Origin of the sequence: Cronobacter turicensis, from assembly GCF_041222865.1 — a bacterium.
Lineage (GTDB): Bacteria > Pseudomonadota > Gammaproteobacteria > Enterobacterales > Enterobacteriaceae > Cronobacter > Cronobacter turicensis.
This window is the reverse complement of sequence record NZ_CP165997.1, coordinates 2,977,849-3,433,489: the sequence shown is the minus strand read 5'-3', so window position 1 is coordinate 3,433,489 and position 455,641 is coordinate 2,977,849. Positions and strand designations below refer to the sequence as shown.

438 protein-coding genes, 8 tRNA genes, 1 other RNA gene, 5 pseudogenes, 2 CRISPR repeat arrays and 1 other annotated feature (2 of these 455 running past the window's edge) are annotated in these 455,641 nt (G+C 57.3%); of the genes and pseudogenes, 246 read left to right on the top strand and 206 right to left on the bottom strand.

What is annotated here, in order from left to right; genetic code table 11:
- The 4 genes from AB8W27_RS16455 to AB8W27_RS16440 all read left to right on the top strand — a co-directional run.
- A protein-coding gene (locus tag AB8W27_RS16455) for an STM2901 family protein (RefSeq protein ID WP_012815406.1) crosses the window boundary here: on the top strand, window positions 1-380 show its 3' portion. 67 nt of this gene lie to the left of the window's left edge; the window shows 380 of its 447 coding nt (coding positions 68-447); its start codon lies off the left edge, out of view; the stop codon is at window positions 378-380.
- On the top strand, window positions 371-721 hold the full coding sequence (locus tag AB8W27_RS16450) for a DUF1493 family protein (protein WP_012815407.1): 351 nt from the start codon (window positions 371-373) through the stop codon (window positions 719-721). The genes AB8W27_RS16455 and AB8W27_RS16450 overlap by 10 nt, the downstream gene beginning before the upstream one ends.
- Entirely contained in the window at window positions 714-1,184 is a 471-nt protein-coding gene (locus AB8W27_RS16445; RefSeq protein WP_012815408.1) for a putative T6SS immunity periplasmic lipoprotein, read from the top strand. The genes AB8W27_RS16450 and AB8W27_RS16445 overlap by 8 nt, the downstream gene beginning before the upstream one ends.
- A 113-nt stretch (window positions 1,185-1,297) precedes the next feature.
- Window positions 1,298-1,579 (top strand): hypothetical protein, encoded by a 282-nt coding sequence (locus AB8W27_RS16440; RefSeq protein WP_012815409.1) that lies wholly within the window; start codon window positions 1,298-1,300, stop codon window positions 1,577-1,579.
- Between the two features lie 10 nt (window positions 1,580-1,589).
- Here the strand turns inward: AB8W27_RS16440 and AB8W27_RS16435 are convergent.
- The 10 genes and pseudogenes from AB8W27_RS16435 to AB8W27_RS16390 all read right to left on the bottom strand — a co-directional run.
- Window positions 1,590-2,084, bottom strand: a pseudogene (locus AB8W27_RS16435) (peptidase T); the annotation flags it as partial.
- An 81-nt stretch (window positions 2,085-2,165) separates the two neighbouring features.
- Window positions 2,166-2,627 (bottom strand): DUF3828 domain-containing protein, encoded by a 462-nt coding sequence (locus tag AB8W27_RS16430; RefSeq protein WP_012815411.1) that lies wholly within the window; start codon window positions 2,625-2,627, stop codon window positions 2,166-2,168.
- A gap of 1 nt (window position 2,628) precedes the next feature.
- A complete protein-coding gene (locus AB8W27_RS16425; protein ID WP_012815412.1) occupies window positions 2,629-2,979 on the bottom strand; it encodes a CHAP domain-containing protein in 351 nt (116 codons plus the stop codon).
- A 152-nt stretch (window positions 2,980-3,131) separates the two neighbouring features.
- Window positions 3,132-5,279: a pyrroloquinoline quinone biosynthesis protein PqqF gene (gene pqqF / locus AB8W27_RS16420; protein ID WP_041923226.1), complete on the bottom strand. Its 2,148-nt coding sequence runs from the start codon at window positions 5,277-5,279 to the stop codon at window positions 3,132-3,134.
- Window positions 5,276-6,412 (bottom strand): pyrroloquinoline quinone biosynthesis protein PqqE, encoded by a 1,137-nt coding sequence (pqqE, locus tag AB8W27_RS16415; RefSeq protein ID WP_012815414.1) that lies wholly within the window; start codon window positions 6,410-6,412, stop codon window positions 5,276-5,278. The genes pqqF and pqqE overlap by 4 nt, the downstream gene beginning before the upstream one ends.
- Complete coding sequence (gene pqqD / locus AB8W27_RS16410) at window positions 6,405-6,683, bottom strand: pyrroloquinoline quinone biosynthesis peptide chaperone PqqD (protein ID WP_007761719.1); 279 nt, start codon at window positions 6,681-6,683, stop codon at window positions 6,405-6,407. Before pqqD ends, pqqE begins: the two co-directional genes overlap by 8 nt.
- Entirely contained in the window at window positions 6,683-7,438 is a 756-nt protein-coding gene (pqqC, locus tag AB8W27_RS16405; RefSeq protein WP_012815415.1) for a pyrroloquinoline-quinone synthase PqqC, read from the bottom strand. Before pqqC ends, pqqD begins: the two co-directional genes overlap by 1 nt.
- Before the next feature lie 8 nt (window positions 7,439-7,446).
- Window positions 7,447-8,355: a pyrroloquinoline quinone biosynthesis protein PqqB gene (pqqB, locus tag AB8W27_RS16400; RefSeq protein WP_012815416.1), complete on the bottom strand. Its 909-nt coding sequence runs from the start codon at window positions 8,353-8,355 to the stop codon at window positions 7,447-7,449.
- Window positions 8,356-8,412: 57 nt separating this feature from the next.
- Window positions 8,413-8,490, bottom strand: a complete 78-nt coding sequence (gene pqqA / locus AB8W27_RS16395) for a pyrroloquinoline quinone precursor peptide PqqA (RefSeq protein WP_004387125.1) — start codon at window positions 8,488-8,490, stop codon at window positions 8,413-8,415.
- A gap of 111 nt (window positions 8,491-8,601) precedes the next feature.
- Window positions 8,602-9,660: a dipeptidase gene (locus AB8W27_RS16390; protein WP_012815417.1), complete on the bottom strand. Its 1,059-nt coding sequence runs from the start codon at window positions 9,658-9,660 to the stop codon at window positions 8,602-8,604.
- Window positions 9,661-9,832: 172 nt separating this feature from the next.
- Here AB8W27_RS16390 and AB8W27_RS16385 point away from each other — a divergent pair, with 172 nt between their 5' ends.
- Window positions 9,833-10,276 (top strand): DUF943 family protein, encoded by a 444-nt coding sequence (locus AB8W27_RS16385; protein WP_071820264.1) that lies wholly within the window; start codon window positions 9,833-9,835, stop codon window positions 10,274-10,276.
- Window positions 10,277-10,348: 72 nt separating this feature from the next.
- On the opposite strand, the gene AB8W27_RS16380 is transcribed toward AB8W27_RS16385, so the two are convergent.
- The 3 genes from AB8W27_RS16380 to AB8W27_RS16370 form a co-directional block, all read right to left on the bottom strand.
- On the bottom strand, window positions 10,349-10,777 hold the full coding sequence (locus AB8W27_RS16380) for a DUF943 family protein (protein WP_012815419.1): 429 nt from the start codon (window positions 10,775-10,777) through the stop codon (window positions 10,349-10,351).
- Between the two features lie 69 nt (window positions 10,778-10,846).
- A complete protein-coding gene (locus AB8W27_RS16375) occupies window positions 10,847-11,104 on the bottom strand; it encodes a hypothetical protein (RefSeq protein WP_041924112.1) in 258 nt (85 codons plus the stop codon).
- Window positions 11,079-11,600: a DUF2778 domain-containing protein gene (locus AB8W27_RS16370; RefSeq protein ID WP_012815420.1), complete on the bottom strand. Its 522-nt coding sequence runs from the start codon at window positions 11,598-11,600 to the stop codon at window positions 11,079-11,081. Before AB8W27_RS16370 ends, AB8W27_RS16375 begins: the two co-directional genes overlap by 26 nt.
- Window positions 11,601-11,941: 341 nt before the next feature.
- Here AB8W27_RS16370 and AB8W27_RS16365 point away from each other — a divergent pair, with 341 nt between their 5' ends.
- From AB8W27_RS16365 to gap, 3 genes are all read left to right on the top strand, one after another.
- The gene (locus AB8W27_RS16365) at window positions 11,942-12,238 is read left to right on the top strand and encodes a hypothetical protein (RefSeq protein ID WP_012815421.1); all 297 of its coding nucleotides are present in this window, start codon (window positions 11,942-11,944) and stop codon (window positions 12,236-12,238) included.
- Window positions 12,239-12,485: 247 nt separating this feature from the next.
- Window positions 12,486-13,466: a GlxA family transcriptional regulator gene (locus tag AB8W27_RS16360; RefSeq protein ID WP_041923228.1), complete on the top strand. Its 981-nt coding sequence runs from the start codon at window positions 12,486-12,488 to the stop codon at window positions 13,464-13,466.
- A 78-nt stretch (window positions 13,467-13,544) separates the two neighbouring features.
- Window positions 13,545-14,555, top strand: coding sequence for a type I glyceraldehyde-3-phosphate dehydrogenase (gap, locus tag AB8W27_RS16355; RefSeq protein WP_012815423.1), 1,011 nt, complete (start codon window positions 13,545-13,547; stop codon window positions 14,553-14,555).
- A 46-nt stretch (window positions 14,556-14,601) separates the two neighbouring features.
- Here the strand turns inward: gap and AB8W27_RS16350 are convergent, their stop codons facing one another.
- Window positions 14,602-15,006 (bottom strand): RidA family protein, encoded by a 405-nt coding sequence (locus AB8W27_RS16350; RefSeq protein ID WP_007699216.1) that lies wholly within the window; start codon window positions 15,004-15,006, stop codon window positions 14,602-14,604.
- Between the two features lie 143 nt (window positions 15,007-15,149).
- On the opposite strand from AB8W27_RS16350, the gene AB8W27_RS16345 reads away from it, so the two are divergent.
- The 4 genes from AB8W27_RS16345 to AB8W27_RS16330 all read left to right on the top strand — a co-directional run bounded on the left by AB8W27_RS16345 (window position 15,150) and on the right by AB8W27_RS16330 (window position 19,412).
- On the top strand, window positions 15,150-15,737 hold the full coding sequence (locus AB8W27_RS16345) for a TetR/AcrR family transcriptional regulator (RefSeq protein WP_012815424.1): 588 nt from the start codon (window positions 15,150-15,152) through the stop codon (window positions 15,735-15,737).
- A 412-nt stretch (window positions 15,738-16,149) separates the two neighbouring features.
- Window positions 16,150-17,154, top strand: coding sequence for a hypothetical protein (locus tag AB8W27_RS16340; protein ID WP_012815425.1), 1,005 nt, complete (start codon window positions 16,150-16,152; stop codon window positions 17,152-17,154).
- Window positions 17,154-18,086: an S-4TM family putative pore-forming effector gene (locus AB8W27_RS16335; RefSeq protein WP_012815426.1), complete on the top strand. Its 933-nt coding sequence runs from the start codon at window positions 17,154-17,156 to the stop codon at window positions 18,084-18,086. The genes AB8W27_RS16340 and AB8W27_RS16335 overlap by 1 nt, the downstream gene beginning before the upstream one ends.
- Before the next feature lie 408 nt (window positions 18,087-18,494).
- Complete coding sequence (locus AB8W27_RS16330; protein WP_041923229.1) at window positions 18,495-19,412, top strand: SDR family oxidoreductase; 918 nt, start codon at window positions 18,495-18,497, stop codon at window positions 19,410-19,412.
- A 3-nt stretch (window positions 19,413-19,415) separates the two neighbouring features.
- Here the strand turns inward: AB8W27_RS16330 and AB8W27_RS16325 are convergent, their stop codons facing one another.
- On the bottom strand, window positions 19,416-20,492 hold the full coding sequence (locus tag AB8W27_RS16325; protein WP_041923230.1) for a LacI family DNA-binding transcriptional regulator: 1,077 nt from the start codon (window positions 20,490-20,492) through the stop codon (window positions 19,416-19,418).
- A gap of 246 nt (window positions 20,493-20,738) precedes the next feature.
- Here AB8W27_RS16325 and AB8W27_RS16320 point away from each other — a divergent pair, with 246 nt between their 5' ends.
- The 3 genes from AB8W27_RS16320 to AB8W27_RS16310 all read left to right on the top strand — a co-directional run bounded on the left by AB8W27_RS16320 (window position 20,739) and on the right by AB8W27_RS16310 (window position 27,116).
- Window positions 20,739-23,870: a beta-galactosidase gene (locus AB8W27_RS16320; protein ID WP_041923231.1), complete on the top strand. Its 3,132-nt coding sequence runs from the start codon at window positions 20,739-20,741 to the stop codon at window positions 23,868-23,870.
- Window positions 23,871-23,938: 68 nt separating this feature from the next.
- Window positions 23,939-25,204 (top strand): oligosaccharide MFS transporter, encoded by a 1,266-nt coding sequence (locus AB8W27_RS16315; RefSeq protein ID WP_041923232.1) that lies wholly within the window; start codon window positions 23,939-23,941, stop codon window positions 25,202-25,204.
- A gap of 211 nt (window positions 25,205-25,415) precedes the next feature.
- The gene (locus AB8W27_RS16310; protein WP_041923233.1) at window positions 25,416-27,116 is read left to right on the top strand and encodes an NAD-dependent malic enzyme; all 1,701 of its coding nucleotides are present in this window, start codon (window positions 25,416-25,418) and stop codon (window positions 27,114-27,116) included.
- 51 nt (window positions 27,117-27,167) lie between these two features.
- On the opposite strand, the gene AB8W27_RS16305 is transcribed toward AB8W27_RS16310, so the two are convergent.
- Entirely contained in the window at window positions 27,168-27,425 is a 258-nt protein-coding gene (locus AB8W27_RS16305) for a hypothetical protein (RefSeq protein ID WP_012815432.1), read from the bottom strand.
- Window positions 27,426-27,557: 132 nt separating this feature from the next.
- Entirely contained in the window at window positions 27,558-28,379 is an 822-nt protein-coding gene (locus tag AB8W27_RS16300) for a TIM barrel protein (protein ID WP_012815433.1), read from the bottom strand.
- A 357-nt stretch (window positions 28,380-28,736) separates the two neighbouring features.
- Between AB8W27_RS16300 and AB8W27_RS16295 the strand changes: the two genes are divergently transcribed.
- Together AB8W27_RS16295 and iolB are read left to right on the top strand one after the other, a co-directional pair.
- Window positions 28,737-30,242, top strand: a complete 1,506-nt coding sequence (locus AB8W27_RS16295; RefSeq protein WP_041923234.1) for a CoA-acylating methylmalonate-semialdehyde dehydrogenase — start codon at window positions 28,737-28,739, stop codon at window positions 30,240-30,242.
- A gap of 18 nt (window positions 30,243-30,260) precedes the next feature.
- The gene (gene iolB / locus AB8W27_RS16290; RefSeq protein WP_012815435.1) at window positions 30,261-31,070 is read left to right on the top strand and encodes a 5-deoxy-glucuronate isomerase; all 810 of its coding nucleotides are present in this window, start codon (window positions 30,261-30,263) and stop codon (window positions 31,068-31,070) included.
- Between the two features lie 54 nt (window positions 31,071-31,124).
- Here iolB and AB8W27_RS16285 read toward each other — a convergent pair whose 3' ends face one another.
- Both AB8W27_RS16285 and iolC read right to left on the bottom strand, forming a co-directional pair.
- Window positions 31,125-31,976: a MurR/RpiR family transcriptional regulator gene (locus AB8W27_RS16285; protein ID WP_012815436.1), complete on the bottom strand. Its 852-nt coding sequence runs from the start codon at window positions 31,974-31,976 to the stop codon at window positions 31,125-31,127.
- Between the two features lie 146 nt (window positions 31,977-32,122).
- The gene (iolC, locus tag AB8W27_RS16280) at window positions 32,123-34,036 is read right to left on the bottom strand and encodes a 5-dehydro-2-deoxygluconokinase (RefSeq protein ID WP_041923235.1); all 1,914 of its coding nucleotides are present in this window, start codon (window positions 34,034-34,036) and stop codon (window positions 32,123-32,125) included.
- Window positions 34,037-34,527: 491 nt separating this feature from the next.
- Between iolC and iolD the strand changes: the two genes are divergently transcribed.
- From iolD to AB8W27_RS16235, 9 genes are all read left to right on the top strand, one after another.
- Entirely contained in the window at window positions 34,528-36,468 is a 1,941-nt protein-coding gene (iolD, locus tag AB8W27_RS16275; protein ID WP_012815439.1) for a 3D-(3,5/4)-trihydroxycyclohexane-1,2-dione acylhydrolase (decyclizing), read from the top strand.
- 59 nt (window positions 36,469-36,527) lie between these two features.
- Window positions 36,528-37,541, top strand: coding sequence for a Gfo/Idh/MocA family protein (locus AB8W27_RS16270; protein WP_012815440.1), 1,014 nt, complete (start codon window positions 36,528-36,530; stop codon window positions 37,539-37,541).
- 35 nt (window positions 37,542-37,576) lie between these two features.
- Window positions 37,577-38,461, top strand: a complete 885-nt coding sequence (locus tag AB8W27_RS16265; protein WP_041923236.1) for a sugar phosphate isomerase/epimerase family protein — start codon at window positions 37,577-37,579, stop codon at window positions 38,459-38,461.
- Between the two features lie 29 nt (window positions 38,462-38,490).
- Window positions 38,491-39,390: a myo-inosose-2 dehydratase gene (gene iolE / locus AB8W27_RS16260; RefSeq protein ID WP_041923237.1), complete on the top strand. Its 900-nt coding sequence runs from the start codon at window positions 38,491-38,493 to the stop codon at window positions 39,388-39,390.
- Window positions 39,391-39,815: 425 nt separating this feature from the next.
- Window positions 39,816-41,321: a sugar porter family MFS transporter gene (locus AB8W27_RS16255; protein WP_012815443.1), complete on the top strand. Its 1,506-nt coding sequence runs from the start codon at window positions 39,816-39,818 to the stop codon at window positions 41,319-41,321.
- 143 nt (window positions 41,322-41,464) lie between these two features.
- Complete coding sequence (locus tag AB8W27_RS16250) at window positions 41,465-43,444, top strand: PhoX family phosphatase (RefSeq protein ID WP_041923238.1); 1,980 nt, start codon at window positions 41,465-41,467, stop codon at window positions 43,442-43,444.
- 241 nt (window positions 43,445-43,685) lie between these two features.
- Window positions 43,686-44,708: a methionine ABC transporter ATP-binding protein gene (locus AB8W27_RS16245; RefSeq protein WP_012815446.1), complete on the top strand. Its 1,023-nt coding sequence runs from the start codon at window positions 43,686-43,688 to the stop codon at window positions 44,706-44,708.
- The gene (locus AB8W27_RS16240) at window positions 44,701-45,369 is read left to right on the top strand and encodes a methionine ABC transporter permease (RefSeq protein WP_041923239.1); all 669 of its coding nucleotides are present in this window, start codon (window positions 44,701-44,703) and stop codon (window positions 45,367-45,369) included. Before AB8W27_RS16245 ends, AB8W27_RS16240 begins: the two co-directional genes overlap by 8 nt.
- A gap of 21 nt (window positions 45,370-45,390) precedes the next feature.
- Complete coding sequence (locus tag AB8W27_RS16235) at window positions 45,391-46,194, top strand: MetQ/NlpA family ABC transporter substrate-binding protein (RefSeq protein ID WP_007762821.1); 804 nt, start codon at window positions 45,391-45,393, stop codon at window positions 46,192-46,194.
- Window positions 46,195-46,247: 53 nt separating this feature from the next.
- Here the strand turns inward: AB8W27_RS16235 and AB8W27_RS16230 are convergent, their stop codons facing one another.
- Together AB8W27_RS16230 and AB8W27_RS16225 are read right to left on the bottom strand one after the other, a co-directional pair.
- A complete protein-coding gene (locus AB8W27_RS16230; RefSeq protein ID WP_041923240.1) occupies window positions 46,248-48,074 on the bottom strand; it encodes a glycoside hydrolase family 15 protein in 1,827 nt (608 codons plus the stop codon).
- Window positions 48,075-48,239: 165 nt separating this feature from the next.
- On the bottom strand, window positions 48,240-48,746 hold the full coding sequence (locus AB8W27_RS16225; RefSeq protein WP_007763039.1) for a phenolic acid decarboxylase: 507 nt from the start codon (window positions 48,744-48,746) through the stop codon (window positions 48,240-48,242).
- A 99-nt stretch (window positions 48,747-48,845) separates the two neighbouring features.
- Between AB8W27_RS16225 and AB8W27_RS16220 the strand changes: the two genes are divergently transcribed.
- Window positions 48,846-49,718: a LysR family transcriptional regulator gene (locus tag AB8W27_RS16220; protein WP_012815450.1), complete on the top strand. Its 873-nt coding sequence runs from the start codon at window positions 48,846-48,848 to the stop codon at window positions 49,716-49,718.
- On the opposite strand, the gene AB8W27_RS16215 is transcribed toward AB8W27_RS16220, so the two are convergent.
- Window positions 49,696-50,163 carry a DMT family transporter gene (locus AB8W27_RS16215; RefSeq protein ID WP_041923241.1) on the bottom strand — a complete coding sequence of 156 codons (468 nt, stop codon included), beginning with the start codon at window positions 50,161-50,163 and terminating at the stop codon, window positions 49,696-49,698. The two genes, AB8W27_RS16220 and AB8W27_RS16215, sit on opposite strands and share 23 nt — an antisense overlap.
- A gap of 9 nt (window positions 50,164-50,172) precedes the next feature.
- Complete coding sequence (locus AB8W27_RS16210; RefSeq protein ID WP_007763088.1) at window positions 50,173-50,607, bottom strand: DMT family transporter; 435 nt, start codon at window positions 50,605-50,607, stop codon at window positions 50,173-50,175.
- 98 nt (window positions 50,608-50,705) lie between these two features.
- Here AB8W27_RS16210 and AB8W27_RS16205 point away from each other — a divergent pair, with 98 nt between their 5' ends.
- On the top strand, window positions 50,706-51,641 hold the full coding sequence (locus AB8W27_RS16205) for a LysR family transcriptional regulator (RefSeq protein ID WP_012815453.1): 936 nt from the start codon (window positions 50,706-50,708) through the stop codon (window positions 51,639-51,641).
- 63 nt (window positions 51,642-51,704) lie between these two features.
- Here AB8W27_RS16205 and AB8W27_RS16200 read toward each other — a convergent pair whose 3' ends face one another.
- The 3 genes from AB8W27_RS16200 to AB8W27_RS16190 all read right to left on the bottom strand — a co-directional run bounded on the left by AB8W27_RS16200 (window position 51,705) and on the right by AB8W27_RS16190 (window position 55,045).
- The gene (locus tag AB8W27_RS16200) at window positions 51,705-52,808 is read right to left on the bottom strand and encodes an AI-2E family transporter (RefSeq protein WP_012815454.1); all 1,104 of its coding nucleotides are present in this window, start codon (window positions 52,806-52,808) and stop codon (window positions 51,705-51,707) included.
- Between the two features lie 147 nt (window positions 52,809-52,955).
- On the bottom strand, window positions 52,956-54,419 hold the full coding sequence (locus AB8W27_RS16195) for a SulP family inorganic anion transporter (protein ID WP_282899755.1): 1,464 nt from the start codon (window positions 54,417-54,419) through the stop codon (window positions 52,956-52,958).
- A gap of 2 nt (window positions 54,420-54,421) precedes the next feature.
- Window positions 54,422-55,045 (bottom strand): carbonic anhydrase, encoded by a 624-nt coding sequence (locus AB8W27_RS16190; protein WP_004385706.1) that lies wholly within the window; start codon window positions 55,043-55,045, stop codon window positions 54,422-54,424.
- 575 nt (window positions 55,046-55,620) lie between these two features.
- Here AB8W27_RS16190 and AB8W27_RS16185 point away from each other — a divergent pair.
- A complete protein-coding gene (locus tag AB8W27_RS16185; RefSeq protein WP_041923242.1) occupies window positions 55,621-56,538 on the top strand; it encodes a helix-turn-helix domain-containing protein in 918 nt (305 codons plus the stop codon).
- Window positions 56,539-56,541: 3 nt separating this feature from the next.
- On the opposite strand, the gene AB8W27_RS16180 is transcribed toward AB8W27_RS16185, so the two are convergent.
- Entirely contained in the window at window positions 56,542-57,291 is a 750-nt protein-coding gene (locus tag AB8W27_RS16180) for an SDR family NAD(P)-dependent oxidoreductase (protein ID WP_012815458.1), read from the bottom strand.
- A 174-nt stretch (window positions 57,292-57,465) separates the two neighbouring features.
- Between AB8W27_RS16180 and AB8W27_RS16175 the strand changes: the two genes are divergently transcribed.
- Together AB8W27_RS16175 and AB8W27_RS16170 are read left to right on the top strand one after the other, a co-directional pair.
- Entirely contained in the window at window positions 57,466-57,915 is a 450-nt protein-coding gene (locus tag AB8W27_RS16175; protein WP_012815459.1) for a hypothetical protein, read from the top strand.
- Between the two features lie 303 nt (window positions 57,916-58,218).
- A complete protein-coding gene (locus AB8W27_RS16170) occupies window positions 58,219-59,436 on the top strand; it encodes an EAL and HDOD domain-containing protein (protein ID WP_041923243.1) in 1,218 nt (405 codons plus the stop codon).
- A gap of 58 nt (window positions 59,437-59,494) precedes the next feature.
- Here the strand turns inward: AB8W27_RS16170 and AB8W27_RS16165 are convergent, their stop codons facing one another.
- Both AB8W27_RS16165 and AB8W27_RS16160 read right to left on the bottom strand, forming a co-directional pair.
- Window positions 59,495-59,854, bottom strand: coding sequence for an NUDIX hydrolase (locus tag AB8W27_RS16165; RefSeq protein ID WP_012815461.1), 360 nt, complete (start codon window positions 59,852-59,854; stop codon window positions 59,495-59,497).
- A gap of 10 nt (window positions 59,855-59,864) precedes the next feature.
- The gene (locus AB8W27_RS16160) at window positions 59,865-60,449 is read right to left on the bottom strand and encodes an NUDIX domain-containing protein (RefSeq protein ID WP_012815462.1); all 585 of its coding nucleotides are present in this window, start codon (window positions 60,447-60,449) and stop codon (window positions 59,865-59,867) included.
- Window positions 60,450-60,531: 82 nt separating this feature from the next.
- On the opposite strand from AB8W27_RS16160, the gene AB8W27_RS16155 reads away from it, so the two are divergent.
- From AB8W27_RS16155 to zapE, 5 genes are all read left to right on the top strand, one after another.
- A complete protein-coding gene (locus tag AB8W27_RS16155) occupies window positions 60,532-61,287 on the top strand; it encodes a DeoR/GlpR family DNA-binding transcription regulator (RefSeq protein ID WP_041923244.1) in 756 nt (251 codons plus the stop codon).
- Between the two features lie 179 nt (window positions 61,288-61,466).
- On the top strand, window positions 61,467-61,991 hold the full coding sequence (locus AB8W27_RS16150) for an ATP-binding protein (protein ID WP_041923245.1): 525 nt from the start codon (window positions 61,467-61,469) through the stop codon (window positions 61,989-61,991).
- Between the two features lie 73 nt (window positions 61,992-62,064).
- Complete coding sequence (locus AB8W27_RS16145; protein WP_007763483.1) at window positions 62,065-62,232, top strand: hypothetical protein; 168 nt, start codon at window positions 62,065-62,067, stop codon at window positions 62,230-62,232.
- A 607-nt stretch (window positions 62,233-62,839) separates the two neighbouring features.
- Window positions 62,840-63,763: a kdo(2)-lipid IV(A) palmitoleoyltransferase gene (lpxP, locus tag AB8W27_RS16140; RefSeq protein ID WP_012815465.1), complete on the top strand. Its 924-nt coding sequence runs from the start codon at window positions 62,840-62,842 to the stop codon at window positions 63,761-63,763.
- A 134-nt stretch (window positions 63,764-63,897) separates the two neighbouring features.
- The gene (gene zapE, locus AB8W27_RS16135; protein WP_012815466.1) at window positions 63,898-64,926 is read left to right on the top strand and encodes a cell division protein ZapE; all 1,029 of its coding nucleotides are present in this window, start codon (window positions 63,898-63,900) and stop codon (window positions 64,924-64,926) included.
- 94 nt (window positions 64,927-65,020) lie between these two features.
- On the opposite strand, the gene AB8W27_RS16130 is transcribed toward zapE, so the two are convergent.
- Window positions 65,021-65,173 (bottom strand): Hok/Gef family protein, encoded by a 153-nt coding sequence (locus AB8W27_RS16130; RefSeq protein WP_012815467.1) that lies wholly within the window; start codon window positions 65,171-65,173, stop codon window positions 65,021-65,023.
- Window positions 65,174-65,618: 445 nt separating this feature from the next.
- On the opposite strand from AB8W27_RS16130, the gene AB8W27_RS16125 reads away from it, so the two are divergent.
- From AB8W27_RS16125 to AB8W27_RS16115, 3 genes are all read left to right on the top strand, one after another.
- Window positions 65,619-66,425 carry an SDR family oxidoreductase gene (locus AB8W27_RS16125; protein ID WP_007763618.1) on the top strand — a complete coding sequence of 269 codons (807 nt, stop codon included), beginning with the start codon at window positions 65,619-65,621 and terminating at the stop codon, window positions 66,423-66,425.
- A 17-nt stretch (window positions 66,426-66,442) separates the two neighbouring features.
- Complete coding sequence (locus AB8W27_RS16120) at window positions 66,443-67,204, top strand: SDR family oxidoreductase (protein ID WP_012815468.1); 762 nt, start codon at window positions 66,443-66,445, stop codon at window positions 67,202-67,204.
- 97 nt (window positions 67,205-67,301) lie between these two features.
- The gene (locus AB8W27_RS16115) at window positions 67,302-68,255 is read left to right on the top strand and encodes a GlxA family transcriptional regulator (RefSeq protein WP_012815469.1); all 954 of its coding nucleotides are present in this window, start codon (window positions 67,302-67,304) and stop codon (window positions 68,253-68,255) included.
- On the opposite strand, the gene AB8W27_RS16110 is transcribed toward AB8W27_RS16115, so the two are convergent.
- The 4 genes and pseudogenes from AB8W27_RS16110 to fdhF all read right to left on the bottom strand — a co-directional run bounded on the left by AB8W27_RS16110 (window position 68,225) and on the right by fdhF (window position 74,099).
- A complete protein-coding gene (locus AB8W27_RS16110) occupies window positions 68,225-69,232 on the bottom strand; it encodes a cytochrome d ubiquinol oxidase subunit II (protein ID WP_041923247.1) in 1,008 nt (335 codons plus the stop codon). The two genes, AB8W27_RS16115 and AB8W27_RS16110, sit on opposite strands and share 31 nt — an antisense overlap.
- Window positions 69,225-70,636, bottom strand: a pseudogene (locus tag AB8W27_RS16105) (cytochrome ubiquinol oxidase subunit I). The gene AB8W27_RS16110 and the pseudogene AB8W27_RS16105 overlap by 8 nt, the downstream one beginning before the upstream one ends.
- Before the next feature lie 2 nt (window positions 70,637-70,638).
- The gene (locus AB8W27_RS16100; RefSeq protein ID WP_041923249.1) at window positions 70,639-71,127 is read right to left on the bottom strand and encodes a DUF1641 domain-containing protein; all 489 of its coding nucleotides are present in this window, start codon (window positions 71,125-71,127) and stop codon (window positions 70,639-70,641) included.
- Entirely contained in the window at window positions 71,127-74,099 is a 2,973-nt protein-coding gene (gene fdhF / locus AB8W27_RS16095; protein ID WP_012815473.1) for a formate dehydrogenase subunit alpha, read from the bottom strand. The genes AB8W27_RS16100 and fdhF overlap by 1 nt, the downstream gene beginning before the upstream one ends.
- 292 nt (window positions 74,100-74,391) lie before the next feature.
- On the opposite strand from fdhF, the gene mmuP reads away from it, so the two are divergent.
- The 7 genes from mmuP (at window position 74,392) to asr (ending at window position 81,215) form a co-directional block, all read left to right on the top strand.
- Window positions 74,392-75,792: an S-methylmethionine permease gene (gene mmuP, locus AB8W27_RS16090; protein ID WP_041923250.1), complete on the top strand. Its 1,401-nt coding sequence runs from the start codon at window positions 74,392-74,394 to the stop codon at window positions 75,790-75,792.
- Complete coding sequence (mmuM, locus tag AB8W27_RS16085; RefSeq protein ID WP_012815476.1) at window positions 75,779-76,711, top strand: homocysteine S-methyltransferase; 933 nt, start codon at window positions 75,779-75,781, stop codon at window positions 76,709-76,711. The genes mmuP and mmuM overlap by 14 nt, the downstream gene beginning before the upstream one ends.
- Before the next feature lie 532 nt (window positions 76,712-77,243).
- A complete protein-coding gene (gene tauA, locus AB8W27_RS16080) occupies window positions 77,244-78,221 on the top strand; it encodes a taurine ABC transporter substrate-binding protein (protein ID WP_012815477.1) in 978 nt (325 codons plus the stop codon).
- A gap of 9 nt (window positions 78,222-78,230) precedes the next feature.
- Entirely contained in the window at window positions 78,231-79,010 is a 780-nt protein-coding gene (tauB, locus tag AB8W27_RS16075) for a taurine ABC transporter ATP-binding subunit (RefSeq protein ID WP_012815478.1), read from the top strand.
- Entirely contained in the window at window positions 78,994-79,821 is an 828-nt protein-coding gene (gene tauC, locus AB8W27_RS16070; protein ID WP_041923251.1) for a taurine ABC transporter permease TauC, read from the top strand. Before tauB ends, tauC begins: the two co-directional genes overlap by 17 nt.
- A complete protein-coding gene (gene tauD, locus AB8W27_RS16065) occupies window positions 79,818-80,669 on the top strand; it encodes a taurine dioxygenase (RefSeq protein ID WP_012815480.1) in 852 nt (283 codons plus the stop codon). The genes tauC and tauD overlap by 4 nt, the downstream gene beginning before the upstream one ends.
- A 156-nt stretch (window positions 80,670-80,825) precedes the next feature.
- Window positions 80,826-81,215, top strand: a complete 390-nt coding sequence (asr, locus tag AB8W27_RS16060) for an acid resistance repetitive basic protein Asr (protein WP_071820266.1) — start codon at window positions 80,826-80,828, stop codon at window positions 81,213-81,215.
- 491 nt (window positions 81,216-81,706) lie between these two features.
- On the opposite strand, the gene AB8W27_RS16055 is transcribed toward asr, so the two are convergent.
- From AB8W27_RS16055 to AB8W27_RS16045, 3 genes are all read right to left on the bottom strand, one after another.
- Window positions 81,707-83,425 (bottom strand): lysophospholipid acyltransferase family protein, encoded by a 1,719-nt coding sequence (locus AB8W27_RS16055; protein ID WP_041923252.1) that lies wholly within the window; start codon window positions 83,423-83,425, stop codon window positions 81,707-81,709.
- Between the two features lie 137 nt (window positions 83,426-83,562).
- Entirely contained in the window at window positions 83,563-84,540 is a 978-nt protein-coding gene (gene hemB, locus AB8W27_RS16050; RefSeq protein WP_012815483.1) for a porphobilinogen synthase, read from the bottom strand.
- Between the two features lie 147 nt (window positions 84,541-84,687).
- Entirely contained in the window at window positions 84,688-85,185 is a 498-nt protein-coding gene (locus AB8W27_RS16045) for a CinA family protein (RefSeq protein WP_041923253.1), read from the bottom strand.
- A gap of 399 nt (window positions 85,186-85,584) precedes the next feature.
- Here AB8W27_RS16045 and AB8W27_RS16040 point away from each other — a divergent pair, with 399 nt between their 5' ends.
- On the top strand, window positions 85,585-88,362 hold the full coding sequence (locus tag AB8W27_RS16040) for an autotransporter outer membrane beta-barrel domain-containing protein (protein WP_041923254.1): 2,778 nt from the start codon (window positions 85,585-85,587) through the stop codon (window positions 88,360-88,362).
- An 80-nt stretch (window positions 88,363-88,442) separates the two neighbouring features.
- Complete coding sequence (locus AB8W27_RS16035; protein WP_012815486.1) at window positions 88,443-89,069, top strand: helix-turn-helix domain-containing protein; 627 nt, start codon at window positions 88,443-88,445, stop codon at window positions 89,067-89,069.
- A 34-nt stretch (window positions 89,070-89,103) separates the two neighbouring features.
- Here AB8W27_RS16035 and ampH read toward each other — a convergent pair whose 3' ends face one another.
- The gene (gene ampH, locus AB8W27_RS16030; RefSeq protein WP_041923255.1) at window positions 89,104-90,261 is read right to left on the bottom strand and encodes a D-alanyl-D-alanine-carboxypeptidase/endopeptidase AmpH; all 1,158 of its coding nucleotides are present in this window, start codon (window positions 90,259-90,261) and stop codon (window positions 89,104-89,106) included.
- Between the two features lie 198 nt (window positions 90,262-90,459).
- On the opposite strand from ampH, the gene AB8W27_RS16025 reads away from it, so the two are divergent.
- From AB8W27_RS16025 to AB8W27_RS16015, 3 genes are all read left to right on the top strand, one after another.
- Window positions 90,460-90,993 carry an isochorismatase family protein gene (locus AB8W27_RS16025; RefSeq protein WP_041923256.1) on the top strand — a complete coding sequence of 178 codons (534 nt, stop codon included), beginning with the start codon at window positions 90,460-90,462 and terminating at the stop codon, window positions 90,991-90,993.
- A gap of 176 nt (window positions 90,994-91,169) precedes the next feature.
- Entirely contained in the window at window positions 91,170-92,390 is a 1,221-nt protein-coding gene (gene sbmA / locus AB8W27_RS16020) for a peptide antibiotic transporter SbmA (protein ID WP_012815489.1), read from the top strand.
- A 96-nt stretch (window positions 92,391-92,486) separates the two neighbouring features.
- On the top strand, window positions 92,487-93,593 hold the full coding sequence (locus AB8W27_RS16015; RefSeq protein ID WP_041923257.1) for a DUF1615 domain-containing protein: 1,107 nt from the start codon (window positions 92,487-92,489) through the stop codon (window positions 93,591-93,593).
- Here AB8W27_RS16015 and AB8W27_RS16010 read toward each other — a convergent pair.
- Window positions 93,590-93,895: a DUF2755 family protein gene (locus AB8W27_RS16010; protein WP_012815491.1), complete on the bottom strand. Its 306-nt coding sequence runs from the start codon at window positions 93,893-93,895 to the stop codon at window positions 93,590-93,592. The genes AB8W27_RS16015 and AB8W27_RS16010 overlap by 4 nt on opposite strands.
- Window positions 93,896-94,251: 356 nt before the next feature.
- On the opposite strand from AB8W27_RS16010, the gene AB8W27_RS16005 reads away from it, so the two are divergent.
- On the top strand, window positions 94,252-94,473 hold the full coding sequence (locus AB8W27_RS16005) for a DUF2754 family protein (RefSeq protein ID WP_007764661.1): 222 nt from the start codon (window positions 94,252-94,254) through the stop codon (window positions 94,471-94,473).
- A 10-nt stretch (window positions 94,474-94,483) separates the two neighbouring features.
- Here AB8W27_RS16005 and ddlA read toward each other — a convergent pair whose 3' ends face one another.
- A complete protein-coding gene (ddlA, locus tag AB8W27_RS16000) occupies window positions 94,484-95,584 on the bottom strand; it encodes a D-alanine--D-alanine ligase (protein WP_012815492.1) in 1,101 nt (366 codons plus the stop codon).
- A 144-nt stretch (window positions 95,585-95,728) separates the two neighbouring features.
- Between ddlA and AB8W27_RS15995 the strand changes: the two genes are divergently transcribed.
- From AB8W27_RS15995 to AB8W27_RS15980, 4 genes are all read left to right on the top strand, one after another.
- On the top strand, window positions 95,729-96,430 hold the full coding sequence (locus tag AB8W27_RS15995; protein WP_012815493.1) for an extensin family protein: 702 nt from the start codon (window positions 95,729-95,731) through the stop codon (window positions 96,428-96,430).
- Window positions 96,431-96,591: 161 nt separating this feature from the next.
- Window positions 96,592-97,785 (top strand): multidrug efflux MFS transporter, encoded by a 1,194-nt coding sequence (locus AB8W27_RS15990; protein ID WP_041923258.1) that lies wholly within the window; start codon window positions 96,592-96,594, stop codon window positions 97,783-97,785.
- Between the two features lie 223 nt (window positions 97,786-98,008).
- Entirely contained in the window at window positions 98,009-98,269 is a 261-nt protein-coding gene (gene iraP, locus AB8W27_RS15985) for an anti-adapter protein IraP (protein ID WP_007764753.1), read from the top strand.
- 687 nt (window positions 98,270-98,956) lie between these two features.
- Entirely contained in the window at window positions 98,957-100,375 is a 1,419-nt protein-coding gene (locus AB8W27_RS15980; RefSeq protein ID WP_041923259.1) for a sugar porter family MFS transporter, read from the top strand.
- A gap of 37 nt (window positions 100,376-100,412) precedes the next feature.
- Here AB8W27_RS15980 and proC read toward each other — a convergent pair whose 3' ends face one another.
- Window positions 100,413-101,222: a pyrroline-5-carboxylate reductase gene (gene proC, locus AB8W27_RS15975; protein ID WP_012815497.1), complete on the bottom strand. Its 810-nt coding sequence runs from the start codon at window positions 101,220-101,222 to the stop codon at window positions 100,413-100,415.
- 111 nt (window positions 101,223-101,333) lie between these two features.
- On the opposite strand from proC, the gene AB8W27_RS15970 reads away from it, so the two are divergent.
- From AB8W27_RS15970 to AB8W27_RS15960, 3 genes are read left to right on the top strand one after another with little or no spacing between them, the layout of a single operon-like run.
- Window positions 101,334-101,849, top strand: coding sequence for a hypothetical protein (locus AB8W27_RS15970; RefSeq protein ID WP_012815498.1), 516 nt, complete (start codon window positions 101,334-101,336; stop codon window positions 101,847-101,849).
- Between the two features lie 9 nt (window positions 101,850-101,858).
- Complete coding sequence (locus AB8W27_RS15965) at window positions 101,859-102,314, top strand: DUF421 domain-containing protein (protein ID WP_012815499.1); 456 nt, start codon at window positions 101,859-101,861, stop codon at window positions 102,312-102,314.
- Window positions 102,314-102,769 carry a YaiI/YqxD family protein gene (locus tag AB8W27_RS15960; protein WP_007764839.1) on the top strand — a complete coding sequence of 152 codons (456 nt, stop codon included), beginning with the start codon at window positions 102,314-102,316 and terminating at the stop codon, window positions 102,767-102,769. Before AB8W27_RS15965 ends, AB8W27_RS15960 begins: the two co-directional genes overlap by 1 nt.
- Here AB8W27_RS15960 and AB8W27_RS15955 read toward each other — a convergent pair.
- Window positions 102,766-103,539 (bottom strand): DUF2076 domain-containing protein, encoded by a 774-nt coding sequence (locus AB8W27_RS15955; RefSeq protein ID WP_012815500.1) that lies wholly within the window; start codon window positions 103,537-103,539, stop codon window positions 102,766-102,768. The two genes, AB8W27_RS15960 and AB8W27_RS15955, sit on opposite strands and share 4 nt — an antisense overlap.
- Before the next feature lie 361 nt (window positions 103,540-103,900).
- On the opposite strand from AB8W27_RS15955, the gene aroL reads away from it, so the two are divergent.
- From aroL to ppnP, 4 genes are all read left to right on the top strand, one after another.
- Complete coding sequence (gene aroL, locus AB8W27_RS15950) at window positions 103,901-104,425, top strand: shikimate kinase AroL (protein WP_012815502.1); 525 nt, start codon at window positions 103,901-103,903, stop codon at window positions 104,423-104,425.
- A gap of 53 nt (window positions 104,426-104,478) precedes the next feature.
- Window positions 104,479-104,670 carry a protein YaiA gene (yaiA, locus tag AB8W27_RS15945; protein WP_004386841.1) on the top strand — a complete coding sequence of 64 codons (192 nt, stop codon included), beginning with the start codon at window positions 104,479-104,481 and terminating at the stop codon, window positions 104,668-104,670.
- Between the two features lie 253 nt (window positions 104,671-104,923).
- Window positions 104,924-105,601, top strand: coding sequence for an AroM family protein (locus tag AB8W27_RS15940; RefSeq protein ID WP_012815503.1), 678 nt, complete (start codon window positions 104,924-104,926; stop codon window positions 105,599-105,601).
- A gap of 83 nt (window positions 105,602-105,684) precedes the next feature.
- The gene (ppnP, locus tag AB8W27_RS15935; RefSeq protein ID WP_007764979.1) at window positions 105,685-105,969 is read left to right on the top strand and encodes a pyrimidine/purine nucleoside phosphorylase; all 285 of its coding nucleotides are present in this window, start codon (window positions 105,685-105,687) and stop codon (window positions 105,967-105,969) included.
- Window positions 105,970-106,002: 33 nt separating this feature from the next.
- Here ppnP and rdgC read toward each other — a convergent pair whose 3' ends face one another.
- A complete protein-coding gene (gene rdgC, locus AB8W27_RS15930) occupies window positions 106,003-106,914 on the bottom strand; it encodes a recombination-associated protein RdgC (protein ID WP_041924113.1) in 912 nt (303 codons plus the stop codon).
- 126 nt (window positions 106,915-107,040) lie between these two features.
- On the opposite strand from rdgC, the gene mak reads away from it, so the two are divergent.
- A complete protein-coding gene (gene mak, locus AB8W27_RS15925) occupies window positions 107,041-107,952 on the top strand; it encodes a fructokinase (RefSeq protein WP_012815505.1) in 912 nt (303 codons plus the stop codon).
- 41 nt (window positions 107,953-107,993) lie between these two features.
- Here the strand turns inward: mak and sbcC are convergent, their stop codons facing one another.
- Window positions 107,994-111,143 (bottom strand): exonuclease subunit SbcC, encoded by a 3,150-nt coding sequence (sbcC, locus tag AB8W27_RS15920; RefSeq protein WP_012815506.1) that lies wholly within the window; start codon window positions 111,141-111,143, stop codon window positions 107,994-107,996.
- On the bottom strand, window positions 111,140-112,354 hold the full coding sequence (sbcD, locus tag AB8W27_RS15915; protein WP_012815507.1) for an exonuclease subunit SbcD: 1,215 nt from the start codon (window positions 112,352-112,354) through the stop codon (window positions 111,140-111,142). The genes sbcC and sbcD overlap by 4 nt, the downstream gene beginning before the upstream one ends.
- Before the next feature lie 198 nt (window positions 112,355-112,552).
- Here sbcD and phoB point away from each other — a divergent pair, with 198 nt between their 5' ends.
- The 7 genes from phoB to AB8W27_RS15880 all read left to right on the top strand — a co-directional run bounded on the left by phoB (window position 112,553) and on the right by AB8W27_RS15880 (window position 123,892).
- Window positions 112,553-113,242 (top strand): phosphate response regulator transcription factor PhoB, encoded by a 690-nt coding sequence (gene phoB / locus AB8W27_RS15910; RefSeq protein ID WP_007720408.1) that lies wholly within the window; start codon window positions 112,553-112,555, stop codon window positions 113,240-113,242.
- A gap of 22 nt (window positions 113,243-113,264) precedes the next feature.
- Window positions 113,265-114,578: a phosphate regulon sensor histidine kinase PhoR gene (gene phoR, locus AB8W27_RS15905; RefSeq protein WP_012815509.1), complete on the top strand. Its 1,314-nt coding sequence runs from the start codon at window positions 113,265-113,267 to the stop codon at window positions 114,576-114,578.
- Between the two features lie 398 nt (window positions 114,579-114,976).
- Window positions 114,977-116,296, top strand: coding sequence for a branched-chain amino acid transporter carrier protein BrnQ (gene brnQ / locus AB8W27_RS15900; protein WP_012815510.1), 1,320 nt, complete (start codon window positions 114,977-114,979; stop codon window positions 116,294-116,296).
- A gap of 70 nt (window positions 116,297-116,366) precedes the next feature.
- Window positions 116,367-117,734, top strand: a complete 1,368-nt coding sequence (gene proY, locus AB8W27_RS15895) for a proline-specific permease ProY (RefSeq protein ID WP_012815511.1) — start codon at window positions 116,367-116,369, stop codon at window positions 117,732-117,734.
- 168 nt (window positions 117,735-117,902) lie between these two features.
- Window positions 117,903-119,720, top strand: coding sequence for a maltodextrin glucosidase (gene malZ / locus AB8W27_RS15890; protein WP_012815512.1), 1,818 nt, complete (start codon window positions 117,903-117,905; stop codon window positions 119,718-119,720).
- Window positions 119,721-119,804: 84 nt separating this feature from the next.
- Complete coding sequence (locus tag AB8W27_RS15885) at window positions 119,805-122,525, top strand: DUF2339 domain-containing protein (protein ID WP_041923260.1); 2,721 nt, start codon at window positions 119,805-119,807, stop codon at window positions 122,523-122,525.
- Window positions 122,522-123,892, top strand: coding sequence for a DUF3999 family protein (locus AB8W27_RS15880; protein WP_012815514.1), 1,371 nt, complete (start codon window positions 122,522-122,524; stop codon window positions 123,890-123,892). Before AB8W27_RS15885 ends, AB8W27_RS15880 begins: the two co-directional genes overlap by 4 nt.
- Here the strand turns inward: AB8W27_RS15880 and acpH are convergent, their stop codons facing one another.
- Window positions 123,893-124,474 carry an ACP phosphodiesterase gene (acpH, locus tag AB8W27_RS15875; RefSeq protein WP_012815515.1) on the bottom strand — a complete coding sequence of 194 codons (582 nt, stop codon included), beginning with the start codon at window positions 124,472-124,474 and terminating at the stop codon, window positions 123,893-123,895. It abuts the gene before it with no gap.
- Window positions 124,475-124,575: 101 nt separating this feature from the next.
- Here acpH and queA point away from each other — a divergent pair, with 101 nt between their 5' ends.
- The 5 genes from queA to secF all read left to right on the top strand — a co-directional run bounded on the left by queA (window position 124,576) and on the right by secF (window position 130,096).
- Window positions 124,576-125,646 carry a tRNA preQ1(34) S-adenosylmethionine ribosyltransferase-isomerase QueA gene (queA, locus tag AB8W27_RS15870; protein ID WP_012815516.1) on the top strand — a complete coding sequence of 357 codons (1,071 nt, stop codon included), beginning with the start codon at window positions 124,576-124,578 and terminating at the stop codon, window positions 125,644-125,646.
- Between the two features lie 111 nt (window positions 125,647-125,757).
- Window positions 125,758-126,885: a tRNA guanosine(34) transglycosylase Tgt gene (gene tgt / locus AB8W27_RS15865; protein ID WP_004387763.1), complete on the top strand. Its 1,128-nt coding sequence runs from the start codon at window positions 125,758-125,760 to the stop codon at window positions 126,883-126,885.
- Window positions 126,886-126,906: 21 nt separating this feature from the next.
- Window positions 126,907-127,239, top strand: coding sequence for a preprotein translocase subunit YajC (gene yajC, locus AB8W27_RS15860; RefSeq protein ID WP_007720388.1), 333 nt, complete (start codon window positions 126,907-126,909; stop codon window positions 127,237-127,239).
- A 27-nt stretch (window positions 127,240-127,266) separates the two neighbouring features.
- A complete protein-coding gene (gene secD, locus AB8W27_RS15855) occupies window positions 127,267-129,114 on the top strand; it encodes a protein translocase subunit SecD (RefSeq protein ID WP_012815517.1) in 1,848 nt (615 codons plus the stop codon).
- Window positions 129,115-129,124: 10 nt separating this feature from the next.
- Window positions 129,125-130,096, top strand: a complete 972-nt coding sequence (gene secF / locus AB8W27_RS15850; RefSeq protein ID WP_012815518.1) for a protein translocase subunit SecF — start codon at window positions 129,125-129,127, stop codon at window positions 130,094-130,096.
- A 196-nt stretch (window positions 130,097-130,292) separates the two neighbouring features.
- Here secF and AB8W27_RS15845 read toward each other — a convergent pair whose 3' ends face one another.
- Both AB8W27_RS15845 and AB8W27_RS15840 read right to left on the bottom strand, forming a co-directional pair.
- Window positions 130,293-131,171, bottom strand: coding sequence for a nucleoside-specific channel-forming protein Tsx (locus AB8W27_RS15845; protein ID WP_041923262.1), 879 nt, complete (start codon window positions 131,169-131,171; stop codon window positions 130,293-130,295).
- 339 nt (window positions 131,172-131,510) lie between these two features.
- Entirely contained in the window at window positions 131,511-132,071 is a 561-nt protein-coding gene (locus AB8W27_RS15840; protein WP_012815520.1) for a DUF3251 domain-containing protein, read from the bottom strand.
- 154 nt (window positions 132,072-132,225) lie between these two features.
- On the opposite strand from AB8W27_RS15840, the gene nrdR reads away from it, so the two are divergent.
- The 6 genes from nrdR (at window position 132,226) to pgpA (ending at window position 136,456) form a co-directional block, all read left to right on the top strand.
- The gene (nrdR, locus tag AB8W27_RS15835) at window positions 132,226-132,675 is read left to right on the top strand and encodes a transcriptional regulator NrdR (RefSeq protein ID WP_007673903.1); all 450 of its coding nucleotides are present in this window, start codon (window positions 132,226-132,228) and stop codon (window positions 132,673-132,675) included.
- Between the two features lie 3 nt (window positions 132,676-132,678).
- Window positions 132,679-133,782, top strand: coding sequence for a bifunctional diaminohydroxyphosphoribosylaminopyrimidine deaminase/5-amino-6-(5-phosphoribosylamino)uracil reductase RibD (gene ribD, locus AB8W27_RS15830; protein ID WP_012815521.1), 1,104 nt, complete (start codon window positions 132,679-132,681; stop codon window positions 133,780-133,782).
- Window positions 133,783-133,880: 98 nt separating this feature from the next.
- Window positions 133,881-134,351 (top strand): 6,7-dimethyl-8-ribityllumazine synthase, encoded by a 471-nt coding sequence (gene ribE / locus AB8W27_RS15825; protein WP_007766000.1) that lies wholly within the window; start codon window positions 133,881-133,883, stop codon window positions 134,349-134,351.
- A gap of 21 nt (window positions 134,352-134,372) precedes the next feature.
- Window positions 134,373-134,792 (top strand): transcription antitermination factor NusB, encoded by a 420-nt coding sequence (nusB, locus tag AB8W27_RS15820; protein WP_007720376.1) that lies wholly within the window; start codon window positions 134,373-134,375, stop codon window positions 134,790-134,792.
- A 187-nt stretch (window positions 134,793-134,979) separates the two neighbouring features.
- Window positions 134,980-135,960: a thiamine-phosphate kinase gene (gene thiL, locus AB8W27_RS15815; RefSeq protein ID WP_012815522.1), complete on the top strand. Its 981-nt coding sequence runs from the start codon at window positions 134,980-134,982 to the stop codon at window positions 135,958-135,960.
- Window positions 135,935-136,456 carry a phosphatidylglycerophosphatase A gene (gene pgpA, locus AB8W27_RS15810; protein ID WP_004387751.1) on the top strand — a complete coding sequence of 174 codons (522 nt, stop codon included), beginning with the start codon at window positions 135,935-135,937 and terminating at the stop codon, window positions 136,454-136,456. Before thiL ends, pgpA begins: the two co-directional genes overlap by 26 nt.
- A 42-nt stretch (window positions 136,457-136,498) precedes the next feature.
- Here pgpA and AB8W27_RS15805 read toward each other — a convergent pair whose 3' ends face one another.
- The 4 genes from AB8W27_RS15805 to xseB form a co-directional block, all read right to left on the bottom strand.
- On the bottom strand, window positions 136,499-137,473 hold the full coding sequence (locus AB8W27_RS15805; RefSeq protein ID WP_012815523.1) for an aldo/keto reductase: 975 nt from the start codon (window positions 137,471-137,473) through the stop codon (window positions 136,499-136,501).
- A gap of 69 nt (window positions 137,474-137,542) precedes the next feature.
- Window positions 137,543-139,405 (bottom strand): 1-deoxy-D-xylulose-5-phosphate synthase, encoded by a 1,863-nt coding sequence (dxs, locus tag AB8W27_RS15800; protein ID WP_012815524.1) that lies wholly within the window; start codon window positions 139,403-139,405, stop codon window positions 137,543-137,545.
- A gap of 26 nt (window positions 139,406-139,431) precedes the next feature.
- Complete coding sequence (gene ispA / locus AB8W27_RS15795) at window positions 139,432-140,331, bottom strand: (2E,6E)-farnesyl diphosphate synthase (protein WP_012815525.1); 900 nt, start codon at window positions 140,329-140,331, stop codon at window positions 139,432-139,434.
- Between the two features lie 2 nt (window positions 140,332-140,333).
- On the bottom strand, window positions 140,334-140,576 hold the full coding sequence (gene xseB, locus AB8W27_RS15790) for an exodeoxyribonuclease VII small subunit (RefSeq protein ID WP_007766130.1): 243 nt from the start codon (window positions 140,574-140,576) through the stop codon (window positions 140,334-140,336).
- A gap of 212 nt (window positions 140,577-140,788) precedes the next feature.
- On the opposite strand from xseB, the gene thiI reads away from it, so the two are divergent.
- Window positions 140,789-142,237 (top strand): tRNA uracil 4-sulfurtransferase ThiI, encoded by a 1,449-nt coding sequence (gene thiI, locus AB8W27_RS15785; protein ID WP_012815526.1) that lies wholly within the window; start codon window positions 140,789-140,791, stop codon window positions 142,235-142,237.
- A gap of 78 nt (window positions 142,238-142,315) precedes the next feature.
- Here thiI and yajL read toward each other — a convergent pair whose 3' ends face one another.
- Entirely contained in the window at window positions 142,316-142,909 is a 594-nt protein-coding gene (gene yajL / locus AB8W27_RS15780; protein WP_041923263.1) for a protein deglycase YajL, read from the bottom strand.
- Window positions 142,869-143,783, bottom strand: a complete 915-nt coding sequence (gene panE / locus AB8W27_RS15775; RefSeq protein ID WP_012815528.1) for a 2-dehydropantoate 2-reductase — start codon at window positions 143,781-143,783, stop codon at window positions 142,869-142,871. The genes yajL and panE overlap by 41 nt, the downstream gene beginning before the upstream one ends.
- A 152-nt stretch (window positions 143,784-143,935) precedes the next feature.
- Between panE and AB8W27_RS15770 the strand changes: the two genes are divergently transcribed.
- Window positions 143,936-144,427 (top strand): YajQ family cyclic di-GMP-binding protein, encoded by a 492-nt coding sequence (locus tag AB8W27_RS15770; RefSeq protein ID WP_012815529.1) that lies wholly within the window; start codon window positions 143,936-143,938, stop codon window positions 144,425-144,427.
- Between the two features lie 63 nt (window positions 144,428-144,490).
- On the opposite strand, the gene AB8W27_RS15765 is transcribed toward AB8W27_RS15770, so the two are convergent.
- The 6 genes from AB8W27_RS15765 to cyoA all read right to left on the bottom strand — a co-directional run bounded on the left by AB8W27_RS15765 (window position 144,491) and on the right by cyoA (window position 150,820).
- Window positions 144,491-145,855, bottom strand: coding sequence for an MFS transporter (locus AB8W27_RS15765; protein ID WP_012815530.1), 1,365 nt, complete (start codon window positions 145,853-145,855; stop codon window positions 144,491-144,493).
- 171 nt (window positions 145,856-146,026) lie between these two features.
- Complete coding sequence (cyoE, locus tag AB8W27_RS15760; protein WP_007705361.1) at window positions 146,027-146,914, bottom strand: heme o synthase; 888 nt, start codon at window positions 146,912-146,914, stop codon at window positions 146,027-146,029.
- Between the two features lie 11 nt (window positions 146,915-146,925).
- Window positions 146,926-147,255, bottom strand: a complete 330-nt coding sequence (locus tag AB8W27_RS15755; RefSeq protein ID WP_007766233.1) for a cytochrome o ubiquinol oxidase subunit IV — start codon at window positions 147,253-147,255, stop codon at window positions 146,926-146,928.
- A complete protein-coding gene (locus AB8W27_RS15750; protein WP_007705363.1) occupies window positions 147,255-147,872 on the bottom strand; it encodes a cytochrome o ubiquinol oxidase subunit III in 618 nt (205 codons plus the stop codon). The genes AB8W27_RS15755 and AB8W27_RS15750 overlap by 1 nt, the downstream gene beginning before the upstream one ends.
- Window positions 147,862-149,853, bottom strand: coding sequence for a cytochrome o ubiquinol oxidase subunit I (gene cyoB, locus AB8W27_RS15745; RefSeq protein ID WP_012815532.1), 1,992 nt, complete (start codon window positions 149,851-149,853; stop codon window positions 147,862-147,864). The genes AB8W27_RS15750 and cyoB overlap by 11 nt, the downstream gene beginning before the upstream one ends.
- A 19-nt stretch (window positions 149,854-149,872) precedes the next feature.
- Window positions 149,873-150,820, bottom strand: coding sequence for a cytochrome o ubiquinol oxidase subunit II (gene cyoA / locus AB8W27_RS15740; RefSeq protein WP_012815533.1), 948 nt, complete (start codon window positions 150,818-150,820; stop codon window positions 149,873-149,875).
- A gap of 519 nt (window positions 150,821-151,339) precedes the next feature.
- Here cyoA and AB8W27_RS15735 point away from each other — a divergent pair.
- Both AB8W27_RS15735 and AB8W27_RS15730 read left to right on the top strand, forming a co-directional pair.
- Window positions 151,340-153,040, top strand: coding sequence for a molecular chaperone HscC (locus tag AB8W27_RS15735; protein ID WP_041924114.1), 1,701 nt, complete (start codon window positions 151,340-151,342; stop codon window positions 153,038-153,040).
- Window positions 153,040-154,380 (top strand): J domain-containing protein, encoded by a 1,341-nt coding sequence (locus AB8W27_RS15730; protein WP_012815535.1) that lies wholly within the window; start codon window positions 153,040-153,042, stop codon window positions 154,378-154,380. The genes AB8W27_RS15735 and AB8W27_RS15730 overlap by 1 nt, the downstream gene beginning before the upstream one ends.
- Here AB8W27_RS15730 and ampG read toward each other — a convergent pair.
- Entirely contained in the window at window positions 154,363-155,853 is a 1,491-nt protein-coding gene (gene ampG / locus AB8W27_RS15725; protein ID WP_012815536.1) for a muropeptide MFS transporter AmpG, read from the bottom strand. The genes AB8W27_RS15730 and ampG overlap by 18 nt on opposite strands.
- 54 nt (window positions 155,854-155,907) lie before the next feature.
- On the bottom strand, window positions 155,908-156,486 hold the full coding sequence (locus tag AB8W27_RS15720; protein WP_012815537.1) for a lipoprotein: 579 nt from the start codon (window positions 156,484-156,486) through the stop codon (window positions 155,908-155,910).
- Between the two features lie 298 nt (window positions 156,487-156,784).
- On the opposite strand from AB8W27_RS15720, the gene bolA reads away from it, so the two are divergent.
- The 11 genes and pseudogenes from bolA to AB8W27_RS15665 all read left to right on the top strand — a co-directional run bounded on the left by bolA (window position 156,785) and on the right by AB8W27_RS15665 (window position 171,276).
- The gene (bolA, locus tag AB8W27_RS15715; protein WP_007766384.1) at window positions 156,785-157,102 is read left to right on the top strand and encodes a transcriptional regulator BolA; all 318 of its coding nucleotides are present in this window, start codon (window positions 156,785-156,787) and stop codon (window positions 157,100-157,102) included.
- 350 nt (window positions 157,103-157,452) lie between these two features.
- Window positions 157,453-158,751, top strand: a complete 1,299-nt coding sequence (gene tig, locus AB8W27_RS15710; protein ID WP_007766391.1) for a trigger factor — start codon at window positions 157,453-157,455, stop codon at window positions 158,749-158,751.
- Window positions 158,752-159,051: 300 nt separating this feature from the next.
- Window positions 159,052-159,675, top strand: a complete 624-nt coding sequence (gene clpP, locus AB8W27_RS15705; RefSeq protein WP_004387730.1) for an ATP-dependent Clp endopeptidase proteolytic subunit ClpP — start codon at window positions 159,052-159,054, stop codon at window positions 159,673-159,675.
- Window positions 159,676-159,798: 123 nt separating this feature from the next.
- Window positions 159,799-161,073, top strand: coding sequence for an ATP-dependent protease ATP-binding subunit ClpX (clpX, locus tag AB8W27_RS15700; RefSeq protein WP_007766392.1), 1,275 nt, complete (start codon window positions 159,799-159,801; stop codon window positions 161,071-161,073).
- 186 nt (window positions 161,074-161,259) lie between these two features.
- Window positions 161,260-163,614 (top strand): endopeptidase La, encoded by a 2,355-nt coding sequence (gene lon, locus AB8W27_RS15695; protein WP_007766396.1) that lies wholly within the window; start codon window positions 161,260-161,262, stop codon window positions 163,612-163,614.
- 209 nt (window positions 163,615-163,823) lie between these two features.
- Entirely contained in the window at window positions 163,824-164,096 is a 273-nt protein-coding gene (gene hupB / locus AB8W27_RS15690) for a nucleoid-associated protein HU-beta (protein ID WP_007766399.1), read from the top strand.
- Window positions 164,097-164,310: 214 nt separating this feature from the next.
- Window positions 164,311-166,188: a peptidylprolyl isomerase gene (gene ppiD / locus AB8W27_RS15685; protein ID WP_041923264.1), complete on the top strand. Its 1,878-nt coding sequence runs from the start codon at window positions 164,311-164,313 to the stop codon at window positions 166,186-166,188.
- A gap of 146 nt (window positions 166,189-166,334) precedes the next feature.
- Complete coding sequence (locus tag AB8W27_RS15680) at window positions 166,335-166,703, top strand: helix-hairpin-helix domain-containing protein (RefSeq protein WP_041923265.1); 369 nt, start codon at window positions 166,335-166,337, stop codon at window positions 166,701-166,703.
- Window positions 166,704-166,828: 125 nt separating this feature from the next.
- Window positions 166,829-167,227 (top strand): YbgC/FadM family acyl-CoA thioesterase, encoded by a 399-nt coding sequence (locus AB8W27_RS15675; protein ID WP_012815543.1) that lies wholly within the window; start codon window positions 166,829-166,831, stop codon window positions 167,225-167,227.
- Between the two features lie 212 nt (window positions 167,228-167,439).
- Window positions 167,440-169,725: direct repeats of the CRISPR family, unit length 29 nt; unit sequence CTGTTCCCCGCGCGAGCGGGGATAAACCG.
- A gap of 109 nt (window positions 169,726-169,834) precedes the next feature.
- A pseudogene (gene crcB, locus AB8W27_RS15670) lies at window positions 169,835-170,214 on the top strand (fluoride efflux transporter CrcB).
- Window positions 170,215-170,439: 225 nt separating this feature from the next.
- Complete coding sequence (locus tag AB8W27_RS15665) at window positions 170,440-171,276, top strand: MBL fold metallo-hydrolase (RefSeq protein ID WP_071820267.1); 837 nt, start codon at window positions 170,440-170,442, stop codon at window positions 171,274-171,276.
- On the opposite strand, the gene queC is transcribed toward AB8W27_RS15665, so the two are convergent.
- Window positions 171,269-171,964 carry a 7-cyano-7-deazaguanine synthase QueC gene (gene queC, locus AB8W27_RS15660; protein ID WP_012815547.1) on the bottom strand — a complete coding sequence of 232 codons (696 nt, stop codon included), beginning with the start codon at window positions 171,962-171,964 and terminating at the stop codon, window positions 171,269-171,271. The genes AB8W27_RS15665 and queC overlap by 8 nt on opposite strands.
- A 29-nt stretch (window positions 171,965-171,993) precedes the next feature.
- On the bottom strand, window positions 171,994-173,724 hold the full coding sequence (locus AB8W27_RS15655) for an SgrR family transcriptional regulator (RefSeq protein WP_041923266.1): 1,731 nt from the start codon (window positions 173,722-173,724) through the stop codon (window positions 171,994-171,996).
- A 93-nt stretch (window positions 173,725-173,817) separates the two neighbouring features.
- Between AB8W27_RS15655 and cof the strand changes: the two genes are divergently transcribed.
- On the top strand, window positions 173,818-174,636 hold the full coding sequence (cof, locus tag AB8W27_RS15650) for an HMP-PP phosphatase (protein ID WP_041923267.1): 819 nt from the start codon (window positions 173,818-173,820) through the stop codon (window positions 174,634-174,636).
- A gap of 39 nt (window positions 174,637-174,675) precedes the next feature.
- Here the strand turns inward: cof and AB8W27_RS15645 are convergent, their stop codons facing one another.
- The 3 genes from AB8W27_RS15645 to AB8W27_RS15635 all read right to left on the bottom strand — a co-directional run bounded on the left by AB8W27_RS15645 (window position 174,676) and on the right by AB8W27_RS15635 (window position 179,779).
- The gene (locus tag AB8W27_RS15645; protein WP_369832980.1) at window positions 174,676-177,885 is read right to left on the bottom strand and encodes a hypothetical protein; all 3,210 of its coding nucleotides are present in this window, start codon (window positions 177,883-177,885) and stop codon (window positions 174,676-174,678) included.
- 11 nt (window positions 177,886-177,896) lie between these two features.
- A complete protein-coding gene (locus tag AB8W27_RS15640; protein ID WP_012815551.1) occupies window positions 177,897-178,334 on the bottom strand; it encodes a hypothetical protein in 438 nt (145 codons plus the stop codon).
- 398 nt (window positions 178,335-178,732) lie between these two features.
- Window positions 178,733-179,779, bottom strand: a complete 1,047-nt coding sequence (locus AB8W27_RS15635; protein ID WP_012815553.1) for a PLP-dependent cysteine synthase family protein — start codon at window positions 179,777-179,779, stop codon at window positions 178,733-178,735.
- 115 nt (window positions 179,780-179,894) lie between these two features.
- Between AB8W27_RS15635 and AB8W27_RS15630 the strand changes: the two genes are divergently transcribed.
- The 5 genes from AB8W27_RS15630 to amtB all read left to right on the top strand — a co-directional run bounded on the left by AB8W27_RS15630 (window position 179,895) and on the right by amtB (window position 185,848).
- The gene (locus tag AB8W27_RS15630) at window positions 179,895-180,356 is read left to right on the top strand and encodes an Lrp/AsnC family transcriptional regulator (RefSeq protein ID WP_004387554.1); all 462 of its coding nucleotides are present in this window, start codon (window positions 179,895-179,897) and stop codon (window positions 180,354-180,356) included.
- Window positions 180,357-180,413: 57 nt separating this feature from the next.
- Window positions 180,414-182,189 (top strand): SmdA family multidrug ABC transporter permease/ATP-binding protein, encoded by a 1,776-nt coding sequence (locus tag AB8W27_RS15625; RefSeq protein ID WP_012815555.1) that lies wholly within the window; start codon window positions 180,414-180,416, stop codon window positions 182,187-182,189.
- A complete protein-coding gene (locus AB8W27_RS15620; protein WP_012815556.1) occupies window positions 182,182-183,960 on the top strand; it encodes a SmdB family multidrug efflux ABC transporter permease/ATP-binding protein in 1,779 nt (592 codons plus the stop codon). The genes AB8W27_RS15625 and AB8W27_RS15620 overlap by 8 nt, the downstream gene beginning before the upstream one ends.
- 231 nt (window positions 183,961-184,191) lie before the next feature.
- Entirely contained in the window at window positions 184,192-184,530 is a 339-nt protein-coding gene (glnK, locus tag AB8W27_RS15615) for a P-II family nitrogen regulator (protein ID WP_004387552.1), read from the top strand.
- Window positions 184,531-184,561: 31 nt separating this feature from the next.
- Entirely contained in the window at window positions 184,562-185,848 is a 1,287-nt protein-coding gene (gene amtB / locus AB8W27_RS15610) for an ammonium transporter AmtB (RefSeq protein WP_041923268.1), read from the top strand.
- A 92-nt stretch (window positions 185,849-185,940) separates the two neighbouring features.
- On the opposite strand, the gene tesB is transcribed toward amtB, so the two are convergent.
- Window positions 185,941-186,801 (bottom strand): acyl-CoA thioesterase II, encoded by an 861-nt coding sequence (tesB, locus tag AB8W27_RS15605; RefSeq protein ID WP_012815558.1) that lies wholly within the window; start codon window positions 186,799-186,801, stop codon window positions 185,941-185,943.
- Window positions 186,802-187,024: 223 nt separating this feature from the next.
- Here tesB and AB8W27_RS15600 point away from each other — a divergent pair, with 223 nt between their 5' ends.
- Window positions 187,025-187,597, top strand: a complete 573-nt coding sequence (locus tag AB8W27_RS15600) for a YbaY family lipoprotein (protein ID WP_007766812.1) — start codon at window positions 187,025-187,027, stop codon at window positions 187,595-187,597.
- 31 nt (window positions 187,598-187,628) lie between these two features.
- Here the strand turns inward: AB8W27_RS15600 and AB8W27_RS15595 are convergent, their stop codons facing one another.
- Window positions 187,629-187,940: an MGMT family protein gene (locus AB8W27_RS15595; protein WP_012815560.1), complete on the bottom strand. Its 312-nt coding sequence runs from the start codon at window positions 187,938-187,940 to the stop codon at window positions 187,629-187,631.
- Between the two features lie 205 nt (window positions 187,941-188,145).
- On the opposite strand from AB8W27_RS15595, the gene AB8W27_RS15590 reads away from it, so the two are divergent.
- From AB8W27_RS15590 to AB8W27_RS15540, 11 genes are all read left to right on the top strand, one after another.
- Window positions 188,146-190,779 (top strand): CRISPR-associated helicase/endonuclease Cas3, encoded by a 2,634-nt coding sequence (locus AB8W27_RS15590; protein ID WP_012815561.1) that lies wholly within the window; start codon window positions 188,146-188,148, stop codon window positions 190,777-190,779.
- 364 nt (window positions 190,780-191,143) lie between these two features.
- On the top strand, window positions 191,144-192,706 hold the full coding sequence (gene casA / locus AB8W27_RS15585; protein WP_012815562.1) for a type I-E CRISPR-associated protein Cse1/CasA: 1,563 nt from the start codon (window positions 191,144-191,146) through the stop codon (window positions 192,704-192,706).
- Window positions 192,707-193,312, top strand: coding sequence for a type I-E CRISPR-associated protein Cse2/CasB (gene casB / locus AB8W27_RS15580; RefSeq protein ID WP_012815563.1), 606 nt, complete (start codon window positions 192,707-192,709; stop codon window positions 193,310-193,312). It abuts the gene before it with no gap.
- Window positions 193,313-193,323: 11 nt separating this feature from the next.
- On the top strand, window positions 193,324-194,397 hold the full coding sequence (gene cas7e, locus AB8W27_RS15575; RefSeq protein ID WP_012815564.1) for a type I-E CRISPR-associated protein Cas7/Cse4/CasC: 1,074 nt from the start codon (window positions 193,324-193,326) through the stop codon (window positions 194,395-194,397).
- A gap of 9 nt (window positions 194,398-194,406) precedes the next feature.
- Window positions 194,407-195,159, top strand: a complete 753-nt coding sequence (gene cas5e, locus AB8W27_RS15570) for a type I-E CRISPR-associated protein Cas5/CasD (RefSeq protein WP_012815565.1) — start codon at window positions 194,407-194,409, stop codon at window positions 195,157-195,159.
- Window positions 195,141-195,791: a type I-E CRISPR-associated protein Cas6/Cse3/CasE gene (cas6e, locus tag AB8W27_RS15565; RefSeq protein WP_041923269.1), complete on the top strand. Its 651-nt coding sequence runs from the start codon at window positions 195,141-195,143 to the stop codon at window positions 195,789-195,791. The genes cas5e and cas6e overlap by 19 nt, the downstream gene beginning before the upstream one ends.
- On the top strand, window positions 195,788-196,705 hold the full coding sequence (gene cas1e, locus AB8W27_RS15560) for a type I-E CRISPR-associated endonuclease Cas1e (RefSeq protein WP_012815567.1): 918 nt from the start codon (window positions 195,788-195,790) through the stop codon (window positions 196,703-196,705). Before cas6e ends, cas1e begins: the two co-directional genes overlap by 4 nt.
- A complete protein-coding gene (gene cas2e / locus AB8W27_RS15555) occupies window positions 196,705-196,998 on the top strand; it encodes a type I-E CRISPR-associated endoribonuclease Cas2e (protein WP_012815568.1) in 294 nt (97 codons plus the stop codon). Before cas1e ends, cas2e begins: the two co-directional genes overlap by 1 nt.
- A gap of 96 nt (window positions 196,999-197,094) precedes the next feature.
- A CRISPR array of direct repeats spans window positions 197,095-199,136; the repeat unit is 29 nt; unit sequence GTGTTCCCCGCGCGAGCGGGGATAAACCG.
- Between the two features lie 277 nt (window positions 199,137-199,413).
- An RNA gene (ffs, locus tag AB8W27_RS15550) (signal recognition particle sRNA small type) lies at window positions 199,414-199,510 on the top strand.
- Between the two features lie 301 nt (window positions 199,511-199,811).
- A complete protein-coding gene (locus AB8W27_RS15545) occupies window positions 199,812-200,066 on the top strand; it encodes a hypothetical protein (protein ID WP_007766869.1) in 255 nt (84 codons plus the stop codon).
- Window positions 200,063-200,284 carry a hypothetical protein gene (locus AB8W27_RS15540; protein ID WP_007766873.1) on the top strand — a complete coding sequence of 74 codons (222 nt, stop codon included), beginning with the start codon at window positions 200,063-200,065 and terminating at the stop codon, window positions 200,282-200,284. Before AB8W27_RS15545 ends, AB8W27_RS15540 begins: the two co-directional genes overlap by 4 nt.
- A gap of 207 nt (window positions 200,285-200,491) precedes the next feature.
- On the opposite strand, the gene AB8W27_RS15535 is transcribed toward AB8W27_RS15540, so the two are convergent.
- Window positions 200,492-201,913: a PLP-dependent aminotransferase family protein gene (locus tag AB8W27_RS15535; protein ID WP_041923270.1), complete on the bottom strand. Its 1,422-nt coding sequence runs from the start codon at window positions 201,911-201,913 to the stop codon at window positions 200,492-200,494.
- Between the two features lie 86 nt (window positions 201,914-201,999).
- Between AB8W27_RS15535 and AB8W27_RS15530 the strand changes: the two genes are divergently transcribed.
- Entirely contained in the window at window positions 202,000-202,617 is a 618-nt protein-coding gene (locus AB8W27_RS15530) for a YitT family protein (RefSeq protein WP_012815570.1), read from the top strand.
- A 56-nt stretch (window positions 202,618-202,673) separates the two neighbouring features.
- On the top strand, window positions 202,674-203,501 hold the full coding sequence (locus AB8W27_RS15525; RefSeq protein WP_012815571.1) for a GNAT family N-acetyltransferase: 828 nt from the start codon (window positions 202,674-202,676) through the stop codon (window positions 203,499-203,501).
- Here the strand turns inward: AB8W27_RS15525 and AB8W27_RS15520 are convergent.
- The 5 genes from AB8W27_RS15520 to AB8W27_RS15500 form a co-directional block, all read right to left on the bottom strand.
- Window positions 203,494-205,050 (bottom strand): EAL domain-containing protein, encoded by a 1,557-nt coding sequence (locus AB8W27_RS15520; RefSeq protein ID WP_012815572.1) that lies wholly within the window; start codon window positions 205,048-205,050, stop codon window positions 203,494-203,496. The genes AB8W27_RS15525 and AB8W27_RS15520 overlap by 8 nt on opposite strands.
- Before the next feature lie 158 nt (window positions 205,051-205,208).
- Window positions 205,209-205,868 (bottom strand): methionine ABC transporter permease, encoded by a 660-nt coding sequence (locus AB8W27_RS15515; protein ID WP_041924117.1) that lies wholly within the window; start codon window positions 205,866-205,868, stop codon window positions 205,209-205,211.
- A complete protein-coding gene (locus tag AB8W27_RS15510; protein WP_012815574.1) occupies window positions 205,865-206,656 on the bottom strand; it encodes a methionine ABC transporter ATP-binding protein in 792 nt (263 codons plus the stop codon). The genes AB8W27_RS15515 and AB8W27_RS15510 overlap by 4 nt, the downstream gene beginning before the upstream one ends.
- A complete protein-coding gene (locus tag AB8W27_RS15505) occupies window positions 206,653-207,456 on the bottom strand; it encodes a MetQ/NlpA family ABC transporter substrate-binding protein (protein WP_041923271.1) in 804 nt (267 codons plus the stop codon). Before AB8W27_RS15505 ends, AB8W27_RS15510 begins: the two co-directional genes overlap by 4 nt.
- Window positions 207,457-207,477: 21 nt before the next feature.
- Window positions 207,478-208,515 (bottom strand): isopenicillin N synthase family oxygenase, encoded by a 1,038-nt coding sequence (locus AB8W27_RS15500; protein ID WP_041923272.1) that lies wholly within the window; start codon window positions 208,513-208,515, stop codon window positions 207,478-207,480.
- A 359-nt stretch (window positions 208,516-208,874) separates the two neighbouring features.
- Here AB8W27_RS15500 and AB8W27_RS15495 point away from each other — a divergent pair, with 359 nt between their 5' ends.
- From AB8W27_RS15495 to ykgO, 3 genes are all read left to right on the top strand, one after another.
- Window positions 208,875-210,776 carry a methyl-accepting chemotaxis protein gene (locus AB8W27_RS15495; RefSeq protein WP_012815577.1) on the top strand — a complete coding sequence of 634 codons (1,902 nt, stop codon included), beginning with the start codon at window positions 208,875-208,877 and terminating at the stop codon, window positions 210,774-210,776.
- Between the two features lie 138 nt (window positions 210,777-210,914).
- The gene (locus tag AB8W27_RS15490; protein WP_004386912.1) at window positions 210,915-211,175 is read left to right on the top strand and encodes a type B 50S ribosomal protein L31; all 261 of its coding nucleotides are present in this window, start codon (window positions 210,915-210,917) and stop codon (window positions 211,173-211,175) included.
- 3 nt (window positions 211,176-211,178) lie between these two features.
- Window positions 211,179-211,319 (top strand): type B 50S ribosomal protein L36, encoded by a 141-nt coding sequence (gene ykgO, locus AB8W27_RS15485; RefSeq protein ID WP_007767176.1) that lies wholly within the window; start codon window positions 211,179-211,181, stop codon window positions 211,317-211,319.
- Between the two features lie 29 nt (window positions 211,320-211,348).
- Here ykgO and AB8W27_RS15480 read toward each other — a convergent pair whose 3' ends face one another.
- From AB8W27_RS15480 to acrA, 6 genes are all read right to left on the bottom strand, one after another.
- Window positions 211,349-211,858 (bottom strand): YlaC family protein, encoded by a 510-nt coding sequence (locus AB8W27_RS15480; RefSeq protein WP_041923273.1) that lies wholly within the window; start codon window positions 211,856-211,858, stop codon window positions 211,349-211,351.
- A 119-nt stretch (window positions 211,859-211,977) separates the two neighbouring features.
- Window positions 211,978-212,529, bottom strand: coding sequence for a maltose O-acetyltransferase (gene maa / locus AB8W27_RS15475; protein WP_012815579.1), 552 nt, complete (start codon window positions 212,527-212,529; stop codon window positions 211,978-211,980).
- Window positions 212,530-212,738: 209 nt separating this feature from the next.
- Window positions 212,739-212,957 carry an HHA domain-containing protein gene (locus tag AB8W27_RS15470; protein WP_007713751.1) on the bottom strand — a complete coding sequence of 73 codons (219 nt, stop codon included), beginning with the start codon at window positions 212,955-212,957 and terminating at the stop codon, window positions 212,739-212,741.
- Between the two features lie 26 nt (window positions 212,958-212,983).
- Window positions 212,984-213,358 carry an Hha toxicity modulator TomB gene (gene tomB / locus AB8W27_RS15465; protein ID WP_007706157.1) on the bottom strand — a complete coding sequence of 125 codons (375 nt, stop codon included), beginning with the start codon at window positions 213,356-213,358 and terminating at the stop codon, window positions 212,984-212,986.
- A gap of 463 nt (window positions 213,359-213,821) precedes the next feature.
- A complete protein-coding gene (gene acrB, locus AB8W27_RS15460) occupies window positions 213,822-216,971 on the bottom strand; it encodes a multidrug efflux RND transporter permease subunit AcrB (protein WP_012815580.1) in 3,150 nt (1,049 codons plus the stop codon).
- Between the two features lie 21 nt (window positions 216,972-216,992).
- Window positions 216,993-218,198, bottom strand: coding sequence for a multidrug efflux RND transporter periplasmic adaptor subunit AcrA (acrA, locus tag AB8W27_RS15455; RefSeq protein WP_041923274.1), 1,206 nt, complete (start codon window positions 218,196-218,198; stop codon window positions 216,993-216,995).
- Window positions 218,199-218,342: 144 nt separating this feature from the next.
- Here acrA and acrR point away from each other — a divergent pair, with 144 nt between their 5' ends.
- Together acrR and mscK are read left to right on the top strand one after the other, a co-directional pair.
- Window positions 218,343-219,008, top strand: a complete 666-nt coding sequence (gene acrR, locus AB8W27_RS15450) for a multidrug efflux transporter transcriptional repressor AcrR (RefSeq protein WP_012815582.1) — start codon at window positions 218,343-218,345, stop codon at window positions 219,006-219,008.
- Window positions 219,009-219,124: 116 nt separating this feature from the next.
- On the top strand, window positions 219,125-222,496 hold the full coding sequence (gene mscK / locus AB8W27_RS15445) for a mechanosensitive channel MscK (RefSeq protein WP_282913948.1): 3,372 nt from the start codon (window positions 219,125-219,127) through the stop codon (window positions 222,494-222,496).
- A 40-nt stretch (window positions 222,497-222,536) separates the two neighbouring features.
- Here mscK and rsmS read toward each other — a convergent pair whose 3' ends face one another.
- Together rsmS and priC are read right to left on the bottom strand one after the other, a co-directional pair.
- Window positions 222,537-222,689, bottom strand: a complete 153-nt coding sequence (gene rsmS / locus AB8W27_RS15440) for a pleiotropic regulatory protein RsmS (protein WP_007706164.1) — start codon at window positions 222,687-222,689, stop codon at window positions 222,537-222,539.
- A gap of 23 nt (window positions 222,690-222,712) precedes the next feature.
- Window positions 222,713-223,228: a primosomal replication protein PriC gene (priC, locus tag AB8W27_RS15435; protein WP_012815584.1), complete on the bottom strand. Its 516-nt coding sequence runs from the start codon at window positions 223,226-223,228 to the stop codon at window positions 222,713-222,715.
- A gap of 66 nt (window positions 223,229-223,294) precedes the next feature.
- Between priC and AB8W27_RS15430 the strand changes: the two genes are divergently transcribed.
- The 12 genes from AB8W27_RS15430 (at window position 223,295) to AB8W27_RS15375 (ending at window position 236,870) form a co-directional block, all read left to right on the top strand.
- Window positions 223,295-223,672 carry a DUF454 family protein gene (locus AB8W27_RS15430; protein WP_007767545.1) on the top strand — a complete coding sequence of 126 codons (378 nt, stop codon included), beginning with the start codon at window positions 223,295-223,297 and terminating at the stop codon, window positions 223,670-223,672.
- Between the two features lie 151 nt (window positions 223,673-223,823).
- On the top strand, window positions 223,824-224,375 hold the full coding sequence (gene apt / locus AB8W27_RS15425) for an adenine phosphoribosyltransferase (protein ID WP_041923275.1): 552 nt from the start codon (window positions 223,824-223,826) through the stop codon (window positions 224,373-224,375).
- A gap of 90 nt (window positions 224,376-224,465) precedes the next feature.
- Complete coding sequence (gene dnaX / locus AB8W27_RS15420; protein ID WP_041923276.1) at window positions 224,466-226,403, top strand: DNA polymerase III subunit gamma/tau; 1,938 nt, start codon at window positions 224,466-224,468, stop codon at window positions 226,401-226,403.
- Window positions 225,736-225,800, top strand: a sequence feature (DnaX frameshifting element). Its footprint overlaps the gene before it by 65 nt.
- An 82-nt stretch (window positions 226,404-226,485) precedes the next feature.
- On the top strand, window positions 226,486-226,818 hold the full coding sequence (locus AB8W27_RS15415) for a YbaB/EbfC family nucleoid-associated protein (protein ID WP_004386900.1): 333 nt from the start codon (window positions 226,486-226,488) through the stop codon (window positions 226,816-226,818).
- 177 nt (window positions 226,819-226,995) lie between these two features.
- Window positions 226,996-227,601, top strand: coding sequence for a recombination mediator RecR (recR, locus tag AB8W27_RS15410; protein WP_007767660.1), 606 nt, complete (start codon window positions 226,996-226,998; stop codon window positions 227,599-227,601).
- Window positions 227,602-227,759: 158 nt separating this feature from the next.
- Complete coding sequence (htpG, locus tag AB8W27_RS15405) at window positions 227,760-229,634, top strand: molecular chaperone HtpG (protein ID WP_012815588.1); 1,875 nt, start codon at window positions 227,760-227,762, stop codon at window positions 229,632-229,634.
- Between the two features lie 320 nt (window positions 229,635-229,954).
- Window positions 229,955-230,599, top strand: coding sequence for an adenylate kinase (adk, locus tag AB8W27_RS15400; RefSeq protein ID WP_007767760.1), 645 nt, complete (start codon window positions 229,955-229,957; stop codon window positions 230,597-230,599).
- A 135-nt stretch (window positions 230,600-230,734) separates the two neighbouring features.
- Entirely contained in the window at window positions 230,735-231,868 is a 1,134-nt protein-coding gene (locus AB8W27_RS15395; protein ID WP_012815590.1) for a sugar diacid recognition domain-containing protein, read from the top strand.
- Between the two features lie 120 nt (window positions 231,869-231,988).
- On the top strand, window positions 231,989-233,254 hold the full coding sequence (locus AB8W27_RS15390) for a GntP family permease (RefSeq protein WP_041923277.1): 1,266 nt from the start codon (window positions 231,989-231,991) through the stop codon (window positions 233,252-233,254).
- Window positions 233,255-233,264: 10 nt separating this feature from the next.
- A complete protein-coding gene (locus AB8W27_RS15385; RefSeq protein WP_041923278.1) occupies window positions 233,265-234,419 on the top strand; it encodes a glycerate kinase in 1,155 nt (384 codons plus the stop codon).
- Between the two features lie 120 nt (window positions 234,420-234,539).
- On the top strand, window positions 234,540-235,502 hold the full coding sequence (gene hemH, locus AB8W27_RS15380) for a ferrochelatase (protein ID WP_007767784.1): 963 nt from the start codon (window positions 234,540-234,542) through the stop codon (window positions 235,500-235,502).
- Between the two features lie 63 nt (window positions 235,503-235,565).
- Window positions 235,566-236,870: an inosine/guanosine kinase gene (locus tag AB8W27_RS15375; RefSeq protein ID WP_007767785.1), complete on the top strand. Its 1,305-nt coding sequence runs from the start codon at window positions 235,566-235,568 to the stop codon at window positions 236,868-236,870.
- A 183-nt stretch (window positions 236,871-237,053) separates the two neighbouring features.
- Here the strand turns inward: AB8W27_RS15375 and ybaL are convergent, their stop codons facing one another.
- Window positions 237,054-238,736 (bottom strand): YbaL family putative K(+) efflux transporter, encoded by a 1,683-nt coding sequence (ybaL, locus tag AB8W27_RS15370; RefSeq protein ID WP_012815593.1) that lies wholly within the window; start codon window positions 238,734-238,736, stop codon window positions 237,054-237,056.
- Between the two features lie 519 nt (window positions 238,737-239,255).
- On the opposite strand from ybaL, the gene ushA reads away from it, so the two are divergent.
- The gene (ushA, locus tag AB8W27_RS15365; protein ID WP_041923279.1) at window positions 239,256-240,908 is read left to right on the top strand and encodes a bifunctional UDP-sugar hydrolase/5'-nucleotidase UshA; all 1,653 of its coding nucleotides are present in this window, start codon (window positions 239,256-239,258) and stop codon (window positions 240,906-240,908) included.
- Window position 240,909: 1 nt separating this feature from the next.
- Here the strand turns inward: ushA and ybaK are convergent, their stop codons facing one another.
- The 3 genes from ybaK to copA form a co-directional block, all read right to left on the bottom strand.
- A complete protein-coding gene (gene ybaK / locus AB8W27_RS15360; protein ID WP_012815595.1) occupies window positions 240,910-241,389 on the bottom strand; it encodes a Cys-tRNA(Pro)/Cys-tRNA(Cys) deacylase YbaK in 480 nt (159 codons plus the stop codon).
- 200 nt (window positions 241,390-241,589) lie between these two features.
- Window positions 241,590-242,390, bottom strand: coding sequence for a TraB/GumN family protein (locus AB8W27_RS15355; protein WP_041923280.1), 801 nt, complete (start codon window positions 242,388-242,390; stop codon window positions 241,590-241,592).
- A gap of 286 nt (window positions 242,391-242,676) precedes the next feature.
- Window positions 242,677-245,184, bottom strand: coding sequence for a copper-exporting P-type ATPase CopA (gene copA / locus AB8W27_RS15350; RefSeq protein WP_041923281.1), 2,508 nt, complete (start codon window positions 245,182-245,184; stop codon window positions 242,677-242,679).
- 279 nt (window positions 245,185-245,463) lie between these two features.
- Between copA and AB8W27_RS15345 the strand changes: the two genes are divergently transcribed.
- Window positions 245,464-245,691 (top strand): hypothetical protein, encoded by a 228-nt coding sequence (locus AB8W27_RS15345; protein WP_007767814.1) that lies wholly within the window; start codon window positions 245,464-245,466, stop codon window positions 245,689-245,691.
- A gap of 175 nt (window positions 245,692-245,866) precedes the next feature.
- Window positions 245,867-246,277 carry a Cu(I)-responsive transcriptional regulator gene (gene cueR / locus AB8W27_RS15340; RefSeq protein WP_004387263.1) on the top strand — a complete coding sequence of 137 codons (411 nt, stop codon included), beginning with the start codon at window positions 245,867-245,869 and terminating at the stop codon, window positions 246,275-246,277.
- Window positions 246,278-246,279: 2 nt separating this feature from the next.
- Here cueR and AB8W27_RS15335 read toward each other — a convergent pair whose 3' ends face one another.
- The 7 genes from AB8W27_RS15335 to tesA all read right to left on the bottom strand — a co-directional run bounded on the left by AB8W27_RS15335 (window position 246,280) and on the right by tesA (window position 253,028).
- Window positions 246,280-246,999: a DUF3142 domain-containing protein gene (locus AB8W27_RS15335; protein WP_041923282.1), complete on the bottom strand. Its 720-nt coding sequence runs from the start codon at window positions 246,997-246,999 to the stop codon at window positions 246,280-246,282.
- Window positions 246,969-249,113 (bottom strand): hypothetical protein, encoded by a 2,145-nt coding sequence (locus tag AB8W27_RS15330; RefSeq protein ID WP_041923283.1) that lies wholly within the window; start codon window positions 249,111-249,113, stop codon window positions 246,969-246,971. The genes AB8W27_RS15335 and AB8W27_RS15330 overlap by 31 nt, the downstream gene beginning before the upstream one ends.
- Window positions 249,114-249,206: 93 nt before the next feature.
- Entirely contained in the window at window positions 249,207-249,662 is a 456-nt protein-coding gene (locus AB8W27_RS15325; protein WP_012815600.1) for an NfeD family protein, read from the bottom strand.
- Window positions 249,659-250,576 (bottom strand): SPFH domain-containing protein, encoded by a 918-nt coding sequence (locus AB8W27_RS15320; RefSeq protein WP_041923284.1) that lies wholly within the window; start codon window positions 250,574-250,576, stop codon window positions 249,659-249,661. Before AB8W27_RS15320 ends, AB8W27_RS15325 begins: the two co-directional genes overlap by 4 nt.
- A gap of 110 nt (window positions 250,577-250,686) precedes the next feature.
- A complete protein-coding gene (locus AB8W27_RS15315) occupies window positions 250,687-251,541 on the bottom strand; it encodes a co-chaperone YbbN (protein ID WP_041923285.1) in 855 nt (284 codons plus the stop codon).
- Window positions 251,542-251,599: 58 nt separating this feature from the next.
- Entirely contained in the window at window positions 251,600-252,370 is a 771-nt protein-coding gene (locus AB8W27_RS15310; protein ID WP_012815603.1) for an SDR family oxidoreductase, read from the bottom strand.
- A gap of 28 nt (window positions 252,371-252,398) precedes the next feature.
- Complete coding sequence (gene tesA / locus AB8W27_RS15305; protein ID WP_041923286.1) at window positions 252,399-253,028, bottom strand: multifunctional acyl-CoA thioesterase I/protease I/lysophospholipase L1; 630 nt, start codon at window positions 253,026-253,028, stop codon at window positions 252,399-252,401.
- On the opposite strand from tesA, the gene ybbA reads away from it, so the two are divergent.
- Both ybbA and ybbP read left to right on the top strand, forming a co-directional pair.
- Window positions 252,996-253,682 (top strand): putative ABC transporter ATP-binding protein YbbA, encoded by a 687-nt coding sequence (gene ybbA, locus AB8W27_RS15300; RefSeq protein WP_012815605.1) that lies wholly within the window; start codon window positions 252,996-252,998, stop codon window positions 253,680-253,682. The genes tesA and ybbA overlap by 33 nt on opposite strands.
- Window positions 253,679-256,093 carry a putative ABC transporter permease subunit YbbP gene (ybbP, locus tag AB8W27_RS15295; RefSeq protein ID WP_041923287.1) on the top strand — a complete coding sequence of 805 codons (2,415 nt, stop codon included), beginning with the start codon at window positions 253,679-253,681 and terminating at the stop codon, window positions 256,091-256,093. Before ybbA ends, ybbP begins: the two co-directional genes overlap by 4 nt.
- Here the strand turns inward: ybbP and mnmH are convergent.
- Entirely contained in the window at window positions 256,083-257,216 is a 1,134-nt protein-coding gene (gene mnmH, locus AB8W27_RS15290) for a tRNA 2-selenouridine(34) synthase MnmH (RefSeq protein WP_012815607.1), read from the bottom strand. The genes ybbP and mnmH overlap by 11 nt on opposite strands.
- A gap of 334 nt (window positions 257,217-257,550) precedes the next feature.
- Between mnmH and AB8W27_RS15285 the strand changes: the two genes are divergently transcribed.
- Together AB8W27_RS15285 and AB8W27_RS15280 are read left to right on the top strand one after the other, a co-directional pair.
- The gene (locus AB8W27_RS15285) at window positions 257,551-258,921 is read left to right on the top strand and encodes a pyridoxal-phosphate dependent enzyme (RefSeq protein ID WP_012815609.1); all 1,371 of its coding nucleotides are present in this window, start codon (window positions 257,551-257,553) and stop codon (window positions 258,919-258,921) included.
- Between the two features lie 11 nt (window positions 258,922-258,932).
- Complete coding sequence (locus AB8W27_RS15280) at window positions 258,933-260,078, top strand: PLP-dependent aspartate aminotransferase family protein (RefSeq protein ID WP_012815610.1); 1,146 nt, start codon at window positions 258,933-258,935, stop codon at window positions 260,076-260,078.
- A 140-nt stretch (window positions 260,079-260,218) separates the two neighbouring features.
- On the opposite strand, the gene purK is transcribed toward AB8W27_RS15280, so the two are convergent.
- The 4 genes from purK to ppiB form a co-directional block, all read right to left on the bottom strand.
- The gene (gene purK / locus AB8W27_RS15275) at window positions 260,219-261,286 is read right to left on the bottom strand and encodes a 5-(carboxyamino)imidazole ribonucleotide synthase (protein ID WP_012815611.1); all 1,068 of its coding nucleotides are present in this window, start codon (window positions 261,284-261,286) and stop codon (window positions 260,219-260,221) included.
- Entirely contained in the window at window positions 261,283-261,792 is a 510-nt protein-coding gene (purE, locus tag AB8W27_RS15270) for a 5-(carboxyamino)imidazole ribonucleotide mutase (RefSeq protein ID WP_041923288.1), read from the bottom strand. Before purE ends, purK begins: the two co-directional genes overlap by 4 nt.
- 131 nt (window positions 261,793-261,923) lie before the next feature.
- Window positions 261,924-262,646, bottom strand: a complete 723-nt coding sequence (gene lpxH / locus AB8W27_RS15265) for a UDP-2,3-diacylglucosamine diphosphatase (RefSeq protein WP_012815613.1) — start codon at window positions 262,644-262,646, stop codon at window positions 261,924-261,926.
- A gap of 3 nt (window positions 262,647-262,649) precedes the next feature.
- A complete protein-coding gene (gene ppiB / locus AB8W27_RS15260) occupies window positions 262,650-263,144 on the bottom strand; it encodes a peptidylprolyl isomerase B (protein ID WP_007767850.1) in 495 nt (164 codons plus the stop codon).
- A 176-nt stretch (window positions 263,145-263,320) separates the two neighbouring features.
- On the opposite strand from ppiB, the gene cysS reads away from it, so the two are divergent.
- Complete coding sequence (cysS, locus tag AB8W27_RS15255; protein ID WP_012815614.1) at window positions 263,321-264,706, top strand: cysteine--tRNA ligase; 1,386 nt, start codon at window positions 263,321-263,323, stop codon at window positions 264,704-264,706.
- Between the two features lie 159 nt (window positions 264,707-264,865).
- Here the strand turns inward: cysS and malI are convergent, their stop codons facing one another.
- From malI to folD, 4 genes are all read right to left on the bottom strand, one after another.
- Window positions 264,866-265,882, bottom strand: coding sequence for a Mal regulon transcriptional regulator MalI (malI, locus tag AB8W27_RS15250; RefSeq protein ID WP_012815615.1), 1,017 nt, complete (start codon window positions 265,880-265,882; stop codon window positions 264,866-264,868).
- Window positions 265,883-265,946: 64 nt separating this feature from the next.
- Window positions 265,947-267,446, bottom strand: coding sequence for a PTS transporter subunit EIIC (locus AB8W27_RS15245; protein ID WP_041923289.1), 1,500 nt, complete (start codon window positions 267,444-267,446; stop codon window positions 265,947-265,949).
- A gap of 274 nt (window positions 267,447-267,720) precedes the next feature.
- Window positions 267,721-267,933, bottom strand: a complete 213-nt coding sequence (gene ybcJ, locus AB8W27_RS15240; protein ID WP_004387141.1) for a ribosome-associated protein YbcJ — start codon at window positions 267,931-267,933, stop codon at window positions 267,721-267,723.
- Window position 267,934: 1 nt separating this feature from the next.
- Window positions 267,935-268,801: a bifunctional methylenetetrahydrofolate dehydrogenase/methenyltetrahydrofolate cyclohydrolase FolD gene (gene folD / locus AB8W27_RS15235; RefSeq protein ID WP_007706347.1), complete on the bottom strand. Its 867-nt coding sequence runs from the start codon at window positions 268,799-268,801 to the stop codon at window positions 267,935-267,937.
- A 208-nt stretch (window positions 268,802-269,009) separates the two neighbouring features.
- On the opposite strand from folD, the gene AB8W27_RS15230 reads away from it, so the two are divergent.
- A tRNA-Arg gene (locus AB8W27_RS15230) sits at window positions 269,010-269,086 on the top strand.
- A 15-nt stretch (window positions 269,087-269,101) separates the two neighbouring features.
- Here AB8W27_RS15230 and AB8W27_RS15225 read toward each other — a convergent pair.
- The 25 genes and pseudogenes from AB8W27_RS15225 to AB8W27_RS15105 form a co-directional block, all read right to left on the bottom strand.
- On the bottom strand, window positions 269,102-270,265 hold the full coding sequence (locus AB8W27_RS15225) for a site-specific integrase (protein ID WP_012815617.1): 1,164 nt from the start codon (window positions 270,263-270,265) through the stop codon (window positions 269,102-269,104).
- 131 nt (window positions 270,266-270,396) lie between these two features.
- Window positions 270,397-270,492: pseudogene (locus AB8W27_RS15220) on the bottom strand (helix-turn-helix domain-containing protein); the annotation flags it as partial.
- Between the two features lie 31 nt (window positions 270,493-270,523).
- Complete coding sequence (locus tag AB8W27_RS15215; RefSeq protein ID WP_012815618.1) at window positions 270,524-271,150, bottom strand: hypothetical protein; 627 nt, start codon at window positions 271,148-271,150, stop codon at window positions 270,524-270,526.
- A 33-nt stretch (window positions 271,151-271,183) separates the two neighbouring features.
- The gene (locus tag AB8W27_RS15210; protein WP_012815619.1) at window positions 271,184-271,438 is read right to left on the bottom strand and encodes a hypothetical protein; all 255 of its coding nucleotides are present in this window, start codon (window positions 271,436-271,438) and stop codon (window positions 271,184-271,186) included.
- 54 nt (window positions 271,439-271,492) lie between these two features.
- On the bottom strand, window positions 271,493-271,867 hold the full coding sequence (locus AB8W27_RS15205) for a hypothetical protein (RefSeq protein WP_012815620.1): 375 nt from the start codon (window positions 271,865-271,867) through the stop codon (window positions 271,493-271,495).
- Window positions 271,864-272,076, bottom strand: a complete 213-nt coding sequence (locus tag AB8W27_RS15200; RefSeq protein WP_012815621.1) for a hypothetical protein — start codon at window positions 272,074-272,076, stop codon at window positions 271,864-271,866. The genes AB8W27_RS15205 and AB8W27_RS15200 overlap by 4 nt, the downstream gene beginning before the upstream one ends.
- Window positions 272,076-272,396: a hypothetical protein gene (locus AB8W27_RS15195; RefSeq protein ID WP_012815622.1), complete on the bottom strand. Its 321-nt coding sequence runs from the start codon at window positions 272,394-272,396 to the stop codon at window positions 272,076-272,078. Before AB8W27_RS15195 ends, AB8W27_RS15200 begins: the two co-directional genes overlap by 1 nt.
- Window positions 272,389-272,898: a hypothetical protein gene (locus tag AB8W27_RS15190; protein WP_012815623.1), complete on the bottom strand. Its 510-nt coding sequence runs from the start codon at window positions 272,896-272,898 to the stop codon at window positions 272,389-272,391. The genes AB8W27_RS15195 and AB8W27_RS15190 overlap by 8 nt, the downstream gene beginning before the upstream one ends.
- Window positions 272,895-273,098 (bottom strand): hypothetical protein, encoded by a 204-nt coding sequence (locus tag AB8W27_RS15185; RefSeq protein WP_012815624.1) that lies wholly within the window; start codon window positions 273,096-273,098, stop codon window positions 272,895-272,897. Before AB8W27_RS15185 ends, AB8W27_RS15190 begins: the two co-directional genes overlap by 4 nt.
- Window positions 273,095-273,628 (bottom strand): hypothetical protein, encoded by a 534-nt coding sequence (locus AB8W27_RS15180; protein WP_012815625.1) that lies wholly within the window; start codon window positions 273,626-273,628, stop codon window positions 273,095-273,097. Before AB8W27_RS15180 ends, AB8W27_RS15185 begins: the two co-directional genes overlap by 4 nt.
- Entirely contained in the window at window positions 273,625-274,476 is an 852-nt protein-coding gene (locus AB8W27_RS15175; protein WP_041923290.1) for a phosphoadenosine phosphosulfate reductase family protein, read from the bottom strand. Before AB8W27_RS15175 ends, AB8W27_RS15180 begins: the two co-directional genes overlap by 4 nt.
- On the bottom strand, window positions 274,473-274,628 hold the full coding sequence (locus AB8W27_RS15170) for a DUF2737 family protein (RefSeq protein WP_012815627.1): 156 nt from the start codon (window positions 274,626-274,628) through the stop codon (window positions 274,473-274,475). Before AB8W27_RS15170 ends, AB8W27_RS15175 begins: the two co-directional genes overlap by 4 nt.
- A gap of 32 nt (window positions 274,629-274,660) precedes the next feature.
- Window positions 274,661-274,855: a hypothetical protein gene (locus AB8W27_RS15165; RefSeq protein ID WP_012815628.1), complete on the bottom strand. Its 195-nt coding sequence runs from the start codon at window positions 274,853-274,855 to the stop codon at window positions 274,661-274,663.
- A gap of 5 nt (window positions 274,856-274,860) precedes the next feature.
- Complete coding sequence (locus AB8W27_RS15160; RefSeq protein ID WP_012815629.1) at window positions 274,861-275,343, bottom strand: siphovirus Gp157 family protein; 483 nt, start codon at window positions 275,341-275,343, stop codon at window positions 274,861-274,863.
- Window positions 275,327-276,232 (bottom strand): recombinase RecT, encoded by a 906-nt coding sequence (locus tag AB8W27_RS15155; protein WP_012815630.1) that lies wholly within the window; start codon window positions 276,230-276,232, stop codon window positions 275,327-275,329. Before AB8W27_RS15155 ends, AB8W27_RS15160 begins: the two co-directional genes overlap by 17 nt.
- Entirely contained in the window at window positions 276,232-276,540 is a 309-nt protein-coding gene (locus AB8W27_RS15150; protein ID WP_012815631.1) for a hypothetical protein, read from the bottom strand. Before AB8W27_RS15150 ends, AB8W27_RS15155 begins: the two co-directional genes overlap by 1 nt.
- 91 nt (window positions 276,541-276,631) lie before the next feature.
- Window positions 276,632-276,778 (bottom strand): host cell division inhibitory peptide Kil, encoded by a 147-nt coding sequence (locus AB8W27_RS15145; protein ID WP_012815632.1) that lies wholly within the window; start codon window positions 276,776-276,778, stop codon window positions 276,632-276,634.
- Complete coding sequence (locus AB8W27_RS15140; protein ID WP_007847511.1) at window positions 276,766-276,897, bottom strand: hypothetical protein; 132 nt, start codon at window positions 276,895-276,897, stop codon at window positions 276,766-276,768. The genes AB8W27_RS15145 and AB8W27_RS15140 overlap by 13 nt, the downstream gene beginning before the upstream one ends.
- Before the next feature lie 210 nt (window positions 276,898-277,107).
- Complete coding sequence (locus AB8W27_RS15135) at window positions 277,108-277,365, bottom strand: hypothetical protein (RefSeq protein ID WP_012815633.1); 258 nt, start codon at window positions 277,363-277,365, stop codon at window positions 277,108-277,110.
- A gap of 65 nt (window positions 277,366-277,430) precedes the next feature.
- Window positions 277,431-277,643, bottom strand: a complete 213-nt coding sequence (locus tag AB8W27_RS15130) for a DUF551 domain-containing protein (RefSeq protein WP_012815634.1) — start codon at window positions 277,641-277,643, stop codon at window positions 277,431-277,433.
- Window positions 277,644-277,805 (bottom strand): hypothetical protein, encoded by a 162-nt coding sequence (locus AB8W27_RS15125; protein WP_012815635.1) that lies wholly within the window; start codon window positions 277,803-277,805, stop codon window positions 277,644-277,646.
- A 44-nt stretch (window positions 277,806-277,849) separates the two neighbouring features.
- Window positions 277,850-278,077, bottom strand: a complete 228-nt coding sequence (locus tag AB8W27_RS15120; protein ID WP_012815636.1) for a hypothetical protein — start codon at window positions 278,075-278,077, stop codon at window positions 277,850-277,852.
- Between the two features lie 9 nt (window positions 278,078-278,086).
- A complete protein-coding gene (locus AB8W27_RS15115) occupies window positions 278,087-278,428 on the bottom strand; it encodes a hypothetical protein (RefSeq protein WP_012815637.1) in 342 nt (113 codons plus the stop codon).
- Window positions 278,425-278,985: an HNH endonuclease gene (locus AB8W27_RS15110; protein ID WP_012815638.1), complete on the bottom strand. Its 561-nt coding sequence runs from the start codon at window positions 278,983-278,985 to the stop codon at window positions 278,425-278,427. Before AB8W27_RS15110 ends, AB8W27_RS15115 begins: the two co-directional genes overlap by 4 nt.
- 322 nt (window positions 278,986-279,307) lie before the next feature.
- Window positions 279,308-279,997, bottom strand: a complete 690-nt coding sequence (locus AB8W27_RS15105) for a helix-turn-helix transcriptional regulator (protein ID WP_029039739.1) — start codon at window positions 279,995-279,997, stop codon at window positions 279,308-279,310.
- A gap of 98 nt (window positions 279,998-280,095) precedes the next feature.
- Here AB8W27_RS15105 and AB8W27_RS15100 point away from each other — a divergent pair, with 98 nt between their 5' ends.
- The 52 genes from AB8W27_RS15100 to AB8W27_RS14845 all read left to right on the top strand — a co-directional run bounded on the left by AB8W27_RS15100 (window position 280,096) and on the right by AB8W27_RS14845 (window position 315,701).
- Window positions 280,096-280,323: a helix-turn-helix transcriptional regulator gene (locus AB8W27_RS15100; RefSeq protein WP_012815642.1), complete on the top strand. Its 228-nt coding sequence runs from the start codon at window positions 280,096-280,098 to the stop codon at window positions 280,321-280,323.
- 112 nt (window positions 280,324-280,435) lie between these two features.
- Window positions 280,436-280,717, top strand: coding sequence for a CII family transcriptional regulator (locus tag AB8W27_RS15095; RefSeq protein ID WP_012815643.1), 282 nt, complete (start codon window positions 280,436-280,438; stop codon window positions 280,715-280,717).
- Between the two features lie 34 nt (window positions 280,718-280,751).
- Entirely contained in the window at window positions 280,752-280,898 is a 147-nt protein-coding gene (locus tag AB8W27_RS15090) for a DUF2740 family protein (protein WP_094301097.1), read from the top strand.
- Complete coding sequence (locus tag AB8W27_RS15085; protein WP_012815644.1) at window positions 280,891-281,787, top strand: replication protein; 897 nt, start codon at window positions 280,891-280,893, stop codon at window positions 281,785-281,787. Before AB8W27_RS15090 ends, AB8W27_RS15085 begins: the two co-directional genes overlap by 8 nt.
- The gene (locus AB8W27_RS15080) at window positions 281,787-283,124 is read left to right on the top strand and encodes a replicative DNA helicase (RefSeq protein ID WP_012815645.1); all 1,338 of its coding nucleotides are present in this window, start codon (window positions 281,787-281,789) and stop codon (window positions 283,122-283,124) included. The genes AB8W27_RS15085 and AB8W27_RS15080 overlap by 1 nt, the downstream gene beginning before the upstream one ends.
- 25 nt (window positions 283,125-283,149) lie before the next feature.
- Window positions 283,150-283,455 (top strand): hypothetical protein, encoded by a 306-nt coding sequence (locus tag AB8W27_RS15075; protein WP_012815646.1) that lies wholly within the window; start codon window positions 283,150-283,152, stop codon window positions 283,453-283,455.
- A 2-nt stretch (window positions 283,456-283,457) separates the two neighbouring features.
- Window positions 283,458-283,700 carry a hypothetical protein gene (locus AB8W27_RS15070; RefSeq protein WP_012815647.1) on the top strand — a complete coding sequence of 81 codons (243 nt, stop codon included), beginning with the start codon at window positions 283,458-283,460 and terminating at the stop codon, window positions 283,698-283,700.
- Window positions 283,697-284,518, top strand: coding sequence for a hypothetical protein (locus tag AB8W27_RS15065; protein ID WP_012815648.1), 822 nt, complete (start codon window positions 283,697-283,699; stop codon window positions 284,516-284,518). Before AB8W27_RS15070 ends, AB8W27_RS15065 begins: the two co-directional genes overlap by 4 nt.
- Before the next feature lie 147 nt (window positions 284,519-284,665).
- Complete coding sequence (locus AB8W27_RS15060; RefSeq protein WP_012815650.1) at window positions 284,666-285,151, top strand: DNA glycosylase AlkZ-like family protein; 486 nt, start codon at window positions 284,666-284,668, stop codon at window positions 285,149-285,151.
- Window positions 285,148-285,291 carry a hypothetical protein gene (locus AB8W27_RS15055; RefSeq protein ID WP_012815651.1) on the top strand — a complete coding sequence of 48 codons (144 nt, stop codon included), beginning with the start codon at window positions 285,148-285,150 and terminating at the stop codon, window positions 285,289-285,291. The genes AB8W27_RS15060 and AB8W27_RS15055 overlap by 4 nt, the downstream gene beginning before the upstream one ends.
- Window positions 285,284-285,556, top strand: a complete 273-nt coding sequence (locus AB8W27_RS15050) for a hypothetical protein (RefSeq protein ID WP_012815652.1) — start codon at window positions 285,284-285,286, stop codon at window positions 285,554-285,556. Before AB8W27_RS15055 ends, AB8W27_RS15050 begins: the two co-directional genes overlap by 8 nt.
- 219 nt (window positions 285,557-285,775) lie before the next feature.
- Window positions 285,776-286,186, top strand: coding sequence for a recombination protein NinB (locus AB8W27_RS15045; RefSeq protein ID WP_012815654.1), 411 nt, complete (start codon window positions 285,776-285,778; stop codon window positions 286,184-286,186).
- Window positions 286,183-286,362, top strand: a complete 180-nt coding sequence (locus AB8W27_RS15040) for a NinE family protein (RefSeq protein WP_041923291.1) — start codon at window positions 286,183-286,185, stop codon at window positions 286,360-286,362. Before AB8W27_RS15045 ends, AB8W27_RS15040 begins: the two co-directional genes overlap by 4 nt.
- Complete coding sequence (locus AB8W27_RS15035; protein WP_012815655.1) at window positions 286,355-286,537, top strand: protein NinF; 183 nt, start codon at window positions 286,355-286,357, stop codon at window positions 286,535-286,537. The genes AB8W27_RS15040 and AB8W27_RS15035 overlap by 8 nt, the downstream gene beginning before the upstream one ends.
- The gene (locus AB8W27_RS15030) at window positions 286,515-286,796 is read left to right on the top strand and encodes a hypothetical protein (protein WP_032968661.1); all 282 of its coding nucleotides are present in this window, start codon (window positions 286,515-286,517) and stop codon (window positions 286,794-286,796) included. The genes AB8W27_RS15035 and AB8W27_RS15030 overlap by 23 nt, the downstream gene beginning before the upstream one ends.
- Window positions 286,793-287,188: a crossover junction endodeoxyribonuclease RusA gene (rusA, locus tag AB8W27_RS15025; RefSeq protein WP_012815657.1), complete on the top strand. Its 396-nt coding sequence runs from the start codon at window positions 286,793-286,795 to the stop codon at window positions 287,186-287,188. Before AB8W27_RS15030 ends, rusA begins: the two co-directional genes overlap by 4 nt.
- A complete protein-coding gene (locus tag AB8W27_RS15020) occupies window positions 287,185-287,847 on the top strand; it encodes an HNH endonuclease signature motif containing protein (RefSeq protein ID WP_012815658.1) in 663 nt (220 codons plus the stop codon). Before rusA ends, AB8W27_RS15020 begins: the two co-directional genes overlap by 4 nt.
- A complete protein-coding gene (locus AB8W27_RS15015; RefSeq protein ID WP_012815659.1) occupies window positions 287,844-288,035 on the top strand; it encodes a protein ninH in 192 nt (63 codons plus the stop codon). Before AB8W27_RS15020 ends, AB8W27_RS15015 begins: the two co-directional genes overlap by 4 nt.
- Window positions 288,032-288,211 carry a hypothetical protein gene (locus AB8W27_RS15010; protein WP_012815660.1) on the top strand — a complete coding sequence of 60 codons (180 nt, stop codon included), beginning with the start codon at window positions 288,032-288,034 and terminating at the stop codon, window positions 288,209-288,211. The genes AB8W27_RS15015 and AB8W27_RS15010 overlap by 4 nt, the downstream gene beginning before the upstream one ends.
- Window positions 288,208-288,972 (top strand): antitermination protein, encoded by a 765-nt coding sequence (locus tag AB8W27_RS15005; RefSeq protein ID WP_012815661.1) that lies wholly within the window; start codon window positions 288,208-288,210, stop codon window positions 288,970-288,972. The genes AB8W27_RS15010 and AB8W27_RS15005 overlap by 4 nt, the downstream gene beginning before the upstream one ends.
- Window positions 288,973-289,800: 828 nt before the next feature.
- Window positions 289,801-290,121 carry a phage holin family protein gene (locus AB8W27_RS15000; RefSeq protein WP_012815662.1) on the top strand — a complete coding sequence of 107 codons (321 nt, stop codon included), beginning with the start codon at window positions 289,801-289,803 and terminating at the stop codon, window positions 290,119-290,121.
- On the top strand, window positions 290,114-290,740 hold the full coding sequence (locus AB8W27_RS14995; RefSeq protein WP_012815663.1) for a glycoside hydrolase family 19 protein: 627 nt from the start codon (window positions 290,114-290,116) through the stop codon (window positions 290,738-290,740). The genes AB8W27_RS15000 and AB8W27_RS14995 overlap by 8 nt, the downstream gene beginning before the upstream one ends.
- Complete coding sequence (locus AB8W27_RS14990; protein ID WP_012815664.1) at window positions 290,737-291,150, top strand: DUF2570 domain-containing protein; 414 nt, start codon at window positions 290,737-290,739, stop codon at window positions 291,148-291,150. The genes AB8W27_RS14995 and AB8W27_RS14990 overlap by 4 nt, the downstream gene beginning before the upstream one ends.
- 448 nt (window positions 291,151-291,598) lie before the next feature.
- Window positions 291,599-292,300 (top strand): phage antirepressor KilAC domain-containing protein, encoded by a 702-nt coding sequence (locus AB8W27_RS14985; protein WP_012815665.1) that lies wholly within the window; start codon window positions 291,599-291,601, stop codon window positions 292,298-292,300.
- Complete coding sequence (locus tag AB8W27_RS14980) at window positions 292,300-292,506, top strand: hypothetical protein (RefSeq protein WP_012815666.1); 207 nt, start codon at window positions 292,300-292,302, stop codon at window positions 292,504-292,506. The genes AB8W27_RS14985 and AB8W27_RS14980 overlap by 1 nt, the downstream gene beginning before the upstream one ends.
- Before the next feature lie 69 nt (window positions 292,507-292,575).
- The gene (locus AB8W27_RS14975) at window positions 292,576-292,791 is read left to right on the top strand and encodes a hypothetical protein (RefSeq protein ID WP_012815667.1); all 216 of its coding nucleotides are present in this window, start codon (window positions 292,576-292,578) and stop codon (window positions 292,789-292,791) included.
- 60 nt (window positions 292,792-292,851) lie between these two features.
- On the top strand, window positions 292,852-293,052 hold the full coding sequence (locus tag AB8W27_RS14970) for a hypothetical protein (protein WP_041923292.1): 201 nt from the start codon (window positions 292,852-292,854) through the stop codon (window positions 293,050-293,052).
- Window positions 293,053-293,061: 9 nt separating this feature from the next.
- Complete coding sequence (locus AB8W27_RS14965) at window positions 293,062-293,556, top strand: hypothetical protein (protein ID WP_012815669.1); 495 nt, start codon at window positions 293,062-293,064, stop codon at window positions 293,554-293,556.
- On the top strand, window positions 293,492-294,721 hold the full coding sequence (locus tag AB8W27_RS14960) for a PBSX family phage terminase large subunit (protein WP_012815670.1): 1,230 nt from the start codon (window positions 293,492-293,494) through the stop codon (window positions 294,719-294,721). Before AB8W27_RS14965 ends, AB8W27_RS14960 begins: the two co-directional genes overlap by 65 nt.
- Window positions 294,722-294,732: 11 nt before the next feature.
- Window positions 294,733-296,190: a DUF1073 domain-containing protein gene (locus AB8W27_RS14955; RefSeq protein ID WP_041923293.1), complete on the top strand. Its 1,458-nt coding sequence runs from the start codon at window positions 294,733-294,735 to the stop codon at window positions 296,188-296,190.
- A complete protein-coding gene (locus tag AB8W27_RS14950; protein WP_012815672.1) occupies window positions 296,144-297,124 on the top strand; it encodes a phage minor head protein in 981 nt (326 codons plus the stop codon). The genes AB8W27_RS14955 and AB8W27_RS14950 overlap by 47 nt, the downstream gene beginning before the upstream one ends.
- 34 nt (window positions 297,125-297,158) lie before the next feature.
- On the top strand, window positions 297,159-297,377 hold the full coding sequence (locus AB8W27_RS14945) for a hypothetical protein (protein WP_012815673.1): 219 nt from the start codon (window positions 297,159-297,161) through the stop codon (window positions 297,375-297,377).
- A gap of 70 nt (window positions 297,378-297,447) precedes the next feature.
- On the top strand, window positions 297,448-298,641 hold the full coding sequence (locus AB8W27_RS14940; RefSeq protein WP_041923295.1) for a DUF2213 domain-containing protein: 1,194 nt from the start codon (window positions 297,448-297,450) through the stop codon (window positions 298,639-298,641).
- A 5-nt stretch (window positions 298,642-298,646) separates the two neighbouring features.
- On the top strand, window positions 298,647-299,075 hold the full coding sequence (locus tag AB8W27_RS14935; RefSeq protein ID WP_012125625.1) for a hypothetical protein: 429 nt from the start codon (window positions 298,647-298,649) through the stop codon (window positions 299,073-299,075).
- A gap of 12 nt (window positions 299,076-299,087) precedes the next feature.
- Entirely contained in the window at window positions 299,088-300,173 is a 1,086-nt protein-coding gene (locus AB8W27_RS14930; protein ID WP_041923296.1) for a major capsid protein, read from the top strand.
- Window positions 300,174-300,182: 9 nt separating this feature from the next.
- Window positions 300,183-300,380 (top strand): hypothetical protein, encoded by a 198-nt coding sequence (locus AB8W27_RS14925; protein WP_012815676.1) that lies wholly within the window; start codon window positions 300,183-300,185, stop codon window positions 300,378-300,380.
- 2 nt (window positions 300,381-300,382) lie between these two features.
- Window positions 300,383-300,763 carry a hypothetical protein gene (locus AB8W27_RS14920; protein WP_007847582.1) on the top strand — a complete coding sequence of 127 codons (381 nt, stop codon included), beginning with the start codon at window positions 300,383-300,385 and terminating at the stop codon, window positions 300,761-300,763.
- 67 nt (window positions 300,764-300,830) lie between these two features.
- Entirely contained in the window at window positions 300,831-301,181 is a 351-nt protein-coding gene (locus tag AB8W27_RS14915; protein ID WP_012815677.1) for a hypothetical protein, read from the top strand.
- Between the two features lies 1 nt (window position 301,182).
- Window positions 301,183-301,551: a hypothetical protein gene (locus AB8W27_RS14910; protein WP_012815678.1), complete on the top strand. Its 369-nt coding sequence runs from the start codon at window positions 301,183-301,185 to the stop codon at window positions 301,549-301,551.
- Entirely contained in the window at window positions 301,548-301,931 is a 384-nt protein-coding gene (locus AB8W27_RS14905) for a hypothetical protein (protein ID WP_041923297.1), read from the top strand. The genes AB8W27_RS14910 and AB8W27_RS14905 overlap by 4 nt, the downstream gene beginning before the upstream one ends.
- Before the next feature lie 65 nt (window positions 301,932-301,996).
- The gene (locus AB8W27_RS14900) at window positions 301,997-302,491 is read left to right on the top strand and encodes a hypothetical protein (protein ID WP_012815680.1); all 495 of its coding nucleotides are present in this window, start codon (window positions 301,997-301,999) and stop codon (window positions 302,489-302,491) included.
- 39 nt (window positions 302,492-302,530) lie between these two features.
- Window positions 302,531-303,982 (top strand): glycosyltransferase family 2 protein, encoded by a 1,452-nt coding sequence (locus tag AB8W27_RS14895; RefSeq protein ID WP_041923298.1) that lies wholly within the window; start codon window positions 302,531-302,533, stop codon window positions 303,980-303,982.
- Window positions 303,964-304,557: a hypothetical protein gene (locus tag AB8W27_RS14890; RefSeq protein WP_041923299.1), complete on the top strand. Its 594-nt coding sequence runs from the start codon at window positions 303,964-303,966 to the stop codon at window positions 304,555-304,557. The genes AB8W27_RS14895 and AB8W27_RS14890 overlap by 19 nt, the downstream gene beginning before the upstream one ends.
- Window positions 304,539-305,270, top strand: coding sequence for a DUF6246 family protein (locus tag AB8W27_RS14885; protein ID WP_012815683.1), 732 nt, complete (start codon window positions 304,539-304,541; stop codon window positions 305,268-305,270). The genes AB8W27_RS14890 and AB8W27_RS14885 overlap by 19 nt, the downstream gene beginning before the upstream one ends.
- Window positions 305,271-305,318: 48 nt before the next feature.
- Window positions 305,319-305,600, top strand: coding sequence for a hypothetical protein (locus AB8W27_RS14880; protein ID WP_012815684.1), 282 nt, complete (start codon window positions 305,319-305,321; stop codon window positions 305,598-305,600).
- A 41-nt stretch (window positions 305,601-305,641) separates the two neighbouring features.
- The gene (locus AB8W27_RS14875) at window positions 305,642-308,143 is read left to right on the top strand and encodes a phage tail length tape measure family protein (RefSeq protein WP_012815685.1); all 2,502 of its coding nucleotides are present in this window, start codon (window positions 305,642-305,644) and stop codon (window positions 308,141-308,143) included.
- Window positions 308,143-308,625, top strand: coding sequence for a hypothetical protein (locus tag AB8W27_RS14870; protein WP_012815686.1), 483 nt, complete (start codon window positions 308,143-308,145; stop codon window positions 308,623-308,625). The genes AB8W27_RS14875 and AB8W27_RS14870 overlap by 1 nt, the downstream gene beginning before the upstream one ends.
- On the top strand, window positions 308,609-309,079 hold the full coding sequence (locus AB8W27_RS14865; protein ID WP_012815687.1) for a hypothetical protein: 471 nt from the start codon (window positions 308,609-308,611) through the stop codon (window positions 309,077-309,079). The genes AB8W27_RS14870 and AB8W27_RS14865 overlap by 17 nt, the downstream gene beginning before the upstream one ends.
- The gene (locus AB8W27_RS14860) at window positions 309,079-309,471 is read left to right on the top strand and encodes an NlpC/P60 family protein (protein WP_012815688.1); all 393 of its coding nucleotides are present in this window, start codon (window positions 309,079-309,081) and stop codon (window positions 309,469-309,471) included. Before AB8W27_RS14865 ends, AB8W27_RS14860 begins: the two co-directional genes overlap by 1 nt.
- On the top strand, window positions 309,458-311,965 hold the full coding sequence (locus AB8W27_RS14855) for a host specificity factor TipJ family phage tail protein (protein ID WP_041923300.1): 2,508 nt from the start codon (window positions 309,458-309,460) through the stop codon (window positions 311,963-311,965). The genes AB8W27_RS14860 and AB8W27_RS14855 overlap by 14 nt, the downstream gene beginning before the upstream one ends.
- Window positions 311,966-312,026: 61 nt before the next feature.
- A complete protein-coding gene (locus AB8W27_RS14850) occupies window positions 312,027-314,234 on the top strand; it encodes a GDSL-type esterase/lipase family protein (protein ID WP_012815690.1) in 2,208 nt (735 codons plus the stop codon).
- A 342-nt stretch (window positions 314,235-314,576) separates the two neighbouring features.
- The gene (locus AB8W27_RS14845; protein ID WP_282913947.1) at window positions 314,577-315,701 is read left to right on the top strand and encodes an acyltransferase; all 1,125 of its coding nucleotides are present in this window, start codon (window positions 314,577-314,579) and stop codon (window positions 315,699-315,701) included.
- 245 nt (window positions 315,702-315,946) lie between these two features.
- Here the strand turns inward: AB8W27_RS14845 and AB8W27_RS14840 are convergent, their stop codons facing one another.
- The 4 genes from AB8W27_RS14840 to AB8W27_RS14825 form a co-directional block, all read right to left on the bottom strand.
- Window positions 315,947-316,168, bottom strand: a complete 222-nt coding sequence (locus AB8W27_RS14840) for a hypothetical protein (RefSeq protein WP_161577229.1) — start codon at window positions 316,166-316,168, stop codon at window positions 315,947-315,949.
- A 59-nt stretch (window positions 316,169-316,227) separates the two neighbouring features.
- The gene (locus AB8W27_RS14835) at window positions 316,228-316,761 is read right to left on the bottom strand and encodes a hypothetical protein (RefSeq protein ID WP_012815692.1); all 534 of its coding nucleotides are present in this window, start codon (window positions 316,759-316,761) and stop codon (window positions 316,228-316,230) included.
- A 432-nt stretch (window positions 316,762-317,193) separates the two neighbouring features.
- Window positions 317,194-317,670 (bottom strand): glutathione peroxidase, encoded by a 477-nt coding sequence (locus AB8W27_RS14830; RefSeq protein WP_041923301.1) that lies wholly within the window; start codon window positions 317,668-317,670, stop codon window positions 317,194-317,196.
- 167 nt (window positions 317,671-317,837) lie between these two features.
- Window positions 317,838-318,566 (bottom strand): SDR family NAD(P)-dependent oxidoreductase, encoded by a 729-nt coding sequence (locus AB8W27_RS14825; protein WP_041923302.1) that lies wholly within the window; start codon window positions 318,564-318,566, stop codon window positions 317,838-317,840.
- Window positions 318,567-318,664: 98 nt separating this feature from the next.
- Between AB8W27_RS14825 and AB8W27_RS14820 the strand changes: the two genes are divergently transcribed.
- Window positions 318,665-319,048 (top strand): helix-turn-helix domain-containing protein, encoded by a 384-nt coding sequence (locus AB8W27_RS14820; protein ID WP_041923303.1) that lies wholly within the window; start codon window positions 318,665-318,667, stop codon window positions 319,046-319,048.
- A gap of 96 nt (window positions 319,049-319,144) precedes the next feature.
- Complete coding sequence (locus AB8W27_RS14815; protein WP_041924127.1) at window positions 319,145-319,624, top strand: RES family NAD+ phosphorylase; 480 nt, start codon at window positions 319,145-319,147, stop codon at window positions 319,622-319,624.
- 4 nt (window positions 319,625-319,628) lie between these two features.
- On the opposite strand, the gene AB8W27_RS14810 is transcribed toward AB8W27_RS14815, so the two are convergent.
- Window positions 319,629-319,982: a DUF1304 domain-containing protein gene (locus tag AB8W27_RS14810; protein WP_041923304.1), complete on the bottom strand. Its 354-nt coding sequence runs from the start codon at window positions 319,980-319,982 to the stop codon at window positions 319,629-319,631.
- A gap of 69 nt (window positions 319,983-320,051) precedes the next feature.
- On the bottom strand, window positions 320,052-321,245 hold the full coding sequence (locus AB8W27_RS14805; protein ID WP_041923305.1) for an MFS transporter: 1,194 nt from the start codon (window positions 321,243-321,245) through the stop codon (window positions 320,052-320,054).
- Between the two features lie 207 nt (window positions 321,246-321,452).
- Here AB8W27_RS14805 and AB8W27_RS14800 point away from each other — a divergent pair, with 207 nt between their 5' ends.
- On the top strand, window positions 321,453-321,758 hold the full coding sequence (locus tag AB8W27_RS14800) for a helix-turn-helix transcriptional regulator (RefSeq protein ID WP_041923306.1): 306 nt from the start codon (window positions 321,453-321,455) through the stop codon (window positions 321,756-321,758).
- A gap of 1 nt (window position 321,759) precedes the next feature.
- On the top strand, window positions 321,760-322,293 hold the full coding sequence (locus tag AB8W27_RS14795; RefSeq protein ID WP_041923307.1) for a rhodanese family protein: 534 nt from the start codon (window positions 321,760-321,762) through the stop codon (window positions 322,291-322,293).
- 114 nt (window positions 322,294-322,407) lie between these two features.
- Here the strand turns inward: AB8W27_RS14795 and AB8W27_RS14790 are convergent, their stop codons facing one another.
- From AB8W27_RS14790 to tssF, 8 genes are read right to left on the bottom strand one after another with little or no spacing between them, the layout of a single operon-like run.
- Window positions 322,408-322,893, bottom strand: coding sequence for a DcrB-related protein (locus AB8W27_RS14790; protein WP_012815701.1), 486 nt, complete (start codon window positions 322,891-322,893; stop codon window positions 322,408-322,410).
- Window positions 322,886-324,496: an OmpA family protein gene (locus AB8W27_RS14785; RefSeq protein ID WP_041923308.1), complete on the bottom strand. Its 1,611-nt coding sequence runs from the start codon at window positions 324,494-324,496 to the stop codon at window positions 322,886-322,888. The genes AB8W27_RS14790 and AB8W27_RS14785 overlap by 8 nt, the downstream gene beginning before the upstream one ends.
- Window positions 324,497-325,099, bottom strand: a complete 603-nt coding sequence (locus tag AB8W27_RS14780; RefSeq protein WP_012815703.1) for a hypothetical protein — start codon at window positions 325,097-325,099, stop codon at window positions 324,497-324,499.
- Window positions 325,093-326,433, bottom strand: coding sequence for a GlcNAc-transferase family protein (locus AB8W27_RS14775; RefSeq protein ID WP_012815704.1), 1,341 nt, complete (start codon window positions 326,431-326,433; stop codon window positions 325,093-325,095). The genes AB8W27_RS14780 and AB8W27_RS14775 overlap by 7 nt, the downstream gene beginning before the upstream one ends.
- Before the next feature lie 11 nt (window positions 326,434-326,444).
- Window positions 326,445-327,440 carry a fimbrial protein gene (locus AB8W27_RS14770; protein WP_012815705.1) on the bottom strand — a complete coding sequence of 332 codons (996 nt, stop codon included), beginning with the start codon at window positions 327,438-327,440 and terminating at the stop codon, window positions 326,445-326,447.
- Window positions 327,441-327,444: 4 nt separating this feature from the next.
- Window positions 327,445-328,488, bottom strand: a complete 1,044-nt coding sequence (locus AB8W27_RS14765; protein ID WP_012815706.1) for an ImpA family type VI secretion system protein — start codon at window positions 328,486-328,488, stop codon at window positions 327,445-327,447.
- Window positions 328,489-328,541: 53 nt separating this feature from the next.
- The gene (gene tssG, locus AB8W27_RS14760) at window positions 328,542-329,570 is read right to left on the bottom strand and encodes a type VI secretion system baseplate subunit TssG (RefSeq protein WP_049787139.1); all 1,029 of its coding nucleotides are present in this window, start codon (window positions 329,568-329,570) and stop codon (window positions 328,542-328,544) included.
- Window positions 329,570-331,450: a type VI secretion system baseplate subunit TssF gene (gene tssF / locus AB8W27_RS14755; RefSeq protein ID WP_012815708.1), complete on the bottom strand. Its 1,881-nt coding sequence runs from the start codon at window positions 331,448-331,450 to the stop codon at window positions 329,570-329,572. The genes tssG and tssF overlap by 1 nt, the downstream gene beginning before the upstream one ends.
- A gap of 565 nt (window positions 331,451-332,015) precedes the next feature.
- Here tssF and tssH point away from each other — a divergent pair.
- From tssH to tssE, 18 genes are all read left to right on the top strand, one after another.
- Window positions 332,016-334,697: a type VI secretion system ATPase TssH gene (tssH, locus tag AB8W27_RS14750; protein WP_041924129.1), complete on the top strand. Its 2,682-nt coding sequence runs from the start codon at window positions 332,016-332,018 to the stop codon at window positions 334,695-334,697.
- A 73-nt stretch (window positions 334,698-334,770) separates the two neighbouring features.
- On the top strand, window positions 334,771-335,301 hold the full coding sequence (locus AB8W27_RS14745) for a fimbrial protein (protein ID WP_012815710.1): 531 nt from the start codon (window positions 334,771-334,773) through the stop codon (window positions 335,299-335,301).
- 90 nt (window positions 335,302-335,391) lie between these two features.
- Window positions 335,392-336,150 carry a molecular chaperone gene (locus AB8W27_RS14740; RefSeq protein WP_012815711.1) on the top strand — a complete coding sequence of 253 codons (759 nt, stop codon included), beginning with the start codon at window positions 335,392-335,394 and terminating at the stop codon, window positions 336,148-336,150.
- A gap of 93 nt (window positions 336,151-336,243) precedes the next feature.
- Window positions 336,244-338,847, top strand: a complete 2,604-nt coding sequence (locus AB8W27_RS14735) for a fimbria/pilus outer membrane usher protein (protein ID WP_012815712.1) — start codon at window positions 336,244-336,246, stop codon at window positions 338,845-338,847.
- Window positions 338,847-339,428 carry a fimbrial protein gene (locus tag AB8W27_RS14730; RefSeq protein ID WP_012815713.1) on the top strand — a complete coding sequence of 194 codons (582 nt, stop codon included), beginning with the start codon at window positions 338,847-338,849 and terminating at the stop codon, window positions 339,426-339,428. Before AB8W27_RS14735 ends, AB8W27_RS14730 begins: the two co-directional genes overlap by 1 nt.
- A 96-nt stretch (window positions 339,429-339,524) precedes the next feature.
- Complete coding sequence (gene tssB, locus AB8W27_RS14725; protein WP_105581060.1) at window positions 339,525-340,055, top strand: type VI secretion system contractile sheath small subunit; 531 nt, start codon at window positions 339,525-339,527, stop codon at window positions 340,053-340,055.
- A gap of 22 nt (window positions 340,056-340,077) precedes the next feature.
- Window positions 340,078-341,574 carry a type VI secretion system contractile sheath large subunit gene (gene tssC / locus AB8W27_RS14720; RefSeq protein ID WP_041923309.1) on the top strand — a complete coding sequence of 499 codons (1,497 nt, stop codon included), beginning with the start codon at window positions 340,078-340,080 and terminating at the stop codon, window positions 341,572-341,574.
- 159 nt (window positions 341,575-341,733) lie between these two features.
- On the top strand, window positions 341,734-342,219 hold the full coding sequence (locus AB8W27_RS14715; protein ID WP_007791657.1) for an Hcp family type VI secretion system effector: 486 nt from the start codon (window positions 341,734-341,736) through the stop codon (window positions 342,217-342,219).
- A gap of 136 nt (window positions 342,220-342,355) precedes the next feature.
- Window positions 342,356-342,934, top strand: a complete 579-nt coding sequence (tssJ, locus tag AB8W27_RS14710; protein WP_161577218.1) for a type VI secretion system lipoprotein TssJ — start codon at window positions 342,356-342,358, stop codon at window positions 342,932-342,934.
- Window positions 342,921-344,267, top strand: coding sequence for a type VI secretion system baseplate subunit TssK (tssK, locus tag AB8W27_RS14705; protein ID WP_012815716.1), 1,347 nt, complete (start codon window positions 342,921-342,923; stop codon window positions 344,265-344,267). Before tssJ ends, tssK begins: the two co-directional genes overlap by 14 nt.
- Window positions 344,267-345,610, top strand: a complete 1,344-nt coding sequence (tssL, locus tag AB8W27_RS14700; protein WP_041923311.1) for a type VI secretion system protein TssL, long form — start codon at window positions 344,267-344,269, stop codon at window positions 345,608-345,610. The genes tssK and tssL overlap by 1 nt, the downstream gene beginning before the upstream one ends.
- Before the next feature lie 83 nt (window positions 345,611-345,693).
- Entirely contained in the window at window positions 345,694-349,407 is a 3,714-nt protein-coding gene (gene tssM / locus AB8W27_RS14695) for a type VI secretion system membrane subunit TssM (RefSeq protein ID WP_282913946.1), read from the top strand.
- Between the two features lie 13 nt (window positions 349,408-349,420).
- Window positions 349,421-350,080: a hypothetical protein gene (locus AB8W27_RS14690; RefSeq protein WP_012815719.1), complete on the top strand. Its 660-nt coding sequence runs from the start codon at window positions 349,421-349,423 to the stop codon at window positions 350,078-350,080.
- Window positions 350,081-350,119: 39 nt separating this feature from the next.
- Window positions 350,120-352,621: a type VI secretion system Vgr family protein gene (locus AB8W27_RS14685; protein WP_012815720.1), complete on the top strand. Its 2,502-nt coding sequence runs from the start codon at window positions 350,120-350,122 to the stop codon at window positions 352,619-352,621.
- 57 nt (window positions 352,622-352,678) lie between these two features.
- Window positions 352,679-352,939 carry a PAAR domain-containing protein gene (locus tag AB8W27_RS14680; RefSeq protein ID WP_012815721.1) on the top strand — a complete coding sequence of 87 codons (261 nt, stop codon included), beginning with the start codon at window positions 352,679-352,681 and terminating at the stop codon, window positions 352,937-352,939.
- Between the two features lie 5 nt (window positions 352,940-352,944).
- On the top strand, window positions 352,945-353,715 hold the full coding sequence (locus tag AB8W27_RS14675) for a TagK domain-containing protein (protein WP_012815722.1): 771 nt from the start codon (window positions 352,945-352,947) through the stop codon (window positions 353,713-353,715).
- 22 nt (window positions 353,716-353,737) lie between these two features.
- Window positions 353,738-354,529: a type VI secretion system accessory protein TagJ gene (locus AB8W27_RS14670; RefSeq protein WP_012815723.1), complete on the top strand. Its 792-nt coding sequence runs from the start codon at window positions 353,738-353,740 to the stop codon at window positions 354,527-354,529.
- Between the two features lie 9 nt (window positions 354,530-354,538).
- Window positions 354,539-355,021, top strand: a complete 483-nt coding sequence (gene tssE, locus AB8W27_RS14665) for a type VI secretion system baseplate subunit TssE (protein ID WP_012815724.1) — start codon at window positions 354,539-354,541, stop codon at window positions 355,019-355,021.
- A gap of 483 nt (window positions 355,022-355,504) precedes the next feature.
- Here tssE and AB8W27_RS14660 read toward each other — a convergent pair whose 3' ends face one another.
- Both AB8W27_RS14660 and AB8W27_RS14655 read right to left on the bottom strand, forming a co-directional pair.
- Entirely contained in the window at window positions 355,505-357,412 is a 1,908-nt protein-coding gene (locus AB8W27_RS14660; protein ID WP_012815725.1) for a methyl-accepting chemotaxis protein, read from the bottom strand.
- A gap of 264 nt (window positions 357,413-357,676) precedes the next feature.
- Window positions 357,677-358,792, bottom strand: coding sequence for a YbdK family carboxylate-amine ligase (locus AB8W27_RS14655; protein WP_041923313.1), 1,116 nt, complete (start codon window positions 358,790-358,792; stop codon window positions 357,677-357,679).
- A 183-nt stretch (window positions 358,793-358,975) separates the two neighbouring features.
- On the opposite strand from AB8W27_RS14655, the gene AB8W27_RS14650 reads away from it, so the two are divergent.
- Window positions 358,976-359,689 carry a GNAT family N-acetyltransferase gene (locus tag AB8W27_RS14650; RefSeq protein WP_012815727.1) on the top strand — a complete coding sequence of 238 codons (714 nt, stop codon included), beginning with the start codon at window positions 358,976-358,978 and terminating at the stop codon, window positions 359,687-359,689.
- Here the strand turns inward: AB8W27_RS14650 and entD are convergent.
- Together entD and AB8W27_RS14640 are read right to left on the bottom strand one after the other, a co-directional pair.
- Window positions 359,658-360,326: an enterobactin synthase subunit EntD gene (entD, locus tag AB8W27_RS14645; RefSeq protein ID WP_012815728.1), complete on the bottom strand. Its 669-nt coding sequence runs from the start codon at window positions 360,324-360,326 to the stop codon at window positions 359,658-359,660. The two genes, AB8W27_RS14650 and entD, sit on opposite strands and share 32 nt — an antisense overlap.
- 35 nt (window positions 360,327-360,361) lie before the next feature.
- Window positions 360,362-362,635 (bottom strand): TonB-dependent siderophore receptor, encoded by a 2,274-nt coding sequence (locus AB8W27_RS14640; protein WP_012815729.1) that lies wholly within the window; start codon window positions 362,633-362,635, stop codon window positions 360,362-360,364.
- Window positions 362,636-362,914: 279 nt separating this feature from the next.
- Here AB8W27_RS14640 and fes point away from each other — a divergent pair, with 279 nt between their 5' ends.
- Genes fes through AB8W27_RS14625 form a run of 3 tightly spaced genes read left to right on the top strand, consistent with a single transcriptional unit; the run spans window position 362,915 to window position 368,300 of the window.
- The gene (gene fes, locus AB8W27_RS14635) at window positions 362,915-364,159 is read left to right on the top strand and encodes an enterochelin esterase (protein ID WP_012815730.1); all 1,245 of its coding nucleotides are present in this window, start codon (window positions 362,915-362,917) and stop codon (window positions 364,157-364,159) included.
- Between the two features lie 3 nt (window positions 364,160-364,162).
- Window positions 364,163-364,384: an MbtH family NRPS accessory protein gene (locus tag AB8W27_RS14630; RefSeq protein WP_012815731.1), complete on the top strand. Its 222-nt coding sequence runs from the start codon at window positions 364,163-364,165 to the stop codon at window positions 364,382-364,384.
- Window positions 364,368-368,300: an enterobactin synthase subunit F gene (locus AB8W27_RS14625; RefSeq protein WP_049787140.1), complete on the top strand. Its 3,933-nt coding sequence runs from the start codon at window positions 364,368-364,370 to the stop codon at window positions 368,298-368,300. Before AB8W27_RS14630 ends, AB8W27_RS14625 begins: the two co-directional genes overlap by 17 nt.
- Before the next feature lie 146 nt (window positions 368,301-368,446).
- Here the strand turns inward: AB8W27_RS14625 and AB8W27_RS14620 are convergent, their stop codons facing one another.
- From AB8W27_RS14620 to AB8W27_RS14610, 3 genes are read right to left on the bottom strand one after another with little or no spacing between them, the layout of a single operon-like run.
- Window positions 368,447-368,989, bottom strand: coding sequence for an acireductone dioxygenase (locus AB8W27_RS14620; RefSeq protein ID WP_012815733.1), 543 nt, complete (start codon window positions 368,987-368,989; stop codon window positions 368,447-368,449).
- Window positions 368,986-369,675, bottom strand: a complete 690-nt coding sequence (gene mtnC / locus AB8W27_RS14615; RefSeq protein WP_012815734.1) for an acireductone synthase — start codon at window positions 369,673-369,675, stop codon at window positions 368,986-368,988. Before mtnC ends, AB8W27_RS14620 begins: the two co-directional genes overlap by 4 nt.
- The gene (locus AB8W27_RS14610; protein WP_012815735.1) at window positions 369,672-370,286 is read right to left on the bottom strand and encodes a methylthioribulose 1-phosphate dehydratase; all 615 of its coding nucleotides are present in this window, start codon (window positions 370,284-370,286) and stop codon (window positions 369,672-369,674) included. Before AB8W27_RS14610 ends, mtnC begins: the two co-directional genes overlap by 4 nt.
- Before the next feature lie 136 nt (window positions 370,287-370,422).
- Between AB8W27_RS14610 and AB8W27_RS14605 the strand changes: the two genes are divergently transcribed.
- Complete coding sequence (locus tag AB8W27_RS14605) at window positions 370,423-371,583, top strand: pyridoxal phosphate-dependent aminotransferase (protein ID WP_012815736.1); 1,161 nt, start codon at window positions 370,423-370,425, stop codon at window positions 371,581-371,583.
- Here AB8W27_RS14605 and AB8W27_RS14600 read toward each other — a convergent pair.
- Window positions 371,578-372,540, bottom strand: coding sequence for a LysR substrate-binding domain-containing protein (locus tag AB8W27_RS14600; RefSeq protein WP_041923315.1), 963 nt, complete (start codon window positions 372,538-372,540; stop codon window positions 371,578-371,580). The genes AB8W27_RS14605 and AB8W27_RS14600 overlap by 6 nt on opposite strands.
- 488 nt (window positions 372,541-373,028) lie before the next feature.
- On the opposite strand from AB8W27_RS14600, the gene ahpC reads away from it, so the two are divergent.
- Window positions 373,029-373,592 (top strand): alkyl hydroperoxide reductase subunit C, encoded by a 564-nt coding sequence (ahpC, locus tag AB8W27_RS14595; RefSeq protein ID WP_012815738.1) that lies wholly within the window; start codon window positions 373,029-373,031, stop codon window positions 373,590-373,592.
- Between the two features lie 261 nt (window positions 373,593-373,853).
- Complete coding sequence (gene ahpF / locus AB8W27_RS14590) at window positions 373,854-375,419, top strand: alkyl hydroperoxide reductase subunit F (protein ID WP_012815739.1); 1,566 nt, start codon at window positions 373,854-373,856, stop codon at window positions 375,417-375,419.
- A 167-nt stretch (window positions 375,420-375,586) separates the two neighbouring features.
- On the opposite strand, the gene uspG is transcribed toward ahpF, so the two are convergent.
- Window positions 375,587-376,015: a universal stress protein UspG gene (gene uspG, locus AB8W27_RS14585; protein WP_012815740.1), complete on the bottom strand. Its 429-nt coding sequence runs from the start codon at window positions 376,013-376,015 to the stop codon at window positions 375,587-375,589.
- 242 nt (window positions 376,016-376,257) lie between these two features.
- Here uspG and AB8W27_RS14580 point away from each other — a divergent pair, with 242 nt between their 5' ends.
- Window positions 376,258-377,490 (top strand): zinc-dependent alcohol dehydrogenase, encoded by a 1,233-nt coding sequence (locus AB8W27_RS14580; RefSeq protein ID WP_012815741.1) that lies wholly within the window; start codon window positions 376,258-376,260, stop codon window positions 377,488-377,490.
- 68 nt (window positions 377,491-377,558) lie between these two features.
- Here AB8W27_RS14580 and rnk read toward each other — a convergent pair whose 3' ends face one another.
- Both rnk and AB8W27_RS14570 read right to left on the bottom strand, forming a co-directional pair.
- Window positions 377,559-377,969 (bottom strand): nucleoside diphosphate kinase regulator, encoded by a 411-nt coding sequence (gene rnk, locus AB8W27_RS14575; RefSeq protein ID WP_012815742.1) that lies wholly within the window; start codon window positions 377,967-377,969, stop codon window positions 377,559-377,561.
- Between the two features lie 151 nt (window positions 377,970-378,120).
- Window positions 378,121-379,496: pseudogene (locus AB8W27_RS14570) on the bottom strand (GntP family permease).
- Window positions 379,497-379,895: 399 nt separating this feature from the next.
- On the opposite strand from AB8W27_RS14570, the gene AB8W27_RS14565 reads away from it, so the two are divergent.
- From AB8W27_RS14565 to AB8W27_RS14535, 7 genes are all read left to right on the top strand, one after another.
- Complete coding sequence (locus AB8W27_RS14565) at window positions 379,896-381,161, top strand: ABC transporter substrate-binding protein (RefSeq protein ID WP_012815744.1); 1,266 nt, start codon at window positions 379,896-379,898, stop codon at window positions 381,159-381,161.
- A 222-nt stretch (window positions 381,162-381,383) separates the two neighbouring features.
- Window positions 381,384-382,337: a carbohydrate ABC transporter permease gene (locus AB8W27_RS14560; RefSeq protein ID WP_041923317.1), complete on the top strand. Its 954-nt coding sequence runs from the start codon at window positions 381,384-381,386 to the stop codon at window positions 382,335-382,337.
- The gene (locus tag AB8W27_RS14555) at window positions 382,337-383,182 is read left to right on the top strand and encodes a carbohydrate ABC transporter permease (RefSeq protein WP_007767996.1); all 846 of its coding nucleotides are present in this window, start codon (window positions 382,337-382,339) and stop codon (window positions 383,180-383,182) included. Before AB8W27_RS14560 ends, AB8W27_RS14555 begins: the two co-directional genes overlap by 1 nt.
- A 3-nt stretch (window positions 383,183-383,185) precedes the next feature.
- The gene (locus AB8W27_RS14550) at window positions 383,186-384,301 is read left to right on the top strand and encodes an ABC transporter ATP-binding protein (RefSeq protein WP_012815747.1); all 1,116 of its coding nucleotides are present in this window, start codon (window positions 383,186-383,188) and stop codon (window positions 384,299-384,301) included.
- A gap of 9 nt (window positions 384,302-384,310) precedes the next feature.
- Window positions 384,311-385,966 (top strand): alpha-glucosidase, encoded by a 1,656-nt coding sequence (locus tag AB8W27_RS14545; protein WP_012815748.1) that lies wholly within the window; start codon window positions 384,311-384,313, stop codon window positions 385,964-385,966.
- Window positions 385,966-387,639 (top strand): alpha-glucosidase, encoded by a 1,674-nt coding sequence (locus AB8W27_RS14540; protein WP_041923318.1) that lies wholly within the window; start codon window positions 385,966-385,968, stop codon window positions 387,637-387,639. Before AB8W27_RS14545 ends, AB8W27_RS14540 begins: the two co-directional genes overlap by 1 nt.
- An 84-nt stretch (window positions 387,640-387,723) precedes the next feature.
- The gene (locus AB8W27_RS14535; protein ID WP_041923319.1) at window positions 387,724-388,005 is read left to right on the top strand and encodes a hypothetical protein; all 282 of its coding nucleotides are present in this window, start codon (window positions 387,724-387,726) and stop codon (window positions 388,003-388,005) included.
- A 19-nt stretch (window positions 388,006-388,024) separates the two neighbouring features.
- Here AB8W27_RS14535 and rna read toward each other — a convergent pair whose 3' ends face one another.
- The gene (gene rna, locus AB8W27_RS14530) at window positions 388,025-388,831 is read right to left on the bottom strand and encodes a ribonuclease I (RefSeq protein ID WP_041923320.1); all 807 of its coding nucleotides are present in this window, start codon (window positions 388,829-388,831) and stop codon (window positions 388,025-388,027) included.
- Window positions 388,832-388,938: 107 nt separating this feature from the next.
- The gene (gene dcuC, locus AB8W27_RS14525) at window positions 388,939-390,300 is read right to left on the bottom strand and encodes an anaerobic C4-dicarboxylate transporter DcuC (protein WP_012815752.1); all 1,362 of its coding nucleotides are present in this window, start codon (window positions 390,298-390,300) and stop codon (window positions 388,939-388,941) included.
- A gap of 472 nt (window positions 390,301-390,772) precedes the next feature.
- Here dcuC and pagP point away from each other — a divergent pair, with 472 nt between their 5' ends.
- Window positions 390,773-391,351, top strand: a complete 579-nt coding sequence (gene pagP, locus AB8W27_RS14520) for a lipid IV(A) palmitoyltransferase PagP (protein ID WP_007768012.1) — start codon at window positions 390,773-390,775, stop codon at window positions 391,349-391,351.
- A 190-nt stretch (window positions 391,352-391,541) separates the two neighbouring features.
- The gene (gene cspE, locus AB8W27_RS14515) at window positions 391,542-391,751 is read left to right on the top strand and encodes a transcription antiterminator/RNA stability regulator CspE (RefSeq protein WP_002439184.1); all 210 of its coding nucleotides are present in this window, start codon (window positions 391,542-391,544) and stop codon (window positions 391,749-391,751) included.
- A gap of 228 nt (window positions 391,752-391,979) precedes the next feature.
- On the opposite strand, the gene crcB (AB8W27_RS14510) is transcribed toward cspE, so the two are convergent.
- On the bottom strand, window positions 391,980-392,363 hold the full coding sequence (gene crcB, locus AB8W27_RS14510) for a fluoride efflux transporter CrcB (RefSeq protein WP_012815754.1): 384 nt from the start codon (window positions 392,361-392,363) through the stop codon (window positions 391,980-391,982).
- Window positions 392,364-392,445: 82 nt separating this feature from the next.
- On the opposite strand from crcB (AB8W27_RS14510), the gene AB8W27_RS14505 reads away from it, so the two are divergent.
- Together AB8W27_RS14505 and tatE are read left to right on the top strand one after the other, a co-directional pair.
- Window positions 392,446-393,234 (top strand): deaminated glutathione amidase, encoded by a 789-nt coding sequence (locus AB8W27_RS14505; RefSeq protein ID WP_041923322.1) that lies wholly within the window; start codon window positions 392,446-392,448, stop codon window positions 393,232-393,234.
- A 126-nt stretch (window positions 393,235-393,360) separates the two neighbouring features.
- Complete coding sequence (tatE, locus tag AB8W27_RS14500; protein ID WP_007768016.1) at window positions 393,361-393,564, top strand: twin-arginine translocase subunit TatE; 204 nt, start codon at window positions 393,361-393,363, stop codon at window positions 393,562-393,564.
- 86 nt (window positions 393,565-393,650) lie between these two features.
- Here tatE and lipA read toward each other — a convergent pair whose 3' ends face one another.
- The 15 genes from lipA to leuS form a co-directional block, all read right to left on the bottom strand.
- Window positions 393,651-394,616: a lipoyl synthase gene (lipA, locus tag AB8W27_RS14495; RefSeq protein ID WP_007768017.1), complete on the bottom strand. Its 966-nt coding sequence runs from the start codon at window positions 394,614-394,616 to the stop codon at window positions 393,651-393,653.
- Window positions 394,617-394,807: 191 nt separating this feature from the next.
- Window positions 394,808-395,803 carry a YbeF family transcriptional regulator gene (locus tag AB8W27_RS14490; RefSeq protein ID WP_012815756.1) on the bottom strand — a complete coding sequence of 332 codons (996 nt, stop codon included), beginning with the start codon at window positions 395,801-395,803 and terminating at the stop codon, window positions 394,808-394,810.
- 320 nt (window positions 395,804-396,123) lie between these two features.
- On the bottom strand, window positions 396,124-396,765 hold the full coding sequence (lipB, locus tag AB8W27_RS14485; protein ID WP_032804318.1) for a lipoyl(octanoyl) transferase LipB: 642 nt from the start codon (window positions 396,763-396,765) through the stop codon (window positions 396,124-396,126).
- A gap of 78 nt (window positions 396,766-396,843) precedes the next feature.
- Window positions 396,844-397,107, bottom strand: coding sequence for a DUF493 family protein YbeD (ybeD, locus tag AB8W27_RS14480; protein WP_007699789.1), 264 nt, complete (start codon window positions 397,105-397,107; stop codon window positions 396,844-396,846).
- 105 nt (window positions 397,108-397,212) lie between these two features.
- Window positions 397,213-398,427, bottom strand: a complete 1,215-nt coding sequence (gene dacA, locus AB8W27_RS14475; protein WP_041923323.1) for a D-alanyl-D-alanine carboxypeptidase DacA — start codon at window positions 398,425-398,427, stop codon at window positions 397,213-397,215.
- Between the two features lie 144 nt (window positions 398,428-398,571).
- Complete coding sequence (gene rlpA / locus AB8W27_RS14470; protein ID WP_012815759.1) at window positions 398,572-399,756, bottom strand: endolytic peptidoglycan transglycosylase RlpA; 1,185 nt, start codon at window positions 399,754-399,756, stop codon at window positions 398,572-398,574.
- A 10-nt stretch (window positions 399,757-399,766) separates the two neighbouring features.
- On the bottom strand, window positions 399,767-400,879 hold the full coding sequence (mrdB, locus tag AB8W27_RS14465) for a peptidoglycan glycosyltransferase MrdB (protein ID WP_012815760.1): 1,113 nt from the start codon (window positions 400,877-400,879) through the stop codon (window positions 399,767-399,769).
- A 1-nt stretch (window position 400,880) separates the two neighbouring features.
- The gene (mrdA, locus tag AB8W27_RS14460; RefSeq protein WP_015740510.1) at window positions 400,881-402,782 is read right to left on the bottom strand and encodes a peptidoglycan DD-transpeptidase MrdA; all 1,902 of its coding nucleotides are present in this window, start codon (window positions 402,780-402,782) and stop codon (window positions 400,881-400,883) included.
- 25 nt (window positions 402,783-402,807) lie between these two features.
- Window positions 402,808-403,275 carry a 23S rRNA (pseudouridine(1915)-N(3))-methyltransferase RlmH gene (gene rlmH, locus AB8W27_RS14455; protein WP_015740511.1) on the bottom strand — a complete coding sequence of 156 codons (468 nt, stop codon included), beginning with the start codon at window positions 403,273-403,275 and terminating at the stop codon, window positions 402,808-402,810.
- Window positions 403,276-403,278: 3 nt separating this feature from the next.
- Window positions 403,279-403,596 (bottom strand): ribosome silencing factor, encoded by a 318-nt coding sequence (gene rsfS, locus AB8W27_RS14450; RefSeq protein ID WP_007768055.1) that lies wholly within the window; start codon window positions 403,594-403,596, stop codon window positions 403,279-403,281.
- 243 nt (window positions 403,597-403,839) lie between these two features.
- Window positions 403,840-404,460 carry an adenosylcobalamin/alpha-ribazole phosphatase gene (locus AB8W27_RS14445; RefSeq protein ID WP_015740512.1) on the bottom strand — a complete coding sequence of 207 codons (621 nt, stop codon included), beginning with the start codon at window positions 404,458-404,460 and terminating at the stop codon, window positions 403,840-403,842.
- Window positions 404,461-404,475: 15 nt separating this feature from the next.
- The gene (gene nadD / locus AB8W27_RS14440; protein ID WP_041923324.1) at window positions 404,476-405,135 is read right to left on the bottom strand and encodes a nicotinate-nucleotide adenylyltransferase; all 660 of its coding nucleotides are present in this window, start codon (window positions 405,133-405,135) and stop codon (window positions 404,476-404,478) included.
- Window positions 405,128-406,159, bottom strand: coding sequence for a DNA polymerase III subunit delta (gene holA / locus AB8W27_RS14435; RefSeq protein WP_015740514.1), 1,032 nt, complete (start codon window positions 406,157-406,159; stop codon window positions 405,128-405,130). Before holA ends, nadD begins: the two co-directional genes overlap by 8 nt.
- The gene (lptE, locus tag AB8W27_RS14430) at window positions 406,159-406,755 is read right to left on the bottom strand and encodes an LPS assembly lipoprotein LptE (protein ID WP_015740515.1); all 597 of its coding nucleotides are present in this window, start codon (window positions 406,753-406,755) and stop codon (window positions 406,159-406,161) included. The genes holA and lptE overlap by 1 nt, the downstream gene beginning before the upstream one ends.
- 14 nt (window positions 406,756-406,769) lie before the next feature.
- The gene (gene leuS / locus AB8W27_RS14425) at window positions 406,770-409,352 is read right to left on the bottom strand and encodes a leucine--tRNA ligase (protein ID WP_161577191.1); all 2,583 of its coding nucleotides are present in this window, start codon (window positions 409,350-409,352) and stop codon (window positions 406,770-406,772) included.
- A 227-nt stretch (window positions 409,353-409,579) separates the two neighbouring features.
- Between leuS and AB8W27_RS14420 the strand changes: the two genes are divergently transcribed.
- Window positions 409,580-410,062 carry a zinc ribbon-containing protein gene (locus AB8W27_RS14420; RefSeq protein WP_015740517.1) on the top strand — a complete coding sequence of 161 codons (483 nt, stop codon included), beginning with the start codon at window positions 409,580-409,582 and terminating at the stop codon, window positions 410,060-410,062.
- A 44-nt stretch (window positions 410,063-410,106) separates the two neighbouring features.
- On the opposite strand, the gene AB8W27_RS14415 is transcribed toward AB8W27_RS14420, so the two are convergent.
- The 9 genes from AB8W27_RS14415 to miaB form a co-directional block, all read right to left on the bottom strand.
- The gene (locus AB8W27_RS14415; protein ID WP_041923326.1) at window positions 410,107-410,832 is read right to left on the bottom strand and encodes an amino acid ABC transporter ATP-binding protein; all 726 of its coding nucleotides are present in this window, start codon (window positions 410,830-410,832) and stop codon (window positions 410,107-410,109) included.
- Complete coding sequence (gene gltK / locus AB8W27_RS14410; protein WP_041923327.1) at window positions 410,832-411,506, bottom strand: glutamate/aspartate ABC transporter permease GltK; 675 nt, start codon at window positions 411,504-411,506, stop codon at window positions 410,832-410,834. The genes AB8W27_RS14415 and gltK overlap by 1 nt, the downstream gene beginning before the upstream one ends.
- Entirely contained in the window at window positions 411,506-412,246 is a 741-nt protein-coding gene (locus AB8W27_RS14405) for an amino acid ABC transporter permease (protein WP_015740520.1), read from the bottom strand. The genes gltK and AB8W27_RS14405 overlap by 1 nt, the downstream gene beginning before the upstream one ends.
- Window positions 412,247-412,408: 162 nt before the next feature.
- Window positions 412,409-413,314 carry an amino acid ABC transporter substrate-binding protein gene (locus AB8W27_RS14400; RefSeq protein ID WP_041923328.1) on the bottom strand — a complete coding sequence of 302 codons (906 nt, stop codon included), beginning with the start codon at window positions 413,312-413,314 and terminating at the stop codon, window positions 412,409-412,411.
- 361 nt (window positions 413,315-413,675) lie between these two features.
- Window positions 413,676-415,217: an apolipoprotein N-acyltransferase gene (gene lnt, locus AB8W27_RS14395; protein ID WP_015740522.1), complete on the bottom strand. Its 1,542-nt coding sequence runs from the start codon at window positions 415,215-415,217 to the stop codon at window positions 413,676-413,678.
- 4 nt (window positions 415,218-415,221) lie between these two features.
- On the bottom strand, window positions 415,222-416,097 hold the full coding sequence (corC, locus tag AB8W27_RS14390; protein ID WP_007699505.1) for a CNNM family magnesium/cobalt transport protein CorC: 876 nt from the start codon (window positions 416,095-416,097) through the stop codon (window positions 415,222-415,224).
- A gap of 102 nt (window positions 416,098-416,199) precedes the next feature.
- Window positions 416,200-416,667: an rRNA maturation RNase YbeY gene (ybeY, locus tag AB8W27_RS14385; protein ID WP_015740523.1), complete on the bottom strand. Its 468-nt coding sequence runs from the start codon at window positions 416,665-416,667 to the stop codon at window positions 416,200-416,202.
- Complete coding sequence (locus AB8W27_RS14380; RefSeq protein ID WP_041923329.1) at window positions 416,664-417,725, bottom strand: PhoH family protein; 1,062 nt, start codon at window positions 417,723-417,725, stop codon at window positions 416,664-416,666. Before AB8W27_RS14380 ends, ybeY begins: the two co-directional genes overlap by 4 nt.
- 204 nt (window positions 417,726-417,929) lie before the next feature.
- The gene (gene miaB, locus AB8W27_RS14375) at window positions 417,930-419,354 is read right to left on the bottom strand and encodes a tRNA (N6-isopentenyl adenosine(37)-C2)-methylthiotransferase MiaB (protein ID WP_015740525.1); all 1,425 of its coding nucleotides are present in this window, start codon (window positions 419,352-419,354) and stop codon (window positions 417,930-417,932) included.
- 145 nt (window positions 419,355-419,499) lie between these two features.
- Here miaB and ubiF point away from each other — a divergent pair, with 145 nt between their 5' ends.
- On the top strand, window positions 419,500-420,675 hold the full coding sequence (gene ubiF / locus AB8W27_RS14370) for a 3-demethoxyubiquinol 3-hydroxylase (RefSeq protein WP_015740526.1): 1,176 nt from the start codon (window positions 419,500-419,502) through the stop codon (window positions 420,673-420,675).
- A 234-nt stretch (window positions 420,676-420,909) separates the two neighbouring features.
- On the opposite strand, the gene AB8W27_RS14365 is transcribed toward ubiF, so the two are convergent.
- The 12 genes from AB8W27_RS14365 to nagB form a co-directional block, all read right to left on the bottom strand.
- Window positions 420,910-420,984 (bottom strand) — tRNA-Gln (locus tag AB8W27_RS14365).
- Window positions 420,985-421,074: 90 nt separating this feature from the next.
- Window positions 421,075-421,148 (bottom strand) — tRNA-Gln (locus AB8W27_RS14360).
- Window positions 421,149-421,209: 61 nt separating this feature from the next.
- Window positions 421,210-421,286: transfer RNA gene (locus AB8W27_RS14355), tRNA-Met, on the bottom strand.
- Window positions 421,287-421,316: 30 nt separating this feature from the next.
- A tRNA-Gln gene (locus AB8W27_RS14350) sits at window positions 421,317-421,391 on the bottom strand.
- A 36-nt stretch (window positions 421,392-421,427) separates the two neighbouring features.
- A tRNA-Gln gene (locus AB8W27_RS14345) sits at window positions 421,428-421,502 on the bottom strand.
- Window positions 421,503-421,524: 22 nt separating this feature from the next.
- Window positions 421,525-421,609 (bottom strand) — tRNA-Leu (locus tag AB8W27_RS14340).
- Between the two features lie 8 nt (window positions 421,610-421,617).
- Window positions 421,618-421,694 (bottom strand) — tRNA-Met (locus tag AB8W27_RS14335).
- 250 nt (window positions 421,695-421,944) lie between these two features.
- Window positions 421,945-423,609 carry an asparagine synthase B gene (gene asnB, locus AB8W27_RS14330; protein WP_015740527.1) on the bottom strand — a complete coding sequence of 555 codons (1,665 nt, stop codon included), beginning with the start codon at window positions 423,607-423,609 and terminating at the stop codon, window positions 421,945-421,947.
- 297 nt (window positions 423,610-423,906) lie between these two features.
- Entirely contained in the window at window positions 423,907-424,659 is a 753-nt protein-coding gene (locus AB8W27_RS14325) for an HAD-IIA family hydrolase (protein ID WP_007706733.1), read from the bottom strand.
- A 62-nt stretch (window positions 424,660-424,721) separates the two neighbouring features.
- On the bottom strand, window positions 424,722-425,942 hold the full coding sequence (locus AB8W27_RS14320; protein ID WP_007768110.1) for an N-acetylglucosamine repressor: 1,221 nt from the start codon (window positions 425,940-425,942) through the stop codon (window positions 424,722-424,724).
- Window positions 425,943-425,950: 8 nt separating this feature from the next.
- A complete protein-coding gene (gene nagA / locus AB8W27_RS14315; RefSeq protein ID WP_015740529.1) occupies window positions 425,951-427,099 on the bottom strand; it encodes an N-acetylglucosamine-6-phosphate deacetylase in 1,149 nt (382 codons plus the stop codon).
- A gap of 21 nt (window positions 427,100-427,120) precedes the next feature.
- The gene (gene nagB, locus AB8W27_RS14310) at window positions 427,121-427,921 is read right to left on the bottom strand and encodes a glucosamine-6-phosphate deaminase (protein ID WP_015740530.1); all 801 of its coding nucleotides are present in this window, start codon (window positions 427,919-427,921) and stop codon (window positions 427,121-427,123) included.
- Between the two features lie 337 nt (window positions 427,922-428,258).
- Here nagB and nagE point away from each other — a divergent pair, with 337 nt between their 5' ends.
- From nagE to AB8W27_RS14285, 5 genes are all read left to right on the top strand, one after another.
- Window positions 428,259-430,211, top strand: coding sequence for a PTS N-acetyl glucosamine transporter subunit IIABC (gene nagE, locus AB8W27_RS14305; RefSeq protein WP_015740532.1), 1,953 nt, complete (start codon window positions 428,259-428,261; stop codon window positions 430,209-430,211).
- 129 nt (window positions 430,212-430,340) lie between these two features.
- Window positions 430,341-430,757 carry a lipoprotein gene (locus AB8W27_RS14300; RefSeq protein ID WP_015740533.1) on the top strand — a complete coding sequence of 139 codons (417 nt, stop codon included), beginning with the start codon at window positions 430,341-430,343 and terminating at the stop codon, window positions 430,755-430,757.
- Between the two features lie 106 nt (window positions 430,758-430,863).
- Window positions 430,864-432,531 carry a glutamine--tRNA ligase gene (gene glnS, locus AB8W27_RS14295; protein WP_015740534.1) on the top strand — a complete coding sequence of 556 codons (1,668 nt, stop codon included), beginning with the start codon at window positions 430,864-430,866 and terminating at the stop codon, window positions 432,529-432,531.
- Between the two features lie 445 nt (window positions 432,532-432,976).
- The gene (gene chiP, locus AB8W27_RS14290; protein ID WP_015740536.1) at window positions 432,977-434,374 is read left to right on the top strand and encodes a chitoporin; all 1,398 of its coding nucleotides are present in this window, start codon (window positions 432,977-432,979) and stop codon (window positions 434,372-434,374) included.
- A gap of 56 nt (window positions 434,375-434,430) precedes the next feature.
- Complete coding sequence (locus tag AB8W27_RS14285) at window positions 434,431-437,082, top strand: beta-N-acetylhexosaminidase (RefSeq protein WP_041923330.1); 2,652 nt, start codon at window positions 434,431-434,433, stop codon at window positions 437,080-437,082.
- 59 nt (window positions 437,083-437,141) lie between these two features.
- Here AB8W27_RS14285 and AB8W27_RS14280 read toward each other — a convergent pair whose 3' ends face one another.
- The 5 genes from AB8W27_RS14280 to ybfF all read right to left on the bottom strand — a co-directional run bounded on the left by AB8W27_RS14280 (window position 437,142) and on the right by ybfF (window position 440,686).
- A complete protein-coding gene (locus tag AB8W27_RS14280; protein WP_015740538.1) occupies window positions 437,142-437,753 on the bottom strand; it encodes a helix-turn-helix domain-containing protein in 612 nt (203 codons plus the stop codon).
- A gap of 321 nt (window positions 437,754-438,074) precedes the next feature.
- Window positions 438,075-438,527, bottom strand: a complete 453-nt coding sequence (gene fur / locus AB8W27_RS14275) for a ferric iron uptake transcriptional regulator (RefSeq protein WP_004387176.1) — start codon at window positions 438,525-438,527, stop codon at window positions 438,075-438,077.
- Between the two features lie 289 nt (window positions 438,528-438,816).
- Window positions 438,817-439,347, bottom strand: a complete 531-nt coding sequence (fldA, locus tag AB8W27_RS14270) for a flavodoxin FldA (protein ID WP_015740539.1) — start codon at window positions 439,345-439,347, stop codon at window positions 438,817-438,819.
- A gap of 161 nt (window positions 439,348-439,508) precedes the next feature.
- Window positions 439,509-439,790 (bottom strand): LexA regulated protein, encoded by a 282-nt coding sequence (gene ybfE, locus AB8W27_RS14265; RefSeq protein WP_004387174.1) that lies wholly within the window; start codon window positions 439,788-439,790, stop codon window positions 439,509-439,511.
- A 128-nt stretch (window positions 439,791-439,918) separates the two neighbouring features.
- On the bottom strand, window positions 439,919-440,686 hold the full coding sequence (ybfF, locus tag AB8W27_RS14260) for an esterase (RefSeq protein ID WP_041923331.1): 768 nt from the start codon (window positions 440,684-440,686) through the stop codon (window positions 439,919-439,921).
- A 183-nt stretch (window positions 440,687-440,869) separates the two neighbouring features.
- Here ybfF and seqA point away from each other — a divergent pair, with 183 nt between their 5' ends.
- Window positions 440,870-441,421 (top strand): replication initiation negative regulator SeqA, encoded by a 552-nt coding sequence (gene seqA / locus AB8W27_RS14255; protein WP_015740541.1) that lies wholly within the window; start codon window positions 440,870-440,872, stop codon window positions 441,419-441,421.
- A 24-nt stretch (window positions 441,422-441,445) separates the two neighbouring features.
- Window positions 441,446-443,086 carry a phosphoglucomutase (alpha-D-glucose-1,6-bisphosphate-dependent) gene (gene pgm, locus AB8W27_RS14250; protein WP_015740542.1) on the top strand — a complete coding sequence of 547 codons (1,641 nt, stop codon included), beginning with the start codon at window positions 441,446-441,448 and terminating at the stop codon, window positions 443,084-443,086.
- Between the two features lie 75 nt (window positions 443,087-443,161).
- Here the strand turns inward: pgm and potE are convergent, their stop codons facing one another.
- The 9 genes from potE to kdpF form a co-directional block, all read right to left on the bottom strand.
- Window positions 443,162-444,475, bottom strand: a complete 1,314-nt coding sequence (gene potE, locus AB8W27_RS14245) for a putrescine-ornithine antiporter (protein ID WP_041923332.1) — start codon at window positions 444,473-444,475, stop codon at window positions 443,162-443,164.
- Window positions 444,475-446,670 (bottom strand): ornithine decarboxylase SpeF, encoded by a 2,196-nt coding sequence (gene speF, locus AB8W27_RS14240; RefSeq protein WP_015740544.1) that lies wholly within the window; start codon window positions 446,668-446,670, stop codon window positions 444,475-444,477. Before speF ends, potE begins: the two co-directional genes overlap by 1 nt.
- A 267-nt stretch (window positions 446,671-446,937) precedes the next feature.
- On the bottom strand, window positions 446,938-447,042 hold the full coding sequence (gene speFL, locus AB8W27_RS14235) for a leader peptide SpeFL (protein ID WP_003858645.1): 105 nt from the start codon (window positions 447,040-447,042) through the stop codon (window positions 446,938-446,940).
- A gap of 334 nt (window positions 447,043-447,376) precedes the next feature.
- On the bottom strand, window positions 447,377-448,054 hold the full coding sequence (gene kdpE / locus AB8W27_RS14230; protein ID WP_015740545.1) for a two-component system response regulator KdpE: 678 nt from the start codon (window positions 448,052-448,054) through the stop codon (window positions 447,377-447,379).
- Window positions 448,051-450,735: a two-component system sensor histidine kinase KdpD gene (kdpD, locus tag AB8W27_RS14225; protein WP_015740546.1), complete on the bottom strand. Its 2,685-nt coding sequence runs from the start codon at window positions 450,733-450,735 to the stop codon at window positions 448,051-448,053. The genes kdpE and kdpD overlap by 4 nt, the downstream gene beginning before the upstream one ends.
- Window positions 450,736-450,744: 9 nt before the next feature.
- Window positions 450,745-451,317, bottom strand: coding sequence for a potassium-transporting ATPase subunit KdpC (gene kdpC, locus AB8W27_RS14220; protein ID WP_041923333.1), 573 nt, complete (start codon window positions 451,315-451,317; stop codon window positions 450,745-450,747).
- Between the two features lie 11 nt (window positions 451,318-451,328).
- On the bottom strand, window positions 451,329-453,377 hold the full coding sequence (kdpB, locus tag AB8W27_RS14215) for a potassium-transporting ATPase subunit KdpB (protein ID WP_041923334.1): 2,049 nt from the start codon (window positions 453,375-453,377) through the stop codon (window positions 451,329-451,331).
- Between the two features lie 20 nt (window positions 453,378-453,397).
- Window positions 453,398-455,080, bottom strand: a complete 1,683-nt coding sequence (kdpA, locus tag AB8W27_RS14210; protein WP_041923335.1) for a potassium-transporting ATPase subunit KdpA — start codon at window positions 455,078-455,080, stop codon at window positions 453,398-453,400.
- The gene (gene kdpF, locus AB8W27_RS14205) at window positions 455,080-455,169 is read right to left on the bottom strand and encodes a K(+)-transporting ATPase subunit F (RefSeq protein ID WP_015386886.1); all 90 of its coding nucleotides are present in this window, start codon (window positions 455,167-455,169) and stop codon (window positions 455,080-455,082) included. Before kdpF ends, kdpA begins: the two co-directional genes overlap by 1 nt.
- A 315-nt stretch (window positions 455,170-455,484) precedes the next feature.
- On the opposite strand from kdpF, the gene AB8W27_RS14200 reads away from it, so the two are divergent.
- Window positions 455,485-455,641 carry the 5' portion of a YbfA family protein gene (locus AB8W27_RS14200; protein WP_007768176.1) on the top strand. Its footprint extends 50 nt past the window's final position, so only the first 157 of its 207 coding nucleotides appear in the window; its start codon is at window positions 455,485-455,487; its stop codon lies beyond the right edge, outside the window.

The following is a 455,641-nucleotide window of genomic DNA, read 5'->3' as shown; positions in this document are numbered from 1 at the left end:
AGTTACTTTTTTGGGTTTTTTTAGATGAAGCTGGCAAGCAGCTCGGTGTTGATGATCTGGCTACGCTTGCGCTAGTTATATTAGGACAACCCATGAAGGCGACTCGCGCAAAACCCCTTGGTGCTACACCGGGCACGTCATATTTAAGCTATCATTTGCGTGAATGGCTTAAATTTAAAGTCGATAACTGGCCGACACTTACAACAGGTAGCATTAAACGACTAAAATTCTCCTACGTTACTAATCTTGGCGCTTTTGTAGGAAGATGGATTCCTATACTCGGAATTGTCATACTTGCTTACGATGTAACAGCTATAGCATTTAAAGCAACCACCCGTTTTAACTTAATTGCAAGAAAAGAAGATCGTTTATGGTCATAAACAACACCGAACAGGCCGTTCTTGACTGGTACAGAAAAACATGGAACGGGAAATCTTTTATTTCAGGAAAACCCTGGAAGCTGGATTTAGACACGTGCCTGACCACGGGCGAACATCCCTTGGTGGTAGAAACGGGAGAAGAGATTATGGAGGATTACTTCTCGCGGTTTAATGTCGATAAAACAGGTTTCAGTCTTCTGAAATACTGGCCGGTCGAGCCGGGCTGGATCCCGAACGTTTTGCTTCCCGCCTCAATGCGCGTAAAGCGCGTTGCGCCAGCGCCATTAACGCTGCGTATGCTTGCTGAATCCGCAAAGGCGGGCCACTGGCTTTATGAGTAATTTACTGGCTACAACTGATAAGGCCGGAGTCTCCCGGCCTTTGTATGTGGTGCAGGTCAGAAAAAATCATTTACGGAAGAAAGCGCTCATGACCCGAAGAGGCCAGTGTATATCGGCATTGTTCTTTATGCTGGCAGGCTGTGTCACGTTGCCGCCGAGGCATACGGCCAGCGTGACAGCGGTCAGTGGAAATATCTGCATCCGCGTGCCGGCACAACAGGGCGAAAGGCTCGACTGGATGGAAATCATGGAAAGCGATAAGCCCTCCAGCACTATTATTCATTATGACGTCGCTAACCCGATTTGGGTTGCCGCCGAAGCGTGTTTACCCGTTAAAGGGTTTCACTTTGTTGCAGGAAAATCTTACACGGTGCTGATTGCGACCGTTACCAACGCGAAAGATGCGCATCAGTACGAATCAACATTTACAACGGGGCAAGGGCTAACTGTCATTCAGGAATAATCGAACATGCAGGCGCTGTATTACCCATTGAAATAACGTGACGGCTAAGTCACAGCGGCCCGGCAGAGTATAAACGGGTCAGTAACCCGATAAGTGCTGGAAGGCCTGTAACAGTGATCAGTAAATACGAAGCCCTGTGCATCGCAAAAACCTGTGCGAAACAGTATCGCTTAAGCTGGAATGAGAAAAACCTGGCGGTAACGAAAGGCCAGCTTGATGAAACGCCCTGTTTTATCGTGTCGACGCTCGACGACGGTATGGCAGAAACCGGCTCGTGGATAGATTTTGTCTTTTCTACGCCGGTACGTTTTTATATCGACGCGTTAAACAGCACGTTTTTGGGGTATGAAGCAGGCAATCGCGGCGTGAACCGGGTCAAGCCTGCATCATCTTAAGTATTTGAAATTACGCTGCCGCCAGCAAACAGATCTTCAGCGCCACGTTATACGACGCCTCAAACGATTTCACCGGCAGAAACTCAAAGGGCGAATGGAAGTTATGCGCGCCGGTAAAGAAGTTCGGCGTTAACAGGCCTTTCGCGGAGAGCGCCGCGCCGTCGGTGCCGCCGCGCATCGGAATGGTTTTTGGCACAATGTCGAGCGCCTCCAGCGCCTGGTAAATCAGGTCAATCGGGCGGCGATCGTCGCCAATCGCGTTGCTGATATTGCTGTAAACGTCGCTGATGGCGATTTCCACTTTCGCGGTCGGGTGTGCGGCGGCGATTTTTTCCGCCACGTCATGCAGTTGCTGTTTACGGCGCTCAAAGGCAGGGAGGTCGAAATCGCGAATGCTGGCGTTCAGCGTCGCGCTGTTCTGGCTCGCCTGCATTCCGTTAAACCATACATAGCCTTCGCGCCCGGCGGTGTGCTCCGGCGTCTCCTGGCGGTCGAATATGAAGTCGATCCGTTCGGCAAACATATTTTTTATCAGGTGGATCTTAAGAAATAAGCCTGCGCAACCGCCTCTGCGGAGGTGGTTTTATCATGGCGACGGGCGGGTGAGATTACGTGAAAACGCCACATTCGCCACCGACTGCACTTTCCAGGCATTCCCTTCTTTGACCATGCAGTCAATCACCATGTGATCCTGTTTTGCGCCAAACGCGATATAGATCTGCTCGCAAGCCGCATCGACATCGCTGGCGACGGCGGCGATCTGCTGCCAGTCATCGCCCACGCCCTGCGCCTTAATAAACATATCCACGTCCGGAACGTCATATTCATTCGGATCTAAGGCCGCCTGCGCTTTAAGTTTTTGAAGGGTGCCGGACGTGACATAACGGCTCAGCCCGGCGTAGTCGCTCAGCGGCGCTTTGCCCTGGCTCAACGCCGCAACGTACCACTGGTTAAACTGCACGGCGGCCCGCACGGGCGCGGGCAACTCGTCTGGCGCGGCCTGCGAAACCAGCGGCCAGAGTAAAGCGATAAAGAGGCGTTTTTTCATATTAGTCGTGCCTGTAAATAACATACGCTGGTTTTACTGATCGGTATTCGGGGCCCGGGTACATAGTGTGCTGGACAAAATCCGAATACCAGACGCCACTCCCGTCATATATACAAGCGTGTCCCCATGGATGATGAGGCGTAGGTTGTATTACAGCTACATCACCGGCAACAGGCTCTCCATAAACCTGATGAAACCCAGCTTGAGTGAGGTTCCCGCCCATATCTTTTGCATAATGGGTGTTTATAATATCAACCCCGCCTGCACGAATGGCCTTCGAAACAAATTCCGCACATCTTTTCTGGCTTTGCTGGCCTGCATAAGAGACCGCTTCATATTTATTCCATGACATAACGCTTCCTTTTTTACGGGAGTGATAACCGCCAACGTTACGCCGAAAAACTATTTAATGTTGTAAGACAAGGATAAGTATTATTAACCCTAATTTGCGAAGGAGATAATTGCATTTTATTTATAAATTAAATAAATAACAGTTTTTACCGTTTATCGCTCCGCGCCTTCCCCCGCCACGCTGCCCACCCACGCTTTTTGTGTAACGGCGCGCCAGGCGTCACCCTGGCGTTCAAAAAACGCGGTGGTTTCATGCAACAGCGCATCGGGGGAAAGATTCGGCGACTGCATCAGCGCCAGCAGTCCTTCGTAGCCTGCGCAGGTGTGCCACTGGCACTGCGCCACGTAACCGATATTTTTCTCCACCCGCATATGCTGGAAAAACGGCGCCTGGAGCGCAGTGACGGCCTCGCGCTGCGAGGCCACAAGCGGCACGAAAAGGAGCAGGGCGCTGTCGGCGCCGTTCGCAGGCAGGGTAAAACGGTGCGGCGCGGGCAGCGGGCGCGGCGGCTTCGGGGTGACGAGCGGGAAGGGGAAATCGCTTAAGCGGCGCGCGAGCGCGTCGCGCAGCAGCGGGCCGCCGCCGTCGAGCGTGGCCTGCCACGCCTGCGCTCTGGGCCCGCCTGTCGCCATCAGCAGCTCGCGGGGAAGCTGCGCCAGCAACCGGCGTACCGCGATGGCCTGATCTTCCTGCGCCTGCGCGCGCGCCGCCAGCCTTTCGGCTTCGGCGCTGTAGCGATCATCCGGCTCCCACAGATACGTCATCATCTCGGTCACCAGCATCATCATCAGCGCCTCGTCGCCGCAAAGCGCGATGCGCCAGCGCCCCTCAACAGGCCCGACGCGCAGTGCGCCGCCGCTCAGGCGCGCCCGGTCGCACAGCGGACGCAGGCGCGCGAGCAGCTCCATGCCGCGACGATCGCTGACCAGCGTGCCCGGCGCGGGCTCAAGCGTCAGCGTAATGCTCTCCGCTTCCGGCCGCCATGCCAGCGACGCGCTGTCGCCCGGCAGCGCCACGGCGAGCGGCGGCGGAAAGCGCGGCGCGGGCGTAAAGGGTGTCACAGGCGGTGCGTCATCCGGCGCATCCGGGAAATCGCCCGTCGTGAGCGTCAGCCCCTGGGTCGTTACCGTCGCGCCGTGTACTTCAGGAGAAATCCACAGGCGCGTCGGGCGTTGTACCTCAAGTGCCGCCAGCAGCGGGCGCAGCGCGTTGCCCTCGACCGGCGGCAGGCCGAACGCGCGGGCGCGCAGATGGTCCATCGGCGCGAGTGCGTTAATGTCTTCTCCGGCGAGGCGCAGCAGCGGCGAAAGCGAGTCCTCCGGCAGCGCGGCAAGCGCCGCTATCCACTGGCGCACCAGCGCCTCCAGGTGCGCCGGGTTCACGGCGTCACTGGCGAGCGCGAAGGAAAACCGCAGCCAGAGCGTGTCGTCATCCAGCGCATCGGCCTCAAGCGTGGCGTCATCGGCGAGCGTGCGTGCGCGCAGCGCGGCCATCAGCCCGCCGGGCGCTTCGCTGCGCAGGCACTGCTCCAGCAGGCGCAGGGCCGGTCGCACGGCGGCGGGCAGCAAAAAGCTCAGCGCCAGTTGCGCAAAGCCCGGTTGCGCCAGCGCGCCCGATGCGCCTGTGTGGGCGTTTATAGCGAGCGGCGCGGTTACCCCCGGCCGGATACGCGCGGCGGCCTCGCCGGCCAGCGCCTCCAGCGTCTCCAGCGATTGCGGGCCGCAGAGCCACAGGTGCAGGTTCCCGGCGTGATAGTGCCGCTCATGAAAGGCTGTCAGTGCCGCGCGCAGCCGCGCCGGATCTTCGCCGAAGGCCGCCTGATGACCGATGCGCAGCCGCCTCAGCCGCGCATCGCCCGCCATTAACGCCAGCAGCGCCGCCTCGCGCCGGGTGGCGGCGTCATGGGCCAGCAGCCGGTACTCGGCGTCGATCACCTGCGCCTCCTGCATCAGCGCCGCTGGCGTAAAGCGGGGCGCGGCCAGCATATCAGTCAGGCGCGAAAGCCCAGGCGCGAGCGCCTGCGCAGGGACTTCAAAGAAAAACGCGGTCTGGCACAGCCGGGTGGAGGCGTTAAGCCGACCGCCCTGGTCCGGCACCCAGCGCATCAGGCGCTCGTCATCCCGGTAGCCTTCGCTTTCGCGAAACAGCATATGCTCCAGCAGATGCGCGAGCCCCGGCCACGGATCCGGCTCGTGCAGGCTGCCCGCGTTCACGCGCCACAGCGCCGCGGCCTGTGTGGCCTGCGGCTGGTGGATAAGCGTGATCGTGATACCGCTTTCAAGCCTGCGCGTTTGGATCATTGCGGCGTTTTGAAAATGAGTTGTGAGTTGGCGCGGTTGCGAAACCGCAGATCGCCAATGCCCATCTGCGTGCGGTTGGCCGCCTCGCGCGCGGCGAGGATCGTGCCGTGATGCGGCGATTTACTGCATACCGGATCGGCGTTGGCCGCATCGCCGGTCAGCATAAATGCCTGGCAGCGGCAGCCGCCGAAATCCTGCTCTTTTTCCGGGCAGGAGCGGCACGGCTCCGGCATCCAGTCATTGCCGCGGTAGCGGTTAAACCCGAACGATTCATACCAGATATGCGACAGCGACTGCTCCAGCACCGACGGGAATTTCACCGGCAACTGGCGCGCGCTGTGGCACGGCAGCGCGGTGCCCTCCGGCGTGACGGAGAGGAATATCGCGCCCCAGCCGCCCATGCAGCCTTTCGGGCGCTCTTCGTAATAATCCGGCGTCACAAACAGCAGATTGGCGAGATTGCCGGTGTCGGCCATTTTCTCGCGGTAGTGTTTCACCACTTCTTCAGCGCGCGCGATCTGCTCGCGGGTCGGCAGCAGCCCTTCGCGGTTCAGGTGCGCCCAGCCGTAAAACTGACAAGTAGCGAGCTCCACGTCGTCCGCATCAAGCTGAATGGCCAGCTCGATAATGCGGTCGATCTGGTCGATGTTGTGGCGGTGCAGCACGAAGTTCAGCACCATCGGGTAACCAAGCGCTTTTACCGCTTTCGCCATCGCGAGCTTCTGGTGGAACGCTTTCTCGTTGCCCGCCAGCGCCGCGTTCAGCGTCTCGTCGCTCGCCTGGAAGCTTATCTGAATATGATCCAGCCCGGCGTCGGCGAAAGTCTGGAGTTTTTTCTCGGTAAGCCCGATGCCGGACGTGATCAGATTGGTGTAAAAACCCATGCCGCGCGCGGCGGCGATAAGCTCCGGCAGATCTTTACGCACCAGCGGCTCGCCGCCGGAAAACCCGAGCTGCACCGCGCCCATGGCGCGCGCCTGGCGAAAGACGTCAATCCACTGCGCCGTCGTCAGCTCATTCTCCTGCGCGGCGAAATCGAGCGGGTTTGAGCAATACGGGCACTGCAGCGGGCAGCGGTAGGTCAGCTCCGCCAGCAGCCACAGCGGCGGCTTCACCGGTTTCGCGTCACTCACGGAAGATCACCCACTTTTGTTGATACGCGAGGCCCAGAAAACCCAGCACGTCGTCGGTCAGCGGGGCGGCTTCGGGGAAGCGCGCTTCCAGCGTGTCGATCATCGCGCCCGCGGTCTGCTGGCCGTCCACCAGTTGCAGAATGGCGGCGGCGCTCTCGTTCAGTTTCGCCATGCCTTCCGGGTAGAGGATCACATGCGTGTTCTGCGCCTCTTCCCATTGCAGGCGGTAACCGCGGCGAAATTGCGGAATATGATGGCGTTCAGGCTGCATCAGACCAGTCTCCGTTTGTGCCACACCGCCTCGCGGGTGACGGTGTGATAAGGCGCTCTGTCCAGTGCGTAAGCCATGGTCATGGCGTCGAGCATGCTCCAGAGGATGTCGAGCTTAAACTGCAAAATCTCCAGCATTCGCTGCTGGCGCTCCATCGTGTTGCAGTACTCCAGCGCGAGCGAAAGCCCGTGCTCCACGTCGCGGCGCGCCTGGCTTAAGCGGCTGCGGAAGTAGTCATAGCCTTCCGCTTCAATCCAGGTGTAGTGCTGCGGCCAGCTGTCGAGACGCGCCTGGTGGATCTGCGGGGCGAACAGCTCGGTCAGCGAACTGCACGCGGCCTCTTCCCAGCAGGCGCGGCGGGCGAAGTTTACATAGGCGTCCACCGCGAAGCGCACGCCCGGCAGTACGCGCTCTTCAGAGAGCAGCGACTCGCGCGACAGCCCGACCGCCTCGCCAAGACGCAGCCAGGCTTCAATGCCGCCTTCGCTGCCGTCATAGCCGTCGTGGTCGAGAATGCGCTGCACCCACTGGCGGCGCACTTCCGGGTGCGGACAGTTCGCCATAATGGCGGCGTCCTTGATGGGAATGCTGGTCTGGTAATAGAACCGGTTCGCCACCCAGCCCTGGATCTGCTCGCGGGTCGCCTCGCCGTTATGCATGGCGATGTGATAAGGGTGGTGAATGTGATAGAACGCGCCTTTCGCGCGCAGCGCCGCGTCGAATTCGTCGGGCGTCAGCAGTCGTTGCTCGGTCATAAAGCCTCTTATAGCGCGATTACCATCCCGTCGTGGCTTACCTCAATGCCCAGCTGGTGCAGGGACTGGCGCTCCGGGGACGCCTCGTTGAGGATCGGGTTGGTATTATTAATATGAATGAGAATCTTGCGCTCTGCGGGCAGGCGCGCGAGTAAGGCCGCCAGCCCCTGTTCTTCCGACAGCGCCAGATGGCCCATCGCTTTGCCGGTGTTATGGCCGACGCCGGTGGCGGCAAGCTCGTTGTCGCGCCACAGCGTGCCGTCAATCAGCAGCACGTCGGCGCGCTCAAGCCACGGCAGAATGGCGTCGTCCGGCTCGCCGAGGCCCGGCGCATAGAGCAGGCTTTTGCCGCCTTCTTCTTCAATAAACAGCGCGACGTTATGGCCCGGCAGCGGGCGGTCGCGGTACGGCGAGTAGGGCGGCGCGTTGCTCAGCAGCGGAATGGCGGTGAAATGCACGCCAGGGCAGACCCGCACCTGAAAGCGCGACAGCGGCGCAATTGGGTGATGGAGAAGCCCGCCGTTCCAGTGAGAGAGCATCGGGAAGACCGGAAAACCGGTGCAGAGATCGTCATGCACTTCCGGCGTGCACCAGACATGGTGCGGGCAGCCTTCACGTAAATTGAGTAATCCCGCGCTGTGGTCTATCTGGCTGTCGGTGAGAATAATCGCGCCGATGCCGGTGCCGCGCAGCACCCCGGGATTATGCAATTCGGGTGAGGCGAGAAGCTGGTGGCAAATGTCGGGCGAGACGTTGCACAGCACCCAGTTTTTTCCGTCATCGCTGACGGCGATAGAAGACTGGGTACGCGCGGCGGTTTTCATCGTGCCGTTACGCACGCCCTGGCAATTGGCGCAGTTGCAGTTCCACTGAGGGAAACCGCCGCCCGCCGCCGAGCCGAGAACTTTGATTTGCATGTGCAGAACCGGAAAGGAAAAGAGAAAAGGTGCCCGCGAAGCCGCGGGCACAGGCGATTAACGGTTGGAAATGTACAGGGTCACTTCCAGACCCAGGCGCAGGTCAACAAACGCAGGTTTAGTCCACTTGGTCATAGTCTTACTCCTCATCTAACGGGTGACTTTTTACCACCCTGGTGAAACCGATTACCGGCGCGCTTATGTTGCGTAAATGTGATCCAGATCGCAACTTAAATGCTTAACCATTTATTGCGATTCTCCCCAGGCGAGCCTGAGCACGCGCAACCAGTTGCGCCAGGCGAGCTTTTCCAGCAGCGGCGCGTCGAACCCTGCCGCCGCCAGCGCCTGCATCAGACGTGGTAAACCGGTGACGTCGCCCATCGCATCCGGCAGGCTGATGCCGTCGAAGTCCGATCCGAACGCCACCCGGTCTTCACCCAGTTTAGTAATCAGATACTCAACGTGCGTAACAATTTCGGACAAGGGCGTGTCGCCGTTGCGCTGTCCATCGGCGCGCAGAAAGGCGGTGCCGAAGTTCACGCCGACCAGCCCGTCGCTCGCGTTAATGGCCGCGAGTTGCTCATCGGTGAGGTTGCGCGGCTGCGCGCAGAGCGCGTGGGCGTTGGAGTGCGTCGCCACCAGCGGCCCGCCGCCGATGGCCGCAGTATCGAAAAAAGCCTTCTGATTCATATGCGAGACATCCACCAGCACATGGCGTTCGCGACAGGCGCGGATGAGCGCTTTACCCGCAGGCGTTAACCCAACGCCGGTATCCGGCGAGCCAGGAAACGGCCCGCTGACCCCTTCGCCAAAAACGTTCGGGGTGTTCCAGAATGGCCCGATGCTGCGCACGCCCTGCGCGAGCAGGGCGTCGAGCGGCTCCAGTTGCGCGTCGATCGCCTGCGCGCCTTCGAGATGCAGCACCAGCGCCACCACGTCATCCGCCATGCACTGCTCGATATCCGCTACCGTGCGGCAGACGCGCATTTTCCCGCCTGAGGCCTGCGCCATAGCGTGAAAGAGCCCAATCTGCGCCTGCGTAATGGCGAGCGGATCGTGCATGGTTTCGGCATCCGCCAGCGGCAGATTACGCATCTGCGCGACATACTCCGGCGGCGGCACGAACACCGCGAACAGCCCGCCGGCAAAGCCGCCCTGGCGCATGCGCGGATAATCCAGATGGCCGCCTTCGAGGCCGCTGAACACCGCTCCGACAGGCTCGGCCTCCGCGCGCAGCCACAGGCGCAGCAGCAGATCGTTATGGCCGTCAAACACGGGCGGGAAAGAAGTGTGAAGGGCGTGCATCGGCGCTCCGAAGTAAAAAAAACGGTTAACTTATTGTGGCATGGGTGAGGGGGGACTGCTTAAACGTGGGTGCGGTTTGGTGCTTTATCGGGCCAGGTTTATAATCACCAACTGACAATATTTATGGACAAAGGAATGTAACAGATGCGCAGTCAGGTAAAGACGTGTACTTATAAGCATCACGGCAGTAGGCGTAGCGCTGGCGGGAGTCTGGCAGTTGTGGGATGCCCTCGCACCGACAACAATTATCCGCGCGGATAGCCATGCCGTATACATTGAACATCCCCCCTTAACAACACGCGCTAAAATCGCCTGGTGGAACAAAAATAAAGATGTCCTGCAAGAGAAATATCATTTAATCGATGATCCTGAAAACGTTTCCGTAACCGTCATGTATTTCGGGGGCTATGTTGCCGCACCGACAGGTAGTAATGACGGCTCTATAGACGACTATAATTGCTTCGATGATATTAAAAGCGATAAAAAATGTATTTATAACGATGTCGTGATGAGGGTCGGAGGAGATTATAATAATAAACTGTTTTTTGGTGTTGATGGGAAATTCTACAGACAAACCCCTGATGGTCAACTGACGCTCCTGGAACGGTTCCGTTAGTAATTTTTTTTCCATAGATAAAAGTAAGACATTGAGCTTAGATTGCTCAATGTCTTACTTAGAAAATAATAATCACTTGATCTGTAAAGGTTGCTGACCCGACTCTTGTAACCAGATCTCGTCATCTATGCGGTATTCAGTGTTGCCGCTTCGGGTTTTACTGACAGACATCAGAATATTTTTATCGATGCAGTTACGAGGCGGAGCGATATCTGCGAAGCATAACCTGTCTGCTTTGCCTTCTTCCTGATACCCATTGCTCCAGGCAAACATATAGATATCTTTATCATTCAGATGATATTTATCTGAAAGCGCTTTGCTATTTTTTATCCACCAGTCGATTTTGGCTGAAGAGGATAACGGTAAATCGTTAACCAGGATTTGTGCAGTGAAATAATTTTGGTGTACATCAATAACTTTTATTGGCTTATTGATCCAGTAAATGATTGTAGCCATAGCGGCCAGAAAAACAGGGATAAGGGCAATGAGCCTCTTTTTCATTATGTTGCCTATGGTTAAGCCATGCTGCGCGGTAGTTAATGTCCCGAAAACGCTTTGGGGCAGGCAGCGTTATCCATGCCGCGACACCCATTTTTTCCACAATAACTTAACCAGAATAAACAACATCAGCGCGACGATGAAATCAGCCGTTGCCATCAATAGCCACCATAATTGCTGTGCATTCAGGAAACCAAGCCATTCTGCGCTGTCCACCAGCCTGTCTGTTTCCTGCCGGGTAAGTGGGCGCCAGAAATGTACGAGGGGGATAGTTATCAAATAAAGCACAACGAAAAGGAGAATATTAACCAACAGGACAATCGCTTTCATACGCCACCACTTCAATTTCTCCATAAGTCACGATGCCTTTCCCAAGTACGACTTTATTTGTTGCCAGTAATGCATTGCGCAACACCGCAAAATCGGAAGAGTGCTGCAACGTGATACATCCTAGTGATAAACCTTGTCCACCCACAGGGTGAAGACGAAAATTACCTCTTTTGACGTGGTTTATCCAGGTATAGTCATCAAGCTGGCCGTCTGCGCGGTAGAGTGCGAACCATTGAGTATGATCCGAAGGAGCACCTGATACGCTGTTCCATGAGTCTATGGCGCTTGTTCTCATTCTTGAGCCTGTGCCTCCTGCGGGCCTGTCTACGATAAGATAACGGCCTGGCGGTAAAGGACCTTTATCAGGCAGCGCGATGCATCCGCCTCGATTTCTGTATTTCGCGTCTCCTGAAAAAGCCATAAAGGTTCCAACGCCATACATCAGTAACGGCGAAAAATCAGCATTGTTTATTGTGAATTTCCCGAAAAGCGCCACAGCAGTATTCCTTTTTCAAAATCATCCATTAATTTCAATTGCTCTCTGGTATAGCAACATGAAGGCTAACGGCGATATATTACTTTACTCCTGCGGTTATGGCGGCGTGGAGCGCGTGTGTTCCACTCATTTAGGAATAACAATAAGGGGTTGTTGTTAGAGGGGAGGTTAATATTATTACGTCATCGGGTAATTAAATTCACTATTCGCTGATATTATGTTCTTTACTATTTTGCTTGCCCTGCATTATTACGCTTTTTAGCGCTTCGGTTATTTATTGTCTCCAGCACATTCCGCTTCCCTGTACTACCCTTTATTTTTAACCTGTTGAAGGAGGCACGATGGCACAGTCGCATCTGATCGATACCCTGGAATTTGGGCCGGAAAACGCGCCTGAGTGTAAATATGAAATCTACGGCGAGGATGACAAACAGCCGCAATACGCCACGCGGTTTGTGCGTGACGATAGCGGTGAATGGCAGCCGCAGCAGGACGAGATCCGCTTTGCCGCGCAGCAGGAGCAGCAGGCTGCCAGCAGCACCATGGATTACGGCTACAGCGACGGCGCGCCGGAGCTGCGCGATCTCCTGGCCGAAGCGAAAGAACACTGCGAGCGCGACTGGCAATCGCGGCAGTAACGCCAGCCCCGCTGCGCCAGCGGCGGGAATTTCCTTAAATAATGACGCAGCCTTGCGGCAAATCTGTACGTTATATTTCCCCTCTTCAGTCATGCCCGCTTCCCTTTTATTCCCTGCGATCGTGCTTATCCCATAAAGCGTTACCTGTGCTTAAGGCCAGGCAGACCACGCCATCACATGCGCTGAAAACGCCGAACGCTTAAATACCTGTGTTGACTTAATTTGTATAAAGCATATTTTTCAGGACATGAAAACTATTCTGATTATCGCCCCGGAAGGGGGCATGTTGCTGGAAGCGACCGGCATCGCCGATATCTTCACCCGGGCCAACCAGTTGCGGCCTGCGGATACCCCTGAGCCGCATTATCAGGTGACGCTTGCCACCACCCAGCCGCACCACGTCATCCACGGCGCCTCCGGCTTTAAGCTACTGGCGGAGCACCGCCTGTGCGATCTCGCGCCGCACACGCCGTTCGACACTGTCATTGTCACCGGCCGCGGGCTGACGGAAGAAGAGGGCGACCAGGTGGCGCAGTGGCTGTCCCAGGCGGCCCCGTATGCCCGGCGCGTGGTCTCGGTATGCGGCGGGGCGCTGCTGCTGGCGCAGGCCGGTCTGCTGGACGGACGGCGCGCCACCACCCACTGGCGGTTGCTCGATACGCTCGCCGCGCGCTTCCCGGCGGTGACGGTAGAGCGCGGGCCGATTTACGTGCAGGACGGCGACATCTGGACCTCCGCAGGCGTGACGTCGGGTTTTGACCTGACGCTGGCGTTGCTGGAAGAGGACGGCGGGTTTGAGCTGGCGCGTAACGTCGCCCAGGAGCTGGTGATGTATCTGCGCCGCCCCGGCGGTCAGTCGCAGTTCAGCCGCTATCTGCTGACCCAGGCGAAAACGCCAGGCCCAATCCGCGATCTCCAGGGCTGGATCCTTGAAAACCTGGCGCAGGATCTCAGCGTTGAGCGGCTGGCGGAGCAGGTGGCGATGAGCCCGCGCAATTTCACCCGCGTCTTTACCCGCGAAACCGGCGTGCCGCCCGCCCGCTATGTGGAAGAGGCGCGTCTCGACGCTGCCCGCCAGCGTCTGGAGCAGGGGAGCGAAAGCATTGAACAGGTGGCGACGCAGTGCGGTTTCGGCAACGCCATTAATCTGCGCCGCGTCTTTGAGCGCAACCTGCATCTCACGCCGTCGGACTACCGCGAACGCTTCTGCGCGCGTGCATTGGCGTAAAGTGATCTAATCTCGTCATTTACGCCATTCGCCCTCTGTTACACACTCTCTACAGAACGTTAACAGAGGAGCTTCATCATGGTTAAAGTAGGCATTAACGGATTTGGCCGTATCGGCCGCAACGTACTACGCGCCGCGCTGGGCAATGAGGCGTTTCAGGTCGTGGCGATTAACGATCTCACCGACAGCAAAACCTTGGCGCATCTGCTGAAACATGACTCCCTGCTCGGCACATTGCCGGCGACTGTAGAAGCGGGCGAAGGCGAGCTGAAGGTCGACGGGCGCGCCATCCGCGTCTTCTCCGAGCGCGACCCCGGCAATATTCCGTGGAGCAGCGTGGGCGTGGAAATTGTCATCGAAGCCACCGGTTTCTTTACCGACAAAGCCCAGGCCGAAGCGCATATCACCAAAGGCGGCGCGAAGCGCGTCATTATTTCGGCCCCCGCGAAAAACGACGACCTGACCATCGTAATGGGCGTTAACCATGAGCAGTACGATCCGGCGCGGCATCACGTGGTCAGCAACGGCAGCTGCACCACCAACGGCCTCGCGCCCGCAGCCCAGGTGCTGCATCAGCAGTTCGGCATTCAGCACGGCCTGATGAACACCACCCACGCTTACACCAACAGCCAGGCGCTTCACGACCAGCCGGAGAAAGATCTGCGCGGCGCGCGTGCGGCGGCGCTCTCCATCGTGCCTTACTCCAGCGGGGCGGCAAAGGCGATCGGCAAAGTGATCCCTGAACTCGACGGGCGCATGACGGGTTACTCGCTGCGCGTGCCGGTACCGGTAGTGTCGATTGTCGATCTCACCGTCACGCTCGCCCGCGATGTCACCGTGGAAGAGGTCAACGCCGCGTTCCTGAAGGCGTCCCAGGAAGGGCCGCTGAAAAACATTCTCGGTTACAGCGACGAACCGCTGGTCTCCAGCGACTACCGCGGCGATCCGCGCTCGTCCATTATCGACGGCCTCTCGACGCTGGTGATTGGCGGCAACATGGTCAAAATTCTCGCCTGGTATGATAACGAATGGGGCTTCTCAAACCGGCTGGTGGATCTGGCGCTGTTAATGGCGCGCCGCGGCCTGTAATGCGCCGTTGTTGATAAAAAGGATGGCCCTGAGCCATCCTTTTTTATTATGCGCGCGGCCCGTCCGGGATACGGGCAATCACTTTAATTTCAAAATCAAAACCTGCCAGCCAGTTGACGCCGACGGCGGTCCAGTTCGGGTACGGCGGCGCCGGGAAAATGGCCTGTTTAACCGCCATAATGGCCGGAAACTGGCGCTCAGGATCGGTATGAAACGTAGTGACATCCACCAGATCGTCAAAGGTACAACCGGCGGCGGCGAGCGTCGCGCGCAGGTTCTCAAACGCAAGCCGCACCTGGGCTTCAAAATCCGGCTCCGGCGTGCCGTCGGCGCGGCTGCCTACCTGGCCTGAAACAAACAGCAGATCGCCGCTGCGGATGGCGGCGGAGTAGCCGTGTTCTTCATACAGCGCATGACGGTTAGCGGGGAAAACGGGTTCACGAGAGGTCATAGGGTGTCCTGTTAACGGTTGGGCAAGAAGCCGGGTGCGCCTTGCCGGGAATTGATTTAATATACGCGGCGTATGTGAATAATCATTACACATACGCCGCGTATGTCAATTGAAATACGTCGCGTATGTGAAAAGGAGATCCTATGGCCGCAAAACGGCGCATCGACACCATGGAAGAAAACCGCGCGAAGCTCATCGCGGCGGCGCGTAAGGCGTTTGCTGAGAAAGGGTTTGCGGCCGCTTCAATGGATGAACTCACCGCCAGCGTCGGGCTGACGCGCGGCGCGCTGTATCATAATTTCGGCGATAAAAAAGGGCTGCTCGCCGCCGTGGTCGCCCAGGTGGACGGCGAGATGGCACAGCGCGCGAAAGCGGCCGCCGCAGGCGTGGAAGACCCGTGGGAAACGCTGATCGCCGAAGGCGTCGCCTATATTCAGATGGCGCTGGATGAAGAGGTGCGGCGCATCGTGCTGCTGGATGGCCCGGCGTTTCTGGGCGATCCGGCGCAGTGGCCGAGCCAGAATAGCTGCCTTGACGCCACGCGCGAGACGGTTATCAGCATGATGGCGCGCGGGATAATCAAACCGGTGGATGCCGACGCCGCCGCGCGGCTGCTGAATGGCGCGGCGCTCAATGCCGCGCTGTGGGTGGCGGCAAGCCCGTCTCCCGAAGAAGCGCTGCCGAAAATGATCGAGGTGTTTACGCTGCTGGCGGGCGGTCTTCGGGCCTGAATTGTCGGCGTTTTCCCTGAAAGAAAAAGGATGGCCTGGCGCCATCTTTTTTTGTCAGCTAAACCGAAAGAATGGATGCATCGTTACGGTCTACTCTTTGCCAGAAGCGGGAGTTATTCAGTCCACACAACATTAATTAGAGGGAAGCAGCTCAATGCTCAAAGCTTGATGAGTATGATTTTCAATGCATCATTAAAAATTTACAATCGCATTAATCCCGCATCATATCTGCTTTCACATGTATGCCTTGTTCTATATCAATAGAAATGAAAACTTGTTTAATGAAAACCACAACATAGTGCGTATAACATAAAAAACAAGCACCACATGTAGTGAGTTTTGATTTCCTGTACGGATTCCCTCCATATGGTTTACTTTGGCTTTACGTAGTACCAGAACAAGGAAAAAACAGATGTCTTATCAGGTTAGTACTGCTTTCAATAGCCTCATGAATAACTTTGTTAATCTAGATGCAGATGAAACACGCAACGGAAGAAGAAGCCGTGACTGGTTAGTCGATGAGCAGCTGACCAAGTTTCCAGATAAAGATGATGAATTCCCTCTTTTAAGCACTACGCCTAAAATGTGGTTTGGTTCATTTTCCAGAAGAACAAAAATTCGTGAACTTGATGATATAGATATGATGATTGTCATGCATGCTGAAGGCAGCACATACACTCAAAGCGGCAAAACCTTCTATATATCTCCCGGGACAAATTCCCGTTTTCAAAACTACCTGAACGAAACTGGTGAGTGGGTAAATTCACGCAGAGTCGTCAACAAATTTGTTTCATCGTTAAAATCTGTCTCTCAATACTCGAGCGCTGATAGCAAACGTCAAGGAGAGGCCGCAACTCTCAATTTGAAATCCTATTCATGGAATTTTGATATTGTTCCAGCCTTCATCACTACACCAGACAGCTATGGAAACACATTTTACCTGATCCCAGACGGCAGCGGTAACTGGAAACAGACCGACCCGCGTATTGATAAAAACCGTGCGACTAGAGTGAACCAAAAGCATAATGGTAAGGTATTGAACGTAATTCGATTAGTTAAGTATTGGAAGCGTAAGCGCGGCGTGCCTGCAATTGGCTCATATTTACTCGAAACTATTATGCTTAACCACTATGACGACCTTAACAAGGATTCAATGTCAGAATATCTCGCTATCGAATTTGCAGATGCTTTGCAAGCATTAGCTACTGCAATCGTCGGTTATGTTGGCGATCAAAAAAACTTCCAAGGTGATATAAACCATTTAAGTTCAGAAGAGCAGAAAAAGGTTCAAGAAATGGCATTTGAAGATGCCAATAATGCAAAAGAGGCTCTATCCATAGAGTTTACTGATCCAGAAAAATCTGGAAAAATATGGCAGAAAGTGTTAGGTAAAGATTTTCCAGTAGGAAACGCATAATGAACGATTTCTTTGAAAAGCAAAATGATCCTTATATGCTCAAACTTCTTGCTGGACAGCGTCAGATCTATTCTGATGTAAAATCTATACTAATGATAGGTTTTTGCGCGGGGGTGGTTGTCCCATCAATATTCTCATTAATCTTCTTTGTAATGAGTTTTTATCCAAGTTACACGGGTTCTTGGATAAAAACACTTCTTACGATCTATGGATTAGTATTCTTCATTATTAACCACTTTATAATGGAGCATATCAGCAATTGTAAGAAAAAAGCAGCTCGTATTCAGGAGGAGTATGATACCAGTTTGTTTAACATGGAATGGAATGACATCGTTGCTGGTAAAAAAACACCTGTTTCTGAAAATATAGAGTTTGCCCAGAAATATTTAGCTACTGAAGGTGATTGTCACCTCCGTAACTGGTACCTTAATTCTCCCCTGAGCGTTTCTGCTCCCTTAATGGTAATGCTCTGTCAAAGTAAGAACATGGGATGGGATGCAGGTTTGAAAAAGAAAACCTCAACATTACTGAGTGTTATTCTAGCGCTGAACATAATTATGTTTGCTATAACTTTTATTTTCACCAATCCGACATATCTACAATTTATTGCATTTGTGGCAATATTGCTTCCGACTTACCAATTTTATTATAGGTACGTTAGTGAGAATAAGAAATCTGTCGCCCGCGCAGACGAGCTTCGTATACTTGTTGAGAATACGCTAAGGCAAGTAGTAAAAGATCAAGCCTACGACAAAAAAGAGCTAGAAAAGCACTCGCGTTTAGTTCAGGACCAAATTTTTAACTACAGGGCGACAGGGAATCCGGTGCCTGATTTTATGCATAAATTAAATCGGACTAAAGACGAAGAACGATATGATCGGATATTCGAAGAATATGCTTCACAATTAGAAGATATTGCAACACCATCGTAGTAGTTCCTTTACCAATTATTTATTTTTTAGATGGTTATAATGTGTAGGAACATTGTTTTGAAAACTCTCACCAGAAGAGTGCTAGTTTAGGACTGAAAACCTTGAAAGCTCAAAAGTACGGGGAATGACAATCGGTGTGCTTACACTTCCCGTTGATTAACTCACCATAATTTGAAACATACTTAATCAGGGGCGAGAGTGACCATGGACGTCCGCTCCTCGACCTACCAAACCTCTATACACACGATTCTCCCTCAAACAAATCGGTTTCAGTTTCATCATTAACGTGCAGGTTAAAAAGCCCCTCTTTTTGCGTTCTGCGCATCCCGGTCCAGACTGAAAGCTGGGCCGCGCCGCCCTTCGGGCCTGAAGCGGCGCGGCAATCTGCTGATAAAAAGAGGGGCCGCTATGTCTGAAGAACGAATGATCAACACCACTATCGTTATCACCGGGGCGTCGAGCGGTTTTGGCCGCGGGGCTGCGCTGGCGCTCGCTAAACGCGGCGCGAACGTCGTGCTGGCGGCGCGTCGGGGCGAGGCACTGGAGGCGCTGGCACAGGAGATTAACGCTGACAACGGCCACGCGCTTGCGGTGGAAACGGACGTCAGCCAGCCGGATCAGGTGGAGCGCCTGGCGCAGGCGGCGATCGCGCGCTTCGGGCCGATTAACGTCTGGATCAATAACGTTGGCATCGGGGCGCTCGGCTGGTTCTGGGAGATCCCGGTAGCCGACCATGAGCGGCTGGTGGATGTGAACCTGAAAGGCGTGATTTACGGCGCGCACGTGGCGATGAAACATTTTATCGCCCAGGGCTTCGGCGTGCTGATCAATACCGGCTCGGTGGACAGCGAAGTGCCGCTGGCGTTTCAGTCGAGTTACGCCGCCACCAAAGCCGCCGTGCTGAGCCTCGGGCGCACCATTAACGAGGAGCTGCGGCTTAACGATTACCACGACATCAAAGTAGCGACCATCATGCCGTGGGCGGTGGATACGCCGTGGTGGACGCATGCCGCCAACTATACCGGCCACGCGCCGCGCATGGCCGCGATGGATTCGCCGGAAAAAGTCATCGAGGCGATGGTGAAAGCCTGCTTCAAACCGCAAGAGGAGATCCCGGTGGGCTGGAAGGCGCGCTCGTCGAATTTATCGCACCATCTGTTCCCGGATATGACGGAAAAACTCTCCGCTAACGTGATTAACCGCTCGGTGGAAAAAGCGCAGCCGCTGGCCCCGACGACCGGCGCTATCTATACGCCGATGGCGGACACCACCACCATTGACGGCGGCATTCGCGCGCGAATGAAGCAGGAAGATAAAGCGCGCTGAGGCTCAGCACTCGCGCAGGGCTTTCACCAGGCGCGCCATTTCATCGAGCAGCCGTTCGCGAGAGGCGTTGCGGTCGCCCCGCGGCGCGGTGGAGCGGCGCTCGATAAAGCGGGTCGGCAGCAGGGTAGAGCCACTCTCGCCGTGGCCCGTGAGGCGCGCCACCATGCGGCTCACCGCCTCTGCGCCGAGCCGGTTGAAATCCTGCTCGACGGTGGTAAGCGGCGGAATGAAATAGGCGCTGTCCGGCGTGTCGTCATAGCCAATCACCGAGACATCCTGCGGCACGCGCAGGCCCAGCTCATCCAGCGCGCTCATGGCGCCGAACGCCATCTGATCGTTCGCCACCACCAGCGCCGTGATATCGCGCCGGGTGCGGAACAGGCTCAGCGTCTGCCGCCAGGCGTCTTTCGAACTCCAGTCGCCGTGTAAGACCGCGCAGGGGGCCAGCCCGTGCGCGCTCAGCACGTCCTGCCAGCAGGCGAGACGCATGCCGGACGCCACCGAGTGTTCGGGCCCCGCGAGCAGCGCGATGCGCTGATGCCCGCCGCTCAGCAGAAACTCCACGCTCTGGCGCGAGCCGTCGCGCGGGTCAAAGCTCACGTGAAAGACGTCGCTGTCGGCGGGCACGTCGAGAAACAGGCACAGCAGATCGCTGTTGTCGTTAACGAGGCTTGCGGCCGCCTCCGCCCCGAGCGGCAGGTTGATAATGACGCCATCCACTTTTTGCGCGCGCATTTCATTGAGGGAGCGTTGTAGCTCCTCCAGCGCGCCGGTTTCCAGTGTGGCGATCACCACGCTGTAGTCCGCCCGCGCGGCGTGGCTTTTGATGGCGGCGGCAATCTGCGAGGGCGCATGCAGCGCCAGAGATACGGTGATAAACCCGAGCGTGCGGGTGGCTTTCCCCGCCAGCAGCTGCGCGCTGCGGTTTGGCACAAACTGCAAGGCGTCCATCGCGTCCAGCACCCGCTGGCGCGTCGCGGGCGAGACCATCTCCGGCTTATTAAGCACGCGCGACACCGTCTGGTGCGACACCCCGGCTTTCTGCGCCACGTCATCCAGCGTGCTGAGTCGTTTTTTCATCGCCATTCCTCTGCCTCTTGTCGCCGCAATGATCGGTGATGGCGCACGATAAAGTCAATTTATGGCGCGTAATGTCATGCGCTAACATCATGGCTGTGACGCAGATCGCAATTCACGATCCTGCGTGCGTCGCGATGTGATCCAGGATCGCATTATGCAACGCCGCCATTCGCGATCTGTCCGGTTTCCCGCCATGCTGATTCTTTATGTTAGCGCACGACATTTTTTGATTTCCAGGGAACCATCATGACAGAAAACCCCACCACGACCGCTTTTAACGAACTCCAGACGCGCCCGCTGGCGACGATCCTTGCCCGCAATGACTGGCAAAACCCGGCGATCACCAGCGTTAACCGTCTGCCGTCCCATACGCCGCTGCATGGCTGGCGCGACGCCGACCAGGCGCGTCGGGGAGAGCCGTCCGATGCCGTGCTGTCGCTCGACGGCGAATGGCAGTTCAGCTTTTTCACCAGCCCTCACCAGGTGCCGGAAGTCTGGCTGGCGGCCGATCTCAGCGACGCGCGCGCCACGCCGGTGCCGTCAAACTGGCAGATGGAAGGCTACGACACGCCGATCTACACCAACGTGCGCTACCCGATCCCGGTGAATCCGCCGTTTGTGCCGGATGACAACCCGACCGGCTGCTATTCGCGCGATATCGAGGTGCCGCAGGCGTGGCTGGAGGCGGGCCGCACGCGCATTGTCTTCGGCGGCGTGAATTCGGCGTTTTATCTCTGGTGTAACGGGCAGTGGGTGGGGTACTCGCAGGACAGTCGCCTGCCGGCGGAGTTCGATCTTACCGGCGTGCTGCACGCGGGCCGCAACCGCCTGTGCGTGCTGGTGCTGCGCTGGTCGGACGGCACTTATCTGGAAGATCAGGATATGTGGCGCATGAGCGGCATTTTCCGCCCGGTCAGCCTGCTGCATCTCCCGGAACAGGCGCTGGCCGATGTGCGCGTGCATACCGAACTTGCGCCGTCGCTGCGCCACGCCACGCTGTTCAGCGAGGTGGAAGTGACGCCCGCCGCGCGCGGGCTCAGCGTCAGTCTCGCGCTGTGGCGCGGTGATAACGAAATCGCGAGCCAGACGCTGCCGCTTGGCTCGGCCCCGATTGATGAGCGCGGCAACTACGCCGAGCGCGTAACGCTCTCGCTCGACGTTGACAACCCGCTGCTGTGGAGCGCCGAAGCGCCGCACCTGTACCGCGCGGTGGTGACGCTGCTGGACGCCGACGGCATACCGCTGGTCTCTGAGGCGCACGACGTCGGTTTTCGTCGCGTGGAAATCCACAACGGCCTGCTGACGCTCAACGGCCAGCCGCTGCTGATCCGCGGCGTTAACCGTCATGAGCACCACCCGGAAAAAGGCCAGGCGGTGGACGAGGCGGCGATGGTGCAGGATATCCTGCTGATGAAGCAGAACAACTTTAACGCCGTGCGCTGTTCCCATTACCCCAACCAGCCGCGCTGGTATGAGCTGTGCAGCCGCTACGGGCTGTACGTGGTGGATGAAGCCAATATTGAAACCCACGGCATGGAGCCGATGAGCCGTCTCTCGGACGATCCGGTGTGGCTGGGCGCCTACAGCGAGCGCGTTACCCGGATGGTGAAATGCAACCGTAACCACCCGAGCATTATTATCTGGTCGCTCGGCAATGAGTCAGGCAACGGCGCGACCCATACCGCGCTTTATAACTGGATCAAGCATCAGGACCCGACGCGTCCGGTGCAGTATGAAGGCGGCGGGGCGGATACCCGCGCGACCGACATCATCTGCCCGATGTACGCCCGCGTGGAGACCGACCAGCTTATTCCTGCGGTGCCGAAGTGGTCGATCAAAAAGTGGATTGCTATGCCTGGCGAAACCCGCCCGCTGATCCTCTGCGAATACGCGCACGCGATGGGCAACAGCCTGGGGAATTTCGCCGACTACTGGGCCGCGTTCCGCCAGTACCCGCGCCTTCAGGGCGGCTTTATCTGGGACTGGGCTGACCAGGCCATCACGCGCGTCGAGCCTGACGGCAACCGCTGGTGGGCCTACGGCGGCGATTTCGGCGACATGCCGAACGATCGTCAGTTCTGCATGAACGGGCTGGTCTTCCCGGACCGCACGCCGCACCCGGCGCTCTTTGAGGCGAAGCATCAGCAGCAGTTCTTCCAGTTCCGTCTGGTGGGCGAAAGCCCGCTGCAAATCGAGGTGACCAGCGAATACCTGTTCCGCGAGAGCGACAACGAGCGCCTGCTGTGGAGCATCGAGGTGCGCGGCGAGACGCGCCTGAGCGGGGAGCTGACGCTCTCCCTCGGCCCGCAGGCGTCCCGCGTGCTGACGCTCAGCGACACGGGCTTTAGCGCCCGCGCGGGCGACGAGGAAATCTGGCTGCATGTGCGCGTTGAACAGCCGCAGGCGACGCCGTGGTCGCCGGAAGGGCATCTCAGCGCCTGGGCGCAGTGGCCGCTCGCCGCGCCGCTCGCGCTGCCGGAGCCGGTTGCCGCAGGCGACGCGCCGCAGCTTGATATCACCGATGCGGAATTTGTCATTCGCCACGGCCGTCAGACCTGGCGCGTGAGCCGCGGCAGCGGCCAGCTGACGCAGTGGAGCGACGACGGCGTGGATCAGATGCTGACGCCGCTTGCCGATCAGTTCATCCGCGCGCCTATCGATAACGATATCGGCGTCAGCGAAGTGGAACGCATCGATCCGAACGCCTGGGTAGAGCGCTGGAAAGCCGCCGGGCTGTATGAGACCGAACACCGCTGCCTGGTCTGTGACGCGCAGACCACCCGCGACGGCGTGGAGGTGCGCGCGCAGCATGCGTACTTCGTAAAAGGCGTGGCGGACGGCCCGGCCATTCTCAGCTACTGGCGTATGGTGGTGGATAACCAGGGCGCGCTGCACTGCGATATTGACGTCGCGCGCAGCCCGGCGCTGCCGCCGCTGCCGCGCGCAGGCGTGGTCTGTCAGTTACGCGGCGGCGAAGAGACGGCAAGCTGGCTCGGCCTCGGACCGCATGAGAACTACCCGGATCGCCTGAGCAGCGCGTGCTTCTCGCGCTGGACGCTGCCGCTCGCGGAACTTACCACGCCGTATATTTTCCCGGGCGAAAACGGCCTGCGCTGCAACACGCGTGAGCTGACCTGGAATGGCTGGCAGGCCGAGGGCGAGTTTCATTTCTCGTTAAGCCCTTACGGCACGCGCCAGCTAATGGAAACCAGCCACTGGCATAAATTGCAGCCGGAAGCGGGTATCTGGCTGACGATTGACGGCTTCCATATGGGCGTCGGCGGCGATGACTCCTGGACGCCGAGCGTGCATCCGGAATATCTGCTGACCGCGCGGGAATACCGCTACCGCTTTACCCTGCGCAGACGGCAAGGCTGACAGGGCGCGACCGCCGGGGCGCGCCCCGGCGTTAACAACAAAAACAACCTCCACACAGAAGGTGAAAGATGAATAAGCCTGCCCTGACCCCGGTTGAAAAACAGAACTTCATATTCTTTTTGCTGTTCTTCTTTTTCTACTACTTCATTATGTCGGCCTACTTTCCGTTCTTCCCGGTGTGGCTGGCGGATGTCGCGCATCTCAGTAAAACGGATACCGGGATTGTGTTCTCGTGTATCTCGCTGTTCGCGATTATCTTCCAGCCGGTGTTTGGCCTGGTCTCCGACAAGCTCGGGCTGCGCAAACATCTGCTATGGACGATAACCGGTCTGCTGGTACTGTTCGCGCCGTTCTTTATCTTTGTGCTCAAGCCGCTGCTGGCCTTTAACATCTGGGTCGGGGCGCTGGTCGGCGGCTGCTATCTGGGGATTGTCTTCTCAAGCGGCTCCGGCGCGGTGGAGGCGTACATTGAGCGCGTCAGCCGCGCCAATAACTTTGAATATGGCAAAGTGCGCGTCTCCGGCTGCGTGGGCTGGGCGCTGTGCGCCTCGATGACCGGCATGCTGTTTGGCGTGAACCCCAATATTATCTTCTGGGTGGCGTCGGCGTGCGCGCTGATCCTGGCGGGCGTCCTGTGGTTCTCGCGTCCGGCGGGGGAGAGCGGCAACCTGATCTCCGGCACGAAGGAGACCAGCCAGGCGTTCTCGATGAAGCTCGTCAGCGAGCTGTTCAGAATGCGCAGCTTCTGGGCATTTATCATCTACGTGGTGGGCGTGGCGAGCGTGTATGACGTCTTTGACCAGCAGTTCGCCAACTTCTTTAAAGGCTTTTTCTCAAGCCCCGAGCGCGGCACCCAGATTTTCGGCTTCGTCACCACTGGCGGGGAGCTGCTCAACGCCACCGTGATGTTCTTCACGCCGTTTATCATCAACCGCATCGGCAGCAAAAATGCGCTGCTTATCGCGGGCGCGATCATGTCGGTGCGCATTATCGGCTCGTCGTTCGCTACCGCCGACTGGCAGGTGATCATCCTCAAAACGCTGCATATGTTTGAGCTGCCGTTCCTGCTGGTGGGCACGTTTAAATACATTTCCGCGGTCTTTGATCCGCGCCTTTCCGCCACGCTGTTTCTGGTGGGCTTTAACCTCTCCAAACAGCTCTCAGGCGTGGTGCTCTCCACCTGGGCGGGCCGGATGTATGACACCGTAGGCTTCCAGCAGACCTATCTGGTGCTTGGGCTTATCACGCTTGGCTTTACCGTGATTTCCTTCTTCACGCTGCAGGGCCGCCCGCGCCCGGCGCTTGAAAAATCCCCCGATTCTTCACTGGCCTGACGGCGACACCGTTCACGGGGGAGCGCGTCTCCCCCATATTCCGCCTGATGAATAAATTGCATGGCATTGATGCGACAAATCTGTCCATTTAAGGAAGAGTGACGGGCCGCTTTCTTATACACTATGTGCCGCTATGGTAATCCGCCCGTTCCGACGCGGCCTCCAGAAAGCCAATGGTGAGGCTTCTGCCGCGCAAAAAAGAGTGAGACAGATGGAAATCAAACACAAAAAAAACCGTTCGCTTTACATTCCCTACGCCGGCCCCGTTCTGCTGGAGTTCCCGCTGCTGAATAAAGGCAGCGCCTTCAGTATGGAGGAGCGCAGCAACTTCAACCTGCTGGGGCTGTTGCCGGAAGTGGTGGAAACCATTGAGGAGCAGGCGGAGCGCGCATGGCGACAGTTTGAAGATTTCAAAACGGATATTGATAAACACATTTATCTGCGCAACATCCAGGACACCAACGAAACCCTGTTCTATCGCCTGCTGGAAAACCATCTTGAAGTGATGATGCCCATCATCTACACCCCGACGGTGGGCTCGGCCTGCGAACGGTTTTCCGAGATCTACCGCCGCGCCCGCGGAGTGTTCATCTCCTGGCCGAACCGCCACAACATGGATGACATCCTGCAGAACGTGCCTATCCATAACATCAAAGTGATCGTGGTGACCGACGGCGAGCGTATTCTCGGCCTCGGCGACCAGGGCATCGGCGGCATGGGCATTCCTATCGGCAAGCTGTCGCTCTACACCGCCTGCGGCGGTATCAGCCCGGCGTATACGCTGCCTATTGTGCTCGATGCCGGCACCAACAACCAGCAACTGCTGAACGACCCGCTCTACATGGGCTGGCGTCACCCGCGCATCACCGACGACGAGTACTACGCGTTCGTCGATGACTTCATCCAGGCGGTAAAACAGCGCTGGCCGAACGTGCTGTTGCAGTTTGAAGATTTCGCGCAGAAAAACGCGATGCCGTTGCTTGAGCGTTATCGCGACGAGATCTGCTGCTTTAACGATGATATTCAGGGCACCGCGGCGGTGACGCTCGGCACGCTGATTGCCGCGAGCCGCGCGGCGGGCAGCCAGCTCAGCGAGCAGAAAATCGTCTTCCTGGGCGCAGGCTCCGCCGGGTGCGGCATCGCCGAGCAGATCATCGCCTGGATGCGCACCGAAGGCGGCTTAAGCGACGAGCAGGCGCGCGCCCGCGTCTATATGGTCGACCGTTTCGGCCTGCTGACCGACAACATGCCGAACCTGCTGTCGTTCCAGTCGAAGCTGGTGCAAAAACGCGACAGCCTTCAGGGCTGGGATACGCAGAGCGATTCGATCTCACTGCTGGATGTGGTACGCAACGCCAAACCGGACATTCTCATCGGGGTGTCCGGCCAGACTGGCCTTTTCACCGAAGAGATCATCCGCGAGATGCACAAGCACTGCGCGCGCCCGATTGTCATGCCGCTCTCTAACCCGACCTCGCGCGTTGAGGCGACGCCGCACGACATCCTGAACTGGACCGACGGCGCGGCGCTGGTGGCGACGGGCAGCCCGTTCCAGCCGGTGACGGTGAAAGAGAAAACCTACCCGATTGCGCAGTGTAACAACGCCTATATCTTCCCTGGCATCGGGCTTGGGATTATTTCGTCCGGCGCGCTGCGCGTAACCGATGAAATGATGATGGCGGCGAGTGAAGCGCTGGCCTCGCATTCGCCGCTGGTCAATACCGGCAGCGGGCTGGTGCTGCCGCCGCTGACTGACATTCAGGCGGTGTCGAAGGATATCGCGTTTGCGGTAGGCAAAATGGCGCAGCAGCAGGGTGTGGCGGTGAAAACCTCCGCCGAGGCGCTGTTACAGGCCATTGAAGATAACTTCTGGCTGCCGGAATACCGCAGCTACCGCCGCACCTCTATCTGATGCGGCTTTACGCTGGCGCGCCTGCGCCAGCGTCTCTTCCCGCCGTTTGTTTTAGCCGCCCCAGCGCGCCCACAGCGTTCTGCCCGCCACGGTCGTTATCAGCGAACAGATAACCGACACCACCGCCAGCTCAATAAAATAGGCGTTAAAATCATCAAGGAAAGGCACCACGTTCACCATGGCAGCGACGTCGCGTAGCTCGCGGGTGTGCAGCAGCGCGAACAGCATATGCGGGATATTCAGGAAGAAAAAAATAAACAGCAGACAAAAGATAATGGATTCAATGGTGTTGGCAGGGGTGACTCTCATTGACGCGCCCGGTTCTCAATAAAGGACAACCCCGACGACGCCTGTCGCCGCGGGGTCTGGCCTCGCATCATACCTGAAACCGCGCCCCGACCACAGGTGATTTTATCGCCGGTTTTCGGCCGCGCTGAGCCCTCAGGCCACGTGCTCTTGCACGCGTGCGATGCTGTTGACTATCTCGCGCTCAATATCCGCTTCGCGCCATGACGCCATGGATGAAGAGAACGGCTCGAACGCGTAAATGCCCTGATAGCCGCGCGCCTCCAGCGCCTTAATCTGCGCTACCGTCTTCAGCCTGTCGTCCGGCATCAGCATCAGGCGCTGATCGTCGGTCAGCGTCTCAAGCGGGCGCGGATCGTTAACGCCTGAGAGGTGCACCAGCCCTATCATCGACACATCCACCTGTGAAAGCGCCTGCGCCGCCTGCGGGTAGAGCGCATGGTGAAAGGTGTCGATCAGCAGCTTAAACGGCACGCTGGCGTCGCGGATTAACGTCTGCGCTTCGGCCGCCGAACGCAGCGAGCTTTGCGGAAAACCGAGCGGCTCCACCAGTCCGTCAATACCGTATTCCGCGAACCGTGGGGCGAGATCCTGTAACGCCGCCAGGGTTTCCGCCGGCCCGACAGGCGTGCCGTCGTTTAATGGACAGAGCACCAGCCCCGCCGCGCCCACCGCCTGCGCATCTTTCAGCAGTGACTCGGTCAGCTCGCGTACCGCGGGCGTGCGCTGGTTAAACGGGTAGACGGCGTTAATGGTGACAATCTCAATCTCATAGCGCGCCGCCAGTTCGCGCACCTGCTCAGGGCTCAGATCGTCGGTGACCTTGCCGCTGGCCATATCGTTACGCAGCTCGACCTTATTCAGCCCAAGCCGGTTCACCAGTTTAAAAAACGCCGGGATATCCAGCGCCGGGGCAATTTTGCGGTTAACGCAGAAACGGTGCAGTGCAATGGTCATCGTACTCTCCTGAAAGCAACAGAATGAAAGACTGGCCTGCCTGTAATCAAAACATTTATTTCATATTTCGCAATATTTGAAATTCTGCTTCTTTGATCGGCTTCGCAAAAAAGAAGGAGTAGAGGCCGGTTTTGCTTTGCGGCAGCCGCTTATCCCGCTAATTTTCAGGGGATAATGGTATGTGATGGTCAGGCCAGGGATGCAATGCCGTAGAAAATGCGACTATGGTCACCAAAAGTAAATTTCATTTATATTTTTATTGAAATATTCATTTCATTTAGCCAGGATAAGGACAGACGTTTTTACGCGAGCCCCTACGGCTCCCGCATTGACCCCCTCCAGACGACGAGGCTAAGCATGAATATCACAGGAAACTTTATCGGCGGAAAAACCTGCAACAGCAGCAGCGGCCAGACGGTGCCGGTCTTCGATCCGGCGACGGGCAAACCGGTGCGCGAGCTCACGCAATCCACGGCCCAGGAGGTCTCGGCGGCGATTCAGGTCGCTCATGAGGCGTTTACCGGCTGGGCCAATACCACGCCGCTGCGCCGCGCCAGGGTGCTGTTTCATTTCAAAATGCTGCTTGAGAAACATGCCGACGAGCTGGCGGCGATTATCGTCAGCGAACACGGCAAGGTCTGGTCAGACGCCATGGGCGAGCTGACGCGCGGCATGGAAGTGGTGGAGTTCGCCTGTGGCATTCCGCACCTGATTAAAGGGGAATACTCCTCCGATGTCGGCACCCGCGTCGACAGCTACTCGCTGATGCAGCCGCTCGGCGTGGTGGCGGGGATCACGCCGTTTAACTTCCCGGCGATGGTGCCGATGTGGATGTTCCCGATAGCGCTCGCCTGCGGCAACAGCTTTGTGCTGAAACCGCCTGCGCTGGCGCCGACCGCCGCGGTGCGTCTCGCTGAGCTGCTGTCAGAAGCCGGGCTGCCGGACGGCGTGTTCAACGTGGTGCATTGCAGTAATGAGGATGCCGAACAGCTCTACACCGATCCGCGTATCGCGGCGGTCAGCTTTGTCGGCTCGTCCGGCGTGGCGGAGCATATCTACAAAACCGCCAGCGCTTACGGTAAACGCGTGCAGGCGTTCGGCGCGGCGAAAAACCACGCCATCGTCATGCCGGATGCCGATCTCGACGCCACAGTGAACGCTATCATGGGCGGCGCGTTTGGTTCGGCAGGCGAGCGCTGCATGGCGCTGCCGATTGTGGTCGCGGTGGGCGACGAAACGGCGGATAAACTGATTGCGCGCTTAACGCCGCTGGTGGAAGCGCTGAAAGTCGGGCCGGGCTGTATGCGCGGGCCGGAAGAGAATGAAATGGGACCGGTGGTTTCCGACGCTCACCAGAAAAAAGTGCTGGGCTATATTGAAAAGGGCGTCAGCGAAGGCGCGAAACTGGTGGTCGATGGCCGCACATTCCGCCTGCCGGGCTATGAAGCGGGTTACTACGTCGGCGGCACGCTGTTTGATAACGTGACGCCGGAAATGGTTATCTGGCGCGAAGAGATTTTCGGGCCGGTGCTCGGCATTGTTCGCGCGCCGGATTACGCGCGCGCGCTGGCGCTTATCAACAGCCATGAATTTGGCAACGGCAGCGCGATTTTCACCAGCAACGGGCATACGGCGCGTGAATTCGTGCATGACGTTCAGGCGGGGATGGTGGGCGTCAATGTGCCAGTGCCGGTGCCGATGGCGTTCCACAGTTTCGGCGGCTGGAAGCGTTCGGTCTTCGGCGCGTTGAATGTCCACGGGCCGGACGGCGTGCGGTTCTATACCCGCATGAAAACCGCCACGGTGCGCTGGCCGCAGGGGCAACAGACCGTCTCTGAATTCAGTATGCCGACGCTGGGTTAAGCTTTTCCAGGAGGAGCCATGTCGTTACTTGCAAAGGCGCAGCGCGACGCGCGCCATTTACAGCATATCACCCCGGAAAGCGCCGGCTGGCGCTATATCGGCTTCGATGTCTGGATGTTGAAACAGGGCGAAACGGTCACGCTTGAGAGCGGCGACCGGGAGCTGTGCCTGGTGCTGGTGGCGGGTTTTGCCTCGGTGAAAACACGCCACGCGGAGTTTCCGGGCCTCGGCGGGCGAATGTCGCCGTTTGAGCGCACGCCGCCGTGGTCGGTCTACGTGCCGCCGCAGGAGCGCGTCGAAGTGACCGCCGATTCCGATCTGGAGCTTGCCGTGTGCAGCGCGCCGGGCAAGGGCACGCTGCCTGCAAGGGTGATTACGCCTGAAGAGGTGGGCGTCGAGCATCGCGGTAAAGGGCGTAACCAGCGCCTGGTGCATAACATTCTGCCGGACAGCGGCGAGGCGGACTGTCTGCTGGTGGTGGAGGTCTATACCGACGAGGGCGCCACCAGCTCCTGGCCTGCGCACAAGCACGATACGCCGGTGCCAGGAAAAGAGACGCAGCTTGAAGAGACCTACTACCACCGTTTCGATCCGTCGCAGGGGTTCGCCTTCCAGCGGGTATACACCGACGACCGCAGCCTGGATGCCTGCATGGCGCCTTACAATCACGATGTGGTGATGGTGCCGCGCGGTTATCATCCGGTGGCGGCGGTCGCGGGCTATGACAGCTATTACCTGAACGTGATGGCCGGGCCGGATCGCAAATGGCTGTTTACCTGGGAAGAGGATCACGCCTGGATTAACAGCGACGACTATCCACGGCGTTAAGCCTGCATAAAAAAACGGCCCATTCGGGCCGTTTTTTATTGCGTTGGCGAGGCGTCAGGCCGTCTGCTGCGTGGTCTTGCTGTTGTTAAGCGCCAGCGAGACGGCGAGCGTCTGGGCGAGACAGAGCGAGGCCACCTGTGAGCGAAACCCATCCACCTGCGCTTCGCGCACCACAAAACAGACATCGCTGAAGGCGGCAAGCGGGCTCACCTGGCTGTCGGTTATCGCAATCTGGCGCGCTTTGCGCTGCGCGCCGAGCTCCACCAGTTCGACCACTTCGCGGGAGTACGGCGAGAAGCTCACCGCCACCACCACGTCTTTCGGCCCCACCAGACTTAACTGTTCGGTAAACATGCCGCCCAGCCCGTCTATCAGAAACGCTTTACGGTCGAGATGACGCAGCGCGTAAGTGAGATAGGACGCGACGCTGAACGACCGGCGCAGGCCAATCACGTAGATATTCTCCGCCTCGGCCAGCAGCCTGACGGCTTTCTCCAGATCTTCCGGCGCCATTTGCATCGCCAGTTGTTGCAGCGCCTGGGAGTTCACCATCGTAAACATGCTGAGGATTTCGCCCGGCGTTTCCGGCGCGCTGGTCTCTTCGCTGGCGGTCTGGCGGAACAGGCGCGCGCGTTCGGTATAATTGGCCGTTTCTTCCATCAGATGCTGTCTGAACATCTGTTTCATTTCATTGAAGCCGCTGAAACCAAACGCATTGGCGAAACGGATAAGCGTCGATGGCGGCACATCCGCCTGCTGGGCGATAGAGGCGACGGTATCGAACGCCACGCTGTTGCTGTTATCAAGAATGTAGCGCGCCACCTGTTTGAGTCGTTTGCTGAGATCGTCATACCGGCGACGAATTTCATCCTGAAGGATGGAGAGCTGGGTCGGATTATTTGCCATGTATCGTGCCTGATAAAAAAGGGGGAAAAAGGAAAGCTTGTGTCAGTGTATCAAATGAAGCGAAATTTTCATTTTCCCGGATGAAATACGCGATTCATTTCACGAAGCAGGAAAGCGCGGAGCGACGGGGCCGCTCCGCGGGAAGGTTAACGGCGCGCTTCGCGCCAGAAGCCGATAAGCGTCAGGTAATTGTTTTTCACTTCGCCGATAAGCGCCTCGTCGCTAAGCTCACCCTGCATCCAGCGGCGCGACGGCTGGCCGAAAATGGTGCGCCCGACCGCGAAGCCTTTAATGATAGGATGCGTCGCCGCTTCAGTGAAGCCTTCGCGCAACTGCTCCTGCGGCGCGTCGAGCCCGAGCAGCAGAATGCCGCGGCAGTATGGATCTTCCTTTTCAATCAGCGCGCTGATTTCCTGCCAGTGGCGGCTCGCCAGCGGCGGCAGCTTCCACCAGTCCGGCTTAATGCCGAGCTGATAAAAATGCGCCAGCATCGTGTGGTAATGCTCCCTGTCTTTATCCGGACCGTTTTCCGGCAGGATCACTTCCAGCAGCAGTTCATGGCCCGACTGCTGACAGGCGCGCCACACCTCCAGCAGCAGCGCGTCCTGCTGTTCGCGAAGCGCCGCCGGATCGTGCGGATGATAAAACACCAGACATTTCACCACATGCTCCAGCGGCCAGCTCGCGAGCTGCGAGCCGATATCGCCATGCTCAAGGCGCAGCGGACGCGAGCCGGGCAGTTCAATCGGGCGGCCAATCCACCAGTTCTGACCGGTGATGGCATTGAGCGCGCGCTGCCCGTAGGTGCTGTCCGCCAGAATACCGCTGCGGCCCGCGAGGCCCGCCTCCTGCGCCGCGTCTTTCGCCGCCTGTAGCAGCAGTTGTTTCAGCGCCGGAATGCGCGCTTCATCGCAGCCGGTTTCGCGGGCCAGATCGGCGAGCTGTTTGCGGTGATCGAAGGCGAAAATACACAGCTCCGGCCACGCCTGGCGACGGGAGGTGACGCGATGCAGATGGTTTAAGCGCGCGTCGAGATCCGGACGCGGCACCGCTTCGGCGCGGGCCAGGTAATCATCGAGTTCGGCGCGCGTCGGCATCGCCGGGGCGCAGCCGTGGCGGGAGACCACCAGCGCGCCGCAGGCGTTGGCGTAGCGACAGGCCTGCTCCCAGCCCTCGTCGTTCAGCCAGCCGCGCAGCAGCCCGGACATAAACGCATCGCCCGCGCCAAGCACGTTCAGCACCTCCACCCGCACGCCCTGATAAAGCGGGACGGTGTCCCAGCTGTCCGGCACCGCGCCTTCCAGCACCACGCAACCCATCGGCCCGCGCTTGCAGACCAGCGTGGCGCCGGTGGCGTGGCGGACGTTTTTCAGCGCGGTCAGCGTATCGGTACTGCCGCCCGCGATATGAAACTCCTCTTCGGTGCCCACCACCAGATCGAACAGATGCAGCACTTCCTGAAGCTGGCGCGTTACCGGCTCTGACTCCACATAACGCGTTTCGCCGTCGCCGGGGGAGGTCAGGCCCCACAGGACCGGACGGTAGTCGATATCCAGCGCGGTACGCAGGCCGTGGCGGCGCGCGTATTCCAGCGCTTTCAGCACGGCGGCGCGGGTGTCCGGGTGGGAGAGATGCGTACCGGTCACCGCCAGCGCGCGGGCGGAGGCGATGTACTCTTCGTTGATATCCTGCGGCGTGAGCGCCATGTCGGCGCAATTGTCACGATAGAAAATGAGCGGGAACGTCTCCTGATCTTTAATGCCGAGCATCACCAGCGCCGTCAGCCGCTGTTTATCGGTGATCAGGTATTCGGTATCGACGCCTGCGCGCGTCAGCGTTTCACGCAGGAAGCGTCCGTTATGTTCATCCCCCACGCGGGCCAGCATCGCCGATTTCAGCCCCTGGATCGCGGTGCCGAACGCGACATTGCCTGACGATCCGCCGAGATATTTGGCGAAGGTCGCCACATCTTCAAGCCTGGCGCCGATCTGCTGCGCGTAGAGATCCACGGCAACACGGCCAATACAAATGACATCGAGCCGCTTAACTGCTGCATTCATAGCTACGGTTTCCTTTTGCATGCCTGCTTCACGAGAGGGCCGGAGAGCCGGCGGCGCGCCCGCAAGCAGCCTGAGGGTTAACAGTTGAACGTAGTATGAGAAATAAATATTTCATTTACAAATTACTTTGGAACTAAAAAACCAGAAATGTGAACAGTATTCCACTCTGCATAGCGTCAGGCGCGGGCACGGGCGCATTGAATACGGTAGCCTGCGCGCCGCCTGTCTGGCTAAAAAAACGCATAGCCTGTGCGGGTTTATCATGTCGCGTGGCAGGTTTCAGATGTCACCGTTTCGCGATCCCCGCCACAGAAAACGCTGCACGGTGAAACAGAGTTTGATCCCTCTCGCAAAATGAAACATTTCATCTGTATTTTGGTTTTATGAAAAATATGTTTGCCTATAATCCAGACAGATTCCGGCAGGCTGGAGGCGTTAAGACCGCGCACCAGAGCAGCCTGCATGACACTGGCTGAAAAAGGAAGGCGAAAATGGGCAAGCTGAGACTGACAATGGCGCAGGCGCTGGTGAAGTTTCTTGATAATCAGTACCTGGAAGTGGATGGCGAAACCGTCAAATTCGTAAAAGGCATTTTCGCCATCTTCGGCCACGGCAATGTGCTGGGGCTGGGCCAGGCGCTGGAGCAGGACAGCGGCGAGTTGCGTCTGTATCAGGGACGCAATGAACAGGGCATGGCGCATGCGGCGACCGGTTTCGCCAGACAGTCGCTGCGCCGCCAGATCCTCGCCTGCACCTCGTCGGTCGGGCCGGGCGCCGCCAATATGATCACCGCCGCCGCGACGGCGACGGCCAACCGTATTCCGCTTCTGCTGCTGCCGGGCGATGTCTTCGCCACCCGCCAGCCCGATCCGGTATTGCAGCAGATTGAGCAGAGCTACGATCTCAGCATCAGCACCAATGACGCCTTTCGCGCCGTCAGCAAATACTGGGATCGCATTACGCGCCCGGAACAACTGATGAGCGCCTGCATCAACGCCATGCGCGTGCTAACCGACCCGGCGGAAACCGGCGCGGTGACCCTGGCCCTGCCGCAGGATGTCCAGGGCGAAGCGTGGGATTACCCCGAGACGTTCTTCGCCCGTCGCGTGCATCGCCTCGATCGTCGCCCGGCAAGCCAGGCGCAGCTTAATGATGCTGTCGCGGCCATCCGCGCCAGCCGCAAGCCGCTGATTATCTGCGGCGGCGGCGTGAAATACGCGGGCGCTGGCGAGGCGCTGGCGCAGTTCGCTGAACATTATCGTATTCCGTTTGCAGAGACGCAGGCGGGAAAAGGCACGCTCCTCTCCTCACACCCGTATAACGTCGGCGGCGTCGGCGAAACGGGCTGCCTGGCAGCCAACCTGCTGGCGAAAGAGGCGGATCTGGTGATTGGCGTCGGCACCCGTTTTACCGATTTCACCACCGCATCGAAATGGATCTTCCAGCATCCCGACGTGCGCTTTCTCAATATTAACGTCAGTAACTTCGACGCCTGGAAACTCGACGGCATCCCGCTGCTGGCCGACGCCCGCGAGGCGCTGACGGCGCTGGATGGTGCGCTTGGCGATTCCTCGTGGCAGGCGGGCTGGGGCGAGCAGATTGCCGCCGTGCAGAGCCGTCAGATAAAAGAGACGCATCGCGTTTATCAGGCCTCGTTTCAGGAAAAGGGCTTCGTCCCGGAGATAGATGACCATCTCGATCGCGAGTCGGTCTACCGGGAGTTTCGCGCGCTGACTGACTCCACGCTGACCCAGAGCAACGTGCTGGGCATTCTTAACGACATGCTGCCGCAGGACGCGGTGATCGTCGCGGCGGCGGGCAGCCTGCCGGGCGATTTGCAGCGCGTCTGGCGCACCCGCGCGCCTAACGCTTATCACGTCGAATATGGCTACTCCTGCATGGGTTATGAGGTGAACGCGGCGCTCGGCGTCAAACTCGCCGAGCCGCAGCGTGAGGTCTATGCGATGGTCGGCGACGGCGCCTTCATGATGCTGCATTCGGAGCTGGTCACCTCGATACAGGAAGGGGCGAAAGTGAATGTCCTGCTGTTTGACAACATGGCGAACGGCTGCATCAACAACCTGCAAATGGAGCACGGCATGGACAGCTTCGGCACCGAATTTCGCTTCCGTTCGACACAGAACGGCCAGCTGAACGGCGGGCTGGTGCCGGTGGATTTTGCCGCCATCGCGGCGGGCTACGGCTGCAAAACCTGGCGCGTCACCACGCTTGATGAACTGAAAATCGCGCTGGAGGCGGCGCAGCACGAGACGGTAAGCACCCTTATCGATATCAAAGTGCTGCCCAAAACCATGGTGCACAAATATGGCAGCTGGTGGAACGTCGGCGTGGCGCAGCAGGCGCTGAGCGAACGTATCCAGCGGGTGGCGCAGCAGATTAACGAAAAACGCGCGCAGGCGCGGGATTACTGAACCCTGTTAACACAAAAAGACACCTTACCTTAACCCTGATTATTCCGGAGATAACCCTTATGTCGCTCAGATTAGGCGTAATTGGCGCAGGCGCCATCGGTAAAGAACATATCCGCCGCTGCACCCAGGTTCTGCAGGGCGCGACCGTCGTCGCAGTATCGGACATCAATCTGGATAACGCGCGCGCCGTGGTCAGCGCGCTTGGCCTGAAGGCGGAAGTGTACGCCGACGGGCAGGATGTCATTCAGGCGCAGGATGTGGACGCGCTGATTGTCACCTCCTGGGACCCGACGCATGAAGCGTTCACGCTCGGGGCGATTGAAGCGGGCAAACCGGTGTTCTGCGAAAAGCCGCTCGCCATGACCGCTGAAGGTTGCCGTCGTATTGTCGATGCCGAGATAAAAGCAGGCCGTCGCCTGGTGCAGGTCGGCTTTATGCGTCCTTACGATGAAGGCTACCAGGCGCTGAAAGAGGTTATCGACAGCGGCGAAATCGGCGCGCCGCTGATGCTCCACTGCGCGCACCGCAACCCGGAAGTCGGCGACAACTACACCACCGATATGGCCATCACCAGCACGCTTATTCATGAGCTCGACGTACTGCGCTGGCTGCTCAACGACGACTACGCCTCGGTGCAGGTGCGCTTCCCGCGCGCCACGTCGCACACTCACGCCCGGCTTAAAGATCCGCAAATCGTGATGCTGGAAACTCGCAACGGGACGCTTATCGACGTCGAAATTTTCGTGAACTGCCGCTATGGCTACGACATTCAGTGCGAAGTGGTCGGGGAGACCGGCATCGCCCGTCTGCCGGAGCCGTCGTCGGTGCAGATGCGTAAAACGGCGAAGCTTGCCACCACCATTCTGACCGACTGGAAAGACCGCTTCATTAAAGCCTATGACGTCGAATTGCAGGCGTTTATTAACGATGTAAAAGCCGGCGAACTGCGCGGCCCGTCGGCCTGGGATGGCTTTGCGGCGTCGGTGGCGGCGGACGCCTGCCTGAAAGCGCAGGAGAGCGGCGCGCTGGAGACCATCAGCCTGCCGGAGCGTCCGGCGTTTTACCTGCGTTAATTCCGCAGTCTGTTACGAATCCGACGGAGGTATACATGAAAATCGCATTTGACGTCGACGTCATCAAAGACCTCGGGATCACCCGCATGGTGCAGCAGGTGGCGGAGTGGGGCTATCAATACATTGAGCAGTCGCCGCACCCGCAAATCAACCCGTTTTATAAGCACCCGAAAGCGGGCCGCGAGATCATTGCCGAGTATAAAAAAGCGCTGCGCGACACCGGCGTCGCGCTCTCTTCTTTTATTTGCGTCTACCGCTGGTCAGGCCCGGATGAGCTGCGCCGTCAGGCGGCGGTGAAAAACTGGAAGCGCCTTATCGAAATCGCCATCGAGATGGATGTGCAGGTGATCAACACCGAGCTCTCCGGCGACCCAAATCAGCCTGAAATCTGTGAAGAGATGTTTTACCGCTCCATGGAAGAACTGCTGCCGATTTTCGAGCGCGAAGGGCTGCGCGTGGAGATCCAGGCGCATCCGTGGGATTTCTGCGAAGAGAACAACGAAACCGTGGATATCGTGAAGTCGTTTCGCAGCGATAACGTGAAATATGTCTACAGCGTGCCGCACACCTTCTTTTACGACAAAGGCAAAGGGGAGGTGGAAAAGATGCTGCGCTACGCCGGGGACGATCTCTCGCATGTGCTGATTGCCGACACCATGAACCACACCCGCCACTGCCGCTATATCGTCAACCCGCCGGGCGTCGATGCCGCGGTACATCAGCATGTTGGCGTGGGCGAAGGCGAGGTGGATTTCCAGGCGCTGTTCAGCACGCTGCGCGATATGGGCTTCGCCCGCCAGAGCTTTAAGGTGGGCGGCGAGCCGATTGTCGCCGCGTCGCTCTTCGGCTACCCGGAGAAGATGAAATACCAGGCTGTGGAAACCCGTGAACTGATAGAGCGCGAACTGCTCGGCCGTTAAGCCGCCGCGGTTTGCCAGAGAGGCGCATTATGAATAAGCAACACGTAAGGCTCGCCATCGCTCCGATCGGCTGGACGAATGACGATATGCCGGAGCTCGGCAGCGAAAATACTTTCCAGCACACCGTCAGCGAAATGGCGCTGGCGGGGTTTACCGGCAGCGAAGTCGGCAGCAAATACCCGCGCGATCCGGCCATTCTGAAACCGATGCTGGCTATCCGCGGTATCGAAATTTGCAACGCCTGGTTCAGCACGTTTTTTGCCGCAGGCGAGCGGGAGAAAACGCTCGACGAGTTTGTGAATCACATGAATTTCCTCCATGCGATGGGGGCGAAAGTGATTGGCTGCTCAGAACAGAGCGGCAGCATCCAGTGCACCACGCTGCCGGTGATGGGGCCAGATAAACCCTGCTTTAGCGAGGAGGAGTGGGCGCGCGTGGCGGAAGGCTACAACACGCTCGGGCGACTCGCCGCCGAAAAGGGCATGCAGGTCTGTCTGCATCACCACATGGGCACCGGCATTCAGACCGCGCAGGAGATAGACACGTTCATGTCGCGGGTGGATGCGTCGGTGTATCTGCTCTATGACACCGGACACGCCTGGTACTCTGAAGGCAGCGAAGCGGCGATGCTGGCGATCCTTAAAAAACATCTGCCGCGTATCAACCACGTACACCTGAAGGATGTGCGCCCGGCAGTGATTGATGCCGTGAAACGCGACGGGCTTTCCTTCCTGGATGGCGTCAGGAAAGGCACCTTTACGGTGCCGGGCGATGGCGCTATCGATTTTCGTCCGGTATTCCGGCTGTTGGATGAGCACGGCTATCAGGGCTGGATGGTGGTGGAAGCCGAGCAGGATCCGGCGCGGGCGAACCCGTTTGAATACGCCGTGAAAGCGCGTCGCTACCTGCGGGAGACCGCCGGGATCTGACTCGCGCGGTGAGGCGGGGCTCACGCGCCGTCTCGCTATAGCGGGCAGATTGATTCGTTGTTCGACATTATGAAAACAATGTTTCATTATAGTCGGCGCTGTCTGCATGACGGCGCCGACACGCCTCGCGGTATCCTTGTGCCGATCTCTGCCGTTTTTCTTTATTTATTCCCTTTAAATATCAATGCATTGTTTGTTCTTATATTTCTATAAAGGCATGAGGCAGGGTGAGTTTTGGCTCCGTGGCGTGCTGATTATCACAAATCCATAACAAAATATGACCTGTCGCTCAAAATTAAAATTTCATTGTTTATATAAATGAAATATTCGATCTAAATTGAGTGTGGTGAATATATCATCAATCGGGTCCGGCCACAGGCAATGGCCGCCTCGTTTCCCTGAACGGCAGGTTACTGGAGTCTTTTATGACTAAAGAACAATATCTCACCCTTAACAGAGCATCAGGGCCTAACAGCGACGCGCCCACGGCGCCGTTTGTCAAAGTGATTGCGCTTATCGCCACGCTCGGCGGGCTGCTTTTTGGTTACGACACCGGCGTTATCTCCGGCGCGCTGCTGTTTATGGGCAGCGAACTGCATCTCACCCCGCTCACGACAGGCCTTGTCACCAGCTCTCTGCTTTTCGGCGCCGCCTTTGGCGCGCTGCTCGCGGGCCATATGGCAAACGCCGCGGGACGAAAGAAAATCATTATTTATCTGGCGGTCATCTTCGCGATTGGCGCGATTGGCACGGCGATGGCCCCGGACGTGTCGTGGATGATTTTCTTTCGCCTGGTGCTCGGCGTGGCGGTTGGCGGCGCGGCGGCGACCGTACCGGTGTATATCGCGGAAATCGCGCCCGCCAACAAGCGCGGCCAGCTGGTGACCTTGCAGGAGCTGATGATCGTCTCCGGGCAGTTGCTGGCCTATATCTCTAACGCCTCGTTCCACGAGCTGTGGGGCGGCGAATCCACCTGGCGCTGGATGCTGGCGGTCGCGACGCTTCCCGCCGTGCTGCTGTGGTTCGGCATGATGTTTATGCCTGACACTCCGCGCTGGTACGCCATGAAAGGCCGTCTTGCCGAAGCGCGCCGCGTGCTGGATCGCACCCGTCGCCCGGAGGATGTGGAATGGGAGCTGATGGAGATCGAAGAGACGCTGGAAGCCCAGCGCGCCCAGGGCAAACCGCGCCTGCGCGAACTGCTGACGCCGTGGCTGTTTAAGCTGTTTATGATTGGCATCGGCATCGCGGTTATTCAGCAAATGACCGGCGTGAACACCATTATGTATTACGCGCCGACCGTACTGACGGCCGTCGGGATGTCGGATAACGCCGCGCTGGTGGCGACGGTCGCTAACGGCGCGGTGTCCGTATTGATGACGTTTGTGGGCATCTGGATGCTGGGCAAAATCGGCCGTCGCACCATGACCATGATTGGGCAGTTCGGCTGTACCGCGTGTCTGGTGTTTATCGGCGCCGTCAGTTATCTCCTGCCCGAAACCGTGAACGGCCAGCCGGACGCGCTGCGCGGTTACATGGTGCTGACGGGGATGCTGATGTTCCTGTGCTTCCAGCAGGGCGCGCTCTCGCCCGTCACCTGGCTGCTGCTGTCGGAGATTTTCCCGACCCGCCTGCGCGGCATCTTTATGGGCGGCGCGGTATTCTCCATGTGGATAGCTAACTTCATGATCTCGCTTTTCTTCCCGATCCTGCTCGCCTGGGTAGGTCTCTCCGGCACCTTCTTTATTTTCGCGGCGTTCGGGATTGTCGGGGCGACGTTCGTGATTAAATGCGTGCCGGAAACCCGCAACCGCAGCCTTGAGCAGATTGAACATTATCTGCATGACTGGCTGGATAACAGCCCGGAGGGCCAGCGCCGCGCCCGTGAGCGCAAGGCGTATCGGGCGCAGATGGACAAAGCGCGTTCATAACGTTATCGCATCACATCAGGGGAAGCCGGGCGGCTTCCCTTTTTTTTGCCGCTGATTGTTATAATTCTGTAACACATTTTCCGTAGCCTCACGTGCATAAAAACTATTCCCCCTTCAAAACGACATCCCGAAAGGAAACCGCGATGGGCAGACCGTTAAAAACCTTATTCAAACGTGAGCATAGTGAAGAGATCAGTAACCCGAGTGATAACCGCGCGTTCTCGCAGGTGGCGGAAGTCTATTTGTCGCGCCGTCGCCTGTTGCAGGCAGGCGCGGTCGCTGGCGCCGCGGCGGCGTTCCCGTTTCTGCTGAAGCCGGAAAACGCGCTGGCGAAAGCGGTCTCGAACGCGAGCGGTAATCTCGGTAAAGCCACTACGCTCGGTTTCACCAGTCTGCCGGTTTCCACCGACGATACCGTTATCGTGCCGGAAGGCTACATCGCAAAGCCGTTCTACAGATGGGGCGACGCCACCGGGATTGCCGGGAATCTGCCGGTTTTTAAAACCGACGGCAGCAACACCACGGAAGAGCAGGCGGCGCAGGCCGGGATGCACCACGACGGCATGGCGTGGTTTAGCCTGCCGCAGGGCGGGCACAGCGCCGATCACGGCCTGCTCGCCATGAACCATGAATACATCGACAACGGTCTGCTGTTTAAGGATGGCGACGCCAACTGGAGCGCCGACAAAGCGCTGAAAGGCCAGAACGCGATGGGCGTGTCGGTCATCGAAGTGAAAAAAGCGTCCCAGGGCTGGGAAGTGGTGCGCCCGTCGTCCTTCGCGCGCCGCATCACCGTTAACACGCCGATGAAAATCACCGGTCCGGCGCTGCACAACCCGCTGATGCAAACGGCTGACGATCCGAAAGGCGAAACCATTCTCGGCACCATGCAGAACTGCGCCAACGGTTTTACGCCGTGGGGCACCTACCTGACGTGCGAAGAGAACTGGTCCGATATTTTCGTGAAGAAAGCCGAGATGAACCCGCTGGAAAAACGCTACGGCATCAGCGACAGCGATGACTCCTACCGCTGGAACGAAGTGGATAAGCGCTTCAGCGTCGACGCCACGCCAAACGAGCCTAACCGCTTCGGCTGGGTGGTGGAAATCGACCCTTACGATCCGCATGCCGCGCCGCGCAAGCACACCGCGCTTGGCCGCATCAAGCACGAAGGCGCGGCGGTGACGCTCGCCCCGGATAACCGCGTCGTCGTTTATATGGGCGACGACCAGAAATTCGAATACATCTATAAATTTGTCTCGGAAGGCAAATTCAACCCGCAGGATCGCAAAGCCAATATGCACCTGCTGGAGAAAGGCACGCTGTATGTGGCGAAATTTAACGACGACGGCAAAGGCGAGTGGCTGCCGCTGGTGTTCGGCCAGAACGGGCTCGACGCCAGCAAAGGCTTTGAAAACCAGGGCGACCTGCTGATCAAAACCCGTCTGGCGGCAGACGCCGTGGGCGCCACCAAAATGGACCGCCCGGAGTGGATTGCGGTCGATCCATACCACACCGGCAGCGTCTACTGCACGCTCACCAACAACAGCGATCGCGGCAAGGAAGGCAAAGCGCCGGTGGACGCGGCAAACCCGCGCGCCAAAAACGTTTACGGCCATATCATGCACTGGCTGGAGCAGAACGGCGACCCGACCGCGATGGCGTTCGCCTGGGATATTCTGGTGATGGGCGGTCGCACCGATACCGACAAACCGGAAGCCAAAGGCAGCATGAAGGGGGCGGAATTCGGCAGCGCCGACGGCCTGAGCTTCGATCATCGCGGCGTGCTGTGGATCCAGACCGACGTGTCGTCATCGACCATCAACCGCAAAGATTACGAAGGCATGGGCAACAACCAGATGGTGGCGACGATCCCGGGCACCAACGAGTTCCGCCGCTTCCTGACTGGCCCGCGCGGCTGTGAAATCACGGGCATCGCGTTCACGCCGGATAACCGGACGCTGTTTATTAACATCCAGCATCCTGGCGAACCGGGCGAAGGGCTGAGCGATCCGCAGCACCCGACGGCGGTATCAAGCTGGCCTGACGGCGAGAAAGCCGGTCGTCCACGCTCCTCCACGGTGGTGATTGTTAAAGCCGACGGCGGCATGATCGGCACCTGATTTGTGATTCATCCGTCATTAAAAACGCAGGCGCAGTCAGCCTGCGTTTTTTTATTAAAAAGCCCCGTCAGGCCGCGCACTGGCTTCCTTCACCGCTTTGTGGTGCGGTTTAGAATCATCTGTTATATAACATTCTCTTTTATTCATGTTTACATTCAGGCCTTTCGGTATATTCCTCCAGGATAAGACTGAAAGTCAGAAAGCCTGCGCCTCGCGCGCCGCTGAAGGAAAGTAAAACCTTATGATAGTTTTAAGGAACATCTCGAAGCTGTTTCATCAGGGTAAGGACACCATTACGGCGGTAGATGACGTCAACCTGGAAGTCGAGCGGGGACAAATCTACGGCATCATCGGCTATAGCGGCGCGGGGAAAAGCACCCTGATTCGCCTGTTAAACGGCCTCGAAAAACCGACGTCCGGCAGCGTGACCGTGGCGGGTAAAGAGATTTCCGCCGCGCGCGGCGAATCGCTGCGTCAGGCGCGTCTCAAAATCAGCATGGTGTTCCAGCACTTCAATCTGCTCTGGTCGCGTACCGTCAGCGAAAACATCGCCTTTTCGATGCAGATAGCTGGCGTGCCGAAAGCGGAAATCAAAACCCGCGTGGCGGCGCTTATCGATCTGGTGGGCCTGAAAGGCCGTGAAAACGCGTATCCGTCGCGCCTGTCCGGCGGGCAGAAACAGCGCGTCGGCATCGCCCGCGCGCTCGCCAACCGCCCGGATGTTTTGCTTTGCGACGAAGCCACCTCGGCGCTCGACCCGCAAACCACCGATCAAATTCTCGATCTGCTCCAGGACATTAACCGCCGCTTTGGGCTCACCATTGTGCTCATCACCCATGAGATGCACGTGGTGCGCAAGATTTGCGATCGCGTGGCGGTGATGGAAAACGGCCGCGTGGTGGAAGAGGGCGACGTGTTGCAGGTCTTCACCCACCCGCAGCAGCCGATTACGCGCCAGTTTGTGCGCCAGATTAGCCAGGAAGGGGCCGACGACGCGTTCGATCCGGCGCTGGCGGGCGATCTTAACGGCGCGGTGATTAAACTGACGTTTGTCGGGCATAGCACCCACCAGCCGGTCGTTGGCGAGCTGACGCTCCGCTACGGTCTGCCTTTTAATATTCTGCACGGCAAAATGACCCAGACCGCCCACGGCGTGTTTGGTCAGCTCTGGCTGCATGTGGTGGCGACGCCGGAACAGCTTGAGAATATCCTCGCCGATTTACGCCTGCATGAGATCCACTGCGAGGTTATTAAACATGCTTGAGTCCCTGTTTCCCCATCTGAAGCTCGACCAGCTCCTGGCCGCCACCCAGGAGACGCTCTACATGACCGCGCTCTCGGGCGTCGCCACCTTTGTGCTCGGCATTGTGCTGGGGCTGGCGCTGTTCTTAACGGCGCGCGGCGGGCTGTTTGAAAACCGTCTGGTCTACAGCGTTATCTCCATCGTGGTGAACGTGTTCCGTTCCATCCCGTTCATCATTTTGATAGTGCTGCTGATCCCGTTTACCAAAACGATTATCGGCACCATTCTCGGGGCGAACGCCGCGCTGCCGGCGCTGATTGTCGGGGCCGCGCCGTTCTACGCGCGTCTGGTGGAGATTGGCCTGCGCGAAGTCGATAAAGGCGTGATTGAAGCTACCCGCTCGATGGGCGCGCGCATGAGCACGCTGATTTTCCGCGTGCTGCTGCCGGAATCGTCCCCGGCGCTGGTCTCAGGAATTACCGTCACTCTGATTGCGCTGGTGAGCTACAGCGCGATGGCCGGGGTGATTGGCGCAGGCGGGCTCGGGAATCTCGCTTATCTGGAAGGATTCCAGCGTAACCACAACGACGTCACGCTGGTGGCGACGGTCGCTATACTGGTGATCGTCTTCATCATTCAGTTTATCGGTGACGCCTTAACCTCTTATTTAGATAAACGCTAACAACAACAGAGAACACACATCATGAAAAGAGTACTGACGCTGATTGCCGCCGCCACCCTGAGCGTTTCCGCCTGGGCTGACACCCTGACCGTGGGCGCGTCCAACGTGCCGCACGCGGAAATTCTGGAGCAGGCGAAGCCGATTCTGGCTAAGCAAGGCATCGATCTGGAAATCCGCCCGTTCCAGGATTACATCCTGCCGAACACGGCGCTGGCGAGCCGCGACATCGACGCGAACTACTTCCAGCACATCCCGTATCTGAACAGCGTGCTGAAAGATCACGCCGACGATAAAACCTATGATTTCGTGAGCGCGGGCGCTATTCACATCGAGCCTATCGGCATCTACTCCAAAAAATACAAATCCCTGAAAGATCTGCCGCAAGGCGGCAAGGTCATCATGCGTGACGCCGTGGCGGAAGAGGGCCGTATCCTCTCTATTTTCGAGCGTGAAGGCGTCATCAAGCTGAAGCCGGGCGTGAACAAAGTGGATGCGCGCATCAGCGATATCGTCGAGAACCCGAAAAAGCTTAACTTCCTGCCGAACGTGGAAGGCTCTCTGCTGCCGCAGATGTATAACAACGACGAAGGCGACGCGGTGGTGATCAACGCCAACTACGCCATCGACGCGGGCCTCGACCCGGTGAAAGATCCGATTGCGGTGGAAAGCGGCGAGAACAACCCGTACGCCAACATCATCACCGTGCATAAAGGCGACGAGAAGAAAAAAGATATCGTGGCGCTGGTGAACGTGCTGCACTCCAAACAGATTCAGGACTGGATCCGCACCAAATATAAAGGCGCGGTTATTCCGGTGAATAACTGATTCGGCATAAATAAAAAGGGAGCTTCGGCTCCCTTTTTCATGGCTGATGGAGCTTAAATCCTGTGCCCCGGATTGTCGCAGGACAGCGCATTGGCGGCGCAGATAAGCGACAGATGACTCAGGCCGAGCGGCATGTTGCCGCGCCAGCCGCCGGTGCGGGTGTCGTACATCTCGTTAAAGATCTGCACGTTGCCGCTCTGGCACAAGGTATCAAGAATCTCTTTCATCTCCTCCTGCGCCTGGTCGCGCTTTTTCAGCTCCGCCAGCGCCTCGACGCGCCAGAAGGCGCAGGCCACAAAGGTGCTCTCTTCCGCCTCAACACCCGAATAGCGGTAGAGCATCGGGCTGTTATGGCCAAGCTCCTGATAAATCGCGTCGAGCGTTGCGAGCATTCGCTTGCGGTTGATCTTGCTGCCGTAATAGTGGGTGAGGCTGATGGCTGCATCGAGCGTCTCGCTGCCCGCATAGAAGGTGTATGCCTGGCGGCTCTCGCTCCAGCAGTGCGTTTCAATCCACTCGCTGATGCGGTCGCGTTCGCGCGCCCAGCGGCCTTTCCATGTCGGCTCGATATGACCGATATCCGCCAGCGCCACGGCCTGATCGAGCGCCAGCCAGCAGGCCATTTTCGAGTGCGTATAGTGACGCTCCTCGGGCAACTCCCAGATGCCGGAATCGGGCAGCCGCCAGTGGTCGGCGCAGCGGTTCGCCAGATGCCCGAGCAGGCGCGAGGTGGCGAGATCGAGCACGTGCCCCATCTCAACGAATAACCGCGCGGTGCCGAGCAAATCGCCATACATGCTCGGCTGAAACTGATCGCGCGCGTTATTGCCGACCCGCACCGGCTGCGTGCCCTGATAGCCTTCGAGCTGCGGATAGCGCTCTTCCGGCACCCGGCCGCCCTCCAGCGTGTAGCAGGCGCGTAACTGACCGTCGTGGCGAATAATCGTCGAGGTGAGCCAGGAAAACGCCGCCTTACAATCCTCAAGCGATCCCAGATAGACGAACGACTTGATAATCAGACAGGCGTCGCGCACCCACGCGTAGCGGTAATCATAGTTTTTTTCTTTGCCGATGCCTTCCGGCAGCGAGGTCGTGGCGGAGGCCGCCAGCGCCCCGGTCGGCGCGTACCAGAGAAATTTGAGCGCCAGCGCCGAGCGCTTCACGTGATGCTCAAACGGGCCATTCCAGCAGAGATTCTCCGCCCAGTCGCGCCAGGCGTGGTCGCTGGTTTCGATGCGCTGATCGATCTTCTCAAGCGGCGGCACCGCCAGCGGCTCTTTTTCGGTCGCCACCAGCGCTATCAGCGAGCGTGAGCCGGGCGAGGTGGTCAGCGTCGCGCGCATGCCCGTATCGTCGCAGTATTCGGTGTCCACATCATCGGAACAGCGCACGGCGATCATTAAATCGTCCAGATGAAAAATCGTCTTTTCCTGGACGTGATCCAGCCACGGCGAACAGGTACGGGCGCGCGTGCCGGGCCTGAACACCACGTTCAGACGCACATGGCCCTTGATGCCTTCGACGCGGCGCGCCATCTCGCTCCACGGCAGGCGGCCAGCGAATGTGCTGTTAATGGATTCGGTAATCAGCACCTCGCCGGTGGCGGTTTTATACCGCGTCTCCAGCACGTTGCTGTTCTCGCGGTAGCTGCGCGACATCTCCCACGCCTCTTCCGGCGTCAGCGCGAAATAGCCGCCCTCAGGCGCGTCGAGAATGCGGTCAAACAGCGGCGGAGAATCAAGGTTCGGCACGCACCACCAGTCGATAGCGCCGTCCGGCGCGATGAGCGCCACCGAGCGGCCTTCGCCGATGACGGCGTAATCGCCAAGGCCCGCGTAGCCCTGTTCGCGCGCGGGAGAGCGGTAGGTCTTATTTTTCACAGACGGGATAATCCTTTCTCTGGGTCAATACAGGCTTAACCGCCGCAAACCGGCGACGAAACGGTAATGTTTTAAGCGTAGACCATGAGAGCGCGGTCACAGTTTGACCAGCGAAGGGGGAGATGAAAAAACGGCCCGCCGGATGGCGAGCCGTGAGCGGCAGGATTAACGCAGATTGTTCGGGAAATCCGCGGGGAGTTCGCTTGCCGGGCAGGCGATGACGCTTTCGTCATTTTTAGCGCAGTCGCGCACAAAAGTGATGGTGGCGAATTCGTCGATCACCTCGGTCGGGTAGGCCGGGCCTGCGTCACGGTAGGCTTCCATCTGTGCGATATGGTCATTCTGGAAGCAGACGGTTTTCTTCGGATCGTTCATCACCCAGCGCGGGAAGAAAATCGTGCCGTGGAACAGGCGGTCGCCGAGGTTGGCAATCAGGCTGACGTCGGTGCCGGTCGGTTCGGTCCAGGAGATTTTATAGATGTTTTCGCCGACGCGGACGATATAAACACGCTGATCTTTCACCCAACGGTTGCCGACGATGCCGCTGTGGATGCGGTAGTCGATGGTGTTTTCATTTTTAATATACAGCTCGTAGTTCCAGCCGTTGTCGTAGGTGTAGACCAGATGTTTGCCCACAAAACCGCTGAGATCGTGTTTGTCAAAGTTACTCATTGTTGGCCTCCTTTGTTTCGTTGAGTACAGCTTAGGCCTTTATTTTTTTAATGAATAACGCTAATTTTGCATAAAATTGATTCAAAAATTCGATGAATTATGCATAAGACGACGCTCGAACAGTGGGCTTTGCTGGACAAAGTCGTGGAGGAGGGCAGCTTCGCCAGGGCGGCGGAAAGCACGCACCGCAGCCAGTCCTCGGTGAGCTACAACCTCGCGCTGCTTCAGGAGCGGCTTGGCGTGGCGCTGCTCGAAACCCGTGGGCGCCGCGCGGTGCTGACGCCCGCGGGCGAACTGTTGCTGACGCAGGTGCGCCCGCTGCTCAGCGCTTTTACCTGGGTGGAGGCCCATGCCGCAACGCTTCGCGACGGCGTGCGTACCCGGCTGGATCTGGTGGTGGACAACATTTTCCCGCGCGAGACGCTGTTCGCGATCCTGCGCGAGTTTCAGCGCCAGCATCCGTCCACGCAGGTGCAACTGACCGAAGTGCTTGAGAGCCAGAGCGACGCTATCGCCGCGCACTCCAGCGCCGATCTGCTGGTGCTTTCGCGCCGTGAAGACAGTCTCGGGCGCGGCGAATGGCTGATGAACGTGAACTTTGTGGCGGTGGCGCACCGCGATCATCCGCTGGCGCAGATGCCGGGGCCGATTGGCGAAGAGGCGCTCGGGCGCTTCGCCCGCATCCGGCTGGCGGGCAGTCAGACCCAAAGCCCCGGCGGCGCGCCGGAGCAGTGGGTCTTTTCAACGGTAGATGCGGCTATTGAAGCAGTGATGCATCAGGTGGGCTATGGCTGGCTGCCGGAGGCGCGCATCGCAGGCCCGCTCTCACAAGGGCTTTTGCGCGCGCTGCCGCTCGCCCACGGCGCGCGGCGCGCAACACCGCTGCATCTGATGGTGAAAAAAGATCTTCCCGTGCCGGATGCCGCGGTCAGTACGCTGATGGCGCTGTTCAGCCGTCTGCGCGAGGCGTAGCAGCGCGCCGGTTGCCGAGATAAATCAGCGCCAGCGCGACGGCGAGACACAGCACGGCGCCAAGACGGCTTAATGAGAACGGGATCGCCGCGTTGCCAAGCCAGCCGAAATTATCGATAAGCATACTCATGGCGAGCTGGCCGAAAATCACCGCCACCGTCGCGACCGCCGTGCCGATGCGCTGCACCGCCAGCACCATAATCACGATATAAGGCACGCCGCACAGCGCGCCGGTGAGTTGCCACTTCGGCACGTCCAGCAGCGATGTCGCGTGCGGCGGCTCAAAGAAGAAAATCAGCAGCGCGCAGACCAGCGCTCCCACGGAGAACGTCAGAAAGGCGCAGCGGAACACGCCGACTTTGCCGCCGAGCTGGCCGTTGATCGCCGCCTGAATACTGAGCAGCGCGCCGCCGATAATGGCGAGAATAATCATGATTGTCGTCATTGTGGTTCCTTAACTGTGGGCGACCAGCGCCAGGGCGGCGAGAATAAACACCAGCGCCAGCAGGCGCAGCGCGTCTATCGGGCGGCGCTCAACGCCGAACAGTCCGAAATGGTCGATAATCAGGCTCTTAAATACCTGACCGGCCAGAATGCCAATCATGGTCATGGCGATGCCGATAACCGGCGTGGCGACGGTGAGAATGACCACATACCCCGCGCCGAGCAGACCGCCGGTCAGCTGCCAGCCGGGCTGAGCGAAAAACGACGGGCTGTTGCGCGGGCTGTAAAACAGCATCAGCAGAAACGTGAGCGCCGCGCCGACGCCGAAAATGCTGAACGCCGCCCAGAAATCGCCGACTTCGCCGCCAAGCGGCCCCAGCAGGCCCGCCTCAACCGAAAGCCCCATCCCGCCCGCAATCACGAGCGCTATTAATAAAAGCTGCATGGTAATCCTTAAAAAAATGCCAGGCGGCGCAGTGTAGTGGAGCGCGGTGCGTTAAAAAACGCTACGATCGACGAAACACTTTTGCAGGAGTCGCACAGATGAACGAGAGCGGGGCCGTGAATATCCGCGCACTTCAGCTTTTTATCAGCGTCTTTGACGGGCAGAGTTTTTCGGCGGTGGCGCGCCGGGAGGGCGTGTCGGCGTCGATGATCTCGCGCACCGTCCGCCAGCTTGAAGAGGCGCTTGGTCAGCAGCTTTTCTACCGCAATACCCGGGCGGTGATCCCGACCGAAGCGGGGCGGCTGTTCGCGCAGTACGCGCGCGGCATTACCGAGCAGTTCAGCGAGGCGCGCCGCGAACTTCAGGACCGCTCGCTTGAGCCGTCCGGGCTGCTTCGCATCAACGCGCCGGTGTTCTTCGGGCAGCGGCATATCGCGCCGTGGTTAACCGGCCTTGCGGAGCGCTACCCGCGCCTGCAACTGGCATTAACCCAGACCGACGATTACGTCGACCCGCACCGCGACGCCACCGATCTTATCGTGCGTATCGGCACGCTCACCGATTCGAGCTTTCACGCCCGCGTGTTTTGCGAGCAGCGCTATTACTTCGCCGCCGCGCCGCGTTATCTGGCGCGCTACGGCGCGCCCGCCTCGCCGGCGGAATTTCACGCGCACCAGTGCCTGGTTTACAGCGGTTCATCGGGGCCGAACCGCTGGCTGGCGCGCAAACCCGGCGAGCCGTGGGTGCATTACCCGGTGAGCGCGCGACTGGTGTCAAACAACGCCCATTCGCTGCTGACCGCTGCGCTCGACGGCATGGGGCTGGTGCTGTTCCCGGACTGGATGACAGGGGAGTGGCTGGCGCAGGGGAAACTGGTGAAAGTGTTGCCGGAGTATGAGGCGGCGATTAATACCGAGGCGCAGCACATCGCGGCCATCTACCCGAACGCGCGCCACCCGCCGCTCAACGTACGCGCGGCGATAGACTACCTGGTAGAGGTCTTCGGCTCGCCGGTCTACTGGCAGCGCGACTGAGCCGCGCCCATAAAAAAGGGCCGCGCGGGGCGGCCCTTTTAGCTTTACGTCCTTTACGGCGGTTTATCGAGCGTCGGGCTCTGAAGCGCCGTTCTCTTTGTTCTCAGGCAGCGCGTGCGTGCGTCCCGGGCCTGCGGAGAAGGTGTTCCAGCAGGTGACAAAGAGCGCGGCGATAAGCGGGCCGACCACGAAACCGTTAATGCCGTACACCTCCAGCCCGCCGAGCGTCGCGAGCAAAATCAGCCAGTCCGGCATACGGATATCTTTACCCACCAGCAGCGGGCGTAGCAGGTTATCGGCAAGGCCAACCACCACCACAAAAAACGCGGTCAGCAGCACGGCTTTGATAATCGCGCCTGTCGTGAAGAGATAAATGACGGCGGGCACCCAGATAAGCGCGGCGCCGACCGCAGGCACCAGCGACAGAAACGCCATCAGCGATCCCCAGAGAATGCTCGCGCCAATACCCGCGAAGTAAAACGCCACGCCGCCAAGCAGACCCTGCACGATGGCCACCACGACGGTGCCTTTCACCGTGGCGCGCGACACCGCGGCAAAGCGGCGGAACAGCCGCTGTTTGACTTTATCCGAGAGCGGCACGGCGTTCAGCACTACCGCCACCAGCCGCGAGCCATCCTTCAGCAGGAAAAACAGCAGATAAAGCATGATGCCGAAGCCTATCACCACGCTGAACGTGTTGCGGCTGATAAGGAAAATACTGCCCGCCACATACTGGCTTCCCTTGAGCGCGACGCCGGAGATCTTCTTCTGAATGGCGGCGGCGCTGTCGAGATGGTTTTCCGCCAGCATCTGTTGCGCCCAGTCCGGCAGAATACGCACGCCATCCGCGAGCAGGGTCGGGAACGTGGTGTCATTGGCCTGCAAATCGGTGTACAGCGTATTGAACTCCCTGACCAGCGACGAGGCGACCACCGCCAGCGGCACAAACACCAGCACGCAGATAAGCACCACGGTTAAGAGCGAGGCAATATTGTTACGCCCGTTCATCATGTGGCAAAGGCGGCGCTTTACCGGGTAGAAGATCACGGCCAGGATAACCGCCCACAACACGGCGGAAAGATAGGGTTTTACAAGATTGAAAAACAGGATCGAAACGATAAACAGGATCAGGATAAAAAAGGCCCTGGACATCTCTTTCGAGTTCATGGTGCGTCCTTATTGTCATTAAAAGCAGCCGGATACTACAACGTCGCGGCATCCGCTTCATCCCGGAGGGTCTTACAACCGTAGCTGAATAGTGAAGGGTTTGTCGAAGGCGAGGAGGCGGGGGCCAGGAAAAGGCCCCCGGCAGGATCAGGTAACCGGCCACTGCGTCAGACGGATGCCGCGCTGCGGCGCGTTCTGCGCGAAGTCGCTCAGGACGGCTTTGACATCCGGATCGAAGTAGTCGGCGTTGTCATGCTCGGCAATCACCACACTCTTCTCCGGAATTTTATCCAGCAGCGCCTGTAAGCGCGGGTTATGCATAAACGTCAGGTTCTGGTGGATGCGCAGCACATAGTGATCGTCATAGCGCGCCAGCTGCAGCGCGTTGCGATGGCTGTGCCACAGGCTCAGCGCTATCTGAGCCACAAGGCCGATCCCGATACCGGCGAGCATGCCGAAGGCGATAATCCCGATAATGGTCGCGAGAAACGGCACGTATTGCTGGGCGCCTGCGCGGAACTGCTCCACGAACAGGTGCGGCGTGGCGAGTTTATAGCCGGTGTAGAGCAATACCGCCGCCAGGCTCGCCAGGGGAATAGTCATCAACACCTCGCGAAACCACAGCACGCAGATGAGCAGCAGCGCGCCGTGGATAAAAATCGACAGTTTGGTCTGCGCGCCGGTGCTGACGTTCACGGAACTCCTGACAATCACCGCCGTGATGGGCATCGCGCCCACGAGACCGGCCAGCAGATTACCCGCGCCCTGCGCCAGCATTTCGCGGTTTGGCGACGGCGGCGGGTTTTGCGGGCGCAGCTTTTTCAGCGCCTCCTGGCTCAGCAGCGTTTCCAGGCTCGCCACCAGCGCCAGCGTGACGGCCACCACATACACCGACGGATTGGTAAAGGCCTGCCAGGCAGGCGTCTCCAGCTCAGAGACCAGCGCGCCCAGGCTTGCGAACGCCGGCAGCGTGATAAGCGGCAGGCGTTCAAGCAGCGCGGGCGAGGTGTAGCTTAGCGCGAGGGTCGTGACGCAGCCCACCAGCACCGCCACCAGCGGGCCGGGGATCCACGCGAGGCTTTTCACGCGCCGGAGGGTGGACGAGCCCCAGAGCGCCATGAGCAGCAGCCCGGCGGCCGCCACCGCGATAGAAACTGGCGAGAACGTGAAGCCATCGCTAAACACCGCCATCAGGCTGTTTTCATCCGCCGCGCCGAGCGCCACCGGGATCTGCTGCATGATCAGCAGCAGGCCGATCGCCGCCAGCATGCCTTTAATCACGCTGCCGGGCACCAGGGCAATAAACCGCCCGGCGCGGATAAGCCCGAATACGATTTGCAGTACGCCCGCCAGCACCAGTGCCAGTAAAAACGCGGAAAACGAGCCGAGCGTTTCAATCGAGGCCACCACAATCGTCACCAGGCCCGCGGCCGGGCCGCTGACCGCGAAGCGCGATGGGCTCAGCGCCGTCACCAAAAGCCCGCCGATAATGCCCGTCAGCAGGCCGACAAAGGGCGGCAGGCCGCTCGCCTGGGCGATGCCAAGGCAGAGCGGCAGGGCCACGAGAAAGACAACCACCCCCGCCAGGCTGTCCTGGCGCAGCGTATTCATGTTCATACGGCTTCCTCCCCGGTTTGTTCCGTCAGCATTTCAAGATGGCCGGACGCCAGGTCGTAGACGCAGCCGTAAACATTCAGCTCCTGGCCGCTGCGCCAGATATTGCGCACCGTGCGGGTCTGCACCAGGCGGTTAAACTGCGCGATGACGTTGGCTTCCACCAGTTGATTAAGGGTTTGCGCATCCGGCGGCGATGCGTCGCGCCCGGCGATGTGCTCTGAGAGCGCCTCGCGCAGGTGGCTGATGCGCCGGGCAAGCGACGAGGACTCCTGCGCGAGGGACATCTGCGGCAGCGTCAGCGCCGCCTGCACGCCGCCGCAACCGTAATGGCCGCACACCACAATGCGTTTTACCTTGAGGTAATGGAGCGCGTATTGCAGCACGCTCATGAAATTGTCGTCGTCGGGGTCAATCATATTGGCGATATTACGATGCACGAACAGCTCGCCAGGGTGCGAGCCGGTCAGCACTTCAGCCGGGACGCGGCTGTCGGAGCAGCCAATCCAGAGCGAGTGCGGCTGCTGCTGGTCGAGGTGTTTGCCAAAGTAATCCGGGTCCCGTTGAAGACGCTGTTGCGCCCAGCTACGGTTTTTGGCCAGAAGAGGTTTTAATGTGGTCAAAATGCTGTCTCCATGAGGATCCAACGAGCCGAATATTGACTGCCGGTAATGGCATTCTCCGTGGACTCGTTACGACGAAATTAATAAGTAGCACTCTTCAGTGATATTTATGTCTCAGGAAAATCCTATAAGAGAAATTAAAGTTTAAAGGTTTATCAGCTTTGTAAAGTTTTAAAAGTTATGGGTAAGTAAATGCGAGTGGCGATAATAGAAACAGGAAAGTCATCAGGAATGAAATAATTAGCGTGATGATAATCATCTCAGATAAGCTATTGTTATTTTGTGGTTAATTCAGCAGGTGATTAAATTCATTTGCCAATAATACTACGCAACAATATAGTCACGCAGGGTTTTACGTATTGGGTTAATTCGTTTTCCTGATAATAAGCGTTACTTATGTTTTAGGTGTAAGGGAAATTGGCAATCTCTTTTCTGGCGGCCTCTCCATCAGGCAGCTCACCATTGCCTGGCCGTGTATTGTGGCGAATACTCATTCCTTCACGTCAGCAACCGCCGCGGCTGTAAATACGCCTGTGTAATGGCGAGCGTAACCCAGGCCTGGCAAGGAGAACATCATGATCGGTGAGCTGACCTGGCGCACCAGCGCCGGTTTTCTGGAGGATTTCCTGAACGGCGATGTGATAGCCAGTAATGACGGCATGCCTGAGAGCGGCGCCAGCCTGGTGCAGCTCATCCGGCGCGAGCGCGACAACCCCGGCGTGACCGTGCCAGCCGTGGCGGAGCCGCTGCTGGTATGGATCGTCTCCGGCCAGGCGCAGGTCAGTGAACGCGAAGGCGCGGGGGAATGGGAAACGCGTCTCGCGCGGCCCGGCACGTTTTATCTCACCGCCACCACGACGCCTTACGATATGCGCTGGACGCTGGCGGAGGGCAAGCCTTTTACCGTTATGCATATTTACCTGGCGCTGACGCTGCTGGATGACGCTTTCCGGCTGTGCCACGGCATTGCGTATGCGCAGGGGGAGATTGACGATGTCGCCGCCGATGCCGACCCGCATCTGGATAAGCTGCTCGGCTGGTGCTGGCAGGAGGTTGCACACCCGCAAAAAGGCAGCGGCGCGATACTTGCGGGCGCGTTAAAAAGCCTGGCGGTGTATCTCGTCAGGCATTACGGCAGAGCGCGGGGAGAGCGCGGCACGGCGCGCCCTCATGCGCTGCCCGCCTGGAAATTGCAGAAGGTGAAACAACATTTGCAGGCGAATCTCGCCGCGCCGTTTCATCTGCCGACGCTCGCGCAGATGTGCGGCATGAGCAGCTGGCACTTGTCGCGGCAGTTTAAACAGGCGACCGGGATGTCGCCGTCGGAGTGGTTTATTCACCAGCGTATTCAGCGGGCGTGCCGTCTGCTGCGGGAAACGTCGCTCCCGGTGATTGATATCGCCTGCGAGGTGGGGTACGCCAGCCACAGCCACTTTTCACAGGTGTTCCGAAGGAAAACCGGAATGCAGCCGGCGGCGTACCGCCGGCGTTAGCCCTCAACTGACCGGCACCGTCATGCCGCCGTCCGCCATCACCACCGCGCCGACGATAAAGCTCGCGCGCTCCGACGCCAGAAAGGCGGCCACTTCGGCTATCTCATGCGGTTCGGCGGCCCGCCCGATGGGCGCGCTCTGGCCGTGCCCCGCCAGGAATTCGCGCCCGTCCTCCCGAAAGTGATTGAGGATATTGGTAACGACATCGCCCGCGCCGACGGCGTTAACGCGAATGCCGTGCGGGATGCCCTCAAGCGCGGCGGTGCGGGTGAGCTGGGCCAGCGCGCCTTTCGAGGCGGCATACGCGGCGATGCCCGGAAACGTAAAGTAAGACGCATAAGAGGCGATGTTGACGATGGCCCCGCGGCCCTGCGTGGTCATCTGCTTCATCGCCTCGCGGGTATGTAAAAACGCGCCCGTGACGTTCGTCGCCATCTGCCACTCCCACTCCTCGCGGCTCATCGCCTCGATGGGCTTGTACAGAATGCGCCCGGCATTATTGATAAGCACATCAAGTTTGCCGAAATGGCTGACCGCCAGTTCGACCGCGCGCTCCGCCGAGCCGTCCACGGAAATATCCGCCGCCAGCGGCACAATATTCTTCTGCGCCAGCGCATTGACCTCAGGGTTGATATCTTCGGCGATAATCTTCGCGCCGCGCTGGTGAAACAACGTCACCAGGGCTTTACCGATCCCGCTCGCCGCGCCCGTTACGATAACTACATTGTTTTCAAATTCATTTTGTAAAGACATTGTTTTTCTCCGGTGTTATGTGGAGCGTTAGTTATAAAAGACGTGGAAAAAGGGGCGGCGGGGGTTTTGCTGAGACTGTTGCGATTTTGCGTTTACTTTGGGCCGTCCATGACAGCGCGCGGCGATTATGAGAAGGTAGACAGATAAATCATGCTACACACAGGGACAATAACCATGGCAGGGAATCTTCTCATCTGGCTGATATCGTCGGCGTTGTTGCTGGCGTATTTCTGGTTTGTGACGCTCAGAAAACCGTTTAAAACGGTGGGTAAGCACTTTCTTATTCTGCTCGGCGTCCATCTGGCGCTCAGTATCACCGCCATTCAGTTAAAAAAATCGGGCCATTTTTTGCCAGCCGAATACCGCACGGCGGGACTGTGGTTTATCAAAAGCTATATGGCAGTAGTTGCGGTGTTAATGATTAATTTTTTCGCGTCGCTGGCCGGGCAGGGTGTCGCGAAAATGGCCGCGTTTCATGAAAAATATAACGCCGACAATCTGCACCGTCAGCCGCTACGCGCCTTTCTGCGCCATCAGTCCGGTATCGTCTGGGGATACAGAGCGCTGTTTATCGCTGGCGGGATTTACATGCTGTGGGCGCTCTGCTTCCGGATGGGGTTGTAGGCCGCAAGTCGCCCCCTTAAATTTCGCAGGTTCGCAAGCGCTTTTTTTTATGAAAGAAAAATAAAATTTTATTACCGCTAAAAAACATCGTAGCGAAAGTAACCGATTATTTTGACGGATTGAATGAAAAAGCGCCGATATCTGTCGCTCACTGCGCTGACCAGAATCGATGAATAAGATAAAACTTAACCATCATCATAATTTTTCATAAAATCCGCGTTAAAAATGTCTGCGGGCCGTGAGCTTCAGCGTAAACTGCGTTTTCGCCAGGGATGCTACGTAAATACCAGACTGGAGGTGAATATGTATTCCTTTATCGCCAGGCAGCCCATCTTTGACGCCGCGCTAAATACCGTCGCGTATGAGCTGCTTTATCGCAATGGATTGACCAATACGTTTCCGCTGGTGACGGAAGAATACGCCACCAACCATCTGCTTGCGGAGCAGTTCCTCGTCACGCCGCTGCAACGCCTGGTGGGGCAACATACATCATATATTAATTTTCCTCATGAGATGATCGTCAACGGCCTGGCGCAAACGCTGCCAGCGGAAAAGGTGGTTATCGAAATTCACCAGAATGCGGCCCCGGAACCCGAGCTGTTAAAGATGGTGCGTGAGATGTACTACAAAGGGTTTCGTTTCGCGCTCGATAACTTCCGCCTCAGCGACGCATGGGCGAATTTTCTGCCGTATGTCACCATTATTAAGTTCGATATTCAGGCATTAACACCACAGGAAGTGTCAGCCTTTATCCGTGACAATAATATCAGCCAGCGTAAATTACTGGCGGAAAAAGTCGAAACTCGCGAACAGTTTAACCTTTACAAAGAGATGGGGTTCCAGCGTTTCCAGGGGTATTTTTACGGCGAACCGGAAATGATTAAGACCCGTAAACTGCCGGAGCAGCAGATGTTTATTCTGCAACTGCTGAATGAAGTGGTGTCGGCAAACCCGGATATGCGCAAAATAGAAGAGCTGATCAGCCGCGATGTGGCGATTACGTATAAGCTGATGCGCTATGTCAATAACATTAAATATAAGATTAATCATCACGCCAACGCGGATGTTCTGCCCTTTCGCAATATTCTCTATTTCTTAGGATTAAGCGAGCTGCGCCGCTTTATCGCGATCCTGGCGGTGACGCACAGCAGCGAACCGGCGGTGACGGAGCTCTTTAACTACAGCCTCGCCTGCGGGCGATTCTGCGAAATGGCGGTAGCGCACACGGGCGCCGAGATCGATGAAAACGACGCCTTTATCGCCGGGCTGTTTTCGCGGCTGGATATTATCCTCAGCGTGCCGATGGCGGTATTGATTGAGCAGATAACCGTACCGGCAATTGTGCGCGAGGCGCTCTTAAACCGTGGCGGCACGCTCGGCGCGCTGCTGAATCTCTATGAAGGCTATGAGCAGAATCACTGGCAGGGCGTTACGCAGGGGATGAAACAGCTCAATATGAGCGAAGCGCAGGTGACGCAACTCTTCCTCGAAGCGGTGGAGTGGGGCGACAGAATTATTTAATCCCGGCACCGCCGCCTGAGTCTGCCCGGTTGCGGTGCCAAACGTGCAACTTCCGGCATTATGCCTGCGGCACGTCTGTCAGCGAAAAGTAAACCTCAAGCCCGTGCTCGCGGGCGATCTCCACATCGCGGTCCGCCCCCGTAGAGCTGCCCGGCAGGCGTAGCACCGCGTCGCATTTCGCCACCAGACGGTGCGCGACGGGATATAAAAACCGTTCGCTTATCGCATCGCCCGGTTTTTCGCTGCCTGCGGCCTGGGCGAGCGGCAGCGCGAGCCATTCGCCAATGACCGGCACGTGGCCGCGTTCAAACAGCGCGAGCGCCGCCTGTTCGAGGCGCGCCAGATTCTGGCGCATCAGGGTTTCATCGCCGTTCGTGCCGCTGCGCCACGGGCCTGCCACCAGTATCATTTTGCTCATGGTTTTCTCCTTAGACTATCGCGTTCAGCGCCGCGTATTGCAGCAGCATGATGGTTTTGGCATCGACAATCTCACCGTCGCGTACCGCGCGCAGCGCGTCATCAATGGGCATTTTCACCACCTCAATATCCTCGCCCTCATCCGCGACGCCGCCGCCGGTGCCGCTCCGCCGCGCCGGATCGTATTCGCCGATAAAGAAATAGAGTTTTTCCGTGACCGAGCCGGGGCTCATATAGGCTTCAAACACTTTCTCGACGTTATCCACCAGATAGCCGGTCTCTTCTTCGGCTTCGGCCCGGATGCGCGTTTCGGGATCGGCTTCATCCAGCAGGCCCGCTGCCGTTTCGGTTAGTAAGGTATTGTAACCGTTGAGGAAAACTGGCAGCCGAAACTGGCGGGTGAGAATGACGCAGCGCTCGGCGCGGTTATACAGCAGGATGGTGGCGCCGTTGCCGCGATCGTAGGCTTCGCGGCTCTGGCGCTGCCACTGACCGTCGCGGCGCTGGTAATCAAAGGTATATTTTTTCAGCACATACCAGTCATCTGACAGGGTTTGCGTTTCGATGATGCGTACTTTTTCACGAACAGATGGCATGATGACCTCTCCACAGGTAGAATTGGCAACATAACGTGCATATTCGTGCATGGTCAAGAAAATTCGTGCAACAGGAACCGGCATGCTGACGTCACAACGTAAGAAGCTCATTCTGGAAAAGCTGGCGGCGGAAGGGCAGGTGCAGTCCCGCGCGCTCAGCGAGTGGTTTAACGTCTCCGAAGATACGATCCGGCGCGATCTGCGGGAACTCTCCGCCGAAGGCCGTCTGCAACGGGTGCATGGCGGGGCGTTGCCCGCCTCAGCGGCAGTGGTGGATTACGCCGGGCGCAGCCAGCTTTCGCTTGATTCCAAGCGGGCGGTCGCGCGCCGCGCCGCCGCGCTGATTGAACCGGGGCAAATCGTGATGCTCGACGGCGGCACCACGACCGGCGAACTGGTGAAATGCCTGCCGCCGGAACTCGCCATTACGGTGATCACCCACAGCCCCGGCATTGCGCTGCAACTGGTGGAGCATCCGCGCATTGAGGTGATCCTCATCGGCGGGCGGCTGTTTAAACACTCGATAGTCTCGGTGGGGGCGGCGGCCATTGAAGCGATGAGCCATCTGCGCGCCGACCTGTTCTTTTTGGGCGTCACCGGCGTGCATGCCGACGCGGGCCTCAGCACCGGCGATTACGAAGAGGCGTGCGTCAAACGCGCGCTGGCCTCACGCGCCGCGGAAACGGTGGTGATGGCCTCGCGTGAAAAGCTCAACGCCGCTTCCGCGTTTTGTATTGGCGATATGTCGCTGGTCAATACGCTGATCGTTGAGGGCGATACCGCCGACACGCTGCTGGCGCCTTTCGAAGCCCGGGGCGTGACGGTGATAAAGGCATAACCTCCCTGGAAATTGCAGGTATAAAAACCAGGCGATGCCTGCTAGCGTAAAGGGATGAACCTATTTTCTGCTGTAAACGCCGCGATTATTCGCACTGCCTTCAGGCCGGTGGGATAACGCGTATCGCTGACCCGCCTGCACGGCGGGCGCCTTGCAGGCTCAACACTGTGAGGTTCGCTATGTCTCGATCCCTTTCATCGCCCCATACGCCAACGCTCTATCTGCTGTGCGGCAAAATCGCCGCCGGGAAATCGACGCTCGCGGCGACGCTTGCGCGCGAGCATAACGCCGTTATCGTCAGCGAAGACGCCTGGCTTGCGCGGCTTTACGGCCCGGAAATGCACGATGTAGCCGACTACGTGCGCTGCGCCGCCAGACTTAAAGAGGCGATGACGCCGCATCTGGAGGCGCTGCTGCGCGCTGGCGTCAGTCTGGTGCTCGATTTCCCGGCCAACACGCTGCAAAGCCGCGCGTGGATGAAAACGCTGATTACCACGAGCGGCGCGGCGCATGAACTGCACTGGCTGGACGTGCCTGACGCGGTGTGCCTTGCGCGTCTGCGGGCGCGAAACCTGCAGGGTGACCATGATTTTGCCGCCACCGATGCCCAGTTCGCGCAGATAACGCGGTATTTCGTTCCGCCCGATGCGCAGGAAGGGTTTAACGTGGTGGCGCACCGTGGCGACCCCGGAAACTGCGCATAATCCGCCAACGCTGTCTATCCTGTGAATAAGCGCGTCTGAAAACGGTTATGCGGATAATTTCAGGAGGGGCAGTATGAAGTTTTTCTATTTTATTTCGTTAATCGCGGCGGCCAGTTATCTTTTCGCCTTTTTGCCGAGAGCGAAAAGCGACCGCGAGCCGCTGGCTTACTGGGGTTGCTGGATTTATCTGGGCGCTTCGGCGCTGTACTGGGCGATTTACGGAATAAGACATTATTTTTAATCGTGGTAAACATTCGCCGGGGAATAATACCCGGCGTTTAGCAATATTTCCCTTAAAAAGTAAATGACGAGGGTAATAATCCTAAAGCGTTTATTTTTACTCCTCTTCATAATTCCATCGCATTCTTTACAAAAATACGCTATCTTTTCGCGCGCAAAAGCATCACTCTGACGCTTAGCGTCATCGCCGTGGGTGAAGCCGCCCGGATAATCACCCGGGTATGTTAAAAAGTTGTTTTAAATACAAGGCGATGCGAGATTCCGGCCGCAGAATATCCTGATGACTGGATCAAATTTCTGTTAATAAAGGTTGTTATCATTAGCGGGTTAATTTTTTTAATGACGGCGTGTCGTCGCTGTTATCGTCAGGAAGTGTGCAGTAATACAACGGAATGTTTCAACATTCACGGGAAGACCATTTTTTATTCACATTCTGACATTACTGTAATTCAAACCGGGAGCGATAACCGCGCCCCTCTATATTCCTCTTTACCGTCCTTATTACGTAGCAGGAAGGCATTATCCCTGCTGAATGATTTTCTGTCTGGTTTGTACCGCTTACGGAACGGCTTCTTTATGCGATACATCTCTGTGCATAGAGGGGCTTTATGAATAACGTCATGCCTTTTTCCCGGGCGCTGCTGCATCCGCGTTACTGGTTTACCTGGTTTGGCCTCGGCCTGCTGTGGCTGCTGGTGCAGATGCCGCATCCGTTGCTGATGCGCCTCGGCGCGTTCCTCGGCCGCAACTCGCGCCGCTTCCTGAAGCGCCGTGAAAAAATCCTGCGCCGTAATCTTGAACTCTGCTTCCCGAACTTTAGCGAAGCGCAAAAAGAGCAGCTGATTCAGGAAAATTTCCTGTCGCTCGGCATGGCGCTGCTGGAAACCGGCATGGCCTGGTTCTGGTCCGACGCGCGCATCAAAAAATGGTTTAACGTCGAAGGACTGCATCACCTGCATCAGGCGAGCGCGCAGCAGCGCGGCGTTATCGTGATTGGCGTGCACTTTATGTCGCTGGAGCTGGGGGGGCGCGTCATGGGGCTGTGTAAGCCGATGATGGCGATGTACCGTCCACACAACAATAAAGCGATGGAATGGGCCCAGACCAAAGGGCGCATGCGCTCCAACAAAGCGATGATCGACCGTAAAGATCTCAAAGGGATGGTCAATGCGCTGAAGCAGGGCGAAGCGGTCTGGTTTGCGCCGGACCAGGACTACGGCCCGCGCGGCAGTACCTTCGCGCCGCTGTTTGCGGTGAACGACGCCGCCACCACACGCGGCACGTATGTGCTTTCACGCCTGAGCAAGGCGGCGATGCTGACCATCGTGATGATCCGCAACCCCGATGCCAGCGGCTATAAGCTGATCATTCAGCCGGAGCTGCAGGGCTATCCGCGTGAAGACGAGGCTGCCGCCGCGTGCTTCATGAACAAAGTGATTGAGCGTGAAATCCTGCGTGCGCCGGAGCAGTATCTCTGGATCCACCGCCGCTTTAAAACCCGCCCGGCGGGCGAAGCGTCGCTCTATTCCTGATACGCGTTATCACAGAAAGCCCCGCTCAGTGCGGGGCTTTTTTTTGCGTCTCCTGGCGAGATTGTGCGGCTGCTTTTGAAAAAGCGCGCGGATTGTGGGTTAATAACATTTTGTTTACATATGGAGCTGCCGCCATGGCCGGGACCGCCGCCCCCTTTTCGTTTCGCGAAACCATGGATCTGCGCGCGCAGGAAAAAGCGCTGCGCCTCGATGCGGATCAGGCTCGCCTCATCAGCGAGCTGGAAAGCCTCGCCGCGCCGCTGCTGGCTGGACGCGCACGTTTCGCCGGGCTCTATGTCTGGGGCAGGCCGGGGCGCGGCAAAAGTTTCATCGTCGATAATTTCTTTGCCTCGCTGCCGCTGACGGCGAAAAAGCGCGCCCACTTTCATGACTTTTTCCGCGAGCTGCATCAGCGCATGGTGGATAAGCCACTGGAGCAGGCGTTACGTGCGCAGTTAGGCGAAGCCCGGCTGCTCTGCTTTGATGAGTTCCACCTGCACGATCCGGGTGATGCGATGCTCGCGAAAAAGCTGTTAGAAGTGGCGCAGGCGATGAAGATCACGCTGATTCTGACCTCCAACTATTCGCCGCGCGAACTGCTTTCGCATCCGCTCTACCATGAACTGTTTGTGCCTTCCATTGCGCTTATCGAGCGCGAGATGACGATTTTCGCGCTCAACGGCGAGCGCGATTACCGCCTTGATGCCGGGAGCGATGCCGGGCTGTTCAGTAAAGGCGCGTGGCTGCGGCCCGGCACGCCCGCCCAGCGCGAGGCGCTGGGACTCGCCACCGCGCATGGCGAGTTTGCGGTCAATGCCGGTTATCACACCTTTTATGCCGCATCGCCGCCAGAGGCTGTGCTGCATTTTACCTTTGCCGGAATATGCGAAGCGCCGACGGCAGTCATGGATTATTTAACGCTGTGTGAAACCTATTCCTGCTGGTTTATTGACGACGTGCCGCTGCTTTCACGCGTCAGTCCGGCGGCGGCGCAGCGGTTTATTAATCTTATTGATGTGCTTTATGATAAACAGCGGCAGTTATTTATTTCGAGCGCGTATTCAGTGGCGGAAATGACATGTGGTGTAGCGTTGGATGATATTGGGCGCACCGCCAGTCGTCTGTCGCAATTACGGCTAATACAAGAACCTGTTACCGGTTAATGTAATTAACGCGCGCCCAAAAATAATAAATAAGGGTGCCTGAAGGCATAAAACCGCCAGTCAAATCGCGGGGATTGCTCCCCGCGTCAGACGCTTACTCTCTGGGTTTACAAGCCAGTGAAGCGACAATCTCCATACTCGCGCCCCGCAAGCGTAGCTCGCAAAGCGTTTCCCGTGAAAGGGTGGTGAACACTAATACCGTCACGCAAACAATAATAATGCACCAGATAAAAGCATTGTCCTTCATAGCCATTCTCCTTGCCGTCAGGCGAGTAAGAGGCTAACATATGAACTGTTCGGGTTCATGTGTCGGCCTCGGGTTAAGGTAATTAACTCGGGGCCTTCATCTTTCCAGAACCAGCATAATGCCTGAAACCAGAAAGCCTCAGGCACCCGCCGCGAATAATACGCTTTTTTTTAATCCGTAAAATCCTTTGTTTTTCTTATTTCGTTGAAATTAATCAGAGTGAATATTCACTTCTCTTTGGTGCCGCGAATATTCCCGTTACCGCTTCCTGTTATTCTTTTTCTTATTTACTGCATAACAGAAAAGGTTTACCCGCGCGGCCAGAAGGCGCGGTTTTTGCCACCCGCATGATGTCTTAAATCACTACCCTATTCGTCATTCAGGACATCACCCCTTTCGGTAATCTTTGTTCATCGCAAACCCCTCACCTCAGCGGAGAATAACGATGAACAACGCAGCACAACATCAGGGCACGGCTGTCATTACCGGCGCTTCCGGCGGCATCGGGGCCGTCTATGCCGACCGCCTGGCGCGCCGCGGTTACGACCTAATTATCGTCGCCCGCCATCGCGACCGATTGAACCAGCAGGCGAGCCGGATTTCCGCCGAAACGGGCCGCAGCGTGGAAGTGGCCGCGGTTGATTTAAACGATCCGCAGGCGCTGCGCGCGTTTGAAGCCACGCTGCGCCAGGACGCCAGCGTTACGCTGCTGGTGAATAACGCCGGCGTCGGGACGCATACCTCCTTGCTTGAGAGCGACATCGACCGCATGGAACAGATGATCGACCTTAACGTCATCGCGCTGACCCGCCTGACTTATGCCGTCGTGCCCGGCATGGTGGCGCGCGGGCAGGGCGCGATTATCAATATCGCCTCTATCGTCGGCATCGCGCCGGAAATTTTAAACGGCGTGTATGGCGCGTCGAAAGCTTACGTCCAGGCGTTCAGCCAGTCGCTGCATCACGAATTACACGGGCAGGGCATTCAGGTGCAGGCGGTACTGCCGGGCGCGACCGCCACCGATTTCTGGGCAACCGGCGGACTTGCGCTGGAACACCTCGACCCGTCTATCGTGATGACGCCGCAGGCGCTGGTGGATGCCGCCCTGGTGGGATTCGACCGCCGCGAACTTATCACGCTGCCTTCTTTACATGACGAAGGGGAGTGGCAGGCCTATGAGGCCGCCCGCCAGACCATGATGCAGCACTTATCCGTTAACACACCTGCGCCGCGCTATCTGGCCGCTCACTAATACACAGGAGAATCACCATGAAACTGACCGACAACACTATTTTTATTACTGGCGGCACATCAGGTATCGGGCGTGGTCTGGCGCAGGCGCTGCATCAGCTCGGCAATCAGGTCATCATCTCCGGGCGGCGCCAGGCGCTGCTCGAAGAGGTAGCCGCGGCGAATCCGGGAATGGATTATGTGGTGCTGGATATTACCGATCCGCAGCAGATTAAAGAGACGGCGGCACGCCTCACAGAGAAATACCCGACGCTCAATGTGGTCATCAATAACGCGGGCATCATGCCCTTTGACGATGCCGCAGGCGCGCTTGACGACGAACAGGCGGTAACGCTGGTCACGACGAATCTGCTCGGGCCGGTGCGCGTCAGCGCCGCGTTTATCGAGCACCTGAAAACGCAGCCGCAATCCTGGCTGATTAATAACAGCTCTGTGCTCGCGTTCCTGCCGCTGGCCGCTACCGCGCTCTATTCCGCCACCAAAGCGGCGATTCACTCCTACACGCTGTCGCAGCGCTTTCTGTTGCGCGACACCCGCGTGAAGGTGGTAGAAATCGCACCGCCGTGGGTCGATACCGATCTTATCTATAAAAGCGGTGACGAGCGCGCCATGCCGCTGGATGATTTCATCCGCGAGACGCTGGAAAAACTGGCCAGCGGCGAAGACGAGGTGATTGTCGACCGCGTGCTGCCTGTGCGCGACAATCCTGGTCGCAATGAGCATCAGCTGGTGAATCAGTTCAACCAGGCGATGGTGGAAAACCCCATTCCGGTTCATTAAACCTCATCGGGGCGCCGCACGAAAATAGCGCCGCCCCCTGTTCAGCCAGGCGGGTTTTATCGTAAAACGGTGATTCTTCTTCGCCCCGGAGGCGCGTATGCACAAAATAGGTTTTTTACTGGCGGAGGGTTTCCAGCTGCTGGCGCTCTCCACGCCTTCGGTGTTTGAATTCGCCAACCTGGTCATCGGCGAGCCGTTTTACGTGCTGGAAACCTGGTCGGAACAGGGCGGGGCGGTGCGTTCATCGGCAGGCGTGACGGTGAGCAGCCAGCCATTGAGTGACGTAGCGCGCGCCGATACCTGGCTTGTGGGCGGCGTCATCAACCCGCTGGAGGCACCCGCCAGCGCGGCGGTGACGGCGTTTTTGCGTGCGGCGTCGGACCATTCCCGGCGCATCGCGGGCATCTGCACCGGCGCGTTTGTGCTCGGCGATGCGGGGTTGCTCGACGGCAAACGCGTCACCACCCACTGGGCGCACGCCCAGGCGCTGGAAGCGCGGGTGCCGCAGGCGCGGGTGGAATCGGACCGCATCTTTATTACCGACGGCACAGTCTGGACCTCCGCAGGCATGACCGCAGGGCTTGATATGGCGCTTGGGATGGTGGAAAAAGATCTGGGCGCGGAAGTGGCGCGTGCCGTGGCGCACCGGCTGGTGATGCATCATCGCCGTTCGGGCGGCCAGACGCAGCATTCAGAGATGCTCGCGCTCTCGCCACGATCCGACCGCATCCAGAGCGCGCTGGAATACGCGCGTAAAAACTTAAGCCGGGCGCTGACGGTCGACGAACTGGCGGACGTGGTGCATTTAAGCCCGCGCCAGTTCAGCCGCCTGTTTCGCGAAGAAACCGGCAAATCACCGGCGAAAGCCATAGAAGGGCTGCGTCTTGAAGCCGCGCGCCTGATGATTGAGCAAAGCCGCCTTTCTATGGACGCCATCGCCCGCGAGGCGGGGTTTCGCGACCGCCGCCATATGCGTGAAGTTTTCGTGCGCGGTTTCGGCGTGCCGCCGCAGGCGCTGCGTCAGGGGCGGTCATCTTCCCGCGCGGCGTGAATCTTGCCGCGAAACACCCAGAACCCCCAGCTGTTATAGATAAGCGTGATGGGGACAAACACGCCGAAGGCCGTCAGCATTAGCGTTTGCGTGGCAGCCGGCGCGGCCGCCTGAATGAGTAAGAGCCTGGGCGGCAGAATAAACGGAAAAACGGCCAGCAACATGGCGCCGAACGCGGCGATGAACAGTAAGAGCGTCATCGCGAGCGGCAGGAAATCGCGCCGCTGGCGCAGCGTGACAATCACGCCCAAAAACGCCAGCAAACCCATCGTCGCCAGCGGTCCGCTCCAGCGCCACAGTTGCAGGTGCAGCCGGTAGGTCTCATTGAGCTGCACCGTCCAGACCAGCAGCCCCGCCAGCAGCACGGCGGTCAGGAACGCAAGCCACATGGCCTGACGCCGCGCCCAGGCGTGGAGTTCCCCTTCGCAACGCCAGATAAGCCAGCACGCGCCCAGCAGCGCATAGCCGACGCTGAGCGCTATGGCGCAGAAGACCGAAAAGGGCGACAGCCAGTCCATCGCGCCGCCGGTAAATTTCGCGCCGTCATGCGTGATGCCTTCAACCCACGCGCCCATCGTCGCGCCCTGGCTTAACGATGTCAGCCAGGAGCCTGCGATAAACAGCGCGTCAAACAGGCGCGGACGCAGATGGCGGTATTCAATCGCCACGCCGCGCACGATCATCGCCAGCAGCATGATATAGACCGGCAGGTAGAGCGCGCTGTAGAGAATGCTGAAAGCGACCGGGAACATCGCCAGTAGCGCGCCGGCGGTCAGCACCAGCCAGGTTTCGTTACCGTCCCAGACCGGCAGCAGCGAAATGTTCATCTGCTGGCGCGCCTGCTGCGACTGAAACGGGGCCAGCAGCCCTACGCCGAGATCCGCGCCGTCGAGCAGCACGTAAACCAGCACGCCTGCGGCGAGCGCCCCGGCGCAGAGCAGCGTTAACAACGGCAGTGAAAGCAGCAGTTCAGTCATCCGGATGCCCCCGCAGGCTGTGCGGCGTCACGCCGCTGCCGGTTTGCGCCGCCACGGCCGGGTTGGCGTCGGGCGTGTCGTTGCCCGGCGGTTTCGCGAGCAGGCGTAGCATAAACCCATACCCAGCGCGAAAACCAGCAGATAGACCACCACAATCGCGACAAACGAGCCGAGCACCAGCGACGGCGCGATGGGCGAGGCGCTCTCGCGGGTCAGCAACTGCCCGTAGATGGTCCACGGCTGGCGGCCCGTCTCGGTGACGACCCAGCCTGCGAGCATCGCGATAACGCCCGCCGGCGCCATCGCCACCATGCCGCGTTGCAGCCAGCGCGCCTCCCATAAGCGGCCACGCAGCCGCACCACCAGCCCGGCGACGCCAAAGAAAATCATCAGAAAGCCGAGCCCGACCATCGCGCGGAACGCGAAGAACACGCCAGGCACCCAGGGCAGCTCGTCCGGCGGAAATTGATTCAGGCTGTGAATGGTGCCGGTGAGGTTGTGGCGCAGATAGAGCGAACCGACTGACGGGATCGCCACTTCAAGGTGGTTGCGCCGCGCCTCCATATCCGGGATCGCGAACAGCCGCAGCGGCTCGCCTTCGCCGGGCGGCGGCGGGTTCCAGCTGCCTTCCATCGCCGCCAGTTTGACCGGCTGGTGATCGCGGGTGTTTTCGCCATGCAGATCGCCCACCACCGCCTGTAAGGGCGCGAGCGCAAGCAGCAGCCATAGCCCCCAGGAGAACATTCGCCGCGCGCCCGGTTGTTGCGGGCGCTTCAGCAGGTGCCACGCGCCGACCGCCGCCACCAGGCACGCGGTGGCGAGCAGCGCGGCGATGGACATATGCATCAGCCGGTACGGAAAGGACGGGTTGAAAATCACGGCCCACCAGTCGACGGGCTGAAAACGGCCATCGGGCCCGATGATGAAACCCGCTGGCGTCTGCATCCAGGAGTTCGCCGACAATATCCAGAAGGCGCTGAACAGCGAGCCTGCCGCCACCACACAGGTGGCGAGAAAATGCACCCATGGGCGCACTTTCCCCATGCCGAACAGCACCACGCCCATAAAGCCCGCTTCGAGGAAAAACGCCACCAGCACTTCCATGTACATCAGCGGGCCCATCACGGCCCCGGCGCGGCTGGAGAGCTCGCCCCAGTTGGCGCCGAACTGAAACTCCATCAGCACGCCGGTGACGACGCCGACCGCGACGTTCAGCGCAAATACCTTGCTCCAGTACTTATAGAGATCGAGATAAATTTGCTGCCTGCGCCACAGCCACAAGCCTTCCAGCAGCATCAGCCACTGCGCGAGGCCAATCGTCAGCGCCGCGAGCACAATGTGAAATCCAATCGTGAAGGCGAACTGACTGCGCGCCAGAAGCAGCGCGGTTTCCGGGCTAATCATCGTCAGGCATCGCTCGGCTTGCCGGTAAACGATGAGATGGGTTTATCCACCTCCTCTTCCATCCGGCGGGAAAAAGCTTTCAGACCGTTCAACAGCGGCGTCAGCGAGCGCCACAGCTCGTCGTCATGCAGCATTTTCCAGGCGCCGCGCGCGCCCGGCGCGTCGGCCTGTTCGCTTTCAGGGCGTTCTTCTTCGCGGCTCAGTTCCGCGGCGAAATCGCGCACGCCGAAGGCGAGCTTATACATCCGCTCCGGCGGAATGGTGGAGAGCGCCATCAGCAACACAGAGATATTCTGAATAACGTTCAGCGAACCTTTGCGGCTCAGGCCGTCGATGATGACCTTGATCCACTCGTTGTTGGACGCCACCAGATCGTTGGTCAGGCGCAGCACGCCATGTTCATGCAGCGTCTGGAGCAGACGTTGCAGCTCTTCGTCCGCCGTCGGGCCGATGTGCGGCGGCTCGGGCTGATAGTCAATCGCTTTGGCCATTAAAATTTCTCCGGATGAGGTTCCTGCTCGGGCGGCAGGCGGTAATCGTCACGCTGCCATTTCTCTTCGACCGGCACGCCCGCCATCGGCGTGCGGGCGCCGTAGCGGAAATTGTGCCGCGGCAGCGGGGAAGGGTGCGGCGCGCGGGAGTGTTTCTCCATTTTCACCGCCAGTTCCTTATACGCGGGCGTATTGACGTCGGGATCGTGGTGCTCGCCGGTGAGCGCGTTAATGCCCGGTTTTCCCTGATGGATGGAGATAAAGAGCGAGGCGCCCGCCACGCGATCGGTAATGACCACCGGCACCTCCAGCGAGCCACGCCGCGAGGTGAGCGTCACCCAGTCGCCCTCGCAAAGTTCACGCTCAGCGGCAAGCTGCGGGCTTATCTCCACAAACCAGTCGGGCGACAGCGACGTTGTGCGCCCGCCGCGGCCGCTCTGGTTGGTCGACTGGAAATGTTCCAGCATGCGTCCGTTGTTAAGCGCCAGATCGTATTCGTCATCCGGCGCCTCGGCGGGCGGCTGCCACTTCAGCGGGTAGAGCACAGCGCGGCCATCCGGGAAATTAAACCCGTTGGTGTAGAGCAGCGGCGTGCTTTCGCCGTCCGGCTTCACCGGCCAGAGCTGGGAGTTCCAGCCCTCAAGGCGCTCATAGCTGACGCCCGCAAACAGCGTGGCGATACTCGCCGCCTCCGCCATGATTTGCGACGGGTGCGTGTAGCCCCAGTCATGGCCCATACGCGCCGCAAGCTCGGTGAGAATGCGCCAGTCCGGGCGGCTGTCGCCGAGCGGCGGCATGGCTTCATAAAAGCGCTGAATGCGCCGCTCGGTATTCACGAACGTGCCGTCTTTTTCAATGCTCGGGCAGGCGGGCAGCACCACATCGGCGAACTGCGCGGTGCGGCTTAAAAAGAGATCCTGCACCACCAGGAAATCGAGATCGGTAAAGCCCTCGTGCACGTTAGTGCTGTCGGCGTCGGAAAACGCCGTCTCTTCGCCAATGACATACATGGCGCGAACCTGTTTCGTGCGCGCATGCTCCACCATCTCGAAGTTATCCGAGCCCACGTCCAGCGACAGTTTTTCCGGCGCTACCCCCCAGGCGTTCGCCCATTTGGCGCGTACCTTTTCATCGCTCACCGATTCATAGCCGGGGTAGTAGTTTTTCAGGCAGCCGAAATCGCTCGCGCCCTGCACGTTATTGTGCCCGCGCATCGGGTAGCCGCCCGTGCCGGGGCGGCCGTAGTTGCCGGTGACCAGCAGCAGGTTGGAGAGCGCGGTGCTGGTGTCCGCGCCGTGGCTGTGCTGGGTGACGCCCATCGCCCAGACGATGCAGACGGACGGCGCGTTGCCGATAAGCTCGGCGGCGGCGGTCAGCTCATCCACCGTAAGCCCGGTCACGTGGGCGGCGAAGTCCAGCGTGAACGGCGCGAGCGACTGGCGGTATTCATCCACCTGGTTGACGTGCGCTGCAAGAAACGCCTCGTCGGCGTAGCCGTGGTCAAACATATAGCGCGCCATCGCCGAGGCCCAGACCATATCGGTGCCGGGGCGAATGCGCAGATAACGGTCGGCGCGCTCGGCCATTTCGTGACGGCGCGGGTCGACCACCAGCAGTTGCTGCCCGTGATGTTTTTTCGCGGCTTTCATGCGCGCGGCGATCACCGGGTGGTTTTCGGCGGTGTTGCTGCCGACAATCACAATCAGCGACGCCTGGTGCAGATCTTCAATGGTCCCCGCGTCGCCGCCATAACCGACGGTGCGGAACAGCCCTTTAGTGGCCGGGTTCTGGCAGTAGCGCGACGAGTTATCGACGCTGTTCGTGCCGATGATGAGGCGCGCGATTTTCTGCGTCAGATAGGCTTCTTCGTTGCTGCCCTTACTGGAGCCGATAAAGCCGATGGCCTGCGGCCCGTACTGATCGCGGATCGCCAGCAGGCGGCGCGCCACCAGCGCCAGCGCCTCGTCCCAGCTCGCCTCGCGAAACCGGTCGTTCTCGCGGATAAGCGGTGTGGTGAGGCGTGTTTTATCGTTGAGGAAATCCCAGGCGAATTTGCCCTTCACGCAGGTGGAGATGCCGTTGGCGGGCGCGTCGGCGACCGGCTGCACCTTCAGCACGTGGCGGTCACGCGTCCAGATTTCAAAACTGCACCCGACGCCGCAGTAGGTGCAGACCGTTTTGGTGCGTTTGATTTCCGGCTGCCGCCAGTGCATGTCCATCACCGAAATTCCGGTAATGATCTCCGCCCCGGTGGTGTTTTCGATGGCTTTCACCAGGTCTATCATCGGGCGCTTGAGCGTCTGCTTCATGCTGGTAAACGGCCCGGCGTCCGGCTGCATGGTTTTCTCAATCAGCGCGTTGCAGGGGCAAACGGTGACGCAATGCCCGCAACTCACGCAGCTGGAGCCGGCGATGGTGTCGCCGCCGTCCCACAGCACGCGCGGGTGCGCCATGGTGTAATCGATGCTCAGCGTCTCGTTGACTTCGACGTTCTGACACGCCTCCACGCAGCGCCCGCACAGAATGCATTGATCCGGGTCGTAAGTGTAAAACGGGTTGGAGTGGTCTTTCACGTAGGGTTTGCGCTGGTATTCGTAGCGCTGAATCGGGATATGCATGTCTGCGACGGCGTTGTGCAGGGTGCAGTCGCCGGTGTTGTGTTCGCAGACGGTACAGTAGAGCTCATGTTTGGCGAGCAGCCTGTCCATCCCTTCGTGCTGCGCCGCCTGCGCGTCGGGCGTGCGGCTGGCGATTTCCATGCCCTGCGCGCTTTTCAGCGTACAGCCGCGCACCAGTTCGCCCTGATATTCCACCCAGCAGACATCGCAGGTTTGCATCGGCTCAAGCGAAGGGTGGTAACAGACGTGCGGGAGTTTTACATCGCACGCCGTCAGAAAATCGATAAGCGGGATATTCGCCGGACCCGTCAGCGGCCTCCCGTCATAAAACAGGGTACAGAGCGACTCTTGCATTGTGCTTCCTCAAACGTGCCTTGCCAGTGCCGCAGGTATGCGCCGCAGCGAATAAGAGCGGCTTCTCCGGTGGGGAGGCGCTCCCGTTATAGTGACTTAAAGGTAGTAACCGCCCTCCGGCTTCGCCAGGCGAGGGTGTTGCGAAGTATGTATGGGGTGAATGACTCACGCGGGCTGGGCGGCCCGGTTGCGGATAAGTAGCTGAGCGCATGACGACTTTTGCAATTTCCGTCGCTTCCCGGTATAACGTTCAGTTATGGATGTTTAGACGTCTGAACGTATAGAAGGGTTTATGCAGGAATCGCAGCAGCTACAACGCACCATGAAGGCCCGTCATCTGGTCATGCTCTCGCTGGGGGGCGTTATCGGCACCGGGCTGTTTTTTAATACCGGCTATATTATTTCCACGACCGGAGCGGCGGGCACGCTGCTGGCCTATCTTATCGGCGCGCTGGTGGTCTGGCTGGTGATGCAGTGCCTCGGCGAACTGGCCGTCGCCATGCCGGAGACCGGCGCGTTTCACGTTTACGCGGCGCGCTATTTAGGCCCGGCGACCGGCTATACCGTCGCCTGGCTCTACTGGCTCACCTGGACCGTGGCGCTCGGCTCAAGCTTTACCGCCGCCGGGTTCTGTATGCAGTACTGGTTTCCGCAGGTGCCGGTGTGGATCTGGTGTCTGGTCTTCTGCGTGGTGATTTTCGGGCTTAACGTCTTCTCGACGCGACTGTTCGCCGAGGGCGAATTCTGGTTTTCGCTCATCAAAGTGATAACCATCGTGGCGTTTATCCTGCTGGGCGGGGCGGCGATGTTCGGCATTCTGCCGATGAAAGACGGCTCGCCCGCGCCGCTGTTCCACAACCTGACCGCCGCAGGCTGGTTCCCTGCCGGGACGCTGCCGATTCTGATGACGATGGTGGCGGTTAATTTCGCGTTTTCCGGCACCGAGCTTATCGGCATCGCGGCTGGCGAGACTGAAAACCCGCAGCAGGCCGTGCCGGTCGCGATTCGCACGACCATCGTGCGGCTGGTTATCTTCTTCCTCGGCACCGTGCTGGTGCTGGCGGCGCTGATCCCGATGGATCAGGCGGGCGTGGTGAAAAGCCCGTTCGTGCTGGTGTTTGAGAAAATCGGCATTCCTTACGCCGCCGATATTATTAACTTCGTGATCCTCACCGCGATCCTCTCGGCGGCCAACTCGGGCCTGTACGCCTCCGGGCGGATGCTCTGGTCGCTTGCCAATGAGCGCACGTTGCCGCGCGGTTTCTCGCGCCTCACGCGTCGCGGCGTGCCGCTGACGGCGCTGTCGGTGAGTATGCTGGGCGGCGTGCTGGCGCTGTTCTCCAGCATCGTGGCGCCGGATACCGTCTTTGTGGCGCTCTCGGCGATTTCCGGGTTCGCGGTGGTGGCGGTGTGGCTCAGCATCTGCGCCGCGCATTTTATGTTCCGCCGCCGTCATCTGGCCGAAGGTCGGGCACTCGATGAATTACATTACCGCGCGCCCTGGTATCCGCTGACGCCTGTCCTGGGCTTCGTACTCTGTCTTATCGCCTGCGTCGGGCTGGCGTTCGATCCGGGCCAGCGCATCGCGCTCTGGTGCGGGCTGCCGTTTGTGGCGTTCTGCTACGGCGCGTATTATCTGACGCAATTTTTCCGCACGCGCCGCACCGAGGAGCCTCGCCATGTCGCTGAATAACCCGTTAACCCCTCTCTTAAACCAGCAGCCGTTTGTGGTGCTGGACGGCGCGCTGGCGACCGAACTGGAAGCGCGCGGCTGCAATCTCGCCGACAGCTTATGGTCGGCGAAAGTCCTGATGGAGCAGCCGGAGCTGATTTACGCGGTGCATCTCGATTACTTCCGCGCCGGGGCGCAGTGCGCGATTACCGCCAGCTACCAGGCGACGCCTGCCGGTTTTGCCGCGCGCGGGCTGGATGAGGCGCAGTCGCGGGCGCTGATTGCGCGCAGCGTCGAGCTGGCGCGTCAGGCCCGTGAGGCGTTTTATAAAGAACAGCCGGATGCCGGGCCGCTACTGGTGGCGGGCTCTGTCGGGCCGTATGGCGCCTATCTGGCGGACGGCTCGGAATACCGCGGCGACTATGCGCTGTCCGCGGCTGAGTTTGCGGATTTCCATCGCCCGCGCGTGGAGGCGCTGCTGGCGGCGGGCGTGGATCTGCTGGCCTGCGAAACGCTGCCGTCGCTCTCTGAAGCCCGTGCGCTCGCCGTGCTGCTGGAAAGCTACCCGCAGGCGCGCGCGTGGCTTACCTTTACGCTTCGTGACAGCGGCCACATCAGCGACGGGACGCCGCTTGCCGACGTCGCGGCCGCGCTCGCGCCGTATCCGCAGATTGTGGCGCTCGGCATCAACTGCGTGGCGCTGGAGAAAACCACCGCCGCGCTGGCGCATCTGCATGACGCCACCCGGCTGCCGCTGGTGGTCTATCCGAACTCCGGCGAGCAGTATGACGCGGTGAGCAAAACCTGGCGTCACGACGGGCACGCCTGCCAGACGCTGGCGCACTATCTGGACGAGTGGCGGGCGGCGGGCGCGGCGCTGATTGGCGGTTGTTGCCGCACCACGCCTGCGGATATCGCGGCGCTGAACGCGCAGCGTTGAGCATCATTGCCGGGTGCGCTGCGCTTACCCGGCCTACAAAATACGCAGCATGTAACATGTAGGGCGGGTAAGCGAAGCGCACCCGCCATTTTTACCAGAGGATGGCCTGAATTGTAGGGCGGGTAAGCGAAGCGCACCCGCCAGTTGGGAAGCGCGAGCAGGACACATATAAGAGGCCGGTGAAATCGTTCCGTTTGCCATCACGTCATTTCCCTCTGTGTTTTTCTCTCACGCGAACGTGCAAAGGGGGCTCGCCGCCGCCCCCTTTGCAATCCCGGCTCCCGGCGGAAATCGGCCCTGATGGGCCGATTTTTTTTAGCCGGAGCAACCCCCCTTTCCCCTGGCGTTTCCTGCGCTGTAGGGCGGGTAAGCGCAGCGCACCCGCCATCCCATATAACGCAAAAAATTAACTATCGATTGCCGGTTTTTTTCTAAAAACGATTCGGCATTAACGATGCTTTTTTATTCCTTTATCTGACGTCCCGCGCCGGAAATACTGCCTCTATAACAAGAGACTACAGGGGCAGACAGTATGGCAATCACATCGCGTATTACGCTCATCGGCGCGCTGGCGCTGTGGGCATTTCAGGCGCAGGCGGTAGACGTCACCGTCGCGTACCAGACTTCCGCCGAACCCGCCAAAGTGGCGCAGGCGGATAACACCTTTGCCAAAGAGAGCGGCGCCACGGTGGACTGGCGTAAATTCGACAGCGGCGCCAGCGTGGTGCGCGCGCTCGCCTCGGGCGACGTGCAGATAGGCAATATCGGCTCCAGCCCGCTGGCCGTCGCGGCAAGCCAGAATGTCCCCATCGAAGTCTTCCTGCTCGCCTCACAGCTCGGCAACTCCGAGGCGCTGGTCGTGAAAAAATCGATTCGCACGCCGCAGGATCTTATCGGTAAACGCATCGCGGTGCCGTTTATCTCCACCACGCACTACAGCCTGCTGGCGGCCCTGAAACACTGGGGTATCCGCCCGGATCAACTGAGCATCGTTAACCTTCAGCCGCCCGCCATTATCGCCGCCTGGCAGCGGGGCGATATCGACGGCGCCTACGTCTGGGCGCCAGCCGTTAACGCGCTGGAAAAAGAGGGCACCGTACTGACCGACTCCTCGCAAGTAGGGAAATGGGGTTCGCCGACGCTGGATGTGTGGGTGGTGCGTAAAGATTTCGCCGAAAAACACCCCGACGTGGTGACCGCGTTTGCCCGCAGCGCGCTGGCGGCCCAGCGGCGTTATCTCGACGATCCCGACGGCTGGCTGAAGCAGCCGGATTATCTGGAGAAGCTCGCACGCTTAAGCGGCGTGCCGCAGGCCGATGTGCCGGGGCTGGTGAAGGGCAATACCTACCTTACCGCCAGCCAGCAGGTGGAGCAGCTTAACGGGCCGGTGAATCAGGCGATTGTCGATACCGCCGCGTTTTTAAAAGCGCAGGGCAAAGTGGCGCAGGCCGGGCAGGATTACCGCGCGTTCGTCACCGATCGCTTTGTGAAGCCGCTGGTTCAGCCGTAAGGGGGCGCGATGCTACAGGTTTCTCACCTTCACGCCCGTTTCGACGGCAAGCCCGCGCTTGCTGATATCAGCCTGACGCTCAATGACGGCGAGCTGCTGGTGGTGCTCGGCCCGTCCGGCTGCGGCAAAACCACGCTGCTGAATCTCATCGCCGGGTTTTTACCGGTGGAAACCGGCAGCATTACGCTCGACGGCCGGGCCGTGACCGGGCCGGGCGCCGACCGCGGCGTGGTGTTTCAGCATGAAGGGCTGCTGCCGTGGCGCAGCGTGCTCGATAACGTCGCGTTTGGGTTGCAGTTGCAGGGCGTCGGGCGTGAAGCACGCCGCGCCCGGGCGCGGCAGATGCTCGCGAAAGTGGGGCTTGAGGGCGCGGAAAACCGGTTTATCTGGCAGCTTTCCGGCGGGCAGCGGCAGCGCGTCGGCATCGCCCGCGCGCTGGCCGCCGACCCGCAACTGCTGCTGCTGGATGAGCCCTTCGGCGCGCTGGACGCCTTTACGCGCGAGCAGATGCAGACGCTGCTGCTGCGCCTGTGGGCGGGGAGCGGCAAAAAAGTCCTGCTGATTACGCATGACATCGAAGAAGCCGTGTTTATGGCGACCGATCTCGTGCTGCTGTCGCCGGGGCCGGGGCGCGTGCAGGAGCGGCTGAGCCTTGATTTCGCGAGGCGGTTTGTCGCGGGCGAACCGGCGCGCGCGATCAAATCCGATCCGGCGTTTATCGCCCGTCGCGAATATGTCCTGAACCGGGTCTTTGAACTACGGGAGAGCGTCCATGAGCGTACTGATTAACGATAACGCGGCGCGTGCGCCGGTGCGTCGCCGCCGCGTGGTCGCGCGTCCGGTGACGATAAGCCTCGCCACGCTCGGCGCGCTGCTGGCGCTCTGGTGGGCGGCGACGGCGCTGCACCTGGTAAGCCCGCTGTTTCTGCCCGCGCCGCAACAGGTGCTGCGCCAGCTCCTGACGATTGCCGGGCCGCAGGGCTTTATGGACGCCACGCTCTGGGCGCATCTTGGCGCGAGTCTTGGCCGGATGCTGACTGCGCTGCTGGCCGCGGCGCTTATCGGTATTCCGGTAGGCATCGCCATGGGGCTGAACCCGACGCTGCGCGCCATTCTCGATCCGCTGATTGAGCTATACCGGCCCATTCCGCCGCTCGCCTATCTGCCGCTGATGGTTATCTGGTTCGGCATCGGCGAGACCTCCAAAGTGTTGCTGATCTATCTGGCGATTTTCGCCCCGGTGGCGATGTCGGCGCTCGCGGGCGTAAAAAGCGCGCAACAGGTGCGCATTCGCGCCGCGCAATCCTTAGGCGCGAGCCGCTGGCAGTTGCTGTGGTATGTGATTTTGCCCGGCGCGCTGCCGGAGATTTTAACCGGCCTGCGCATCGGGCTTGGGGTTGGCTGGTCGACGCTGGTCGCCGCCGAGCTTATCGCCGCCACGCGCGGGCTTGGGTTTATGGTGCAGTCCGCCGGTGAGTTTCTGGCGACAGACGTCGTGCTGGCGGGCATCGCGGTGATAGCCCTGGTGGCTTTTATTTTAGAACTGGGGCTGCGCGCGCTGACGCGCCGTCTGACGCCCTGGCATGGAGAAACGCAATGAGCGAACGCATAACCATCACGCCGCTGGGGCCGTATATCGGCGCCCTGGTCTCCGATATCAACCTGGCGCGACCGCTGAGCGACAGCCAGTTCGAGCAGCTGTATCACGCGCTCATCCGCCACCAGGTATTATTCGTGCGCGACCAGCCGATTACCCCGCAACAGCAACGGGCGCTGGCGATGCGCTTTGGCGATCTCCATATCCACCCGGTTTACCCGCATGCGGAAGGGGTAGAAGAGATTATCGTGCTGGATACCCATAACGATAACCCGCCGGATAACGATAACTGGCACACCGACGTGACGTTTATCGACACGCCGCCTGCGGGCGCGATCCTGGCGGCCAAAGCGCTGCCGCCCACCGGCGGCGATACGCTCTGGACGAGCGGCATCGCGGCTTTTGAGGCGCTCTCCGCGCCCTTTCAGCAACTATTAAGCGGCCTGCGCGCCGAGCACGATTTTCGTAAGTCGTTCCCGGAGTGGAAGCATACAAAAACGGAGGAAGAGCATCAGCGCTGGCTTACGGCGGTGGAGAAAAACCCACCCCTGCTGCACCCGGTGGTGCGCACGCACCCGGTGAGCGGCAAACAGGCGCTGTTTGTGAACGAAGGCTTTACGACGCGCATTGTGGATGTGTCGCCCAAAGAGAGCGATGCGCTGCTGAGTTTTCTTTTCGCGCACATTACAAAGCCGGAGTTTCAGGTGCGCTGGCGCTGGCAGGAAAACGACGTGGCGCTGTGGGATAACCGTGTGACGCAACACTATGCCAACGCCGATTATCTCCCCGCCCGGCGCGTGATGCACCGCGCGACGATCCTCGGCGATAAGCCCTTTTACCGGGCCGGTTAACCTGCGGGCGCTACGGCGCCCTTTCTTTTGCACAGCGCTTGTACATTCGGTTACACGCCGATACCAATCACTCACTGAAGCGGCGGCATGGGTTCTCTATAGTGATTTCCAGAGCCCCGACGCGGGGTAACTAAAAGCCAATTCGAGGGTATAGAGATGAAAAAAGTATTAGCGCTGGTTGTTGCCGCCACTATGGGTCTGTCTGCTGCAGCGTTTGCTGCTGATAACACCGCCGCACCGGCTCCGGCTGCTGCTGCAACCACCACCACTGCTGCGCCGGCTAAAGCGCCTGCGGCTAAAACGCATCACAAAAAATCGCATAAAAAAGCTGTTGAGCAGAAAGCTCAGGCTGCGAAAAAACACCACAAGAAAGCCGCTGAGCAGAAACCGGCTGCTGAGCAGAAAGCCCAGGCTGCTAAAAAGCACCACAAAAAAGCTGAAGCTCAGAAACCGGCTGTAGAGCAGAAAGCTCAGGCTGCGAAAAAGCACCACAAAAAAGCAGTGAAACATGACGCTGCTAAACCGGCTGCCCAGCCTGCTGCATAAGTTGTACGATTCCCCCAGTAATTAAAACACCCGGCTTGCCGGGTGTTTTTTTATGGCTGGCGTTCAGGCTGACTGGTGGGTGCGGCTTCGCTTACCCACCCTACGAGGAGCATTGTTCTGGTTGTAGGCGGGTAAGCAAAGCGCACCCGCCGTTCGGGGTTTCTCGATCTCGTTCAGAAAGAGCGTCGGTATGAGGGAATATATACCAGGGCGGTGAATAGGTTCCGTTCGCTATAAATTCGCCTTCATATGGGCGCTTTGCTCACGCGAACGTGCAAAGGGGGCTCGCCGCCGCCCCCTTTGCAATCCCGGCTCCCGGCGGAAATCGGCCCTGAGGGGCCGATTTTTTTTAGCCGGAGCAAAACCATCCACTTTACCAACCGATTAACGCCCGCGCGGAAAAAATGGTGGGTGCGCTTCGCTTACCTACCCTACGGGCGAAACATAATTTGTAGGGCGGGTAAGCGAAGCGCACCCGCCAACAACACAGATTATGGCGATTCAACCGAGGACGCAGACGCGCCGATATACCGCTCCCGACGTGACGCTTTAAGACGCGTTAAATCCACTAACACCAGCCCGTCCACACAATCGTTAAACGCCGGATCGCTGCCGAAATCGATAAACTGCACGCCGCCGGGCTCGCACAGCTCTGAATATTGCTTGTAAAGCGGCGGAATACCGCACCCCAGATTCCCCAGCAGCGACTTCAGCCGCGTTAAATCTTCCTGATAACTTTCGCCGCCAAACTGCGCCAGCGCCTCCGGCAGCGACACCGGGTAGGGGCGGCGCGAGGCGGCGAGCGGATGCTGCGCCGGGAACCAGAGCCGGTAGAACGCCACCAGCAGATCCCGCGCGGCCGGCGGCAGGCCGCCGGATATCGACACCGGCCCGAAGAGATAACGGTATTGCGGGTAGCGCGCCAGATACGCGCCGATGCCTGACCATAAATAATCGAGCCCGCGACGTCCCCAGTACTGCGGCTGGATAAAGCTGCGGCCAAGCTCTATTCCCTGGCTTAAGATAGCTTCCATCCGATCGTCATAGTGAAACAGGCTGTAGCTGTAAAGCCCCTGCGGCCCGCGCTGCGCCACCTGGGGCGCGGTCGGGATAAACCGGTACGCGCCGACGATCTCCAGGGCCGCGTCGTCCCAGAGCACCAGATGCCAGTAATCGTCATCATAGGCGTCGGTGTCGCGCCGTTTGCCGCTGCCTTCGCCGACGGCGCGAAAGGCGATTTCGCGAAGCCGCCCCAGCTCGCGCAGCACCGGGGCTTCTTCCATGCCGTTGCGTCGCCACAGATAAATCGTTTTGCCGTCCGGTGTCTCGCCAAGCGTCTCCGCCTGGGCCAGCGCCCGGCGCAGCACGGCCCGGTCTTCAGGGCGCGCGATGGCGCATTCGGTTTTAAAGCAGCCCGGCTGCCCTTTGCCGAGACGCGACACGTGCAGGCGAAAACGCGCCGCCGTGTCGCGCGGGTGCGCGCCCGCGTCATGCCAGGCGCTCCACGCAATTCGCTCGCCGATATTGACCGGCAGCGTCGTGCCGCGTTTGCGAAACATCTCGCGAATAAGCATCAGCATGGCGAGCGGCGGGGCGACCAGCGCCGCGCCATAGAACGCGAGACTGTTGCGCCCGGCGATATGTACCGGCAACACCGGCGCGCGGTAGCGGCTCGCGAGCTTCACGAAACCGGCGTTCCAGATGCCGTCCTGAATGCCGTCAAGGCTGGGGCGCGATACTTCGCCGGACGGAAAGAAAATCAGCGCGCCGCCGCGCTCAAGATGCGCTTCCATCGCTTTAATGGCGCTTTTGCGGCTGCGGTTGCCGATGTTATCCACGGCGATAAAGAGCGACGACAGCGGCTCCAGATGGCTCAGCATTCGGTTCGCCACCACGCGCACGTCGCGCCGCACGCGGGAGATGGCGTAGAGCAGCGCCAGCCCGTCGGCGGTGCCGGTCGGGTGGTTGGCGACGACAACCAGCGGGCCGTTATCCGGGATCTGCTCAAGCGACCGGGCCGGAAGATCGCAGCGAATATCAAGATGTTCCAGCACCTGCTCGACCATATCGAGCCCTTTGAGATGGCGATGCCGGGCGGCGAATTCCTGAAACTCTTGTTCATACAGCAGGCGTTTGAGCGTTTTTTTAAGCCAGGGGGCGGGGGTTTTCTGCGGGTAGAGATCGTCAAGAACGTTATCGATGCTGAACACGGTTGTGTCTCCTCGGGAACCGTCTGCGAACAGTGATAGACCCGGAAGATGACGGCCGCATGTCAGGGGCGTGAAGGAACGGTCACAGCGTGTTGAGGAGAAGAATACGCGGCGGACAGAACGCCCGCCGCGACAGGTCAGAGAATGTTTTTCTCGGCCAGATCGAGCGCGAAGTAGCTGAAGATAAGATCCGCGCCCGCGCGCTTGATGGCGCCGAGGCTTTCGAGGATCACTTTCTCTTCGTCAATCGCGCCCGCCTGGGCGGCGAATTTGATCATCGCGTATTCGCCGCTCACCTGGTAGGCGCCCAGCGGCAGACTGGTGCGCTCGCGCACGTCGCGCAGGATATCGAGATAAGCGCCCGCCGGTTTGACCATCAGCGCGTCCGCGCCTTCGGCTTCATCCAGCAGCGATTCGCGGATGGCCTCGCGGCGATTCATCGGACTCATCTGATAGGTTTTGCGGTCGCCTTTCAGCGCGGTGCCCGCGGCTTCGCGGAACGGGCCGTAGAACGATGACGCGAATTTGGTGGAGTAAGAGAAAATCGCGGTGTCCGTGAAGCCCGCGGCGTCCAGCGCCTGGCGAATGGCTTTCACCTGGCCGTCCATCGCGGCGGAGGGCGCGATAAAGTCTGCGCCCGCGGCGGCGGCAACCACAGCCTGACGGCCCAGGTTTACCAGCGTCGCGTCGTTATCCACGCCGTGTTCGCACAGCACGCCGCAGTGGCCGTGGCTGGTGTATTCGCAAAAACAGGTGTCAGACATCACGACCATTTCCGGCACGGCGTCTTTGGCGATACGCGACATGCGCGCCACCAGACCGTTTTCATTCCAGGTGTCGCTGCCGCACTCGTCGGTGTGGTGCGAAATACCAAAGGTCATTACGGAGCGGATGCCCGCTTTCGCAATACGCTCAATTTCACGAGCGAGGTATTTCTCCGGAATACGCATCACGCCCGGCATCGCGGCGATCGGTTTGTAGTCGTCCAGCTCTTCCTCAACGAAAATCGGCAGCACCAGATCGTTGCGGCTTAACGAGGTTTCTTCAAACATGGCGCGCAGCGAGGCGTTCTGACGCAGGCGGCGCGGGCGGGAACTCAATGAAAAATCGGCCATAATTGCTTCTTATCAGAGAAATGAGACAGGCTTTATTTTAACCCGAAACAGACAGGGATGTTTGACGATTGTGGGCGCTAAATCACGCGTCGCCGCAAGGGGCAAGGCCTGCCGGGGAGTTTGCGCGGGCAGACCCTGACGCGCGCGCTATGAAACGCGTTCCTGGAGCAGCTCAATCAGGCGCTCCAGCGCGAAGACCGCCGCCTGATCGATAACGGTTTTCGGATCGCCGTTGAAGTGACGTTTTTCCGCTACGGTTTCCTCGCCAGGCATGCCCCAGCCAAACCACACGGTGCCCGGCGGCGTGCCGTCTTCGCCGCCGGATGGCCCGGCATAACCACTCACCGCGAGGCTGACATCTTCGCCCGAGCGCTCGCGGGCGCCGGCGGCCATTTCATGGACCGTCTGCTCGCTGACGGCGGTATACAGGCGCAGCGTCTCTTCTTTTACGCCCAGCATGCGCTGCTTGGCTTCATTGGTGTAAGTGATAAAACCGCTCGAATAAAACGCAGTGGTATCTTCGGTGGCGCACAGGGAGTAGGTCACAAGCCCGCCGGTGCAGGATTCCGCGGTCGCCAGACGTAGCTTGTGCTGATTAAGCCAGATACCGGCCTGTTTCGCGGCGTGCTGAAGTTTTTCGTTCATTCGATTCACATTCTCCATGCCATTAAGATATTCACATTATAGATGAGTATTACGCAGGTAATGAGAAAAGTACCGGTAACGCAGCGGCGCGCTCTTTTTATAAGTGGTGGCTATTTTATTTTTTAAGCCAATAATTCCATGGCGGGATATTTAAATAGATAATCATTTTCTGGCGCTTAAAAAGGCCTTCGGAAGACCATGCGAGAGCGCAAAGGGCGATGAGGAAAAACCAGGTTTTATTCTTAAAGAATAAGCGAGTGTGGAACCGTACAATCCGTAAAGAAGAATTGAACCTTTAATTTTTCAGCGTGCATAATTTTGTCGTTAATACATCACGCTTGTATTACGGCACACCATTTGATGGACCAACTTTGTGACGTCCCTGAGGAGGGATGATAAATGCACTCCTGGAAAAAGAAACTTGTAGTCTCACAATTAGCCGTGGCCTGCACGATGGCTATCGCTTCTCAGGCCTCCGCTGCCACGGATATTTCAGGCAAAAGCTACGACACGTTTTATTATGACGGCGGCATTATGTATCAGGGCTATGTCGGTTACGATTATGGCGCTGATTATTATAACGGCAATATTTATCCGCAAATTTCCGGCGCGCATGTCGATGGCGTTATTTCCACCTGGTATCTCGATGATGGCACCAGCAATAATGCTAACCGCAACGCGTTGACCATTAAAGACAGCACCATTCACGGGATGATCACCTCTGCATGCATGACCGACAACTGCGATAATCGCACCGGGGATTATCGCTATAATCGTCTCGCATTAACTGTCGATAATTCCACCATCGACGATGATTTTGAACACTACACCTATTATAACGCCGACGATAAAACGACAGCGTCTCAGGATATTTTTAACCTTGGCACCGCTATTACACTCGATCAGGAAACCGATTTGGTTATCCAGAATAATTCCCATGTCGCAGGTATTACTCTGACGCAGGGGTATGAGTGGGAAGATAATCAGGACGTCACCTCTCCTGGCGGCGCAAATAGCAGCGAGATTTTTAATAACAGCATTGTGGTAAAAGATTCTGTTTTGAGCTCCGGCTCATGGACGGATGAAGGCACCGACGGTTTTTATGGCCACACCGGTAAAGCCAGCGATTACGACAACGCCATTACCGCTGACGATATCGCGCTGGCCGTGGTCGCCAGTCCGGATGCGGATAACGCGATGCAGACGACGGCCGCTTTCGATCGGTCAACGATTAACGGCGACATCTATTTCGAAAGTACCTTCGATGAAAACTTCGGCGGTTATGACCGCACCACGCTTGATGAAAACGGCAACCCGGTGACCACGCACGTTGACGCTTATGACGTGAACGGCGACGGCACGCTGGATTCCAACGGCTGGGATAATACCGACCGCCTGGACGTGACGCTCACTAACGGCAGCAAATGGGTGGGGGCGGCGATTTCTAACGTGGAAGCGACCGCCGAGCTGTATGACTATCAGCCGAACAGCCTCTGGCCTGGCTCTACCTTTGGCATCGAAGACAGCGACACCGCGTTTAACGAAGCGGGCCACGTGACGGGGAATGAGGTTTACCAGAGCGGTATTTTCAACGTGACGCTGCAAAACGGCTCCGAGTGGGATACCCGCAAAGCCTCGAACATCGACGCGCTGGCGGTCGATAATTATTCGCAGGTGAATGTCGAAAGCTCATCGCTGCTGGCGGATTCCATCACGCTGACCAATGCTTCGACCCTTAATATCGGCGACGATGGCGCGGTGGCGACGAATTCACTGACGCTGGACAGCGGCAGCCAGGCGACGCTCACGGAAGAGACCGCGTCGCTGTACGCCAACACGCTGACCATCGATAACGGCGCGCAGCTCAACCTTGGGCTCGGCCAGGTGGATGCCGATAATGTCGTGCTGACCGACGACGGCGTGCTGAATGTGGCGAGCCGCGACTATGTGCTGGACGCTTCCCTGAATAACGCGCGCTACGTCACCAACGATCCGAATCAGCCGGATTATGACGAAGGCGTTATTGCGCTGAATTCAGATGGCCATCTGGCGGTGAACGGCGATGTGGCGGGCAATTATCGGGTGCGTATCGATAACGCCACCGGCGCGGGCGCGGTCGCGGACTATAACGGCAACGAAGTGCTGCGCGTGTATGACGATAACGACGCCACCTCGGCGCGCTTTACCGCCGCCAACAAAGCGGATCTGGGCGCGTACACCTATGAGGCGCAGCAGCAGGGCGACGCCGTGGTGCTGAAACAGCGCGAGCTGACCGACTACGCCAATATGGCGCTGAGTATTCCTTCCGCCAATACCAATATCTGGAATCTGGAGCAGGATGTGCTGAGCACACGCCTCGCGCAGGGACGCCATACCCCGGCGGATACCGGCGGCGCGTGGGTGACGTACTTCGGCGGCAACTTTAACGGCGATACCGGCGAACTGAGCTATGACCAGGATGTGAGCGGCCTGATGGTCGGTATTGATAAACAAGTGGAAGGTAATCACGCGAAATGGTTGATCGGCGCGGCGGCAGGCTTTGCGAAAGGCGATATGGACGATCGTACCGGCAGCGTCGATCAGGACAGCCAGTCCGCGCGTCTGTACTCTTCCGCGCAATTCGCGAATAACGTGTTCCTCGATTCCAGCCTGAGCTACAGCCATTACAGCAATGACCTGAGTGCGGTAATGAGCAACGGCCAGGCGGTGTCCGGCGATGCGTCCTCTGACGCCTGGGGCTTTGGCCTGAAACTGGGCTATGACTGGCAGTTTAATCAGCAGGGCTACCTGACGCCGTACGCCAGTATTTCCGGGCTGTTCCAGGATGGCGACGGCTATCAGCTGAGCAACGACATGCGCGTCAACAGCCAGTCGTATGACAGCCTGCGCTATGAGCTGGGGGCGGATCTCGGTTACACGTTCAATTACGGTAACGATCAGGCCTTCACGCCATACGCGAAACTCGCTTACGTCTATGACGACGCAAACGGTAATGACGCCGACGTGAACGGCGACAATATCGATAACGGCGTGGAAGGCTCCGCGGTGCGCGCAGGGCTTGGCGGTAAGTTCAGCTTCACGAAAAACTTCAGCGCCTATGCCGATGCGAACTACCTGGGCGGCGGCGATGTGGATCAGGACTGGGCCGCCAACGTCGGCGTCAAATATACCTGGTAATCTCGTCAGTTAGCGTCAAAAGCTGCCTGTCCCGCGCGGACAGGCAGTTCCCTCCAACACACCTGAAATGGATATCTCGCGTGTTAGATCTGGTCAAACCCTTACATCATCTCGACGCCCTTCAGCGTCATCTCGGCCCGGCAGGTACGCCTTTTGATATTGACGCCCATTGTGAGCTTTCGTTTATCAACGAGCAGGGTGAGCAGCAGTGCTGGTTTTTTAAGGAAGGGAGCCTCAATGTCTGGCGTGAGCAAAATCATATTCACGTCGATTTAATGACCTCGCCGCTCTATTTAAGCTTTTCCGACGCGGTGATCCCGGAACCGCTGCGCTATACGCTGGTGACCGAAACGCCGTGTCGCGGTTTTCGTATGCCGGTGCGGCGGGCTATCGATATCATCGAACACCGCCAGCTGTGGAAAGCCTTCTGCCACTGGCAGACCTGGCTGATGCGCTGGTTTGAATGGCGCGACGCACAGTTTATCGGCGCCACGACCTATTCGCAGATCCGCGCCACGCTCTTGACGATGGCGGGCTGGAGCCCGGAGGTGCGCGCCCAGGTCGGCGTCATTCACCATATTCAGAACCACACCCACATTTCCCGCTCGGTCATCGCCGAGGTGCTGGCCGAGCTGCGCAAGGGCAAATACATTGAAATGCAGAAGGGAAAGCTGGTGGCGGTGAATAAGCTGCCGCTCAATTACTGAAAGACAACGGCGCCGCGGGGGCGCCGTCTGGCGATTACAGGGCGGGCGTCTGGCGCGGCGTGTTGCCGCTAAGTTCAGTCACCAGATCGTTTATCCCGTCGCTCATGTTGGTAAAGCGCGTCAGCGGCGAGCGGGTCACCACCACAAAAGCACCGATATTGCTCTGCGGCACCATCGCCATATAGGTGATAAACCCGCCGCCGCCGCCGGTTTTCTGAATGATGCCGGGGCGGCCGTCTTTCGGCGCCATGTAGACCCAGCCCAGCCCCAGCGCGTCCGCTTTGCCCGGCACATCCATGCCGATGACGCGCGTAAGCTGCGTGCGCTGATAAATGAGCGTCTGCATGCGGTCCGCCTGCGCGCTGCGGCGATGGAAATCGGACGCCAGGAACTGCTGCATCCAGCGCATCATATCGTCTGGCGTGGAGTAAACGCCGCCGCTGCCGATGGCCGCCAGCGTGTTATTGCATGGGCTGGCGCCTTTTTCCGCCACCATCAGGCGCTTGCACTGATCGGGCGACGGCGTAAAGGTGGTGTCTTTCATGCCGAGCGGGCGGGTTATCTGCTCTTCAAACAGCTCGGTGTAAGGCTTGCCCGCGGCGTTAGCCAGCGCATCGGCCAGCAGGTCGAAAGCCAGATTGGAATAGGACGCCGTGGCGCCAGGTACCGCTTTTAACGTGGCGGTGGAAAGCCATTCCCAGCGTTGCTGGCGCGTCGGCCAGACAAACACCGGGCGTTTCGCCGCGCCGCCGGGCTGTTCCCTGGGCAGGGCGCTGGTGTGCGTGGCGAGGTTCACCAGTCTAATCGGCTCGCCCTGATACGTCGGCACGCGCGCGCCGGGCGGCGCGTAGCGGCTTAGCGGATCGTCAAGCTTCACCACGCCCTGATCGAGCATTTTCACCAGCATTTCGCTGGTCATCAGTTTGGTGAGCGAGGCGATGCGGATAACCGAGTCGAGCTGCGGGCGCACGTTATTGCCGGGGCGCGTTTCGCCGAAGCTTCGGAACACGCGCTGGTTGCCGTCAATCACGACAATCGCCATGCCGGTCGCGCCGCTGCCGTAGAAAATATGGTTAGCGTAACGGTCAACGATATCGGACGCGAAGACCGGGTCGGGCGAGGTTGGCGCGGCCTGGGCCGCAGAAAAGGCTGCGCTTATCAGCAGGGCGCAGGAGAGCAGACAACGTTTCAACGAAGCAATCCATTCAGTGAACGAGAATAGAGGGTATTTATACTACTGCGCGCGGATCTGCAAAGGTCGGAAAAGCGCGTCAACGACCGAAAAAACGTAACGATGCGTAACAGCTCGTTTTTTTGCGCAAAAATTTTCCAGCGGTGCTTCGCGTATCGCCTGTGATAATCTCCTGCTTTCCCTGAAAAGGAGTGCGTGATGGCTGTACCACGGGTTGTGATGGTTATCGATATGCAGAACGGCGTTTTCGCCACGCCGCGTTTTGACCGCGAAGGGCGCGTCGCCCGCATCAATCAGCTGATGGCGGGCGCGGAGCAGGTCATCATTATTCAGCATACGGAGCCGGGCGGGCTGGAAGAAGACTCGCCGGGGTTTGCGTTTCTGCCAGAGCTTAACGTGCCGCAGAACGCTTTACGCGTGACCAAAACCGCCTGCGACGCCTTTTACCGCACGCCCCTTGAAGCGCTGCTGCGCGAGCGCCATATTGACGCTTTTGTGGTATGCGGCTGCGCCAGCGACTACTGCGTAGATACCACCATCAAACAGGCGGCGAGCCGCGGCTTTCAGCTGACCATCGCCCGCGACGCCCATACCACCGCCGATCGCAGCGCCGCGACCGCGCCGGTGCTTATCGATCACTATAACGCGGTGTGGAGCACACTGACGGTGCCGGACAACCCGCTGCGCGTCGTGGCTACCGACGATATTTTGCGCGCCTGGCAGGCGAACTAAACGGCACGGGGTTTGTCTCAACACGTCGCAGAGGGCTGGCGCGCCGTTACACGTCCGGAAACACTCCGGGCGGCGCCGTCGTCGTCTGCGGCGTTACACTCAAGACCCCCTGCCGCGAGGGCAGGACACAAGCCATACAGCAACAGCAAAAACAAAAATATTTGCAGGAGTGATTGATGTTTAAATCCTTTTTTCCTCGTCCCGGCGCCTTTTTTCTTTCGGCGCTGATCTGGGCGATGATTGCCGTCGTCGTCTGGCAGATGAGCGGCGGCTGGCTCGCCGAACGGTTTGGCGTGGCGGGCGAACTGCCCATCAGCGCGGCCCGTTTCTGGTCGGGCAATTTTATCCTTTTCTACGCTTACTACGCGCTTTGCGTGGGGCTGTTCGCCGCCTTCTGGCGCGTCTATTGCCCGCACCGCTGGCAGCGCTGGTCAGTGCTGGGTTCGGCGCTGCTGATCTTCGTCACCTGGTTTATGGTGGAGCTGAGCGTCGCCATTAACGCCTGGTATGCGCCGTTCTTCGATCTGATCCAGACTGCGCTCGGCGCGCCCAATAAAGTCAAAATCGGCCAGCTCTATAGCGGCATCATGGTGTTTCTGGGCATTGCGCTTATTTACGTCACGGTCGGCGTGATGAATAACTTCTTTATCAGCCACTATATTTTCCGCTGGCGCACCGCCATGAACGAATACTACATGGCGCACTGGCAGCATCTGCGCCATATCGAAGGCGCCGCGCAGCGTGTGCAGGAAGACACTATGCGTTTCGCCTCCACGCTTGAGGATATGGGCGTGTCGCTGCTGAAAGCCGTGATGACGCTGATTGCCTTCCTGCCTGTGCTGGTGGCGCTCTCGCCGCACGTGAAAGAACTGCCGATCGTGGGCGAAGTGCCTTACGGGCTGGTGATCGCCGCGATCGTCTGGGCGCTGATGGGCACCGGCCTGCTGGCGCTGGTCGGGATCAAACTGCCGGGCCTGGAGTTTCGCAACCAGCGCGTTGAGGCGGCCTATCGTAAAGAGCTGGTTTACGGCGAAGACGATCCGACGCGCGCCGATCCGCAAACGGTGCAGGCGCTGTTCAGCAACGTGCGCTACAACTATTTCCGGCTCTACTTCCATTACACCTATTTCAACATCGCCCGCATTCTCTACCTGCAGGTGGATGCGATTTTCGGCCTGTTTTTGATGTTCCCGTCGATTGCGGCCGGGTCGATTACGCTGGGGTTGATGTCGCAGATTGGTAACGTGTTTGGCGAAGTGCGCGGCGCATTCCAGTATCTGATTAGCTCCTGGACCACACTCGTGGAACTGATGTCTATCTACAAACGTCTGCGCAGCTTTGAGCGTACGCTGAACGATAAACCCGACCTCGAACCTGAAACGCAGGAAGCGCTGTAAGGACGTTTTGCCGCTGCGTCTTCGGAGCGATCCGCTTTTCGCGGCGGCAAAAACGTGGCAGGGTAAACGCCCTGAACCCCGCCAGACAGGATTATCATGGCCGCCACGTTTGTCTTGCCCGCCCGCTTTCGTCCTCTTACGCTCGTCGCGCTGCTGACGCTCGCGGGCTGTACCAGCCAGACCACGACCACCGAAAAGGGCGCGAAACCGCTCGACGTGCGCGCCGTGGTAAAGCAAAAAATGCCGGCGAGCGTGAAAGACCGCGACGGCTGGGCGCGTGACATCGCCCGCGCGTTTGAGACGCAGAAAATCCCGGCGACCGAAGAGAACATCTGTTCGGTGCTGGCGGTGGCGGAGCAGGAATCGAATTACCAGTCCGACCCGCAGGTGCCGGGGCTTGGCAATATCGCCTGGAAGGAGATTGAGCGCCGCGCCGGTAAGCTGCACATTCCCGCCTTTGTGGTGCGCACCGCGCTCCTCATCAAATCGCCCAACGGCAAAAGCTACAGCGAGCGGCTCGATAACGTGAAATCTGAGCGCGAGCTGAGCGCGATTTTCGATGATTTTATCGGCATGGTGCCGCTCGGCCAGACGCTGTTTGGCAACTTAAATCCGGTACACACCGGCGGGCCGATGCAGGTCAGCATCGCGTTTGCCGAGCAGCACGAACGCGGCTATCCGTATGACATTGACGGCACGCTGCGCCAGGAGGTCTTTACGCGTCGCGGCGGGTTGTGGTTTGGCATTTATCATCTGCTGAACTATCCGGTCGATTATTCGCGCCCGCTCTATCGCTTCGCAGATTTCAACGCGGGCTGGTATGCGAGCCGCAACGCGGCGTTTCAGAATGCGGTCAGTAAAGCGAGCGGCGTGAAGCTGGCACTTGATGGCGATTTGATTCGCTATGACAGCAACGAGCCGGGCGCTACCGAAAACGCGGTGCGTAAGCTTGCCGACAGGCTGGATATGAGCGAGAGCGAGATCCACCGGGCGCTGGCGAAAGGGGATAGCGAGGATTTCAGCGACAGCGCGCTGTACAAAAAAGTCTTTGCGCTGGCGGATAAACGCGCGGGCCGTGCATTACCGCGTGAGTTACTGCCGGGTATTCAACTGGAAAGCCCGAAGATCACGCGTAAGCTCACCACAGCGTGGTTTGCAAAGCGTGTGGACGACCGTCGGGCACGCTGTATGAGTAAAGGTTAAAAGCGACGACGTCGCAGGCGGAAGAAAAACGCCATGACCATCGCAAAGATGCAGCCTGCGAGAAATGGCACCAGCGCAAAGATGGTGCCGACAGCGAGCCCCATTTTGATTTGCGGACGGCCGTTTTCCTGCATTTGCATCAGATTATCCAGAACGCCTGGCGCATGCACCACGACATTCAGGAGTTGCGCGCCAACCCAGAAAGAGAACAGTACAAACAGCGCGTAGGCGAGGTTGCCGAGCGCGGTGGATCTTCCTGGTTTCCCGGCGATTATGGGTTTGGGTAACGATATCTCAGCCATACAGACCTCCGGGGATTTTACCTTCGTACTGGCGTCACGCCAGGGTGCTACAAGGGGAAGTTTGGCAGGAGATTTTATTTGTCAATATCGGATTCGTGGTAATTTGGCGGGCAGATTACTCCTGAATGTCAAAATTATGTCGATTCTCACATTTCCGTAACTCAATTAATAAATGCTTAACATTCGGAATTTTCTTGCCTCACAACGCGTTATTACCGGTGCGCTTACGCCAGTTTACTGACGCTTTTAAACCCCTTTAAGCGTAACCGTAACGCGCGTCACACCGCGCGACGCGGGCCACAGACAGGCACGACGCGATATGCGAAGATGCTTTTTTTGACGCTTTCGGAGTAACCATGCAACTCTCTGCCAAAATTCGCCGTGACTGGCACTATTATGCGGTCGCTATAGGCCTGATTTTTATTATGAATGGCGTGATTGGTCTGCTGGGATTTGAGGCGAAGGGCTGGCAAACCTATGCGGTGGGGCTGGTGACCTGGGTTATCTGTTTCTGGATAGCGGGCTTTATCATCCGCCGTCGCCCGGAAGAACCGAGCGCGGCGGAAGCGGAAGAGTAACGGCTGGCGTTTAGCCGGTGATGGAGCTTTTCAGCGCCGCATCGACCTGATGACGCTCCAGCGCCAGTTCAATCAGGCGGGTAATCAATTGCTGGTAACCCATACCGCTCGCCTGCCACAGCTTCGGATACATGCTGATATTGGTAAAGCCCGGCAGCGTGTTGATCTCATTGATGATCACCTCGTTGTCCGGCGTCAGGAACACGTCAACGCGCGCGAGCCCGGCACATTCCAGCGCCTGGAACGCGCGAACCGCGATAGCGCGGATCTTCTCATTCACGTCAGGCGCGATATCCGCAGGCACCACCACGCGGGCGGCCTGATCGTCGATGTATTTGGTGTCGTAGGAATAAAACTCGCTGCTCACCACGATCTCCCCACAGGTACTCGCCTGCGGCTCCTCGTTGCCGAGCACCGCGCACTCGATTTCACGGCCTTTAATGCCGGTTTCCACCACCACTTTATGGTCGAACTCAAACGCCAGCGCGACGGCCGCGTGATACTGCGCCTCGTCGTTAACCTTACTGACGCCGACAGAGGAGCCCTGATTAGCAGGCTTGACGAACAGCGGCAGACCAAGCTGCGCTTTTACTTCCGCGAAGGTGATGCGCTGGCGGTTCGCGCGGGTGAGCGTAATAAAGGGCGCGACCGCAAGACCGGCGTCGCGCAGCAGACGTTTGGCGACGTCTTTATCCATGCTTACCGCCGAGCCCAGCACGCCGGAGCCGACAAACGGAATGTTCGCCATGCGCAGCATCCCCTGCAGCGAGCCGTCTTCGCCGAGCGTGCCATGGACTATCGGGAAGATAACATCCAGCTGCGGCAGCGCCTGGCGGTTGTCAGATTCGATGAGTTGCTGCTGGCTGAGGCCCGGGATCAGCGCGACATTTTTCTCGGAGCGGTGCAGGGCGATGCGCGCCGGATCTTCGGCGTTCAGCAGATAGCGTGACGCGTCGTTCACATGCCACTGGCCCTGTTTATCAATGCCCAGCAGCACGACGTCGAATTTTTCTTTATCAATCGCATCGACGATATTTTTCGCCGACTGAAGCGACACCTCGTGCTCCGCCGATTTTCCGCCAAACACAATGCCCACGCGCAGTTTTGCCATTTTTACAACCCATCCTCAAAGCAGACGAAAGTCCACAACATAGCACGCCCGGCAGGCGGATTCATGTGGTTCGTGGCGCGCAGCGGCGTGGTGTGGCGCGCAGCGGTTATACTTTGATTTTGTCTCTGGTTTTCTGGCGGTGGCATGGCGAAAAAAGGGATAGCGATGGTGACAACCCTGGCGTTAACGGCGCTCGCAGGCGTCTGGCTGTATGACTATTTGCCGGCCTGGTATAACCCGTTCGCGCCGCTCTCGCCGCTCGATCCGCCCACCATGGTGACGCGCTACAAACTGCGCCAGATGGCGAATAACCCACAGGCGTGCCTGGCGCTGCTCGATGAAGCCCGTAAGCGGGATATGATCCAGTACCGTGTACAGAACGCCACTAAGGGCGACTGCCCGCTGGCAGCGCCCGTGCGGGTGCTACGCTTCGGCGAGGTGAAACTCAGCAGCTCGTTTCTGGCAAGCTGCCCGCTGGCGCTCAGTAGCGCCATGTATGTACAACAGCAGGCGAAACCGATTAGCGCGTCGATGATGGGCAGCGCGCTGGTGCGCATCGACCACTACGGCAGCTACGCCTGCCGCAATATCTACCATCGCGCCAATGCCCGCTTAAGCGAACACGCGACGGCGGATGCGCTGGACGTCAGCGCGTTTCGGTTCGCCAACGGTCAGCAGATAAGCGTGCTGAAAGGCTGGAAGGAGAGCGGCCCGCGCGGCGACACCCTGCGCGCCCTGTTCGGCCAGAGCTGTCTTTACTTCGGCAACGCGCTCGGGCCGGACTACAACGCCGCTCACGCCAACCATTTTCATTTAGGCATGCGCGGCTTCGGCATCTGCCGCTAAGGATAATCGTCGGCGCGGGGCGCGCTTTGGTGTGATAAATGTCACAAATGATTTTATATTAATAATAAGCGTCCAAAATATTACAGGCCGCACATGTGCGCACTTACACCGCGGCGCATCCTGATACCCTGACACATCATTAATTTAGATATATTGCGCGTATGGAATCCTGGAAGGTTAATCTTATCTCCGTCTGGTTTGGCTGTTTTTTCACCGGCCTTGCCATCAGTCAAATTCTTCCGTTTCTGCCGCTTTATGTCGCCGAGCTCGGCGTGCAGTCGCACGAGGCGCTGTCGCTCTGGTCAGGGCTTACCTTCAGCGTCACGTTTCTGGTTTCCGCTATCGTCTCTCCGCTCTGGGGTAGCCTTGCCGACCGCAAAGGCCGCAAGCTGATGCTGCTGCGCGCCTCGCTCGGCATGGCGGTGGCGATTTTATTGCAGGCGTTCGCCACCAGCGTCTGGCAGCTCTTCGCGCTGCGCGCGCTGATGGGGCTGACGTCCGGCTATATTCCTAACGCGATGGCGCTGGTCGCCTCGCAGGTGCCGCGCGACCGCAGCGGCTGGGCGCTCAGCACGCTCTCCACCGCGCAGATAAGCGGCGTGATCCTGGGCCCGCTGATGGGCGGTTTTCTGGCCGACAGCGTCGGGCTGCGCCCGGTATTTTTGATTACCGCGCTGCTGCTGATGATAAGTTTCGCGGTGACGCTGTTTCTGATTAAAGAGGGCGTGCGGCCGACGCTTGCCAAAGGCGAACAGCTGAGCGGCAAAGCGGTGTTCGCGAGCCTGCCGGCGCCGTGGCTGGTGCTGAGCCTGTTTATCACGACGATGGTTATCCAGCTCTCCAACGGCTCCATCAGCCCCATTCTGGCGCTGTTTATCAAAGAGTTGACGCCTGACAGCAGCAATATCGCCTTTTTAAGCGGGATGATCGCGGCGGTGCCAGGCGTGTCGGCATTATTGAGCGCGCCGCGTCTTGGGCGATTAGGCGATCGCATCGGCACCGCGCGGGTATTGATGGCGACGCTTATCGTGGCGGTAGTGCTGTTTTTCGCGATGTCGTTTGTCACCTCGCCGATGCAGCTCGCGGCGCTGCGCTTTCTGCTCGGCTTCGCCGACGGCGCGATGTTCCCGGCGGTGCAGACGCTGCTGGTGAAATATTCCTCTGATAACGTGACCGGACGTATCTTTGGCTATAACCAGTCCTTTATGTACCTCGGCAATGTGCTGGGACCGCTGATGGGAGCGGGGATCTCCGCCGCCGCAGGTTACCGCTGGGTATTCATCGCCACGGCAATCGTGTTGCTGATTAACGTCTGGCAGTTCGGCACGGAATTAAGAAAAAACGCACGCCGTTAATAATAACGCTGCCGTCTGGCGGTGAATTAATTGGCGCAGTGAGAGCAGACGGTGAACCTTTTTTCTTCCGCAGCCATATTTTGCCGGTAAAACGTTTCGCTGACGGCGATTTTCTGTGGCGCCGCACAAAACCGATGCGATGGTAAAAAAAGCCGCTGCGATCACTAGGCAACCTCAATGGGTAATGATAACTTCTTGCCAACACCTTCACGGGATGACAGTGATGAAAAATCTTATAGCTGAACTACTGGTCAAGCTGGCAGAAAAGGAAGAAGAATCTAAAGAGTTAGTGGCTCAGGTCGAGGCGCTTGAAATTGTCGTCACTGCGCTACTGCGTCATCTGGACAACGAGACGCAACAGACGCTGATTGCAAGCGTGGAAGGGGCGCTGGACGGCGTTCAGCCTGAAAGCAACGTGCCCCAGCGTGATACCGAGCTGCTTCAGCAATACGTAAAAAAGCTACTGCGGCATCCCAGAACCTGAGCGTATAACGGGCGAGCCGCGTTATTTTAGTGTCATCGGATTCTGTTACGCTTACCTGTTGTATTATCCGCAGGCGTTTATTTCGGCATGCTTAACACACTGTTGCCGGAATAAATACATCGCCTGCGGATATTCCTTTCTTTATTCTTCTGCGTCAGCGCAGTGGCGTGGATAATACGCGGCTGCCTGCCGCGCTGTCGCGCTAATACTTTTTTCTTATCGCTCAACCTGGTAATTATCAGGACGGTTATACGCTGGCGCGTAAATATATCCTCTCCTGTCTTATACGCTTATTTTGTGGTCCGCCTGGCGCTTTGCATAATAATGCATGGCGATTTTTGTGCGCTGTCCGGGTGATGGCGTGGCGCAGGCTGCGCGTACTCCCAGCACAGGCAATGGCGAGGGAGCACGTGCAGTGAACAGAAACAGAAAGCTCTCTGATTGTCCATGAGATAAATGGTGGATAGCAGATGCATTGTTTAAAAATTATCGTGCTGTGTCACATTAAATCGCGTCATTCGGGGTTATATCGCGAGGTGAAGCGATTTTTCGGTTTTATAACCTCCATCACAAAACATCATGCCACAGCAATTTTATCCATATCTACGGCGTTTCCCGCCTGACGATTTACGGGCGTTACCACTACCGTTATGGCAATGGCCGATTGCCTTTAACGGGAGAAAAAAGATGTCCTCGGTAAGTGAAGTCACGCCTGCTGCCAGCGCTCAGGAACGTAAAGCGCGCCGCATGAATCTGTTTGTTTCTTTTTCCGCTGCCGTCGCGGGCCTGCTGTTTGGCCTCGATATCGGCGTTATCGCCGGGGCGCTGCCCTTTATCACCGATCACTTCAGTTTAAGCAGCCGCGCCCAGGAGTGGGTGGTGAGCAGCATGATGCTCGGGGCCGCGCTGGGCGCGCTGTTTAACGGCTGGCTCTCGTCGCGCCTCGGGCGTAAGTACAGCCTGCTCGCGGGCGCGGCGCTGTTTATTATCGGATCGATTGGATCAGCCTTCGCCCATTCGCTGGAAGTGCTGCTGTCTGCCCGCGTCATTCTCGGTGTGGCGGTCGGGATCGCCTCCTACACCGCGCCGCTGTATCTCTCTGAAATGGCCTCTGAGAAAGTGCGCGGCAAAATGATAAGCCTCTATCAGCTGATGGTGACGCTGGGCATTCTGCTGGCGTTTCTTTCCGATACCGCGCTGAGCTACAGCGGCAACTGGCGCGCCATGCTTGGCGTACTGGCGCTGCCAGCGGTGGTTCTGCTGGTGATGGTGGTGTTTTTGCCCAACAGCCCGCGGTGGCTTGCGGCCAAAGGCATGAACATCGAGGCGGAAAGAGTGCTGCGAATGCTGCGCGACACCTCGGAAAAAGCGCGTGAAGAACTGAATGAAATTCGCGAAAGCCTGAAGGTGAAGCAGGGCGGCTGGGCGCTGTTTACCGCCAACCGCAACGTACGCCGCGCCGTGTTTCTTGGGATGCTGCTCCAGGCGATGCAGCAGTTTACCGGCATGAACATCATCATGTATTACGCGCCGAAAATCTTCCAGATGGCGGGGTTCGCCAGTACCGAAGAGCAGATGATAGCCACCGTCGTAGTGGGGCTGACCTTTATGCTCGCCACCTTTATCGCGGTGTTCACCGTGGATAAAGCGGGCCGTAAACCGGCGCTGAAAATCGGCTTTAGCGTCATGGCGCTCGGCACGCTGGTGCTCGGCTACTGCCTGATGAAAGTCGACCATGGCGAAATCTCTACCGGCATCTCCTGGCTTTCCGTCGGCATGACCATGATGTGCATCGCGGGCTACGCCATGAGCGCCGCGCCGGTGGTGTGGATTTTGTGCTCGGAAATCCAGCCGCTGAAATGCCGCGACTTCGGCGTTACCTGTTCAACGACCACTAACTGGGTGTCGAACATGATTATCGGCGCCACCTTCCTCACGCTTATCGACCATATCGGCGCCGCGGGCACCTTCTGGCTCTATACCGCGCTGAACCTGGTGTTTGTCGGCGTCACGTTCTGGCTTATCCCGGAAACCAAAAACATCACGCTTGAGCATATTGAAAAGAACCTGATGGCGGGCAAGAAGCTGCGCGATATCGGGCAGTGAAGCAACAAAAAGGGCTACCCGCGGTAGCCCTTTCTTTTTAGCCCTTACTGAGCTTTTCCGATTTGGCCATACACTGGGCCATCGCTTCTATCACCGCCGCGCGCATCCCGCGCTCTTCGAGCACCCGCACCGCTTCGATGGTCGTCCCGCCCGGCGAGCACACCATATCCTTCAGCTCGCCCGGATGTTTGCCGGTTTCAAGCACCATTTTGGCGGAGCCCATCACCGCCTGGGCCGCGAATTTATACGCCTGCGCGCGCGGCATGCCGCCGAGCACGGCGGCGTCGGCCATCGCTTCGATAAACATAAAGACATACGCGGGCGCTGAGCCGCTGACGCCCACGACCGGGTGAATCAGATATTCCGCGACCACTTCCGCCTCGCCGAAGCTTCGGAACATCGCGAGCACATTCTGGATGTCCTCTTCGCTGGCGAGCGCATTCGGGGTGATGGAGGTCATTCCGGCCTGCACCAGCGACGGCGTGTTCGGCATGGTGCGGATAATTTTACGATCGTGTCCCAGGACCGTCGCGAGCTGATCCAGCGTGATCCCGGCGGCGACAGAAACCACCAGCGAATCTTTATTCAGGCTGGAGGCGATATCGCTCATGACTTTCAGCATGATGTTGGGTTTGACCGCGCCAAACACGATGTCCGTCGCCTGAGCGACTTCCTGCGCGCTGGAGGCGGTATTTACGCCAAACTCCTGCCTGAGCGCCTCCCGGCTCTCTTCCGACGGCGTATAGACCCAGACGTTTTCCGCCCGCGCCTGGCCGCTTGCCAGCAGGCCGCTGAGAATGGCCTTGCCCATATTCCCGCAACCGATAAAGCCTGTTTTCTTTTCCACAGCATCACTCCGTTTTATCGCGTCCAGATTCACATGCGCTATAGCTTAACGCGCTTTCCGGCAATCCGTTAAGGCTTCGGCTACGCTTATCCTGAATCCGGGAGGTGGGAAATGGACAAAATCGTTTCTGACGAAAGCGCCAGCCGCGACGCGCCGGTACGTGAGCATATGCATGCCCAGCGCATCGAATGGCGCATCCAGCGGGGCGGCAACTGGCTGCTGTTCGCAATTGTATTGGTTGCGCTGCTGGGCGGGTTTTCCGACGGCTGGCTGAGTGAAACCTCGGCGACGAATCAGGAGAAAAGCCTGACCGTCGAGTATCAGCGTTTTCTGCGCGCCGAAAGCGACGAGCCGTTTGCGCTGCGCATTCAGGGGCCTAAAAATCAGCCAGTCACGCTGGCGTTTGGCGGCGATTTTGCCGATCGCTTCGTGCTGCAAACGCTTCAGCCGCAGCCGGTGGTGACCCATACCGGGCAGCACACGCTGACGCTCACCTTCGCGCCGACGCCCGATGGCGCCCACGCCGTCTGGATAGTGACGCAGCCGCAGTCGGCCGGGCGCTTAACCTCCACCGTGACGCTGGAAGGCGCGTCGCCGGTGCATCTGACCCAGTGGGTTTATCCGTAGGAGAACATAATGGACAGCGTATTGCGCGCCGCAGGCATGTACTTTCTGCTGCTGGTGGTGCTGAAAATCGCCGGTCGCCGCACGTTGCTGGAGATGAACTCGTTTGATTTCGTGCTGCTGTTAATCATCAGCGAGGCGACCCAACAGGCGCTGCTCGGCAATGACTTTTCGTTTACGGGGGCGGCAATCACCATCATTACGCTTATCGTGCTCGATATTCTGCTGAGCTATGTGAAAAACGCGTTTCCGCGTCTCGATCTGCTGCTCGACGGATCGCCGCTAATTCTGGTGGAGAATGGCCGCCTGCTGACCACGCGTATGAAGAAAGCGGGGATCTCGCGGGACGATATTTTAAGCTCGGCCCGCACCAGCCAGGGGATCGACCGGCTGGAGGAGATAAAATTCGCCATCCTTGAGAAAAATGGCAAAATCTCCATTATTCCCGCCGACAATCAGGAGTCGTAATGCCAGTCTGGGTGGATGCCGATGCGTGTCCGAAAGTGATTAAAGAAGTGCTGTTCCGCGCCGCCGAGCGCACCGAAACGCCGGTGATTCTGGTGGCGAACCAGCCGCTGCGCGTGCCGCCGTCAAAGTTTATCCGCGCCCGCCAGGTGCCAGCGGGGTTTGACGTCGCGGATAACGAAATCGTGCGTTGCTGCGAGCCGGGGGATCTGGTGGTGACGGCAGATATTCCGCTCGCGGCGGAAGTGATAGCGAAAGGCGCCGTGGCGCTCAATCCGCGCGGCGAGCGCTACAGCGAAGCCACCATTCGCGAACGCCTGACGATGCGCGATTTTATGGATACGCTGCGCGCCAGCGGCATCCAGACCGGCGGTCCGGACGCCCTGAGCCAGCGCGACCGCCAGCAATTCGCCGCTGAACTTGATAAGTGGCTCAGCGGCCAAAAGCGTCAGGCTTAAACCCAGTTGTCGTCGTCGCCGCCGAAATCGTCGCCGCCAAAGTCATCGCCGGCGAAATCGTTATTCCAGTCCTCGTCGCTGCTGGCAGGCACGTAGTCGTTGCCGTTGTCCTGTTGCAGCCCGGCGTCCTGGTTCAGGAACTGGCTGTCATCGGCCTGGTTGTAATCCTCAACGGCGTTTACCGGGCTGTTATCCGCCGGTTGCGCCGGTTCGTTAATGATATTGACGATCTCCTCCGGCTGGCTGTGGCTGAACATGCTGGTCAGCATATTGCCGAGCACCACGCCGCCCGCCACACCCGCGGCGGTCTGTAAGGCACCAGCCATAAAGCCGCCGCCGCGAGGAGCGTTATTGTACTGACCCGGCGCGGCCTGCGGCGCGTAGCCCGCCTGCGGTGCGCTCTGGTACTGCTGCGCGCCGGGAATAGGGTCGGAGCCGCGCGGTGTGGCCTGCGGGCGCGGGGCTTCCGGCTCGCTCTTGTTGCCGCCGAACAGGCCCGCCAGGAAACCGCCGCTGCTCTGCTGACGGCTTGCTGAATGTTTCAACTGCGCCACTTCGGCTTCGAGCGCCTGAATACGGCCATTCAGCTGTTTCATGGCCGCTTCCTGGATAAGCAGGGTCTGCGCCATGTAATAAGCGGCGCCAGGCTGGTTGCGCATATGCTGCTCAATCCAGCGTTCGGCGTCCGCGTCGCGCGGCGCGCTGTTTTCACCGGCGGCTTTGAGTCGGTCAAAAAGCCCGTCAATCAGACGTTGCTCTTCAGATTGCATGATTCATCCCTCTGTCATTGAACGCGTCAATAGTTAAGTCTGGAGAAAAATCGCCGCTTGTAAATATCCGGCGCGTAAAGGAAATAAGAAATATGTAACCGGGTGCGGCGAACGGTGGGGTTGTGTTCGCCGGGTGCTTTCAAGTATGGTGGGCGCGCCTGGCGAATTCTCGCCAGTGGTAGCGTGGCTTTACACCCTTAAGACAGAAGAAGGGTTGCGCGGCGCGGGCCGCCATTCATTTTTAACCTTTTTGTAATTTTAAATTTACGCCTGTCTTGTGTACTAGTTTATTGTTAAACTCACGGCTTACGGCCTGCTGTCAAACCCTTTCGCCTTGCGCGAAAGGTGAGGTAATCCATCCATGAATCAACCCATTTATTTAGTCGGCGCGCGCGGCTGCGGAAAAACCACTACCGGCGAGGCGCTGGCACGCGCGCTGGCATACGGCTTTGCCGATACCGACCGCTGGCTGCTGGAGCAGACGCAGATGACGGTCGCCGAGGTGGTGGAGAAAGAAGGCTGGCCGGGTTTTCGCGATCGTGAAAGCGAGGCGTTGCAGGCGGTTACCGCGCCCGCAACGGTGGTCGCGACCGGCGGCGGCATGGTGTTGCGTGACGAAAACCGCGAGTTCATGCGTGCGCATGGTATCGTGATTTATCTCAACGTGCCCGTCGAGGTTCTGGCGCAGCGTCTTGAAGCGTTCCCGGAAGCGGGCCAGCGCCCGACGCTCACCGGCAAGCCGGTGACGGAAGAAATTGCCGATGTGCTGGCGGTACGCGACGCGCTTTATCGCGAATGCGCCCACCACGTGATTGACGCCGCCGACGCGCCCGCGGTGATTGTTTCTCGCATTATTGACGCGCTACACGTCGCCCATGCCAGCTAAGTGACGGGATTGTCTATACTTAACGCTCCTCCCCGATAAATTAAGGAAGAGCTATGCCGACCAGACCCCCTTATCCGCGCGAGGCGCGCGTGGTGCCTGTTGAGAAAGGCGTACCGGGTAAGACCGTCACCAGTTATCAACTGCGCGCCGATCACCCCGAGCCCGATTCACTTATCAGCGAACACCCTACCGAACAGGAAGCGCTGGACGCCAAGCGTCGTTACGAAGATCCGGACAAATCCTGACCGCGACCGGCGGCAGGCGCAGGCGTTGCGCTTACCGCCACTCCGAAAATGAGTAGCTGCCGCTTTGCATCACACCTTTTATCCAAAGCTAATGTTAACGATACGTTATGATTATTTTTCGGTAGCTTGCGGCAGGCTTTTCCTGCTGTATGCGTAAGCTGCTACGCTTTTTGATTCATCTTCCGTTTTCGCTCAAGTATTCAGCGAAAAGTGTCGTTAACTCTTTGAGAGGCTGTAAACCAAGGCGATTAACATGCGTGCGACTCTGGCCATACTTACCCTCGGTGTAGTACCTGTCAGCGAGGTACTGCCGTTGTTAACCGAACATATTGATGAGCAGCAAATTACCCATATCAGCCTGATGGGGAAACTGTCGCGCGCCGAGGCGATGGAAGATTATGGCGTAACGGGCCAGGAAGAGACGCTTATCACTATGCTGTCCGACGGTGAAAAAGCGACGGTCTCAAAAGCCAAAACCGAAAGGGCGCTGCAAAGCGTTATTGAAGTGCTGGATAACCAGGGCTATGACGTGATTTTACTGATGAGTACGCAGCGCTTCAGCGGTCTGCGTGCGCGCAACGCCATTCTGCTGGAGCCGGATCGTATTATTCCACCGCTGGTCTCGTCGATTGTCGACGGGCATCAGGTGGGCGTGATAGTCCCTGTTCCGGAGCTGATGGCGACACAGACCCGGAAATGGCAGGTGCTGGAAAACCCGCCGCTTTACTCGCTCGCCAATCCGTTTTACGGCACGGAAGAGGAACTGGTCGGCGCCGGGCGCGATCTGCTGACCCGCGGGGCGGATGTTCTTCTGCTCGACTGCCTTGGCTTTCATCAAAAACACCGCGATCTGCTGCAAAAGGCGCTCGATGTGCCGGTGCTGCTCAGTAACGTCCTGGTGGCGCGACTCGCTTCCGAACTGCTTATCTGAGCGCCTCGCACAATTTGCGTGACAGCGCTCAGGCTGGCCCTCTATATTGTTTTTCCAACCATTTTTTCGATAAGGGCCTGCTTATGCTTCAGAGTAACGAATACTTTTCCGGTAAAGTGAAATCTATCGGCTTCACCAGCAGCAGTACGGGCCGGGCGAGCGTAGGCGTGATGGCGGAAGGGGAATACACATTCGGCACCGCGCAGCCGGAAGAGATGACCGTCGTGAGCGGCGCGCTCAATGTCCTGTTGCCGGGCGAAACCGAATGGAAAACGTTTGAGGCGGGGCAGGTGTTCCATGTGCCGGGGCACAGCGAGTTTCATTTGCAGGTGGCCGAGCCGACATCGTATCTCTGTCGCTACCTGTAAGCGCGCCGCCCCGGGCGGGGCGACGCGAATGCATCAGCGTTGGGCTTCTCCGCCCAGCGCTTCCACTAAGTTCTGAATCAGCGCCGCCAGTTCGCCCGTCATCAGCGTGAAATCGGCGTCAAAGCGTTGCGCCACATCTTCACGCGCAATGTCGTCGTTCTGATCGCGCAGCTCATCAGCAAATTTCAGGCGTTTCAGCGAGCCGTCGTCGCACAGCATAAACTGCACGCGCTGCTGCCAGTCGAGCGCCAGTTTGGTGACCACTTTACCCGCTTCGATATGTACCGCGATTTCGTCGCTCACCAGCTCCTGCTTTTTACAGCGGATCACGCCGCCATCTTCCAGTATGGCTTTAAGCTCTGCTTCATCCAGCAGCTGAAAACCCTGCGGCACGTTATTGGCGCGCACCCATTCGGTGAGCGTCAGCTCAATCGGGTTTTCCAGCGTCAGCGGCACCACCGGCAGCGAGCCGAGGCTTTTACGCAGCAGCGCCAGGGTATCTTCCGCTTTTTTGGCGCTCGCGCAGTCCACCACGATAAGACCCGTGGCGGTATCAATCCACATCATGGTCTGGCTGAAGCGGCTGAAGGCGCGCGGCAGCAGTGAATGCAGCACTTCATCTTTCAGCGAATCTTTTTCCGTCTTTTTAAGCTTGCGGCCCTGATCGGCCTCCAGACGGGCGATTTTCGCCTCCAGCGCCTGCTTGATAACCGGCGCGGGCAGGATTTTCTCTTCTTTGCGCGCGCAAATCACAATCTGGCCGTTAACGGCGTGGGTAAGCGCGTCGCTGCTGCCGCCCATGGGCGGCACCCAGCCGGTTTTCGCCATATCCTGGCTGCCGCACGGGGTGAAGGTAAACGCAGCTAACTGTTTTTCCATCTCATCCGCACGCAACGCGGCGTCGCGGTTTAAACGGTAAACCATTAAATTTTTGAACCACAGCATGTTAATTTCCACGGCCTGGTAGTTAAACGCAGCGGGCATGATAACGAATCAGCCGCGGCGTTTCATTGCCTTTCACGGACAGGTTATCTACTCTCCTGATAAGTCATTGAATATGAGGAAGCAGACGTGCGTATTGGGATCGATTTAGGCGGCACCAAAACCGAAGTGATTGCGCTCAGCGACGACGGCGAGCAGCGTTTTCGCCACCGCGTGCCGACGCCGCGTGACGATTACCCGCAAACCATCGAGACGATAGCCGGTCTCGTTGAGCTTGCCGAAAAAGAGACCGGCGAGCGCGGCACCGTGGGCGTCGGCATTCCGGGCACGCTCTCGCCTTATACCGGCGTCGTTAAAAATGCCAACTCAACATGGCTGAACGGCCAGGCGCTGGATAAAGATCTCAGCGCGCGGCTGGCGCGCGAGGTGCGGCTCGCCAACGACGCCAACTGTTTTGCCGTGTCTGAGGCCGTCGATGGCGCGGCGAAAGGCGCGCAGACGGTCTTTGCGGTCATTATCGGCACCGGCTGCGGCTCCGGCATTGCGCTGGGCGGCGCAAGCCACATCGGGGCCAACGGCAACGCGGGCGAGTGGGGGCATAATCCGCTGCCGTGGATGGATGAAGACGAGCTGCGCTACCGTGAAGACGTGCCGTGCTACTGCGGCAAACAGGGCTGTATCGAAACCTTTATCTCCGGCACCGGCTTTGCGACTGACTATCATCGCCTGAGCGGCCAGCCGCTCAAGGGCAGTGAAATCATCCGGCTGGTAGAGGCCCAGGACGCGCTGGCGGAGCTCACGCTCAGCCGCTACGAGATGCGGCTTGCGAAATCGCTGGCGCATATCGTCAATATTCTTGACCCGGACGTGATTGTGCTGGGCGGAGGCATGAGCAATGTCGACCGGCTCTATAAAACCGTGCCGCCGCTGATGAAACACTGGGTGTTTGGCGGCGAGTGCGAAACGCCGGTGCGCAAAGCGGTGCATGGCGATTCGAGCGGCGTGCGCGGCGCCGCGTGGCTCTGGCCCGTGGTGCGTTAATATAAAAAGAAAGGGGCGCAACGCCCCTTTTTTTATCGGCCTTAATCGACCTGATACTCCCGCGCCAGGCGGCTCACGCCAAGGCCGTTAATTTTTCTGACCTTGATCTGCACCGGGATACGTTCTTTCATCGCCTCTACATGACTGATGACGCCGATGGTTTTGCCGCTGGCGTTCAGCGCGTCGAGGGCGTCGAGCGCCGTATCAAGCGTCTGCGCATCCAGGGTGCCGAAACCCTCATCAAGGAACAGCGAGTCGATACGGGTTTTGTGGCTCACCAGATCCGAGAGCGCCAGCGCCAGCGCAAGGCTCACCAGGAAGCTTTCGCCGCCGGAGAGCGTGCGGGTGTCGCGTACCGCATCCGCCTGCCAGGTGTCCACCACTTCCAGCTCCAGATCCTCGCTCAGCTTGCGTTTAAGCAGGTAACGGCCATGCAGGCGCGTCAGCTGGTTATTGGCCAGCCAGACCAGATTATCCAGCGTCAGCCCCTGGGCGAACTTACGGAATTTATCCCCTTTCTGCGAGCCGACCAGATGGTTGAGCTGGCCCCATTCGTCGGCCTCGCGCCGCGCCTGGTCAATCTGCCCGAGAAGGGCGGCAAGCTGCGTGCGGCTCTCTTCATCCTGGCGCAGCTGCTGACGCAGTTCTCCCTGACGCGTGGTGTTGTCACGCAGTTGCTCCGTGATAACCGCCAGCGCGGCCTCGCTCTGACGGGCGTCAGCGGCGTCGTCCATCAATGCCGGGCGCGCGCTCAGGTGGCGCTCCAGCGCCTGCTGCGCCTGTGTAAGCAGCGTATGTTGCGCCTCGCGCTCGCGCTCCAGTCGCTGTTTTTGCGCTTCGAGCTGACTGCGGGTGGCCTCATCAAGCAGGGCGGCGAGAAATGCCGCTTTATCCTCAAACGGGCTGGCGGTAAGCGCCGCGTCGAAATCTTGCTGGACGCTCTGGTAGCGGGCGCGCTCCTGCTCAAGCTGCGCGCCGAGCGTCTGCCACTGCGCTTCCAGCGATAAACAGCGCGTATGGATCTCCTGGCCCGCGCGCGGCAGTTCGTCTGCGGATAACGATGCCGCCTGCGCGTCGCCCTCCTGCGGCAACAGGGTCAATAGGGCTTCACAGGCGGAAAGCTGTTCACGCAGGCGCTGCTGGCGCTCGTGGTGCTGCTGCCAGCGGCGCGCCTCTTCTTCACGTTCGGCGAACCACGGCGCGGGGTTGTCGTCATCCGGCGCGGGCAGCGCGAAAGCGTCGAGCTGGTCGCACAGCGCGTTCTGCTGAGTCTGACAGGCGGCGTCCAGCGTGGTTATCTGACGCAGCGCGCCGTCAATGGCGGCGTCCAGCATCTGGCGCTCGCGCAGCAGATGCAACTGCTGTTCGCGGCGGGTCTGCGCGTCAAGCCAGGGGGTGAGATCCTCGCCCGGCGCATAATCCAGCGCGGCGGCGGCGCACAGCGTCTGCCATTGTGAGGTGAGCGCTTGCTCCTCTTCCAGCAAGCTTGCCGCTTCGCTTTCCTGCTGCTGACGCTGTTTCATCAGCGCGTCGAGCTTGCCGCGGAGCGCCGCGCCTTCGGTGCCGAGCTGCTCTTTCTCCTGCTCAAGCTGCGCAAGACGCAGGCGGCTCGCGTCAGGCGTCAGCGCCTGGTACGCCTCAACGGCCGGGTGCTCGGTCGCGCCGCAGAGCGGGCAGGGGCTGCCGGGTTGCAGTCGCGCGCGCTCTTCAACGAGGCTCGCGATGCGTTGCTCCAGCTCGCAGACTGCTTTCGCGCGGGTGACCTCGTCCTGTTTGGTTTTGTAATCCTGACGCTTTTGCGCCAGCTGTTGTTCGGCGAGCTGAATTTGCGTTTGCAGGGCGCTGGTCGTCTCCTGCAGGCGCGCTTTACGGCGCGTCAGCGGCGCGAAAGTTGACTGAAGCGTCGAAAGCTTCTGACGCAGCGGCCGCTGGTCGTTAAGCTGCGCCAGCGCCTGAGCGGCGTCATCCGGCGAGAGCGCCAGCCCGGCATCCGGCAGCGCGTCGCGCTTGCGGCGAGTGGCGTCGAGCGTCTCGTTCAGCGCGCGCAGCTGCGCGCGATCGCGCTTTTGTTGCGCCAGCACCGCGCGCCAGCCCGCGAGCTCGCTGCTCCACAGGCGGTAGCGGTCGTGCTCCGCAAGCCAGCGGCCCAGTTCGCCGAGCTCGTGCGTCTGGGCTTGCGCCTGTTGCGCGGCGGCCTGGCGGATCTCCCGGCGGCGCTGCTGGCTTTCCTGTAAGCGAACGCTTACTTCTTCATGCTTGCGACCAGTGGCGGCAAGGGCGGTTTCCAGCTCCTGACTACGCAGCCAGGCCGGGCGCAGTTTTTCCGCCGGTAGCGCCGTTTCAAGACGCGCCAGCTGCGGCGCGGCGGCCAGTAGTGCCTGATCTGCCGCCGCCGCCGCATGGCCCGCCGCGTCCTGGGCGCTGGCAAGCGCCGTGCGCTGCGTCAGCCACAGGTGTTCTTGCTGTAACTGGCGCTGGCGGGCGAGCAGCGTTTTTTCATCGTCAGTGAGCGCCTGCAAACCTGTGGTTAAGCTTTCGCGCTGCGCATCGTCCAGCAGCCGCACGCCCTGCGCCTGGGATTCGAGCTTCTCAAGCTGGCTACGCGCCTCTTTATGCTGTTCGAAAATACGCGCCGAGACCTGGCCGTAGATTTCAGTGCCGGTCAGCTCTTCCAGCAGTTCGGCGCGCGCTTTGGCCTCGGCATTGAGAAAGGCGGCGAACTGCCCCTGCGAGAGCATCATGGAGCGGGTGAAACGGTCGTAATCCAGACCCGTCAGCGCGGCTATTCTGTCGAGTTTATCTTTAATTTTATCGGCGACGATTTTGCCGTCTTCGCAGCGCGCCAGCTCCACGCGCGGCGCCTGCAGATTGCCGTCCGGCAGGCCCCGCGCGCGGCTCTGGCTCCAGAACGCGCGCCAGGCGACGCCTTTTACTTCAAACTCCACTTCTGCCAGGCATTCGGCGGTATCGCGCGTCATCAGGTCATTCTGGCTTTGCGACAGCGCGTTCAGGCGCGGCGTGCGGTGGTAGAGCGCAAGGCAGATGGCGTCAAGCAGCGTGGTTTTACCCGCGCCGGTCGGCCCGGTGATGGCGAACAGCCCGTTGCTCGCGAACGGCTCGGCGGTGAAGTCGATTTTCCATTCGCCTTTCAGCGAGTTCAGGTTTTTCAGCCGCAGGGTTAAGATTTTCATGCTTCGTCCTCCTCGTGCAGGCTTTCCAGCGTGCGGGCGAAGAGCGTGCGCAACTGCGCTTTCTCCGGCTCCTCCAGGGCTTCCAGCTCCAGGCGGCGTTCAAACACCTCCTCCACCCCCAGCTCGCTGAGCGTTTCGGTGCTGAGCGAGCCAAGCGCGCGCTCGCGCATTTCACGGCTGCGGCGCAGCAGAACGACTTCCACCGGCAGGCTTTCGGTCAGCTGGCTTATCTGGCGGTGCATATCATGCAGAAATTCGCCGGTGTCGATTTCGATATCGAGCCACACTCTGGGCTCGTCCGGCGCATCGCGCCACTGTTCGAGCTGCGCGGTGATAGACTCCAGGCTGCCTTTCAGTACCGCCAGCGGCTGGCTGACCGGCACCGGCAGGGCCGTGACGTCGCGCAGTTTGCCGTCGGCGAACTCCACCAGATAAACGCTTTTCTCTTTACCGGTTTCATCAAAGCTCAGCGCAATCGGCGAGCCGCTGTAGCGGATATGCTCGCAGCCCGCGACTTTCTGGGCGCGGTGAATATGCCCCAGCGCGATATAATCGGCGGGCGGAAAGCGGTCCGCCGGAAAGGCGTCGAGCGTGCCTATATAGATGTCGCGCACCGCGTCGCTTTTGGTGACGCCCACGGTGGTAAGATGGCCGGTCGCGATAATCGGCAGATTACGCTCGCCGCGAAGCTGGCAGGCGGCCTCATAGCTTTGCTGATAGTGCTGGCTGATGGCCTCCAGCAACTGCTGCTGTTTTTCCCGGCCCGACTGCCCGCTGAGGCTTCGCAGCACGTCGCGCGGGCGTAAAAACGGCACCGGGCAGAGCACCGCGCCCGGCTCGCCGTCGCGGCGGTATAATAACGTGGCCTGGCTTTCCGGCGTGAGCTGCGCGCTGGCGATGACCTGCGTGTTCAGGCAGGCCAGCAGCTCGCGGGATTCATTGAGCGTCGCCACCGAATCATGGTTGCCGCCAAGCACGATAAGCGGGCAGTTTGCCGCCTGAAGTTTGACGACAAAGCGGTTATAGAGCTCGCGCGCATAGCTGGGCGGCGCGCCGGTATCAAAGATGTCGCCTGCGACAATAATCGCATCTACCTGATGCGCCATTGCCGCCTCCAGCAGCCAGTCGAGAAAGGCTTCATGTTCGGCGGCGCGGCTTTTGGCGTAAAAATTTTGACCAAGATGCCAGTCTGAGGTATGCAGAATACGCATGGGATGCCCTGTGGCGAAAAAGCGAGAAGGGGATTATAAACATCCAGTACGGCGGGTGTCCTGTTTCGTCGCGCCGCCGGGTTTTACCGCACGCGCTGACAGGTCATCTTACGGTCATCTTTTTCATAAATCTGTCATAAATCTGACGCATAATGGCGCCGCATTACATACTGTTTACTTTATTTAACAGGGCGAATCATGGCGAGACGTATTCTGGTCGTTGAAGATGAAGCACCTATCCGCGAGATGGTGTGTTTCGTACTGGAGCAAAATGGCTTCCAGCCGGTGGAAGCGGAAGATTATGACAGTGCGGTGAATCAACTCAATGAGCCCTGGCCCGATCTGATTCTGCTGGACTGGATGCTGCCCGGCGGATCGGGGATCCAGTTTATTAAGCATATCAAACGCGAAGCGCTGACCCGCGAGATCCCGGTGGTGATGCTGACCGCGCGCGGTGAAGAAGAAGATCGCGTGCGTGGGCTGGAAACGGGCGCCGACGATTACATTACCAAACCGTTCTCCCCGAAAGAGCTGGTGGCGCGTATTAAAGCAGTCATGCGCCGTATCTCGCCGATGGCGGTGGATGAAGTCATCGAAATGCAGGGCTTAAGCCTCGATCCGTCATCGCACCGCGTGATGACCGGCGAAAATCCCCTCGATATGGGGCCGACCGAATTCAAGCTGTTACATTTCTTTATGACGCACCCGGAGCGCGTTTACAGCCGTGAACAGCTGCTGAACCACGTCTGGGGCACCAATGTGTATGTGGAAGATCGTACCGTGGATGTGCATATCCGCCGCCTGCGCAAGGCGCTGGAACACAGCGGTCATGACAGAATGGTACAAACGGTGCGCGGTACGGGTTATCGGTTCTCAACCCGTTTTTAAACCCAAAACAGGAGTGTGACGCGTGCTGGAACGGCTGTCATGGAAAAGACTGGTGCTGGAGCTGTTGCTGTGCTGTATTCCGGCGCTGGTGCTCGGGGCGATATTCGGCTATCTGGCATGGTTTTTACTGGCGGCGGTAACCGGATTGCTGGTCTGGCATTTCTGGAATCTGCTGCGGCTCTCCTGGTGGCTGTGGGTGGATCGCAGCATGACGCCGCCGCCCGGCAGCGGCAGCTGGGAACCCTTGCTCTACGGCCTGCACCAGATGCAGTTGCGCAATAAAAAACGCCGTCGCGAACTGGGTAATCTTATCAAACGCTTTCGCAGCGGCGCGGAATCCCTGCCGGACGCCGTGGTGCTGACCACGGAAGAAGGCGTTATCTTCTGGTGCAACGGCCTTGCGCAACAGCTTCTCGGCCTGCGCTGGCCCGACGATAACGGCCAGAACATCTTAAACCTGCTGCGCTATCCGGAATTCACCAGCTATCTGCGCGGCCAGGAGTTCAACCGGCCATTGCATCTGGTGCTCAATAACGGGCGTCATCTTGAGTTTCGCGTCATGCCGTACAGCGAAGATCAGCTGCTGATGGTGGCGCGCGACGTCACGCAGATGCATCAGCTCGAAGGCGCCAGGCGCAACTTTTTCGCCAACGTCAGCCACGAGTTGCGCACCCCGCTGACCGTGTTGCAGGGCTATCTGGAGATGATGCACGAGCAGACGCTCGAAGGGCCGCTGCGTGAAAAAGCGCTGCACACGATGCGCGAGCAGACGTACCGCATGGAAGGGCTGGTGAAACAGCTATTGACGCTTTCGAAAATCGAGGCGGCGCCCGCGATGCAGCTCAACGAGACGATCGACGTGCCGATGATGCTGCGGGTGGTGGAGCGCGAAGCGCAGACGCTCAGCCAGCAGAGGCAGACGTTTACTTTTGAGGTGGACCCGCAGCTTAAAGTGCTCGGCAATGACGAGCAGTTGCGCAGCGCGATTTCAAATCTGGTGTATAACGCAGTCAATCATACGCCCGCCGGGACGCACATTACGGTGCGCTGGGAGCATGTGGCGAATGGCGCGCGCTTTAGCGTGGCCGACACCGGGCCGGGGATTGCCGCGGAGCATATTCCGCGTCTGACCGAGCGTTTCTACCGGGTGGACAAGGCGCGTTCGCGCCAGACCGGCGGCAGCGGGCTGGGGCTGGCGATTGTGAAACACGCGCTGACGCACCACGACGCGCGTCTTGAGATAGAAAGCGCGCCTGGCAAAGGCACCACGTTTTCGTTCCTCCTGCCGGAGCGACTGATTGTCGCCACGCCTGCTAAAGCCGTTTCTGAGGTTTAATTCGTAAAGCTTCCTTTCCAGGGCCAGCGATAAGCTGGCCTTATTCATTTTTTTGCCGCCTCTGAACGCTTTTTTCAGCGTTTGGCGCTTTTTTGCTCGCGCGAATCGCCGGAGGTTTTTTACGATTTTAGATTTTATCACTGCCCTGAAACTTAGATCTGGCATAAAGGTCTGGTTTTACGATCCCGTCTTGCCTTTAAACGTTATAAGCGTTTAAATTGCGCCCCTGCTATTGCCAGACCGACTGTTTTTGCGTGGTAAATCGAAAAACAATTCTTCGCCAGCGTAATCGGGAAGCATATCCCGCTGTCAGCCCTGGAAATAGCGGCGTTTTCGTCAGGTGACTGGCGGTAAAAAATTATTCAATTTCAACACCACATCCACAGGCAGTAAATCTTATGACCCATCACTTAAAATCGCGCGACATTATCGCACTGGGGTTTATGACCTTTGCGTTGTTCGTCGGCGCGGGCAATATCATTTTCCCTCCTATGGTTGGTTTGCAGGCCGGTCCGCATGTCTGGACGGCGGCGATCGGCTTTCTTATTACCGCCGTGGGTCTGCCTGTGCTGACCGTGGTGGCGCTGGCGAAAGTCGGCGGCGGCGTTGACAGCCTGAGCCATCCGATTGGCCGCGTGGCGGGCATTCTGCTGGCGACGGTTTGCTATCTGGCCGTCGGGCCGCTGTTCGCGACGCCGCGCACCGCGACCGTGTCGTTTGAAGTGGGCATTGCGCCGCTCACCGGCGACGGCGCGCTGCCGCTGCTTATCTACAGCCTGGTCTACTTCGCGCTGGTGATCCTGGTGTCGCTCTATCCGGGCAAACTGCTGGATACCGTGGGTAACTTCCTGGCGCCGCTGAAAATCATCGCGCTGGTGGTGCTGTCTGTGGCGGCGATTGTCTGGCCGGCGGGCGATATCAGCGTGGCGACGGAGGCCTATGAGAAAGCGGCGTTCTCCAACGGCTTCGTCAACGGCTATCTGACGATGGATACGCTGGGCGCGATGGTGTTCGGGATTGTTATCGTCAACGCGGCCCGTTCGCGCGGCGTCACTGATTCTCGTCTGCTGACGCGCTACACCATTTTCGCGGGCCTGATGGCGGGCGTCGGCCTGACGCTGCTCTACCTGGCGCTGTTCCGTCTGGGCTCTGACAGCGCGACGCTGGTCGATCAATCCGTTAACGGCGCGGCAATCCTTCACGCCTATGTTCAGCACACCTTCGGCGGCGCGGGCAGCTTCCTGCTGGCGGCGCTGATCTTCCTGGCGTGCATGGTGACGGCGGTGGGCCTGACCTGCGCCTGCGCCGAGTTCTTCGCGCAATACCTGCCGCTCTCTTACCGCGCGCTGGTGTTTATCCTGGGTCTCTTCTCCATGGTGGTGTCGAACCTCGGCTTAAGCCAGCTGATTCAGTTCTCTATTCCGGTGCTGACGGCCATCTATCCGCCGTGTATCGCACTTGTTGTACTGAGCTTTACCCGCGGCTGGTGGCATAATTCGGGCCGTGTTATCGCCCCGGCGATGGCGGTCAGTCTGCTGTTCGGTTTGATTGATGGGGTGAAAGCCTCGGCGATAAGCGGTATCCTTCCGGCCTGGACTCAGAAACTGCCGATGGCGGATCAGGGGCTGGCCTGGCTGCTGCCGACCATCGTGATTACGGTGGCGGCGGTGGTCTGGGATCGCGCGACCGGACGGAGCGTCACAACTACCGCTCACTGATCGTCGGTTGATTGTTGAACCACGGGGCCTGGCTCCGTGGTTTTTTATTGTATGACGTGGTACTGGAAAGATGGAAAACGAGAACAAGCTCAAGCGCGGATTGAGTACAAGACACATCCGCTTTATGGCGCTGGGTTCAGCGATTGGCACCGGCCTGTTTTACGGCTCGGCGGACGCCATCAAAATGGCGGGCCCGAGCGTACTGCTGGCTTACATCATTGGCGGCGTGGCGGCGTATATCATTATGCGCGCGCTCGGCGAGATGTCAGTACATAACCCGGCGGCGAGCTCCTTCTCTCGCTATGCGCAGGATAACCTCGGCCCGCTCGCAGGCTATATCACTGGCTGGACCTACTGCTTTGAAATTCTGATCGTCGCCATCGCCGACGTCACCGCGTTCGGCATCTATATGGGCGTCTGGTTCCCGACGGTGCCGCACTGGGTCTGGGTGCTGAGCGTGGTGCTTATCATCTGCGCCATTAATCTGATGAGCGTGAAAGTGTTCGGCGAGCTGGAGTTCTGGTTCTCGTTCTTTAAAGTCGCCACCATTATCATCATGATCGCGGCCGGGATCGGCATCATCATCTGGGGCATCGGCAACGGCGGCCAGCCGACCGGCATACATAATCTCTGGAGCAACGGCGGCTTCTTCGCGAACGGCTGGATTGGCACCGTGATGGCGCTGCAAATGGTGATGTTCGCCTACGGCGGCATTGAGATTATCGGCATCACCGCTGGTGAAGCCAAAGATCCGGCCACCTCCATCCCGCGCGCTATTAACTCCGTGCCGCTGCGTATTCTGGTGTTCTACGTGGGTACGCTGTTCGTGATTATGTCCATCTACCCATGGAATGAAGTCGGCACCAACGGCAGCCCGTTTGTGCTGACATTCCAGCATATGGGGATCACCGTTGCGGCGGGCATTCTGAATTTCGTGGTGCTGACGGCGTCGCTGTCGGCGATTAACAGCGACGTGTTCGGCGTGGGCCGTATGCTGCACGGCATGGCCGAGCAGGGCAGCGCGCCGAAAGTGTTCGCCAAAACATCGCGCCGCGGCATTCCGTGGGTGACAGTGGTGGTGATGTGCTTTGCGATGCTGCTGGCGGTTTATCTTAACTACATCATGCCGGAAAACGTCTTCCTGGTGATTGCGTCGCTCGCGACCTTTGCGACCGTCTGGGTCTGGATAATGATCCTGCTCTCGCAGGTGGCGTTCCGCCGCCGTCTGAGCGCGGATGAAGTGAAGGCCCTGAAGTTCAAGGTGCCGGGCGGGGTGGCGACGACCATCGTCGGCCTGATTTTCCTGGCGTTTATCATCGCGCTGATTGGCTATCATCCGGATACCCGCATTTCGCTCTACGTTGGTTTCGCGTGGATTGCGCTGCTACTGCTGGGCTGGGTGTTCAAACGCCGCCGCGACGCTCGTCTTTCCGCGTAACGCTCCCTTCCATCCCCGCCGCCTGGCGGGGATGTCATTTTCGCTCTACGATCAACGTCGTTTCTCCGCCTCCCGTCTCCTCCCCCAATAAAATCCAGAATGAGGAAGGCGCGCGGTTGTCCGTGTGGAAAGATGCGCCTGTTTTCTGTCGATTAAGGATCAAAGTGTATGTTGAATGCCTGGCATCTCCCCGTTGCGCCCTTTATTCACCGGCAGGGGGAGAAATTACTGATCACCCTCTGGCTTGCGGGCGACGCGCTGCCGGAAAAGGTCGTACTGCGTTACGAGCGCGATAACGAAGAAACGCCATTTGAGATGAAGCGCCTGGCCGCCGCGCCGCATCCGCAGGTCAGCGCGTGGCAGGCGAGCATTCCGCTCGGCGACGGCCAGCCGCGCCGCCGCTACTGCTTTAAGCTGTTATGGGGCGATCGCCAGCAGTGGTTCAGCCCGCTGGGGCTGAGCGAGTTTCCGCCCGCCCGGCTGGCGCTCTTCGCCATCGATGCGCCGGATGACGGCCCGCAGTGGGTGCAGGATCAGGTGTTCTACCAGATCTTCCCGGACCGCTTCGCCCGCAGCACGCCGCGCGGGGCGCAACAGGACAAGATCTACTATCACCACGCTCAGGGGCACGACATCATCCTGCGCGACTGGCACGAGCCGGTAAGCGCAGAGGCGGGCGGATCTACGTTTTACGGCGGCGATCTCGACGGGATAGCTGAAAAAATCCCGTACCTCAAAAAGCTCGGCGTCACGGCGCTCTACCTAAACCCCATCTTTAGCGCGCCGAGCGTGCATAAGTATGACACCGCCGATTATCGCCATGTCGATCCGCAGTTCGGCGGGGATGAAGCGCTGCTGCGCCTGCGTGAAAAAACGCGCGAGGCGGATATGCGCCTGATTCTGGACGGCGTCTTTAACCACACCGGCGACACGCATCCGTGGTTCGATCGCCACAATCACGGCACGGACGGCGCCTGTCACCATCCTGATTCGCCGACGCGCAACTGGTACAGCTTCACCGATGACGGCTATGCGTTCTGCTGGCTCGGTTACGACAGCCTGCCGAAGCTCGATTTCGCCGAGCGCGGCGTGGTGGAGGAGATCTATCAGGGCGAAGAGAGCGTGGTGAAGCACTGGCTGAAAGCGCCGTGGAGTATCGACGGCTGGCGGCTCGATGTGGTGCATATGCTCGGTGAAAACGGCGGCGCGAAAGAGAACCTGCGCCATGTCGAGGGGATCACGCGCGCGGCCAAGGCGGTGAATCCGCAGGCGTTTGTCTTCGGCGAACATTTTGGCGATGCGCGCCAGTGGCTGCAAAACGACGTGGAAGATGCGGCCATGAACTACCGTGGTTTTACGACGCCGGTGTGGAGCTTTCTCGCAGGCGTGGATCACGGGCTTGAGCCGCAGCAGCTTGACGCCGCCGACTGCGCCCGCTGGATGGAAGAGTACCGCGCCGCGCTCTCGCACCAGCAGCAGTTGCGTATGTTTAACCAGCTCGACAGCCACGATACCGCGCGCTTTAAAACCATCGCCAAAGGCGACCCGGCGCGACTGCGGGCGGCAGCGGTGTGGCTTTTCTGCTGGCCCGGCGTGCCCTGCGTTTTCTATGGCGACGAAGTGGGCGTGGAGGGCGGCAACGATCCGTTCTGCCGCCAGCCGTTCCCGTGGGATAAAGCGCAGCAGGACGGCGAACTGCTGGCGCTGTATCAGCGGCTCGCGCGCCTGCGCCACCGCAGCCGGGCGTTGCGTTCCGGCGCGTGCCAGGTGGTGTACGCAAAAGGTGATGTCATTGTGTTCGCGCGCGTCTTCCAGCAGGAGAGAGTGCTGGTGGCGCTGAACCGCGGCGCGGCCTGCGAAGTGACGCTGCCATTCTCCCCGCTGCTTGATGACAGAGCCTGGACGCGCGAGGAGGGCGATGGCGCGCTGGAAGGGCAGACGCTACAGCTCGCCGCCGGGGCGGCGCTTATCCTGCATTCACGATAAGCGTAACGAAACGCGGTAAAGGAATACCGCTTTTCATCCAGATATGGGAAAGTAGCCGCACTTCTGCCGCAGGGTCTGAAATCAATGGATGAGATTTTTGTATTTGCTGCTCTGATTGCGCTCTTCTGCGTGGTTGTGGTGCCCGTGCTGGCTATCATGGCGCTAAAACGCAGCGCGCGTAACGAAACTGAACTTCATCGCCTGCGCCATCGGGTCGAGACGCTGGAGGCGCGGCTTGCCGCGGCGTCGCCTGCCGCAGAAGCCGTGCCGGTGGCCACGCCTGCGCCGGAGCCTGCGCCTGTGATTATCGCGCCGGAGCCTGTGGCAGCGCCTGAGCCTGTGGCAGCGCCTGAGCCTGAACCGGTGCCGCAGGCGGACGTGCCGCCGGTCTGGTCGCAGGCCGTGCGCAACGCGGCGAAAGCCCCTGCGCCTGCCGCCGCTACGCGCCGCGAAGAACCCGCGCCGGAACCGCGCCATGCCGCGGCGTCAGGCGGGCTTATCACCAGCCTGACGCGCTGGTTTATGCAGGGCAATCCGCTCGCCAAAATCGGCGTCATTCTTCTCTTTTTAGGCATCTCCTTCCTGCTGCGCTACAGCGTTGAGCGCGACATGCTGCCGCTTGAGCTGCGCGTTGCCAGCGCGGGCGTCGCGGCGCTGGTTCTGCTGGCGTTCGGCTGGCGACTGCGCCACAAAACGCCGGTTTATGCGCTGATCCTCCAGGGCGGCGCGGTGGGGGCGCTCTATATCACGATTTTCGGCGCGTTCCGGCTCTGGCAGATGCTGCCGATGCCGCTCGCCTTCGGCCTGATGCTGGTGGTGTGCGCCGCAAGCGTCGCGCTGGCGGTGCTGCAACGCGCGTTAAGTCTCGCGATGCTGGCGAGCCTCGGCGGCTATCTCGCGCCGCTGCTGCTCTCGACCGGCGGCGGCAGCCATATCGCGCTCTTTTCGTTCTATCTGCTGTTGTCGGTGGGCATCGCCGCCGTCAGCGTCTGGCAGCACTGGCGTGAACTCAATCTGCTCGGTCTGCTGTTTACCTTTGGCGTGGCGGGTGTCTGGGGGATTAATGGTTATCAGCCGGACGAATGGCTGAGCTGCCAGCTCTTTCTTATCGCTAATATTTTGCTCTTCGGCGTGGTCTGCGTGGCGCTGTCGCTGCGCGCGCAGGGGCGCAAGAAAATCGTCGACGGCGTGCTGCTGTTCGCGCCGCCGCTGGTCGGCTTTGGGATGCAGTATGCGATTACCCGCCACTGGACGTATGGCCCGGCGTTTTCGGCGCTCGGCTTCGGGCTGGTCTATTTGCTGCTCGCGCGCGCCGCGCTGCGTCGCTACCCGCAGGAGGGGCGCATCCTGGCGCTGGGCGGGCTGGCGCTCGGCGGCGCGTTTGTCACGCTCGCTATCCCGCTGGCGCTATCGGCCCGCTGGACGGCGCTCGCCTGGGCGCTGGAAGGTCTGGGGCTGTTGTGGTTTGGCATGCAGCAGGCCCAGCGACGGATGAGCTACAGCGGCAGCGCGCTGCTGACGCTTGCGGCAGCGAGCGCCGTTTATGCCTGGATTGACGGCACTACGCTGCTGAACGCGGCGTTTATCAGCGCGGTGCTGGCGCTCTGCTGGCTGGCTGGCGGCTGGCTGTGGCGCCTGCCGCAGCGGCAGGTGAGCCAGGCGCATCTTGGCGTGGGGATTGCGTTCTGGCTGGCGGCGCTGTTGCAGGCCGCCCGCTGGGCATTCGCGGATATCTCCCAGGGTCTGGCTCTGACGCTTGCGCTGCTTACGCTCTCCGTCATGCTGTGGCGCGCGGCATCGCGCAAAGCGGCGTGGCCGGATCTCGCTTGCGCCGTCTGGCTGCTGTGGCCTGGCATGGCGCTGATGCTCCTGGATCAGGTAGTTATCGACGGCGCGCTGGTGCTGGCGGGCTGGCACAGCCTTGTCTGGTGCCTGGCGCTGCCGTGCGCGCTCTGGCTGCTGCGCCGCGATGCCGGCGCGTTGCCGGAGCGCCTCCAGCAGGCGCTGCATTTGTCGCTATTCTGGATGCTGCTGCTTGCCGCAGGCGCGGAAACCTGGTGGTTTACCGACGACCTGCCGTGGGGCAACGAGGCCTGGCAGGCGGGGATTATTCTGGCCGTCAGCGCCGGTATCGTGCTGCTGGTGAATGAAGCGATCCGACGCGGCAGGTGGCCGTGTACGCAGTGGCCTGCGCTCTACAGCGGGCCAGGGCTGCTGCCGGTCGCGCCGGTGCTGGCGTTTTTACTGCTCGCGGGCAACCTGATGAACGGTGTGACGGTCGACTGGCCGTATCTGCCGCTGATTAACCCGCTGGAGCTCGGCGCGGGCTTCGCGCTGCTGGCGGCGCTGAACTGGTGGCGGTTGCTTACGCGCTTCTGGTCGCCGTTATTGAAGCAGGCGCAGCCGTGGGCGCCGATCGTCTGGCTTGCGCTGCTGTTCTGGTGGGGCAACGGGCTGGTGCTGCGCACGCTCGCGTGGACGGGCGATATTCCCTGGCAGTCCGACGCGCTGTGGGATTCGCGCCTGGTCCAGACCACATTCGCACTGCTCTGGATGCTGCTGGCGCTGCTGGTGATGGTGAGCGCTACACGCAAAGGCGCGCGTCGGGGCTGGTTTTGCGGCGCGGGCCTGCTCGGCGTGGTGATTGTGAAGCTGATGCTGGTGGACAGCGCGGGCGGCGGCGGTCTTGCGCGCGCTGTGGCGTTTATCGGCGTCGCGGTGCTGGTGCTGATTGTCGGTTATTTCTCACCGCTGCCGCCGAAAGCGGCGCGGCCGGTCAATGCCCGTCAGGGAGAGGCAGAATGAAACAGTTATGGGTGGCCCTTGTCTGGGCGTTCGCCGCCACGTGCGCGGCCAGTGACGATACCTCGCGCGCCGAGCGTCCGCAGGATTATGCGCGCGGCGTGGAGCTTGCGGTAGAAGGGCAGTCGCCGTGGTACCGGTTGCCGCTGCCGGAGGCCGTTTATTCGCAGAGCGCCTGGCCGGATCTGCGCGATATCCGCGTGTTTAATGCGCAGGGCGCAAGCCTGCCGTTTGCGCTCGAAATCACCACGCCGCCCGCGCCTGCGCCGCAACGCGCGCCGCTGACGGTCTATAAGCTTGACGCGCAGCCGGTGAAAACCAGCGAAGAAGGGCAGCGCACGGTGCTGCTGACGTCGCCGTCCGGCGTGCAGATCCGCATGGAAAACGCGCCGATTGAGCAACTCAGCGCCAGCTGGCTGATTCCCCTTGACGAGAGCAATCGCGAGCGCGCGCTGACGCAGTTGCAACTGGCGTGGCCGCAACAGGTAAACGGCTGGCAGGCCCGCGTGGATGTGCTCGCCAGCGAGACGCTGCGCGACTGGCAGCCCATCATCGCCGATGCGCCGCTGATGGATTTAACGTCCGGCGATCGGCGGTTGCTACAGAATACGGTGGATTTCAGTGATGCGCCGTCGCGCTTTGGCGCGAAGTACCTGCTGGTGGTGGTGAAAAACGCCAGCGCGCCGCTCGATTTCACGTCCGCCACCGGCCAGTGGCAGGCGCCGCACCCGCAGTCGCGGCGTATTTCGCTTGCCGCCAGTGGCACTAAAGAGAAATTCGACACCGCTATCTATCACTGGGCGCGTCCGCAGCCGTTCGATGCGCTGACGCTGCGCCCGGCGCTTGAGAACGCCGTCGTACCGGTGGAGATAGACTATCGCAGCGCGGATAACATGGCGTGGCAGCCGCTCGCCCGTACCGTGATTTATCGTCTGCCGGAACGCCCGGCGGTGACGCTGCCGCTGCACGGCGAGCTGATTTCCGCGCTGCGCGTGCGGGCGATTAATCAGCGCTTTGACGATGCCTTCCCGGAAGTGATCGGCGAGCGCGACGAAAAAACGCTGGTGTTTAATGCCCAGGGCAGCGGCCCGTTCCTGCTTGCCTGGGGCAATGGCGCCGCTAAAGCGCAGGCGCTGGCGCTGCAAACGCTGGTGCCGGACTCACACGATCCTGAGCTGTTGCCTTACGCGCAGACGGTAAAAGAGGTGACGCTCGGCGGCGACGCGCGGCTGACGGCCAAAGACGCCAGCGCGCAGCGCAACGCGCTGTATACCTGGATTATCTGGGGCGTGCTGATGGCGGGCGCCGCTGGGCTGCTGCTGCTCGCCTGGCGGCTGTGGCGCGATATTCGCGGTGAGAAAGCGGCGTAATCAGAGCGTTTTTTCGCGCGCCATTTCCATCATCCGCGGGTAAAAGCGCCAGAACTGGTGCTCCAGCGCGGCGTAATGGGTGTTGAGATCCTCCCAGGAGTCGCGCAGGGCCGCGAGTTTCGGACGGCGGCTCGCCATGCCGTTGAGTACGCGGGCGATATAGTCCATCTCGCGGTAGCGCTCCATCCAGCGTTCGCGCCAGAGATAGTCATTGAGGTTCACAAAGCGCTCCGGCGCGTCGGGCAGCGTGGGTAAAATCAGCGCATGCGCATGCGCGAGAAACGCCTCAAGCGGGAGCTCAGGCGAGATTTGCGCCCAGTGGCGCGAGAGAAAGTGATCCCACATGACATCCAGCGTCACCGGCGCTACGCGACGGGTTTCCGGGCGAAACCACTCGCGCGCCTCGCGCACCTCCGCGAGGTTATCGGTCAGCACATCCACGCGCCGGTGCATGTAAATTCCCGCCACGACATCCGCCGGGTAGAGCCCGTCCGGTTTGCCGCGCACGAAGTCCGCCATCAGGTTGCCAGGCAGCGAACTTTGCGCCAGATGCGCCAGATGCAGATGGGCAAGAAAATTCATAACGATCCTTTCCTTAAAGAGAGATAAAGCGGCTAATCAGTTGCAGGGAGCGCGCCCCGGCACTAGACTAGCCGCCTGTTTTTTATGTCAGAGTTCCAGCCATGCGTTTGACCGATTTCTCCTTTGACCTACCCGAATCCCTGATAGCTCACTATCCGCAAGCCCAGCGCAGCGCCTGTCGCCTGCTGTCGCTCGACGGGCCGACGGGAGATCTCACGCACGGCACTTTCACCGATTTGCTCGATAAGCTCAACCCCGGCGATCTGCTGGTCTTTAACAATACCCGCGTGATCCCGGCGCGCCTCTTTGGCCGCAAGGCGAGCGGCGGCAAGATTGAAGTGCTGGTGGAGCGTATGCTCGACGACCATCGCGTGCTGGCCCATATCCGCGCCTCTAAAGCGCCGAAGCCGGGCGCGGAACTTTTGCTGGGCGATGATGAAAGCGTAAACGCCACGATGACCGCGCGCCACGACGCGCTGTTCGAAGTGCAGTTTAACGACGAGCGCCCGGTGCTGGATATTCTGAACAGCATCGGCCATATGCCGCTGCCGCCTTACATTGAACGCCCGGATGAAGAGGCCGACCGCGAGCTTTATCAGACCGTCTACAGCCAGAAACCGGGCGCCGTCGCGGCGCCGACCGCGGGCCTGCACTTTGACGAGCCGCTGCTTGAACGCCTGCGCGCGAAAGGCATTGAGATGGCGTTTGTGACGCTGCACGTCGGCGCGGGGACATTCCAGCCGGTACGCGTGGAGAGCATCGAAGATCATGTGATGCACTCTGAATACGCCGAAGTGCCGCAGGAGGTGGTCGACGCGGTGCTGGCGGCAAAAGCGCGCGGCAATAAGGTGGTGGCCGTAGGCACCACCTCGGTGCGATCGCTGGAGAGCGCGGCGCAGGCGGCGCAAGACGCGCTCATCGCGCCGTTTTTCGGCGACACCCAGATTTTTATCTATCCGGGCTATCAGTACCAGGTGATCGATGCGCTGGTGACCAACTTCCACCTGCCGGAATCGACGCTCATCATGCTGGTGTCTGCGTTCGCGGGCTATAAGCACACCATGAACGCCTACCGCGAAGCGGTAAAAGCGGAGTATCGCTTTTTTAGTTACGGCGATGCGATGTACATCACGTACAATCCGCAGGCCATTAACGAGCGTCCGGGCGAATAACCGGTCGCTTGTCGCTCTTTTCTCTCTCTTTAACCGGAGAGGGCCGGGGTAAGGGGCGCCCTTACCCTGTAACAGTAATCATCAGACTGTCTCTCTGATGTGGAGAAAAACGTGAAATTCGAACTTGATACGACCGATGGCCGCGCACGCCGCGGCCGCCTGGTATTTGACCGCGGCGTTGTGGAAACCCCGGCCTTTATGCCCGTGGGCACTTACGGCACCGTAAAAGGCATGACGCCGGAAGAAGTAGAAGCCACCGGCGCGCAGATTATCCTCGGCAACACCTTTCACCTCTGGCTGCGTCCCGGCCAGGAGATCATGAAGCTGCACGGCGACCTGCATGATTTTATGCAGTGGAAAGGCCCAATCCTGACCGATTCCGGCGGCTTCCAGGTTTTCAGCCTGGGCGATATTCGCAAAATCACCGAGCAGGGCGTGCATTTCCGCAACCCGATCAACGGCGATCCTATCTTCCTTGACCCGGAAAAATCGATGGAGATCCAGTTCGATCTCGGTTCTGACATCGTCATGATCTTCGATGAGTGCACCCCGTACCCGGCAGACTGGGATTACGCGAAGCGCTCCATGGAGATGTCGCTGCGCTGGGCGAAACGCAGCCGCGACCGCTTTGATAGCCTTGGCAACAAAAACGCGCTGTTCGGTATTATTCAGGGCAGCGTTTACGAAGATTTACGCGATATCTCCGTGAAAGGTCTGGTAGAGATAGGCTTTGATGGCTACGCTGTCGGCGGCCTGGCTGTCGGCGAGCCGAAGGAAGATATGCACCGCATTCTTGAGCATGTCTGCCCGCAGATCCCGGCGGACAAGCCGCGCTACCTGATGGGGGTGGGCAAGCCGGAAGACCTGGTCGAAGGCGTGCGTCGCGGCATCGATATGTTCGACTGCGTCATGCCAACGCGTAACGCGCGTAACGGCCATCTTTTCGTCACCGAAGGCGTAGTGAAAATCCGCAACGCGAAGTACAAAAGCGATACGGGGCCGCTTGATCCTGAGTGTGATTGCTATACCTGTCGCAATTATTCACGCGCCTACTTGCATCATCTCGACCGTTGCAACGAAATACTGGGCGCGCGGCTTAATACCATTCATAACCTTCGCCACTATCAGCGCTTAATGGCTGGTTTACGCAAGGCTATTGAAGAGGGTAAATTAGAGCACTTCGTCGCGGATTTCTACCAACGCCAGGGGCGGCCGGTGCCACCGTTGAACGTTGATTAATTTAATAATGAGGGAATTTGAATGAGCTTTTTTATTTCTGACGCGGTAGCCGCTGGCGGTGCGCCGGCGCAGGGCAGCCCGATGTCTCTGATCCTGATGCTGGTCGTGTTCGGTCTGATTTTCTATTTCATGATCCTGCGTCCGCAGCAGAAGCGCACCAAAGAACATAAAAACCTGATGAGCTCCATCGCCAAAGGCGATGAAGTGCTCACCAACGGTGGTCTGGTGGGTCGCGTGACCAAAGTAGCGGAAAACGGCTACATTGCTATCGCCCTGAACGACACCACCGAAGTGGTTATCAAGCGTGACTTCGTCGCAGCCGTCCTGCCGAAAGGCACCATGAAGGCGCTGTAATCCATTGTTTTCCCAAAGGGAACTGCCGTGTTAAACCGTTATCCTTTGTGGAAGTACCTCATGCTGGTCGCCGTCCTTATCGTCGGCCTGCTTTATGCACTTCCCAACCTGTATGGTGAGGATCCGGCTGTTCAAATCACTGGCGCGCGCGGCGTCGCCGCCAGTGAGCAAACGCTGATCCAGGTCCAGAATACGTTACAAAAAGAAAAAATTTCCGCGAAATCTGTGGCTCTGGAAGAGGGCGCTATCCTTGCGCGCTTTGACTCCACCGATACTCAGCTGCGCGCTCGTGAAGCGCTGATGAGCACGATGGGCGATCAATTCGTCGTCGCGCTTAACCTCGCGCCTGCCACCCCACGCTGGCTTACTGCTATTTCTGCCGAACCGATGAAGCTGGGTCTTGACCTGCGCGGCGGTGTTCACTTCCTGATGGAAGTCGATATGGACACGGCGCTCAGCAAGCTCCAGGAACAGAATATGGACAGCCTGCGCAGCGATCTGCGCGAAAAAGGGCTGAGCTGGACGAACGTGCGTAAAGCCGATAACTACGGCGTGACGATTCAGTTCCGTGACAGCGATATCCGCGACGCGGCGGCCTCTTATCTGACGGCTCGCCATCGCGACATGGTTGTCTCAAGCGAGGGCGACAACAGCCTGCGCGCGGTGATGTCTGATGAGCGTCTGCGCGAAGCGCGTGAATATGCCGTTCAGCAGAACATCAACATCCTGCGTAACCGTGTTAACCAGCTGGGCGTTGCCGAGCCGCTGGTGCAGCGTCAGGGCGCTGACCGCATTGTGGTCGAATTGCCGGGTATTCAGGATACGGCGCGCGCTAAAGAGATTCTGGGCGCGACCGCGACGCTGGAATTCCGTCTGGTCAACAGCAATGTCGATCGCACCGCTGCCGCCGCCGGGCGTATTCCTGGCGACTCTGAAGTGAAGATGACCCGTGAAGGCCAGCCTGTCGTGCTGTACAAACGCGTGATCCTGACCGGCGACCATATTACCGATTCCACCTCCGGCGTTGACCAGTACAACATGCCGCAGGTGAATATTTCGCTCGATAGCTCGGGCGGCAATATCATGTCCAACTTCACCAAAGACAACATCCATAAACCGATGGCGACGCTCTTTGTGGAATATAAGGACAGCGGTAAGAAAGACGCTAACGGCCGCAGCATCCTGATGAAACAGGAAGAAGTGATCAACGTCGCGACCATTCAGGCGCGCCTCGGTCAGAACTTCGTGATTACCGGCATCGACAACCCGAACGAAGCGCGTCAGCTTTCGCTGCTGCTGCGTGCGGGCGCGCTGATTGCGCCGATTCAGATTGTGGAAGAACGCACGATCGGTCCGACGCTGGGTATGCAGAACATCACTCAGGGTCTGGAAGCGTGTCTGGCGGGCCTCGCGGTCTCCATTCTGTTCATGATCCTGTTCTATAAGAAGTTCGGTCTTATCGCCACCACGGCGCTGCTGGCGAACCTGGTGCTGATTGTGGGCATCATGTCGCTCCTGCCGGGCGCGACGCTCACCATGCCGGGTATCGCGGGGATTGTGTTAACCCTTGCGGTCGCGGTGGATGCGAACGTGCTGATAAACGAGCGTATTAAAGAAGAGCTCAGCAACGGCCGTTCGGTGCAGCAGGCGATTGATGAAGGTTATCGTGGGGCGTTCAGCTCGATTTTCGATGCCAACGTCACGACGCTGATTAAGGTCATCATCCTGTACGCAGTGGGGACCGGCGCCATTAAAGGGTTTGCTATCACGACCGGTATCGGCGTGGCGACCTCCATGTTCACCGCTATTGTCGGTACCCGTGCCATTGTAAACCTGTTGTACGGCGGCAAACGCATCAACAAGCTGTCTATCTGAGGAGTGCGTTGTGGCACAGGAATATACTGTTGAACAATTAAACCACGGCCGCAAAGTCTATGACTTTATGCGCTGGGACTACTGGGCCTTCGCCATTTCGGGCCTGCTGCTTGTCGCCTCTATCGTGGTGATGGGCGTGCGCGGGTTTAACTGGGGTCTCGATTTTACCGGCGGTACGGTTATCGAGATTGGCCTGGAAAAACCGGCGGATCTGGATTTGATGCGCGAGTCGCTGGAAAAGGCGGGTTTTGAAGAGCCGCTGCTGCAGAACTTCGGCAGCAGCCGCGACATCATGGTGCGTATGCCGCCTGCGCAGGGTGAAACCGGCGGTCAGGCGCTCGGCACCAAAGTGTTGACGGTGATTAACGAAGCCACCGGCCAGAACGCGGCGGTGAAACGTATCGAGTTCGTGGGGCCGAGCGTGGGGGCCGATCTCGCCCAGGCGGGCGCGATGGCGCTGCTGGTCGCGCTGCTTTCCATTCTGGTTTACGTTGGGTTCCGCTTTGAGTGGCGCCTGGCGGCCGGTGTGGTTATCGCGCTGGCGCACGACGTGATCATTACCATGGGCGTGCTGTCGCTGTTCCGGATCGAAATTGACCTGACCATCATCGCCTCGCTGATGTCGGTTATCGGTTACTCGCTGAACGACAGCATCGTGGTTTCCGACCGTATTCGTGAGAACTTCCGCAAGATCCGCCGCGGCACGCCTTACGAAATCTTTAACGTGTCGCTGACCCAGACGCTGAAAAGGACCTTGATCACTTCCGGTACGACGCTTGTCGTGATCCTGATGCTTTACCTGTTTGGCGGCGCGATGCTGCAGGGCTTCTCGCTGACTATGCTTATCGGTGTCTCTATCGGTACGGCGTCGTCGATTTATGTCGCTTCCGCCCTGGCGCTGAAGCTTGGCATGAAGCGTGAACACCTGCTGCAACAGAAGGTGGAAAAAGAGGGCGCAGACCAACCATCCCTCCTGCCGTAATCACGCAGCAGCGTTATACGTCAATAAAACCGCAGGTTAAGCCTGCGGTTTTTTTTCGCCTCGATAGGGGATAAGCGAGAGGGCAGAAGAGGCGGTGTGCGTACACCTGTGGCGGCTAACAGCAGGACGCGATAATCAACGCTCATAAAAAAAGCCAGCAGAAGCTGGCTTTTTCACAGGTTCACCGGGATACGGCTTAGAAGTTATAACCTACTACAAGGTAGCCACCCCAGCCGGTAGAGCGGGTGTTGTAGTTGGTAAACGCCAGTTCAGCATCATCGTTCCACTGACCGCCGTGGTGCCAGTAACGCGCGACCACGGAGTAGTGCCAGTGATCGTAGTTCAGCGCCAGGATATGGCTGGAAGCGATGGAGTCGTTAGTGCGCGCTTTCACGCCATTAAGCGCATAACCGCCTTTATCGCCGAGGTCTGAGCCCCAGTCAAAGTTGGTGAAGCCGATATAACTCAGGTTGCCGCCCCACAGCTGGGTGATCGGCACGAAGTATTTTACTTTGAAGCGGTAGCCGTCCCACTCGTTCTGGTTCTGCGCGCCATAGTTTTGCCACTGGTATTTGGCATAAACGTTCATGGAGAGGCTCATCGGCAGGCCGGTGTCGATATCAGTACCAAGACCCATATACCAGGTGCTCTGGCGACCCGAGGAATTGCGGCCCATATCGTAGATATAGTTATTTGCGAAATACCACTCTTTGAACGGGCCGAACGCCAGGCTGGTGCCGGTCAGCTTGTCGATAGAGAAACGCGGTTCGATTTCCACAAACAGCGGAGAGCCGTGGTTCCAGATCCCTTTAGCATCGGTGTTGCCGCCGAAGAAGACCGGGGCGTCCGCGTAGCCATAGAAATCAAACCAGTCTTTTTTCGCGAAAGCTTCATATTCCAGATAGGTATCGTTACGGATGGTTGGTCCGAAGCGGGTATGGTAGCTGCCCACCACGTTTACGCTCTGGTGCCACCAGTCGGAAACGAATTCACTGTTGCTGGTTTCTGCCGCGCCGGCAGTAAAAGAGGTGGAGAGCGCCAGGGCTGCACCGGCAGCTAAAACAATTTTTTTCATAATAGAGCCACTGTTTTCAGGAAATCCCCATTTCTGGGTGGAGTAACGCTTTCGCGCAAGGCGGTTTAACCGCCACCGCATAAATTGTGCTGCCTATTATAAGTATCCAGCCTCACAAAAATATGTGGCGTTTCACATTCTTGTCATGTGCGTAATCGATTGCGTTCACGTTTGCGTACATCGGAACGCGGATTCTAGCGGCATAAGGGAACTAAGCCAATGCCTGGCGCGCCCTTTTTACAGAGCAATTACGAAGGAGCGAGAAATTCAGGTCGCTAAAAAAGCAAGAACAGGGCGCGGCGCGAATGTAACAAACTCCGCGCCGCTGGTGTGAGGGACTCAGGGTGCGACGACGGCATCGCCCGCGATAAGCGGCTGGATATCGTGCACGCGGATAAAGCCCAGCTGTTCTGGCGTGATGCCGGTAAGCGTCAGAGGAATAGAAACATCGCTCGGCGCCAGCGTGCTGGCAGGCGCGCTGAACGGCTGATTCTGCACATTCACTTCCTGATAGTTTTCCGTCGTGCCCTGTAACTGGCCCCACTCGACAGTGCCGGTAAAGGCGGGCAGCGGCTCGTTGGATTCGCTCTGAATAAACAGCGTCGCCTGGGTGCCGTTCGCGCCCGCCGTGACGTTGCGCAGCGACATCTTCAGCATACCGACCTGGCTGCTTAAGCGGGCAGGCGTGTTCGAGCCCGGCAGCAGATAAACACCGCTTTTCGATTTCACATTCAGCGCGTTCTGCTGCGTAATTTTGACGGTCTCCTGCTTCAGCTTCGTCATCTCATGATTGAGCGTGCTGACATTCTGATGCATCTGACGCACTTCGCTTTGCGGGGCGCACGCGCTTAAAGCCAGCGCGCTGGCGACGATTGACCATTTCAGATAACGTGTTGTCATTATTCGCTTTTCCTGAAAAAGTGGCGGTGTATTCATGGTAGAGCGTAACGGCGCGTCCGGCATAGCGCCTTTGTCTCAAAAAGGTTGCGTCTTTGTAGTCCCGCCAGTTCAGGGTAAACTGTTGTTCAGTTAACTCTTTCAGTCAGGAAGCGCTATGCATTGCCCGTTCTGTTTCGCCGTTGACACTAAAGTGATCGATTCCCGCCTGGTGGGAGAGGGCTCCTCGGTGCGTCGCCGCCGCCAGTGCCTGGTGTGCCATGAACGTTTCACAACCTTTGAAGTTGCGGAACTGGTCATGCCGCGCGTGGTGAAAAGCAACGATGTGCGCGAGCCTTTCAATGAAGACAAACTGCGCAGCGGCATGCAGAAAGCGCTGGAAAAACGCCCGGTCAGCTCCGATGACGTGGAGATGGCTATCAACCATATCAAGTCTCATCTGCGTGCGACCGGCGAGCGTGAAGTGCCGAGCAAACTTATCGGCAACCTGGTGATGGAGCAGCTCAAAAAGCTCGATAAAGTCGCCTACATCCGTTTTGCGTCGGTATACCGCAGCTTCGAAGATATCCGCGAATTCGGCGAAGAGATCGCCCGCTTACAGGATTAACTGATGTCTGACGAATTTTACATGGCGCGCGCGCTTAAGCTCGCGAGCCAGGGACGCTTTACCACGCATCCGAACCCGCGGGTAGGCTGTGTGATTGTCAACGATGGCGTTATCGTCGGCGAAGGCTTTCACCTGCGCGCCGGCGAGCCGCATGCCGAAGTCCATGCGTTGCGTATGGCGGGCGATAAGGCGCGCGGCGCGACCGCTTATGTCACGCTTGAGCCCTGCAGCCACCACGGGCGCACGCCGCCGTGCTGCGATGCGCTGATTAACGCCGGTGTCGCGCGCGTCGTCGCGGCGATGCAGGATCCGAATCCGCAAGTCGCGGGCCGCGGTCTGTACCGCCTTCAGCAGGCGGGTGTCGAGGTCAGCCACGGCCTGATGATGAGCGAGGCCGAAGCGCTCAATAAAGGCTTTCTCAAGCGTATGCGCACCGGTTTCCCGTTTATTCAGCTCAAGCTTGGCGCGTCTCTTGACGGGCGTACGGCGATGGCGAGCGGCGAAAGCCAGTGGATAACCTCCCCGCAGGCCCGGCGCGACGTGCAGCGTCTGCGCGCGGAAAGCCATGCTATCCTCACTACCAGCGCCACGGTGCTGGCCGATGATCCATCGATGACGGTGCGCTGGGACGAACTCGGCGAAGCGACACAGGCGGTTTACCCTCGTGAAAATCTGCGCCAGCCGCTGCGGATCGTGCTCGATCGCCAGAATCAGGTGACGCCTGCACACAAGATTGTCAACCAGCCCGGCGAAACCTGGCTTGCCCGCGCCTGCCCGGATGACGCCGTCTGGCCCGAAGGCGTGGAACAACTGCCGACGCCCGTGCACAACGGCAAGCTCGATTTAGTGTTGCTGATGATGCAGCTTGGCAAACGCCAGGTGAATAGCCTGTGGGTGGAGGCGGGGCCGCAGCTCGCCGGCGCGCTGCTCCAGGCAGGGCTGGTAGATGAACTGATCGTTTATATGGCGCCGAAGCTGCTCGGCAGCGAGGCCCGCGGGCTTTTCGCGCTGCCAGGACTTGAGCGGCTCGCCGATGCGCCGCGTCTGGAATTTCGCGATGCCGTTCAGGTCGGCCCCGATTTGCGCCTGCGCCTGACGCTCGCCTGACGCTCGCCTGACGGCGGGACGTAAAACGTAAGCAGTGCGCGAAAGAGTATGATAAAATCCGCCCCCCTGCGGGGGCTACATAACCCTAAGGTAAGAGTATGAACATTATTGAAGCTACCGTTGCTGCCCCGGACGCTCGCGTCGCCATCGCCATTGCGCGTTTCAACAACTTCATCAACGACAGTCTGCTGGAAGGCGCGATCGACGCCCTGAAACGCATTGGTCAGGTAAAAGATGAAAATATCACCGTCGTGTGGGTGCCGGGCGCTTACGAGCTGCCGCTGGCGGCTCAGGCGCTGGCGAAAACCGCAAAATATGACGCGGTGATTGCGCTCGGTACGGTGATTCGCGGCGGCACCGCGCATTTCGAATACGTTGCCGGCGGCGCCAGCAACGGTCTGGCCCACGTGGCGCAGCAGAGCGAAATCCCGGTAGCTTTTGGCGTACTCACCACTGAAAGTATTGAACAAGCCATCGAACGCGCTGGCACTAAAGCCGGGAACAAGGGCGCCGAAGCGGCGCTGACCGCGCTTGAAATGATTAACGTCCTGAAGGCTATCCAGGCCTGATTTTTTTGTAAGGGGAATTCCGTGAAACCTGCTGCTCGTCGCCGCGCCCGTGAGTGTGCCGTCCAGGCGCTTTACTCCTGGCAGTTGTCCCACAATGACATCGCCGATGTTGAATACCAGTTCCTGGCGGAACAGGATGTCAAAGATGTGGACGTGATGTATTTCCGCGAACTGCTCTCCGGGGTGGCGACCAACAGCGGCTATCTCGACGGCCTGATGAAGCCGTACCTGTCCCGTCAGCTCGAAGAGCTGGGCCAGGTGGAGAAAGCGGTGCTGCGCATCGCGCTGTTCGAACTATCAAAACGTGACGATGTGCCGTACAAAGTGGCCATCAACGAAGCGATTGAGCTGGCGAAAGTCTTCGGCGCTGAAGACAGCCACAAGTTCGTGAACGGCGTGCTCGATAAAGCAGCGCCGTATATCCGCCCCAACAAAAAGTAATCGCCGCCTGCCATCGGCAGGCGAGACCAGGCACTCGTTTTCTTTTACCGTTCTGTGCTCAGAGCAGGCGAAAAGCTGGCGATTGTCTACTATGGTCATCAACACGAAGAAACCTGCTGTTCTTCGTCTGCTGTCTGAGGCCGGGATCCCGGCCTTTTCTTCTTCTCTTCTGTTGAGGCTTAACCCTATGTCATGCGGCGAGTTTTCCCTGATTGCACGTTATTTCGATCGGGTCAGAAGCTCTCGTCTTGATGTCGAGACCGGCATTGGCGACGACTGCGCGCTGTTGACCGTGCCGGAGAAGCAAACTCTGGCGATCAGCACCGACACGCTGGTGTCGGGCATTCACTTTTTACCGGATATCGATCCGCGCGATCTCGGCTACAAGGCGCTGGCGGTGAATGTGAGCGACCTGGCGGCCATGGGCGCCGATCCGGCGTGGCTGACGCTGGCGCTGACGTTGCCGGAGGTTAACGAACCCTGGCTTGAAGCCTTCAGCGACAGCCTGTTTGAACAACTCAACTACTACGATATGCAGCTTATCGGCGGCGACACCACGCGCGGCCCGCTCTCCATGACGCTCGGCATTCACGGTTTTGTTCCCGCCGGACGGGCGCTGAAGCGCTCCGGCGCGCGTCCTGGCGACTGGGTCTTTATCACCGGCACGCCGGGCGACAGCGCGGCCGGGCTTGCGATTTTGCAAAAGCGCCTCAACGTCGATAATGAAAGCGACGCCGGGTATCTGGTGAACCGCCATCTGCGCCCCACGCCGCGCGTGCTGCATGGGCAGGCGCTGCGCGGGCTCGCCAGCGCCGCTATCGATCTCTCCGACGGGCTGATTTCCGATCTCGGGCACATCCTGAAGGCGAGCGACTGCGGCGCGCGCATTGAGCTGAACGATCTGCCGTATTCTGAGGCGCTTTCCCGCCATGTTGAGCCGGAGCAGGCGCTGCGCTGGGCGCTGTCGGGCGGTGAAGATTATGAGCTCTGTTTTACGGTGTCGGAAATAAATCGCGGTGCGCTGGAAGTCGCGGTAAACCATCTTGGCGTGCCCGTTACCTGCATCGGTCAGCTGACCACGGCGTCGGAAGGCATGGTATTTTTACGCGATGGCGCGCCGGTAACGCTCGACTGGAAAGGATATGACCACTTCGAAACGCACGTTTAATAAGGATGTCGCCAAAAGTCGGCTGAATTTACGCAATCCGTGGCATCTGCTCGCCACCGGCTTTGGCAGCGGCTTAAGCCCGTGGGTGCCGGGTACGATGGGGTCGCTTGCGGCCATCCCATTCTGGTATCTGATGACCTTTTTGCCCTGGCAGCTTTACTCGCTGGTGGTGATGTTCGGGATCAGCCTTGGCGTCTATCTCTGTCACCAGACCGCCAAAGATATGGGCGTGCATGACCACGGCAGCATCGTCTGGGATGAATTTATCGGCATGTGGATAACGCTGATGGCGCTGCCGACGAACGACTGGCAGTGGGTCGCCGCCGGGTTTGTGATTTTCCGCATTTTCGATATGTGGAAACCCTGGCCTATCCGCTGGTTTGACCGCAACGTTCACGGCGGCATGGGGATCATGGTGGATGATATCGTGGCGGGAATTATCTCGGCGGGGCTTCTCTACTGGATTGGCCATCACTGGCCCATCGGCCTGATTTAAACAAAACAGCCCTCGTCGCAGAGGGCTGTTTTTTATCTTCGCTTATTTAAATCCTACCACCGGATGCGCTTTGTAAGGCGTCTCCAGCTCGGCCATCTCTTCACTGGTGAGCGTCACATCGACCGCGTCAATCAGCTCCTGCAACTGCTCCTCGCGCGAGGCGCCGATAATCGGCGCGACAACGCCCGGTTTGCTCAAAAGCCAGGCCAGCGCCACCTCCGCGCGGCTCACGCCTTTATCCTGCGCGATAAACGCCAGCCGTTCAGCGATTTTCGCGTCGTTTTCTTCGGTTTCGCTGTAGAGCGTCTTGCCGAATTCGTCGGAGACCAGACGCGCCGTGGTTTCGCCCCACGGTCGGGTCAGACGTCCGCGCGCCAGCGGGCTCCACGGAATAACGGCCACGCCCTCGCGATAGCAGAGCGGCAGCATCTCTTGCTCTTCTTCGCGATAAATCAGGTTGTAGTGGTTCTGCATGGTGACGAAGGGCGCCCAGCCGTTCTCTTTTTGCAGCCGCAGCGCCTGTTCAAACTGGTGCGGATGCATGGACGACGCCCCGATGTAGCGCGCTTTACCCGCTTTCACCACGTCGTTCAGCGCTTCCAGCGTCTCTTCTATCGGCGTGTCGTAGTCCCAGCGATGGATTTGCAGCAGGTCGACATAGTCCATGCCGAGGCGGCGCAGGCTGTCGTCAATAGAGCGCAGGATCAGCGGGCGGGAGAGCCCCTGCGGCAGGTCGCCGACCTGGTGATAAACTTTAGTGGCGACGACGACATCTTCACGACGCGCGAAATCGCGCAGCGCGCGGCCGACAATCTCTTCGCTGCTGCCGTCGGAATAGCTGTTGGCGGTGTCGAAAAAGTTAATGCCGCCGTCGATGGCGTGTTTGATGATAAGGCGGCTGCTTTCTTCGGGAAGCGTCCAGGCGTGGTTACCGCGATCCGGCTCGCCAAAGGTCATACAGCCCAGGCACAGACGGGAAACCTGAAGGTCGGTTTTTCCTAATTGCTTGTATTGCATGGTTCCGCTCCTGCTTTAGGGTTACAAAGGTCACCGTTAAGCATAGCAGGAGCGGAAGCGGAGCAGGGGTCAGGCGAGCCAGTCTCGCACGCGTTGTTCGATACCCGCAGCGGTCAGGCCGATATCCGCGCGGGCTTCATCCTGCGTGCCCTGAGGGATGAAGTGATCCGGCAGGCCAATGTTTAGCACCGGCACCGGTTTGCGCTTCGCCATCAGCACTTCGTTTACGCCGCTACCGGCGCCGCCCATCACGGCGTTTTCTTCGATAGTGACCAGCGAGCCATGGCGCTCGGCGAGTTCCATGATCAGCGCTTCATCGAGCGGTTTTACAAAGCGCATATCCACAAGCGTGGCGTTAAGGGCTTCGGCGGCCTGCGTGGCTTCCGGCAGCAGCGTACCAAAGTTAAGCAGCGCCACTTTTTCACCGTGGCGTTTCACCACGCCTTTACCGATCGGCAGTTTCTGGAGCGGCTCCAGCGTCACGCCCAGCGCGTTACCGCGCGGGTAGCGAACGGCGCTCGGGCCGTCGTTGTAGTGATAGCCGGTGAACAGCATCTGGCGACACTCGTTTTCATCGCTCGGGGTCATGATGACCATATCCGGGATGCAGCGCAGGAATGAGAGATCGAACGCGCCCTGGTGCGTCTGGCCGTCGGCGCCGACGATGCCCGCGCGATCGATAGCGAACAGCACCGGCAGTTTCTGGATGGCGACGTCGTGGATGACCTGGTCATAGGCGCGTTGCAGGAACGTAGAGTAAATCGCGACCACCGGCTTATAGCCGCCAATCGCGAGTCCTGCCGCGAAAGTCACCGCGTGCTGCTCGGCGATCGCCACATCGAAATATTGCCCCGGATACTGACGCGAGAACTCGACCATGCCGGAGCCTTCGCGCATGGCGGGGGTGATCGCCATCAGCTTGTCATCTTTCGCCGCGGTTTCGCACAGCCAGTCGCCGAAGATTTTCGAATAGCTCGGCTGGCCGCCGCTACTTTTCGGCAGCGTGCCGCTTTCCGGATCGAATTTCGGCACCGCGTGAAAGGTGATCGGATCTTTTTCCGCCGGCTCATAACCACGGCCTTTCTTGGTCATGATATGCAGGAACTGCGGGCCTTTCAGGTCACGCATGTTTTTGAGCGTATGCACCAGGCCCAGCACGTCGTGGCCATCCACCGGGCCGATATAGTTAAAGCCCAGCTCTTCAAACAGCGTGCCCGGCACGACCATGCCTTTGATGTGCTCTTCGGTACGCTTGAGCAGCTCTTTGATAGGCGGAACGTTAGAGAACACACGTTTGCCGCCTTCGCGAAGCGTCGAATAGAGCTTGCCGGAAAGCAGCTGCGCCAGATGGTTATTGAGCGCGCCAACGTTCTCGGAAATCGACATTTCGTTGTCGTTCAGGATAACCAGCATATCCGGGCGAATATCGCCCGCGTGGTTCATCGCCTCAAACGCCATGCCCGCGGTAATCGCGCCATCGCCAATCACGCAGACGGTGCGGCGGTTTTTCTCTTCACGCGCCGCCGCGACGGCAATACCGATGCCAGCGCTTATCGATGTGGACGAGTGGCCGACGCTCAATACGTCATATTCGCTCTCGCCGCGCCATGGGAACGGGTGCAGGCCGCCTTTCTGGCGGATGGTGCCGATGCGGTCACGGCGTCCGGTGAGGATTTTGTGCGGGTAGGCCTGATGGCCGACGTCCCAGACAAGCTGGTCGAACGGCGTGTTGTAGACGTAATGCAACGCCACGGTAAGCTCGACCGTGCCAAGCCCGGAGGCGAAGTGTCCGCTGGAGCGGCTCACGCTGTCGAGCAGGTAACGACGCAGTTCGTCGCACAGCTTCGGCAAACTCTCTTTTGGCAACAGGCGCAGCTCCGCTGTGGAGTCCACCAGCGCCAGGGTCGGGTATTTGGCAGTATCAAAACTCATCAGAGACTCATCGTGGTGTTATACGTTTATTTATCACGTTGGATTATGAAATTCGCTAACGCTTCCAGTGTCGCGGTATCCAGCGCTTGTGCTTTCAGCGGCGCCAGCGCCGCCAGAGCGTCGTCGCACAGACTGCGCGCTTTCGCCTGGGCTTGCTCAAGACCCAGCAGGGCGGGGTAGGTGCTTTTGCCAAGTTGCTGATCGGCCCCCTGGCGTTTTCCAAGGGTTGCAGTATCACCCACCACATCCAGAATGTCATCCTGTACCTGGAAGGCGAGGCCGATGCTTTCTGCATAGCTATCAAGGTAAACCAGCGCGTCGCGGCCTTTATCGCCCGCGCACAACGCGCCCATACGCACCGCGGCGCGGATAAGCGCGCCCGTCTTGTGGCGATGGATACGCTCCAGCGCGTCGAGATCCACCTGCTGGCCTTCGGCCTCGAGATCGAGCGCCTGGCCGCCGCACATGCCCGCCACGCCGCTGGCTTTCGCGAGTTCAGAAACCATCGCGAGCCGGTCGCGCAGCGCCACGTTTTCCATCGGCGCGTCGCTTAAAATAGAGAACGCCAGTGTCTGTAACGCGTCGCCCGCAAGAATGGCGCTCGCTTCGCCAAAACGAATATGGCAGGTCGGCTGTCCGCGGCGCAGATCGTCATCGTCCATAGCGGGCAGATCGTCATGCATCAGCGAATAGGCGTGAATGCACTCGATGGCCGCCGCCGGCGCGTCGAGCGCCGTCGGGTTGACCCCAAACATCTCGCCGGTGGCGTACACCAGAAACGGCCGCAGGCGTTTACCGCCTAATAATGTGCCGTAGAGCATCGCCTCAACCAGTGGACTCTTCTGAAACGGCAGAGCGCCGATAAAATGCTGTAACGCGCTGTTGGCCCGCTCGGCCTGCGACTGAAGCTGTTGACTGAAATCCATGTTTACTCGGCGTCCGGCGTGAAGGGGGTAAGAGGCGCGTCCTCATTCTGAGACAACAGGATCTGAACGCGCTGCTCAGCCTGCTGCAGTTTTACCTGGCCCTGACGCGCGAGCTGCACGCCGCGCTCAAATTCATTCAGCGCCTCTTCCAGCGGCAGGTCGCCGCTTTCCAGACGGGTGACTATCTGCTCAAGCTCCGACAGGGCCGTTTCGAAACTGGCCGGCTGTTCATTTTTCTTCGGCATAGTAAGTATCTGACTCTAAGGGTTAACGGTCATGTTAGCGACACTGCATGGTAGCGGAGACGCAAAGATTAGCAAATAACGCCTTGTGGGTTGGTAATAGGCGCAGTGACACCGCGATGGTGATATACTGCCGGGCTCACGATGCAGGCGCGGTTCTGCCTGCTGTACCATTTTCTAAGCCCCGGTGGGCTTGCCAACGAATCATAGCCACCATGAAGTTTATCATTAAATTATTCCCGGAAATCACCATTAAAAGCCAGTCTGTGCGGTTGCGCTTTATAAAAATCCTGACCGGGAATATTCGTAACGTCCTGAAACACTACGATGAAAATCTTGCCGTGGTTCGCCACTGGGACCATATCGTGGTGCGTATTAAAGATGAAACTATGCACGACACCGTGCTTGACGCCCTGACACGTATTCCCGGTATTCACCACGTGCTTGAGGTGGACGATGTCCCGTTCACGGACATGCATGACATTTTCGAAAAGGCGCTCGCCAACTGGCGTGAGCAGCTCGAAGGGAAAACGTTCTGCGTGCGCGTTAAGCGACGCGGTCAACATGAGTTTAGCTCTATTGAAGTGGAGCGCTACGTCGGCGGCGGTTTAAATCAGCATATTGAATCCGCCCGCGTAAAACTGAAGCAGCCTGACGTCACCGTCAATCTTGAGATTGAAGACGATCGCCTGCTGCTGGTGAAAGGCCGGTATGAAGGCATCGGCGGTTTCCCGATAGGCACTCAGGAAGATGTGCTGTCGCTGATTTCCGGCGGTTTCGATTCCGGCGTCTCCAGCTATATGCTGATGCGTCGCGGCTGCCGCGTGCATTACTGCTTCTTTAACCTGGGCGGCGCTGCGCACGAAATCGGCGTACGCCAGGTGGCGCATTATCTGTGGAGCCGCTTTGGCAGCTCGCACCGCGTGCGTTTTGTGGCGATCAACTTTGAGCCTGTCGTCGGCGAAATCCTTGAGAAAGTGGACGACGGCCAGATGGGCGTGGTGCTCAAGCGTATGATGGTGCGTGCGGCCTCGAAAGTGGCGGAACGCTACGGCGTGCAGGCGCTGGTCACCGGCGAAGCGCTGGGGCAGGTTTCCAGCCAGACGCTGACCAACCTGCGCCTTATCGATAATGTCTCCGATACGCTGGTGCTGCGCCCGCTTATCTCTTATGACAAAGAGCACATCATCGATATCGCCCGTAAAATCGGCACCGAAGATTTTGCCCGCACCATGCCGGAATATTGCGGCGTGATTTCGAAAAGCCCGACCGTGAAGGCCGTGAAAGCGAAAATCGAAGCCGAAGAGGCGAATTTCGATTTCACTATCCTTGATCGCGTCGTTGCAGAAGCCACCAATGTGGATATCCGTGAAATCGCCGAGCAGACTGAACAGCAGGTAGTGGAGGTGGAAACCGTTAACGGTTTCGGCCCAAACGACGCCATTCTGGATATCCGCTCTGTCGATGAACAGGATGAGAAACCGCTGGTGGTCGAAGGCGTTGAGGTCGTTTCTTTGCCGTTCTACAAGCTCAGTACGAAGTTTGGCGATCTCGACCAGAGCAAAACGTACCTGTTGTGGTGCGAGCGCGGCGTGATGAGCCGCCTGCAGGCGCTTTATCTGCTGGAGCAGGGCTTTAAAAACGTGAAAGTCTATCGCCCGTAACGCCCCCGCGTTTCGCAGAGACAAAAATCCCCTCAACCGAGGGGATTTTTTTATGGGCGCGGCTTAACGGGATAACGCTTAATAGTCGCGGTAGCTGTAGATGCCCGCGGCCAGCACCAGTTGGCCCGCCACTTCATGCGCTTTTTCGCGCCCGACCAGCAGATCGATAATCTTGAGCGCGAAATCGATCGCCGTGCCCGGCCCCTGGCTGGTCAGCAGGTTGACGCGCGGATCCCAGACCACGCGTTTATCCTGCCACTGATCGTCAGGGATCGTCTCTTTCAGCGCAGGGAAGCCGGTCATGTTGCCGAGAGGGAAGAGTTCGTGCGGGACCAGTACCGTGCCCGCCGCCGCGCAAATAGCCGCCACAATCCGCCCCGAGAGATGAAACTGGCGCACCGTTTCGACCAGCAGCGGGCTGTCGCGAAACGCTTCGGCGCCCTTCAGGCCGCCCGGCAACACAATCACATCGAAATCGCCGTCCGCCACTTCCACCAGCGGCGCATCCGCCAGCAGCCGGACGCCGCGCGAGCAGGTGATTGTCAGATTGCCGTCGCCAGCGACGCTCGCGGTGGTGACATTAATGCCGCCGCGCACCAGCAGATCGATGGTGGTGACCGCTTCGGTCTCTTCAGTGCCAGGGGCGAGGCATACCAGTGCCGATGCGCTCATACTCATCCTCCTTGCGTTTGATCTGTTCATACAGACGGCTGTTGACCGGCAGCGTCAGGCCATGCGCTCTGGCGCGGCGCAGCAGATAACCGGTGATGTAATCTATCTCGGTGTGACGCTGCTGGCGAACGTCCTGCAGCATCGATGAAATATTGGCGGCGGTGCTGTCGATAACCTGATTGATGTAATAAAGCAGGCTCTCCGGCGACGTGTGATGCCCTTCGCGCTGCATCACCAGAGCGACCTCGGCGCAGATGTCACGCACCTCGTCCTGTCGCGCGCGCAGATCGCCATTCGGGCAGTTAGAAAGCGCCGTCAGCGGGTTAATCACGCAGTTGGCGGCGAGCTTGATCCAGCGGGAAACATTGACGTTATCGTGCCACGCGACATCCGGCAGCGCCTGTTGAAGCAGTTCCGCCAGCCGGGAGTAATCCTGCGCGCCAGGCGTGACCGGGCCAATGTGAGTGGTGCCGCAGGCGACGTGGATCACCAGATTGCCTTCGCGCCGCGCCGCGTGGGTTGTTACGCCCGCCAGCAGCGGCTGTTGCACGGCGCGCAGCTCATCAAGCGTGCCCATGCCGTTATGCAGCAGCAGAATCGGGCTGGCGGCAGGCAGCCGGGTGGCCAGCGTGCTCACCGCATCAGAAACCTGCCAGGCTTTCAGCGTCACCAGCAACAGCTCGCTCTGCGCAAGAAACCCGCTGTCGTTAGTCGTAAAGGTGTGCTGAAACGCGCTGTGGTCGGTTTCCACCAGACTGACGTTATATGACGATTGCGGCACCCGCAGCCATCCCTGCACCTCGTGACCTTGTTTATGCAGCGCGCTCATCCAGAGCTGGCCTAACGCGCCGCAGCCAAGCACGGTAATTTTCATGGTTCCTCCTCGCCCGCAACAGCGCCGGGCGTTGTGTCATACGTCTATTATAACGTGAGCGCTTAGGCTTTCGCCTGCCGCCGGTTTCCGGGTTGTGTTATGCGCCTTTGCGGGTATTATGCAACGCACATACTGTGAGGGAGATAGAAAACATGCCATCTTTTGACATTGTGTCTGAGGTCGATATGCGCGAAGTGCAGAACGCGGTTGAGAACGCCACGCGCGAACTGGAAACCCGTTTCGACTTTCGCAACGTGACCGCAAGCTTCGAGCTGAACGAAAAAAATCAGACCATCAAAGTGACGAGCGAATCCGATTTCCAGGTGAATCAGTTACTGGATATCCTGCGTGCGAAGCTGCTAAAACGCGGCATCGAAGGCAGCTCCATTGAGGTGCCGGAAGAGTTCGAGCACAGCGGGAAAAACTGGAGCGTGGAAGCGAAGCTCAAACAGGGCATCGATTCCGCGATGGCGAAAAAAATCGTGAAGCTGATTAAAGACAGCAAGATGAAAGTCCAGGCGCAGATCCAGGGCGAGCAGGTGCGTGTCACCGGTAAAGCCCGCGACGATCTCCAGCAGACGATCGCGCTGGTGCGCGGCGGTAATCTCGGCCAGCCGTTCCAGTTCAACAACTTCCGCGACTAAACGGTAAACAAACAAACGACACAAAAAAGGGCGGTTTTCCGCCCTTTTTCTTTGCTACGCAGATTAAGCGCCGAGCATTCGCTGCTCTATCTCAACGCGGTTGGTCACTTTGGTGTCGATTTTCAGATAAGCGCTACGCTCATCGGCCACCACAATCGCCTCGCTCACGCCCGCCGTTTCGCGTAAACGCTGCGCCAGTGTTTCATCGGCCGCCACTTCAGGCGGAATTTCCACGCGAATGCTGCTGACATACGGCGGCTCTTTCATGGTCGTACTCACCAGCAGCCAGACGGTCGCCAGCAGCGCGCCCACCAGGAACACGGTTTGCGAATCAAACAGGCCATCGACCCAGCCGCCCAGCGATCCGCCGATCGCCACGCCCAGAAACTGACTGGTGGAGTAGACGCCCATCGCGGTGCCTTTATAGCCCGCCGGCGACTCTTTACTGATAAGCGACGGGAGCAGCGCTTCCATCAGGTTAAACGCCACGAAGAACAGCTGAACGCCGACGATAAGCTCCCAGAAGTGCGGGCCTGCGCCCCATAACACGATTTCCGCAATCAGCAGCAGCGCCACGCAGAAGAGAAACACGCGCTTCATTTTGCGCTTTGCTTCGGCGTAGATGATAAACGGCACTACAGAGACAAACGAAATCAGCATCGTGCAGAGATAGACTTTCCAGTGCGCCGCCGCCGGATAACCCGCCGCTTCAAGCTGGCCGGGCAGGGCAACGAACGTCGACATCAGCAAAATATGCAGGCACATGATGCCGAAGTTGAGTTTAAGCAGCGTCGGCTCCGCCAGCACTTTGCGAAAACAGCCTTTGACCATGCCGGAATCGCGGTTCAGCACGTGGTTGCCGCTGTCCGGCACGACCCAGAGCGTAATGATAATGCCCGCGGTCGCCAGCACCGCAATCATCCAGAACAGCGCGTGCAGGCCGAGCGCGTGAGTGATAATCGGCCCCAGCACCATCGCGATAGCGAATGTCACGCCAAAGCTGACGCCGATAAATGCCATCGCTTTGGTGCGGTTCTGTTCGCGGGTGAGATCGGAAAGGAGCGCCATCACGGCGGCGGCAATCGCGCCGGAGCCCTGGAGCGCGCGTCCGAGAATAATGCCCCAGATGGAATCGGTCAGCGCCGCGACCAGGCTGCCGATAACAAAAATCACAAGCCCACCGACAATCAGCGGTTTGCGGCCGATGCGGTCAGAAAGCAGACCAAACGGCACCTGGAAAATCGCCTGCGCGAGGCCGTAAATACCAATAGCGAGGCCAATCAACGCTTCGCTTGCGCCCTGAAGCGCCATTCCGTAAGTAGTAATGACCGGCAGTACCATAAACATACCGAGCATGCGCAAAGAAAATACCGTCCCTAAACCCCATGTCGCGCGCAACTCGACTGGCGTCATTTTGTTATCGTTCATTACCACCTCAGATAAAAAGCAGGTCTTAGTGTAGTGCGAGGGCAGGGGAGGGTAAATGCCGGGTTATTTAGAAAATATTTCAAGGGTTAACTATTAATGCTGTCAATAAATCGCCCGTCGGATCGCAGCAATAAAAAAGGGTGCCGCAGCACCCTTTTTCGCCTTGATGACTTACCAGACGTAAGTCAGCAAATTATGTGAATCCGGCACCATGAAATCCACGGACATCATCACGCTCAGCGAGGTGATGGCGACAATCGAGAACACAAATAGCTTACGCGCCCAGACTTTATCGTTTTCAGCCTTGTAGCCGCGCAGAGCCATGCCAAGCCACCAGACGCTGACCGCTGCCGCTACCACCAGGTATTTATACCCGGCATAACCACCCAGCGAGAGCATCAGGGTCGCCACGGCGAAGGCGATGATATAAAGGGTAATGTGGTTTTTCGCCACAGAGATCCCTTTTACCACCGGCAGCACCGGAATGTTGGCGGCCTGATAATCCTTGAAGCGGAAGATAGCAATCGCATAGGAGTGCGGCATCTGCCACAGGCTGAAAATCGCAAGCAGGATCAACGCGCCGGTATCGAACTCGTTGGTCACCGCGCAGTAGCCGATAACCGGCGGCGCGGCGCCCGACAGCGAGCCAATCAGCGTGCCGTAGACCGAGTGGCGTTTCATGTAGAGGCTATAGACCCCGACGTATACCACAAAGCCCATGACCGCCAGCCACATCGCCAGCGGGTTCGCGCCGAACCAGAGCAGCATAAAGCCAGCAATACCCAGCAAGGTGGCGTACACCAGCGACATTTTCGGCGAAATCAGTCCCTTCACCAGCACACGGTTTTTCGTGCGCTCCATTTTGCGGTCAATATCACGGTCGATGTAGTTGTTGAACACACAACCGGACGCCACGACCAGCGACACCCCCACGAGGGTGAAAAGGAACAGGGGATAATCGATGCTGCCTTTGGAAGCCAGCAGGAATCCCCCGATAACCGATATCAGGTTGCCGAAGATGATGCCTGGTTTCGTTACTTGCAGGTATTGCTTAATCATACTCGCCGCTCTTAGTGAACCATCATGTTGTAATTCAGGTTCCACATAATCCAGATAGAGCCTACCACTACTATCGCGATAATCAGCAACGTAAAGATAAAGGCTACCAGGTTCCAGCGCTCCTCAGAGGAGGCGTTCATGTGCAGGAAGCACACCAGGTGAACCAGAATCTGTACGACTGCGGTTGCCACGACCACACCCAGCAGGGTGCCGTGAGACGCGGAGCCGTTCATGACCATCCAGAACGGGATTACTGTCAGAATGACCGACAGGATAAACCCGATCAGGTACGTCTTAACGCCACCGTGGTGGGCGCCGTTGTGATCGGTTGAATGACTCATTACATCGCCCCCATCAGATAGACTACAGAGAACACACAGATCCAGACTACGTCCAGGAAGTGCCAGAACATGCTCAGGCACATCAGGCGCGCGCGGTTATTGTGGGTCAGACCGCGGCGGGAGACGTGAATCATCATCACGACCATCCAGATAAGGCCAGAGGTCACGTGGATACCGTGGGTGCCGACCAGCGTAAAGAACGCTGACAGGAAGCCGCTCTTATCCGGACCGAAGCCTTCCGCGATCAGATGATGGAATTCATAGATTTCCATCGCCACGAACCCTGCGCCGAACAGGAAGGTCAGGGCGAGCCAGGACATCACCTGGCTCTGTTTGTCTTTATTCATGGCGATCATCGCCATGCCATACGTGATGGAGGAGAACAACAGCAGGAAAGTTTCAACCAGCACAAACGGCAGTTCGAAAATGTCTTTCCCGGTCGGGCCCCCCGCCGTGCCGTTCACGAGAACGGCATAGGTGGCAAACAGACATGCAAAGAGAATGCAGTCGCTCATCAGGTAGATCCAGAAGCCAAAGACTTTATTGGCTCCTGCATCGTGGTGCCCATGCTCATGGCTGCCATGGGCAAGTTCGTGATTAATGCTCTCAGTTGACATTTTTCAGCCCTGCTTTGGTGATTTCTTCGAAGTGCTGGTTTTCCAGTTTCTCAACGGTGGCTACTGGTACGTAGTAATCCACGTCTTCATCGAAGCTCTTCGCAATCCAGGTAATAACGATACCTGCGAAGCCCAGAATAGCCAGCCACCAGATGTGCCAGATCATCGCGAAGCCAAAGATGGTGCTGAACGCGCCGATGAAAATGCCTGCTGCGCTGTTCTTCGGCATATGAATTTCTTCATAGTGCGCCGGCTGCTTGTAAGCTTCACCTTTGTCTTTCATTTCCCAGAACGCGTCGCGCTCGTGGATTTCCGGTACAACCGCGAAGTTATAGAACGGCGGCGGAGAAGAGGTTGCCCACTCCAGCGTACGGCCGCCCCACGGGTCGCCAGTCAGGTCACGGTTCAGGTGACGGTCACGGACGCTCACGTAGATCTGCAGGATGATGCACAGAATACCGCACGCAATCAGCAGCGCGCCGATTTCCGCGACGATCATCAGCGGCTGGAACATCGGGTCGATGTTCTGGCTCACACGACGCGTCATACCCATGAAGCCCATGGCGTACAGCGGCATAAAGGTCACGAAGAAGCCGATGATCCAGAACCAGAAAGCACGGATGCCCCAGCTCTCGTTCATCTTGTAGCCAAAGGCTTTCGGCCACCAGTAGCTCATGCCTGCGAAGCAACCAAATACCACGCCGCCGATGATGACGTTATGGAAGTGCGCAATCAGGAACAGGCTGTTGTGCAGGACGAAGTCTGCGCCCGGTACCGCCAGCAGCACGCCGGTCATACCACCGATGGAGAAGGTGATGATGAAGCCGATGGTCCACAGCATGGAGGAGTGGAACTGAATACGGCCCTGATACATGGTAAACAGCCAGTTGAAGATCTTCACCCCGGTCGGGATGGCGATAATCATCGTGGTGATACCAAAGAAGGCGTTAACGTTCGCGCCACTACCCATGGTGAAGAAGTGGTGCAGCCACACGATGAACGACAGCACGGTAATCGCGATGGTCGCCCAAACGAGGGAGGTGTAACCAAACAGACGTTTCTTCGAGAAGGTGGAGGTGATTTCAGAGAACACACCAAACACCGGCAGAACCAGGATGTACACTTCCGGATGGCCCCAGGCCCAAATCAGGTTCACGTACATCATCATGTTGCCACCCATATCATTGGTAAAGAAATGGGTGCCCAGATAGCGGTCCAGGGTTAGCAACGCAATAGTGACGGTCAGGATCGGGAAGGAGACGATAATCAGGACGTTAGTACACAGCGACGCCCAGGTGAATACCGGCATTTTGAACATGGTCATGCCCGGCGCACGCATCTTCAGAATGGTCACGAAGAAGTTGATACCGGTCAGTGTCGTACCAATACCGGAGAGCTGGAGACTCCAGATCCAGTAGTCCACCCCAACGCCCGGACTGTACTCAATGCCCGAGAGCGGCGGATAAGCCACCCAACCGGTCTGAGCAAACTCGCCCACGCCCAGAGAGACGTTCACCAGGATTACCCCGACAACCGTGAACCAGAAGCTCAGGTTGTTCAGGAACGGATAAGCCACGTCGCGCGCGCCGATCTGCAGCGGAACCACCAGGTTCATCAGACCGATAACGAACGGCATCGCCACGAAGAAGATCATGATAACGCCGTGGGCGGTAAAGATCTGATCGTAGTGATGCGGCGGCAGGAACCCGGCTTCGCCGGAGGCCGCCAGCAATTGCTGGGTACGCATCATGATGGCGTCCGCGAAGCCGCGAACCAGCATCACGATAGCCACGAGGATATACATCACCCCGAGACGTTTGTGGTCCACTGACGTGAGCCACTCGTTCCACAGATAAGACCACTTACCGAAGTAAGTGATAGCTGCTACTAACGCCAGACCCCCGACGATAATGGCAGCCACCGTAACCATGATAATCGGCTCATGGTACGGGATTGCATCCAGTGTAAGTTTTCCGAACATCGTATTATTCCTCGGCCCCTTAGTGAGAGGTTTCCGCGTGATTCATGTCCATGCCTTCCATGCCTTCGTGGGCGTTATGCTCCCCTTCAGACTGAGTCATATCCATGCTCTTCCCAGGTCCCATGAATTTGTTAATGACATCTTTAAACAAATCCGGTTTTACGCTGGAGAAGTATTCGACTTTGTTGTATTCGCTCGGGGCCGCCAGCTTGTCATAGGTCGCCATATCGTTAATGGTTTTGCCAGACTGCTTCGCTTTAGCCACCCACTGGTTGAAGGTCTCGTTATCCGGCGTGGCGATTGCCTTGAACTTCATGCCGGAGAAACCTGCACCACTGTAGTTAGCAGAAATACCGTCGTAGGTGCCGGCTTCGTTCGCAATCAGGTGCAGTTTGGTCTGCATACCTGCCATTGCGTAGATCTGGCTACCCAGTCGCGGAATAAAGAAGGAGTTCATCACCGAGTTGGAGGTGATTTTGAATTCCACAGGCGTATTCGCCGGGAACGCGATTTCATTGACCGTAGCGATACCCTGCTCCGGATAAATGAAGAACCACTTCCAGTCCATTGCGATAACTTCGATGGTCACCGGCTTCTCATCGTGCACCAGCGGACGGCTGGGTTCGAGCGAGTGCGTGGTTTTCCATGTCAGTACTGCAAGGAAAATGATGATAAGGATCGGGATGGTCCAGACAACAGCTTCAACTTTGTTGGAGTGTGACCAGTTGGGGCTGTATTTTGCGTCCTTATTGGTTGCCCGATATTTCCAGGCGAAGCCAATAGCCATCAAGATGGCTGGAATCACGACAATCAACATCAGCCCGAGGGCGGTCAGTATCAGTGAACGTTGCTCCAGTCCAATCTGTCCTTTGGGGTTGAGAAGCGCAGCATCGCAGCCACTGAGTAATACAGTGCCTGCGAATAATGACAGCAGTCCCAAACTTTTATTGTATTTCCTGAGTCTCATTTAACGACCTCAATTCAGGGGGATCTGGTGGCGGTTAAAGTGTGCCGGGCATTTTACGGGAAGGTTACATTACTGTAAACACGAATGGCGCAGTGTCTGCGGCGTGTAACCGGGTTCTGTCGCAACCGTCACAGCCAATGCAACAAAATGTAAAATGTAAGTCATGACAGCCACATGGCAAGGGTTATAACAAAATCCTATGTAAAGTAAGGTCAAGACGGGAATTGAGTATATAGGGGAGAAAATAACATACAATAAATTAACAAGGCGGTTTCAAATGCGAAACAATAACGCCACGGAAATAATTCTTCACCGTGCTGAATCGTTAAAAATAATGTCGCACAGAATGATAAACGAAATTATTTAAAGTCTCTGCTACCAAATTTCGATAAATATATCTAAGCAAATCAGATGCTATTTTATTGACCAGAAAAATGAAACACTTTCTTCGTTGTGCTTTTTTTTGGCGATAAAAGCAACAAAAAAACAACAAATATTCAGGGTAAAGGGTTGATACACATGGAAACAGCAACGCCACTGGTAGGCATCGATCTGGGCACGTCCAACAGCGCGGTGGCCTGGTTTAATGACGGACGCGCCGCGCTGATTGCCGATGGCCAACAGCGTTTACTGACGCCGTCCGTCGTCGGGCTGGACGATAAGGGCCATTTAATTGTGGGGGAGGCGGCGAAAGCGCGGCTGGTGAGCCACCCGACCCTCACACATGCCAGCTTCAAGCGCTACATGGGCACCGATAAAATTTTTGCGCTCGGCGAACATCGCTTCCGTGCTGAGGAGCTCTCTGCCCTTGTGTTGCGCAAGCTGAAAGCCGATGCGGAAGTGGCGCTTGGCTGCGCCATCACTCGCGCGGTCATCACCGTGCCGGCCTGGTTTAACGATATCCAGCGTAAAGCGGTTAAAACCGCAGGCCATCTGGCGGGGCTTTCGGTTGAGCGGCTGGTGAATGAACCGACGGCGGCCTCGCTCGCCTACGGCCTTGCCGATAACCGCGAGCAAAAGTTTCTGGTTTTCGATCTTGGCGGCGGCACGTTTGACGTTTCCATCGTCGATATGTTTGAAGGCGTGATTGAAGTGCGCGCCAGCAGCGGCGACGCGCGCCTCGGCGGCGATGACTTCACCGATATCATCCGCCAGTGGATGCTCTCGTGTTACCCGCACTATCAGCCGTCGGGCGCGCAGGACGAAGCGCAACTGGTGGCAGAGGCCGAAAATCTCAAACGGCAACTGACGAACCAGGCGCAGGCGACCGCCACGCTCAATGTGGGCGGTCATGACATGACGTGGACGCTCGACAACGACACTTTAACGGAGATCTGCCAGCCGCTGCTGGCGCGCCTCAAACAGCCGGTCATCCAGGCGCTGCGCGACGCCCGCTTTGATATCAGCGATCTGGATGATGTGATTCTGGTGGGCGGCGCCACGCGTATGCCGGTAGTGCGTCAGCTGGCCGCGCGTATGTTTGGCCGCTTCCCGCGCGCTGAACTCAACCCCGATGAAGTCGTCGCGCTCGGCGCGGGCATCCAGGCGGGGCTCGCCAGCCTTGACGCCGCGCTGGACGACATCGTGCTGACCGACGTCATGCCGTATTCGCTTGGCATCGAAACGGCGCGTCGCAACGGCGAGCGCTATGACAGCGGCTATTTCCTGCCCATCATTGAGCGCAACAGCTTTGTGCCGGTCAGCATGTTCCGTTCTATTTCTACCGTTTACGATAACCAGCGCCAGCTTGAGATCGCCGTGTTTCAGGGTGAAGCGCGCCGGGTCGCGGAAAATATTCTGCTCGATAAATTTACGCTTGATGTTCCCGCGCGCCCGGCGGGCGAGGTGACGGTGGATGTGCGCTTCACCTATACCCTCGACGGCATTCTGGAAGTGGAGTGTAAAGTGGACGGCCAGGAGAGCGCGGCGTCGCTGGTGATTGAGCGCGCGCCCGGCAGCCTTAGCCCGGAAGAGATTAAGCAGCGGCTGGCGCAACTCGACGCCCTGAAAATTCATCCGCGCGATCGCACGGAGAACCGGCAACTGCTGGCGCAGGCGAGCCTGCGTTATGAGCAAACGCTCGGTGAAAGGCGCCATCTTATCGATCACTACAGCGCGCAGTTCGAGCAGGCGCTGGAGAGTCAGGATCTGCGCGAGATCGCGCTCGCACGCCAGGCGCTGGAGCAGATCCTCGCGCAGTTTGACGACGGATTGCGCTAATGGACGCCTGGACGGTACTCGGCCTTGAGCCGACCAAAGATAAAGCCGCACTGCGCCGCGCGTGGGCGAAAATCGTCAAACAGCATCGCCCGGATCAGGATCCGCAAAAGTATCAGCAGTTGCGGGAAGCCTATGAGGCGGCGCAGCGCTATCAGGATTATGACGACGAAGAAGAGGGTGAAGAGGCGGATGATGAAAACGTCATCACGTACCGCTTTACGCCGCAACCGCCATTAACGCCGCAGGAAGCGCCGCTGCCGCAGGCGGAAACCGTGGCCCTCGCAGACTGGGAGCCGCAGACGCTTAATGAACAAGCGCAGGCGCTCGCAACCACAATTGTGGCTGACGAGATGTCGGGCTGTCAGCAGTTAGAGGCGTTTCTGGCTGCCGGACTGCCGGATGCGCTGGCGGCACGTCGGTATTTCAGCGAGAGGCTTGCCGATGCGCTCTCTGAAGAGCAGTGGCTGACGCGCGGCATGCTGGAGCATGTGGGCAGAATCATGGGCTGGGAGCTTGATCACTACCGCAGCACGGCGCTACCTGACGTGCTGATCTGGGCGCTTGAGGCGCGTATCGCCACGACGGAAGAAGATTACCGGATGGTCGTGGAGCGCGGGCAGCATCAGGCGAGCTGGCTGTCGAAAGCCCGCTGGACGCTGATAAGCGAGCCGCAGGCGCCGCTACCCTGGTGGGGGCGTCTGTGGCCCGGATTTCTTGATGAGGCTCGCCAGCGTGTACACACAATGTGCAGCGAGCAACCAGGGTTATGGCAGCGGCTTAATCCGGTCATTATTGCGCTTTTATCTACGCCTGGCTGGGCGCTGTCACTCCATACCTTCATTTCTGTTATCTTCTGGGGCGGCGTGCTGGGGTTCCTGGCTCTCGACCCGCAGGTGACGGCGGTGGATGTCGGGATTGTCGGCGCGATAGTGGTCGTTTACCTGTTCGGCATACCTCATCTCTGGAACCGCTATCCAGAAAGCAGCCGTCAGCGGATCGGCATTCGTGTGGGCTACGTGTTGTTATCCGTCGCGTTACTTGCCCTTCCGGTGGGAGAGTTTGCGCGATATACCGTCGGGTTTTACCAGAAAAACCATGACATCTCGCCACTGGTGTATGTGGCGGTCATTATCGTGGCGGTGCTGGTGGTGTGTTTAAGACCGCATACGCGGTCCTGGTGGCGCTGGCCCATTGATATTATCTCCGGGCCGGTGGGGTTTCCTGTCAAGCTTATCAGTCAGCTTCCGTGGATCATTAACCTGTTTTTGATTCCGTTCGGCACTAAAGTGTACAGCGCGATGATAAGCAATATGATCGTGTTACTACGCCTTGGGCTCTGAACGCGCCGTACTGCGGCGCAGCGCCAGGTAATCGAGCAGACAACCCAGCGCGATACCGGCAAGCGCCAGTAGCATGCCTGCTTCAAGCAGGGTGACGCCGAAGGTCAACGCGCTCAGGCCGAGCGCGTTGCTGATGATAACCAGCAGCCAGACGCCAAGTACCGCGCAGCCGAGCAGCAGCAGGCGCAGCGCGAAGCGATAACCCGCCGGGTATGTCTGGCGGCGCAGAAACTCGCCGGTGTCGCGCGTATATTCCAGCGTTCCCCGGCACAGCTGCAACAGCAGAATGCCTGGCACGGCCGCGACGACCGAAAAGAGATAAAACGTCGGCCAGCCGTAAGCTTCCACAAACCAGCCCGCGACCGGACCGACATAAACACGGCCCACGGCTGAGAGCGCGGAAAGCAGAGCGAACTGTGTGGCGGAGAACGACTTATTACAGAGCGTCATCAGCAGCGCCACAAACGCGGCGGTGCCCATGCCGCCGCACAGGTTTTCAAAGAAGACCGCCGCGGCCATGCTCAGCAGATCTTTATCGGTTACCGACAGCAGCCAGTAACCGGCGTTCGAGACCGCCTGCAGAATGCCGAAAAGCATCAGCGCGCGGAACAGCGAGAGGCGCTGCATCAGCACGCCGCCGTACAGCGCGCCGAAAATCGTGGCGAGCAGCCCCAGCGTTTTATTCACCATCCCCACCTGGCCTGCGTCAAAGCCGACGCCGCGAATTAAAAAGGTGGTGGTCAGGCTCATGGCGAACGCATCGCCAAGCTTATAAAGCACAATCAGCAGGAGGATAAGCCAGGCGTTGTTGCGTCCGAAGAAATCGCGCAGCGGCGCGACCACCGCCTGCTCCAGCGTGCGCGGCGCGGGAATGGCCTCGTCGGGTTCAGGCGCAAGCCAGGTGGCGATAATGCAGGGAATAAGCAGCGCGGCCATCAGCCAGTAGGTGGCCTGCCAGCCGAGCCAGCGGTCAGCCATCCACAGCGCGAGACCGCCTGAAACCAGCATCGCCAGCCGGTAGCCCAGGACGCTTATCGCGGCGCCTGTTCCGCGTTCGTCTGCGGGCAGCACATCCGTTTTCCAGGCATCGAACACGATATCCTGAGACGCCGAGCAGAACGCAATCAGCACCGCCAGCGCGGCCATCCAGCGCAGATGCGTTGAGGGTTCCAGAAAGCCCATGGCGGCAATGGCGATCAGCAATAATACCTGCGTAATAAACAGCCAGCCGCGACGCCTGCCGAGCAACGGCGGCGTGTAGCGGTCCATTACCGGAGACCAGAGAAATTTAAAGACGTAAGCCTGACCGACTAAAGAAAAGAAACCAATAGTTTTCAGGTCGATATTCTCGACCGTCATCCAGGCCTGGAGCGTGCCGGACGTGAGCGCCAGCGGGAGACCGGAAGCGAAGCCGAGGATCAGTAAAATGGCGGTTTTCGGCTGCTGGAAAAGACGTAAATAATGACTGTGCATGGGCGGCCGTAAAAAAAGCGGCCCGGCGAACCGGGCCAGGAAAAACAAAGATGATTAACGCGCGTTCTGTTTGATGAACTCGTGGATGCTGGTGTCCTGCGCCATATCGGCGATGGTGTCGCTCAGCACGGAGTTAACGGCGTTGGCGATATTTTTATTGCTCGCCTGGAAAGCGCCTTCAACAGAATAGCTGGCGCGGTAGTTTTTGGTCATCTTATTGCCGGTTTTCGCGGTAGCGATGATAGAGATATCCGCTTTGGTGGCGATGTTGTAACGCACGTTGCCCTGCGACACGTCAGCATAGAGCTGGTTGACGATAATCTGCAGATCCACCGCGCCGCTTGGGCCAATCATATAACCGCGGGAGGTCATCTGTTTTTCCAGCACTTCCTGGAGCAGGAAACGCAGATCGCGGGATGCGGTTAGCGTGACCAGCTGGTTGTCGCGGGTGACTTTCGCCAGCGCCTGATCCTGACGCTGATCGGCGCCGTTGATGCTGACGGTTACACCCATCAGGCTCGGATCCTGCTGCGGCAGGGTGATTTTCGGGGAGACTTCAATGGTTGTCGGCGGCGTCGCGCAACCGGCCAGCATAAAGAGGGCGACGAGCGGGAAGAGTACTTTTTTTAACATGTTCAGGCTCTCAACGGTCCATGGGCAATAAAGAGGAAAATTCCCGCCATCATAGCATCGCCATGCGTGAGGGGAAGAGGCCAGGCGACTGAAAATAACGCAATGTCTTTTTTATGACCGCCGTCTGGCTTAGCGCTGTTACCGATTACCGTAAAACCGCGCTATCGGGCGCAAAGCCTGCCATAAAGCGAGGCGGCTGCAAAAGTTAAAATTGTGTTGTTTTTTGACAATGGAAACGGTAAAAGCGGCTAACCTTTAAAGTGATGGCTGCCATCGCAGCGTTGTCGAGGAGAGTCTTATGATGATACGCGAGCAGATCGAAGAAAAACTGAAGGCAGCCCTTGAGCCTGTCTTTCTGGATGTAGTGGATGAAAGCTATCGTCATAACGTGCCCGCGGGCTCTGAAAGCCATTTCAAAGTCGTGCTGGTCAGCGATCGATTTGTCGGCGAGCGTTTTTTAAATCGGCATCGCCTCATCTACAGCATTCTTAGCGAAGAACTGGCCTCGACGGTCCATGCGCTGGCGCTGCACACCTATACCCTCAAAGAGTGGGAAGGGCTTCAGGATACGGTCCTGCCTTCTCCTGCCTGTCGGGGAGCCGGCACGCTGGCCTGATCAATCACAGTTGCAACGTCGGGAGCTTTTCCAGTATGTTGCGCCAGCGGTAATAAAACGAAACGGCCTGCGTGGCCGTTTTTGTTTTGCCTGAATTTTGCGCGCTATGTGCATTTTTCAGTCGTAATTTTGCCGGGAAGTGTGAAAAGTGCCGCAATGCCTCGGCTGGCTTTTCTCGACTCCCCAAGGGGATGCCGCTATAATGCTGCGTCTTATTTTTCGGAATGTCTTCGGGACGATTCTGGCGACAGGGATAGTGTTTCTGCTAAAGAAGACGTCCCGGTTCTGCGAAGCGAATACCATAGGGCTTCCAGAGTTGACCGAGCACTGTGATTTTTTGAGGTAACAAGATGCAAGTTTCAGTTGAAACCACTCAGGGCCTTGGGCGCCGTGTAACGATTACTATCGCTGCTGACAGCATCGAGAACGCTGTAAAAAGCGAGCTGGTCAACGTGGCAAAGAAAGTGCGTATCGACGGCTTTCGCAAAGGCAAAGTACCGATGAATGTTGTTGCTCAGCGTTATGGCGCGTCCGTGCGTCAGGATGTGCTGGGCGATCTGATGAGCCGTCACTTCGTTGACGCTATCATCAAAGAAAAAATCAATCCGGCTGGCGCACCGAACTATGTTCCGGGCGAATACAAACTGGGCGAAGACTTCACCTACGCCGTAGAGTTCGAAGTGTACCCGGAAGTTGAGCTGCAGGGTCTGGAATCTATCGAAGTGGAAAAACCGGTTGTTGAAGTAACCGACGCTGACGTAGACACCATGCTGGACACCCTGCGCAAGCAGCAGGCTACCTGGAAAGACAAAGACGGCGCCGCTGATGCGGAAGACCGCGTTACCATCGACTTCACCGGCTCTGTAGACGGCGAAGAGTTCGAAGGCGGCAAAGCGACCGACTTCGTCCTGGCGATGGGCCAGGGCCGCATGATCCCGGGCTTTGAAGAAGGCGTTAAAGGCCACAAAGCGGGCGAAGAGTTCACCATCGACGTGACCTTCCCGGAAGAGTACCACGCGGAAAACCTGAAAGGTAAAGCCGCGAAGTTCGTCATCAACCTGAAGAAAGTTGAAGAGCGCGAACTGCCGGAACTGACCGAAGAATTCATCAAACGTTTCGGCGTTGAAGATGGTTCTGTTGCCGGTCTGCGCGCTGAAGTGCGTAAAAACATGGACCGCGAGCTGAAAGGCGCCGTGCGTAACCGCATCAAGTCTCAGGCTATCGAAGGTCTGGTGAACGCGAATAACATCGACGTTCCGGCTGCGCTGATCGACGGCGAAATCGACGTGCTGCGCCGTCAGGCCGCACAGCGTTTCGGCGGTAACGAGAAACAGGCTCTGGAACTGCCGCGCGAACTGTTCGAAGAACAGGCTAAACGTCGCGTCGTTGTCGGTCTGCTGCTGGGCGAAGTCATTCGTACCCATGAGCTGAAAGCTGACGAAGATCGCGTGAAAGCGCTGATCGAAGAGATGGCTTCTGCTTACGAAGATCCGTCAGAAGTTATCGAGTTCTACAGCAAGAACAATGAGCTGATGGACAACATGCGCAACGTGGCGCTGGAAGAGCAGGCGGTTGAAGCGGTACTGGCGAAAGCGAAAGTGACCGAAAAACCGACCTCTTTCAACGAACTGATGAACCAGCAGGCGTAAGCCCTTTCATCGTTTCACGACGAGGCACATGGGGCCCGTCACCGCAGGGTGACGGGCTTTTTTGTCACTTTTCCTACCCAAAAATGGCGGGTAAGGGGTGTTTCGGTGTTAGCGTAACAGCAAAAGATTGTTATGCTTGAAACAGGGCATCATTATCCCCATTAATGAAACAGTAAAAAGTGTACGACTGGCTGATAATCCGTCCGTAAGGTGTTTACCGGCAGGAGCATAGTCATCCTGTACGGTCTCAAGTAGAATCAGTGCAGCAGGTTACTCAGAATATTTATCCAGGAGACGGATATGTCATACAGTGACGAACGTGATCAATTTGCACCCCATATGGCTCTGGTGCCGATGGTTGTTGAACAGACCTCGCGCGGCGAGCGTTCTTACGATATTTTCTCCCGTCTGCTCAAGGAACGTATCATTTTTCTGACCGGCCAGGTCGAAGACCAGATGGCTAACCTGATTGTTGCGCAGATGCTGTTTCTGGAAGCGGAAAACCCAGAGAAAGACATCTATCTTTACATTAACTCGCCGGGTGGGGTAATCACCGCCGGGATGTCTATCTACGACACCATGCAGTTTATTCAGCCGGACGTCAGCACCATTTGTATGGGCCAGGCCGCGTCAATGGGCGCCTTCCTGCTGACAGCGGGCACGAAAGGGAAACGTTTCTGCCTGCCCAACTCGCGCGTAATGATCCACCAGCCGCTGGGCGGCTACCAGGGGCAGGCGACGGATATCGAAATCCACGCCCGTGAAATCCTGAAAGTGAAAGCACGCATGAACGAACTGATGGCGCAACATACGGGCCAGCCTCTTGAACAAATCGAGAGAGACACTGAGCGCGACCGTTTCCTCTCTGCAGGTGAAGCAGTAGAGTATGGTCTGGTTGACTCCATCATGACCCATCGTAACTGACGCCCGCCACGGGAGGGCCGCTATACTCATTAAGAGGTGGCCCTCGGTATCCTGGCGGCAGGCGCTGGTATTGGCATGGCGTTGTCGCGTGCGGCACTAAGAACAGAAAAGAGGTTTTGACTCATGACAGATAAGCGCAAAGACAGCTCAGGCAAACTGTTGTACTGCTCTTTTTGCGGCAAAAGCCAGCATGAAGTGCGCAAGCTGATTGCCGGGCCGTCCGTGTATATCTGCGACGAGTGTGTCGATCTGTGTAACGACATTATTCGCGAAGAGATTAAAGAAGTGGCTCCGCACCGTGAACGCAGCGCTCTGCCGACGCCACATGAAATTCGTAGCCATCTTGACGACTACGTCATCGGTCAGGAAAAGGCGAAAAAGGTGCTGGCGGTAGCGGTCTACAACCACTACAAGCGTCTGCGTAACGGCGACACCTCCAACGGCGTGGAGCTTGGCAAAAGTAACATTCTGCTGATTGGCCCGACCGGTAGCGGTAAAACGCTGCTCGCCGAAACCCTGGCGCGCCTGCTGGATGTGCCGTTTACCATGGCCGACGCCACGACGCTGACCGAAGCCGGTTACGTGGGCGAGGATGTGGAAAACATCATCCAGAAACTGCTCCAGAAGTGCGACTACGACGTACAGAAAGCGCAGCGCGGCATCGTATATATTGATGAGATCGATAAAATCTCCCGTAAATCCGATAACCCGTCCATCACGCGCGACGTGTCCGGCGAAGGCGTTCAGCAGGCGCTGCTGAAGCTTATCGAAGGCACCGTGGCTGCCGTACCGCCGCAGGGCGGTCGCAAGCATCCGCAGCAGGAGTTCTTGCAGGTTGATACCTCCAAGATCCTCTTTATCTGCGGCGGCGCATTCGCAGGCCTCGATAAAGTTATCGCTAACCGCGTTGAAACCGGCTCCGGCATTGGTTTTGGCGCGACGGTCAAAGGTAAATCGCAGAAAGCGACCGAAGGCGAGCTGCTGTCTCAGGTAGAGCCGGAAGATCTGATCAAGTTTGGTCTGATCCCGGAATTCATCGGTCGTCTGCCGGTGGTGGCTACGCTGAACGAGCTGAGTGAAGACGCGCTGATTCAGATCCTGAAAGAGCCGAAAAACGCCCTGACCAAACAGTATCAGGCGCTGTTCAATCTTGAAGGCGTGGAACTTGAGTTCCGCGACGAAGCGCTGGAAGCCATCGCGAAGAAAGCGATGTCCCGTAAAACCGGTGCGCGTGGCCTGCGCTCTATCGTAGAAGCGGCGCTGCTTGAGACCATGTACGATCTGCCGTCCATGGACGAAGTGGAAAAAGTGGTCATCGACGAGTCGGTGATTGCCGGCCAGAGCGAACCGCTGCTGATTTATGGCAAGCCGGAAGCCCAGCAGGCATCCGGCGAATAATTCGCCAGTTCCGACAATCAGTTAACATTAAATGGGGGAAATATTCCCCCATTTATTTTTCCTGCTTCCGTGCCGTTGAATGTCCGGGAAACATCCCCATATACTGAATTACTTAATTGGTGATGCCGTGAAGTGCGTTCACATGCGCCCCATCACCAGGCGGAAACTAAACTAAGAGAGAGCTCTATGAATCCTGAGCGTTCTGAACGCATTGAAATCCCCGTATTGCCATTGCGCGATGTGGTGGTTTATCCGCACATGGTTATCCCTTTGTTTGTGGGACGGGAAAAGTCTATTCGTTGTCTTGAAGCCGCCATGGATAATGACAAAAAAGTCATGCTGGTGGCGCAGAAAGAAGCCTCAACGGATGAGCCGGGCGTGAACGATCTGTTTACCGTCGGTACCGTGGCGTCTATTTTGCAGATGCTGAAACTGCCGGACGGCACCGTCAAAGTGCTGGTCGAAGGTTTGCAGCGCGCGCGTATCACCACGCTTTCCGACAACGGCGACCATTTCGCGGCGAAAGCGGAATACCTCGAATCCCCGGCTATCGACGAGCGCGAGCAGGAAGTGCTGGTGCGCACCGCGATTAGCCAGTTCGAAGGCTACATCAAGCTGAACAAAAAAATCCCGCCAGAAGTGCTGACGTCGCTTAACAGCATCGACGATCCGGCGCGTCTCGCGGATACCATCGCCGCGCACATGCCGCTGAAGCTCAGCGACAAGCAGTCGGTGCTGGAGATGTCCGACATCAACGAGCGTCTGGAATACCTGATGGCGATGATGGAATCGGAAATTGACCTGTTGCAGGTTGAAAAACGCATTCGTAATCGCGTTAAAAAACAGATGGAAAAAAGCCAGCGCGAGTACTATCTGAACGAGCAAATGAAAGCCATTCAGAAAGAGCTCGGCGAAATGGACGACGCGCCGGACGAAAACGAAGCGCTGAAGCGTAAAATCGACGCGGCCAAAATGCCGAAAGAGGCGAAAGAGAAAGCCGAAGCCGAGCTTCAGAAGCTGAAAATGATGTCGCCGATGTCCGCCGAAGCGACCGTGGTGCGCGGCTATATCGACTGGATGGTGCAGGTGCCGTGGAACGCGCGCAGCAAAGTCAAAAAAGACCTGCGTCAGGCCCAGGAAATCCTGGATACCGACCACTACGGCCTTGAGCGCGTCAAAGACCGCATCCTGGAATACCTCGCGGTCCAGAGCCGTGTTAATAAAATCAAAGGGCCGATCCTCTGCCTGGTTGGGCCGCCGGGGGTAGGTAAAACCTCGCTCGGTCAGTCCATCGCCAAAGCCACCGGTCGTAAGTATGTCCGTATGGCGCTGGGCGGCGTGCGTGACGAAGCGGAAATCCGCGGTCACCGTCGTACTTACATCGGCTCCATGCCGGGTAAACTGATTCAGAAAATGGCTAAAGTGGGCGTAAAAAACCCGCTGTTCCTGCTCGATGAGATCGACAAAATGTCCTCGGACATGCGTGGCGATCCGGCTTCCGCACTGCTGGAAGTGCTCGATCCGGAACAGAACGTGGCCTTTAACGATCACTATCTGGAAGTGGATTACGACTTAAGCGACGTTATGTTTGTCGCGACGTCCAACTCCATGAACATTCCGGCGCCGCTGCTGGATCGTATGGAAGTGATCCGTCTGTCCGGTTACACCGAAGATGAAAAACTCAACATCGCGAAGCGCCACCTGCTGCCGAAGCAGATTGAGCGTAACGCGCTGAAAGAGAATGAGATTGACGTGGATGACAGCGCCATCATCGGCATCATCCGCTACTACACTCGCGAAGCGGGCGTGCGTAGCCTTGAACGTGAAATCTCTAAACTGTGCCGTAAAGCGGTGAAACAGCTGCTGCTGGATAAATCGCTCAAACGCATCGAAATCACCGGTGAAAACCTGAAGGATTTCCTGGGCGTGCAGCGCTTCGACTATGGCCGCGCCGACAGCGAAAACCGCGTAGGGCAGGTGACGGGGCTGGCGTGGACGGAAGTGGGCGGCGATCTGCTGACCATCGAAACCGCGTGCGTACCGGGCAAAGGCAAACTGACCTACACCGGTTCTCTTGGCGAAGTGATGCAGGAGTCCATCCAGGCGGCGTTAACCGTGGTGCGCGCCCGTGCTGAGAAGCTTGGCATCAACAGCGACTTCTACGAAAAACGTGATATTCACGTTCACGTGCCGGAAGGCGCCACGCCGAAAGATGGCCCGAGCGCCGGTATCGCGATGTGCACTGCGCTGGTCTCCTGCCTGACCGGCAACCCGGTTCGCGCCGATGTGGCGATGACCGGTGAAATTACGCTGCGTGGTCAGGTACTGCCGATTGGCGGTCTGAAAGAGAAACTGCTGGCAGCCCACCGTGGCGGCATCAAAACCGTGCTGATCCCGGATGAGAACAAGCGCGATCTGGAAGAAATCCCGGAGAACGTGATTGCCGATCTGGACATCCACCCGGTCAAGCGCATCGAAGAAGTGCTGACGCTGGCGCTGCAAAACGCGCCGTACGGCATGCAGGTCGCCACTGCGAAATAGTGACCTGACGCAAGCGCACTGAGAAAAACAGGGCTGGTGAGTGCTTTCGCACTTGCCAGCCTTTTTTTGTATAGCTAATTTAGATTGCCGGTCCGGGGTGCCATCAACAACTCCTGTTGTAAGGGCATGTGAGGACTGTTATAACTGCTGCGCGGTCGCGTCGCGAAGGATTCCGGTGCGATATAAAATATAAAGAGAGGAAGAGAAGAGTGAATAAATCTCAACTGATAGACAAAATTGCCGCAGGTGCCGATATTTCTAAAGCAGCGGCTGGACGTGCGTTAGATGCTTTGATTGATTCCGTGACTGAATCTCTGCAATCCGGGGATGAAGTAGCGCTGGTTGGCTTTGGTACTTTTGCTGTTCGTGAACGTGCTGCCCGCACCGGCCGCAACCCACAGACGGGCAAGGAAATCACCATCGCGGCTGCGAAAGTTCCGGGTTTCCGTGCTGGTAAAGCCCTGAAAGACGCGGTTAACTGATCCTGTGGCTGGCGTTATCGCAGCCAGGGGATAAAAAACAAGGCGCATCGTCAGATGTGCCTTTTTTCTTTCTGGATGAGTAATCTGCCGATATGGGCTGACAACCGCCCCGGTTTCTTGTCACAATACGCCTTTGCGCGCAGCGGCCCAGCGGATGCCGCCACGTTTCTGTGCGAGTTCTACCTGTCATTCTACAGCGGAGTGTTGTTACACCATGATGGACAATTTACGCGCGGCGGCGAATCACGTCGTGCTCAAGATCATTCTGGGTTTGATTATCCTGTCATTCATACTGACTGGCGTGAGTAACTACCTGATTGGCGGTAACAGCAACTATGCCGCAAAAGTTAACGACCAGGAGATCAGCCGGGCCCAGCTTGAAAATGCGGTCAACATCGAGCGCAACAACCTCGAGAGAAGAATGGGCGACCGCTTCTCTGAGCTCGCTTCCAATGAACAATATATGGCCGAGCTGCGCCAGCGTGCGTTGCAGGGGCTGATTGACGAAGCCCTGATCGACCAGTATGCGCGCTCGCTTCATCTGGAGATCAGCGACGAGCAGGTGCGTCAGTCCATCTTCAAAAACCCGGCCTTCCAGAGCGACGGAAAATTTGATAATGCGCGCTACAACGCCATTATCACCAGTATGGGCATGAGCGCCGATCAATACGCGCAGGCGCTGCGGAACCAGCTCACCACCGATCAACTGGTCAGCGCCGTTATGGGCAGCGATTTCATTCTGCCTGGCGAAAGCGATCAGTTCGCCGCCTTGTTCGCCCAGCAGCGTCAGGCACGCACCGCGACCATTGTCGTCGATGCGCTGGCCGAGAAGCAGCAGGTTTCCGAGCAGGAAATCAAAGACTACTACCAGCAGCACGCCAACAACTTCCAGTCGCCTGAACAGTTCCGCGTAAGCTACATCAAGCTTGACGCCGCCGCGCTTGCAGAGAACGCCAGCGAAGACGAAATCCAGGCGTACTATGACAAACATCAGGATGAATTCGGCCAGCCAGAGCGCAACCGCTACAGCCTGATCCAGACCAAAACTGAAGCCGAGGCGAAAGCCATTCTCGCACAGCTCAAGCAGGGCGCGGATTTCGCAACGCTTGCGAAAGAGAAATCGGTGGATGTCATTACCGCCCGCAACGGCGGCGACATGGGGTGGCTGGAGCCAGGCACCACGCCGGATGAGTTCAAAAATGCCGGTCTGAAAGACAAAGGCCAGCTTTCTGACGTGATCAAATCCTCTGTTGGCTTCCTGATTGTGCGTCTTGACGACACCACGCCAGCCAAAGTGAAGCCGCTCTCTGAAGTGCATGACGACATCAGCGCGAAAGTGAAGCAGGAGAAAGCGCTGGACGCGTTCTTCGCACTGCAGCGTAAAGTGAGCGATGCGGCGAACAACGACAATGAATCGCTGGTCAGCGCGGAAAAAGCCGCTGGCGTGAAAGCGGTGGATACCGACTGGTTCAGCCGCGATGCGGTGCCGGTAGAGCTCAACTTTAAACCGGTTACCGACGCGGTGTTTGGCGGCAACCTGCTGGGCGCGAACGGTACGCCGGGCAGCAACTCTGACATCATCACCGTTGATGGCGATCGCGCCTTCGTGCTGCGCATTACCGATCATAAACCGCAGGCGGAAAAACCGCTTGCCGACGTCAAAGAGCAGGTCACCGCGCTGGTGAAACACCAGAAGGCGCTCAAGGCTGCGAATGAAGAAGCCCAAAAACTGCTGAGCGCGCTGAAAGCGGGCAAAGGGGACGAGGCGCTGAAAGCGGCAGGTATTGCCTTCAGCCCGGCGAAAACCTTTGAGCGCACTACTCAGGATACGCTGACGCAGCCCGTGTTCGCACTGCCACTGCCGGCGAAAGATAAGCCGAGTTATGGCATTGGCAACGACATGCAGGGCAACGTCGTGCTGCTGGCGCTGGATGACGTACGCAGCGGCACCATGCCGGACGCGCAGAAGAAAGCCATGGGCCAACGCCTTATCCAGAATAATGCGGAAATCGCCTTTGACGCGCTGCTGAAGGGCCTGCGTAAAGACGCCAAAATCAAACTTGGCGATGCGGGCACGGCACCACAGCAATAACGAGACGTCTCGCACAATTTTTGCAATTCACTGCAAACCCCAAAGGCCGCTTTCGCGGCCTTTTCCATTTCTGAAATCTGGCGTTTGAGCCCGTTTCTCTCTCCGCTTAAGGTGGCGGTGCTGTTAATAAACAAGGAGATCACAGCATGAAACGTGGAATCAACACTTTTTGTCTCGCCGTCGCGCTCGTGGGCGGCATCTTTTGCACCACAGCAACCGCCGCGCCATCAGCAGGCAAAGCGCAGGCGGAGCAGGTAAAAGAAAAACCGGCAGCCGCTGCGCCGCAGGCGAAGCCGGAAACGGCGCCTGAAACCCTCGAAGAAACCGTGAGTATTAATACCGCCACGGCGGATGAACTTGCGCAGGCGATGAACGGCGTTGGTAAAAAGAAAGCGCAGTCTATCGTCAGCTATCGCGAAGAGTATGGCCCGTTTAAGTCCATAGAGGATTTAAAACAGGTGCCGGGAATGGGCAATTCGCTTGTTGAACGCAACCTTTCCCGGATCCGTCTCTAATCGTTAATCATCCGTGCTTGCAGAGTTGAAAAACTTTGCCAGACTAAAGAGGTCATACCAGTGGTGTGGCCTCTGTTTTTTATATGACGCTGTATCCCCTACAAAAAAGAAAAGGTTTAAGCGCTATGCAGACTCAAATCAAAGTGCGTGGGTACCACATAGATGTTTATCAGCATGTGAACAACGCGCGTTATCTGGAGTTTCTGGAAGAAGCCCGTTGGGATGGGCTGGAAAACGATGAAAGCTTCAAATGGATGATGGCGAACAACATCGCGTTTATCGTCGTTAACATCAATATCAACTACCGGCGGCCCGCCGTGCTCGGCGATTTGCTGACCGTCACAAGTCAGGTAAAACAGCTTAACGGTAAAAGCGGGATACTAAGCCAGATCATCACGCTGGAGCCCGAAGGCGAGGTAGTCGCCGATGCGCTCATCACGTTTGTGTGTATCGATCTGAAAACCCAGAAAGCGCTGCCGATCGAAGGCGAACTGCGTGAAAAACTGGAAAAACTCACAGGGTAAATTCTGCAATCGTGGTGACTGTGCACGCCATCGTGGATTTATCGCCGCTGAAGATAAACAATCCGGTAGATGTTAACGGCCCACAAGCGTTGCTGAAAAACGCCTTCAAAATCAACAGGGCAGCCGTTCTTTAACAAGATGGGTTGTTGTAAAAATGTTGGTAGGATGTGGATGGCGAAAAAATCATAAGCAGTACAAAGGGTTACCGTTAGCTGTTCCCCGCGCGAGCGGGGATAAACCGTGTGGCACGATACAGGCACGCGGGGCGCGGGGCTGTTCCCCGCGCGAGCGGGGATAAACCGAAGTTTTGCCGTTAAATTACCCCCTCCAACGGCTGTTCCCCGCGCGAGCGGGGATAAACCGGAGCTGTTTGCTAACGCCCGGCGTTGCTTCGACTGTTCCCCGCGCGAGCGGGGATAAACCGCGGCGTCGTATTAACGCCACGGTCGCGCATAACTGTTCCCCGCGCGAGCGGGGATAAACCGCAGCCGTTTAAAGAGGTGGAGCAGCTCGCGAACTGTTCCCCGCGCGAGCGGGGATAAACCGGCCGAGCCCGTTACGGCGGCCATCGCCGTGGACTGTTCCCCGCGCGAGCGGGGATAAACCGGGATTATGATGAATAAATCATATGCATCTTTGCTGTTCCCCGCGCGAGCGGGGATAAACCGGTAATGACATCAATTTGTGCGCAAAAGGTATTCTGTTCCCCGCGCGAGCGGGGATAAACCGCCGGTGAGCTGTGCGAACAGCGCTTCAACCGCCTGTTCCCCGCGCGAGCGGGGATAAACCGTTAGTGAACATCATAAACATTATCAAAGAAAGCTGTTCCCCGCGCGAGCGGGGATAAACCGAACAGTGACGCTTTCAGAATATCGTCCACTTCCTGTTCCCCGCGCGAGCGGGGATAAACCGTCAGGGAGAAAAAATCTCAATATCAGGCAAGGCTGTTCCCCGCGCGAGCGGGGATAAACCGCTTCAGGTTTCCGACCTGCCTAACGCCATGCACTGTTCCCCGCGCGAGCGGGGATAAACCGTTTTGATTGAGTGCCTGGAATGCGGAAAAAAACTGTTCCCCGCGCGAGCGGGGATAAACCGACCGTAGAGCAGAACATCATTGCCCAGGTTGACTGTTCCCCGCGCGAGCGGGGATAAACCGGAGTGGTACGCGCAGTGCCATACCGCCGATTCCTGTTCCCCGCGCGAGCGGGGATAAACCGTACCAGCATATGACCATAACACCAGGTGACGTCTGTTCCCCGCGCGAGCGGGGATAAACCGTACTCGTCTGAGAGCTGCTGATTGCTGACGCTCTGTTCCCCGCGCGAGCGGGGATAAACCGGCGAGACACAATAGAGGCAGCAGGCAGTCAGTCTGTTCCCCGCGCGAGCGGGGATAAACCGCGCCTCAGGGTCATGTAGAGCCTTCGCCATCACTGTTCCCCGCGCGAGCGGGGATAAACCGGGCTGGCTGCTGCTGGCGAGCTGTGGGAAGAACTGTTCCCCGCGCGAGCGGGGATAAACCGTTTGCCGGCGGGATGCTGCTGGCCGCAGCGCTCTGTTCCCCGCGCGAGCGGGGATAAACCGGATTTATAAAAGAAGATGATGTTTATTTCAGGCTGTTCCCCGCGCGAGCGGGGATAAACCGATTTTGGAAATACACCAAAGCGCGGTGAAAAACTGTTCCCCGCGCGAGCGGGGATAAACCGGTTTCGCTTTAATAGAATCAGTACGAACAGCACTGTTCCCCGCGCGAGCGGGGATAAACCGCTGGCAAGATGCGCCAGCGCGCCGAGTGCGGACTGTTCCCCGCGCGAGCGGGGATAAACCGTACTGACAATAATTGCTGGCATATAAACCCCCCTGTTCCCCGCGCGAGCGGGGATAAACCGCCGGGATAATCCAGTCATTTACGGCGCCGCGTCTGTTCCCCGCGCGAGCGGGGATAAACCGCGAGATGCGCCTGATGCACGACGCCGGGCGGCCTGTTCCCCGCGCGAGCGGGGATAAACCGTCGGTCGGCTCGTCAGACAGCACGCTGAATTTCTGTTCCCCGCGCGAGCGGGGATAAACCGGCCTGGCGCGCTGCGTTCTGGCAAACCACCGACTGTTCCCCGCGCGAGCGGGGATAAACCGGGCGCGCAGTACCGGCGCAGGAGGTTGACCACCTGTTCCCCGCGCGAGCGGGGATAAACCTTTATTTCCGTTGCTCCTAAAACTCGCGGGAACCTGTTCCCCGCGCGAGCGGGGATAAACCGGCTTTCACGCAGCGGATAAGCTCGGCTCTGTGCTGTTCCCCGCGCGAGCGGGGATAAACCGAAATTTCGTGTGTACTCGACTCAGCTATCGCTCTGTTCCCCGCGCGAGCGGGGATAAACCGATCCGGATGACTGGCAAATCGTGGACACAGACCTGTTCCCCGCGAGAGCGGGGATAAACCGCGGCGCACCACGGCGTATCATCGTCTTTAATCCTGTTCCTCGCGCGAGCGGGGATAAACCGTATTCCTGGCGTGCCTGTTATTTAATAAATAGCAAACGCTCATGCATTGGCAGTAAATGATTAGTTTTAACATGCGTTTACATGAGTTGAATTTATTAAAGGAGAGCATATGTTTCCAACACTCGTGGCGGTGTTAGTCGGCGGCGGCATCGGCAGTGTAATACGCTGGGCTATCTCAAATCGTCTGAACAGTTTATTCCCGTTACTGCCTCCCGGCACGTTAGTGGCCAACGTTCTGGCTGGATTAATTATCGGCTTCGCAACGTTATTTTTTGTTAAATACGTACACGATGACGGCGCCCTGAAACTGATGATCACCACCGGTCTCTGCGGGGGTTATCCACGTTTTCTACCTTCTCAGAGGAGGTGTTCTCGCATTTGCAGGCCAGTCATTATCTGGCCGCGGCGACTGAAGTCACTGTCCATGTCGTGTTATCCCTGCTGGCGGTCTACGTTGGGTTTTTCCTTGCCTCATTAATGACCCGATAAAATGAACGGCCCTCATAACAGCGGTGGCCGTCCCGCTGACCACGATGTTATTGAAGCCTGAAGTCATCCGCGCTGATGGGAATAAACGCGCATCGGCAGGGGACGTTCATCACACCACCCTGAAAACGTTTTCCATGCTTTGTCATTTCCCCTCACATTCTTCAGCACCGTTTATACTTCAAAGCCATTGTTCAATTTTCAAGACTGCGCAACAAAGGAGAGGCTATGCGAGTACACCATCTCAACTGCGGTTGTATGTGTCCTTTGGGCGGCGCGCTGTACGATGGCTTCAGCAAAGGGTTGCACGCGCATCTCATCTGCCACTGCCTGCTTATAGAAACTGAACATCACGGGCTGGTGCTGGTGGATACCGGTTTTGGTTGCGATGATATGCGCCATCCTGGCCGCCGTTTGCCGCTCTTTTTCCGGGCGCTGAACAATATCCAGTACCGTGAATCATTAACGGCGCTGCATCATATTCAGGCGCTGGGCTTTAAGCCGGAAGATGTCCGCCACATTGTGCTGACGCATCTGGATTTCGACCACGCGGGCGGCATCAGCGATTTTCCGCACGCGCAGGTGCATTTAATGCAACGGGAAATGACGGCCGCAGACGGGCGCGACACGTGGCTTGACACTGCGCGCTATCGTCCGGGGCAGTGGGGCAACCGTTCCGGGTGGCATGGATACCAGGCGCATGGCGAGCCGTGGTTTGGTTTCAGCGCCGTGCGCTCGCTTGATGGCCTGCCGCCGGAAATTTTATTGATCCCGCTGCCGGGACATACGGAAGGGCATGCGGGCGTGGCGATTGATACGCCGCAGGGCTGGTTGCTGCACGGCGGCGACGCCTGGTTTTATCGCGATGAAATGGCGGCAGATCCGCACTGTACGCCGGGCCTGCGTTTTTATCAGTGGATGATGCAAAAAGACAAAGCCGCGCGACTGGCGAACCAGAAACGTTTACGGCTTCTGGCCGCAGACGCCAGCGCGGGCGTGCGACTGTTTTGCAGCCACGACGCCCGCGAATTTGAACGTATCAGCGGGAAAAAGCTGGCTATTTAAGCCCGGTTTTCTGCTTCATCGCGGCCATAATGGCAGGCTTAGCGGCCTGATACTGACTAAGCCCGTTGGCGCGCAGATGGCAGGCGGCGCATTCGCCGCAGCCATCGCCCTGAATGCCGTTATAGCAGGTCAGGGTTTGCTGGCGGATGACATCAAGCTTGCCCCAGTAATCCGCGAGCGCCCAGGTTTCGGCTTTATTCAGCCACATCAGCGGCGTTTCAAAGCGTACGTCGCGCGCCATTCCGAGCGCGACGGCGTGATTCAGCGCTTTAACAAACTCGTCGCGGCAATCCGGGTAGCCGGAAAAATCGGTCTCGCAGACGCCGGTAATCACCGCTTCCGCCTGCACCTGATACGCGTAAATCGAGGCCAGCGTCAGGAAGAGAATATTGCGGCCAGGCACGAAGGTGCTCGGCAACCCTTCGGCGTTAGGATCGTAATCCGGCACCGGGATGCTGTCGCGCGTCAGGCTGCTGACCGCGAGTTCATTAAGCAGCGTGACATCCAGCACTTTATGCGCTCGCGCGCCCAGCGATGCGGCAAGGGCGCTGGCGACATCAATTTCCGCACGATGGCGCTGACCATAGTCAAACGTTACGCAATGCACTTCATCGTATTGATGTAACGCCTGAATCAGGCAGGTGGTGGAGTCCTGGCCTCCGCTGAAGACCACAACGGCACGTTTCATAAAGCCCCTGTCATTGAATAGCAAAACCGTTATGGTAGCGCCGCACTGGCGCGTCCACCAGCTTCTTGCGGCGGCGGCAGCCACGCGCGGCTGAAATCAAACCAGCCGAGCGCGTTAAGTTCGATGCCGTTCACGCCCGGCGGCGCGCTTATCTGGTAGCGATAGTTAAAGAGCGGGGTGATAACGGCGTCGTGCATCAGCGTCTGATACACCTGGCGCAGCGCCGCGTGACGGCTCTGGTCATCCGGATGGCTTTGTACCGCATCAAGGGTGGCTTCCAGATGCGCCCGCTGCGGGCCCGTTAACAGGTGTCGCCAGAGCGGATCGCAGCGTAACCACTGCTCCAGCGTATATTCCGGCGCTTCGCCAATCAGCCGATCGCCCATGACGATATCCGCCTGCGCCAGTGGCGTGCAGCCGTCCCAGTTTTTCGCCTGATGAAAATGCAGCGTCAGGGCGCATCCGCGCGCCGCCAGGTCGTGTTGAAGCTGACGGGCCATCACCGGCAATTCGACCGGCAGGTGATAGACCAGCGTCAGCGACGGCGGCAGCGGCGGGGGAGGCTCGTCGGGCCATTGCGGAAGATGCCAGCCGGGCAACAGTTCATGACTGGGCGTGATCAGATGCTCGTCGAGCGGCAGACTATCTATCATGCCGCTGCGATGAATGAGTTGCATCAGCCAGCGCGCCTGCGCGCGCGACAGCCGCCCGTTTTGCCGGATACCGAGATAGCAGAACCCAAGGCTGACACTGTTGCTCACGGGGCGCAGATGCACCAGTTCTTCCTGCTGCCCGATGGCTATCTGCACCGGGTGGCGACAGCTGGTGCCCAGCGCGCTGTCGAAGAGATCCGGCGTTATCCAGTACTCAACCGCATTCAGCAAAGGGTGCCCGAGATGACAGCGGTCGTGGCTTTCAATGCGCACCAGTTCAGGCGAAAACGTGGCGAGCCGGAACGGCCCGCTGCCGATCGCGGCGTCCTCCGGGTGGGCCAGATAACAGCCATGGCTGGCAAGCCGCCACGCCAGCCAGTGATCCGGGCGCGTGAGTTCAAATCGCAGGCAGTGTTTGTGCTCCACTGCGATCTCTTTGACGCTTGCGAACAGCTGGCGCAGCGTCTCAAGCGACAATAACTGTCGCAGCCGCTGCTGGAGTTGCCAGGCGTCGATGGGCTCATGATTGTGCCAGTGCAGGGTGGGGCGCAGATAAAACCGCCAGTTCAGTCCGTCCGGCGAGACGCTCCAGTGGTGCGCCATATCGCCTTCGGGACGCGCGGTGTGGGGGTTAAAGCGCGTCAGCCCGCTGAAGATTTGCCGGGCCAGATGCTGTTCGGCGCGGCCAGGCGAAAAGCCGGGCCTCAGCGGCTCCAGCGGACGGTAATAAGGAATGCGCAGCGTGGGCGTATCGTTGTGCCACTGGCCGCCCAGAAACGGGTGCAGCAACTGGCGCAGTTGCCCGGACGCGAGCTGGGCCAGCGCCAGGGCATGATGAGGCTGCCCCTGGCGTAACACGGTTTCCATCATGCCAGCGCGCACGGTATGCGGCGACACCAGAAAAGTAAGCTCGCCCCGTTTGCCGCGGCCCGACTGCGCGCGCCAGCGCAACCAGCCCTGTTGCTGGAGCTGACCCAGCAGCGTGCGGACATGACGTTCGCTGCAAAAGCAGCGCGCGGCAAGCTCTGCGATGGTCACGGCCTGCGGCGCGCCCTCCGAGGGCTGCCACAGCCGCTGAAACTGATTGAGGCGGTTCAGAAGGCGCATATCAAAACCCGGAACAATTTTTCGTAACTATTCACTATTAGTTCCGTATATGCCAGGCAATACTGCAAGTCAACCGAAAGAGAGGGACAAACGATGGCGCGACTGGCCGCTTTTGATATGGATGGCACACTGCTGATGCCTGACCATCAGCTTGGCGAAACCACACAGATGGCATTGCGCCGTCTGCATCAACGCGGCATAACGCTGGCGTTCGCGACGGGTCGTCACCTGCTGGAAATGCGGCAGATGCTGCAAAAAATCGCGCTGGAGGCGTTCCTCATTACCGGCAACGGTACGCGCATTCATGCGCCGTCGGGCGAACGGCTGTTTGCTGAAGATTTATCGCCGCAGGTAGCGGAAGCCGTACTGCACGGACACTGGAATACCCCGGCCAGTCTGCATGTGTTTAACGACAGCGGCTGGCTGACGGATACTGACGACCTGGCGTTACTTGAGGCGCACGCGTGGAGCGGCTTTCGCTATCAACTGACTGACCTGAAGCGTTTGCCCGTCCATCAGGTGACAAAAATCTGCTTTGTCGCCGATCACGACGCGCTGTGTGAACTGCGCGTTCAGCTTTGCGAGGCGCTCGGTTCGCAGGCGCATATTTGCTTTTCGGCGCTCGACTGTCTGGAAGTGTTGCCGCCCGGGTGCAACAAAGGCGCGGCGTTGCAGGCGCTGAGCCTGCATCTTGGCATCACGATGGCGGATTGTATGGCGTTTGGCGATGCGATGAACGATCGCGAAATGTTATCGCTGGCAGGGAAGGGGCTGATTATGGGTAACGCTATGCCGCAGCTTATTGCGGAACTTCCCCATCTGCCGGTTATCGGGCACTGCAGCAAACAGGCGGTCGCCCACTATTTGACACATTGGCTGGACCATCCGCATCAAGAATACTCCCCCGAGTGATGTGGCCTTCCGGCAAGCCGGGGTTACCCCCGGCTTTTTTTATTTGCCAGCGCTTATTGTGACGGTCAGCTTCATTAACGAGTAGTTGAAAAGATCCGGCGGCATGGTGTCCGGGTTATAGAGATCGCCTGCGAAGCAGTAGACCTCCATGATGCCGCCCCGTTTACCCAGTTCCAGCGCCTGCTGGAAGATATACGGCAGATTTTCATCATAGGTCACCGGCACATTCGCGTTATTGTTCAGCACGCGGCCTTCAATGGTTTGCTCTTTAAACGTGACGTTAATTGTCTCACCCGGCGCAATAGCTTTTTTGCCCGCTTTGGTCTGCACAAAGAACAGCGATTTATTACGCTTCAGTAGCTTTTTCTGGGCCGTGACTTTCTCAAGATTGTCGATACCCGTCTGATACTTCTTCTCTTCGCGACTGGAAAGCTCTTTCAGCATCGATTCATGCAATGACAGCAATGCTTTCGGCTCAATGGCGACCTTTTGCGCCAGGCCATCTTTGATCCCCGCCAGCAGGATTGGAAGATTGGTTTTGATACCCAGATCCGCCATCTGGTCCATGCTTTTTTGCACCAGCCTTGAAAACATAACGCCATTCGCGTAGGACTGTTTATTCGCCTTATCTTTAAGCGTCGCGGCGCTCACTTCCGGTGCGGTTTTACTGGCGGTCAGCGTCTGCGCCTGCGCTGCCGCGTCGGCTTTCAGTTTCTCTGTCTGCGCCAGTAAGTCGGCTTTCTCTTTTTCGGCCTGCGCTTTTTGCGCCGCAGTGTCGGCGTTCAGGCTTGCCAGTTTACCGTTAAGCTCTTCATTCGCGCGTTTAAGCGCTTCAAGCTCAGCCTGCGCTTTTTGCTGGCTGGTAGCGGAAGCCGTCGACAGCGCTTTTACGGATTGTGATTCTTCTTTCAGCGCGGCCAGCGCGTTATCCGACTGCTGCAAACGGCTCTCTTTGTCCGCCAGCGCTTGTTTCAGCGTGGCGATATCCGTCTGCGCCGTAGCAAGCTGCTTATTGAGCATTTCTTTCGCTGCGGCTAACTGCGCCGCCTGCTGCAGCTGGCTCTGTAGCGCTTTTTCTTTGTCGCTCTGACTGCCTTTCACGCTGGCAAGCTTCGTTGCAAGGGACGTGGCTTTCTCCTGCGTGCTGGCGGCAAGTGTTGTCGAGGCGTTAAGTTTTTCCGTAAGCGTGGCTATTTGCGCTTTAAGTGCGGCTTCTGCCGCCTGGTTTTTTTGCAGCAATGCGGTTTGCTCCGCCTGCGCTTTTTGTAATTTTTCTTTCTCTTCTTTGCTGAGCGTGCTGGTTTTAAGCAGCATGCTGTTCTGCGCTGCCAGCGACGCTTTATCCTGCTCCAACTGCGCGAGCTGTTTATTCAGCGCATCGACACTCTTCTCGTTCTGCGCCGCAAGCGCCGCTTTCTCCTGCTCCAGCTGTGCAAGCTGTTTTTCCAGCGCGCTCTGGCTCTGGGTGTGCTCTGCGCCTGCCTTTTTGAGCGCGGCGAGCTCGGTGGTGCGTTTATCGAGTTCCGCCTGAAGCGTCTGCGCTTTGTTATTCAGCGCATCGACGATCTTCTCGTTCTGCGCCGCAAGCGCCGCTTTCTCCTGCTCCAGCTGTGCGAGCTGTTTTTGCAGCGCGCTCTGGCTCTGGGTGTGCTCTGCGCCTGCCTTTTTAAGCGCGGTGAGCTCGGCGGTGCGTTTATCGAGTTCCGCCTGAAGCGTCTGCGCTTTGCTATTCAGCGCATCGACACTCTTCTCGTTCTGCGCCGCAAGCGCCGCTTTCTCCTGCTCCAGCTGTGCGAGCTGTTTTTGCAGCGCGCTCTGGCTCTGGGTGTGCTCTGCGCCTGCCTTTTTGAGCGCGGCGAGCTCGGTGGTGCGTTTATCGAGTTCCGCCTGAAGCGTCTGCGCTTTGCTATTCAGCGCATCGACACTCTTCTCGTTCTGCGCCGCAAGCGCCGCTTTCTCCTGCTCCAGCTGTGCGAGCTGTTTTTGCAGCGCGCTCTGGCTCTGGGTGTGCTCTGCGCCTGCCTTTTTAAGCGCGGCGAGCTCGGCGGTGCGTTTATCGAGTTCCGTCTGAAGCGTCTGCGCTTTGCTATTCAGCGCATCGACGTCATGTGCGTTTTGTGCCGTAAGCGCCGCTTTTTCGCGCTCCAGCTGTGCAAGCTGTTTTTCCAGCGCGCTCTGGCTCTGGGTGTGCTCTGCGCCTGCCTTTTTAAGCGCGGCGAGCTCGGTGGTGCGTTTATCGAGTTCCGCCTGAAGCGTCTGCGCTTTGCTATTCAGCGCATCGACGTCATGTGCGTTTTGTGCCGTAAGCGCCGCTTTTTCGCGCTCCAGCTGCGCGAGCTGTTTTTCCAGCGCGCTCTGGCTCTGGGTGTGCTCTGCGCCTGCCTTTTTAAGCGCGGTGAGCTCGGCGGTGCGTTTATCGAGTTCCGTCTGAAGCGTCTGCGCTTTGCTATTCAGCGCACCGACGCTCTTCTCGTTCTGCGCCGCAAGCGCCGCTTTCTCCTGCTCCAGCTGCGCAAGCTGTTTTTGCAATGCGCTTTCGCTTTGCGCGCGTTTATCGCCAGTGGTTTTTAGCGCCACCAGTTCATCGGCGCGCTTATTCAGCTCATTGCGTAGCGCCTGCATATCACGATTAAAACGCGCGCTGTCCTGCGCATCGCGTTCTGCGATGGCAGCCTTTTCCGTTTCAAGACGCGCTATCTGCTTTTGCAGTGTGCTTTCGCTTGCGGAGTGGCCCGCGCTCGCTTTTTTCAGCTGCGCAAGCTCTGTGGTTTTACTGGCAAGCGCGGCCTGAAGTTCCGCGGCTTTTTGCTCCAGCACTTCGATGCGTGCGGCCTGTTGTGTGCTGGTCGCGCCCTGTTCGCGCTGTGCGCTCTGCTGGCTGCGGGTGAGACGCTCGTTCTCTTTCGCAAGCGCGCTGTTGTCTTTCAGCAACTGCGCGTTTTGCGCCTGGAGGTCGCCAGGCGCGCTGAGACTTTTCTTCTCCTGCTCCGCCGCTTTCAGCTGTTTTTTCAGGCGGGCGATCTCTTGCTGAAGATCGTTGATTTGCGCGCGCGACGCCGACGGCGTTTGCGCGCGCCGGGTGGGTTCCGGGAAGTCTATCTGCTTCACTTCAATCTGCTGAATTGACGACAGAAAATCATTACCCTGAGCGGCAGCGCTATTTTGCGCAGCCCAGGACGACTGCCCGCTCAGTGCGAGCGCCAGCAAAGCGGCGAGCGCGGTGAGGCGGCTTTTTATTCTTCCCTTCATCCCATCACCTCTCATTTAGCCAGCCCTGCGCCTTTTTTCAGTTCGGCCAGCAGAGACTGCGAAATCGTATTGCAGGCGTCATTAACACGGAACTGATACAGCGGCGTAATGGTATCCACCATAATATTGGACAGATCGTTACTGATAGAGGCGTAATATTGCGTCGCTTTAATGCTGCGATATAGCGTGTCTATCTGCTCGCGATATTTTTCACGATTAATATCCGAGAGGTGTTTAGTTTCAGCGAGGCAGCGCTCAAGACGCGATTTAGTATCGTTACTCACCGGCGCAAGCTGATTCATGGATTCAACCGGCGTCGGCGAAGGTTGCGCGGAGACGCTTGCCGCCTGCGGCGCGGTGCTTTTCACCGGTGCGCTTTTAGGCGCGGTGGTGCAGGCGCTTAAAGACATCATCATCGCAGCCATATAAATGCTTTTGTTATTGAACATATTATCTCTTATCTGTCTGATTACAGGATGCCAGCTATCCCTGCGCAATCTGGCCGGGATGACCCGAAATGTGTCCAGTAATAGACTGACTAACCGCGAGAAGCGCGCGGCGTTATGCCAGCATACCGGGAGAAAGAATGCTGATTTTATACAGAGTTGATGAAGATAGATTTTAATAAATTCTTAAAAGTGATTGGTTTATTTCTTAAGAAAATAATAAATGATGTTTCATTTGATTTATTGATGGATGAGAAGGCAGAGCGGCAGCTTAGTGGTTAATTTTTATGATGGCTTTTTTTTACATTTGGGAAACTAATATAAACGAGCGGGTTTTCCAGAAACAGATTATCTAAAAAAAGCGGCGCATCAGCGCCGCTCGTGTCCCGCCAGTCCTTCGCTTAACGCAAAAGTTCATGGATAGCGGCGCGCCGGGGCGAGATATCGCCAATGGTGGCCGCCACCCATTCCGGGTTGTGATAGGTTTCCAGATACCGCTCGCCGCTGTCGCACAGCAGCGTGACGATAGCGCCGCTGCGGCCTTCCTCACGCATTCGCGCCGCCAGTTGTAGCGCGCCCCACATATTGGTGCCGGTGGAGGCGCCCACTTTGCGGCCCAGCAGCTCGCTCAGCCACTGCATCGCCGCCACGCTCGCCGCGTCTGGCACCTGTAACATCTCGTCTATCACATCGGGAATAAAAGAGGGCTCGACGCGCGGGCGGCCAATCCCCTCGATGCGGCTGCCGACGCTGCTTTTCAGCCCGCCGTCGCGCTGCTGCCAGTAATCGTAAAAGACCGAGTTTTCAGGGTCGACCACCATCAGGCGCGTCTCGTGTCCCTGATAGCGCAGGTAGCGGCCAATGGTGGCGGACGTGCCGCCAGTGCCGGCGCTCATCACAATATAATCGGGCACCGGGTGCGGCTCGTTGCTCATCTGGCGGAAAATACTGTCGGCGATATTGTTATTGCCGCGCCAGTCGGTCGCGCGCTCGGCGAAGGTAAACTGATCCATATAGCGGCCGCGCAGCTCGCGGGCGAGTACTTCCGACGCCTCGTAAATTTCGCAGGCGCTCTGCACGAAATGGCAGCGACCGCCGTAAAATTCAATCTGCTCCACTTTGCGCCGCGCGGTGCAGGCGGGCATCACGGCGATAAACGGCAGGCCCAGCATGCGAGCGAACCAGGCTTCCGAAACCGCGGTGGACCCGGATGACGCCTCGATAACCGGCGTGCCTTCGCGGATCCAGCCGTTGCTCAGGCCGTATAAAAACAGCGAGCGCGCCAGACGGTGCTTCAGGCTGCCGGTAGGGTGCGTGCTTTCGTCTTTCAGATAGAACCAGATTCCCGGAAACGCGGGCAGGGTAAAGCGGATCAAATGGGTATCCGCAGAACGCCGGGCGTCGGCGTGGATCTCATTAATGGCGTGGTGAACCCAGGTGCTGGACATGATTCGTTCCGGTTTATCAATTTGTGCCCAGCGTAAAGCATCTGACAGGAAAATAAGTTGCCTTTTAGCCTGTCAGTTGCTGGTATGGGAGAAAAATTTTCTACAGGAATCGGTAATGTTAGATAAAATTGATTGCAGGCTGCTGGCGCTGCTTCAGGAGGACGCGACGCTTTCTTTGCAGGCGCTCGCCGATGCCGTTAATCTGACGACAACGCCTTGCTGGAAGCGGCTTCGGCGGCTCGAAGATGACGGCTATATTATTAAGCGTGTCGCGCTGCTCGACCCGGAAAAACTCGGCCTCGGCCTCACCGCCTTTATGCTGATTAAAACGCAGCATCACAGCAGCGACTGGTACAGTCAGTTTGTCGCGGTGGTTGAAGAGATGCCGGAAGTGCTCGGTTTCTGGCGCATGGCGGGCGAATACGACTACCTTATGCGGGTACAGGTAGCCGATATGAAAAGCTATGACGACTTTTATAAACGTCTGGTTAACCGGGTGCCGGGGCTGTCAGATGTCACTTCGAGCTTCGCCATGGAGCAGATAAAATACACCACGGCCCTGCCGCTTAAGCGCTGAACCGTCTGGCTCGCCACGACATCCGCGCTTTATCATCAGACCAATCAGGAATTTCGCGTGCGATTATTTGCTCAGTTAAGCTGGTATTTTAGCCGGGAGTGGCGTCGCTACCTCGGCGCGGTTGCCCTGCTTATTGTTATCGCCATTTTGCAACTGGTGCCGCCAAAAGTGGTGGGCTACGTTGTCGATGGCGTCACCCAACACCACTACACCACGCGCCAGGTGCTGCTGTGGGTGGGCCTGCTGGTGGTGATTGCGATTGTTGTCTATCTGCTGCGCTACGTCTGGCGCGTACTGCTCTTTGGCGCGTCCTATCAACTGGCCGTCGAACTCAGACGCGATTTCTACCGTCAGCTCAGCCGCCAGCATCCGGAGTTCTATCTGCGTCACCGCACGGGCGATTTGATGGCGCGCGCCACCAACGACGTGGACCGCGTGGTCTTCGCCGCGGGCGAGGGCGTACTGACGCTGGTCGATTCGCTGGTCATGGGCTGCGCGGTGCTGGTCATCATGTGTACCCAGATTAGCTGGCAGCTCACGCTACTGGCGCTGTTGCCGATGCCGGTGATGGCGATTGTCATCAAGCGTTACGGCGATCAATTGCACAACCGATTTAAAGCCGCGCAGGCGGCGTTCTCGTCGCTCAACGACAGAACCCAGGAGAGCCTGACCAGCATCCGCATGATCAAGGCGTTCGGCCTGGAAGACAGGCAGTCGACGCTATTTTCTGAAGACGCGCGCGATACCGGCGTGAAAAACCTGCGCGTGGCGCGCGTGGACGCCCGTTTCGACCCGACGATTTATATCGCGATTGGCATGGCGAACCTGCTGGCCATCGGCGGCGGCAGCTGGATGGTGATGAACGGTACGCTGACGCTCGGCCAGCTCACCAGCTTTATGATGTACCTTGGCCTGATGATTTGGCCGATGCTGGCGCTGGCGTGGATGTTTAACATTGTCGAGCGCGGCAGCGCGGCATACAGCCGCATTCGCGCGCTGCTGGCGGAGGCGCCGGTGGTGGAAGATGGCCAGGCGTCGCTGCCCGCCGGGCGCGGCGTGCTGAAAGTCGCTATCCGTGAATTCCGCTACCCGCATGCCGCCCGCGCCACTTTGCATAATGTGCAATTCACGCTGAAACACGGCCAGATGCTGGGACTGTGCGGCCCGACAGGCGCCGGGAAAACCAGCGTGCTGTCGCTTATTCAGCGCCATTTCGATCTCGACCAGGGGGAGATAACGTTTCATGACGTCTCGCTCGCGCGCGTGCATCTGGATGACTGGCGAGGGCGGCTTGCGGTCGTCAACCAGACGCCGTTCTTATTCTCTGATACGGTCGGCAGCAATATCGCGCTGGGCAAGCCTGACGCCACGCAGGAAGAGATAGAACAGGCGGCGAAACTCGCCTGCGTGCATGACGATATTCTGCGTCTTCCGCAGGGGTATGACACCCAGGTCGGCGAGCGCGGCGTCATGCTCTCCGGCGGCCAGAAGCAGCGTATCTCCATTGCCCGCGCGCTGCTGCTGGAGGCCGAAATCCTGGTGCTGGACGACGCGCTTTCCGCGGTCGATGGCCGCACCGAACACCAGATACTGCATAACCTGCGCCAGTGGGGCGAAAACCGCACGGTAATCATCAGCGCGCACCGGCTCTCGGCGCTGACCGAAGCCAGCGAAATTCTGGTGCTGCAACACGGCCAGGTGGCGCAGCGCGGGCGGCACGAGGCGCTCGCGCTTCAGCCGGGCTGGTATCGGGATATGTATCGCTATCAGCAGCTCGAAGCGGCGCTGGACGACGCGCCGGAAGAGAACGACGAGGAGGCGCTGAATGCGTAATACCGTAAAGAGCTGGTCGACGCTGAAACGTCTGCTGGCGTATGGCTCGCCGTGGCGTAAACCGCTCGGCGGCGCGGTGCTGATGCTCTGGGTCGCGGCGGCGGCGGAAGTGACCGGGCCTGCGCTCATCAGCTATTTCATCGATAATCTGGTAGCGAAAAACCAGCTGCCGCTGGGGCTGGTGGCCGGGCTGGCGTTCGCCTATGTGCTGCTGCAAATCCTCGCCGCCGGGCTGCATTACTGGCAGGCGCTGCTGTTTAACCAGACGGCGGTAGGCGTGGTGCAGCAGCTGCGCACTGATGTAATGGACGCCGCGCTGCGCCAGCCGCTCAGCGCGTTCGATACCCAGCCGGTGGGGCAGCTGATTTCGCGCGTCACTAACGATACCGAAGTGATCCGCGATCTCTATGTCACGGTGGTGGCGACGGTGCTGCGCAGCGCCGCGCTGATCGGCGCGATGCTGGTGGCGATGTTCAGCCTCGACTGGCGCATGGCGCTGGTGGCCATCACCATCTTCCCGGCGGTGCTTATCGTGATGACGATTTATCAGCGCTACAGCACGCCGATTGTGCGCCGGGTGCGGACTTATCTGGCGGATATTAACGACGGCTTTAATGAAGTCATCAGCGGGATGAATGTTATTCAGCAGTTTCGCCAGCAGACCCGTTTTGGCGAGCGCATGAACGCCGCCAGCCATTCACACTATCTGGCGCGCATGCAGACGCTGCGCCTGGACGGCTTTCTGCTGCGCCCGTTGCTGAGCCTCTTTTCAGCGCTGGTGCTGTGCGGGCTGCTGATGCTGTTCGGCTTCACCGCCGCCGGGACGATTCAGGTGGGCGTGCTCTACGCATTTATCAGCTATCTGGGTCGTCTTAACGAGCCGTTGATCGAGCTCACCACCCAGCAGTCGATTTTGCAACAGGCGCTGGTGGCGGGCGAACGCGTATTCGAGCTGATGGACAGGCCGCGCCAGGACTACGGCCATGATGAGCGCCCGCTGGCGAGCGGGGCGATTGAGGTGGATAACGTCTCTTTCGCCTATCGCGACGATCAGCTGGTGCTGAAAGACATTTCGCTCTCGGTGCCGTCACGTCACTTTGTGGCGCTGGTCGGGCATACCGGCAGCGGCAAAAGCACGCTGGCGAGTCTGCTGATGGGCTACTACCCGCTCACGTCGGGCGAAATCCGCCTCGATGGCCGTCCGCTTGCCTCGCTCAGCCATGGCGTGCTGCGCAAAGGCGTGGCGATGGTGCAGCAGGATCCTGTCGTGCTTGCCGATTCTTTCTTCGCGAACGTTACGCTCGGGCGCGACATCGACGAAGCGCGGGTATGGGCGGTGCTGGAAACGGTACAACTCGCCGAACTGGCGCGCGGGATGAGCGACGGCATTCATACTCGTCTCGGCGAGCAGGGCAACAATCTCTCCGTCGGGCAGAAGCAGCTGCTGGCGCTGGCGCGCGTGCTGGTGGACGCGCCGCAGATCCTGATCCTCGACGAAGCGACTGCGAACATCGATTCCGGTACCGAACAGGCGATTCAGCACGCGCTGGCGGCTATCCGTCCGCATACGACGCTGGTGGTTATCGCGCACCGTCTCTCGACTATCGTGGAGGCGGACACCATTCTGGTGCTGCATCGCGGGCAGGCGGTGGAGCGGGGCAGTCATCAGGCGTTGCTTGCGGCGCGCGGACGCTACTGGCAGATGTATCAGCTCCAGCTTGCCGGCGAAGAGTTACAGGCTGCGGCGAAAGAGGAACCGCTCAGCGCCTGACGCACCAAAATTACGCGTTCTGCTAACACGCATCCTTTGTGGTGCAAAAATGTAACGCACCATGCACCGGCATGGTGCGTTTTTGCTTTTATTCCCCGTAACACGCCGTTTAACGACGCCTTCCTCCTGCGGTTTGTGCTGCCGCCGCCCGCGTTTCTATTCCTGGCACGCCGCTTGCTTTACCTGTTTATCGTCGCTGCCGAATTACCCATTTCTGACTGGAGGGGATCTATGAAGCTGGTTACCGTGGTAATCAAACCGTTCAAACTGGAAGACGTGCGTGAAGCACTCTCCACCATTGGCATTCAGGGGCTTACCGTCACCGAGGTGAAAGGGTTCGGGCGCCAGAAAGGCCATGCCGAGCTTTACCGCGGCGCCGAATACAGTGTGAACTTCCTGCCTAAAGTAAAAATCGACGTGGCGATCGCAGACGATCAACTGGATGAGGTTATCGAGGTGGTCAGCAAGGCCGCGTGGACCGGTAAAATTGGCGACGGCAAAATTTTTGTCGCCGAACTGCAACGCGTGATTCGTATTCGTACCGGCGAAGCCGACGAAGCGGCTCTCTGATTTCTGGCCAACCGTTACAGGAATGCACAAGATGAAACACACAGCCTTTAAATCGGGTTTCGGCCTGCTTGCTTTATTGCCGGGCATTGCCCTGGCGGCGCCCGCAGTAGCGGATAAAGCCGATAACGCCTTTATGATGATCTGCACCGCGCTGGTGCTGTTTATGACGATCCCCGGCCTCGCGCTCTTTTACGGCGGTCTTATTCGCGCGAAAAACGTGCTCTCGATGCTGACGCAGATTTCCGTCGCGTTCGCGCTGGTTTGCGTGCTGTGGGTGGTGTATGGCTACTCGCTGGCGTTCGGCAGCGGCGGCAGCTTCTTTGGCAACGTCGACTGGCTGCTGCTGAAGGGCATCAAAATTACCGACCTGATGGGCAGCTTCTATCAGTACATTCACGTCGCGTTCCAGGGCTCCTTCGCCTGTATCACCGTAGGGCTTATCGTCGGCGCGCTGGCGGAACGCATCCGCTTCTCGGCGGTAGTGATTTTCGTGGCGGTGTGGCTCACCTTCTCCTATGTGCCGATTGCCCATATGGTCTGGGGCGGCGGTCTGCTGGCGTCTCACGGCGCGCTGGATTTCGCAGGCGGCACCGTAGTACACATTAACGCCGCTGTGGCGGGCCTGGTGGGCGCGTATCTGGTCGGCAAACGCGTCGGGTTTGGCAAAGAAGCGTTTAAACCGCATAACCTGCCGATGGTCTTTACCGGCACCGCGATCCTTTACTTCGGCTGGTTCGGCTTTAACGCTGGCTCCGCCAGCGCGGCCAACGAAATCGCGGGCCTGGCGTTTGTGAACACCGTTGTCGCGACGGCGGCGGCCATTCTTGCCTGGGTCTTTGGCGAATGGGCGCTGCGCGGTAAGCCATCGCTGCTGGGCGCCTGCTCCGGCGCCATTGCCGGTCTGGTGGGCGTGACGCCTGCGTGCGGCTACATCGGCGTTGGCGGCTCGCTTATCGTGGGTATCGCGGCGGGTCTGGCAGGCTTGTGGGGCGTGACCATGCTGAAACGCTGGCTGCGCGTTGACGACCCGTGCGACGTGTTCGGCGTGCATGGCGTCTGCGGCATCGTGGGCTGCATCCTGACCGGTATCTTCGCCTCCACGTCGCTCGGCGGCGTGGGTTTCGCCGAGGGTGTGACGATGGGCCATCAGGTGCTGGTGCAGCTTGAGAGTATTGCGATTACCGTAGTGTGGTCCGGCGTGGTGGCGTTTATCGCTTACAAAGCCGCGGATTTGACAGTTGGCCTGCGCGTTTCCGAAGAGCAGGAGCGCGAAGGGCTGGACGTCAACAGCCACGGCGAGAATGCCTACAACGCCTGATAGTTGGGTTATCTCCAGAGCACAAAAACCTCCCGCATGCGGGAGGTTTTTTTATGGGGAGAGGTGGGGTTAATGTAAAAAGGCGGGTGCGCTTACCCGCGTTTTCTCATCACGCCTTCCTGCACGGTCGAGGCGACCAGCACGCCATCCTGCGTATAAAACTCGCCGCGCACAAAACCACGGGCGCTGGAGGCGGAGGTGCTCTCCACGCTGTAAAGCAGCCATTCGTTCATATCGAACGGACGGTGGAACCACATCGAGTGATCGATCGTCGCCACCTGCATTCCCGGCTCCAGGAAGCCAACGCCGTGCGGTTGCAGCGCCACCACCAGAAAATTGAAGTCCGATGCGTAACCGAGCAGCGACTGGTGCACGCGCACCTCATCCGGCATCTGCCCGTTGGCGCGCATCCATACCTGACGCTCCGGTTTCGCCGTATGGCCTTTCAGCGGGTTGTGAAACTCCACCGGGCGGATCTCCAGCGGCTTATCGCACAGGAATTTGTCCTTCACCTGCGGCGGGAGAAGATGCGCCAGCGAGCGGGCGATTTCAGTTTCCGATTTCAGCCCGTCAGGCGCAGGCGCGGGCGGCATGATTTTCTGATGCTCGAAGCCGCCTTCCGGCGCCTGGAATGAGGCGGTCATATAGAAAATCGGCTTTCCGTTCTGGATGGCCGCCACGCGCCGGGCGCTAAAACTATTGCCGTCGCGCAGGACTTCCACGTCATAGACGATGGGTTTCTGGCTGTCGCCGGGGCGCAGGAAATAGCTGTGAAACGAGTGGACGAGACGATCTTCCGGTACCGTCGCTTTGGCGGCATACAGCGCCTGTCCGACGACCTGTCCGCCGAACACCTGCCGTAATCCGAGATCTTCGCTTTGGCCGCGAAAAAGCCCTTCTTCGATTTTTTCCAGATTTAATAACGCGAGTAAATTGCTCAGCGCCTGACTCATAAAGGGTCCTCTGCTACCGGGGAATGCACAGCTGTGCGAATAATATATTCCGATTATAACGCAGAAAGAGAACTGGTCAGAGGGGTTCAATAATCTTAATAGCGCCCCGTTTCCAGGCGAAAATTAGTGATATGTGCCACACTTAGCCCGACAAACATGTTGTGACAGCTCACGCTGGTGAGTGCCAGGCGCTTACTGGTGGAATGAAAATAAGGAGAACGCCATGAAACTCGTGCACATGTTAAGTGGTTTAGCCGTTGCCGTTGCTCTGGCTGGTTGCGCGCAGGATAAAAGTGCCGATATCGCTGTTCCAGCCCCGAACCCGAATACCTCCGGCGTCGCGACGAAGCCGGTCATTAAACAGCCGAACGTTTCCGGGACCGTATGGATCCGCCAGAAAGTGGCCCTGCCGCCGGATGCCGCGCTGACCGTAACGCTCTCGGACGCCACCCAGGCAAATGCGCCGTCGAAAGTACTGGCGCAGAAAGTCGTGCGTACCGAAGGCAAACAGGCGCCGTTCAGCTTCGTGCTGCCGTTTAACCCGTCTGACATTCAGCCGAATGCCCGCATTCTGCTGAGTGCGGCCATCACGGTTGACAATAAACTGGTGTTTATCACCGACCGCGTGCAGCCTGCGGTGAACCAGGGCGGTACCAAAATCGACCTGACGCTGGTGCCGGTGCAGCAGACCGCCGTGCCGGTACAGGCTGGCGGCGGCGCGGTAACGACCGTACCGTCAACCTCGCCGACGCAGGTTACGCCGTCCTCCGCCGTTCCGGCCCCGACGACGTACTAAGCCCGCTTAAGCGCCTCTTCGGAGGCGCTTTTCAGTAGCGCCACCCGTAGCGCGCCAGATTGATTTCTCCTTTCCCCGAGACCTGAACGCCCTCCGCGAGCAACGCCTGACGCTGGCGCTGTAAATCCGGCCCGGTCAGCGAAATCTCCCCGCGACGATTCACCACCCGATGCCACGGCAATTTGCTGCCTTCCGGCAGACGCTTCAGCACGCCGCCCACCTGCCGGGCCGCCCGTGGCGAGCCCGCCAGCCGCGCCACCTCGCCATACGTCGTGACGCAGCCTTCCGGAATGGCGGCGACAATCTGGTAAACGCGCTGCGGGAAGGTGTCTTGATTGTCCATGGGGGCTCCTTGATGTGAGGCGTTAAGCATAAGAAAGCATGAGGGAGGGGCGCAACTGTGTCATGTTTTTTTATCATCCACTTAAATATTAATTATTTAATTATCAGTTAGTTATATAATTAAGGCGCAGCGAAATACGTTTGCGCTCACAGTACGATTCCGGAGTGCGTCGCAGAATAAGCGAAATGCATCAACGGGCTGATTTATGAGCGGATATTTATACTGGGGCAAATCCCGAAAGGGCGAAAATCATCAGGGCGATGAATACCATTTACTACAATGGCATTCGCTGGACGTGGCCGCTTGCGGGTATGTGATGGTTATGGAAAACCGCTTTAATGCCGCCTTTCTCTTTGCAGCGCTCGGCATAGACGATCGCGAAACCGCAGCGACCTTTTTCGCCTGGCTGCTCTGCTGGCATGACATCGGTAAATTTGCACGTCTGTTTCAGCAAAAGTACCGGTGTGATGCGCTGGACCACGGCCAGCGCGACGTCAGCGATAGCCGCCATCACCATACCGTCACCGGCACATGGCTGTGGCAAAACCATCTTGGTGATGGTGTGGCGCAGGGCATGACAGGCCCATTGTCGGCGCGTGAACGTAAACGCGTGCTGGACAGGTGGATGCCTGCGGTGATTGGCCACCACGGCAAGCCTGTTTCTTGTGAAAACTGCCATAACGATTTCCTGCCGGAAGATATCGCTGCCGCCCTGGCGTTTGCAGAGACGGTGAACGCGCTGTTCCCGGCGGTTGCCCTGCCGCCATTATGGAAAGACGACAACTGGCGGGAGGCATTCCTGGAGAAAAGCTGGCTGGTCTCCGCGCTCACGGTGCTGGCGGACTGGACGGGCTCTGCTAACCTGCACTTCCCCTGGGTGGCGCAGGCGATACCGTTTCAGGATTACTGGGCGCGCGCTGTTGCACAGGCGCAACGGGCGCTGCGTCTGTTGCCGCCAGCCAGCGACGTCGCGCCGTTTAACGGCATCGAAACGCTTTTTCCTTTTATCACCGAGCCCACGCCGCTCCAGCAAAACGCGCTGGAGATAGATATTCACGCGCCAGGCCCGCATCTTATCATTCTTGAAGATGTGACCGGCGCCGGGAAAACCGAGGCGGCGCTTGTACTGGCGCATCGCCTGATGGCGGCGGGGCATGCCCGTGGGTTATACATCGGGTTACCGACGATGGCGACGGCGAACGCCATGTATGCGCGAATGGAACGCGCCTGGCTGCGACTGTATCGCGAAGGCAGTCATCCGAGCCTCGTGCTGGCGCACAGCGCGCGCCGGTTATCTGAGAACTTTAACGCCTCCATCTGGGCGCCTGAATTACTGCCGAACGACTCCGGCGATGAGGCTGTGGCGTATGACGGCTGTGCCGCCTGGTTTGCGCAGTCGCCTAAAAAGGCGCTGCTCGCCGAAACCGGCGTCGGCACACTCGACCAGGCGATGATGGCGGTCATGGCGTTTAAACATCAGAATCTGCGCCTGCTGGGCCTGAACGATAAAGTGCTTATCGCCGATGAAATTCACTCTTACGATGCGTATATGTCCCATGTGGTGGAAAAACTCGTTGAGGCGCGCGCCCGCTGCGGTAACGCCACGATTTTACTCTCGGCCACACTGTCGCAGACGCAGCGCGATCGTCTGATCGCCGCCTTTTATAAAGGGCTTAATGTCACCCGTGAACCACCGCGCCTGGGGCCTGACGACTACCCGTGGGTCACGCATCTTCACGCACAGGGCATCGACGGGCAGCGCGTCGCCACGCGTGCGCAGGTGCAGAGACGCGTCGGTATTGGCTGGATGGAGGATGAAGCCGCGTGCCTCGAAAAAATCGAAACGGTGGCGCGCGAGGGGGCCTGTATCGGCTGGATACGCAATTCCGTCGACGATGCGGTGAATAGCTACCGGGAATTAATTTCCAGAGGGAATATCCCGGAAGAGAATATTATTTTATTTCATAGCCGGTTTGCCTTTATCGACCGTAATGATAAGGAAGAAAGAACGCTGAAATGGTTCGGAAAAGAAAATTCTGTTAATCGAAGCGGTAAGGTCATTATATCCACTCAGGTGATAGAACAATCAGTCGATATAGATCTGGATTATTTAATTAGCGACCTCGCGCCGGTCGATTTACTTATTCAGCGCGCCGGACGTTTGCAACGGCATATTCGTGATAAACATGGACAGCTTAAATTAACCGGCGCAGATGAACGGCCCGCGCCACGGCTGGATATTCTGGCACCGCTTTGGCAGGCGCAGCCGGATGAAAAATGGCTGACCTCCGCCATGCGCAACACCAGCTACGTTTATCCGGCGCATTCCCGGCTCTGGCTGACCCAGCGCGTGTTGCGTGAACAGGGCGAAATACGGATGCCGGAATCAGCGCGCCTGTTAATCGAAGCCGTATATGGCGAAGACGTTGAGGTGCCGGAAGGTATGAAGCGCTCTGAAGAGAAGGCGCTGGCCGACTATTACTGCCAGCGTGCCATTGCGAGCAAGTATGAAATTTCCCTCGACGTTGGCTACAGCGTTGAGAGCGCCGAGCTATGGGGGCCGGAAGTCTCGACCCGCATTGGCGAACTCACGATCGACCTTTGGCTCGCACGCGAGGCATCGCAGGGCATAACGCACTACGCGCAGGGCGATAACGCCTGGGAGATGAGCGCGCTGCGCGTGCGCAAAAGCTGGTGGGACAAGCACCGCGGCGAGTTTACGCTGCTTTGCGGCGAGGCGCTCTCTCAGTGGTGCAGCGAGCAACGTAAACCAGAGGCGGTGGTGATTCTGCTGCCGGGCGGTTATTCAGCCGAAGAGGGGCTTATCGGCGAGGCGTAGCTTAGTAAATCCCAGGGCGAGTGCCCTGGGGAGTTTATCCCCGCGTACGCGGGGAACTGTTAAACACCAGGAGGAAAAATACACCGGTTTATCCCGGTTTATAACGACGGGAACGAAATAAGAGTAATAGATAAGAAATAGAATCAAAAGGTGTAATTTTCCTCTTATTGTTTCTTTAATTATTTTCAGCGCCAGATCACTTTTTATTTGAAGCGTCAGGCGTATTTTTCAATGAGTTCGAGTGAAGTGAATGGGTTATTTTTGATATGAATTGATTGTTTTTATTAATTGCCGTCATCCATTAGTTAAACCTTTAAAGGACGTATGCCTGCGGTATATCCGCCAGGCAAGGGAGGGATATGTTTTGAGTTCATTAATCACCACAAAATGGCTCCCCGTTATTTACCGCGACGGCACTCGCGGGAAAATTTCGCCGCTGGATCTGGCCGATGAAAACATTCTGGATCTGCTTTTGCCGCGTCCGGATTTTCAGGGCGCCGCCTGGCAGTTTCTGCTCGGGTTGCTGCAAACGGCGCTGGCCCCGAAAGACGCCGAAGGCTGGGAGGATATCTGGGAAGACGGATTAACGGCTGAGGCTATCCGCAACGCCCTGGCGCCGCTGGAGAAACTGTTTGAATTTGGCCCGGATACACCCTCGTTTATGCAGGATTTCGAGCCGCTTGAGGGCGAAAGCGTCGCGCTGGCGCTGCTACTGCCGGAAACGCCGGGCGCCCAGACGTTAAAGCTCAATAAAGATCATTTTATTAAGCGCGGCACTACTGAAAAATTCTGCCCGCACTGCGCGGCGCTGGCGCTCTTTTCGCTGCAGTTAAACGCGCCGGCAGGCGGCAAAGGTTATCGCACCGGGCTACGCGGCGGCGGACCGATGACCACGTTACTGGAGTTGCACCGTTATCAGGGCGAGGCCCCGCCGCTGTGGCGCAGGCTGTGGCTCAACGTATTGCCGCAGCGCGAGGGCCGCCTGCCGCGCCCGGCCAGTTATGATGGCAGCATCTTTCCGTGGCTGGCGCTGACCCGTACCAGCGAAAAAGCCATCGTGACGCCGGAACAGGCCGATGCGTTGCAGGCGTACTGGGGCATGCCGCGCCGTATTCGCGTGGATTTCTCCGCCACGCAGCCGGGCACCTGCGATCTCTGCGGCGAGCCGGGCGACGCGCTGCTGACGTCCATGACCGTCAAAAATTATGGCATCAACTACGTTGGCTGGACGCACCCCTTAACCCCGCACCGCATTCCCAAAAAAGAGGGCGGTGAGATGTTTTCGGTGAAAGGCCAACCGGGCGGCCTGCTGTGGCGCGACTGGCTGGGGCTGATGATGGAAAGTGAAAGCGACAATAACCGGGAGCAGCCCGCCCGCATCGTTAAAACCCGCCAGCAAAAACCGTTGCCCGGCGCGCAAACCGGCCTGTGGTGCTTTGGCTATGACTTCGACAATATGAAGGCCCGCTGCTGGTACGAGCATCATCTGCCCTTCCTGCAAATTCCCGAATCACAACAGCCGTTTGTCCGCCAGACTCTGGGCGACGCCGCGCGTGTCGCCTCCCTGATGCTCAGCAAATTACGCAGCGCGCTGAAAGAGGCCTGGTTTGGCGAAGGCGCTACTGTGCGCGGCGATTTCAGGTTTATTGATATCGATTTCTGGCAGCAGACGCAGCCGCGGTTTCTGGAGCTGGTAGAAGCGGTAAAAGCTGACACCACCGGCGACAACCGCGCGCTGCTCAGCGCCTGGAATAGCGACATCTGGCGGTATACGCGCCGCTACTTCGATGACCACGCGCTGACCAATCCGCAGGAACGTACGGAATTCGCAGACATCATGAAAGCCCGCAAAAAGTTTTTCACGCAGGCGAAGACGAAGCCTGCCGCGAAAGGCGCGCGGGCGAAAAAAACGCAGGAGGCAAACTAAGTGAGCATCTTATCGCAGACGCACCGTGAGTCTTTACTCAAATGGCATGCGTTGATGAATGAACAGCAGGGACGGCGGTTGCGCGCCAGCCTGCGCCGCAGTCATACGCTGAATGACGTGTGGCTCAGCGAAGGGTTTCGGTCGCTCGCGGCGCGCGTGCCGACGCTGTGGAACGTGGCGGGGCGCGAATGGCGCTTCTGCGCGCTCGGTATCGTCGCGGCGCTGGCCGCCCACGTCAAGACAGTGGATACGCGAGCCTCTTTTGCCGAACAACTCGGTCACAAGGAGGGCAACCATGCGGTGATGTCTGAACTGCGCTTCCGGCGGCTTAGCCAGGCACGCACGCAGGAGGAGCTGTTCCGCCAGTTGCGTCGTGCGGTGCAACTGCTCGGCGGCGTGGTCAACCTGCCGGATTTGGCTGAGGGCGTTTTCCGCTGGTGCGCGGAAGAAGACGAACGCGAGCGCCGCGCGGCGCACAGGCGTGCCCCGACCGATTACATCCGCGTGCGCTGGGCGCTGGATTATTACATGGCGGGCAACCCCTCAGACGCCCCGGACGCAGACAACACTGATTTACCGGCCGACACGGCTACCTCTCAGGAATAAGGAACATTCACATGACGACGTTTATTCAGCTTCATCTGTTAACCGCTTACCCGGCCGCCAACCTGAACCGCGACGACACCGGCGCGCCGAAAACCGTCACCATCGGCGGCGCGTCGCGCCTGCGTGTCTCCTCGCAAAGCCTCAAGCGCGCCTGGCGCACCTCGGAGCTCTTTGAAGCGTCGTTCTGCGGACATATCGGCACCCGCACCGCGCGTATTGGCCGCGAGGCGGCGGAAATCATGCTGGCGGGCGGCGTCACGCAGGCCAAAGCGATTGACTGGGGCGGCGCTATAGCAAACTACTTCGGCAAAGTAAAAAGCGAAAAAGATAAGAAAAAGCTGGAGAAAGATCCGCTGATCAACACCGAAACTGAAGAGTTGGTTCATATTAGCCCGACGGAAAGAGAGGCCGTGCATGCGCTGGCTCGCACGCTCGCGGTGGAGAAACGCGCGCCGACGGTGGATGAGCTGAATTTCCTGCGCAAAGACGCGATGGCGGTGGATATCGCGCTGTTTGGCCGCATGCTCGCCAGAAAGCCGGAGCATAATATCGAAGCCGCCTGTCAGGTCGCTCACGCGTTCGGCGTCGGTGAAACCCTGATGGAAGACGATTTCTTCACGGCGGTGGACGATCTGCGCCAGGCCGCGGCGGAAGATGCGGGTGCCGGACATATCGGCGAGCTCGGTTTCGGCTCGGCGCTCTTTTATACCTACCTGTGCATCGACCGCGATCGCCTGCTGGAAAACCTCAACGGCGACGAACCGCTTCTGGCGAAAACGCTACGGGCGCTGGGTGAGTGCGCGCTGAAAATCTCGCCCACCGGCAAACAAAATAGTTTCGCCTCCCGCGCGTACGCCAGCTGGGCGCTCGCCGAGAAAAGCACGGAACAGCCGCGCTCGCTGGCGGCGGCATTCTGGGAGCCGGTGACCGGTCACGATCAGCTCGAAGAGGCGGTGCGCCGCATCACCACGCTTCGCGACAACATGAATAACGTTTATGGCGGCGACGCGATGCCGTGCGCGATGCTGCATGGCGTTAAAGGGGAAGGTTCCGTCGCGCAGCTGCTGGATTTTATCAGCGCATAAGGGGCGACAATGAACCGCTATCTTATTTTCCAGCTCCAGGGGGCGATGGCCTCCTGGGGAGAGATTGCCGTCGGCGAGGTGCGCCATACGCGCGCGCTGCCGGGGCGCTCGGCGCTGCTCGGGCTGCTTGCCGCCGCGCTCGGCATCCGGCGTGACGACGACGCGGCGTTAAATGCGCTGAATGCGCATTATCAGTTTATCGTCTGCGCCGGGAAATTAAGCGCCTGGGCGCGGGACTACCACACGGTGCAGGTGCCGCGCGAAGCCCGCAAGGTGCGCTATGTCACCCGTAAAGATGAACTGCGCGACGCGCAGATGCTCGAAACGACGCTTTCCCGACGCGATTACTACGCCGACGGCTACTGGCTGGTCGCCGTCGCGGCGACGCCCGGCGCGCCTTATACGCTTGAGGCCTTACAGACGGCGCTGCGCGCGCCGGTCTTTCCGCTTTACCTTGGCCGCAAAAGCCACCCGCTCGGGCTGCCGCTCTGGCCGCAACTGTGCGAAGGCGAGGCCGCCATAGTGCTGCGTGAGGCGCAGACGCGCTACGGCGCGGCATTGCGCGAGCTCAGCCCGGCGCTGAAAGCGCTCGCGCAGTTTCATCCACACCTCTGGTGGGAAGGCGATCACGATGGCCTCACGGCGGATGAGATTCAGATCTGGCGCGATCAGCCGCTCAGCCGTCGGCGCTGGGATTTCGACATCCGGACGGTAAAACAAGGACGACTGACGCAGGAGGCGACATGTATCTCTCAAAAATAACGCTCCCCACCGCCAGGCTTACGCCGGAGCGGCTGATGGAGATGATGGCGCGCGGCGAATATGTCATGCACCAGTGGTTGTGGGAGTTGTTCCCCGGTGTGGCGCAGCGTCAGTACCTCTACCGGCGCGAGACGCTGCAAAACGGCTTTTGTTTTTATTTGTTGTCCGCCAGCGCGCCCGAGCGCACGCATCCGCTGTTTGAGATTCAGACGCGCCCGTTTGCCCCAGCGCTTGATGAAGGCGCCGCGCTGCGTTTTACGCTGCGGGCTAATCCGGTCGTCACCCGCAACGGTAAACGGCACGATGTGCTGATGAACGCCAAACGCGAGGGAAGACCTTTCTCGCAACGCAGTGAAGTGTGGGAGAAGCAGGAGCAGGCTGCGCTGGCGTGGCTCGTCGCGCAGGGCGAGAAAGGCGGCTTTCGTCTCTCGCAGGCTTGCGTCGCGGCATATCGTCAGCAGCAGGTCGTGAAGAAACGCGGCGAGTTGATTCAGTTCAGCACGGTCGATTATGAAGGCGCGCTTACTGTGACCGATCCGGCGCAATTTATGGCGCGGCTTCACGAGGGTTTTGGCAAGTGCCGGGCCTTTGGCTGCGGGCTGATGCTCATCAAACCGGGCGACGGGGCATGAGTTTTGTTCCGCTCAATCCGATTCCGCTTAACGATCGCACTTCGATGATTTTCCTCCAGTACGGTCATCTCGACGTACTGGATGGCGCGTTCGTGCTGGTGGATAAAACCGGCGTGCGCACGCATGTGCCGGTGGGCGCTATCGCCTGCATCATGCTGGAGCCGGGCACGCGGGTCTCTCACGCGGCGATCAGGCTGGCGTCGCAGGTCGGTACGCTGCTGGTATGGGTGGGCGAAGCGGGTGTGCGCCTTTATGCCTCTGGTCAGCCGGGCGGCGCGCGTGCTGACAAGCTGCTTTACCAGGCGAAGCTGGCGCTTGATGAGACGTTGCGCCTGAAGGTGGTGCGCAAAATGTATGAGCTGCGTTTTGGCGAGCCGCCGCCAGCGCGCCGGTCAGTCGAACAGCTGCGCGGGATCGAAGGCGCGCGGGTGCGCCAGACTTACGCTCTGCTCGCGAAACGCTACGGCGTGAAATGGCATGGACGTAGTTACGATCCCAAAGACTGGGAAAAGGGCGATGTGGTGAACCAGTGCATCAGCGCAGCGACTTCCTGTTTATACGGTATCAGCGAGGCGGCGATACTGGCGGCGGGTTACGCGCCCGCCATCGGTTTTATTCACAGCGGCAAGCCGCTCTCGTTTGTTTACGACATTGCGGACATCATCAAATTTGATGCCGTAGTGCCGAAAGCATTCGAGATAGCCGCCCGCCACCCGGAACAACCGGATCGCGAAGTGCGTCTGGCGTGCCGGGATATTTTTCGTAGCGAAAAGCTGACCGGCAAGCTTATCCCGCTGATTGAAACCGTGCTGGCCGCCGGTGAAATCGAACCGCCGCAGCCTGCGGCAGACATGCTGCCGCCAGCGATTCCACAAGCCGATTCGCTGGCGGAAGCCGGTTTCAGGAGCCGCTGATGAGTATGCTGGTGGTCGTGACGGAAAGCGTCCCGCCCAGGCTTCGCGGGCGACTCGCCATCTGGCTGCTGGAGCTGCGCGCCGGGGTTTACGTGGGGGACGTGTCGCGCCGGGTGCGTGAGATGATCTGGCACCAGATTGCTGAACTGGCGGAGGAGGGCAATGTGGTGATGGCCTGGGCCACTAATAATGAATCCGGCTTCGATTTCCAGACGTACGGCGTTAACCGACGGATTCCGGTGGATTTAGACGGCCTGCGGCTTGTTTCGTTTTTACCCTTGCAAAATCAGTAGGTTAATGGTTCTTTAATAATATGAGATTGTAAACCAAACGTTGGTAGGATGTTGACTGCCAAAAAAACGTAATGAATACAGTAGGGTAGATTTAGAGTGTTCCCCGCGCGAGCGGGGATAAACCGGCGACGAGATGGTTTCCGAAACCTATCACGGCGTGTTCCCCGCGCGAGCGGGGATAAACCGGTAAAACGTGTATGCAATATCACTTTTCACCCGTGTTCCCCGCGCGAGCGGGGATAAACCGTTACTGCGTATTTTTTGAATCAGGCCCATTTCGTGTTCCCCGCGCGAGCGGGGATAAACCGTAGACAAAGGCAATAAGATCGAGTTTCCCACTGTGTTCCCCGCGCGAGCGGGGATAAACCGTAGTCGGCCTGGCGTCCGGGAAAATTACCCTCGTGTTCCCCGCGCGAGCGGGGATAAACCGGAAGAACCCGGCAGACATTAAGGCGCAATACCGTGTTCCCCGCGCGAGCGGGGATAAACCGAGCGGCATCTTCCTTACAGTGCGAGAATTGGCGTGTTCCCCGCGCGAGCGGGGATAAACCGCAAATTTCTGAGCGCATCAATAAACGTTTCGAGTGTTCCCCGCGCGAGCGGGGATAAACCGTGAATATTCTTGCGGGGTCTCAGATTTGAAAAGTGTTCCCCGCGCGAGCGGGGATAAACCGGTGCATAAGGTGCGAGCGATCTCCTGTTGGTCGTGTTCCCCGCGCGAGCGGGGATAAACCGGCTATCGTCACCTCTGCGGTAGCGCTTAAACAGTGTTCCCCGCGCGAGCGGGGATAAACCGAATACCCGCAGGTCAGACAAAAAATCAACAGCGTGTTCCCCGCGCGAGCGGGGATAAACCGCGCTTCCAACTAAACCTTGAGGCGCTCGCAGCGTGTTCCCCGCGCCAGCGGGGATAAACCGGTTTTAACGTTGGAAAGAAGAACATCATAGAGGTGTTCCCCGCGCCAGCGGGGATAAACCGCTGAACATAGGTTCACTGCAATCATCATTCACGTGTTCCCCGCGCCAGCGGGGATAAACCGAGCTAACTTCAACCCGTGCGGCGACGCCGTCGGTGTTCCCCGCGCCAGCGGGGATAAACCGGGATTACCGCGCCGTCAGACCACTTATCATACGTGTTCCCCGCGCCAACGGGGATAAACCGTTGATAATCAGGTTTCGCGGCTGCAGGCGCCCGTGTTCCCCGCGCCAGCGGGGATAAACCGCTTCTGCTGATACTCCGCCTTAATCGCTTTGCGTGTTCCCCGCGCCAGCGGGGATAAACCGCGCGAGCTTCGCCTTTACCAGTGGGTGAAGGAGTGTTCCCCGCGCCAGCGGGGATAAACCGGTCTTCGGTTTTGCTGCGGCCGGTAATGCTGGGTGTTCCCCGCGCCAGCGGGGATAAACCGCCTGTTTTCTCTAACTGATTACGAGCCACGCCGTGTTCCCCGCGCGAGCGGGGATAAACCGCCATGCTCAGTGCGGCAGCGGGTTTAGTTGCGGTGTTCCCCGCGCGAGCGGGGATAAACCGCACTCGCCGCATGCGTAGGTTTCATCCGGCTCGTGTTCCCCGCGCGAGCGGAGATAAACCGCTGAAAATTAACGACTCTTACGCAATGCAGACGTGTTCCCCGCGCGAGCGGGGATAAACCGTTCGTTGACACCGACGGCAACGTAATCACCACGTGTTCCCCGCGCCAGCGGGGATAAACCGGTCTGTTCAAAACTGGACGATTTCGCGCCAGCGTGTTCCTCGCGCCAGCGGGGATAAACCGGGCCGGAGGAGAGTTACAGCGAGTACAACCGTGTGTTCCCCGCGCCAGCGGGGATAAACCGGTATTAACGACCTTTTAAACATACCCGGCGTCGTGTTCCCCGCGCCAGCGGGGATAAACCTGGCAGGGCGACGATGTGGCCGGGTTTGAAAACGTGTTCCCCGCGCCAGCGGGGATAAACCGGTATCCCAATTCATAGCTATGAAGGTGCCAGCGTGTTCCCCGCGCCAGCGGGGATAAACCGCGTCCAGCAGAGACAGCAGAAACGGCAGCAGTGTGTTCCCCGCGCCAGCGGGGATAAACCGTAAACCTGGCACGCGAGCGCGCTGGCGCTGAAGTTTTCCCCGCGCGAGCGGGGATAAACCTCATCCGTTTAGGCTTCTTTCTGCACCACCAGCGGTTCCCTGCTGCGGCGGATGCGCTTCGCTTACCCATCCTACAGGCGCAGATCTTCATGCCCGGTGGGTGCGCTTCGCTTACCCACTCTACGGGCGCGCATTCTCATGCACCCGTTTTACAAAACCTTCACTACGCCTGCTCCGATTGAGCAATAAACCGGCATCCGGCGCGCGTTGGGTTGCAATCGCCAGGGGCAACAGACATAATGCGCCTGCGCGTTTAACGACGCTCTCAATGGGGGCCCTGTTGGTTCTCCCGCAACGCTACTCTGTTTACCAGGTCAGGTCCGGAAGGAAGCAGCCAAGGCAGATGACGTGTGTGCCGGGATGTAGCTGGCAGGGCCCCCACCCATTTCAGGCTCCTGTGCCGCGACAACCTTCTTCGATTCGCCTGGTTTTAAGCATCCGCTTCTGCGTTTTCCTGCTACTCCCACAGCTATTTATTTCCACGATCCCGCCAGGATTATTTTATTCTGTAGTTTAAAATTAATTATACTGTCATTTATCTGTCATCTTATTGTCATAATCAACAGACCGATATCTCATTTTTAAAACGTCTTTTTATAAGTAAGAGCTTAACGCTGGATCTTAATAATCAATTGAGGTATTAAATAGCTCTCATCTGAAAAGAAAGGAATTTTCTATGACTGCTGCGGTGCTTAACGTAAAAATAAATACGGATCTTAAAGAAAAGCTTCGTCAGTATGCTGAGCAACACAGTGAAACGCTCAGCGCCGCCACAGAAAAACTGCTGCTCAAAGCGTTGATGCTCAATGATGAAGACGATGCGGTGAACAGCGAAGAGATCGACAGTCAGCATACCGAAGAAGAAGATGTATCCCCACTTTCTGTAAAAGAAATCAAAGCGCTACGTAAACTGCTGAAGAAAAGAAAATGAAAGACTCCTCTTTATCTGGCACGGCTTCAACCTACCGGGAAGCCTGTGAGCTGTTGCGTTCAGGTTATGTCAAACATGTCCGTCTGTGCTGGGATGTCGGCAGCGATGAGTTTTTTCGCATCGCGTCAGACTGGTGCGACGCGGGTGCAAAAATAAAAAAAGAGGGCGATGCGTTCGTCATTTCCCTGAAAGGTTTTCCGGTTCCGCGCCAGCATTAATTTCCGCCTGCTCAATGCGTCATGAATATATCATCCGCGTGACACGGCGCTGTTACAAAGCGCCGTCATTATCGTTCGCATAATAAAATGATACGCCTCACCATCTCAAATTATGTGCAGTCACGGATGACCGTTTTTTATGGCGAGCCGGAAGGCTCGTCATCTGTTTTTTTCTCTTCTTTCAGACTCACCTTAATCGCCGCACTGTCACACCAGCCCACGGGCGAGTGGGGCGCGCGTCTCCATTAACTGCTGCCAGAGCGGCTGCAACCGGCCAAACGCCTCTTCCAGCTGTTCCGTTTCAAGCGTAAACGGCATCCGCAGAAAGCGTTCGAAAGCGCTATCCACGCCAAAGCGGTTGCCCGGCCCAAGATGAATGCCGAGCCCTTCGGCGCTGGCCGCGAATCGCGTCGCCAGCGGGCGCGGCAGCTCGACCCAGAACGATAACCCGCCTTGCGGCAAGGTCGCGCGCCACTGCGGAAAATAGCGCTGCATGGCGTCAAGACATGCATCGCGGCGCGCTTTTAACGCGGCGCGGCGCGGCGGCAGAAAGTGCGGCGACGCCTCGATAAGCGTAGCGACGGCAAGTTGTTCCAGCAGCGGCGAGCCGAGATCGAGCGTATCACGCATCTGAATCAGCGAGGCGATAGTGCGCGCGCTGGCGCGTATCCAGCCGAGCCGCAACCCGCCCCAGAAGCTTTTACCTGCGGACCCGAGCGTGATGACCCCATCCTGCGCATCGAAAGCCGCGAGCGGCGGCGGCGGGGCGTCTTCATACCAGAGATCGACCATGGTTTCGTCGATGACCAGCGTCGTGCGGCTGGCTGTGGCTGCGGCTGCAACGCGCTCACGGGTCGCGGCGTCCATACAGTAGCCGGTGGGGTTGTGATAATCAGGAATGAGGTACGCGAGGCGAGGCGACGTCTGGGCAAAGGTGGCCGCCAGCCCGTCCGGGTCCCAGCCCTGGCCCGCCAGCGATACCGGCACCGGGCGGCATGACGCCCCGCGGATGGCGGCGAGGGCGAGCGGGTACGTGGGATTATCGACCACCACCCGGTCGCCGGGGCCGGTCAGCAGCCGCAGAACCAGCGCAAAACCGCTCACCGCGCCGTTGACCAGCATCACCTGATCGGGAGTGGTGGGCAGGCCGCGCGCGCCGTAGCGGGCGGCGATGGTTTGACGCAGGCGCAGCAGTCCCTGCGGATCGTAGCCGGTATGGCCGAGATAGTCCGGTAGCTGCGCCACGGCCCGCTGGCAGGCTGCTAACACCTCCGGCCCCGCGCTCAGCGCGGCGGTGGAGAGATCGAGCGCGCCGCCGCTGCCGGTCAGCGTGGGCACCGAGGCGCTGGCGGGCAGGGCGATCGCGGAGCCTGCGCCGTGGCGGCTTACCAGAAAGCCTTCATCACGCAGCAGCCCCAGCGCGCTCGCCACCGTCGTGCGGCTGACGCCCAGCGCGCCGGCCAGCTCACGTTCGCCCGGCAGACGGCTCGCGAGCGGCAGGCGTCCGTCCAGAATGATGAGGCGCAATGCCTGCGCCAGCTGACGATAGACCGGCTGACGAGAATGCTCCTGCTGCCAGCGGCCAAGCAGGCGCAGCAGCGACGCGGTGCCGGTGCGACGAGGTGTCATAAGCAGTCCACTTTGTTGAAACTGGACCTTAATCTTACGGCCACTGGCCTTAAAGTAGAAGCCAGATTACGGGTGAGGAAAAAAGTATGTGGCGTCGTTTAGTTCAGTTGTATGTCGGGCTTGCGCTGTATGGCGTATCGACCGCAATGTTCGTTCGGGCCAATCTCGGCACCGATCCGTGGAATGTGTTTCACGTCGGTCTGGCGCGGCTGCTGTCGCTTAATCTCGGCATGGTAATAATCGGCGTTGGCGTGCTGGTGCTGCTCTTGTGGGTGCCGCTGCGCCAGAAACCGGGCCTTGGCACAATCAGTAACGTCATTATGATTGGGCTGGCGGCAGATGCGGCGCTGGCCGTGCTGCCTGCGCCGTCCTCGCTTGCGCTGCGCTGCGGGCTGCTTGCCGCGGCTGTCGTGCTGAATGCGCTGGCGACCGGCATGTATATCGGCGCGGGGTTTGGCGCCGGGCCGCGCGATGGTCTGATGACCGGTATTAACGCCCGTACCGGCTGGTCGGTGCGCAGCGTACGGACGGCGATTGAAGTTTCCGTCCTGCTGGCAGGCTGGGCGATGGGCGGCACGCTGGGAATTGGCACGGTGGTGTATGCGCTGGCTATCGGGCCGCTTATTCAGCTCTGCCTGCCGTGGTTTCAGACGCGGCGCGTAAAGCCTGACGCGCCGGCCGTCGCGGCGGCGGAAAAAGGGTGAGTCGCCTTTTTGCCGTGTTGCGTTATGCTGAGCGTTTCCGCTGATGAGGAATTGCCATGTCGAACCCTGCAACGTTACGCGCGCGGCCCGCGATCCACTGGAGCAGCGACGCGCTGGCCGCGCTGCTGTGCCGCTGTTTTGATGGCTATCTGGTGCCGTTCCAGCTGGACGGCGCAGCATTCGCTTATCGCTTCGGCGCAGAGAATGTTTGCCTGAACGCCAGCCGCGTCTGGCTTGAAGGCGAGAATGTCGTCGCGCTGGCGCTCATTGCCCGGCGCGGCTGGCGCAGTCGTCTGGCGGCGTTCGCCATTCATCCTGACTGGCGCGGAAAAGGCGTGGGTAAAACGCTGATGATGCAGTTGCTGGACGAAGCCCACGAGCGCGGCGAGAAAAGCATGACGCTTGAGGTGATTGTCGGTAATGACGCCGGCCAGGCGCTGTATGAGCGCGTAGGGTTTGCGTGCGAGAAAACCCTGGTCGGTTTTCAGGCTCATAGCCCGACGGCGTTTGTGAATACCCAGGCGCTGATCCCCTGCGATCCCGGTGACGTGGCGCAGCGCATGGCGGCGCAGGCGGAAGCGTTCGCGTGGCTGATGGCGCCGGAAACGGCGCAGGCGCTGCCGGGCGTAGGGGTTTCACTGGATAATCAGGCGTTCGCTATTGTGGCGACCGGTTTTGCCCAGCCGCAACTGCGCGCGCTGTGGGTGGCGCCGCAGGCGCGGCGTGAAGGGCGCGCCCGACAATTATTGTCGCTGCTGCATGAGCGCTTTGCGGGGTTAACAACGCCGGTGGCGGTCGATCAGCGCCTGGCGCCGCTCTTTGAGCAGAGCGGTTTTCGCATTCAGCCGGTGCGTCAGTATGAAATGCGGCATTCGCTTACGTAACGCCGTGCGCGTTGCACCAGGCGATAAACACCTCGGCGGGCAGCGCTTTGCTGTAGAGCCAGCCCTGGGCGTACTGCACGCCATGTTTGCGCAGCCACAGCGCCTGGCTCTCGCTCTCCACCCCTTCGGCCACCATCTCAAGCCGCAGCGTTTTCGCCATTTCGATAATGTGCGGCGTAACGGTTTTGTACTCCAGCGCATCGACAAATGATTTATCGATTTTCAGGATATCGACATCAAGATCTTCCAGATAACTCAGGCTGGAGTAGCCGGTGCCGAAGTCATCGATGTAAATCTTATGGCCCGCCGCGCGCAGGCGCGCAATGACCGGGCCGCTGAGCGCCGGATCGGCGAAGCCGCGCTCGGTGATTTCCAGCGCCAGCTGGTGTGGGGCGACGCCGTGCTGCGTCAGGGCCTGGCTGAACATATCGACAAAGTGCGGATCATGCAGATCGAAGGCTGAAATATTAATGGAGATGTGCTGTTGCGGATGCGCGCGCAGCCAGTCGCCAAGATCGGTCAGCACGTTATGCACAATGCGGCGCGTCAGCGGGCCGATAAGCCCGGTCTGTTCGGCAAGCGGAATAAAGATATCTGGCGTTAACATACTGCCGTCCGGCTGAGGCCAGCGGATCAGCGCTTCTGCGCCGGTGGGGCGTCCATCCGCCAGCCGGATAATCGGCTGGTAGTGCATTACCAGTTCATTGTTTTTAATGCCGTCCTGCAGACGATAGCGCGGCGACTGCAAACGCCTTAACAGGCGCAGCAGCCAGAACGCTATCGCGATGCTGAAAAGAATCCCCGCTGGCATCCAGATAAGCTGAAGCTTGCGGATTTCCGCCGTCTGCGGCGCCTGGGACGCCCAGGCCACTACGGCAATCCCGGCGCGCGGCTCGCGGTGTATCAGATAGATATTATCTGCATACTCGATTTTACTGGCGCCGCTTTCACGCGCCATTTCCCAGACGGTTTTATCAAAGGGGCCGCTACTGGTCAGCACCCGGTTACGCGGCAGCCCGATGATGGCCGTGTTAATGGGCCAGGCGCTGAAGGGGATCAAATCGATAAACGAGCTGGGATCGATAAGCACCATGTGCGGCCCATGGGCAATCATCACCATCGGTATCGATAGCCCTATATCGTTCTGCGTGCTGTACCAGATATCGTAATTGTCGCGGTTGATCCATGTCGGCGGCGGTAGCGGTCTTGAGGTGCTGCGGCCCACCAGCGATGAACAGAGGGGCGTATTGTCCTTCAGATAGACCACTTCCTGGACATGGCGAAACACAAATGAGGTACGCCGCATCGCCTGTAAATGCGCATCGCTGCATGGTTCGCCGGTGAAGCTATTGATTTTGGCGAGCGCGGCTTTCGCCTGCTGCAAGATTTCATTGGTGCGGATCAGCGTGCGTTCGGTATAGGCGTCCAGCTCCATCATAAAATGCTGTTCCGCCTGGTGCCGGGCGAGCCAAAAACTGAACGCGACAGGCAGCAAAACGCTGAGTAACAGCACGCCTGTTACTATTTTGATCAGTTTTGCGATAGTCACGATGGCTGCCTGCCCTGATGTATAAAAAGTGCCGGGGTACTTCTAGCGTAGTGGGGGATAATGGCTTTTGCGACGGCACGCCGCATTGATTTTGCTTAGGGTTAGGGCAAAAAAAAGAACGGGCGCAGCATTGACGGCTGCGCCGTAACGAGGGAATGTCAGCGCCGGTGCGCGAGACGCCGCACCAGTTGGTCGCCGAGCGTCTGTACGCCCTGCACCAGCGCCACCAGAATCAGCACCGTGGCGGCCATCACTTCATTATTAAAACGCTGATAACCGTAACGGATAGCTAAATCGCCAAGCCCGCCGCCGCCGATGACTCCGGCCATCGAGGAAAAGCCTATCAGCATTACCACCGTGAGCGTCACGCCTGCCAGCAGCGCAGGCAGCGCCTCCGGCAGCAGCGCTTTGCTTATCACATGCCAGGCGTTGCCGCCCATCGAGACGATCGCCTCGGCGCGCCCGTGATCGACTTCATCCAGCGCGTTTTCCACCACGCGGGCGAAAAAGGGAAACGCCCCGATCGTAATCGGCACCACGGCGGCCGTGCTGCCAAGCGTGGTGCCGATGATAAGGCGCGTCAGCGGGATCAGCGCAATCAGCAGCACGATAAAGGGCAGCGAACGTCCGATGTTAATCACGCCGCCCAGCACGCTGTTGAGCCGCGGCTGCGGGAGCACGCCGTCGCGCCGGGTGATAAACAGCACCACGCCGACCGGCAGGCCGATAAGCACCGTAAAAAGCGCCGCCAGGCCGACCATATAGAGCGTCTCCAGCGTGCCCTGCGCCAGCAGCGGCCAGAGATCCTCAAGGCTCATGCCACGTCGCACCATATTCTCTCCTCCACGCCGTGACGGCGTAAAAACGCCTGCCAGGCGGCGTTATCGCGCACAAGCGTCTGACGCAGCACCGACCAGGGCGCGGTTAACAGATCTGCGAGCCTGCCGCCCTCCACCAGACGCCCGTCCTCCAGCAGCGCCGCGTGATCGCAGATGGCTTTAACCACCTCAAGCTCATGCGTAATCAGCACGATAGTCAGCCCCAGCTGGCGGTTGATATCGGCAAGCAGCGCGAGGATGGAGGCGGTCGTCTCCGGGTCGAGCGCGCTGGTGGCTTCATCGCACAGCAGCACGTCCGGGCGCGCGGCCAGCGCGCGGGCGATACCCACGCGCTGTTTCTGCCCGCCGGAAAGACGCGAGGGAAAGGCGTCGGCTTTATCCGTAAGCCCTACCAGATCCAGCAGCTCCGCCACCCGCAGGCGGCGCTCCGCGCGGGAGACGCCCGCGATTTCCAGCGGTACCGCCACGTTGTCCGCTACCGTGCGCGCATGGAGCAGATTAAAGTGCTGAAACACCATCGCGGTGCGCTGCCGGTGCTGGCGCAGCGCGCGGTCATCAAGGCGGGTAATATCCGTGCCGTTCATCAGGATACGGCCTGCCGTTGGCCGCTCCAGCAGATTAAGACAGCGCAGCAGCGTGCTTTTGCCTGCGCCGCTGCGTCCCAGAATCCCGTACACCGCGCCCTGAGGAATGGCGAGCGAGACGTCGTCCAGCGCCGGGCGGCCCTCTCCGGCGTAAGTTTTGCTCAGCCCGTCAAGCGTTATCATGACTGCGGCGCCGCGACCGGGATCACCGAGCCGTTGTAATGCTGGCGAATAAATTCCGCGACCTGCGGCGACTGTAAATCTTTCGCCAGCGCTTTGATGCGCGGATCGCTTGCCAGCGCCGGGGTAGTTACCAGCAGGTTGGCGTAAGGGTTATGGTCGGCGCGCTCCAGCCCCAGCGCGTCTTTCGCAGGCGTCAGGCCCGCTTCCAGCGCGTAGTTGCCATTGATCACCGCCAGATCGACATCATCGAGCGAGCGCGGGATCTGCGGCGATTCGATTTCGAGGATCTTCAGCTTTTTCGGGTTATCGCGAATATCTTTCGGCGTGGCGAGGCTGCTTGCCGGATCGCTAAAGCCCGCCTTCAGCGTAATCAGCCCCTGGTTTTGCAGCAGGAACAGCGCGCGGCTCAGGTTAGTGACGTTATTGGGCACCGCCACCGTGGCGCCTTCCGGCACCGCTTTCAGATCTTTATATTTCCGCGAATAGATGCCAAGCGGCTCGACATGCACCGTGGCGGCGACCGCGAAGGTCTTGCCGAGCGCTTTTTCCTGATCCTTCAGGTAGGGCAGGTGCTGGAAATAGTTGGCGTCCACGTCGCCGTTCGCCAGCAGTTCGTTGGCGTTAACGCCGCTGGTCAGTTCCACGACGTTAAGATCGAGCTTCGGATCGAGCTTTTTAATGTAGTTAAGGATTTCGGCGTGCGGCACCGGATCGGCGGCGATACGCAGCGGCTCGGCGGCCTGTAAACCCGCGGAAATCAGCAGCGCCAGCCCGGCCAGCGTCATAGTGGCTTTCTTCATTTTGCTTTCCTTAGTAAGGGATCAGGCGATCAGTTCGTGGCTTTCGCGCAGCACGTCGCGGTAGTAACGTTCGGCGACATCAGGATGCGAGCGCAGGCGGCCTTTTAAGTAGTTCCAGCCGACATCCCGCAACAGTGGGTTGCGCGGATCGCTTTGCGGGCCGTGCGCCTCGCGCGCCAGCGCCGGCGGCAACGGGTAGACCGGCACTACGCCGTCCAGCCGCGCGCCCAGGAAAAAGGCGATGGAGAGACGTTCTTTATCCGCGGGCGGCGACACGACGCGATGCACTGTGGCGCGCAGATAACCGTTGGTGGCAAGCTCCAGCAGTTCGCCGATGTTTACCACAAAGCTGCCCGGCAGCGGGGCGGCGTCAATCCACTCATCGGGTGTGACTTCCACCTGCAAGCCTTTTTGCTGATCCTGCAACAGGAAGCTTAAGAAACCGGAATCCTTATGCGCGCCCACGCCCTGCGAACTCCCGGTGTTCTGCTGGCCGGGATAGCGGATGAGCTTGATATGTTCGTTGGGCTGCTCGCCGTAGAGCGTGTCGAAGGCGTCAGGGGAGAGTTGCAGAGCTTCTGCGAAGGCGCGCAGCAGACGCAGCGCCATCTGCGCCATATCCCGCTGAAAACGCAGCAGTGTTGGCCTGAGCGACGGCTGCGCGGCGGGCCAGAGGTTCGGCCCTTGTAACCGCCGCCACGACGGGGCGTTTGGGGAAAGCGCCAGCGCCGGGCGCTCGGCGCCGATATCAAACTGCTCGCGCCAGTCCGGCTTGCCGCGTGTCAGTTCCGCCGCCGCGCGGTTATAGCCGCGAAAATGCGGCGAGTGGATCATCGCCACCTGCGCTTTCTCTTCGTCCGGCAGCGCGAAGAACTGCCGCGCTTCGCGCTGGACATCCTCCAGCAGTCGGGTGTCGACGCCGTGATTCACGACATAGAAAAAGCCAATATCACGTGCGGCGTAGCGCAGATGATCGAGAAATGCGGCGCGGTCGGCCGGGCCTGCGTTAAGCCTTCCGAGATCGAGAATCGGCAGGGTAAGGGGTAATGCTGTGCTCATGGGGCGCTCCGTTAGCAAAAGAAAATAACAGTCGGTTATCCGCAAACAGACCCGGCACAACAACAGCGCTGGCGCATGGGGGCTCTCCTTTATTTGATGCCATAACGTCACCCTGCCTGAAAGACGTCCGCGCGCCCAATATCGTTCTTTTCTGATTTATAACCTTATGGGGTAAAAAGGATTTCTGCCTGGCGCATAAGTAATTATTTCAAAATGTTTCATGGAAAAACGGATTTGTTTTATCCGTCAATGAGTTAAATTTTTGTTAATTTTCTAACATGCATTTCGCCTTCAAGTTTACCGCTGCGCTGCCGTTGTCCTGAAAGAAGAACCCTCTGATCCTTTCCAGGTGAATAACAATGCTAAAAACAACGCAAGCCAGGTTTATCTTTTTACTCTGTCTGTTTCTTGCTGCCCTGAGCGGCATTACCGCGCTGGTGATCCACTTTTTCGTGACGCCGGAAATTAAACGCACCGAAACGCGGCTTATCCGTTATGAAGTGGATAACGTAGCGTTCAGCATCGTTGAGCAGATGAACCGCGTGCAGGCGCAGATGCGCAGCGTGACGCAGAGCGTCGCGGCGATGCAAAGCGATGACATCGACCGTCTGTTGCCGGCGCTGGTGGATCAGTACCAGGACGTCAACGTCTTTGGCGGGGGCATCTGGCCGTTGCCGGAAAAACGCGAGGCGGGGCGCAATAAATTCAGTACTTTCTTTGCGCGCAACGCCAGCAATCAGCTCGAAGTGAACACGTACTGGAACTCCGACGCGGCGCCGAATTATTACGAACAGGTCTGGTATAAAGCGGGCCTGAACGCGCCCGCCAGCCACTGCGCCTGGGCGAACGCGTACCAGGATGACGCCAGCCCCCAGCCGCGCACCAACTGCGCAATGGTGATCACTAAAGATGGCCAGCCGTGGGGTGTGGCGACGATCGACGTGACGCTGGGCTTCTTTAATCAGCTGGCGAAACAGATGAACGACGCTATCTCCGGCCGCGTGCTGATCGTGGAAGCGGACGGCAAAATCGTCGGCGATGCCGATCAGGTGGGTAAAACCGCCAGCCTGAAGAAACTTGCCGATCTGGGCGATGATCCGATGGCGCAGACGGTGCAGAAAGCGCTTGGTACTTTCCGCCCTGGCGAGAAAACCGAGCAGGAGTATGAGCAGGATGGCGATTCGCATACCGTGATGCTGCAATCCATTAAGGGCAGCCCGTGGATTATCGCCGTTGACCTGCCGACCGCGCTGTTAACCGCGCAAACTGATACCATTCTGGCGCGCCTGAGCATGGTGCAGATCCCGATGCTGCTGTTGCTTCTGGGCGTGCTGGTACTGTTTATCCGTTCGCTGATGGGTAAACTCGCCGATCTTAACCGCAATATCAGTCGACTTTCCGCAGGCGGCGCGGATCTGACGCAGCGCCTTGAGCCAACCAGCAGCCCGGAATTCAACGCGATTATCGACAGCTTTAACGGCGTCATCGACTATCTGCAAACCATGCTGCGCCAGGTGAGTGATAGCGCCCGCGCGCTGTCGTCGGCCTCGCAGCAGATCTCGTCCGGCAACCAGGATCTTTCCGCGCGTACCGAAGATCAGGCAAGCTCCATTGAGGAGACGGCCGCATCCATGGAACAGCTCACCAGCACCGTACGTCAGAACGCCGATAACGCCGCGCATGCTAACGAACTGGCGCATCAGGCGTCCCAGGTGGCGGAGCGGGGCGGCAATGTGGTGCGCGAAGTGGTCAGCACCATGAGCGCTATCCAGAGTTCGTCCGGCAAAGTGGTGGATATTATCGCGGTGATCGACAGCATCGCCTTCCAGACCAATATTCTGGCGCTGAACGCGGCGGTGGAAGCGGCGCGCGCGGGCGAACAGGGCCGCGGCTTCGCGGTGGTCGCCTCTGAAGTACGCAGCCTGGCGCAGCGCTCCGCGCAGTCGGCACGTGAAATTAAACAGCTGATCGAAAATTCCGCCAGCAATATTGATGTCGGAACGAAGCTGGTGAATGACGCGGGCGCGACGATGGATGAGCTGCTGAGCGGCGTGCGCAACGTGACCACGCTGATGGGCGAAATCATGTCCTCCAGCCGCGAGCAGAGCGCGGGCATCTCGCAGGTGAACCTGGCGATTAACCAGCTCGACAGCGCGACGCAGCAGAACGCGGCGCTGGTGCAGGAAGTGTCGGCGGCGTCGCACTCCATGACCGAGCAAACGCAGCAGCTCGACCGCGTGGTGGCAGGTTTCCGCCTGTAAGTTATTACTCACTCCTTAAAAGCCGGCGTCTGATGCGCCGGCTTTTTCTTTTTACGCGTCCGGTTATGTCAGCCCCTTGCAATTTCAGCAGCGTCGCTTTACGATATTGTTATGTTATAACATATTAAGGAGCGAATGATGAAAGCTGATATCCATCCGCATTACCGTACCGTGGTGTTTCATGACACCAGCGCCAATGAATATTTCAAAGTCGGCTCGACTATCAAAACCGAGCGTGAAATCGAACTCGACGGCGAAACGTATCCGTATGTCACCATTGACGTGTCGTCCGCGTCGCACCCGTATTACACCGGGCGCCAGAAGACCATTACCACCGAAGGGAGCGCCGCGCGCTTCCAGCAGCGTTTCGGCCGTTTCTTTAACGATAAAAAGGCGTAAATCATGCAGGTGCTGAATTCGTTACGCAGCGCGAAGGCGCGCCACCCAGACTGTCAAATAGTCAGGCGCAAAGGACGGTTGTATGTGATTTGCAAAACGAATCCGCGGTTTAAAGCAGTGCAGGGAAGGAAAAAAAGACGGTAAGCATCGCCCTCGTAAGAGGGCGATTTTCATTAGTGCGCCTGAGAGGCTGTCGCGGTATTCACCGGCGCGCTGGCAGCGCCCGCGTTTTTATCCAGTGAGTAGATATCGTAAAACGATAATGCTTTCTTACGTGTCAGCATTTTCTCAAGCTGCGCTTTTTGTTCGGCGCTCACACGCGGGGACGCCTGAATTTCTTCTATCAGACTCTCCGGCACGTCGCGGGTGTTATACCACTCACCGTTATAACAAACGCGCAGATCCAGCACGTCGATATCTTCATAGTGATAGCGCGGATTCACATCGAAAAAGAAAAAACCGTTTAACAACACAAACAGCACGACCAGCAGCCAGACCGAGCCTGCCAGCGTTTCTGACTGGAGCATCACCGCAAGCGTCGCCAGCCAGCCCAGATACATGGCGATAAACAAGCCCGGGTGCTTACGAATAAAGCTGATGCTAAAGCGCGGACGGTTGTCGCGCTTCTCTTCTTTGTTGAGTCGGTCAATCGTGGCCGTCAGCAGTCGCTGGATTTCAGTCATGCAAAACCTTCAGAATCTGTGTCGCGCAGGCGCGGGAAAGGGCATTTTAAGAGGCCGCCCTGTGCGAAAAAAGTAACAGACGGTCAACAAAAAACCATAACAGTTAACCGAAGCGGCGCTTAAAGGCGGCGAATGATCCGCGCCGGGTTGCCCGCCACCACGCAGTTCGCTTCTACGGAATGCGTGACCACGGCGCCGGAGCCGACGACCACGTTATCGCCAAGCGTAACGCCCGGGTTAATGATAGCCCGCCCGCCGATCCAGACGTTATCCCCGATGGTCACCGGTTTGGCAAACTCCAGCCCGCTGTTGCGCTCTGTCGGATCCAGCGGATGCGTGGCGGTATAAATATGCACGCCGGGCGCCAGCATGCAGTTAGCGCCGATACGCACCGGGCAGACATCCAGGATAACGCAGTCGAAATTGGCGTAGAAATTCTCGCCCAAGTAGATGTTGTAGCCGTAGTCGCAGCGAAAGGTTGGCTCAATGTAAGCGTTTCCCGCTTCGCCCAGCAGCGACTTCAGGATCGCCTGACGCTGTGCCTTTTCATCGGGCGCGCTGTGGTTGTATTCATGCAGCAGATGTCTCGCACGCACGCGATCCTCGCGCAGCTCCGGATCGTTCGGGCGGTAAAGCTCACCCGCAATCATCTTGCGTTTCTCTTCGCTCATGGCTGGTTTCGCTCAATTAATGGAAAGTCTGATAGTAGCCACTAAATGCGCCGCTGACTATTCACTGCATTTAAGGGGGGAAAGAGCGCAGGGGAGGAGCCATGTTAACGGAGGACATATCCGGTGTGGCACGCACAACGCGAATCGCTCGACACTAACATGGCGCCGACATTATCAAAAATGATAATCACATACAGAATAGCGGGAGATTAACGAACGAATTTCCACACAGACGTCGGGATTTTATCGTAAAGCTTATTCATGGTCAGTTCAGCCAGGCGATGATCCGCTGCTGAATAAAATACCGCCAGTTCGTTATCGGGCAATTCATATTTATTTTTTTCAATGACACGTTCCAGCGTGTCAATTGTCTGACAGCGTCTCAGTCGCATTAAATAATCGGTTTTGGTTAATGGTTTGGTCGTCATAATACACCTAAGTGATTGTTCTATTTTTAAAAAGACAAGCTCACAGGATTTTCTTTACTGGCGTTAATGAAACACCGAAAAAGCCTGTTTCCGGACTTGCGCCATTTTTGCAAATCTTGCGCATTGATACCGTAATTGCTGAAAAGCATAAAGGTATCGTCCAGATATTCATCCAATTGTTCAATGAGAGCGGTATCATCTTCATGCTTAATTTTATAATTAAGGCCGAAGCTGGCAATATGCTCAATCAGATCGTTCAGTTGCAGGTTAACGGCGGATGTGGGGTCGTTAACCCAGCCATGCTGGTTTTCGCCTAGCGTGGCGAGGCAATCATGATACAGGCTTTCGCAAAGAAATTTAAGCTGCGCTATATCATGACGTTTTGGTGAGTATTCGTCCATAACGTATCCCCTTTTTAGCGAAAAATTTTAGTCAACAGCACCGCAGGGGCAGATACACAACCAGTGTCCGGAGGCGAGGCGCTCCATTTTTAATCTACTTTTACTATAAAACACCCTGAGGATTTTTTCCTGGCACGATTACGAAAAATTACATTTCCGGTGTTAATCGCACATCAGCGCAGACTCTTTTACGCGAATCAATAAAGACAAGGTACGCAGACGCATTGAGAAAGAAAACTTAAGCTTTAAGTCTTAGTTTTACCTTAGTGTAAAACTTTCATTTATTCGCGCCTGAAGAATATTCTGTAATAAAGTCTTTTTCTGCATCAGATTAATCCCAATAAAATATTTCTAATGAAAAAAAGGCGAGCTAAAGGCGGAGATGATGATTTTTTGCGCGGGACGTTAAAAAGCGACGGGCAGAAAAAGGGTAAAAAAAAGGCCGCGTGAGCGGCCTTGTTTATTAGTGATGCTCAACCGGATGGCTGTGCTCAACATCATCATTCTTACGGCTGAAGCGGCGGCGAACCACCACGAAGAACACCGGAACGAAGAAGATAGCCAGGATGGTAGCGGTCACCATCCCGCCCATAACGCCAGTACCGACGGCGTTCTGCGCGCCGGAACCTGCGCCCGAGCTAATAACCAGCGGCATAACGCCGAGGATAAACGCCAGCGAGGTCATCAGGATAGGACGCAGACGCATACGTACGGCTTCAAGCGTCGCCTCTATCAGGCCTTTACCTTCTTTCTCCATCAGGTCCTTGGCGAATTCCACAATCAATATGGCGTTCTTCGCCGACAGGCCAATGGTAGTCAGCAGACCCACCTGGAAGTAAACGTCGTTGTTAAGCCCGCGCAGTGAGGCTGCCAGCAGCGCGCCGATAACCCCGAGCGGGACCACCAGCATGACCGAGAACGGAATCGACCAGCTCTCATACAGCGCCGCCAGACACAGGAACACCACGATAAGCGAAATCGCGTACAGCGCCGGCGCCTGGTTGCCGGACAGACGTTCCTGATAGGACATGCCCGTCCAGTCGTAGCCGATGCCGGTCGGCAGCTTGCTGGCAAGCTGTTCCATCATCGCCATCGCTTCACCGGTACTCTTACCTTGCACCGCCTGGCCCTGAATCTGCATGGACGGCAGACCGTTATAACGCTCCAGACGCGGCGAACCGTATTCCCAGTGAGAGGTCGAGAAGGCGGAGAATGGCACCATCTGTCCGTCTGAGCCGCGCACATACCAGTTGTTGATATCGCCCGGCAGCATACGGTATTGCGCCAGCGACATGACATACACCTTCTTCACGCGACCGCGGTCGATGAAGTCGTTGACGTAGCTGCCGCCCCACGCAGAAGCGAGCGTGGTGTTGATATCGCTGATAGAAACGCCCAGCGCCTGCGCTTTTTCCTGGTCGATATCGATTTTGAACTGCGGCGTATCTTCCAGGCCGTTCGGACGCACCTGCGAGAGGAGATCCGGGTGTTGAGCCGCTTCGCCCAGCAACTGGTTACGGGCCTGCGTCAGCTTGTCATGGCCGAGGTTACCCTGGTCGATAAGCTCGAAGTCAAAGCCGGTCGCCGTACCGAGTTCCACAATCGCCGGCAGGTTAAAGGCGAACACCATCGCATCTTTAATCTGCGAGAAGCGGGCCATCGCACGTCCGGTAATCGCCGGGACTTTGTTTTCCGCACCCGAACGCTCATCCCAGTTTTTCAGCGAGACGAACGCCAGACCGGTGTTCTGGCCGCGGCCGGAGAAGCCAAAGCCGTTAACGGTAAAGACGGAGTTAACGTTGGCTTTCTCCTGGGTGAGGTAGTAGTTGGTTACCTCATCCAGCACCTTCTGGGTACGCTCCTGCGTCGCGCCAGCCGGTAGCTGCGCCATCGTCAGGAAGACGCCCTGGTCCTCTTCCGGCAGGAACGAGCTCGGCAGACGGATAAACAGGAACGCCATCGCCACGACGATCAGCAGATAGAGCAGCAGATAACGACCGGTACTGCGCAGAATGTTGCCTACGCTGTCGGTGTAATGGTGCGTGCTCTTGTCGAACATGCGGTTAAACCAGCCGAAGAAGCCTTTTTTGCCTTCGCCGTGATCGCCTTTCGCGACAGGTTTGAGCATGGTGGCGCACAGGGCTGGCGTCAGGATCAACGCCACGATAACGGACAGCACCATCGCGGAAACGATAGTAATGGAGAACTGACGGTAAATCGCACCGGTCGAGCCGCCAAAGAATGCCATCGGGATAAATACGGCCGAGAGCACCAGCGCGATACCGACCAGCGCGCCTTGAATCTGACCCATCGATTTGCGGGTCGCTTCTTTGGGCGGCAGGCCTTCTTCGACCATGACGCGCTCGACGTTCTCCACGACTACGATGGCGTCATCCACCAGCAGGCCGATGGCGAGCACCATCCCGAACATCGTGAGGGTGTTTATCGAGTAGCCGAAGGCCGCCAGTATCGCAAAGGTACCGAGCAAGACGACCGGCACCGCAATGGTCGGGATAAGCGTCGCGCGGAAGTTCTGGAGGAAGAGATACATCACCAGGAACACCAGCACGATCGCTTCAACCAGCGTTTTCACCACTTCGAAAATAGAGATTTTTACGAACGGCGTGGTGTCATACGGGTAAACCACTTTCAGACCGCTCGGGAAGAACGGCTCAAGACCGGCAATGGTCTTACGCACGGCTTCCGCGGTATCCAGCGCGTTTGCGCCGGTCGCGAGTTTGATACCCAGACCTGCCGCCGGCTGGCCGTTGTAGCGCGCGATAATGTCATAGTTCTCGCCGCCGAGCTCAACCTTCGCCACGTCTCGCAGCAGCACGCGCGAACCATCCTGATTCACTTTCAGCAGAATTTTGCTGAACTCCTCGGCGGACGTCAGACGGGTCTGCGCGATAATCGAGGCGTTCAGCTGCTGGCCTTTCACCGGCGGCGTACCGCCAAGCTGACCGGCTGCCACCTGGGCGTTCTGCGCTTTAATGGCGCTGATCACATCCACAGGCGTTAACTGGAAGTTGTTCAGTTTGTTCGGGTCGAGCCAGATACGCATCGCGTACTGGGAACCGAAGAGCTGCACGTCGCCAACGCCCGTCGTACGGCTGATCGGATCTTTAATGTTCGCGCCCGCGTAGTCCGCGATATCTTCCTGCTTCATCGAACCATCGGTGTTGATAAGGCCCAACACCATCAGGAACGAGCTGGAGGATTTCTCGACGCTCACGCCTTGCTGCTGCACTTCCTGCGGCAGGAGCGGCATGGCGAGCTGCAGTTTGTTCTGCACCTGCACCTGCGCGATATCCGCGTCAGTGCCGGATTCGAACGTCAGCGTGATCTGCACCGTCCCCGAGGAGTCGCTGGTGGAGGACATGTACATCAGGCCATCGATACCGTTCATGTTCTGTTCGATAACCTGCGTCACGGTATCCTGCACCGTTTTCGCATCCGCGCCCGGGTAGGTCGCGTTAATCGTCACCGCTGGCGGCGCAATCGACGGATATTGCGCCACGGGCAGTTTCATAATGGACAAGCCACCTGCCAGCATGATGATGATGGCGATCACCCACGCGAAGATGGGGCGATCGATAAAAAACTTAGCCATGTTTTAACGGCTCCTGTTAACTCAAGACTGCGGTTGCTGTGACTGCGTCTGACCAGCGGCGCCGGATTGCTTCTGTTGCTGCTGGTTATCAGTCACTTCCTGCGCTTTGACCTGCGCGCCCGGGCGAACCTTCTGCAACCCGGAGATAATCACGCGATCGCCGGCTTTAACGCCGTCCGTCACGACCCACTTATCGCCCATCGCCTGGCCGACCGTCACCGGACGCACTTCCACCTTGTCGCCTTCGCCGACCACCATCACGGTCGCATCGCCGCGCGGGGTACGGGTTACGCCCTGTTGCGGCACCAGAATCGCGGTCGGGTTAACCCCTTCTTCGAGACGGGCGCGGACAAACATGCCCGGCAGCAGCGTGTGGTCAGGGTTCGGGAAAATCGCGCGCAGCGTAATGGAGCCCGTGGTCTGATCTACGGTCACATCGGAGAACTCCAGCGTGCCGTCCTGCGGATATTTCAGGCCGTCAGCCGTCGAGAGCGTCACTTTCGCTTTCCCGTTTTCCTGCTTCAGTTGGCCGCTCGCCAGCTCCTGCTTGAGGCGCAGGAAATCGTTGCTGGACTGGGTCACGTCAACATAGATAGGGTCAAGCTGCTGCACGACCGCGAGCGCCGTGGTCTGGCCGTTCTGCACCAGCGCGCCTTCGGTCACGTTCGATTTGCCGATACGACCGCTGATAGGGGAGGTCACTTTGGTGTACGCGAGGTTGATACGCGCGGTTTCTACCGCCGCTTTCGCTGCCACAACGGCGGCGTTAGCCTGCTGGGCTTCCGCCTGCGCATTGTCATAATCCTGCTTACTGATGTACTGCGTGCCGAGCAGTTTCTGATAACGGCTAAGCGTCACCTGCGCGATATTTGCGCTGGCCTGGGCTTTCGCCAGATCGCCTTTCGCACTTTCGTAAGAGGCCTGGTAAGGCGCCGGGTCGATTTGATAAAGCGACACGCCCGCTTTGATTTCGCTGCCTTCTTCAAAATTACGCTTGAGAATAATGCCGCTGACCTGGGGCCGAACTTCCGCCACACGATAAGCGAGGGTGCGCCCCGGAAGTTCAGTTGTGATTTGCAGAGGTTCGCTTTTCAGCGTCACCACACCCACTTCGGGCGCCTGGGGCGCTTGTTGCTGAGCCTGTTCACCGTCACATCCTGTAAGCGCAAAGCTGCCTGAGAGCATCAGAACGACCGCCAGAGGCGTGAACCCTCTGTTTTTGTTCATATCTAAACCTCGAGTGTTCGATTCCAAAAAATGACCAATGGATCAAATGTCCGCAAACCCATTGCTGCGTTTATAGTGTCGTCATGCTATGGTACATACATACAAAAATGTATGTAAGTCTGACTCCTGTAAATTCACCGACCTATGGCACGAAAAACCAAACAGCAGGCCCTGGAGACGCGTCAACACATTCTGAATGTGGCGATTCGCTTGTTCTCGCAACAGGGTGTGTCAGCCACGTCGCTGGCGGACATCGCCCAGGCGGCGGGCGTAACGCGAGGCGCCATTTACTGGCATTTCAGGAACAAGTCGGATTTATTTAGCGAAATCTGGGAATCATCAGAGGCCAGCATTGGCGATCTTGAAAATGAGTATCGGGCAAAATTCCCAGACGATCCACTCTCTGTATTACGGGAGATTCTCGTTTATATACTTGAAGCTACAGTGACAGAAGAGCGTCGTCGCCTGATGATGGAAATAATTTATCACAAATGTGAGTTTGTTGGTGAAATGGCGATTGTGCAACAGGCGCATCGCAGTTTGTGCTTCCAGAGTTACGACCGCATTGAACAGGCGCTGACGCAGTGTATCCAGACCGGCATGCTGCCGGAAAATCTGCAAACCCGCCGTGCCGCTATTCTGATGCGCAGCTATATTTCCGGGCTGGTGGAGAACTGGCTTTTCGCGCCGCAGACGTTTGATCTTAAAAAAGAGGCGCGCGAACTGGTGGCAATTTTGCTGGAGATGTATCAGTTCTGCCCCACTCTGCGTCGCGCGCCTGACGCCGCGCCAGCCGTTGACCCACTCTGAAATTATCTTAAAGCCCGGCGGGCCGCTATTCCAGGCGCAAGAGCCGTGGTATTCTCAGCGCCGTTCCAGTATCCCCGCAGGCATTCCGCGTGCGGTCAGGCCATGACGTCATTCAAATGATTATGCAGCACACTACCCTTTCGCGGCGCCTGGCGTCCGCTGTTTTCTTTGTCTTTCTGCTGATCTTCAGCGCGCTTTCGCCTGTCACGGCGCAGGCGGCGCCTGCGAGCGGCGATCTCCCGACACGCGCTGAGGTGCAGTCGCAGCTCGACGCGCTCGGCAAGCAAAAAAACCACTCCGCACAGGATAAACTGGCGATCGAAGATTTAACGGCGACGCTTGAGACGCTGGATAAAATCGACCGCATCAAACAAGAAACGGTGCAGTTGCGCCAGCAGGTGTTGCAGGCGCCGGAGAAAATGCGCCAGGCCAGCGAAAGTCTCAGCGCGCTGCAAAATCAGGACAGCGACGAGGTTGTGCGCCAGACGCTGAAAAACCTGTCCCTGCGCCAGCTGGAGTCGCGGGTCACGTCCGTACTTGACGACCTGCAAACCGCCCAGAACGATCTGGCGACGTTCAACAGCCAGCTGGTGTCGCTACAGACCCAGCCGGAACGCGTCCAGAACGCGATGTACAACGCCTCGCAACAGCTTCAGCAGATCCGCAACCGCCTGAACGGCACCGCGCCTGGCGAAGAGGCGCTACGCCCGTCGCAACAAACGCTGCTGCTCGCGCAGCAGGCGTTGCTGAACGCCCAGATTGAACAGCAGCGCAAAAGTCTCGAAGGCAACACGGTATTGCAGGATGCGCTCCAGAAACAGCGCGACTACACCACTACACACATTAACCGTCTGGAGCATCAGTTGCAGCTGTTGCAGGAAGCGGTCAACAGCAAACGCCTGACGTTAACCGAGAAAACGGCGCAGGAGGCGATTGCGCCGGAAGACGCTTCCAGCATTCAGAACAACCCGCTGGTGCGCCAGGAACTGGAGATCAACCATCAGCTCAGCAAGCGCCTGATCGACGCCACCCAGAATGGCAACACGCTGGTGCAGCAGAATATCCGGGTGAAGAACTGGCTTGATCGGGCCTTGCAGTCGGAGCGCAATCTTAAAGAGCAGATCTCCGTGCTGAAAGGCAGTCTGCTGCTGTCGCGCATTTTATACCAGCAACAGCAGACGCTGCCTTCCGCCGATGAACTGGAAGATATGACCAACCGCATCGCGGATCTGCGTCTCGAACAGTTTGAGGTGAACCAGCAGCGCGACGCGCTGTTCCAGAACGACGCGTTTGTCGCGAAGCTGGAAGAAGGGCATAAGAGCGACATCAACGATGACGTGCACGACGCGCTGTTGCAGGTGGTCGATATGCGCCGCGAGCTGCTGGATCAGCTCAACAAACAGCTCGGCAACCAGCTGATGATGGCGATTAACCTGCAAATCAACCAGCAGCAGTTAATGAGCGTCAGCACCAGTCTTGAGGAGATGCTGACCCAACAGATTTTCTGGGTTAACAGCAATAAACCGATGGACTGGGAGTGGGTGAAAGCCTTCCCGCAGGCGCTGCACGATCAGTTAAAGTCGATGAAAATCACGTTAAACTGGGAGAAAGCCTGGCCCGCGATGCTGAAAGGGTTGCTGGCGGGGTTGCCGCTGCTGTTGATCGCCGGGCTTATCCGCTGGCGCTTCGGCTGGATGCGTCAGTACCTTAATAAGCTGGCAGGCGAAGTCGGCCAGTTGCGTAATGACAGCCAGTTGCATACGCCAAAAGCGATTCTGATAAACCTCATCCGCGCGCTGCCGGTCTGCCTGATTATTCTGGCGGTGGGGCTCATTCTGTATGTCATGCAACTGAACATCAGCGACCTGCTCTGGGCGTTCAGTAAAGAGCTGGCGGTGTTCTGGCTGGTGTTCGGCCTCTGCTGGCGCGTGCTGGAAAAAGACGGCATGGCGGTAAGCCACTTCAATATGCCTGCGACCCTGACCAGCCACTGGCGTCGTCAGATTGTGCGGGTCAGCCTGGCGCTGCTTCCGCTGCTGTTCTGGTCGGTACTGGCGGAGCTGTCGCCGCTGCATCTCATGGATGACGTGCTCGGCCAGAGCATGATTTTCCTCAATCTGCTGTTGATCAGCGCCCTGGTATGGCCGATGTGTCGCGACAGCTGGCGCGATAAAGAGTCGCACACCATGCGGCTGGTCACGGTCACGGTGCTGTCCATCGTGCCGGTAGCGCTGCTGGTGCTGACCGCGACGGGCTATTTCTATACCACGCTGCGCCTCGCCGGGCGCTGGATAGATACCGTGTATCTGGTGATTATCTGGAACCTGCTCTATCAGACCGTGCTGCGCGGCCTGAGCGTCGCGGCGCGCCGGATTGCGTATCGTCGCGCGGTCGCGCGTCGCCAGAATATGGTGAAAGAGGGCGCCGAAGGGGCCGAGCCGGTGGAGGAAACCTCGCTGGCGCTCGATCAGGTGAACCAGCAGACCTTGCGTATCACCATGCTGGTGATGTTCGCGCTGTTCGGCGTGGTGTTCTGGGCTATCTGGTCCGACTTAATCACCGTCTTCGCTTATCTCGACAGCATTGTGCTGTGGCACTACAACGGCACCGAAGCCGGGGCGGCGGTCACAAAGAACGTGACGCTCGGCAGTATTCTGTTTGCCGTCGTGGCGTTTATGGTCGCCTGGGCGCTTATCCGCAACCTGCCAGGCCTGCTGGAAGTGCTGGTGCTCTCACGCCTGAAAATGCGCCAGGGCGCGTCGTACGCCATTACTACTATCCTGAACTACGTGATTATCGCGGCGGGCGCCATGACGGTGTTCGGCTCGCTCGGGGTGTCGTGGGATAAATTGCAATGGCTGGCGGCGGCGCTGTCGGTTGGTCTCGGTTTCGGCTTACAGGAGATTTTCGGTAACTTCGTCTCCGGTCTGATTATCCTGTTTGAACGTCCGGTACGTATCGGCGATACCGTCACCATCGGCACGTTCTCAGGCACGGTCAGCAAAATCCGCATTCGCGCCACGACCATCACGGACTTTGACCGCAAAGAAGTGATTATCCCGAACAAAGCGTTTGTGACGGAGCGTCTGATCAACTGGTCGCTGACCGACACCATCACTCGCGTGGTGATCCGCATTGGCGTGGCGTATGGATCGGATCTCGACAAAGTGCGCGAGATCCTGCTGAAAGCGGCGATGGATCACCCGAAAGTGATGCACGATCCAGAACCGGCGGTATTCTTTACCACCTTTGGTGCCAGCTCGCTGGATCATGAACTGCGTCTTTATGTGCGCGAATTGCGTGACCGCAGCTATACCGTGGACGAACTAAACCGCACTATCGACAGACTGTGCCGCGAAAATAACATCGATATCGCCTTTAACCAGCTGGAAGTACATCTGCATAACAATAACGGCGAGACGCATACCGAAGTGAAGCGCGATTTACGCAATGACGACGACGGCGAGGCGAACGCCGCCAAAGCCTGACGCCGGTAATCGCCCTTCCTCCCGCGCGGGGGAGGGGCGATTACTTTTCGGTTTCGCTAAGCTTGCGAAGATAGTCGTTACGCACAATCTCCAGCGCCGCCAGCACCGTTTGCGGCGGGATCTCATGATTCTCCAGCAGCATAATCAAATCGACCGCGAGCTTGACCTCATCAGGGGCTTGTTCCAGCGACATCATTTCTCTCCTTTATGATTTATTCAGCGCGTGATGCGCTCCAGCGCGCGCTCGGTGCGGGCGATCGCGGTGCGACAGCGCGCCAGACGCTCGTTAAGCGCGTCGATTTCACGCGCCAGTTGCGGGTCATGATTTTCGGCGCATCGCCGCTCGCGCCCGGTTTTCATCGCCAGCAGGCGCCGTTCATATTCCTGATACTCCGCAAGCCTTGCATGCAGCCGCCCGCCCGGCAAATGCGCGTTCTCATGACGGCGCAGCGTGGCCGTCGCCGCTTCACGCTGTAATGCCTCGATTTGTGCCGCGAGCCGCTCCGCCAGCCACGCCACGCGCGCCGCATCGCCCTGAGTCACGGCCGCTTCAAGGTGCGCGAGGCTCTCTTCGGCTTCCGCCAGATAATCGCCGAGCCGCGCCCCGCTGCACGAAAACAGCTGGCGGTCGAAGCGCGGCGAAAAATGGCGCTGCGACGCCAGCGGTTCGATAAGCTCGCGCAGCGTGGCGAGGCGGGTCTTCAGCGATTGTAATAATAGGGGGGTTCTCATTTTACTCCGGGCGTCTGGCCATGCGCGCTGTGCTACAGTAACTCACCTGCTTTCGCGAGTACGATTATGCAAAGGACTATATTACTCATCCTGGGGTGGCTGGCGGTAGTGCTGGCGACGCTGGGCGTGGTGTTGCCGCTTCTGCCGACGACGCCGTTTCTGCTATTGGCCGCCTGGTGTTTTGCGCGCTCGTCGCCGCGTTTTCACCACTGGCTGCTCTACCGCTCCTGGTTTGGCGGCTATCTTCGCCACTGGCATCAGCACCGCGCGATGCCGCCGGGCGCAAAGCCGCGCGCGATTTTATTTATTCTCGCCACTTTCGCTATCTCACTGTGGCTGGTCAAGATTTTCTGGGTGCGTATTCTGCTGTTATTTATTCTTTCCGGGCTGCTGATTTTCATGTGGCGCATCCCGGTGGTTGATGAAAAACAACAAAACAGGTAAAGCCTGCCCGCAGTGGTTGCATTTACCGCGCGCAGCCAGTAAATTCGAGCGTTTTCGAGTACAGGGGCCGTTGATTAAAGGGTGAACAAAATCGCCTTTCAGTCGTGTCCGGCAACCTGTGAGTAATACCGTTTTTATCAGGCATACATCCATGACCGCAACTGCGCAGCAGCTTGAATATCTTAAAAATAGCATCAAAAGCATTCAGGATTACCCGAAGCCGGGCATTCTCTTTCGTGACGTCACCAGCCTGCTGGAAGACCCCAAAGCCTATGCGCTGAGCATCGAACTGTTAGTGGAGCGCTATAAAAACGCGGGCATCACGAAGGTTGTCGGCACCGAAGCGCGTGGTTTCCTGTTCGGCGCGCCGGTCGCGCTGGCGCTGGGTGTGGGTTTTGTCCCGGTGCGCAAGCCGCGTAAGCTGCCGCGTGAAACGATCGCTGAAAGCTACGAGCTGGAGTACGGCACCGATCAACTGGAGATCCACGTTGACGCGATCAAGCCTGGCGATAAAGTGCTGGTGGTTGACGATCTGCTGGCGACCGGCGGCACCATTGAAGCCACCGTGAAGCTTATCCGTCGTCTGGGCGGCGACGTGACCGACGCGGCGTTCATCATTAATCTGTTCGACATCGGCGGCGAAGCGCGTCTCAACAAGCAGGGCATTACCTGCTACAGCCTCGTGCCGTTCCCGGGCCATTGATCTTCCTTCCCGGCAGCCTCGCCCATCGGGTGGGGCTGTGTTAGCATTACCCCTTCAGAATCCACCACTCAAGCGTTTCAGAGCCTGCCCATGAGTTATCAGGTCTTAGCCCGAAAATGGCGCCCACAAACCTTTGCTGACGTCGTCGGCCAGGAGCATGTGCTCACCGCCCTGGCGAACGGTTTATCGCTGGGCCGAATTCACCACGCCTACCTGTTTTCCGGTACGCGCGGCGTCGGCAAGACTTCTATCGCCCGTCTTCTGGCGAAGGGGCTGAACTGTGAAACCGGCATCACCGCCACCCCGTGCGGCGTGTGCGACAACTGCCGTGAAATCGAGCAGGGGCGTTTCGTCGATCTGATTGAGATTGACGCCGCCTCGCGCACCAAAGTGGAAGATACCCGCGATCTGCTGGATAACGTCCAGTACGCGCCAGCCCGCGGCCGCTTTAAAGTCTACCTTATTGATGAAGTCCACATGCTGTCGCGCCACAGCTTCAACGCGCTGTTGAAAACGCTGGAAGAGCCGCCCGCGCATGTGAAATTCCTGCTGGCGACCACCGATCCGCAAAAGCTGCCGGTGACTATCCTCTCCCGCTGCCTGCAGTTCCATCTGCGGGCGCTGGATCCGGATCAAATTCGCCAGCAGCTTGAGCATGTCCTGACGCAGGAAGGCATCGCGCATGAGCCGCGCGCGCTGCAACTGCTGGCCCGCGCCGCCGATGGCAGTCTGCGCGACGCCCTGAGCCTGACCGATCAGGCCATCGCCAGCGGCGACGGGCAGGTGACCACCCAGGCGGTGGGCGCCATGCTCGGCACGCTTGATGACGATCAGGCGTTGAGCCTCATTGAAGCGCTGGTCGCCGCCGACGGCGAGCGCGTGATGCAACAGATTAACGACGCTGCCGCGCGCGGCGTCGAATGGGAGGCGCTGCTGGTCGAGATGCTCGGCCTGCTGCACCGCGTCGCGATGGTTCAGCTGTCGCCTTCCGCGCTTGGCGCGGATATGGCCCCGCTGGAGCCGCGCCTGCGCGAACTGGCCCGCGCCGTGCCGCCGGGCGATATCCAGCTCTATTACCAGACGCTGCTTATCGGGCGTAAAGAGCTGCCGTGGGCGCCGGAGCGCAGGATGGGCGTGGAAATGACCATGCTGCGCGCGCTGGCATTCCACCCGCGGGCGCCGCTGCCGGAGCCGGATCGCGAGGTACAGCCTGCCGCGGTGCTGCCGGTTGTGCATGCGCCAGAGGCCCCTTCAACGCCGTCGTATCAGGCGCCGTCGGCACCCGCTTCGTCACCCGTTTCTCAACCGCTGCCCGACGCCACCAGCCAGCTTCTACAGGCGCGCAGTCAGTTGCAGCGCGCTCAGGGAGCGGCCAAAACAAAAAAGAATGAACCGGCAGCGCCAGCCACAGCGCGGCCGGTGAATAACAGCGCGCTGGAGCGGCTGGCGTCCGTTACCGAGCGCGTGCAGTCCCGGCCCGCGGCGGTGAAAGACGAAGCCCCGGCCAAAAAAGAGGCGTATCGCTGGAAAGCGAAAAACATTGTGCCGCAGGCGCAGCAGGCACCCGTCGCCACGCCGCGGGCGCTGAAAAAAGCGCTGGAGCACGAGAAGACGCCGGAGCTTGCCGCGAAACTCGCTGAAGAGGCGATTACGCGTGACGAATGGGCCGCCGAGGTCAGCCGTTTGCAGGTGCCGAAGCTGGTCGAACAGGTCGCGCTGAACGCGTGGAAAGAGCAGGACGGGCAGCATATCCGCCTGCATCTGCGCCCGTCGCAGCGCCACCTTAACTCGGCGTCGGCGCAGAAAACGCTCGCCGACGCGCTGGGCGTTTTGTACGGCGCGCCGGTTGAACTGACTATCATTGAAGATGATAATCTGGCGCACCGGACGCCGCTGGAATGGCGGCAGGCGATTTACGAAGAGAAGCTCGCCCAGGCGAGAGAAGCGATTATCGCGGATACCAATATCCAGACGCTGCGTCGTTTCTTCGATGCGGATCTGGATGAAGAGAGTATTCGCCCCCTTTGACAGGCAGTGCCGCTGCCTGTTGTAACCCATGGCCTCGCTGTCGGCACTGCCGTCAGCGACCTGAAGCAAAAGAGAGAAGCTTATGTTTGGTGGTAAAGGCGGTCTGGGCAACCTGATGAAACAGGCCCAGCAGATGCAGGAAAAAATGCAGAAGATGCAGGAAGAAATCGCCCAGCTGGAAGTGACGGGTGAATCTGGCGCGGGCCTCGTTAAAGTGACCATCAACGGCGCGCATAACTGCCGTCGCGTGGAAATCGATCCGAGCCTGCTCGAAGACGATAAAGAGATGCTGGAAGATCTGGTCGCAGCCGCGTTTAACGACGCCGCTCGCCGCATTGAAGAGACGCAGAAAGAAAAAATGGCGTCTGTGTCTTCCGGTATGCAACTGCCGCCAGGCTTTAAAATGCCGTTCTGATGCACCCCGGACGGCAGGCCCCGCCTGTCGTCCTGCTTGTTGTTTTACTCCCCACCGCCACGACTTCCCGCCAGGCATCATCTCTGAACTATCCTGTAACTAAGCAGGTTTAGGGTGCGTGCATAAAGGCGCAAATGGTAATCTACACGCTTTGTTCGTTGTTAAGGAATTTCATTCATGCAGACCAGTCCTCTGCTGACTCAACTGATGGAAGCGCTGCGCTGCCTGCCGGGTGTCGGCCCGAAATCGGCGCAGCGCATGGCGTTTACGCTGCTGCAACGCGATCGCAGCGGCGGGATGCGCCTTGCTCAGGCGCTAACCCGCGCCATGTCGGAAATCGGTCACTGCGCCGACTGCCGCACCTTCACTGAGCAGGAAAAATGTAATATCTGCACCAATCCGCGCCGTCAGGAAAACGGACAGATCTGCGTGGTGGAAAGCCCGGCGGATATCCACGCCATCGAGCAGACCGGCCAGTTCTCCGGCCGCTACTTCGTGCTGATGGGCCATCTTTCGCCACTCGACGGTATCGGCCCGGACGATATCGGCCTTGACCGTCTGGAGCAGCGTCTGGAAGCGGAACCCTTAAAAGAGATTATTCTCGCCACCAACCCGACGGTGGAAGGCGAGGCGACCGCGAACTACATCGCCGAGCTCTGCGGCCAGTATGGCGTTGACGCAAGCCGCATCGCGCACGGCGTGCCGGTGGGCGGCGAGCTGGAGATGGTGGATGGCACGACGCTGTCGCACTCGCTGGCCGGACGCCATAAGATGACATTTTAAGCTTTACAGCCAGATATTCCTGAAAGCCGCATTGCGCGGCTTTTAACCAGTCAGCGTTTGTCGTTTTTTCCTGCCGCTTGAAAAATTTCCCCACTATCCCCATCTCTCCCTCAACCGTTTTTGTTCACTGTGGCCTGTTTTGTTGAGGTATCACCATTATGAAAGGACAAGAGACCCGTGGTTTTCAGTCAGAGGTAAAACAGCTTCTGCACCTGATGATCCATTCTCTCTATTCAAATAAAGAGATTTTCCTGCGTGAGCTTATCTCCAACGCCTCGGATGCGGCGGACAAACTGCGCTTCCGTGCGCTCTCCAGCCCCGATCTCTATGAAGGCGACGGCGATCTGCGCGTGCGCGTGTCGTTTGATAAAGACAACCGCACCCTGACCATCGCCGATAACGGCATCGGCATGACGCGCGATGAAGTCATCGACCATCTCGGCACCATCGCGAAATCGGGCACCAAAGCGTTTCTTGAATCGATGGGCTCTGACCAGGCGAAAGACAGCCAGCTTATCGGTCAGTTCGGCGTGGGCTTCTACTCCGCGTTTATCGTGGCGGATAAAGTGACCGTGCGCACCCGTGCCGCAGGCGTGAGCGCCGATGAGGCCGTGTTCTGGGAATCCGAAGGCGAAGGCGAATACACCGTTGCGGATATCACCAAAGCGGATCGCGGCACCGAAATCACGCTGCACCTGCGCGAAGGCGAAGACGAGTTCTTAAACGACTGGCGCGTGCGCTCGATCATCAGCAAATACTCCGACCATATCGCGCTGCCGGTAGAGATTGAAACCCGCGAGGAGAAAGACGGCGAAACCATCGTCTCCTGGGAGAAAATCAACAAGGCGCAGGCGCTGTGGACCCGCAGCAAAGGCGAGATCAGCGATGACGAGTACAAAGAGTTCTACAAACACATCGCCCATGATTTCACCGATCCGCTGACCTGGAGCCACAACCGTGTGGAAGGGAAGCAGGAGTACACCAGCCTGCTGTATATCCCGTCCCAGGCGCCGTGGGATATGTGGAACCGCGATCATAAACACGGGCTGAAACTCTATGTGCAGCGTGTGTTCATCATGGATGACGCGGAACAGTTTATGCCGAACTACCTGCGCTTCGTGCGCGGCCTGATTGACTCCAACGATCTGCCGCTCAACGTGTCGCGCGAGATCCTTCAGGACAGCACCATCACCCGCAACCTGCGCAGCGCGCTGACCAAACGCGTGTTGCAGATGCTGGACAAACTGGCTAAAGACGACGCTGAGAAATACCAGACCTTCTGGAAACAGTTCGGCCTGGTGCTGAAAGAAGGCCCGGCGGAGGACAGCGCCAACCAGGAAGCGATTGCGAAGCTGCTGCGTTTCGCCTCCACGCATACCGATTCCGCCGCGCAGACCGTTGCGTTGACAGAGTATGTCTCCCGCATGAAAGAAGGGCAGGAGAAGATCTACTACATCACCGCCGACAGCTACGCGGCCGCGAAGAGCAGCCCGCATCTGGAGCTGCTGCGTAAGAAAGGCATCGAAGTGCTGCTGCTTTCCGATCGCATCGACGAATGGATGATGAGCTATCTCACCGAGTTCGACGGCAAAGCGTTCCAGTCTGTGGCGAAAGCCGACGAATCGCTGGAAAAACTGGCGGATGAAGTCGATGAAAGCGCTAAAGAAGCGGAAAAAGCGCTGGAGCCGTTCGTGGATCGTGTGAAAACCCTGCTGGGCGATCGCGTGAAAGATGTGCGTCTGACGCACCGTCTGACCGACACCCCGGCGATTGTCACCACCGACAACGACGAAATGAGCACGCAGATGGCGAAACTCTTCGCTGCGGCGGGCCAGGCGGTGCCGGACGTGAAATACATCTTTGAAATCAACCCGGATCATCAACTGGTGAAACGCACCGCCGATACCCAGGATGAGGCGCAGTTTAAAGAGTGGGTTGAGCTGCTGCTCGATCAGGCGCTGTTCGCCGAGCGCGGTACGCTGGAGGATCCTAACCAGTTTATCCGCCGTATGAACCAGCTGCTGGTCTCCTGACAGCACGTTGAGGCGTTTTGTTAAGGTGGGTGCGCTTCGCTTACCCACCCTACAACCAGGGCGCTGTATTAGCGTAGGGCGGGTAAGCGTCAGCGCACCCGCCGTCGCGAAAACGCTTACAACCCGACCCATCACTCTCAAAAAGGCGGACACACGCACACGTGTCCGCCTTTTTTATGCCCCGAACCCGGTTTTCTGCACGCAACGCCGCGGTGAAACCATTCACCATCCGCCGCGTTTGTTGTCGGGATAGCGCCTTTAATGGTATGGTTTTCGCTTCAATCACGTCGTGAAAATGCAAACGTATGGAGAATTACGCAATGCGTATTATTCTGCTCGGCGCTCCGGGCGCAGGAAAGGGGACTCAGGCACAATTCATCATGGAGAAATACGGCATTCCGCAAATCTCCACGGGTGACATGCTTCGCGCCGCAGTGAAATCTGGCTCTGAGCTGGGTAAACAGGCTAAAGACATCATGGACGCCGGCAAGCTGGTTACCGACGAGCTGGTGATTGCTCTGGTTAAAGAGCGTATCGCTCAGGAAGATTGCCGTAACGGTTTCCTGCTGGACGGTTTCCCGCGCACCATTCCTCAGGCGGACGCCATGAAGGAAGCGGGCATCAACGTTGACTACGTGCTGGAATTCGACGTACCGGATGAACTGATTGTCGATCGTATCGTTGGCCGTCGCGTTCACGCGGCTTCCGGTCGCGTTTACCACATCAAATTCAATCCGCCGAAAGTGGAAGGCAAAGACGACGTGACCGGTGAAGAACTGACCACCCGTAAAGACGATCAGGAAGAAACCGTGCGTAAGCGTCTGGTGGAATACCATGAGATGACCGAGCCGCTGATCGGCTACTACCGCAAAGAAGCGGAAGCGGGCAACACTCGTTACGCCAAAGTCGACGGCACCAAAGCCGTCAGCGACGTGCGCGCCGAACTGGAAAAAATCCTCGGCTAAGCCGTAGTTGCATGACCGACGCCGGGCTCAGCCCGGCGTTTTGCTTTCTGCGCCTCACATCCTTGCCGCCTGCGCCTTAAATTTTCCTGCCTGACGGCGTATAACGTCTGCGGAACAACACACAGGGAAAACCGCATGTTCAGACAGACTCCGCTCCTGGATGAGTCCACCGCCCGGCTGATTGTCCGGCGCGCCATGAGCATCATCGACTACCCGGTTAACGTCATGGACAGCCACGGCGTCATTATCGCCTCCGGCGATCCGCAGCGTCTGATGGAGCGTCACGAAGGGGCGCTGCTGGCGCTCGCCGAAAGTCGCGTCGTGGAAATAGACGCCGCCACCGCGCGCCATCTGAAGGGCGTGCGTCCGGGCATTAATCTGCCGTTCTGTTTTCGCCAGCGCCAGATTGGCGTTATTGGCATTTCCGGCGAGCCGTCGCAGGTGCGCGCCTGCGGCGAACTGGTGAAAATGGCCGCTGAGCTGATGGTCGAGCAGGCGGCGCTCCTTGAACAGAATCAGTGGGAGAAGCGCTACCGGGAGGAGCTTACGCTACAGCTGCTCGCGGGCGGCGGCGATCCTGAGGCGCGCGAATCCATGGCCGCGTGGCTTGGCGTCGCGCTCTCCGTGCCGCGCATCGCCTGGATAATCGAACTGCGCGACGGCAATCCGCAACAGATGCGCGAACTGCTGGCGGAACTTGAGCGCGAGGCGCGTGACGCGCTGTTCGCCATGACCGGTTTTAGCGAAATGGTCATGCTGCGCCCGGCGAGCATGGAGAACGGCCAGTGGAGCCCGCACCAGGAACGGCAGCAGGCGCAGCGGCTGCACGCGCTCTGGCAGGGGCGGTTTAACGTGCGGTTGATCCTCGGCGGCTTTTATCCCGGCGACGCGGGGCCGTCCCGTTCGCTGCGCGCGGCGCGGGCCACGCAGTCGATGGCGCGCCGCCTTAAGCTTCGCCACAAAACGCTGGTTTATGATGAAAACCCGCTGGCGGCATTGCTGTGCGATCTCGGCGACGACTGGCGCGCCGACGAGCTGGGCGCACCCTGGCGCAGGCTTGCGGAGCACGATGAAAAAGGCGTGCTGCGCCAGACGCTGCGCCACTATTTTTCCCGAAACTGTGAGCAGGCGCAGACGGCCAGCGCGCTGCATATTCATGTCAATACCCTGCGCTACCGGTTACAGCGTATCGAGGCCATCACCGGCCTGAAAATCAACCAGTTATCTGACTGTCTCCAGCTCTACGTCGGGATGCTGACGCAGCCATAATTTGTAGAAATCCACAAAGGCGGGCGGGCGGCGGCGCGCTTTCTTTGTGGGTTTCGCTCAGGCTTTCCCCTCTGCGCGACGCTATGTTGTCCTGACCCTTACCTCAAAGAGAAAACAATAATGACAACGGTATCCACTCTCGGCGCGCTGACGGCGTTGGTCGTCGCGATTGTTTTGATTCTGCGTAAAGTGCCCCCGGCTTACGGCATGCTGGCGGGGGCGCTGGCGGGCGGTCTGGTTGGCGGCGCGGATCTGGTTCACACGGTCAGCCTGATGATTGAAGGCGCGCAGGGCATTACCAATGCGGTGCTGCGCATTCTGGCGGCGGGCGTGCTGGCGGGCGTGCTGATTGAATCCGGCGCGGCGCACACCATCGCGGAGACCATCGTGCGCAAAGTGGGCGAGAAGCGCAGCCTGCTGGCGCTCGCCATCGCGACGCTAATCCTGACGGCGGTCGGCGTATTTATCGACGTGGCGGTGATCACCGTCGCCCCTATCGCGCTGTCCATAGCCCAGCGCGCGGGCATCTCGCGTATCGCTATCCTGCTTGCCATGATTGGCGGCGGCAAAGCGGGCAACGTGATGTCGCCAAACCCGAATACCATCGCCGCGGCGGATAACTTCCATGTACCGCTGACCTCCGTGATGCTGGCGGGCGTTATTCCGGGGCTGTTCGGCCTGGCGATGGCCTGTTTTCTGGCGAACCGCTTAAGCAATAAGGGCAGCCGGGTCACCGCGCAAGAGTTGCCGGTGCAGGATACCGGCCCGCGGCCTGGCTTCGCCGCAGCCATCAGCGCGCCGCTGGTGGCGATTGTGCTGCTGTCGCTGCGCCCCATCGCGGGCATCGCCGTCGACCCGCTAATCGCGCTCCCGGCGGGCGGTCTTGCGGGCGCGCTGCTCATGGGACGTCTGCGCCAGTGCAACACGTTTATGGTTTCCGGTTTAACCCGTATGGCGCCAGTCGCCATCATGCTGCTCGGCACCGGGGCGCTGGCGGGCATCATCGCCAACTCGGGGCTTAAAGATGTGCTTATCGACACGCTGACCCATACCGGGCTGCCCGCATGGCTGCTGGCGCCGCTCTCCGGCACGCTCATGTCGATGGCGACGGCGTCCACTACCGCAGGCACCGCCGTGGCGTCCGCGGTCTTCAGCCATACGCTGCTGGAGCTTGGCGTCAGCGGCATTGCGGGGGCGGCGATGATCCACGCGGGCGCGACCGTGCTCGATCACCTGCCGCACGGCAGCTTTTTCCACGCGACCGGCGGCAGCGTCGGGATGACCGTGCATGAACGTCTTAAACTCTTACCGTATGAAACGCTGGTGGGCTTCACCATTGCCACCATTTCTGCGCTGATGTTCGGCGTACTGGGTGTTGCTGCTTAAGGACTACATCATGACAACCCTGAAAAAAATCGTTATCGCACCGGATTCATTTAAGGAAAGCCTGAGCGCAATGGATGTCGCGAAGGCTATCGAAGCGGGCTTTCGTGACATTTACCCGCAGGCGAGCTATGTCTGCGTGCCGATGGCGGATGGCGGCGAAGGTACCGTCGAGGCGATGGTCGCCGCGACCGGCGGGCGGATTATCACCACACCTGTCACCGCGCCGCTTGGCAATCAGGTGGACGGTTTCTTTGGCCTGCTGGGCGACGGCGAAACGGCGGTGGTCGAAATGGCGGCGGCGTCCGGCCTGCATCTGGTGCCGAACGCGCAGCGCGATCCGCGCATCACGACCAGTTTCGGCACCGGCGAGCTTATTCTCGCGGCGCTGGAGCAGGGCGTGAAGGCGATTATCATCGGCATCGGCGGCAGCGCCACCAATGACGGCGGCGCGGGCATGATGCAGGCGCTGGGCGCGCGGTTTCTTGACGGCGAAGGACGTGAGCTGAAACCCGGCGGCGCGGCGCTTGCCGGGCTGGAACGCCTCGATCTCTCGGCGCTCGACCCGCGCCTGGCGCAGGTCAGCGTGACCGTCGCCTGCGATGTCGATAACCCGCTGTGCGGCGAAAAGGGCGCGTCGGCGGTGTTCGGCCCGCAGAAAGGCGCGACGCCTGAGATGGTGCCGGCGCTGGATGCCGCGCTGAAGCGCTTTGGCGAGCTCCTCGAAGCCGCCACGGGCAAAACCATCATCAGCGCGCCGGGCGCGGGGGCCGCGGGCGGTATGGGCGCCGCGCTGCTCGGTATGCTCAACGCGCAGCTGCGCCCCGGCATTGAGATTGTTATCGAATCATTAGGGCTCGCGCAGGCGGTGCGCGACGCCGATCTGGTGATTACCGGCGAAGGGCGGCTCGACAGTCAGAGCATCCACGGCAAAACACCCATTGGCGTGGCGCGCGTGGCGAAGCAGTTTCAGCGCCCGGTGGTCGCGATTGCAGGAAGCCTGACGCCCGATTATCACATCGTGCATGAACATGGCATCGACGCGGCGTTTTCAGTGATTGATCGCATCGTGACGCTTCAGGAAGCGCTGGATGACGCCGAACGCAATCTGCGTGTGACCGCGCGCAATGTCGCCGCGCTCTGGCGTCTGGCGGAAAACCGTCGCTAGCGCCTTTTGCTGTTATCGGTTCCGGTGAATAACTTTTACGTTACAATGATTTTCATTCGCAGCGGTGCGCCTGAGGGTTTCAGTCGCGCCGTCCGCGCCGGACATCAATGAGGAACCGTGATGCAGTCAGTAAAAAGCGGCGTTTTATTAGTCAATCTCGGCACCCCGCAGGCGCCAACGTCAGCTGCCGTAAAACGTTATTTAAAACAGTTTTTGAGCGACCGGCGCGTCGTGGACGTACCGCGCGTGATCTGGTGGCCGTTGCTGCGCGGCGTCATTCTGCCGCTGCGTTCGCCGCGCGTGGCGAAACTCTATAAGTCCGTCTGGATGGAAGAGGGCTCGCCGCTGATGGTCTACAGCCGTCGCCAGGAAAAAGCGCTGAGCGCGGCGCTCGGCGATGTACCGGTGGCGCTCGGTATGAGCTACGGCCAGCCGTCGCTCGACAGCGCCGTGCAAAAGCTGCTCGACCAACATGTCGATCACATCATCGTGCTCGCGCTCTATCCGCAATACTCCTGCTCCACCGTGGCGGCGGTATGGGACGAGCTGGCGCGGATTACCACCCGGTATCGCAAGCTGCCGTCCATGACGCTTATCCGCGATTACGCCTGCGAACCGGCTTACATCAGCGCGCTGGCGCAGTCTGTGCAGCGCTCGTTTGAGAAACATGGCGAGCCGGATCTGCTGCTGCTCTCTTACCACGGCATTCCGCAGCGCTACGCCAATGAAGGCGACGACTACCCGCAGCGCTGCCGCGACACCACCCGCGAGCTGGTGTCGGCGCTCGGCATCGCGCCGGAAAAAGTGATGATGACTTTCCAGTCGCGCTTTGGCCGCGAGCCGTGGCTGACGCCGTATACCGACGAAACCATGAAGATGCTTGGCGAGAAAGGCGTGAAGCATATCCAGGTGATGTGTCCGGGCTTCTCGTCAGATTGTCTGGAAACGCTGGAAGAGATTGCTGAGCAGAACCGCGAGATTTTCATTGAGGCAGGCGGTGAGAAGTTTGAATACATTCCGGCACTTAATGACGATCCGGCGCATATCGCGATGATGAAGGAACTGGTCGACCGTTACCGCTGATCGCGCGCGGGGCGGGGAGTGTGCTACCATTCCCCGCCTGATTAGCCACCTGCACGCAATACCATGAAATTTCCCGGCAAACGTAAGTCCAAACACTATTTTCCCGTCAGCGCCCGCGATCCGCTCCTGCAACAAATTCAACCTGAATCCGACGTCAGCGCCTCCTGGGTGGTGGGTATCGACCAGACGCTGGTGGATATCGAAGCCCGCGTGGATGACGCGTTTATTGAACGCTACGGCCTGAGCCTCGGCCATTCGCTGGTGATTGAAGACGACGTCGCCGAAGCGCTCTATCAGGAGCTGGTGCGTGAAAATCTGATCACCCATCAGTTTGCCGGCGGCACCATTGGCAACACCATGCACAATTACTCCGTGCTGGCGGATGACCGCTCGGTGCTGCTGGGCGTGATGTGTAATAACGTGCAGATTGGCAGCTACGCCTACCGTTATCTCTGCAACACCTCAAGCCGTACCGATCTGAACTATCTTCAGGGCGTTGACGGCGCGATTGGCCGCTGCTTCACGCTGATAAGCGAGCAGGGCGAGCGCACCTTCGCCATCAGCCCGGGCCAGATGAACCAGTTGCGCCCGGAAAGCATTCCGGAAGCGGTGATTGCCGGCGCGTCGGCGCTGGTGCTGACTTCGTATCTGGTGCGCTGCAAACCCGGCGAGCCGATGCCGGACGCCACCATGACCGCCATTCGTTACGCCAAAAAGCACAACGTGCCGGTGGTGCTGACGCTTGGCACCAAATATGTGATTGCCGATAACCCGCAGTGGTGGCGCGATTTCCTGAAAGAGCACGTGTCGATTCTGGCGATGAACGAAGAAGAGGGCGAAGCGCTGACGGGCGAAAGCGATCCGCTGCTGGCGTCTGACAAAGCGCTCGACTGGGTGGATCTGGTGCTTTGCACCGCCGGGCCGGTCGGGCTCTATATGGCGGGCTTTACCGAAGAGGAAAGTAAGCGCAAAACCCAGCATCCGCTGTTGCCGGGCGCGATCGCGGAGTTCAACCAGTATGAATTCAGCCGCGCCATGCGCTTTAAAGATTGCGAAAAGCCGCTGCGTATTTTCTCCCATATCGCGCCATACATGGGCGGGCCGGAGAAGATAATGAACACCAACGGCGCCGGTGACGGTGCGCTGGCGGCGCTGCTGCATGATATTACCGCCAATAATTATCACCGCACCAACGTGCCGAATTCCAGCAAGCATAAATACACCTGGCTGACCTATTCGTCGCTGGCGCAGGTGTGTAAATACGCGAACCGCGTGAGTTATCAGGTCCTGAACCAGCATTCGCCGCGTCTGACGCGTGGCCTGCCGGAGCGCGAAGATAGCCTGGAAGAGGCGTACTGGGAGCGATAACCGTGTCATGTTACGGCGGGTGCGCTTCGCTTACCCGCCCTACGGTGAGCGACCATTGTTTTTTGTAGGGTGGGTAAGGCGCAGCCGCACCCCCCTTTTTATGCGCCACGTTGCGCCAGACGTTCGTAGGGCGGGTAAGCGTGAGCGCACCCGCCTTCCGTCACGCACCCACCTTACATGCCATCAACCGTGGCTCAAAACCTCCTGCGCCTGCTCGGGCTTATCGAGCATACGCAGCATCGTGCTAGCAATTTCCCGCTCGCCCATCACCACCTCATTCGCGCCGCGCTCGGTGATGTAATCCACCTCGTCGTCGTAATGGGCGCGGGCGATGATGTCGATATCCGGGCGCTTCTCACGCGCGGTGGCGACGATTTCGCCCGCCTCATAGCCGTTAGGGATGGTCAGCAGCAGCCAGCGCGCGCAGTCGAGATGCGCCAGCGCCAGCGTCTGCTCATTGGCCGCGTTGCCCAGCACCGCGCGAACGCCGCGCTCGCGTAGCGCCTCGACGCGGGTGCGGGAAGTTTCCACCACCACCAGCGGAATGCCCTCAGCGATAAGCTTCTCGCCAAGCAGGCTGCCGACGCGACCATAGCCCACCAGCAGCGCGTGATTGCAGATATCCACCGGGTTCTGCTGTTCCTCTTCCAGCGCCTCTTCCAGCGTCTGTTCTTCCAGCTCGTCGTGACGAGAAAGAAAGCGCTCCAGCAGCACAAACAGCACCGGATTAAGCATGATGGACAGGATCGCGCCCGCCAGCACCAGGTTCTGCCCGTCCTGCGGCAGCAGATCCAGCGCCATGCCAAGCCCCGCCAGAATAAACGCGAATTCGCCAATCTGCGCCAGGCTTACCGCAATCGTCAGCGCGGTGCGGCGCGAGTGGCCGAACAGCTTCACCAGCGCAAATGCCGCGAGCGATTTGCCGAACAGGATAATCAGCAGCGTGCCCAGCACCGCCAGCGGCTGCTGAACCAGAATCATTGGGTCAAACAGCATCCCGACCGAGACGAAAAACAGCACCGCGAAGGCGTCGCGTAGCGGCAGGGTATCGTGCGCGGCGCGGTGGCTCAGCTCCGATTCGTTCAGCACCACCCCCGCGAAGAACGCGCCCAGCGCAAAGGAGACGTCAAACAGCTCGACGGCGCCGAACGCAATCCCGAGCGCCAGCGCCAGCACCGCGAGCGTAAACAGCTCTCGCGATCCGGTGGCGGCGCTACGCGCCAGGATCCACGGCACCAGGCGGCGGCCCACCAGCATCATCAGCGCGATAAACGCAATGACTTTACCGAGCGTAATAGCCATATCGAGGCTCAGCGTCGCAAGGCCGAGATTGCCTTTTTCCAGCATCCCGGCGACGGCGGGCAGCAGGACCAGCGTCAGCACCATCACCAGGTCTTCGACGATAAGCCAGCCGATGGCTATCTGCCCGCGCTGGCTCTCAATCAACTGCCGCTCTTCAAGCGCGCGCAGCAGCACCACGGTACTGGCGGTGGAAAGACACAGGCCGAACACGACGCCGGTCATCAGCGACCAATCAAGTAAGGTAGAGAGCCCGACGCCCAGCAGCGTCGCCACGGCTATCTGCAAAATCGCGCCAGGGATGGCGATAGACTTTACCGCCAACAGATCCTTCAAAGAGAAATGCAGACCCACGCCGAACATCAACAGGATCACGCCAAGCTCAGCCAGCTCCGGCGCAAGCTTTGTATCCGCGACAAAACCGGGCGTAAACGGCCCGGCCACCACGCCCGCGAGCAGGTATCCCACCAGCGGTGAAATACGCAGCCGGTTGGCGAGCATACCGAGAATAAAGGCCAGAACAAGGCCACCGACAAGTGTGGTGATAAGCGGTGTGGCGTGATGCATTCCGTCTCCTTTCGTTGAATGTGATACACCGGATGTTTTGCGTACAACTCGTAACAGTTTATGACAATTTTCGGCAGCGCGGGGCAGTTTATTAGCGAAAACTTTCTTAAATCCCCCATTAGACGAAAAAAATGCGAACCGGGCGCAGAATTCTATGTTATCGATAGCCAGGCGAGGCGTTATGCGGGAAACCGGTCGTGTCAGTTCGTATTTAGAGTGGCAAAAGTGCAGCTTTTGCCAAATGAAAAAGTAAATGGAAGCTCAACAGCGTTGATGAGTTCAAAAATGCCGCTTTTTTGACGAGGAGATGACCGTAAGGTGATAGCAATATTGTGAATTTACCGCGTGGCCGCCTTTTTTCGCTTATGAGCGCTAAATATCCGCCTTTGTGACAAGGTATAAACTTTGCTTGCCGTTACGCCGCGGTTTTGAGGAAAGTCGCAAATCTGAAAACAAAGTTGAGTATGTTCGGCAGGCGCTGTAATTTCAGCATTCACGTTAAGGATAGGGAGAGTTGTCATGGGGTTAGCCAGAAAAGGGTTGGCTGTCGCGCTGCTGGCGGGGCTTAGCCTGCTGAGCGGCGGCGCATCCGCCTGGGAGCAGGATAAAACGTATAACATCACCATTTTGCACACCAACGATCATCATGGTCATTTCTGGCGCAACGAATATGGCGAATATGGCCTGGCGGCGCAGAAAACGCTGGTGGACAGCGTGCGGCGTGAGGTCACGGCCCAGGGCGGCAGCGTGCTGTTGCTCTCCGGCGGCGATATCAACACCGGCGTGCCGGAATCCGATTTACAGGATGCCGAACCCGATTTTCGCGGCATGAATATGATTGGCTACGATGCGATGGCCGTCGGCAACCATGAGTTCGACAACCCGCTGAGCGTGCTGCGCCAGCAGGAAAAGTGGGCCAAATTCCCGCTGCTCTCCGCCAACATCTACCAGAAAAGCACCAACGAGCGCCTGTTCAAACCCTGGGCCATTTTCAAACCGCAGGACATCAAAATCGCCGTCATCGGGCTGACGACTGACGATACCGCCAAAATCGGCAACCCGGAATATTTCACCGATATCGAATTCCGTAAGCCAGCCGACGAAGCGAAACTGGTGATTCAGGAGCTTCAGCAGAACGAAAAACCGGACGTGATTATCGCCGCGACCCACATGGGCCATTACGATAACGGCGACCACGGCTCTAACGCGCCGGGGGATGTCGAACTGGCGCGAGCGCTGCCAGCAGGCGCGCTGACGATGATTGTGGGCGGTCACTCACAAGATCCGGTCTGTATGGCCTCGGAGAATAAAAAACAGGTGGATTACGTGCCGGGCACGCCGTGCGCGCCGGATCAGCAGAACGGCACCTGGATTGTGCAGGCCCATGAGTGGGGCAAATATGTCGGTCGTGCCGATTTCCAGTTCCGCAATGGCGAAATGAAACTGGTGCGCTATCAACTCATCCCCATCAACCTGAAGAAGAAAGTGACCTGGGATAACGGCCAGACCGAGCGTGTGCTCTATACGCCGCAGATCCCGGAAAATCCGCAGATGCTCTCGCTGCTGACGCCATTCCAGAAAAAAGGCCAGGCGCAGCTGATGGTCAAAATCGGCAGCGTCAACGGGCGGCTGGAAGGCGATCGCAGCAAAGTGCGTTTTGTGCAGACCAGCATGGGCCACCTGATCCTTAACGCCCAGATAGCGCGCACCGGCGCGGATTTCGCGGTGATGAGCGGCGGCGGCATTCGTGACTCCATCGAAGGCGGCGACATCACCTATAAAGATGTGCTCAAGGTGCAGCCGTTCGGCAATACGCTGGTGTATGCCGATATGACCGGCAAAGAGGTGCTGGAATACCTGACCGCCGTCGCGCAGAAAAAACCGGATTCCGGCGCCTATCCGCAGTTTGCTAACGTTAGCTTTACGGCGTCTGGCGGCACGCTGAATGACGTCAAAATCAAAGGCGAGCCGGTCGATCCGGCGAAAACCTACCGCATGGCGACGCTCAGCTTTAACGCCACCGGCGGCGACGGCTACCCGCCCATCGATAAAAAGCCGGGTTACGTTAATACCGGTTTTGTGGATGCTGAAGTGCTGAAACAGTACATCCAGCAGAGCTCGCCGCTGGATGTGGGCGCACTGGAGCCGAAAGGCGAGGTAAGCTGGCAGTAACTCAGTCGCGGCGGGCGATGTCAGCGAACTGCGCGTTCAGCAGTTTCGCTAAATCCTCCGCCGCCAGTTCGATATCCAGCCCGCGCTTGCCGCCGGAGATATAAATGGCCGGGAAGTCGCGGGCGGGCGCGTCAATCAGCGTCGGCAGGCGTTTTTTCTGGCCGAGCGGGCTGATGCCGCCTACCAGATACCCGGTCGTGCGCTGCGCTATCATCGGGTCCGCCATTTCAACTTTCTTGGCGCCCAGCGCCTTCGCGACCTTTTTCAAATCCAGCTGTGTGGCGACCGGCGTGACGGCAACCGCCAGATGTTTCATATCGCCATTCACCGCCACCAGCAGCGTTTTATAGACCTGCTCTGCGTTAAGCCCGAGCTTGCGCACCACTTCATCGCCAAAATTGGTTTCATTCGGATCGTGCTCATAGGCATGCAGCGTAAAAACTATCTTATTTTTTTCGAGTAGATTAACCGCGGGCGTCATGTTTCCTTTCCCATTTCTTTGGCCTGTCGGCGCAGCATAGCGCCAGACAGGGGCGAAAAAATTGTATCAGCTTGCTGGATTATATTGGCAGCGTGGATGGTTTGCGCGACAATCGCCGCAACCGTTCGCTAACGCGCACGGCATAACGATAATAACGAAAGTTCCTCTTTGACGGGCCAGTAGCGATACTGGCCTTCTTTTTAAGACGCGCGAAACATCGCCGGCAGGTTATCTTCGCCGTAGAGATGCAGCGCGCCGACCGCCACCACGTAGCGTCCCGGCGGCAGCGAGAGCAGGTAATGGTGCCACTGCCGGTTACGCTGCTGCATCAGCATATCCCCAAGCTCGGCGCTGAAAGTGTTCGGCAGCGCGACGCTACCCGCCGCCTCAGGCGGACGCGCCATCCACCAGCCCATCATAATCTGCAACAGGCGCGCGTTGGTGTGCCAGTGGGTTAGCGTATCTTCAAGCAACGCCAGACCGTCCTGCGGCAGGCGGCGCAGCAACTCCACCTGACTTTGAGCGCCTTCCAGTTCGTTCACTTTCACCTGGTGCGTCTGCGCCGCGTTTAAGAGCTGATAATCGATGCCGAAATCGGGCCGCAAGCCGAGGCGCTGCGCCTGGTGAGCCTGTAAAATCAGCGCCACCTGCCAGAGCGGCAGCGTATCCAGCCGGGAGAGCGGCAACGCCAGATCGTCGATATGTTTTTCAAGCTGGCTGAACAGCGCCTCGTCGAGACGCTCGCCGAGCGGCGGGCAGGGCGGCGGATCGCCGAAGGGCGAGTCATCGCCACGGATATCAGCTTCGACGATCAGCGCATCGGCACGCCGCAGTTTTTCGACCAGACGTGCGGGGAGCGGCGCCATATCCGCCGTGCCCATATGAATGCTGCCGACCAGGTGCAGATAGCGCCCGCCGGGCAGCGTAATATCGACCGCAGGCCACGGATAACCGGGGCGCAGAGTGTCAAACCAGGTGCGCAGACGACGTAACAGGCCCATAACCACTTCCCCTGACGTAAAAAGCCATGCTAACGCGCAGGCGGGGCGGGTGCAAACAAGAGGCGGGGTCAAACCGGGCAGCCCACCTCGATCGCGCTGCGCCTCGTCCGTGAGCCGGTATTCCGCCATCATGGTCCTTTATTCGTCCATGAGTTGTCGAAAATAATCATCGCCGTCGGTCAGTCTGCCGTGATCGATATCCTGTTTCGCACGTTCCAGTTTCGCCTGCAATAACTGGCGCGCCGTGCAGCGGCCATAAAAAAGCCCGCTGAGGCGGGCTTTGCGCTTATTTTTTCGGGTTAAACCGCAGCAGCCGGTTGGCGTTACTGACGACGGTAATCGACGAGAGCGCCATCGCGGCGCCTGCGACCACCGGGTTCAGCAGGGTGCCGGTCAGCGGCCAGAGGACGCCTGCCGCGATGGGAATGCCGAGCGCGTTATAAATAAAAGCGCCCAGCAGGTTCTGCTTCATATTGCCAAGCGTCGCTTTGGAAATCGCCATCGCGTCGGCCACCCCCGTCAGGCTATGACGCATCAGGGTGATCGCGGCGGTTTCAATGGCCACATCGCTGCCGCCGCCCATCGCGATCCCCACTTCCGCCTGGGCCAGCGCCGGGGCGTCGTTAATGCCATCGCCAATCATCGCCACTTTACGGCCTGCCTGCTGGAGCTTCTGAATCGCCTGCGCTTTACCATCCGGCAGCACGCCTGCGATCACCTCGTCAATACCCGCCTCGCGGGCAATGGCGTTTGCGGTGACGGCGTTATCGCCAGTCAGCATCACCAGGCGGTAGCCTTCGCGGTGCAGACGCGCCAGGGCGTCGGCGCTGTCTGCACGCAGCGGATCGCGAATGGCGAAGAGGGCCGCCAGCGTACCGTTCACCGCCAGCAGCACCGGCGTGGCGCCGAGACTCGCCTCACGCTGCGCCTCATCGCGCAGCGCGTCGGTCGCGATGCCGTTTTCTTCCAGCAACGCCTGATTGCCGAGCAGCAGCGTTTTCCCCTGCGCCTCGCCGCTAACGCCAAGACCGCGCAGCGTTCGAAAGCCACTGACGGCGGGCAGCGAAGCCCCTTCGGCGCGCTCGATGATGGCGCGGGCCAGCGGGTGGCTGGAGCCTTGCTCCAGCGCGGCGGCGAGGCGCAGCGCGTCCGCTTCGGTGATGTCGCCCGTGGTGGCGATGGCCGCCACCTGCGGTTTACCTTCGGTCAGGGTACCGGTTTTGTCGAACACCAGCGTGTCTACGTCGCTTGCCCGTTGCAGCGCGTCGGCGTCACGCACCAGCACGCCGAATTCCGCCGCGCGCCCGACGCCTGAGATAATCGACATCGGCGTGGCGAGCCCCAGCGCGCAGGGGCAGGCGATGATCAGCACCGTAGTGACAATCACCAGCGTATAAACGATCTGCGGGGCCGGGCCGGCGAAATACCAGACCGCGCCGCTGAACAGCGCAATCAGCACCACGACCGGGACGAACACGGCGGAGATGCGGTCGGCCAGCTTGCCGATTTCCGGCTTGCTGCTCTGCGCCTGGCGCACCATGCGGATAATGCGCGACAGCGTGGTGTGGTTGCCCACCGCGGCGGCGCGGAACAGCACGCTGCCGTCCTGCACGACGGTGCCCGCGTGAATGGTGTCACCTGCCGCTTTTTGCTGCGGCACCGGTTCGCCGGTTAGCATCGCTTCGTCAAACCAGCCTTCGCCATCGGTAATGTCGCCATCCACCGGCACGCGATCGCCGGTTGTGAGGCGCAGCGTCATGCCCGGCGTCACCTCCGCCAGCGGTAATTTTTTCTCGCCTTCCGGCGTGACGACGCGCGCGACTGGCGGCGTCAGATCCAGCAGGCGTTCCAGCGCCTTCGACGAACGCTGGCGGGCGCGCGCCTCCAGCATATGGCCGAGGTTAATCAGGCCGATGATCATGGCGCTGGCTTCGTAATAGAGGTGGCGCGCTTCCATCGGGAAGTGTTGCGGCCAGAGGTTGACGCTCATGGAGTAGAGCCATGCCGCGCCGGTGCCGAGCGCCACCAGCGTATCCATGGTCGCGCTGCGGTTGCGCAGGCTTTTCCAGGCGCTCTGGTAGAAGTGGCCGCCCGCGAAAATCATCACGCCGAGCGTGATAAGGCCAATGACCAGCCAGAGCGAACGGTTTGCGTCGGTGACCATCATGTTGTCGCCGAACATGCCCCAGATCATTACCGGAATACCCACGGCGAGTGCGAGCGCCGCCTGCCAGCGAAAGCGTTTCATGGCCGCCTGCGCGGTCTGTTGCTGGCGTTCGCGGCGTTCGGCGTCGTCATCGATGGCTTCGGCGCCGTAGCCCGCTTTTTCAACCGCTGCAATTAAGTCAGCGGCGGAGGCGTGGCCCATCACCAGCGCCGTGCGCTCCGCGAGATTGACCCGTGCCTGCGTGACGCCCTCGACCCCCTGCAGGGCGCTCTGAACGCGGCTCACGCAACTGGCGCAGCTCATGCCGTTGATAAGCAGCTGTCGGCTGTCGTCATCGTCGGCGATATCCGCTGCCGGAAGCTCAGGTTGCGCCGCTGTCAGTGCTTCCGACGGGGTTGATGACTCTGTCAGCGGGTTAGCCTTTGGGTGTGCGAGCGTCGCGTCGTAGCCGGCCTGTTTCACCGTCTCAATCAGGGCGTCCGCAGGCGCGGTGGTGGTGACGCTGGCATGTTCGATAGTGACGTCAGCGCGTTCAACGTCGGGGCGCTGTTCCAGGCTCTCTTTCACCCGTTTTACGCAGTGTCCGCAGGAAAGCCCGTCCAGGGCCAGTTCTATGGTGTTTGACATACGTTGTCTCCTCAGTAAGCGGTCAGCTCAGGGTTGACCAGAAAACGGAATGTTTTCAACTGTGCTTAAGCGTAAACCTTCCATCAAGGGGAAGGTCAAGGTTTTAAATCGCGGATGGAAAGAGAGGTGTAAAAAGGGTGTCCAGAGAGCGCCAGAAATCCGGGCAATGTGTCCATTAGGCACCGAAAATGAGGGGCGAAAGGGCAGGTCGTTTTCTGTTAGCGTGGTTCGCTGATAAATTCTTTCACACGCACGAGAAATCTGGTTCTGGAAAATGTTATGAAATTTCTGAAATTATCGCTTTTTGCTGCGATCGGGGCGGTATGCGGCGCAGCGCTGATGCTGCTGATCTTGCCGGTGGTGTGTCGCGTAGTGGTGGGGCCGATACAGGGTGAAGATCAAATGTCGCAAAACTTTGTGATTTTCCTGGTGGGAACGCCGTTACTGGCTGCGATCGGTGCCTTTGCTGGCTGGTTTCTCGGCACAAAAGTGATTCAGAAGCATTAACCTGGCCTGCGACACTTTCTGCCAGCCCTTATGGGACGCCATGCGTTATAATCCCATAGCAAAATGCCGGGATTACCGAGGGGAATAGCGCCTGTGGCGATTACGTGCGTCACCTGGTGAAGTAGCATCGTGCTTTACGGCACGGCGTCATTCAAACCTGCCTGAAGGGGGAAACGTGAATATCAGCGATGTGGCGAAAAAAACCGGGCTGACCAGCAAAGCGATTCGTTTTTACGAAGAGAAAGGACTGGTGACGCCGCCGCTACGCGGCGATAACGGCTACCGGACATACTCGCAGCGGCATATCGACGAGCTGACGCTGCTGCGTCAGGCCCGGCTGGTGGGGTTTAACCTGGAAGAGTGCCGCGAGCTGGTGCATCTGTTTAACGATCCGGCGCGCCACAGCGCGGACGTCAAAGCGCGCACGCTGCAAAAGGTCGCGGAAATTGAAAGCCATATTGAAAGCCTGCGGGCGATGCGCCAGCAACTGCTGGATCTCGCCGCCGCGTGCCCGGGGGATGACAGCGCCGACTGCCCGATTATCGATAATCTCTCCGGCTGCTGCCACCGGCGTGCTGACGCGTAACGTCAGCGCCCGGCGTTCATCACGAAAATCACCGCCCCGCGATACCACGGCGACGCCGCAAGCGTAGTCTCCTGCGCGTTATCCCACTCGCCATTCTGGGCGATGCCAATTTTAAACGGAATGCGCAGGCCGAGCAGGGCGGGCAAATACCGCGCGTAGCCCGGCACCGTGTGGCGACCCTGATAGGTCTGCACCACCAGTTCATCCACCGGCAGGGTGTTAAGCTGCGCAACGCTGCCGGTCTGCGCCCAGTCGAGCAGACCGGTCACGCCGAGCGCGAAACGGTCATCCAGCCGCGCCCGCAGCCGCGTTAAAAACTGCCCATAGTCGTCGATGCGCCGTGTCGCTGCGTCAAAATCAATCTGTAACCCGATCACCGGATTTCCCGCCTGCGCCCAGCGCACGGGCAAGCGGGCCAGCGTGTCGAGCGTTTCATCGGTGAGATCGAGCCGCTCAAGCCGCACGGTGAGCCAGAGGGCAGGCGCGCGCAGGCGGGCCACCGGCTGGCCGAGGCGCACAAACACGGGCTTGCCCAGGCGCGTCACTACATCGCCCTGATGAAGATAGATAACCTCAGCCTGACGCAGCGCCGCAGGCGGCCTGACGCCGGACCAGAGCCAGAAGGCCCGGTAGTCGGCGTCATTCGCCCGCGTCGCCTGCGCCCACGCGCTCGTTGTCGCCAGCAGCAGGCTTACCAGTAATATTTGAGCTGCTGCGCCCATGGGCTTCCCGGCCAGTTTTTCTTAAGCTGCCCGAACCAGGCTTTGCGCGTCGCTTTATCGACATCCTCGCCGCCGCAGTCGTTATACCCTGACGGCGCATAACACATCACGGCGCGGTACAGCGCGTAGCTTTTATCTTCCGGTTCGGCTTTCGGGTTGGCGATCACCTGCTGGTAATAGTGCTGACGGTTCGGCAGCCCGACCGGATGTTCGGTACGGGTCACAGTATCAAGCGTGCTGTTGCCGCCGGTATCGCCCCACGGGTTAACCTGCGCGCCCGTTACGCGGAAAAACTCGCCCAGACAGTTCAGCGCGTGGCTGTCGTCAGGATGCGCCGCCAGCGTTTTCGCGGTCTCGTCGAGCGGCGTACAGGCGTAGCCTTCCGCCACGTCATCGCCTTTCCAGGCGAAGACTTTCAGACTGACGTCGCCGAACGCCTGTTCATCGAGCGGTTTGAGATCCCTGACAAGCGCTTTGTCCTGGAGATAATCCTGGTAGCGGCCTTCGGTCAGATGGCGGGTGAGCAAGGTATGCAGCGCGATGGTGCGCTCCTCGTTATTCATGCCGTGCAGCGCCTGGTCTTTAAGGAGATCCAGCGGCGCGTTGGTTTTCAGCACCAGCGAGCGGTAGCGCAGGCCCGTCACCAGGCTCTGTGGCGCGAAAATCGCCGCGGTTTCGTTGTTCTCAACCAGCGCGGCCGCCAGCTTCATCTGCAACAGCTGTTGCTCTGCGCCTGGCTTTGCGGATTTCAGCAGGCGCTGCCAGTGGTCACGCGCGGCGGCCCACTGCTTCTGCGCGCCCAGCGCGTCGCCGTACAGCACCTGCTCGCTGAAGGCGAGAATATCGTTCTGCGGCACACTGTCGGCAGGCTTAATGGCCGCCACGACGGCCGCGTAATCCTGCTGCTGCCAGAACAGCCAGGCGTTTTGCAGGTAGTTCCACTGCGCCATCAGCCCCGCTTTTTCATAGAACGGCTTGTAGTCGTCGAGCATCTGGCGCGTTACGTGCGGGTTTTTGTCGCCTTTACGCTCATACTCGCGCAGCCAGCGCAGCGTCTGGGTAAAGGTGAGCAGCGGCGCGTCCGGGCTGCTGACAAACCAGGTGTCGCCGCTGGCGTCTTTGCTTTGCAGTTTGCTGTCGTTCTCTAAAAGCAGCGCGCGCAGGGCGTCGGCGTCGGGGGCCGCTTTCAGCGCCTGCTCGTAGCGCGGGGCCAGCGCGTCCCAGTCCTGGAGATACCAGTAGATGCGACGCTGCATGCCGCGTGCGGAGTCAGCGTAGTCGCCCTCCGGCCAGGCTTTCAGATAAGCCTCGGAAAAGGTCAGCGCCTCGCGGGCGGCGTTTTTGTCGATTTTAGTGGTATCAAACAGGCCGTAATCGTCGTCGACGGCGGTGGCGCTGCTCTGGTTAAGCGCCACGCGCATCAGCATATAGGCGGCGGTCTGCGCCACCCACGGCTGGTTGCTCGCCTTGAGCGCCGTAAAGCTCTCCCTGGCGGCGGGGTAGTCGCCCTGGTAAAAGGCGGTCGCGGCGCCAAGGTAAGCATCGAACGCGGCGGCGGCCGAACCCTGCGGCGCGTTGAGGTTGTCGGGCGCGCTGTCTGGCGCCTGATAAATGCTCAGGCGGGCCTGCGCCAGATGCTGGCGCTGCGCGTCGGTAAGCGATTTCTCATTATTCAGCGCGGTCAGAAACGCGATAACGCTCTGCGAATTATTGGAGACGAAACGGTTCTCACGGTCCGCGTCGCTGAGCGTCGCGGCGGTCGGGTCGAGATGCATGCTGGTCAGCAGCGTTGCCAGCGGATCCGGCGCGTCGCCTGCCGCGGTGCCGGTGGCGGCAGCCTCAGCGGCATCTTCTTCGTGGTAGCCGAAGTGGTAATCGCGGGTGGCGCGCGTGTCGGCGGGCAGCGGCCAGACCGGCAGGGCGAAATGTTTCTGTTCGCTGATCATGCGAATCAGGTTATCGCGGGTGTCGTTATTCACATTAAGCCAGGGCTCGCTTTGCAGTACGCAGCCGGGCGCGCCCCAGGTGCAGTCTTCGATATCGGAAGAGGCCTGCGCGCAGAGCGTGGGCAGCGTCAGCAGCGCAAGGGCAATCCCTGTCAGTCGTAGCGTCATAACGTCGTTTCCTTGTGAATATTTTGTAAAAAAGCCTGCCCGGATCATGCCCGAACAGGCTTTTATTGAACAGTGCTGTCTTGCGAGAATCGGTTATTGCGTGCGGCTGGCCTGTACGCGCAGGCGAATGCCGTCAAGCGCGACCACTTCCACGACCGTGCCTGCCGGTAAATCGCTGCTCGCGGTCACCGGCCAGACGCTGTCGCCGACGGTGATCTGCCCGCGACCATTCTCCAGCGCCTGCGTCAGCGTAAAGCGCTGGCCGATAAGCTGCTGGCCGCGCTGGTTAAGCGCATTGTCAGGCCGCGGCTGCGCCCGCCGTGACAGCCAGCGCCACCAGAGCCAGACAGCGATAAGCATGAACAGCGCGAAACTGACGCCCTGCCACTCCCAGCCCAGCGGCAGAAGCCAGGTAAGCAGCCCGGTCGCCACCGCCGCCACGCCGCTCCAGAGCAGAAAGCCGTTACCGCCGAGCATTTCCGCCGCCAGCAGCAGGCCGCCCAGGCAGAGCCAGAAGACGTGAGGGTGAGAGAGGATAAGCGTCATCATGGGCGTTTACGCTCGGTGCCGCTCTCTTTCATTAGCTCGGCGATACCCGCGATCGAGCCCATCAGGCTTGAGGCGTCAAGCGGCATCATGACGACTTTGCTGTTGCTGGAGGAGCCAATCTGCTGGAGCGCGTCGGTATATTTCTGCGCCACAAAGTAATTCACCGCCTGAATGTCGCCCGCGGCGATCGCTTCGGAAACCATCTTCGTGGCGCGCGCTTCCGCCTCGGCAGAACGTTCACGGGCTTCCGCCTGTAAGAACGCCGACTGACGCTCGCCTTCCGCTTTGAGGATCTGCGACTGTTTTTCGCCCTCGGCTTTGAGGATCTCCGCCTGGCGCACGCCTTCGGCCTCCAGAATGTAAGCGCGTTTGGTACGTTCGGCTTTCATCTGAGCGTTCATCGAGGCGATAAGCTCGGCAGGCGGGCGCACGTCGCGGATTTCGATACGCGTGACTTTAATGCCCCATGGATTGGTGGCTTCATCGACAATATGCAGCAGGCGGGTGTTGATGCTGTCGCGCTGCGACAACATTTCGTCCAGCTCCATCGAGCCGAGCACGGTACGGATGTTGGTCATGGTCAGGTTGATGATGGCAAGTTCAAGGTTGCTCACCTCATACGCCGCGCGCGGCGCGTCGATAACCTGGATAAAGCAGACGGCGTCGATAGTGACGTTGGCGTTATCTTTAGAGATAACTTCCTGCGACGGGATATCGAGCACTTGCTCCATCATATTGATTTTGCGGCCCACGCGATCCATAAACGGCACCACAAGATTCAGGCCGGGCTGAAGGGTTTTGGTGTACCGGCCAAAGCGTTCCACGGTCCACTGGAAACCCTGCGGCACGATTTTGACACCCGCTAAAACGATAACCAGCGCGACGAAAATAAGAACGGGAATAATAAACAGCATCGAAACAACCTCCTGTTGTGTGCAATAGCGACTATTGTACCGCCTGCCAGCCCCGGGCGCAGCGCCCGAATCTGGCAGGGGAACGTCACGGCATCCTTGCCGGTGGGGGATCAGTAGAGCAGGGAGTAGAGCTGACGGCGATATTTCGATGCCAGCGCGTCACCGGTGCCCAGCGCGGCCAGGATTTCCTGGAACATCTTACGCGCCTGACCGTCGGCGGCATTAAGATCTTTCTTCAGGTGTACGAAAAGCAACTCCAGCGCCTCTTCGTTACGCCCGACCTGATGCAGTTGCAACGCAAGCTGGCTGGCGAGCTGCGCGTCATCCGGGTTTTGCTGCACCTGCTGTTGCAGTTGCTGGATTTCCGGCGTGTCCGCTGCCTGTTTCAGCAGGTCTATCTGCGCCACCAGGCTCTGATAACGGGTGTCCTGATCCTGCAACGGAATAGTTTTCAGCACCGCTTCCGCGTCTTCAGAGCGGTTAAGGGCGATCTGAACCTGCGCCAGCAGAAGGCCGATTTCGCTCGCCTGGTTCGACATCTGCCACGCGTCTTTCAGCAGCGGCAGCGCGTCGGCGTTTTTGCCTTCCTGCATCAGCGCCATCGCTTCCTGCGCTTTCAGCTCTTCTTCACGCGGCAGCACTTTATCGAGCAGCGCGCGGATCGCTTCTTCCGGTTGCGGGCCCTGGAAGCCATCTACCGGCTGGCCCTGGCTGAACAGGTACACGGTCGGAATAGCGCGCAGACCAAACTGCCCGGCGATAGCCTGCTCGTTATCGCAGTCCACTTTCGCGAGGATAAACTGGCCCTGATACTGGTTCGCCAGTTTCTCCAGCACCGGCGTCAGTTGCTGACAGTGCTGGCTGCGATCGGACCAGAAATAGAAGAGCACCGGCACATTCATGGATTGCTCCAGGATCTGGTGCAGGTTCGCTTCGCTGAGATTGATAATATTCTGTTCGGACATGAGTGACTCTCTGTTGTCGATTTTCTTTTTACATGGGGGCGGGGCGCGCGCCTTCAACTTACCCGTGTAAAATTTTGTCCATCATTCGCGTCGGCAGTAGCCGTTTCAGTATGCCTACCGCGTGGGTCACCAGCGTGACCGGGTAGCGAATGCGCGGATTCGGGCTCTCAAAAGCATGGCGCACTTTGGCGACGACCGCCTCGGGGCCGAGCGTAAAACGCGCGGCGATGCCGGGGTTTTCGACCGGTTTGTCCGTCTGCGTCTGGTTAACGTTTTCCGTAAAGCGCGTGCGTATAGGGCCCGGCTCAATCAGGCTCACCTTCACGCCGCTGTAGCGCAGCTCCATGCGCAGCGCGTCAGACCACGCCTCCAGCGCATATTTGCTGGCGGCGTAGGCGCCGCGTCCGGGCGTTGAAATTAATCCCATGACCGAGCTGGTGTTGACGATGCGCCCTTCGCCGTGCGGCAGCATCGCGGGCAACAGCAGCATGGTGAGCTGATGCGCGCCGAAAAAGTTGGTGGAGAACTGCTGTTCCATCTGCGCGCGGCTGATGGTGGAGAGCGGCCCGTAAACGCCGTAGCCGCCGTTATTGAAAATCCCGTACAGCCGGTTATTCGTCAGGCGAATCACCTCCTGCGCGGCGGCTTCCACGCTCTGCGGCGAATCGAGATCGAGTTCGATGCCGGTAAAGCCCAGCGTGTTCATCCGCGCCACATCCTCCGGTTTGCGGCAGGCCGCGAGGATCTGAAACCCCTGGCGGCGCAGCTCGTGCGCGCAGGCAAGACCGATACCGCTGGAACATCCTGTAATTAAGAGTGATTTTTGCATAACTTTACCCGCTCAGCGCCCCGCAGGGTTATGAGTCGTGTTTAACTAAAGGGGCCAGTCGCTGCGCCATCCAGTCGGCGATAAACGGCTGGGCGTCGCGATTGGGATGAATGCCGTCGTCCTGCATCCACTGCGGTTTGAGGTAAACCTCTTCCATAAAAAAGGGCAGCAGGGAGATGGAAAAGGATTGCGCCAGTTCCGGGTAAATCGCTTCAAACGCCTGATTGTAGCGGCGTCCGTAGTTCGCTGGCAGTTTTATCTGCATCAGCAGCGGCTCCGCGCCCGCGGTTTTAACCTGTTCTATGATTTTCCTGAGCGTGGCGGAAAGCGTATCCGGCGGAAACCCGCGCAGGCCGTCGTTGCCGCCAAGCTCAATCAGCACCCAGCGCGGCTGATGCTGTTTAAGCAGCGCTGGCAGGCGCGAAAGGCCCTGCTGGGCGGTGTCGCCGCTGATGCTCGCGTTTACCACGCGCACGTCGCGCTGCTGCCATTTATCGTTCAGCAGCGCAGGCCAGGCGGCATCCGCCGCCATACGATAACCGGCGCTCAGGCTGTCGCCCAGCACCAGTAACGTGTCCGCCGCGGCGGCGCGAAAGCTTAATAACGCCAGTAACAGGAAAGGGAAATGCCAGCGGAAAACATTCTTGAAGTTCATCATCTTAATAAATCCGTCGGTCAGGGGGAACACGCACTTTCCATCCTTACCGGAGTTGAACTGGTTGTCAAACCGGGCCAGAGCATCGCGCTGGTGGGCGAGTCGGGCTCCGGCAAGTCAACGCTGCTGGCGATTCTGGCGGGGCTGGACGACGGCACCAGCGGCGAGGTGCGCCTGCTGGGCGAGCCGCTGCACCAGATGGACGAAGAGGCAAGAGCGCGGCTGCGCGCGCGGGATGTGGGCTTTGTGTTTCAGTCGTTCATGCTTATCCCCACACTTAACGCGCTGGAGAATGTCGAACTGCCCGCGATGCTGCGCGGCGAAACCGGCAAGGCCAGCCGCCAGCAGGCGCAGGCCTTGCTGGAACAGCTGGGGCTTGGCAAACGTCTCGATCATCTGCCCGCGCAGCTCTCCGGCGGCGAACAGCAGCGCGTGGCGCTGGCGCGCGCATTTAACGGCCGCCCGGCGGTGCTGTTTGCCGATGAACCCACCGGCAACCTGGATCGCCAGACGGGCGAGCGCATCGCCGATCTGCTTTTCTCTTTAAACCGCGACAGCGGCACCACGCTTATCCTCGTGACTCACGATCCTGAACTGGCGGCCCGCTGCGATCGCACGCTGCGGCTGCGCGACGGCAAGCTGTGGGAAGAAGCATGACGGCCCGCTGGTTCTGGCGCGAATGGCGCTCGCCGTCGCTATTAATTGTCTGGCTGGCGCTGAGCCTGGCGGTGGCCTGCGTGCTGGCGCTCGGCAACATCAGCGACCGCATGGAGAAAGGCTTAAGCCAGCAGACCCGTGAATTTATGGCGGGCGACAGGACGCTCAGGAGCTCCCGCGCGGTGCCGCAGGCGTGGCTCGATAAAGCGGGGGAAGAGGGGATTGCCGTCTCACGGCAGCTCAGTTTTTCCACCATGACCTTCGCCGCCGACCGCCCGCAGCTGGCGAGCGTTAAGGCGGTGGATACGCGCTACCCGCTCTACGGCACGCTGCAAACGCGCCCGCAGGGGCTGCTGCCCGCGCCGGGAACGGTGCTGCTGGCGCCGCGCCTGATGGCGCTGCTTGGCGTGAAACCTGGCGATCCGGTGGACGTGGGCGACGCGACGCTGAAGGTGGCGGGCGAGGTCATCCAGGAGCCGGACAGCGGCTTTAACCCGTTCCAGATGGCCCCGCGGCTGCTGATGAATCTGACGGATGTCGAACAGACCGGCGCGGTGCAGCCCGGCAGCCGTCTCACCTGGCGCTATAAATTCGCAGGCACGCCGGGGGCGCTCGCGCAATATGAACGCTGGCTGCTGCCGCAGCTTCAGCCGGAACACCGCTGGACCGGCCTTGAGCAGGACGACAGCGCGCTCGGTAAATCGCTCCAGCGCTCGCAACAGTTCCTGTTGCTTTCGGCGCTCCTGACCCTGCTGCTGGCGGTGGCCGCGGTGGCGGTAGCGATGAGCCACTACTGCCGTAGCCGCTATGACCTGGTGGCTATTCTGAAAACGCTGGGCGCCGGACGCGCGGCGCTGCGCAAGCTGATTGTCGGTCAGTGGCTGATGGTGCTGCTGCTGGCGACCCTCACCGGCGGGGCGGCAGGGCTGCTTTTCGAAACGATCCTGATGCAGTTGCTCAGGCCAGTGCTGCCCGCTGCGCTGCCGGAAGCGAGTTTCTGGCCGTGGCTGTGGGCCGTGGGCGCAATGGTCGTGATTTCGCTGCTGGTGGGCGCGCGGCCTTATCGCTTGCTGCTCGCGACGCAGCCGCTGCGGGTGCTACGCCGCGACACCGTAGCGAATCTCTGGCCGCTGAAAATCTATTTGCCGGTAATGGCGTTCGTCGTGGTGGCGCTGCTTGCCGCGCTGATGGGCGGACGAATGCTGCTCTGGGCGGTGCTGGCGGGCGCGGTGGTGCTGGCGGCGCTGTGCGGGCTCGCGGGCTGGGCGCTGCTGTGGGGCATGCGTCGCCTGCGGCTGCGCTCGCTGGCGCTGCGTCTCGCGGTCAACCGCCTGTTGCGTCAGCCCTGGCAAACCCTGAGCCAGCTCGCCACGTTCTCGCTCTCTTTCATGCTGCTGGCGCTGCTGCTGGTGCTGAGAGGCGATCTGCTCGACCGCTGGCAGCAGCAGTTGCCGCCGGAAAGCCCGAACTATTTTCTCATTAATATCGCACCGGAGCAGCGTGATGCGGTGAAAGCGTTTCTGGCGGAGCATCAGGTTATCCCGCAGGCGTTTTACCCCATCGTGCGTGCGCGGCTGACGCAGATTAACGGCAAGGCCACGGCGGGCAACGAGGATGAAGCGCTCAACCGCGAGCTGAACCTTACCTGGCAGGCGGAACGCCCGGAACATAATCCGATTACCGCAGGACGCTGGCCGCCGGGGCCGGGCGAGGTTTCAATGGAAGAGGGGCTGGCGAAGCGCCTGAATATCGCGCCTGGCGACAGCGTCACTTTTACCGGCGACACCCAGGCGTTTACGGCGAAAGTGACCAGCCTGCGCAAAGTGGACTGGGAGAGCCTGCGGCCTAACTTTTTCTTTATCTTCCCGCCTGGCGCGCTGGACGGGCAGCCGCAGAGCTACCTGACCAGTTTCCGCGCTGACAAGGCCGATACCATGCTGACGCAGCTTAACCGGGAGTTTCCGACGGTGAGCGTGCTGGATATTGGGGCGATCCTCAAACAGATAGGCCAGGTGCTGGAGCAGGTGAGCCGCGCGCTGGAGGTGATGGTCGTGCTGGTGACCGCCTGCGGCGTGTTGCTGCTGCTGGCGCAGGTGCAGGTGGGTATGCATCAGCGCCGCCAGGAGCTGGTGGTTTACCGCACGCTGGGCGCGGAGAAAAAACTGCTGCGCGCCACGCTCTGGAGCGAGTTCGCGCTGCTTGGCCTGGTGGCGGGGCTGGTGGCCGCCATCGGGGCCGAAGTGGCGCTTGGCGTCCTGCAAACCCGCGTGTTTGACTTCCCGTGGGAGCCGGACTGGCGGCTGTGGGCGATGCTGCCGCTCTGCGGCGCGCTGCTATTGTCGCTGTGCGGCGGCTGGCTTGGCGTGCGGCTCCTGAAAGGTAAAGCGCTGTTTCGCCAGTTTAACGGCTAGCGCAGTAGCGGCGGCGCAGCCAGGCGTCCACCTGGTGATAGTCGCCGCGAAACGCAATGTGCTGCGCTTTTTTTTCCAGCTGATAGCGATACATCGGGTCGTAATAGCTTTCCAGCAGCGGCGCAAGCCAGGCGAAGTGGCCGTCGGTATCACCGGTACGCTGCTGGCGGGCCAGCGCGGCGGCCTGTAGCGAGGCAAGCTCTGCGTAACGCGCAAGCCCGAGACGGCGACGAATGGCGTAAAGCCCGTGATGCAGGTAGTCGCCGTAAGCGCGCCAGCTCGCGGCTTCATCGTCGAGGGCTACCTGAAACGCTGCCTGCATCTGCACAAAATACTCTTCACGCAGCCGCTCCAGACGGCGTTCCAGCGGCTCTTCCACCACGACTACAGGCGCCTGTAGCATCTGTTCGCGCAGCACGGCGGGCAGATGGTTGGCGCCTATCATTTTGCCTTCGTCTTCCAGCACCCAGAATGGGTTATTGAGGGTTGTCCAGCGGGCATGATGGTTAAGCATCGCGGCGGCGAGATGGTTTTCAAAGCTGGCCTGCGCCCGTTGCGGCGTCAGCGTCCGGCCAAACGACGAGCCGCGGTGATGCGCCAGCCCTTCCAGATCGATGCCCGTCGGCAGCGCTTTTACCAGCTGCGTTTTGCCGCTGCCGGTACAGCCGCCAATGAGCACCATCGGCAGACGGCTTAAGCGATCCGTGGCGTCCATGGCCGCCTGGCGCAGCCGTTTATAACCGCCTTCCACCAGCGGATAGTCGATGCCGCGCTCGCACAGCCACTGCTGAACGATATGACTGCGCATTCCGCCGCGGGCGCAGCAGAGATAGCCCTCAGGATGATGCTCGCAGGCGAGACGCCATGCGTGAAACCGGGCTTCGCGCGTCTCGCCGCACACCAGACGGTGGCCGAGCGCCAGCGCGGCCTGCTGGCCGTGCTGTTTGTAACAGGTGCCCACCGCCGCGCGCTCGTCGTTATTCATCAGCGGCAGATTTATCGCCCCCGGCATGGCGCCCTGCGCAAACTCCACCGGCGCGCGGACATCAATCAGCGTGACGCCGCGCGTGATTAGCGCCAGCGCGTCGTCGCTGTCTGGCCGCCGTCCTGCATCCTTTTTCATGTTGTTCTCGCTTTTTAAAAACGCCGCTATTGTACGCCGCTCACTCTTGCCGGGGTATACGGAAAACGCGCCGGGCGGCTTCGATAAATTCCGGCAATCCAAATGCGCAAACCAGCAAAGCCGGACGTGTTCGACTGAAAAAACGGTGAAAATCGCAGCGAAAACGCTTTATTCAGCCATCGATATTTCCGGACGACTTTACCGCTCGCCTTCTTTACCGCCAGAACAGCACAGAATATTCCATCTGGTTCTAACGGGCCGCGAATGATTCTTTAACCACGCAAAAACGCAGTCCTATCATTTGGCCATTCTCTGATGACCGGATAAACCGACCATGTCGATAGTCGATTCTGTAACCTCTCTTATCGGGCAGACGCCGCTGCTGCGCCTCGCAAAGCTCGATACCGGCCCGTGTGAACTGCTGCTGAAACTGGAAAACCAGAACCCCGGCGGCTCCATTAAAGACCGCGTGGCGCTCTCGATGATTAACGAGGCCGAACGCCTGGGGCGGCTTGCGCCCGGCGGCACCATCATTGAAGCCACGGCGGGCAATACCGGCCTTGGCCTTGCGCTTATCGCCGCCCAAAAGGGCTACCGGCTGATTCTGGTGGTGCCTGACAAAATGAGCCGCGAGAAGATTTATCACCTGCGTGCGCTGGGCGTGGACGTGCGGCTCACCCGCTCGGACGTTAACAAAGGCCACCCGGCGTATTACCAGGATTACGCGCAGCGCCTCGCCGATGAAACGCCCGGCGCGTTTTATATCGACCAGTTCAATAACCCGGCTAACCCGCTGGCGCATCAGACCACGACCGCGCCTGAGCTTTTTTCGCAGGCTGACGGACACATTGACGCCATCGTGGTGGGTGTCGGCTCCGGCGGCACGCTCGGCGGGCTACAGGCCTGGTTCCGCGAGCACTCGCCCCATACCGAATTCGTGCTCGCCGATCCGGCGGGATCGATCCTGGCCGATCAGGTTGAAACGGGTCGCTATCACGAGGCGGGATCCTGGCTGGTCGAAGGCATCGGCGAGGATTTCATTCCGCCGCTCGCGCATCTGGAGGGCGTCCGGCAGGCCTTTCGCGTGACCGACGCCGCCGCGTTCGCCGCCGCGCGCGATCTGCTGAAAATCGAAGGGGTGCTGGCGGGCTCTTCCACCGGCACGCTGCTGACCGCCGCGCTGCGTTACTGCCGTGCGCAGACCGCGCCGAAGCGCGTAGTAACGTTCGCCTGCGACAGCGGCAATAAATATCTCTCGAAAATGTTCAATGACGACTGGCTGCGCCAGCAGGGGCTACAGACGCGGCCTTCTGTAGGCGATCTGCGAGATTACATCGCGTTTCGCCATGACGAAGGCGCAGCGGTGACCGCAGCACCCGATGACACGCTCGCGACGGTGCTCGCCCGGATGCGGCTTTACGATATCTCTCAGCTTCCGGTGCTGGCGCAGGGGCAGGTGGTGGGCATTGTCGATGAGTGGGACCTGCTGACCTTTATTCAGGGCGACAGCCAGCGCTTTCTCACGCCCGTCTCGGCGGCCATGAACCGCGAGGTGGTGACGCTCGATAAAAGCGCCAGCGAGCGGGCGCTGTTTGAGGTTTTCGAACGCGGGCTGGTGGCGGTCATTACTGACGACACGCGCTTTCTCGGGCTTATCACCCGCACCGATGTGCTGAACCGCTGGCGCAACCAGCTTGAATCATAAGGAGTTTTATCATGGATAAATTTGCAACGCTCAGCGTGCACAGCGGCACGCATCACGATCAGCATGGCGCGGTGATGCCGCCGATCTACGCCACCTCCACCTACGCGCAGCCTGCGCCCGGCGAGCATACCGGCTATGAATATTCGCGTAGCGGCAACCCGACGCGTCACGCGCTGGAGCGCGCCATCGCGGAACTGGAGGCAGGCAGCCAGGGGTTTGCGTTCGCCTCCGGGCTGGCGGCGATTTCCACGGTGCTGGAGCTGCTCGACAAAGAGAGCCATATCGTGGCGGTGGACGATGTTTACGGCGGCACGTACCGTCTGCTGGAGAACGTGCGTAAGCGCACCGCGGGGCTGACCGTTTCCTGGGTGAAACCGGACGATCTCGCGGCGCTGGAGGCGGCGATCCGCCCGGAAACCCGGATGATTTGGGTCGAGACGCCGACCAACCCGCTGCTGAAACTGGCGGATCTGGAGGCTATCGCCGGGCTGGCGCGGCGCCGTGGGGTGATAAGCGTGGCGGACAATACGTTTGCGTCGCCCGCGATTCACCGCCCGCTGACGCTTGGGTTTGATATCGTCGTGCATTCAGCCACCAAATACCTGAACGGCCACTCGGACGTGGTGGCCGGGCTGGCGGTGGTGGGCGATAACCCTGAACTGGCGGAGCAACTGGCCTATTTGCAGAACGCCGTCGGCGGCGTGCTCGATCCGTTCAGCAGCTTTCTGACGCTGCGCGGCATCCGCACGCTGGCGCTGCGTATGGAGCGGCACAGCGCCAGCGCGCTGAAGATTGCGCAGCGGCTGGCGCAGCATCCTCAGGTGGAAAAAGTGTTTTTCCCGTGGCTGGAGAGCCACCCGCAGTATGCGCTGGCGCGCCGTCAGATGGCGCTTGCGGGTGGTATGATTTCCATCGTGGTGCGTGGCGATGACCTGCGTGCGGCGCAGGTGATTAAAAAGTTGCGGCTCTTTACGCTTGCCGAGAGCCTTGGCGGCGTGGAGAGCCTGGTGAGCCAGCCGTTCAGTATGACGCACGCCTCGATTCCGCTTGAGCAGCGGCTGGCGAACGGGATTACGCCGCAGTTGATTCGGTTGTCGGTGGGGATTGAAGACGCGGAGGATTTGCTGGCGGATCTCGAACAGGCGCTGGAGGCATAATGTTGGCCCGGCGGGTGCGCTGCGCTTACCCGCCCTACAATTTCACCGTTGCTAATACTCGTAGGGTGGGTAAGCGGAGCGCGCCCACCGTTCAGGCACTCGCGACACCCAATAAAAAAGCACCCCGCAGGGTGCTTTTCTTATCGTAACAGCGCCTGCGCCCAGGCGATGCCGCTTGCATATTCCGACGGCAGCAACGGAGCGAGCGCTTCCAGCGTGGCGTCAATCAGCGTCGCCTCGGCATCGCTCAGATTCAGATGCCCGACTTTACGCCCTTCACGCACCTCTTTGTCATACCAGTGCAGATGTACCAGCGGCAGCTTCAGCCAGTCGTAATTCAGATCGGTACCAATCAGATTCACCATTACCGACGGGCCGCTCACTACCGGCTGCGGCAGCGGCAGACCGGTCACGGCGCGCAGATGCAGCTCAAACTGGCTGATGGACGCGCCGTTTTGCGTCCAGTGGCCGCTGTTATGCACGCGCGGCGCCAGCTCGTTAATCAGCAAGCCCTGCGGCGTGACGAAACACTCCATCGCCATCACGCCCACATAATTCAGCTCGTCCATAATCGCGCGCAGCATCGCTTCCGCCTGCGTTTGCTGCGCGGCGCTCGCCTGCGGGAACGCGACGCTGGTGCGCAGAATGCCGTCCTGATGCAGGTTATGGGTCAGCGGATAAAAGACTGCGCTGCCGTCATGGGCGCGCGCGCCGACCAGCGACACCTCGCCGGAAAAGTTAATGCCCTGCTCGACGATGCACTCGCCATAGCATTCGCTGGGCAGCATATCGGTCTCGTGCGCGCGCAGTCGCCACTGACCGCGGCCGTCGTAGCCGCCGGTGCGGCGCTTGACGATAGCCAGCTCACCGAGACGCGCAAACACCTGCGGCCATTCGCTGCTATTAGCCAGCAACTGCCACGGCGCGGTGGGGAGATTTAGCTTATCGAGCAGCTGTTTCTGGGTAAAACGGTCGGCGATAAGCGGGAAAACGTCGCGGTTAACGAACGCATTATGGCGCGCCAGTTCGCGGGTCAGGGCGGTTTCCGGCCAGCGTTCAATTTCCGCTGTGATAACGCTTTGCGCGAACGGCACCGCCTGCGGATCGGCATCCAGCCCTACCGGCCAGACGCGAATGCCAAGCGGCTCGCCCGCCTGGCGCAGCATTCTGCCCAGCTGGCCGTTACCCAGCACGCATACCTGCTTCATGCCTCACCCCGCGGGTCCGGATTCTCCAGCACTTCCTCGGTTTGCTTCTGACGCCAGTTCTCAAGGCGCGCCAGCAGCGCGCTGTCGTGCTGCGCCAGGATCTGGGCGGCCAGCAGGGCCGCGTTCGCCGCGCCCGCTTTACCGATAGCCAGCGTGCCGACCGGAATGCCGCGCGGCATCTGGACGATAGAGTAGAGGCTGTCCAGCCCGCTCAACGCCGCGCTCTGCACCGGCACGCCCAGCACCGGCACCAGCGTTTTCGCGGCAATCATGCCCGGCAGATGCGCCGCGCCGCCTGCGCCCGCGATGATCACCTGAAACCCGTTCTCCTGCGCGCTTTCGGCGAAGCTGAACAGTTTATCCGGCGTGCGGTGCGCGGAGACCACTTCAACATGGTGAGGAACATCCAGAGCATCGAGGATTTCTGCGGCAAACTGCATGGTGGCCCAGTCGCTTCTGGAACCCATGACGATGGCGATACGCGCCGGGGTGTGGCTGGAGGACATACGTCTCAAAACTCCTGTGGTCAGGCGGCAAAATCAACGGGGTCGCCGTTACGAGGGCCTTGAGAATATCACGGAAAACCGGAAAGGAAAACGGTTGCGTAGGCGTGAGAACGGCAAAAACGCAGGCAGAATCAGAACGGAAAGGCTACCAGTTCGACGTCGTCGGGGGTGACTTTGATCATTGACCCTTCGCTGTGCCAGGCGCCTAACACCACGCGGTGCGCGGGCTGGCCGTTCGCCTCAAGCGTGTGCGCGGCGGGGCGGTGAGTGTGGCCGTGAATGAGCCACTGCACCTGCTGGCGTTCCATGGTATCGACCACCGCCTGCGGGTTGACATCCATGATGGCGAGATCTTTCTGGCTGTTGGAGGCTTTGCTGCCGGCGCGCATGCGGGCGGCGATACGGCGGCGCAGTCGCAGGGGGAGCGCGAGAAATAGGGTTTGCAGCCACGGTTTATGAACTTTGGCGCGAAACGCCTGATAACCGGCATCGTCAGTGCACAGCGTGTCGCCATGCATGATCAGCACGCGTCTGCCGTAGAGATCCAGCACGTGTTCTTCCGGCAGCAACTGCATGCCGCTTTCGCGGGCGAAGCGACGGCCGAGCAGGAAATCGCGGTTGCCGTGGATGAAATAGCAGGGAACGCCGAATTGAACGAGCGCGCGCAGGGCGGCGGCTATCTCGCGGTGCAGCGGTTGCGGGTCGTCATCGCCGATCCAGGCTTCAAAAAGATCGCCCAGGATATAAAGCGCGTCCGCTTCACGTGCTGTACCGGCTAAAAAACGCAGAAAACCGGCGGTAATCGCCGGTTCTTCTGGGCACAGATGAAGATCTGCAATAAAGAGCGTCGCCACGAATTACTCGCTGACGGTTACGCGCTCGATAATCACGTCTTCTTTCGGCACATCCTGATGCATGCCGCTGCGGCCGGTGGATACGCCTTTGATTTTATCAACCACGTCCATGCCTTCTACCACTTCTGCGAATACGCAGTAGCCCCAACCCTGCAGGCTTTCGCCGCTGAAGTTCAGGAAGTCGTTATCTGCAACGTTGATGAAGAACTGGGCAGTCGCGGAGTGCGGCGCCTGCGTGCGCGCCATTGCCAGCGTGCCGCGGGTGTTCTTCAGGCCGTTGTTGGCTTCGTTTTTGATAGGATCTTTGGTGCTTTTCTGTTTCATGCCCGGCTCAAAGCCGCCGCCCTGAATCATAAAGCCATTGATTACACGATGGAAAATGGTGTTGTCGTAGAAACCTTCGCGGCAATATTCCAGAAAGTTTTTTACCGTTTCCGGCGCTTTGTCATCAAAGGTCTTGATTACGATGTCGCCGTGATTGGTGTGAAAAGTAACCATGTCTGCATCCTGTTTTGTTTCAGTGGTGCTTCGGCTTCCGAAAGAAGCCACAGTAGGAGGCTGTTATAGCATAACTCACCGCTTGCTTCACCTTGCAAAGTGGGGTGCTTGCGCTTTCAATTATGGGTAATATAGGGGTTTTATCCGCTTACCACACACTGACACGGAAACTTCTGATGTTAAAAATCTTCAATACCATGAGTCGCCAGAAAGAAGAATTTAAGCCTATTCATGCCGGGGAAGTCGGCATGTACGTGTGTGGTATTACCGTTTACGACCTCTGTCACATCGGCCATGGTCGTACGTTTATCGCGTTTGACGTCGTCGCGCGCTACCTGCGTTTTCTCGGCTATAAGCTGAAATATGTGCGCAACATTACCGATATCGACGACAAAATTATTAAACGCGCTAACGAGAACGGCGAAGATTTTGTGGCGCTGGTGGACCGTATGGTCGCCGAGATGCACAACGATTTCGATGCGCTGAATATTCTGCGCCCGGAAAGCGAGCCGCGCGCGACGCAGCACATCCCGGAAATTATTGAAATTGTTGAGCAACTGATCGCACGCGGCCATGCGTATGTCGCGGGCAACGGCGATGTGATGTTCGCGGTGGAGAGCGACGCGGATTACGGCAAGCTCTCGCGCCAGGATCTGGAGCAGCTTCAGGCAGGCGCGCGCGTGGAAGTGGCCGACAGCAAACGTAACCCGATGGATTTCGTACTGTGGAAGATGTCCAAGCCGGGTGAACCGAGCTGGCCGTCGCCGTGGGGCGACGGGCGTCCGGGCTGGCATATTGAGTGTTCCGCGATGAACTGCAAGCAGCTCGGCAGCCATTTCGATATTCATGGCGGCGGCTCTGACCTGATGTTCCCGCACCATGAAAACGAAATCGCTCAGTCGACCTGCGCGCACGACGGCGAATATGTGAATTACTGGATGCACTCCGGGATGGTGATGGTCGATCGCGAGAAGATGTCCAAATCGCTCGGCAACTTCTTTACCGTGCGCGACGTGCTGCAACACTACGACGCCGAGACCGTGCGCTACTTCCTGATGTCCGGCCATTACCGCAGCCAGCTGAACTACAGCGAAGAGAACTTAAAGCAGGCGCGCGCCTCGCTTGAGCGTCTCTATACCGCATTGCGCGGCACTGACCGCAGTGTGGCGGCCGCAGGCGGCGAGGCGTTTGAAGCGCGTTTTATCGAGGCGATGGATGACGATTTCAACACCCCGGAAGCGTATTCGGTGCTGTTCGATATGGCGCGTGAAGTGAACCGCCTGAAAGCGGAAGACAGCAGCGCGGCGAATCAGTTAGCCGCGCATCTGCGTAAGCTTGCCGCCGTGCTGGGCCTGCTGGAGCAGGAGCCGGAGCAGTTCCTGCAATCGGGCGCGCAGACCAACGACGATGAAGTGGCGGAGATCGAAGCGCTGATCGTTAAGCGTCTGGAAGCGCGCAAAGCGAAAGACTGGGCGGCAGCAGATGCCGCGCGCGATCGTTTAAACGAGATGGGCATCGTTCTGGAAGATGGCCCGCAGGGCACGACCTGGCGACGTAAATAAGAAAAAGCGGCGAAAGCCGCTTTTTTTATGCCTGTGGTTTACGTGGTTTCGGCAGGTGCGCCTCGCTGACCTGCCCTACGAATCGATGCGACATTCGTTGTAGGGTCGGTAAGCGAAGCGCACCCACCATAAAAGATAACGCGCACCCACCGTCATCCATCACGCCGATCCGCGCGCAATCAACTGGCCCGAAAGCGTAATACGCTGCGCGGGCAGACCCGGCTCGCGGATAAGCCGCACGATCAACCCCGCCGCCTGGCGCCCGGTCTCTTCGCTGGCGGAAGAGACATAGGTAAACGAGGGCGACGTCAGATTCACGTGCATCATGTCCTCAAAGCCAATCAGCGACACCTGCTGCGTCAGGAACACATCTTTCCCCACGGTACGCCCCACCTGATGGATCGCCTCCAGGCAGCCGATAATCGCGTGCGGCGAATGGCACAGCAGGGCGGTGATTTTATTGTTCGCCTCAAGGAGCTGTCGCACCGTCTGGCTCACCGCGAGCGTCTCTTCAGCGCAGGCGGGCGCGAACTCATCACGCCACGGCAAGCCGTATTGCGACAGCGCCGCGCGGTAGCCGAAAAGCCGCTCCTCACGGATAAGACACCCCGCCGTACCGCCGATATAGGCGATATTACGGTGGCCGCGTTCAATCAGATAACGCGTGGCGAGCCCGCCTGCCTGGCGGTTATCGCGCACCACGCTGTTGAGCTTCTCTTCTACCGGCGACTGCGACACCACGACCAGCGGCAGCGTACTTTGCACGACCGGCGCAGGCAGCGCGCGCTGGGTGGAATCGGCGGTCAGATAAACGACGCCCGCCACGCCCTGGCGGGTAAACGAGACAAAACAGCTCTCCAGACGGCCCGTTTCGCGCCCTGGCTGGGTGAGGAACACCATAAAGCCCTGCGCCTCCAGCGCCTGCACCAGGCTTGCCGTCACGCGGGTCGAAAAGGGATCGTTGAGATCTTCGACGACCAGGCCAATCAGGTTCGACGTTTTACCGCGCAGGTTAGCGGCCGCGACATTATGCACGTAGCCGAGCGCCTCAATGGCGGCATGCACTTTGTCGATGGTCGCGGCAGAGATTTTTCCCTTCTCGCGCAGCACCAGCGAGACCGTCGAAACCGAGACGCCCGCCTGGCGCGCCACATCGATAATGCTGACCTTTTTCATCTGCCCTGAATTATCCTTTTATCGCTGATGTCGCGGGCCTGGCGTCAGGCCCGCGCAGGCGGCGTTATTTCCCCGTCATGCCTGACAGGCTCTGCGCAATAAACTGCGCGCGCGCCCCGAAAATCACCTGAATGCCGTTATCGCCCACAAACACCACGCCGCGCGCGCCAAGCCCGTTCAGCCCGTCTTTATCCACCAGCTCCGAACGCGCCACTTCAAGACGCAGGCGCGTAATGCAGGCGCCAACGCTCGTGATGTTCTCTTTACCGCCCAGCAGGCCCACAATATTGCCCGCCAGCTCTGCATCGGTTTTATCATCCACGCTGGCAGTGACATCCACGCGGCCCGGCGTTTTCACGTCAAAACGGCGGATCACAAAGCGGAAGGTGAAGTAATAAATCATCGCCATCGGAATGCCGACGATAACCGCGTTCAGATAATGCGTCTGATAGCCGTTAAAGGAGGGCAGGATGCCGAACGAAATATAGTCGATAAGCCCGGCGGAGAACGATTTGGCGATATGCGCATCCAGTAAATACATGCACATATACGAAAGCCCCGCCATGATGGCGTTAAATACATACAACACCGGCGCGACAAAAATAAAGGTAAATTCAACCGGCTCCGTGATCCCTGTCAGAAAACAGGTCAGCGCGGCGGAGAAAAGAATACCGGAAGCGATTTTCTTATTCTTCGTGCTGGCCTCGTGATACATCGCCAGACACGCCGCCGGCAGCGCGAAGAGCATCAGCGGGAATTCGCCCTGCATAAATTTACCGGCGTTCTGGTAGGTATTGCTGCTGAAGCTTTTCACGCCTTCTTCCAGCATTTTGAACCAGATGGTCTGGTCGCCGTGGATAACCTGCCCGGTCTGGGTCGTGTAATCGCCAAAAGAATACCAGAACGACGGATACCAGATATGGTGCAGCCCCAGCGGGATCAGCGCGCGTTCCACCAGCCCGAAGATAAACGTCGAGGCTGCCTGATTATCGCCGTTGACGATAACCGACAGCGCGTCGATCCCCGCCTGAATGTGCTGCCACACATACGGCAGCGCCAGCCCCAGCAGGAACGAGAGAAACGCCGCGGCAATCGCCACAAACCGTTTGCCGGAGAAGAAGCCCAGGAATTCGGGCAGTTGCAGCGTGTGGAAGCGGTTATAACACCACGCGGCGAGAATGCCTGAAATCAGCCCGCCGAACACGCCCATCTGGAGCGTCGGAATGCCGACCACCATGGCGTATTTGCCGCCGCTCGCCGCCATTTCCGGCGTGATGCCAAGCTGCGTGCTGATGGTGATGTTAATGATAAAGACCGAGACCGCCGCCGAGAGCGCCGCGATGCCGGATTCCGACGCCAGACCGACGGCGGAGCCGATGGCGAACAGCAGCGGCAGGTTATCGAAAATAACCCCGCCCGCGTTCATCATCAGCGGCAGATGGAATTTATCGCCGAAGGCCAGCAGCAGACCGGCGGCGGGCAGCAGCGAAATAGGCAGCATCAGCGCGCGGCCTATCATCGACAATTTTGAAAGCGATTTAACGAAACCTGTTATCAGACTCATACCGATCCCCCGATTGGAACAGCCGGGCTTTTTCGCCCTGTTTTATAGTAGGTAGAACGTTCTAGTAGAACGTTCTACCTATGCTGTGGGATCGCGGCCTTTTCGCGCAACATCTATTTAACGTTTCGCCAGAAGATTTGCTGATTCTTTGAAGTCGGTTGGAAAACGGGCCGGCAGGCGGCACGCGCAAACAGGATAAGAGAGTAGAGAAGGGCAATAAGAAAAGGTTCTGAAGCGGGAAATCAACGCCCCCTCGCCGAGAGGGCGTGGGGCGTTACGCCGTGACTGTGACGCTCTGGCCGTCGAAGCTGACGGTCTGCCCGGCGACGATTTTGCAGCGCTTGCGGGTTTCCACCGCGCCGTCGACGGTCACCAGACCTTCGGAAATCACGATTTTCGCCTGCGCGCCGCTTTCGCTCCAGCCTTCCAGCTTCAGCAGATCGCACAGTTCGACGTGAGGGTGTTTACCTAAAGAAAATGTTGCCATGTTATGCCTCCTCGCCGTCATGGTATTCAACGCACGCCTGCAGCGTGTTCTGGATAAGCGTGGCGACCGTCATCGGGCCGACGCCGCCCGGCACCGGGGTGATATAACCGGCGCGCGCTGCGGCATCTTCAAACACCACGTCGCCGACCACTTTGCCATTTTCCAGACGGTTGATGCCGACATCAATCACGATGGCGCCTTCTTTGATCCACTCGCCTGGAATAAAGCCCGGCTTGCCGACCGCGACAATCAGCAGATCGGCATTTTCGACATGCTGACGCAGGTTTTTGGTGAAGCGGTGGGTCACGGTGGTGGTACAACCCGCCAGCAGCAGCTCCATGCTCATCGGACGGCCGACGATATTGGACGCGCCGATCACCACGGCATTCAGGCCATAAGTGTCAATGTTGTAGCGCTCAAGCAGCGTGACGATGCCGCGCGGCGTACACGGGCGCAGACGCGGCGCGCGCTGGCACAGACGGCCGACGTTGTACGGATGGAAGCCGTCCACATCTTTATCCGGCGCGATGCGCTCCAGCACTTTCACGTTATCGATACCGGCCGGCAGCGGCAGCTGAACCAGAATGCCATCAATGGCGGCGTCCGCGTTCAGTTCATCAATCAGCCCCAGCAGTTCGGCTTCGCTGGTAGTTTCCGGCAGATCGTAAGAGCGGGACACAAAGCCAACTTCCTCACACGCCTTACGTTTGCTGCCGACATAAATCTGCGACGCCGGGTTCGCGCCGACGAGCACGACCGCAAGCCCTGGGGCGCGTTTTCCGGCCGCCACGCGCGCTTTTACTTTTTCGGCAACTTCAAGCCGCACCTGCTGCGCAATCGTTTTACCGTCAATAATCTTTGCTGCCATCAGAGAGAAGATTCCGTCTGTAATCAAATGAAGTGGGGATGAGGATATTCTGTCAGAAGCGCGCCGTGCTGTCAGTTTTCGTTTGTGTCTTTCGCTCAATTGTCCAGCAGGCGGTTCGAAAGCCATTGACTCACCTGGTACTGACCGTATAATTCCAGGCGTTTCACACTGCTACCGGCAGATAAAACGTGAAACGCCTCTTCACGAGGCGCCCTTAGCTCAGCTGGATAGAGCAACGGCCTTCTAAGCCGTGGGTCGCAGGTTCGAGTCCTGCAGGGCGCGCCATTAAATTTCAATAGCTTACGCCTCTTTAAAATCCTCCTGACTTCCTGTGTGGGACATATTTGGGACACAAAACCCTAAAATGGAGTCAATTTGGCGCGCATGCTCAGTCAGGTGATTAGGTGCGAGATGTGCATACCTGCGAACCATTTCAATTGACTCCCAGCCTCCCATTTCCTGCAGAACAGACAGTGGCACTCCGGCCTGAATAAGCCAGCTCGCCCATGTATGCCTCAGGTCATGGAACCGGAAATCCTCTATGCCCGCTCTACGGCAAGCAGAGTTCCATGCCCGCTGGTCGTCAACCCTCATCTTCCTGACCTGATCTGTTGCAGAGCCATCAGGGCGATTTCCCGCTTTGGTATGGACGAACACCCATTTGTGATGATTGCCGATCTGTTCACGCAATACCCGGCAGGCTGTATCATTCAGTGCTACGCCAATAGCCCTGTTTGACTTGCTGTCCTCCGGATTGACCCAGGCAACACGACGCTGCATGTCGATTTGTTGCCATTCCAGATTAATGATGTTCGACCGCCTTAGACCAGTAGCTAGCGCAAACCTGACAACTGATTTAAGCGGCTCAGGACATTCATTAATCAACCTTTCAGCCTCTTCAGGCTCCAGCCAGCGAACGCGCTTGTTCCTCACCTGCGGTATTTTTATTACCGGAGCCTTTTCCAGCCACTTCCAGTCCCTTTCTGCAGCGCGTAGTATTGCCTTCATCAATGCCAGATGCTTGGCCTTAGTTGAAGTCGTTACAGGCCTGCCTTCGAATACCGGAAACTCCTTTCCTTTTCTCTCTGCTGCCGCGCATTTCTGTATCCAGATTTCCTTTGCTTTCCTGTTCTGCATCTTACTGACGGCCGTGTAAATCTTCGCCTCAGTAATATCTTTCAACTTCATCCCTTCAAAATGCTCAAGCCAGAATCCCATCCGGCCTTTATCAGTATCGAGCGATTTCTTATCAGCTTTTTCCTCAAGCCAGCGTAAACAAGCCTCTTCGAACGTTACGTCAGGGAAATCACCAAGCCTGTCTACTCGCCAGAGTTCTGACTTCCTTCGGTCATGCAGCTCTTGCGCTTGCCGCTTGTCCGCTGTGCCAAGAGATTCCTTAATTCGCTTCCCGCCCGGGAGCGAGTACGATGCGTACCAGATTTCACCTCTGCGGAAGAGTGACATATCAATTCCTCTCGTATGCCATCACCCACGCTCACGGCGACAGTATGCAGCGGAGATTTGAGGGCTGCAATGCAAGCCTGGCGAGTGGTGAGGTAGGGGGATTTGGGTTTTGATGGGTCTTTGCGGGTGGCCTGTAGTCGTCCTGACTTTATCCAGTTTGTGGCCGTGGGTCTGGATATGCCGAGCATGGCGCAGGCCTCATCAAGCGTGAGGCTGTATTGTTCCATTCGATTATCTCCAGGCGTAAAAAAGCCGCCATCAGGCGGCCTGTTCATCTTCACGGTTGGTTAGGTCATAAAACTGACCGTACGTTAGCTTCTGGAAGCTCTCGGGGATTACCACATCACCGTGACGCTCACTTTTGTCGTTTGGGATAGCGAAAACCAGGGCATCATCACGGCCCGGACACCTACCGCCATACGTGGTCAGCATGGCAAAACCGTATCCACGTCTTGCTTGGCCACCGATGCCTGTGCGCATGACACCATAATGATCAATGATGTACGACTCCCATAGCGGCAAAGCCTTGAGTTGCTTGTTGGCCTCATCCTTTACCGCTTCCAGCGTTTTTTGATACTCACGGCCTTCTTTGCTGTTTCCTTTGCCTCGCGCGATAACAACTCGCTTACCTTCCCAAAAATCCTCGCTTTTGATGGTCACGGGCGCAGGGAATGCAAAACCTTTTTCCCACACGAAAGCCTGTATCAGCCCGCCCTTATCTCCCCAGCTGCTGCTATTTGTCCATGCGATAGCTCCAACCTTATCAATAGCCGCCTGCATGATTTCGTTTCGCTCTTTTCCTATTTGGTCGTATCCATCAATAAGCGCCTTCACTTCCGGCCCTTCAACGATGTAGTAGTCGTAATGTTTGCTCTGGTCAGACATAAATTTCTCCAATAAAAAACCCGCCGAAGCGGGTCATGGTGTTAACTCAAAATTGTCATCCCACGGTGGGAATGCCTGCATCCTTCCATGCGACATGATGTACTCAGTGGCGACCGCCATCGACGTCGGCTTCTCGAACTCCAGCATAAACACATCGTCGTAGGCTTTCCCTAGCCACCACCCGCCGCCGTATTCGCGCGCACGTTGAATGAGCACCCATCGACCTGGCGTTATGCGGTGATGTATCTCGCCGCGATAGATGATTAAGTAGTCCGAGTCTTTGCTCATGCCGCGCCTCAAAATAACTGTATTTATATACAGTAAATTGCGGTGGGTGGGCTGTCAATTCTTGCCCGGCGCTGCGGCTATCGGGAATACTGACAAAATAACAACATTTGCAAGTCCCAAATCGTTGTAATCCGCAATCATTTTGGTTGCTGATCGCATGCTCCCCGTGCTCCATGGGCCATTTAAACGAATCTCCGTTGCCCCGTAACGCCCTCCGGGGTAACACCAAGAGACCAGATACCAGCATCCGCATTTTTCAGGCACAACAGGTACAGACTCCGCCCGCTCCCGCAGCGCCAGCACAGACAACAGGCGTTCGGTTAACAAGCGCTGCGCCTCTCCGCTCTGAATATCCGGCTCACCCGGCCCACCGAATCCAGCAAAAAAATCTGCAATTTCGCTGGCGATTACTTCACTTATTTCGCTCACGCTTCACCCCCTGTCTCTTTTGCCTTACGCTCAACCTCACGAACAGCAAACGAAAGGTCGTTCAGCAAGATAACGGCGGCCATGATGTTGCTGTGAAGCTGCTCGTCAATGCGATTTAGCAGTATGCGCTGGTCAGGATGCCGTTCTTCAAATCTCGCGCGCTCAATCTGCCAGAGGTTGGCCGCCTCTAAGGTTTTGTTTGTCGACACTACTCACCCCCTGTCTCAAGATTGATGCCCACCACGCAGACCTCATCAGTCGGGCTGGCATTCTTCCGGTTACTGCGACATACAAGCGCCCAAAAATTCATATCGCAAATCAGTGCAACGCGCATTTCCGCCGTCAGGCGATAGCCGAGCTTATTTGACTTGCCAACTGACCGCCGACGCTTGCGCATTAACTTGCGTACGTGCGCCGCGTTAACCTCAACCTGACGATGCCTTGAGGCATAAATACCCTTAGGTGGAATCTTACGAGCCTGTTTTTGATAGGCGCTTAACAGGTCATGTACGTCTGTAAATTTAGCCATGATCACTCTCTCCCCGTCTCAAATTGATGCCCGCCAGATACACTTCGCCCCACGGCTCGCCCGTTTGTTCCTCAAGGCGGTTAATCAGTTCGCCGATTGGTAACGGTTGAATGGCTTGCCGCTCCAACTCGGCTACGCGCTTCTCTGCGGCCTCAGCGCGTCTCTCTGCCGCAATTCGATGCTCAAGCCCTTGCCCCTGGCAGATATCTATCAGGCGCTGTTTCTCTAAAAGCTCCGCAATCTGCGCGTCCTTGGCTTCCAGCGCTGCTATCAGCTCCAGCACCGCTTCAGGAGTGCATAGCCGGAAAAACAATTCGTCAGCCTCTCCGTTGTCGCCAACAAATCCGTACTCGTTGTTTTTGTGGTCTGTCACGAGAACTAGGGAGCCGTCAGCGCCGACGCAGCGATATTTGATACTCCCGCTGCCGTCGATTCTGTCTCCAATGCGCCCAGGCGTAGCGGCCAGTGCTGCCGCTTTCAGTTTTGCTGTGTAGATGGTCATGTGGCACGCTCCTGCTTCTGTTTGTTGTACACAGCCCAACTAAGCGCATCGAGTTTGTCACGTCCCGCTTTATCGTACATGTGGATACCGTCACTAGCGGCGTGCTCTTTCTTGACCTGCTCTTCAAGCTCAGATAGCTGATCGTATGAGAGCGTTGCGAGCTTAAGGCGATTCCAACCAAAGTTTCGTATTCTGCTCATGCGGCACCGCCTTGACGCAACTCGACTGCGAAATCGCTGGCAATATTTACTGCCTCATCAAGTCCTATCATTTCGTCTTGACGGCAACTTACGATTGAATTGCTAATTTTCAGGCAAACAGCATCAACAGCGCTGGCCCTTACTTCGCGCAGGAATGCGTCGGTGGCTGGGGTTTCGGTGTCAGCTTCAAGCCATGCGTTGTAGTGGTAATCAAACATGCCTGTTGGGTGTCCACAGCCGCCATGTGCGTGGGTTTCCATTGCTTCACCACACATGCAGTAGCTGTTGTCGGCATTGTTGATAATCTGGATGAGTTTCTGCATTCGGTTGTTCAGCGCCGCATTCTCCGCAGCCAATTGCTCGCACTGCTTCGTCTTTTCGCGCAGCGCCGCTGTAGTCACATCAAGCTGAGTCGCCATCTTGCTCAGCATCTTCGCGATATCAATCAGCGGCTCGTTGTCGAGGCACTTCGCCAGCTCATGGCCGGCTGCGATTAATTCGTCGTTGTTTTGCGTTCCTTCGGTTTTCATGCTGCCTCCTCAAAATTAAAGCCAAGCTGACAAGAGAACGCCTCGCAAGACTCAGAGCATGAGCCTGTATCGTATTGCCGCATTGATGTCATTCGCGATGCCAGTTCGTCGCGTGACGTATCACTGAAAAGGGCGATCAGAGATTTGAGCGTGTTATTGCCGCGGTACATAACCGGCTCCCTTCCAGTCCTGATTTCTGTGTCCAGGATGTTGATGAATTGCTCTGCCAGCTGTGGTTCGTCCATCACAGCAAGCGCGACCTTTTGCATGCTTTTCTTGATGCAAAATACGCAGTTACCCAGATGCTCCTGAATTCCAAGATCGAAGGGCTTCTCAGCCCACCAATCGATAACCTCCTGCTTTTCAAAGTCACTAATATCTGCCAGGTAACTAAATCCCTTTGTCTCTTTAAGTCGACTTTGTTCGTCTATACGAATGCCCAGCCATGTGTGGTACTTTCCCTTCCCGAATCGCTCCTGGCAGTATTTTGTGAAGGGCACTGACTTCATTCTGTCGGTGCAGAACGCGCCGCCGACATACGGGTGTCCATACTTGTTCAGCATGCGCTTCCACGGGATGAGGTCCGGGCCAATTTCATCCACTGAAAGCTGTTCATATTTGCTCGGCTTACCCATTTCCGGGTCGGGGATAACACGCAGGCAGTGAAGGTCAATTCCCCAATGTCTCACCACGTTTCTGACAAACTCATACGTCTTTGGGTGCTCGGCGCCGGTGTCCATGAAGACATAATGCACATCCTCTCCAGCTGCGCGTCGCTGCTCCATCAGATGCACCAGATAAGCCGACGTTCTGCCGCCAGAAAAACTCACAACCTGAGGAATTCTCATTTCTTCGCTCCAAACCAGCGATTCAGATAGCGGTTGTTATTCACAGAGCCGAAGCTGTTGCGTTTCATGAGCTCTTCGCGGCTCGGCATCGGCTGAGATTTGACGCGAGCGGCCAGCTCGCTTTGTGTGATAAGCGGGTCATGTGTAATCATGGATTTTTCCTCGCGCCGTCCGTGGCGCACGATTAAACGCGACGCAGGCTGATGTGCTCGCGCTTTGCCATCTGGCGGATAGATTCGTATGAGCGGTTTAACTGGCGGGCTATGACTTTAGGGTGGACGGTGCCAGCCAGTGATTTGATGAGGTTTAACTCTTTGGTGGTCCAGTTGCGGCCCAGCGTCTGCTGATTGCCGCGGCGCTTTTTAAATGGCTCGCTCATGGCGACTACCTGATTAACAGCGATGGTTTGCCGGTCTTCAGTGTCGCGCCAGGAACATTCTTGCCGCCCTCAAGCAGATGTTTGATAGCCATCTTGTCGGGCTTAATCACCGTGTCGTATTCGACGTATTCAGGTGGGAGAAGGGCGCTGTCGGTTATCTCTACTGAACGACAAGGCTCGCGGACTGTTACCTGGTGAATACCGGCGCGAATTGATTTCTTACCGGCGGTTTCGAGAGATGTGGCGATGTAGGCGCGGATATTTTCGACCTTCTTTTCAATGCTCACTGCGCGCTCGGTCAGGCTCTTTGCCTCATCCCTGAGGCGCTCCGCATACGTCGATTCGTTTTTGCAGATGGCAAGCAGCTGCTCGATTTTATCGGCCAGCTCACCCTCAATCCCTTCGAGGGTGTCCGCCATGGCTTCCGGGTCGATATCGGCATCCATCAGCCTGGCGTAGTCGCTGGCAACCTCATACAGTTTGCTCATTGGCCGCCTCCAGTTTCACTTTGCATTCTGCGTAAACTGCCTGGACGTTTTTCTGCAACTTCATGCCTGATGTCAGCTTGTACGCCTCTGCAAATTTCCGTTTCAGGTCATCCATGGTTTCCGACTGCGCCATCTCATCGCAAAGCGCGCTGACTTTATCGATGACTTCCTGCTGGCGCTTGCGCTCGTCTTCCCTGATTTGCTCTTCTGAGTGGTAGGCCATTACCGGCTCCTGATGCATCCCTTCATCATCGTTAAGCAGATGAATAGCGTTATCCAGACGCTGCGCTTTGGGCCAGTATTTGCTGGCGCGCTTAACGATGGTCTTGCGGGCCATTTCTTCCCAGAAGTTTTTCCAGGGCCCGTTCTTGGCCTTGCTGGTAGCTTCAACAGCCTTTATTTCTGCAAGACTCATCTCTTCCGTGAGGTAATCACCATCAGGCGTTTTAACTGTGCAGTAACCGCCGACCACTTCGCCACGGTCACCGAACGCGTTGTATTTGTGCGTTGGCGCCTTATCCAGTCCATTGGATTCGTAGGTGTCGTTGGCGCATACCAGTTTGCACTGACCCCACTTAATTGAGCCGGACGACTGAGCCAGATGAAGCAGGCCCATATAGCTGATGTCGAGGCACACCATGCCGTCACGCGGCACCAGGTACGCCAGCTTGCTCGCCGGGTTCAGCGTGATGCCGATGGCCGCAACGTTGATGATGGCGTTCTGCGCGCTGGTAGGGTTGTTGATTGCCGTCTTCGCGAGGAAGTCGTTTTTCTGAAAGAGCTGAATGGCAAACTGGCTTTCCTTAGCCCATGTTACCGTCTGGTCGGTCATTGCTCCGCAAAACAGCGGCTCCTGCTGCTTAACGAAACTGACGATATCGAATGACATTACGCTGCCTCCCTGTGTGAATGTCGCGCTTTGAAGATGCCGATTGCATACTCGGCGGTAACGCGCTCGGTCAGCGCATCAATCCACCAACCCTCGGATGCGTCCTGAAACGCGATGCTGTGTCCTTCGAGGTAGTTGATGGCGTCAGCTGTATTCTCATCTGCATCCAGCCCCGCCAGAGCAGAAATAAACGAGTTGGCTTTCTTCGCCAGACGTTCGACTTCATCGCAGATACGCTCGTTATCAGTTGCGCCCAGCTCGGCGATAATCTGCTCAATTTCTTTGACGTCGTTCAGGGTCAGTCTCATTGCTTCTGCTCCTGTGGTTTCGGTTGCTGTTTCATCAAATCTTTCATCAAACGGATAAATGCATCATCCGACCATTCGCGAACGGGAGTTGTCATTGCGGCCTCCGGTACCATGGCATGCTCACTGCCAGCTTCATCTGCTGATTGGCCTGCAACCACATCCCGGCGTCACCCAGGAATCGGGCGATAACCGCTTTGCTCTGAGCTGCCCGCAAAGCGTTGTGATTTACATGTGGCATAACGCCTCCAGTTGTTTGCGGGCCGCACGGATAAGGCGGCGAAAGCGTTTGGATAATTCGGATTCGGTCGGGTAATAGGCGGACATGATGCCGCCACCCGATAGCGATAATTGCATCATGGTGGGATTCCTTACGGTTAAGTGGGCATAGCGAAAAGGCCGCGCTAATAAGCAGCCTTGTTGATATGCAGGCGAAAAAAAGCCCTCCGGAGAGGGCGAACAGACAACAAGGGTTATTTCTCCATTTAACCAGAACAGGTCTTCGTCTCCTGTAGTGGTTATGATGCGGATTGCATCGTCAGCCGCACTCTGTGAATACGGCTTGCGATTTCAATCTTGGATTTCAAACTTCATGGCAGATATTTTTTTCATCTGCTTATCCAGCGATTTGAGTTTCTTATTGCGCATTTCTTCGGCGCGAGCCAATGCGTCCTCTTTATTGAAATGGAAATCATTGCCATGGTAATACTGCACGAAGCCTGATTCAGAGCCACGGAATGACGCCATCCTTTTCTCAGTATTCACATCTGCTTCAGCTGTAAATATTCCTGAGGTAAGCGCATATTTAGTGATGTAGATTTTGGTCATGCTTTATCCTTCTGCTCATTGGTTATTGCATCAGATAACCGACTCCATGAATCTGCTATCGGCTGCTATTCAGCGGGCGCTTCTGGTAATTCCAGCCAGTGAGTAAAGTGATGGGCTGGACGTAATTCAGCTTCAGCATTTGCCGAGAACCACATCATTTGCCCTGATGTATGGTCAAACTCAATAAAGTGAGCCTCAACCCAAACTTTGTCACCAGTGGCGACAAGCACGTATTTCCCATCCGGCGGCAATCGATCGCTACATTTAATCCACTCCATTCACTCCTCCTCGCCGATGGCTTTAGCTTGCGAGCATTCATCATCAATGTCGTAAATATCGTGATAGCATTCGTGGCGCAGCTCTTCATTACCATCGCCACTGTAAACGGCAACCGCAGCAATCCCTTTGCCGCATACGTCGCATTCGACTTCCTCATCCATATCTCACCTCAGATAAGTTGCTTGCTGCCAAAAAGAAAGGCCGACTATGCGGCCTTGTTGAATCCTTTTTCCGTAAAGAACTTAAAGCCAGACTCGTAAGCATTTATAAGCTCGATAGAATCAGGCTCGCTCCTGAATTCAGGAGACCATTCTTTCTGCTCTTCGATTCCGCGCTTTAACTTCGAGACAATGACTCTCTCAATATATTCTCGGCGACTTTCAAGCAGCTCAGTAGATGCCTGGGTCATGTAGAAATTAAGTTGCTCAATCATTGTCTCGCCTCAGTCGTAGTAGGCCGGAATTGATTTGCCGCGCATTTTCTGGTGCGCGTTCATCAAGTGGGTAGGGTGATTAACCGGCTTCTTGTATGCCGGGTTACGCTTGCGTTCGGTTACTTCCGGCTCCTGGTAATCGCGGAGAGCTACGAGCGAAGTGGCTCGGTCTACGCGGCTTGCATGCTTGCGTGATTCTTCCTGAGAAGCGTCAGGAGCCTCGCAACCTAAAATGGAGTCGATGATATTGCCGATAGCGTCACGCTCGATAGCGAGCTTTCTGCGCCGCTCATGACGGCGAGTTTTAGCGTTACCAGCTGATACTGAAGAACCGTATTGGATAACCGTCATGACAAGCCTCCGAACTCGTTAATTAATTGCTGTTGGTTAAACAGAATTTTCCTGTGAGCGAAATCGCCATGCATTTTTATCGCTGCATCGTTATATGCATGAACAGCCTCAACTTTTGTTTCGTAAGAGCCTATAAAGATGGCTTTTCTCTCAATTTTTATTTGGGCAACCCATCTCTTGTATCTAGCGTCAAAACGAACGCCGATATATCCACTTGTGTTGGCCCTGGTCACTGATATGTTCCTGTTATTTTCGTTCCGAATAGCAGGCCTCAGGTTTTCAATTCGGTTATCCAATCTATTGCCGTTGACGTGATCTAGGTGCTGTGGCTCTGAATCCATGTGCATCTTCCAGATAAGGCGATGAACCGAACAGAGACGCCCATTTATCTTTACACTCAGATATCCACCGCCTGACACATATCCGCACGGCACATCCATTTGTCTGTTAAACCCCGACTCTCTCCACCAAAGCTCTCCTTTGCTTGCCTCGTAATTGAAAATTGAAAGCAGCATTTCTCTGCTTGGCAGGGGGATTCGTTTTGATTTATCCGCCATTTCACCTCCGAAGATTTCAGGCAATGACCACGTGGAAGTCATTGGCTGAGAGCCTCGTTTGGTATCTGTTCGCGCTTTGTCAGCGCACCGTCGAAGTTAAAGAGCGATGCCAATCTGTTCCGTTTGGCTACCAGCGTCCTGCTGTTGAGATGAATAATATGCGTATAGCGCATATGCGTCAAGCGCATAATATGAGGGTGTGGTTAAAAAAGTTGGGGATGTTATGTATGCGTCTGAAACAGAAAGAGAAAAAAATTTAGGCAGGGTTTGCTATAGGCACAAAAAAGCCCGCACATGGCGGGCTTAGTATGCAAAAGGTGGGTTATCCGTGACGTCGGAACTGCTGAGACTGACTCAGCATTACACGTCCAGCCACATGAAACATATGCATTTCTTCTTCTGAAATTGTCCACTCACGATAGCGAGGATTGTCAGAAATTACGATCAGCTGGCTCTTCACCTTTTGCAGTCGTTTAACAAACATGTCGCCATTGAAATTGAAAACATAGATGCCATCACCGTCAAAAACACTGACGCCGACATCTACAAAGATGAGATCGCCTGGCTCTATGGTTCCTTCCATGCTGTCACCGCGAACGTTAATGAGCTTCACAGATGATTCTGGCCGGTTACCAAAAATAACCCTGGCCTGGTCAGGCACATACTCGATAGACCGTATAACTTCTACGACGTCTTTCGAGGCAGCCCCATCACCTGCGCTTGCTGAAACATCAAGAACGTCAATTCGATACACATCATTCCTCCCCTTTTTTATAATGGAACCAACACTGTATGTATCTACAGTATCACTGGCTTCATTAGAAGAGAATAGCTCAGCTACAGGAACTCCGAGAGCTTCCGCAATCTTTTGAATGAGAGTATCGCTATAACCCTGCATGCCGCGCTCTAGACGCGACAGATTCCCTACGTCGCTTTCTACGCGCAACGCAAGCTCACTGAGGGTCATCTGATTCGCTTTACGAATCTGTCGGATTTTTTCGCCTATTTTCATGGCTCATATTCAACCTTTTTTATGCGTGACACGCAAAGCGCCTTGCGCATATTTTTTATTTCGCATATTATGCGTATAGCGCATTACGGAGGTGCAATATGCAGACGCCACTTAGAAAAATGCGTGTAGAGAAAAAGCTGACAATCGCCGAGGTAGCCATCGCAACACAGTTGGACGTTGGCAACCTGAGTCGAATCGAAAGGGGAATGCAGGTTCCGTCTCTCGAAACAGCTGAGAAGCTCGCAAAGTTCTTCAAGGGGAAGATTAGCGAGATGCAGATTCTCTACCCGCACCGATACATGAAGGCGACTGATTCAGCCGCCTAAGCAGTACCCGCTCTTTACCAATCTGAACCGCCGACAACGCGGTAACTCATTCAAGTGGCAGACCCCACGGTCTGCGCACGTATCTATCTAAATCACAAAGGAAGAATACCGAATGGAAAACGCAAGTTATAGCAAGCCGTCTCAGCGCGACATCGACCGCGCAGAGACAGATTTACTCATCAATCTCTCTACGGTCACACAGCGTGGCCTTGCAAAGATGGTGGGGTGTCATGAATCGAAGATAAGCCGGACAGACTGGCGCTTCATAGCATCAGTTCTGTGCGCGTTTGGGATGGATTCAGATATCAGTCCGATCAGTCGTGCATTCAGGCATGCACTGGAAGGAATTACCAAAGAAAAAGCCCCGATGAGCGGTAACTCATTCGAGGCTTAAGAACACTGTGTTACGCCGAGTAACGGGAGTAATTATGTCAAAAACACTCAGTCCTGACCAGGACAAATTACACAAAAACATTATTCGTGATCGCTACCTGTCCGGCTTTAAGCAGCCTGGTCGATTCCGGGCTGAGTGGGAACGGGTGAAAAAATTATTCAGAGGTAAAGGTCATGAGTAATCTCGCAACAGTAACACCAATCAGGCCTCAGGTTGAGGTCGTGGAGTCACGCGTGGCAGAACTCGAAGATGGCTACACGCGGACTGCTAACGCATTGCTTGAAGCGGTGATGCTTTCCGGCCTCACTCAACACCACCTCCTGATAGTTATGGCCGTATGGCGTAAGACGTATGGCTATAACAAAAAAATGGACTGGATAGGCAATGAGCAGTTCGCAGCGCTTACCGGTATGGCGGCAACCAAATGCTCTACTGCCAAAAACGAATTAATCAGGATGGGCGTACTCACTCAGGCAGGGCGTCAGGTAGGCATGAACACTAACCTGTCAGAGTGGAAAACGAAGTTTAACGGAATCAGTAAAAGTTTTACCGAATCAGTAAAAGTAAGCTTTACCGAATCGGTAAAATGCACTTTACCGAATCAGTCAAACACAAAAGACAATATACAAAAGACAATAAAGACAATTACCCAAACCCACGAAGTGGGCTTGTCGGATGTTGTTTCTGAAAAGCCATTAACACCTCGCCAGCTCGGAACAAACCCGAGAGCTACCGGCACCAATCCTCGCTCCAAGCTTCCGGCATTTGACCGTGATCGACTGAAAGAAACCTGGAACTGCAAAGCCGAAAGATTCGGATTGCCTAAAATCCGCAGCGTCACCACGACGGTGGAGAATGGCATCAAGCGCCTCTGGGTTTCATACCTGAAGCAGTGCAAGGAGCTGAAGCGGGAGCCCAAGGATATCGACTCACTGCTGAACGGTTATCTTGAACACGGTTACCAGCCGACGCCGTGGGCGATGGGGCAAAACCCGGAAGGCAAGCGCTACGGAATTGAGACCGCGCTTCGCCAGGAGAAAATCGACCAGATTTTAGGAGCTGATAGCTGATGGACAGTTACGATTTTGAGTATCAGCTGGTCGGCTCGATGCTCGTGAAAGGCGATCACATCGATTGCCGTGAAGTGGCCGGAAAACTACCCGCAGAAGCATTCGAAAATTTCCACCTCCGCACCATGTACCAGTCAATCGTCACCCTCCTGACCAAAGCTGAGCCGGTGGATATGTTCACTGTTCAGGCTGCCGTTCCTGATGGTACGAAAGACCTGGTGATTGAGGTCGGGGCTAAGTGCGTTACGGCCGCCAATATCCGGGGATGGGCTAAGCGAGTGCGCCAGTGCTGGATGCTGCGGCGTGGAATTGCAGAGCTTAACCGGGCGGCGGGAATTCTCGCATCGGCCGGTACGCACGATATCAACGACCGGATTGGCGAGGTGGGAAGCATTCTGTCGAAGCTTCAGTTCGAAACGAACGACAAGTTGCCGCGCCGCATTGCCGATTTGCTGGAAGACTACATGGACGTGCTTGAGAGTCGCATGCAGGGTGAAGAATCCGGCCTGTACCTCAAGACCGGCATTCAGGCGCTGGATGACGAGTACGGCGGGTTCGACCGCACTGACCTTATCGTCGTTGCGGCTCGTCCGGGGATGGGTAAGACAGAGTTCGCTATCAACATCGCAAACTCAATCGGCAGGCAGAAGGGTAAGGGGCTGTTTGTCTCGCTGGAAATGTCTGACATGCAGGTTGTCGAGCGACACGTTGCCGACCGTTCCGGGCTGTCAATAGGCGCGCTGCGTAACCCGCTGAACATGATTCAGGAGCAGTACACCCGCCTGACTACCGCAACGGGTACGCTCATGGACGAAAACAACTACGTTATCGACGGATCGTTCACTGTAGACGACTGCATTGCCCACGCTGAGCGGCTGAATTCTGACGGCGGCCTGAGCTTCCTCGCCATCGACTATCTCGGGCTCCTTGAGAAACCGAAAGCAGAGCGCAACGACATCGCCATCGCCGAAATCACCCGCAAGCTGAAGCAGTTTTGCCTGCGCAACAAGGTGCCGGTAATTCTCCTATCGCAGCTCAACCGCGGAGTTGAGGGAAGGGCAGATAAGCGGCCGACGCTTGCCGACCTCAAAGACTCCGGGGCTATTGAGCAGGATGCTGACGTGATCATCTTCCCGTACCGCGACGAGGTGTATCACGAGAACAGCGACATGAAGGGAATCGCCGAAATCATTATCGGCAAATACCGCTCAGGCGAGCCAAAGACATTCTACATGGGCTGGAAAAACGGTCACTTTGTCAACATCGACCAGCAGGAAGCGGCGATGCAGTACGCCCGCAACGAGAAACAGTCCTCCCAATCTAACGACTGGCGCTAAGGCATCCAAAATACAAGGTATAACCATGACCATTTCTCTAGCCATTATGGAGCTGGCTCTTAACCCACGATTCAAGGCTGTCATGGAAAGATGCCTCGATGAAGAGGAGTTGATAGTCCAGTTCGAAAGACTTTCTGGCATCAAGCGGCCACCAACGCGCGGCAATCCCCTTGAGGCAATGGTGGACATCGCCACCGGCTTCCGGGATGCGCAGTGGAAGGTATTTTTCGAAGCATTCATCCCTTTCGTTTACGACTGCATCTGGTTGCGCTGGGCAGATCGCGACAATGAAGAATTCTGGCAAACGCCAACCGAACATCACAAGGATTAACCATGACCAAGGCAACCACAACGGCGGCGCTTCAGAGCGTAGCGCTGAAGGAGTTCTCTGCCCGTAATCAGCGATACTGGTCAGCATCCAGTCTGCCGACACGCGAGAAAGTGAAGCACCGGAAGCCGCTTAAGGCATACCGTCGCGACCGGGTTATGAACGCCATTATTCGCCGGGATATCAACCGCAAGATGGAAATTGCCCGTAAAGAAATAATCGCCAGCATTGGAGGGAAGAAATCATGAGCACTATTAGCAATGAGCGTTTAGAAAAGCTGTCCGAATACGACTGCGCGGACAGGTATGAGGTTATGTCGATGGCGACTGAGCTTCTGGCGCTGCGCAAAGAGCGGGAGCGGGCGGAGCCTGTGTGTTTGGAGGCAATGCCATTTACATGGGAAGAGCTTAAAGGGATGCACGGCGCTGATTTCGCCACTGGTTATGTTCGCGGGTGGGAAAGAAAATGCGCTTCCTTAGAAATGAAAGGCCCGCTCTACACCGCACCACCCGTGCCTGACGAACGATATCAGCAACTAAGCGAGCTATATCACGCTCAGGAAAAGAGACTGTTCAAGCTGGCGCAGCGCATCAAAGGCCCGACCTTCGATAAATACGCGCACTCGCCATCGCAAGCTATCGATGTGTTAGAAGCCGCTGTTTTTGGTGAAACCGATGAAGACGGCCACGCCGCCATGCTTCAGTCTGGCAATGACGAGATTGGCTCATGGAGCAACCATAAGAATACACCTACCGATAAACCCAAAAGCGAATTGAGCCAGATGGCAGAGAAACTGGTACGCGATACGACAGCGCTGGCAGTAACTCTGAGCGCCGAAAACGACACCACACCGCAGCAGTTCGAATCGCTTGCGTTTAAGTCGGTTGTACCGGAGGGATGGAAACTGGTGCCGATTGTGCTCACCAAAGAAATGCGCGGAAAGATTCACCCCTTCGCGGAGGCGCTTTGCCATGGGTGCGGACGAGAGGTAGTGGCTGATTGCGAATACAATGTTACAGCGTCATGGAATGACATGCTCGCGGTAGCACCTGAGCCATGCAAATAACCCTCGACGACATCCAGGTAATATCTGCCTACATCGGCACTCCTCGCTTCATCGACATCGAAACACTCACCAAACGATATCTCTTTACCAGCCAACTGATAATGCTTCAGGCAATCAGTAAGGCGAGGTATTGAGCGGAGACTCATCATGATAACCAAGTTGCAAATTATGACCTGGTTCGAAGTGAACCGGAAAGGCACAGTCAAGCAGCTCGTTGAGGAGCTCGGCGGAAAGGGCGACCGTGTGGCCGCCATAGTCTGTGGTCTTGTGCGAGAGGGCGCATTGGTACGCTCTGCAAGCACCGGCATGGGAACACGCTGCCGCCTTTATGAACTTAGTGAAGGTAAAACGAGTCGCCAGCTTATCCGCGAATACGTCACTGAACATGGTCCGGTATCGTCCCGCCAGGTTTCAGAGGGCACCGGCATAGATATGGGCGCAGTACAGCGCATTCTCCGTGACGAACACGATTCAGGACGTATTGAGCGCTACAACTCAGAGAAGTGCAGCGAGCACCAGGGCTCATTCCTGTATGTCACAGCACATGAGTTATGCCAGTTCGGATGCTCAAACCCCATGACGGCGTTTATCAATCAGCAGCTGCGCGCGGTGCGGCAGGAGATGAGGGTATGAGCATCATAATGCTGGCCTTCATCGGCCTGTGCTTCATGTTCGCTGCCATCGTTAAGCAGGACGGCCTGATGTTCACTGACGCGCTGATTCTTCTGTGCAGCGCATTCGTATTGGCTAAAGAGGAGAAGCGCCGTGGATAAGAGCAGAGAGCAGTTTGAAGCAGCAATAAAACAAAAGTTTGGCGACCTTATCGACCAGCGTGTTTGCAAGAACAGTGATGGCGATCATATGGCGTGGGATATGCAGGTCGCATGGTGGGCATGGCAGGAATCGCGGGCGGCTATCGAGATAAAACTCGACGACAAAGTGATGGTTGAGGACGAATTCGACAAAGGTCACAACTATGCAATCGACTACTGCGCTGAAGCTATCCGCGCCGCCGGTCTCAAGGTTAAGGGGGAGTGATGACCTTCGACAGATACTGGATTTTTGGTCGACTTACATTGGGGCTGGGGCTCTCCACGGAGCTTTGGCACACAACGCGAAAGAATGATAGCCGGGTAATCAATTTCATCCACTTAGGCTACGTGCCGGATGTGTTGCCAGAAAAAAACAGGACCGCATCAATTTTCGTAATAACAGTCATGTGGATAACGATGAAAATAGGCATCATGAGGATTCGACATGAAGCAGACAATATTCCTCAGGGGTAAGTTGCAGCAGCAGGAAGCAATAAACTTCATCCTCGCATCACCCCTCGACTCCGACCGCCCGGTCACTATCAGAATCACCGACTACAAGCGCAACCTTGACCAGAACGCGAAATTTCACGCGCTCCTGGCAGATATTGCTGCGCAGGTTCAGTGGTGCGGAAAGTGGCTGCGACCAGAGCAATGGAAGGTGTTGCTGATTAGCGGCCACGCGGTGGCGACAAAGCAAGAGGCAGAGGTTGTGCCGGGTCTTGAAGGTGAATACGTAAACATCCGCGAGAGCAGCGCTGAGATGAGCGTTAAGCGCATGTCCAGCCTCATTGAGTACACCGTGGCCTGGGCGACCGGGCAGGGCGTCAGATTCACTGACAGGAGGTATATGTGAGACGACAGCGACGAAGTATCACGGACATAGTCTGCGAAAACTGCATCTACCGCGTTACCCACCGAAAGAAACGAAAGCCAGAAGTATCCCCGTCCGACATAAAAACCTTCGCGTATACCTCTCACCTTCACGATGTGATGTGGGAACGCCTTCGCGCCAGGAGGAAGCATGCTTAGCCCCACCCAAACCCAAGCATACGAGCAGCAGAGCATAGCCAGAGCTCTCTGCGCAGGATGCAGCAAGCAACTGGAGCCGGATGAAACCTACGCATGCAGCGAGTGCATCAACGAGTGGCTGGTATATCGAGACCCGAACGGAGATATCGCAAATGACGATATTCAGGAGCAATAAATGGCTTCAGGCAGTCAGGGAGATAGATTGCTGCGTTCTGTGTGGCCGGTATGGAGTTCAGGCCGCGCACCGGAATGAAGGGAAGGGAATAGGGCTCAAGGTAGACGACAGCTTAACAGCGGCGCTTTGTCCGTCATGCCATGAGCGCATCGACAACGGTAAAGACTTAAGCCGTGAAGAGCGGCGTTCTGAAATGGATCGCGCTATCGTCCTGACGCTGCAAAAGCTAACGCGAGAAGGGAGGGTAACGGTGAGATGAACGAATACCGAATAGTCCTGCCCTGGCCGCCCTCCAATAATCGGTACTGGCGTCACTCAAGAGGAATCCACTACATCAGCGATTGGGGTAAGCGATACCGACGAGAAGTAATCGAAATAATTCAGCAGCACAAGTTAGACATAAAAATCCAACCCCGCATCAGAATCACCATCCACGCAGCACCTCCCGATAACCGCAAACGCGATTTGGACAATCTACCCAAAGCCGTTTTTGACGCACTCACCAGTGCGGGCTTCTGGCTGGATGACGGTCAGGTAGACGATATGCGCATCAAGCGCTGTCAGGCGGTTAAAGGCGGAATGCTCGTTTTGGTGGTGACGGAGTTGGGAGGGAAGTTACCCGACATTGCAGAATTGATGGAGGCTGCATGAAACCAGTTTGCAAAATTGAAGGTTGCGGCCGTGAATGCCGGTATATGGAACAGCAGGTGTGCCAAAAGCATTATTTCAGGATGATGCGATATGGGACATACGAGCTCACCAAGCATGGAAAAGGAAAGGGATTCTCTACTAACGCCAAGGGATACGTGATGATTAAAGAGCCATCTCATCCACTGGCAATGAAAAATGGCTTCGTGTACGAGCATAGAAAGGCTGTGTACGCAAAGCACGGAGATCAACTGCCGCCATGCGAATTATGCGGCAAATCTGTAACCTGGGCGAATGCACACATCGACCACAAGGATGAGCGGGTCAACAACAACGATCCAGGTAATCTTAGGGTTTTGTGCAACGCCTGCAACGTAATGCGAGCACGCGTTCATATCCCTTCCCATACCAGAAAAACCAGCCATGCCATTACCTTCAACGGGGAAACCAAAACCCCTGCTGAATGGTCACGCGACCCAAGAGTAAGCATCGCCGGAAGGACGATTATGTTCAGGCTCAATAAGGGCATGAGTGTAGAGCAGGCGCTATTCGTAGAAAAGCTTACACATCGATCTAAGAAGGCAAATGGCTACCAGCCCAAATACGGCGAGTATCAGCAGAAGCTAAAAGACCTGCGTAACAGCCGGGAGGAAGCAGCATGATTATCGTTCAGACAGTTCCTCGCTTACTTCAGGAATGTAACGGATGCCTCAGTGAGGTAGCCCGTAAGCTTTCATGCCACCGCGATACCGTCAGGAAGTACATCGGTGACAATCACGCTAAACGTCACGCAGTCATTAATGGCGTGCTGATGACCAGCGCCCGCTCGCATGAGGAGGCTTCATCGTGACCACAGTAACCAGCATCGCATTAGCGCAGCAGCGCCAGAAGGACAGAGAGATGCTTGAGTGCGTGGACTGGCAACTTAACAACGTTCACGAGACGGAGAAGCGTTTGATGGAAATGCGCCGGGAGCTGGTAAATCGGCTCGGCATCAACAAACCAGAGGGGGGCGATGCAGCATGAACCTGGAAAACGCACTGAAATACCACTTCGCTAAATCGACCATGATAAGTGATTCCCCGAGAGCCACGGCATCAGACGCATTGACCGGCACTGATATCATGGCAGCTCAGGGAATGGTGCAGAATCGCGCGCAGATGGGCTTTGCGGCATTTATGGGGAAAATGGGTGTCAGCAGCAATGACCGTGAGAAAGCTATTGAACTGCTGACCCTGTATGCAATTGAGCGCTGCGATAAGGTTGCCGCCTTACGCAAGCTCGAATGTGATATTAAGCCAAAGGTAATGCAAGCGCTCGCAACTTACGCCTTTGAGGACTACTCACGCAACGCCGGGAGCACCCGGCAGTGTGAATGCTGCAATGGCGCTGGCTTCATACATGCTGAAGTCGTGACTATGAAGCATATCGGCAGGCCGAATCTGGCGGCGAGGAGGGAGCAGGTGAAAGTGCTGTGCCAGAAGTGCAAAGGGAAGGGGGTAGTTTCGACGGCGTGCTCTGACTGCAAGGGGCGAGGGAAGGCGATAAATCAGGAGGAGACGGAAAAGCAGGGCGTTCCTGTGATATCTGACTGCAAACGCTGCGGCGGCGTCGGCTATCCTCGTTTGCCCTCTACCGAGGCCTTTGCGGCGGTATGTCAAATCACTGATGCCATCTCGCTCGATACGTGGAAGAAGTCAGTCAAGCCTTTCTACGATGGTCTTATCATCAAGTTTGAGGTGGAAGAATCGTGGGCTGACGCACAGTTACGAGAAGTCACCAGGTAAAAACCGAAAATAGCGCATTAATTTATCGCGTGCTATTTACTTTTCCCGAACCTGCGGATATGATTTCTAACAGTGGAAGTTGCGCACGTTGTTAAGCGCTAAAAACATTAAGCCCTGAGTTAATAGCTCGGGGCTTTTTTATTGGCTCAACTCAACCAACAGGTGACGATATGAAAAGCTGCAACGCTACTCAGGGTTTCGATAACCCGAATAAATTCCGTGAAGAGTGGGATCGTCAAACCAAAGAAGCATGAGACGAAACCGGCAAGGGCATTGATGGAACAGGCAGCGTAACCGCTATGCGGAACAGGCAGCGTAACCCTCTCAGTGCTCTTTCCAGTTTTCGTCACGTTAGCGACTTTGCGGGCTTTTTAGAAACTGACCACAAAGATAAATGCAAACGATGAGCAATTCCTGGCAGTAGCCTAACGGCCAAACACCAGTGAGGTCTTCCGATTCCTCATCAACTAATTCGGCGCACTGGCCCGGTGTGATTAATAACGGGCGCACAACAGGTAAGCTGCTTGACGATTGAACCGCTACGCGGGGCGTTCGTGTTGTGAAACAGGCAGCTTTCCGTTGTGGTGAATAAGGCATTGTTCCGGCACTTCTCACTGCTGGCACCGGAAAAAGCATCTGCGCAGAGTTGCTATGCCGAATAGACTGCGTACCACAACCCAATCACTCCAAATATTTAAGGCTCGCTTCGGCGGGCCTTTTTCGTATTAGGCCACAGGCAATCAATCACAGATGAACCCTCGCATCCGATGCCTCGCTGGCCTTTCCTGACACTACCCACAGCACCCGCTTTAACGCGAGGTGAGAGATATGAAAATGCCCTACAAAAGCGATCCGAATATCTGGTCCATCCTCATCGCTTTCGGCATGACCCTTGTTGGCGCTATAGCCAGTTACTCCTTCAAAGTTCTCAACGGAGAATCCTTTAGTTGGAGGACCATGTGCCTTCAGCTAATTGTGTCGATATTCGCTGGTTTAATCATGACCATGATTGCCATCCACTATAACTGGCCGCAAGAGGTAATGGGCGGCGTGTGTGGCATGGCTGGCTGGTCGGGTTCCTCCCTGATTAAAGCGCTTGAGAACCGTTTCCTGAACAAAGCATCAGGCAAAGAGGTATCCAATGACTAAAGACCAGTTCATGCGAGCTGCGGGCATCAGTAGCTCGCTGGCTGAGAGATGGTATCCACACATCGTCGAAGCCATGAACACATACGGCATCGACACACCAAAACGCCAGGCTAACTTCATTGGGCAAATCGGCACCGAGTCAGGCGGCTTCCAGTCGGTCCAGGAGTCGCTCAACTACAGCGTCGCCGGTCTGGCGATATTCGGCTCTCGTTTAACAGCTGCCCAACGCGAACAGTTAGGTCGCAAACCCGGCGAAAAGGGTTTATCTCCTGAACGACAGGCAGCTATTGCCAACATCGTCTACGGCGTTCGCTACGGCAATAACCTGAATGGTGACGGCTGGAAGTATCGCGGTCGCGGCCTCAAGCAAATCACATTCAAAGCTAACTACGAAGAATGCGGTAAGGCGCTTGGGCTCAACCTGGTCGACTCTCCTGACCTGTTGCTACAGGATAAATACGCTGCGCTTTCTGCTGGTTGGTTCTGGAAAGCAAACGGCTGTAACCAGTTTGCAGATGCAGGCGACGTGAACGGTCTGACCCGGCGCATCAACGGCGGCCTGAATGGTTTGCAAGACCGCATCGACAGGACGAAGCGAGCGGAAGGAGTTTTGTTATGAGTTTCACGACTATCAAAAACCTGATCCCGTTCGTGTTCGCCCTCATCATCATCGGCTTCATTGCCAAGCTTGGCGCTGACAATCGCCAGCTGCGCATTGAAAACAGCTCTCTGGTGAAAGACAACCGCGAACTGAACGGTAAGAACGCTGACCTGGCGAACACGCTGCAAAATCTGGCCGACAAGGTGGGCGAGATGAACCAGCTAGTAGATGCAGAGTCACGCCGTCGCGCAGCAGCAGAAATGAAGTCACAACGGCTTCAGGAGGAAGTGAAGAGTGCGCTCAAAGATAACAAGTGCTCTGTCGAGCTTATTCCTGATTCTGTTATTGACCAGCTGCGCCGACAAGCCGACTCAGTACGAGGTGGTGAAGGCACCGACACTACCGATACCGGCAAACCTTCTCGTTGACTGCGTTATCCCTGAAATACAAAGCAACATGACTTTCGGGGATAGCGTACAGCTCAACATCCTGTTGCTCGATTCACTGGACGCCTGTAACGGGCAAATTCGAACCATCAGGAAAATAGAATCGTCACGGCAAGACAAAAGCTTTTCTCGCGAAAAGTGAGGTGATCCGATCTTGCTGACGGGTAAGCCGTAAGTGGGCTAGCCATTCCGTGAGGAATCGCGAAGCCTGCGACCATGACAACCCCCACGAAGATTCACCATCAGCAACAAAGCAATATCGGCCTCGCTAATGCGGGGCTTTTTATGTCCGCAGTAAAACGCGCGTCGCAGCGCATAACATTCCCGAGTCTTTCAGAAAGCTGAGCCTGAGAACTGCCGTATATGGTGGCGACCATCTCGGGGCGGCTTTTCTGTGCGAACAGGCTCAACTTTCTAAAAGGTAATCGCCATGAAAGAGATGATCTCCGTAGAACGCGAAGTGTCCATGAGCAGCCTGGACTTCCTGAATAGCATTATTAACCCGGCCCGCGTCGAAGCCGGCGAAACCCCTCATGAGCCACGTAAGTTTCTGGCAAAAATTGAGGATGAGCTGGAGCTGGACGGAACCGGAAAAAAATTCCGGTTAAACAATAACCACACTCAAACGGCTTATTACGATCTCGACTTTGACCAGATGATGCTGGTAGGCATGAGAGAGTCAAAGGCTGTAAGGCGCTCAGTGCTGGCAAAGCTGAAAGTGATGCACGGCCCGCAGATTCCGCAGACGCTTCCCGAAGCACTTCGTCTCGCAGCAGACCTCGCAGAGCAGAATGCCCAACTGGAAAGCAAGCTCGCTATTGCCGCGCCTAAGGTCGAATTCGTTGATAACTACGTCGAGGCAACCGGCGCGATGGGGTTTCGAGAAGCAGCGAAACTGCTGAAGGTGAAAGAAACGGACTTCCGGTTGTTCCTGATTGAGCAGGGCATCATGTATCGCCTGGCTGGAAAGCTGACTCCATATGCACAGCACCTTGATGCTGGCCGCTTTACTGTGAAAACAGGCGAGAACCAGCATAACGGCCACGCCTTCACCCAAGTGAAGTTCACGCCCAAAGGCATTCAGTGGATTGCTGGCCTTCTGGCTGCAGCAAATCTGCAGGGAGCGGCGTGATGAAAGCAATTAATGGCTTCAAAGTTGTCGTGCTCCTGCATGAAGGTCATGAAGCCGGTTTGCCACCGGAAGAGCTCGGTTGGCAAAACCATCAAGATCCAGAGATTAAAGATGGATTTCTGATTATCAGGAAGGGACTAAACACCTATGGCCTACCACTGAGCAGAATCCACTCCTTCAGCATTGAAGCAGTTACTGATGAGTGAGCATCACAAGGCGCATTTGCTAGTGCGCCTGATGATGATATTTTGATCACTGTTTAAACAGGAGGTCATATGTCAGGCGAATCAATCAGCATTAAAGAAGTTTATGAGTTAGCAAGGAAAATAATTCCTGAAGGCCATCTAGCTGTAGAAATTTGGGATATAGGGTTACGTTTTGTTTGGGAATCGGAGTCAGATAGCGGATCTGCTTTCCTGCAAGAGCCTCTCAACAAGATTTCTGCATCAACCATCCTGGGTTTTCTAGGCGCTGAATTTAAAAAAGCCTAATTGGTCATAAAATGGCTCAACACACTAACCGCCTCCCGGCGGTTTTTTATTGGAGTTGATATGGCCGACATCTACCGCATCACTGTCAAAACTAAAACAGGCGAGACGCATGTAGGTCTGATGAGGCGATCTCAGCCAGAGATTATCAACGGCTTCATCGGCATCGCACGTGAGGATGGCTCATGGGTATACCTGGCACCTGATAACGTGCAGGAGATGGAGTATGTTCCTGAGCCTGAAGCCGAAGAACAAACATCGTAAGGAATGACTATGGCGACCGAATCAAAAACTGGCCGCCCTTCTGAATATCTACCAGAGGTGGCCGCTGGCATCTGCTCACTGCTTGCCGATGGTGAGAGTCTGCGCAAGGTATGTGATCGTCCAGGCATGCCGAATAAGTCGACTGTCTTCCGCTGGCTTGCTCAGCATGAAGAGTTTCGCGACCAATACGCGAAAGCCACGGAGACGCGCGCCGACGCTATTTTCGAAGAGATGTTCGATATTGCCGACACAGTAGCTGAAGAGGCTGCCGCAGTAGGTAAGGCGCGGCTTCGAATTGATACCCGCAAGTGGGCACTGGCCCGAATGAACCCTAAGAAGTATGGCGACAAAGTCAGTCAGGAAATAGACCACAAATCTTCCGATGGCAGCATGACCCCTCAACCAACAACCATTCAACTCGTACCGGTAGAGCCAACACATGAGCCAGACAGTACAGCTACCGATACCGGCGAAACTGGCACCACTGTTCATAGCGCCGAATAAGCGATATCGCTGCTCACATGGCGGGCGAGGTAGCGCAAAGACACGAACATTTGCACTAATGACAGCCGTTAAGGCCTATCAGGCTGCCAATAATGGCGAGTCAGGCGTCATTCTGTGCGCCCGTGAGTTTATGAACTCGCTGGAAGAGTCGAGCATGGAAGAGGTGAAGCAGGCCATCAGAGCCGTTCCATGGCTTGCTGCTAACTTCGATATCGGTGAGAAGTACATTCGCACGCTGGATAAGCGAGTGAGTTATGTGTTCTGCGGCCTGCGCCATAACCTCGACAGCATTAAGTCGAAAGCGCGCATTCTTCTGTGCTGGGTGGACGAAGCCGAGACAGTCAGCGAGGTGGCATGGCAAAAGCTTGACCCAACCGTACGCGAGGATGACTCGGAAATATGGGTTACATGGAACCCTGAGCGCGATGGCAGCGCGACGGACAGGCGCTACAGGAAAGAGCCGGGCGACGACTGCATCACCGTCGAAATGAACTATATAGACAATCCCTGGTTCCCGCGGGTTCTGGAAGGCGTCCGCAGGAAAGACCAGAAGCGGCTAGACCCGGCGACCTACGCCTGGGTATGGGAAGGCGCTTATCTCGAAAACTCCAATAAGCAGGTGCTGGCTGGAAAATACCGAGTAGCCGAATTCTCTGATGAACTGTGGAAAGAGGCAGAGCGCTTGTTCTTCGGTGCCGACTTCGGATTTGCTAAAGACCCGAACACGCTGGTTCGCTCCTTCATCCTGCACAACCGGCTGTACATCGAGTACGAGGCTTACGGGCAGCAAACTGAACTTGACCACATGCCGGCGCTTTACGACACCGTACCGGGTGCGCGCGAATGGCCCATTAAGGCTGACTCAGCACGACCTGAGACAATAAGCTACCTCAAACGCCAGGGATTCAATATCTCCGCCGCTGATAAGTGGCAAGGCAGCGTAGAAGACGGCATAGCTCATCTGCGAGGCTTTGACGAAATCATTATCCATCCACGATGCAAAAACGTCGCTCGTGAGGCTCGTATGTGGTCGTACAAGACCGACCGCATTACCGGTGAAGTGCTGCCTAAACTCGCTGATGGTGACGAGCATACATGGGATGCGATCCGCTACAGCCTCGACGGATACATCAAGCGCAAATCTAAAGGCGCCATCTTCTTCTAAGGAGTTCATCAGTGAGTGAACAACAAAGCGAGGTTTCATTCCTCGTGAACGCCCTTGCTGATGCGATAGGGCGGCAACGAATGCTGTACGCCAATGGACAGAACGGCAACACCAAACGCACAAAGCTGTGGGATGAGTTCGGATACCCGAGCGAGGTAGGTTTCGACCAGTATTATCGCGCTTATGAGCGCAACGCAGTGGCACATGCCGCGGTGCATAAGCTTCTCGAATCCTGCTGGGTGGACAACCCCACCATCATTGACGGCGAAGAGAAGGATGAATCTGGCGAGACTACTGAATGGGAGCGAACCGTTGAGAAGCTTCTCAAGCGCCATTGGGCGAAGCTGAAAGACGCCGACCGCCGTAACCTCGTTGGGCGCTATTCTGCTCTGTTGATTCAGGTTAAGGATGGCCGAGAATGGAAAGAGCCAATCAATGATGCCTACATCCGGTCACTCGGCACTGAACGCCTGAAAGCAGTGGTTAAGCTTATCCCTGCATGGGAAGCGCAGATTAAACCAGGCAATTTCGACACAGATACAATGTCGGAAACCTACGGCCAGCCTGTGATGTACAACTTCAACGAGCAGCCAGTCGGCGATGACGGAACATATGGGCCCGTGCGCAGTGTTCAGGTTCACCCGAGCCGCGTCATCATTCTCTGTGAAGGCGCAGAAGACGAGAATATGCTCTCCGGCATCCCGCTGTTGCGAGCCGGGTACAACAAGCTCCTCGATATTGAGAAAACGTCCGGTGGTAGCGCCGAGGGCTTTCTGAAGAACGCCAGTCGCCAGCTTGGGATTGCGTTTGACAAAGATACTGACATGCAAAACCTTCAAGCGCAGGCAGAGAAGGCAGGTTTCAAAGACCTCGGCGAAGCGTTGAATGACAAGATTTCCAGGATGAACCGCGGTACAGATTCGGCACTGGTCATGCAGGCTGGCGCGCCGTCGGTGCTGTCAGTCACAGCCGCTGACCCGACTCCTACATGGACAGTAGCAGCTAACGAGTTTGCCGCGACGATTCAGTGTCCGTTCACCATTCTCTTTGGTCAGCAGACCGGGCGTCTTGCCTCGGATGAGGACAAAACTGATTGGGCTAAGCGTTGCAATGGACGGCGCTGGGGATTTATGACCGACTTCATCACCCGTGTCATTGAGCGCTTCTGGCAGATTGGTGTCATCGACCCGCCGAAATCTGGCGAGGTAACGCTCGCATGGTCTGACCTACTCGCGCCGAGTGAGAAAGAGAAGATCGCAAATATGCAGGCGATGGCAGCCGTTGCCAAAGACACTCAGCAGGCATACGGCACTCCGGCGATAACGGAGAATGAAATCCGCGCTGTCGGTGAGCTGGAGCCAATCAGTGAACCGGAGGAGCCTGCCGGCACCGCGACTACAGACCCGCTGACAGGTGACCCAATTGAACAACCGACAACGACCGGGCAGCCCGATAATCCCGCGCAATAAAGCCGACCCCACGCAGTCATACCGACCGGTTAACCGGATGTTCCGGGATATCGAGAATCGCTATTACCAGATAAAGATGGCACTGAAGCAGTTGCTCGATGGGTATCTGGTCGGCAGGGAGCGCAATGGCAATTCACTGTACGGCTATATCCTGTCGAGAGATGGCAGCAGGCCTGACACGCTCTACCAGGTGAATGCGGGAACCTTCATCTATGACATGTCTCCACAGCAACTGTCTGACCTGCTAGTGCGCATAGAAACGATTCTGGACGACTATCTCCTGGAAGGTGGGAATAACAACCTTTGGGCGCTTCAGTACGTTTCTGATGAGTATCAGCGCGGCACATTGCAGGCGTTCACGAATCTTTCGGCGCAGTCAGCAATCTATGAGCAGTCAACGACGCTTCAGCAGTTACTAAGCAGTCCGGCGTATCAAAATCAGGTGGCAGCCGCTTATATCTCCACCTACAGCGAATGGCGGGGAATCACTGATGCTGCCCGTGCTGACCTGTCGAACATCGTAGCTGATGCGATAGGCCGTGGCGTTAACCCGCGCGAGACGGCCAGCCTGATTAGTAAGCGCCTGGATGTTTCGATGAGCCGAGCCAAAACGATAGCGCAGACAGAGCAGGTCGGCGCGCTACGGCAGGCTCAGTGGTCAGAAGCAGAATGGTCGAAAGAAAGGCTAGGGCTTAATACTGCACTGTTATGGATATCAGCCCTGAAATCAACGACGCGCCCCTGGCATGCTGCGCGACACGGGAAGACGTTCACCACGGAAGAAGTGGAGGCCTTCTACGCTCAGAATGGTAACCGTTACAACTGCTATTGCAGTCAGATTCCGGTGCTACTGAATGATGAAGGGCACATCTTTAATGAAGGTCTGGCGGATAAGTTGGCAAGTGAAAGAAAGAAATGGCAACCTGCAAGCTAGGTGGTAGCTATTTTTCACTGTAATGGAGATGAAAATGGAAGAGCTGGATCTAGAGATTCGTAAGATTTTAACCCGGGCAGAATACGAAGGAAATATAGGGTCTTCGTCGACAGGTAATCTAATTCTGGAAGCAATTAAGCGGCATTACCATGATCCAGCCGTGGCTGCTACTGCCAAGGATCGGATTGAAGCCCTGAAAAAGCAGCCAGGCGTCTCCTTCCCGGCTAATTACGAAGAATTACTTGCTAACTAAATGAACACAGAATCTAAGGTCGCCTCGGCGGCCTTTTTTATTGCCTGAAATCCACCAATGAGGACGTAACGTGAAGCTATCCAGCATCCACGTGAAATCCCTCGCCATCAACTCTTCAAACATCTCAACTGAAACCATCGACGGTGACGAGCATATCGTCATTCGTGGCGTCGTGCCTGTCGTGGATGACGTTGTCATGAATGGCGGGTTGTATCCGGCTGAGGAGATTAACAAGAGCTTTAAAACGCTCGAAGGCAACCCGATGCCTTTCGGGCATCCGAAGATTGGCAACGAGCACGTCAGCGCCACTAACCCGCGAGCGGTTAACCAGTTTCACGTCGGCGCATGGGCTGAGAACGTCCGCAAAGACGGCGACCGCGTAGTTATGGACATGAAGGTCAACAAGCGTATCGCGCAGTCGAGCGAGAAGGGTAAACGCCTTATCGAACGGCTTGATGAGCTTCAGGCCAACTCAAACGCCGATCCGATTCACGTATCTACCGGGCTCCTGCTGCGCCGCGAGCAGAACAGCGGCAAGTCGAAGGGTAAGAGCTACTCATGGGTCGCCCGCAATATGCAGTTCGACCACGTGGCAATCCTTCTCGATGAGCCTGGGGCCGCAACCCCTGAGGAAGGCGTCGGCATTTTCGTTAACCGCGACAACTCGCAACATGAAGTAGACGTCACAACCGTAAACCTCGAAGAGGCCGAGAAAGAAAGCCTTGAAGAGACCATCACCACGAAAGTCATTAACAGTTTGAAGGCGCTTTTCAGTGCCAATTCTCACGTCAAAGAGGAAGCAGACCCGATGAAAGATCTCATCACGAACGCGCTGAAAGCGGCAGGCAAAGAGGTCGAAGGTAAGACCGATGCCGAGCTGATGGATGCATACAACCAGATGATGGCTGAAAAGACCGCCTCCAAAGCAGAAACGCCGGAAGAAAAGGCCGCTCGCGAGAAGAAAGAGGCCGAAGAAAAGGCAGCCAAAGATAAAGCCACCAACAGCGAAGAAGCACCGGCATGGTTTAAGCCGTTTGCCGACAAGCTGAGCTCTATCGAATCCGGCCTGACCGCTAACGCCGATCAGGAAAAAGCCACCAAGCGCGAAGCAGTCAAAGCCAAGTTCAAGCTCGACGACATGGCAGTTAACGCGCTCGACGGCGCAGCTCTGGATGGCCTGTACGCGCAGTGCGCTACCACACGCAGCCTGTCCGGCGCATTCAACCATTCCACCGATAAACCCTTCTCTGAGATGCCGGAGTAATAAAAATGGCTAAAGACGGTAAACACGTAATTCACGCGGGCGGCGTATTCCCGAACCCGCTTCTGAACCGCGAAGGCGGGGCAGCGGCAGCTACTCAGCCGGGCACCATCGGCGTATTCACTAACGGCAAATTCACTGCATCCACTAACGGCGGTGAAAGCGCTGTGCTGTATGTGGCGAACTATGACTATCTGCGCTGCATGGGCGTCGATGATGTCATTCCCGCTAACGAGCTGGTCGTCGGCATCCAGTTACTGCCTGGCATGTTCCTGAACGTCCGCGCTGCTGCCGGAACTTATAACAAAGGCCAGGCACTGGCTATCTCTAACGGTCGCGTCACCTCCGGCGGCACTGCATCCGCAGTCCTGTTCGTGGAAGAAGACACACCGACAACCGTTGCTGCAGGCGACCTGCTGCGCGTAGTGGTCAAGTAAGGAGACCGATTAATGTTTGTATATTCCACATCACTTGGCGAAAAGACTCGCAACCTGGAAGTAAACCAGGCCCAATTCCGCGCGCTGCAGGCTGAACGTAATGCTACTGCACAGGCAGCCGCCGATTTTCTGGGGCGAGCTCAGGGTATCCGTGAAGACAGCGGTCGTCTTGATGCTGTTAACGCAGTAGACGATATCCGCCGCCTGTATCGCGCTTTCGATACTACTGTGCTGCAGCAGTTCGAGCCGAACACGCAATTTACTCTGCTGAACGACCTGATGCCGCTGTCCCGCTCTGTACGTATCGAGCAATCACGTTACGACTACGCTCGCACCGGTGGCCGTGGCTGGGCTCACACCTCCATGTCGGGTCAGATTGGTGCCGCTCTCGATGCGCGTACCTACACATTCGACGGCACGATGGTTCCGATCCACGATTCCGGCTTTAAATTCACCTGGCGCGATCCCATCTTCAACAGCCCGTCAGCGCTTCAGTCTCAGGCTGATGCACAGCGCGGTTCTGTAGAGGATGTTCAGCGTAAGTACGTTGATTACATGTGGGATGGCTTCCGCGATGCTGCAGGCAACTATGTGCAGTTCGACGGCCTGACCTGGAAGGGTTTCCGCGCCGATGAGCGTGTCGCTCAGGTGACACTGAACGTAAACATGGCGACCAGCACCGATCGGAAAGCCATGCGCGCCGAAGCAATCCGTCTGCGCGATGTGCTGAAGCTTGGCAACTACCAGTACGGCCAGCAGACCTGGTACGCTTCCTCTGAAATCGTCTCCAACTGGGAGCAGTATTACAGCGACAACTTCCAGTCCCGCACCGTGCTGCAGGAGCTCCTGACCCTGACAGGTATCGCGGCCATTAAAGAAGACGCGAAGCTGCAGGGTAACGAAATCCTGATTGTTCCGCTGCAGGCAGGCGTAGTTGCTCCGATTGTAGGCCAGGCCATCGGCACCGTTGCCGACCCGCGCCCGTTCTACAACAGCGACTACATCTGGCGCACCTGGGGCGCAATGGGCCTGATGGTCAAAACCGACATCAACGGTCACTACTCCGTGGTTCACGCCACCGGCGAAGCGACCAGCTAAGGAAGCGATATGGCACTGGTAAAAGTAATTTCATCAAACCTTTTTGCCGGTGCCAATTTCCAGAAGTTGGAGATTGGCTCTGAGGTAGAGGTTGCCGATTCAATCGCCGAGCGATGGGTTAATGCCGGTCTGGCTGAGTACCTGGAAGAGCGCCAGCTGGAAGTCGCCACACCCAGGCGCGGACGGAAAACCAAAGATAAGGAGTGACCATGGCTATTACGCCAATCACAGCAGCGCAGGTTAAACAGCAGCTGTCATCCCTCGGTTACTCCATCCCTGATTTCATCATCGACGCATACCTCTGCAAGCTCAGCAGCATTGAGCAGTGCCTGGAGGCGTCTGGCTACGACGAATGTGACGTCGTGCTGATTCAGGTCTATGCCGTCTCTCTCATGGCCTTAACGGCATATAGTCAGCGCATTAAATCGCAGTCAGCGCCTTCAGGGGCATCGCGGTCGTTCGACTATACCGGCGATGTGCTTTCGATGCGTGACGCTCTCCTGTCGCTGGATAAAAGCGGATGCACGGCATCGCTGCCGATTGATGTGGGTAGTCGTGTTGGCTTCTTTGATGTCGTTGGAGGTTGCTGATGTGTGAGAAAGAGCAGAAGCCCAAAAATCCCGACGAGGAGCCGTGGGAGCATGAGGATTACCACCTATGAGCTCAGTAGCTAACTGGTCATACACCGCGACAGCGACAATCTGGCGCAAGCTTGATGGTCAGGACGACTACGGCGACCCTCTGGGATATGCAGCGCCTGAGCAAATTTTCTGCGGCTATGAAGGCGGCCTGAGCAAGCGCATCGGCGGCATTGGTTCAGAAATCGTTGCGAAAAACACAATCTGGACTGAGTACGCACTGGCTAAGAATGGCGACTATGTGTTGATTGGCATTTCCGACCTGGCTGACCCGAAAGAAGCCGGAGCTGATGAGGTTCAGCAGGTGCTTCGCTATGAAGACACCTTCGAGCGCATCGCCGACGACTACGCCATCATAACAGGAGTCTGATATGGCTGGTAAAGTTCGCGGCATTGCCCAGGCGAAAGCCAATCTGGACGCGCTGATTAATGACGTGCAGGGGCGCAAGGTCGTCAGGGCCGTGCAGTCAGCACTGTTAATCGGTGGCGCGCAGGCAGCGTTATACACCCCAATCGACACATCAACGCTTCTGAACAGCCAGTTCCGGGAGATTGACGCTAACGGCACAAAGGTAACCGGCAGGGTCGGCTACTCGGCCAACTATGCGGTTTATGTTCACGATCCAAATGTTCCGCAAACCTTCCGCCGAGCTACCGCCCGTAAAGAGTTCCTTACCAAAGGCTTTGAGGACACCCGAGAGCAAATCGACCGGGTTATGAAGCAGGAGTTGGCGCTATGAACCCTCCCATGCATACACGCGTGCGTGATTATTTTGTAGATGCCGGGCTGGCCGCTGGTTTTACAACCCAACTCCTTATATGGAATGACACCGGAAACATGTCAGAGCGTTTTATGGTATTCCGCCCTAACGGCGGCTCTTCCATACGCAATGAACTAGGGGCTGAATATTACGTGTTAGTCGATGTTATCGGTGCGAAGGGTGGGAATGGCTCAGTAGATGCAGCAGTGCAATCCATTATCGATGTAATTCAGCGAAACCCTATGCCAAATGACTGTATAGGACACATAGAAAATGTTGGCGGTATTCCCGCCCCAGTTCTCACCACAGAAGGGCGACTGGTTTACAGGCTGCTATTCGCCGTTTTGTACGGAGAATAAACTCTTCAAATCAATCAAGAAGGTCGCCAAATGGCGGCCTTTTCATTTTAAAGAGGTAAGTAAATATGCAAGGCTGCTCTACTGATAACAGTAAGCTTTTTGGTCGCGCGGTTGTGCTAGAGGTGGCTCTTGGATGCCCTGATACCGTCCCTCCAGAAAGCGAGCGAAAAGCGCTCATGGCTGGGACATCAAAGGGATTCGACTTTAGCCCAAACACGGTAACAAGCGATGCTGATGACACCAAAGGTTACGTCGAAAACATCGTGACCAACTCGGATTTTACAGTCAGTTTCGAAGGCGAGGTCCGCAAACAGGACAAGCTCGATCAGTTCGGAGTTGGTCGTTTCGTAAAGTATTACAACGATGAAGTAAAGGCCGGTAGACAGCCGACTATCTGGATTTTTATGGACTACGGCCCGATCACAATACAGGGTTACATGGTCATCACCGCGCTCAGCTCTGACGGTGGTAGTAATGACATTGTAACGCTTTCCACCGAGTTCAAGGTTTCGGATTCCGACACAATCCAGATCATCGAAAACAACGAGCCTTCCAGCTAAAACACAGCGGGGCGCAAGCCCCCTTTCTGAGACAGAGATATGCAGGTTCTGATAAACGGAATTGCTTACGAGCCAGCCTCCGCGCGCTCATCTGGTATTGCCATCACCACTCATAACCGGCCAGACGTTCTGGCACGCGCTCTTGAGCAGCACCAGAAGCATCTACCACCCGGCGCAGTTGTTGTGATTGTCGATGATGGCTCTGCTCCGGCTGCCGTAGCGCCAGAATACGCACGGCTCATACGTCATGAACAATCACAGGGAATCGTGGCATCCAAAAACGCCAGCATTGAAGCCCTGATTGATGCCGGTTGCGAACACCTCTTCCTGTGGGATGATGACGCATGGCCAATTGCTGATGGCTGGCACATTCCGTATATCGAATCTCCTGAGCCTCATCTGGCATATCAGTTTCTCGACCTGGCTGGCCCACGCAAGCTGAATGACCTTTCAGTCCTGTACCGCGATGAAAAACACATCGCCTACACCGGCCAGCGCGGCGTGATGCTCTATTACCACCGCAGTGCGATTGAAAGGATCGGCGGGTTCGACCCGGTTTACGGGCGCGGGATGTATGAGCATTCAGACCTCGCATTGCGCATTCATAATGCAGGGCTTACCTCATGGGCATATGCAGACGTTATCGGCTCTGAGAAGCTGATTTACTCTCTGGATGAGCATGAGTCGGTAGAGCGGTCAGTACCCAAGCAAGAACGCGAGCGTCAGGTCAGCAACAACGTAAAGATTCACAACGAGCGCCGAGACACGGGCTACACAGGATGGGCACCGTACCGCAGACAGCGCAATGCCGTCATCACAACCTTGCTGACCAGTCATCCTGACCCGCAGCGAGGAACCAGGATGAAGCCAGAGCAATCGCTTGTCTCCAGGTGGTCAGAATCGATTAAAGGTGCCGATGCGGTCATTCTCGCTGACGAGTTTGAATACTCACATCCAGGCCAGACGACGGTGCGCGTGCCTGTTGTCGATATGAACGTTTATTTCCGGCGCTGGCTGCATATCTGGCAGCACCTGCGAGACCATCCTGAATATCAGTTCGTCTGGTGTACCGACGGCACAGATGTCGAGATGCTTCGCGATCCGTGGAATGAGATGCATCCGGGCGTGATTTATGTCGGTTCTGAGCCAAAGACATATTCCGATGAATGGGCCATCAAAAACCATCCCGAGCGCGTATATCAGTCATTCCTGAAGCAGTACGCCAGCGACACAATGTTGAACGCCGGATTACTTGGCGGGTTAAGAGAAGATGTCATGGAGTTTGCTCACCGCATCGTGCGGCTTTTCTACCGCATCGAGTCAGAACGCTTCTGGAAGAAAGAAGGGGCGGCGAGGGCAGTAGGCGACATGATGGCATTCGGTATCGTGGCGAAGTCGTTCGGTGACCGAGTGATTAACGGCCCGAAAGTGCATACGGTGTTTAAGACCAACGGCATCGGCAAGGAAACAGCATGGTGGCAGCACAAGTGACATTCGCGGTGGTAGGTCATCACCGACGCGCTGAACAGGCTCACAGGCTTGCCGAGAGCCTTAATGCGCGGCTTTTTATCGATGATGCCGACCACGGTGCCAACTGGAATCACCTTAGAGCCGTTAAGTGGGCTTCCGGCCAGTCAGCGCGAGTGGTCGTGCTGGAAGATGATGCCCAGCCGGTAGATGGCTTTGCAGGTCTTGCGGCTGAATGGTGCGCCAGATTCCCTGATGAGCTAATCAGTTTTTACCTCGGCACCGGTCGCCCGCCGCAGTATCAGCAGCAGATTGCTGAACGTCTTATTGCTGCTGACAAGTGCCGCGCTGATTACATCACCCTGAACAGACTGATTCACGGGGTCTGCTATGCGCTGCCAGCCAGCGGAATTAACCGCATCCTGATGAACTGGAGCCAGCGAAAGCCGGCAGATTATGCCCTCGGCGACGCATGGGGAAGGGATGTTATTTACCCTTGCTACTCCCTCATAGACCATGCCGACGAGATGCCAGTGGAAAAGGCTTTTGATGGCCTGCCGAGAACAGAGAGGAGAAGAGCGTGGAGGCTTTACCGGTGAATACCCCGCTTAAAGAGATTGGCGAGTGCCTAATCAGCGTTGACGGTGAGGATTACTTCTTCCGGCCGTCATTTGCGAACATGTCACGCATTGGTGAGCCAGAAGAAATAGTGCAGGTGTTTTACGACCTGCACAACGATGAAGTAACCAGCCTGGTGAGTCGAGCCGTTGAGGCTTACGGATACGTTCCGCAATGGCTGATAAGCCACATCAAAAGCACCAGTTACGGTCGAAAAGCTTTTCTCGCTTCAGTGGTTGTTCTCAATGCATGTTGTGACAAAGACGCTGGCCCGTTGACCGGCGTATTCCATCCATCGAAAGGCAACGGGCGCACATTCAAGATTCGCAAAGGCGCGCTGCCTGAATCTGACATGCTGCTGATTGCGCAGTCGCTGATAACACATGGTGTTATCGGAAAGGCTAAGGTTCGCAGGCTCCAAAGGCATGAAAACGGGGAGACCAGCACTGAGTTCCGCGCCGTCAATTACATCGTGGCCGCGCAGGCGCATTTCGGCATGACTGAACAGGAAGCAGGGAATCTGACGATGACCAAATTTCAGATGCTGCTGGCAACGAAATACCCTGAGCAGAAAGGCTTTACTCGAGAAGAGTACGATCAAGTAGCAGATGATTATCTTGCCAAGAAGGCCAAGCGCCTGACTGGGAAAAACTCATCAGCGCAAGCTGTCGCAATTAATGTCGGCGCTGGTTGATAAATAAACAACTCCTGGTAGGATTTAATTATCTGACAGGGGATAGATATGAATAAATACGTATTGCTGGCTGCTTTGTTCGCATCGACAGTCCATGCAGAAGGTGAGATGAGAGCTACCTTGCAATCAGCTGAATCAGCTATTTGTCGTGACAATGCTAACAAGGCTCAATGCGTAGTTGCAGTTCAGAAGCTTATGTATGCTGTTAATAAGGTCACCGAGTTGAACGAGAACTGTAAGAAATCGAGCGGTGATTTCGGAATCCAGCAGCAGTGCAAGCAGTCTGATGAGGCAATAGGCTACATAAACAGCCTTGGCAATAAACAATAACTAACCCGCTCCGGCGGGTTTTTTTATGGCCGGAGAAAAGCATGGCAGGCGCAGAGAATGCCGGAAGTATCGTTTATGAAGTAAGTGCCGATGTAGCGCCATTATTACAGGGCGGGCGACAAGTAAACCGGGTGCTTAGTGAGATTGAGGCTGCGTTAGACGAAAACATTGCCCAGTTTAAAAAGCTGGAGACAAATGTTAATGCTACAGCTCAGTCTGTAAGCGCCGCTACACGCAGCATGGGAAATATGCGTGGTGTCTTCGGACAGCTAGGTTATCAGATCCAGGACGTTGCCGTTCAGCTCCAGATGGGACAGAACGCCATGATGGTGTTTGCCCAGCAGGGTTCTCAGATAGCGTCTATTTTTGGCCCAGGTGGTGCTATCGCAGGTGCGATTATTGCCATCACGGGCGCGCTGGCAGGCGCTTTGCTTCCATCTTTATTCAGCTCCAAAGACGCAACCAAAGAGCTGGAAACGGCGCAAAAAGCGTTAGCTGATACCGTTGTTAGGACAGATTCCGGGGTCAGTGCTCTATCAGAAAAGATTCAACGTCTTGCAGCCGTAAGCTCTGATGCCGCTAAAGCGCAGATTGCCGTCGCAATGACAGATGCGCAAAAAGCTATCAGCGCTGCGGGCGGGGCAATTTCAGATCAGATTAACGACATAGGAACCTGGCGTAATAGTATGTCAGCAGCAGAAAGCCAGCTGACGACACTTGAGGGTAAAGGCGTTGATGTGTCTACGGCACTCAAGGAATTGGGCGGAAGTTATGCGGGTAACATTGCTGGCATTAACATTCTGAATAACGTTACCAATTCCATGGCAGAGACGTTTGGCATTACTCAGACGCAGGCCGTAGGTCTGGTAAAAGTGTTCCGCGACCTTCAAAAAGAGCCTACTGCAGAGAAAATGCAAGCCGCAGCTTCAGCCCTTTCCTCTCTCAGTGAACAAACTGGTTATGCCAATCCTAAACTCAACGAACTAACTAACGTAGTCAACCAAAACTACGTTTCTGCAGCAAACGCTACTGATGCAATTAACGTACTGAAGAACGCACTTAGCAACCTCACTGGCGCTACTGAAGCCTCTAAACAAGCGCTGTCAGGCAACGCGGAACAACTTAATAAGCTAGTAGAAGCAGCAAAAAATGAAGCCGCTACCGTCGGATTCAGTGCCAGACAGAGAGCCAAATATGTGGCAGGACTCTTGGGTGCTAATGAAGCTGAAATTAAAGCGCTAGATTCCAGTTATGACCGAATAGAGGCTTATGAGAAAGAGCAGCAGGCTCTAAAAGATCAGGAAAAAGAGCAGAAGAAAGCAGCTTCAGAGGCAGAGGCGGCGGCCAAACGTTCCGCCTCTGCGCAACAGCAGGTTGTTAATCAGCTTGACCAGTTGGCGGATAAATACCAAATAGCAGTTCTTGAGCAGCGCGGGATGGGGCGCGAGGCCGCCGTACTTGCAGCCCAGCAGCAGCTGGGAGCTGCGGCATCTCAACAGCAGGCTCAACAGGCTGGGGAGCTTGCTGGAAAACTCTATGATGTCGCTCAGGCCACAAAAGCGGCAAAGGAAGAGGAGCAGAAGCGGAAAGAGGCAAGCCAGAACTTCGATGCTATCCGAGGACAAGTTTCGCCAGTTGCCTCCGCAGATAACGCCTACCAAAAGCAGCTTGAGCAGCTAAACCAGTACGCAACACTTTACCCGCAAAGAATTGCTGAAGTCGAAGCGGTAAGAGCCTCCATTGAAGACCAGTATCGACAAAGAAGAATTGAAGCAATGTGGGATGAATGGTCTCAGCAAAGTGCAGCAACAGAAGCGGCATCAGCAGCTTTTACTGCATTTGGCAACAACGCGTCAAATGCGCTTACTGGGATAATCACTGGAAGCATGACTGCCAGTGATGCCTTGCGTTCAATTGGGAACACTGTTCTTAACAGCGTCATTAACACCTTTGTGCAGATGGGCGTTGAATGGGCTAAAAACGCAATTCTTGGAGCCACTACTCAGCAGGCAGCGATAGCAGCAACTACAGCTACCCAGGTCGGCGCTCTTGCCACCACAACGGCGGCAAGCACCGCATCAGCAGCAGCCACGACAGCGGCATGGACACCTGCGGCAATAGTTGCATCAATCGGTTCATTCGGTGGTGCCGCTGCGGTTGGGCTTGGCGCTGTCGTAGCAGCACTCGCCCTATCTGGTAAGCGCAAAAACGGCGGCCCGGTATCAGCGGGTGGGATGTATCAGGTAGGCGAGGGAGGAATGCCGGAGATTTACCAGGCCAGCACCGGGAAGCAGTACATGATCCCTGGGGATAACGGGCGCGTTATCAGCAATAAGGACATTTCTTCTGCCGGGGCTGGGAGTAATGGTGTAGTTATTAATGTCAACAACTACACAGGGGCGGATGTGCAGACACGAACCAGAAACGATAACGGAAATCAGGTTATCGATTTGTTCATTCAGGACGTAGAGACTGGCGGTCCGATGTCCTCCACGCTTGAGTCAACCTACGGACTTTCACGGCAGGCAAATGGAGACTACTAATGGCCGAAGTCAAATACCCGCCATTTCTGCCGCTGCCACAGCGCGCAAACATGAATATGACGCAGGATACCAGCTTCAGGCAGAGCAATCCTGCTGTTGGCCCAGCGGTGTTCACACCGATAACTACCGACCTTAAAACGTCCTGGAACCTTAACTGGATTTTTACACTGGCGGAGGCCGAGCGGTTTAAATCATGGCTAAGATCCCCTAACTACTGCAACCGAGGTCAGGAATGGTTTGATATGCCGATTGACCTTGGAGACACGCAAGGTGTTCAGGTGCAAGAAGTGCATTTCATCACAATGCCTGTTCAGACCAGTAAAAACGGCAGTACTGTTACATGGTCAGCAGACATAATTTGCAACTTCATGCAGGACGTTACGGAAGATTACGACGACTGGATTATAAACGCTCAGCCAGATGCTGGTTACTGGTATGACTTAATAGTTACGGAGATTATCCCAGATGCCAACACTCCGTGAATGGAAAGAACGTCGACCGGCGTCAGACCTTAAACAAACAGTGGTGTTTTCGCACCCGGCTTTTGGCACAGATCGTCTGGTGAATAATCTTTTTGTACCCGCCACATTTAACGGGCAGATTTACCAGCCAACACGGTTTGATTTTTCTGAGCCGGCACAGGATGGCACTACCACGCTGAACGCAACTATTACATTCGCAGCTCTGTCACAGGACATCAAGCAGCGCCTGAAATTGTGGCGAGGGGCTGCCCGTATGGAGCCGATATCTTTCAGATACGACATTTGGGAAAATATCGGCGACAAGATGCCGCTTAAGACCTATTCAATGTTTGTTCGTGATGTGGCTGCTGCTGCAGAAAACGTATCAGTAACTGTAGGCATGACCAACCCTCTTACCGTAGCCACAAGTATCATTTACACCGTCGAACTGTACCCCGGCCTGAGCAACATCTGATGAATAAAAACGACTTTATCCGGAAGGTTAATCGTCTTCCGTGGGCTGATCGCGCCTGTAGCTTTGAAGCTGTCGACTGCTGGGGATTAATCGTGCTGTATTTCCGGCACGTCACTGGCATCGAGATTCATCAGACTCCTGATTACGAAGCCGGTAGAGACTTCATTACATGCTATGACGGCGAGAGGGTCTTCTGGGTGCCAGGAAATCGCTCAGAAGGGTGCATCGCTGTGTTTTATAGGGGCGAGCATCCGGATCATGTTGGTGTGGTCATAGATGGCAACCGATGCTTGCATTCGCGGGGGCGGGGAGAGGGGGTGCGAATAGACCCGCTGCCGGTACTTGAACGAGCATTCACAAAAACGGAGTTTCTAAAGTATGGCGACATATGAAATACAGCGCCTTCCTGGTGCGCCAAAACAGCGTGGTAAACTCGCTCCTGGTCAACGAATGGTTGACTGGCTGGAGAGTCAGAAACTGCATAATTCAGTCGTCATAAAGCTGAACGGTAATGAACTGGCTGATGACTTTGATATCGTGTACAGGTTTAAAGTAGACGATCACCTTTCTGTTTTTGACCAGCCTCAGAATATGGGTGGCATAAAAGACCTGATAAAACTATCAGCACCGTGGGAAGCGCTGAACCCTATTAAGCTGACTAAAAAAGCCCTTGCTGCGCTGCAAAAGACGTTGGTTGGAGACATAAAGAAAACACCTTCTGTTGCTACAGGGGAGTCGCCAAATAACGATCTTACCGGGCAGACTAACGTAGCGCGCCTGTATAAGGGCCGCCCTAACATCTATGGACAGGTCCGATCCTATCCTGATCTGATTCAGGAATCGCTCTTCGAATACATCAATAATAAGAAGTACGTGACTGAGTTTTTGGAAGTCGGTTATGGGCGTTACGACATATCTTCAGTCAGATACTCCGAATCATCGCTATCTGCAATGGCCGGTGCCAGCTATGACATTTACCAACCCGGATCTGTAATAGGAACTATCAACGAGGGATATACATTCGACGATGTTGATGGGCAGGAGCTTGATGGGCCAAATAAGGCGACGGGAGTAATTATTCAGCAGGCGACGACAAGCAATGTTGTTCAAGGTATTTATTCTGGCGGTCAAATTTCGATAAAGATAGTAAAAAACAACAGCTTTGATTACTTCTTCGACTCAATAAAACCAATTGACGTTACCTTCGTTATAAATGTTACCTATGCCACTGCAACAGGTAATGTTACGAAAAACATAACGGTAAATGCCACACTCATAAACGCAACACTTACTAATGATGGCGCTGTTGTGAATCCGGTTCAGTGGTACACGTTTTATTTTAATAATCTGTCGGGCCCGGATATCAATGAGACTCCTGCAAACGCCACTATAAATTCTACCTACTTTCAAATCACACAGTATGAAAGTGTGGCAGTAGGCCCCTTCTTTTCTGCTGTTGAGTCTTCTTATCTGTGGATACATATGTCGGGTAACCAGGCAAAAGGTAAGAAGGGGCCGGTTCAGTTGACATGGTGGAAGGTCGACGACGATAACAATATCGTTCCTGGCACTATGCAGTCTACGCAGGTCAATGTTGATAACAATACCGGTTCCTACGACTACGTGTATTACACGTTCAAGATAAAGCCAGCAGCAGGTAAGGCCAGGTACGCTTTTACCGTTAGACGGCTAAATAACGCCGCTGATGACAACACCGTATACATTCTTGCTGCACATGCCATAAACGTAAGGACGAATGTAGTTTATCCGGATGACACACTGGTAAAACTCACCGTTATGGAGACGGAAAACGCATCTGGAATTAAGGACAGGAAGTATAACCTTCTGGCGCAGCGGCTGGTTATCTCATACAACCGGTCAACAGGCGCAGTTGATTACACTCTTCGCGCGTCACGTTCTTTTGCCGATGCAGTCCTGCATGAGTGGGTGATGGTAGCCAAACAGGACATTAAACGTTTAGATCTGCCGACTCTGTATGCAATTGCAGATAGCCTTAGTGACAATCAGCTTGGTTATTTTGATTACACCTTTTCCGACTCCAAACAGTCACTCGGCGAGCGTATCCAAGTGATTTGTAATGCCGCCAGAGTAGACATTAACTGGATAGGCGATGTGCTGACGTTCTGGAGAGATGAGAAAGCATCCGTACCAGCGGCCGTATTTGGGCGCAGCAACATGTTCTGGGATGGCTTTAAGATGGGTTACTCGATGAGTCTGCCCAACGGTTATGACGGGATTACGCTGGACTACGTTGACCCAAGAACCAACAAGAAAGCCTACATTTACCTCTCAGTGAACACTTCAGGTATTGCCAGAATTACCTCGCCAACGGAAAACGCCATGACAATTAGTCTCGCAGGTAGCCGTAATCAGGTGCAGGCAATTAACCGGGCTTATCTGGAAGCAAACCGGCTTGTTCATTCACGACTTAGCATGACCGTGAAAGTATTTGAAACAACGCAGGTGATAAGGGGCGCTGTAGTGCAATGCCCGGACATGTATGACAACGAGCAACAGACAGGATATCTGAGAGGGCGAGACGGAAATGTTTTCTTCACGTCCGAGCGTCTTGAGTTCCCGGGTGATATGTGGGTAGTAATGACTGACAGCTTAGGTAATTTTCACGGCAGATACAGGGCGTATCAAGTAAGTGGTAATGACAAGTCCTTTACGGCAGATGCAGATACTTTCGACCTGAATATTTATGATGGAAGAACAGTGCAAACCCCTTCACGGTATTTCCTGGCAAGCAGCGACGAACTTAACTCAACACTATGGCGGGTTGAATCATCAAAACCTAATGGTGATGACACTCAGACGCTGTCTCTCGTTGAGTATTCAGAAGAAATTTATCTGAACGATTAACCATCAAATAAAGTTCGGCCCCTGGTCTATCCATGGGCTCATGCGTCAATAAGAGAGCAATATGGCTAATTCATATTTAAATATCCCGGTACCAAATCCGACAAATAACCCTGTACCAAGCGCAGACATTAGAGACCATGTATTTGGTGGTGCTAAAATCGACGAATTCGTCACATCCCTGCTTAATACATATGTTGACCGCTTCGGTAACGAGCATTACACGGTTGAAGGCCTTCGATGGCTTGCGCAGCAGGCAATGGCAGCATTTGGATATGTTCCTGTAGGAACCTTTCAGGCTGGCGCAACCCTGACACTTCCGAACCAGATCATTAAGGATGAAACTGACGGGGAATATTACCGCTGGGATGGTAGCTTCGACAAATCGGTTCCAGCCGGGTCCACACCATCTTCAACAGGTGGAACTGGAACAGGTAAGTGGCTGGCTATCGGGGATGCATCTTTGCGACAGGGTCTTGCATCTGAGGATGGGACTGACTTAATAAGTAAAGGTAACCAGACCCTCACCGATTACCTTAACGATTTATTTGACCGTCTGACAACCGCGGAGAACCGACTTTCCAGTAACTATTACAAAGAAAGGAACGTGAAGAATTTAGGTGTAGCCAATAAAAAGCTAAAATCCCTTGAGTCGTTAACTATTGTTTGTGTAGGGGATAGCATAACAGCTGGATACGACCAGACCTCGTCCGATAAAATCCCCGCAGACAATGGTGACTGGGCAACCCATGCGCCGATTCAATATCCAAGCCAACTGCAATCAGTTCTTAGCGGCCTTACCGGTGCAGCTGTAACGGTCATTAATCGCGGCTATTCAGGTGACACTGCAAAGCTTTCATATAACCGCTGGACTACCAATCCGAATGCAAATGTTGCTCATATCATGATTGGCCTAAATGATTCGGACGGTGTAGCTGGGGCAACTTTTGACGAGTACTCGAATTATCTGGAAATGATGATTCGCCGCTATATTGATTGGGGGTGTGGTGTCGTATTGCATACGCCAACTGCCAAGCAGTTTGATAACGTCAACCAACCTTCAAATTTTTTCGGCCAATATGCCATGTCACTGGCAAATCTATATGGTTGCCCCGTGTTTAACGCTCATGAGGTCAATCAGCATAGCTTGTATGCCGGAGTGTATTCTGATGCCACGCACTTTAATGCAGCCGGATATGCTAGATTAGGAGATGCCGTAGCAGCATTCATAATGGCAGGCGGCTGGGTCGGACAGCATCGAAACATTAACTCTCTGACCTCTATCCATTCAGGTCGATCTGGTGAGGGTATTGGTTTCTTCTCCGTTGGAGCCTCTCTTTCTACTAATCTGGCAGGAGCGTATTTAACAACAGGTACTGTAGGCTTATTTCCTGCATCAAAAGCGGCATCAATGTGTTTCAGTTTTTATTTAGACGCAGACGTGGCAAATGCGTATGTCATCGGTGATATAACCGATGCTGTAGTTATCATGTCAGACACCTACGGAAAGGGTGACGGTGTAATTAGCCGATTAACTACGAAAGCCCTGCAAAACCGCAACGTGTTTGAAACAACTAGAACTACCATCCAGGCCGGCAGAACTAGCACAGGTCGGAATTCTTTGGTTGGGGCATATGTGGGGCGCGGGTGGAAAAACTTTGTTGTTCAGTACAACGGCAACCAAAGCGCAGAGCATTTTCTTCAGGGTATTATTATTGAACCTGTGAAGGCCTCGGAAGCAACGCAAACTAACGCCAATAGTTTTCGAAAGGCTTTCGATGAAGTCTATGTGATGCAAGTCCCACAATATTCATTGTCTTCTGCTGCAAATATTCCAACAGCAGTAACATTGACTGGCGATTATTTCTTGCCGCTTCCAGACGGTTTATATCCTTATGTTGGGGTTAGCGGCAACTACTTTGATTCAGCGCCGGTGAGAGTGACCATCACTACATTCGGAAGTTCAGACGCAACCGCAAACCCTAATGGTGTCACGGAGTTGCTGCTCAGTCGACAGGTTGGTACTACGACGCTTAAGATTGATAAAATCTACGGATCTTCGGCCAACAGCATAACTCCGACAGCCGCAGGTATCGGTTCGTCGGCTTATACCGAAAACGTAACGACTCCTACCGGAGTGTCAAAAACTACGTTCCCGTCGACGACGCAGCAAGGATGGTTGTGGCTTACATTTGCATCAACAGCAACAGCCTACTACAGGATTGAGGTGCGGTGCGCCAGCAAAGGCGGGCAAGGTACTTGGCTTGCCTGATTCTCTCCGTTTGTTTATAGTGCCAGCTTTGGATAGGGAGATCATTCGTGGCTGGCTTTATAACATGGTTGTTGCGTTTGGCGGCGTTGCTTTCAGCTCTATCGCTTGCTGGAATTGCGCTTGGCATTACGGCAGTTGACTATAACGTCATCATTGTAAGCGTTATAGGAATTGGTCTGTGGCTAACGTCCGTAAAAAGATAGGCGCGGGACTTTTTTGCATTAACAACTTAGTTGTTGTGCTACAGACTTACCTTACCTATACACCAGGCAAATAAATTGTAATGTATAATATCAAAATGCGCTTATAATTGACGCATTTGATATTGAAATGGACTCAGTCGTGAAAACAAATAGACTAGATAGTATTCAATTTCTAAGAGGAATAGCTGTTCTTCTTGTGATGGCATTTCACTTTAGACAATACTTAAATGGAGTATATGCACAGGCCGATTTAGGCGATCGCCTTTTTGGTCTTGGAGAGATAGGCGTTGATATATTTTTTGTAATAAGCGGATTTATAATTGTCTACTCATCTCGCAATAGAGAGATGAACACGCCTGCTGAGTTCTCAATCAAAAGGGTATTCCGTTTATATCCTGTTTATCTTTTCGTTTTATTATTCTTGCTGCTTCTTGATGTCAGTGCTCAGCACACAATATCTCAAGTAGTAAAAAGCATCTTCCTGATCCCTAATGATTACAACTTTATTGGGCCGTGGTACGGATACAGCATAAACCTACCTGCATGGACGCTTACCTATGAAATGCTATTCTATGCAATATTTGCAGCTTCTATAGCAATTAGCCACAAATACAGGACAGTGGTATGCATTATATTGATGGTTGCTATCGTATGCGCATCTCAAATTTATTTCCGTGGACACTTGCAGTTAGATCCAATCACTAGAGATTCCGCTGATAACTCTATCATAAGAAACCTGACATTTCTTTCAAACCCAATAGTCTACGATTTCATTTATGGAATGCTGATAGCTGAGTTGTACAGCAGAGTAAGCGATAAGATCGCATGCAATAAAACGTTCTCGCTGCTGATGCTGTGCATCCTCTGCATTTCAGTATCCACAATCATTTCTGGATATAATCGTGGGGCTGGCATCGAGCGCTGGGGTCTTATCTCATTTGCACTTGTGGGCTCACTGGTAATGCTCAGCAGAGGTAGAGAGCTGCGATTTGGTAATTTCTGGCTGGTGATGGGCGAGATGTCGTATTCACTCTATCTTAATCATATGGTTGTTAAAAAGCTGGCGGGGATCTACCTGAGGGATTTCGGAATCTATAAAGGAAACGGAGGCGTGACGCTTTTTATCATCTTAATGATTTTAACATTCGTTATGTCCTGCATAACCTATCACTTCATCGAGAAGCCCTGTGTAAACCTTGGTCACAAGCTCGCAGAGAAGCTCAGAGAAAAAGCAGCATCAAATCCTAAATTAATGAAGCGCTAAAAATCCAGACAAGTAGCGGATGCCAGTTGGTCTGAGCAGGCCGCCCGGTGGGACAGAAGTGAGACACGCAAGGCTTTGCACCGGTTTGCATAGCTTTGCATGTTTTGGCGTCATGGGACGTGTGAGCGCAGGTATGACGCGGTAAGTTATTGTGTTAAAAGGTAGTTCTAGGAACTTCTAAGCCGTGGGTCGCAGGTTCGAGTCCTGCAGGGCGCGCCATTTCAATATCTTCCGCAGTCTACCACTCACGATAAATAAGAAGCATAAAAAGCATCAAACAGCTGACATCCCAAATGTGTTGAATTTACTTCAAGGCTGAGTTCTACATCTTGGTTAAAACCGCGCCGTTTCAGTTCAAGCGCAGAAGAACATTCATGAAGAGGCAAGAAATTTTGCTGCTGATAAAGTTCCCAGACAGCAACTGAACTCATGTCTGCTTTAGGTGCAAAAATAGCGGTACGTACCACATGAAAAAGCCCACTCCAGGGTGGGCTTAACCGTACAGGCGGTGACCTGCGTCATGCAATTAATCAAGTATACCGGAGGGGCAGTAATTGCCTTCCCATCCTACTATCTTAGCGCTTGAATCCAGATCTCTCACCGATACACTATCCCCGCCAAATTCTGAGCCAGTAACGACGATATCGTAATCATGATTTGGCTGAGGAATGAATCTGACGGAAGCAGCTCGTTCTGTATTTTGGTAGTAGCCCGCTTGAGTCCAGTAATGAATTACATTTATCAGTTGCCCCGGCTTGATAGTAAATTCATTTATGAAAATTCCCTTGTTGTTACTTGATTCTGGCATTCCGATTTTTTTATTTCCTGTCACAGGAAGACCGAGAATAGCCAGACCAGCAGTAACCCGGCGCTCTAAAACTTTTTTATAACAGCCACTCGGCTGTTTTTCGTAAAATTGCAGGGCTGTATTGCCATCAGATGCGGCACGAATCCTGGCTGCATCTGAACCTTTATAGTCTTCCAGCGAAGGCCTAAACCCCGCCGTACATCCACTTAACAACGTTACTATTATTCCCGTAATGACAAGTTTCCCATACATGCGCATCTCCTTACGTTTCTGTCGCTCCTGTTTTTATCGGTCTATCGGGTTTAAATCTTTAACGTGTATTAAGCCAGCCATCCGGGGATAATTTGTCTTTGGTCTACCTGCCTGACTCCTGAACAACGTCCGCTTCTGGCACAGAGCGGACGATATTGAGACTCTACCGCTCCCCGCGCTGTCTGGAAGAGGACTATCCGCCCGGTGTTACGTATGTTGTTCTTAAGCCCGGAGTGGTGAGCCCTTATCACTGGGCGACGCGGTGGGAAAGTTGTGTCGTATTTTTGACGTAACTGCACGGCACGCGATGCTTCGAAACGACGCCGGGAGCGATGTGAATCTACGTCCTTCTTTACCCGTAGCTGCTTATTTTCACTGTGGTGCATCAGGATTGAAAATCGCGCTCTGTTCAGTGGCCCGGCGCATTGAAATTTATAGCGCTGTAAGAATGACCGTTTCTATTTTCTCAGGGGTCGTAAACGGGGCAAAACGTCTGAGCGGTTTGCCGTCGCGTCCGATCAAAAACTTAGTGAAGTTCCATTTGATTCGTCCACCTAACACGCCGGGTAATTCGTCTTTCAGGTAACGAAACACCGGGTGCGTAGCGGTGCCGTTGACCTCCACTTTCTCGAACATGGGGAAGCTCACACCGTAGTTGATATGACAGGTCTGCGCGATTTCATCGGCACCGCCGGGTTCCTGATGACCGAACTGGTTGCAGGGGAAACCAAGCACAACCAGACCCCGGGCGGCGTACTGCTTATACAGCGCTTCAAGGCCCGCGTATTGTGGCGTAAAGCCGCAATGGCTGGCGGTATTAACCACCAGAATCAGCTTGCCAGCGTAGTCGGCCATAGAGATGAGCTCGCCGCGCAGGCTGGTGGCAGTCAGTTGATGAAAGGGGGTCATGACGGGCTCCTCAATGCAGAATCAATGTGATGTCGACAGTGCCACGTAGCGCATTGCAGCAGGGGCATACAGCGTATGTCTGGCGAGATAATAGCGCATCCTTCATTAGCCGGGATACGCGCGCCGGTTTTTCTGCCACCGGCGCGCGGTACCTCAACGAATGCCGTTTACGCCGTCAAGCCGCCATCAATGACCAGTTCCGCGCCGCTGACGTAAGCGCTTTCGTCCGACGCAAGAAACAGCGCTGCGGCCGCCACTTCGTCCGGGTTGCCAAGACGCCCGGCCGGGATACGCGCGTTCATCATTTGCCTGAATTCGTCGCTTACTTTATCAAACATCGGCGTCTCCGTGGGGCCGGGGCTCAGGGTGTTGACCCTGATGCCGCGCGGCGCCAGCTCCGCGTTCCACGAGCGGGCATACGAGCGAACCGCGGCTTTGGTGGCAGAATAAGTGCCATAACCGGCATTAGCCATGGAGCCTGCGATCGAGCCGAGCAGCACGATCGCGCCCCCATCGCTCATATGCCGGACCGCGCGCTGCGCCGTTAACACCATGGCGCGCACGTTGAGGCCGAAGGCGCGGTCGAGATGCTCCTCCGTGGTCTCTTCCAGGCTCGCAGGCTCGGACAAGCCAGACGAGTACACCAGAACGTCGAGGCGCCCGGCTTTTGCCTGAAGCGTGTCAAAGAGGCGGGCGATATCGTCGGTTTGAGTGAGATCGCATGGTATCGCGTCGATCCGACCGCCAATAGCGGCAACGGCGTCGGCGAGCTGCGCGTCGCGTCGGGCGGTGATAAACACATGGGCGCCTTCCTGCACAAAACGGCGCGCGATCGCAAGCCCGATACCGCTATTGCCGCCTGTTACCAGGACGGTCTTTCCTTCAAGTTTCAACATGGCTACTCCGGACAGGGGGTGGAAGCCAGATGATACATTTTGTATATTTAGGGTCAATTACGCACCTGATGTACACCAGATATAGAGAAGGTAACCACATGTCGACGGATATCGCTGCCCAACTGGCCGAAATCAACAGCACCCGCCCTGTCCTGGAGCAAGTGGCCAACAAATGGTCGGTGCTGATCCTGACCGTACTGTGCACCCAGCCCGCGCGCTTTAACGCCATTAAGCGCAGGCTGGATCCGATCACGCATAAAGCCCTGACGGAGGCGCTGCGCCGGCTTGAACGCAACGGCCTGGTCAACCGCCGCGTGATCGCCTCGTCACCCGTGGCCGTTGAGTATTCGATTACGCCGCTCGGGCGAACGCTGCAGGAGCCTTTTGTGGCGCTGGTGAGCTGGGCCAGGCAGCATGGCGCGGCCATTGAGCAGGCGCAGGTGGCTTACGACGACAGGCTCGCCGCCGATGAGGTCGTCTGAAGGAATAAAGACCGGAAAAGCGTGCTGGCGCGCATTGAAAAGGACCTCGGTCACGGATATGCAAAACTTTCCCGCAATTTTGATGGCTGAAAAATGATGAATATCACCCCTTTTTATACCCGCATTGAAGGCGTTTTTTATCGGGCAATCGATCCGGCGTACCGGCACTTTGCGTTATCGGGCTCCAGGGCGGCGGGGCGATATTCAAGAGGCGATCAACCCACCCTGTATTTGAGTGCTTCACCGCAAGGCGTTGAGGCGGCCATGCAAGCGCATCGCGATAACAGAGCCAGCCTGGAAATCATCAACGTCAGCGTCGTGGCTGAAAAGATTTTTGATCTGCGCAATACCGATGCCGTTCTGGCGGCGGGCATTGACATAAAGGACGCGATTGCGCCGTGGCAGGAGACCGTGAAAGCGGGCGGCATTCCGCCGTCATGGGAGGTGCGCGCGCGTCTGGAATCTCTGGGTATGAACGGGTTGATTGACCCTTCACGCAAAGCGCCGGGGCTCTGGCATCTGGTGCTTTTCTCGTGGAATGAGAACAGCCACACTCAGGTGCGAATTATTGAATGAGGCCTTACAGCCCCATCCACAGCGCCATTAACGCCAGCAGCGCAGGCAGCGCCTGAACATACAGTATTTTCCTGCTGGCGGTAATAGTGCCAAAGATCCCGGCGATCAGCACGCAAATCAGAAAGAAAAATTTGAACTGCAAACCACTCTCGCCCAGCCACAGCCCCCAGAATAACCCTGCCGCTAAAAACCCGTTATACAGGCCCTGATTGGCGGCCAGCACCCGGCTGTCGCGCGCGAAATCAGCGCTCAGATTAAACGCCTTGCGGCCTGTTTTCGTATTCCATAAAAACATTTCGAGCACGACGATATAGACGTGAATAACGGCGACAAGCGCAACCAGAACCGTGGCTAACATAAGCAACTCTCATCAGGAAAAACGCAATATCAACAGTATATAACGCGCAACTAACCTCTGCGGAGGCGATCAGGCCGTCGCGGATACCCGCTCGCCCGCACGCCACCAGACGATTAACGCCGCCAGCGCCACGACGCCCAGCGCTGCAAACGCCATCCGCCATGACGAATGCGCGATGATACTGCCCGCCAGCGCCGGGCTGAACGCCGCCCCCGCGCCCTGCATTAGCATAATAACGCTCTGCCCGGCGTTGACATGCCCGGAGCCGCGCAGCGCGTTGACGATATAGCCTGGCACCGCGACGCCTAAAATCCCGGCGGCGACGCCGTCGAGGATTTGCACCGGGATCACGGACAGCGGCCCGGCAAAGCTTGCCGCCAGCGCGGCGCGGACTGGCAGCACGATCAGCGCAATCATAATCAGCTGGCGGTAGCCATAGCGCTGCGCCTGCGCGGAGGTAAAGAGCGCGACCGGGATCATGACGCACTGGGAAATCACCACCGTCGCCGCGGCGTAAAGGCCCGGGCTCCACAGGCTGCTGCCGGTGGACGCCACGCGCATGCTCAGCATCGGCAGCAGCGCGGCGTTGCCGAGGTGAAACAGCAACAGCGTTAGCCCGGTGGTGATAAGCACCGGGTTACGCATCAGCACGGAGAGTTGCGGTACGGTGCGCGCCGGGTCGCCTTTTTCAATACCCCGCGCCACATCGTGATCGATATCCTGCTCGCGGATAGCCAGGACGCAGAGCGCGGTGAAAAACGCCATGCCGGTCATCAGGATAAACACCGCGCCGATGCCCCACAGCCACATCGCGCAGCCCGCCAGCACCGCCGCCACCATATTGCCGCCGTGGTTAAACGCTTCGTTGCGGCCCATCTGGCGGGTGAAGCCGCGCTGGCCGGTCAGCCCCAGCGTGATGCCTGCGACGAGCGGCCCAATCAGCGCGGCGGCAAGCCCGGATACGATTTGCGACATCATAGCGACGCTATAATGCGTGCTGCGCCAGAGCAGCAGCGTCGCGAGCGTCACCAGCACGCAGCAGACGAGCAACAGCAGGCGCTTTTTACGGGTGGCGTCGATCATAATTCCGGCAGGCACCGTCGCCAGCAGCGCGGCAATCCCGCCCGCCGTCATCACAAAGCCGATATCATCCGGCCGCCAGTGCCGCTCCGTCAGAAAGATGCCCAGAAAAGGCCCCAGCCCATCGCGCACATCCGCCAGAAAAAAGCTCATCAGGCAGAGCGCCTGTAGCGATCGCAACATGATGTTAATTCTCCCTGCCTGCCGTCGAGGATTCGTCATTGCGTTATCGTGTTGTTATCACTGAAGTATGAAGCCAATACAAAAAGTCACACAACGTTAACGTAACGAAATGAAACGGTTAAGGCGGCGCGGCACTATCAGGGCGATTGACACTGCCGCTGATAGTTTAGTATTTTCTTAATTAAGGAAAATCTAAACTGTGAAGCCATGACCGATCTGAACGCGTTACACACGCAGGCCAACAAGGCCGCTGCGCTTCTTAAGACGCTGAGCCACCCGCAGCGGTTGCTGATTTTGTGCGTGTTAATTGAAAACCCCGGCACAGAAGCCGGAGAACTGTGCAGAATGAGCGGCCTTAGCGCCCCGGCGACGTCCCAGCATCTGGCGCGGATGAAAGCGGAAGGGCTGATAGAAGGCATTCGCGAGGCGCGGTTCATCCGCTACCACATCAGGAACGAGGCGGTCGTGGCCGTCGTGCATACCCTCAAAACGCTTTATTGTCCGGGAGAATAAAATGTCATCGATATTTATCACCCCTGCGGAAGTGCACGCGCTTTCCGGGCGCAGGATCATGCTGATTGATATCCGGGGGCAGGAGGAATGGCGGCGGGAACATCTCTCCGGCGCACGTTCTTTGCCGCTGGAGACGGTTCAGCCCGGCAGCCTTGATAAAGACGCCCTGGCGCAAACCGACATGGTCATTTTTCACTGTCAGAGCGGAATGCGCACGGAGAACGCCCGGCAGCAACTGATAGCGGCGGCGCATCCGGCAGAGGTGCGGATTATGCAGGGCGGTTTGAATGCATGGAAAGCCGCAGGGTTACCGGTCATTACCGACAGCCGCCAGCCCTTACCGCTGATGCGCCAGGTACAGATCGTTGCTGGTGCGCTGGCGCTCTGCGGCACGCTCGCGGGCGCGACGGTTACGCCTGCGTTTTATATTATTCCGGCGTTCGTCGGTGCCGGGCTGATGTTCGCCGGCATCACAGGCTGGTGCGGGATGGCGAAACTGCTGGCCGTCATGCCCTGGAATAAGCCGGTGATGTAGCGCCGTAATAGCCGGGACGGAGCCATCTATTACCCTCTGTGGCGCGGGAAACGTGGGCGCAGAAGAAAAAATGAGGCTGATACGCCTCATTTTTATTTTCCCGAAGACGTGATGTTATTCCGCCAGCGGTGAAACGTTCGGATTAAAGTTATTAATGATCTGTACGTAGTGCCTGCGCTGATAATCCGTAAAATCTGCCTCCGCGTGGAGCGTAAAAATAATAATCTCCCGGCTCAGGGGATTGGTGGCAGCGTGAAAAGGTAACTGAACCAGCGTTTGCACCTGACGGATGGTTTTACCTTCCTGCAAATAGCGGTTAGCGATCTGCACCACTGGCAACCGCGACGGGCCGGTTTCATGGCGCAGCAGTTTTCCTTCGAGCTGAAAGCCGGGGAGTGTAGTGCGCAGAATCTCCATCTGCGACTCGCAAAAGGCCTCCGGCGTCTGTTCTTCATCAAGCGTGGCGCGATTAATAATCAGGTTATATTCCTGATTATCCGGATCGCGAAACATCAGAATATTGACGCTTCTGTCGAGCACCGGCGCGGTGGTCAAAAAGTGTCCCTCATAAAGTGAATAGCGCTGCACTTTATTACTCATTGTCGAATTTCCTTATTTTCATGGCGTCGACGGGCAGAGCGATCGCTTCAACCCGCCGGTTAAGCTCTCTGCCCATTTCACTGTCATTACTGGCGACAGGATCGCTGGCGCCGGAACCGTAAACCTCAAACTGTGTGGCGGAACGTCTCGTCGTTTTCACCAGCCATTCCCGCACGGCGATAGCCCGGCTGACGGAAAGCTGGCGGTTGACCTCTGGGCTGCCGGTGTTATCAGAGTGCCCGATTATCAGGAAACGCCTGCCGGGATGTTGATTTACCAGCATCAACAGGGGCTGGAGCGCTGTCGGGCTGTGCGGTCGCAGGCGGGCGCTGCCAGATGAAAAGAGCGAGACCGGGGCCTTTGAACTGAAGAAAGGGACATTCCTGTAGCGGTCAATCGTGGCCTGCGCTTCCTGTTGCAGGCGCGCGCACGGCGATAAGCCCCAGTTCGCCAGTCGCGGTGAAGCGGCGCACTGCAAAAGCTGCTGGTGTTGCGCGGCAAGGGCGTCGAGTGCCTTGTGTCGCGTGTGGATCTGCCAGGGCTCGATAGCGCCGATGCGCTCAATGAGTGACGACGTATGCCGGATCTGCTCGCGCGCCTGGTGAAACGCATTCAGCAGCGAGGCGGCGAGCAGAATAAAAACGGCGATAGCGCTCAGTAAAACGCCTGCGGCGCGCCGTTTTTTCGCCGTGAGATGCTGGAATGAAGCCGCTTGCAATGCTGGAGGGAGCGGCGGCGCCAGCAGCGCAGAGGAGAGGGGAGGAAGCACGCCGTACTGGCTTTCAAGAAAGTGCGCCCATGCGCCGTGGCGAGTAAAACCCTGGCCATCATCCGCGACCACGATGCCGCTCAGGCGCAGCACGGGATTATCCGTAAACGACAGCAGCGTCGTTTTCAGCGGGGTGGTCTGTGTCCAGCTCAGCAGACGTTTACCCATGATGCTTCGCTGGCGCATCGCGATATCGTTCGTCGCCCTCATGGCGTTGAACGCCTCTTCAAGCGTCTCAAAGGGCAGTGGCGTTTGCGTTTCCTGCCAGGGAGACAGGCTCTGCAAGCCGGTCCAGTGGACGGTATCGGTGTTACTTAGCCTGACGTAAAAAGCCACACAGCAGGGTAAAGGATGCGGCCAGCGTTGGGTGCCGATTGATCGTTGCCACTCATCCAGTTGCGCTGCGAGTAGCGCTGCATCCTCATAGCCATCCGGCAGCAACGGCAGCCATAACCGACTATCGGCGTTCGGATGCTTAAGGCGCACCGCGTTAAGGCGGGCATGTAGCGCTTGCGGCGTGGCGGCAAGTAACCAGAGCGTTGATTGCTCTGTGCGTATATCCGCCGCGCCACCTGTGCGGGTAAACCAGCGTGCGGCGAACGGACCGACAATAAAGATAATCAGGGGGCGGCTGGCCGTCGCGGGAGGCGTGTTGTCTGGCGACCGGGCCAATGCACTCTGCAGGCTGAGAAAGCCAAAGGCCGCCAGTAGCGCGACAACAGCGCAGAGATTATTAAGCGTCGCAGGGGAGGCAGGCAGCAGTGTGGCGCTAAACGCCACCAGTACTGTGACGCCCGTAAGCTGGCGAACGCGCCTGAAATTCCGTGACTGCATTTAATATGGCCCGCTTAGCGCCTGGGCGCACCACCACCACAAGCCCGAGAGCGTGGCCATTAACACGATGCCAAACGCAAAAAGCACTCCGCTACGGTCAATTTTTCTGGCGTGGGGGCGTGAAGCCGGAGGGGCGCCGATGCTGTCAGCAACGGGATTCGATATCGCAACACTGTGCTGAAGGCGCAACGCATGAAGCGCGCGATCCGCCGGGAAAAGCGGCGCCAGTAAAAACAGAAGCTGTTGGGCGTACGCGTAAAAATGAAAATCCGGCCGCCGGAGCAAGGTGTCCAGCGCCTCTGCGATAGCGAAAGGCTCATCCTCATAACCGTAATAGTGGTGAGTCAGCGCATAGCCCTCCCAGCTTAATGCGTGTCGGGCAAGAGTCGTGCGGGCTTGCGCATCCACAGCGACGCAAATCATTTTACAAAGCTTGTCGACCTCCTCTTCCGGCGCACCGGCGGCAATCAGCGAACGACAGAGCTCATCCAGCGCCGTGGTTAGCCTGAGTTTTAATCCTGAAAACGAAGGAATAATGCCATCCATCGCCATGAGAATTTCAGTCGTGACGATTTTTTCAAACAGCGCGTCGCACGTTACCATGGTTTTTCTGACACCTCGCCCCAGCCCGTATTATCGGTATACGGAGACAAGCGCACGGATGCTGGTGCTACCGCGTTCGGGCTCGTAAACTCAACCACTATTTCCAGTTGTTCTTCAACGACAGCGATTTTTTTCGTGAGCGCCTCGGGCGTCAGATCCTGTCGGTAAAGCAGGACATTCTTTTCATCATAAATACCGAGATGCCACCAGCTCACGTCAGGGCGTTGATAAGCCAGTTCCGCACGGGAGAATTTCACGACTTTGCGATAGGGATAAATAAAGGCGATATCTTCCTGCGGCGTCTCTGATATTTGCGTTGAGAAAAAGCTGACTTTATTTTCACCGAGCACCGCCGGATGAACCGAACGCTGGCGGAAATTGACGCCGATCGCCTGCTCGAAGCTTTGAAAATCACGCGCATTGCCGAGCCCATATTTTCCCATTTCGCAGGACGGATGTTCCAGACCAAGCAACGTTCGGACACGTTGTTTAGCGATATGATCGCGCTCCCACCACGCAAGCGCGACACTACCCGTCGCTTTCGCCTGATTGCTGTGATCCCCCCAGACTTTCGGGTGCTGTCGGCGTCCATAAAAATGCCAGAGCATGATCTTATCAGGGCAGTAAATATCGTAGCCGCTGGTCCAGGCGCGCGCCGCCATGGCTATTTCTTCCCCCGCGAAAAAGATAAGCGGATCGTTTGGCACCTCTTTCACAAAGCTGCCGTCCGCAAAAATAAACCCGCCTGCCAGGTAGCCGCAACGCAGGGGAAAGGACGGCGTTACCGGCCGGGAAGACAGCATAACAATGCCATGCGCCGTAAACTCCCGGAAAATCAGCTGGCTGATATAGCGTTTTTTGTCTTCATTATTTTCAGGGTCATAAGGCGGCGGGTAGGTAGACAACACAGGTTTAGGGCTACAGGGACGCAGTTGTTCGACCGTGTTGATCATCTCCTCATCCCAGTTTTCACTGAAACGGCAGTGGGAATCGATTTGGAGAAAATAGTCTTCGTCATCAAACCGGGCTTCGGCCATATGACGCGCCCAGCAGGCCCCCTGGCTGGCATAATAATGCAGGCTGATAATCTGAATGACCACGCCTGCGAAACTGAGCTTATATAAAGCGCCGCCCTCATAGCTTTCCACAAACGCTACGGTAAAGCCCTGGTTAAGAAAATGCTTAATATCGTTATCGTCCTGCCAGCATACCGTGATATGCAGTCGGGCTGGGTTAGCCGCCATCTCCAGCATATTTTTAAGCGTGGGAATAAGCTCTGGATCCCGATAGCTGGCGATACTGATAAATATCGTTGAGGTCTCATTTTTGTTCATTATGCAGGCCGTTATTTTATTTGCAGGATAACTTCGGCCTCTGCGGTGAAATCGCCGTTGGCGGGGTGAAGAACCCCTGCGGTCGGCTTAAGATGCGCTTTCCAGTGAAACGTCGCCGGGGTATTTGCCACAACATTGGCCAGCAGTTCGCTGGTGCTTCCATCTAATAACATCGTCTTTCCCTGACTGTCTTTGATTTCAATACCAAGCCGGTCGCTATTACCTGCACTATCTTTTACTTTAATATATTGTTTATCTGCCGAGGGCGTATTACTGGTAATGGCTGCGATGGCGGAATAATTACCGTAGTCAGACTGGCAGGTAATATCAAAAGAAAGATCCTTTTCTATGCCTCCCGCGGTGAGGTCGGCTGAGGTAACAAGACCGAAATCCACGACTTTATTGTTGTTGAAAGCACAGGCTGGCGTACTGATCACCATTATCTGCCCGATATTCAGTTTTTGCGCGTAGTTACTGATACTATTCATTTCTACCCAGTTATAAGCGATATCGCCGGGCGGTAAAAGAATATCGCCGTTCGGATCCTTTAGTGACACCCTCGGTTGCGTTTTATAAAGCTCAATGCGGAAATAGGAGCCTGTGGAATAAATGAACCGCCCCAACGGAGTTTGAAAGCTCATCTTATTTTCAGAGGGGAAATCACCGAAAGCGGAACCGTTGTTCCAGCGCAGTTTTATCCCAATTCCTGGTACGGACGTTGGGTAAATTTTTGTGCTGGTATCTTGCGGCCCAAGATTATAGGGACTTTTGCCAAATGGCGTGCCAGTCAGACAATTAATATACGAAATCTGGGTGCTTTGCAAAGAGGAGTCATAGCTAAATATGGGCACAGAGGTACTGGTTTGTGCATCTGCATCGATTCGTATGGTCTGTGAGGGAATGGATAATGTGGTGGGACCAACGCCATCACTCAAGTCGACCTGACAAGCCTCTGCGTTTAAAGCAGTAAAAGCAAACAGCGCAACAATGAAAAGCGATTTTTTCATCTTTTTATTCCTTTTCAGTATCCAGCCGAGAAATTAATTCTGCGGGGATAAACTTCAATAATTCATTAAAGCCCATACCGATAGTCTGTTCGGTAAAAGCGAGCAGAGGTATAACAGGGCTGCTTGGTTCAGTATTAAGAAACCAGGCCCGGATTTCTTTAATCCTGGAGAGCGCCTCTGCTCGACTGCGAATGTTTTGCTGTTCCCCGGACGTTATTGCCGGTGCCGGTTCCTCTTCGGACATTCGCAAAGAGGGCAGTGCATCATTTTCTGTAATAACCGACATTAGCGCTTCAGGTTGTAGCGATGAGAGTGGTGGCTGCCCACTTTGCGAGGAAAACAGCATAAGCAATTGGCTCAATTGTGGAAAGTCAGGCAAATCAGTGCCTGCAAAGCCTGGTAACAGGCTTTTTATCCGATCGAGGCAGGCTTTTGCTGCCTGCAAGGAATTAATCACAGGATCGTTATGCGTTTTCCATTCATGACGTAATGTGGAAAGCATAATTTCAGGTAACGCATCGCTTTCACGCGGCACGGCATGGGATTTTTCAAATATCTTCAGCGTAATTTGCGTACCGGCCGCTTTAGGCAATATCTGATTACGCAGATCGCCAATAAGACCGTGAATATCTTCCAGCTCGTTCAGGGCGTTAATCCGCATCAAAGGATCAAATTCGCCTTCGTCATAAAGCTGAGGATGAATATCGTCAGGCCACCGTTTAATTAAAGAAAACAGGGCGGTGAGTCCCTCTTCAAGCGCGAGCAGGCCAATCTGTCTCAGACGACAGCGCATAAGGATAATCATTAACCTGAGATCTTTGCTGCGCTGAAAAAGGGCGTGGCAATCCCGTTCCGCCTCCGCCCAGTTCACCGGTTCTGCAGCCTCTGTGAAATGACCATATTCCGCGTCAAGTCTGGGCTGCAAACGTGACAGCAGTAAAATAAAGTCGGGGTCATATTCCAGGTTAACGCCGCAGGAAAACGCGCCCGGCAGAGGCTGCATAAGTGGCTGATAATATTCAGGCACCTGCAGGGTATTTATATCCATAATAGTGTTTATCCTTTACGGTACGATGTATTGCCATTGAAAACCGTTGCCGCTCAGTTGTTCTGCTTAAACTCGGGCTCAAAACACATGCCGAGGAGCGGTTTAATTGACGCTTCTCTGGCAAGCCAGCTGGCATAACCAAGCTGATGTGTGCCATCCAGCGAGGTACAAGGCACCTCCTGTGCCTTGAGAAGCAACTGCACCTCCCAGGCATATTCAAAACCGATGAAATTGCGTACCCATTCTTTCAGAACGGGGAGATCCTGACCCCAGGGACTAAAACGCAGGTATTGCTCAAGAGTAAGCGGCCCGATAATGAGCTGAAATTTATGCTGACGATCCAGTACGGTTTCGCCGAGAATCGCGCTTTTACCGAGCAATATCGCGGTGTCGCCGTTGCCCAGATGCGTCTGATCGGTGCGGTCTAACAGGATCCACTGACCAACAAATTCTTTAATATGGACAGGTACCTGAAAGTAGTCCTGCAGGGCGCCAAGCAGCCCTTCGGGGTTGCGGGCCTCACGGACAAGGTGGGCGCACGAGGTCAGGCGGGCGTGTGCAGGAAGACAAGAATGGGCAATTTCCTGAAGATCCAGACCAGCAAGACTGCCGACATAAAAGGCAAATTTTTCATCATCCGTTCTGTCAAGCGTCGCGGTATCCTGCGCAATAAACCAGGCGCGATAAAAATGTGAGAGCGCCCGGTGGTGAAACAGATCGACAAAATCCGCCAGCGCATAATCGTGATTCTCCATCCGGCTATACGCCAGCTCGGTAAAATGGAGCGGCATTGCGCCTTGTGCGCCCCACACGCCCGGACCGAAAATGTTCAGATTGACTTTGCCGTCACGCCAGTTCAGTTGTGCGATTTCGCGTGGCGCGAATGCCATATGCGCGCGTTGGCCAATTCTGAAGCTTTCCTGTGAAGGCAACGCGGCGTGTCCGACAGGCGGCTGATCGGGCGTTCTTGCCGCAATAGCACGCAGCGTGCTGATGAAACCTGATTTCCACGGAGTATCACTTTGACACCAGGCATTCAGAGCCGGGGGCAGAGGCGCTTTCGCTGCGGGTACAGATGCCATTACAGGATCCCCCGTCTTCCGGGACGCGCTTTCCAGCAGCTGATGCGTCCTCGCTGCATAGAGACTAATTCCGTTTCGGTGAAAACATTAATCGCGGCGTGCCGGGCGACGTAATTTTCCATGATGAGCCCAAAGAGATACGGGCTAATACCGGAGAAGCCCCTTTCGTCAACGGTAAGCGTGCAGCGGACTCCTCTGCCATAAATAAGCAGGCCGTTGTCTGGCAGGCGGCGAATAACCGGCTCGCTTTTACACCCTACCAGTGCATCTATATGAGTGTTGGCCTCGCTGTCATATTGGCTGACAAACAAACGCAGCATCTTACGCAGCGCTTCTCCGCCTGGACTATGATCCATATCCGCCAGAGGCTGGTAATTGAAACTGAGCTGGCGAATCAGCCGCCAGGCTGATTCATCTTCGGCAAAAGGCGGTTGTGGTACGGAAGGCGTACAAACAAATCTTGCGCCTTCAACGGGGGCGGCGTCCGTCATGGTGAGTTCAAAATTTCCCGTACGGGAAAGCAGTGCGGGAAGATCGCGGTTAGTCACCAGCGCATCGACAGATAAATAGCGGATGGCATCACCATAGGGCGCTTCGTGCTGGTCGACAAGCGAGATGAAAACCTCAGTTCCCCGGTATGACGTTCGCGTTTCGTAATGGCGGGCGCTCTTTTCCTGCGTTCTGGGGCGTCTGGTGTATGAAAAATAGCGCCCGGCATTGCCGTGGTGATAATGGCGAGTCTGAAACAGCGGATTAAATACCACTTCGTTACTGGTTTCCGCCTGCTGTCCAATAACGTTATTGATGGAAAAGACTTCGTAATCCAGCGGACGGCTGCGATCGGCGACGACATGAAATTCATTTAATGCTCTGTTAATTTCCACCTTGTCCATTTGTTTAGGAAACAGGTTAATCACAGGCGTACAAAACAGCAGAAACCGTGAAGCTGTGATATGGCTGACCAGATCCTGCGGGGCGTTATCCAGCAGAATAATGATCTCCGCTTCATTACTTTCTATCTTTTTCAGTCCCTTGCTTAACTGGGTAAGCGTAAAAAAGTAAAAACGTTGTCGGCAGGCAAAGTACTCCTGGAGCAGCGTATGGCCATGAAAAATATTCCATTGAGCAGGCAATAATCTCTGCTCAGGCGTCAGGCCCTCGAAAGCTAACGGTTCTTCTGTAACAAGCGTGTCTTCGATTCCCGCATGCGACTTCCCGCGAATCATCATCGCAACATTCGCGGTATGAATAAGCTCGAAGATGCGTGAGACGACACGTTCATCTCCGTCTATATAAATGGGAAGTTGCTCAAACCCGCTAAGTTGCGAAAAGTGAAGGCCGTCATGAAGTTTGAGCCTGATACGCAGCGCGCCTTTAAGTCTCTGTAGCGGCAAATTGAATTTTGCAGACGCGGGAATATCTGGTGGTAAAGAGGTCAGTCGGGCTTCAACGATCTCCAGTGGCCAGAGCGTAACGTTATGGCCACTTCGAAATTCACAACGGGTTGCTTCGCCAGGAGCTATGGGGGTGTAGAACGCACTGCTTCGGGGCACGACATAGCCCTGCGTTAAGTCACCTTCTTTCAAATCAGGTTTCAGCTGCACCACACCCATAGAGGGAATCGGGGATGTATAATTAGGATAAATAATATCCAGCAAACGCTGCGTAAATAAAGGAAATTCCGCATCCAGTTTAATCTGCATACGAGCTGACATAAAACAGAATGCTTCAATCAAACGCTCTACATAAGGATCAGCTATTTCCAGTCCATGCATACCCAGACGTGCGGCGATCTTAGGGTGGCGTGATGCGAATTCTTGCGCCATTTCCCGCATATAGGTGAGTTCTTTATTGTAATAATCAAGAAACTTATTATCCATGTCCTGCCCTGATTAAACATAATTCGTTAAAGTACTGCTCCGGTATGCTTCACCCTTTTATTTATAGTCTTATCCGCTACGTTTGAATGTAATGGAGCTTTAACGTCATTAGCGCCTTACAGACTACGCAGAGTTATAAAAACAGAAATATTAATGGTGATGCTATCACGCTCAGTGCGATAACAGCGCAAGCTTCTCAACCATTCATTAAATATATATTTGAAGTTCCATTTATAGATTAACTAAGAATTTTTGAGTCGCTTTTTTGGATATCATTCCTGATAAAAGTATGTCACGCCAGTAAAATTCGCTCAACGCATAAGGCAAAATCAAATGGCTTGACTGGCATGTCCTTTTTTAATAAATCCAGCATAAACAAGTAGTTGTGTTTTGTTGCGGGTTGTTTTTAGGAATTTAACTTGGAATGATTTCTTAAATGGTTCCAGTAACAGGATTAGGTCTTTATCTCCGTTTGTTTTTTCTCTATTTTCTAAAAAAAGAAATGGCGCAATCTGGTAATCAGGCTGCAGTTCTTTCCGGAAACTATGTTAAGAGAAAACATCACGTGACTATCTCAAGGAAGAATCTTTTTTCAAAGCTGGGCGAAACGCTTTTCAGAAGCATTGAAAGCGCAACGACCTTTTGTAAGTTACGTGGCAATCCTTATGTTGAACTGGTTCACTGGATTAATCAGATCTGGCACCAGGAGGACAACGATTTAAAACACATCGCACGTTACTTTAATGTTGACAGCGAAGGGCTGGAGCGTGGGTTAAGTTATTCCCTTGAACGTTTGCCTGGTAGCGCGACGGCGGTTTCTGATTTCTCTTATCTTATTGAACTCGCTATTGAACGTGCCTGGATATATACCAGCCTAGAGCGTTGTGAAAATAAAATACGCAGCGGCCATCTTTTAATGGCTCTTCTTACCACTGTCGAGTTGCGCCGCGCGTTACTGGCGGTGGCTGCTCCTCTTGAGAAAGTGGTTCTTGAACAACTCAGTCATGATTTTGACTATATAACCCGTCATTCACCTGAGGTACAGGAAAGAGAATCACCCCCTTTTCTCAGCAGCCAAAGCGCCGTGCCAGGTGAAGCCAGCGGGGCTATCAAGCTCCAAAGTACCGGAAGCCTTGCGCAATATTCGACCGATGTGACTGCGCTTGCCAGGGAAGGGAAAATTGATCCTGTGCTGGGACGCGATCGCGAAATTAGCACGATTATCGATATCCTGTTACGCCGCCGTCAAAACAATCCCCTACTCACCGGCGATGCTGGCGTTGGTAAAACTGCCGTTGTTGAAGGACTGGCATGCGCTATTAGCCGCGGCGATGTTCCTCCGTCGCTCTGCGATGTGCGCTTATTAAGCTTAGATATTGTGGCTCTTTCTGCGGGCGCCAGTATGAAAGGGGAGTTTGAAGCTCGCCTTAAAGCTGTGCTGGAAGAGGCTGCATCATCCGAACAGCCCGTTATTTTATTTGTTGATGAAATACATAATCTGATTGGGGCCGGTAATAGTGCAGGTACTGGCGATGCGGCAAACCTGCTGAAGCCAGCGTTAGCCCGGGGTCAATTACGGACTATCGGAGCAACGACCTGGAGCGAATTTAAACGCCATATCGAAAAGGATCCGGCACTCACGCGTCGGTTCCAGGTTTTGCAGGTGGAAGAGCCGGATGAAAACAGCGCTACAGATATGTTGCGTGGGATGGTACCGGTGCTCGAATTGCATCATAACGTCTGGATTTTGGATGAAGCATTGCGCGCCGCCGTTAAACTTTCGCATCGTTTTATCCCTTCGCGTCAGCTGCCGGATAAAGCCATCAGCCTGTTAGATACAGCCTGTGCAAGGGTAGCTGTTGGGCAGCATACGCCGCCGTACGTACTGCAGGAGTTAAAATATCAAATTGAATCTGCAAACAGGCAGCTTTCGCTAGCTACCAAAGCCAGTACGTTCGGGAAGGAAGATCAAGCCTCTATCGATACATTAAAAAGCGTTATTAAGCTGAGGTCCAAAGAGGCTAATTCCCTTGAGTCGCGTTGGCTCCAGGAAAAGACGAGTGTCAGTGAAATTATCGCTGCCCGGGCGACGTTGCAGCATCTTTGCCAGAATGAAGAGGTCGATCGCGCAGAGCGGGAGGCATTACAGCAAGCGCTTTTAGAGATAGAGGCTCAGCTTAATGCGATTCGTCATGAGCAGGCGATGGTTCACACTGAAGTCAGTGCAGAAGTCGTTGCTGCGATTGTCAGCGAATGGACCGGTATTCCGGTAGGCCAGATGCTGCAGGATGAAATGAATATTGTCCGTGAACTTCCTGTGCGCCTTGCCGAACGCGTTACTGGCCAGACTTTTGCTCTGAAACAGATCAGCGAACGCATTTTAATGGCACGGACAGGGTTAGCCGATCCTGTACGTCCCACAGGCGTCTTTATGCTCACCGGACCATCCGGGACGGGGAAGACCGAGACCGCGTTGGCCATTGCGGAAAATATGTATGGTGGTGAGCATAATCTTATCACCATCAATATGAGTGAATATCAGGAAGCGCATACAGTTTCAGCGTTAAAAGGATCGCCGCCCGGGTATGTGGGTTACGGTGAAGGAGGGATCCTTACGGAGGCTGTTCGCCGTAAACCATACAGCGTTATTCTGCTGGATGAGATCGAAAAAGCGCATCCTGATGTTCATGAGCTTTTTTTCCAGGTATTTGATAAAGGGCGTATGGAAGATGGTGAGGGTCGATTAATCGATTTTCGCAATACCATCATATTATTAACCAGCAATGTCGGTAGTGAAAAAATTAGCCTGTTATGCCGTGATGAGAATACTGTACCTGATGAGGAAGGCTTACTAACGCTCTTGCATAATGATTTATTAAAAGTGTTTCCTGCTGCTTTTCTCGGAAGGGTGACGGTAATCCCTTATCTGCCGCTAAAAAGCGATGCGCTGATGCTTATCGTGAAGATGCAGCTTAAGCGAGTGGCGAATCGCCTGTATGAAAACCATAACGTAACGCTTCAATATAATGATGAGGCCGTAAGATATATTGTTGAACAATGTCATGTGGCCGAAACCGGTGCGCGGATATTAATTCGTTATATAGAGCAAAAGATTATACCAAAAATAGGAGGGATTCTTATGGATAGCGCTCTTAAAGCAAGGCTTTTGGGCGTGACGATTAGAACAGGAACAGAATGTCTCCTGATTGAACCTTATATCAATGATGACATTCCTGAAATAAATTAAGAAAGGCAGTAACCGGGAACCATACAAGGATGGTTCGTTTTCGAAAGGTAAATTGAACAAATGAAGGATTATTATGCGTAAAATAAATCTTGCATACTGTGCGCTGGCGCTTGGCTTAATTTCTGGTTATGCGGAGGCCGTATCACAGGGAACAGTAACATTTAATGGGAAGCTGATCGCTGAAACCTGTGAAATCGACACAGGCGATGTTGATAAAACTGTCACTCTACCTACCATTTCTACGCAGACGCTTGCCAAAGCGGGAGATGAAGCAGGTAGCACTATCTTTACTATTAAAGCGGTCAATTGCCCTGCCGCCATTACTAAAGTAGCTGCACATTTTGAGGCCCTTGATTCAACCGGATTCGACCCTGTTACCGGCAATTTGACAAATGCCGCCGCAACGGGAGCCGCAAAAAACGTTGAGGTACGCTTATATAATACCGACTCCAGCGTGATCTCGGTTGGTGAGACGGGCGCCGCGTTTGACGTAAAGTCTGACCAGACGGCTGAGATGCGTTATATCGGCGGCTACTATGCTTCTGAGGCTACAGAAGCTGGCGACGTCACTGCCAAGGTTAATTACACTTTAAGTTATCCCTGATAAGTATGTATGGCGATCCGTGAAAACGGTTCGCCATCAATGCTAACTGTTGCATCATATTAACGACAAATAATTAATTAAGGCTTTGCTATGTCTTTCAATATTACAAAGATAATGGCTGTTTTTTTATGTGGTATTTCCGTGTGCTCAGCCTCAATGACAATTAGCGGTACGCGAATTATATTCCCAGGTAATGAAAAAGAAACTAGTGTCCGTACTACCAATAAAGGCAGTCAACCCGCCTTAGTCCAGGTTTGGGTCGATGATGGTAAAGCTGATGCTGATATTAATGCAGTGAAAATACCTTTTGTCGTTACGCCGCCCGTTTATCGCGTAGAGCCAGGAAGAGGGCAAAGCGTACGTCTCGTTTATGATGGAATGAGCTTACCCCAGGACCGGGAATCGGTTTACTGGTTTAATATGCTGGAAATCCCTCCGGCACCTGCTGGCGCGGTGAAGAAAAACCGTCTGGAACTGGCGTTTCGCACGCGAATAAAAATTTTCTTTCGACCACAATCCCTGTCCAGCAATAGTGAGGGAAGCGTTGATAAACTCCACTGGAAGCTAATTAACGACAATGTAAAAGGCGTTGGGATAGAAGTGACTAACCCCACACCCTATTTTTTCTCTTTTGATACGGCGAAATTAAATACGTCGGTGGCTAAAATTGATTTGGCTATGGATATGGTGGCCCCTGGTGCTACTGAAAGATTTTATTCCGTGAAAAAAATGAACGCCCCGGTATCTGTTAGTTCAGTGACGTTTTGGTTTTTGAATGATTATGGTGCCTCTGTCATGAAGACCCTGAAGCCTGGCGATGGGGGTTATTTGAGAATTTCTGAAAAATAAAAACAAGCCAGTAATGCATCCTGTGCCTGAAATTAACTCAGGAATTTACAATGAATATGCCGGAGGTCATTCTCTTTGGGAGAAGCTAAGATTATGAACAGAATTTATTTTAACCGAGCACACCTTCTTCCATTATTTCAAGGGGTTGTTTTTAATCTTAAACCCTTTATTAGTATATCCATAACCGCCTTTTCCACACTGGTAATATTTAACGTGGCGGCAAAAGAAACGAATACTGTTACTGGAGCAGAATCGGTTGAATTTAATCAGTCTTTTATACATGGAAAAAAGTTTGATATCTCCCGTTATGCTGAAGGTAACCCTGTCCCTCCGGGTATCTATAACGTAACGGTAATTGTTAATGGGCAAAACCACGGACAGCATGATATTCGTTTCGAGCAATATGCAGCCGAGAAAAATGCCCGCCCCTGTTTGCTTCTCAAACAACTGGAAGAAGCAGGCATTCGCCTGGAGCGTCCCATTACTGACAAACAACTTGAGGATACCCGTTGTTATCGCTTCGATGAACTGATCCCCAAAAGCCAGGTGAATTATAACCCTGCTGATTTTGAGCTTACGCTTGAGGTGCCGCAGATAAATTTAATACCCCAACCGCGAGGCTATATCGATCCCAGCCGTTGGGATGCAGGTAGCACAGTGGGATTTTTGGATTACAGCAGTAACTTTTACAGCCTCTTTCAGAATGCCAATAATGGCGGAGATGGGGATTCCTGGCAAGGCAACCTCGGTTTATTAACCGGCCTGAATTTTGCGGGCTGGCGGTTGCGTAAACGCATAAATTCCGACTGGACTAATGACAAAAGCCTCCGTACACAAAATCTGGCAGGTTATGCGCAAACCGATATCACACCACTCAAAAGCCAGATGACGCTGGGAGATTCGAATACTTCCGGCGATCTCTTTGACAGCTACAACATTCGGGGCGCGCAGCTTGAATCTGACGAGCGAATGTTGCCTGAGAGTTTACGTAATTATACCCCAGTGGTGCGCGGTATTGCCGATACAAACGCGAGGGTCAAGATTACTCAGCGTGGCCAGACAATTTATGAAACGGTAGTGCCACCGGGTGCGTTTGAAATCACCGATATTGGCGCGATGGGTTATGGCGGCGATCTTGAAATGACCATCATCGAAGCTGATGGCCGTCAGCGTATTCAGAACATCCCTTTTTCTGCCCCGCCGATGCTTTTACATCAATCGGTTTCGCGCTTCGCGATTTCAGCCGGCAAACTTAAAGATGATGCCGTTCATGACGAACCCACCATTTTTCAGAGTGTTTATCACTACGGTTTGACCAGCAATTATACCGTTTACACGGGTTTTCAGATCTCTGGCCACTATTATTCAATGGCTGTGGGGCATGCAGTGAATACGCCGATCGGCGGAATATCCATGGACATTACCCATGCGAAAAGCGATCTGGCGGATTCAAAAGAGTCCAGCGGCAACAGTTTTAAAATTGGTTTGACAAAATATGTTAGCCCTACGGACACCAACCTGACGCTGGCTGCTTATCGATATTCCTCTAAAGGCTTTTACAGCTTCAGGGAAGCCAGCATTGCACGTTCTGGGGATGATGAAGATTACAACGCCAGTGATTACCGCACCCGGCAGCGTCTGACGGCAAACATTTCGCAGTCGCTCTGGAGTGGCAGCTTTATCAACTTTAGCGCCAGTATTTACCGCTACTGGAATAATAGGGAAGCCTCAAAACAGTACTCCGTTTCCTGGACACAGGCGCAGCGCTATTTTTCCTGGACGCTTAGCGCGATGAGAACGCGTGATGAAGATGATAATTATGACGATACGTATATGGTTACCATCAATGTTCCTTTAGGCCGGGGGGCGAATGAAAAACCGCTCTTTAACTCGTTATATTCGACAGTATCAAATACTGATTCCGGGGATTCTCTTTGGCAGCTTAATGCCACCGGAACCCAGGGCCAACAAAATGAAATTAACTATGGTATTGGCACAACGATTAATAAAAATGACGATACGCCCAGTGAGGAGCAGCTAAGAGGAAATATTAGTTACGATTCACCAGTAGGGCAGTTCTCAGCTACGGCCTCAATGAACAACCGCTCAGCGCGCCAGCTATCAGCAACGGCGAACGGTAGCCTGGTTGCGCATAAAGGTGGGATTACCGCAGGCCCGTCGATTGGCGACTATCCATTTGCTGTTATTGGTGTGCCGGGTGGCGAAGGCGCAAAAGTCTTTAACGGACATGGCGCAAAAGTAGACGGTGCTGGTTATGCGATTGTTCCGTCCCTGACGCCCTATCAGGAAAATATTGTCTCGATCGATTATTCCGGCTTACCAGATACGGTTGATGTTCTGGAAAACCAAAAAACGGTAGTTCCTCGTATGGGATCGGCAATTACGGTGGATATGAAAACCCTTGTCGGGCGTCCAATGATACTGATTGTTAAAGATGCTGCCGGGCAATTTTTACCAATAGGCGCACAAATTGTTGATGATAAAAATGTAAGCCAAAGCATTATTGGTCAGGGCGGTATGGCATTCGTGCGAGGATGGGATCCGGAAAAACAACAACTTTATACCGAATGGGACAAAAATAAATGCCTCGTAAGAACGACGGGTACGAAACAATATGCGCATGATCTACCGGAAGGCAAAATCGTGCAGATGGAGGTGACATGTATACCGCAATAATGTCATATCGTTTAATACGCGCTTTATCTGAAGCAGGTTTGCTACTGATACTTTTCTGTTATGCCGGTTTTTGTTTCGCGGATAAATGCGTGAATGCTGGCGACTGCAAAATAAATGTTTCTTTTACTGGTAGTTATATGGAAGAAACGTGTGGCGTCAGCATAAATAATGCTTCTTCATCCGAGACGGTTACGTTGCCAGTATTGTCAACCACTGTATTGCAAAAAGCAGGCGCTGAGGCGGGAAGCCAACAGTTTTCCGTGACGCTTACCCATTGCCCGATTGATAAATCAGTGATGTTGAGATTTGTGAATGATAACGGTTTTGCTGACGTAAAAACCGGTAATCTGATTAACGAAGCCGGAACCGGTTATAGCGAAAACGTTCAGGTCAGGCTACGTAAAGCCGATGGTACTCAAATGATCATTAACGATGAGAACAGTACTCAGGAGTACCTTATCCCGGCAACCGGGGATGATATTACGCACTACTACATTGCTGCCTACTATGCATCCGGGTCGGGTAACGTTACCCCAGGCGAAGTCGGTACGCTTGCAAATATAGACATAATTTATAAATAACGACGCTTATGAAAATGCGTTCTTATTTTTAGAGGGTTGCAACATAAGGCTTTAACTATTTTTATTGCTGTTAACCGGATAGGGATGAAGGTATATATGGTAAGTAAAAGTAACTCACAAAAATTTATTGCACGGAACCGGGCGCCACGCGTACAGATTGAGTACGATGTGGAAATATACGGTAGTGAAAAAAAGATTGAACTCCCCTTTGTTATGGGGGTGCTGGCTGATTTATCGGGTAAGCCTCTGGAGCCGCTGCCTGCGGTCGCAGATAGAAAGTTCCTGGATATCGATATCGATAATTTCGATGAACGCATGAAGGCAATGAAACCTCGTGTGGCTATCTGTGTTCCGAACACGCTTTCCGGCGAAGGGCAACTGATGGTGGATATTTCTTTTGAAAGCATGGATGACTTTTCTCCGGATGCCATTGCGAAAAAAGTTGAGCCTTTAGCTCAATTACTGGAAGCACGGACGCAATTAGCCACGTTGCAAACTTATATGGATGGTAAAGCCGGCGCAGAAGGGCTGGTAATGCAATTGCTGAATGATAAATCTTTACTGAAAACATTAGCTTCCTCGCCGAAGCCGCAACAGGCTTCAGCTGAAATCGAGCGGGAAGAGTAAGCGGAGATAACGGAATATGTCTATGAGTCAAACACAGCAATCCCACAACGCCGCTGCGTCTGCCGTTGAAATCGATGATTTTAATGCGCTGCTTGCAAGAGAATTTAAACCACGTTCGGATCAGACTCGCTCTGCCGTTGAAGGGGCCGTCAAAACGCTGGCGGAGCAGGCGCTGGTTAATGCCGTCACGCTATCTGATGATGCCTACAAGTGCATTGCATCAATCATTGCGGAAATTGACAGAAAACTCTCTGAGCAAATCAACCTTATTTTACATCACGACGAGTTTCAGACGCTGGAGAGCGCCTGGCGTGGCCTGCATTATCTGGTCACCCATACTGAAACAGACGAAAAGTTAAAGTTACGCTTTCTGGATATTTCCAAAACCGACCTGCGCCGTACGATGAAACGCTATAAAGGCGTCGCATGGGATCAGAGCCCGCTATTTAAAAAAGTCTATGAAGAAGAGTACGGGCAGTTGGGCGGCGAGCCCTACGGCTGTCTGGTTGCCGATTATTATTTCGATCACAGCGCGCCTGATGTCGATCTCCTGGCCTCGCTCGCTAAAGTGGCGGCCTCTGCGCATGTTCCCTTTATTACCGGCGCTTCGCCATCCGTGCTGCAGATGGAATCCTGGCAGGAGCTTTCCAACCCTCGCGATCTGACAAAAATCTTCACGCAGAATCTTGAGTATGCGGCCTGGAATTCACTGCGCCTGGCGGAAGATTCTCGCTATATCGGTCTTGCCATGCCGCGTTTCCTGGCCCGTTTGCCCTACGGCATTCGCACCAATCCGGTTGACGAGTTTCATTTTGAAGAAACGACTGACGGCGCAGACCATTCAAAATATGTCTGGTCAAATGCCGCCTATGCGATGGCTGTTAATATCAACCGTTCCTTTAAAGAATATGGCTGGTGTACGCTCATTCGCGGCGTTGAAAGCGGCGGTGTCGTGGAAGGGTTGCCGTGCCATACCTTCCCGACAGACGATGGCGGCATTGACATGAAGTGCCCGACGGAAATTGCTATATCTGATCGTCGCGAAGCTGAGCTCGCCAAAAATGGTTTTATTCCGCTCGTGCATCGTAAAAATACGGATTATGCCGCTTTTATTGGCGCACAGTCTTTGCAAAAACCTGCTGAATATTATGATGCAGACGCTACTGCCAATGCGAATTTATCGGCGCGTTTACCCTATATGTTCGCCTGCTCGCGTTTTGCGCATTATTTGAAATGTATCGTTCGCGATAAAATCGGTACTTTTAAAGAGCGCGACGATATGCAGCGCTGGCTGAATGACTGGATCATGAATTATGTCGACGCCGATCCCACTAACTCATCGTTAGAAACGAAATCGCGCCGTCCGCTCGCCGCCGCGGAAGTTATTGTGGAGGATGTGGAAGGAAATCCGGGTTATTACCAGGCGAAATTCTTTTTACGTCCTCATTTCCAGCTTGAAGGCTTAACGGTGTCATTACGCATGGTCGCGAAACTGCCGTCGTTGAAACATGTTGCCTGATATTCAGCATCATAGTAGCCGGTAAGCCGGGAAGTTTCATAACAGCAAGTATGACAGGAATAAAAAACAGGTTGATGCTACCTGTAATGGGCCTCATCGCTTGTTTTTTAAGGTGGCGTTATTCGCCATATATATCTAACCGTGCTCAAGAGGAATGATATGGCACAGGATATGTTTATTAAAATTGATGGTATCGAAGGGGAGTCTTTAGATGCCACTCATAAGAATGAAATTCAGGTTCTGGCATGGCACTGGAGTGTTTCGCAGCACTCTAATATGCATAGCGGTTCCGGTGGGGGCTCCGGTAAAGCGACCGTGGCTGACTTCTGCTTTGAGCACTATGTGGATAAAGCTACGCCTAATCTGGTGAGTTACTGCCTGACCGGCAAGCATATTAAAAATATTCAGTTTGTTATTCGTAAAGCGGGCGGCGATCCGCTGGAATATCTGCTTATCAAATTCACTGATGTCATTATTACTGGCGTGGATGTTATGGGTTCGCTGGAAGATGAAACGCGGCCGCGTGAATCGGTACGCTTCTCGTTTACCAAAATGACTGAAGATTATGTGATGCAGAATGCAGAAGGTCAGAAAGCGGGTGTTATTTCTGCCAGCTATGACGTTAAAGCTAACCTGCACGGCTAATTAAGGCCGCAAGGGCTAAAACTTGCCGTTAACTGACGGCAAGTTTTTACGCCTGAGAGGTATTTATGGCGATCAGTATTCATTACGTAATAAGACATGGCTCAATAAACATGCCTGATTTAATGGGTTATTTCGAATGATGACTGACTGGAACTTATTTGTCCGGGCGGCAGAGCTTCACCACCCCAGCCCATCTGGCTGGCGGGCTTGTCTGTTTATCGCGCTGGGCATGATATCGGCGTGTCGGTCCACACCGCCCGACGCCAAAGAAAATAAGGTAGCGCTAACACTGGTTGCTGGCGCGAATATGAATCCGAATGTGCGTGGCGTGGCGAGTCCGCTGAAAGTTTTTGTTTATGCGCTTACTCACGATGAAGCGTTTCTGGACGCGGGTTACCTGACGATTACCGGTTCACCCGATCCTGAATTAAAAAAAGAGATGCATCAATTATGGGAAGGCATTTTACGCCCGGGTGAGACAAAGCACATCACCGTCGCGGTGGACGATACGACTCATGCGCTCGGCATTGTTGCCGCTTATCGGGACATTCAAAAGGCGCAGTGGAGCGAGACGTATCGCCTGACTGAAAAGCAGCCGCCCGCCTGGTATCAGTCGCTCTGGCCATGGCAGACCGAGGCGCCAGCGCCAACTGTCAACGTCAGCTTCGATAAATTACATATCACTATCAATGGATTGAACCGTGAGAACGAATAAAGTCATTTGGAGTGAAGGTCTGTTTTTACGCCCGCAACTGTTTCAGCAGCAGGAGCGTTATCTGGAATATTTCTCGCATAAGCGAGCCGCCACCATAACTCCCTTTTTCTGGGGTTTTTCGCGTTACAGCATTGATAAAGAAGCGCTCGCCTATGGCAAGCTCGTTCTGCATTCGGGCAGCGGCGTTTTCCCCGACGGCACGCCTTTCGATATTCCGGAGCATGTTTCTCCACCGGAGCCGTTAACGATCCGTCCCGAGCATTTAGGGCAACGACTCTTTCTGGCCGTGCCGCTGCGGCTTGATAACAGCGATGAAACCATTTTTGATGAGCACGATGTCAGTTCGCTTGCGCGCTTTTGTGCCTTTGAAACGCAGCTGACCGACGCCAATGCTATTCGTCAGGGGCCAAAGCCGGTCCAGATGGGGCGTCTTCGCCTGATGCTGACGCCTGAAAGCGAGATGACGGAGTCCTGGATTGGTTTGCCGCTGGCACGCATTCGCGCCATCCAGCCGGATGGCAGCGTGTTATTGCATGAACAGGACTATATCCCGCCGGTCACCAGCTGCGCGGCGAGCGCGCTGCTTGTTGAATGGGTAACGCATCTTAACGGGCTCGTTAAATTGCGCGCCGAAATGCTGGCAGGCAGGCTCTCGAATAGCGATGGCAAAGCCAGCGCCAGCGCGGAAATCGTCGATTACCTGTTGCTGCAAATCTTTAATAAATACGAACCGGTGTTGGATCATCTGCGTCACGTACCGGAGCTCCCGCCGATTGCCCTGTATCAGGAGCTGGCGAAGTTCGCCGGTGAATTGTCCACTTTTATTCGCACCAAAACGCGGCGACCGCGACCAGCGCCAGGCTATGACCATGCGCAGTTGTACCCCAGCATTCGGCCGTTAGTCGATGATGTTCATGAGTTACTGAATCAAATATTGATTCGCGCCGGGCAGATTATTCCTCTGCATGCGAAAGGTAATGGTGTCTGGAGCGCGGCGGTTCTGCCTGGTGAACTGCGTACTTTCTCAAACCTGGTACTGGCGGTGAATGCGCAACTGCCGGCTGATGTTTTACAACAGCATTTTTCCGCACAGGTAAAAATTAGCGCGCCTCAGCAGTTGCATGAACTGGTGCGGTCGCATTTGCCCGGTCTTGAGCTGCTGGCGCTCCCGGTACCGCCGCGACAGATCCCCTATAACGCAGGGCATGTCTATTTCGAGCTACAAAAAAGCGGCGCCTTCTGGGAGGCCATCGCGGTTACCGGCGCGCTGGCCATGCATGTTGCCGGTGAATTCCCTGGTCTCAAAATGGAGTTGTGGGGGATCCGTGACTGATGAGCACTCTGGATGCGTTAACGCCTGGCGATGAAGCGCTAAGCCTTCAGGCATTAGGTAAATTCCTTGTGGATGAGCAAAACGGTTTGTTCGATTCACAGGCGGCTTTTACTGACCCTTTAAATAGCGAAAAAGAAAGCGCTTCGGCGTGGCGTTCTCACGCCCGCCTCAAAACGGAGAGCATTCAACAGCGCGTCGCAAAAGTGCGCGCCGCGCAAATTCCGTTGCTGGAAGCCGCCCTGCCACTGTTACGCGCGCTCAGTGAAATGCCAGAAAGCATTCCGGCGGTTCGTGACGTTGAATCACTTAAAGATATCCTGAAGCATGAAATCACGGTTTTTGGGGTGGTCTGCGATGAGGCCGATATTCCCTGGAAAAAAATGGCCATTGTGCGCTATTGCCTGTGCACGGCGCTGGATGAGGCGGCCCATGCAACGCGCTGGGGCATTCAGTCAGGCTGGTCGCAGAGCAATTTGCTCAACCACTTCGAAGGGGACAACGATGGCGGGAATAAATTCTTCCTGCTGGTGGGCAGGCTTTCTGCCAGTCCACATGAATTTCCCGATGTGCTCGAAATCATGTTGCATATCCTGGGGCTGGGTTTCGAAGGGCGCTACAGCATCATTGACGATGGCGAGCGTCAACTGACCCGTATTCGTCAGCGGCTCTTAACGCTGATACAGAGCACGCGCGAGACGCTTCCTCCGGCGCTTTCCCCTCATGCTTATTGCGACGGCCATGCATCGCGCCGACAGGTTTTCTTTCTGCCGGTACGGGTGTCGCTGGCTGTCTGTAGTTTTCTGGTCGTCGCGCTGTTTCTGGGCTGCAAATATTACCTTTCGATGCCGCAGGAGTCATTCAGGCAACAGCTTCTGGCGATGCAGCGTTTGCCTGTTACCGAGCCTCGTCCGGCAGAGCGGCTACGCCTTGCCGTCCTGCTTAAAGAAGAGATTGCCCGCCACTGGGTCAGCGTGGATGAGTCGCCGCGGGAAAGTCGGGTCATCTTTCATGGCGATTCCATGTTTTCGTCAGGCGCGGCCATCGTCAGACCGGATCGCGTCGACATTATTCGCCGCGTTGCCGCTGAAGTGCGGCGGGTGGATGGCGCGGTGGTGATTATCGGCCATACCGATTCCACGCCCATACGCAGCGGGGCCTTTGCCAGTAATCAGGCGCTGTCGGAAAAGCGGGCGGAGGCGGTTGCCGCTTATTTCCTGGCCCAGGGCATTGCGCCTGAAAAAATCACGCCCAAAGGTGCCGGAGACACGCAGCCGATTGCCAGTAATCACGATGAGAAGGGACGCTCGCAAAACCGACGCGTTGAAATTTTTGTGACCTATTAACGAGAACGACAATGACTTTTTTGAATCGGTTATTTTCCGGTCGGTCTTTAACATTCCTGCTGATGGCGGCCTGGTTTTTTCTTATGGCCTGCGCGATTGGATATCTGGGGCCCTATATCGGTTTTGGCGAGGCGCGGCCTTTTGCCCCGGCGGGCGCGCGCCTGCTGTTTATTGTGCTCGCGCTCCTGTGGCTCGTCGCGCTCTGGTATGGCATTCCGCTCTGCCTGCCTGGCGCGTTAACCGTCTGTGCAGCCATCTGGGTCGCGGGGCCTTATGTGCTGATCGGGGAGCGCTATCCGTTACAGCGCGCGGCAATCCGGCTGGCTGCTATCGCGGTCATTATGACGCTGGTGCTTCTTTATGCGGCCTGGCGGCTGTTGCTGTTCACGCTTAATAATCCTGCATGGATTGAGAAGTTACGCTTTCGCAAAAACGCCTCCACGCCTAATGCGGCGATCTCAGAAGTGGCGCGTATCATCCGGGACGCGCAAAAATTCAGTCGCCGCATGTACGCGCAGGAAAACCGCTGGCGTCGTTTTTTTTCTGCGCGAACCGGGCGCGACGCACCGCCTTGTTGGCTCGTTCTTGGCCCGGAAGGCGCGGGAAAAACCTCGCTGGTTCTCTCATCGGGGCAGGAATTTCCGCTACCCGAGCAGTTAAACCGCACCGGTAAAGAAAATCCGCCCACCGCCAGTTGCGAATGCTTTTTCGCCAATGACGCGCTTTTTATTGATACCTCGGGCAAATATGTCAGTCAGGCGGGCGAGAATCGCCAGGAATGGCAGGGGTTGCTACAGGCTATACGTAAATATCGCCCGGCGACAGGCATCAACGGCGCGCTCCTGGCATTCTCCGCGCGCGATATTCTGGGCCTGCCCCGGACGCAGCAACTGGAACTTGCCGCCACGCTGCGCGCGCGTCTTGAGGATTTACGCACGACCCTGGGCGCGTGCTTTCCCGTTTATCTTATCGTGACGAAAATCGATGAGCTGACCGGATTTGACGCCTGGTTTCGTCACTTAACCGCTCAGGAACGCGAACAGGTATGGGGCGTGACGTTTCCGTGGGGAGGCGCGAAAGGCGCTCCGACGCCTGAGAATGCTATCGCCGATGAGCTGCGGCTGCTGGAGAACAGGCTTTGCAATGCGGTCAGTGTTCGTCACCAGGAAGAGTACGCCGTGGCGGACAGAAAAAAAATGTACGCGGTTCCGCAGGATTTTCGGTTGCTCGCACAGAGCCTCACGGCGCTGGCGCGCCCCATTTTCTTCGCCTCCCGCTATGACGAGACGCAGGTTTACAGCAGCCTGCGCGGGGTCTATTTCACCAGCAGCTGCCAGCCGGAAAGCCTGACGCTTCGCAACAGTACGACGCTGGTGCAGACGTGGCGGCAGTCGGTAACGCAAGCGGGCATCGACGCCAGCGTCTGCCTGCCAGAGGCGACACCTGAAGACGAACGGCCCGGCCCGGAGGTGGTGTGGGGAAAACGCTATTTTTTGCGGCGGCTTTTCGCTGACATCATGATTAAAGATGCGGGCCTCGTGCGCTATAACCTGCGGGCGCAGTCAACGTATCGCGTTCGCAATCTCGCCGGTCACGTTGTCTGTTTAACGCTGTGCTTTTTCCTCGCCAGGGGAGTGTTAACGAGCTATGCGCACAACCGCGACTACCTTGAGGCGGTCAGCCGCCACGCGAAGCAGCTACAGCGTGAAGTTCACGCTTTTATTAACACGCGCGATCTTCCGCTGTTGCCGACACTGTTAAATACGGCCCGCGATCTTGCCGCGTTTCCGGGGCTTGCTACGGACGATCCGGAGACGGCGTGGCGCTACGGGCTGTATACCGGGGCCGCCGTTTCACAACAGGCCGACACGTTGTATCACTATTTTCTGCAACGCCTGCTGTTCCCGCTGATTGAGCGCGATGCGACAGCGCGTCTTAACGACGCGCTTCAGGGCGGCGATCAGATACGCCTCTTCGACGCTCTGAAGCGTTACCTGATGCTGACCGGCGAGGAGCGGTTCGATCTCAATTATCTCATCGACAGCATTACACACGCCTGGAGTGAGAACGGGAAAATCGCGGCTTTCGAAGAGAAAGCGGTCTTTATCGATCATCTGAATGCGTTGTTCTCACAGCCGGAATGGCGGCGCTTCGGCCAGCCGCGCGATGAAAATCTGGTCAGGGCAGCGCGAAAACGGCTGGCGCAAACCACGCTGACGACAAGGCTCTGGGGCAGAGTCCGCGATCAACTGGAAGCCGATGCGCCTCAGGATCTTACCCTTGATCAACTGGCGGGCGAGTCGTCGGCCCATATTTTCACGCTGTCTGATAAGGCGCTGCTGGCGCGCGGTATTCCGGGGCTGTACACCCAGGAGGGATACCATCAGATTGTTAAAAAAAAACTGCCGCTGCTGCTGACCAGCGCCTTTCAGGACGATCGGTGGATCATGGGTAATGACCAGGCCGGCCTGATCAACCCGATAATGCTGCGCAATGACGTGCTGGTGCGCTATCTGGATGAATACGCCGGTTACTGGGAACGTCTGCTTAACGGGGTCACGCTTCTGCCCGTCGACGCCGCGCAAAGCGCGGGTATGGCGCCCAACATTTTTATGCTGCGCACGCTGGCCGCGGCTAACTCTCCGCTGGTGAGCCTGGTGCGCGAGGCGGTAAAGCAAACCACGCTGACGGCGAAAGGGCCGGATATCGCCGAAACGCTTAATCTCACGAACCGCAGCGCGCTGTTAAGTAACGCCAAAAGAGTGAATGACCAGCTGGCTTTTCAGGAGCGTCGATTGCTACAGGAGCGGGTCGATAACCGCTTTGCGGCCCTGCGGGAGTTTTATAGCGGCAGCCCGCAGCCGGATGCCAAAACAGGGAGCGTGAGCGTGATGCCAGGCTCGGCGTTTAACCGGGTCATAGGCGAGCTTAACGATCAATACACGCTGTTCGTGATGTATGACAACGCGCTGCAAGCCGGCGAGCCGCCTGCGCTTTCCGAGGCGGCCAGACGGCTCGCCGTGGAATCGGACACCTGGCCTGCGCCGCTTAAAAATATTATCGCCCCGCTGCTTAACCATTCGTTTCAGAAAGTGGAAGGAGAGACGTTGACGCAACAGCAAGGCGCGATCGCGGCCGGGCCTGGTGAGCTGTGTCGTCGCGGCATTGAAGGGCGCTACCCGCTAAGCGACAGCGACCAGGAGATCAGCCTCAATCAGTTCGAGCGTTTTTTTGGCGCAGGCGGCGCGCTGGACGCTTACTTTCAGGCGCACCTTGCCGACAGCGTGGATACGACGGCGAGCCCGTGGCATTACAAAGGTCGCGCGCAGGGTGAAGGGCTTGGCTTATTTGAGCAGGGCACCGCGCTTCGCAGCGCGTTATTCCAGGGAGAAAATGGCAGAAAAGTCGCGCTCGATCTCTCCGTGGCCGTGGTCTACATGGACCCTTCCATCACGCGGCTACAGATGCAGTTCGATGATGTGGCCGCGGAATACTCTCATGGACCGGTCACGCCGCTGTTCTTCCACTGGCCGGGCGGGCAGTCGGCGAACCCGATACGTCTGTCCGCCTGGCCCGCGCAAAAATCGGCAACTTCTGAGCTTTCGCTGGAAGGCCCCTGGTCGCTGCTGCATTGGGTGGATACCGCAAGCCAGGTGCGACAGACGCCTGACGGGAAAACAATCCTGACCTTTTTACTCAATAAACGGCGTGTCGATTTTGAGGTGACAGGCCTGAACTGGGCAGGGCGCTTTGTGCCGGATCTACTGAAAAGTTTTACCTGCCCGGCCGCGGCATAACGGGGGAATAAGCATGTCTGGAAGGAGAATATTTCCCGTTTGCATTACAAGCGTGCAGGAAGGGCGCAGAAGGTTTCACTGGCGGGCGCAGCGCGACCTGGTTTCTCTGCTGAAAGCCTATGTGCCGTTGCTGACGCCGCTCGATGGCGCGCCGGGCGTCGATGACTATCCATGGTGCTTCGCGCTGGTATTCCGACGCCGTTATTACCTGGGCGCGTTTCTTACGGGCGGTCGCGACGACGTGACGTTTCTTGCACTGGTTTCTCCCCTCCGGCGTCAGGCGTTCCTGCGCCATGCGGCGCAAAGGCAAAGCCTCGCCTTTTGGCTCGCACGGATCCTGTGTCTGCGGGTTGAAGAACACCCTCGCATTGGTGAGAGCAGGGCGGTACGGCAGTGGGTGCGGGCGTTACGGTGGTCGTTCGCGCCCCGTTGGGTGCGTGTGTGCATGCATAACGCCTCGCGGTTCGGGCGGATCTCCGTGGCGCTGCTGAGGGAGTACTGCGCGGCGGATTATCGGCTCGGCCCTGAGGCGGGTGTCGACGCGATGCCGTGGCGGGACTGGCCTGAATGTGCCGCCGAGGGAAACTATTTCTGGATCTGGAGACAAAGCCGACATGGTAAATATATCGACGCGCAGCGGATAGCTATTACACAAACAGGGAGGCAACGGTGAAAACGCCGTTGCGTGATTCAGTCAATATCAGGTGCCACTATGTCGCGTACAACGCAATTAAGCAGTCCGGCAATGCCTTTTCTTGCCGGTGAACCGGGATTAGTTCTTTCTAAATTAACCGGAGAAGAAGCGCTTTCCACGTTATATACCTACACCCTGAGCGCTAAAACGCCCGCCAGTGCCGCCATCTCCTGGCAGGCGGCGTCAAATATCGATTTCAAAGCCCTGGTGGGTAAAGAAATGACGGTTGTGATGGAAATCGACGGCAGCGGGCTGGATGAAGAGGCGGGCACTGGCCGGGGGCGGCGCGAAATATCGGGGCTGGTAGAGCGCGCCCGTTATACCGGGCGTGACGCGAATCAGGCGATGTTTGAAATAGAACTCCGGCCCTGGCTATATCTCGCAACGCTCACCAGCGACTTCAAAATTTTTCAAAATAAAAACGTGGTAGAAATTATCGATGAGGTGCTCGCAGATTATGCTTTTCCCTGTGAGAAGCGTCTGAGCGGCACCTATCCGCCGCTCGATTTTCAGGTGCAATATGGCGAAACGGATTTCAGTTTTATCCAGCGCTTAATGGAAGAGTGGGGCATTTACTGGTTTTTTGAACACAAAGACGAGAAACACCGATTAATTCTGGTCGATCATGTGGGCGCGCATAAACGCGCTGAAAGTCAGGCCTATCACGTTCTGCATTATTTACCCGAAACGCCCAAAGCGGGCGAAGAGTATATTTCTCATTTTACGGCGCAGGAAACGATTACTACCGGGCGCTGGGTAACCAATGATTACGATTTTACGAAGTCCCGCGCGGATATTTTGTCTCTCGACAGCAAACCGCGAAATACCAGTTTTAACCAGATGGAGATCTATCACTGGCCGGGTGATTACGCGCAGCCGGGCATTGGCGAACAGCTGGCGCGCGTGCGTATGGAAGAGCGCGGCGCGCTGGGCTCACGCGCGACAGGCGAAGGCGAGCTCAGAGGCGTCGTCTGCGGCTGTAATTTTGTCTTAAGCGGTTATCCCGTCGCGAAAGCCAACCGGGAATATCTGGTGATAGCCAGCCGCCTTGAGATAGAGGATAACGCGCAGGTCAGCGGCTATGAAGATTATCGCTGGCATTGTCATTTTCTTGTTCAGCCGACCAGTAAAATCTACCGGCATCCGCTGCAAACGCCCAGGCCGCGCACACGCGGGCCGCAGACGGCGATTGTCGTCGGGCCGCCTGGCGAAGAGGTCTGGACGGATAAATATGGCCGCGTGAAAGTGCGCTTTGTCTGGGATCGCTACGGTAAAAACCGCGAATCGGATTCCTGCTGGCTGCGCGTCAGTCAGTCGTGGGCGGGTAATAACTTTGGCGGCATGTATATCCCGCGTATCGGGCATGAGGTCATTGTCGATTTTATTAATGGCGATCCGGATCGGCCTCTGATCATCGGCAGTCTGTATAACAACATCACGATGCCGCCCTGGGATCTGCCTGGCAATGCGACGCAGAGCGGGATGGTCAGCCGTACTATCGGCGGCGGGCGAACCAACTTCAACGGCATTCGCTTCGAGGATAAACCCGGTCTTGAGCAGTACTGGGAGCAGGCTGAGCGCAATATGGATCGTCTGACGAAAAAAGATGAAACCCAGACGATTGGTGAAAACTCAAAACTTTCCGTGGGCCTGAACCGGGATGTTTTCATCGGTGCGAATTACGTTAAAAAAATTCTCGGTAGCTGCCGCAAACTGATTGGGCTTGGCGCATTTATGCAGGTCGGGCTGACGCGTGAGGTGATGGTTGGCGGGGCGCAGGCGCATCACATTGGCGGCGCGAATTCCCTTAACGTCGGCGGCGCGGATTTAACAAACGTCGGCGGCTACAGCGGCACCTCGGTCGGCGGCGCGTGGCAGGTGGCGGCGGGCGGCGCGGCGACAGTAGCGGCGGGCGGGGCGATGTCGTTAAGCGCCGGTGGGGTGCTGACTATCACCGCCAACACCATCAAAATCATCGGCAGCAGCCAGGTGGTGATACAGGGCGGGCAGGTTCAGCTCAACCCCGGCGACGGGGGGTGCTCCGGCGGTAACGGCAGCGGTGGCGGTATGGGCGCGCTGGCGAGTCTGGCGGGTCTGATGCCGCTGATGGGCATTATGGTGTTACCGCTTCCGCTGCCGGTACTGCCCATTCCTGTCCCTATCCCGGTACCGATCCCGACGCATAGTCCAACCGAAGCGCCTACAGACACGCCGACACAAACGCCTACTGAAAGCCCGACGGAGACGCCGACCGAAACGGAAACGCCAACAGAAACGCCGACCGAAACGCCAACAGAAACGCCAACAGAAACGCCAACGGAAACGCCAACAGAAACACCAACGGAAACACCAACAGAAACACCAACGGAAACACCAACGGAAACACCAACGGAAACACCAACGGAAACACCAACGGAAACGCCGACCGAAAGTCCGACGGAGACGCCAACCGAAACGCCAACGGAGACCCCAACCGAAACGCCAACGGAGACGGAAACTGTGCCGCCCAATCTATGGTAACGGCACGCCTCAGGCTGGCGGAGAGACCGCCAGCGTTTTATTCGCTAAGGAAAATCGATGCAAAATGCAGCACGGGCAGGGGATGCCATCAGCCACGGCGGCGCCATTTCTAACGGCTCCGGCAATGTTTCCATCAATGGCGCGCCAGCGGCGATGCAGGGTGCCAGTAGCGCCAGCTGTTCCCTTCACGGATCGTCGGCCGTTTCATCCGGCTCGGGCTCGGTCTTTATTAATAATAATCCGGCCGCCCGCGTTGGTGACGCCACGGGTTGCGGCGCCGCTATCTCCAGCGGCTCCGGCGACGTACTTATCGGGTAGCGGCCATGCACATCCGGTTTATCTGGCCTGAAAACGGCGTCGGGATCACGCTTAACGAACAGCATCAAGAGGTCTGGCTCGATATCGACCGAGGCGCGTTTTCACTGACGAATATCGGGTGTATGCGCAACAGCCTCGTTTTTTCGCTGCGCGGAACGCAGCCTTACATGACGCTGTCCGGGACCGATTATGTCTGTCTCGCGGGTGACGAACACCTTGCGCCAGGCCAGCCTTACCCGCTGCGCTACGGCCTTACGCTTCAGGCAGGGCGATATGCGTTACAGGTAACGATGGCGACGCCGACGGATGCGATCCAGGCCGATGAGTGGGCGGTGCGCGAAGTCGACGCGCTGCTGGCGCGCAGCATGCGCTACGTCGACTGGGCGCGCCCGGCTGAGACTCAGGCTGGCGACGACATCCTGAAAATACTGGAAAGCGAATATAAGCGTTTTCTGGCGTGGGGCGAGCAGCGCTGCGATACGATGCCTGCGCCTGTACGAACGCGGCTGAAATATGCCCCTGCGGATTTCGCGCTGCTGCGCGAACAGATGCAGGATAAAACGTTGACCGAGTGCATCCTGGGCTCATCGCATTTTATTACGCACGTGCTTGAGGCGTTATCCGGTCTTGAGCCGGAGCCCGGCGTCTTTGACCCGCCTCGCTATGACATCCTGAAAATCGTCGCGCCGGACGCTCAGCACATCAAAGCACACACACGGCTTCCTGCCCTGACGGTGCGGGAATTTCATCAACCCGATCTGGATAGCTTGTTATAAATCTTGCAGGGACGACATCACGATGGAAATAACACTTAAGGAATTACTGAATCACGCCGCGTTTCAAGCCCACTTAACAGAGGCAATTTCTCGTGTAAAAGCGCAGCCTGACAACAGCGCGGCGCGAGAGCTGCTGTTCAAATTGTACTGTATTGAAGGCGACTGGCATAACGCCCTGGCGCAGCTGGAAATAGTAAAGCTGCTGGACACGGAATATACGAAGCGTGCGGAGCTTTATAAGAATCTCGTCATGAGCGAGCTATTACGAGCCCGCGTTCTGGCCGGTGACATGGCGCCTGTGGGGCTGGAGGCGCAGATGCCGGACTGGGTAGCGCGGCTGCATGACGCGAATCAACGGCTCGCCGCAGGCGATGAGGCGGACGCCGAACGCCTGCGTCAACAGGCGTTTGAGATGGCGCCGCTGACGCCGGGCGATGGCGATGGCGTCGCGCCGTTTAGCTGGATAGCCGACGGTGATGGACGGCTCGGGCCGGTATGCGAGTTCATCTGCGCGGGCGGGTATCGTTGGGTGCCGTTTGCGGCGCTGCGCGAACTTAAAATCCTCCGCCCCGTTGATATACTGGATCTGCTCTGGCTGCCGGCGCAGGCGACGCTCGCTGACGGACAATTTCAGGGTTATATCCCCGCCCGCTACCCGCTGATGACGGACGCCACGCAGGAAACGAAACTGGGCAGCCTGACCGACTGGCAGCGCATTTCCGATTCGCTCTGGATCGGACGCGGCAGGAAGATGCTGATTACCGATAAGGCGGAATATGCTCTGCCGGATATCCGCGAACTGCGGTTTGATTAAGGCGCGTCGATGGAGAGAAAAAAGCAATTCGCGCCGACGCTGCTGGACCGGCTGCTGGACGAGGAGCCGAAAGCCCGCCACGAGGCGCATGACGCGAGCTTTATCAGCGCCAGGCATTACCGTCAGCGGGTACTGCGCGATATCGACATCTTGCTTAACAATACCAATATTGAGGCGCTGATCGATCCTGAACGTCACCCGGCTGTCATCGACTCGGTGATAAACCACGGCCTGGCGCCATTATCCGGGAAATACGCCACGCCGCACAGCGGGTCTGCGGTGGAGCAGGCCATTCGCAACGCCTTGCTGCGCTTTGAGCCGCGCATCATCGCGTCGTCGCTGGTGGTGCGCCCGAAACGTCAGCCAGCCGTTGGCACCACGTTGCTCTTTGAAATAGCCGCGTTGCTTTACTGGCAGCCTGAGCCGATCGGGCTGACGGTGAGTGGTAGTTATGATACCGAAACGGAAAAAACAACGCTGACGGCGTTATAAGCAAAAAAGAGGCCTTGCGCCTCTTTTTTATAGCCGAATTAAAAACGGCGGAGAATGAAAGGTGCCAAATCCTTCTGGCTGAGGGTATTAATCCGTTACGGGTTGCTGGTTATTATTTACAGCGCGCCATTAAATAACGCGCACACAGAAATAACAAACACGCTGATTTGCGAAAGGATAAAACATTTCGCACCGAAACTATATTCCATGTTTCGCTCTCCCGGAGCATTTCAGAGGCTGTGTTGAGTCAATAGGTCAGTAGTTGCGGGACGTTATAATTACTGTGCCGTAATGGCGTGAAATCCCGTCAGTAATGACTGCAATGCAAATAATAAAAAAGCCGCAGGTGAGCGCGGCTTAAAACCTGTATTCAGGTGGCTGCGGATATTAGGACATTAACCCCTGTTAATCAAGTAATGGGGCGATATTCCCCAAAAAACCACTATATTTTGTAGCCGTGCAAACACGGCTACAGTATTACGTTTATGCCACCACAAACCGGTTAACCAGCTGCGACATAGTTTCAGACTGATTATCCAGCGTCTGGCTGGCGGTCGCGGCCTCGGACACCAGCGCCGCGTTCTGCTGCGTCACCTGCTCCAGTTGGTTCAGGGCTTCGTGCACCTGCGACACGCCAAGCGACTGCTCAGCCGCGGCGCGGGCGATATCGCTGATAAACGTCCGCATCCGGGCCGTGTTGGCCACGGCGGCATCCAGCGCGTGGCCGGAGGCATCGACATGCTCCACGCCTTCGCCGATTTTCGCCATGTTGTTCGCCACCAGCTCGCGGATAAGCCCCGCCTCCCGGGCGCAGCGCTGCGACAGCGTGCGCACTTCGGAGGCCACCACCGCAAAGCCGCGCCCCAGCTCTCCGGCGCGCGCCGCTTCTACGGCGGCGTTGAGCGCCAGCAGGTTAGTCTGGAAAGAGATATCGTCTATCGAGCCGACAATACGCGAGATCTGCTCGCTGGAAGCCTGAATATCCGCCATGCTCTGGCGGGCAGAGTGCGCCACCACGCTTGCGCTCTGCATCTCTTCTTCCATCAGGCGCGTCAGGCGCTCCGCCTCATGAGCGTTGTCGGCGGTCTGGGTAATGACGGTCGTTATCTGCTCCATGCTGGCGGCGGTTTCCACCAGTGATGCCGCCTGTTCATCGGTACGCTGCGCCAGATCCTGGTTCCCCGCGGCGATGTCGGCGCTGGCGTGACGCAGGACGACGGCGCCGGTTTTGATCTCGGCGACGATGCGCTGAATATCTTCAATAGCGCGGTTGTAGGCGCGGTTCAGGGCGGAGAGCTCATCGCTGCCCGGCACGTCCAGACGGCGCGTTAAGTCGCCTTCCATGCCGTCAATGGCGGCGAGGGTCGTGTGCAACTGACGATGAATGCTGCGCGCCACGACCACGGCGAAGCTCATCGCCACGATAAGCGCCAGCAGCGTGATGATGAGAAAGCGCTGCCAGCCTGCGCGGGCATCGCTCGCGAGCGCGCCCGCGGTGGCGAGAAGCTGCGCGGAAGCCGCGTTTTCCAGCGTGCGCAGGGTATCGATACGCTGCGTCTGCGCCTCAAACCAGCTGCCCGGCGAAATGCCAAACCCGCCGCTCGCGGCCTTATCCAGCGCGGTCTGGCGCAGCGCCAGCGCGCGGGTCGCCGACGGCAGCGCGAGCGCGGCATCGATGCGCTTCACGCCGTCAGCGTCGGAAAGCTGGCGCGAGGCGGCAAGCCACGCCTGCTGTTTGCCCACCACTTCGCTCAGACGCGCCACCTGGCCGTCGGCAAAACGGTCGGCGAAGAAAATGCCGGAGAGCAGCGCGCGCTCGACGCCCGCCTGTTCTTTCATACTCAGCAGGCTGTAGTAAACCACCATCTGGTTCACAATTACTCCGGCGTGGCTTAAGTGCGTACTGCGCGCCACCAGCTCCAGCACGGTGCTGATGGTATCGGTATAAAACGCCACGCCCTGCGGCGCGGGAACGGAAAGGGCGGTTATCTGCCGGCGCGTATCGTCGAGCATCGACACCCGCTGGCGGAAGGCGCGGATGGCTTCGCCCACGCTGCCTTTCAGGCTCGCTTCATCGGTGTTTTTCATGGCGGCGTTAAAGGCCGCGAGCGCGCTGTCCGTCTGGCCGCGCTGCGCGGTCAGCTCACTGCTAAACTGCGCCCCTTTGCTGCCAAGATAACCGGCGCTCAGGCCGCGCTCTTTTTGCAGCTCATGCACCACATCGCCTGCGCTTTTCGCAAGGCGCGTCACTTCTTCGACATTGCGCATCTGCCGTTCGGTATCAATACGCGACATCATCCCGGCGCCCGCCAGCCAGAGCAGCGCTATTAATAACGGTAAAAGCGCGAGGGCTAATTTGGTTTTCATAGAGAGGCGATATATCCATGACATAAGCGTCATTCCTGTATTGCGATAAAGATCGTTATATTTGCTATCGGTAACATCAATAAGATGCTTTAATCGCTGCCGCTGCGTTCAGGGCTATAAAATAACTAAAAAGAGTTATTCTGATGATCCAGAATAAAAAAGGGCGAGTTATAGTTTTCAGAAAAGATAAAAGCCAGCGATGAATAGCGGGCTTATCGGGGCAGGTGGCTCCCTGATTAAGGTAAATACCCTTAATCGGTCAGGAGCCAGTCAGGAATAAAAGGATTATCAGGCGGCCCAGATTTCACCGTTCAGACGCACCAGTTCCGAGAGCGAACCGCCATTAGCGGTAAATTCACGAATGCGGTGTACGTCGCTGTCGTTATTTTTCACGTAGCGATCGATAGCCTCCAGCGCGCTGCCGGCCTTAAGCGGACGCGCGTAGCGCTCAAGCTTGTCGAGCAGGCGCGTAATATCCTCGCCAATGGTGCGTTGTTCGCCGGTACTGACATCCGTGAGCATTCCGTCAAGACCATAGCGACAGGCCTGGAACCGGTTGAACCGGTAAATAAGGTAATCCTCAGCCTTATGTTTATAAGGGCGCGCTTCCAGCAGCCAGTGGGAAAGCGCCTGAATAAAGCCTGCGATATTCACGGCGCGCTCCAGCGTTAATGGCGTATCCATCACGCGCACTTCCACCGTGCCAAAACCGGGGCTCGGGCGAATATCCCAGTGCAGATCTTTAATCGACTCCACCACCTTCGTGCTTTCCAGGCGCGCGTACATTTTCTCGAACTGCGTCCAGTCGGCGGCAAACGGGGCCGGGCCGTTATCCGGAAACGCGGAGAAAATATTCAACCGTGACGAGGCGAAACCGGTGTCTGAGCCCTGCATATAAGGCGACGACGCCGACAGCGCCACCACATGCGGCACAAAGCGCGACAGCCCGTGGAGCAGATAGATAGCCTCTTCCCCGTTGCGGCAGCCCACATGCACATGCTGGCCGAATACCGTGGCCTGTTTGATGAGATAACCGAACAGCTCCAGCGTGCGGGCGTAGCGTTCGCTGGCGCAGACCTCCTGGCGCTGCCACTTCTGGAACGGGTGCGTGCCACCGCCGCTTATCATCAAATGATGCTGCTGGGCGCAGGCGAGAATTTCACGCTGCATCGCGGCGAATTCCGCCGCCACCTGGTTGATATCGCGGCAGACGCCGGTCGCTATCTCCAGCATGCTTTCGGTGATGTCGTGTTTCACTTCACCCGCCGTGACGCGGCTCTCCAGCGCGCTAATCAGCGTCGAGGAATCCTGGCTTAAGTTAAAACCGGGCGGGCTGACCACCTGGAGCTCCAGTTCAACGCCCAGGGTATAGGGTTCGGAAGGGGCAAAAGGTTTGAGGGGCATTCGGGGCTCTCTTATAAGTCAAAGGTTCTGCTCCAAGTATAGTCATGCAAAATCATTCAGTTGCGGCCAGATTGCTCAGATAAAACCGAGTTCCTGCGCGCGTTTTTTCCACGGCGTTATCGCTATCTTCCTGGTTTCACTCCTGTTATAACTTTTTATTAACAACCATCAGGAGGAGTGCTTGTGGCTTATTTCAACCATTACGATCAGCAGGTCGGCGCGCCGGTGCCGGACTGGAAAGGCGCAAGAATGCTGGAGCGCGAAACGCTTTCCGGGCGTTACTGCACGCTGGCGCCGCTCAATGCCGATGCGCACGCCGCCGCGCTGTTCGCGGCGTATCAGGACGCGCCGGACGATCGCGACTGGACGTGGCTGGCAAGCGATCGCCCCGATACGCTGGCGCAGTGCCATGGGTGGGTGGCGCAAAAAGTGATGGATCCGTCGCTGGTGCCTTTCGCGGTTATCGATAACGCGCGCGGCGAGGCGGTGGGGCTGGTGTGCTTTATGCGCATCGACAAAGCTAACGGCGTCGTGGAGATAGGCCACGTGACCTGGTCGCCGCGCATGAAAAATCGCGTTACTGGCACCGAGGCGCTGTGGCTGTTGATGCGCGACGCCTTTGAGCACGGTTTCCGGCGCGTGGAATGGAAGTGCGATTCGATGAATACCGCCTCGCGCCGCGCCGCCGAACGGCTCGGCTTCACGTATGAAGGGCGGCTGCGTCAGATGATGGTGCGTAAAGGGCGCAACCGTGATTCCGAGTGGTTTTCGCTGCTCGACAGCGAATGGCTGCCGGTGGATGCCGTGCTGCGCGCCTGGCTGTCACCGGAGAATTTCACCGCTGATGGCGTGCAGAAACAGCCGCTCAGCCACTTCCGGGCAAGCTCACAAGCGTGAGGATCTGCTGCCCCTCCTGACGCCAGTACAGCGTGAAGCACCGCCCTCGCGTGAACGGCCCGAGCGGGCAGGCAAGGCGTAGCGTCAACTGATGGTCATCCAGCGCGACGACGTTCGCGCATTCAAAACCGAACCAGTCGCCCACCTGCGGGAACAGCGCTTTAAAGAGGCTCTCTTTGGCGGAAAACGCGAGCGTCAGGGCGCTGGCGAAGGGCAGCGGGGTGCAGGCAAGCAGCGCGCGTTCTTGTACGTTGATAATGCCGGGCGCCAGGTCGCGCGCCGTCTGCGCGTCCATCAGGTTTTCGACATCTATCCCGACGCAGCCTGGCGCGGCGATAACCACGGCCCAGGCGCGGTGGCCGGTGTGCGTAATACTGCCGGTAAAACCAGCGGGCCAGCGCGGCTCGCGGTGCGCGCCGATGCCCGGCGGTGAGAATGGCGCGCCAGCCGCCCGCAGTGCGGCGACGGCGGCGATACGGCCCGCCAGATGCTCCGCCTGACGCCGCAAGACGGCGTTCGCCAGCATCGCATGATGCGGCAGCCACAGCAGATCGTCAGGTGTGAAAGTGTCAGGCGAGAAATCGACGCGCCAGAGCGGCTGTCCGGCGAAGGTCAACGGGGTGAGGGTGGTCTGCATCGGAAAAGGGCGGGCATTTCTGCCCGCCGTCGTCATCAAAAGTGAGTGTTGATGCCCATAAACCAGGTGCGGCCTGATTCGTTATAAGTCTCCGCCCCCGCGCCATACATCCAGGCGTTGGTTTTGGCGTTACCGGTGGTCTGGGCGTTGCCTGCGCGCCAGTGGCGCTTGTCGAAGACGTTATCGAGGCCCGCCGTCAGGCTGACGTTTTTGGTCACATCCCAGGAGCCGCTCAGGCCGACGATGCTGTAAGGGCTCACTTCATTGGTGCCGCTGTCGGTCACGCGCTCGCCCTTATAGTTGTACATTTTCGGCTTCTGACGGCCATACCAGGTGAACGTGCTTTGCAGCGACAGATCGTCGCGTACCTGCCAGCTCAGCGTCGAGTTCAGGGTAAACTCCGGAATGATCGACAGACGATCGCCGGTGGTTTTGTTCTTACTCTGCAACATCCAGGTCAGGTTGTTGCTCCACTGGACGGTATCGGTCACCGGCAGATTCAGTGTGCCTTCAAGCCCTTCCACCACGGCTTTCGGCACGTTCTCCCACTGGTAGAGATCCGTTTTATTGCTGATCGCCGTGACGCGGGTATAACCGGCTTCGATTTTGTCGTGGTAGTCGTTACGGAACCAGGTGAGGCCCGCCTGATAACCATCCTGTTTGTACTCAAGACCAATCTCTTTGTTGACGCTGGTCTCCGCTTTCAGATCTTCATTGCCCATCAGGTAGCAGCCGGTGTTGGCGGCGCTGGCGTAGCAGCCCTGGCCGCGGCTGTAGAGGATGTAGTCATCGTTGGTCTGATAGAGGCTTGGCGCTTTGTAGGCGCGCGCGATGCCCATTTTCAGCGTCACCGTGTCGGTCAGCGCCTGCGTCAGGTTCAGCGCCGGGCTCCAGTTGTTGCCAACAATGGTGTGGTGATCGAAACGCAGCGACGGGGTCAGCGTCGTGCTGTCAGTGAGCTGCATATTGTCTTCGGCAAACAGCGAGAAGATTTCCGCTTTGGCGTATGGGCTGCGGTTGGTGGAATCGACGCCCGGGATCGCGCCGCCGCTGGTAGAGCCGGTCAGCGCCTGAGCGGTCGAGGTGCCATCTTTCAGGCGCTGCTGGTTCCACTCGGTGCCGAGCGTCAGGTTCTGGCTCACCACCCAGTCGAAGGGAATGCTCACTTCGCTGTGCAGCAGCACGTCGCTCAGGTTGATATCCGAGAATTTCTCGCTGTTAAACAGCCCTTCCAGACCGCCCGTCAGGCCTTCGCCAAGACGCGAGTTGCGCGTGTGTTCATACTGGGCGTAAGTGTTGGTGGTCACGCCGTTATCCCAGCCGCCGGTCCAGGTGACCGCGTAGTTCTGGCGGTAGAGACGGTTGGTTTCCTTGCCGTAATATTTTTTCACCAGCCCGTTGGTGCTGTTGTCGTTGTTGGTGTTCTGGGTGTCGCCCGCGTAGAGGTTGCCCTGACGGCTGTAGCCCGCTTCAAACTCCAGCGCCTGCATCGGCGCGAATTCCCAGCGCACCTGGCCGTTGATGTCTTTATTAACCACGCCTTCACGCCCGGCGGGCAAGGTATCGGCATAGCTGCCGGTGCGCAGCGATTCATGCCCGGCGTTGATGTCCTGGGCATCCGGCTGGGTTTTCGCCAGGTTGCCGTACAGACGGAAGCTGACGCTGTCGCCAAGCGGTCCGGTCAGGCTGAAATTGGTGCGTTTTGTCGCGCCTTCGGCTTTATGTTCCGGCACGTCGAAATAGCTGTCCCAGGCGCCGTGCCATTCGTTGCTGCTGCGTTTGGTGATGATATTGACCACACCGCCCGCCGCGCCGTTGCCGTAGCGGGCGGCGGCAGGGCCGCGCAGCACCTCGATGCGTTCGATCATCTCCGGCGGCACCCAGGCGGTATCGCCACGGCTGTCGCGCTCGCCGCGCCAGCCCTGACGTACCGAGTTACGGCTGCTGACGGGTTTGCCGTCAATCAGGATCAGCGTGTTTTCCGGGCCCATCCCGCGGATGTCGATCTGGCGGTTGTTGCCGCGCTGGCCGCTGGTGGAGTTGCCGGTCAGGTTGACGCCCGGCATGGTGCGGATGATTTCCGACACATCGCGCGCCGGCGGGTTTTTACGGATTTCATCGGCGGTAATGGTCGAGACGCCAGGCGCCTGAAGGTTTTGCTGTGCGGCGGTGACGACAATGGTGTCATCGCCATTGGTTGCTTTGCCATCCATCGGGGCGGTGCTGTCCTGCGCCCAGGCGGGCAGCGCTGCGCCATAAATCCCCAAATTAATCAGCATCACCAGAGAGAGGGGGAGCTTTTTATTCATCTTTTATCCTGCTGTCTGTGCTGCGGCCCGGAAGTCCTTCCCCAGTGGGGCAGGGCGCAACATGGAATATGCCAGAGCCGCTTTACGCAAACCCCGCTCATCCCGGAGCGGCAGCGCGCAAACGCCTGGTCGGGTTAATGTTTTTGAGTGAAAGACGCGCTTCCCACAGCGCGCCAATACGCTATTGCAAATGCAAATAATTATCAATAATATTATCATCAAATTATCTGGACTCACGTAAATCCATGATATTTATCAAAACTAACAAGGAGCGGGACGGTGGCGGAGCACGCGGCGGGAAGTGAAGCCTGGTGGCAGGCGAAGCAGGCGCAGGGTATACCGGAAATTTCTGATGCAGCCCCGGGCCAGTGCAGTGTGACATTCTGGTGGCGCGATCCGACAGGCGATGAAACCACGTCTGAGATACAGCGGGTGTGGATTTACATCACTGGCATCACCGATCACCACAAACCCTCCGCGCCGCAGTCGCTCACGCGTCTGCCGGGCACCGACGCCTGGTGCTGGCGCACCGAATTAAACGCCAACTGGCGCGGCAGCTACTGTTTTATCCCTTCCGCACGGCCTGATGATTTCGCCCCTGATGCCTTTGCTGAGGCTCCGGCGCGCGGCGCGCTGCGCGAAGGCTGGCGCACGCTGCTGCCGCAGGCCGTCCCTGATCCGTTCAATCCGCGCCACTGGCGCGGCGGCCGCGGCCACCCGGTCAGCGCGCTGCATCTGCCGGGCGCGCCCGCGCAGCCGGGCTGGGAGGCGTGCGACGTGGCGTACACGCCCGCGCGGGAATTTCTCTGGCAAAGCGAAAGGCTCGGTAACGCGCGTCGCGTGTGGCTGTTTACCACCGGCGGCGATGACGCCCCCCGGACCCGCCCGCTCGCTATTCTGCTTGATGGTCAGTTCTGGGCGCACAGCCAGCCGGTCTGGCCCGCGCTTCAGACGCTCACCGATCGCGGCGTACTGCCGCCTGCGGCGTATCTGCTGGTGGATGTGATTGATACCGCGCACCGAAGCTGGGAGCTGCCCTGCAACGCCGCCTTCTGGGAGGCGCTGTGGCATGAACTGCTGCCCCAGGCGCGTACTTATACGCAGTGGCGTGAAACCCCGGAAACCACCGTCGTCACCGGACAGAGCTTCGGCGGGCTCGCCGCGCTCTATGCGGGGCTGCGCTGGCCACAGCGTTTTGGCTGCGTGCTGAGCCAGTCCGGCTCCTTCTGGTGGCCGAAACGCGAGGCAAGCGGCGAGGGCGGCTGGCTGGTGGACGAACTGGCCGCAGGCCGTCTCGACCCGCGCGGTCTGCGCATTTTTCTTGAAGCGGGCGTGCATGAGCCGCTTATTTTTCAGGCGAATCAGCGCCTGGTGGCTTTACTGCAACAGACGCCGCAGCCGCTTTTCTGGCGTCAGGTTGAGGGCGGTCACGATGCGCTGTGCTGGCGCGGCGGGCTGACCGACGGGTTGGCCGCGCTCTGGGCCGACATCCCCGCCCCGGCGCGTTTTTCAGGACAGGAGTGACGTATGGAATTCAGCAATCCTTTCGATAACCCGCAGGGCCGCTTCTGGCTGCTCGAAAATCACTGCCAGCAGGTAAGCCTCTGGCCGGAGCCGTGCGCGCTGCCGCCGGGCTGGCGCGTAGTGTCGCCGCCGCAGCCTCTTGAGGTGTGCGAGGCGTGGCTTTCGCAACACGGGCAGGCGCTTCAGCCCGCCCATTTCGCACACCAGAATGAGACGCGAGGTTGACGTGACGGACATAACTCTGACGCAGGCAGAACACGCCATTGACGCGCTGCCGCTGGTGGCGGCGCAGCCCGGCATCTGGATGGCTGAAAAACTCTCAAACCAGAATAACGCCTGGAGTGTGGCGCATTACGTTGAACTGAACGGCGCGCTCGACGCGCCGCTGCTGGCGCGCGCCATCGTGGCGGGCATAATGGAGGCCGACACGCTGCGGATGCGTTTTGAGGAGCGCGACGGCATCGTCACGCAGCGATTCGACGCCTCGCTCACGTTCGCCACACCTGAAATGACCGATCTGCGCCGCGAGGCCTGCCCGCAGACCGCAGCGCTGGCGCTGATGCACGCCGATCTGGAACAGGATCTGCGCGTCACCCACGGCAAACCGCTGGCGCATCACCAGCTGTTGCGGGTAGGGGAGACGCGCTGGCTCTGGTATCAGCGTTATCATCATCTGGTGGTGGATGGCTTCAGTTTTACCGCGATTACCCGCCGTATCGCCGATATTTACCGCAGCCTGCACCGGGGCGAACAGCCTGACGCGTCGCCATTCGTCCCCTTTAAAGAGGTGGTCGATGAATACGCGCGCTATCAGGCGTCAGAAGCCTGTGCGCGCGACGCCGCCTTCTGGGCGCAGCAGGTGCGTGAACTGCCGCCGCCAGCGACGCTCTCTGACCAGCCGCTTACCGGGCACTCCTCCACAACGTCGCTGATCCGCCGCTCGCTGCGTTTTGACGCCGCGCATTTCGCCGCGCTGATGGCAAACAGCGGCGGGCTGGCCGCGCCGGACGTGGCGCTGGCGCTGGTGGCGCTCTGGCTCGGTCGTCTTAGCGGGCGTGACGCGTACAGCGCCGGTTTCATCTTTATGCGCCGCATCGGCTCCGCCGCGCTGTGCGCCGCCGGCCCGGTGCTGAACGTGTTGCCCTGTCCGGTGCGCATTGACCCGGCGCAGACGCTGGCGCAGTTTGCCGCCGCCTTTGCGAAGACGCTTAAAACGCTGCGCCGTCATCAGCGCTACGACGCCGAGCAGGTGTTGCGGGACGCCGGAAAAGTCGCGCAGCAGACGCCGCTCTATGGCCCGGTGCTGAACCTGAAAATGTTTGATTACCGGCTCGATTTCGACGGCGTGGAGGGGATCACCCATCAGCTCGCCTCGGGGCCGGTGAAAGATCTCGAAATCGCGCTCTATGTGGATGACCAGGGCGGCGTAACGCTGGAGCTGCTCGCCAACCAGCAGCGCTATGAAGCCGCGCAAATTGAGCGCCACCTCGCCCGCCTGCCGCGTCTGCTCACACAGTTTGCGGCTGACCCAGATCTTGCGTGCGCGCAGGCGGATCTGCTGGATGAAAGCGACTACGCGCTGATGGCGCGCGTGAATCAGACCGCGGTACAACTGCCGCTGGAGACGCTGAGCTGCCTGCTGGCGAAGCAGGCGCAGGCGACGCCGAACGCCCCGGCGCTTGCGGATGCGCGCTATGCCTTTACCTACCGCGAAATGCGTGAGCAAGTGCTGACGCTTGCGGCGGAGCTGGCGCGCCGCGGCGTTAAGCCGGGCGATGTGGTGGCCGTCGCGCTACCGCGCTCGGTGTTTCTCTCACTGGCGCTGCAGGCCATTGTGGAAGCGGGCGCCGCCTGGCTGCCGCTCGACACCGGCTACCCAGACGATCGCCTGCAGATGATGTTAGAGGACGCCAGCCCGTCTCTGCTTATCACCGCCGCGTCAGAGCAGGGGCGTTTTATGCACCTGCCGCTTTCGATTTTCTGCTACGACGCGCCGCTGCCGGTCAGCGCCCCGCAGCCGCTTTCGCGCTCGCATCCGGCGCACACGGCCTATGTGATTTTCACCTCCGGCTCGACAGGGCGCCCGAAGGGCGTGATGGTCGGCCAGACCGCCATCGTTAACCGGCTGCTGTGGATGCAAAACCAGTATCCGCTCGGCGCGGATGACGTGGTGCTGCAAAAAACGCCGTGCAGTTTTGATGTGTCGGTGTGGGAGTTTTTCTGGCCGCTTATCGTCGGAGCGCGGCTGGTGATGGCGCCGCCGGAGGCGCACCGCGATCCGCAGGCGCTGCAGGCGCTCTTTGCGCGCTGGCGGGTGACGACGACCCACTTTGTTCCGTCAATGCTGGCGGCCTTTGTCGGCGCGCTGTCGTCTGAAGCGGCGATAAGCGCCTGCGCGTCGCTGCGTCAGGTGTTCTGCAGCGGCGAAGCGCTGCCGACCGAACTGTGCCGCGAATGGGAACGGCTGGCCGGCACGCCGCTGCATAACCTCTATGGCCCGACCGAAGCGGCGGTAGATGTGAGCGGGTATCCGGCGTCTGGCGAGGCGCTGGCGCAGGTGAAGGGCGCCAGCGTGCCGATTGGCTTCCCGGTGTGGAATACCGGGCTGCGCATTCTTGATAGTCTGATGCGCCCGGTGCCGCCGGGCATGGCGGGCGATCTTTATCTCACCGGGGTTCAGCTGGCCCAGGGCTACCTTGGCCGCCCGGATCTGACCGCCAGTCGCTTTATCGCCGATCCGTTCGCGGCTGGCGAGCGGATGTACCGCACCGGCGATGTGGCGCGCTGGCTGCCGAACGGCGCGGTGGAATATCTCGGACGCAGCGACGATCAGCTGAAAATTCGCGGCCAGCGTATTGAGCCTGGCGAGATTGACCGCGTGATGCAGAGCCTGCCGGATGTGGCGCAGGCGGTGACGCATGCCTGCGTGCTGAATCACCATGCCGAAACGGGCGGCGATGGGCGCCAGCTGGTGGGATATCTGGTCTCCGCCTCCGGCGACGCGCTGGACGTGGCGGCGCTGCGCGCGCGTTTAAGCGAACGGCTGCCCGCGCATATGGTGCCGGTGACGCTTCTCCAGTTGCCTGCGCTGCCGCTCAGCGCCAACGGCAAGTTGGATCGCAAGGCGCTGCCGTTGCCACAGCTCGCGGCGCGCGCGCCGGGCAGAGCCGTAGCGCCGGGGATGGAAACGGCGATCGCCTGCGCGTTTTCTGAACTCCTGGGTGTGGACGTGACCGGCGCCCAGGCCGATTTCTTTGCGCTCGGCGGCCACTCGCTGCTGGCGATGCGCCTGGCGGCAAGGCTTACGCGCGAACTGGGACGGGCAGTAACGGTAGGGCAGGTGATGATTGCGCCGACGGTGGAAAAACTCGCGGCCGTCATTGAGGCCGCACAAAGCGACGCGCAGGCGGAGCAGGCGGGCTTTGACGCCATTCTGCCGCTGCGTGAAGGCCGCGGCCCGACGCTGTTCTGCTTCCATCCGGCGTCGGGTTTCGCCTGGCAGTTTAGCGTTTTACAACGCTGGCTGTCGCCGCGCTGGGCCATTACGGGCATTCAGTCGCCGCGCCCGGACGGGCCGATGCAGCAGTGCGCGTCGGTGGATGACGTGTGCGACCGCCATTATGCGACGCTTCGAAAGCAGCAGCCGCACGGGCCGTACTGGCTGTTCGGCTATTCGCTCGGCGGGACGATCGCGCACGGCGTCGCCGCGCGGTTGCAGGCGGCGGGCGAGGAGGTGGCGTTCCTCGGGTTGCTCGACACCTGGCCGCCGGAAACGCAGAACTGGCAGGAGAAAGGCGGGCGCGAGCCCGACCCGGCCGTGCTGGCGGAGATTGAGCGCGAGCGGGCGGCGTTTGTGAGCGCGCAGCAGGGGCAGGGGTCGCAAAGGCTGTTTGAAACGATTGAAGGCAATTACGCTGACGCGGTGCGGTTGTTGTCTACCGCGCGCAGCGCGCGCTTCGAGGGCAACGCGACGCTGTTTGTCGCCGAACGCACCGTGACGCCGGGCCTGGATCCGTTTAACGCCTGGGCGCCCTGGACGCGGAGTCTTGAGGTGCATAATGTGGATTGCGCGCACGTGGAGATTATCTCTCCGCAGGCGTTCGAGGTGATTGGCCCGGTGTTGCGGGATATTCTCGGGTAGTTTTGGCGTTATGGGGTGAGTATGACGGTGGGTGCCTGGATTAACGGTGGGCGCGCTTCGCTTACCCACCCTACGCACACCGAGTATCTGGATTTATGTAGGGCGGGTAAGCGTAAGCGCACCCGCCACGTTACCTCACCCGCCACCTACGCCAGGCGCGGGTACGCTTCGGCTATCGGGCTGCCGGTGAAATTCGCAATCCAGCCTTCCGGGTTATCGAAAATGCGGATCGCCGTGAAATGCGGCTGCGAGCCCATATCAAACCAGTGCGGCGTCCCGGCGGGCACCGAGATCAAATCGTTCTTCTCGCACAACACCTGATACACCTTGTCGCCAATATGCAGACAGAACAGCCCGGCGCCTTCCACGAAAAATCGCACTTCGTCCTCGCCGTGGGTATGCTCGTTCAGAAACTTGCTGCGCAGCGCCTCTTTCTGCGGATTATCGGCGCGCATGCTGATCACATCCCAGCTCTGGTAGCCTTTTTCCGCCACCAGTTGGTCAATCGCGTGCTGATAGGCGGTCAGCACCACCTCCGGCGTCGGGTTATCGCCCAGATCGCGGTCGGCCTGCCAGCGTTCGAAACGCACGCCCTGCGCGTTAAGCTGTTGGCGAATAGCGTCGGCATCGGTACTCTGCCACAGCGGCTCGCTGGCATTTTTATCGGCAAAAATCGTCAGTGCGCTCATGTCGGGATCTGCTCCGGGTGAATGTCATCGAAACTGTATACCTGACGATGGGTGCTTTGCGTATCAGGCTCGCCGCGGATAAGCTGGATGGTTTTCCAGCCCGCTTCTCGCGCGGCGTCCAGCTCTTCGCGGATATCCGAGAGAAACAGCATCTGATGCACCGGCACGCCGGTTTTCATCGCGATATTGCGGTATGACGATACCTGACGTTTGGCGCCGACATGGGTATCGAAAAAGCCGCTCAGAAGCCCCGTGACGTCGCCTTCATCGCTGTGGCTAAAGAGGAGCTTCTGCGCCGGGATGGAGCCGGAGGAGTAGATATAAATATCGATATCCTGATCGCTCCAGCGGCGAAACGCGGGCACGACATCCGGGTAAAGATGACCGGTGAAATCGCCGTTCGCGTAGCCTTCGCGCCAGATATACCCCTGAATGGATTTCAGCGCGGGCGATTTACGATCTTCATCCATAAATTTGAAGAGCGTTTCTATCAGTTGATCCACTGACGCCGCAGGCGAGTGGATCTCGCCCCGCAGTTCGTTAAGCAGCAGATTCACCGGTTCGCGCAGCTCGCCCGAGCGGATAAATCGCTCCAGACGCTCGCGCGCATAGGGGAAAAGGACGTTATGCACGAAACGAAAATCGGTCGTGGTGCCTTCAATATCGGTAACGATGGCGCGGATCATGCTCTCTCCAGCAGGCGTCGCTGCATTTCACATTCAAACAGAAATTCGAGCCCCTCCAGATGGCGACGCGCGACAGCGACATCGCTTCCCCAGCAGGTCAGCCCGTGGCCGCGCAGCAGAAACCCGTAGCGCAGCGGGAACTGGCGGTGGTGGCGCTCAATGCGCTCCGCCAGAGCACCAATATCCTGATCGTTATCGAAAATGGCAACAGGCACATCATCAAGATGCGTAATTTCTCCTGCGAGCGATTTCTGCATCTCGTAGCCGCTCAGGCGAAGCGCGTCGCTTTTCTCCACGCGCGACAGCACCGTTGCGTTAACGGTATGCACATGCAGCACGCAGTTCGCCTCCGGGAACAGGCGATAAATCAGGGTATGCAGGCCGGTTTCGGCGGAGGGTTTGCGGCCGGACGGCGCGAGGTTAGTGGCAATCTCCACCTGCAAAAAATCGTCCGGCGTCAGGCTGCCTTTATCCTTGCCCGATTCGCTCAGCCAGCACCAGCGCGCATCTTCGCGCAGCGACATATTGCCGCCGGTGGCGGGCGCCCAGCCCTTCGCGCCAATCCAGTGACAGGCGGCCACCAGTTGCTCAAGTTGGCTCTCTTTACTCATCGCGTCCCCGCAGGCATATCGTTAGCGTTTAGACGTCTAAGCGTCTTGATTGCCAGAGAGTAGCATCGTGTTATAGTGTCGGCAACAGACAGATAACACCAAAACAACACGACACCGAGCGAAAGGATCAGCCGCCATGAGCCACATCCCGTTAACGCCAGAAAGCAAACTGCCCGCGCTGGGCACGACCATCTTTACCCGCATGAGCGCGCTGGCGCAGCAGCACCAGGCGATTAACCTGTCGCAAGGGTTTCCGGATTTCGACGGCCCGCGCTATTTACAGGAGCGGCTGGCGCATCATGTCGCGGCGGGCGCGAACCAGTACGCGCCGATGACGGGCGTGCAGGCGCTGCGTGAAGCGATTGCCGATAAAACCGAGGCGCTCTACGGCCATCGCCCGGATGCCAACAGCGATGTCACCGTCACGGCGGGCGCCACTGAGGCGCTCTACGCGGCCATTACCGCGCTGGTGCGCCCTGGCGATGAAGTTATTTGCTTCGATCCGAGCTACGACAGCTACGCGCCCGCCGTGGCGCTTTCCGGCGGTGTGTTAAAGCGCATCGCGCTGACGCCGCCGCATTTTCGCGTGGACTGGGCGCCATTCGCCGCGCTGCTGTCGGACCACACCCGGCTGGTTATCCTCAACACACCGCATAATCCGTCCGCTACCGTCTGGCGCAACGCGGATTTCGCCGCGCTCTGGGCGGCTATCGCGGAGCGTGAGATCTATGTGTTGAGCGATGAAGTCTATGAGCACATCTGTTTTGCCGACGAGGGGCACGCCAGCGTGCTGGCGCATCCGCAACTGCGCGAGCGGGCGATTGCGGTGTCGTCATTCGGCAAGACGTATCACATGACCGGCTGGAAAGTAGGCTACTGCGTGGCGCCCGCCGCGCTCAGCGCCGAGCTTCGCAAGGTACATCAGTATCTGACCTTTTCGGTCAATACCCCGGCGCAGCTGGCGCTGGCGGATATGCTGCGCGCTGAGCCTGCGCACTATCTTGAGTTGCCCGATTTTTACCGCGCGCGCCGCGACCGTTTCATTCAGGCGCTCGGCGATAGCCGATTTAACATTTTGCCCTGCGAGGGCACCTATTTTCTGCTGGCGGATTACAGCGCTATCTCTTCGCAGGACGACGTGAGCTTTTGCGAGTGGCTGACCACGGAGGCGGGCGTCGCCGCCATTCCGCTGTCGGTATTCTGCGACGCGCCGTTCCCGCATAAGCTCATCCGTTTATGCTTCGCCAAACAGGAGGCGACGCTGCTGGCCGCCGCTGAGCGTCTGGCGCGGTTATAACGTAGGTTGATCGGGCGAGGCCGCGCTGCGGCTCTGCGCCGCCGGCACGTCGCGCAGGAAGTGCTGCTCGATGAGCGACACGAAGCTGACGAACGACGCGTTGGTTAACGATGCGCGGTTATAGATAAGGTAGTAATCATAGTGCGGCAGGCTGAAGTTAAGCTTCACCGGCCGCAGTCCGAACACCTGGCGGTAACGGCGCAGCGCAGGAGCTGGCAGGATGCCGATAAAATCGGTGCTGCCAATTATCGCCATGATCGATGACAGCGAGTTGCTGGTAAACGCGATTTGCCGCTCGCCGATAAGCTCACCCGATTTCACATGGTAATGTTTCTGCCCTTCCGCCGTGCCGTTAAACAGCGTGAACTTCTCTTGCGCCAGCGCCGCGTCGTCAGCGTGATCGCCCAGCCGCGGGTGGTTTTCGCTGCACACCAGCACCGTCTCTTCACTAAAACAGTGTTTGCAAATCACCGAATGGCTGGTCACCGGCGCCATGCCGATGATCAGATCCGCTTTGCGATAAGCCAGCAGATCTTCCGCCGTTTCGCTGGCAAGCGAGGTGTCGTAATGCTCCAGCTCAAAATCGTAATGCTCGCGAAACGCGCTGACCAGACCCGGTAAATGGTCAGCCGCGAGCGCAGGCGGGCAATAAAGGACGAAGTTTTTACGCAGCGGCGCGCCCTGCATCATGTTGATGGTCTGTTCGAGCTGATTGAGATTGTCTTCCAGATAGTGATGCAGATTGGTGCCGACGGTGGTGGGCGTAATGCCTTTGCCGGAGCGCACAAACAGCGGATCGTTAAGCTGGTTGCGCAGACGCTGTAGCGACTGGCTTATCGCCGACGGCGTCAGAAACAGCGCTTCCGCGGCCTTGCTGACGCTGCGATATAAATAGATACATTCGAAGATTACCAGAAGATTGAGGTCGAACTTTTTCAAATCCTGCAAATTTGCCATGACAGCCTCGCAACGAGACGAAAAGGGATTTTTATGTGTTATCGGTTCTTAGTAAAGAATAGATAAGAACGATATTTTTTGCGCAGGCGCGCCGGGGCGTAATCTGAAAAACTGACCCGCCTTCACACAACCGGCGGACGGCGCTTTTTGTTAAGCGCTCCCTATCACAGCCATAGGCAGGAATAATCTTTGCGTGCGTTGCCCTTTGGGCAGGGGAGTGTTCTAATCGAAGGAACGTATGCGCCGCAAAACACCGCGCGCAACGCTTTTGCCAGTACGCTGGCTCTGCTGTGGCCCGCGGGTCTCTCAGCGCTCAGGCCGCCGCTCAGGTGGCTTTTTTATTTTTCGCCCGATGGCGATAAATGTTCACAAGGTTGGCCCGGATCGGTTGTTAGCTATTGCTTATCGATTTGATAATGCAAACGCATTGGCCCGGGTAGCGAAAATTCGATACCTTACATCCCATCGAAAACACGGAGGAAGTATAGATGTCCTTGATTAACACCAAAATCAAACCTTTCAAAAACATGGCGTTCAAAAACGGTGAGTTCATCGAAGTTACCGAGAAAAACACTGAAGGCCGCTGGAGCGTATTCTTCTTCTATCCTGCTGACTTTACCTTCGTATGCCCGACCGAACTGGGCGACGTGGCTGACCATCACGAAGAACTGCAGAAGCTGGGCGTAGACGTTTACTCTGTTTCTACCGACACCCACTTCACCCACAAAGCGTGGCACAGCAGCTCTGAAACCATCGCAAAAATCAAATACGCGATGATCGGCGACCCGACTGGCGCCCTGACCCGTAACTTCGAAATCATGCGTGAAGACGAAGGTCTGGCTGACCGCGGTACTTTCATCGTTGACCCGCAGGGCGTTATCCAGGCGATCGAAATTACTGCTGAAGGCATCGGCCGCGACGCGTCTGACCTGCTGCGTAAAATCAAAGCGGCTCAGTATGTTGCGTCTCACCCAGGCGAAGTGTGCCCGGCTAAATGGAAAGAAGGCGATGCGACTTTAGCTCCGTCTCTGGACCTGGTTGGCAAAATCTAATTTTTCTTCGGCTTTTGCTGCATAGCGGCGTTGGCATCCCTCTCGCGCCCCGGTCACTTACTTTTGTAAGCTCCCGGGGACTGAAGAGTTCGCCGCCTTGCTCTGCAACAAAAATCCTTTGAAAAATACAGGCATTATTACGGGTGCAGTCTTGCACCCGTTTTTTTGAAAACGTTTTTACGCGCTCTCATTTAAGTTGCATCGCGGCGATGCCTGCACTGAGGCGGCTTAAATGAGGAAGCGTAAGCTCAGGAGAAAATTATGCTCGACACAAACATGAAAACCCAGCTCAAGGCCTATCTTGAGCGTCTGACAAAACCTGTTGAGTTAGTGGCCACGCTGGATGACAGCGCGAAATCGGCAGAGATCAAAGAGTTGCTGCTGGAAATCGCCGAGCTGTCTGACAAAGTCTCTTTCCGTGAAGACAACACGCTGGCGGCGCGCAAACCTTCATTTTTGATTACCAACCCGGGTTCTGACCAGGGGCCGCGCTTTGCGGGCTCTCCGCTGGGCCACGAATTTACGTCGCTGGTGCTGGCGCTGCTGTGGACCGGCGGTCATCCGTCGAAAGAAGCGCAGGCGCTGCTGGAGCAGATCCGCGATCTGGACGGCGATTTTGAGTTTGAGACTTACTATTCGCTCTCCTGCCACAACTGCCCGGACGTGGTGCAGGCGCTGAACCTGATGGCGGTGTTGAACCCGCGTATTAAACATACGGCAATTGATGGGGCGGTGTTCCAGAATGAAATCACCGATCGCAACATCATGGGCGTGCCGGCCGTGTTCATGAACGGCGTGGAATTTGGCTCGGGTCGTATGACGCTTGCGGAAATCGTCGCGAAAGTGGACACCGGCGCTGAAAAACGCGCGGCGGAAGAGCTGAATCAGCGCGACGCTTACGACGTGCTGATTGTCGGCTCCGGCCCGGCGGGCGCGGCGGCGGCGATTTACTCCGCCCGTAAAGGCATCCGTACCGGCCTGATGGGCGAGCGTTTCGGCGGCCAGGTGCTGGACACCGTTGATATTGAAAACTACATCTCTGTGCCGAAAACCGAAGGCCAGAAACTGGCGGGCGCGCTGAAATCCCACGTGGATGATTACGACGTTGACGTTATCGACACCCAGAGCGCGACGAAGCTTATCCCGGCGGCAAGCGAAGGCGGCCTGCACCAGATTGAAACGGCGTCCGGCGCGGTGCTGAAAGCGCGCAGCGTGATCGTGGCGACCGGCGCGAAATGGCGCAACATGGGCGTGCCCGGTGAAGATCAGTATCGCACCAAAGGCGTGACCTACTGCCCGCACTGTGACGGCCCGCTGTTTAAAGGCAAACGCGTTGCGGTGATAGGCGGCGGTAACTCCGGCGTGGAAGCGGCCATCGACCTCGCGGGGATCGTTGAGCACGTGACGCTGCTGGAATTCGCGCCGGAGATGAAAGCCGACCAGGTATTGCAGGACAAACTGCGCAGCCTGAAAAACGTCGACATCATCCTGAGCGCGATGACCACCGAAGTGAAAGGCGACGGCACGAAGCTGACCGGCCTTGATTATCAGGATCGCGTGACGGGCGCTGTGAAGCATCTGGAAGTGGCGGGGATCTTTGTTCAGATTGGTCTGCTGCCGAACACGACCTGGCTTGAAGGCGCTATCGAGCGTAACCGCATGGGCGAAATCATCATCGACGCCAAATGCGAGACCAGCGTGAAGGGCGTGTTCGCCGCAGGCGACTGCACCACCGTGCCGTACAAACAGATTATTATCGCCACCGGCGAAGGCGCGAAAGCCTCCCTGAGCGCGTTTGATTATCTGATTCGCACCAAAACCGCATAACAAGAAAGTAAGACACCTGCGTAAAAGCCGCCCCCAGGGGCGGCTTTTTTATTGGCGAATGTTTAGTGTGAACTGGCGGGTGCGCTGGCGCTTACCCGCCCTACAGGTATCTGCGACGTTAAACTAAAGCGGGTAAGCGCAGCGCACCCACCAAAAATGCCCGAAACTTAACGCACCACAAACACCGGCACATGGGCGTGGCGCACCACGCTTGACGCGTTCGAGCCCAACAGGTGCGTGCTGATGGACGGATCGCGCGAGCCGATGACCACTACGTCGGCGTGTAACTCTTGCGCCATCGCGTTAACTTCATCACGCACGCTGCCGAAGCGGACATGCGTGCGCAGGCGCGTTTCCGGCAGGGTAAAATGCTGCTTCAGAGTTTGCAGGCGCTGATTCGCCTCGGCCTCTAAATGCTCTTCGAAACGGCGGATATCGGCGGCGAAGCGGTGCAGGCTCAGATTCGCCGAGCCCGGCAGCACATGCAGCAGATGAATAATTCCCTCCTGCTGCGCCAGAAACTCCGCGTGGCGAATCGCCTTGTCGCTCAGTTCCATTTCGAACACGTCTACAGGCATCAGAATAGTGTTGTACATCGTCACTCCTCCTTTAGCGGTTATCGACGCCTTTATTAAACCCTGTTTTTGTCATGGATACTTCTGCTGGCCCGACAAATTTATGTTTTTTTACGCAGCGCCTTTCGCCAGGAAAACTCTCAAAGCCGCCGCGCTGGCGGCCGATCCCACGGCTTGCGGCCCATCCGGTCTACCCTTGGTGTAGACCAGATGAACTTTCGCACTGGAACCTGTCTCTTTTTACTGTCTGCCAGGAGGTCGTAATGAAGGCGTTAACCTACCACGGACCGCATAACGTTAAGGTCGAAAATGTCCCGGACCCGATTATCGAGGCGCAGGACGATATTATTCTGCGCGTGACGGCGACCGCGATTTGCGGCTCCGATTTGCACCTCTATCGCGGCAAAATTCCGCAGGTTCATCACGGTGATATTTTCGGCCACGAATTTATGGGGGAAGTGGTGGAAACCGGCAGCGCGGTGAAGGATATCCGCAAGGGCGATCGCGTCGTGATCCCATTCGTTATCGCCTGTGGCGACTGTTTCTTCTGCAAGTTACAGCAATATTCCGCCTGTGAAACCACCAACAAAGGCACCGGCGCGGCGCTGAATAAAAAGCAGATCCCGGCCCCTGCGGCGCTGTTTGGCTACAGTCATCTCTATGGCGGCATTCCGGGCGGGCAGGCGGAGTATGTGCGCGTGCCGAAGGGCAACGTCGGGCCGTTTAAAGTGCCGCCGCTACTCTCTGATGATAAAGCGCTGTTTCTCTCCGATATCCTGCCGACGGCCTGGCAGGCCGTGAAAAATGGTCAGGTGCAGAAAGGCTCCCAGGTAGCGATTTACGGCGCGGGCCCGGTGGGGCTGCTCAGCGCCGCCTGCGCGCGGCTGATGGGCGCAGAACAGATCTTTATGGTCGACCACAACGATTATCGTCTCGCCTTCGCTAAAGAGCGTTACGGCGTTATCCCGATTAACTTCGATGAAAATGACGATCCGGCGGCGTTTATTATTGAAAACACGCCGGGTAACCGCGGCGTGGACGCCGTTATCGATGCGGTCGGTTTTGAGGCCAAAGGCAGCCTGACGGAAACCGTGCTGTCGAATCTCAAAATCGAAGGCAGTAGCGGCAAAGCGCTGCGCCAGTGCATCGCGGCGGTGCGTCGTGGCGGCGTGGTGAGCGTGCCGGGCGTCTATGCGGGCTTTATCCACGGCTTCCTGTTTGGCGATGCGTTCGATAAAGGCATCAGCTTTAAGATGGGCCAGACGCACGTGCATGCGTTCCTGCCAGAGCTGCTGCCGCTTATCGAGCAGGGGCTGCTGACGCCGGAAGAGATAGTCACGCACTATCTGCCGCTGGAAGATGCCGCGCGGGGCTACAAGATTTTCGAGAAGCGCGAAGAGGAGTGCCGTAAGGTAATTCTGGTGCCGGGCGCCGCGACGCCGGAGGCCGCGCGCGATAAGGTCACCGCGTTGATGAACGCGCCGCTACAGCCATAAGGTATCGCGCCGTAAAACAGAAAGAGGATGCCCTGGCATCCTCTTATTTTTTTGCCGCTAAGCGACCATTAACGGCGATATTCGCCCGCCGCTTCCGGCTGGTAGAGCAACTCAAGCACTTCGATATGCGTTTCGCTGCCGTCCGGCAGCGGCCAGCGGATGGCATCGCCCACGCGCAGCCCCAGCAGCGCCGCGCCCACCGGCGCCATGACTGACAGCGCTTCCGGGCTATTGCCCGCGTTTTGCGGGTAGACCAGCAGGCGCTCGTAGGTTTCGCCGCTTGCCAGATCGCGGAATTTCACCCGGCTGTTCATCGTCACCACATCTTCCGGCATCGCCTGCGGGCTAACCATCCGGGCGCGATCCAGTTCATCGTTCAGCGCGTCAGCCACCGGCAGACGCGCGAACGCAGGCTGCTCCAGCAGGCTATCGAGACGTTCGGCATCGAGTTCGTTGATGATAAGGGCAGGTCGGGACATTTCTTACTCCATGTCGTTGAAACAGGCGGCGTTTCGCCGCTAACAAGCGTCCAAAGAAAAACCCTCACCGTCAAAACGATGAGGGTCCGCGTCAGGGGATGATACTCAGCCTTGCGCGCCGTTTGAAGTGAGCCAGCTCACGAAACGGGGCTTAAAGCAGGATGCTGCCCACCGCCGCCAGCAGGAAAGCGATGGAGCCCAGCAAGGTTTCCATCACGGTCCAGGTTTTCAGCGTGGTTTTCTCATCCATCTCAAGGAAACGGCCCACCAGCCAGAAGCCGGAGTCGTTGACGTGTGAGAGCACCGTCGCGCCGCCCGCGATGGCGATAACGATAAAGCAGAGGTCAAACTGGCTTAAGCCCGGCGTCGCCTGCACCATCGGCGCCACCAGCGCGGCGGTGGTCGTCAGTGCGACCGTCGCTGAACCCTGCGCCACGCGCAGCGCCGTAGAGATAACAAATGCCGCGAGAATGACCGGCATACCGGTGTCGGAAAGTACGCCCGCCAGCGCGTCGCCAATGCCGCTGGCGCGCAGCACGCCGCCGAACATCCCGCCTGCGCCGGTCACCAGAATAATGCCGCAGATAGGGCCAAGCGCGCCGTCGCAGATTTTCTCCAGATGCTGGCGGGTGTGATTGCGGCTGAAGACCATCAGCGCGAATAAGACGGTGATCAGCAGCGCGACCGGGGTTTTGCCGAGCATACGCAGGAAGTTCACCACGCTGTTGTCGGCGCTGACCCAGCCCAGCACTTTAGCGGTATTCAGGCCGGTATCGAGGAAAATGAGCATCAGCGGCAGCAGCAGGATCGTTAACACCATGCCGAAGGACGGCGGACGATGCGTCGGATCGGTTTCCACTTCGCCAAGGAAGGAAGAGGGGAGCTTGATATCGAATTTTTACCGGCGTACTGGCCATACAGATAACCACCGAAATACCAGGTGGGGATAGCGATAATCAGACCGATGATCACCAGCAGGCCGATATTGGCGCCCAGCAGTTCACTGGCGGCAACCGGGCCCGGATGCGGCGGCACCAGCGCATGCATGGCCGCAAACGCGCCCGCCGCCGGGAAGGCGTATTTCAGCGTCGAACCGCCAAAGCGTTTCGCCACGCTGAAGATAATCGGCAGCATGACGACCAGACCTGCGTCAAAGAAGATCGGGAAGCCAAACAGCAGCGAGGCGACGCCGAGCGCGAACGGCGCGCGGTGTTCGCCAAATTTGTTAATCAACGTATCGGCCAGCACTTTCGCGCCGCCGGAGACTTCCAGCAGACGGCCTATCATCGCGCCGATCCCCACCAGCAGCGCGACGCCCGCAAGCGTACTGCCAAAGCCCGTCAGCAGCGTGGGCACGACTTTATCAAACGGCACTTTGGTCAACAGCGCCACAACGATACTGACCAGGGTAAGAGCAAGAAAAGCATGCACTTTAAAGCGCATGATTAGTATCAGCAGCAGTACGACGGCCCCGGCGGCAATGCCCAGCAGCGTACCGGCGCCATAAGCATAAGTGGTTTCTGTCATCGTTATTATCCTCAACATGGGTACAGTGAAACCGTAGCCTGGTCGGCGGTTTTCTCACTGATACCGGTAACATGATACCGATAACATGTGGCGGCTTGTAAACAGGGTCTGTCATATTTATTAACATTTTGAGATCACCGTCAAACTCCTGCGCCAGCGGCGCTTTTGCTTTCGTCTGCGCATATCCCGCCTCGCGCATCTGTCAAATTTTCCGGAGCGTTTTTTTCACCAAATCGCCAGATTTGTTGGCTATATCGAGCTTTTTTGTCGTGAAGTCGCCACGAAGTTGCCGCAATTCAATAACGTTAACTAGCTTAGGATCGTGATGATTTGCCGTACATCGCGCTGTAGGCGGCGGCGCAACGCCTCCGCACCCTGTTCAGTGCATAAGAGGACATCATGAAAAAGCTCACCTTCACTTTTCTGACCGTGGCGCTGGCAGGCACCAGCCCTTTGGCGTTTGCCGATACCCTGCGCATGGAATGCCCCGTTTCGCCCGGCGGCAAACAGTACTGCCAGTACATCAAAGAGCGCTTCGAGAAGCAGACCGGCAATCAGCTGGAGTTTATTGAGTTCCCGGCGGCCTCTGATGAAAAGCTGGCGCTGCTGCAACAACTCTTCGCCGCCAAAGATGAAAAAGCGGTGGACGTGTTTCAGTCCGACACCATCTGGATAGGCCTGCTGGATAAGCAGACGCTCGATCTCACCGACGCGATGGGCGGCATGGAAAAAGACTTTTTCCCCGGCCCCTGGAAGAACAACACCGTCAATGGACGACTGAAAGCGGTGCCGTCGTATATCGATACCGGCGTGCTGTTTTATCGCAAAGATTTACTGGAAAAATACAAAGAGCAGCCGCCGAAAACGTGGGACGAGATGACGCGCATCGCCACGAAAATCCAGGCGGAGGAGCGCAAGGCGGGGCATAAAAATTTCTGGGGGTATATCTTCCAGGGCAAATCGTACGAGGGGCTGACCTGTAACGCGCTGGAGTGGATCGATTCATACGGCGGCGGCACGTTTGTCGATGAAAAAGGGAACGTGACCATTAATAATCCGAAAGCGGCGCAGGCGCTGGATATGGCGCGCGGCTGGATGGGCAAAATCACACCGAAGGGCGTGCTGGGTTACAAAGAAGAAGAGTCGCGCACCGTGTTTCAGAACGGCGACGCGCTGTTTATGCGCAACTGGCCGTATGTCTGGCAGCTGTCGCAGGCCGATGACAGCCCGCTTAAAGGCAAAGTGGGCGTGATGCAGCTCCCCGCCGGGCCGGAGGGACGCCAGGCGACGACGCTCGGCGGCTGGCAGTGGTCGATTAACGCCAATACCAAAAACCCCGAAGCCGCCATCGCGCTGCTGAAAATCTTAAGCGATGACGATTCGCAGACGACGCGTCTGAAGATCCTTGGCCATGCGCCGACCCGCGTTGCGTTGTATGAGAACAAAGAAGTGCTGGCGATTGCGCCGGAGCTGACCCAGTTCCGCGATATTTTCGCCCAGGCCGTGCCGCGCCCGGCGACGGTGACCAAAGCGCAGTATCCGCGCGTGTCGAACGCTATTTTCAACGTGACGTTTAGCGTGCTGAACGGCAAAGACGATGGCAAAAAAGCGACGGCGGATTTGCAAAAGCGTCTGACGCGCGCGAAGGGTACCGGCTGGCGATAAGCCCTGGATGAGGTGGTGGCTGGCGGGGGCGCGTGGCTTACCGCTGTGGAATCGGTGTTGTTTGGCGGGTGCGCTTCGCTTACCCGCCAAACAACGCGCAACTGGTTTTTGTAGGGCGGGTAAGCAAAGCGCACCCGCCGTTCAAACTCCTCGCGCCTGCGCGAAAAGGCCGGGGTGAGGTGCAGCATCATCGTGTCCGTCAACATGCTCAACGGAGCGCCTATGAAATCCGATAGCCTTACGTCGCCGCCGGTCCCCCGGCGGCACAACGCCTCCTGGCACCAGCGCCGTCGGCGCGTGGCGTGGGGGCTGGTTTTGCCCTCGCTGCTCCTGCTGGCGCTGGCGGCGGGCTGGCCGCTGGTTCGCACCATCTGGTTTAGCTTCACCAACGCCATGCTCGACGCGCCTCAGGATTACCAGATGGTGGGCGTGGCGAACTACTTTGCGCGCAAGGATGGCGTGAGCATCGGCGTGCTGAGCGACCCGCTCTGGTGGCAGGCGGTGGGCAACACGCTGTGGTTCACGTTCACTTCGGTGACGCTTGAGCTGCTGCTCGGCATGCTGCTGGCGCTGCTAATGAACGAAAAATTCCGCGGGCAGGGGCTGGTACGCACCGCCATTCTTATTCCGTGGGCAATCCCGACGATTGTCAGCGCCAAAATGTGGGGCTGGATGTTCCACGATCAGTACGGCGTGGTTAACGATTTGCTCGGCAAAATCGGCCTGCCGTCGCATCTCGCCTGGATTGCCGAGCCGTCGCTTTCCATGTGGGCGGTGGTGATAGCCGACGTCTGGAAAACCACGCCCTTTATGGCGCTGATGCTGCTGGCGGCGCTACAGCTGATTCCGGCGGATCTCTATGAGGCGGCGAAAGTGGACGGCGCCAGCCCCTGGCAGCGCTTTAAGCGCATCACACTGCCGCTGATTATGCCCGCGCTGGTGGTGGCGCTGATTTTCCGCGTGATGGATTCGATGCGTATTTTCGATCTCATCTACGTGCTGACCTCCAACAGTGAGGCGACGATGTCGATTTCCGGCTACGCCCGCGAGCAGATCGTCTCCTATCAGGATATGGGCATGGGTTCCGCGGCCTCGGTGCTGGTCTTCATGATGGTGGCGGGCATCGCAGCCTGCTTTATCCGCGTCGCGCGCCTGAACGACAAGGAGAAGAACTGATGAAAATCACACGCTGGCAGCGCAGGGCAGGGCATAAGGCGGTGATTTTTATCGGCGCGCTGATGGCCTGTCTGTTCTGCGTCTTTCCCTTTTATTACGCCATCATCAGCTCCCTGCGCGCAGGCCAGGAGCTGTTTACGCCCGCCTATTTCCCGAATAGCTGGCACTGGGATAACTATGTGGTCGCGCTGGTGGATAACGGCATCGCCCGCAGTCTGCTGAACTCGGTGCTGGTGGCAGTGGTGACGGTGGGGCTCTGTTTGCTTGTGTCGGTGACGGCGGCTTTTGCGCTGGCGCGCGTGCCGTTTCGCGGGCGTCGCGTACTGCTCTTTACCATTCTCTGCGTCTCGATGTTCCCGCAGGTGGCGGTGCTGACGGGCATGTTTGAGCTGGTGCGCTTTCTCGGGCTTTACGACTCGCTCGGCGCGCTGGTTATCTCCTATACCACGTTTTCGCTGCCGTTTACCGTCTGGGTGCTGACGACATTTATGAAGTCGATTCCGGTAGAGCTGGAAGAGGCGGCAATCGTCGATGGCGCGAAAACCGGCACCATTATTCGCCGCGTGTTTGCGCCGGTGCTGGCGCCTGCGCTGGTGACGACCGGGCTGCTGGCGTTTATCGGCGCCTGGAATGAATTCATGTTCGCGCTGACGTTTATTATCTCGAGCGACAAGCGCACCGTGCCGGTCGCTATCAGTATGTTCAGCGGCGCGTCGAGCTACGAGCTGCCCTGGGGCAGCATTATGGCCGCGTCGGTGGTGGTGACGCTGCCCATTATTGTTCTGGTGCTTATCTTCCAGAAACGCATCGTCAGCGGTTTGACCAGCGGGGCGATTAAGGGGTAAATCATGGCGCAACTTCGTTTAGAAAAAGTACAAAAACGCTACGGCACGCATGCCGAAGTGATTAAGCCGCTCGATTTACAGATCAACAGCGGTGAATTTGTGGTGGTGGTCGGCCCCTCCGGCTGCGGCAAATCGACGCTGCTGCGCCTGGTGGCGGGGCTTGAGGAGATAACCGACGGCGATATGTATATCGATGACCAGCGGGTCAACGACGATTCGCCATCCGAGCGCGGCATCGGCATGGTGTTCCAGTCCTATGCGCTTTATCCGCATATGACGGTCTACCAGAATATGGCGTTTGCGCTCGAAATGGCGAAAGTGTCGGTGAAGGAGATAGACGAGCGGGTGCGCGAGAGCGCGCGGATTTTACAGCTGGAGCACCTGCTGGATCGCCGCCCGAAAGATCTCTCCGGCGGCCAGCGTCAGCGCGTGGCGATAGGCCGCGCGATTGTGCGCGAGCCGAGCCTGTTTCTCTTCGACGAACCGCTCTCCAACCTCGACGCCTCGCTGCGCGTGCAGATGCGCATGGAAATAGCGGCGCTGCACAAGCGCATTCACGCCACCATTCTCTATGTCACTCACGATCAGGTGGAGGCGATGACGCTCGCGGATCGTATCGTCGTGCTCAATCAGGGCCAGATTGAACAGGTCGGCACGCCGCTTGCGCTTTACGATGCCCCGGCCAATGTGTTTGTCGCGCAGTTTATCGGCTCGCCGAAGATGAACCTGATCCCTGGAAAAATGCTGCGCGTGATGGAACACGCCTGCGAAGTGGAGCTGGAAAACGGTCTGCGCCTGACGCTGCCGGTGCAGGCCGCCGCCGGGCAGGAGGGCGACGAGGTGCAGCTCGGCATTCGCCCGGAGCACGTGGAGATCATGACGCTTGCGAAAGCGGACGTGGAAGGCGAAGTGTTATTCGTAGAGCATATGGGAAATGAAACCCTGGTTTATGTTAACGGCGGTTATGGCGCAGAACCGCTGGTCATGCGCCATACTGAGAGGCTGGAAGTCCGGCCGGAGCATCATCTGGGGCTGAAACTGCCAGTGGAACACTGTTACCTTTTTGACAGCGCGGGCAACGCGTTCGTGCGGCTCAGCGGCCCGAAAACCCAGCACTAAGGGAGCGTGATGAAAGCAATCGACAAGAAGTGGTGGCACAACGCGGTGGTCTACCAGATCTATCCGCGCAGCTTTATGGACGCCAACGGCGACGGCGTGGGCGATTTAGCGGGGATCATCAGCAAGCTCGACTATCTGCAACAGCTTGGCATCAACCTTATCTGGCTCTCGCCGGTCTATAAATCGCCGATGGACGACAATGGCTACGATATCTCCGATTACGACGACATCGCCGCGGAGTTCGGCACGATGGCGGAGATGGAGCAGCTGATCCAGGAAGCGAAAGCGCGCGATATCTACATCCTGATGGATCTGGTGGTGAACCACACTTCCGATGAGCACCCGTGGTTTATCGAGGCGAAAAAGGGCAAAGATAACCCGTACCGCGACTTCTATATCTGGCGCAAACCGGCGCCGGACGGCGGCCCGCCGAATGATTACCGCTCGCATTTTGGCGGCAGCGGCTGGGCGTATGACGAGGCGAGCGGCGAATATTACCTGCACCAGTTTTCGGTGCGCCAGCCGGATCTGAACTGGGAAAACCCACGCGTGCAGGAGGAGATCCACGCGATGATGAACCGCTGGCTGGATAAGGGCATCGGCGGTTTTCGCATGGACGTTATCGACTTAATCGGCAAAGAGGTGGATCGGCAGATCATGGCGAACGGCAAGCATCTGCACGTGCTGTTGCGCCAGATGCATGACGCCACGTTTGGCCCGCGCGATTCGCTGACCGTGGGCGAAGCCTGGAGCGCCACGCCGGAAGATGCGCTGCTCTACAGCGACCCGGAACGCCGCGAATTGTCGATGGTGTTTCAGTTCGAACATATCAAACAGACCTGGGATGAAAAAGCCGGTAAGTGGCGCAGCAGGCCGTTCGAGCTGCCGCGCTTTAAGGCGGTGATCGATAAATGGCAGACGGCGCTTGCCGATCGCGGCTGGAATTCGCTGTTCTGGAGTAATCATGACCTGCCGCGCGCGGTGTCGAAATTCGGCCACGACGGCGAGTTTCGTGAGGTCTCGGCGAAAATGCTCGCCACCGCGCTCCACTGCCTGCGCGGCACGCCCTATATCTATCAGGGCGAAGAGATCGGCATGACCAATGTGCGTTACTCCACCATTGAAGAGTATCGCGATATCGAAAGCCTCAATTTTTACCGGGAACTTATCGCAGGCGGCCTGACGCATGACGAGATGATGACCGGTATTTACGCCAACGGCCGCGACAACGCCCGCACGCCGATGCAGTGGGATGAGAGCCCGAACAGCGGCTTCACCACCGGTATGCCGTGGCTTGGCGTTAACCCTAACTACCGCGAGATTAACGTGGCGCAGGCGCTGGCCGAACCCGACTCCATCCTCTGGCACTACCAAAAACTGGTGGCGCTGCGTAAACAGTATCCGATTCTGGTGTATGGCGATTATCAGATGCTGTTTGCCGAGCATCCGGAAGTGTTCGCCTGGGTGCGCCGCTACGAGGGCGACACGCTGCTGGTGATTAACAACTTCTTTGGCAACGCCATTACGTTGCCCATTCCGCAAGCGATGCAGGCGTGGCACGGCGAATGTCTTATCAGCAACTATGCGCCGCGCGATCAGCTCGCCGTGAGTCTGGAACTGCAACCTTATGAATCTTTCGCGCTGTTAATCCATCAGGAGGGGTAATGAGTGAAGCATCGACGCAGGTAAAAGGCCGCTGGTGGAAAGAGGCGACGGCCTACCAGATTTATCCGCGCAGCTTTAAAGACAGCAACGGCGACGGTATTGGCGATCTCAACGGCATTATTGAAAAGCTCGATTACCTGAAAGATCTGGGTATCGATCTTATCTGGATCTGCCCGATGTATCCGTCGCCTAACGATGATAACGGGTACGACATCAGCGACTATCAGGGAATAATGGCGGAGTTCGGCACGATGGCCGATTTCGACCGGCTGCTGGAGGGCGTGCATCAGCGCGGCATGCGGCTCATCCTCGACCTGGTGGTGAACCATACCTCTGACGAGCACCCGTGGTTTCTGGAGTCGCGCTCCTCGAAAGAGAACCCAAAACGCGACTGGTATATCTGGCGCGACGGCAAAAACGGGGCGGAGCCGAATAACTGGGAATCTATCTTCAGCGGCCCGGCCTGGAAGCGGGACGATCTCACCGGTCAGTATTTCATGCACCTGTTCAGCAGCCGCCAGCCCGATCTTAACTGGGAAAACTACGAGATGCGCGCCGCCGTCTACGACATGATGCGCTGGTGGCTGGATAAAGGCATCGACGGGTTTCGTATCGACGCCATCGCGCATATGAAAAAGGAGCCGACGTTAAGCGACGTACCCAACCCGGAAAAACTGCCCTATGCGCCGTCGATGGTGTCGCACCTTAATTACGACGGTCTGCTCGATTATGTGGACGATATCTGCCGTAACGTCTTTAACCACTACGACATCGTGACGGTAGGCGAGATGAACGGGCTGGACGCCGCCCATGCGGAAGAGTGGGTGGGCGAAAACCGCGGGCGGCTCAATATGGTGTTTCAGTTCGAGCATGTGCGGCTCTGGGAGCCGCAGGCGGGCCTGCGCCCGACGCCTGCCGTGTTGCGTGACATTTTCACCGCCTGGCAGCAGGCGCTGGAAGGCAAAGGCTGGAACGCGTTGTATGTGGAAAACCATGACGTGACGCGCGTGGTGTCGCGCTGGGGCGATACCGAGCGTCACTGGCGCGAAAGCGCGACCTGCATCGCGGCGATGTATTTTCTGATGCAGGGCACACCGTTTATCTACCAGGGCCAGGAGATCGGCATGACCAACACGCGCTTTGCGGGCCTTGACGATTTTGACGATGTCTCGGCCCATAACAAAGCGCGCGACCTCCGGGATCAGGGGATGAGCGAGGAGGAGATTGTCGCCTTCCTGACGCGTACCGGTCGCGATAACTCCCGCACGCCGATGCAGTGGAACGCGTCGCCGTATGCGGGCTTCAGCACCCATGAGCCGTGGCTGAAGGTGAACCCGAACTACGAGATGATCAACGTTGAAAGCCAGCAGCATGACCCGCATTCGGTGCTGAACTTTTATCGGCAGATGATCCACCTGCGAAAGCGCGAGCCGGCGCTGATTTACGGGCGCTACGAGACGGTGCTTGACGATCACGAGCAGATTTATGCCTACCGCCGCGTACTCGGCGATGAAACGCTTGTGGTGTTGTGTAACTTCTCCGGCAAAGCTGCGGAGTGGGATGCAGGAGCGCTGTCGCTTGAGGGCGCGTTCTGCGTGCTGGCGAATCTGGACGATACGCAGGAGCCGCACCGGTTACGCGCCTGGGAGACACGGGTTTATAAACTGGCGTAAAGCGTCTCAGGGTGTGACGTAACAGTCTTTTTTGCGAGACAGATCGCGCCACAATGGCGCGATTTTTTTACATGGACGCAATCTATGATTCGTAAAACAAGTCTGGCCGTTCTGGCGTTGCTGGCGGTGTGGTATGCGGCGCCAGCGGCAGCGGCGCGCAGCGATGATGATGTCAAAGAGCAGGTGATTCAGGAATCCATTGACGCCTATCCCGGCAACTGTCCGTGCCCTTATAACGCCATGCGTAATGGCCGTGCCTGCGGCGGGCGCAGCGCCTGGAGCCGGGCGGGGGGCTACTCACCTGTCTGCTATAAACGTGAAGTGACGGCAGAGATGGTCAGGCAGTGGCGCGAGCGCAACGAATAATCGCGCTCGCGTAACAGGATTAATACCCGACGTTATCGAGAATAAAGTTTTTACTGCAGTTACCCGGATGCGGCTGTGGGGCAAACGAGTCGGCGGTGAGCGGCGCGTTGATCTTCGCGGCATTCAGCGAGATCTGCATCTCGGTAAGGTAAGCCGGATTGCCGTTGCAAGTGAGTTTCACCGCCCGTACGCTCTGGCGGCCAAACGCTTTAGCGACGGCGGTATCAAACGCCTGGCGGCTGACCGCTTTTCCGTAGTTGGCGGCAAGGAACGCGCCAATCGGGCTCTGTTTCACTTCATTATTCATGCGCACCATGGTGCCGAAATAGGCGTCCGGATCGAAGCCGAAGCAGACGCCGTGTTTGGCGTATTCATAACGCTCAAGGCAGGAATCGCCGCCAGCGCCCGGCATCGTCTCGCTGAGCTTCTCAGCGGTTTCCAGCGACAAACCGGTTTCCGCCGCCTGGCATTTTTTATCGGCGCGGGCGAGCGGCATATTCGGAATGGGGCGCGTGGCGCAGCCGTAGCGCATCCAGCGTTTCTCATCGACGCCGCGTAAGGCGACAGATTTCGGCAGGCCGGGCCACAGGCCATGCACAGTCAGGTAGTTGCGTTTATCGTCTTCTTCTTTTTGCAGGGCGCATTCGGCGGGCTCATCGCGTTGCCGCTCGTGCATACTCTGGCAAAAGCCGGTCTGCCATGAGAGCGCCAGCACGTAGCGATCGAAATCGCCATACTGCTTCGCTTCCAGCGGCTGCGCGGCTGCGGTCGTCGCAGCCATCGCCAGTAGTGCGCCCGCAGCGAGTAAAACTTTCCTGTTAACCATAGTATGGGTCCGAAATCGACGGGATAAATCACAAGGGTGTGTCATTTAACCATAAAAAAAGCGCCGCGAGGGCGCTTTTCAGACTGATTCCGCTTAAGGGCAGACGATTATGCCGCCACCAGCAGTTGCGTAGCGACGATAACGACGATTAATCCAACCAGCACCGGCACCGAGGTGCGCTTGACGACTTCAAACGGAGAGATTTTCGCCATCCCGGCGACGGCCACTACCACGCCGGAAACCGGCGAAATGGTGCGGCCCAGGTTAGAGGCCTGCAGCATCGGGATCGTCAGATAAGCCGGGTTCACGCCTGCGCTGTGCGCGAGTTTCGGGATCATCTCAACGAACGCGTAAAACGGCGCGTTACCGGAGCCGGTTGTCATTGCAGCGAGCATCGTGAGCGTGACCAGCACCAGCATAAGAATAATGCTGGCCGAGCCAAACGACGTGGCGATGGAGATAAGGCTCTGGATAAAGCCGATAGTGCTGAGCCCCTGGGCGAAAACGCCAGCCGCCACCAGCAGAATGACCACGCCTGCGAAGGCGTCCGCCATGCCGCGGTACGCCACTTCCAGTCCGGCAAAAACCGTTTTGCTGTCAAAGCTGCGGATAAACTCAATAACGGCGGTCAGCACCATGCAGATGACCAGAATCGTAATGATATGCAACTGCGGGCCCCATTTGCCGTCGAAAATCAGCACGCCAATAATGGGGCTGAACGGCAGAATCGCGTAAAAAGCGGGCGCGTTAGTGGTGATGTCTTTCACATCCAGCGTTTCATGGTAGATGTGCTCTTTTTTATCGAGCCAGCGCTGCCAGAAGAAGTGGGCGATCGCCATGCTGATAATAGCCGCGATGGAGATCGGCAGCGTGGTTTTAAACGCGAAATCGATGAGCGGCATTTCAGAGGCCTGCGCGGCCAGCACCACATCGCCGGAGGTGGGGGAGAGAATAATCGCCGCCGGAGAGGCGCAGATAGCCGCCGCCGCGCCGCGACTGATGCCGACATTCACCATCACCGGGAACAGCGTTGCCATCAGCAAGACGCCAAGCCCGGTCGCCGAGGAGACGGCGAGTGACATCAGACAGGCGACGAAATAGGCGGCAATCATCAGCAAATAGGGCGAATTAATATAACGCAGCGGGCGGGAGGCGAGCTTTACCACCATATCGTTGGCGCCGGTGTGCGTCATATAGGCGGCAAACCCGCACAGCATCATAATCATCATGCCGAGATCGCCGCCGCGGCTCATCAGCAGAATTTTTATATATTCAAAAATATCGCTGACGGCGTAGCCGGTACTGGTCTCTTTCGCCGGTAATATGGCGTGACCCATTAGCGCGCTAATAATTAACAGTAAAATACCGCCGACAAACAGCACGCCCGTGGCGGAATAACCTTTAATGATATAACGCGCGACCCCCACAATAACCACGACGCCTGTGAGGAGTTCCAGAATTGTTCCCATAATTGCCTCTGTTGAGCGACTGCAGAAATAACCTGGCGACGTCAGGCGCGTGGCGCAGGCATGATGCGGGGGAATGTGCCTGAATTACCCTGAGCGTTATCTGATACACATCAATAAACCTTCTGCTAGCCGCAAAGATGAACAGCATAGAAATAAACTACCAATAAATTAATGGGTTGCATAGAACTGTGGTTATGCCGGGGCACAGATAATGACGCAGAGGCGCAGGCAGACCGAAATTTACGTTAGGGAAAGTCGCTCGGGGCCGTTATTGACGGGCATTATTCCGGCAGGGGCGTGAATAAGAAAAATAACGATTTTTTGGGCACGGACAGCGGGGGAGAAGCGTCTGAAAAAAGGGCTTGCTACGCGACTGCCGGCTCGCTTTAGGAATTAACTGGCAGTCGGTTAAGTCTTCATTGAGGCACGATGGCGTAAAATATGCCTTCATACTAACAGTGGTAATTAAGACGTGACCGTAGTTAATAAATCCTTTCTGACGTTTCTTGTATTTTTCTGCCAGATATTATTTCCCCTGAACGCCTCGGCGCTGGAAGCGCCACGCACCGTAAAGGCCTGGGCCTCTGTGCTTGGCGATAACATCGCTGAGACATGGAACGAGCCGCAGCACGTGGATCTCTATGTTCCGGCTATCACCTGGCATGCGCGTTTCGCGTATGACAAAGAGAAAACCGACCGCTACAACGAACGCCCGTGGGGCGCGGGTATCGGCAAATCACGCTGGGATGAAAAAGGCAACTGGCACGGCCTGTATGTGATGGCGTTTAAAGATTCCTACAACAAATGGGAGCCTATCGCTGGTTATGGCTGGGAAGCGACATGGCGTCCGCTGCCTGACGACGCATTCCATGTGGGCCTGGGGTATACGCTTGGCGTAACGGCGCGCGATAACTGGGATTACATCCCGATTCCGCTGGTGCTGCCGCTGGCGTCGGTGGGCTATGGACCTGCGACATTCCAGATGACGTACATCCCCGGAACCTACAACAACGGAAACGTTTACTTCGCGTGGCTCCGGTTGCAGTTTTAAGCGCAAAATATTTTCAGTCATAAGAAAATGCGCTAAGCCAGACAAAACAAGGCTCACAAGCCCAACGGCAAAAAAAGTTCGCGACTTTTATCACTTTTTCTAAAAGTTGGACTGGACAAAAGCCACCACAATTGATGTACTGATATCCGACACAGCATTTGTGTCGATTTTTCATGTAAAGGTAATTTTGATGTCTAAGATTAAAGGTAACGTTAAGTGGTTTAATGAATCCAAAGGATTCGGTTTCATTACTCCGGAAGATGGCAGCAAAGACGTGTTCGTACACTTCTCTGCGATCCAGAGCAATGGTTTCAAAACTCTGGCTGAAGGTCAGCGTGTAGAGTTCGAAATCACTAACGGTGCCAAAGGCCCTTCTGCTGCTAACGTAATCGCTCTGTAATTACAAACAGCAAGAATTTCAAAACCCGCTGATTCAGCGGGTTTTTTTATGCCTGCCGTTTTACTTTTTCTCAGTAAAACAGAAAGCTTTTCAGGAAAAACGCGACCACCAGAACGCTGAATAACACCGCCAGCCAGCTCATCATTTGCGCTTTCATAAGCCCCTCCGACACAGACGATAAGCCGATAGTGGCAGAGAAAAATTAAGCTAACATTAACGCGGCGTCGGTTAGCGCACGCTGACGGAAGAAAAAAGCCAGAATGCGAGCGCCGTCATCATAAACGAGCCGAACAGGTTCAGCGCCACGTTAAGCCCCGCCCAACCAAGGCGGCCCTCCTGCAGCAAAAACACCACTTCAGCGGAGAAGGTCGAGAAGGTCGTCAGGCCGCCGCACAGGCCGGTCGTAATGAGGAGCTTCCACATGGGGTCCAGATGCGTCATGCGGCTGAACCATGCAAGCCCGGCACCAATGATAAATGCCCCTGCGAGGTTAGCGGTAAGCGTCCCGAGAGGAATCGCGTGGTGCGCAGGATTCAGGCGCAAACCGAGCCACCAGCGCAGCACGCTGCCGGTGCCACCGCCGAGAAATACCGCGAGCATAATTTTTAACATGGGACGCTTGTCATGATGTTATTTGAAAGACGAATAGTTTACCGTCAGCAAAGGCATGCTGGCTACCGGAAGGGGAAGTGAAATGAAAGTAGCGGTTGGACAGTTTGCGGTCACGCCTGACGCGCAACAAAATGCACAAACCTGTACAGCGCTGATGGCTAACGCCGCCAGCCAGAATGCCGCGTTGCTGGTGCTGCCGGAGGCGTTGCTGGCGCGCAGTGACAGCGACCCGGATATGTCGGTGAAATCGGCCCAGTCGCTTGACGGCGACTATGTTCTGCGCCTGCGCGAGGAGAGCGCCAGAAACCGCCTGACAACGCTTCTGACGCTGCATATCCCGACCAGTAAGGGCAGGGCGGCCAATACGCTTATCGCGCTGCGTGGCGGCGAGATTATCGCGCAGTATCAGAAGATTCATCTGTATGACGCCTTCGCGATGCAGGAGTCGCGGCTGGTGGACGCCGGCAGTACGCTGCCGCCGTTAATTGAGGTGGAAGGCATGAAGGTCGGGTTGATGACCTGCTACGACTTACGCTTCCCGGAGATGGCGCTGAGCCTGGCGCTTGCGGGCGCTGACGTGCTGGCGTTGCCGGCGGCCTGGGTGCGTGGGCCGCTCAAAGAACATCACTGGACCACGCTGCTCGCGGCCCGGGCCCTGGACACCACCTGTTATATCGTGGCGAGCGGCGAGTGCGGCAACCGCAATATCGGCCAAAGCCGCGTGGTGGACCCGCTTGGCGTGACGATCGCGGCGGCAGGTGAGCGCCCGGAGCTGATTTTCGCTGAGATTTCAGCGACGCGCGTGGCGCAGGTGCGAGAACAGCTGCCAGTGCTCAAAAATCGCCGTTTCGCCGCACCAGAATTATTGTGATGTTTTTTTATCCAGCGCTTGATTCATCTCGTTACAGATTGCTATTGTGTGTCGGGCTTAAATGACCGTTAATAAGTACGGTCTTTGACATCGCCGACTGGCGCCAGATTTTCTAAGAAGGTAAGTATGGGTGAAATTAGTATTACCAAACTGCTCGTGATCGCCGCACTGGTTGTTCTGCTGTTTGGTACCAAAAAACTGCGTACGCTTGGGGGCGACCTGGGTGCCGCGATTAAAGGCTTCAAGAAAGCCATGAACGACGACGAGTCCGGCGCGAAAACGCCTGCGGCGACCGAAGCCCCGGCAGAACGTCTTTCTCACAAAGAATAATTTCTGCCCCTGCGGCATAAAAAAACCGGCTCACAGAGGCCGGTTTTTTTGTGGGCGAAGCCCGATGGTAACAACCTGTTACGCGCTTATTTCACTTCTTCGCCTTTCGCCTGGAGATCGGCATGGTAAGAAGAGCGTACGAACGGGCCACAGGCGGCGTGGGTAAAGCCCATCGCCAGCGCTTCCGCTTTCATCTCTTCAAACTCATCCGGGCTCACATAGCGCTGTACCGGCAGGTGGTGACGGCTCGGCTGCAGGTACTGGCCCAGCGTCAGCATGGTCACGCCGTGGGCGCGCAGATCGCGCATCACGTCGATGATTTCCGCATTGGTCTCGCCAAGGCCAACCATCAGGCCGGATTTGGTCGGGATCTCCGGGTGCGCTTCTTTAAAGCGCTCCAGCAGCTTCAGCGACCAGTTATAGTCCGCGCCTGGACGCACCTGACGATAAAGACGCGGCACGTTTTCCAGGTTGTGGTTAAACACATCCGGCGGCGTGGCGGTCAGGATCTCCAGCGCTTTATCCATACGGCCGCGGAAATCGGGCACCAGCGTCTCGATTTTGATGGTCGGGCTCTTTTCACGGATAGCCGTAATACAGTCGGCAAAGTGCTGAGCGCCGCCGTCACGCAGGTCGTCGCGATCCACAGAGGTGATAACGACGTAGCGCAGCGCCATATCGGCGATGGTTTGCGCCAGCTTCTGCGGCTCGTTGGCATCCGGGGCGACCGGACGGCCGTGCGCCACGTCGCAGAACGGGCAGCGACGGGTGCAGATAGCGCCGAGGATCATAAAGGTCGCGGTGCCATGGTTGAAACACTCCGCAAGGTTCGGGCAGGAGGCCTCTTCACAAACCGAGTGGAGGCCATTCTTGCGCATCGCCGCTTTGATACCCTGAATGCGGGTAGAGTCGGCAGGGAGTTTGATTTTCATCCACTCCGGCTTTCTTAACAAAGCCTCCCGCTCTGTCGCCACATTCTTAACCGGGATAAGGGCCATTTTATCGGCATCGCGGTATTTCACACCGCGTTCCATCACAATGGGTTTACTCATAGCGTGCGTGTTCCAGTTGCGGATAACGAAGGAAAGCGTTTAAATTCAAGCTAATGTTGTATTTATCAACTATTTTTGAATTAACGGCACGCAGTATAACATTACTGCCACACAGAATCAGCCTGAGGGCACCCGAAACGCCGAAGAATTTGTAAAATAGTTGTTATTTTGTGCCCTTAAGCGGTCGCCCATTATGAGGGCGACGCGCCAGCTGAAACGGTGTGATGCGTAAACCCTTCCACAATCGCTTCAATGACATTCTGCACCACGGGATCACGCAGGCTGAATTTATTGTAATGCAATGAAATGTCGATAGTTTCTTTAATAACGACATCGCTTTCCACTTCAATAAGCCCAAAGCTTTCTTTAAATAACGTGAATATTCGTGCGGGCATAAAGCCGATTAAATCGCTGCTGCCGATGATAGAGGCGATCGTCACCATATTGTAACTGCTAAACGAAACGTTTCGATCAGGCAGTAAGGTATTAATCTGCTTACGTACGCCGTTCACCATTCCGCCCGGTAACATGATGAAAGTGTGCTCCCAGGTTTGTAGGTCTTCCGACGTGACCGGCTCGCCGGTACGCGAGCAAGGATGGCCGCGACGACACACCACGGCGACGCGATCTTTAAAGAGCAGGTGGGTGCTGAGAGTACGCGAAGACCATGAGCCGCTGTCGACCACCAGATCGGTCTGGAACTGGCTCAGCTGGGTTTCGGTGTCCTGCAGCGGGATGTTACGGATTTGCAGATGGGGGTTTACCGTGCGGATCTGCTTGTAAATTTGTGGGATCACCAGCGCGCCCAGCGAGGCGGAGGTCGCAATGGTAATGGTGCGCTGTTTTTCGTGCTCACCCTGTAAATCCAGGGCGCCAAGAATAGATTCCAGTCCCTGACTGATATATTCATGCATGTGAGTCGCATAAGCAGTCGGGGTGACCCCTTGCCCTTTGCGAATAAACAACGGATCGGGAAATATCAGTCGCAGTTTCTGAATAGACTGGCTGATGGCCGATGGCGTCAGGTTCAGTACTCTGGCCGCGTTAACGATGCCTTTATGCACGTATACGGCTTCGAAAATCGTCAGCAGGTTTAGATCGATATTTCGCAGAGTCTGGAATATTTGCGGTCTACTGTCATCTTCCTGTTTGGCTGAAGGTTTTTCAGGGGGATGGTTCAATTCCACGCTACGCTCCAACTGTATAGATAAATCAAATAATAGAGAGGTTCTATTTATAATAACTGTGAACAGGTCCCTTAGCCGACAATAAAACGCTCCGGGGATCTTACCCGCATAAAGTGAACAGGACTTTACATGGACGGCATAGGGGCGGGTGGTGTTTTCAGATAAATCCCGCTAATCTTCTCTTGCCGTTAATCCATTGATGAGATTAAGGAAAATCTATTCAGGCGCAGAGAAAATAAATAATCCGTTATGGAATGTAAAGCGGCAAATTGCATATCGATTAAAGGCCGCCACAAGAAGGGCGGCGAACCAAGAAAGTCTTAAGCGCTGATATATTCCGCAGGGGGATTATTAAGTAGCGCTAAAAAGTGATGCACCAGTCGCGGTTGCACCGCTTCAGGGTTTGCGCCAGCAGAAAGGGCGCTCACCTGGGTCATTTCCATGCCGGCGTACCCGCAAGGATTAATACGTAAAAAAGGGCGTAAATCCATATTAATATTGAGTGCAAGCCCGTGAAACGAGCAGCCTTTACGAATACGCAGACCCAATGAGCAGATTTTTTTGCCATCCACATAGACGCCTGGCGCGTCTGGTCGAGGGTAGGCGTTAATATTCCACTCTGCAAGTGTATTGACGACGGTCTGTTCCAGCAAGGTGACCAGCTCACGCACGCCAAGTTTGCGGCGTCTGAGATCTAACATCACATACATGACCTGTTGGCCGGGCCCGTGATAGGTCACCTGGCCGCCGCGATCGCTCTGAATAACCGGAATGTCACCCGGCATCAATACATGTTCTGCCTTGCCGGCCTGCCCCTGCGTAAACACGGGCGTGTGCTCGACCAGCCAGATCTCATCCGGGGTGGTTTCTTCGCGTTCGTCGGTAAACTGATGCATTGCCTGCGAAACGGGTTCATAAGGCTGAAGCCCGAGCTGGCGAACAATGATTTTTTCCTGAAGCAAAACGGCGTCTCCGAAGAGAGAAGGTGCGGGGAGTATATCACGAAGAGAAGTTACCCGGACGTGGCCGGGTAACGGGGATTACAGCACCATACGCACGATCTCGATATTGCCAAGCTCTTCATAGAGCGTTTCCACCTGCTCGATATGCGTCGCATTGATGGTAATCGAAACGGAATGGTAGTTGCCTTTGCTGCTCGGTTTAATCTGCGGCGTGTAGTCGCCGGGAGCATGGCGCTGCACTACCTCGACGACCAGATCGACCAACTCAGGCTTCGCCAGGCCCATTACTTTGTAAGTAAAGGGGGTCGGGAACTCAAGCAGCTCGTTAAGTTTGGTTTTCATGTCAGCTCCAGCGTTACGTCAAAAAATAATAACTCCCGCCGAAGCGGGAGTTGGATTGATGTTTAGTATATGGGGATGAAAGTCAGGCTTTCAAGTGGTCAGCAATTAACCAAACCAGTGGTGGAACATCAGTTTGATGTAATCGATGATACGGCCAAAGAAGTTGCCTTCCTGAATCTCTTCCAGTACGACCAGTGGGCGCTGCTCGATGGTTTTACCGTCCAGCTGGAAATTAATGGTGCCGACCACCTGATTTTTCGCCAGCGGCGCGTGCAGCTCAGAGGTGTTAAGCACATAGCTGGCTTTCAGATCTTTCATGCGGCCACGCGGGATGGTCAGATAGATATCTTTATCAACGCCCAGCGAGGCGCGGTCGTTATCGCCAAACCATGCCGGTTCAGACGCAAACTCTTTGCCCGCTTTCAGCGGATTTACGGTTTCGAAGAAACGGAAGCCCCAGGTCAGCAGTTTTTTGCTTTCAGCTTCGCGGCCTTTAAAGGTGCGACCGCCCATCACGGCAGAGATGAGACGCATCTGGCCTTCGGTGGCAGACGCAACCAGGTTGTAGCCTGCTTTGTCGGTGTGACCGGTTTTGATACCGTCCACATTCAGGCTGTTATCCCACAGCAGACCGTTACGGTTGGTCTGGCGGATGCCGTTGAAGGTAAACTCTTTCTCTCTGTAGATGGAGTACTCGTTCGGCACATCGCGGATCAACGCCTGGCCAATCAGCGCCATGTCGCGCGCAGAACTGTACTGACCATCAGCGTCAAGACCGTGTACGGTCTGGAAATGGGTGTTTTTCAGGCCCAGCGCGGTAACGTAGCTGTTCATCAGGCCCACAAACGCGTCCTGGCTCCCTGCGACGTAGTCGGCCATCGCCACGCAGGCATCGTTGCCGGACTGCAGGTTAATCCCGCGGATCAGCTGGGAAACCGGTACCTGCATGCCAGGCTTCAGGAACATCAGGGATGAGCCTTTGAAGACCGGGTTGCCGGTGGCCCAGGCGTCGTTGCCGATAGTTACCACATCGGACTCTTTAAATTTGCCTGCTTTCATCGCCTGGCCGATGACATAACTGGTCATCATTTTGGTCAGGCTCGCCGGATCGCGGCGCGCGTCAGCATTCTGCTCCGCCAGCACTTTCCCTGAGTTGTAATCGATGAGGATGTAAGCTTCCGCGTCGATCTGCGGCACGCCTGGGATCATCGTTTTGATATTGAGGTCGTCGGCATGGGCGGCGGTGGAAAGGGCTGCGACAGAAAGCACCGTGGTAGCGGCGAGACGCTGCATAAAACGAACGGAGAAAGTGGTCTTCATGGTCTGAACAACGACATCCGTGATGAGTGAAAAAAAGTGCCTTACTATAGCAAATGCCTTATGGGCTGGCATCCGACTTTGCGCATGACTTTGTTAACGGCCTTTACCGTAACTGACAAAGCGGCAGGCCAGCCCGGCCTGCGTTTATTGGGCGACAGTAATGAAAGATTGTACCTGCGCTTCACTCTGCAAACGTTGCTGGAGCGAGGCGGCCTGCGATTTGCTGGCGAACGGGCCTAACTGAACGCGATAGACGGCGCCGTTCTGGCTGACGCGTCCCGGTACGGAAAATTGTTGGCTCAGTTTTTGCTGCCACTGCGCGGCGCGCGCGCTGTCGCTGACGGCGCCGACCTGCACCACATAATTCCCTGCGGCGGTCGTGGAGGCGCTGGCGGCTGGCGCGACGCTGCCCTGCACGGAGCCTGGCGCGGTCACGGGCGCGTTGCGGGTAGCGGGCGCGGCAAGCTGCGCAGGTTCAGCGGCAGGTTGCGCGGGAGCGCTCGCCGCTACAGGCTGCGGCGTCGCGGCAGGCGGTGTGGTGGTTTCCGGCGCTGAACTCTCCAGCACGCCCGAGGCAAGCGTCGTCGGCGCACCTAAGAAGCCGCCGCTTTTTACCGGCGCGCCGGTGGTGTCATCGCTTTGCAGCGTATCATTGCTCACCGGACGGATATCGCCCTGCGGCTCGGTAGGCTGTGGGGCAGAAGAGACGCTGCCGAGGCCGCCGCTTAAATCAGGACGCGCCGGAAGCGCGTATGTTTGTTTCGCGACCGTCGTACAGGCCATGCCAGGCCCGGAGAGCGAGCCGTCCGGCGCGACGATGATAGGATCGATACGCACTTTGGTGTTGTTTGAGGTGTTCAGGCGATCCGCCGCCGCGCGGGAGAGCGAGATAACGCGGTCGTTGCCATACGGGCCGCGATCGTTAATGCGCACGACAATCATGCGGCCGTTGGCGAGGTTAGTAATGCGCGCGTAGCTCGGCACCGGCAGGGTAGGGTGCGCGGCGGTGAGCTGCATCGGGTCGAACGGTTCGCCCGAGGCGGTCAGGTTGCTGTCCGGCTCCGCGTCGTAAATCGCCGCCAGTCCCGCCTGGCTGAAGCGCGAGAGATCCTGAACGATGCTGTAGCGCTTACCGTCGCGCTCATAATCGCTGTTTACGGAAGGATTCAGCTGTTCGTAGCGAGGATCCGCGCCGCTTATCTCAACGACTGGACCGTTGCAGACCGGCTGCTGTGGCGCTACGCTCGCCTGTTGTTGCCCTTCGTTATTCACGCCGCAGGCGGTTAATAATCCTGCGGCGATGCAGACGCCAATCCACTGCTTACGCATTGCGAACCTCTTATACGCTCTTCGACAACATTTTCCTGTGGGTATGGATCGACATTACGATGCCAAACCCTGCCATGAGTACAATCAGGGCGGAGCCCCCGTAGCTAACCAGCGGCAGCGGAACGCCCACCACCGGTAAGATACCACTCACCATACCAATATTCACAAACACATAAACGAACAGAATCAGCATCAGGCCGCCCGCCATGACGCGCCCGAAGGTCGTCTGCGCGCGCGCGGCGATCCACAGCCCGCGCATAATCAGCAGCACATAGAGCGCCAGCAGCACCAGTACGCCCACCAGGCCCAGCTCTTCGGCAAGTACCGCGAAGATAAAGTCGGTATGGCGTTCGGGCAGGAATTCCAGCTGCGACTGAGTGCCGTGCAGCCAGCCTTTGCCGCGCAGGCCCCCTGAGCCGATGGCGATTTTCGACTGAATAATATGATAGCCCGCGCCGAGCGGATCGCTTTCCGGATCAAGCAGCATCATTACGCGCTGGCGCTGATAATCGTGCATCAGGAAGAACCACAGGATGGGAATAAAGGCCGCGATAAGCACCACCGCGATACCGATCAGACGCCAGCTTAAACCGGAGAGGAACAGCACGAACAGGCCGGAGGCGGCGATGAGAATCGAGGTGCCGAGATCGGGCTGAGCGGCCACCAGCAGCGTCGGCATGAAAATCAGCACCAGCGCGATGCCCGTGTTTTTAAGCGTTGGCGGGCAGACGTCGCGGTTAATAAAGCGCGCCACCATCAGCGGCACGGCGATTTTGGCGATTTCCGAGGGCTGGAAACGCACCACGCCGAGATCGAGCCAGCGCTGCGCCCCTTTAGATATCGCCCCGAAGGCGTCCACCGCCACCAGCAAAATAATACAGATGATATAAAGGTAAGGCGCCCAGCCTTCGTAGACGCGCGGCGGGATCTGCGCCAGCACGATCATAATCACCAGACCCATCATGATCTGGCCTATCTTGCGCTCCATCATGCCGATATCCTGGCCGCTGGCGCTCCAGATAACCATCGCGCTGTAAAAACAGAGCGCCAGGATTATCAGCATCAAGGTTGGGTCGAGGTGAATTTTATCCCACAACGACTTTTTATTCGGATTGTCGGTCATCTTATCGATCCTCCGCCGCCGCTGTGGCGGGGTTTTCCGCCGGCAGTTCGGTGTTATTGTCCCCGAGCATAATGTGGTCGAGGATTTGACGCATGATGGTGCCCACAGCCGGGCCTGCGCCGCCGTTCTCCAGGATCATCGCCACCGCCACTTGCGGGTTATCGTAAGGCGCGAAGGCGGTCATCAGCTTATGGTCGCGCAGACGTTCAGCGATGCGGTGCGCATTATAGGTTTCGTTGGCTTTCAGCCCGAAGACCTGCGCGGTACCGGATTTCGCGGCGATTTTATACGGCGCGCCAGCGAAGTATTTGTGTCCAGTGCCGTTGGCGCGGTTGGCGACGCCATACATGCCGTCTTTAGCGATTTCCCAGTAACCGGAATGAATATCGCCCACTGGCGGCTGTTCCGGCTGTCTCCACGGCACTTTCTGGCCGTTGACGACGGTCGTCATCAGCAGGTGCGGCACTTTCACCACGCCGTCGTTAATCAGGATCATCATGGCTTTGTTCATCTGTACCGGCGTGGCGGTCCAGTAGCCCTGACCGATGCCGACCGGAATGGTATCGCCCTGATACCACGGCTTTTTAAAGCGCTTCATCTTCCATTCGCGCGTCGGCATGTTGCCGGAGCGCTCTTCGGAGAGATCGATACCCGTCAGGCTGCCGTAGCCGAACTTGCGCATCCACTCGGAAAGCCGGTCGATGCCCATGTCGTAAGCGACCTGATAGAAAAAGGTATCCGCAGATTCTTCCAGTGATTTTGTGACGTTAAGCCGCCCGTGGCCCCATTTTTTCCAGTCGCGATAACGCTTCTCGGAGCCTGGCAATTGCCACCAGCCGGGGTCGAACAGCGACGTGTTGCGGTTGATAACCCCCGCGCTTAACGCGGAAACCGCCACATACGGCTTCACGGTTGAGGCTGGCGGGTAGACGCCCTGAGTGGCGCGGTTAATCAGCGGCGTGTTCGGGTCGTTGAGCAGGCCGGAGTAATCTTTGCTGGAGATACCATCCACGAACAGGTTCGGGTTGTAGCTTGGCATCGAGACCATCGCCAGGATGCCGCCGGTACGCGGGTCCGTGACGACCACCGCGGCGCGGCTGCCCTGGAGCAGGGTTTCGATATAGGTCTGAAGCTTCAGGTCGAGCGTCAGATAGATGTCGTGACCCGCCTGCGGCGGCACTTCTTTCAGCTGGCGAATGACGCGTCCGCGGTTGTTAACCTCGACCTCTTCATAACCGGTCTGGCCGTGCAGGACATCTTCGTAGTAGCGCTCAATACCGAGCTTGCCGATATCGTGCGTGGCGGCGTAGTTGGCAAGCTTGCCGTCTTTATCGAGGCGTTCAACGTCTTTATCGTTAATCTTTGAGACGTAGCCAATCACGTGCGTCAGCGCTGCGCCGTAGGGATAGTAGCGCCGCTTATAGCCTTTAACTTCCACGCCGGGGAAGCGGTACTGGTTCACCGCAAAACGCGCCACCTGCACTTCCGTCAGGTTGGTTTTCACGGGAATGGACGTAAAGCGGTGTGAACGCGCGCGTTCTTTCTTAAAGTTCGCAATATCGTCATCGTTAAGATCGACCACAGAGCGCAGCGCCTCCAGCGTATCCTGCACGCTGTCTACCTTTTCAGGCATCATTTCTATCTGGTAGATAGTGCGGTTCAGGGCGAGCGGCGTACCGTTGCGATCGTAGATAATCCCGCGGCTTGGCGGGATAGGCACCAGCTTGATGCGGTTTTCGTTAGAGCGGGTCTGATAGTCGTTAAAACGCAGGATTTGTAAGTGGTAGAGATTGAAGATAAGAATCCCGGTCAGCACCAGGATGCCGGCAAAAGCGACCAGCGCCCGACGCACAAAGAGCGCGGACTCAGCCGTATAATCACGAAAGGAATCCTTGAGTTTCATCCGCTGCTTAACTTACCTGTGGTGATTATTCACGATGATACGGGTGGTTAGTGGTAATACTCCAGGCGCGGTAGAGACTCTCCGCGACAATCACACGTACCAGCGGATGGGGCAGGGTCAGCGTGGAAAGCGACCAGCTCTGTTCGGCCGCCGCTTTGCAGGCATCGGACAGGCCTTCCGGTCCGCCGATAAGCAGGCTGACATCGCGGCCGTCCTGTTTCCAGCGCTCAAGCTCGCGGGCCAGCTGCGGCGTATCCCACGGGCGTCCCGGAATATCCAGCGTCACGATGCGGTTTTTCCCCGCCGCCGCCAGCATCATCTCGCCTTCTTTATCAAGAATGCGTTTGATGTCGGCGTTTTTGCCGCGCTTCCCTGCCGGGATCTCAACGAGCTCGAACGGCATATCTTTGGGGAAGCGGCGCAGATATTCGCTGAAACCTGTCTGCACCCAGTCGGGCATTTTTGTACCAACGGCGACCAGCTGAAGCTTCACGCCTTAACCCCAGAGCTTTTCCAGCTCATACAGGCGACGGCTCTCTTCCTGCATGACGTGCACCATCACATCGCCGAGATCGACGACGATCCAGTCGGCGGCGTTTTCGCCTTCAACACCGAGCGGCATCATGCCCGCCGCGCGGGATTCCTGAACGACATGATCGGCGATAGACATCACGTGACGGCTGGAGGTGCCGGTGCAGATAATCATACAATCTGTAATGCTGGATTTGCCCTTAACATCAATGGCGATAATATCCTGGCCTTTAAGATCGTCAATTTTATCAATGACAAAATCCTGGAGTGCTTTACCCTGCAAGTTTTCCCCCTGGGAATGTGAACCTCAGATGACGCCGGATGCGCCATCGGATAATCGATACGAGTACAGCGCCCGTAATGCGGGCGGGCTGCGCTCAGAAGTGGGCTATCATCCCACCGCAGGCAAGAGTTTGCATCGCCATTTTTGTAAAACAATTTCAGAAAGGCGGCTTGCGGCGGGAAATATCTGGCAGCGGAGGATAACAGTATCGCCCGTTGTGTCAATGCCTGAACCGCAATCGGTTCAGCGCGCGTCAGCAGAAGGACGCCACGGCGCGCGGTTGTTTAACGTCTGCAACTGCGTGAAGCCGTCATAACGCGCTACACGGCTCCATGCCCCTTGCTCCAGCAGGAAATGCCACAGCGAGCGGCCCGGCATATCAAGCAGGCGGGCAATCAGCAAGCTCAGCACGCCCTGATGGCTGACGATAAGGATATTCTCAGCCTCCTGCGGCGCGCTCAGCGTCTCAATAAACGCATCCACCCGCGCGGCAAACGCGGTGAAGCTTTCGCCATTGGTGGGTACGGCGTTTTGCCAGTCTGCGCACCAGGCGCGATAAGCTTCAGGATCTTCCAGCAGTAAATCGCGGTGGTGGCGCATCTCCCAGTCGCCAAAAAACATCTCGTTCAGACGCGGGTCGGTTTCGATGCTTTCATAGCGGCCGTCGAGAACAAGGCGGGCGGTGTGTTGCGCGCGGCCCAGCGCGCTGCACAATACACGGTCAAAAGCCACGTCGCGGAGCATAGTGCCGACCGCCTGCGCCTGCGTGACGCCGACGGGCGTCAGCGCGGTTTCCGCATGGCCGCTGTAGAGGCCTGCGACGTTCGCTTCGGTTTGTCCGTGACGTACCAGCCAGAGTTTCATCGCCTTCTCCTTGCGTTACGGCTGGCGATACAGCGCGTGACGGTGGATATACGCCAGCACCGCGGGCGGCAACAGGTCGTCGCACGGCTGCTGTTGCGCCAGGCGCGCGCGAATATCGGTCGCGGAAATCGGGTAGAGCGGGGTGTCGGCAAGATAGATTTTCCCGGCGGGCTGGCGGTGAAGCTCGTCAACGTGGCGGGCAAGACGGGGTGTTAACCAGCGCTGGTCCTCATCAGTTTTCATCGCCACCGGATAACCCGGACGGCGGCAGACCAGCAGATGACAGCATGCCAGCAACGCTTCGTAGTTGTGCCACGTGCGCAGCGTCAGCAGGGAATCCTGCCCGATGATAAACGCCAGCGGCGCGTCCGGACCCGCTTCACGGCGCAGCTGCGCCATTGTTTCGCTGGTCCATGAGGGGGTGGCGCGTTGCAGTTCCCGGATGTCCAGACGGAACAGCGGGTTACCGGCGATCGCCAGCTCAACCATCGCTTTGCGCTGAAGACTGCTGGCGCCCGGCTGCGGGCGGTGCGGCGGCACATTGTTTGGCAGCATCGTCACCTGCGTCAGTTTTACCTCTCTGGCGAGCGCTTCCACGGCGCGCAGATGGCCGTAATGAATCGGATCAAAGGTGCCGCCATACCAGGCCTGAAGCGCAGGGGGGCTGTCAGTCATCAATAAACACCCCGGCCAGCGCTTTGTGGCACAGCACCAGCGAGAGACTCTCCAGCTCCGGCCAGACGTTCTGGCCGTAATCCTGCTTGAGCGTGATTTCGCACTGCGTCAGCAGACGCACTGCCTGCCAGAGCCTGTCGTCGCTCAGACGGGAGAGCGCCTCGGTAATCAGGGCGCGGCGGTTCTGCCAGACGCGGTGCTGGTCAAACAGCGCGCGCAGCGGCGTGGTTGCCGACTGACGTTTTAGCGTCACCAGCGTCAGCAGTTCGCGCTGCAGGGTGCGCAGCAGAATCACTGGCTCGGCGCCTTCCTGACGTAGCTGTTGAAGAATATGCAGCGCGCGTTTGCTTTTGCCTGCCAGCAGGGCATCGACCCAGTGGAATGGCGTAAAGTGCGCGGCGTCGTTAACTGCCTGTTCAACACGCGGCAGCGTGAGCTTGCCGTCCGGCCAGATAAGCGACAGCCGTTCCAGCGCCTGGGCGAGCGCCAGCAGGTTGCCTTCGTAGCAGTAACAAAGGAGCTGACAGGCGGCGTCGTCAAGTTGCAGATTCATCTGCTTCGCCCGGTTAGCCACCCAGCGCGGCAGTTGCGCCTGCTCCGGCGTCTGGCAGGTTATCTGCACGGCGCGGTCGGCGAGCGCGGTAAACCACGCGGCGTTTTCCTGGGCTTTGGTGAGCTTATTACCGCGCACGATCAGCAGCAGATCGTCATGCAGCAGACTGACCAGCGTGGCGAGTTGTTCGTTGATAGCGGCGTTAGGGCCATTATCCGGTAAGGCCAGCAGCAGCGTCTGACGGCTTGCGAACAGGCTCATCGCCTGACAGAGCGAGAAAATGGCCTGCCAGTCGGTGCTGACATCAATAATAAAGCGGTGATGCTCTTCAAACCCCTGCGCCTGCGCCTGTTGATGAATGGCGTCCTGACTTTCCTGGAGCAGTAACGGATCGTTGCCGAGCACTAAATAAGCCGCGCGCAGCCCTTCGTTGAGCTGCGCGCGGAGTTGTTCAGGGTAAAGCCGTAGCATTACTGAACGGGGAGGGTAGTGGAGACGCGGCCGCTGTCCGGCGTATCAGCGTCGGCAGGTGTCGCGGCAGCCTGCGGCGCATCGCGGTTTTGCGAGACATCGCGCGTATGAACCGCCACCAGCTTACGGATCAGCTGTTCGGCGGCTTTGTCATACATCTCCTGAACGATGATATTACGCTCAGCCGTTTTCGCCAGCGCCGTTAGCGGGTTATCAAAGAACGAGCGGTATACGCGGGCGTCAATCGGGTAGATTTCATGTCCCGGGATCAGCACGGTGGCGTTAACCGTCATCACCATCTGATACTCCGCGGTACGACCGTTCTGGAAGACCGACGCGGTATCCTGGGAAATAGACGAGCGGCCAATACGCAGCGACGGTACGTCCTGACGAAGCGAGCTCGCCTCGACAATCTCGACGCCGTTCAGACGCAATTGCTTACGCACCGCACGCGTTAGCGGACCGTTCGGATCGCCGGAAATAAGAATCAATGTATGCATTTGCTCCGGCACCTGCGTGGTATTGCGCAGATGCCAGCCACAACCGGCGGTGAGCATCACCGCCAGGCCTACAAACAGAGTAATCAGATGTCGCACGCTTCCTCCTGCGCTTAGCCCACAACCAGGTTAAGCAGTTTACCCGGTACGTAAATCACTTTACGCACGGTGACGCCGGCGAGGTATTTCGCCACCAGATGTTCCTGAGCGGCGCGCTCGCGCACCTGCTCTTCGGTCGCGTCAGCCGCCACGGTGATTTTACCGCGCACTTTACCGTTAACCTGAACGACGACCAGCGTAGTGTCTTCCACCATCGCGCTTTCGTCAGCCTGCGGCCACGGCGCGTTGTCGATGTCGCCTTCGCCTTTCAGTTCCTGCCACAGCGTAAAGCTGACGTGCGGGGTGAACGGGTTGAGCATCCGCACCACGGCCAGCAGCGCTTCACGCATTAAGGCGCGATCCTGCTCGCCTTCCTGCGGCGCTTTCGCCAGTTTGTTCATCAGTTCCATGATGGCGGCGATAGCGGTGTTGAAGGTCTGACGGCGGCCAATATCATCGGATACTTTCGCGATGGTTTTATGAACGTCGCGACGCAGCGCTTTCTGATCGTCATTCAGCGCATCGACATTCAGCGCCGGCGCGTCGCCGAGCGCGGTGTGCTCGTACACCAGACGCCAGACGCGTTTCAGGAAGCGGTTTGCGCCTTCCACGCCGGACTCCTGCCATTCAAGCGTCATATCCGCCGGAGAGGCGAACATCATGAACAGACGCACGGTGTCGGCGCCGTAACGCTCAACCATTTCCTGCGGATCGATGCCGTTGTTTTTGGACTTCGACATCTTGCTCATGCCGGTGTAGACCAGCTCATGGCCTGCGGCGTCGCTCGCTTTCACGATGCGGCCTTTCTCGTCGCGCTCGACGATGGCGTCTTTCGGGGAGACCCAGTTGCGTTCGCCGTTCTGGCCCACGTAGTAGAACGCGTCTGCCAGCACCATACCCTGACACAGAAGCTGTTTCGCTGGCTCGTCAGAGTTCACCATGCCCGCGTCGCGCATCAGTTTGTGGAAGAAGCGGAAGTAGAGCAGGTGCATGATGGCGTGCTCGATGCCGCCGATATAAATATCGACCGGCAGCCAGTAGTTGGCGGCTTTCTCATCCAGCATACCTTCTTTGTACTGCGGGCAGGTGTAGCGGGCGTAGTACCAGGAGGACTCCATAAAGGTGTCGAAGGTGTCCGTTTCACGCAGCGCGGGCTGGCCGTTAACGGTGGTTTTCGCCCACTCCGGGTCTGCTTTGATCGGGCTGGTGATACCGTCCATGACCACATCTTCCGGCAGGATCACCGGCAGTTGATCGGCAGGCGTCGGCATAACGGTGCCGTCTTCCAGGGTCACCATCGGGATCGGCGCGCCCCAGTAACGCTGACGGGATACGCCCCAGTCGCGCAGGCGGTAGTTCACTTTACGTTCGCCAACGCCTTTGGCGGCGAGTCTATCGGCAATCGCGTTAAAGGCCGCCTCGAAGTCCAGGCCGTCAAATTCGCCGGAGTTAAACAGCACGCCTTTTTCAGTGAGCGCTTGTTCGCTCAGATCAGGCTCGGTGCCTTCTGCGGTCAGGATAACGGGCTTAATCTGCAGGCTGTATTTGGTTGCGAATTCGTAGTCGCGCTGGTCGTGGCCCGGAACGGCCATGACGGCGCCGGTGCCATATTCCATCAGCACGAAGTTGGCAGCCCATACCGGAATAGCTTCGCCGGTCAGCGGGTGAATCGCTTTAATGCCCGTGTCGACGCCTTTCTTCTCCATGGTCGCCATATCGGCTTCGGCGACTTTGGTGTTGCGGCATTCGGCGATGAAATCGCCCAGCGCCGGGTTAGCGGCCGCCGCGGCCTGCGCCAGCGGGTGACCCGCCGCAACGGCCAGATAGGTGACGCCCATAAAGGTGTCCGGACGAGTGGTGTACACCGTCAGCTTTTCGTCGCTGTTCTGGACGTCGAAGGTGATTTCCACGCCTTCGGAGCGGCCAATCCAGTTGCGCTGCATGGTTTTAACGGTATCCGGCCACTGGTCGAGCTTATCCAGATCGTTTAACAGCTCGTCGGCATAGGCGGTGATTTTAATGAACCACTGCGGGATCTCTTTGCGCTCGACTTTGGTGTCGCAGCGCCAGCAGCAGCCGTCGATAACCTGTTCGTTGGCCAGCACGGTCTGGTCGTTCGGGCACCAGTTCACCGCGGACGTTTTCTTGTACACCAGCCCTTTTTTGTAGAGCTCGGTGAAGAATTGCTGTTCCCAGCGATAGTATTCCGGGGTGCAGGTCGCCAGCTCGCGGCTCCAGTCATAGCCAAAGCCCAGCATTTTGAGCTGGTTCTTCATGTAGTTGATGTTGTCGTACGTCCACGGCGCCGGCGCGGTGTTGTTTTTCACCGCGGCCCCTTCCGCCGGCAGGCCGAAGGCGTCCCAGCCGATAGGCTGCAGCACGTTTTTACCCAGCATACGCTGGTAGCGCGCGATCACATCGCCGATGGTGTAGTTACGAACGTGGCCCATGTGTAGTCGGCCAGAAGGATAGGGAAGCATCGACAGGCAGTAATACTTCTCTTTGCTCTCGTCTTCGGTCACTTCAAACGTGCGCTTCTCTTCCCAGTGAAGCTGTACTTTGGATTCTATCTCTTCCGGGCGATATTGCTCTTGCATGGCAGCCAGTAGTCCTGTTTTCAATACAGCTACAAATGTAGCCTTAACGTGTGTTATTTCAGATCCGCATAGCATAGCCGATTCGACCGCTGCACAACAGCCTTTCAGCCGAGGGGGCGCGAATAAGGAAATGCGTGGTTTTACACGGCCCTGTGCGCTGGCTGGCAAAGCGCACAGGGATTAACGACTACAATAAGAAGAGGTTACCCATCCAGGAGGAAAAGGCGATGAACAAGGTTGCGCAATATTACCGTGAACTGGTGACCTCGCTCACCGAACGCATACGCAACGGGGAGCGGGATATCGATGCGCTGGTGGAGAGTGCGAGACAGCACATTGCCCGCACCGGCGAGCTCACCCGGACGGAAGAAGAAGAAGTGACCCGCGCGGTGCGACGCGATCTGGAAGAGTTCGCGCGCAGCTATAAAGAAAGCCAGGATGAACTGACGGACAGCGTCTTTTTACGGGTAATCAAAGAGAGCGTCTGGCAGGAGCTGGCGGATATCACCGATAAAACTCAGCTGGAGTGGCGCGAAGTGTTCCAGGATCTTAACCATCACGGCGTGTATCACAGCGGCGAGGTGGTGGGTCTTGGCAATCTGGTGTGTGAAAACTGCCATCATCATCTGGCCTTTTACACGCCGGAAGTGCTACCGGTCTGCCCCAAATGCGGCCATAACCAGTTCCAGCGTCGGCCGTTCGAGCCTTAATAAAACAATGCGCGGGCCGAAGCCCGCGCTGTTGTCGTTCGGTTTTAGTGGAGGATTTTGGCGAGGAAGTCTTTCGCGCGTTCCGATTTCGGGTTAGCGAAGAACTCTTCTTTCGGCGAGTCTTCCACAATCTTGCCTTCGTCCATAAAAATAACGCGATGCGCCACTTTACGCGCAAAGCCCATCTCATGCGTGACCACCATCATGGTCATCCCTTCTTGCGCCAGCTCGACCATCACGTCCAGCACCTCATTGATCATTTCTGGATCAAGCGCCGAGGTGGGTTCGTCGAACAGCATCGCGACCGGATCCATGCAGAGTGCGCGGGCAATCGCCACACGCTGCTGCTGGCCGCCGGAGAGCTGCGACGGAAATTTATTGGCATGCGCGGACAGCCCGACGCGCTCCAGCAGCTTCAGGCCTTTTTCACGGGCCGCCGCTTTATCGCGCTTAAGTACTTTGATCTGCGCGAGCGTCAGGTTTTCAATAATGGACAGATGCGGGAACAGCTCGAAATGCTGGAACACCATGCCGACGTGGGAGCGCAACTGTGCCAGATTGGTTTTTTTGTCGTTAACCCTGGTACCGTTGACGACGATCTCGCCCTGCTGAACAGGTTCAAGGCCGTTGACAGTTTTAATCAGCGTCGATTTGCCGGAGCCGGAAGGGCCGCACACCACCACGACTTCGCCTTTTTTCACGGTCGTGGAGCAGTCGGTAAGCACCTGAAAGTGACCATACCATTTTGAAACGTTTTTCAGGGTAATCATTATACAGTCCTTTTCTTCAGCCAGCTGACCAACAGCGATGCACTTAAACTAATGACAAAGTAAACGGCGCCTGCAAACAGGATCATCTCAACCTGCGTGCCGTCGCGCTCGCCGATGGTGGACGCGGTGCGGAAGAAATCCGCAAGGCTCAGCACATAAACGAGCGAGGTATCCTGGAACAGCACGATGCCCTGGGTGAGTAGCAGCGGCACCATCGCGCGAAACGCCTGCGGCAGGATAATCAGCTTCATGGATTGCCAGTGCGTCATCCCGAGCGCCAGCGCGGCGCTCGACTGACCGCGTGAGATGCTCTGAATACCGGCGCGGATAATTTCCGAATAATAGGCGGCTTCAAACATCGAGAACGCCACCATCGCGGAAATCAAACGGATGTCGGTTTTCGGCGAGATCCCCAGTACATCCTGCAAAATCCCCGGCACAATCAGGTAGAACCACAGCAGCACCATGACTAGCGGAATAGAGCGAAACACGTTGACATAAGCGGTAGCAAACCAGGCAAACGGTTTAAACGCGGAAAGCCGCATCACAGCCAGCAGCGTGCCCCAGACGATACCGAAGATGACGGCGGTAACGGTGATTTTTAAGGTGATCACCAGCCCTGCCAGCAGATAAGGCATGGAGGGGACAATCGATCCCCAGTCAAATTCGTACATTATTTGCTCCCCATATTGCCCGGCAGGCGAACTTTACGTTCCACCAGATTCATCACTACCATGATGACCGTGTTGATAAACACATAGGCAAGGGTGATGGCCGTAAAAGATTCCCAGGCGTGAGCGGAGTAGTCGAGCAGTTTGCCTGCCTGCGCCGCCATATCCACCAGACCGATGGTTGAGGCGATGGCCGAGTTTTTCACCAGGTTCATCATCTCGGAGGTCATCGGCGGCACAATTACGCGGTAGGCGTTGGGCAGCAGTACGTAGCGATAGGTTTGCGGCAGCGTCAGCCCCATCGCAAGGCCGGCGTTTTTCTGGCCGCGCGGCAGCGACTGTATCGCGGCGCGCACCTGTTCACACACGCGAGCGGCGGTAAATAGCCCGAGGCAGATCATCGAGGAGAGGAAGAACTGCACGTTAGGATCGAGCTCCGCTTTAAACCACATGCCGAGATCTTCCGGCAGCAGTTCCGGCACCACCAGATACCAGGTGAAGAACTGAACGATCAGCGGAACGTTGCGGAAAAGCTCGACGTAGCAGGTACCAAGGGCGGAGAGAAAACGGTTAGGCACGGTGCGCAGGATGCCAAACAGGGAACCGACCAGGAACGCGATTATCCAGGCGCTTATCGACAGCGCGACGGTCACCTGGAAGCCACTCCATAGCCAGCCTAAATAGGTGGTGTTGCCGAACGGCGCATCCTGCAGAAAGATGCCCCAGTTCCAGTCTATAGACATAACGTACTCCGAAAAAAAAGAAGGGTAGCAGCGCTACCCCCTAAGATTGATGAGAAGCCTCTCTGTTCGCGTCGGTTGGGGAACGGCCAACCGGCGTATAGTCTGTCCGGGCTTGCTTCTTCAATCATGAGGGCAGGGTGACCCGCCCCTTAATGGTTGTAATTAGTTAAGCGCTTTATCGTTAGGCTCTTTGAACAGGGCTTTCATGTCGTCGGAAAGCTCAAAGTTCAGGTTAAGATTTTTCGGCGGAATCGGGTTTTTAAACCACTTATCAAACCATTTCGCCGCTTCGCCGGAGGTCTGCGCCTGGGCGATAGTATCGTCTACCAGTTTTTTGAATGACTCGTCGCCTTTACGCAACATGCAGCCGTAGGCTTCTTTGGATTGCGGCGTGCCGACGATTTCCCAGTTATCCTGTTTCTTCGCTTTCGCACGTTCGCCCGCCAGCAGGGCGTCATCCATCATAAACGCCACCGCTCGGCCGCTTTCCAGCGTGCGGAAGGAGTCGCCGTGATCTTTGGCGCTGATGATACGCATATCCATTTTCTTCTCGTCGTTAAGCTTATGCAGCAACACTTCCGAAGTGGTGCCGGAGGTCACGACGACCGCCTTGCCTTTCAGGTCCGGGAAATCTTTAATCGGCCCGCCTTTTTTCACCAGCAGGCGGGTGCCCACGACGAAAATGGTGTCAGAGAACGCGGCCTGTTTCTGGCGCTCCAGGTTATTGGTGGTGGAGCCGCATTCGAAATCAAAGGTGCCGTTTTGCAGCAGCGGGATGCGGTTCTGCGACGTAATCGGGATCATTTTGACCTGTAAATCCGGCTTGTTGAGCTGTTTCTTCACGGCTTCAACGATAGCGTTGGAGTAATCCTGCGAATAGCCGACCACTTTTTGCTGGTTGTCGTAATAGGAGAAAGGAACTGAGGATTCGCGATGGCCGACGACGATAACGCCGTTAGCTTTGATTTTATCCAGCGTGCTTTGACCGCCGCTTGCGTCTTCCGCATGGGCCAGACCTGCGCTCAGACCCATTACCAGCATTGCTGCGGTCAGTTTACGTAACTGCATATCCAACTCCTTTATCGCGGCGCCAGAAACGCCATTGATACCCAATTGTGAATGTGTGTTGTTATATCCTGCCGTCCCGCCAGCAGCGTTAGTACCGTGTTGGTACCATTTAGCCTGGCTGGATGTAAATAATTTGCTGTGAATTTGTTTATTTTTGCGAAGCGCGCCGCACCAATTAGAGGCAAAAATGCGGTGTTGCACTAAAGTGGTGCCGCAAAAGATCGCTGCTGGTGCATATAACACGCCTGCCTCGCCCGATAAGGCGTTTCAGCTAAATCATTGGATTAACTAAAGCAAATCGTGTGCCAGAAAAGAAAAAGGCCAGCATAGCTGACCTTTTTAGCAGGGATGTTACGGCAAGTTATGAACGTCTGCGCCTGCCGAGGCTCATCAGCACAGAGACAAAACCACCCAGCGCGACGATTATCCAGATTGTGGCATTGCCAAAGCGGGCATACGGCGTAAGCCCGCTGGTGGGCGTGACGGCGGCGTTTAACACCTCGCGAGTGAACTGCGGGATAATCGCCTGAACGTTGCCGTTGGCATCAATGACGGCCGTAACGCCGTTATTGGTGCTGCGCAGCAGCGGACGCGCCAGCTCCAGCGCACGCATGCGCGCCATCTGGAAATGCTGCCACGGGCCGATAGAGTGGCCGAACCAGGCGTCGTTCGAGATAGTCAGCAGGAAGTCGGTATCCGGGCGGAAGTTATCGCGCACCTGTTCGCCCAGAATGATTTCATAGCAGATAGCCGCCGTGAGCTTCATGCCATGCGCCTGTAACTGCGGTTGCATATACGGACCGCGGCTGAAAGAAGACATCGGCAGGTCGAAGAACGGCGCCAGCGGACGCAGAATCGATTCCAGCGGCACAAACTCGCCAAACGGCACCAGATGGTTTTTATGGTAGCGATTGGCGGAGTTGTAGCTATATGGCGTACTGGCGCCGAGCGTAATAATGGTGTTGTACGTGTCGTAACGGTTTTTCTCGTTAAGACGCGCATCCACCACGCCTGTTATCAGCGTCGCGTCGCTATCGCGCAGCACGGTGTCGAGATCGTGCAGGAACTGCTGCTGGTTGCTCTCTAAATCGGGGATGGCGGATTCCGGCCAGATAACCAGCCCGGCTTTACCGAGCTGCTCACGCGTGGCGTTAAGATAAATACGCAGCGTATTCATCAGCTCGCGCTCATCCCACTTCATCGACTGCGGAATATTGCCCTGCACCAGGGCGACGTTTATCGCGCGTTCGGCATGCGGCTGATACCACTGGATATAGCGCAGCGGGAAGGGCAGTGCGAACAGCACGAGCGCGCAGACGGCGGGTTTCCAGGCGCGATGCGCCATCGCCAGTACCAGCAGGCCGCTGACAGCCATCAGTAAGAAGGTGATGGCTTCAACGCCCATGACCGGCGCCAGGCCTTTCAGCGGGCCATCAATCTGGCTGTAGCCAAATTGGAGCCACGGGAAGCCTGTCAGCACCCAGCCGCGTAAAAACTCGGTCAGATGCCAGACGACCGGCGCGGCGACGGCCATGCGCAGCCAGCTGGTTTTCGGCCACAGACGCGCCAGCACGCCAGCGAACAGACCGGTATAAAGCGACAGATACGCGGCGAGGAGAATCACCAGCGCCACGTTAACCGGCCCAGGCATTCCGCCGAACTGGGCGATGCTGACATAGACCCAGTTCACGCCGCTGCCGAAAAGACCAAGCCCCCAGAAGAAGCCAATCCCGGCGCTTTGCATCGGGCGACGGTTAAGGGTAAGCCCCTGCAGGCCCATCAGTGAAACGAGGGCGGCGGGCCAGAAATCGTAAGGGGAAAAGGCCAGCGTTCCGCTGGCACCGAAAAGCAGCGCCAGCAGCAGACGCACGCGCTGGCGTTCAATCATTGAGGCAAGAGCCATTCCATTAGTCTTCCAGTTTAGGCTGCGGCGAGTTTTCCGGCATTCTGACGTGGACCTGGATAATACGACGGCTGTCCGCCATGGCAACTTTAAACTGGTAACCATCAATGTCGATGGTTTCTCCGCGCGCAGGCAGGTGTCCGAATGCCTGCATCACCAGACCGCCGATGGTATCGACTTCTTCATCGCTGAACTGGGTGCCGAAGGTGTCGTTAAAATCTTCAATGGACGCCAGCGCACGCACGGTCCAGGTGTGGCGGCTGAGCTGACGGAAATCGATATCTTCTTCGTCGTCGTATTCATCTTCGATTTCGCCGACGATGAGCTCCAGAATATCTTCGATAGTCACGAGCCCGGATACGCCGCCGAATTCGTCAATCACGATAGCCATGTGATAACGCTGGGAGCGGAACTCTTTCAGCATCCGGTCAACCCGTTTGCTTTCCGGCACGACAACCGCCGGGCGCAGCACTTTATCCATGCTGAAGGCTTCGGCATCGCTGCGCATAAAAGGCAGCAGATCCTTGGCCATCAAAATCCCTTCAATGTGATCTTTATCTTCGCTGATCACCGGAAAACGCGAATGCGCCGATTCGATAATGACGTCGAGACATTCATCGATGCTTTGGTTGCGTTTCAGGGTGACCATCTGAGAGCGGGGGATCATGATGTCGCGGACGCGCTGGTCGGCAATATCCATTACCCCTTCGAGCATGTCGCGCGTATCCTGGTCGATAAGCTCGTTTTGCTCGGAATCACGGATAAGCTCAAGCAGTTCGTCACGGTTTTTCGGTTCACCGTGGAACAGCTGGCTTAAGAGGAGGGAGAAAAATCCCTTTTTATTAAGTGAGTCGCTACTGTGTGAGTTGTCGTCGCTCATGGCGTTAGTTCAGGGTTCTCATGTTGGTTGATGTATCGCTCGCGGCGGAAAAGGCACGCCGCGGCGGTAGAAATCACTGGCGGCAACGGAGCGCCGCACAGATTACGCTTTCTCGGCAATGTACGGATCGTCAAAGCCCAGGGCAAGCATTATCTCGGTTTCGATGCCTTCCATCTCTTCGGCTTCGTCATCCTCGATATGGTCATAACCCAAAAGATGCAGGCTGCCATGCACCACCATGTGCGCCCAGTGGGCTGCCAACGGCTTTTCCTGTTCACGCGCTTCGCGCTCCACCACCTGACGACAGATGATCAGATCGCCAAGCAGCGGCATCTCGATGCCAGGCGGCGCTTCGAACGGGAACGACAGCACGTTGGTGGGTTTGTCCATACCACGATAAGTCAGATTTAAGTCATGACTTTCCGCTTCATCCACCAGACGCACCGTGACTTCTGATTCTTCCTGAAATTGCGGCACGACGGCATTCAGCCATGTCTGAAACTGCGCCTCGTCCGGCAAACCGGAGGTGTCTTCGCAGGCCACCTGCAAATCAAGGATAACCTGGCTCATTTACTCTCCTGCGCGCCAGCGGCCAGCGCCTGGGCTTCACGTTTACGTTCTGCGGCCTGTTCGGCTTTCCGTTTCTGGTCAGCTTCTTCCCAGGCTTCATAGGCGGTAACGATACGCGCAACCACCGGGTGACGCACCACGTCTTCGCTGTGGAAGAAGTTAAAGCTGATCTCTTCGACTTCCGAGAGCACTTCAATGGCGTGGCGCAGACCAGATTTCAGGTTTCTTGGCAGGTCAATCTGCGTGACGTCGCCTGTGATAACCGCTTTAGAGTTAAAGCCAATGCGGGTCAGGAACATCTTCATCTGTTCGATGGTGGTGTTCTGGCTCTCATCCAGAATGATGAATGCATCGTTAAGCGTGCGGCCGCGCATATATGCCAGCGGCGCGACTTCAATCACGTTGCGCTCCATGAGCTTTTCCACGCGCTCGAAGCCGAGCATCTCAAACAGCGCGTCATACAGCGGGCGCAGGTATGGGTCGACTTTCTGGCTGAGATCGCCTGGCAGGAAGCCCAGTTTTTCACCGGCTTCCACCGCCGGACGCGTCAGCAGAATACGACGGATCTCCTGGCGCTCCAGCGCGTCCACGGCGGCCGCAACCGCGAGATACGTTTTACCCGTACCGGCAGGGCCAATACCGAAGGTGATATCGTGGTCGAGAATATTCGCGATGTACTGCGCCTGGTTTGGCGTGCGCGGTTTAATCACGCCGCGTTTGGTCTTGATATTGACCGCTTTGCCGTACTCCGGCACGCTTTCGGCGCTCTGTTCCAGCACGCGAAATTCTTTAATGGCCAGATGAATTTGTTCCGGCTCGATCTCTTTGATTTCGCCGCGCATTGGCGCGGTATCGACGTAAAGGTTACGCAGAATATCCGCCGCCGCGCTGACGCAAAGGGTGCGACCGGTTAGTTTAAAGTGGTTGTCGCGACGGGCGATTTCGATACCGAGGCGGCGTTCAAGCTGTTTGATGTTGTCATCAAAGGGTCCACAGAGGCTAAGCAGACGAGCGTTGTCTGCCGGTTCCAGCGTAAATTCACGAGTTTCGATATTCAAACTTGTCCTCTTGGTCACTCAGGGCCAGTTAAGGTGAATAAAAATGCCTGCTGATTTTCTCAGGGCCTGAGAGAAATTATTCACGGCGAGGGAAAAAGGCGCAAGCGACAACCCGGATATTTGGGTGACGCCTTCAGAATACAAGCACGGATGGTGTAAAAATAAGCGTATGCCGCGCCGGGGCGGCATACGTGAGAGAGCAGATTATGGCTGGAAAATCCCGACGCCGAGTTCGTTTTCTTTACGGGTGCGGGCGATAATCGATTCTGGTGATTCCACCACGCGCAGGCCCATCTCTTCCTCGGTGCGGATAACCTTACCGCGCAGCGAGTTTGGGAACACTTCGGTGATTTCCACATCGACAAATTTACCGACCATCTCCGGCGCGCCTTCGAAGTTCACCACGCGGTTGTTTTCGGTGCGCCCCGAAAGCTCCATGATGCTCTTACGCGACGTGCCTTCCACCAGAATGCGCTGGGTGGTGCCGAGCATACGGCGGCTCCAGGCCATCGCCTGCTGGTTGATGCGCTCCTGAAGGATATACAGACGCTGCTTTTTCTCTTCTTCCGGCACGTCGTCCACCATATCGGCGGCAGGGGTGCCTGGACGGGCGGAGAAAATAAAGCTGTAGCTCATGTCGAAATTCACGTCGGCAATCAGCTTCATGGTCTGCTCGAAATCCTGCTGGGTTTCGCCAGGGAAGCCGACGATGAAATCGGAGCTAATCTGGATATCCGGACGCGCGGCGCGCAGCTTGCGGATAATGGCTTTATATTCCAGCGCCGTGTGGGTGCGTCCCATCATGTTCAGCACGCGGTCGGAGCCGCTCTGTACCGGCAGATGCAGGAAGCTCACCAGCTCCGGCGTGTCGCGATAGACTTCGATGATGTCATCGGTAAATTCGATCGGGTGGCTGGTGGTGAAGCGGATGCGGTCGATGCCGTCAATCGCCGCGACCAGACGCAGCAGGTCGGCGAACGTGCCGGTAGTGCCGTCATAGTTTTCACCGCGCCAGGCGTTCACGTTCTGCCCCAGCAGGTTAACTTCACGCACGCCCTGGGCGGCGAGCTGCGCGATCTCCAGTACGATGTCATCGCCCGGACGACTGACCTCTTCACCGCGGGTATACGGAACCACGCAATAGGTGCAGTATTTGTTGCAGCCTTCCATAATGGAAACGAATGCCGTCGGGCCATCCGCGCGCGGTTCAGGCAGACGATCGAATTTTTCGATTTCCGGGAAGCTGATGTCCACGACCGGGCTGCGGGTGCCTTTCACCTGATTGATCATTTCCGGCAGGCGGTGCAGGGTCTGAGGCCCGAAAATGATGTCGACGTAGCGGGCACGATCGCGAATATGGTCACCTTCCTGGGACGCCACACAGCCGCCCACGCCGATAATCACATCCGGGTTCTTTTCCTTTAACGTTTTCCAGCGACCTAACTGATGGAAAACCTTCTCCTGTGCCTTCTCGCGGATCGAGCAGGTATTCAGCAGCAGAATATCTGCTTCTTCCGCCACGTCGGTCAGCGTAAAGCCGTGCGTGGTTTCCAGCAGATCGGCCATCTTCGATGAATCGTACTCGTTCATCTGACAGCCCCAGGTTTTAATATGGAGTTTTTTTGTCATTGACTTGCCATTGCTCAGTTAAAGCCACTCATTTTGGCCGCGTATTGTAATGCTTTGACGGGTTCGTGACCAGTGGCGAGGCAAAGACGTCAGGCGGCGAAAAATCCGGTAAACTGAAGGGAGATTGCTTAAGGATAAAATGACCATGACAAATCAACCTATTGAAGTCGCCGTCGTCGGCGGTGGCATGGTAGGCGCCGCCGCCGCGCTTGGCCTTGCGCAAAATGGTTTTCGGGTGGCCGTCGTGGAGCATGCCGCGCCGCCGCCGTTTTCGCCGCAAAACCCGCCGGACGTGCGGATCTCCTCGATCAGCTGCGCGTCAGTGGATCTGCTGCGCGGACTGGGTGTCTGGCAACGCGTGCTGGAGATGCGCGCGCATCCTTATCGCCGCCTCGAAACCTGGGAGTGGAACGAAGCGCGGGTTGAGTTCAGCGCTGATGAACTGCAACTGCCCGAACTTGGTTATATGGTGGAAAACAGCGTGCTGCAACGCGCGCTGTGGGAGGCGCTGGAGGCGCATCCGGCGGTCACGTTGCTGTGTCCGGCGACGCTCACGCAAATGATGCCATCGCAAAATGGCCACGAGCTGAAGTTCGATAATGGCGACACGGTGCAGGCGCGTCTGGTTGTCGGTGCGGACGGCGCGAGTTCGCAGGTACGCAAATGGGCAGGCATCGGCGTTAACGCCTGGCAGTATCAGCAGTCATGCCTGCTTATCAGCGTGGAATGCGAGCAGCCGCCCGGCGACAGCACCTGGCAGCACTTCACCCCCAACGGGCCGCATGCGTTTTTGCCGCTCTTTGATAACCGGGCGTCGCTGGTCTGGTATGACCGTCCGGCGCGCGTCCGTCAGCTTCAGGCGATGAACATGACGCAGCTCGGCCATGAAATCGCGGCGGCGTTTCCGGCCCGGCTTGGCCGCGTGACGCCAGTCGCCTGTGGCGCGTTTCCGCTGGTGCGCCGTCATGCGCTGCGTTATGTGTCGCCAGGCGTCGCGCTGATTGGCGATGCCGCGCATACCATTCATCCGCTGGCGGGGCTGGGGGTCAATCTCGGCTATCGCGATGTCGATGCGCTGCTGAAGGTGGTGATCGATGCGCGCAATGCAGCGGAAGACTGGGCCTCTGGCGCGGTACTGAAGCGCTATCAGCGCCGCCGCATGCCGGATAACCTGCTGATGCAAAGTGGTATGGATCTCTTCCATGCGGGGTTTACCGCGAAAATGAAACCGCTGCGCGTGCTGCGCAATTTAGGGCTGATCGCCGCCCAGCGCTCAGGCATTTTGAAGCGTCAGGCGCTGCGGTATGCGCTCGGATTATAACGACTTAGTTACAACATGCTCATTAATCTGTACAAAAGAGATGACCGGCATGTTTGCGTCGTTATCGCTTTGCACCGGTTAGTGTGTTCAGAGCAGAGAAAAGGCCCGCCTGTGCGGGCCTTTTTACTGGGCGCGACCGGACTAAATAGCAAAGCGTACTTCGCAACACGGTATAAAAGAGGGAAGGATGGGAGCAGAAAAGAAAAAAGCCTGCAAAAGCAGGCTTTTAAAGAGTGGCTGGGGTACGAGGATTCGAACCTCGGAATGGTGGAATCAGAATCCACTGCCTTACCGCTTGGCGATACCCCAACAAATGTTGGTGCTGAATTGTCAGTTAAAGGAAGAAACAAAGAACCTTTAACCTGTGCGTTTAGCTTCTTGCCAACCGCTTCTTCAAAGTGGCTGGGGTGCAGGGATTCGAACCCCGGATGGCGGAATCAGAATCCGCTGCCTTACCGCTTGGCGACACCCCAAGAAACTCTTGCGAAGTTTACTTCGCGCATCCCGCATTAAAAATGCAAGACGCTTTAAATATGGTGGCTACGACGGGAATCGAACCTGTGACCCCAGCATTATGAGTGCTGTGCTCTAACCAGCTGAGCTACGTAGCCAAGTTTTACTGCTTTACCAGTTATAACGACTGGCTGGGGTACCTGGATTCGAACCAGGGGATGCCGGTATCAAAAACCGGTGCCTTACCGCTTGGCGATACCCCAACGACCACTGCGTGATACGCAAAAGTCGAAGAAATATGGCTGGGGTACCTGGATTCGAACCAGGGAATGCCGGTATCAAAAACCGGTGCCTTACCGCTTGGCGATACCCCATCCGTGCAACGCAATTACGAAGTGGTGCGGGAGGCGAGACTTGAACTCGCACACCTTGCGGCGCCAGAACCTAAATCTGGTGCGTCTACCAATTTCGCCACTCCCGCAAAAAAGATGGTGGCTACGACGGGAATCGAACCTGTGACCCCATCATTATGAGTGATGTGCTCTAACCAGCTGAGCTACGTAGCCATCTTTTTTCGCGTTACCTTATCGGCGTTGCGGGGCGCATTATGCGTATTGGGCCTGGAAGCGTCAACACCTTTTTTGGCGAAAATCGACGTAAAGTGACTGTTTGACTAGCTTGCGAACAGCTTGATGCAATATTCGTCGATTCCAGGCGAATTATCCCCTAATTCAACAGAAACAACGGTACTGTCTGCGCTTCTTTGCGCCAATAAAAAACGGGCCCGCAGGCCCGTTGTCTGTTTTCTGGCGTTGCTTATTTATAGGCAGACTGGTGTACGCCCACCGCACGGCCTGACGGATCGTTCATGGTTTTAAACGCTTCGTCCCATTCGATAGCTTTCGCGGAAGAGCAGGCGACGGACGGCCCGCCAGGCACGCACTCCGCCGCACTCGGCACCGGGAACAACTCTTCGAAGATCTCGCGGTAGAGATACGCTTCTTTCGACGCTGGCGTGTTATACGGGAAGCGGAAGCGCGCGGTTTCCAGCTGCTGATCGGAAATCTGTTTCGCCGCCACTTCTTTCAGGGTATCAATCCAGCTATAGCCCACGCCGTCGGAGAATTGCTCTTTCTGACGCCATGCCACGCTCGCCGGCAAATAAGATTCAAAACATTCACGCAGGATATGTTTTTCCATCTTGCCGTTGCCGCACATTTTATCCTGCGGGTTGATACGCATCGCCACATCAAGGAATTTCTTATCGAGGAACGGCACGCGCGCCTCAACGCCCCAGGCCGACATCGCTTTGTTCGCACGCGCGCAGTCAAACATATGCAGCGCCTGCAACTTGCGGACGGTCTCTTCATGCAGCTCTTTCGCGTTCGGCGCTTTATGGAAGTAAAGATAGCCGCCGAACACTTCGTCTGAACCTTCGCCGGAAAGCACCATTTTGATGCCCATCGCTTTGATTTTACGGGACATCAAATACATCGGGGTTGAGGCGCGAATCGTGGTCACGTCATAGGTTTCGATGTGGTAAATCACGTCGCGGATCGCATCGAGTCCTTCCTGCACGGTAAAGTGAATTTCATGGTGTACCGTGCCGAGATGGTTGGCGACTTCCTGCGCGGCTTTCAGATCCGGCGAGCCTTCAAGGCCAACGGCAAAGGAGTGCAGCTGCGGCCACCAGGCTTCGGAGCGCTCCTGATCTTCCACGCGGCGCGCCGCGAATTTCTTGGTAATGGCGGAAATGACCGAAGAATCCAGGCCGCCGGAGAGCAGCACGCCGTAAGGCACGTCAGACATCAGATGGCTTTTAACCGCATCTTCCAGGGCCTGGCGCAGCTCCGCTTTGTCCGTCACGTTATCTTTCACCGCGTCATAGTCAAACCAGTCACGCTGATAGTACTGGCGAATTTCGCCGTCCTGGCTCCACAGGTAGCTGCCCGCCGGGAACTCTTTGATAGTGCGGCAGACCGGCACCAGCGATTTCATTTCGGAGGCGACATAAAAGTTGCCGTGTTCATCGTGGCCCATATAAAGCGGAATAATGCCGATATGATCGCGGCCAATCAGGTACGCGTCTTTTTCGCTGTCATAAAGCACGAAGGCGAACATGCCCTGCAACTCGTCCAGAAACTCCGGGCCTTTTTCCTGATACAGCGCGAGGATGACTTCGCAGTCAGAGCCGGTCTGGAACTGGAAACGCTCGCCATATTCCGCGCGCAGCGCCTGATGGTTATAGATTTCGCCGTTAACGGCCAGCACGTGCGTTTTCTCAGTGTTGTAGAGCGGCTGCGCGCCTGCGTTGACGTCCACGATGGAGAGCCGTTCATGCGCGAGGATCGCTTTGTCGCTGGCGAAGACGCCGGACCAGTCCGGGCCGCGGTGGCGCATCAGGCGCGACAGCTCAAGCGCTTTTTTACGCAGTTCGACCGCGTCGGTTTTGATATCCAGCACACCAAAAATAGAACACATAGAGAACTCCGTTAACCCTGGCGGTAATGTTGTGTTGTCTGTCTGCGAGGCGTTGCGGTTTATGCAATTTATTCGCTTCGGCCTCTGTCGTTGATTAAGAAAATGCCGCAAAGGGTGCAGGTTGTGCAAGCGTTTTAGCGCGTGAGCCATAAATAGTTCAACGAGCGTTAGCGAAAACTTAAAAACGGTCACTAAAGCGGGGTGGTTTTTAACGAATCGGCAAAAAAATCGCGATTTTATTAAATTGAGGTTGTATGGGAGACACAAAAAAACGGCCATCGCTAATGGCCGTCAGGTTCAGATAACGTCGATTTCGGCGACGGAGGGATAAATCCAGCTCGGCCGGAATGGCATCGCGTCAATATCATTAATGGTCGAGACGCCCGACAGCACCAGAATGGTTTCCAGGCCTGCCTGGAAGCCAGCCAGAATATCAGTGCGCAGGTTATCGCCCACAATCACAGTATGCTCGGAGTGGGCTTGCATTTTGTTCAGGGCTGCGCGGATAATCCAGGGGCTCGGCTTGCCGACATAAAACGGCTTGCGCCCTGAAATTTTCTCGATGCCCGCGCACAGCGCGCCGCAGGCCGGATAAAAGCCGCGCCCGTGGGTATCCGGGTTGGTGGCGATAAAGCGCGCGCCATTGGCGACGAAAAAGGCGGCCTTATGCATCATCTCCCAGTTATAGGAGCGGGTTTCGCCCACGATAACGAAATCAGGATTGATGTCGGTAATCGTGAAGCCTGCTTTATACAGCTCGTGGATGAGTGCCCCTTCGCCGACCACATAGGCTTTCTTGCCTTCCTGACGACGCAGGAAATCCGCCGTCGCCATCGCGGAGGTGTAAAACACGCTGTCCGGCACGTCGATCCCGGCCGAGGCGAAACGGTTAGCCAGATCCTGGCCAGTCTGGGACGGGTAGTTGGTCAGCAGAACCAGCGGAAACCCTTTTTCAAGGATGCCGGTCAGGAATTCGCTGGCGCCGGGCACCGCAACGTTATCGTGCATCAGCACGCCATCGATATCACAAATTACGTTCTGAATGGTCATGGACTACTCTGGCTCAGGGAACAGAAAGGCGTAACTATAGCGCAAATCGCCACAGTCACTCGTTAACTTTCCAGCAAACGCTGTAATAACAACCCGTTAAGCATGGCGCGTTTTACCAGCGCAAACGCGCCGATAGCCGAGCGGTGATCGAGTTGCGAAGGCACTACCGGCAGGTTTTTACGAAACGCTTTCAGGGATTGCGTGTTGATGCAGCTTTCGATCGCGGGCAGGAGCACTTTCTGCGCTTCAACAATCTCACCGGCGATAACCACTTTTTGCGGGTTAAACAGGTTAATGGCGATAGCAATGGTTTTGCCGAGCTGGCGGCCGACGCGCTCCACCACTTCGCAGGCCAGCGCATCGCCCCGGTTTGCGGCTTTGCAAATAGCTTTGATATTGCATTCGTCCTGCGTCAGACGGCTCGGGTGGCCCTGCTCCAGTAACTGACGCACGCGCTGTTCAATGGCGGCGTTGGCGGCAACGGTCTCCAGACACCCGAAATTACCGCAGTGGCAGCGCTCCCCCAGCGGATCGACCTGGATGTGACCAATCTCGCCGACGTTGCCGTTACGGCCGATAAATATGCGTCCGTTAGAGATAATCCCCGCGCCAGTGCCGCGGTGAACGCGCACCAGAATAGAGTCTTCGCAGTCGCGCGTTGCACCGAAGTAGTGCTCTGCCAGCGCCAGGCTGCGGATATCGTGCCCCACAAAACAGGCGACGTTAAAACGCTTTTGCAGCGCGTCAACCAGCGGCCAGTTTTCAACATTGATATGCGGCATGTAGCGGATGACGCCGCTTTCCGGGTCCACCAGCCCCGGCAGGATCACCGACACGGCGATAAGCTCGCGGATTTTACGCTGCCAGGCGTCGATAAACTGCGCGATGATGTTCAGTAGCGCATGTTCCAGCGTTTCCTGGGTGCGTTCGGGCAGGGGAAAATGTTCTTCCGCGAGCACTTTACTGCTCAGATCGAAGAGCGTCAGCGTGGCGTCATGGCGACCAAGGCGCACGCCAACGGCCTGAAAATGCCGGGTTTCGGTAACGATTGAGATAGCGCGGCGGCCCCCTGTCGAGGCCTGCTGATCGACTTCTTTAATCAGACCGCGCTCAATAAGCTGGCGGGTAATTTTGGTGACGCTGGCGGGCGCAAGCTGGCTCTGTTCGGCTATCTGGATGCGCGATATCGGACCCTGCTGGTCGATAAGACGATAAACCGCTGCGCTGTTAAGCTGTTTTACGAGATCAACGTTGCCAATTTGAGCCTGTCCGCCAGTCGTCATGCCTTTATTTACTCAGTAACGACCTCGTTACCATTAACGATGGTCTTGATGATTTTATAATCGCGGGTAAAGGCAGTCAGGTTCGCCACCTTGCCCGCTTCAATGCTGCCAAGCCGGTGCGCCACGCCCATGGCGCGGGCCGGATACAGCGTCGCCATACGCAGCGCTTCGTCCAGCGCGATATTGACATGCTCCACCAGGTTGCGCACGCCTTCTATCATGGTCAGCGCCGAGCCGCTCAGGGTGCCGTTTTCATCCACGCACAGGCCGTTACGGTAGTATATTGTTTTGCCAGCAAAAATGAACTCATCAATATTGGCACCCGCAGGCGCCGTCGCGTCCGTCACCAGACACAGCTTGTCGCCTTTGACTTTTTTCGCAAGTCGCACATTGGCGAAATCGACATGCAGGCCATCGGCGATAATGCCGCACCAGACATCCGGCTCGTCAAAAATAGCGCCCGTCAGCCCTGGCTCGCGACCGGTGATGTAAGGCATGGCATTGAACAGATGCGTGGCGAAGCGGATGCCGGCGCGGAAGCCTTTTTTCGCCTCTTTAAGCGTCGCGTTAGAGTGCCCGGCGGATACAACGATGCCTGCGGCGGTCAGTTTTTCGATAACGTCCGGCGAGACTTTTTCCGGCGCGAGGGTGATTTTGGTAATCACGTCGGCGTTTTCGCACAGGAAATCGACCAGCTGCGCGTCCGGCTGGCGCACATAATCCGGGTTATGCGTGCCTTTCTTAACGATGTTCAGCCACGGGCCTTCAAGGTGCAGGCCCAGCGCCTGGTTCTGATGACGCGCCAGGTATTCACGCATCACGCGCACGCCCTGTTTCATCAGCGCGTCGCTACAGGTAATGAGGGTTGGCAGATAGCTGGTGCAGCCCGATTTCTCGTTGGCTTTTTGCATGATCTCCAGCGTTTCTATGGATACGGCCTCGGCGGTATCGTTGAACTGCACGCCGCCGCAGCCATTGAGCTGCACGTCGATAAAACCGGGGGCGATAATGGCGCCGCCCATATCGCGCTGCTCAATGCCTGCCGGCAGTTCAGCCAGCGGGCAGAGGCGCTCAATCAGGCCATCGGCGATAACAATCGCGTGGTCATCCAGAATGTCGTGGCCGGTGTAAACCCGGCCGTGGGTTAAAGCGTACATAATGCCCCCGGTAACCAGTCCTTAAAGATCTTTGATATTTTCAGCTTCGAGCTCGGTGAAGTATTTCAGCGTCTTCACTTTCAGTTCCATGGTGGAAGGCTCATCGCACACGATAACCGCTTTCGGGTGCAGCTGCAGACAGCTGATGGTCCACATATGGTTGACGTTGCCTTCTACCGCCGCCTGCAGCGCCTGCGCCTTAACGTGGCCCAGCACCAGAATCATGACTTCCTGCGCGTCCAGCAGGGTGCCGACGCCCACGGTGAGCGCGTATTTTGGCACCTGATTCACATCGCCGCCAAAGAAACGCGAGTTCGCCACACGGGTGTCGTGCGTCAATGTTTTGATACGCGTGCGGGAGGCCAGAGAAGAGGCGGGCTCGTTAAACGCGATATGACCGTCGTTGCCGACGCCGCCCATAAAAAGATGAATTTTGCCGTAAGCGCGAATTTTTTCTTCATAGCGGCGGCATTCTGCGTCAATATCCGGCGCGTTGCCATCCAGCAGATTGATATTTTCTTCTGGAATATCAACGTGCTCGAAGAAATTGCGGTACATGAAGCTGTGGTAGCTTTCGGGATGATCTTTCGTCAGGCCAACATATTCGTCCATATTAAACGTCACGACATGTTTGAAACTGACCTGGCCTGCTTTATGCATCTCAATCAGCGCTTTGTAGGCTTCAAGCGGCGTGCCGCCGGTCGGAAGACCCAGAACGAAAGGGCGGTCTGCGGTGGGGTTGAAATCGTTAATGCGCTTAACAATATGGCGGGCGGCCCATTTGCCAACCTGCTGCGGCGTAGCCAGCGGAATCAGTCTCATTGTTCACCTCGGAAGTTAGAAACAGGAGCGGATTAAACGACTCACAGTGTAAGGGTATACCCGTTCGCTGAAAGCAGGAGCAATCCGTCTCGATTTTTGAATGATAAAATAAGTTTTCGAGGTAAGCCAGAGTAAAGGCTGCCTGATAACGATATTTGGTGATAAAAATCACAGAAAAGATGCATTTAATTTGCGAGGCGAATTAAACTTCCACACACTACTGAACGCAGATGAAGAGTTGATGCTGTTGTTTCACAACATCTCGTTTTGATTGAACGTTGCACAATAAAAAACGGCTTCAAAGAAGCCAGGTCGGGGTCTCGTAGGGGGGAATAGGATGAATATTTTAGGTTTTTTCCAGCGGCTGGGTAGAGCGTTACAGCTCCCTATCGCAGTGCTGCCTGTGGCGGCGCTACTGCTGCGATTCGGTCAGCCAGATTTGCTTAACATTGCTTTTATCGCGCAGGCGGGCGGGGCGATTTTTGATAACCTCGCGTTAATCTTCGCCATTGGGGTCGCCTCCAGCTGGTCTAAAGACAGCGCAGGCGCGGCGGCCCTTGCAGGCGCAGTCGGTTATTTTGTTCTCACCAAAGCGATGGTGACCATCAACCCGGAAATTAACATGGGTGTGCTGGCCGGTATTATTACGGGTCTGGTGGGCGGTGCGGTCTATAACCGCTGGGCGGGTATTAAGCTGCCTGACTTCCTGAGCTTCTTCGGCGGCAAACGTTTCGTGCCGATCGCAACCGGTTTCTTCTGCCTGGTGCTGGCCGCCATTTTTGGCTATGTCTGGCCGCCCGTGCAGCATGGAATTCATGCAGGCGGCGAGTGGATCGTTTCTGCAGGCGCGCTGGGCTCCGGTATCTTTGGCTTTATTAACCGTCTGCTGATCCCGACCGGCCTGCATCAGGTGCTGAACACTATCGCATGGTTCCAGATTGGCGAATTCACCAACGCTGCGGGTACGGTATTCCACGGCGATATCAACCGCTTCTATGCGGGTGACGGCACCGCTGGCATGTTCATGTCCGGCTTCTTCCCGATCATGATGTTTGGTCTGCCGGGCGCTGCGCTGGCGATGTACTTCGCCGCACCGAAAGCGCGTCGTCCTATGGTCGGCGGTATGCTTTTGTCCGTTGCCATCACGGCGTTCCTGACCGGTGTTACCGAGCCGCTGGAATTCCTGTTTATGTTCCTGGCGCCGGTGCTCTATCTGCTGCACGCGCTGTTGACGGGTATTAGCCTGTTTGTCGCGACGCTGCTTGGCATCCATGCTGGTTTTTCCTTCTCGGCAGGCGCGATTGACTATGCCCTGATGTACAGCCTGCCTGCCGCCAGCAAAAACGTCTGGATGCTGCTGGTCATGGGACTGGTGTTCTTTGTTATCTATTTCCTGCTGTTCAGCGCGGTTATTCGCATGTTTAACCTGAAAACGCCTGGCCGCGAAGACAAAGAAAGCGAGCTCGTGACCAACGAAGCGAACAGCAATACCGAAGAAGGCCTGGAACAACTGGCGACCAACTACATTGCCGCAGTTGGCGGTAGCGAAAACCTGAAAGCGATTGATGCCTGTATTACCCGTCTGCGTCTGACCGTAGGTGACTCCGCCCTGGTGAGCGATGCCGCCTGCAAACGTCTTGGCGCATCTGGCGTGGTGAAATTAAACAAACAAACCATTCAGGTTATTGTGGGCGCGAAGGCGGAATCCATTGGCGACGAAATGAAAAAAGTAGTGGCGCGTGGCCCTGTGCCAGCGACCGCCGCGGGTGTCGCTCCGACAGTCCCCACAGCACCAGTCATGAAGCCGCAGGCGGTGGCGAATGCAAAAATCATCGCCGCGCTGGTCTCGCCGGTAACGGGCGAAGTGGTCGCGCTCGACGCGGTGCCGGATGAAGCGTTCGCCAGCAAAGCGGTCGGCGATGGCGTCGCTATCAAGCCCACCGATAAACTGGTGGTCGCGCCGGCGGCCGGGACTATCGTGAAAATCTTCAACACCAACCATGCGTTCTGCCTGGAAACTGAAAACGGCGCAGAGATCGTGGTACACATGGGGATTGATACCGTCGCGCTGAACGGCCAGGGCTTTAAACGCCTGGTGGAAGAGGGCGCGCAGGTGACGGCGGGCCAGCCGGTACTGGAACTCGATCTGGACTACCTGAACGCCAACGCCCGTTCGATGGTCAGCCCGGTTGTATGCAGCAACATCGATGACTTCGGCGGGCTGGTTATCCAGGCGCAGGGCGCGGTGGTTGCAGGCCAGAGCGCGCTGTATGAAATTAAAGGCAAATAATCGCTTCTGAGTTGTTATGCCTGAACGGCGGGGGAACACTCCCGCCGTTTTTTTTCGCCTTTTTTTGGGGCTGGCGCGCGCCACTTAACGCCATGTAGGGTAGCGGACACTGAGATTATGGAGAATCGTATGCGTCAGATTATTGTCGTCCTCTTCGCTGCCGTGTTGTTAAGCGGCTGTATTCCTCGCTACGCCACCCACCGGCCTGCGCTTGACGTCGATATACAGAATGAGCAGGGCAAGCCGGTTCCCCACGCCACGCTCTGGCTGCAAACGCACCGCATGCCGCCGGGCTATTACCCGCCGCCGGAGAAATTCACGGCGGATGATAGAGGCCATGTTTCCGTCTCGCGCGTCTCGGAGTGGGAAAATATGATTTTCTTTCTCCATGGTACGATGATCTATTCCTGGAGCTGGTGCGTCGAGGCGCCGGGGTATCTTCCGCGCGAAGGGGATGTCGAGGCGTTACAGTCGCCAGTCAAATTACTCAAAGCCAGAACGCCTGAGCGTTGCAGGCAAGCTGAGTACGCAGAGAACGGGCAATAACCGGCGGCGCGCGACGGCGGGATTTTCTGTAACTAAAGGTTGTTTCCCGCCTCTGCTTATAAGATCATACGCCGTTAAACGATGTTGACGCTTTGAGGAATATGCGATGAGTGAGGCAGAAGCCCGCCCGACTAACTTTATTCGCCAGATTATTGATGAAGATCTGGCGTCTGGAAAACACACCACGATTTGCACCCGCTTTCCGCCGGAGCCGAATGGCTATCTGCACATCGGCCACGCGAAATCGATCTGCCTGAATTTCGGCATCGCGCAGGATTACCAGGGCCAGTGCAACCTTCGCTTTGACGATACCAACCCGGTGAAAGAAGATCTGGAATTTGTCGAGTCGATTAAAAACGACGTGCAATGGCTGGGTTTCCACTGGTCTGGCGACGTGCGCTACTCCTCAGACTATTTCGATCAGCTTTATAACTACGCCGTTGAGCTCATCAATAAAGGCCTGGCCTACGTTGACGAGCTGTCGCCGGAGCAGATCCGCGAATACCGCGGCACCCTGACCGCGCCTGGCAAAAACAGCCCGTTCCGCGATCGCAGCGTGGAAGAAAACCTGGCGCTGTTTGAGAAAATGCGTGCCGGTGGTTTTGAAGAAGGAAAAGCCTGCCTGCGCGCGAAAATCGATATGGCATCGCCGTTTATCGTCATGCGTGACCCGGTGCTGTACCGCATTAAATTCGCCGAGCATCACCAGACCGGCAACAAGTGGTGCATCTACCCGATGTACGACTTCACCCACTGCATCTCCGATGCGCTGGAAGGGATCACCCATTCGCTCTGTACGCTGGAGTTCCAGGACAACCGTCGTCTGTATGACTGGGTGCTGGATAACATCACCATTCCGGTACACCCGCGCCAGTACGAATTCTCGCGCCTGAATCTGGAATACGCGGTGATGTCCAAGCGTAAGCTGAACCTGCTGGTGACCGATAAACACGTCGAAGGCTGGGATGACCCGCGTATGCCGACGATTTCCGGCCTGCGCCGTCGCGGTTATACCGCCGCGTCCATCCGTGAATTCTGCAAACGTATCGGCGTGACCAAACAGGATAACACCGTGGAAATGGCCGCGCTGGAAGCCTGCATTCGTGAAGATCTTAACGAGAACGCGCCGCGCGCCATGGCGGTTATCGATCCGGTGAAACTGGTTATCGAAAACTATCCGCAGGGCCACAGCGAAATGGTGTCCATGCCTAACCATCCGAACAAACCGGAAATGGGCAACCGCGACGTGCCGTTCAGCGGTGAAATCTGGATCGATCGCGCAGACTTCCGCGAAGAAGCGAATAAGCAGTACAAGCGTCTGGTGCTCGGTAAAGAAGTCCGTCTGCGCAACGCGTATGTGATCAAAGCAGAGCGCGTAGAGAAAGATGATGCGGGTGAAATCACCACCATCTACTGCTCTTATGATGCTGAAACTCTTAGCAAAGATCCGGCTGACGGCCGCAAGGTGAAAGGCGTGATCCACTGGGTCAGCGCGGCGCATGCGATGCCGGTTGAGATCCGTCTCTATGATCGTCTGTTCAGCGTGCCGAACCCAGGCGCGGCGGAAGATTTCCTGGCGACCATCAATAAAGCATCGCTGGTGATTAAGCAGGGTTATGCTGAGCCGAGCCTGAAAAACGCCGAAGCGGGTAAAGCCTGGCAGTTCGAGCGCGAAGGTTATTTCTGCCTCGACAACCGCCATGCAAACGGTGACAAACTGGTCTTTAACCGCACCGTTGGCCTGCGCGATACCTGGGCCAAAACCGGCGAGTAACGACCCGCATGTAACACGACGCCGCTCATGAGCGGCGTTTTTTTTATCTTTTAAATCAGCCTGTTAACCTCATCAAAATATTCGCGACGCGAATTAATTCATACAGTTATTATCAAATCTGCGTCTGCTATAAAATCTTTCCTCGCTATTTTTCTCTTCTAAAAATAATGAAATCGCTTTCATTTTATATTTTTACCTAAAAAATATTCGTTTTATCGCATTTAAAACCAGTTAAATGAAAATGTTACAAAATGAAAAATATTTTGTGCGCTGTGTCATAAAGCCACGAAATTTCAGGGGATTAAGATTGATAATTCGCGTCGCGAAAAATAGTCTTGGGATGCTGATTTCGGGGGCACTCCGTCAGCGCTTTTAATTTTTGTTTTTTCATTCGCTGTACGCGCTTTGCGCGACGCGAATTTTTTACGTCAAAGAGGAATTTCACATGCGTTCGTTGAGATACAAACGTAGCGGCGTCGCGCTGGCTGTCGCCAGCGTCACGGCGCTGGGCGGCCTGTGCAGCCCGCCCGCCGTACACGCGGCAGGCTTTATTGATGACTCCACGTTAACCGGCGGCATCTATTACTGGCAGCGCGAGCGTGACCGCAAAGATGTCGTGGCAGACAAATATAAAACTAACCTGTCGCACGCCACCTGGAACGCGAATCTCGATTTCCAGTCAGGGTTCGCCGCCGATATGTTCGGGCTCGACCTCGCCGCGTTCACGGCCATTGAAATGGCGGAAAATGGCGATAGCGGCCACCCGAATGAAATCGCGTTCTCTTCCAGCAACAAAGCCTACGATGAAGACTGGTCCGGCGATAAAAGCGGCATCAGCCTCTATAAAGCGGCGGGAAAATTTAAATATGGCCCCGTCTGGGCGCGGGCAGGCTGGTTGCAACCGACAGGCCAGACGCTGCTGGCGCCGCACTGGAGCTTTATGCCCGGCACGTATCAGGGCGCCGAAGCCGGGGCGAATTTTGATTATGGCAAAACAGGCGCGCTGAGCTTTTCGTACATGTGGACCAACGAATACAAGTCGCCGTGGCATCTGGAGATGGATAAATTTTACCAGAACGACAGAACCACCCGCGTGGATTATCTCCACTCCATTGGCGCGAAATATGATTTTAAAAATTCGCTGGTGCTGGAAGCGGCTTTTGGTCAGGCCGAGGGCTATATCGACCAATATTTCGCGAAAGCAAGCTACAACTTCTCTCTTGCCGGCAACCCGCTCTCTACCAGTTATCAGTTTTACGGCGCGCGCGATAAAGCCAGCCATGGCAGTATCAATGATATCTACGACGGCACCGCCTGGCTTCAGGCGCTGACGTTTGGCTATAAAATTGGCGAGGTCGATCTGCGTCTGGAAGGCACCTGGGTGAGCGCCGAAGGGCAGCAGGGCTACTTTCTGCAGCGCATGACGCCCACTTACGCCTCCTCTAACGGTCGGCTGGATATCTGGTGGGACAACCGCTCCGATTTCAACGCCGATGACGAAAAAGCCGTGTTCTTCGGCGCGATGTATGACCTCAAAAACTGGAATCTGCCTGGTTTCGCGCTCGGCGCCTCGTATGTTTACGCCTGGGATGCGAAACCTTCCACGCTTCCGACCACCGACGGTTACTACGATCCCAACTATCGCCTGAAAGAATCCGCTTACAGTCTGGATGCGGTTTACACCCTGCAGGATGGCCGCGCCAAAGGCACGATGTTCAAACTGCATTTCACCCAGTACGACAACCATTCTGACATCCCGAGCTACGGCGGCGGCTACGGCAACATCTTCCAGGATGAACGCGACGTGAAATTTATCGTCACGGCGCCGTTCACGATTTTCTGATTGCGCAGGGGCGCGCGCAGGCGCCTTACATAAAGGGCAGTGAAAAGGACACGATGATGAAAAAATTACAGGTCAGTCTGTTAGCGGGTGCGGTAATGGGGCTTTTTTCCGGTACCGGCGCACAGGCGTCAACGGCAGAACACATCAGCCAGTTTGGGCTCAATTATGCGATTACCGACAATCAGGCCGCGCAGCACGGCACAGACTGCGCGGCGCTGGGCGCCGACTGGGCGTCATGCAATAAAGCGGTTATCACGCTCACCAATCCAGGCGATGCGGTAACGGAAAAAAACTGGACTATCTGGTTTCACAGCATTCGCCAGATCCTCAAAGTCGATAACGATCAGTTTAAAGTGACCCACGTGATGGGCGATCTCCACAAGCTTGAGCCGACGGACAAATTTACCGGCTTCCCGGCGAAAGCGTCGGTGGAGATCCCGATTATTAATGAGTACTGGCAACTGTTTATCACCGACGTATTGCCGCGCTGGTATGTCACGGCAGACGACGGCGCGCCGAAGGTTATCGCCAGTACCGATACCGAAACGTTAACTGACTTCGTCAGCCCGCTAAAAGATCAGTGGAAACGCACGGCGGATGATAAAAACATTCTGATGACCGCCGAAGCGCGATTCGACAAAAACAGTGACGTCAAAACCCTGAATGCAGAGCATCTGCGCGGGCAGATCGTGCCTACGCCGCGCCACGTTGAAGTACACGGACAAAACGTCTCACTCGATAAGGGCGTTCAGCTCTTTCTCTCCGCACTGGATAAACCCGCGCAGGAGGCGATTACCGCCCGTTTTGCGCTGCTCGGCGTGAAAACCGACGCGGGGTATCCGGTGCGGACAGCCATCGACAGCAAGGCGTTTACCGGCAAAGAGGCGGTGTCCGGCGCGTATCAGCTGCATATCGGGCCACAAGAGACGACGATTACCGGCTATGACCGCGCAGGCGTTTTTTATGGGCTGCAATCGCTGCTCTCGCTGATCCCGGCGGAGGGCGCCAGGCAGATAGCGACGCTGGACGCCCAGGACGCGCCGCGTTTTGACTATCGCGGCATTCACCTTGATGTGGGGCGCAACTTCCACACCAAAGCGGCCGTGCTGCGTCTGCTTGACCAGATGGCGGCCTATAAGCTCAATAAATTCCACTTCCATCTGAGCGATGACGAAGGCTGGCGTCTTGAAATACCGGGTTTGCCGGAACTGACTGACGTGGGCGCGAAGCGCTGCCACGATCTCAGCGAAAAAACCTGCCTGCTGCCGCAGCTCGGCTCCGGGCCGGACACCAACAATAACGGCAGCGGGTATTTCACGCGTGCGGATTATATTGAGATAGTGAAATATGCCGCTGCGCGCCAGATAGAAGTGGTCCCGGAAATCGATATGCCCGCGCACGCCCGCGCGGCGGTTGTCGCGATGGAAGCGCGTTACGACAAACTGGAAAAAGCGGGCAAAACCGAAGAGGCGAATCAATATCGTCTGCTCGATCCTGACGATACGTCGGTCACCACTGGCGTGCAGTACTACAACCGCACCGGCTACCTCAACCCATGCCTCGACTCGTCGCGCCGCTTCGTGGATAAAGTGATTGGCGAGATCCAGCAGATGCACAGAGAGGCCGGACAACCGCTCAGCACCTGGCATTTCGGCGGCGATGAGGCCAAAAATATCTACCTCGGGGCGGGCTATACGGACAAAGCGAAACCAGAGGCCGGAAAGGGGATTATCGACCAGAGCCGTCAGGACAAGCCCTGGGCGCGCTCGCCGGTATGCCAGAAAATGGTGCAGGACGGCGTAGTGACTGATGTCGACCATCTTTCCAGTTACTTTGGTATTGAAGTCAGTAAGCTCGTCAAAGCCCACGGCATCGACACCATGCAGGCGTGGCAGGATGGCCTAAAAGATGCGAAAGACGTCAGCGCGTTTGCTACCTCGCACGTCAACGTCAACTTCTGGGATACGCTCTACTGGGGCGGCTTTGATACGGTGAACGACTGGGCGAATAAAGGTTTTCGTGTCGTGGTCTCTAACCCGGACTACGTCTATCTCGATTTCCCGAACGAAGTGAATCCGGCGGAGAGCGGCTATTACTGGGGCACGCGCTTTAGCGACGAGCGCAAGATTTTCAGCTTCGCGCCAGATAACCTGCCGCAAAACGCAGAGACTTCCGTTGATCGCGATGGCAATGCATTCAGCGCCAAATCCGACAAGCCGTGGCCGGGCGCGTATGGCCTCTCGGCGCAGCTCTGGAGCGAAGTCGTGCGCACCGATAAGCAGATGGAGTACATGATGTACCCGCGTCTGCTGGCCGTCGCGGAGCGCGCCTGGCATCGCGCCGCCTGGGAGCAGGATTATCAGGCGGGTCGCGAATATAAAGGCGGCGAAACGCATCTGGTGGATGTGAAAGCGCTGCACGACGACTGGACGCGCTTTGCGAACCTGACCGGCAGCCGCGAACTGCCGAAGCTTGAAAAAGCGGGCGTGCAGTTCCGTTTACCGGTGCCCGGCGCGCGCGTTAAAGAGGGCGTGTTGCGGATGAACATCAGCCTGCCTGGCGTCGCAATGGAGTATTCCACCGACGGCGGCGCGCGCTGGCAGCGTTATGACGCCGCGAAGCCGCCACGCGTCGCAGGCGCGGTGCAGGTGCGAAGCGTCAGCAGCGACGGCAAACGTTACAGCCGTGTGGAGAATGTACAGCTGTAACCCGGCGTAATAAAAAGCCAGCCTCCGGGCTGGCTTTGTTGTGTGGGGCGCCGTGCGTGTTACAGCGTGTCCGGCAGATGATGAACCGCGACCAGCTTGCCTTTACTGATTTCAATATTTTTCGCGCTGCGTAATTGAGAAAGGGTTTTCATCACCATACTGCGGGAAAGATTAGTTTTTTTAACAATATAATCCGCCACGTTAATGCGGTTACGCATGAACTCATCCATCGCCGCCAGGCAATCGATATTCGCTTTAATCATACTGAAGCTGTTTCTACCGATCATGATTTCTTCGCGATAGCAAAGTATATTAATAATCCATGAGGACAAAATAAGCAGATGTAACTGGCAGTGATTTTTTTCAATTTCCTGCATGAAATAATCAAAAGGAATTAACTGATAATGACATTCAGAATCAGCCTGTAATTTTGCGAATTGGGATTTACCTAAATTCCTGGCGAGACCAAGAACGGAAGGCGCGCTGCTTTTTTCCAGCAGCAGCCGGTCGCTCTGGCGCATCAGAGAGAACTGACCACCGCGAATGATGCAGATCTCCCCGTCCCGCAGGGGAATGAGCGTATTTTTTTCTGCGCGAGACCAGTTACCGTAGCTATTGAAAATATCCGCGATACGGTAAATCTCAGCAAGCGGTTTAGGGGGTAAGACCATATTGGTTACCTTATATAAAATAGAATTAAATCGTTGCTGTATCTTAATGGATGCTTTTTTATTGCTGCAATAAGGGGCAGGGGAGATAAAAGGAAGAACAGGGGTAATCTTACGTCTAAACGATTGACCGGTAAAGATATTTATATTTTCTGAATTTCCATTTAATAAAATATAAGTAGCTTAATTAAGCATTGTGCGCTGTATTAAAACACCATAAATTTTATTTTTATCTAAAAAAATACATTTGTATTTTCAGGGGAAGGTTTTCAGAGAATAAAAAAGCCGACAGATGTCGGCCTGGGTTATGCAGCGTGGCGAACGTTATTTGCCGCCAGCCTCGTGCGCGTGTTCATTTTCGCGGCAGTCGCCATCCGCACAGTGCCCGTACAGATAGAGGCTGTGGTTGGTCAGGCGGATGCCATGACGCGTTGCGATTTCACGCTGACGAGCTTCAATGGAGTCATCGCTGAACTCGATCACTTTGCCGCAATCGAGGCAAATCAGATGATCGTGATGATGCTGTTGCGTCAGCTCGAAAACGGATTTTCCGCCTTCGAAATTGTGACGGGTGACGATGCCGGCATCGTCGAACTGGTTAAGTACGCGATAGACCGTGGCAAGGCCAATCTCTTCACCCATGTCAATCAGACGCTTATAGAGGTCTTCCGCACTGACATGATGATTGACCGGTTCCTGCAGCACTTCGAGGATTTTTAATCGAGGAAGCGTGACTTTCAGGCCGGCCTTCTTTAATGCGGTATTGTTGTCAGTCATGCGGAATCTGTCCTGTTGCTTAACGACTCGCTCCGGAAGGAAGCGATACATCGGATACGCCGAAGATGAATGCGTCTCATTATAGAACTGACATGCCTAAATGAAAACCGCAAGCGTCCGGCAAAAAAGAGCTTAAAAATCGTGGACCAGCCAGCGTTTTTCACGTGGAGGGCCTGATAATTAAGGAAGCCATTGTACAGCTTAGCGAGGGAAAGTTAAAAATTTGTAGCAATTATTTTCATTGCTTTTATCTATCAAACGGCGCGGACATCCGCCCGCGCCATGTATCTCAGGCGTTGATGATTTCCTGCAGATGCAGTTCTTCAGAAACCTGTTTGACCCATTTTTCAACGCGTTCTGCGGTCAGCTCAGGCTGGCGGTCTTCGTCAATCGCCAGACCGACGAAGTGATCGTCGTCCGCCAGACCTTTGGAGGCTTCAAAGTGATAGCCTTCGGTCGGCCAGTGACCAACGATGGTCGCGCCGCGCGGCTCGATAATGTCGCGAATGGTGCCCAGCGCGTCGCAGAAGTATTCAGCGTAATCTTCCTGGTCGCCGCAGCCGAAGAGCGCGACAAGCTTGCCGTTGAAATCTATTTCTTCCAGCGTCGGGAAAAAATCGTCCCAGTCGCACTGCGCTTCGCCGTAATACCAGGTCGGAATGCCAAGCAGAAGAATATCGAATGCTTCCAGATCTTCTTTGCTGCTTTTAGCAATGTCATGCACTTCAGCAACGTCTTTCCCGAGCTGTTTCTGGATAATTTTTGCGATATTTTCGGTATTGCCGGTGTCGCTGCCGAAAAAGATGCCTACGATTGCCATAAGAAGAATAACCTCTTGAATCTAAATGTGATGGTGCTGGCATAACGCCCACAGATAGGGCAATCATAGCAGAACAAAAGAGGGTGCGGAAACGGTATCAGGCGCCGGGTGCACTCTCTGCTACATTGCCCCGTCCTTTTGGGTAAAAATCAGACCAGACCTTACTCCTGCAAGGCTTTCAGCTGAGCGAGCAGCATCGCTTCTATCAGCTCGCTACGGCTGATATTGCGCGCCTGCGCGAGATGGTTCAGCGCGTCTACCGCGTCGGCGTTCAGCTTCAGCTCGACGCGCTTAAGCCCGCGAACTTTGTCACGCTTAAGCTGGTTGCGCTTATTGATGCGCAGCTGTTCGTCGCGCGACAGCGGGTTGGTTTTCGGTCTGCCCGGACGGCGTTCATCCGCGAAGAGATCGAGCGTTGTGCGGTCCGTTTGTTCTTTTGCCATGGTATGAGTATAGACAGGGGAAACAGGCTGCCGTGGCGGAGCCCGGCGGTATTTCAGCGCGCCATCATACATGAGGCAGCGAAGCGCGCCAACGCATCCGGCGCAGGACGGCGCCGGTCGGTCTGTTTTTAATCAGTTTCCAGAAAACGACGGATTGCGCGAAGCACCGCCTGCGGTTTTTCGGCATGCACCCAGTGGCCTGCGCCCGCAATCACATGCGCGCGGGCCTGCGGGAACTGCGCGAGCAACGCTTCGCGGTGCGCTTCTTCCACGTAAGGCGACGCGCCGCCGCGGATAAACAGCGCCGGGCCGTGCCAGGCAGGCACCGTCTCCCAGCCGACGATACGCGCATACTGACGCCACAGCACCGGCACGTTAAAGCGCCATTCGCCCTCGACAAACGATTTCAGCAGAAACTGCACCACGCCTTCTTCGCTAATGTGCTGGCGCATAACTTCCGCCGCCTGCTGGCGCGACGTGGCGCCCGCGTCGCTCACCGCGTTCACCGCGTTAAAAATCTCATCGTGACGGCGCACCTGATAATCCACCGGCGCGATATCAATCGCCACCAGCTTTTCTATGCGATCCGGCGCAAGCGCGGTCACCGCCATCGCCGCTTTGCCGCCCATCGAATGGCCGATAAGAATCACCTTTTCCAGCCCCAGCGCGTCGAGAGTTTCGAGAATATCCTGCGCCATCGCCGGGTAATCCATCGTCTCGCTGCGCCCGGAAAGCCCGTGGTTGCGCAAATCTACCTGTACAACGTCATGATCTTCCACCAGCTCGCGCGCCAGCACGCCCAGGTTATCCAGGCTGCCAAACAGCCCGTGAATGAACACAATCGGTGTATTTTGAGTCGGTTGTTGCGCAGATTGCGTGCGGGTATTTAATTTCATGGCAAAGTTCTTTTTTGGCGACTGACAGGTTAGGTTATCATGTTGACCATTCTGCCGCCCGGCTGCAAGGTTCCAGTTAATTCCGACTTTTGCGGCCTTCCTGGTTTGACGCTATCCGCTGTTGGGTTTTAACTCTATAATCCCAACGACTTGTATTCAGAAAAGATATCGCACTGGATTAAGATGAAAACGATTGAAGTTGATGACGAGCTGTATCGCTACATTGCCAGCCACACCCTGCATATTGGCGAAAGCGCGTCCGACATTTTACGGCGCATGTTGAAATTTTCCGCCTCCTCGCAGTTAGCCGCTACTCCAGCCAAAGCAGAGACTTCCGCCATCGTCGCGCCCGCCGCTGAGCCTGAAAAACCGGTAAACCCGGCCCGCGATCGCGTGCGCGCCATGCGTGAGTTACTGCTGTCGGATGAATACGCCGAACAAAAACGCGCGGTCAATCGTTTTATGCTGGTGCTGTCTACACTCTATTCACTGGATGCAAACGCGTTTGCCGAAGCGACCGAGTCATTACATGGCCGTACCCGCGTCTATTTCGCCGGTGATGAGCAAACGCTGCTGCAAAGTGGCAACCAGACGAAGCCCCGCCACGTGCCGGGCACCCCGTACTGGGTGATCACGAATACGAATACAGGCCGCAAATGCAGCATGATCGAACACATCATGCAGACCATGCAGTTCCCGGCGGAATTGATTGAGAAGGTTTGCGGCACCATTTAACTCTTGCGTCAGAAGGACCAGGCCATGGCAGTCGATAACCGTGCGGGACAGCCTGCACAACAGAGTGATTTAATCAACGTCGCCCAGCTGACCGCGCAGTACTACGTGCTGAAGCCGGAAGCGGGTAATGCGGAACACGCGGTGAAGTTCGGTACCTCGGGCCACCGCGGCAGCGCCGCGCGCCATAGCTTTAACGAGCCGCACATTCTGGCTATCGCGCAGGCGATCGCCGAAGACCGTGCGAAAAACGGCATCACCGGGCCGTGCTATGTCGGCAAAGATACGCACGCGCTCTCTGAGCCCGCGTTTATCTCCGTGCTGGAAGTGCTGGCCGCCAACGGCGTCGATATCATCGTGCAGGAGAATAACGGTTATACGCCGACGCCTGCGGTCTCTAATGCGATCCTTGAGCACAACAAACGCGGCGGCGCGCAGGCGGACGGCATTGTCATCACGCCATCGCACAACCCGCCGGACGACGGTGGCATCAAATACAACCCGCCTAACGGCGGCCCGGCGGACACCAACGTCACCAAAGTGGTCGAAAACCGCGCCAACGCGCTGCTGGCGGACGGCCTGAAAGGGGTAAAACGCCTCTCTCTGGACGACGCCTGGGCCAGCGGCCGCATTCAGGAAAAAGACCTGGTGCAGCCGTTTATCGAAGGGCTGGCGGACATCGTCGACATGGCTGCTATCCAGAAAGCGGGCCTGAAGCTCGGCGTTGACCCGCTCGGCGGCTCCGGTATCGAATACTGGAAGCGCATCGCGGAGCACTACAAGCTTGATCTCACCCTCGTCAACGATCAGGTGGATCAGACCTTCCGCTTTATGCATCTCGATAAAGACGGCGCGATCCGCATGGACTGCTCCTCGGAATCGGCGATGGCCGGTCTGCTGGCGCTGCGCGATAAGTTCGATCTGGCGTTCGCCAACGACCCGGACTACGACCGCCACGGTATCGTCACGCCTGCGGGCCTGATGAACCCGAACCACTATCTGGCGGTGGCGATCAACTACCTGTTCCAGCATCGTCCGCAATGGGGCCAGGACGTGGCCGTCGGCAAAACGCTGGTTTCCTCCGCGATGATTGACCGCGTGGTGGATGCGCTGGGCCGTAAGCTGGTGGAAGTGCCGGTCGGCTTTAAATGGTTCGTTGACGGTCTCTACGACGGCAGCTTCGGCTTCGGCGGCGAAGAGAGCGCGGGCGCGTCCTTCCTGCGCTTTGACGGCACGCCGTGGTCTACCGACAAAGACGGCATCATCATGTGCCTGCTGGCGGCGGAAATCACGGCTGTGACCGGTAAAAACCCGCAGCAGCACTATGACGAGCTGGCCGCGCGTTTCGGCGCGCCGAGCTACAACCGTCTCCAGGCTTCCGCGACCTCCGCGCAGAAAGCGGCGCTCTCTAAGCTCTCTCCGGAAATGGTCAGCGCCAGCACGCTGGCGGGCGACCCGATCACCGCGCGTCTGACGGCCGCACCGGGCAATGGCGCTGCCATCGGCGGCCTGAAAGTGATGACCGAGAACGGTTGGTTCGCGGCGCGTCCTTCCGGCACCGAAGACGCGTACAAAATCTACTGCGAGAGCTTCCTCGGTGAAGAACACCGCAAGCAGATTGAGAAAGAAGCGGTGGAAATCGTCAGCGAAGTGCTGAAAAACGCATAAGTGCACTCCTGAACGGGAGGCACAAAAAACGGCAACCTTCGGGTTGCCGTTTTGCTTTCACCGGTATGGCAATTATCAACCGTGCTTATTGGTCAGCTCAAAACGCGGCGACACCAGCCCGTACAGCGTCCAGCCCATAAACGTCACCATCGCGCCATACAGCATCGCCTCCTGGCCTGAGGAGTAGAGCGCGTAGAAGCTGTAAATCGCCCCAAGCAGCGCCACCAGATTCGCCTGCTTCGCCTTGCGCGGCGGCACCTTCGCCACCTGCTGAATAATCACCAGCGCCGCCATCGACAGAATATACGGGATGATATTGGTCACCACCGCCAGGTTGACCAGCACGTTAAACTGCTTGTTGAGCGAAGGGCTGATGGTCATCAGCGACAGCACGCTCTGGATGATGACAATCGTCAGCATCCCTTTCACCGGCGCTTCGGCGCGGCTCAGGCGAGAAAAGACTTTCGGGAAATAGCCTTCATCGGCGGAGGAGCGGAACACCTGGGCGATGGTGAACTGCCAGCCGAGCAGCGATCCGCAGCATGACATCACCATCAGCGCCATAATGATTTTCCCGACGCCCGGCGTAAACATCTGTGCGAAAGCCAGCCCGAACGGCGCGGTGGAGCGGGCCAGATCCATGTTCGGCACGATGCCTGCTATCACATTGGTGGAGATGATATAAATCACCGCCGCGCCCAGCGTGCCGCCGAGCACCGCAATCGGCACGTTGCGCTCCGGGTTTTCCACCACCTCGGTATTGGCGCAGGCGGATTCCAGCCCCAGGAAGGCCCACAGCGTCATGGCGATAGACGATCCGACCGCGTCGAAAAACGGCACGTGATGCGGATTCCACGAGGCGACATACAGCGATGGGCTGAACCAGAACCAGCCGATCACCGACAGCCCGACCACCGGAATAATCACCCCCCAGACGGTGACGCTGCTGAGTTTGCCGGTCAGGCGCGCGCCGCCGAAATTCGCGACGGTGCAGATCCACAGCACGCAGATAGTGGCGATGCCGGTCTGCACCGGCGTTAAGGCCGCGCCGAGCAGCTCGCTGCCATAGCCGACCGCAGAAATGGCGATAGCCACATTGGCGATAAGCAGCGACACCCCATAGGTGTAGTTCGCCATAAAGTTGCCGGATTTACCGAAGGCATACTCCGCATAGCCGCCCATGCCGCCCGATTTACGGCTGAACATCCCGCATTTGGCGAACGCCCAGGCGAGCGCCATTGAGCCCACCGCAGTAACCAGCCAGGAGATAATCGAAATCGTGCCCACTTCGGCGAGTTTGGTTGGCAGCATGATGATGCCTGAGCCCATCATGTTGACCATCGTCAGGATGGTCAGCTGCACCACGCCCATTTTGTTAGATTTGCCCATCATAACGCTCCTTCTGCGCGGCGTTGCGGCGCAGGTTTTTCACTGACCACGTAACACCAGACCTGATGACGCCCGTCGCAGGCTTCGACATACACGCCCTGCAACTCCGGCGCGAAGCCCGGCAGCAGGTTGATCCCTTCTTCCAGCGCCTGGAAGTAATGCAGCGCCGCCCCGCCCCAGATTTCGCCTGGCACCACGCACAGCACGCCGGGCGGGTAGGGGAGCGCGCCCTCCGCCGCGATGCGGCCTTCCGCCTGCTCCAGACGCACCAGCTCGATATCGCCGCGAATAAACGCCTGATGGGCCGCCTGCGGACTCATGGCGACGCGCGGGAAATGCGCTTTACGGAACATCGCTTTTTGCAGCGCTTTGACGTTACGGCTGGCGTAAAAGTCGTGCATCTCCTGGCAGAGCTGCCGCAGCGTGTAACCCTCATAGCGCGCCTGATGCTGTTTATAGAGCGAGGGCAACACGTCGCTAAGCGGCGCGTCGCTCTCCAGCAGTTTTTCAAAGCGCGCCAGTTGCGCCACCAGCTGTTGCAGCTTGCTCATCTCTTCGGCGGGCGTCAGCAGGAACAGAATGGAATTAAGATCGCATTTCTCCGGGATAATATGGTTTTCGCGCAGGTAGCTTGCGAGCACGGCGGCGGGCACGCCGAAGTCTTCATATTCGCCGGTCTCTGTATTAATCCCCGGCGTGGTGAGCAGCAGCTTGCACGGGTCGACGAAATACTGGTGCGGCGCGTAGCCCTCAAAGGCGTGCCAGCGCTCGCCGGGCACGAAGTGGAAAAACCGTAAATCAGAGGCGATCTGCGCGGTCTCATAGCTCTGCCACGGACGGCCGTCGACCATCGCCGGAACAAAGGGCCGAATGGCGCGGCAGTTGTCGAAAATCATCTTGCGGGCGTCAATGCCATATTCCACGCAGCGCATCCACATGCGGCGTCCGGCTTCGCCCTCGTGCATCCGCGCGTTAATGTCCAGGGCCGCGAAAAGCGGGTAAAACGGGCTGGTGGAGGCGTGCATCATAAAGGCGTTATTCATCCGCTTGTGCGGCACGTAACGCGGCTGGCCTTTAATATGGCTGTCTTTTTTATGGATTTGCGAGGTCTGCGAAAACCCGGCCTGTTGTTTATGCACCGACTGCGTGACGAGAATGCCCGGATCGTTTTCGTTAAGCGTCAGCAGCAACGGCGAGCAGGGCGCCATCATCGGGATAAACTGCTCATAGCCGACCCACGCGGAGTCAAAGAGCAGGTAGTCGCACAGCGGCCCAAGCGTATCCACAACCTGACGGGCGTTATAGACCGTGCCGTCATAGGTGCCGAGCTGGATAACGGCCAGCCGGAACGGGCGTGCCGCGGCGGCGCGCGCTGGCGATACCTCACGCACTAATTCGCGCAGGTAATGCTCGTCGAAACAGTGGGCGTCGATCCCGCCGATAAACCCGTACGGGTTACGCGCGGTTTCCAGATAGACCGGCGTCGCGCCCGCCTGCAACAGCGCGCCGTGGTGGTTCGATTTATGGTTATTGCGGTCAAACAGCACCAGATCGCCTGGCGTCAGCAGCGCGTTGAGCACCACTTTATTGGCGGAGGACGTGCCGTTCAGCACAAAATAGGTTTTATCGGCGTTAAACACCTCTGCGGCATGCTGTTGCGCAAGGCAGGGCGCGCCTTCGTGGATCAGCAAATCGCCCATCGCCACGTCGGCGTTGCAGAGATCGGCGCGAAACAGCGTATCGCCGAAGAAACTGACGAACTGATTGCCCGCCGGGTGACGGCGGAAAAACTCGCCGCCCTGGTGGCCGGGGCAGTCGAAGGCGCTATTGCCCTGATTTACGTAATCGACCAGCGCGCGAAAGAACGGCGGGCGCAGCGCCGTTTCATACTTCCGGGCGGCGGCCTCAAGCTGGCGGCCATAGTAGTCGCGGTGTGATTCATTGTATTCAAACACGCCCGCAATCCGCGGCAAATATTCCGCAGGCACCCGTTCTTCAGGCTGACATACCACAAAAACCGGAATGCCAAATCCGGTCATTTCAATTTCATCGATAATGCCCTGGAAAATATCGCTGACGGCCATTACTGCCGCGGCAATATCAATGTAATCCGTGTCGTGAATATTAATAATCTCGCGGTCCGTTGAAAAACAGTCCGGACATAAACGGCTGACGCCAATTTTTAACGCTTGCATGATGTTTCCTTATTTCAGGCAAAGCAATCCCGCCACTTTTCCTCGCGGAAAATTGCTGAATATGAATGTCGGGCAAAACGCTCCCGCTGCCTTAAAAAGGCAGAACAGGGGATTTACTCTGTGTCGGCCAGACAGATCCCTGCCAGAAAAATTCTGGTATTACAGAGACCTGTGGCGAAATTGCGCGTGCATTCCCAGGCAATAACCTGTTAATGAATAACGTTAGGCTTGTTCTGAAGAATGACCGGCGCGCAGCAGCGCAACCCGCTAGCGGGCGTTGAAAAGGTGAAAGTCAAAACAGTTGCGGTGGGCGAACATCATAATATGGGTTGTCCGCCTGATATGCGGCATTAACCGATTATTATTTTCCATGTCAGTTTCCTTTCAGTAATTGAAAGCGTGGTCATTTTATCCAGGATGAGTGGTTAATCTGTGAAGCATATCAATAAAAATGGCCTGAAGCAGAAATAATTAGTCGTTATTTATGCATAATGCAGAGCAGATCGCTGTGCGTTGTGTGAATGTAGATTAGTGGTTAATGAAAAGTGTCTTCTTTATTTTGCAGTAAAGTAGAGAACGTCCCGCTTATATTTTTCAGTAAACGGAGAGCGAGAATTGAATAAATAGTGAAGGCAGGTGAAAGGCTATTCAGAATAAAAAGAGGGGGAATACAGGTCGCCGCGCCAGATATGACGCGGCGTGGCGTTCAAAGCATAAACCGGTAGCCGATGCCGGTTTCAGTCAGCAGGTGGCGCGGGCGCGCCGGATCGCTTTCCAGCTTCTGGCGCAGATGGCCCATATAGATACGCAGGTAATGGCTGTGCTCTACCGCGTTCGGCCCCCACACCTGGCTTAACAGCTGGCGCTGGGTCAGTACTTTACCGGGGTTATTCAGCAGCACGCCCAGCAGGCGGAACTCAATCGGCGTCAGGTGGATCTCCTCCGCGCCGCGCAAAATGCGCCTTGCCGCCAGATCGGCCGTAATATCGGAAAAGCTCACCACCGGATCGCTCTGGCTCGCGCCGCCGTGACGGCGCAGGGCGACGCGCAGCCGCGCCTGCAATTCGCCGATGCCAAACGGCTTGCCCAGAAAATCATCGGCGCCGGCATCCAGCGCCGCGATTTTGTCCTGCTCATCGCTGCGCGCCGACAGCACAATCACCGGCGTCTGGCTCCACTGGCGATAGTCGCGGATAAAATCGATGCCGTCGCCGTCCGGCAGGCCGAGATCGAGGATCACCAGATCGGGCTTGCGGGTGGCGGCTTCAATCAGTCCGCGCTGGAGGGTTTCGGCGTCATAAACGCGCAGCCCTTCGCTCTCCAGCGCCGTGCGCAGAAAGCGGCGGATCTCTTTTTCATCTTCGACTATCAGGACGCTAATCACATGACCTCGTGGATATCCAGTTCCGGGGGCGTTTCTTTGGGTAGCAGCACGTGAAAACTGGCGCCGCCTTCCGGGCGGTTACGGGCATAAATCTCGCCGCCGTGCACCTCGACAATCGCCTGACAAATCGCCAGCCCCAGACCAACGCCGGGGATAGCGGATTCTTTATTGCCGCGAGCGAATTTAGCAAAGATAGCCTGTTCCTGACCAGCCGGAATACCGGGGCCGTCGTCCCAGACCTCCAGATCGAGCCGGTCGTCGCGCCAGCCCGTGCGTACGCCTATCTGCGCCCGCGCGCCTGCATATTTGGCGGCGTTCTCCAGAAGGTTAATCAGCACCCGTTCAAAGAGCGGGCCGTCGACATGAATGAGTGTGAGCGGATCGCTAAGGCTCAGCGTGATATGCCGCCCGCCGAGCCCCGGCTCCAGCATCTTGAGCGCGCTGCCCACCACTTCTTCGAGCGTCAGCCACTCTTTGCGCAGGTTAAAGCCGCCAGACTGAATGCGCGCCATATCCAGCAGATTATTCACAAGCCTTGCGGTATTCAGCACATGCTGGCGGATTTCGCTCGCCTGCGGCGCGTGTTTCGAGCCTTCAGAGGCCAGATCAAGCGTCAGGATCTCCGCCTGGCCGAACAGCACCGTCAGCGGCGTGCGCAGGTCGTGGGAGAGCGCTGCAAGCAACGAGTTGCGCAGCTGTTCGCGCTCGCTGGCGAGCCGCGCCTGTTCTTCGCTTTCGGTCAGAAAGAGCCGCTCCAGGGCGCTCGCCACCAGTAACGTAAAGGTCTCCAGCAGCCGCTGCTGTTCGGGGATCATCAGCTGGCGCAGGTTGCCTGGCTCGACAATCACCAGTCCGAGCGTTTTCCCGGCGGTGCGCAGCGGCAAAATCTGATACGGCACGCCGGGCAGGGTGTCGGTGCCCGCCCCGGCGGGCAGGCCTTTATCGAAGCTCCAGCGCGCGATGGCTTCATCCCACGGCGTGATTTCCGACAGCGGTTGCGGCGGCTGGAGTTTGCCCTGGTCGTCCGGCAGCAGCAGCAGACCGCGGGCGCGAAAGGTGGAGGCGATAAACTGCTGGCTGGTGGCCGCGATATCGCGCGCGCTGCGGCCCACGGCCAGCGCTTTGGACATTTCATAAAGGTGGCGCGTGCGCTGCTCACGATAGCGCGCGATGCGCGCCTGATAGCGCACGCCCGCGGTCAGGTTGCCGATAATCAGTCCGACGCTCAGCATCACCGCGAAGGTGAGCAGATACTGCACGTCCGAAACCGCCAGCGTACCGCGCGGCGCGATAAAAAAGAGATCGAAGCTCACCACGTTGATGACGGTCGCCACCACCGACGGCCAGCGGCCATAAAACAGCGCCACCAGCACCACGCCCAGCAGATAGACCATCACCAGGTTGGCGGCGTCGAACGCGATAAGCCACTGGTGCGCCACCAGCGTAATCAGGGCGCAGAGCGCCACCGCCACCGCGCAGCCGCGCAACTGTACCCGCCACTTTTCCATAAATGGGCGATTATCGGCGGCTTTGGCGCTGGCAGGCGTGGGTTTGTCATCCAGCGCGACAATCAGCAAATCGAGATCCGGCGCGTGGCGCGCGAGCCGCTCGGCGAACGTATCCTGACTCCACCAGCGGCGTTTATTGCGCCGCCCGATGACGATTTTGCCAAGGTTATGCTCGCGGGCGTAGCGCAGTATCGCTTTCTCTTCGACCGGGTCGGCGAGGGTGGCGGTTTCCGCGCCCAGCTCCTGGGCGAGATGCAACGCGCTGAGGATGGCGCGCCGCGCCGTTTCAGAGAGCTGATGCAGACGCGGCGTCTCCACATACACCGCGTGCCAGACGCTGCCGAGCCGCGCCGCCAGACGCGCCGCGGTGCGCACCAGTTTTTCGTTGCCCGCGCCCTGGCCGATGCACAGCAGAATGGCGTCGCGCGTATGCCAGACTTTCTCCTGGCCCTGACGGTCGCGCCAGGCGCGCATCTGGTCGTCCACCCGGTCGGCGGTGCGGCGCAGCGCCAGCTCGCGCAGCGCGATAAGGTTGCCTTTGCGAAAGAAATGCTCGATGGCGCGCTCCGCCTGGCCTGCGATATAGACTTTGCCTTCATGCAGGCGCTGGCGCAGATCGTCCGGCGGCAGATCCACCAGTACGATTTCATCCGCCGCATCGAAAATCGGGTCGGGCACGGTTTCGCGCACCTGAATGCCGGTCACGCCGCCCACCACATCGTTAAGGCTTTCCAGATGCTGGACGTTAACGGTGGTAAAGACGTCAATGCCTGCGTCGAGCAGTTCTTCGACATCCTGCCAGCGCTTCGGGTGGCGAGAGCCGGGCGCGTTGCTGTGCGCCAGCTCGTCCATCAGGATCAGCGCCGGGTTACGCGCAAGCGACGCGTCGAGATCGAACTCCTGCACCACGCGGCCCCGGTGATGAATACGCTTAAGGGGCTGGATAGCCAGCCCCTCGAGTAATGCCGCGGTCTCCTGGCGGCCGTGGGTTTCCACCACGCCCACCAGAATATCGAGACCCTGCGCCCGAAGACGCTGGGCCTCCTGCAACATGGCGTAGGTTTTCCCTACGCCTGCGCAGGCGCCGAAGAAAATTTTGAGTTTTCCGCGCGTCCGGCCCTGCGTCTGCACCAGCAGGCGATCCGGGTCGGGGCGCATCGGCTCTTCGGTCATGATATTTCCTTACGGTTGCAGGGCGTCCAGCGCCAGATTCAGTTGCAGCACATTCACCACCGGCTGGCCGAGAAAGCCCGCGATCGGCGTGTCGGTGGCTTCACGGATAAGGCGCCCCACCTCGGCTTCAGAGATCCCGCGGGCCTGCGCCACGCGGGGCGCCTGCCAGAAGGCCGCGTCCGGCGTAATGCCGTAATCAAGACCGCTCGCGGAGGCCGTCACCAGCTCCACCGGCACCGTTGCGCGGGCGTCCGGGTTGGCGGCGCGCAGCGCCTGCACGCGCGCCTGGATCTGTTTATCCAGTTCCGGGTTGCTGGCGGCGAGGTTACTGCCGCCGGAAGCCATTGGATTATAAGGCGCTTCGGCCGTCGCGGAAGGGCGGCCCTGGAAATATTTCGCCTCGCTGAACGCCTGGCCAATCAGGCGCGAGCCGCGCACCTCACCGTTCTGGCGGATAAGCGAGCCTTCCGCCTGGTCCTTAAACCACCACTGACCAAGCACCGTGGTCGCCAGCGGATACACGCCGCCGGTGAGGGCAGTCAGGAAAACCAACAGGGTGAGGGCGGGACGTAACATAGCCATAATGATTCCTTTTAAACCAGACCAGACAGCGTTAACAGCAGGTCGATGAGCTTGATGCCGATAAACGGCACCACCAGCCCGCCCAGACCGTAAATCCACAGGTTGCGGCGCAGCATCGCCGCCGCCGCGAGCGGTTTGTAACTCACGCCTTTCAGCGCCAGCGGGATCAGAAAGACGATAATCAGCGCGTTAAAGATAACGGCGCTGAGAATGGCCGATGCCGGCGAATGCAGGTGCATCACGTTCAGCGCGTTCAACTGCGGATAGGTCGCCGCGAACGCCGCCGGGATAATGGCGAAATATTTCGCCACGTCGTTGGCGATACTGAACGTCGTCAGCGAGCCGCGCGTCATCAGCATCTGTTTGCCAATGTGCACCACTTCGATAAGCTTGGTGGGGTTGGAATCGAGATCCACCATGTTGCCCGCTTCTTTCGCCGCCTGGGTGCCGGAGTTCATTGCCACCGCCACATCGGCCTGGGCCAGCGCCGGGGCGTCGTTGGTGCCGTCGCCGGTCATCGCCACCAGCCGTCCTTCGGCCTGATACTGGCGGATCAGCGCCAGTTTCGCCTCCGGCGTCGCTTCGGAGAGAAAATCGTCCACGCCCGCTTCGGCGGCGATGGCGGCGGCGGTCAGCCGGTTATCGCCGGTGATCATCACGGTCTTAATGCCCATTTTGCGCAGCTGCGCGAAGCGCTCTTTAATGCCGCCTTTGACGATATCTTTAAGGGCGATAACGCCGAGCACCTGCGCGCCTTCGGCCACCACCAGCGGCGTGCCCCCGGAGCGCGCCACGCCTTCCACCAGCGTGTCGACCTGCGCCGGGAACTGGCCGCCGTTGGCTTCCACATGGCGGCGAATGGCGTCCACCGAGCCTTTGCGGATCATGCGGTCCTGCACGTTGATGCCGCTCATGCGCGTCTGCGCGGTGAAGGGCACAAAAGTGGCCTGAAGACTCTGGACGTCGCGCTCGCGCAGGTTAAAGCGCTGCTTCGCCAGCACCACGATGCTGCGGCCTTCCGGCGTTTCATCGGCAAGCGAGGCCAGCTGGGCGGCGTCGGCGAGCGTTTTTTCACTCACGCCGGGGGCGGGCAGGAAGTCAGACGCCTGGCGGTTGCCGAGCGTGATGGTGCCGGTTTTATCCAGCAACAGGACGTCCACATCGCCTGCGGCTTCCACCGCGCGGCCGCTGGTGGCGATAACATTCGCGCCAAGCATCCGGCTCATGCCCGCCACGCCGATGGCCGAGAGCAGCCCGCCGATGGTGGTCGGGATCAGACACACCAGCAGCGCCACCAGCACCGTCACGCTGACCGCCGTGCCGCCGTATTGCGAGAACGGGTAGAGCGTGGCGGTCGCCAGCAGAAAGACAATCGTCAGCGCTACCAGCAGGATGGTCAGCGCGATTTCGTTAGGGGTTTTGCGCCGCTCGGCGCTCTCCACCATCGCAATCATACGGTCAAGGAACGTCTCACCGGGGTTGACGCTGCACTGGATAACCAGCCAGTCGGAAAGAATACGCGTGCCGCCGGTCACCGAGGCGAAATCGCCGCCCGATTCACGGATAACCGGCGCCGATTCGCCGGTAATGGCGCTCTCATCCACCGACGCGCCGCCTTCGATAACCTCGCCGTCGCACGGGATAATGTCGCCCGCTTCGACCAGGACAATATCGCCTTTACGCAGGTCAGCGGCGGGGATGTGATCCAGCTGAGCGTCGTGATGCGGCGCGCGCAGCTTGCGGGCGAACGCGGTCTTTTTCACCCCTTTCAGGCTATTGGCCTGGGCTTTGCTGCGGCCTTCCGCCAGGGCTTCGGCGAAATTGGCGAACAGCACCGTAAACCACAGCCACAGGCTGATGGCGCCGGTAAACCGCGCCTCGCCGGGCAGTTTTCCGGCGGCGATCGCCACGGCAATCAGCGTGGTCAAGAGGCTGCCGACCCACACGATAAACATGACCGGGTTGCGCCACTGGGCGCGCGGACTCAGTTTTTTCAGAGCATCGAAAAGCGCCTGACGAACCAGCGAGGATTCAAACAGGGCCATTTGCTTGCGACTCATGGATAGCGACTCCGCAATGGTCATTTCACAAAAGAAAGGTGTTCCGCGACCGGGCCTAAGGCGAGGGCGGGGATGAACGTCAGGGCGCCGACCAGCAGCACCGTGCCCGTCAGCAGGCCGATAAACAGCGCGCCGTGGGTGGGCAGCGTGCCGGGGCTTGCGGGCTGCGCTTTTTTTGCGGCGAGCGAGCCGGCTATCGCCATCACCGGGATAATCACCAGGAAGCGGCCGAACCACATGCAAAAGGCCAGCAGCAGGTTCCAGAACGGCGTGTTGGCGCTAAGGCCGCCGAAGGCGCTGCCGTTGTTATTGGCGGCAGACGAAACGGCATAAAGCACTTCGCTAAAGCCGTGAATGCCGGGGTTGAACATGCCCGCCCGGCCCGCGTCGGTCATCATGGCCAGCGCCGTGCCGAGCAGCACCAGCGCAGGCGTGACCAGAATCGCCAGCGCGGTCATTTTCATCTCGCGCACGTCGATTTTTTTGCCAAGGTATTCCGGCGTGCGCCCAATCATCAGGCCCGCGATAAACACGCCCAGCAGCACGAACAGCAGCATTCCGTACAGCCCGGAGCCGACGCCACCGAAGACCACTTCGCCAATCTGCATCAGCCACATCGGGATCATGCCGCCGAGGGCGGTAAAGGAGTCATGCATGGCGTTTACCGCGCCGCAGGAGGCCGACGTAGTGACGACGGCAAACAGGCTGCTCGCGAGAATGCCAAAGCGGCTCTCTTTACCTTCCATATTGGCGGCGCTGTCGGCGCCAGGCGTGAGGAAGTGAGGATTGCCGGTGGTTTCGGCCCACATTACCAGCGCCACGCAGACCACGAAAATCACCGTCATGGTCCAGAGAATGGCGCGGCCCTGGCGCGCGTCGCCCACCGCATCGCCAAAGGCGAAGCAGAGCGCCGCCGGGATCAGAAAGATAGCCAGCATCTGCACGAAGTTGGTTAGCGCGGTCGGGTTCTCAAACGGGTGCGAGGAGTTGGCGTTAAAGAAGCCGCCGCCGTTGGTGCCGAGCATTTTAATCGCCTCCTGCGACGCCACCGGCCCCATCGGCAACATCTGGCGCGCGCCTTCCAGCGTGGTGAAGGGCTGGTAGGCCGAGAAGTTCTGAATAGCGCCTTGCTGAATAAAGAACAGCGCGATAATCAGCGCGATCGGCATCAGCACCCACAGCGTGACGCGGGTGAGATCCTGCCAGGCGTTGCCAAGCGTCGTCGCCGACTGGCGGGCAAAGGCGCGGATAAGCGCAAACGCCACCGCGATGCCGGTCGCCGCCGAAAGGAAATTCTGCACCGCGAGGCCCGCCATCTGGCTGAAATAGCTGACGGTGCTTTCGCCCGCGTAAGATTGCCAGTTGGTATTGGCGACGAAACTCACCGCCGTATTGAGCGCCAGATGCCAGGAGAGCCCCGGCAGGTTCTGCGGGTTAAGCGGCAGAACGCCCTGACACATCAGGATGGTGAACAGCAGCACCAGACCCAGCGTATTAAACAGCAGGATCGCCAGCAGATAGCGCTTCCAGTCCATCTCCTCCTGACGAATGCCGAGCACGGCCCAGAGCACACGCTCCACGCCGCCCACGCCCGGTAAGGGATCGCCGTTAATCAGCCGGGCCAGCAGGCTGCCCAGCGGTTTCGCCAGCGCCATCAGCACCAGCAGAAAACTGGCGATAAGTAAAAATGCGGACGCCGCCATCAGAACGCCTCCGCATTAATCAGGGCGTATACCAGATAGCCCAGCAACAGAAAAACCAGCACGATGCCGGTTATCAGGCCTGCACTCACAATCCACCTCCATGGGGGTTTTTGGAATATGGGCAGAGGGTAGGGATTCGGGCGTAAAGGTTTCGCAAAAATCGCGAAGCGAGGTGTAAAAAAAATATAAAAATGGCAAAAGCCATGATTTAACTGCGGGTTAGTATTTCTTTAACCATTTTGTAACTTATTTACGATATCAATTGTAAAGATGGTAAGAATTCGCACTAAAAGCTGGTCGGATGAGTAGTAAAATTACAGGCAAAGCGATACAATTTTAACCAGCTCACAGAATCCGGTTTCCGGCCTTGATTGCCGGGCATGTACAGAAAGGGGGAAAAACCTATGTCTTTATATAAAAAATATCCTGCGCATCAGGTCTTCCTGCGTCGCGCGCTGGTGCTGGTGGTTGGCATTGCGGCCCTGCCGGTGATGCTGTTCTGGAAAGATCGCGCGCGTTTCTACAGCTATCTGCATCGTGTGTGGTCGAAAACCAGCGATC

Bases quoted from the DNA above. Each gene is read 5' to 3' on its own strand.
- AB8W27_RS16450 (WP_012815407.1), top strand. From the start codon at position 371: ATGGTCATAAACAACACCGAACAGGCCGTTCTTGACTGGTACAGAAAA.
- AB8W27_RS16445 (WP_012815408.1), top strand. From the start codon at position 714: ATGAGTAATTTACTGGCTACAACTGATAAGGCCGGAGTCTCCCGGCCT.
- AB8W27_RS16430 (WP_012815411.1), bottom strand. From the start codon at position 2,627: ATGAAAAAACGCCTCTTTATCGCTTTACTCTGGCCGCTGGTTTCGCAG.
- AB8W27_RS16425 (WP_012815412.1), bottom strand. From the start codon at position 2,979: ATGTCATGGAATAAATATGAAGCGGTCTCTTATGCAGGCCAGCAAAGC.
- pqqF (WP_041923226.1), bottom strand. From the start codon at position 5,279: ATGATCCAAACGCGCAGGCTTGAAAGCGGTATCACGATCACGCTTATC.
- pqqD (WP_007761719.1), bottom strand. From the start codon at position 6,683: ATGCAGCCTGAACGCCATCATATTCCGCAATTTCGCCGCGGTTACCGC.
- pqqC (WP_012815415.1), bottom strand. From the start codon at position 7,438: ATGACCGAGCAACGACTGCTGACGCCCGACGAATTCGACGCGGCGCTG.
- pqqB (WP_012815416.1), bottom strand. From the start codon at position 8,355: ATGCAAATCAAAGTTCTCGGCTCGGCGGCGGGCGGCGGTTTCCCTCAG.
- pqqA (WP_004387125.1), bottom strand. From the start codon at position 8,490: ATGACCAAGTGGACTAAACCTGCGTTTGTTGACCTGCGCCTGGGTCTG.
- AB8W27_RS16390 (WP_012815417.1), bottom strand. From the start codon at position 9,660: ATGCACGCCCTTCACACTTCTTTCCCGCCCGTGTTTGACGGCCATAAC.
- AB8W27_RS16380 (WP_012815419.1), bottom strand. From the start codon at position 10,777: ATGAAAAAGAGGCTCATTGCCCTTATCCCTGTTTTTCTGGCCGCTATG.
- AB8W27_RS16375 (WP_041924112.1), bottom strand. From the start codon at position 11,104: ATGAAAGCGATTGTCCTGTTGGTTAATATTCTCCTTTTCGTTGTGCTT.
- AB8W27_RS16365 (WP_012815421.1), top strand. From the start codon at position 11,942: ATGGCACAGTCGCATCTGATCGATACCCTGGAATTTGGGCCGGAAAAC.
- AB8W27_RS16360 (WP_041923228.1), top strand. From the start codon at position 12,486: ATGAAAACTATTCTGATTATCGCCCCGGAAGGGGGCATGTTGCTGGAA.
- gap (WP_012815423.1), top strand. From the start codon at position 13,545: ATGGTTAAAGTAGGCATTAACGGATTTGGCCGTATCGGCCGCAACGTA.
- AB8W27_RS16350 (WP_007699216.1), bottom strand. From the start codon at position 15,006: ATGACCTCTCGTGAACCCGTTTTCCCCGCTAACCGTCATGCGCTGTAT.
- AB8W27_RS16345 (WP_012815424.1), top strand. From the start codon at position 15,150: ATGGCCGCAAAACGGCGCATCGACACCATGGAAGAAAACCGCGCGAAG.
- AB8W27_RS16340 (WP_012815425.1), top strand. From the start codon at position 16,150: ATGTCTTATCAGGTTAGTACTGCTTTCAATAGCCTCATGAATAACTTT.
- AB8W27_RS16335 (WP_012815426.1), top strand. From the start codon at position 17,154: ATGAACGATTTCTTTGAAAAGCAAAATGATCCTTATATGCTCAAACTT.
- AB8W27_RS16330 (WP_041923229.1), top strand. From the start codon at position 18,495: ATGTCTGAAGAACGAATGATCAACACCACTATCGTTATCACCGGGGCG.
- AB8W27_RS16325 (WP_041923230.1), bottom strand. From the start codon at position 20,492: ATGAAAAAACGACTCAGCACGCTGGATGACGTGGCGCAGAAAGCCGGG.
- AB8W27_RS16320 (WP_041923231.1), top strand. From the start codon at position 20,739: ATGACAGAAAACCCCACCACGACCGCTTTTAACGAACTCCAGACGCGC.
- AB8W27_RS16315 (WP_041923232.1), top strand. From the start codon at position 23,939: ATGAATAAGCCTGCCCTGACCCCGGTTGAAAAACAGAACTTCATATTC.
- AB8W27_RS16310 (WP_041923233.1), top strand. From the start codon at position 25,416: ATGGAAATCAAACACAAAAAAAACCGTTCGCTTTACATTCCCTACGCC.
- AB8W27_RS16305 (WP_012815432.1), bottom strand. From the start codon at position 27,425: ATGAGAGTCACCCCTGCCAACACCATTGAATCCATTATCTTTTGTCTG.
- AB8W27_RS16300 (WP_012815433.1), bottom strand. From the start codon at position 28,379: ATGACCATTGCACTGCACCGTTTCTGCGTTAACCGCAAAATTGCCCCG.
- AB8W27_RS16295 (WP_041923234.1), top strand. From the start codon at position 28,737: ATGAATATCACAGGAAACTTTATCGGCGGAAAAACCTGCAACAGCAGC.
- iolB (WP_012815435.1), top strand. From the start codon at position 30,261: ATGTCGTTACTTGCAAAGGCGCAGCGCGACGCGCGCCATTTACAGCAT.
- AB8W27_RS16285 (WP_012815436.1), bottom strand. From the start codon at position 31,976: ATGGCAAATAATCCGACCCAGCTCTCCATCCTTCAGGATGAAATTCGT.
- iolC (WP_041923235.1), bottom strand. From the start codon at position 34,036: ATGAATGCAGCAGTTAAGCGGCTCGATGTCATTTGTATTGGCCGTGTT.
- iolD (WP_012815439.1), top strand. From the start codon at position 34,528: ATGGGCAAGCTGAGACTGACAATGGCGCAGGCGCTGGTGAAGTTTCTT.
- AB8W27_RS16270 (WP_012815440.1), top strand. From the start codon at position 36,528: ATGTCGCTCAGATTAGGCGTAATTGGCGCAGGCGCCATCGGTAAAGAA.
- AB8W27_RS16265 (WP_041923236.1), top strand. From the start codon at position 37,577: ATGAAAATCGCATTTGACGTCGACGTCATCAAAGACCTCGGGATCACC.
- iolE (WP_041923237.1), top strand. From the start codon at position 38,491: ATGAATAAGCAACACGTAAGGCTCGCCATCGCTCCGATCGGCTGGACG.
- AB8W27_RS16255 (WP_012815443.1), top strand. From the start codon at position 39,816: ATGACTAAAGAACAATATCTCACCCTTAACAGAGCATCAGGGCCTAAC.
- AB8W27_RS16250 (WP_041923238.1), top strand. From the start codon at position 41,465: ATGGGCAGACCGTTAAAAACCTTATTCAAACGTGAGCATAGTGAAGAG.
- AB8W27_RS16245 (WP_012815446.1), top strand. From the start codon at position 43,686: ATGATAGTTTTAAGGAACATCTCGAAGCTGTTTCATCAGGGTAAGGAC.
- AB8W27_RS16240 (WP_041923239.1), top strand. From the start codon at position 44,701: ATGCTTGAGTCCCTGTTTCCCCATCTGAAGCTCGACCAGCTCCTGGCC.
- AB8W27_RS16235 (WP_007762821.1), top strand. From the start codon at position 45,391: ATGAAAAGAGTACTGACGCTGATTGCCGCCGCCACCCTGAGCGTTTCC.
- AB8W27_RS16225 (WP_007763039.1), bottom strand. From the start codon at position 48,746: ATGAGTAACTTTGACAAACACGATCTCAGCGGTTTTGTGGGCAAACAT.
- AB8W27_RS16220 (WP_012815450.1), top strand. From the start codon at position 48,846: ATGCATAAGACGACGCTCGAACAGTGGGCTTTGCTGGACAAAGTCGTG.
- AB8W27_RS16215 (WP_041923241.1), bottom strand. From the start codon at position 50,163: ATGACGACAATCATGATTATTCTCGCCATTATCGGCGGCGCGCTGCTC.
- AB8W27_RS16210 (WP_007763088.1), bottom strand. From the start codon at position 50,607: ATGCAGCTTTTATTAATAGCGCTCGTGATTGCGGGCGGGATGGGGCTT.
- AB8W27_RS16205 (WP_012815453.1), top strand. From the start codon at position 50,706: ATGAACGAGAGCGGGGCCGTGAATATCCGCGCACTTCAGCTTTTTATC.
- AB8W27_RS16200 (WP_012815454.1), bottom strand. From the start codon at position 52,808: ATGAACTCGAAAGAGATGTCCAGGGCCTTTTTTATCCTGATCCTGTTT.
- AB8W27_RS16195 (WP_282899755.1), bottom strand. From the start codon at position 54,419: ATGAATACGCTGCGCCAGGACAGCCTGGCGGGGGTGGTTGTCTTTCTC.
- AB8W27_RS16185 (WP_041923242.1), top strand. From the start codon at position 55,621: ATGATCGGTGAGCTGACCTGGCGCACCAGCGCCGGTTTTCTGGAGGAT.
- AB8W27_RS16180 (WP_012815458.1), bottom strand. From the start codon at position 57,291: ATGTCTTTACAAAATGAATTTGAAAACAATGTAGTTATCGTAACGGGC.
- AB8W27_RS16175 (WP_012815459.1), top strand. From the start codon at position 57,466: ATGGCAGGGAATCTTCTCATCTGGCTGATATCGTCGGCGTTGTTGCTG.
- AB8W27_RS16170 (WP_041923243.1), top strand. From the start codon at position 58,219: ATGTATTCCTTTATCGCCAGGCAGCCCATCTTTGACGCCGCGCTAAAT.
- AB8W27_RS16165 (WP_012815461.1), bottom strand. From the start codon at position 59,854: ATGAGCAAAATGATACTGGTGGCAGGCCCGTGGCGCAGCGGCACGAAC.
- AB8W27_RS16160 (WP_012815462.1), bottom strand. From the start codon at position 60,449: ATGCCATCTGTTCGTGAAAAAGTACGCATCATCGAAACGCAAACCCTG.
- AB8W27_RS16155 (WP_041923244.1), top strand. From the start codon at position 60,532: ATGCTGACGTCACAACGTAAGAAGCTCATTCTGGAAAAGCTGGCGGCG.
- AB8W27_RS16150 (WP_041923245.1), top strand. From the start codon at position 61,467: ATGTCTCGATCCCTTTCATCGCCCCATACGCCAACGCTCTATCTGCTG.
- AB8W27_RS16145 (WP_007763483.1), top strand. From the start codon at position 62,065: ATGAAGTTTTTCTATTTTATTTCGTTAATCGCGGCGGCCAGTTATCTT.
- lpxP (WP_012815465.1), top strand. From the start codon at position 62,840: ATGAATAACGTCATGCCTTTTTCCCGGGCGCTGCTGCATCCGCGTTAC.
- zapE (WP_012815466.1), top strand. From the start codon at position 63,898: ATGGCCGGGACCGCCGCCCCCTTTTCGTTTCGCGAAACCATGGATCTG.
- AB8W27_RS16130 (WP_012815467.1), bottom strand. From the start codon at position 65,173: ATGAAGGACAATGCTTTTATCTGGTGCATTATTATTGTTTGCGTGACG.
- AB8W27_RS16125 (WP_007763618.1), top strand. From the start codon at position 65,619: ATGAACAACGCAGCACAACATCAGGGCACGGCTGTCATTACCGGCGCT.
- AB8W27_RS16120 (WP_012815468.1), top strand. From the start codon at position 66,443: ATGAAACTGACCGACAACACTATTTTTATTACTGGCGGCACATCAGGT.
- AB8W27_RS16115 (WP_012815469.1), top strand. From the start codon at position 67,302: ATGCACAAAATAGGTTTTTTACTGGCGGAGGGTTTCCAGCTGCTGGCG.
- AB8W27_RS16110 (WP_041923247.1), bottom strand. From the start codon at position 69,232: ATGACTGAACTGCTGCTTTCACTGCCGTTGTTAACGCTGCTCTGCGCC.
- AB8W27_RS16100 (WP_041923249.1), bottom strand. From the start codon at position 71,127: ATGGCCAAAGCGATTGACTATCAGCCCGAGCCGCCGCACATCGGCCCG.
- fdhF (WP_012815473.1), bottom strand. From the start codon at position 74,099: ATGCAAGAGTCGCTCTGTACCCTGTTTTATGACGGGAGGCCGCTGACG.
- mmuP (WP_041923250.1), top strand. From the start codon at position 74,392: ATGCAGGAATCGCAGCAGCTACAACGCACCATGAAGGCCCGTCATCTG.
- mmuM (WP_012815476.1), top strand. From the start codon at position 75,779: ATGTCGCTGAATAACCCGTTAACCCCTCTCTTAAACCAGCAGCCGTTT.
- tauA (WP_012815477.1), top strand. From the start codon at position 77,244: ATGGCAATCACATCGCGTATTACGCTCATCGGCGCGCTGGCGCTGTGG.
- tauB (WP_012815478.1), top strand. From the start codon at position 78,231: ATGCTACAGGTTTCTCACCTTCACGCCCGTTTCGACGGCAAGCCCGCG.
- tauC (WP_041923251.1), top strand. From the start codon at position 78,994: ATGAGCGTACTGATTAACGATAACGCGGCGCGTGCGCCGGTGCGTCGC.
- tauD (WP_012815480.1), top strand. From the start codon at position 79,818: ATGAGCGAACGCATAACCATCACGCCGCTGGGGCCGTATATCGGCGCC.
- asr (WP_071820266.1), top strand. From the start codon at position 80,826: ATGAAAAAAGTATTAGCGCTGGTTGTTGCCGCCACTATGGGTCTGTCT.
- hemB (WP_012815483.1), bottom strand. From the start codon at position 84,540: ATGGCCGATTTTTCATTGAGTTCCCGCCCGCGCCGCCTGCGTCAGAAC.
- AB8W27_RS16045 (WP_041923253.1), bottom strand. From the start codon at position 85,185: ATGAACGAAAAACTTCAGCACGCCGCGAAACAGGCCGGTATCTGGCTT.
- AB8W27_RS16040 (WP_041923254.1), top strand. From the start codon at position 85,585: ATGCACTCCTGGAAAAAGAAACTTGTAGTCTCACAATTAGCCGTGGCC.
- AB8W27_RS16025 (WP_041923256.1), top strand. From the start codon at position 90,460: ATGGCTGTACCACGGGTTGTGATGGTTATCGATATGCAGAACGGCGTT.
- sbmA (WP_012815489.1), top strand. From the start codon at position 91,170: ATGTTTAAATCCTTTTTTCCTCGTCCCGGCGCCTTTTTTCTTTCGGCG.
- AB8W27_RS16015 (WP_041923257.1), top strand. From the start codon at position 92,487: ATGGCCGCCACGTTTGTCTTGCCCGCCCGCTTTCGTCCTCTTACGCTC.
- AB8W27_RS16010 (WP_012815491.1), bottom strand. From the start codon at position 93,895: ATGGCTGAGATATCGTTACCCAAACCCATAATCGCCGGGAAACCAGGA.
- AB8W27_RS16005 (WP_007764661.1), top strand. From the start codon at position 94,252: ATGCAACTCTCTGCCAAAATTCGCCGTGACTGGCACTATTATGCGGTC.
- ddlA (WP_012815492.1), bottom strand. From the start codon at position 95,584: ATGGCAAAACTGCGCGTGGGCATTGTGTTTGGCGGAAAATCGGCGGAG.
- AB8W27_RS15995 (WP_012815493.1), top strand. From the start codon at position 95,729: ATGGCGAAAAAAGGGATAGCGATGGTGACAACCCTGGCGTTAACGGCG.
- AB8W27_RS15990 (WP_041923258.1), top strand. From the start codon at position 96,592: ATGGAATCCTGGAAGGTTAATCTTATCTCCGTCTGGTTTGGCTGTTTT.
- iraP (WP_007764753.1), top strand. From the start codon at position 98,009: ATGAAAAATCTTATAGCTGAACTACTGGTCAAGCTGGCAGAAAAGGAA.
- AB8W27_RS15980 (WP_041923259.1), top strand. From the start codon at position 98,957: ATGTCCTCGGTAAGTGAAGTCACGCCTGCTGCCAGCGCTCAGGAACGT.
- AB8W27_RS15970 (WP_012815498.1), top strand. From the start codon at position 101,334: ATGGACAAAATCGTTTCTGACGAAAGCGCCAGCCGCGACGCGCCGGTA.
- AB8W27_RS15965 (WP_012815499.1), top strand. From the start codon at position 101,859: ATGGACAGCGTATTGCGCGCCGCAGGCATGTACTTTCTGCTGCTGGTG.
- AB8W27_RS15960 (WP_007764839.1), top strand. From the start codon at position 102,314: ATGCCAGTCTGGGTGGATGCCGATGCGTGTCCGAAAGTGATTAAAGAA.
- AB8W27_RS15955 (WP_012815500.1), bottom strand. From the start codon at position 103,539: ATGCAATCTGAAGAGCAACGTCTGATTGACGGGCTTTTTGACCGACTC.
- aroL (WP_012815502.1), top strand. From the start codon at position 103,901: ATGAATCAACCCATTTATTTAGTCGGCGCGCGCGGCTGCGGAAAAACC.
- yaiA (WP_004386841.1), top strand. From the start codon at position 104,479: ATGCCGACCAGACCCCCTTATCCGCGCGAGGCGCGCGTGGTGCCTGTT.
- AB8W27_RS15940 (WP_012815503.1), top strand. From the start codon at position 104,924: ATGCGTGCGACTCTGGCCATACTTACCCTCGGTGTAGTACCTGTCAGC.
- ppnP (WP_007764979.1), top strand. From the start codon at position 105,685: ATGCTTCAGAGTAACGAATACTTTTCCGGTAAAGTGAAATCTATCGGC.
- rdgC (WP_041924113.1), bottom strand. From the start codon at position 106,914: ATGCTGTGGTTCAAAAATTTAATGGTTTACCGTTTAAACCGCGACGCC.
- sbcC (WP_012815506.1), bottom strand. From the start codon at position 111,143: ATGAAAATCTTAACCCTGCGGCTGAAAAACCTGAACTCGCTGAAAGGC.
- sbcD (WP_012815507.1), bottom strand. From the start codon at position 112,354: ATGCGTATTCTGCATACCTCAGACTGGCATCTTGGTCAAAATTTTTAC.
- phoB (WP_007720408.1), top strand. From the start codon at position 112,553: ATGGCGAGACGTATTCTGGTCGTTGAAGATGAAGCACCTATCCGCGAG.
- brnQ (WP_012815510.1), top strand. From the start codon at position 114,977: ATGACCCATCACTTAAAATCGCGCGACATTATCGCACTGGGGTTTATG.
- proY (WP_012815511.1), top strand. From the start codon at position 116,367: ATGGAAAACGAGAACAAGCTCAAGCGCGGATTGAGTACAAGACACATC.
- malZ (WP_012815512.1), top strand. From the start codon at position 117,903: ATGTTGAATGCCTGGCATCTCCCCGTTGCGCCCTTTATTCACCGGCAG.
- AB8W27_RS15885 (WP_041923260.1), top strand. From the start codon at position 119,805: ATGGATGAGATTTTTGTATTTGCTGCTCTGATTGCGCTCTTCTGCGTG.
- AB8W27_RS15880 (WP_012815514.1), top strand. From the start codon at position 122,522: ATGAAACAGTTATGGGTGGCCCTTGTCTGGGCGTTCGCCGCCACGTGC.
- acpH (WP_012815515.1), bottom strand. From the start codon at position 124,474: ATGAATTTTCTTGCCCATCTGCATCTGGCGCATCTGGCGCAAAGTTCG.
- queA (WP_012815516.1), top strand. From the start codon at position 124,576: ATGCGTTTGACCGATTTCTCCTTTGACCTACCCGAATCCCTGATAGCT.
- yajC (WP_007720388.1), top strand. From the start codon at position 126,907: ATGAGCTTTTTTATTTCTGACGCGGTAGCCGCTGGCGGTGCGCCGGCG.
- AB8W27_RS15845 (WP_041923262.1), bottom strand. From the start codon at position 131,171: ATGAAAAAAATTGTTTTAGCTGCCGGTGCAGCCCTGGCGCTCTCCACC.
- AB8W27_RS15840 (WP_012815520.1), bottom strand. From the start codon at position 132,071: ATGACAACACGTTATCTGAAATGGTCAATCGTCGCCAGCGCGCTGGCT.
- nrdR (WP_007673903.1), top strand. From the start codon at position 132,226: ATGCATTGCCCGTTCTGTTTCGCCGTTGACACTAAAGTGATCGATTCC.
- ribD (WP_012815521.1), top strand. From the start codon at position 132,679: ATGTCTGACGAATTTTACATGGCGCGCGCGCTTAAGCTCGCGAGCCAG.
- ribE (WP_007766000.1), top strand. From the start codon at position 133,881: ATGAACATTATTGAAGCTACCGTTGCTGCCCCGGACGCTCGCGTCGCC.
- thiL (WP_012815522.1), top strand. From the start codon at position 134,980: ATGTCATGCGGCGAGTTTTCCCTGATTGCACGTTATTTCGATCGGGTC.
- pgpA (WP_004387751.1), top strand. From the start codon at position 135,935: ATGACCACTTCGAAACGCACGTTTAATAAGGATGTCGCCAAAAGTCGG.
- AB8W27_RS15805 (WP_012815523.1), bottom strand. From the start codon at position 137,473: ATGCAATACAAGCAATTAGGAAAAACCGACCTTCAGGTTTCCCGTCTG.
- dxs (WP_012815524.1), bottom strand. From the start codon at position 139,405: ATGAGTTTTGATACTGCCAAATACCCGACCCTGGCGCTGGTGGACTCC.
- ispA (WP_012815525.1), bottom strand. From the start codon at position 140,331: ATGGATTTCAGTCAACAGCTTCAGTCGCAGGCCGAGCGGGCCAACAGC.
- xseB (WP_007766130.1), bottom strand. From the start codon at position 140,576: ATGCCGAAGAAAAATGAACAGCCGGCCAGTTTCGAAACGGCCCTGTCG.
- thiI (WP_012815526.1), top strand. From the start codon at position 140,789: ATGAAGTTTATCATTAAATTATTCCCGGAAATCACCATTAAAAGCCAG.
- yajL (WP_041923263.1), bottom strand. From the start codon at position 142,909: ATGAGCGCATCGGCACTGGTATGCCTCGCCCCTGGCACTGAAGAGACC.
- panE (WP_012815528.1), bottom strand. From the start codon at position 143,783: ATGAAAATTACCGTGCTTGGCTGCGGCGCGTTAGGCCAGCTCTGGATG.
- AB8W27_RS15770 (WP_012815529.1), top strand. From the start codon at position 143,936: ATGCCATCTTTTGACATTGTGTCTGAGGTCGATATGCGCGAAGTGCAG.
- AB8W27_RS15765 (WP_012815530.1), bottom strand. From the start codon at position 145,855: ATGAACGATAACAAAATGACGCCAGTCGAGTTGCGCGCGACATGGGGT.
- cyoE (WP_007705361.1), bottom strand. From the start codon at position 146,914: ATGATTAAGCAATACCTGCAAGTAACGAAACCAGGCATCATCTTCGGC.
- AB8W27_RS15755 (WP_007766233.1), bottom strand. From the start codon at position 147,255: ATGAGTCATTCAACCGATCACAACGGCGCCCACCACGGTGGCGTTAAG.
- AB8W27_RS15750 (WP_007705363.1), bottom strand. From the start codon at position 147,872: ATGTCAACTGAGAGCATTAATCACGAACTTGCCCATGGCAGCCATGAG.
- cyoB (WP_012815532.1), bottom strand. From the start codon at position 149,853: ATGTTCGGAAAACTTACACTGGATGCAATCCCGTACCATGAGCCGATT.
- cyoA (WP_012815533.1), bottom strand. From the start codon at position 150,820: ATGAGACTCAGGAAATACAATAAAAGTTTGGGACTGCTGTCATTATTC.
- AB8W27_RS15735 (WP_041924114.1), top strand. From the start codon at position 151,340: ATGGAAACAGCAACGCCACTGGTAGGCATCGATCTGGGCACGTCCAAC.
- AB8W27_RS15730 (WP_012815535.1), top strand. From the start codon at position 153,040: ATGGACGCCTGGACGGTACTCGGCCTTGAGCCGACCAAAGATAAAGCC.
- ampG (WP_012815536.1), bottom strand. From the start codon at position 155,853: ATGCACAGTCATTATTTACGTCTTTTCCAGCAGCCGAAAACCGCCATT.
- AB8W27_RS15720 (WP_012815537.1), bottom strand. From the start codon at position 156,486: ATGTTAAAAAAAGTACTCTTCCCGCTCGTCGCCCTCTTTATGCTGGCC.
- bolA (WP_007766384.1), top strand. From the start codon at position 156,785: ATGATGATACGCGAGCAGATCGAAGAAAAACTGAAGGCAGCCCTTGAG.
- tig (WP_007766391.1), top strand. From the start codon at position 157,453: ATGCAAGTTTCAGTTGAAACCACTCAGGGCCTTGGGCGCCGTGTAACG.
- clpP (WP_004387730.1), top strand. From the start codon at position 159,052: ATGTCATACAGTGACGAACGTGATCAATTTGCACCCCATATGGCTCTG.
- clpX (WP_007766392.1), top strand. From the start codon at position 159,799: ATGACAGATAAGCGCAAAGACAGCTCAGGCAAACTGTTGTACTGCTCT.
- lon (WP_007766396.1), top strand. From the start codon at position 161,260: ATGAATCCTGAGCGTTCTGAACGCATTGAAATCCCCGTATTGCCATTG.
- ppiD (WP_041923264.1), top strand. From the start codon at position 164,311: ATGATGGACAATTTACGCGCGGCGGCGAATCACGTCGTGCTCAAGATC.
- AB8W27_RS15680 (WP_041923265.1), top strand. From the start codon at position 166,335: ATGAAACGTGGAATCAACACTTTTTGTCTCGCCGTCGCGCTCGTGGGC.
- AB8W27_RS15675 (WP_012815543.1), top strand. From the start codon at position 166,829: ATGCAGACTCAAATCAAAGTGCGTGGGTACCACATAGATGTTTATCAG.
- AB8W27_RS15665 (WP_071820267.1), top strand. From the start codon at position 170,440: ATGCGAGTACACCATCTCAACTGCGGTTGTATGTGTCCTTTGGGCGGC.
- queC (WP_012815547.1), bottom strand. From the start codon at position 171,964: ATGAAACGTGCCGTTGTGGTCTTCAGCGGAGGCCAGGACTCCACCACC.
- AB8W27_RS15655 (WP_041923266.1), bottom strand. From the start codon at position 173,724: ATGCGCCTTCTGAACCGCCTCAATCAGTTTCAGCGGCTGTGGCAGCCC.
- cof (WP_041923267.1), top strand. From the start codon at position 173,818: ATGGCGCGACTGGCCGCTTTTGATATGGATGGCACACTGCTGATGCCT.
- AB8W27_RS15645 (WP_369832980.1), bottom strand. From the start codon at position 177,885: ATGAAGGGAAGAATAAAAAGCCGCCTCACCGCGCTCGCCGCTTTGCTG.
- AB8W27_RS15640 (WP_012815551.1), bottom strand. From the start codon at position 178,334: ATGTTCAATAACAAAAGCATTTATATGGCTGCGATGATGATGTCTTTA.
- AB8W27_RS15635 (WP_012815553.1), bottom strand. From the start codon at position 179,779: ATGTCCAGCACCTGGGTTCACCACGCCATTAATGAGATCCACGCCGAC.
- AB8W27_RS15630 (WP_004387554.1), top strand. From the start codon at position 179,895: ATGTTAGATAAAATTGATTGCAGGCTGCTGGCGCTGCTTCAGGAGGAC.
- AB8W27_RS15620 (WP_012815556.1), top strand. From the start codon at position 182,182: ATGCGTAATACCGTAAAGAGCTGGTCGACGCTGAAACGTCTGCTGGCG.
- glnK (WP_004387552.1), top strand. From the start codon at position 184,192: ATGAAGCTGGTTACCGTGGTAATCAAACCGTTCAAACTGGAAGACGTG.
- amtB (WP_041923268.1), top strand. From the start codon at position 184,562: ATGAAACACACAGCCTTTAAATCGGGTTTCGGCCTGCTTGCTTTATTG.
- tesB (WP_012815558.1), bottom strand. From the start codon at position 186,801: ATGAGTCAGGCGCTGAGCAATTTACTCGCGTTATTAAATCTGGAAAAA.
- AB8W27_RS15600 (WP_007766812.1), top strand. From the start codon at position 187,025: ATGAAACTCGTGCACATGTTAAGTGGTTTAGCCGTTGCCGTTGCTCTG.
- AB8W27_RS15595 (WP_012815560.1), bottom strand. From the start codon at position 187,940: ATGGACAATCAAGACACCTTCCCGCAGCGCGTTTACCAGATTGTCGCC.
- AB8W27_RS15590 (WP_012815561.1), top strand. From the start codon at position 188,146: ATGAGCGGATATTTATACTGGGGCAAATCCCGAAAGGGCGAAAATCAT.
- cas7e (WP_012815564.1), top strand. From the start codon at position 193,324: ATGACGACGTTTATTCAGCTTCATCTGTTAACCGCTTACCCGGCCGCC.
- cas5e (WP_012815565.1), top strand. From the start codon at position 194,407: ATGAACCGCTATCTTATTTTCCAGCTCCAGGGGGCGATGGCCTCCTGG.
- cas6e (WP_041923269.1), top strand. From the start codon at position 195,141: ATGTATCTCTCAAAAATAACGCTCCCCACCGCCAGGCTTACGCCGGAG.
- cas1e (WP_012815567.1), top strand. From the start codon at position 195,788: ATGAGTTTTGTTCCGCTCAATCCGATTCCGCTTAACGATCGCACTTCG.
- cas2e (WP_012815568.1), top strand. From the start codon at position 196,705: ATGAGTATGCTGGTGGTCGTGACGGAAAGCGTCCCGCCCAGGCTTCGC.
- AB8W27_RS15545 (WP_007766869.1), top strand. From the start codon at position 199,812: ATGACTGCTGCGGTGCTTAACGTAAAAATAAATACGGATCTTAAAGAA.
- AB8W27_RS15540 (WP_007766873.1), top strand. From the start codon at position 200,063: ATGAAAGACTCCTCTTTATCTGGCACGGCTTCAACCTACCGGGAAGCC.
- AB8W27_RS15535 (WP_041923270.1), bottom strand. From the start codon at position 201,913: ATGACACCTCGTCGCACCGGCACCGCGTCGCTGCTGCGCCTGCTTGGC.
- AB8W27_RS15530 (WP_012815570.1), top strand. From the start codon at position 202,000: ATGTGGCGTCGTTTAGTTCAGTTGTATGTCGGGCTTGCGCTGTATGGC.
- AB8W27_RS15525 (WP_012815571.1), top strand. From the start codon at position 202,674: ATGTCGAACCCTGCAACGTTACGCGCGCGGCCCGCGATCCACTGGAGC.
- AB8W27_RS15515 (WP_041924117.1), bottom strand. From the start codon at position 205,868: ATGAGCCTTGAGGATCTCTGGCCGCTGCTGGCGCAGGGCACGCTGGAG.
- AB8W27_RS15510 (WP_012815574.1), bottom strand. From the start codon at position 206,656: ATGATAACGCTTGACGGGCTGAGCAAAACTTACGCCGGAGAGGGCCGC.
- AB8W27_RS15505 (WP_041923271.1), bottom strand. From the start codon at position 207,456: ATGAAGAAAGCCACTATGACGCTGGCCGGGCTGGCGCTGCTGATTTCC.
- AB8W27_RS15500 (WP_041923272.1), bottom strand. From the start codon at position 208,515: ATGAGCACAGCATTACCCCTTACCCTGCCGATTCTCGATCTCGGAAGG.
- AB8W27_RS15495 (WP_012815577.1), top strand. From the start codon at position 208,875: ATGCTAAAAACAACGCAAGCCAGGTTTATCTTTTTACTCTGTCTGTTT.
- AB8W27_RS15490 (WP_004386912.1), top strand. From the start codon at position 210,915: ATGAAAGCTGATATCCATCCGCATTACCGTACCGTGGTGTTTCATGAC.
- ykgO (WP_007767176.1), top strand. From the start codon at position 211,179: ATGCAGGTGCTGAATTCGTTACGCAGCGCGAAGGCGCGCCACCCAGAC.
- AB8W27_RS15480 (WP_041923273.1), bottom strand. From the start codon at position 211,858: ATGACTGAAATCCAGCGACTGCTGACGGCCACGATTGACCGACTCAAC.
- maa (WP_012815579.1), bottom strand. From the start codon at position 212,529: ATGAGCGAAGAGAAACGCAAGATGATTGCGGGTGAGCTTTACCGCCCG.
- AB8W27_RS15470 (WP_007713751.1), bottom strand. From the start codon at position 212,957: ATGACGACCAAACCATTAACCAAAACCGATTATTTAATGCGACTGAGA.
- tomB (WP_007706157.1), bottom strand. From the start codon at position 213,358: ATGGACGAATACTCACCAAAACGTCATGATATAGCGCAGCTTAAATTT.
- acrB (WP_012815580.1), bottom strand. From the start codon at position 216,971: ATGGCTAAGTTTTTTATCGATCGCCCCATCTTCGCGTGGGTGATCGCC.
- acrA (WP_041923274.1), bottom strand. From the start codon at position 218,198: ATGAACAAAAACAGAGGGTTCACGCCTCTGGCGGTCGTTCTGATGCTC.
- acrR (WP_012815582.1), top strand. From the start codon at position 218,343: ATGGCACGAAAAACCAAACAGCAGGCCCTGGAGACGCGTCAACACATT.
- mscK (WP_282913948.1), top strand. From the start codon at position 219,125: ATGATTATGCAGCACACTACCCTTTCGCGGCGCCTGGCGTCCGCTGTT.
- rsmS (WP_007706164.1), bottom strand. From the start codon at position 222,689: ATGTCGCTGGAACAAGCCCCTGATGAGGTCAAGCTCGCGGTCGATTTG.
- priC (WP_012815584.1), bottom strand. From the start codon at position 223,228: ATGAGAACCCCCCTATTATTACAATCGCTGAAGACCCGCCTCGCCACG.
- AB8W27_RS15430 (WP_007767545.1), top strand. From the start codon at position 223,295: ATGCAAAGGACTATATTACTCATCCTGGGGTGGCTGGCGGTAGTGCTG.
- apt (WP_041923275.1), top strand. From the start codon at position 223,824: ATGACCGCAACTGCGCAGCAGCTTGAATATCTTAAAAATAGCATCAAA.
- dnaX (WP_041923276.1), top strand. From the start codon at position 224,466: ATGAGTTATCAGGTCTTAGCCCGAAAATGGCGCCCACAAACCTTTGCT.
- AB8W27_RS15415 (WP_004386900.1), top strand. From the start codon at position 226,486: ATGTTTGGTGGTAAAGGCGGTCTGGGCAACCTGATGAAACAGGCCCAG.
- recR (WP_007767660.1), top strand. From the start codon at position 226,996: ATGCAGACCAGTCCTCTGCTGACTCAACTGATGGAAGCGCTGCGCTGC.
- htpG (WP_012815588.1), top strand. From the start codon at position 227,760: ATGAAAGGACAAGAGACCCGTGGTTTTCAGTCAGAGGTAAAACAGCTT.
- adk (WP_007767760.1), top strand. From the start codon at position 229,955: ATGCGTATTATTCTGCTCGGCGCTCCGGGCGCAGGAAAGGGGACTCAG.
- AB8W27_RS15395 (WP_012815590.1), top strand. From the start codon at position 230,735: ATGTTCAGACAGACTCCGCTCCTGGATGAGTCCACCGCCCGGCTGATT.
- AB8W27_RS15390 (WP_041923277.1), top strand. From the start codon at position 231,989: ATGACAACGGTATCCACTCTCGGCGCGCTGACGGCGTTGGTCGTCGCG.
- AB8W27_RS15385 (WP_041923278.1), top strand. From the start codon at position 233,265: ATGACAACCCTGAAAAAAATCGTTATCGCACCGGATTCATTTAAGGAA.
- hemH (WP_007767784.1), top strand. From the start codon at position 234,540: ATGCAGTCAGTAAAAAGCGGCGTTTTATTAGTCAATCTCGGCACCCCG.
- AB8W27_RS15375 (WP_007767785.1), top strand. From the start codon at position 235,566: ATGAAATTTCCCGGCAAACGTAAGTCCAAACACTATTTTCCCGTCAGC.
- ybaL (WP_012815593.1), bottom strand. From the start codon at position 238,736: ATGCATCACGCCACACCGCTTATCACCACACTTGTCGGTGGCCTTGTT.
- ushA (WP_041923279.1), top strand. From the start codon at position 239,256: ATGGGGTTAGCCAGAAAAGGGTTGGCTGTCGCGCTGCTGGCGGGGCTT.
- ybaK (WP_012815595.1), bottom strand. From the start codon at position 241,389: ATGACGCCCGCGGTTAATCTACTCGAAAAAAATAAGATAGTTTTTACG.
- AB8W27_RS15355 (WP_041923280.1), bottom strand. From the start codon at position 242,390: ATGGGCCTGTTACGTCGTCTGCGCACCTGGTTTGACACTCTGCGCCCC.
- copA (WP_041923281.1), bottom strand. From the start codon at position 245,184: ATGTCAAACACCATAGAACTGGCCCTGGACGGGCTTTCCTGCGGACAC.
- AB8W27_RS15345 (WP_007767814.1), top strand. From the start codon at position 245,464: ATGAAATTTCTGAAATTATCGCTTTTTGCTGCGATCGGGGCGGTATGC.
- AB8W27_RS15335 (WP_041923282.1), bottom strand. From the start codon at position 246,999: ATGGGCGCAGCAGCTCAAATATTACTGGTAAGCCTGCTGCTGGCGACA.
- AB8W27_RS15330 (WP_041923283.1), bottom strand. From the start codon at position 249,113: ATGACGCTACGACTGACAGGGATTGCCCTTGCGCTGCTGACGCTGCCC.
- AB8W27_RS15325 (WP_012815600.1), bottom strand. From the start codon at position 249,662: ATGATGACGCTTATCCTCTCTCACCCTCACGTCTTCTGGCTCTGCCTG.
- AB8W27_RS15320 (WP_041923284.1), bottom strand. From the start codon at position 250,576: ATGCTGTTTATTATTCCCGTTCTTATTTTCGTCGCGCTGGTTATCGTT.
- AB8W27_RS15315 (WP_041923285.1), bottom strand. From the start codon at position 251,541: ATGTCCGAACAGAATATTATCAATCTCAGCGAAGCGAACCTGCACCAG.
- AB8W27_RS15310 (WP_012815603.1), bottom strand. From the start codon at position 252,370: ATGCAAAAATCACTCTTAATTACAGGATGTTCCAGCGGTATCGGTCTT.
- ybbA (WP_012815605.1), top strand. From the start codon at position 252,996: ATGCCAGCGGAAAACATTCTTGAAGTTCATCATCTTAATAAATCCGTC.
- tesA (WP_041923286.1), bottom strand. From the start codon at position 253,028: ATGATGAACTTCAAGAATGTTTTCCGCTGGCATTTCCCTTTCCTGTTA.
- ybbP (WP_041923287.1), top strand. From the start codon at position 253,679: ATGACGGCCCGCTGGTTCTGGCGCGAATGGCGCTCGCCGTCGCTATTA.
- mnmH (WP_012815607.1), bottom strand. From the start codon at position 257,216: ATGAAAAAGGATGCAGGACGGCGGCCAGACAGCGACGACGCGCTGGCG.
- AB8W27_RS15285 (WP_012815609.1), top strand. From the start codon at position 257,551: ATGTCGATAGTCGATTCTGTAACCTCTCTTATCGGGCAGACGCCGCTG.
- AB8W27_RS15280 (WP_012815610.1), top strand. From the start codon at position 258,933: ATGGATAAATTTGCAACGCTCAGCGTGCACAGCGGCACGCATCACGAT.
- purK (WP_012815611.1), bottom strand. From the start codon at position 261,286: ATGAAGCAGGTATGCGTGCTGGGTAACGGCCAGCTGGGCAGAATGCTG.
- purE (WP_041923288.1), bottom strand. From the start codon at position 261,792: ATGTCCTCCAGCCACACCCCGGCGCGTATCGCCATCGTCATGGGTTCC.
- ppiB (WP_007767850.1), bottom strand. From the start codon at position 263,144: ATGGTTACTTTTCACACCAATCACGGCGACATCGTAATCAAGACCTTT.
- cysS (WP_012815614.1), top strand. From the start codon at position 263,321: ATGTTAAAAATCTTCAATACCATGAGTCGCCAGAAAGAAGAATTTAAG.
- malI (WP_012815615.1), bottom strand. From the start codon at position 265,882: ATGAAAAAGGTCAGCATTATCGATGTGGCGCGCCAGGCGGGCGTCTCG.
- AB8W27_RS15245 (WP_041923289.1), bottom strand. From the start codon at position 267,446: ATGAGTCTGATAACAGGTTTCGTTAAATCGCTTTCAAAATTGTCGATG.
- ybcJ (WP_004387141.1), bottom strand. From the start codon at position 267,933: ATGGCAACATTTTCTTTAGGTAAACACCCTCACGTCGAACTGTGCGAT.
- folD (WP_007706347.1), bottom strand. From the start codon at position 268,801: ATGGCAGCAAAGATTATTGACGGTAAAACGATTGCGCAGCAGGTGCGG.
- AB8W27_RS15225 (WP_012815617.1), bottom strand. From the start codon at position 270,265: ATGTCACTCTTCCGCAGAGGTGAAATCTGGTACGCATCGTACTCGCTC.
- AB8W27_RS15215 (WP_012815618.1), bottom strand. From the start codon at position 271,150: ATGTCTGACCAGAGCAAACATTACGACTACTACATCGTTGAAGGGCCG.
- AB8W27_RS15210 (WP_012815619.1), bottom strand. From the start codon at position 271,438: ATGAGCAAAGACTCGGACTACTTAATCATCTATCGCGGCGAGATACAT.
- AB8W27_RS15195 (WP_012815622.1), bottom strand. From the start codon at position 272,396: ATGGCTAAATTTACAGACGTACATGACCTGTTAAGCGCCTATCAAAAA.
- AB8W27_RS15190 (WP_012815623.1), bottom strand. From the start codon at position 272,898: ATGACCATCTACACAGCAAAACTGAAAGCGGCAGCACTGGCCGCTACG.
- AB8W27_RS15185 (WP_012815624.1), bottom strand. From the start codon at position 273,098: ATGAGCAGAATACGAAACTTTGGTTGGAATCGCCTTAAGCTCGCAACG.
- AB8W27_RS15180 (WP_012815625.1), bottom strand. From the start codon at position 273,628: ATGAAAACCGAAGGAACGCAAAACAACGACGAATTAATCGCAGCCGGC.
- AB8W27_RS15175 (WP_041923290.1), bottom strand. From the start codon at position 274,476: ATGAGAATTCCTCAGGTTGTGAGTTTTTCTGGCGGCAGAACGTCGGCT.
- AB8W27_RS15170 (WP_012815627.1), bottom strand. From the start codon at position 274,628: ATGATTACACATGACCCGCTTATCACACAAAGCGAGCTGGCCGCTCGC.
- AB8W27_RS15165 (WP_012815628.1), bottom strand. From the start codon at position 274,855: ATGAGCGAGCCATTTAAAAAGCGCCGCGGCAATCAGCAGACGCTGGGC.
- AB8W27_RS15160 (WP_012815629.1), bottom strand. From the start codon at position 275,343: ATGAGCAAACTGTATGAGGTTGCCAGCGACTACGCCAGGCTGATGGAT.
- AB8W27_RS15155 (WP_012815630.1), bottom strand. From the start codon at position 276,232: ATGTCATTCGATATCGTCAGTTTCGTTAAGCAGCAGGAGCCGCTGTTT.
- AB8W27_RS15150 (WP_012815631.1), bottom strand. From the start codon at position 276,540: ATGAGACTGACCCTGAACGACGTCAAAGAAATTGAGCAGATTATCGCC.
- AB8W27_RS15145 (WP_012815632.1), bottom strand. From the start codon at position 276,778: ATGCCACATGTAAATCACAACGCTTTGCGGGCAGCTCAGAGCAAAGCG.
- AB8W27_RS15140 (WP_007847511.1), bottom strand. From the start codon at position 276,897: ATGATGCAATTATCGCTATCGGGTGGCGGCATCATGTCCGCCTATTAC.
- AB8W27_RS15135 (WP_012815633.1), bottom strand. From the start codon at position 277,365: ATGACCAAAATCTACATCACTAAATATGCGCTTACCTCAGGAATATTT.
- AB8W27_RS15130 (WP_012815634.1), bottom strand. From the start codon at position 277,643: ATGGAGTGGATTAAATGTAGCGATCGATTGCCGCCGGATGGGAAATAC.
- AB8W27_RS15125 (WP_012815635.1), bottom strand. From the start codon at position 277,805: ATGGATGAGGAAGTCGAATGCGACGTATGCGGCAAAGGGATTGCTGCG.
- AB8W27_RS15120 (WP_012815636.1), bottom strand. From the start codon at position 278,077: ATGATTGAGCAACTTAATTTCTACATGACCCAGGCATCTACTGAGCTG.
- AB8W27_RS15115 (WP_012815637.1), bottom strand. From the start codon at position 278,428: ATGACGGTTATCCAATACGGTTCTTCAGTATCAGCTGGTAACGCTAAA.
- AB8W27_RS15110 (WP_012815638.1), bottom strand. From the start codon at position 278,985: ATGGCGGATAAATCAAAACGAATCCCCCTGCCAAGCAGAGAAATGCTG.
- AB8W27_RS15105 (WP_029039739.1), bottom strand. From the start codon at position 279,997: ATGAAAATAGGCGAAAAAATCCGACAGATTCGTAAAGCGAATCAGATG.
- AB8W27_RS15100 (WP_012815642.1), top strand. From the start codon at position 280,096: ATGCAGACGCCACTTAGAAAAATGCGTGTAGAGAAAAAGCTGACAATC.
- AB8W27_RS15095 (WP_012815643.1), top strand. From the start codon at position 280,436: ATGGAAAACGCAAGTTATAGCAAGCCGTCTCAGCGCGACATCGACCGC.
- AB8W27_RS15090 (WP_094301097.1), top strand. From the start codon at position 280,752: ATGTCAAAAACACTCAGTCCTGACCAGGACAAATTACACAAAAACATT.
- AB8W27_RS15085 (WP_012815644.1), top strand. From the start codon at position 280,891: ATGAGTAATCTCGCAACAGTAACACCAATCAGGCCTCAGGTTGAGGTC.
- AB8W27_RS15080 (WP_012815645.1), top strand. From the start codon at position 281,787: ATGGACAGTTACGATTTTGAGTATCAGCTGGTCGGCTCGATGCTCGTG.
- AB8W27_RS15075 (WP_012815646.1), top strand. From the start codon at position 283,150: ATGACCATTTCTCTAGCCATTATGGAGCTGGCTCTTAACCCACGATTC.
- AB8W27_RS15070 (WP_012815647.1), top strand. From the start codon at position 283,458: ATGACCAAGGCAACCACAACGGCGGCGCTTCAGAGCGTAGCGCTGAAG.
- AB8W27_RS15065 (WP_012815648.1), top strand. From the start codon at position 283,697: ATGAGCACTATTAGCAATGAGCGTTTAGAAAAGCTGTCCGAATACGAC.
- AB8W27_RS15060 (WP_012815650.1), top strand. From the start codon at position 284,666: ATGATAACCAAGTTGCAAATTATGACCTGGTTCGAAGTGAACCGGAAA.
- AB8W27_RS15055 (WP_012815651.1), top strand. From the start codon at position 285,148: ATGAGCATCATAATGCTGGCCTTCATCGGCCTGTGCTTCATGTTCGCT.
- AB8W27_RS15045 (WP_012815654.1), top strand. From the start codon at position 285,776: ATGAAGCAGACAATATTCCTCAGGGGTAAGTTGCAGCAGCAGGAAGCA.
- AB8W27_RS15035 (WP_012815655.1), top strand. From the start codon at position 286,355: ATGCTTAGCCCCACCCAAACCCAAGCATACGAGCAGCAGAGCATAGCC.
- AB8W27_RS15030 (WP_032968661.1), top strand. From the start codon at position 286,515: ATGACGATATTCAGGAGCAATAAATGGCTTCAGGCAGTCAGGGAGATA.
- rusA (WP_012815657.1), top strand. From the start codon at position 286,793: ATGAACGAATACCGAATAGTCCTGCCCTGGCCGCCCTCCAATAATCGG.
- AB8W27_RS15020 (WP_012815658.1), top strand. From the start codon at position 287,185: ATGAAACCAGTTTGCAAAATTGAAGGTTGCGGCCGTGAATGCCGGTAT.
- AB8W27_RS15015 (WP_012815659.1), top strand. From the start codon at position 287,844: ATGATTATCGTTCAGACAGTTCCTCGCTTACTTCAGGAATGTAACGGA.
- AB8W27_RS15005 (WP_012815661.1), top strand. From the start codon at position 288,208: ATGAACCTGGAAAACGCACTGAAATACCACTTCGCTAAATCGACCATG.
- AB8W27_RS15000 (WP_012815662.1), top strand. From the start codon at position 289,801: ATGAAAATGCCCTACAAAAGCGATCCGAATATCTGGTCCATCCTCATC.
- AB8W27_RS14995 (WP_012815663.1), top strand. From the start codon at position 290,114: ATGACTAAAGACCAGTTCATGCGAGCTGCGGGCATCAGTAGCTCGCTG.
- AB8W27_RS14990 (WP_012815664.1), top strand. From the start codon at position 290,737: ATGAGTTTCACGACTATCAAAAACCTGATCCCGTTCGTGTTCGCCCTC.
- AB8W27_RS14985 (WP_012815665.1), top strand. From the start codon at position 291,599: ATGAAAGAGATGATCTCCGTAGAACGCGAAGTGTCCATGAGCAGCCTG.
- AB8W27_RS14980 (WP_012815666.1), top strand. From the start codon at position 292,300: ATGAAAGCAATTAATGGCTTCAAAGTTGTCGTGCTCCTGCATGAAGGT.
- AB8W27_RS14975 (WP_012815667.1), top strand. From the start codon at position 292,576: ATGTCAGGCGAATCAATCAGCATTAAAGAAGTTTATGAGTTAGCAAGG.
- AB8W27_RS14970 (WP_041923292.1), top strand. From the start codon at position 292,852: ATGGCCGACATCTACCGCATCACTGTCAAAACTAAAACAGGCGAGACG.
- AB8W27_RS14965 (WP_012815669.1), top strand. From the start codon at position 293,062: ATGGCGACCGAATCAAAAACTGGCCGCCCTTCTGAATATCTACCAGAG.
- AB8W27_RS14960 (WP_012815670.1), top strand. From the start codon at position 293,492: ATGAGCCAGACAGTACAGCTACCGATACCGGCGAAACTGGCACCACTG.
- AB8W27_RS14945 (WP_012815673.1), top strand. From the start codon at position 297,159: ATGGAAGAGCTGGATCTAGAGATTCGTAAGATTTTAACCCGGGCAGAA.
- AB8W27_RS14935 (WP_012125625.1), top strand. From the start codon at position 298,647: ATGGCTAAAGACGGTAAACACGTAATTCACGCGGGCGGCGTATTCCCG.
- AB8W27_RS14930 (WP_041923296.1), top strand. From the start codon at position 299,088: ATGTTTGTATATTCCACATCACTTGGCGAAAAGACTCGCAACCTGGAA.
- AB8W27_RS14925 (WP_012815676.1), top strand. From the start codon at position 300,183: ATGGCACTGGTAAAAGTAATTTCATCAAACCTTTTTGCCGGTGCCAAT.
- AB8W27_RS14920 (WP_007847582.1), top strand. From the start codon at position 300,383: ATGGCTATTACGCCAATCACAGCAGCGCAGGTTAAACAGCAGCTGTCA.
- AB8W27_RS14915 (WP_012815677.1), top strand. From the start codon at position 300,831: ATGAGCTCAGTAGCTAACTGGTCATACACCGCGACAGCGACAATCTGG.
- AB8W27_RS14910 (WP_012815678.1), top strand. From the start codon at position 301,183: ATGGCTGGTAAAGTTCGCGGCATTGCCCAGGCGAAAGCCAATCTGGAC.
- AB8W27_RS14905 (WP_041923297.1), top strand. From the start codon at position 301,548: ATGAACCCTCCCATGCATACACGCGTGCGTGATTATTTTGTAGATGCC.
- AB8W27_RS14900 (WP_012815680.1), top strand. From the start codon at position 301,997: ATGCAAGGCTGCTCTACTGATAACAGTAAGCTTTTTGGTCGCGCGGTT.
- AB8W27_RS14895 (WP_041923298.1), top strand. From the start codon at position 302,531: ATGCAGGTTCTGATAAACGGAATTGCTTACGAGCCAGCCTCCGCGCGC.
- AB8W27_RS14890 (WP_041923299.1), top strand. From the start codon at position 303,964: ATGGTGGCAGCACAAGTGACATTCGCGGTGGTAGGTCATCACCGACGC.
- AB8W27_RS14880 (WP_012815684.1), top strand. From the start codon at position 305,319: ATGAATAAATACGTATTGCTGGCTGCTTTGTTCGCATCGACAGTCCAT.
- AB8W27_RS14875 (WP_012815685.1), top strand. From the start codon at position 305,642: ATGGCAGGCGCAGAGAATGCCGGAAGTATCGTTTATGAAGTAAGTGCC.
- AB8W27_RS14870 (WP_012815686.1), top strand. From the start codon at position 308,143: ATGGCCGAAGTCAAATACCCGCCATTTCTGCCGCTGCCACAGCGCGCA.
- AB8W27_RS14865 (WP_012815687.1), top strand. From the start codon at position 308,609: ATGCCAACACTCCGTGAATGGAAAGAACGTCGACCGGCGTCAGACCTT.
- AB8W27_RS14860 (WP_012815688.1), top strand. From the start codon at position 309,079: ATGAATAAAAACGACTTTATCCGGAAGGTTAATCGTCTTCCGTGGGCT.
- AB8W27_RS14855 (WP_041923300.1), top strand. From the start codon at position 309,458: ATGGCGACATATGAAATACAGCGCCTTCCTGGTGCGCCAAAACAGCGT.
- AB8W27_RS14850 (WP_012815690.1), top strand. From the start codon at position 312,027: ATGGCTAATTCATATTTAAATATCCCGGTACCAAATCCGACAAATAAC.
- AB8W27_RS14835 (WP_012815692.1), bottom strand. From the start codon at position 316,761: ATGTATGGGAAACTTGTCATTACGGGAATAATAGTAACGTTGTTAAGT.
- AB8W27_RS14830 (WP_041923301.1), bottom strand. From the start codon at position 317,670: ATGACCCCCTTTCATCAACTGACTGCCACCAGCCTGCGCGGCGAGCTC.
- AB8W27_RS14825 (WP_041923302.1), bottom strand. From the start codon at position 318,566: ATGTTGAAACTTGAAGGAAAGACCGTCCTGGTAACAGGCGGCAATAGC.
- AB8W27_RS14820 (WP_041923303.1), top strand. From the start codon at position 318,665: ATGTCGACGGATATCGCTGCCCAACTGGCCGAAATCAACAGCACCCGC.
- AB8W27_RS14815 (WP_041924127.1), top strand. From the start codon at position 319,145: ATGAATATCACCCCTTTTTATACCCGCATTGAAGGCGTTTTTTATCGG.
- AB8W27_RS14810 (WP_041923304.1), bottom strand. From the start codon at position 319,982: ATGTTAGCCACGGTTCTGGTTGCGCTTGTCGCCGTTATTCACGTCTAT.
- AB8W27_RS14805 (WP_041923305.1), bottom strand. From the start codon at position 321,245: ATGTTGCGATCGCTACAGGCGCTCTGCCTGATGAGCTTTTTTCTGGCG.
- AB8W27_RS14800 (WP_041923306.1), top strand. From the start codon at position 321,453: ATGACCGATCTGAACGCGTTACACACGCAGGCCAACAAGGCCGCTGCG.
- AB8W27_RS14795 (WP_041923307.1), top strand. From the start codon at position 321,760: ATGTCATCGATATTTATCACCCCTGCGGAAGTGCACGCGCTTTCCGGG.
- AB8W27_RS14790 (WP_012815701.1), bottom strand. From the start codon at position 322,893: ATGAGTAATAAAGTGCAGCGCTATTCACTTTATGAGGGACACTTTTTG.
- AB8W27_RS14785 (WP_041923308.1), bottom strand. From the start codon at position 324,496: ATGCAGTCACGGAATTTCAGGCGCGTTCGCCAGCTTACGGGCGTCACA.
- AB8W27_RS14780 (WP_012815703.1), bottom strand. From the start codon at position 325,099: ATGGTAACGTGCGACGCGCTGTTTGAAAAAATCGTCACGACTGAAATT.
- AB8W27_RS14775 (WP_012815704.1), bottom strand. From the start codon at position 326,433: ATGAACAAAAATGAGACCTCAACGATATTTATCAGTATCGCCAGCTAT.
- AB8W27_RS14770 (WP_012815705.1), bottom strand. From the start codon at position 327,440: ATGAAAAAATCGCTTTTCATTGTTGCGCTGTTTGCTTTTACTGCTTTA.
- AB8W27_RS14765 (WP_012815706.1), bottom strand. From the start codon at position 328,488: ATGGATATAAATACCCTGCAGGTGCCTGAATATTATCAGCCACTTATG.
- tssG (WP_049787139.1), bottom strand. From the start codon at position 329,570: ATGGCATCTGTACCCGCAGCGAAAGCGCCTCTGCCCCCGGCTCTGAAT.
- tssF (WP_012815708.1), bottom strand. From the start codon at position 331,450: ATGGATAATAAGTTTCTTGATTATTACAATAAAGAACTCACCTATATG.
- AB8W27_RS14745 (WP_012815710.1), top strand. From the start codon at position 334,771: ATGCGTAAAATAAATCTTGCATACTGTGCGCTGGCGCTTGGCTTAATT.
- AB8W27_RS14740 (WP_012815711.1), top strand. From the start codon at position 335,392: ATGTCTTTCAATATTACAAAGATAATGGCTGTTTTTTTATGTGGTATT.
- AB8W27_RS14735 (WP_012815712.1), top strand. From the start codon at position 336,244: ATGAACAGAATTTATTTTAACCGAGCACACCTTCTTCCATTATTTCAA.
- AB8W27_RS14730 (WP_012815713.1), top strand. From the start codon at position 338,847: ATGTCATATCGTTTAATACGCGCTTTATCTGAAGCAGGTTTGCTACTG.
- tssB (WP_105581060.1), top strand. From the start codon at position 339,525: ATGGTAAGTAAAAGTAACTCACAAAAATTTATTGCACGGAACCGGGCG.
- tssC (WP_041923309.1), top strand. From the start codon at position 340,078: ATGAGTCAAACACAGCAATCCCACAACGCCGCTGCGTCTGCCGTTGAA.
- AB8W27_RS14715 (WP_007791657.1), top strand. From the start codon at position 341,734: ATGGCACAGGATATGTTTATTAAAATTGATGGTATCGAAGGGGAGTCT.
- tssJ (WP_161577218.1), top strand. From the start codon at position 342,356: ATGATGACTGACTGGAACTTATTTGTCCGGGCGGCAGAGCTTCACCAC.
- tssL (WP_041923311.1), top strand. From the start codon at position 344,267: ATGAGCACTCTGGATGCGTTAACGCCTGGCGATGAAGCGCTAAGCCTT.
- tssM (WP_282913946.1), top strand. From the start codon at position 345,694: ATGGCCTGCGCGATTGGATATCTGGGGCCCTATATCGGTTTTGGCGAG.
- AB8W27_RS14690 (WP_012815719.1), top strand. From the start codon at position 349,421: ATGTCTGGAAGGAGAATATTTCCCGTTTGCATTACAAGCGTGCAGGAA.
- AB8W27_RS14685 (WP_012815720.1), top strand. From the start codon at position 350,120: ATGTCGCGTACAACGCAATTAAGCAGTCCGGCAATGCCTTTTCTTGCC.
- AB8W27_RS14680 (WP_012815721.1), top strand. From the start codon at position 352,679: ATGCAAAATGCAGCACGGGCAGGGGATGCCATCAGCCACGGCGGCGCC.
- AB8W27_RS14675 (WP_012815722.1), top strand. From the start codon at position 352,945: ATGCACATCCGGTTTATCTGGCCTGAAAACGGCGTCGGGATCACGCTT.
- AB8W27_RS14670 (WP_012815723.1), top strand. From the start codon at position 353,738: ATGGAAATAACACTTAAGGAATTACTGAATCACGCCGCGTTTCAAGCC.
- tssE (WP_012815724.1), top strand. From the start codon at position 354,539: ATGGAGAGAAAAAAGCAATTCGCGCCGACGCTGCTGGACCGGCTGCTG.
- AB8W27_RS14660 (WP_012815725.1), bottom strand. From the start codon at position 357,412: ATGTCATGGATATATCGCCTCTCTATGAAAACCAAATTAGCCCTCGCG.
- AB8W27_RS14655 (WP_041923313.1), bottom strand. From the start codon at position 358,792: ATGCCCCTCAAACCTTTTGCCCCTTCCGAACCCTATACCCTGGGCGTT.
- entD (WP_012815728.1), bottom strand. From the start codon at position 360,326: ATGCAGACCACCCTCACCCCGTTGACCTTCGCCGGACAGCCGCTCTGG.
- AB8W27_RS14640 (WP_012815729.1), bottom strand. From the start codon at position 362,635: ATGAATAAAAAGCTCCCCCTCTCTCTGGTGATGCTGATTAATTTGGGG.
- AB8W27_RS14630 (WP_012815731.1), top strand. From the start codon at position 364,163: ATGGAATTCAGCAATCCTTTCGATAACCCGCAGGGCCGCTTCTGGCTG.
- AB8W27_RS14625 (WP_049787140.1), top strand. From the start codon at position 364,368: ATGAGACGCGAGGTTGACGTGACGGACATAACTCTGACGCAGGCAGAA.
- AB8W27_RS14620 (WP_012815733.1), bottom strand. From the start codon at position 368,989: ATGAGCGCACTGACGATTTTTGCCGATAAAAATGCCAGCGAGCCGCTG.
- mtnC (WP_012815734.1), bottom strand. From the start codon at position 369,675: ATGATCCGCGCCATCGTTACCGATATTGAAGGCACCACGACCGATTTT.
- AB8W27_RS14610 (WP_012815735.1), bottom strand. From the start codon at position 370,286: ATGAGTAAAGAGAGCCAACTTGAGCAACTGGTGGCCGCCTGTCACTGG.
- AB8W27_RS14605 (WP_012815736.1), top strand. From the start codon at position 370,423: ATGAGCCACATCCCGTTAACGCCAGAAAGCAAACTGCCCGCGCTGGGC.
- AB8W27_RS14600 (WP_041923315.1), bottom strand. From the start codon at position 372,540: ATGGCAAATTTGCAGGATTTGAAAAAGTTCGACCTCAATCTTCTGGTA.
- ahpC (WP_012815738.1), top strand. From the start codon at position 373,029: ATGTCCTTGATTAACACCAAAATCAAACCTTTCAAAAACATGGCGTTC.
- ahpF (WP_012815739.1), top strand. From the start codon at position 373,854: ATGCTCGACACAAACATGAAAACCCAGCTCAAGGCCTATCTTGAGCGT.
- uspG (WP_012815740.1), bottom strand. From the start codon at position 376,015: ATGTACAACACTATTCTGATGCCTGTAGACGTGTTCGAAATGGAACTG.
- AB8W27_RS14580 (WP_012815741.1), top strand. From the start codon at position 376,258: ATGAAGGCGTTAACCTACCACGGACCGCATAACGTTAAGGTCGAAAAT.
- rnk (WP_012815742.1), bottom strand. From the start codon at position 377,969: ATGTCCCGACCTGCCCTTATCATCAACGAACTCGATGCCGAACGTCTC.
- AB8W27_RS14565 (WP_012815744.1), top strand. From the start codon at position 379,896: ATGAAAAAGCTCACCTTCACTTTTCTGACCGTGGCGCTGGCAGGCACC.
- AB8W27_RS14560 (WP_041923317.1), top strand. From the start codon at position 381,384: ATGAAATCCGATAGCCTTACGTCGCCGCCGGTCCCCCGGCGGCACAAC.
- AB8W27_RS14555 (WP_007767996.1), top strand. From the start codon at position 382,337: ATGAAAATCACACGCTGGCAGCGCAGGGCAGGGCATAAGGCGGTGATT.
- AB8W27_RS14550 (WP_012815747.1), top strand. From the start codon at position 383,186: ATGGCGCAACTTCGTTTAGAAAAAGTACAAAAACGCTACGGCACGCAT.
- AB8W27_RS14545 (WP_012815748.1), top strand. From the start codon at position 384,311: ATGAAAGCAATCGACAAGAAGTGGTGGCACAACGCGGTGGTCTACCAG.
- AB8W27_RS14540 (WP_041923318.1), top strand. From the start codon at position 385,966: ATGAGTGAAGCATCGACGCAGGTAAAAGGCCGCTGGTGGAAAGAGGCG.
- AB8W27_RS14535 (WP_041923319.1), top strand. From the start codon at position 387,724: ATGATTCGTAAAACAAGTCTGGCCGTTCTGGCGTTGCTGGCGGTGTGG.
- rna (WP_041923320.1), bottom strand. From the start codon at position 388,831: ATGGTTAACAGGAAAGTTTTACTCGCTGCGGGCGCACTACTGGCGATG.
- dcuC (WP_012815752.1), bottom strand. From the start codon at position 390,300: ATGGGAACAATTCTGGAACTCCTCACAGGCGTCGTGGTTATTGTGGGG.
- cspE (WP_002439184.1), top strand. From the start codon at position 391,542: ATGTCTAAGATTAAAGGTAACGTTAAGTGGTTTAATGAATCCAAAGGA.
- crcB (WP_012815754.1), bottom strand. From the start codon at position 392,363: ATGTTAAAAATTATGCTCGCGGTATTTCTCGGCGGTGGCACCGGCAGC.
- AB8W27_RS14505 (WP_041923322.1), top strand. From the start codon at position 392,446: ATGAAAGTAGCGGTTGGACAGTTTGCGGTCACGCCTGACGCGCAACAA.
- tatE (WP_007768016.1), top strand. From the start codon at position 393,361: ATGGGTGAAATTAGTATTACCAAACTGCTCGTGATCGCCGCACTGGTT.
- lipA (WP_007768017.1), bottom strand. From the start codon at position 394,616: ATGAGTAAACCCATTGTGATGGAACGCGGTGTGAAATACCGCGATGCC.
- ybeD (WP_007699789.1), bottom strand. From the start codon at position 397,107: ATGAAAACCAAACTTAACGAGCTGCTTGAGTTCCCGACCCCCTTTACT.
- dacA (WP_041923323.1), bottom strand. From the start codon at position 398,427: ATGAAGACCACTTTCTCCGTTCGTTTTATGCAGCGTCTCGCCGCTACC.
- rlpA (WP_012815759.1), bottom strand. From the start codon at position 399,756: ATGCGTAAGCAGTGGATTGGCGTCTGCATCGCCGCAGGATTATTAACC.
- mrdB (WP_012815760.1), bottom strand. From the start codon at position 400,879: ATGACCGACAATCCGAATAAAAAGTCGTTGTGGGATAAAATTCACCTC.
- mrdA (WP_015740510.1), bottom strand. From the start codon at position 402,782: ATGAAACTCAAGGATTCCTTTCGTGATTATACGGCTGAGTCCGCGCTC.
- AB8W27_RS14445 (WP_015740512.1), bottom strand. From the start codon at position 404,460: ATGAAACTCTGGCTGGTACGTCACGGACAAACCGAAGCGAACGTCGCA.
- nadD (WP_041923324.1), bottom strand. From the start codon at position 405,135: ATGACTGACAGCCCCCCTGCGCTTCAGGCCTGGTATGGCGGCACCTTT.
- holA (WP_015740514.1), bottom strand. From the start codon at position 406,159: ATGCTACGGCTTTACCCTGAACAACTCCGCGCGCAGCTCAACGAAGGG.
- leuS (WP_161577191.1), bottom strand. From the start codon at position 409,352: ATGCAAGAGCAATATCGCCCGGAAGAGATAGAATCCAAAGTACAGCTT.
- AB8W27_RS14420 (WP_015740517.1), top strand. From the start codon at position 409,580: ATGAACAAGGTTGCGCAATATTACCGTGAACTGGTGACCTCGCTCACC.
- AB8W27_RS14415 (WP_041923326.1), bottom strand. From the start codon at position 410,832: ATGATTACCCTGAAAAACGTTTCAAAATGGTATGGTCACTTTCAGGTG.
- gltK (WP_041923327.1), bottom strand. From the start codon at position 411,506: ATGTACGAATTTGACTGGGGATCGATTGTCCCCTCCATGCCTTATCTG.
- AB8W27_RS14405 (WP_015740520.1), bottom strand. From the start codon at position 412,246: ATGTCTATAGACTGGAACTGGGGCATCTTTCTGCAGGATGCGCCGTTC.
- AB8W27_RS14400 (WP_041923328.1), bottom strand. From the start codon at position 413,314: ATGCAGTTACGTAAACTGACCGCAGCAATGCTGGTAATGGGTCTGAGC.
- lnt (WP_015740522.1), bottom strand. From the start codon at position 415,217: ATGGCTCTTGCCTCAATGATTGAACGCCAGCGCGTGCGTCTGCTGCTG.
- corC (WP_007699505.1), bottom strand. From the start codon at position 416,097: ATGAGCGACGACAACTCACACAGTAGCGACTCACTTAATAAAAAGGGA.
- ybeY (WP_015740523.1), bottom strand. From the start codon at position 416,667: ATGAGCCAGGTTATCCTTGATTTGCAGGTGGCCTGCGAAGACACCTCC.
- miaB (WP_015740525.1), bottom strand. From the start codon at position 419,354: ATGACAAAAAAACTCCATATTAAAACCTGGGGCTGTCAGATGAACGAG.
- ubiF (WP_015740526.1), top strand. From the start codon at position 419,500: ATGACAAATCAACCTATTGAAGTCGCCGTCGTCGGCGGTGGCATGGTA.
- asnB (WP_015740527.1), bottom strand. From the start codon at position 423,609: ATGTGTTCTATTTTTGGTGTGCTGGATATCAAAACCGACGCGGTCGAA.
- AB8W27_RS14325 (WP_007706733.1), bottom strand. From the start codon at position 424,659: ATGACCATTCAGAACGTAATTTGTGATATCGATGGCGTGCTGATGCAC.
- AB8W27_RS14320 (WP_007768110.1), bottom strand. From the start codon at position 425,942: ATGACGACTGGCGGACAGGCTCAAATTGGCAACGTTGATCTCGTAAAA.
- nagA (WP_015740529.1), bottom strand. From the start codon at position 427,099: ATGTACGCTTTAACCCACGGCCGGGTTTACACCGGCCACGACATTCTG.
- nagB (WP_015740530.1), bottom strand. From the start codon at position 427,921: ATGAGACTGATTCCGCTGGCTACGCCGCAGCAGGTTGGCAAATGGGCC.
- nagE (WP_015740532.1), top strand. From the start codon at position 428,259: ATGAATATTTTAGGTTTTTTCCAGCGGCTGGGTAGAGCGTTACAGCTC.
- AB8W27_RS14300 (WP_015740533.1), top strand. From the start codon at position 430,341: ATGCGTCAGATTATTGTCGTCCTCTTCGCTGCCGTGTTGTTAAGCGGC.
- glnS (WP_015740534.1), top strand. From the start codon at position 430,864: ATGAGTGAGGCAGAAGCCCGCCCGACTAACTTTATTCGCCAGATTATT.
- chiP (WP_015740536.1), top strand. From the start codon at position 432,977: ATGCGTTCGTTGAGATACAAACGTAGCGGCGTCGCGCTGGCTGTCGCC.
- AB8W27_RS14285 (WP_041923330.1), top strand. From the start codon at position 434,431: ATGAAAAAATTACAGGTCAGTCTGTTAGCGGGTGCGGTAATGGGGCTT.
- AB8W27_RS14280 (WP_015740538.1), bottom strand. From the start codon at position 437,753: ATGGTCTTACCCCCTAAACCGCTTGCTGAGATTTACCGTATCGCGGAT.
- fur (WP_004387176.1), bottom strand. From the start codon at position 438,527: ATGACTGACAACAATACCGCATTAAAGAAGGCCGGCCTGAAAGTCACG.
- fldA (WP_015740539.1), bottom strand. From the start codon at position 439,347: ATGGCAATCGTAGGCATCTTTTTCGGCAGCGACACCGGCAATACCGAA.
- ybfE (WP_004387174.1), bottom strand. From the start codon at position 439,790: ATGGCAAAAGAACAAACGGACCGCACAACGCTCGATCTCTTCGCGGAT.
- ybfF (WP_041923331.1), bottom strand. From the start codon at position 440,686: ATGAAATTAAATACCCGCACGCAATCTGCGCAACAACCGACTCAAAAT.
- seqA (WP_015740541.1), top strand. From the start codon at position 440,870: ATGAAAACGATTGAAGTTGATGACGAGCTGTATCGCTACATTGCCAGC.
- pgm (WP_015740542.1), top strand. From the start codon at position 441,446: ATGGCAGTCGATAACCGTGCGGGACAGCCTGCACAACAGAGTGATTTA.
- potE (WP_041923332.1), bottom strand. From the start codon at position 444,475: ATGGGCAAATCTAACAAAATGGGCGTGGTGCAGCTGACCATCCTGACG.
- speF (WP_015740544.1), bottom strand. From the start codon at position 446,670: ATGCAAGCGTTAAAAATTGGCGTCAGCCGTTTATGTCCGGACTGTTTT.
- speFL (WP_003858645.1), bottom strand. From the start codon at position 447,042: ATGGAAAATAATAATCGGTTAATGCCGCATATCAGGCGGACAACCCAT.
- kdpD (WP_015740546.1), bottom strand. From the start codon at position 450,735: ATGACCGAAGAGCCGATGCGCCCCGACCCGGATCGCCTGCTGGTGCAG.
- kdpC (WP_041923333.1), bottom strand. From the start codon at position 451,317: ATGGCTATGTTACGTCCCGCCCTCACCCTGTTGGTTTTCCTGACTGCC.
- kdpB (WP_041923334.1), bottom strand. From the start codon at position 453,377: ATGAGTCGCAAGCAAATGGCCCTGTTTGAATCCTCGCTGGTTCGTCAG.
- kdpA (WP_041923335.1), bottom strand. From the start codon at position 455,080: ATGGCGGCGTCCGCATTTTTACTTATCGCCAGTTTTCTGCTGGTGCTG.